This window comes from Pseudomonas sp. GL_135 (assembly GCF_057834665.1).
This window is the reverse complement of sequence record NZ_CM174408.1, coordinates 4,189,752-4,645,000: the sequence shown is the minus strand read 5'-3', so window position 1 is coordinate 4,645,000 and position 455,249 is coordinate 4,189,752. Positions and strand designations below refer to the sequence as shown.

General features: G+C 60.3%; 391 protein-coding genes, 7 tRNA genes, 2 rRNA genes and 3 pseudogenes (2 of these 403 cut by a window edge). 257 read left to right on the top strand and 146 right to left on the bottom strand.

The genetic code is table 11. The features are described 5' to 3' along the window. The 5 genes from AC3ISG_RS20570 to recD form a co-directional block, all read left to right on the top strand. A 23S ribosomal RNA gene (locus AC3ISG_RS20570) occupies nt 1-2,588 on the top strand; it begins 303 nt to the left of the window's first position. A gap of 146 nt (nt 2,589-2,734) precedes the next feature. Beyond that, a 5S ribosomal RNA gene (rrf, locus tag AC3ISG_RS20565) occupies nt 2,735-2,850 on the top strand. A 212-nt stretch (nt 2,851-3,062) separates the two neighbouring features. Then, complete coding sequence (gene recC, locus AC3ISG_RS20560) at nt 3,063-6,548, top strand: exodeoxyribonuclease V subunit gamma (RefSeq protein WP_489297840.1); 3,486 nt, start codon at nt 3,063-3,065, stop codon at nt 6,546-6,548. Next, nucleotides 6,545-10,243, top strand: a complete 3,699-nt coding sequence (recB, locus tag AC3ISG_RS20555) for an exodeoxyribonuclease V subunit beta (RefSeq protein WP_489297839.1) — start codon at nt 6,545-6,547, stop codon at nt 10,241-10,243. The genes recC and recB overlap by 4 nt, the downstream gene beginning before the upstream one ends. Further along, a complete protein-coding gene (gene recD / locus AC3ISG_RS20550; RefSeq protein WP_489297838.1) occupies nt 10,240-12,327 on the top strand; it encodes an exodeoxyribonuclease V subunit alpha in 2,088 nt (695 codons plus the stop codon). The genes recB and recD overlap by 4 nt, the downstream gene beginning before the upstream one ends. 3 nt (nt 12,328-12,330) lie before the next feature. On the opposite strand, the gene AC3ISG_RS20545 is transcribed toward recD, so the two are convergent. The 5 genes from AC3ISG_RS20545 to AC3ISG_RS20525 all read right to left on the bottom strand — a co-directional run bounded on the left by AC3ISG_RS20545 (nt 12,331) and on the right by AC3ISG_RS20525 (nt 18,242). Then, entirely contained in the window at nt 12,331-13,881 is a 1,551-nt protein-coding gene (locus AC3ISG_RS20545; RefSeq protein WP_489297837.1) for an amino acid ABC transporter permease/ATP-binding protein, read from the bottom strand. A gap of 167 nt (nt 13,882-14,048) precedes the next feature. Further along, entirely contained in the window at nt 14,049-14,867 is an 819-nt protein-coding gene (locus AC3ISG_RS20540) for an ABC transporter substrate-binding protein (protein WP_489297836.1), read from the bottom strand. 74 nt (nt 14,868-14,941) lie between these two features. After that, a complete protein-coding gene (locus tag AC3ISG_RS20535) occupies nt 14,942-16,006 on the bottom strand; it encodes an isopenicillin N synthase family dioxygenase (RefSeq protein WP_489297835.1) in 1,065 nt (354 codons plus the stop codon). A 13-nt stretch (nt 16,007-16,019) separates the two neighbouring features. Beyond that, nucleotides 16,020-16,871 (bottom strand): sugar phosphate isomerase/epimerase family protein, encoded by an 852-nt coding sequence (locus AC3ISG_RS20530; RefSeq protein ID WP_489297834.1) that lies wholly within the window; start codon nt 16,869-16,871, stop codon nt 16,020-16,022. A 423-nt stretch (nt 16,872-17,294) separates the two neighbouring features. Then, a complete protein-coding gene (locus tag AC3ISG_RS20525) occupies nt 17,295-18,242 on the bottom strand; it encodes a LysR family transcriptional regulator (protein WP_489297833.1) in 948 nt (315 codons plus the stop codon). A gap of 186 nt (nt 18,243-18,428) precedes the next feature. Between AC3ISG_RS20525 and AC3ISG_RS20520 the strand changes: the two genes are divergently transcribed. The 3 genes from AC3ISG_RS20520 to mmsB all read left to right on the top strand — a co-directional run bounded on the left by AC3ISG_RS20520 (nt 18,429) and on the right by mmsB (nt 22,383). Continuing rightward, nucleotides 18,429-19,757, top strand: a complete 1,329-nt coding sequence (locus AC3ISG_RS20520; protein WP_489297832.1) for an MFS transporter — start codon at nt 18,429-18,431, stop codon at nt 19,755-19,757. A gap of 56 nt (nt 19,758-19,813) precedes the next feature. Next, nucleotides 19,814-21,340 carry a CoA-acylating methylmalonate-semialdehyde dehydrogenase gene (locus AC3ISG_RS20515; RefSeq protein ID WP_272632519.1) on the top strand — a complete coding sequence of 509 codons (1,527 nt, stop codon included), beginning with the start codon at nt 19,814-19,816 and terminating at the stop codon, nt 21,338-21,340. A gap of 152 nt (nt 21,341-21,492) precedes the next feature. After that, complete coding sequence (gene mmsB / locus AC3ISG_RS20510; protein WP_205484732.1) at nt 21,493-22,383, top strand: 3-hydroxyisobutyrate dehydrogenase; 891 nt, start codon at nt 21,493-21,495, stop codon at nt 22,381-22,383. Nucleotides 22,384-22,689: 306 nt separating this feature from the next. Here mmsB and argH read toward each other — a convergent pair whose 3' ends face one another. Beyond that, the gene (gene argH / locus AC3ISG_RS20505) at nt 22,690-24,117 is read right to left on the bottom strand and encodes an argininosuccinate lyase (RefSeq protein WP_489297831.1); all 1,428 of its coding nucleotides are present in this window, start codon (nt 24,115-24,117) and stop codon (nt 22,690-22,692) included. A gap of 259 nt (nt 24,118-24,376) precedes the next feature. On the opposite strand from argH, the gene AC3ISG_RS20500 reads away from it, so the two are divergent. The 3 genes from AC3ISG_RS20500 to AC3ISG_RS20490 all read left to right on the top strand — a co-directional run bounded on the left by AC3ISG_RS20500 (nt 24,377) and on the right by AC3ISG_RS20490 (nt 27,031). Next, nucleotides 24,377-25,141: a sulfite exporter TauE/SafE family protein gene (locus AC3ISG_RS20500; RefSeq protein ID WP_489297830.1), complete on the top strand. Its 765-nt coding sequence runs from the start codon at nt 24,377-24,379 to the stop codon at nt 25,139-25,141. A 213-nt stretch (nt 25,142-25,354) separates the two neighbouring features. Next, a complete protein-coding gene (gene mdaB / locus AC3ISG_RS20495) occupies nt 25,355-25,939 on the top strand; it encodes an NADPH:quinone oxidoreductase MdaB (RefSeq protein WP_489297829.1) in 585 nt (194 codons plus the stop codon). 195 nt (nt 25,940-26,134) lie between these two features. Further along, on the top strand, nt 26,135-27,031 hold the full coding sequence (locus AC3ISG_RS20490; protein ID WP_489297828.1) for a LysR substrate-binding domain-containing protein: 897 nt from the start codon (nt 26,135-26,137) through the stop codon (nt 27,029-27,031). A gap of 4 nt (nt 27,032-27,035) precedes the next feature. Here AC3ISG_RS20490 and AC3ISG_RS20485 read toward each other — a convergent pair whose 3' ends face one another. Next, nucleotides 27,036-27,914 carry a LysR family transcriptional regulator gene (locus AC3ISG_RS20485; RefSeq protein WP_489297827.1) on the bottom strand — a complete coding sequence of 293 codons (879 nt, stop codon included), beginning with the start codon at nt 27,912-27,914 and terminating at the stop codon, nt 27,036-27,038. A 112-nt stretch (nt 27,915-28,026) separates the two neighbouring features. Here AC3ISG_RS20485 and AC3ISG_RS20480 point away from each other — a divergent pair, with 112 nt between their 5' ends. Then, on the top strand, nt 28,027-28,995 hold the full coding sequence (locus AC3ISG_RS20480; RefSeq protein WP_489297826.1) for a DMT family transporter: 969 nt from the start codon (nt 28,027-28,029) through the stop codon (nt 28,993-28,995). A gap of 122 nt (nt 28,996-29,117) precedes the next feature. Next, nucleotides 29,118-30,785 (top strand): gamma-glutamyltransferase, encoded by a 1,668-nt coding sequence (gene ggt, locus AC3ISG_RS20475; protein ID WP_489297825.1) that lies wholly within the window; start codon nt 29,118-29,120, stop codon nt 30,783-30,785. Nucleotides 30,786-30,967: 182 nt separating this feature from the next. Here ggt and AC3ISG_RS20470 read toward each other — a convergent pair whose 3' ends face one another. Further along, complete coding sequence (locus AC3ISG_RS20470; protein ID WP_489297824.1) at nt 30,968-32,551, bottom strand: peptide chain release factor 3; 1,584 nt, start codon at nt 32,549-32,551, stop codon at nt 30,968-30,970. Nucleotides 32,552-32,885: 334 nt separating this feature from the next. On the opposite strand from AC3ISG_RS20470, the gene AC3ISG_RS20465 reads away from it, so the two are divergent. Genes AC3ISG_RS20465 through AC3ISG_RS20450 form a run of 4 tightly spaced genes read left to right on the top strand, consistent with a single transcriptional unit; the run spans nt 32,886 to nt 36,427 of the window. Then, nucleotides 32,886-33,599, top strand: a complete 714-nt coding sequence (locus tag AC3ISG_RS20465) for an ABC transporter permease (RefSeq protein WP_074886589.1) — start codon at nt 32,886-32,888, stop codon at nt 33,597-33,599. Between the two features lie 28 nt (nt 33,600-33,627). Continuing rightward, nucleotides 33,628-34,596, top strand: coding sequence for a glycine betaine ABC transporter substrate-binding protein (locus tag AC3ISG_RS20460; RefSeq protein WP_122623251.1), 969 nt, complete (start codon nt 33,628-33,630; stop codon nt 34,594-34,596). Beyond that, nucleotides 34,593-35,246, top strand: a complete 654-nt coding sequence (locus AC3ISG_RS20455) for an ABC transporter permease (protein ID WP_065990219.1) — start codon at nt 34,593-34,595, stop codon at nt 35,244-35,246. Before AC3ISG_RS20460 ends, AC3ISG_RS20455 begins: the two co-directional genes overlap by 4 nt. 11 nt (nt 35,247-35,257) lie before the next feature. Further along, nucleotides 35,258-36,427 (top strand): osmoprotectant ABC transporter ATP-binding protein OsmV, encoded by a 1,170-nt coding sequence (locus AC3ISG_RS20450; protein ID WP_122623439.1) that lies wholly within the window; start codon nt 35,258-35,260, stop codon nt 36,425-36,427. 61 nt (nt 36,428-36,488) lie between these two features. Here the strand turns inward: AC3ISG_RS20450 and AC3ISG_RS20445 are convergent, their stop codons facing one another. The 4 genes from AC3ISG_RS20445 to AC3ISG_RS20430 form a co-directional block, all read right to left on the bottom strand. After that, nucleotides 36,489-37,412: a hypothetical protein gene (locus AC3ISG_RS20445; protein WP_489297823.1), complete on the bottom strand. Its 924-nt coding sequence runs from the start codon at nt 37,410-37,412 to the stop codon at nt 36,489-36,491. A gap of 227 nt (nt 37,413-37,639) precedes the next feature. Then, on the bottom strand, nt 37,640-38,101 hold the full coding sequence (locus tag AC3ISG_RS20440; RefSeq protein ID WP_489297822.1) for a hypothetical protein: 462 nt from the start codon (nt 38,099-38,101) through the stop codon (nt 37,640-37,642). Continuing rightward, complete coding sequence (locus AC3ISG_RS20435) at nt 38,079-38,474, bottom strand: polymorphic toxin type 44 domain-containing protein (protein WP_489297821.1); 396 nt, start codon at nt 38,472-38,474, stop codon at nt 38,079-38,081. Before AC3ISG_RS20435 ends, AC3ISG_RS20440 begins: the two co-directional genes overlap by 23 nt. Before the next feature lie 28 nt (nt 38,475-38,502). After that, the gene (locus AC3ISG_RS20430) at nt 38,503-39,003 is read right to left on the bottom strand and encodes an Hcp family type VI secretion system effector (protein WP_192132441.1); all 501 of its coding nucleotides are present in this window, start codon (nt 39,001-39,003) and stop codon (nt 38,503-38,505) included. 688 nt (nt 39,004-39,691) lie between these two features. On the opposite strand from AC3ISG_RS20430, the gene AC3ISG_RS20425 reads away from it, so the two are divergent. Next, nucleotides 39,692-40,855, top strand: a complete 1,164-nt coding sequence (locus tag AC3ISG_RS20425; protein WP_122534941.1) for a type III PLP-dependent enzyme — start codon at nt 39,692-39,694, stop codon at nt 40,853-40,855. Between the two features lie 51 nt (nt 40,856-40,906). On the opposite strand, the gene AC3ISG_RS20420 is transcribed toward AC3ISG_RS20425, so the two are convergent. From AC3ISG_RS20420 to AC3ISG_RS20400, 5 genes are all read right to left on the bottom strand, one after another. Beyond that, nucleotides 40,907-41,734, bottom strand: a complete 828-nt coding sequence (locus AC3ISG_RS20420) for a hypothetical protein (protein ID WP_489297820.1) — start codon at nt 41,732-41,734, stop codon at nt 40,907-40,909. 65 nt (nt 41,735-41,799) lie between these two features. After that, nucleotides 41,800-42,795 (bottom strand): alpha-xenorhabdolysin family binary toxin subunit B, encoded by a 996-nt coding sequence (locus AC3ISG_RS20415; RefSeq protein ID WP_489297819.1) that lies wholly within the window; start codon nt 42,793-42,795, stop codon nt 41,800-41,802. A gap of 18 nt (nt 42,796-42,813) precedes the next feature. Beyond that, the gene (locus AC3ISG_RS20410) at nt 42,814-44,055 is read right to left on the bottom strand and encodes an alpha-xenorhabdolysin family binary toxin subunit A (protein WP_489297818.1); all 1,242 of its coding nucleotides are present in this window, start codon (nt 44,053-44,055) and stop codon (nt 42,814-42,816) included. A 226-nt stretch (nt 44,056-44,281) separates the two neighbouring features. Further along, nucleotides 44,282-45,088: a tetratricopeptide repeat protein gene (locus AC3ISG_RS20405; protein ID WP_489297817.1), complete on the bottom strand. Its 807-nt coding sequence runs from the start codon at nt 45,086-45,088 to the stop codon at nt 44,282-44,284. A 3-nt stretch (nt 45,089-45,091) separates the two neighbouring features. After that, on the bottom strand, nt 45,092-45,772 hold the full coding sequence (locus AC3ISG_RS20400) for a Fe2+-dependent dioxygenase (RefSeq protein ID WP_489297816.1): 681 nt from the start codon (nt 45,770-45,772) through the stop codon (nt 45,092-45,094). Between the two features lie 195 nt (nt 45,773-45,967). Here AC3ISG_RS20400 and AC3ISG_RS20395 point away from each other — a divergent pair, with 195 nt between their 5' ends. Then, a complete protein-coding gene (locus AC3ISG_RS20395) occupies nt 45,968-48,217 on the top strand; it encodes a TonB-dependent receptor (RefSeq protein WP_122623261.1) in 2,250 nt (749 codons plus the stop codon). Between the two features lie 423 nt (nt 48,218-48,640). Further along, a complete protein-coding gene (locus tag AC3ISG_RS20390) occupies nt 48,641-51,193 on the top strand; it encodes a PepSY domain-containing protein (protein WP_489299563.1) in 2,553 nt (850 codons plus the stop codon). Nucleotides 51,194-51,336: 143 nt separating this feature from the next. Here AC3ISG_RS20390 and AC3ISG_RS20385 read toward each other — a convergent pair whose 3' ends face one another. From AC3ISG_RS20385 to AC3ISG_RS20335, 11 genes are all read right to left on the bottom strand, one after another. Further along, nucleotides 51,337-52,311, bottom strand: coding sequence for a peptide ABC transporter ATP-binding protein (locus tag AC3ISG_RS20385; RefSeq protein ID WP_122534948.1), 975 nt, complete (start codon nt 52,309-52,311; stop codon nt 51,337-51,339). Further along, the gene (locus AC3ISG_RS20380; protein WP_065990186.1) at nt 52,311-53,279 is read right to left on the bottom strand and encodes an ABC transporter ATP-binding protein; all 969 of its coding nucleotides are present in this window, start codon (nt 53,277-53,279) and stop codon (nt 52,311-52,313) included. The genes AC3ISG_RS20385 and AC3ISG_RS20380 overlap by 1 nt, the downstream gene beginning before the upstream one ends. A 10-nt stretch (nt 53,280-53,289) precedes the next feature. Further along, nucleotides 53,290-54,201, bottom strand: coding sequence for an ABC transporter permease subunit (locus AC3ISG_RS20375; protein WP_122534949.1), 912 nt, complete (start codon nt 54,199-54,201; stop codon nt 53,290-53,292). Nucleotides 54,202-54,212: 11 nt separating this feature from the next. Further along, the gene (locus AC3ISG_RS20370) at nt 54,213-55,223 is read right to left on the bottom strand and encodes an ABC transporter permease subunit (protein ID WP_065990182.1); all 1,011 of its coding nucleotides are present in this window, start codon (nt 55,221-55,223) and stop codon (nt 54,213-54,215) included. A gap of 64 nt (nt 55,224-55,287) precedes the next feature. Then, nucleotides 55,288-56,895, bottom strand: a complete 1,608-nt coding sequence (locus tag AC3ISG_RS20365) for an ABC transporter substrate-binding protein (RefSeq protein WP_122623264.1) — start codon at nt 56,893-56,895, stop codon at nt 55,288-55,290. Nucleotides 56,896-56,992: 97 nt separating this feature from the next. Continuing rightward, nucleotides 56,993-58,372, bottom strand: a complete 1,380-nt coding sequence (locus tag AC3ISG_RS20360; RefSeq protein WP_489297815.1) for an OprD family porin — start codon at nt 58,370-58,372, stop codon at nt 56,993-56,995. Between the two features lie 157 nt (nt 58,373-58,529). Then, a complete protein-coding gene (locus AC3ISG_RS20355; RefSeq protein ID WP_489299562.1) occupies nt 58,530-60,113 on the bottom strand; it encodes an ABC transporter substrate-binding protein in 1,584 nt (527 codons plus the stop codon). 359 nt (nt 60,114-60,472) lie between these two features. After that, nucleotides 60,473-62,101, bottom strand: a complete 1,629-nt coding sequence (locus AC3ISG_RS20350; RefSeq protein WP_122623267.1) for an ABC transporter substrate-binding protein — start codon at nt 62,099-62,101, stop codon at nt 60,473-60,475. Between the two features lie 283 nt (nt 62,102-62,384). Further along, complete coding sequence (locus tag AC3ISG_RS20345) at nt 62,385-63,983, bottom strand: ABC transporter substrate-binding protein (RefSeq protein WP_489297814.1); 1,599 nt, start codon at nt 63,981-63,983, stop codon at nt 62,385-62,387. 112 nt (nt 63,984-64,095) lie between these two features. After that, entirely contained in the window at nt 64,096-66,267 is a 2,172-nt protein-coding gene (locus AC3ISG_RS20340; RefSeq protein WP_489297813.1) for an HET-C-related protein, read from the bottom strand. Between the two features lie 249 nt (nt 66,268-66,516). Then, entirely contained in the window at nt 66,517-67,233 is a 717-nt protein-coding gene (locus AC3ISG_RS20335; RefSeq protein WP_489297812.1) for an SIMPL domain-containing protein, read from the bottom strand. A 207-nt stretch (nt 67,234-67,440) separates the two neighbouring features. Between AC3ISG_RS20335 and AC3ISG_RS20330 the strand changes: the two genes are divergently transcribed. From AC3ISG_RS20330 to garD, 7 genes are all read left to right on the top strand, one after another. After that, entirely contained in the window at nt 67,441-68,697 is a 1,257-nt protein-coding gene (locus AC3ISG_RS20330; protein ID WP_122623270.1) for an ATP-binding protein, read from the top strand. Further along, nucleotides 68,694-69,254: a response regulator transcription factor gene (locus AC3ISG_RS20325; protein WP_065990162.1), complete on the top strand. Its 561-nt coding sequence runs from the start codon at nt 68,694-68,696 to the stop codon at nt 69,252-69,254. Before AC3ISG_RS20330 ends, AC3ISG_RS20325 begins: the two co-directional genes overlap by 4 nt. 99 nt (nt 69,255-69,353) lie before the next feature. After that, nucleotides 69,354-71,090, top strand: a complete 1,737-nt coding sequence (locus AC3ISG_RS20320) for an ABC transporter ATP-binding protein/permease (protein ID WP_122623271.1) — start codon at nt 69,354-69,356, stop codon at nt 71,088-71,090. A gap of 120 nt (nt 71,091-71,210) precedes the next feature. Further along, on the top strand, nt 71,211-71,960 hold the full coding sequence (locus tag AC3ISG_RS20315) for a FadR/GntR family transcriptional regulator (RefSeq protein WP_108120830.1): 750 nt from the start codon (nt 71,211-71,213) through the stop codon (nt 71,958-71,960). A 460-nt stretch (nt 71,961-72,420) separates the two neighbouring features. Then, a complete protein-coding gene (gene kdgD / locus AC3ISG_RS20310) occupies nt 72,421-73,332 on the top strand; it encodes a 5-dehydro-4-deoxyglucarate dehydratase (RefSeq protein ID WP_122534960.1) in 912 nt (303 codons plus the stop codon). 175 nt (nt 73,333-73,507) lie between these two features. Further along, the gene (locus AC3ISG_RS20305; RefSeq protein WP_122534961.1) at nt 73,508-74,878 is read left to right on the top strand and encodes an MFS transporter; all 1,371 of its coding nucleotides are present in this window, start codon (nt 73,508-73,510) and stop codon (nt 74,876-74,878) included. 12 nt (nt 74,879-74,890) lie between these two features. Then, nucleotides 74,891-76,444 (top strand): galactarate dehydratase, encoded by a 1,554-nt coding sequence (gene garD / locus AC3ISG_RS20300; RefSeq protein WP_122534962.1) that lies wholly within the window; start codon nt 74,891-74,893, stop codon nt 76,442-76,444. 286 nt (nt 76,445-76,730) lie between these two features. On the opposite strand, the gene AC3ISG_RS20295 is transcribed toward garD, so the two are convergent. From AC3ISG_RS20295 to cra, 3 genes are all read right to left on the bottom strand, one after another. Continuing rightward, entirely contained in the window at nt 76,731-77,165 is a 435-nt protein-coding gene (locus AC3ISG_RS20295; RefSeq protein WP_489297811.1) for a low affinity iron permease family protein, read from the bottom strand. A gap of 90 nt (nt 77,166-77,255) precedes the next feature. After that, on the bottom strand, nt 77,256-78,035 hold the full coding sequence (locus tag AC3ISG_RS20290; protein ID WP_489297810.1) for a TatD family hydrolase: 780 nt from the start codon (nt 78,033-78,035) through the stop codon (nt 77,256-77,258). A 5-nt stretch (nt 78,036-78,040) separates the two neighbouring features. Further along, nucleotides 78,041-79,036, bottom strand: a complete 996-nt coding sequence (cra, locus tag AC3ISG_RS20285; RefSeq protein WP_489297809.1) for a catabolite repressor/activator — start codon at nt 79,034-79,036, stop codon at nt 78,041-78,043. Between the two features lie 383 nt (nt 79,037-79,419). Between cra and ptsP the strand changes: the two genes are divergently transcribed. The 5 genes from ptsP (at nt 79,420) to AC3ISG_RS20260 (ending at nt 87,920) form a co-directional block, all read left to right on the top strand. Further along, the gene (gene ptsP, locus AC3ISG_RS20280) at nt 79,420-82,281 is read left to right on the top strand and encodes a phosphoenolpyruvate--protein phosphotransferase (RefSeq protein WP_489297808.1); all 2,862 of its coding nucleotides are present in this window, start codon (nt 79,420-79,422) and stop codon (nt 82,279-82,281) included. Beyond that, nucleotides 82,281-83,219 carry a 1-phosphofructokinase gene (pfkB, locus tag AC3ISG_RS20275; RefSeq protein WP_489297807.1) on the top strand — a complete coding sequence of 313 codons (939 nt, stop codon included), beginning with the start codon at nt 82,281-82,283 and terminating at the stop codon, nt 83,217-83,219. Before ptsP ends, pfkB begins: the two co-directional genes overlap by 1 nt. A gap of 16 nt (nt 83,220-83,235) precedes the next feature. After that, nucleotides 83,236-84,966: a PTS fructose-like transporter subunit IIB gene (locus AC3ISG_RS20270; RefSeq protein ID WP_489297806.1), complete on the top strand. Its 1,731-nt coding sequence runs from the start codon at nt 83,236-83,238 to the stop codon at nt 84,964-84,966. Nucleotides 84,967-85,314: 348 nt separating this feature from the next. Beyond that, nucleotides 85,315-86,877, top strand: coding sequence for an alkaline phosphatase D family protein (locus AC3ISG_RS20265; protein ID WP_489297805.1), 1,563 nt, complete (start codon nt 85,315-85,317; stop codon nt 86,875-86,877). Between the two features lie 101 nt (nt 86,878-86,978). Then, complete coding sequence (locus AC3ISG_RS20260; RefSeq protein WP_122623279.1) at nt 86,979-87,920, top strand: AEC family transporter; 942 nt, start codon at nt 86,979-86,981, stop codon at nt 87,918-87,920. Between the two features lie 22 nt (nt 87,921-87,942). Here AC3ISG_RS20260 and AC3ISG_RS20255 read toward each other — a convergent pair whose 3' ends face one another. From AC3ISG_RS20255 to gatC, 5 genes are all read right to left on the bottom strand, one after another. Next, nucleotides 87,943-88,965, bottom strand: coding sequence for a calcium/sodium antiporter (locus AC3ISG_RS20255; protein WP_489299561.1), 1,023 nt, complete (start codon nt 88,963-88,965; stop codon nt 87,943-87,945). 75 nt (nt 88,966-89,040) lie between these two features. Next, nucleotides 89,041-89,415, bottom strand: a complete 375-nt coding sequence (locus AC3ISG_RS20250; protein ID WP_272632464.1) for a septal ring lytic transglycosylase RlpA family protein — start codon at nt 89,413-89,415, stop codon at nt 89,041-89,043. Nucleotides 89,416-89,594: 179 nt separating this feature from the next. After that, a complete protein-coding gene (gene gatB, locus AC3ISG_RS20245; RefSeq protein WP_122623281.1) occupies nt 89,595-91,040 on the bottom strand; it encodes an Asp-tRNA(Asn)/Glu-tRNA(Gln) amidotransferase subunit GatB in 1,446 nt (481 codons plus the stop codon). A gap of 11 nt (nt 91,041-91,051) precedes the next feature. Beyond that, entirely contained in the window at nt 91,052-92,503 is a 1,452-nt protein-coding gene (gene gatA, locus AC3ISG_RS20240) for an Asp-tRNA(Asn)/Glu-tRNA(Gln) amidotransferase subunit GatA (RefSeq protein WP_489297804.1), read from the bottom strand. Nucleotides 92,504-92,518: 15 nt separating this feature from the next. Beyond that, nucleotides 92,519-92,806 (bottom strand): Asp-tRNA(Asn)/Glu-tRNA(Gln) amidotransferase subunit GatC, encoded by a 288-nt coding sequence (gene gatC / locus AC3ISG_RS20235; protein ID WP_122534975.1) that lies wholly within the window; start codon nt 92,804-92,806, stop codon nt 92,519-92,521. Between the two features lie 207 nt (nt 92,807-93,013). Here gatC and mreB point away from each other — a divergent pair, with 207 nt between their 5' ends. The 9 genes from mreB to tldD all read left to right on the top strand — a co-directional run bounded on the left by mreB (nt 93,014) and on the right by tldD (nt 104,775). Beyond that, entirely contained in the window at nt 93,014-94,051 is a 1,038-nt protein-coding gene (gene mreB / locus AC3ISG_RS20230; protein ID WP_020292894.1) for a rod shape-determining protein MreB, read from the top strand. A 16-nt stretch (nt 94,052-94,067) separates the two neighbouring features. After that, the gene (locus AC3ISG_RS20225) at nt 94,068-94,205 is read left to right on the top strand and encodes a hypothetical protein (protein WP_192170698.1); all 138 of its coding nucleotides are present in this window, start codon (nt 94,068-94,070) and stop codon (nt 94,203-94,205) included. 68 nt (nt 94,206-94,273) lie between these two features. After that, nucleotides 94,274-95,422, top strand: coding sequence for a rod shape-determining protein MreC (mreC, locus tag AC3ISG_RS20220; protein ID WP_487215600.1), 1,149 nt, complete (start codon nt 94,274-94,276; stop codon nt 95,420-95,422). Next, the gene (gene mreD / locus AC3ISG_RS20215; protein WP_065990112.1) at nt 95,422-95,913 is read left to right on the top strand and encodes a rod shape-determining protein MreD; all 492 of its coding nucleotides are present in this window, start codon (nt 95,422-95,424) and stop codon (nt 95,911-95,913) included. Before mreC ends, mreD begins: the two co-directional genes overlap by 1 nt. 284 nt (nt 95,914-96,197) lie before the next feature. After that, nucleotides 96,198-96,809: a Maf family protein gene (locus AC3ISG_RS20210; RefSeq protein WP_489297803.1), complete on the top strand. Its 612-nt coding sequence runs from the start codon at nt 96,198-96,200 to the stop codon at nt 96,807-96,809. Beyond that, complete coding sequence (gene rng / locus AC3ISG_RS20205) at nt 96,806-98,263, top strand: ribonuclease G (RefSeq protein WP_037012596.1); 1,458 nt, start codon at nt 96,806-96,808, stop codon at nt 98,261-98,263. Before AC3ISG_RS20210 ends, rng begins: the two co-directional genes overlap by 4 nt. Before the next feature lie 190 nt (nt 98,264-98,453). Beyond that, nucleotides 98,454-102,269: a YhdP family protein gene (locus AC3ISG_RS20200; RefSeq protein WP_489297802.1), complete on the top strand. Its 3,816-nt coding sequence runs from the start codon at nt 98,454-98,456 to the stop codon at nt 102,267-102,269. 209 nt (nt 102,270-102,478) lie between these two features. Next, nucleotides 102,479-103,330: a carbon-nitrogen hydrolase family protein gene (locus AC3ISG_RS20195; RefSeq protein WP_489297801.1), complete on the top strand. Its 852-nt coding sequence runs from the start codon at nt 102,479-102,481 to the stop codon at nt 103,328-103,330. A gap of 2 nt (nt 103,331-103,332) precedes the next feature. Continuing rightward, nucleotides 103,333-104,775 carry a metalloprotease TldD gene (tldD, locus tag AC3ISG_RS20190; RefSeq protein WP_122623286.1) on the top strand — a complete coding sequence of 481 codons (1,443 nt, stop codon included), beginning with the start codon at nt 103,333-103,335 and terminating at the stop codon, nt 104,773-104,775. Between the two features lie 49 nt (nt 104,776-104,824). Here tldD and yjgA read toward each other — a convergent pair whose 3' ends face one another. Next, nucleotides 104,825-105,346 carry a ribosome biogenesis factor YjgA gene (gene yjgA / locus AC3ISG_RS20185; protein WP_065990105.1) on the bottom strand — a complete coding sequence of 174 codons (522 nt, stop codon included), beginning with the start codon at nt 105,344-105,346 and terminating at the stop codon, nt 104,825-104,827. 93 nt (nt 105,347-105,439) lie between these two features. Here yjgA and pmbA point away from each other — a divergent pair, with 93 nt between their 5' ends. The 5 genes from pmbA (at nt 105,440) to AC3ISG_RS20160 (ending at nt 109,387) form a co-directional block, all read left to right on the top strand. Continuing rightward, complete coding sequence (gene pmbA, locus AC3ISG_RS20180; RefSeq protein ID WP_122623287.1) at nt 105,440-106,786, top strand: metalloprotease PmbA; 1,347 nt, start codon at nt 105,440-105,442, stop codon at nt 106,784-106,786. 166 nt (nt 106,787-106,952) lie between these two features. After that, entirely contained in the window at nt 106,953-107,384 is a 432-nt protein-coding gene (locus AC3ISG_RS20175) for a FagA protein (protein WP_241072716.1), read from the top strand. An 11-nt stretch (nt 107,385-107,395) separates the two neighbouring features. Beyond that, complete coding sequence (locus tag AC3ISG_RS20170; protein ID WP_489297800.1) at nt 107,396-107,857, top strand: DUF2753 family protein; 462 nt, start codon at nt 107,396-107,398, stop codon at nt 107,855-107,857. A 1-nt stretch (nt 107,858) separates the two neighbouring features. Then, complete coding sequence (locus AC3ISG_RS20165; RefSeq protein ID WP_122534983.1) at nt 107,859-108,470, top strand: superoxide dismutase; 612 nt, start codon at nt 107,859-107,861, stop codon at nt 108,468-108,470. A gap of 29 nt (nt 108,471-108,499) precedes the next feature. Further along, the gene (locus tag AC3ISG_RS20160) at nt 108,500-109,387 is read left to right on the top strand and encodes a ZIP family metal transporter (RefSeq protein WP_489297799.1); all 888 of its coding nucleotides are present in this window, start codon (nt 108,500-108,502) and stop codon (nt 109,385-109,387) included. Nucleotides 109,388-109,411: 24 nt separating this feature from the next. Here AC3ISG_RS20160 and AC3ISG_RS20155 read toward each other — a convergent pair whose 3' ends face one another. Beyond that, nucleotides 109,412-109,834: a DUF1810 domain-containing protein gene (locus tag AC3ISG_RS20155; RefSeq protein ID WP_122534985.1), complete on the bottom strand. Its 423-nt coding sequence runs from the start codon at nt 109,832-109,834 to the stop codon at nt 109,412-109,414. Nucleotides 109,835-109,986: 152 nt separating this feature from the next. On the opposite strand from AC3ISG_RS20155, the gene AC3ISG_RS20150 reads away from it, so the two are divergent. Then, nucleotides 109,987-110,328, top strand: coding sequence for a zinc ribbon domain-containing protein YjdM (locus tag AC3ISG_RS20150; RefSeq protein WP_065990097.1), 342 nt, complete (start codon nt 109,987-109,989; stop codon nt 110,326-110,328). 267 nt (nt 110,329-110,595) lie between these two features. Then, nucleotides 110,596-111,021, top strand: a complete 426-nt coding sequence (locus AC3ISG_RS20145) for a hypothetical protein (RefSeq protein ID WP_489297798.1) — start codon at nt 110,596-110,598, stop codon at nt 111,019-111,021. Between the two features lie 392 nt (nt 111,022-111,413). Here the strand turns inward: AC3ISG_RS20145 and AC3ISG_RS20140 are convergent, their stop codons facing one another. From AC3ISG_RS20140 to AC3ISG_RS20125, 4 genes are read right to left on the bottom strand one after another with little or no spacing between them, the layout of a single operon-like run. Continuing rightward, entirely contained in the window at nt 111,414-112,778 is a 1,365-nt protein-coding gene (locus tag AC3ISG_RS20140) for a heavy metal sensor histidine kinase (protein WP_122623292.1), read from the bottom strand. Continuing rightward, nucleotides 112,768-113,445 (bottom strand): heavy metal response regulator transcription factor, encoded by a 678-nt coding sequence (locus AC3ISG_RS20135; protein WP_489297797.1) that lies wholly within the window; start codon nt 113,443-113,445, stop codon nt 112,768-112,770. Before AC3ISG_RS20135 ends, AC3ISG_RS20140 begins: the two co-directional genes overlap by 11 nt. Before the next feature lie 54 nt (nt 113,446-113,499). Beyond that, entirely contained in the window at nt 113,500-116,640 is a 3,141-nt protein-coding gene (locus AC3ISG_RS20130) for a multidrug efflux RND transporter permease subunit (RefSeq protein ID WP_489297796.1), read from the bottom strand. Then, nucleotides 116,637-117,797, bottom strand: coding sequence for an efflux RND transporter periplasmic adaptor subunit (locus AC3ISG_RS20125; RefSeq protein ID WP_489297795.1), 1,161 nt, complete (start codon nt 117,795-117,797; stop codon nt 116,637-116,639). Before AC3ISG_RS20125 ends, AC3ISG_RS20130 begins: the two co-directional genes overlap by 4 nt. A gap of 297 nt (nt 117,798-118,094) precedes the next feature. On the opposite strand from AC3ISG_RS20125, the gene AC3ISG_RS20120 reads away from it, so the two are divergent. From AC3ISG_RS20120 to AC3ISG_RS20090, 7 genes are all read left to right on the top strand, one after another. Further along, on the top strand, nt 118,095-118,424 hold the full coding sequence (locus AC3ISG_RS20120) for a hypothetical protein (RefSeq protein WP_272632434.1): 330 nt from the start codon (nt 118,095-118,097) through the stop codon (nt 118,422-118,424). 338 nt (nt 118,425-118,762) lie between these two features. Further along, complete coding sequence (locus AC3ISG_RS20115; protein ID WP_489297794.1) at nt 118,763-119,347, top strand: fimbrial protein; 585 nt, start codon at nt 118,763-118,765, stop codon at nt 119,345-119,347. A 72-nt stretch (nt 119,348-119,419) separates the two neighbouring features. Further along, entirely contained in the window at nt 119,420-120,163 is a 744-nt protein-coding gene (locus AC3ISG_RS20110; RefSeq protein ID WP_489297793.1) for a fimbrial biogenesis chaperone, read from the top strand. Between the two features lie 288 nt (nt 120,164-120,451). Next, on the top strand, nt 120,452-122,878 hold the full coding sequence (locus AC3ISG_RS20105; protein ID WP_489297792.1) for a fimbria/pilus outer membrane usher protein: 2,427 nt from the start codon (nt 120,452-120,454) through the stop codon (nt 122,876-122,878). Further along, on the top strand, nt 122,875-123,648 hold the full coding sequence (locus AC3ISG_RS20100; protein WP_489297791.1) for a fimbrial biogenesis chaperone: 774 nt from the start codon (nt 122,875-122,877) through the stop codon (nt 123,646-123,648). Before AC3ISG_RS20105 ends, AC3ISG_RS20100 begins: the two co-directional genes overlap by 4 nt. A 1-nt stretch (nt 123,649) precedes the next feature. Further along, a complete protein-coding gene (locus AC3ISG_RS20095) occupies nt 123,650-124,642 on the top strand; it encodes a fimbrial protein (RefSeq protein WP_489297790.1) in 993 nt (330 codons plus the stop codon). A gap of 110 nt (nt 124,643-124,752) precedes the next feature. Further along, nucleotides 124,753-124,986, top strand: a complete 234-nt coding sequence (locus tag AC3ISG_RS20090; protein WP_489297789.1) for a hypothetical protein — start codon at nt 124,753-124,755, stop codon at nt 124,984-124,986. Between the two features lie 49 nt (nt 124,987-125,035). Here the strand turns inward: AC3ISG_RS20090 and AC3ISG_RS20085 are convergent, their stop codons facing one another. The 4 genes from AC3ISG_RS20085 to AC3ISG_RS20070 all read right to left on the bottom strand — a co-directional run bounded on the left by AC3ISG_RS20085 (nt 125,036) and on the right by AC3ISG_RS20070 (nt 127,877). Next, a complete protein-coding gene (locus AC3ISG_RS20085; protein WP_489297788.1) occupies nt 125,036-125,998 on the bottom strand; it encodes a GlxA family transcriptional regulator in 963 nt (320 codons plus the stop codon). 104 nt (nt 125,999-126,102) lie between these two features. Continuing rightward, nucleotides 126,103-126,429, bottom strand: a complete 327-nt coding sequence (locus tag AC3ISG_RS20080) for a hypothetical protein (protein ID WP_163023052.1) — start codon at nt 126,427-126,429, stop codon at nt 126,103-126,105. A gap of 48 nt (nt 126,430-126,477) precedes the next feature. Then, nucleotides 126,478-126,939 carry a GNAT family N-acetyltransferase gene (locus AC3ISG_RS20075; RefSeq protein WP_489297787.1) on the bottom strand — a complete coding sequence of 154 codons (462 nt, stop codon included), beginning with the start codon at nt 126,937-126,939 and terminating at the stop codon, nt 126,478-126,480. 41 nt (nt 126,940-126,980) lie between these two features. Next, nucleotides 126,981-127,877: a chemotaxis protein CheV gene (locus AC3ISG_RS20070; RefSeq protein ID WP_122534999.1), complete on the bottom strand. Its 897-nt coding sequence runs from the start codon at nt 127,875-127,877 to the stop codon at nt 126,981-126,983. A gap of 289 nt (nt 127,878-128,166) precedes the next feature. Between AC3ISG_RS20070 and hmpA the strand changes: the two genes are divergently transcribed. From hmpA to cyoE, 7 genes are all read left to right on the top strand, one after another. After that, nucleotides 128,167-129,348 carry an NO-inducible flavohemoprotein gene (gene hmpA / locus AC3ISG_RS20065; protein WP_489297786.1) on the top strand — a complete coding sequence of 394 codons (1,182 nt, stop codon included), beginning with the start codon at nt 128,167-128,169 and terminating at the stop codon, nt 129,346-129,348. Nucleotides 129,349-129,684: 336 nt separating this feature from the next. Continuing rightward, the gene (locus AC3ISG_RS20060) at nt 129,685-130,194 is read left to right on the top strand and encodes a disulfide bond formation protein B (RefSeq protein WP_122535001.1); all 510 of its coding nucleotides are present in this window, start codon (nt 129,685-129,687) and stop codon (nt 130,192-130,194) included. Between the two features lie 469 nt (nt 130,195-130,663). Further along, nucleotides 130,664-131,599 (top strand): ubiquinol oxidase subunit II, encoded by a 936-nt coding sequence (gene cyoA / locus AC3ISG_RS20055; protein ID WP_122535002.1) that lies wholly within the window; start codon nt 130,664-130,666, stop codon nt 131,597-131,599. A gap of 3 nt (nt 131,600-131,602) precedes the next feature. After that, complete coding sequence (gene cyoB / locus AC3ISG_RS20050) at nt 131,603-133,621, top strand: cytochrome o ubiquinol oxidase subunit I (protein ID WP_122535003.1); 2,019 nt, start codon at nt 131,603-131,605, stop codon at nt 133,619-133,621. A gap of 3 nt (nt 133,622-133,624) precedes the next feature. Then, on the top strand, nt 133,625-134,257 hold the full coding sequence (locus AC3ISG_RS20045; protein ID WP_074886388.1) for a cytochrome o ubiquinol oxidase subunit III: 633 nt from the start codon (nt 133,625-133,627) through the stop codon (nt 134,255-134,257). Further along, nucleotides 134,258-134,605 (top strand): cytochrome o ubiquinol oxidase subunit IV, encoded by a 348-nt coding sequence (gene cyoD, locus AC3ISG_RS20040; protein WP_122623308.1) that lies wholly within the window; start codon nt 134,258-134,260, stop codon nt 134,603-134,605. It begins immediately after the preceding gene. Nucleotides 134,606-134,615: 10 nt separating this feature from the next. Then, the gene (cyoE, locus tag AC3ISG_RS20035) at nt 134,616-135,506 is read left to right on the top strand and encodes a heme o synthase (RefSeq protein ID WP_074886382.1); all 891 of its coding nucleotides are present in this window, start codon (nt 134,616-134,618) and stop codon (nt 135,504-135,506) included. Between the two features lie 79 nt (nt 135,507-135,585). Here the strand turns inward: cyoE and AC3ISG_RS20030 are convergent, their stop codons facing one another. From AC3ISG_RS20030 to AC3ISG_RS20015, 4 genes are all read right to left on the bottom strand, one after another. Continuing rightward, nucleotides 135,586-136,572 carry an ATPase gene (locus AC3ISG_RS20030; protein ID WP_489297785.1) on the bottom strand — a complete coding sequence of 329 codons (987 nt, stop codon included), beginning with the start codon at nt 136,570-136,572 and terminating at the stop codon, nt 135,586-135,588. 52 nt (nt 136,573-136,624) lie between these two features. Next, nucleotides 136,625-137,416: a transporter substrate-binding domain-containing protein gene (locus AC3ISG_RS20025; RefSeq protein ID WP_489299560.1), complete on the bottom strand. Its 792-nt coding sequence runs from the start codon at nt 137,414-137,416 to the stop codon at nt 136,625-136,627. Between the two features lie 58 nt (nt 137,417-137,474). Further along, on the bottom strand, nt 137,475-138,098 hold the full coding sequence (locus AC3ISG_RS20020; protein WP_489297784.1) for a DedA family protein: 624 nt from the start codon (nt 138,096-138,098) through the stop codon (nt 137,475-137,477). A 143-nt stretch (nt 138,099-138,241) separates the two neighbouring features. Continuing rightward, nucleotides 138,242-139,129 (bottom strand): LysR family transcriptional regulator, encoded by an 888-nt coding sequence (locus AC3ISG_RS20015; protein WP_489297783.1) that lies wholly within the window; start codon nt 139,127-139,129, stop codon nt 138,242-138,244. Between the two features lie 136 nt (nt 139,130-139,265). Here AC3ISG_RS20015 and AC3ISG_RS20010 point away from each other — a divergent pair, with 136 nt between their 5' ends. Next, on the top strand, nt 139,266-140,009 hold the full coding sequence (locus AC3ISG_RS20010; protein WP_489297782.1) for an SDR family oxidoreductase: 744 nt from the start codon (nt 139,266-139,268) through the stop codon (nt 140,007-140,009). Nucleotides 140,010-140,188: 179 nt separating this feature from the next. Here AC3ISG_RS20010 and AC3ISG_RS20005 read toward each other — a convergent pair whose 3' ends face one another. The 4 genes from AC3ISG_RS20005 to AC3ISG_RS19990 form a co-directional block, all read right to left on the bottom strand. After that, on the bottom strand, nt 140,189-141,025 hold the full coding sequence (locus tag AC3ISG_RS20005; RefSeq protein ID WP_272632423.1) for a hypothetical protein: 837 nt from the start codon (nt 141,023-141,025) through the stop codon (nt 140,189-140,191). Nucleotide 141,026: 1 nt separating this feature from the next. Further along, nucleotides 141,027-142,649 carry a hypothetical protein gene (locus AC3ISG_RS20000; RefSeq protein WP_489297781.1) on the bottom strand — a complete coding sequence of 541 codons (1,623 nt, stop codon included), beginning with the start codon at nt 142,647-142,649 and terminating at the stop codon, nt 141,027-141,029. A gap of 24 nt (nt 142,650-142,673) precedes the next feature. Next, nucleotides 142,674-144,122, bottom strand: a complete 1,449-nt coding sequence (locus AC3ISG_RS19995; RefSeq protein WP_122535012.1) for an OmpA family protein — start codon at nt 144,120-144,122, stop codon at nt 142,674-142,676. A gap of 338 nt (nt 144,123-144,460) precedes the next feature. After that, nucleotides 144,461-144,545: transfer RNA gene (locus AC3ISG_RS19990), tRNA-Leu, on the bottom strand. Nucleotides 144,546-144,653: 108 nt separating this feature from the next. Here AC3ISG_RS19990 and queA point away from each other — a divergent pair. The 6 genes from queA to AC3ISG_RS19960 all read left to right on the top strand — a co-directional run bounded on the left by queA (nt 144,654) and on the right by AC3ISG_RS19960 (nt 150,771). Further along, nucleotides 144,654-145,733 (top strand): tRNA preQ1(34) S-adenosylmethionine ribosyltransferase-isomerase QueA, encoded by a 1,080-nt coding sequence (gene queA, locus AC3ISG_RS19985; RefSeq protein ID WP_489297780.1) that lies wholly within the window; start codon nt 144,654-144,656, stop codon nt 145,731-145,733. Nucleotides 145,734-145,747: 14 nt separating this feature from the next. Beyond that, nucleotides 145,748-146,863 (top strand): tRNA guanosine(34) transglycosylase Tgt, encoded by a 1,116-nt coding sequence (gene tgt, locus AC3ISG_RS19980; protein WP_489299559.1) that lies wholly within the window; start codon nt 145,748-145,750, stop codon nt 146,861-146,863. Between the two features lie 53 nt (nt 146,864-146,916). Beyond that, nucleotides 146,917-147,255 carry a preprotein translocase subunit YajC gene (yajC, locus tag AC3ISG_RS19975; protein WP_037012510.1) on the top strand — a complete coding sequence of 113 codons (339 nt, stop codon included), beginning with the start codon at nt 146,917-146,919 and terminating at the stop codon, nt 147,253-147,255. A gap of 62 nt (nt 147,256-147,317) precedes the next feature. Beyond that, nucleotides 147,318-149,186, top strand: coding sequence for a protein translocase subunit SecD (secD, locus tag AC3ISG_RS19970; protein ID WP_122535015.1), 1,869 nt, complete (start codon nt 147,318-147,320; stop codon nt 149,184-149,186). 9 nt (nt 149,187-149,195) lie between these two features. After that, on the top strand, nt 149,196-150,107 hold the full coding sequence (gene secF / locus AC3ISG_RS19965) for a protein translocase subunit SecF (RefSeq protein ID WP_122535016.1): 912 nt from the start codon (nt 149,196-149,198) through the stop codon (nt 150,105-150,107). 118 nt (nt 150,108-150,225) lie between these two features. After that, a complete protein-coding gene (locus AC3ISG_RS19960) occupies nt 150,226-150,771 on the top strand; it encodes a glycine zipper 2TM domain-containing protein (protein WP_122535017.1) in 546 nt (181 codons plus the stop codon). A gap of 116 nt (nt 150,772-150,887) precedes the next feature. Here the strand turns inward: AC3ISG_RS19960 and suhB are convergent, their stop codons facing one another. Next, complete coding sequence (suhB, locus tag AC3ISG_RS19955) at nt 150,888-151,703, bottom strand: type III secretion system regulator SuhB (protein WP_065990032.1); 816 nt, start codon at nt 151,701-151,703, stop codon at nt 150,888-150,890. A gap of 235 nt (nt 151,704-151,938) precedes the next feature. On the opposite strand from suhB, the gene trmJ reads away from it, so the two are divergent. From trmJ to AC3ISG_RS19840, 23 genes are all read left to right on the top strand, one after another. Then, nucleotides 151,939-152,712, top strand: a complete 774-nt coding sequence (trmJ, locus tag AC3ISG_RS19950; protein ID WP_122623401.1) for a tRNA (cytosine(32)/uridine(32)-2'-O)-methyltransferase TrmJ — start codon at nt 151,939-151,941, stop codon at nt 152,710-152,712. Beyond that, nucleotides 152,712-153,494: a serine O-acetyltransferase gene (gene cysE / locus AC3ISG_RS19945; protein ID WP_489297779.1), complete on the top strand. Its 783-nt coding sequence runs from the start codon at nt 152,712-152,714 to the stop codon at nt 153,492-153,494. Before trmJ ends, cysE begins: the two co-directional genes overlap by 1 nt. Nucleotides 153,495-153,661: 167 nt before the next feature. Then, nucleotides 153,662-154,153, top strand: a complete 492-nt coding sequence (iscR, locus tag AC3ISG_RS19940) for a Fe-S cluster assembly transcriptional regulator IscR (RefSeq protein ID WP_122535019.1) — start codon at nt 153,662-153,664, stop codon at nt 154,151-154,153. Between the two features lie 44 nt (nt 154,154-154,197). Next, nucleotides 154,198-155,412 (top strand): IscS subfamily cysteine desulfurase, encoded by a 1,215-nt coding sequence (locus AC3ISG_RS19935; RefSeq protein WP_122535020.1) that lies wholly within the window; start codon nt 154,198-154,200, stop codon nt 155,410-155,412. Between the two features lie 89 nt (nt 155,413-155,501). Then, nucleotides 155,502-155,888 carry a Fe-S cluster assembly scaffold IscU gene (iscU, locus tag AC3ISG_RS19930; RefSeq protein WP_062383507.1) on the top strand — a complete coding sequence of 129 codons (387 nt, stop codon included), beginning with the start codon at nt 155,502-155,504 and terminating at the stop codon, nt 155,886-155,888. A gap of 51 nt (nt 155,889-155,939) precedes the next feature. Then, complete coding sequence (gene iscA, locus AC3ISG_RS19925; protein ID WP_065990022.1) at nt 155,940-156,263, top strand: iron-sulfur cluster assembly protein IscA; 324 nt, start codon at nt 155,940-155,942, stop codon at nt 156,261-156,263. Between the two features lie 8 nt (nt 156,264-156,271). Continuing rightward, on the top strand, nt 156,272-156,790 hold the full coding sequence (gene hscB, locus AC3ISG_RS19920) for a co-chaperone HscB (RefSeq protein WP_074886345.1): 519 nt from the start codon (nt 156,272-156,274) through the stop codon (nt 156,788-156,790). 48 nt (nt 156,791-156,838) lie between these two features. Continuing rightward, on the top strand, nt 156,839-158,701 hold the full coding sequence (gene hscA / locus AC3ISG_RS19915) for a Fe-S protein assembly chaperone HscA (protein WP_489297778.1): 1,863 nt from the start codon (nt 156,839-156,841) through the stop codon (nt 158,699-158,701). Between the two features lie 3 nt (nt 158,702-158,704). Beyond that, nucleotides 158,705-159,046, top strand: coding sequence for an ISC system 2Fe-2S type ferredoxin (gene fdx, locus AC3ISG_RS19910; RefSeq protein WP_065990018.1), 342 nt, complete (start codon nt 158,705-158,707; stop codon nt 159,044-159,046). 13 nt (nt 159,047-159,059) lie between these two features. Further along, entirely contained in the window at nt 159,060-159,260 is a 201-nt protein-coding gene (gene iscX / locus AC3ISG_RS19905; RefSeq protein WP_122623404.1) for a Fe-S cluster assembly protein IscX, read from the top strand. A gap of 90 nt (nt 159,261-159,350) precedes the next feature. Further along, nucleotides 159,351-159,776 (top strand): nucleoside-diphosphate kinase, encoded by a 426-nt coding sequence (gene ndk, locus AC3ISG_RS19900; RefSeq protein WP_489297777.1) that lies wholly within the window; start codon nt 159,351-159,353, stop codon nt 159,774-159,776. A 27-nt stretch (nt 159,777-159,803) separates the two neighbouring features. Beyond that, entirely contained in the window at nt 159,804-160,952 is a 1,149-nt protein-coding gene (rlmN, locus tag AC3ISG_RS19895) for a dual-specificity RNA methyltransferase RlmN (RefSeq protein WP_122535024.1), read from the top strand. Nucleotides 160,953-160,978: 26 nt separating this feature from the next. Continuing rightward, a complete protein-coding gene (pilW, locus tag AC3ISG_RS19890) occupies nt 160,979-161,737 on the top strand; it encodes a type IV pilus biogenesis/stability protein PilW (RefSeq protein WP_122535025.1) in 759 nt (252 codons plus the stop codon). Next, nucleotides 161,737-162,771: a RodZ domain-containing protein gene (locus AC3ISG_RS19885; protein WP_489297776.1), complete on the top strand. Its 1,035-nt coding sequence runs from the start codon at nt 161,737-161,739 to the stop codon at nt 162,769-162,771. The genes pilW and AC3ISG_RS19885 overlap by 1 nt, the downstream gene beginning before the upstream one ends. Before the next feature lie 3 nt (nt 162,772-162,774). After that, nucleotides 162,775-163,884 carry a flavodoxin-dependent (E)-4-hydroxy-3-methylbut-2-enyl-diphosphate synthase gene (gene ispG / locus AC3ISG_RS19880; protein ID WP_065990008.1) on the top strand — a complete coding sequence of 370 codons (1,110 nt, stop codon included), beginning with the start codon at nt 162,775-162,777 and terminating at the stop codon, nt 163,882-163,884. A gap of 21 nt (nt 163,885-163,905) precedes the next feature. Further along, the gene (gene hisS / locus AC3ISG_RS19875; protein ID WP_489297775.1) at nt 163,906-165,195 is read left to right on the top strand and encodes a histidine--tRNA ligase; all 1,290 of its coding nucleotides are present in this window, start codon (nt 163,906-163,908) and stop codon (nt 165,193-165,195) included. Between the two features lie 38 nt (nt 165,196-165,233). Next, nucleotides 165,234-165,875 carry a tetratricopeptide repeat protein gene (locus tag AC3ISG_RS19870; protein WP_122535028.1) on the top strand — a complete coding sequence of 214 codons (642 nt, stop codon included), beginning with the start codon at nt 165,234-165,236 and terminating at the stop codon, nt 165,873-165,875. Further along, nucleotides 165,868-167,019, top strand: coding sequence for an outer membrane protein assembly factor BamB (gene bamB / locus AC3ISG_RS19865; RefSeq protein ID WP_122535029.1), 1,152 nt, complete (start codon nt 165,868-165,870; stop codon nt 167,017-167,019). The genes AC3ISG_RS19870 and bamB overlap by 8 nt, the downstream gene beginning before the upstream one ends. Nucleotides 167,020-167,168: 149 nt before the next feature. Then, the gene (der, locus tag AC3ISG_RS19860; RefSeq protein WP_065990003.1) at nt 167,169-168,641 is read left to right on the top strand and encodes a ribosome biogenesis GTPase Der; all 1,473 of its coding nucleotides are present in this window, start codon (nt 167,169-167,171) and stop codon (nt 168,639-168,641) included. Nucleotides 168,642-168,758: 117 nt separating this feature from the next. Further along, on the top strand, nt 168,759-169,907 hold the full coding sequence (locus AC3ISG_RS19855) for a pyridoxal phosphate-dependent aminotransferase (RefSeq protein ID WP_489297774.1): 1,149 nt from the start codon (nt 168,759-168,761) through the stop codon (nt 169,905-169,907). After that, nucleotides 169,895-170,686, top strand: a complete 792-nt coding sequence (locus tag AC3ISG_RS19850; RefSeq protein WP_489297773.1) for an amidohydrolase — start codon at nt 169,895-169,897, stop codon at nt 170,684-170,686. The genes AC3ISG_RS19855 and AC3ISG_RS19850 overlap by 13 nt, the downstream gene beginning before the upstream one ends. A gap of 58 nt (nt 170,687-170,744) precedes the next feature. After that, entirely contained in the window at nt 170,745-171,176 is a 432-nt protein-coding gene (locus AC3ISG_RS19845) for a hypothetical protein (RefSeq protein ID WP_489297772.1), read from the top strand. Between the two features lie 125 nt (nt 171,177-171,301). After that, nucleotides 171,302-171,709 (top strand): hypothetical protein, encoded by a 408-nt coding sequence (locus AC3ISG_RS19840; protein ID WP_122623410.1) that lies wholly within the window; start codon nt 171,302-171,304, stop codon nt 171,707-171,709. A 91-nt stretch (nt 171,710-171,800) separates the two neighbouring features. Here the strand turns inward: AC3ISG_RS19840 and leuA are convergent, their stop codons facing one another. From leuA to xseA, 3 genes are all read right to left on the bottom strand, one after another. Then, entirely contained in the window at nt 171,801-173,483 is a 1,683-nt protein-coding gene (leuA, locus tag AC3ISG_RS19835) for a 2-isopropylmalate synthase (protein ID WP_172610849.1), read from the bottom strand. A gap of 448 nt (nt 173,484-173,931) precedes the next feature. Further along, entirely contained in the window at nt 173,932-174,774 is an 843-nt protein-coding gene (locus AC3ISG_RS19830) for a peptidoglycan DD-metalloendopeptidase family protein (protein ID WP_272632385.1), read from the bottom strand. Between the two features lie 3 nt (nt 174,775-174,777). Next, entirely contained in the window at nt 174,778-176,157 is a 1,380-nt protein-coding gene (gene xseA, locus AC3ISG_RS19825; RefSeq protein WP_489297771.1) for an exodeoxyribonuclease VII large subunit, read from the bottom strand. Nucleotides 176,158-176,292: 135 nt separating this feature from the next. Between xseA and AC3ISG_RS19820 the strand changes: the two genes are divergently transcribed. The 3 genes from AC3ISG_RS19820 (at nt 176,293) to guaA (ending at nt 180,114) form a co-directional block, all read left to right on the top strand. Continuing rightward, nucleotides 176,293-176,841 carry a sugar ABC transporter ATPase gene (locus AC3ISG_RS19820; protein WP_489297770.1) on the top strand — a complete coding sequence of 183 codons (549 nt, stop codon included), beginning with the start codon at nt 176,293-176,295 and terminating at the stop codon, nt 176,839-176,841. A gap of 127 nt (nt 176,842-176,968) precedes the next feature. Beyond that, nucleotides 176,969-178,438: an IMP dehydrogenase gene (guaB, locus tag AC3ISG_RS19815; RefSeq protein ID WP_122535039.1), complete on the top strand. Its 1,470-nt coding sequence runs from the start codon at nt 176,969-176,971 to the stop codon at nt 178,436-178,438. Nucleotides 178,439-178,536: 98 nt separating this feature from the next. Beyond that, complete coding sequence (guaA, locus tag AC3ISG_RS19810; RefSeq protein WP_172610857.1) at nt 178,537-180,114, top strand: glutamine-hydrolyzing GMP synthase; 1,578 nt, start codon at nt 178,537-178,539, stop codon at nt 180,112-180,114. Between the two features lie 99 nt (nt 180,115-180,213). On the opposite strand, the gene AC3ISG_RS19805 is transcribed toward guaA, so the two are convergent. Continuing rightward, nucleotides 180,214-181,680, bottom strand: a complete 1,467-nt coding sequence (locus AC3ISG_RS19805; RefSeq protein ID WP_489297769.1) for a membrane-targeted effector domain-containing toxin — start codon at nt 181,678-181,680, stop codon at nt 180,214-180,216. Nucleotides 181,681-181,697: 17 nt separating this feature from the next. Next, the gene (locus AC3ISG_RS19800) at nt 181,698-183,146 is read right to left on the bottom strand and encodes a dermonecrotic toxin domain-containing protein (protein WP_489297768.1); all 1,449 of its coding nucleotides are present in this window, start codon (nt 183,144-183,146) and stop codon (nt 181,698-181,700) included. 171 nt (nt 183,147-183,317) lie between these two features. Here AC3ISG_RS19800 and AC3ISG_RS19795 point away from each other — a divergent pair, with 171 nt between their 5' ends. Continuing rightward, the gene (locus AC3ISG_RS19795; RefSeq protein WP_489297767.1) at nt 183,318-184,691 is read left to right on the top strand and encodes a multicopper oxidase family protein; all 1,374 of its coding nucleotides are present in this window, start codon (nt 183,318-183,320) and stop codon (nt 184,689-184,691) included. Continuing rightward, nucleotides 184,691-185,173 (top strand): tRNA adenosine(34) deaminase TadA, encoded by a 483-nt coding sequence (tadA, locus tag AC3ISG_RS19790; protein WP_122535056.1) that lies wholly within the window; start codon nt 184,691-184,693, stop codon nt 185,171-185,173. The genes AC3ISG_RS19795 and tadA overlap by 1 nt, the downstream gene beginning before the upstream one ends. A 144-nt stretch (nt 185,174-185,317) precedes the next feature. Here the strand turns inward: tadA and mltF are convergent, their stop codons facing one another. Beyond that, nucleotides 185,318-186,778 (bottom strand): membrane-bound lytic murein transglycosylase MltF, encoded by a 1,461-nt coding sequence (mltF, locus tag AC3ISG_RS19785; RefSeq protein WP_163022058.1) that lies wholly within the window; start codon nt 186,776-186,778, stop codon nt 185,318-185,320. 212 nt (nt 186,779-186,990) lie between these two features. On the opposite strand from mltF, the gene purL reads away from it, so the two are divergent. After that, entirely contained in the window at nt 186,991-190,890 is a 3,900-nt protein-coding gene (gene purL, locus AC3ISG_RS19780; protein WP_489297766.1) for a phosphoribosylformylglycinamidine synthase, read from the top strand. Nucleotides 190,891-190,896: 6 nt separating this feature from the next. Next, nucleotides 190,897-191,208, top strand: a complete 312-nt coding sequence (locus AC3ISG_RS19775) for an NGG1p interacting factor NIF3 (RefSeq protein WP_489297765.1) — start codon at nt 190,897-190,899, stop codon at nt 191,206-191,208. Between the two features lie 54 nt (nt 191,209-191,262). Here the strand turns inward: AC3ISG_RS19775 and AC3ISG_RS19770 are convergent, their stop codons facing one another. Continuing rightward, nucleotides 191,263-191,826, bottom strand: a complete 564-nt coding sequence (locus AC3ISG_RS19770) for a L,D-transpeptidase family protein (protein ID WP_074892288.1) — start codon at nt 191,824-191,826, stop codon at nt 191,263-191,265. A 50-nt stretch (nt 191,827-191,876) separates the two neighbouring features. Further along, nucleotides 191,877-192,428 (bottom strand): NUDIX hydrolase, encoded by a 552-nt coding sequence (locus AC3ISG_RS19765; protein ID WP_489297764.1) that lies wholly within the window; start codon nt 192,426-192,428, stop codon nt 191,877-191,879. Nucleotides 192,429-192,581: 153 nt separating this feature from the next. Here AC3ISG_RS19765 and AC3ISG_RS19760 point away from each other — a divergent pair, with 153 nt between their 5' ends. From AC3ISG_RS19760 to purT, 4 genes are all read left to right on the top strand, one after another. After that, entirely contained in the window at nt 192,582-193,193 is a 612-nt protein-coding gene (locus AC3ISG_RS19760; RefSeq protein ID WP_122623420.1) for a CoA pyrophosphatase, read from the top strand. 48 nt (nt 193,194-193,241) lie between these two features. Next, entirely contained in the window at nt 193,242-193,766 is a 525-nt protein-coding gene (locus tag AC3ISG_RS19755; protein WP_122535062.1) for a gamma carbonic anhydrase family protein, read from the top strand. Then, on the top strand, nt 193,766-194,029 hold the full coding sequence (locus AC3ISG_RS19750; RefSeq protein WP_122535063.1) for a DUF1289 domain-containing protein: 264 nt from the start codon (nt 193,766-193,768) through the stop codon (nt 194,027-194,029). Before AC3ISG_RS19755 ends, AC3ISG_RS19750 begins: the two co-directional genes overlap by 1 nt. 117 nt (nt 194,030-194,146) lie before the next feature. Further along, nucleotides 194,147-195,328 (top strand): formate-dependent phosphoribosylglycinamide formyltransferase, encoded by a 1,182-nt coding sequence (gene purT, locus AC3ISG_RS19745; RefSeq protein WP_172610874.1) that lies wholly within the window; start codon nt 194,147-194,149, stop codon nt 195,326-195,328. Nucleotides 195,329-195,408: 80 nt separating this feature from the next. On the opposite strand, the gene AC3ISG_RS19740 is transcribed toward purT, so the two are convergent. From AC3ISG_RS19740 to AC3ISG_RS19730, 3 genes are all read right to left on the bottom strand, one after another. Next, nucleotides 195,409-196,731: an MFS transporter gene (locus tag AC3ISG_RS19740; protein WP_172610876.1), complete on the bottom strand. Its 1,323-nt coding sequence runs from the start codon at nt 196,729-196,731 to the stop codon at nt 195,409-195,411. Between the two features lie 301 nt (nt 196,732-197,032). After that, the gene (locus AC3ISG_RS19735) at nt 197,033-198,271 is read right to left on the bottom strand and encodes a transporter associated domain-containing protein (protein ID WP_122535066.1); all 1,239 of its coding nucleotides are present in this window, start codon (nt 198,269-198,271) and stop codon (nt 197,033-197,035) included. 12 nt (nt 198,272-198,283) lie between these two features. After that, entirely contained in the window at nt 198,284-199,096 is an 813-nt protein-coding gene (locus AC3ISG_RS19730; protein WP_122623423.1) for a cytochrome C assembly family protein, read from the bottom strand. 290 nt (nt 199,097-199,386) lie between these two features. Between AC3ISG_RS19730 and ffh the strand changes: the two genes are divergently transcribed. The 11 genes and pseudogenes from ffh to AC3ISG_RS19675 all read left to right on the top strand — a co-directional run bounded on the left by ffh (nt 199,387) and on the right by AC3ISG_RS19675 (nt 210,639). After that, on the top strand, nt 199,387-200,763 hold the full coding sequence (gene ffh, locus AC3ISG_RS19725) for a signal recognition particle protein (RefSeq protein WP_065989960.1): 1,377 nt from the start codon (nt 199,387-199,389) through the stop codon (nt 200,761-200,763). 246 nt (nt 200,764-201,009) lie between these two features. Continuing rightward, on the top strand, nt 201,010-201,261 hold the full coding sequence (gene rpsP / locus AC3ISG_RS19720; RefSeq protein WP_037012442.1) for a 30S ribosomal protein S16: 252 nt from the start codon (nt 201,010-201,012) through the stop codon (nt 201,259-201,261). A 5-nt stretch (nt 201,262-201,266) separates the two neighbouring features. Continuing rightward, nucleotides 201,267-201,803, top strand: a complete 537-nt coding sequence (gene rimM / locus AC3ISG_RS19715; protein ID WP_037012440.1) for a ribosome maturation factor RimM — start codon at nt 201,267-201,269, stop codon at nt 201,801-201,803. Nucleotides 201,804-201,806: 3 nt separating this feature from the next. Next, nucleotides 201,807-202,559 (top strand): tRNA (guanosine(37)-N1)-methyltransferase TrmD, encoded by a 753-nt coding sequence (trmD, locus tag AC3ISG_RS19710; RefSeq protein ID WP_065989956.1) that lies wholly within the window; start codon nt 201,807-201,809, stop codon nt 202,557-202,559. A gap of 43 nt (nt 202,560-202,602) precedes the next feature. Next, nucleotides 202,603-202,953 carry a 50S ribosomal protein L19 gene (gene rplS / locus AC3ISG_RS19705; protein WP_037012438.1) on the top strand — a complete coding sequence of 117 codons (351 nt, stop codon included), beginning with the start codon at nt 202,603-202,605 and terminating at the stop codon, nt 202,951-202,953. A 130-nt stretch (nt 202,954-203,083) separates the two neighbouring features. Further along, on the top strand, nt 203,084-203,980 hold the full coding sequence (gene xerD, locus AC3ISG_RS19700; protein WP_074892279.1) for a site-specific tyrosine recombinase XerD: 897 nt from the start codon (nt 203,084-203,086) through the stop codon (nt 203,978-203,980). Nucleotides 203,981-204,147: 167 nt separating this feature from the next. Next, the gene (gene dsbC, locus AC3ISG_RS19695) at nt 204,148-204,888 is read left to right on the top strand and encodes a bifunctional protein-disulfide isomerase/oxidoreductase DsbC (RefSeq protein WP_122535070.1); all 741 of its coding nucleotides are present in this window, start codon (nt 204,148-204,150) and stop codon (nt 204,886-204,888) included. Nucleotides 204,889-205,020: 132 nt separating this feature from the next. Then, nucleotides 205,021-206,325 (top strand): homoserine dehydrogenase, encoded by a 1,305-nt coding sequence (locus AC3ISG_RS19690; protein WP_108120894.1) that lies wholly within the window; start codon nt 205,021-205,023, stop codon nt 206,323-206,325. Between the two features lie 150 nt (nt 206,326-206,475). Beyond that, on the top strand, nt 206,476-207,885 hold the full coding sequence (thrC, locus tag AC3ISG_RS19685; protein WP_122623426.1) for a threonine synthase: 1,410 nt from the start codon (nt 206,476-206,478) through the stop codon (nt 207,883-207,885). Nucleotides 207,886-208,053: 168 nt separating this feature from the next. Further along, a pseudogene (locus AC3ISG_RS19680) lies at nt 208,054-210,129 on the top strand (transporter substrate-binding domain-containing protein); the annotation flags it as partial. Nucleotides 210,130-210,342: 213 nt separating this feature from the next. Then, the gene (locus AC3ISG_RS19675) at nt 210,343-210,639 is read left to right on the top strand and encodes a DUF3509 domain-containing protein (RefSeq protein ID WP_122535073.1); all 297 of its coding nucleotides are present in this window, start codon (nt 210,343-210,345) and stop codon (nt 210,637-210,639) included. A gap of 193 nt (nt 210,640-210,832) precedes the next feature. Here AC3ISG_RS19675 and AC3ISG_RS19670 read toward each other — a convergent pair whose 3' ends face one another. Further along, the gene (locus AC3ISG_RS19670) at nt 210,833-211,678 is read right to left on the bottom strand and encodes a TIGR02285 family protein (RefSeq protein WP_489299558.1); all 846 of its coding nucleotides are present in this window, start codon (nt 211,676-211,678) and stop codon (nt 210,833-210,835) included. Nucleotides 211,679-211,929: 251 nt separating this feature from the next. Here AC3ISG_RS19670 and AC3ISG_RS19665 point away from each other — a divergent pair, with 251 nt between their 5' ends. The 3 genes from AC3ISG_RS19665 (at nt 211,930) to AC3ISG_RS19655 (ending at nt 215,688) form a co-directional block, all read left to right on the top strand. Next, nucleotides 211,930-212,472 carry a YaeQ family protein gene (locus AC3ISG_RS19665; RefSeq protein WP_065989944.1) on the top strand — a complete coding sequence of 181 codons (543 nt, stop codon included), beginning with the start codon at nt 211,930-211,932 and terminating at the stop codon, nt 212,470-212,472. 101 nt (nt 212,473-212,573) lie between these two features. Then, nucleotides 212,574-214,283, top strand: coding sequence for a single-stranded-DNA-specific exonuclease RecJ (gene recJ, locus AC3ISG_RS19660; protein ID WP_489297763.1), 1,710 nt, complete (start codon nt 212,574-212,576; stop codon nt 214,281-214,283). A 298-nt stretch (nt 214,284-214,581) separates the two neighbouring features. Continuing rightward, nucleotides 214,582-215,688, top strand: coding sequence for an NADH:flavin oxidoreductase/NADH oxidase (locus tag AC3ISG_RS19655; protein ID WP_122535076.1), 1,107 nt, complete (start codon nt 214,582-214,584; stop codon nt 215,686-215,688). Between the two features lie 238 nt (nt 215,689-215,926). On the opposite strand, the gene AC3ISG_RS19650 is transcribed toward AC3ISG_RS19655, so the two are convergent. From AC3ISG_RS19650 to ydcS, 4 genes are read right to left on the bottom strand one after another with little or no spacing between them, the layout of a single operon-like run. Beyond that, on the bottom strand, nt 215,927-216,736 hold the full coding sequence (locus AC3ISG_RS19650; RefSeq protein ID WP_122623429.1) for an ABC transporter permease: 810 nt from the start codon (nt 216,734-216,736) through the stop codon (nt 215,927-215,929). Then, nucleotides 216,726-217,676, bottom strand: coding sequence for an ABC transporter permease (locus AC3ISG_RS19645; protein WP_489297762.1), 951 nt, complete (start codon nt 217,674-217,676; stop codon nt 216,726-216,728). The genes AC3ISG_RS19650 and AC3ISG_RS19645 overlap by 11 nt, the downstream gene beginning before the upstream one ends. A 1-nt stretch (nt 217,677) precedes the next feature. After that, nucleotides 217,678-218,715 (bottom strand): ABC transporter ATP-binding protein, encoded by a 1,038-nt coding sequence (locus AC3ISG_RS19640; RefSeq protein WP_489297761.1) that lies wholly within the window; start codon nt 218,713-218,715, stop codon nt 217,678-217,680. A 3-nt stretch (nt 218,716-218,718) separates the two neighbouring features. Next, nucleotides 218,719-219,870, bottom strand: a complete 1,152-nt coding sequence (gene ydcS / locus AC3ISG_RS19635) for a putative ABC transporter substrate-binding protein YdcS (RefSeq protein WP_489297760.1) — start codon at nt 219,868-219,870, stop codon at nt 218,719-218,721. 261 nt (nt 219,871-220,131) lie between these two features. Here ydcS and AC3ISG_RS19630 point away from each other — a divergent pair, with 261 nt between their 5' ends. From AC3ISG_RS19630 to AC3ISG_RS19565, 14 genes are all read left to right on the top strand, one after another. Beyond that, nucleotides 220,132-220,893 carry a tellurite resistance TerB family protein gene (locus AC3ISG_RS19630; RefSeq protein ID WP_122623433.1) on the top strand — a complete coding sequence of 254 codons (762 nt, stop codon included), beginning with the start codon at nt 220,132-220,134 and terminating at the stop codon, nt 220,891-220,893. 340 nt (nt 220,894-221,233) lie between these two features. After that, the gene (locus AC3ISG_RS19625) at nt 221,234-222,856 is read left to right on the top strand and encodes a methyl-accepting chemotaxis protein (RefSeq protein WP_272632330.1); all 1,623 of its coding nucleotides are present in this window, start codon (nt 221,234-221,236) and stop codon (nt 222,854-222,856) included. 9 nt (nt 222,857-222,865) lie between these two features. After that, nucleotides 222,866-223,402, top strand: a complete 537-nt coding sequence (locus tag AC3ISG_RS19620) for a chemotaxis protein CheW (RefSeq protein WP_122535083.1) — start codon at nt 222,866-222,868, stop codon at nt 223,400-223,402. Continuing rightward, a complete protein-coding gene (locus AC3ISG_RS19615) occupies nt 223,399-224,739 on the top strand; it encodes a CheR family methyltransferase (RefSeq protein ID WP_122535084.1) in 1,341 nt (446 codons plus the stop codon). Before AC3ISG_RS19620 ends, AC3ISG_RS19615 begins: the two co-directional genes overlap by 4 nt. Then, nucleotides 224,736-225,419 carry a chemotaxis protein CheW gene (locus AC3ISG_RS19610; protein WP_489297759.1) on the top strand — a complete coding sequence of 228 codons (684 nt, stop codon included), beginning with the start codon at nt 224,736-224,738 and terminating at the stop codon, nt 225,417-225,419. The genes AC3ISG_RS19615 and AC3ISG_RS19610 overlap by 4 nt, the downstream gene beginning before the upstream one ends. Continuing rightward, on the top strand, nt 225,416-227,752 hold the full coding sequence (locus AC3ISG_RS19605) for a hybrid sensor histidine kinase/response regulator (protein WP_489297758.1): 2,337 nt from the start codon (nt 225,416-225,418) through the stop codon (nt 227,750-227,752). The genes AC3ISG_RS19610 and AC3ISG_RS19605 overlap by 4 nt, the downstream gene beginning before the upstream one ends. Beyond that, the gene (locus AC3ISG_RS19600; protein ID WP_489297757.1) at nt 227,749-228,759 is read left to right on the top strand and encodes a chemotaxis response regulator protein-glutamate methylesterase; all 1,011 of its coding nucleotides are present in this window, start codon (nt 227,749-227,751) and stop codon (nt 228,757-228,759) included. The genes AC3ISG_RS19605 and AC3ISG_RS19600 overlap by 4 nt, the downstream gene beginning before the upstream one ends. A gap of 45 nt (nt 228,760-228,804) precedes the next feature. After that, complete coding sequence (locus tag AC3ISG_RS19595; RefSeq protein ID WP_122535088.1) at nt 228,805-229,809, top strand: response regulator; 1,005 nt, start codon at nt 228,805-228,807, stop codon at nt 229,807-229,809. A 159-nt stretch (nt 229,810-229,968) separates the two neighbouring features. Continuing rightward, nucleotides 229,969-231,064, top strand: a protein-coding gene (gene prfB, locus AC3ISG_RS19590; protein WP_108120905.1) for a peptide chain release factor 2 whose coding sequence is annotated in 2 segments (ribosomal slippage) — nt 229,969-230,040 and nt 230,042-231,064 — 1,095 coding nt in all. Because the reading frame shifts where the segments join, the coding sequence is not laid out codon by codon here. Between the two features lie 114 nt (nt 231,065-231,178). Continuing rightward, nucleotides 231,179-232,681: a lysine--tRNA ligase gene (gene lysS, locus AC3ISG_RS19585; RefSeq protein WP_122535100.1), complete on the top strand. Its 1,503-nt coding sequence runs from the start codon at nt 231,179-231,181 to the stop codon at nt 232,679-232,681. A 216-nt stretch (nt 232,682-232,897) separates the two neighbouring features. Next, nucleotides 232,898-233,629, top strand: a complete 732-nt coding sequence (locus AC3ISG_RS19580; RefSeq protein WP_489297755.1) for a TetR/AcrR family transcriptional regulator — start codon at nt 232,898-232,900, stop codon at nt 233,627-233,629. Nucleotides 233,630-233,647: 18 nt separating this feature from the next. Then, nucleotides 233,648-234,205 carry a hypothetical protein gene (locus AC3ISG_RS19575; protein WP_489297754.1) on the top strand — a complete coding sequence of 186 codons (558 nt, stop codon included), beginning with the start codon at nt 233,648-233,650 and terminating at the stop codon, nt 234,203-234,205. Nucleotides 234,206-234,231: 26 nt separating this feature from the next. Then, nucleotides 234,232-235,509 (top strand): flavohemoglobin expression-modulating QEGLA motif protein, encoded by a 1,278-nt coding sequence (locus AC3ISG_RS19570; RefSeq protein ID WP_122535091.1) that lies wholly within the window; start codon nt 234,232-234,234, stop codon nt 235,507-235,509. A gap of 27 nt (nt 235,510-235,536) precedes the next feature. Continuing rightward, on the top strand, nt 235,537-236,460 hold the full coding sequence (locus AC3ISG_RS19565; RefSeq protein ID WP_489297753.1) for an alpha/beta hydrolase: 924 nt from the start codon (nt 235,537-235,539) through the stop codon (nt 236,458-236,460). Nucleotides 236,461-236,743: 283 nt separating this feature from the next. Here the strand turns inward: AC3ISG_RS19565 and AC3ISG_RS19560 are convergent, their stop codons facing one another. From AC3ISG_RS19560 to AC3ISG_RS19530, 7 genes and pseudogenes are all read right to left on the bottom strand, one after another. Further along, nucleotides 236,744-237,145, bottom strand: coding sequence for a hypothetical protein (locus AC3ISG_RS19560; protein ID WP_489297752.1), 402 nt, complete (start codon nt 237,143-237,145; stop codon nt 236,744-236,746). Nucleotides 237,146-237,480: 335 nt separating this feature from the next. Then, a pseudogene (locus AC3ISG_RS19555) lies at nt 237,481-237,747 on the bottom strand (RHS repeat-associated core domain-containing protein); the annotation flags it as partial. A gap of 24 nt (nt 237,748-237,771) precedes the next feature. Next, nucleotides 237,772-238,182 (bottom strand): hypothetical protein, encoded by a 411-nt coding sequence (locus AC3ISG_RS19550; protein WP_489297751.1) that lies wholly within the window; start codon nt 238,180-238,182, stop codon nt 237,772-237,774. Then, nucleotides 238,182-242,870: an RHS repeat-associated core domain-containing protein gene (locus AC3ISG_RS19545; RefSeq protein WP_489297750.1), complete on the bottom strand. Its 4,689-nt coding sequence runs from the start codon at nt 242,868-242,870 to the stop codon at nt 238,182-238,184. Before AC3ISG_RS19545 ends, AC3ISG_RS19550 begins: the two co-directional genes overlap by 1 nt. 429 nt (nt 242,871-243,299) lie before the next feature. Further along, nucleotides 243,300-244,082 carry a lipotoxin F family OmpA-related lipoprotein LptF gene (gene lptF / locus AC3ISG_RS19540; RefSeq protein ID WP_489297749.1) on the bottom strand — a complete coding sequence of 261 codons (783 nt, stop codon included), beginning with the start codon at nt 244,080-244,082 and terminating at the stop codon, nt 243,300-243,302. 48 nt (nt 244,083-244,130) lie between these two features. Beyond that, nucleotides 244,131-244,556 (bottom strand): DUF4398 domain-containing protein, encoded by a 426-nt coding sequence (locus AC3ISG_RS19535; protein ID WP_074893253.1) that lies wholly within the window; start codon nt 244,554-244,556, stop codon nt 244,131-244,133. A 287-nt stretch (nt 244,557-244,843) separates the two neighbouring features. Continuing rightward, nucleotides 244,844-245,179 carry a pilin assembly protein gene (locus AC3ISG_RS19530; protein ID WP_489297748.1) on the bottom strand — a complete coding sequence of 112 codons (336 nt, stop codon included), beginning with the start codon at nt 245,177-245,179 and terminating at the stop codon, nt 244,844-244,846. 243 nt (nt 245,180-245,422) lie between these two features. Between AC3ISG_RS19530 and ppc the strand changes: the two genes are divergently transcribed. The 6 genes from ppc to AC3ISG_RS19500 all read left to right on the top strand — a co-directional run bounded on the left by ppc (nt 245,423) and on the right by AC3ISG_RS19500 (nt 252,000). Continuing rightward, nucleotides 245,423-248,059 (top strand): phosphoenolpyruvate carboxylase, encoded by a 2,637-nt coding sequence (gene ppc, locus AC3ISG_RS19525; protein WP_489297747.1) that lies wholly within the window; start codon nt 245,423-245,425, stop codon nt 248,057-248,059. Between the two features lie 284 nt (nt 248,060-248,343). Beyond that, entirely contained in the window at nt 248,344-248,991 is a 648-nt protein-coding gene (gene adk / locus AC3ISG_RS19520; protein ID WP_122537338.1) for an adenylate kinase, read from the top strand. A gap of 90 nt (nt 248,992-249,081) precedes the next feature. Continuing rightward, a complete protein-coding gene (gene tsaB / locus AC3ISG_RS19515; protein ID WP_489297746.1) occupies nt 249,082-249,756 on the top strand; it encodes a tRNA (adenosine(37)-N6)-threonylcarbamoyltransferase complex dimerization subunit type 1 TsaB in 675 nt (224 codons plus the stop codon). Between the two features lie 336 nt (nt 249,757-250,092). After that, entirely contained in the window at nt 250,093-250,383 is a 291-nt protein-coding gene (locus AC3ISG_RS19510) for a hypothetical protein (RefSeq protein WP_489299557.1), read from the top strand. After that, nucleotides 250,380-251,252, top strand: coding sequence for a DUF72 domain-containing protein (locus AC3ISG_RS19505; protein WP_489297745.1), 873 nt, complete (start codon nt 250,380-250,382; stop codon nt 251,250-251,252). Before AC3ISG_RS19510 ends, AC3ISG_RS19505 begins: the two co-directional genes overlap by 4 nt. A 49-nt stretch (nt 251,253-251,301) precedes the next feature. Further along, nucleotides 251,302-252,000, top strand: coding sequence for an extensin-like domain-containing protein (locus AC3ISG_RS19500; RefSeq protein ID WP_489297744.1), 699 nt, complete (start codon nt 251,302-251,304; stop codon nt 251,998-252,000). A 43-nt stretch (nt 252,001-252,043) separates the two neighbouring features. On the opposite strand, the gene AC3ISG_RS19495 is transcribed toward AC3ISG_RS19500, so the two are convergent. Beyond that, nucleotides 252,044-252,673: an energy transducer TonB gene (locus AC3ISG_RS19495; protein WP_489297743.1), complete on the bottom strand. Its 630-nt coding sequence runs from the start codon at nt 252,671-252,673 to the stop codon at nt 252,044-252,046. A gap of 98 nt (nt 252,674-252,771) precedes the next feature. On the opposite strand from AC3ISG_RS19495, the gene AC3ISG_RS19490 reads away from it, so the two are divergent. Both AC3ISG_RS19490 and AC3ISG_RS19485 read left to right on the top strand, forming a co-directional pair. Beyond that, nucleotides 252,772-253,563, top strand: a complete 792-nt coding sequence (locus AC3ISG_RS19490) for a class I SAM-dependent methyltransferase (RefSeq protein WP_489297742.1) — start codon at nt 252,772-252,774, stop codon at nt 253,561-253,563. Nucleotides 253,564-253,696: 133 nt separating this feature from the next. Continuing rightward, nucleotides 253,697-254,785 (top strand): catalase family protein, encoded by a 1,089-nt coding sequence (locus AC3ISG_RS19485; RefSeq protein ID WP_489297741.1) that lies wholly within the window; start codon nt 253,697-253,699, stop codon nt 254,783-254,785. Between the two features lie 250 nt (nt 254,786-255,035). Here the strand turns inward: AC3ISG_RS19485 and AC3ISG_RS19480 are convergent, their stop codons facing one another. Further along, nucleotides 255,036-255,668: a TetR/AcrR family transcriptional regulator gene (locus AC3ISG_RS19480; RefSeq protein ID WP_489297740.1), complete on the bottom strand. Its 633-nt coding sequence runs from the start codon at nt 255,666-255,668 to the stop codon at nt 255,036-255,038. Between the two features lie 106 nt (nt 255,669-255,774). Between AC3ISG_RS19480 and AC3ISG_RS19475 the strand changes: the two genes are divergently transcribed. Then, nucleotides 255,775-256,875, top strand: coding sequence for an efflux RND transporter periplasmic adaptor subunit (locus AC3ISG_RS19475; protein ID WP_122537346.1), 1,101 nt, complete (start codon nt 255,775-255,777; stop codon nt 256,873-256,875). A 4-nt stretch (nt 256,876-256,879) separates the two neighbouring features. Next, complete coding sequence (locus AC3ISG_RS19470) at nt 256,880-259,957, top strand: efflux RND transporter permease subunit (protein WP_489297739.1); 3,078 nt, start codon at nt 256,880-256,882, stop codon at nt 259,955-259,957. A 199-nt stretch (nt 259,958-260,156) separates the two neighbouring features. On the opposite strand, the gene AC3ISG_RS19465 is transcribed toward AC3ISG_RS19470, so the two are convergent. The 7 genes from AC3ISG_RS19465 to AC3ISG_RS19435 form a co-directional block, all read right to left on the bottom strand. After that, complete coding sequence (locus AC3ISG_RS19465; RefSeq protein WP_122537348.1) at nt 260,157-260,846, bottom strand: DUF4197 domain-containing protein; 690 nt, start codon at nt 260,844-260,846, stop codon at nt 260,157-260,159. Nucleotides 260,847-260,885: 39 nt separating this feature from the next. Continuing rightward, on the bottom strand, nt 260,886-261,284 hold the full coding sequence (locus AC3ISG_RS19460) for a YbaY family lipoprotein (protein ID WP_489297738.1): 399 nt from the start codon (nt 261,282-261,284) through the stop codon (nt 260,886-260,888). A gap of 48 nt (nt 261,285-261,332) precedes the next feature. Continuing rightward, a complete protein-coding gene (gene plsB, locus AC3ISG_RS19455; RefSeq protein WP_489297737.1) occupies nt 261,333-263,825 on the bottom strand; it encodes a glycerol-3-phosphate 1-O-acyltransferase PlsB in 2,493 nt (830 codons plus the stop codon). A 97-nt stretch (nt 263,826-263,922) separates the two neighbouring features. Continuing rightward, the gene (locus AC3ISG_RS19450) at nt 263,923-264,300 is read right to left on the bottom strand and encodes a hypothetical protein (protein ID WP_122537351.1); all 378 of its coding nucleotides are present in this window, start codon (nt 264,298-264,300) and stop codon (nt 263,923-263,925) included. 65 nt (nt 264,301-264,365) lie between these two features. After that, nucleotides 264,366-265,175, bottom strand: coding sequence for a putative RNA methyltransferase (locus AC3ISG_RS19445; protein ID WP_489297736.1), 810 nt, complete (start codon nt 265,173-265,175; stop codon nt 264,366-264,368). Continuing rightward, complete coding sequence (dapE, locus tag AC3ISG_RS19440) at nt 265,175-266,326, bottom strand: succinyl-diaminopimelate desuccinylase (RefSeq protein ID WP_489297735.1); 1,152 nt, start codon at nt 266,324-266,326, stop codon at nt 265,175-265,177. Before dapE ends, AC3ISG_RS19445 begins: the two co-directional genes overlap by 1 nt. A gap of 102 nt (nt 266,327-266,428) precedes the next feature. After that, on the bottom strand, nt 266,429-269,017 hold the full coding sequence (locus tag AC3ISG_RS19435) for a glycosyltransferase family 2 protein (RefSeq protein ID WP_122622952.1): 2,589 nt from the start codon (nt 269,015-269,017) through the stop codon (nt 266,429-266,431). A 233-nt stretch (nt 269,018-269,250) separates the two neighbouring features. Here AC3ISG_RS19435 and tcdA point away from each other — a divergent pair, with 233 nt between their 5' ends. Then, complete coding sequence (tcdA, locus tag AC3ISG_RS19430) at nt 269,251-270,069, top strand: tRNA cyclic N6-threonylcarbamoyladenosine(37) synthase TcdA (RefSeq protein WP_122537355.1); 819 nt, start codon at nt 269,251-269,253, stop codon at nt 270,067-270,069. Nucleotides 270,070-270,437: 368 nt separating this feature from the next. Here the strand turns inward: tcdA and AC3ISG_RS19425 are convergent, their stop codons facing one another. The 4 genes from AC3ISG_RS19425 to AC3ISG_RS19410 form a co-directional block, all read right to left on the bottom strand. Further along, on the bottom strand, nt 270,438-270,842 hold the full coding sequence (locus AC3ISG_RS19425) for a SufE family protein (RefSeq protein WP_489297734.1): 405 nt from the start codon (nt 270,840-270,842) through the stop codon (nt 270,438-270,440). Further along, nucleotides 270,839-272,044: an aminotransferase class V-fold PLP-dependent enzyme gene (locus AC3ISG_RS19420; RefSeq protein WP_489297733.1), complete on the bottom strand. Its 1,206-nt coding sequence runs from the start codon at nt 272,042-272,044 to the stop codon at nt 270,839-270,841. The genes AC3ISG_RS19425 and AC3ISG_RS19420 overlap by 4 nt, the downstream gene beginning before the upstream one ends. Before the next feature lie 65 nt (nt 272,045-272,109). Further along, nucleotides 272,110-273,144: a 2,3,4,5-tetrahydropyridine-2,6-dicarboxylate N-succinyltransferase gene (gene dapD / locus AC3ISG_RS19415; protein ID WP_489297732.1), complete on the bottom strand. Its 1,035-nt coding sequence runs from the start codon at nt 273,142-273,144 to the stop codon at nt 272,110-272,112. Nucleotides 273,145-273,175: 31 nt separating this feature from the next. Further along, nucleotides 273,176-273,538, bottom strand: coding sequence for an ArsC family reductase (locus AC3ISG_RS19410; RefSeq protein WP_122537359.1), 363 nt, complete (start codon nt 273,536-273,538; stop codon nt 273,176-273,178). Between the two features lie 253 nt (nt 273,539-273,791). Between AC3ISG_RS19410 and AC3ISG_RS19405 the strand changes: the two genes are divergently transcribed. After that, the gene (locus AC3ISG_RS19405) at nt 273,792-275,438 is read left to right on the top strand and encodes a Na+/H+ antiporter (RefSeq protein ID WP_205484594.1); all 1,647 of its coding nucleotides are present in this window, start codon (nt 273,792-273,794) and stop codon (nt 275,436-275,438) included. 30 nt (nt 275,439-275,468) lie between these two features. Here AC3ISG_RS19405 and dapC read toward each other — a convergent pair whose 3' ends face one another. The 3 genes from dapC to map all read right to left on the bottom strand — a co-directional run bounded on the left by dapC (nt 275,469) and on the right by map (nt 280,327). Next, nucleotides 275,469-276,665 (bottom strand): succinyldiaminopimelate transaminase, encoded by a 1,197-nt coding sequence (dapC, locus tag AC3ISG_RS19400; protein ID WP_489297731.1) that lies wholly within the window; start codon nt 276,663-276,665, stop codon nt 275,469-275,471. Nucleotides 276,666-276,761: 96 nt separating this feature from the next. Beyond that, nucleotides 276,762-279,461, bottom strand: a complete 2,700-nt coding sequence (locus AC3ISG_RS19395) for a [protein-PII] uridylyltransferase (RefSeq protein WP_489297730.1) — start codon at nt 279,459-279,461, stop codon at nt 276,762-276,764. An 83-nt stretch (nt 279,462-279,544) separates the two neighbouring features. After that, nucleotides 279,545-280,327 (bottom strand): type I methionyl aminopeptidase, encoded by a 783-nt coding sequence (gene map, locus AC3ISG_RS19390; protein WP_205484590.1) that lies wholly within the window; start codon nt 280,325-280,327, stop codon nt 279,545-279,547. 339 nt (nt 280,328-280,666) lie between these two features. Between map and rpsB the strand changes: the two genes are divergently transcribed. The 23 genes from rpsB to ispD all read left to right on the top strand — a co-directional run bounded on the left by rpsB (nt 280,667) and on the right by ispD (nt 306,842). Continuing rightward, nucleotides 280,667-281,407, top strand: a complete 741-nt coding sequence (gene rpsB / locus AC3ISG_RS19385) for a 30S ribosomal protein S2 (RefSeq protein ID WP_037014262.1) — start codon at nt 280,667-280,669, stop codon at nt 281,405-281,407. 187 nt (nt 281,408-281,594) lie between these two features. Next, nucleotides 281,595-282,458 carry a translation elongation factor Ts gene (gene tsf, locus AC3ISG_RS19380; protein WP_122537362.1) on the top strand — a complete coding sequence of 288 codons (864 nt, stop codon included), beginning with the start codon at nt 281,595-281,597 and terminating at the stop codon, nt 282,456-282,458. A gap of 220 nt (nt 282,459-282,678) precedes the next feature. After that, nucleotides 282,679-283,422, top strand: coding sequence for a UMP kinase (gene pyrH, locus AC3ISG_RS19375; protein WP_037014256.1), 744 nt, complete (start codon nt 282,679-282,681; stop codon nt 283,420-283,422). Continuing rightward, nucleotides 283,419-283,976 (top strand): ribosome recycling factor, encoded by a 558-nt coding sequence (gene frr / locus AC3ISG_RS19370; RefSeq protein ID WP_122537363.1) that lies wholly within the window; start codon nt 283,419-283,421, stop codon nt 283,974-283,976. Before pyrH ends, frr begins: the two co-directional genes overlap by 4 nt. Nucleotides 283,977-283,992: 16 nt before the next feature. Next, on the top strand, nt 283,993-284,748 hold the full coding sequence (uppS, locus tag AC3ISG_RS19365) for a polyprenyl diphosphate synthase (RefSeq protein WP_074891303.1): 756 nt from the start codon (nt 283,993-283,995) through the stop codon (nt 284,746-284,748). Beyond that, the gene (locus tag AC3ISG_RS19360) at nt 284,748-285,566 is read left to right on the top strand and encodes a phosphatidate cytidylyltransferase (protein WP_489297729.1); all 819 of its coding nucleotides are present in this window, start codon (nt 284,748-284,750) and stop codon (nt 285,564-285,566) included. Before uppS ends, AC3ISG_RS19360 begins: the two co-directional genes overlap by 1 nt. Beyond that, the gene (gene ispC / locus AC3ISG_RS19355) at nt 285,563-286,753 is read left to right on the top strand and encodes a 1-deoxy-D-xylulose-5-phosphate reductoisomerase (RefSeq protein WP_489297728.1); all 1,191 of its coding nucleotides are present in this window, start codon (nt 285,563-285,565) and stop codon (nt 286,751-286,753) included. The genes AC3ISG_RS19360 and ispC overlap by 4 nt, the downstream gene beginning before the upstream one ends. Before the next feature lie 87 nt (nt 286,754-286,840). Continuing rightward, nucleotides 286,841-288,193, top strand: coding sequence for an RIP metalloprotease RseP (gene rseP, locus AC3ISG_RS19350; protein ID WP_489297727.1), 1,353 nt, complete (start codon nt 286,841-286,843; stop codon nt 288,191-288,193). A gap of 75 nt (nt 288,194-288,268) precedes the next feature. Then, complete coding sequence (bamA, locus tag AC3ISG_RS19345) at nt 288,269-290,647, top strand: outer membrane protein assembly factor BamA (RefSeq protein WP_172610970.1); 2,379 nt, start codon at nt 288,269-288,271, stop codon at nt 290,645-290,647. A 46-nt stretch (nt 290,648-290,693) separates the two neighbouring features. After that, on the top strand, nt 290,694-291,197 hold the full coding sequence (locus tag AC3ISG_RS19340; protein ID WP_037014235.1) for an OmpH/Skp family outer membrane protein: 504 nt from the start codon (nt 290,694-290,696) through the stop codon (nt 291,195-291,197). A 4-nt stretch (nt 291,198-291,201) separates the two neighbouring features. Beyond that, complete coding sequence (lpxD, locus tag AC3ISG_RS19335; RefSeq protein WP_172610971.1) at nt 291,202-292,257, top strand: UDP-3-O-(3-hydroxymyristoyl)glucosamine N-acyltransferase; 1,056 nt, start codon at nt 291,202-291,204, stop codon at nt 292,255-292,257. 112 nt (nt 292,258-292,369) lie between these two features. Then, nucleotides 292,370-292,810 (top strand): 3-hydroxyacyl-ACP dehydratase FabZ, encoded by a 441-nt coding sequence (gene fabZ / locus AC3ISG_RS19330; RefSeq protein WP_037014232.1) that lies wholly within the window; start codon nt 292,370-292,372, stop codon nt 292,808-292,810. Next, on the top strand, nt 292,807-293,583 hold the full coding sequence (gene lpxA / locus AC3ISG_RS19325; RefSeq protein WP_122537369.1) for an acyl-ACP--UDP-N-acetylglucosamine O-acyltransferase: 777 nt from the start codon (nt 292,807-292,809) through the stop codon (nt 293,581-293,583). Before fabZ ends, lpxA begins: the two co-directional genes overlap by 4 nt. Nucleotides 293,584-293,585: 2 nt before the next feature. After that, a complete protein-coding gene (gene lpxB, locus AC3ISG_RS19320) occupies nt 293,586-294,722 on the top strand; it encodes a lipid-A-disaccharide synthase (protein WP_489297726.1) in 1,137 nt (378 codons plus the stop codon). A gap of 11 nt (nt 294,723-294,733) precedes the next feature. Continuing rightward, nucleotides 294,734-295,375: a ribonuclease HII gene (rnhB, locus tag AC3ISG_RS19315; protein WP_122537371.1), complete on the top strand. Its 642-nt coding sequence runs from the start codon at nt 294,734-294,736 to the stop codon at nt 295,373-295,375. 71 nt (nt 295,376-295,446) lie between these two features. Further along, a complete protein-coding gene (gene dnaE, locus AC3ISG_RS19310) occupies nt 295,447-298,968 on the top strand; it encodes a DNA polymerase III subunit alpha (RefSeq protein WP_489297725.1) in 3,522 nt (1,173 codons plus the stop codon). A 128-nt stretch (nt 298,969-299,096) separates the two neighbouring features. Next, the gene (locus tag AC3ISG_RS19305) at nt 299,097-300,044 is read left to right on the top strand and encodes an acetyl-CoA carboxylase carboxyltransferase subunit alpha (RefSeq protein WP_122537373.1); all 948 of its coding nucleotides are present in this window, start codon (nt 299,097-299,099) and stop codon (nt 300,042-300,044) included. Between the two features lie 80 nt (nt 300,045-300,124). Next, nucleotides 300,125-301,462, top strand: a complete 1,338-nt coding sequence (gene tilS, locus AC3ISG_RS19300) for a tRNA lysidine(34) synthetase TilS (RefSeq protein WP_489297724.1) — start codon at nt 300,125-300,127, stop codon at nt 301,460-301,462. Nucleotides 301,463-301,733: 271 nt separating this feature from the next. Then, nucleotides 301,734-303,365 carry a CTP synthase gene (pyrG, locus tag AC3ISG_RS19295; RefSeq protein WP_122537375.1) on the top strand — a complete coding sequence of 544 codons (1,632 nt, stop codon included), beginning with the start codon at nt 301,734-301,736 and terminating at the stop codon, nt 303,363-303,365. A gap of 15 nt (nt 303,366-303,380) precedes the next feature. Continuing rightward, on the top strand, nt 303,381-304,226 hold the full coding sequence (kdsA, locus tag AC3ISG_RS19290) for a 3-deoxy-8-phosphooctulonate synthase (protein WP_489297723.1): 846 nt from the start codon (nt 303,381-303,383) through the stop codon (nt 304,224-304,226). 170 nt (nt 304,227-304,396) lie between these two features. After that, entirely contained in the window at nt 304,397-305,683 is a 1,287-nt protein-coding gene (gene eno, locus AC3ISG_RS19285) for a phosphopyruvate hydratase (protein ID WP_489297722.1), read from the top strand. A gap of 159 nt (nt 305,684-305,842) precedes the next feature. Beyond that, entirely contained in the window at nt 305,843-306,121 is a 279-nt protein-coding gene (gene ftsB / locus AC3ISG_RS19280; protein ID WP_037014212.1) for a cell division protein FtsB, read from the top strand. Between the two features lie 10 nt (nt 306,122-306,131). Further along, a complete protein-coding gene (gene ispD / locus AC3ISG_RS19275; RefSeq protein ID WP_346625527.1) occupies nt 306,132-306,842 on the top strand; it encodes a 2-C-methyl-D-erythritol 4-phosphate cytidylyltransferase in 711 nt (236 codons plus the stop codon). A gap of 5 nt (nt 306,843-306,847) precedes the next feature. Here the strand turns inward: ispD and AC3ISG_RS19270 are convergent, their stop codons facing one another. Beyond that, entirely contained in the window at nt 306,848-307,744 is an 897-nt protein-coding gene (locus AC3ISG_RS19270; RefSeq protein ID WP_122537379.1) for a LysR substrate-binding domain-containing protein, read from the bottom strand. A gap of 103 nt (nt 307,745-307,847) precedes the next feature. On the opposite strand from AC3ISG_RS19270, the gene AC3ISG_RS19265 reads away from it, so the two are divergent. From AC3ISG_RS19265 to rpoS, 8 genes are all read left to right on the top strand, one after another. Continuing rightward, a complete protein-coding gene (locus AC3ISG_RS19265) occupies nt 307,848-308,960 on the top strand; it encodes an S-(hydroxymethyl)glutathione dehydrogenase/class III alcohol dehydrogenase (RefSeq protein WP_122537380.1) in 1,113 nt (370 codons plus the stop codon). Nucleotides 308,961-309,054: 94 nt separating this feature from the next. Next, nucleotides 309,055-309,900 (top strand): S-formylglutathione hydrolase, encoded by an 846-nt coding sequence (fghA, locus tag AC3ISG_RS19260; RefSeq protein WP_122537381.1) that lies wholly within the window; start codon nt 309,055-309,057, stop codon nt 309,898-309,900. Between the two features lie 106 nt (nt 309,901-310,006). Further along, a complete protein-coding gene (ispF, locus tag AC3ISG_RS19255) occupies nt 310,007-310,480 on the top strand; it encodes a 2-C-methyl-D-erythritol 2,4-cyclodiphosphate synthase (protein ID WP_489297721.1) in 474 nt (157 codons plus the stop codon). Beyond that, nucleotides 310,477-311,535, top strand: coding sequence for a tRNA pseudouridine(13) synthase TruD (gene truD, locus AC3ISG_RS19250; RefSeq protein ID WP_489297720.1), 1,059 nt, complete (start codon nt 310,477-310,479; stop codon nt 311,533-311,535). Before ispF ends, truD begins: the two co-directional genes overlap by 4 nt. After that, nucleotides 311,523-312,272 (top strand): 5'/3'-nucleotidase SurE, encoded by a 750-nt coding sequence (surE, locus tag AC3ISG_RS19245; protein ID WP_489297719.1) that lies wholly within the window; start codon nt 311,523-311,525, stop codon nt 312,270-312,272. The genes truD and surE overlap by 13 nt, the downstream gene beginning before the upstream one ends. Nucleotides 312,273-312,313: 41 nt before the next feature. After that, on the top strand, nt 312,314-312,949 hold the full coding sequence (locus AC3ISG_RS19240) for a protein-L-isoaspartate(D-aspartate) O-methyltransferase (protein ID WP_172610991.1): 636 nt from the start codon (nt 312,314-312,316) through the stop codon (nt 312,947-312,949). A 178-nt stretch (nt 312,950-313,127) separates the two neighbouring features. Further along, nucleotides 313,128-314,021 (top strand): peptidoglycan DD-metalloendopeptidase family protein, encoded by an 894-nt coding sequence (locus AC3ISG_RS19235; RefSeq protein WP_489297718.1) that lies wholly within the window; start codon nt 313,128-313,130, stop codon nt 314,019-314,021. 103 nt (nt 314,022-314,124) lie between these two features. Continuing rightward, nucleotides 314,125-315,129, top strand: a complete 1,005-nt coding sequence (rpoS, locus tag AC3ISG_RS19230) for an RNA polymerase sigma factor RpoS (RefSeq protein WP_122537386.1) — start codon at nt 314,125-314,127, stop codon at nt 315,127-315,129. Nucleotides 315,130-315,703: 574 nt separating this feature from the next. On the opposite strand, the gene fdxA is transcribed toward rpoS, so the two are convergent. Both fdxA and mutS read right to left on the bottom strand, forming a co-directional pair. Next, nucleotides 315,704-316,027: a ferredoxin FdxA gene (gene fdxA / locus AC3ISG_RS19225; protein ID WP_037014184.1), complete on the bottom strand. Its 324-nt coding sequence runs from the start codon at nt 316,025-316,027 to the stop codon at nt 315,704-315,706. Between the two features lie 239 nt (nt 316,028-316,266). Continuing rightward, nucleotides 316,267-318,834 (bottom strand): DNA mismatch repair protein MutS, encoded by a 2,568-nt coding sequence (mutS, locus tag AC3ISG_RS19220; RefSeq protein ID WP_489299556.1) that lies wholly within the window; start codon nt 318,832-318,834, stop codon nt 316,267-316,269. 495 nt (nt 318,835-319,329) lie between these two features. On the opposite strand from mutS, the gene AC3ISG_RS19215 reads away from it, so the two are divergent. The 3 genes from AC3ISG_RS19215 to recX all read left to right on the top strand — a co-directional run bounded on the left by AC3ISG_RS19215 (nt 319,330) and on the right by recX (nt 321,456). Continuing rightward, on the top strand, nt 319,330-319,830 hold the full coding sequence (locus AC3ISG_RS19215) for a CinA family protein (RefSeq protein WP_122537388.1): 501 nt from the start codon (nt 319,330-319,332) through the stop codon (nt 319,828-319,830). A gap of 85 nt (nt 319,831-319,915) precedes the next feature. Next, a complete protein-coding gene (gene recA / locus AC3ISG_RS19210) occupies nt 319,916-320,980 on the top strand; it encodes a recombinase RecA (protein ID WP_065989790.1) in 1,065 nt (354 codons plus the stop codon). A gap of 8 nt (nt 320,981-320,988) precedes the next feature. After that, nucleotides 320,989-321,456 carry a recombination regulator RecX gene (gene recX, locus AC3ISG_RS19205; protein ID WP_489297717.1) on the top strand — a complete coding sequence of 156 codons (468 nt, stop codon included), beginning with the start codon at nt 320,989-320,991 and terminating at the stop codon, nt 321,454-321,456. 48 nt (nt 321,457-321,504) lie between these two features. On the opposite strand, the gene AC3ISG_RS19200 is transcribed toward recX, so the two are convergent. Both AC3ISG_RS19200 and AC3ISG_RS19195 read right to left on the bottom strand, forming a co-directional pair. Continuing rightward, nucleotides 321,505-322,620 (bottom strand): LOG family protein, encoded by a 1,116-nt coding sequence (locus tag AC3ISG_RS19200; protein ID WP_122622979.1) that lies wholly within the window; start codon nt 322,618-322,620, stop codon nt 321,505-321,507. Between the two features lie 379 nt (nt 322,621-322,999). Beyond that, nucleotides 323,000-323,425, bottom strand: coding sequence for a quorum-sensing-regulated virulence factor family protein (locus tag AC3ISG_RS19195; RefSeq protein WP_065989783.1), 426 nt, complete (start codon nt 323,423-323,425; stop codon nt 323,000-323,002). Between the two features lie 221 nt (nt 323,426-323,646). On the opposite strand from AC3ISG_RS19195, the gene AC3ISG_RS19190 reads away from it, so the two are divergent. Continuing rightward, nucleotides 323,647-324,378 carry a tRNA-uridine aminocarboxypropyltransferase gene (locus AC3ISG_RS19190; protein ID WP_122623028.1) on the top strand — a complete coding sequence of 244 codons (732 nt, stop codon included), beginning with the start codon at nt 323,647-323,649 and terminating at the stop codon, nt 324,376-324,378. 60 nt (nt 324,379-324,438) lie between these two features. Here the strand turns inward: AC3ISG_RS19190 and AC3ISG_RS19185 are convergent, their stop codons facing one another. Next, nucleotides 324,439-325,323 (bottom strand): DMT family transporter, encoded by an 885-nt coding sequence (locus tag AC3ISG_RS19185; protein WP_489297716.1) that lies wholly within the window; start codon nt 325,321-325,323, stop codon nt 324,439-324,441. A gap of 175 nt (nt 325,324-325,498) precedes the next feature. Here AC3ISG_RS19185 and erdR point away from each other — a divergent pair, with 175 nt between their 5' ends. Then, a complete protein-coding gene (erdR, locus tag AC3ISG_RS19180; RefSeq protein WP_122537393.1) occupies nt 325,499-326,146 on the top strand; it encodes a response regulator transcription factor ErdR in 648 nt (215 codons plus the stop codon). 106 nt (nt 326,147-326,252) lie between these two features. Next, nucleotides 326,253-326,621, top strand: a complete 369-nt coding sequence (locus tag AC3ISG_RS19175) for a diacylglycerol kinase (protein ID WP_122537394.1) — start codon at nt 326,253-326,255, stop codon at nt 326,619-326,621. Nucleotides 326,622-326,650: 29 nt separating this feature from the next. Here the strand turns inward: AC3ISG_RS19175 and AC3ISG_RS19170 are convergent, their stop codons facing one another. Continuing rightward, entirely contained in the window at nt 326,651-327,577 is a 927-nt protein-coding gene (locus AC3ISG_RS19170) for a LysR family transcriptional regulator (protein ID WP_489297715.1), read from the bottom strand. Between the two features lie 123 nt (nt 327,578-327,700). Between AC3ISG_RS19170 and fpr the strand changes: the two genes are divergently transcribed. Next, entirely contained in the window at nt 327,701-328,480 is a 780-nt protein-coding gene (gene fpr / locus AC3ISG_RS19165) for a ferredoxin-NADP reductase (RefSeq protein ID WP_065989778.1), read from the top strand. A 180-nt stretch (nt 328,481-328,660) separates the two neighbouring features. Here the strand turns inward: fpr and tsaA are convergent, their stop codons facing one another. From tsaA to AC3ISG_RS19150, 3 genes are all read right to left on the bottom strand, one after another. After that, nucleotides 328,661-329,368, bottom strand: coding sequence for a tRNA (N6-threonylcarbamoyladenosine(37)-N6)-methyltransferase TrmO (gene tsaA, locus AC3ISG_RS19160; protein WP_122537395.1), 708 nt, complete (start codon nt 329,366-329,368; stop codon nt 328,661-328,663). Nucleotides 329,369-329,385: 17 nt separating this feature from the next. Next, nucleotides 329,386-329,847, bottom strand: a complete 462-nt coding sequence (locus AC3ISG_RS19155; protein ID WP_074891250.1) for a YehS family protein — start codon at nt 329,845-329,847, stop codon at nt 329,386-329,388. Nucleotides 329,848-329,917: 70 nt separating this feature from the next. After that, nucleotides 329,918-330,628: an rRNA pseudouridine synthase gene (locus tag AC3ISG_RS19150; protein ID WP_122537396.1), complete on the bottom strand. Its 711-nt coding sequence runs from the start codon at nt 330,626-330,628 to the stop codon at nt 329,918-329,920. Between the two features lie 123 nt (nt 330,629-330,751). Here AC3ISG_RS19150 and AC3ISG_RS19145 point away from each other — a divergent pair, with 123 nt between their 5' ends. Then, nucleotides 330,752-331,786 (top strand): alpha/beta fold hydrolase, encoded by a 1,035-nt coding sequence (locus AC3ISG_RS19145; protein ID WP_489297714.1) that lies wholly within the window; start codon nt 330,752-330,754, stop codon nt 331,784-331,786. Between the two features lie 12 nt (nt 331,787-331,798). Here the strand turns inward: AC3ISG_RS19145 and AC3ISG_RS19140 are convergent, their stop codons facing one another. Further along, complete coding sequence (locus AC3ISG_RS19140) at nt 331,799-332,251, bottom strand: GNAT family N-acetyltransferase (protein ID WP_489297713.1); 453 nt, start codon at nt 332,249-332,251, stop codon at nt 331,799-331,801. A 121-nt stretch (nt 332,252-332,372) separates the two neighbouring features. Continuing rightward, nucleotides 332,373-333,710: a 30S ribosomal protein S12 methylthiotransferase RimO gene (rimO, locus tag AC3ISG_RS19135; protein ID WP_065989766.1), complete on the bottom strand. Its 1,338-nt coding sequence runs from the start codon at nt 333,708-333,710 to the stop codon at nt 332,373-332,375. A 270-nt stretch (nt 333,711-333,980) separates the two neighbouring features. Between rimO and AC3ISG_RS19130 the strand changes: the two genes are divergently transcribed. Next, nucleotides 333,981-335,879 carry a potassium transporter Kup gene (locus AC3ISG_RS19130; protein WP_122537400.1) on the top strand — a complete coding sequence of 633 codons (1,899 nt, stop codon included), beginning with the start codon at nt 333,981-333,983 and terminating at the stop codon, nt 335,877-335,879. A gap of 346 nt (nt 335,880-336,225) precedes the next feature. Here AC3ISG_RS19130 and AC3ISG_RS19125 read toward each other — a convergent pair whose 3' ends face one another. The 4 genes from AC3ISG_RS19125 to AC3ISG_RS19110 all read right to left on the bottom strand — a co-directional run bounded on the left by AC3ISG_RS19125 (nt 336,226) and on the right by AC3ISG_RS19110 (nt 340,907). Further along, the gene (locus tag AC3ISG_RS19125) at nt 336,226-337,515 is read right to left on the bottom strand and encodes a virulence factor family protein (protein ID WP_489297712.1); all 1,290 of its coding nucleotides are present in this window, start codon (nt 337,513-337,515) and stop codon (nt 336,226-336,228) included. Then, a complete protein-coding gene (gene mprF, locus AC3ISG_RS19120; RefSeq protein WP_122537402.1) occupies nt 337,515-340,157 on the bottom strand; it encodes a bifunctional lysylphosphatidylglycerol flippase/synthetase MprF in 2,643 nt (880 codons plus the stop codon). The genes AC3ISG_RS19125 and mprF overlap by 1 nt, the downstream gene beginning before the upstream one ends. Before the next feature lie 329 nt (nt 340,158-340,486). Next, nucleotides 340,487-340,563, bottom strand: a tRNA-Met gene (locus AC3ISG_RS19115). A gap of 267 nt (nt 340,564-340,830) precedes the next feature. Continuing rightward, a tRNA-Met gene (locus tag AC3ISG_RS19110) sits at nt 340,831-340,907 on the bottom strand. A 238-nt stretch (nt 340,908-341,145) separates the two neighbouring features. On the opposite strand from AC3ISG_RS19110, the gene dinB reads away from it, so the two are divergent. Beyond that, the gene (dinB, locus tag AC3ISG_RS19105) at nt 341,146-342,204 is read left to right on the top strand and encodes a DNA polymerase IV (protein ID WP_122537403.1); all 1,059 of its coding nucleotides are present in this window, start codon (nt 341,146-341,148) and stop codon (nt 342,202-342,204) included. Between the two features lie 2 nt (nt 342,205-342,206). Here dinB and AC3ISG_RS19100 read toward each other — a convergent pair whose 3' ends face one another. The 3 genes from AC3ISG_RS19100 to AC3ISG_RS19090 form a co-directional block, all read right to left on the bottom strand. Beyond that, nucleotides 342,207-343,163 (bottom strand): hypothetical protein, encoded by a 957-nt coding sequence (locus AC3ISG_RS19100; RefSeq protein ID WP_489297711.1) that lies wholly within the window; start codon nt 343,161-343,163, stop codon nt 342,207-342,209. A gap of 84 nt (nt 343,164-343,247) precedes the next feature. Then, a complete protein-coding gene (locus AC3ISG_RS19095) occupies nt 343,248-344,963 on the bottom strand; it encodes a proline--tRNA ligase (RefSeq protein WP_489297710.1) in 1,716 nt (571 codons plus the stop codon). A gap of 173 nt (nt 344,964-345,136) precedes the next feature. Next, a complete protein-coding gene (locus AC3ISG_RS19090) occupies nt 345,137-346,480 on the bottom strand; it encodes an OprD family porin (RefSeq protein ID WP_489297709.1) in 1,344 nt (447 codons plus the stop codon). Nucleotides 346,481-347,465: 985 nt separating this feature from the next. On the opposite strand from AC3ISG_RS19090, the gene AC3ISG_RS19085 reads away from it, so the two are divergent. Then, nucleotides 347,466-347,891, top strand: a complete 426-nt coding sequence (locus AC3ISG_RS19085) for an HIT domain-containing protein (protein WP_272633380.1) — start codon at nt 347,466-347,468, stop codon at nt 347,889-347,891. A 2-nt stretch (nt 347,892-347,893) separates the two neighbouring features. Then, entirely contained in the window at nt 347,894-348,100 is a 207-nt protein-coding gene (locus AC3ISG_RS19080) for a SlyX family protein (RefSeq protein WP_122623041.1), read from the top strand. Nucleotides 348,101-348,174: 74 nt separating this feature from the next. Here AC3ISG_RS19080 and AC3ISG_RS19075 read toward each other — a convergent pair whose 3' ends face one another. After that, a complete protein-coding gene (locus tag AC3ISG_RS19075; RefSeq protein WP_004667445.1) occupies nt 348,175-348,396 on the bottom strand; it encodes a cold shock domain-containing protein in 222 nt (73 codons plus the stop codon). A 108-nt stretch (nt 348,397-348,504) separates the two neighbouring features. After that, nucleotides 348,505-348,780: pseudogene (locus tag AC3ISG_RS19070) on the bottom strand (cold shock domain-containing protein membrane protein); the annotation flags it as partial. Between the two features lie 425 nt (nt 348,781-349,205). On the opposite strand from AC3ISG_RS19070, the gene AC3ISG_RS19065 reads away from it, so the two are divergent. The 19 genes from AC3ISG_RS19065 to AC3ISG_RS18975 all read left to right on the top strand — a co-directional run bounded on the left by AC3ISG_RS19065 (nt 349,206) and on the right by AC3ISG_RS18975 (nt 364,537). Further along, nucleotides 349,206-349,679, top strand: a complete 474-nt coding sequence (locus AC3ISG_RS19065) for a Dps family protein (protein WP_074893279.1) — start codon at nt 349,206-349,208, stop codon at nt 349,677-349,679. Nucleotides 349,680-350,099: 420 nt separating this feature from the next. Then, the gene (locus tag AC3ISG_RS19060; RefSeq protein WP_122537410.1) at nt 350,100-350,447 is read left to right on the top strand and encodes a ribbon-helix-helix domain-containing protein; all 348 of its coding nucleotides are present in this window, start codon (nt 350,100-350,102) and stop codon (nt 350,445-350,447) included. A gap of 262 nt (nt 350,448-350,709) precedes the next feature. Then, the gene (gene aspS / locus AC3ISG_RS19055; protein WP_122623042.1) at nt 350,710-352,485 is read left to right on the top strand and encodes an aspartate--tRNA ligase; all 1,776 of its coding nucleotides are present in this window, start codon (nt 350,710-350,712) and stop codon (nt 352,483-352,485) included. A gap of 147 nt (nt 352,486-352,632) precedes the next feature. Next, the gene (locus AC3ISG_RS19050) at nt 352,633-353,379 is read left to right on the top strand and encodes a YebC/PmpR family DNA-binding transcriptional regulator (protein ID WP_065989740.1); all 747 of its coding nucleotides are present in this window, start codon (nt 352,633-352,635) and stop codon (nt 353,377-353,379) included. Between the two features lie 125 nt (nt 353,380-353,504). Then, nucleotides 353,505-354,029: a crossover junction endodeoxyribonuclease RuvC gene (gene ruvC / locus AC3ISG_RS19045; RefSeq protein ID WP_065989739.1), complete on the top strand. Its 525-nt coding sequence runs from the start codon at nt 353,505-353,507 to the stop codon at nt 354,027-354,029. 61 nt (nt 354,030-354,090) lie between these two features. Then, on the top strand, nt 354,091-354,699 hold the full coding sequence (gene ruvA / locus AC3ISG_RS19040; protein ID WP_122537412.1) for a Holliday junction branch migration protein RuvA: 609 nt from the start codon (nt 354,091-354,093) through the stop codon (nt 354,697-354,699). Continuing rightward, nucleotides 354,700-355,755, top strand: a complete 1,056-nt coding sequence (ruvB, locus tag AC3ISG_RS19035) for a Holliday junction branch migration DNA helicase RuvB (RefSeq protein WP_122537413.1) — start codon at nt 354,700-354,702, stop codon at nt 355,753-355,755. Between the two features lie 137 nt (nt 355,756-355,892). Beyond that, on the top strand, nt 355,893-356,363 hold the full coding sequence (ybgC, locus tag AC3ISG_RS19030; protein WP_489297708.1) for a tol-pal system-associated acyl-CoA thioesterase: 471 nt from the start codon (nt 355,893-355,895) through the stop codon (nt 356,361-356,363). Continuing rightward, nucleotides 356,353-357,048, top strand: a complete 696-nt coding sequence (gene tolQ / locus AC3ISG_RS19025) for a protein TolQ (RefSeq protein ID WP_122537415.1) — start codon at nt 356,353-356,355, stop codon at nt 357,046-357,048. The genes ybgC and tolQ overlap by 11 nt, the downstream gene beginning before the upstream one ends. A 14-nt stretch (nt 357,049-357,062) precedes the next feature. Further along, entirely contained in the window at nt 357,063-357,527 is a 465-nt protein-coding gene (tolR, locus tag AC3ISG_RS19020) for a protein TolR (protein WP_037014073.1), read from the top strand. Then, on the top strand, nt 357,527-358,618 hold the full coding sequence (gene tolA, locus AC3ISG_RS19015; RefSeq protein WP_272633372.1) for a cell envelope integrity protein TolA: 1,092 nt from the start codon (nt 357,527-357,529) through the stop codon (nt 358,616-358,618). Before tolR ends, tolA begins: the two co-directional genes overlap by 1 nt. Nucleotides 358,619-358,635: 17 nt before the next feature. Beyond that, the gene (tolB, locus tag AC3ISG_RS19010) at nt 358,636-359,916 is read left to right on the top strand and encodes a Tol-Pal system beta propeller repeat protein TolB (protein WP_175514218.1); all 1,281 of its coding nucleotides are present in this window, start codon (nt 358,636-358,638) and stop codon (nt 359,914-359,916) included. Nucleotides 359,917-359,969: 53 nt separating this feature from the next. Then, on the top strand, nt 359,970-360,473 hold the full coding sequence (gene pal / locus AC3ISG_RS19005; RefSeq protein ID WP_065989719.1) for a peptidoglycan-associated lipoprotein Pal: 504 nt from the start codon (nt 359,970-359,972) through the stop codon (nt 360,471-360,473). Between the two features lie 6 nt (nt 360,474-360,479). Continuing rightward, the gene (gene ybgF, locus AC3ISG_RS19000; RefSeq protein ID WP_489297707.1) at nt 360,480-361,298 is read left to right on the top strand and encodes a tol-pal system protein YbgF; all 819 of its coding nucleotides are present in this window, start codon (nt 360,480-360,482) and stop codon (nt 361,296-361,298) included. 179 nt (nt 361,299-361,477) lie between these two features. After that, entirely contained in the window at nt 361,478-362,125 is a 648-nt protein-coding gene (gene queE, locus AC3ISG_RS18995) for a 7-carboxy-7-deazaguanine synthase QueE (RefSeq protein WP_108120958.1), read from the top strand. 15 nt (nt 362,126-362,140) lie between these two features. After that, nucleotides 362,141-362,815, top strand: coding sequence for a 7-cyano-7-deazaguanine synthase QueC (gene queC, locus AC3ISG_RS18990; RefSeq protein WP_163022021.1), 675 nt, complete (start codon nt 362,141-362,143; stop codon nt 362,813-362,815). 63 nt (nt 362,816-362,878) lie between these two features. Further along, nucleotides 362,879-362,954 (top strand) — tRNA-Lys (locus AC3ISG_RS18985). A gap of 21 nt (nt 362,955-362,975) precedes the next feature. Further along, nucleotides 362,976-363,149 (top strand): hypothetical protein, encoded by a 174-nt coding sequence (locus AC3ISG_RS18980; protein WP_489297706.1) that lies wholly within the window; start codon nt 362,976-362,978, stop codon nt 363,147-363,149. A 476-nt stretch (nt 363,150-363,625) separates the two neighbouring features. Next, the gene (locus tag AC3ISG_RS18975) at nt 363,626-364,537 is read left to right on the top strand and encodes a DMT family transporter (RefSeq protein WP_489297705.1); all 912 of its coding nucleotides are present in this window, start codon (nt 363,626-363,628) and stop codon (nt 364,535-364,537) included. A gap of 239 nt (nt 364,538-364,776) precedes the next feature. Here the strand turns inward: AC3ISG_RS18975 and AC3ISG_RS18970 are convergent, their stop codons facing one another. From AC3ISG_RS18970 to AC3ISG_RS18960, 3 genes are all read right to left on the bottom strand, one after another. Then, nucleotides 364,777-365,874 (bottom strand): hypothetical protein, encoded by a 1,098-nt coding sequence (locus tag AC3ISG_RS18970; protein ID WP_489297704.1) that lies wholly within the window; start codon nt 365,872-365,874, stop codon nt 364,777-364,779. Nucleotides 365,875-365,991: 117 nt separating this feature from the next. Next, nucleotides 365,992-366,306 carry a DUF7693 family protein gene (locus tag AC3ISG_RS18965; protein ID WP_489297703.1) on the bottom strand — a complete coding sequence of 105 codons (315 nt, stop codon included), beginning with the start codon at nt 366,304-366,306 and terminating at the stop codon, nt 365,992-365,994. Between the two features lie 133 nt (nt 366,307-366,439). Next, the gene (locus AC3ISG_RS18960; protein WP_489297702.1) at nt 366,440-367,360 is read right to left on the bottom strand and encodes a LysR family transcriptional regulator; all 921 of its coding nucleotides are present in this window, start codon (nt 367,358-367,360) and stop codon (nt 366,440-366,442) included. An 85-nt stretch (nt 367,361-367,445) separates the two neighbouring features. Between AC3ISG_RS18960 and AC3ISG_RS18955 the strand changes: the two genes are divergently transcribed. From AC3ISG_RS18955 to AC3ISG_RS18940, 4 genes are all read left to right on the top strand, one after another. Further along, complete coding sequence (locus AC3ISG_RS18955) at nt 367,446-368,231, top strand: NAD(P)H-dependent oxidoreductase (RefSeq protein ID WP_489297701.1); 786 nt, start codon at nt 367,446-367,448, stop codon at nt 368,229-368,231. Between the two features lie 146 nt (nt 368,232-368,377). Then, entirely contained in the window at nt 368,378-370,405 is a 2,028-nt protein-coding gene (locus tag AC3ISG_RS18950; RefSeq protein ID WP_489297700.1) for an FIST N-terminal domain-containing protein, read from the top strand. A 53-nt stretch (nt 370,406-370,458) separates the two neighbouring features. Then, nucleotides 370,459-371,268 carry a helix-turn-helix transcriptional regulator gene (locus AC3ISG_RS18945; RefSeq protein ID WP_205484552.1) on the top strand — a complete coding sequence of 270 codons (810 nt, stop codon included), beginning with the start codon at nt 370,459-370,461 and terminating at the stop codon, nt 371,266-371,268. Nucleotides 371,269-371,373: 105 nt separating this feature from the next. Next, a complete protein-coding gene (locus tag AC3ISG_RS18940) occupies nt 371,374-372,771 on the top strand; it encodes an NAD-dependent succinate-semialdehyde dehydrogenase (RefSeq protein WP_489299555.1) in 1,398 nt (465 codons plus the stop codon). Nucleotides 372,772-372,853: 82 nt separating this feature from the next. Here the strand turns inward: AC3ISG_RS18940 and AC3ISG_RS18935 are convergent, their stop codons facing one another. The 6 genes from AC3ISG_RS18935 to AC3ISG_RS18910 form a co-directional block, all read right to left on the bottom strand. Next, a complete protein-coding gene (locus AC3ISG_RS18935; protein WP_489297699.1) occupies nt 372,854-373,093 on the bottom strand; it encodes a hypothetical protein in 240 nt (79 codons plus the stop codon). Beyond that, complete coding sequence (locus AC3ISG_RS18930; RefSeq protein ID WP_489297698.1) at nt 373,094-373,318, bottom strand: hypothetical protein; 225 nt, start codon at nt 373,316-373,318, stop codon at nt 373,094-373,096. A gap of 211 nt (nt 373,319-373,529) precedes the next feature. Then, the gene (locus AC3ISG_RS18925) at nt 373,530-374,219 is read right to left on the bottom strand and encodes a type 1 glutamine amidotransferase domain-containing protein (RefSeq protein ID WP_122537429.1); all 690 of its coding nucleotides are present in this window, start codon (nt 374,217-374,219) and stop codon (nt 373,530-373,532) included. A gap of 111 nt (nt 374,220-374,330) precedes the next feature. Then, nucleotides 374,331-375,104 carry an alpha/beta hydrolase gene (locus AC3ISG_RS18920; protein ID WP_122537430.1) on the bottom strand — a complete coding sequence of 258 codons (774 nt, stop codon included), beginning with the start codon at nt 375,102-375,104 and terminating at the stop codon, nt 374,331-374,333. A 215-nt stretch (nt 375,105-375,319) separates the two neighbouring features. Beyond that, the gene (locus AC3ISG_RS18915; protein ID WP_272633725.1) at nt 375,320-375,922 is read right to left on the bottom strand and encodes a TetR/AcrR family transcriptional regulator; all 603 of its coding nucleotides are present in this window, start codon (nt 375,920-375,922) and stop codon (nt 375,320-375,322) included. A gap of 141 nt (nt 375,923-376,063) precedes the next feature. Continuing rightward, complete coding sequence (locus AC3ISG_RS18910) at nt 376,064-377,923, bottom strand: ABC transporter ATP-binding protein (RefSeq protein ID WP_122623054.1); 1,860 nt, start codon at nt 377,921-377,923, stop codon at nt 376,064-376,066. Nucleotides 377,924-378,175: 252 nt separating this feature from the next. Here AC3ISG_RS18910 and nadA point away from each other — a divergent pair, with 252 nt between their 5' ends. Continuing rightward, a complete protein-coding gene (gene nadA / locus AC3ISG_RS18905; protein WP_489297697.1) occupies nt 378,176-379,234 on the top strand; it encodes a quinolinate synthase NadA in 1,059 nt (352 codons plus the stop codon). Nucleotides 379,235-379,329: 95 nt separating this feature from the next. Here the strand turns inward: nadA and AC3ISG_RS18900 are convergent, their stop codons facing one another. Then, nucleotides 379,330-380,766: a M48 family metalloprotease gene (locus AC3ISG_RS18900; RefSeq protein ID WP_122623056.1), complete on the bottom strand. Its 1,437-nt coding sequence runs from the start codon at nt 380,764-380,766 to the stop codon at nt 379,330-379,332. Between the two features lie 146 nt (nt 380,767-380,912). On the opposite strand from AC3ISG_RS18900, the gene AC3ISG_RS18895 reads away from it, so the two are divergent. Then, nucleotides 380,913-381,164 (top strand): sulfurtransferase TusA family protein, encoded by a 252-nt coding sequence (locus AC3ISG_RS18895; protein WP_122623057.1) that lies wholly within the window; start codon nt 380,913-380,915, stop codon nt 381,162-381,164. Nucleotides 381,165-381,201: 37 nt separating this feature from the next. Next, nucleotides 381,202-382,272, top strand: coding sequence for an AI-2E family transporter (locus tag AC3ISG_RS18890; RefSeq protein ID WP_065986753.1), 1,071 nt, complete (start codon nt 381,202-381,204; stop codon nt 382,270-382,272). Nucleotides 382,273-382,385: 113 nt separating this feature from the next. Here AC3ISG_RS18890 and AC3ISG_RS18885 read toward each other — a convergent pair whose 3' ends face one another. Further along, on the bottom strand, nt 382,386-382,859 hold the full coding sequence (locus tag AC3ISG_RS18885; RefSeq protein WP_122537437.1) for a peroxiredoxin: 474 nt from the start codon (nt 382,857-382,859) through the stop codon (nt 382,386-382,388). A 10-nt stretch (nt 382,860-382,869) separates the two neighbouring features. After that, nucleotides 382,870-383,433: a glycine cleavage system transcriptional repressor gene (locus AC3ISG_RS18880; RefSeq protein WP_037014004.1), complete on the bottom strand. Its 564-nt coding sequence runs from the start codon at nt 383,431-383,433 to the stop codon at nt 382,870-382,872. Between the two features lie 313 nt (nt 383,434-383,746). Here AC3ISG_RS18880 and dapA point away from each other — a divergent pair, with 313 nt between their 5' ends. The 5 genes from dapA to AC3ISG_RS18855 all read left to right on the top strand — a co-directional run bounded on the left by dapA (nt 383,747) and on the right by AC3ISG_RS18855 (nt 387,484). After that, nucleotides 383,747-384,625: a 4-hydroxy-tetrahydrodipicolinate synthase gene (gene dapA / locus AC3ISG_RS18875; RefSeq protein ID WP_122623058.1), complete on the top strand. Its 879-nt coding sequence runs from the start codon at nt 383,747-383,749 to the stop codon at nt 384,623-384,625. 17 nt (nt 384,626-384,642) lie between these two features. Beyond that, the gene (gene bamC, locus AC3ISG_RS18870) at nt 384,643-385,758 is read left to right on the top strand and encodes an NlpB/DapX family lipoprotein (RefSeq protein WP_122537439.1); all 1,116 of its coding nucleotides are present in this window, start codon (nt 384,643-384,645) and stop codon (nt 385,756-385,758) included. Next, entirely contained in the window at nt 385,759-386,517 is a 759-nt protein-coding gene (locus AC3ISG_RS18865) for an MBL fold metallo-hydrolase (protein ID WP_489297696.1), read from the top strand. Nucleotides 386,518-386,576: 59 nt separating this feature from the next. Then, nucleotides 386,577-387,290, top strand: a complete 714-nt coding sequence (gene purC, locus AC3ISG_RS18860) for a phosphoribosylaminoimidazolesuccinocarboxamide synthase (protein ID WP_122623059.1) — start codon at nt 386,577-386,579, stop codon at nt 387,288-387,290. A gap of 104 nt (nt 387,291-387,394) precedes the next feature. Then, a tRNA-Ser gene (locus tag AC3ISG_RS18855) sits at nt 387,395-387,484 on the top strand. Nucleotides 387,485-387,597: 113 nt separating this feature from the next. Here AC3ISG_RS18855 and AC3ISG_RS18850 read toward each other — a convergent pair. After that, nucleotides 387,598-387,828 carry a DUF6555 family protein gene (locus tag AC3ISG_RS18850; RefSeq protein ID WP_122623060.1) on the bottom strand — a complete coding sequence of 77 codons (231 nt, stop codon included), beginning with the start codon at nt 387,826-387,828 and terminating at the stop codon, nt 387,598-387,600. Nucleotides 387,829-388,225: 397 nt separating this feature from the next. Here AC3ISG_RS18850 and AC3ISG_RS18845 point away from each other — a divergent pair, with 397 nt between their 5' ends. The 7 genes from AC3ISG_RS18845 to AC3ISG_RS18815 all read left to right on the top strand — a co-directional run bounded on the left by AC3ISG_RS18845 (nt 388,226) and on the right by AC3ISG_RS18815 (nt 396,791). Then, nucleotides 388,226-389,914, top strand: a complete 1,689-nt coding sequence (locus tag AC3ISG_RS18845; RefSeq protein ID WP_489297695.1) for an NAD-dependent malic enzyme — start codon at nt 388,226-388,228, stop codon at nt 389,912-389,914. 132 nt (nt 389,915-390,046) lie between these two features. Then, on the top strand, nt 390,047-391,672 hold the full coding sequence (locus tag AC3ISG_RS18840; protein ID WP_489297694.1) for a GMC family oxidoreductase: 1,626 nt from the start codon (nt 390,047-390,049) through the stop codon (nt 391,670-391,672). Between the two features lie 196 nt (nt 391,673-391,868). Then, complete coding sequence (locus tag AC3ISG_RS18835; RefSeq protein WP_489297693.1) at nt 391,869-393,518, top strand: phosphoethanolamine transferase; 1,650 nt, start codon at nt 391,869-391,871, stop codon at nt 393,516-393,518. Then, nucleotides 393,511-394,170: a class I SAM-dependent methyltransferase gene (locus AC3ISG_RS18830; protein WP_489297692.1), complete on the top strand. Its 660-nt coding sequence runs from the start codon at nt 393,511-393,513 to the stop codon at nt 394,168-394,170. The genes AC3ISG_RS18835 and AC3ISG_RS18830 overlap by 8 nt, the downstream gene beginning before the upstream one ends. Before the next feature lie 133 nt (nt 394,171-394,303). Next, nucleotides 394,304-395,437 (top strand): ribonuclease D, encoded by a 1,134-nt coding sequence (gene rnd / locus AC3ISG_RS18825; protein WP_489297691.1) that lies wholly within the window; start codon nt 394,304-394,306, stop codon nt 395,435-395,437. Further along, nucleotides 395,434-395,727: a YcgL domain-containing protein gene (locus AC3ISG_RS18820; protein WP_122537448.1), complete on the top strand. Its 294-nt coding sequence runs from the start codon at nt 395,434-395,436 to the stop codon at nt 395,725-395,727. Before rnd ends, AC3ISG_RS18820 begins: the two co-directional genes overlap by 4 nt. Before the next feature lie 131 nt (nt 395,728-395,858). Then, nucleotides 395,859-396,791 (top strand): D-2-hydroxyacid dehydrogenase, encoded by a 933-nt coding sequence (locus AC3ISG_RS18815; RefSeq protein WP_489297690.1) that lies wholly within the window; start codon nt 395,859-395,861, stop codon nt 396,789-396,791. A gap of 124 nt (nt 396,792-396,915) precedes the next feature. On the opposite strand, the gene AC3ISG_RS18810 is transcribed toward AC3ISG_RS18815, so the two are convergent. Further along, nucleotides 396,916-397,509: a nitroreductase family protein gene (locus AC3ISG_RS18810; protein WP_489297689.1), complete on the bottom strand. Its 594-nt coding sequence runs from the start codon at nt 397,507-397,509 to the stop codon at nt 396,916-396,918. Nucleotides 397,510-397,810: 301 nt separating this feature from the next. On the opposite strand from AC3ISG_RS18810, the gene AC3ISG_RS18805 reads away from it, so the two are divergent. Next, a complete protein-coding gene (locus AC3ISG_RS18805) occupies nt 397,811-398,260 on the top strand; it encodes a YcgN family cysteine cluster protein (RefSeq protein ID WP_489297688.1) in 450 nt (149 codons plus the stop codon). 62 nt (nt 398,261-398,322) lie between these two features. On the opposite strand, the gene AC3ISG_RS18800 is transcribed toward AC3ISG_RS18805, so the two are convergent. From AC3ISG_RS18800 to AC3ISG_RS18785, 4 genes are all read right to left on the bottom strand, one after another. Continuing rightward, the gene (locus AC3ISG_RS18800; protein ID WP_108122086.1) at nt 398,323-398,694 is read right to left on the bottom strand and encodes a YgaP family membrane protein; all 372 of its coding nucleotides are present in this window, start codon (nt 398,692-398,694) and stop codon (nt 398,323-398,325) included. A gap of 86 nt (nt 398,695-398,780) precedes the next feature. After that, complete coding sequence (locus AC3ISG_RS18795) at nt 398,781-399,269, bottom strand: RNA methyltransferase (protein WP_122623071.1); 489 nt, start codon at nt 399,267-399,269, stop codon at nt 398,781-398,783. 170 nt (nt 399,270-399,439) lie between these two features. Continuing rightward, nucleotides 399,440-399,811, bottom strand: coding sequence for a YajD family HNH nuclease (locus tag AC3ISG_RS18790; protein WP_074890657.1), 372 nt, complete (start codon nt 399,809-399,811; stop codon nt 399,440-399,442). A gap of 70 nt (nt 399,812-399,881) precedes the next feature. Then, complete coding sequence (locus tag AC3ISG_RS18785; RefSeq protein ID WP_122623072.1) at nt 399,882-400,568, bottom strand: spermidine synthase; 687 nt, start codon at nt 400,566-400,568, stop codon at nt 399,882-399,884. Nucleotides 400,569-400,679: 111 nt separating this feature from the next. Between AC3ISG_RS18785 and AC3ISG_RS18780 the strand changes: the two genes are divergently transcribed. Beyond that, nucleotides 400,680-400,943 carry a hypothetical protein gene (locus tag AC3ISG_RS18780; protein WP_489297687.1) on the top strand — a complete coding sequence of 88 codons (264 nt, stop codon included), beginning with the start codon at nt 400,680-400,682 and terminating at the stop codon, nt 400,941-400,943. A gap of 36 nt (nt 400,944-400,979) precedes the next feature. On the opposite strand, the gene AC3ISG_RS18775 is transcribed toward AC3ISG_RS18780, so the two are convergent. Beyond that, a complete protein-coding gene (locus AC3ISG_RS18775) occupies nt 400,980-401,462 on the bottom strand; it encodes a Crp/Fnr family transcriptional regulator (protein WP_205484530.1) in 483 nt (160 codons plus the stop codon). Between the two features lie 116 nt (nt 401,463-401,578). Then, nucleotides 401,579-403,636 carry a S9 family peptidase gene (locus AC3ISG_RS18770; RefSeq protein WP_489297686.1) on the bottom strand — a complete coding sequence of 686 codons (2,058 nt, stop codon included), beginning with the start codon at nt 403,634-403,636 and terminating at the stop codon, nt 401,579-401,581. A gap of 151 nt (nt 403,637-403,787) precedes the next feature. Between AC3ISG_RS18770 and AC3ISG_RS18765 the strand changes: the two genes are divergently transcribed. The 6 genes from AC3ISG_RS18765 to AC3ISG_RS18740 all read left to right on the top strand — a co-directional run bounded on the left by AC3ISG_RS18765 (nt 403,788) and on the right by AC3ISG_RS18740 (nt 408,387). Beyond that, nucleotides 403,788-404,291, top strand: coding sequence for an MFS transporter (locus tag AC3ISG_RS18765; protein WP_122537455.1), 504 nt, complete (start codon nt 403,788-403,790; stop codon nt 404,289-404,291). Nucleotides 404,292-404,342: 51 nt separating this feature from the next. Then, nucleotides 404,343-405,116, top strand: a complete 774-nt coding sequence (locus AC3ISG_RS18760) for a class II glutamine amidotransferase (protein WP_205484527.1) — start codon at nt 404,343-404,345, stop codon at nt 405,114-405,116. A gap of 13 nt (nt 405,117-405,129) precedes the next feature. Then, nucleotides 405,130-405,654, top strand: coding sequence for a DUF2937 family protein (locus AC3ISG_RS18755; RefSeq protein WP_122623074.1), 525 nt, complete (start codon nt 405,130-405,132; stop codon nt 405,652-405,654). 344 nt (nt 405,655-405,998) lie between these two features. Next, a complete protein-coding gene (locus tag AC3ISG_RS18750; RefSeq protein WP_489297685.1) occupies nt 405,999-406,763 on the top strand; it encodes a 5-oxoprolinase subunit PxpA in 765 nt (254 codons plus the stop codon). After that, the gene (locus AC3ISG_RS18745; protein ID WP_489297684.1) at nt 406,760-407,464 is read left to right on the top strand and encodes a 5-oxoprolinase subunit B family protein; all 705 of its coding nucleotides are present in this window, start codon (nt 406,760-406,762) and stop codon (nt 407,462-407,464) included. Before AC3ISG_RS18750 ends, AC3ISG_RS18745 begins: the two co-directional genes overlap by 4 nt. After that, nucleotides 407,461-408,387 carry a 5-oxoprolinase subunit C family protein gene (locus AC3ISG_RS18740; protein ID WP_489297683.1) on the top strand — a complete coding sequence of 309 codons (927 nt, stop codon included), beginning with the start codon at nt 407,461-407,463 and terminating at the stop codon, nt 408,385-408,387. The genes AC3ISG_RS18745 and AC3ISG_RS18740 overlap by 4 nt, the downstream gene beginning before the upstream one ends. Before the next feature lie 726 nt (nt 408,388-409,113). Here the strand turns inward: AC3ISG_RS18740 and AC3ISG_RS18735 are convergent. Then, nucleotides 409,114-410,292, bottom strand: coding sequence for a vWA domain-containing protein (locus AC3ISG_RS18735; RefSeq protein ID WP_122537461.1), 1,179 nt, complete (start codon nt 410,290-410,292; stop codon nt 409,114-409,116). Nucleotides 410,293-410,337: 45 nt separating this feature from the next. Beyond that, on the bottom strand, nt 410,338-411,183 hold the full coding sequence (locus AC3ISG_RS18730) for an AAA family ATPase (protein WP_122537462.1): 846 nt from the start codon (nt 411,181-411,183) through the stop codon (nt 410,338-410,340). A gap of 285 nt (nt 411,184-411,468) precedes the next feature. Between AC3ISG_RS18730 and AC3ISG_RS18725 the strand changes: the two genes are divergently transcribed. Next, nucleotides 411,469-412,917, top strand: a complete 1,449-nt coding sequence (locus AC3ISG_RS18725) for a DUF6538 domain-containing protein (protein ID WP_489297682.1) — start codon at nt 411,469-411,471, stop codon at nt 412,915-412,917. 112 nt (nt 412,918-413,029) lie between these two features. On the opposite strand, the gene AC3ISG_RS18720 is transcribed toward AC3ISG_RS18725, so the two are convergent. Then, nucleotides 413,030-413,440, bottom strand: a complete 411-nt coding sequence (locus AC3ISG_RS18720; protein WP_489297681.1) for a hypothetical protein — start codon at nt 413,438-413,440, stop codon at nt 413,030-413,032. Nucleotides 413,441-413,638: 198 nt separating this feature from the next. Here AC3ISG_RS18720 and AC3ISG_RS18715 point away from each other — a divergent pair, with 198 nt between their 5' ends. The 7 genes from AC3ISG_RS18715 (at nt 413,639) to AC3ISG_RS18685 (ending at nt 419,478) form a co-directional block, all read left to right on the top strand. After that, entirely contained in the window at nt 413,639-414,196 is a 558-nt protein-coding gene (locus AC3ISG_RS18715; RefSeq protein WP_489297680.1) for a recombinase family protein, read from the top strand. A 510-nt stretch (nt 414,197-414,706) separates the two neighbouring features. Further along, nucleotides 414,707-415,075, top strand: coding sequence for a hypothetical protein (locus AC3ISG_RS18710; protein ID WP_489297679.1), 369 nt, complete (start codon nt 414,707-414,709; stop codon nt 415,073-415,075). A gap of 194 nt (nt 415,076-415,269) precedes the next feature. After that, nucleotides 415,270-416,247, top strand: coding sequence for a hypothetical protein (locus AC3ISG_RS18705; protein ID WP_489297678.1), 978 nt, complete (start codon nt 415,270-415,272; stop codon nt 416,245-416,247). A gap of 406 nt (nt 416,248-416,653) precedes the next feature. Then, nucleotides 416,654-417,631, top strand: coding sequence for a hypothetical protein (locus AC3ISG_RS18700; protein ID WP_489297677.1), 978 nt, complete (start codon nt 416,654-416,656; stop codon nt 417,629-417,631). Between the two features lie 269 nt (nt 417,632-417,900). Then, nucleotides 417,901-418,242 (top strand): HNH endonuclease, encoded by a 342-nt coding sequence (locus AC3ISG_RS18695; RefSeq protein ID WP_489297676.1) that lies wholly within the window; start codon nt 417,901-417,903, stop codon nt 418,240-418,242. Between the two features lie 496 nt (nt 418,243-418,738). Next, entirely contained in the window at nt 418,739-418,969 is a 231-nt protein-coding gene (locus tag AC3ISG_RS18690; protein ID WP_122623078.1) for a DUF4160 domain-containing protein, read from the top strand. Beyond that, nucleotides 418,966-419,478, top strand: coding sequence for a DUF2442 domain-containing protein (locus AC3ISG_RS18685; protein WP_489297675.1), 513 nt, complete (start codon nt 418,966-418,968; stop codon nt 419,476-419,478). The genes AC3ISG_RS18690 and AC3ISG_RS18685 overlap by 4 nt, the downstream gene beginning before the upstream one ends. A 154-nt stretch (nt 419,479-419,632) precedes the next feature. On the opposite strand, the gene AC3ISG_RS18680 is transcribed toward AC3ISG_RS18685, so the two are convergent. Beyond that, a complete protein-coding gene (locus AC3ISG_RS18680; RefSeq protein WP_489297674.1) occupies nt 419,633-420,706 on the bottom strand; it encodes an AsmA family protein in 1,074 nt (357 codons plus the stop codon). Nucleotides 420,707-420,832: 126 nt separating this feature from the next. On the opposite strand from AC3ISG_RS18680, the gene cysK reads away from it, so the two are divergent. The 5 genes from cysK (at nt 420,833) to AC3ISG_RS18655 (ending at nt 426,649) form a co-directional block, all read left to right on the top strand. Then, nucleotides 420,833-421,807, top strand: a complete 975-nt coding sequence (gene cysK / locus AC3ISG_RS18675) for a cysteine synthase A (protein ID WP_489297673.1) — start codon at nt 420,833-420,835, stop codon at nt 421,805-421,807. A 158-nt stretch (nt 421,808-421,965) separates the two neighbouring features. Beyond that, entirely contained in the window at nt 421,966-422,904 is a 939-nt protein-coding gene (locus AC3ISG_RS18670; protein ID WP_489297672.1) for an aspartyl/asparaginyl beta-hydroxylase domain-containing protein, read from the top strand. A 208-nt stretch (nt 422,905-423,112) separates the two neighbouring features. After that, nucleotides 423,113-423,970 (top strand): glyoxalase, encoded by an 858-nt coding sequence (locus AC3ISG_RS18665; RefSeq protein WP_122537805.1) that lies wholly within the window; start codon nt 423,113-423,115, stop codon nt 423,968-423,970. A gap of 3 nt (nt 423,971-423,973) precedes the next feature. Continuing rightward, a complete protein-coding gene (locus AC3ISG_RS18660) occupies nt 423,974-425,383 on the top strand; it encodes an alginate export family protein (RefSeq protein ID WP_489297671.1) in 1,410 nt (469 codons plus the stop codon). A gap of 411 nt (nt 425,384-425,794) precedes the next feature. After that, on the top strand, nt 425,795-426,649 hold the full coding sequence (locus tag AC3ISG_RS18655; protein ID WP_489297670.1) for a DMT family transporter: 855 nt from the start codon (nt 425,795-425,797) through the stop codon (nt 426,647-426,649). A 216-nt stretch (nt 426,650-426,865) separates the two neighbouring features. Here the strand turns inward: AC3ISG_RS18655 and AC3ISG_RS18650 are convergent, their stop codons facing one another. Next, on the bottom strand, nt 426,866-430,339 hold the full coding sequence (locus AC3ISG_RS18650; protein WP_489297669.1) for a hybrid sensor histidine kinase/response regulator: 3,474 nt from the start codon (nt 430,337-430,339) through the stop codon (nt 426,866-426,868). A gap of 323 nt (nt 430,340-430,662) precedes the next feature. Between AC3ISG_RS18650 and AC3ISG_RS18645 the strand changes: the two genes are divergently transcribed. Together AC3ISG_RS18645 and AC3ISG_RS18640 are read left to right on the top strand one after the other, a co-directional pair. Further along, nucleotides 430,663-431,805 carry a TDT family transporter gene (locus AC3ISG_RS18645; protein WP_489297668.1) on the top strand — a complete coding sequence of 381 codons (1,143 nt, stop codon included), beginning with the start codon at nt 430,663-430,665 and terminating at the stop codon, nt 431,803-431,805. 142 nt (nt 431,806-431,947) lie between these two features. Next, the gene (locus tag AC3ISG_RS18640; protein ID WP_489297667.1) at nt 431,948-433,819 is read left to right on the top strand and encodes an MFS transporter; all 1,872 of its coding nucleotides are present in this window, start codon (nt 431,948-431,950) and stop codon (nt 433,817-433,819) included. 236 nt (nt 433,820-434,055) lie between these two features. Here the strand turns inward: AC3ISG_RS18640 and AC3ISG_RS18635 are convergent, their stop codons facing one another. Continuing rightward, on the bottom strand, nt 434,056-435,018 hold the full coding sequence (locus AC3ISG_RS18635; protein ID WP_410928054.1) for a bile acid:sodium symporter family protein: 963 nt from the start codon (nt 435,016-435,018) through the stop codon (nt 434,056-434,058). An 81-nt stretch (nt 435,019-435,099) separates the two neighbouring features. After that, nucleotides 435,100-436,020 (bottom strand): recombination-associated protein RdgC, encoded by a 921-nt coding sequence (gene rdgC / locus AC3ISG_RS18630; protein ID WP_108122056.1) that lies wholly within the window; start codon nt 436,018-436,020, stop codon nt 435,100-435,102. Nucleotides 436,021-436,179: 159 nt separating this feature from the next. Here rdgC and AC3ISG_RS18625 point away from each other — a divergent pair. Then, nucleotides 436,180-436,255 (top strand) — tRNA-Val (locus AC3ISG_RS18625). 19 nt (nt 436,256-436,274) lie between these two features. Then, nucleotides 436,275-436,351 (top strand) — tRNA-Asp (locus AC3ISG_RS18620). A 687-nt stretch (nt 436,352-437,038) separates the two neighbouring features. Here the strand turns inward: AC3ISG_RS18620 and nirD are convergent. After that, on the bottom strand, nt 437,039-437,425 hold the full coding sequence (nirD, locus tag AC3ISG_RS18615; RefSeq protein ID WP_489297666.1) for a nitrite reductase small subunit NirD: 387 nt from the start codon (nt 437,423-437,425) through the stop codon (nt 437,039-437,041). Next, nucleotides 437,422-439,983: a nitrite reductase large subunit NirB gene (gene nirB, locus AC3ISG_RS18610; protein ID WP_489297665.1), complete on the bottom strand. Its 2,562-nt coding sequence runs from the start codon at nt 439,981-439,983 to the stop codon at nt 437,422-437,424. The genes nirD and nirB overlap by 4 nt, the downstream gene beginning before the upstream one ends. A 592-nt stretch (nt 439,984-440,575) precedes the next feature. Here nirB and AC3ISG_RS18605 point away from each other — a divergent pair. The 5 genes from AC3ISG_RS18605 (at nt 440,576) to AC3ISG_RS18585 (ending at nt 447,097) form a co-directional block, all read left to right on the top strand. Next, nucleotides 440,576-444,382: a bifunctional nitrate reductase/sulfite reductase flavoprotein subunit alpha gene (locus AC3ISG_RS18605; RefSeq protein ID WP_489297664.1), complete on the top strand. Its 3,807-nt coding sequence runs from the start codon at nt 440,576-440,578 to the stop codon at nt 444,380-444,382. Nucleotides 444,383-444,574: 192 nt separating this feature from the next. Continuing rightward, nucleotides 444,575-445,360: a BamJ family beta-barrel-assembly machinery protein gene (gene bamJ, locus AC3ISG_RS18600; RefSeq protein WP_122537478.1), complete on the top strand. Its 786-nt coding sequence runs from the start codon at nt 444,575-444,577 to the stop codon at nt 445,358-445,360. A gap of 415 nt (nt 445,361-445,775) precedes the next feature. After that, nucleotides 445,776-446,225, top strand: a complete 450-nt coding sequence (locus AC3ISG_RS18595) for a YkvA family protein (protein WP_122537479.1) — start codon at nt 445,776-445,778, stop codon at nt 446,223-446,225. 144 nt (nt 446,226-446,369) lie between these two features. Next, nucleotides 446,370-446,726 carry a helix-turn-helix domain-containing protein gene (locus AC3ISG_RS18590; RefSeq protein ID WP_489297663.1) on the top strand — a complete coding sequence of 119 codons (357 nt, stop codon included), beginning with the start codon at nt 446,370-446,372 and terminating at the stop codon, nt 446,724-446,726. Then, nucleotides 446,723-447,097: a hypothetical protein gene (locus AC3ISG_RS18585; RefSeq protein WP_489297662.1), complete on the top strand. Its 375-nt coding sequence runs from the start codon at nt 446,723-446,725 to the stop codon at nt 447,095-447,097. The genes AC3ISG_RS18590 and AC3ISG_RS18585 overlap by 4 nt, the downstream gene beginning before the upstream one ends. Before the next feature lie 357 nt (nt 447,098-447,454). On the opposite strand, the gene AC3ISG_RS18580 is transcribed toward AC3ISG_RS18585, so the two are convergent. Both AC3ISG_RS18580 and AC3ISG_RS18575 read right to left on the bottom strand, forming a co-directional pair. Continuing rightward, entirely contained in the window at nt 447,455-449,245 is a 1,791-nt protein-coding gene (locus AC3ISG_RS18580; RefSeq protein ID WP_489297661.1) for a bifunctional diguanylate cyclase/phosphodiesterase, read from the bottom strand. 119 nt (nt 449,246-449,364) lie between these two features. Continuing rightward, nucleotides 449,365-451,446 (bottom strand): carboxy terminal-processing peptidase, encoded by a 2,082-nt coding sequence (locus AC3ISG_RS18575; RefSeq protein ID WP_489297660.1) that lies wholly within the window; start codon nt 451,444-451,446, stop codon nt 449,365-449,367. 145 nt (nt 451,447-451,591) lie between these two features. Between AC3ISG_RS18575 and AC3ISG_RS18570 the strand changes: the two genes are divergently transcribed. The 3 genes from AC3ISG_RS18570 to AC3ISG_RS18560 form a co-directional block, all read left to right on the top strand. Beyond that, nucleotides 451,592-452,554, top strand: a complete 963-nt coding sequence (locus AC3ISG_RS18570; RefSeq protein ID WP_489297659.1) for an NAD(P)H-quinone oxidoreductase — start codon at nt 451,592-451,594, stop codon at nt 452,552-452,554. Nucleotides 452,555-452,803: 249 nt separating this feature from the next. After that, entirely contained in the window at nt 452,804-454,069 is a 1,266-nt protein-coding gene (locus tag AC3ISG_RS18565) for a hypothetical protein (protein WP_489297658.1), read from the top strand. 60 nt (nt 454,070-454,129) lie between these two features. Continuing rightward, nucleotides 454,130-455,249 carry the 5' portion of a hypothetical protein gene (locus AC3ISG_RS18560; RefSeq protein ID WP_489297657.1) on the top strand. Its footprint extends 914 nt past the window's final position, so 1,120 of the gene's 2,034 nt are visible here — the first part of the coding sequence; it begins with the start codon at nt 454,130-454,132; its stop codon lies off the right edge, out of view.

Sequence of the window (455,249 nt, the reverse complement as noted above, 5' to 3'; positions counted from 1 at the left end):
AAGTGCGGCCATAGTGGGTGATAGCCCTGTACGCGAAAATCTCTTGTCAATGAAATCGAGTAGGACGGGGCACGAGAAACCTTGTCTGAACATGGGGGGACCATCCTCCAAGGCTAAATACTACTGACTGACCGATAGTGAACCAGTACCGTGAGGGAAAGGCGAAAAGAACCGCGGAGAGCGGAGTGAAATAGATCCTGAAACCGTATGCGTACAAGCAGTGGGAGCCCACTTTGTTGGGTGACTGCGTACCTTTTGTATAATGGGTCAGCGACTTATTTTCAGTGGCGAGCTTAACCGAATAGGGGAGGCGTAGCGAAAGCGAGTCTTAATAGGGCGTCTAGTCGCTGGGAATAGACCCGAAACCGGGCGATCTATCCATGGGCAGGTTGAAGGTTGGGTAACACTAACTGGAGGACCGAACCGACTACCGTTGAAAAGTTAGCGGATGACCTGTGGATCGGAGTGAAAGGCTAATCAAGCTCGGAGATAGCTGGTTCTCCTCGAAAGCTATTTAGGTAGCGCCTCATGTATCACTGTAGGGGGTAGAGCACTGTTTCGGCTAGGGGGTCATCCCGACTTACCAAACCGATGCAAACTCCGAATACCTACAAGTGCCGAGCATGGGAGACACACGGCGGGTGCTAACGTCCGTCGTGAAAAGGGAAACAACCCAGACCGTCAGCTAAGGTCCCAAAGTCATGGTTAAGTGGGAAACGATGTGGGAAGGCTTAGACAGCTAGGAGGTTGGCTTAGAAGCAGCCACCCTTTAAAGAAAGCGTAATAGCTCACTAGTCGAGTCGGCCTGCGCGGAAGATGTAACGGGGCTCAAACCATGCACCGAAGCTACGGGTATCACGCAAGTGATGCGGTAGAGGAGCGTTCTGTAAGCCTGTGAAGGTGAGTTGAGAAGCTTGCTGGAGGTATCAGAAGTGCGAATGCTGACATGAGTAACGACAATGGGTGTGAAAAACACCCACGCCGAAAGACCAAGGTTTCCTGCGCAACGTTAATCGACGCAGGGTTAGTCGGTCCCTAAGGCGAGGCTGAAAAGCGTAGTCGATGGAAAACAGGTTAATATTCCTGTACTTCTGGTTATTGCGATGGAGGGACGGAGAAGGCTAGGCCAGCCTGGCGTTGGTTGTCCAGGTTTAAGGTGGTAGGCTGAAATCTTAGGTAAATCCGGGGTTTCAAGGCCGAGAGCTGATGACGAGTGTTCTTTAGAACACGAAGTGGTTGATGCCATGCTTCCAAGAAAAGCTTCTAAGCTTCAGGTAACCAGGAACCGTACCCCAAACCGACACAGGTGGTTGGGTAGAGAATACCAAGGCGCTTGAGAGAACTCGGGTGAAGGAACTAGGCAAAATGGCACCGTAACTTCGGGAGAAGGTGCGCCGGTGAGGGTGAAGGACTTGCTCCGTAAGCTCATGCCGGTCGAAGATACCAGGCCGCTGCGACTGTTTATTAAAAACACAGCACTCTGCAAACACGAAAGTGGACGTATAGGGTGTGACGCCTGCCCGGTGCCGGAAGGTTAATTGATGGGGTTAGCTAACGCGAAGCTCTTGATCGAAGCCCCGGTAAACGGCGGCCGTAACTATAACGGTCCTAAGGTAGCGAAATTCCTTGTCGGGTAAGTTCCGACCTGCACGAATGGCGTAACGATGGCGGCGCTGTCTCCACCCGAGACTCAGTGAAATTGAAATCGCTGTGAAGATGCAGTGTATCCGCGGCTAGACGGAAAGACCCCGTGAACCTTTACTATAGCTTTGCACTGGACTTTGAATTTGCTTGTGTAGGATAGGTGGGAGGCTTTGAAGCGTGGACGCCAGTCTGCGTGGAGCCAACCTTGAAATACCACCCTGGCAACTTTGAGGTTCTAACTCAGGTCCGTTATCCGGATCGAGGACAGTGTATGGTGGGTAGTTTGACTGGGGCGGTCTCCTCCTAAAGAGTAACGGAGGAGTACGAAGGTGCGCTCAGACCGGTCGGAAATCGGTCGTAGAGTATAAAGGCAAAAGCGCGCTTGACTGCGAGACAGACACGTCGAGCAGGTACGAAAGTAGGTCTTAGTGATCCGGTGGTTCTGTATGGAAGGGCCATCGCTCAACGGATAAAAGGTACTCCGGGGATAACAGGCTGATACCGCCCAAGAGTTCATATCGACGGCGGTGTTTGGCACCTCGATGTCGGCTCATCACATCCTGGGGCTGAAGCCGGTCCCAAGGGTATGGCTGTTCGCCATTTAAAGTGGTACGCGAGCTGGGTTTAGAACGTCGTGAGACAGTTCGGTCCCTATCTGCCGTGGACGTTTGAGATTTGAGAGGGGCTGCTCCTAGTACGAGAGGACCGGAGTGGACGAACCTCTGGTGTTCCGGTTGTCACGCCAGTGGCATTGCCGGGTAGCTATGTTCGGAAAAGATAACCGCTGAAAGCATCTAAGCGGGAAACTTGCCTCAAGATGAGATCTCACTGGAACCTTGAGTTCCCTGAAGGGCCGTCGAAGACTACGACGTTGATAGGTTGGGTGTGTAAGCGCTGTGAGGCGTTGAGCTAACCAATACTAATTGCCCGTGAGGCTTGACCATATAACACCCAAGCAATCTGCAGAAAGACAGCAGATTGCGGTGTGTGAAGACGCATGAAGACGAAAGTTTGCGAACACACAAGCTGTACCTTGATCACATACCCGATTTGCTGAAGCGTTCGAGAGGACGAGTCAGTACCCGAATTTCTTGACGACCATAGAGCGTTGGAACCACCTGATCCCATCCCGAACTCAGCAGTGAAACGATGCATCGCCGATGGTAGTGTGGGGTTTCCCCATGTGAGAGTAGGTCATCGTCAAGATTAAATTCCGAAACCCCATTTGCGAAAGCAGATGGGGTTTTGTTTTTGCGCGCGAAAAAGCTGGTAACCACTTCTGCGCAACTCGTCAGCCCCCAAACGCGGGTTGCCGTCCGACGCAACAAGAACGACCGATCAAGAATGACCGATAAAGAAACCTCTCCCTCTCCCTCTGTTAATCTTCTCCCTCTTTTGAAAGACCAAGGGACGCAGCTATGCCGGTGACATCCAATCTCAACCCCGGGTTTATGGTGGTCCATGGGAATCGCCTGGATGAGCTGCGTGGCCTTGTGGTGTCATGGATGCGACGTTATCCCCTGACGCCCCTTGAAAATGAGGTAGCGCTGGTACAAAGCAACGGTATTGCGCAGTGGCTGAAGCTCGCCTTGGCAGAAGATGCACAGGACGATGATCAAGGTGGTTGCGGTATCGCCGCCGCGATCGATGTGCAGCTCCCTGGCAGCTTTATGTGGCAGCTGTACCGTGCGGTGTTGGGCAAGGCCGAAATTCCGGAAACCTCGTTACTTGATAAAGCTCCCCTGACCTGGCGTTTAATGCGTCTATTACCCGGACTGATCAATCAGCCACACTTCGAGCCCCTGCGGCGATTCCTGACAGCCGACACTGACCTGCGCAAGCGCTACCAGCTCTCCGAGCGGCTCGCTGACCTCTTCGACCAATATCAGGTGTACCGCGCCGACTGGCTGGAAGATTGGGCTGATGGCAAGCATCAACTCAGGACCGGCCGGGGAGAACCAAAGCCGCTGAAAGCAGAGAACTGCTGGCAAGCCGAACTGTGGGGTGCACTGCTCCATGATGTCGGGGCAGAGGGCATGGCCCAGAGCCGCGCGGGGGTGCATCAGCGTTACATCGAACGTATCAACAGCCTGACCGAGGCACCGGCGGGTTTGCCGGCGCGAGTGATCGTCTTCGGGATTTCGTCATTGCCCGCTCAGGCATTGGAAGCGCTCGCCGGGCTGGCTCGTTTCAGCCAGGTCCTGCTCTGTGTTCACAACCCTTGCCGCCATCACTGGGCAGACATCGTGGCTGACAAGGATCTCCTGCGTCACGAATACAAACGCCAGACACGAAAACCCGGCATGCCAGTGGTGCTGAACCCTGATGCGCTGCACCAGCACGCTCATCCGTTGCTGGCGGCCTGGGGCAAGCAGGGTCGTGACTACATTAATCTCCTCGACAGCCATGATGACCCGACCAGCTACCGATCAATCTTTCGCGACGGGCGCATCGACCTGTTCAGCGAGAGCGAACCTACGACTCTCCTGAACCAGCTCCAAGACGATATCCTTGAGCTGCGCCCCTTGAGCGAGACCCGCGAAGTCTGGCCAGCCGTGGACATCAAGACCGATCGCTCGATTCGCTTTCATGTCGCTCACAGTGCTCAGCGCGAAGTGGAGGTGCTGCATGACCAACTGCTCGCGCGCTTCAGCAAAGATCCGGACCTTCGTCCTCGGGACGTCATCGTCATGGTGCCGGACATCGACAGCTACGCCCCCCACATTCGCGCAGTCTTCGGCCAACTGGATCGCGACGACCGCCGCTTTATTCCGTTCACCCTCGCCGACCAAGGCCAACGTGGCCGTGATCCGCTGCTGATCGCCGTGGAGCACTTGCTAAAGATTCCGGACAGCCGATTCCCGGTCAGTGAAATTCTCGATCTGCTGGACGTTCCCGCTTTACGAGCGCGCTTCGGCATTGATGAGCGAGACCTGCCAACCCTGCACCGCTGGATTGAGGGGGCGGGCGTGCGCTGGGGGCTCAATGCTAAGCAGCGTGAGGGGCTGGGGCTGCCGGAACAGCTTGAGCAGAACAGCTGGCACTTTGGTCTGCGTCGCATGTTGCTGGGCTACGCCGTCGGTGCGGGTGCCGCTTACGACGGCATTCAGCCCTATGACGAAATCGGCGGGCTGGATGCGGCCCTGATTGGCCCTCTCGTATCCCTGATCGACGCGCTTCAGGTTGCGCACAATGAACTCTCACAGCCTGCGACGCCGGCGATGTGGGGCGCGCGCCTTCAGGCGATCATGCAGCTGTTCTTCATGGCCGACAGTGAGCACGACGACTACCTGCTCAGTCAGCTGGAAACCCTGCGTGAAACCTGGCTGCAGACCTGCGAGAACGTTGGCCTTGAAGAAGAGTTGCCGTTGACGGTCGTGCGTGAAGCCTGGCTGGCCGGGCTGGACCAAGGGCGGTTGTCCCAACGCTTTCTGGCCGGCTCGGTCAACTTCTGCACGCTGATGCCGATGCGCGCGATTCCTTTCAAAATCGTCTGCCTGCTCGGTATGAACGACGGCGATTACCCACGCGCGCAACCGCCGCTGGATTTCGATCTGATGGGCAGCGATTACCGTCCCGGCGACCGTTCCCGGCGCGAGGATGATCGTTATCTGCTATTGGAAGCGCTGCTTTCAGCCCGTGATCAGCTGTACATCAGCTGGGTAGGACGCAGCATTCGCGATAACTCCGAGCGGCCGGCGTCGGTGCTCATCGGGCAGCTGCGCGATCATCTGTCCAGCGGTTGGCGGCTGGCCGACGCCATCGAGCCCGAAGACGATAAAAAGCGTGATCCGGGCCAGCAGTTGCTGCACAAACTCACTGTCGAGCATCCGCTGCAGCCGTTCAGTGCCAAATACTTCCAGGAGAACCCGGAGTTCTTCAGCTTTGCCCGCGAGTGGCAGGTGCTGCACGAAGCTGTCACCGAAGCAGGGGAAACCAAAGCCCTGCAGAAGCACCTGCAGGAAGAGCCGCTTAGCCTGATGCAGTTGCAGGACTTCCTGCGCAATCCGGTCAAGCACTTCTTCAGTCAGCGCTTGAAGATATTCTTCGAAGTTGCCGAAGCGCCCTTGGCGGACGAGGAGCCTTTCGTGCTCGACGGGCTTGAGCGCTACGGCCTCAGCGACAGCTTGTTGCAAGCGGCGCTCACAGATCCCGAGCACATTCAGGAATCGCTCCATGCACAAGCGACGCGCTTGCAGGGCAGCGGACTGCTGCCGATGGCCGGGTTCGGCACCTTGTTGCAGGATGAACTGATCGAGCCCCTGCCGGATCTGGTCGCCCGCTATCACGAGTTGCTGATTCGCTGGCCGGTGCGGCTGCACAGCGCGCTGCCGATCAGTTATGAGCATCAGGGCGTCGAGCTCGATGGCTGGGTCGATGGGCTTTATCAGAACCCTCAGAACGAGTTACTCGCGATCACCGCTATCCCCAATGCCATTGCCAGCAAGAAGACGCGCAAGTGGCATCGTCTGACCAAGCCGTGGGTGAACCATCTGGTGGCCTGCGCGTGCGATCTGCCGTTGACCACCGCGCTGGTGGCCAGCGACGAGACACTTTTGTTGCCGCCGCTGGACAAGGACACTGCAACGCGAACGCTGAACGACCTGCTGCTGGCCTGGCATCAGGGCATGCAGCGGCCGCTGCCGATCGCGGTCAAGACGGCCTTCGCCTGGCTGGGGCAGAACGACGAAATCAAAGCCGAAGCCGCCGCGCGCAAGGCCTATGAAGGCGATGGCCAGAACAGCAATGGCGAGCGTGCCGAAAGCACCGCCCTGGCGCGTCAGTTCCCGGACTTCGATGCATTGTTGGGCAGCGAAGAGTTCGTGGGTTGGTGCGAGGCGTTATACAAGCCCATTTTTGAAGCGCCTTGGCAGGTACTTTCTCGCCAGGAGGCCGGCGCATGAGTGACGCACAACAACCATTGGCCCTGCGCTTCCCGCTGAAAGGCAGCCAGCTGATTGAAGCCAGCGCCGGCACCGGCAAGACGTTCACCATCTCGGCGCTGTACCTGCGTCTGGTGTTGGGGCATGGCAGCGAGGACTCAGGTTTTGGCCGTGAGCTGTTGCCGCCGCAGATCCTGGTGGTGACATTTACCGACGCGGCGACCAAGGAACTGCGCGACCGTATTCGTACGCGACTGGCCGAAGCCGCGCGGTTCTTCCGTGAAGAAATCGAAGCGCCCGACGCGTTGATCGCCGGTTTGCGTGACGAGTTTGCCATCAAGCAATGGCCCGGCTGCGCCAGTCGTCTCGACATCGCGGCGCAGTGGATGGACGAGGCGGCAGTTTCGACCATTCACAGCTGGTGCCAACGCATGCTGCGCGAGCACGCCTTCGACAGCGGCAGCCTGTTCACCCAGAGCCTGGAAACCGATCACACCGATTTGCTGAGCGAAGTGCTGCGCGATTACTGGCGCAAGTTCTGCTACCCCATGAGCGATGACGCGCTGATCTGGGTGCGCGAGAACTGGAGCGGCCCTGCGGCGTTGTTGCCAAGGGTGCGCGCGTTGTTCGGCAGTGAGCGGGCGAGCGTGACGCAAAGCCCGACGCAGCTCATCGAGCAATCGATTCAAGAGCGGCGCGAAACCCTCCGCCAGCTCAAGGCGCCATGGGCCAACTGGGCCGCGGAGCTGCATGCGATCTGCATCGACGGCGTCGCGTGCAAAGTGGTCGACGGTCGCAAGATGCAGGAACGTTATTTCAGGCCCTGGTTCGACAAACTGATTGCCTGGGCCAATGACGATGAGCAAGAGCAACTGGACCTCGGCACCGGTTTCACCAGGCTGACGCCCGACGGCATTGCCGAAGCGTGGAAGAATAATCCGCCGTCGCACCCCGCTTTCGAAGCGATGGTCGAGCTCAAGGTGGCGCTGGACACGCTGCCAACGCCCGATGCGGCGGTGCTCGAACACGCTGCGCAATGGGTCGGTGCGCGCTTTGAAGAAGAGAAGCGGCGCCGCGCTGAAATGGGTTTCGACGACATGCTGCTGCGGCTGGACGCTGCATTGCGCGGCAGCGGCGGCGAGCGCCTGGCGACGCTGATCCGCGAGCAGTTTCCGGTCGCGTTGATCGATGAATTCCAAGACACCGACCCGGTGCAGTACCGCATTTTCGACAGCATCTACCGGCTTGAGGCCAACGACGAAAGCACCGGGCTGTTCCTCATTGGCGACCCGAAGCAGGCGATCTACGCTTTTCGCGGCGCGGACATCTACACCTACCTGCGCGCCCGACAGGCCACCACCGGCCGCTTGCACACGCTGGGCACTAACTTCCGTTCCAGCCACGCGATGGTCGATGCGGTGAACCACGTGTTCACGCGCGCGGAGACGAGCGAGGCCGGTCGCGGTGCGTTCCTTTTCCGCACGCCCGAGGACAATCCCGTGCCGTTTCTGGCGGTCGGGTCTCAGGGCCGTAAAGAGACGTTGCAGGTCGACGGGCAAGTGCTTGCGGCGCTCAACGTCTGGCAGCTGGAAACCGATCAGCCGGTGTCGGGCACGGTTTATCGTCAGCAACTGGCGGCGAGTTGCGCCAGTGAGATCGTCCGTTTGCTCAACGCCGGGCAGCAAGAGCAAGCAGGTTTTGCGAAAGCTGGCGAGCCGCTAAAAAAGCTGATGCCCGCCGACATCGCGATTCTGGTACGTGACGGCAAGGAAGCGCAGGCGGTGAGAGGCGAGCTGTCGGCGCGTGGTGTGCGCAGTGTGTATCTCTCGGACAAAGACTCGGTGTTCGCGGCGCAAGAGGCCCATGACCTGCTCGCCTGGCTCAAGGCCTGCGCCGAGCCTGACGCTGAGCGAACCTTGCGCGCGGCCTTGGCCTGCATCACCCTTGCGTTGCCGCTGGCCGAACTTGAGCTGCTGAATCAGGACGAACTGGCGTGGGAAAACCGCGTGATGCAGTTCCGCGATTACCGACGCATCTGGCGCACCCAAGGCGTGCTGCCCATGCTGCGTCGGCTGCTGCACGACTTCAAATTGCCCCAGGCGTTGGTTCAGCGAACCGATGGCGAGCGTGTACTGACCAACTTGCTGCACCTCAGCGAACTGATGCAGCAGGCGGCCGCCGAGCTGGACGGCGAGCAGGCGCTGATTCGTCATCTGAGCGAGCATTTGGCGTTGTCCGGTCAGGCGGGAGAAGAGCAGATCCTGCGCCTCGAAAGCGATGAACAACTGGTCAAGGTGGTGACCATCCACAAGTCCAAAGGCCTGGAATACCCGCTGGTGTTTCTGCCCTTCATCTGCTCAACGAAGCCGGTGGATGGCAGCCGTCTGCCGCTGCACTTCCATGACGCCGAAGGCCACGCGCAGATCAGTCTCAAACCCACGCCTGCGCTAATCGAGCAGGCGGACGACGAGCGTCTGGCGGAAGACCTGCGTCTGCTTTATGTGGCCCTGACCCGCGCGCAACACGCCTGCTGGCTGGGCGTTGCCGATCTCAAACGCGGCAGCAACAGCGCCTCGATACTGCACCGCTCGGCACTGGGCTATTTGCTCGGCGGCGGGCAGAAGCTGGCTGATTCGGTAGCGTTGGGCCAGTGGCTGCGTTCGCTGGCAGACGATCATCCCGCCGTTAAGGTTGAGCCTGTGCCGTTACCCACCACAGAGTCCTTCAGCGCGCCGCGCAACGAGGTCGCGTTGAGCAAGCCGCGCGTGCCCCGACGCAGCGCCCGGGAGAACTGGTGGATTGCGTCCTACAGCGCGCTCCGCATTGGCGACACCATCACCGACAGCGGCGATCAGTCGCCGGACAGCCCCCAGGCGCAGAAGCTGTTCGACGATGAGCGTCTCGACCCGGAGGCCCCGCGAGAGGTGATGGTCAGCGGAGGGGATATCCACCGATTCCCGCGTGGCCCGAACCCCGGCACCTTTCTGCACGGCCTGCTGGAATGGGCCGGCGAGAAGGGCTTTGCCGAGGCGGCTGCCGATCCACTGGCGCTGGAGAAAGTTGTCGCCCAACGCTGCAACCGTCGCGACTGGAAAGGCTGGATCAACACGCTGACCGACTGGCTGCAACATCTGCTGACCCTGCCGCTGCGTTTGGGCACGGATGCGCAGCCCATGGCCTTGTGCGAGCTGGATCAGCCGAACCAGTACCGCGTCGAAATGGAGTTCTGGTTCGCCTGCTCGAAGGTCGATGTGGCGCAGATGGACGCGCTGGTTCGTCGCTACACCCACAACGGTGCGCCGAGGGCGGCGGCAGAAACGGTCTCGCTCAACGGCATGTTCAAGGGCTTCATCGACCTGACGTTCGAGCACGAAGGTTGTTACTTTGTTGCCGATTACAAATCCAACTGGCTCGGCGTCGACGACGATGCCTACACCGAGCAGGCGATGGAACACTCGATTCTGGACAACCGCTACGACCTGCAATACGTGCTCTACCTCCTGGCCTTGCACCGTCAGCTCAAGGCGCGGCTCGCCGATTACGATTACGACCGGCACATGGGCGGCGCGGTGTATCTGTTCGTGCGCGGCAGCCGTGCGGCGAGTCAGGGTGCGTGGTTTACAAGACCGCCCCGCGAACTGATCGAAAGTCTCGATCTGCTGTTTCAGGGCCGAGCGCCGATCACGGAAGACGTGCTGTCAGGAGACCTCGTATGAACCGCACCTTCGCCCACTTGATGCCCACGGCGCTGGACGCCGAAAGCCTGGCCGACCTGAAACCCCTCAGCCGCGTGGAGGATTTGCTGCTGTTGCTGCAGCGCTGGGTCGAACGCGGCTGGTTGCGCGCGTTGGACAAGGCCTTCGTGGCGTTTCTGGCTGACCTTGATCCTGCCGCCGATTCGCTTGTGCTGTTGGCGGCCACGCTGACCAGTCACCAGTTGGGTCACGGCCACGTCTGCCTGGACCTCTACGAAACTCTGAAAGAGCCGGACTTCGCCTTGTCGCTGCCGCCGGAGGGCGATGTGTTGTCGACGCCGATGCTGTTGCCGTCCTCGCTGCTCAAATCCCTCGACGGCGCGACATGGTGCAAGGCGCTGGAAGCCAGCGCGCTGGTGGCTCACGCCGGGGATGTCAGCGAAGCGGCGGCGCAAAGGCCATTGGTTTTATCCGACCGGCGCCTGTATCTGCGCCGTTACTGGACGTACGAGCGACGGATCGATGCCGCGTTGCGTCGGCGGCTGGCTCAGGTGGAAACGGGGTTCAACGATCTGCCCCAGCGTCTGGACGCGCTGTTCGGCCCGGCCAATCACGCACCTGACGCCGTGATCGACTGGCAAAAGCTGGCCTGCGCCTTGGCAACCCGAGGCGCTTTCAGCATCATCACTGGCGGCCCCGGCACGGGGAAGACCACCACGGTCGTGCGTTTGCTGGCGCTGCTGCAATCGCCAGCAGTGGAGCGCGGCAAGCCGTTGCGTATTCGTCTGGCGGCACCGACCGGCAAAGCCGCGGCACGGCTGACCGAGTCGATCAGTCATCAGGTGCAGTCGCTGCAAGTGCCGGAAGACGTGCGGCAGAAGATCCCCAGCGAAGTCACGACGGTTCACCGTTTGCTGGGCAGCCGTCCGAGCACACGGCATTTTCGTCATCACGCGGGCAACCCGTTGCCGCTGGACGTGCTGGTGGTGGATGAAGCCTCAATGATTGACCTGGAAATGATGGCCAACCTGCTCGAGGCGTTGCCGCCCCATGCGCGGATGGTGTTGCTGGGGGACAAGGATCAACTGGCGTCGGTTGAGGCCGGCGCGGTGCTCGGCGATTTGTGCCGCGATGCGGAGGCGGGCATGTACAGCCCGCAGACCCAGGGGTGGCTGGAGTCGGTCAGCGGCGAGGATCTTTCCAGAAGCGGCTTGGAGCAAGGCGACGATCAGCATCACGCGTTGGCTCAGCAAGTGGTGATGCTGCGCCACTCCCGGCGCTTCGTCGCGGGCAGCGGCATCGGTCAGTTGGCCAAGCTGGTCAATCAGCAGCAGGACCAGGAAGCGCGCGCATTGCTCGCGGCTCGTCAGCATCCGGACCTGTTTTCCCTGGTGCTCAAGGGTGAGCAGGACCGCGCGCTGTCGCGACTGCTGCTCGACGGTCAAGGCGATGGCCCCCAAGGCTATCGCCATTACCTGGGCGTGATGCACGCGCAGCGGCCGCAAGACCTGACGCAGATCGAAGACCCGCGCTGCGTCGAGTGGGCGCGGCAGGTGCTGAACGCGTTCGATGAGTTCCAGCTGCTGTGTGCCGTGCGTAAAGGGCCGTGGGGTGTGGAAGGGCTGAATCGCCGGATCACGGAAACGCTGTTCAGCGCAGGGCTGATCGAGAGTGATCATCAGTGGTACGAGGGGCGCCCGGTGCTGATGACGCGCAACGACTACGGGCTGGGTTTGATGAACGGCGACATCGGCATTGCCCTGCGCCTGCCCGAGGGGCCGGTCGAGGAGAACCGTCAGGCGCTGCGCGTCGCATTCCCCCGTAACGACGGCAGCGGCGGGGTGCGTTTCGTGCTGCCGAGCCGGCTCAATGACGTGGAAACGGTGTACGCGATGACGGTGCACAAGTCCCAGGGTTCGGAGTTCGCACACACGGCGCTGATTCTGCCGGAGGCGCTGAACCCGGTGCTGACCAAGGAGCTGATCTACACCGGCATCACCCGGGCCAAGCACTGGTTCAGCCTGATCGAGCCGCGTCAGGGCGTGTTTGAAGAAGCGCTGCGGCGCAAGGTCAAGCGCCTGAGCGGGTTGATGTTGGGGCTGTGAGGCTCACGCCTCTTTGAGCGCAGGCGTCTGCTGCGTAACGGCGTGATCCAGTCCCATGAACGTGCGCACGCGCGCGCCGCACTGGTCGGCAAGAATCGTCTGCGGCGCGGCGTCGACTTGCACGATGCCGTTTTCCATGAAGATCACCCGGTCGGAAATCGACAGGGCGAAGTCCATCTCGTGGGTCACGATAAGCATCGTCATGCCTTCTTTCGCCAGCTCGGCGATGACCTTCAGCACGTCGCCCACCAGCTCCGGGTCCAGCGCAGAAGTGGGCTCGTCGAACAGCATGATCTGCGGGTCCATTGCCAGCGCTCGGGCAATCGCCACTCGCTGTTGCTGACCGCCGGATAACTGATGCGGGTATTTGTGCGCGTGGGCCAGCAGCCCGACCTTGTCGAGCAAGGCGTAGGCACGGTGTTGGCTGACTTCCCGGTCGCGACCGTGATAGCGCGGCGCCAAAGTCACGTTGTCGAGAAGGGTGCGGTGGGGGAACAGGTTGAAGTTCTGAAACACCATGCCGATGCGCTGCACGCCGCGGCGGATCTGCGGCGCGTTGGGGTTGTCGCCGGCGTGAATGTAGCCCTCGCCAAACAGGATGATCTCGCCCTTGTCGATGGTCTCCAGGCTGTTGACCGTGCGAATCAGCGAGGTCTTGCCCGAGCCCGATGGGCCAATGATGGAAATGACCTGACCTGCGTCCACCGCCAGATTGATGCCCTTGAGCACTTCATGCTGCCCGTAGCTTTTGTGGATGTTGACCAGTCGCAGCGCCGGCGCCGAGCCCGGTCCTGTTGTCGGCTGGCGTACTACCGCGGGCTGCGCGACCAGGCTGGCGCGCAGGTGAGTCAGGGCGGTGTCGTCGAGGGTCTGCGGCTTGCGATTGCTCAGCTCAAGGTGCTGCTCCAGCCAGTGAAACAGCCAGCCGAATACCGTCACGATCATCACGTAATACACCGCGACGGCCGACAGCGTTTCCATCACCAGAAAGTTTTGCGCGTACAGGCGTTGGCCCACGGTCAGCAGTTCGGTGAGGGAAATCACTGACACCAGCGAGGTCAGTTTCACCACGGTGATGTATTCATTCACCAGCGTTGGCAGGGAGATACGGAACGCCTGCGGGATGACGATCAGACGCTGCAGGCCGATCAGGCCGACACCCAGCGCGCGGCCGGCCTCTTTCTGGCCCTTGGCGACGGAGATCAGGCCGCCGCGGTGAATCTCCGCCATGTACGCCGCTTCCGTAACCACCAGCGCGAGAAGGCCGGAATAGAAGGGATTGGAAAGTACGTCACGGGTGACCGGAAACATCTGCGGCAGGTTATAGGTAAACACCACCAGCACCAGCAGCGGAACACTGCGGAAGAACCAGATATAAATCGACGCTGGAACGCTGATCCAGCGCGCGGTCGACAGCTTGGCCGAGGCCAGCAGGAAACCCAGCAGCATGCCGATGAACCAGCCCAGCGCGCTGAGTTCGATCACGGTGATGCAGGAATCCCAGAAGTCAGCGACCGAGAACAGCGAAAAAAAGTAGGACCATTCAAATTGCATACATACCTCAGCAGGGCGGGGGCCCGGCGGGATTCTCTTATCGGACGCGCTAACCCTGTAGGCGTGAGCTTGCTCGCGATGACTTCGGTACAGCCGACACACCTTCATCGTCTGTCACGGCCAATCGCGAGCAAGCTCACTCCTACACTGGGTTAAGCATCAAACCGTCAGTTGGCGGGCGCTTCCAGGTTGTATTTCTTCAACAGCGCAGCGTATTCGCCGGACTTTTTGGTCTCGTCGAAGGCCTTGAGCAACGCCTGATAAAGCTCGTCATTGCCCTTCTTCACGTAGATGCCAAGCGTCTGCTGATAAATGGAATGCTCGGTGCTGACCACCACGCGGCCCTTGGTGCGTTGGGCGATCATCCCGGCGGCGCCGTCGATTTCCACTTGCGCCTGTACGTTGCCCGACAGCAGCGCCTGGGTGACTTCCGGCGCGGACGGGAATTCGCTGACGGCGACCGGGCCTTTGCCCTTCGGCACGCAGTATTCGGCGGACAGCTTGTTGAACTGGGTGACCCACGTGGTGCCTTTTTCCAGGCCGATTTTCAGCCCGCACAGGTCTTCCGGCACCTTGGGTTTGAGCGGACTGTCCTTGAGCACCATGATCGCCGCGCCGGTCACGGCGTAGGGAATGGTCTGGGCCTGGGTCTGGCGCTCCGGTGTGATGTACATGCCCGAAATGATCGCGTCGTAGTGCCCGGCATTAAGGCTAAGGATCAGGCTGGAGAACTTGGTGTCGACAAACTCCGCTTTGAGGTCCATGTGCTTGGCGAGCAGGCGCGACAGGTCAGGGTCGGCACCGACGACGTTCTTCTTCTCGTCATAGGACTCGAACGGCGGGTAGGTGATCTCCATACCGACCTTGAACTGCCCGGGCGTCACCGTGGTGGCAGCCTGCGCGGCGGTTGCAGCAACGAGGGATGCGCCGAGCACGGCAGAGGTAAGCACGGTCAAGCTGACAGCAGTGTTCAAAGTGTTGCGCATCGTCGGCGACTCCACGTCAGAAAGGTAGGGCTGGGTGTGTTGAGTATTCGGGTGGAACAGGGGGACGCATCGCATCACGATGGGTCCTGTGTCTGGTTCTTCAAATGGCCGAAGCTCGATGGCTTGCGCGCCTTTTCGTACAGCTTGAGTTCGCCGTTCTCGACCTTGCGCCGCAGGTATTGGTAGGTCTGCAACGCCTGACCGAACATGTGCTCGCCGATGGTGATTTCTTCGTAGTCGGCCGTGCCCTTGTCGAACTGCGGAAGGGGTTTGATCTGGGTGTGGAAGTCGCAGGCGAAGAACAGCGGAAACGAATAGCGCTCCTCGCTGACCGTGCGGACCCGATGAGCCGTAGCAACGAACGTACCAGCGGTCATGACCTCCAGCATGTCGCCGATGTTGACCACAAACGCGCCCTCCACCGGGGGGGCGTCGATCCACTCCCCAAGGTCGTTCATCACTTCCAGCCCGGGCTTGTCGGCCAGCAGCATGGTGAAGCACTCGTAATCGGTGTGCGCACCAATTCCGGGCGCGTCCTGAGCGGCGCTGTCGAACGGATAATGAATCAAACGCAGCTTGGAGGGCGGGCGGGTCACCATCGCTTCGAAGTAGCCTTCCTCCAGGCCCAGCGCCAGCGCAAAGCCATCGAACAGGCGGCGGCCCAAGGTAAATACCGCCGCGTAATACGCTTCTACCGCAGGGCGAAAACCGGGCAGGTCCGGCCATTCGTTGGCGCCGATTAGTGGGGTTTTGGCGATCACCAGCGGGTCGTCATCGCCCACTTCGAAACCGATATCGAACGCTTCCTTGTGGTCCGGCTTGCCCTTGGCATAAACCTCTTCGCCCTCGGGCACGAAGCCTTTGTGACTGCGCGAGGTGCCGATGTAATGCTGCATCTTGTATTCAAGGGATTGGGCGAACAGGTCCTTGGCGGCCTGGCGCAGGCCGTCGATCAACGGCGGCGCAATGCCGTGATTCCTGACGTACAGAAAGCCCACTTCGCGCGCCGCCTTGCCCAGTTGGTCGGCGACGGCCTGACGCCGGGCAATGTCGGGGCTGAACAGCCCGGCGATATCGACCACCGGGATGTTGCTGAAGTTGGCGACCTTCGGTGCTGCCGCGTGCGACGGATCTGGCATGACGAAACGCTCCTTATCGGCTTGTTGTGTGGGTGAAGCGCTGGAAATGTTCGCGTTCGGTCTGGCCCATCCACACGTTCAGCGACCAGAGATCGGCCACCGGCACATTGGTGAAGGGCAGGTGATGCAAATAGCCGTCGGCGCCGAATTCAGGCGTCATCGTGCTGACCTGGTAACCGCGGGCCTGCTGGGATTTCCACACGGCTTCCCAGTGCTGCTGATGGAAAGCCAGCTCGCGGGCGTACTCGGGGGCAGCGGGATGCGGGACTTGCGGACCCTGGTCGTAACCGACCCGAGCCTGAATGTGATGAACGCGCTCGACGAACGCGCTGAGGTCGTCTTCCGGGTCGTCGAGCAAACGCTCGCAAGTGACGATCCAGTGGCTGATGTCGCTGGTAAAGCGAAGATCCGGCAGCTGACGGATCAGCTCAAGGGTGAGCCACGGATTGAACAGCGCGCGTGCGCGGTGGGTTTCGAACGCCACTGCCTGACCATGCTTGCGCGCCACCTCCAGCGCCTGACCGAAGAAGTCCACCTGCTGCGGCAATTGCCAGCGGTCGTTGCCGGCCAGCATGTTGACGAAACGCGGCGCCAGTTCGGTTGACCAGGCGAGCTTCTGTTCCAGATCGGTGAGGTGCTCTGCGATGGTTGCTGATTGTTCCGGAAGGACGTCGTAGGCGGTGAACACCGTGGCGATGTAAGGCACGTGATTGGCGCGCAGGAAGGCGCCGAATTCCGCGCGCTCGACAGGCGTCAGTGGCAGGCGTGCTTCCATGCCGTCGAACCCGGCTTCCAGCAACTCGTCCAGCGCCTGGGCCTTGCTGGCGCGGTAGCCCCAGAGCGTGCGGAAGATTTCCAGTTTCATCGAGCGTCCTCAAAGATTGCGTCGTGCGGCTGACGTGTGACCCGAGACAGGGCTCCGCCACGGCACAGGCCAAGACGGGGTACAGCGGCAGTCACATCAGAAAAGGCAATCTTCGGGCCGGGTCTCTAATGGACGGGCTCCTTTATTGGGGCGATCTTAGATTTGGCTGAGGAACGGGAAGAATAGGAAAGCTCAAATGCATAGTTCAGAGATTTCTGAACTATGGCGGTGAGGGGCTTTTTGAATGGAAATCCCGGCCAAACGACGAACTTGTGGGAGCGAGCTTGCTCGCGAATAGGCCGGTACAGCCTCAATACATTCATGGGTAGAAACATTGCATTCGTGAGCAAGCTCACTCCCACAGGATCGCGTTTCATCCGCAGGCAAGTTGGGCGCTACCCCTACCTGCAGCCGACTTTTCGTTCAGTCCACAAACGTCATCCGCCCGGTCTTGCCTAACAGAAACCCCTGATTGCGCTCGGTAGCCTCACGGATGTAATCCCACAGCAACGTAATCCGCTTGAGCTTCCTCAAGTCCTCCCGGCAATACATCCAGAACTGCCGCGTGATATCCACCTCGCTCTCCAGCACGGGCAGCAGTCGAGCATCTTGCGCCGCGAGAAAGCACGGCAGGATCGCCAGCGCTCGTCCCTGTAGCGCGGCGACGTATTGGGCGATGACGCTGGTGCTGCGCAGGGTGGCGTGGGCGCCGGGGAGCAGGTTGCTGAGGTAGAGCAATTCCGAACTGAAGGCCAGGTCGTCGACGTAGCTGATAAACGGATGGTCGGCGAGGTCTTCGGTCTTGTGGATCGGCGCGTGATTGTCGAGATACGCCTGAGTGGCGTAGAGCCTCAGGCTGTAGTCGCACAGCTTGCAGCACACGTAAGGCCCGTGCTCCGGACGCTCCAGCGCGATGACGATATCGGCCTCGCGCTTGGACAGGCTGATGAAGTGCGGCAGCGGCAGGATGTCGACAGAGATGGCCGGGTACGTGTCGGTGAAGTGACTGAGTTGCGGGGTGATGAAGAAGCTGCCGAAGCCTTCGGTACAGCCCATGCGCACGCGCCCCGACAGCGCGACGCCGGAGCCGGAAACCTGCTCGCAGGCGATGTGCAGCGTGCTTTCGATGGACTCCGCCGCGCCCAGCAATCGCTGGCCTTCAGCGGTGAGGATGAAGCCGTTGTTGCGGGATTTCTCGAACAGCAACGTGCCCAGTGAAGTCTCCAGAGAGCTGATCCGTCGCGACACCGTGGTGTAGTCCACCGCGAGGCGCTTGGCCGCAGAACTGGCCTTGCGCGTGCGCGCCACTTCGAGAAAAAACTTCAGGTCATCCCAGTTCAGCGCGCTCAGGGATGTGATGTTTTTTTGCATGTTGAACCTGCTTTTATGTGCGTTCTTATTAGAAGTTTGCACATCTATACTCCGAAGCGCGGCCGGATCCAACCTGCCCGTCAACGCTTGTTGCAGCAGCTGAAACCAACGAGGTAACGCCCCGGTAAATCGCCCCAACCCACATGCCATAACACCCTGCACAACAATAAATAAGCGGAGGAGTTTATGAAGAACGCTATTACGGCGGACGCTGGCGCACTCGATGCCAGCCCCGTGAAAAATGCCCGATCCTACCGGCTTGCCGGCGCGGCGAGCATGGCCGGCACGACCATCGAGTGGTACGACTTTTTCCTCTACGGCACGGCTGCCGCACTGATCTTCAACAAGATTTTCTTCCCTGCACTGGACCCGATCATCGGTGTGCTGGCGGCGTTCGCCACCTACGCCGTGGGCTTTCTCGGTCGGCCACTGGGCGGCATCGTGTTCGGCCATTTCGGTGACAAGATTGGACGCAAGTCCATGCTCCTGTTCACGCTGATGCTGATGGGCATTCCGACCATCATCATCGGCCTGATCCCGACCTACGAGCAGATCGGCTATTGGGCCGCAGTGTTGCTCGTCGCGATGCGTTTCTTGCAGGGCATGGCGGTCGGCGGCGAGTGGGGCGGGGCGGTGCTGATGGCCGTCGAACATGCGCCCGAGGGCCGCAAGGGTTTCTACGGCAGCCTGCCGCAAACCGGCGTTGGCGCAGGGCTGGTACTGGCGTCGCTGGCCATGGGCATGGTCGCCAAACTGCCAGAGGCCGACATGCTCAGTTGGGGCTGGCGCATTCCGTTTCTGGCCAGCGTCGTGCTGCTGGGCGTGGGGTGGTTGATTCGCCTGAAAGTCCCGGAATCGCCCGATTTCGAGAAGCTCAAGAAAGACAACATCGCCGTCAAGGTGCCGCTGTTCAAAGTGTTCCGCGAACACCCGAAAGAAACCCTGACCATCATCGGCGCGCGTACGGCCGAGAACGCCTGGTTTTACATGTCGGTGACCTTCGCACTGGCGTACGCCGCCAACCAGTTGCTCATCCCCCGCGCTGAAGTGCTGAGCGCGATCACTGCTGGCGCTGCGCTGTCCCTAGTGACCATGCCGCTGTGTGGGCACCTGTCCGACAAGGTCGGTCAGAAGCGTCTGTATTTCGCCGGGCTTCTGCTGCTCTGCGCCTTCGTTTATCCGTTCTTCGCCATGCTTGGCACCCGCGAACCGCAGATGGTGTGGTGGGCGATGGTGCTGGCGGTGGGCGTGGTCTTCCCGATCCTGTATGCGCCGGAATCCCTGCTATTTGCACGTCAATTTCCGGCGGAAATTCGCTACAGCGGCATCTCCGTCTCGGTGCAGTTGGCGGGCGTCCTGGGCGGCGGATTTGCGCCAATGATCGCCACGCAGTTGCTGGCCATGGGCGGCGGCAGTCCGCACTACGTGATCGTTTATCTGATCGGCATGGCGCTGGTGGCATTGGTCTGTACCGCGCTGATGAAGCGTGATCCCCCTCGCCATCGCGCTGCCTGAAATCGACTTTTTAAGCGCACCCACGCTGGCGCGCTGCCTTGAATGGAGCACTGGAAATGAACGTGTCACTGAACAAAAACAACACCACCGTGGCCCGCGTGAAGCTGCTGATCGGCGGTGAATGGGTTGAGTCGCAAACCACCGAATGGCTCGACGTGGTCAACCCCGCCACCCAGGAAGTGCTGGCCCACGTGCCGTTCGCAACAGCCACTGAGGTCGATGCCGCTGTCGCCGCCGCGCAAAAGGCATTCACCACCTGGCGGCACACGCCGATTGGCGCCCGCATGCGCATCATGCTCAAGTTGCAGGCGCTGATTCGCGAACATTCCAAGCGCATCGCCGTCGTGCTCAGCGCCGAACAGGGCAAGACGATTGCGGACGCCGAGGGCGATATCTTCCGCGGTCTGGAAGTGGTCGAGCACGCGTGCTCCATCGGCACGCTGCAGATGGGCGAATTCGCTGAAAACGTAGCCGGTGGCGTGGACACCTACACGCTGCGTCAACCCATCGGCGTCTGCGCAGGGATCACGCCGTTCAACTTCCCGGCGATGATTCCGCTGTGGATGTTCCCGATGGCCATCGCCTGCGGCAACACCTTCGTGCTCAAGCCGTCCGAGCAGGACCCGATGTCAACGATGCTGCTGGTGGAACTGGCGGTCGAGGCGGGTGTGCCGGCGGGCGTGCTCAATGTCGTGCACGGCGGCAAAGAAGTGGTCGACGGGATCTGCACCCACAAAGACATCAAGGCGGTGTCCTTCGTCGGTTCGACGGCGGTGGGCACTCACGTTTACGACCTGGCGGGCAAACACGGCAAGCGCGTGCAGTCGATGATGGGCGCCAAGAACCATGCCGTTGTGCTGCCGGATGCCAATCGCGAGCAGACCCTCAACGCACTGGTCGGCGCCGGTTTCGGTGCGGCGGGTCAGCGCTGCATGGCGACGTCGGCGGTGGTGATGGTCGGCGCGTCGAAGCAGTGGATTCCCGATCTGAAGGCGCTGGCGCAGAAGCTCAAGGTGAACGCGGGAAGCGAGGCGGGCACCGATGTCGGGCCGGTGATTTCCAGGCGCGCGAAACAGCGGATTCTCGATCTGATCGAAAGCGGCGTTCAGGAAGGTGCCACGCTTGAACTGGACGGGCGCGACATCACGGTGGCGGGCTACGAGGAAGGCAATTTCGTCGGGCCGACGCTGTTTACCGGCGTGACCACCGAGATGCAGATCTACACTCAGGAAATCTTCGGGCCAGTGCTTGTGGTGCTCGAAGTGGACACGCTGGATCAGGCCATTGCGCTGGTCAACGCCAACCCGTTCGGCAACGGCGTCGGGCTGTTCACCCAGAGCGGTGCGGCAGCACGCAAATTCCAGAGTGAAATCGACGTAGGTCAGGTCGGCATCAACATTCCGATTCCTGTGCCGGTGCCGTTCTTCAGCTTCACCGGTTCGCGCGGTTCGAAGCTGGGGGATCTGGGGCCATACGGCAAGCAGGTGGTGCAGTTCTACACTCAGACCAAGACCGTCACCAGCCGCTGGTTCGATGACGACAGCGTGAATGACGGGGTGAATACGACGATCAATTTGCGTTGAGTGCGACGCGCTTTAAGCGGGCCTTCGCCTGGTCGCGATCGCGTTGCGTCATTCAGCGCTGTGCCATCTGAACGATCGCTTCGCGAGCAAGCTCGCTCCCACAAGGGGCCTGCGTCACCTGTGGACCTGGAACTGAACAAGGAGAACAACAAATGAAAATCGCCTTCATCGGCCTGGGCAACATGGGTGCGCCGATGGCGCGGAATCTGATCCGTGCCGGGCATCAGCTGCATTTGTTCGACGTCAACCAACAGGTTCTGGCCGAGCTGGCCGAATTGGGTAGCCGGATCAGTGAGTCACCCAAACATGCTGCTCAGGGCGCCGACCTGGTCATCACCATGCTCCCGGCGGCCGCTCATGTCCGCGCGGTTTATCTGAATGACGACGGCGTGTTGGCTGGCATCAGCGCAGGGGTGCCGGCGGTGGACTGCAGCACCATCGATCCGCAGACCATCCGCGATGTGGCTGCGGTAGCGGCGAAACAGGGTGTAGTCGTTGGCGATGCGCCGGTTTCCGGCGGCACGGGCGGGGCGCAGGCCGGAACGCTGACGTTCATGGTCGGCGCGAGCCTTGAGCACTTCACGGTGCTCAAGCCGATCCTGGCGCAGATGGGACGCAACATCGTCCATTGCGGCGATGTCGGCACCGGTCAGATCGCGAAGATCTGCAACAACATGCTGTTGGGCATTTCCATGATCGGCGTGGCAGAAGCCATGGCGCTGGGCAATAGCCTGGGCATCGACACCGGCGTGCTGGCGACCATCATCAACAGCTCGACCGGGCGCTGCTGGAGCTCGGAAATGTACAACCCGTGGCCCGGCGTCGTGGAAACCGCCCCGGCGTCGCGGGGCTACACCGGAGGGTTTGGCGCAGAGCTGATGCTCAAGGACCTGGGCCTGGCAACCGAGGCTGCCAAAGCCGCACGCCAACCGGTGCTCATGGGCGCACTGGCACAGCAGCTGTATCAGGCGATGAGCCTGCGCGGCGATGGTGGCAAGGACTTCTCGGCGGTGGTTGAGGGATACATCAAGAAGGAAAAATGATGGTGCATGGCCCGGCCTCTTCCCGGCTAAAGCCGGTCCCACAATAGGCACGCGGTCAGTCAGTGGGACCGGCTTCAGCCGGGAAGAGGCCAGCACCGACACCGCAATTTCGCGGCGTGACATCCGACGCCCTCCCGGCTAAAGCCGGTCCCACAATAGGCACGCGGTCAGTCAGTGGGACCGGCTTCAGCCGGGAGGAGGTCAGCACAAACACTGTCATTTCGCGGCGTGACATCCGACGCCTTCCCGGCTAAAGCCGGTGCCACAGAGTGCACGCGGTCAGTCAGTGGGACCGGCTGCGCGCAGTTAACCCCGCGGGCCGTTGTAATCTTTGGCCCACTGCTCTTGCGCTACCAATTGCTGTTTGAACCGCGCGATTTGCTCGGCCACTCGCACCGGTGACGTCCCGCCCCACCCACTGCGCGCCGCCAGTGCAGCTTCCAGGGTCAGGCTTTCCAGCACCTCCGGCGTCAGGCGCGGGTCCGTTTCTGCGAGCATCTTTGGCGTCAGCTCCGGCAGCCCGATGTCCTGCGTCTCGCACAGCTGAACCAGTTGCCCGGTGATCTCGTGGGCTTCCTTGAACGGCACGCCGCGAACGGCCAGCCAGTCCGCAATCTCCGTCGCCAAGGTAAAACCCAATGGCGCCTGACGCAGCAATTCGTCCTTGCGCACCGTCATCGTCCGGACCATACCGGCGAAAGCGGGCAGCACCAGATTCAGCGTGTCCAGCGCGTCGAAGATCGCGTGTTTGTCTTCGCTCAAGTCGCGGTTGTACGACAGCGGCTGCGCCTTGAGCACCGACAGAATCGCTGTCAACGAACCGATCAAACGGCCGGATTTGCCCCGCGCCAATTCGGCGATGTCCGGGTTCTTCTTCTGCGGCATGATCGAGCTGCCCGTGGCGTAGGCATCGTCCAGCTCGACCCAGCGAAACTGCCGCGACGTCCAGATGCAGAACTCCTCGGCCATGCGCGAAATATTGATCCCCAGCATGCTCGCGCAGAACAGAAACTCGGCCACGTGATCGCGGCTGGCGACGGCGTCGATGGAGTTCTCACACGGCCCGGCGTAGCCCATTTCCGCCGCCGAACGTTGCGGGTCGCGGGCGATGGCGGAACCGGCCATGGCGGCGGCGCCGAGGGGCGACAGATTGAAGCGCTGATCCCAATCCTGCAGGCGCTGGATATCACGATGAATTGCCTGGGCGTGGGCCATCAAGTGATGACCGAACACGATCGGCTGCGCTTGCTGCAAGTGGGTGAAGCCCGGCGCGATGGTCTCGATATGCGCTTCGGCCTGGCCGACCAACGCCTGCTGCAAATCCAGAATCGACAGGGTCAGCACGCGAATGCGGTCACGCAAAAACAGCCGCATGTCATTGGCCGTCTGATCGTTGCGCGAGCGCCCGGCGCGAAGCTTGCCGCCCAGTGCGCCGAGGCGCTCGGTGAGCAGGCGCTCGATGAACGTGTGCACGTCCTCGTCGGCGGGAATCGGCTGAATCGTGCCGGCTGCGAAGTCCTCGTCGATCGATTCCAGCGCGTCGATGATGCGGCGAGTTTCATCGGCGTCCAGCAAACCGGCGCGCTCAAGCTCGTGGGCGTGGGCCTTGGAGCCTGCCACGTCATAAGGCGTCATGCGGAAATAGACGGCGGGCGAGCGTGAAAGGTTGGCCATCGCTTCGGCTGGCGCTGATTTGAAGCGCGCGCCCCACAGACGCTCAGTGGCATCGGACATATGCATTCCCCCTTAAACACGTGATGGCTGGCGAGCCAGGCGTCGGCGACGTCAGAGAATCCTAGGAAAAACCGGCTGCTGGTGAAACGTTACAAATGGCAAGTCGGGTTGGCAGAAATGGAAAGCTGCCAGGTTCGGCCTGCTGAGCAGAAGCGTGGTGCCGACTAGTTTTCTGTTACCCCAAGTGCCGGAATGTGGTGAAGTGGCGCCGATTGCACAACCCGATGTTCCCCTCGTCGACCTATCGCAGGATGCGCCCATGACTGATTTTCTATCGCTCTATCAGAACCTTGGTTGGACCCTGTCAGTGCTGGTGCTGCTGACGTTTCTGCTGGCGGGAACGGTCAAGGGCGTGATCGGCATGGGGCTGCCGACGGTTGCGATGGGCCTGCTGGGGGTGATGATGCTGCCCAGCCAGGCGGCGGCGTTGCTGCTGATCCCCTCGACACTCACCAACCTTTGGCAGCTGGCAACCGGCGGGCATCTGCGCGGATTGTGCGTGCGGTTGTGGCCGTTGCTGCTGACGATCGTCATCGGCACGCTGCTCGGCTCATACGCGTTGGGCCTCGGCAACGGGCACGGCATGGCGCGGGCGCTGGGCGGCGCGCTGTTTGTCTACGCGTTGTGCGGCTTGTTTCTGCCGACGCTCAAAGTGCCGTCCGCTGCCGAGGGCTGGCTCGGGCCGTTGTGCGGCTTCATCACCGGCCTGGTCACCTCGGCCACCGGCGTCTTCGTGATTCCGGCGGTGCCCTACATTCAGGGCCTTGGGCTGGATCGCAATGAACTGGTGCAGGCGCTGGGGCTGTCCTTCACCGTCTCGACCCTGGCACTGGGTGCTGGTCTGTTCTGGAACGGCGCGGTGGGAAGCGCTGAAATGGGTGCCTCATTGCTGGCGCTGGTTCCAGCGTTGCTGGGGATGATGTTCGGTCAGTGGCTGCGTCAACGGATCAGCGCGCTGGTGTTCAAGCGGATGTTCTTCATCGGCATGGCGCTGCTGGGCGTGCACCTGATGATTGCTGGCTGATTACGCGACGTCCCGCTCGGATTCACGCTGCTGTTCAGTCAACATAAATTCATCAATAGATGCCTCACTCGTGATTCATGCGCAAATGTATTTTGCCCCTCTGCGGCTTATTCCCGCCTCGTCTGGCAGATATTCTGCCGTCCATTCCAATTGAAGACCCTCAATCCGGCACCGCTAAACAGCGGGCTGCATTGACGGCGGACGAGGCTTGATATGAAAAAAGTACTGTTTCTGAACGGCGGCAAACAATTCGCGCATTCCGATGGCCGCTACAACACCACCCTGCATGAAGCCGGCATGGCGTATCTGGACCGCGCCGGGTTTGACGTGCAGCAGACCTTCATCGACGGTGGCTACGACGTGGCCGAGGAAGTGCAGAAGTTTCTCTGGGCTGACGTGATCATCTGGCAGATGCCGGGTTGGTGGATGGGCGCGCCGTGGACGGTTAAAAAGTATATCGATGAAGTGTTCACCGAAGGTCATGGCAGCCTGTACGCCAACGACGGTCGCACCCGTTCCGATGCGTCCCGGCGGTACGGCAGCGGCGGTTTGCTGCACGGCAAGCAATACATGATTTCGGCCACCTGGAACGCGCCGCAGCAAGCGTTCGACGACCCCGCAGACTTCTTCGAAGCCAAGGGCGTGGATGCCGTGTACTTCCCGTTCCATAAGGCCAACCAGTTCCTGGGCATGACTGGCCTGCCGACCTTCCTGGCAGTGGACGTGATGAAGATGCCGAATGTCGACGCGGACGTGAAGCGGTATGAGGCGCATCTGGCCTCGGTGTTCGGGATCTGAGACGCGAGAAGCGAGCTCCAAGCTTCAAGCGGCAAGCTTCAAGCTCACGGCTCACTTACGGCTTGCAGCTTGCAGCTTGCAGCTTGCAGCTTGCAGCTTGCAGCTTGCAGCTTGCAGCTTGCAGCTTGCAGCTTGCAGCTTATAGCTTGCTCCCAAGCGCGCTAATATCCAGTCTCTTGTGAGCGGGAGACAACAGTGAAAGCCAGGTCGGATGAGTTGCAGGTGTTTGTCACGGTGATCGAGAGCGGTTCGATTTCCGCCGCTGCCGAGCAGGTCGGGCAGACGCCGTCGGCGATCAGCCGCACGCTGTCGCGACTGGAAGGCAAGCTGGGCACGACGTTGATCAACCGCACCACGCGGCGCATGGACCTGACCGAGGAGGGCAAGTATTTCCTTGAGCGGGCCAGGCAGATTCTGGATCAGATGGAAGAGCTGGAAGAGCGCATGTCGGTGCGCCAGCAGACACCCTCCGGCCGTTTGCGGATCAATGCGGCGTCGCCTTTCATGCTGCATTCCATCGTCCCGTACGTCGCGGAGTTTCGCGCGCGGTACCCGGACATCCAGCTGGAGCTGAACAGCAATGACCTGATCATTGATCTGCTGGAGCAGAGCACCGACGTGGCGATCCGCATAGGCGTGCTGGCCGATTCCACCCTGCACGCACGGCCACTCGGCAGCAGCCCGCTGAACATCCTCGCCAGCCCGGAATACCTCGAAAAACACGGCACGCCGAAAACCGTGGCCGCGCTGAGCGGGCATTCGCTTCTCGGCTTCACCCAGACCGAAACCCTCAATCACTGGCCGTTGCGCCACGCCGACGGGGATCGGCTGTTCATTCAGCCGACGGTCTCTGCTTCCAGTGGCGAGACGTTGCGCCAGTTGGCGTTGGCGGGTGAGGGCATTGTCTGCCTTTCCCATTTCATGACCCACAAAGACATCCGCCAGGGCCGCCTCAACGTCATCCTGCCGCAAGCCAACAGTGGCTATCGCCAGCCGATCCACGCGGTCTACTACCGCAACTCGCAACTGGCGTTGCGGATTCAGTGCTTTCTGGATTTCATTCAGGAGAAGCTGGCGGTGTACGCCGCCTGACGCGTTACGCGTCGCCAACCCCGCTGAACTCCGCCCGCAACATCTCCACAAACGCCTCACGCGCCGGGTGATGCTTGGCGCCTTCGTGCCAATAAAACAGGTTGTCGATGGAGGTCAGTTCAGGGAATTCATAACCGACCCAGCCCGAGCCTTTTCGGTACTGCTCGTAAACCCCTTTGGGCACCAGCGCCACGCCCGCCCCGGCGCTGACGCAACCGACGATGGTGCCGTAATTGGCGATGCTGACGATAGGCTGGGTCTGGCCGTCGTGCTGCAGCCAGCGCTCCAGCGCTGCGCGGTATGGGCAGCCTTCGGGCCACATGAAAATCGATTTGCCCTGCAGATCAGCGGCACTGGAGATCGGCCCCAACGACTCTGCCGCAATCAGCACCAGATCTTCCCGGTACATTGACGTGCGCCTGAGCCGTGGGCGTTTGACGTCGATGGCGACGATCGCGCCATCGAGCTTTTGGTTGAGCGTCGCGTCGAGCAGCTGCGTGCCGGTGCCCGTCGTCAGCTCCAGTGACACCTGCGGATAACGCGCGTGAAAGCGCGCCAGCAGTCGCGGCAGCCGCGCCGTGGCCGAGGATTCGATGGCGCCGATTCGCAACGGCCCGGATGGCGCCGCATCCGGATGCACCGCGCGTTTGGCTTCGTCGGCGAGGCTGAGCATTTTGCCGGCGTAGGTCAGGAAGATTTCCCCCGCTGGGCTGATGCGCAAACCACGGCCCTGGCGGTAGAACAGCTCGGTGCCCAGCTCCGCCTCCAGCGCCTTGATCCGTGCGGTGATGTTCGATGGCACGCAATGCAACACCTCCGCAGCGCGGGCAATGCTGCCGGTGTCGACAACGGTCTTGAACATGCGAATCTGGGCCAGTTCCATTCATCACCAAAAGTGAGGGGTTGATTCATTATTGTTCGGTTGTGGTGAGCATAAGTTGTTTCGATACTCGCAGCCATGGGCAGGCGTCGGGCTTGTCGGCGGGAGTATCGAGATGCGCAGGGTGGCTGAGCCGGTTGTTGATTCGGATATCGCGGTTAATGGTGCGGTGCCTTGGCAAGGGCTGAAAATCGCCTTTGCCACGTTCTTCGTGGTCGCCTGCTGGGGCTTCTCGCCGACCGGCATTCGTATCGGTTTGCAGGCCTATGAGCCCGGGCATCTGGCTCTGCTTCGTTTTCTGATCGCGTCGGTGTTCATGCTGCTAATCGCTTCATCGCAACGCATCACGTTGCCGCGCCTGAAGGACCTGCCGTTGCTCGCGGTGCTGGGTTTCTTCGCCGTTAGCCTGCATCACATCGCCCTCAACTTTGGCCAGGCCGGGGTGAGTGCCGGGGCGTCCAGCGTGCTGGTGCAGTCGACGCCCCTGTTCACCGCGCTGCTGGCGCATTTCGTGTTCAAGGAGCGAGTCAGCGCCTGGCGTTGGGGTTGTGTGGCGCTCGGCCTGGTGGGCGCCGCGATTGTTGTCACCGGAGATCGTGGCATCGGCCATATGGACGCGCGCGGGCTGCTGATTCTGGCGGCGGCGTTTTCCTGGAGCGTGTATTTCTCGCTGCAGAAGCGTCACAGCCACCGCTACGACGGCCTGACCATGGTCTGTTACACGGTCTGGGCCGGCACGGTGTTTCTGCTGGTTTACCTGCCGGGGCTGATCGGCGAGATCCTCAACGCGCCACTGCGGGTCAATGTGGCCGTGGGGGTATTGGGGCTGTTCCCGAGCGCACTGGCGTACCTGGCCTGGGCGTATGTTCTGAAGCACATGGACGTCAGTCGCGCATCGATGAGTTTGTACCTGACACCACCTATGGCCATCGCCATTGCCTCGGTGATGTTGGGCGAGTTGCCTTCGCAGCGAGTTATCGTAGGCTCCATTGTGGTGCTGGCGAGTGTCTTGGCGCTCAATCTGCGGCGGGAGAGGGCGGTGGTGTTTCCCGTCCGGGATGAGCCTGAACGTGCCCCGCTTTAGGGGCCTGGCTGTTTGCGTTTGTGGCAAGTTTCATCATTAATGTGCAGCCGGACCGTTAGTCTCTTCAGCCTCCAGACAGCCCATCAGTTTCAAGCTGTCGCATTTGTCATCAAGGAAGCCCCATGCGTGCAGTGACCTTCAAAACCCTTGCCCTGTCGGTGATCTTCGCCGCGAGTTCGCCAGTGTATGCCGTGGTACTGGAAGGCGGCGCCGTTGCGGCCCCGGACCAATACGGTGCTCAGGTCGCTGCGCAGATTCTGAAAAAGGGCGGGAACGCAGTCGACGCTGCGGTCGCCACGGCATTCACGCTGGCGGTCACCTACCCCGAAGCGGGCAACATCGGCGGCGGTGGCTTCATGACCCTGTTCATGAACGGCCGACCGTACTTTCTCGACTACCGTGAAGCCGCGCCAAAAGCGGCGACGCGCAACATGTACCTGGACGACAAGGGCGAAGTTATCCCGGGCATGAGCCTGGTGGGCGCACGCGCTTCAGGCGTTCCCGGCACGGTGATGGGGCTGTGGGAAGCCCATCAGAAATTCGGCAAGCTGCCGTGGGCCGAGCTGCTGACGCCGGCCATTGGTTACGCCAAAAATGGTTTCAAGGTCGCTGACAAGCAGTACATGTACGGTGCCGAAGCGATCAAGCAGCTCAACGGCAAGACCAATTTTGCCGATTACTTCGGCGACATGAAGACCGGCGAGACCTTCCGCCAACCGGAGCTGGCCAAGACCCTGGAGCGCATCGCCAACAAGGGTGCCAATGAGTTTTACCAAGGGCAGACGGCTGACCTGTTGGTGTCGCAGATGCAGCACGACAACGGCCTGATCACCAAAGAGGACCTGCAAGATTACAAGGCGATCTGGCGCAAGCCGCTGCACGTGAATTTCAACGGCAACACGCTCTACACCGCCCCGCTGCCCAGTTCCGGCGGCATCGCGCTGGCGCAACTGATTGGCATGAAGCAGCTGCTTGCTGATGACTTCAAAGACGTGCCGCTCAACTCGGCGCGCTACATCCACTTGTTGGCAGAAATTGAAAAGCGCGTGTTCGCCGATCGCGCCAACTACCTGGGTGATCCGGACTTTTCCGTGGCGCCGGTGAATCAGCTGACCGACAACGCCTATCTGGCCAAGCGCGCCCACGAGGTCAACCCGACGGCAATTTCGCCCACGGAGAACGTGAAGGCCGGGCTTGAGTCGCACCAGACCACGCATTTTTCCATCGTCGATGCCAAGGGCAACGCGGTCAGCAACACCTACACCCTGAACTGGGATTACGGCAGCGGCGTGGTGGTCAAGGGCGCAGGCTTTTTGATGAACGACGAGATGGATGATTTCAGCTCCAAGCCGGGCGTTGCCAATGCGTTCGGCGTGGTCGGCGGGGATGCCAACGCCATCCAGCCCGGCAAGCGCATGTTGTCTTCAATGAGCCCGAGTCTGGTCACCCGCGACGGCGCCGTGACACTGGTGCTGGGCACGCCGGGTGGCTCACGGATTTTCACCACGGTGTTTCAGGTGCTGAACAACATCTATGACTTCCACATGCCGCTGAAGGACGCCGTCGCGGCGCAGCGGGTTCATCACCAGTTGCTGCCGAAAGACACGATCTACACCGAGAAATTTGCACCGCTGGCAACCCCGGTGGCCGACGAGCTGACGGCCATGGGTTACACGCTGAAGGATCAGGGCTGGTCGATGGGCAATGTGCAGGCGATCAAGATCGACGGCACGAAGGTCGAAACCGCGTCCGATCCCCGTGGGCGGGGCGTGGGGATGGTGGTGAAGTAAGGGGGGTAACTGATCATTCCCACGCTCCGCGTGGGAATGCCCGAAGTGTCACAAAAACCATTGTGGGAGCGAGCTTGCTCGCGAATGCGTCAGTTCAGGCTACTCAAACTGTCTGTCATGCCGCTTTCGCGAGCAAGCTCGTTCCCACAAGCGTGGGAACGATCACAGGACGGTGATGAGCCTTAGTGATGCTCCCGCGTCGCGCGGAATTTCACGTCGGGCCAGCGCTCTTCCATCAAGGCCAGGTTGACCCGCGTCGGCGCGAGGTAGGTCAGGTGACCGCCGCCGTCCACGGCCAGGTTTTCCACGGCCTTGTTCTCGAATTCCTCGAGCTTCTTCTTGTCGCTGCAGTCGATCCAGCGGGCTGACCACACGGTGATCGGCTCGTAGGCGCATTCGACTTTGTATTCTTCCTTCAGGCGGCTGGCGACCACATCGAACTGCAGCACACCGACGGCGCCGAGGATGATGTCGTTGCTGCGCTGCGGGAAAAACACCTGCGTGGCGCCTTCCTCGGCCAACTGCTGCAGACCCTGACGCAGCTGTTTGGATTTCAGCGGATCCTTCAGGCGTACGCGACGGAACAGCTCAGGGGCAAAGTGCGGGATGCCGGTGAAGCCCAAGGCCTCGCCTTCGCTGAACGTATCGCCGATTTGAATCGTGCCATGGTTGTGCAGGCCGATGATGTCGCCAGCGTAGGCTTCTTCCAGTTGTTCGCGCTCGCTGGAGAAGAACGTCAGCGCGTCACCGATACGCACGTCCTTGCCGGTGCGCACATGGCGCATTTTCATGCCTTTATCGTACTTGCCCGAACAGATGCGCATGAACGCGATGCGGTCGCGGTGCTTGGGGTCCATGTTCGCCTGGATCTTGAACACGAAGCCGCTGAATTTCTCCTCGACCGGCTCCACCGTGCGCTCGTTGGCGACGCGGGCCAGGGGCTCCGGCGCCCAGTTCACCACCGCATCAAGTACGTGGTCGACACCGAAGTTGCCCAGCGCTGTACCGAAGAACACCGGCGTCAGCTGGCCGTCGAGGAATTCCTGCTGGTTGAATTCATGACAGGCGCCCTGAACCAGTTCCAGCTGATCGACAAAGCGATCGTACTCATCGCCCAGGTGGGCGCGCGCCTCGTCCGAGTCGAGCTTCTCGATGACTTTCACCTCGGTGCGCTCATGACCATGACCGGCGGTGTACACGATGATGTAGTCGTCGGCGAGGTGATAGACACCCTTGAAGTCGCGGTAGCAACCGATCGGCCAGGTGATGGGCGCGGCCTTGATCTTCAGGACCGCTTCGATCTCGTCGAGCAGCTCGATCGGGTCGCGAATGTCGCGGTCAAGCTTGTTGATGAAGCTCACGATCGGCGTGTCGCGCAGGCGGCAGACGTCCATCAGTGCGATGGTGCGGGGCTCAACCCCTTTACCGCCATCGAGCACCATCAGCGCCGAGTCGACAGCGGTCAACGTGCGGTAGGTGTCTTCGGAGAAGTCTTCGTGGCCCGGGGTGTCGAGCAGGTTGATCATGTGATCGCGATACGGGAATTGCATGACCGAGGTGGTGATGGAAATCCCGCGCTGCTTCTCCATTTCCATCCAGTCGGAGGTGGCGTGACGGTCGGATTTACGCGACTTCACCGTACCGGCGACGGAAATGGCCTTGCCCATCAGCAACAGCTTTTCAGTGATGGTGGTCTTACCCGCATCGGGGTGGGAAATGATGGCGAAAGTGCGGCGTTTCGCGACTTCGGCGGCCTGTCTGGTCATGGGAAATCGCCCGAGAGGTGATTCAAAAAAAGGGCGGCGATTATAGCCCAAACCAGAGCAATAACCGAACCGTTCAGTCGATAAGGGGTGGCCAGATACCATCGCACGTGGGAACCTTTGCGGTTAAGGAGACGTCCATTCCCTGGTATCGCTACACGCCAAGGGTTGCAAAATCAGCAAGTTAGCTTGACGAAGCTGCGCTCATGGCTTGTGTTTTCGCCGAGGTATCAACCTTTCCGGCGACCCACCCGCTGCTCTTCGCGAACGTTCGCGTGCTGCCTGAAGAGGCCAGTTCCACGCCAGACGTTCGCCGACTGAAATAAGGAGTCCGCCCGTGGCAAATCGCTATGGCAAGGGGCTGTTGGGAGGTGTGATTGTCATCGCACTCCTGGCCCTGCTGGTCCAATGGATCGGCATCAGTACCATCAGGCAATATCAGGATGACCTGCTGTTTTATCTGCAAGCCCACGTCTGGCTTGTGCTGGCTTCGATGCTGGCGGCACTGGTGGTCGGGATCCCGACCGGCATTGTCCTTAGCCGACCGAACATGGTTGGCCGCGCCGAACGCTTCATGCAGATCTTCAACATCGGTAACACCGTCCCTCCTCTCGCCGTGCTGGCCATCGCTCTGGGTATTCTGGGCATCGGCAGCGGTCCGGCGATCTTCGCTTTGTTCCTCGCTTCGTTGTTGCCCATCGTGCGCAACACCTATGAAGGCCTGAAAAACGTTCAGGGTTCCCTCAAAGAAGCCGCTCGCGGCATCGGCATGACACCGCGCCAGGTGCTGTGGCGCGTCGAGCTGCCCAATGCCGTGCCGATCATCATCGGCGGCGTGCGCGTGGCCTTGGCGATCAACGTCGGGACCGCGCCACTGGCGTTCCTCATTGGCGCGAACAGCCTGGGCAGCCTGATTTTCCCCGGCATCGCCCTGAACAATCAGCCGCAACTGGTGCTGGGCGCCGCGTGTACCGCGTTGCTCGCGCTGTTGCTCGATGGTGCCGTGACCCTGGCAAGCCGTCTCTGGCTGGAACGCGGCCTGGCTCGATAAGTCGAGCCCCGCTGAGAAAGGAATTGCTATGAAGAAGTTATGCACATTAATCATGGGCGTCGGGATGTTGCTGTCCGGTTTCGTCCAGGCCGCGGATGCACCGGCCGAAATGCCTGTGCTGCGCATCGGCGCGCGAGTGTTCACCGAACAGACCATGCTGGCCGAACTGACGGCGCAATACCTGCGCGACAAGGGCTATCAGGTTCAGATCACCGGCGGCCTTGGCAGCAACCTGGCGCGCAGTGCCCAGGAAACCGGCCAGTTGGATCTGTTGTGGGAGTACACCGGTGTGTCGCTGGTTGCCTACAACCATGTCGACGAGAAGCTCGACAGCGATCAGACCTATCAGCGCGTCAAGGAGCTGGACGCCAAGAAGGGGCTGGTCTGGCTGTCACCGTCCAAGTTCAACAACACCTATGCGTTGGCGCTGCCGGACAAAATTGCCCAGCAGTACCCGCAGGTCAACAACATGTCTGACCTGACCACGGTGCTCAAGGCCGAGGCCGACAAGGGCCACATCGTCGCGCTGGACACCGAGTTCGCCAACCGTTCCGACGGTCTGGTGGGCATGGTCAAGCATTACGGCATGAACCTGGGGCGTGAAAACACCCGTCAGATGGACGCCGGCCTGGTCTACACCGCGCTGCGAAACGGACAGGTTTTTGCAGGGCTCGTCTACACCACCGACGGCCGTCTGAACGCGTTCAAACTCAAGGTGCTGGAGGACGACAAGCACTACTTCCCGGACTACACCGCGGCGCCAGTCATTCGCAAAGAGTACCTGGACAAGCACCCGGAACTGGCCGATTTGCTCAAGCCGCTCGCCGCGCTGCTGGATAACCAGACCATGCGCACGCTGAACGCGCGCATCGACGTCGACCACGAAAGTCCTACCGTGGTCGCGGCTGAATTCCTGCGCGAGCATCCGATCAATCCTTCCGCCGACAGCGTGCCGGTCCCACCGGCGCCGGCGGCAAAACAGGAGGAGAAACCATGAGTTTCCTCAGCGCTTTCTCCCATCTGGACTGGAATCAGGTCATGCACCTGACGCTGCAACACATCACCTTGGTCGGCATCGCGGTGACGCTGGCGATCGTGGTTGGCGTGCCATTGGGCGTGTTGATGACCCGCTTTCCGACCCTCGCCGGGCCGTTGCAGGCCAGCGCCACGGTGCTGCTGACCATCCCCTCGATTGCCTTGTTCGGCTTGCTGCTGCCGTTCTATTCCAAGTTCGGTCAGGGCCTCGGCCCGATGCCAGCGATCACCGCAGTGTTTCTCTACTCACTGCTGCCGATCATGCGCAATACCTACCTGGCGCTCACCGGCGTCGAGCCCGGCATCCGTGAAGCCGCCAAGGGCATCGGCATGACCTTCGGCCAGCGCCTGCGCATGGTTGAGCTGCCGATCGCCGTGCCAGTGATCCTCGCTGGCGTACGCACTGCCGTGGTCATGAACATCGGTGTCATGACCATCGCCGCCACCATCGGCGCGGGCGGTCTGGGCGTACTCATCCTCGCTTCCATCAGCCGCAGCGATATGTCGATGCTGATCGTCGGCGCCGTACTGGTCAGCATTCTGGCCATCTTCGCCGACCTGCTTCTGCAATGGCTGCAACGCTCGCTGACTCCAAAAGGACTCCTGAAATGATCGCCAAACAAATGATTGAGCTGCAGAACCTCACCAAGACTTTCCAGAGCAACGGCAAGGAAGTGAAGGCCGTCGACTCAGTGAGCCTGACCGTCAATGAAGGCGAGATCTGCGTGTTCCTGGGTCCGTCGGGTTGCGGCAAAAGTACAACGCTGAAAATGATCAACCGGCTGATCATGCCGACCTCCGGCAAAGTGCTGATCAACGGCGAGGACACCACCGGTCTCGACGAGGTCACCCTGCGCCGCAACATCGGCTACGTGATTCAGCAGATCGGCCTGTTCCCCAACATGACCATCGAAGAAAACATCGTGGTCGTGCCCAAGCTCCTGGGTTGGGACAAGCAGAAGTGCCACGACCGTGCCCGCGAACTGATGAGCATGATCAAGCTGGAACCCAAGCAGTACCTGCATCGCTATCCGCGCGAGTTGTCGGGTGGTCAGCAACAGCGCATCGGCGTGATTCGTGCGCTGGCCGCAGACGCACCGCTGCTGCTGATGGACGAGCCGTTCGGTGCGGTCGACCCGATCAACCGCGAGATGATCCAGAACGAGTTTTTCGAGATGCAACGCGCGCTGAACAAGACCGTGATCATGGTCAGCCACGACATCGACGAAGCCATCAAGCTGGGCGACAAGATCGCCATCTTCCGCGCCGGCAAGCTGCTGCAGATCGACCATCCGGACACCCTGCTGGCGCACCCGGCGGATGATTTCGTCAGCAACTTCGTCGGCCAGGACAGCACGCTCAAGCGTCTGCTGCTGGTCAAGGCGGAAGACGCGGCGGACAACGCGCCGTCCGTGAGCCCGGAAACGCCCGTCGCCGATGCGCTGGAAATCATGGACGAAAACGACCGCCGCTACGTGGTCGTCACCGATGCTGAAAACAAGGCCATGGGCTACGTCCGCCGCCGCGACCTGCACCGTCAGGCCGGCACCTGCGACCAGTACCTGCGCCCGTTCAACGCCACCGCCGCCTACGACGAGCACCTGCGCATCCTGCTGTCGCGCATGTACGAGTTCAACCGCTCGTGGCTGCCGGTGCTGGACGCCGAGAATGTGTTCTTGGGTGAAGTGACCCAGGAATCGATCGCGGCTTACCTGAGCTCCGGCCAATCGCGCGGGATGAAGACCAGCATTGTTTCGCCGGCTGAGTTGGTGGAGCAGGCAGCGTTGAGTTGAGGTGAAGGGCCTGGGTGCTTTGGGTGCCCGGGCCTACGTTGACGGTGGCGACGCTGAGTCGTCACTGCCGACACGTCAGGTTGGTCTTGGTCTTGGTCTGCATGAATGACATGAGGATCAAGCCCACAGCGTTCCCAACAATCGTGATGACCATGAGCGAGTCAACGGACTGTTGAAAAAACGCTAGCTGAGCGATCAACGTGTAAACCGCTGTTCCAGCAATACCCATCGTTACGACATGTCGACCGATTGCTCTTATGGACAGCACAAGTGCTGATTGCATCATGAGCAGGAAGAGTATCGTCAAGGTCGCCAACTGAGGCGCCTCCGATACGATGTTCACTAGGGCGCCATCCAGCAATCCAATCGTTGCGCAGACCAGGAAAGCGAACAGTGATCGACGTGCCTGTATCTTGTGCAAGGGTTGACCGAGATCGTTAAGTCGCTTGCTTATTAATGTAATGAGGTAAAGCGAGATGCCGCACGTTATTGAAAACGTCACGCCTATTTCCAGTTCGTAATCATCATGTAGGCCACTGCCTTGCATGATTGAGCTGTAAGAAGTACACAGCACCCACACTGTGCCCAGTGTAAGCAGAAAGCCAAACAGGCCCAATCTGCCTGACTTTTTTATATTCGTCAGAGCGATGATGATCGAGTTCGCCGAGAGGGCGATGCCGGCAACCGCGGCTGGGTTAAGGTTTAGCAAAGCTGTATAACCACTTGTCCAGCAGGTGAACGTAAACAGGGTGATCCAAAGGTAGTCCTTGATCAGTTTTTTTAAGGAGACTGTGTTGATTGGCGGAGTGCGGGTAAACAGGAACAGTGGTAGCGCTACGATGATCGAGACCAGCGATGCGACTCTGGCGAGGACAATGGGTTCCAGGTCCACGTTCTGCTTGTAAGTGATGTAGTTCATCATCATGGCACTGCTGGATAAAAACAGGATCAGTGCTGTCAGGCCGAGCGGAATGGGATTTTTCATGTCCAAGTCAGTGTGCCGAAAATTAGGGAGGGGCTTATTTGCATTTCTCTGGTTCGTGACGTCGGCAAGTTTTAAAGGGTAAGTTCAGGCCAGTTCTATCTCGCTATAAGATAGAGAGTTTGCAATGAGTGAATGGATTAGCCTGAATGAGTTGTCCTCTGCCACGTCTGGAGGTGTGGGGGGGGGAATCTCTTTCGAAAAGATTAATGAGTATTTCGGTTGGGAGTTCAGTTTCTGAAGCTGTCGTCTGATTGTGTCAATGTTATTCGGTAGCTTCGTAACTGATTACCTTCAGTAACGTACTCTTTACTGAAATAGCGATAGACTGCTCCCTTGACTTCTATACCAACGCCATTGGGCGTATCTTGGATGTGAACATTTTCCATGGCGCTGTCCGTAATCATGAACTCGCTCGCTTTATTGAGCTGGTTGAGCACTTCTGAATCATCGCCCTTAAGCGGTCTGCTGATAAAAAATCGCAAGGTATCCCTATCAGTAGCCATCGCGCCGTAACGGCTGATGTAAAGCCAGTCGCCCTGAGGGAGCTGCCGTTTCAAAACTACTTCATCTGCGTCGCTTCCGAATTCAAAAAAGTCGCCGAACGATGCATTGAAAATCAAAACCGCAACAAGCAACCAGAATGCATGTTTGTAGGTGAGTCTTAATTTAGTATCCTTTGGATTTTGCATACAAGATCCCCATTTTTATCCACTTCTGGTCTTTAGGGTCATCCCCGTATGGAGGAAGCCAGAACCAATAACCCCAATTGTGATCGATCTTTTGTGTCTTAGCTTGCTTTTGGGTATATCCGGCCGCTCTTAATAAAAGCTGCTCGCTTAGCTGCCCAGCTGTACCGACGGCACCGTAGTGGAAGTTTCCGAAGTCTTCCCAAGCAGGATTTTGCTGCTTGTAATCCCACGGACTGCGGTTACGAACCTTGTAGTAAAACCAACTCATGAATGCCCCGGTGGCAGGATCTCGGTTCCATTGCTCATTCGCGATCTTCATATGGACGTCTACATTAACACCCGGGGGAATTATAGCGGGCATTTCGTAATTCATTTTTTGCTCCTGCAAGTTTGCTTGCGAATTACGAAAATATCTTGTTGCTGATGGCATCCCAGCCGCCGGCTATCTGCCCCGCGCTCTGTCCTGTCTGTCGACTTTGCTTTGCATAAATAAGCTGAATTCTTCCATAGTTTAGTGCAACGAGTTCGCTCGGAAAGCTACTTTCGTGATCACCGTTGCCTAGTATTGTGAATGAGCTGATGATGACCTCTTCTAGTTTTATTTCGAGGTATTTGACCTTTGGGTCTCCTGCACGAAATAGATGCACCGATACTTGTTTAAAGTGCTTTCCGCTACAGCACGCTTCATGGAGTTTAGGGGTTGCGTTGTCAACCGCTTTTCGGACAAGCATATCGCTCATATAAGCCCGGCCTGAAGTAGCGCCGCCAGATGAGGTAGACGTAGCGGAGGCTGTTTGGCTGGCAGAGAGATCGAAGTCTTGAAGTTCGATCCAGTTTTCGTAGCCCTCTGACAGGGTTTCACCGGGAACACCTTCGATCTGCAAGTAAGCTTCTAGTGACATCGTCAATTTCTTGAATAGTTTTAGCTTCAATAGATAAGGAGTCTTTAAATCACACCGGCGACTGCAGACTGAATGCAGTCGACGATATCGGTCGCGCTACAGATTACGGACGCACCGCCAAATGACGTGATTGATATAGCGCGGGCAGAAATCATTCATGAGTGAGAGCTCAAGTTGGCGCGTCACGTCGTGTTCGTAGCAAGACCGAGAGATCCCAATCGTAATGGCGGTGGTTGTCGCTGGTCTGGAGTGAGGGATGTACGCCGGGTAAGGCATTTCTGATGATCAGGTAGCCGATGTCTGACGGACAGGTGGCTTTCGTGACGGATTGCCCATTTGCCACCCACCGGGAACATCACCCTGTCACATCGGTCGGTTACTACGGGTTGATTGAACGCGCGTGGATTCCCGTCTGGCAAAAACGGGCAGAAACGCGACATTTTTAGTTGATCTCCGGCCCCTCAGGTCCTACAGTTCGCGCCGAACGTCCATGCTGGAAACGATCCATCCGGCTCAAGTACTGACGACGAGACAGCAAGGCCAACCGTGACCTGTCACCGGATGGCCTTTTTGCTTTCGGCCGAGCAGCCTTGGGAAGTAGGCGAACCAAAGTGGGGATACGGAGGACGTTCACGAGCCGCGCGCTCACACCCATTGTTTTTTACCGTTTGCCAACAGGAGTCCCCGCATGTCGATCCAGGTCGAAGATTATTTCGAGAAAAGCACCTTCGATAAAATGAAGGCGTTTGCCGACAAGCAAGAAACCCCGTTCGTGGTCATCGACACCGCGATGATCAGCAAGGCCTACGACGACCTGCGTGCAGGCTTCGAATTTGCCAAAGTGTATTACGCGGTTAAAGCCAACCCTGCGGTCGAAATCATCGACCTGCTGAAGGACAAGGGCTCGAGCTTCGACATCGCCTCGATCTACGAGCTGGACAAGGTGATGGATCGCGGTGTCAGCCCGGATCGCATCAGCTACGGCAACACCATCAAGAAATCCAGAGACATTCGCTACTTCTACGAGAAGGGCGTGCGTCTGTTCTCCACCGACTCCGAAGCCGACCTGCGCAACATCGCCAAGGCTGCGCCGGGCTCCAAAGTCTACGTGCGCATCCTCACCGAAGGCTCGACCACGGCTGACTGGCCGCTGTCACGCAAGTTTGGCTGCCAGACCGACATGGCGATGGACCTGCTGATCCTTGCCCGTGAACTGGGCCTGGTCCCTTACGGCATCTCGTTCCACGTTGGTTCGCAGCAGCGTGACATCAGCGTCTGGGACGCCGCGATCGCCAAAGTGAAAGTGATTTTCGAGCGTCTGAAAGAAGAAGACGGCATCGTTCTCAAGCTGATCAACATGGGCGGCGGCTTCCCGGCCAACTACATCACCCGCACTAACAGCCTGGAAACCTACGCTGAAGAAATCATTCGTTATCTGAAAGAAGACTTCGGTGATGACCTGCCGGAAATCATTCTGGAGCCGGGCCGGTCGTTGATCGCCAACGCCGGTATTCTGGTCAGCGAAGTGGTGTTGGTGTCGCGTAAATCCCGCACTGCTGTTGAGCGTTGGGTGTACACGGATGTGGGCAAGTTCTCCGGCCTGATCGAAACCATGGACGAAGCCATCAAGTTCCCGATCTGGACCGAGAAGAAAGGCGAAGTGGAAGAAGTGGTTATTGCCGGCCCGACCTGCGACAGCGCCGACATCATGTACGAAAATTACAAGTACGGCCTGCCATTGAACCTGGCCATCGGTGATCGTTTGTACTGGCTCTCGACAGGGGCGTACACCACCAGCTACAGCGCTGTTGAGTTCAACGGCTTTCCGCCGCTGAAGTCTTACTACGTCTAAGCCCGGCCGCTGAACAGAAACCCGCGAGAAGTCGCGGGTTTTTTTATTGCGTCATTGTCGGGTGTGCTCGGTCAGTTCTTCTGCCAATTCCAGTCGGACCAGCGCCGACTCGATCATGTCGTGGAAGCGCTGGAGCGTAATTGAGGTAAAGAGGTCGATGAACTCATCCACCGCGCCGGAAACAAGGCGCTCCAGGTTGACATAACCCTCGCTGAGATCCCTCGATGCATCGGCGAGCAACTTTCCGTCCTCCTTCATTTTCTCCATGAGTGTCATGACCATCGCGATTTTGGCGTCACTGCCAAGAGGGTCGACAGTGTTCTCCCTTGCGTACGTATCGATAGCGACCTGCATGAAGTCCATGAGGCGCGGCAAGATGAGCGAAGAGTTCTGGTAGACGTTGTTGCAGGTGACAGATGCGGTTCGGTATTGATTGGCCAGATTGATGACGTGTTGCTTGAGCTGCAGGCCGAATGGGAAACCAGGTCCGACACTCAGGATTTTCAGTCGGCCGTTCAACTCATAGGGCGCTCGGGAGAAGTCCAGTGCAGAGAGAAATCCAGCGCGCTCCTCCCGGGTCATCTCGTCCATGATCCTGGAATACTCCGCGTCGAACCGCTTGATATCGCCCACCAGGTCCGATTGCTCATAGAAAATCCGGTTGGGCCACTCAAACAATTCGGGCCAGTTCTGGAGCTGGCCCCTCACTTGAATAAACGCGTTATCAAGGCTCGGCTGGTGAAGCTGGATAAACGCCTGGTTCGAGGTCAGCGCCAGTTCCTCCTTCACTCGGTCAGTGGTCTGCTTGGCCTCTTGCAATGTCATGCGGTAGCGGTTGAGCGCTTCGAAGTTGTCTGGCTTGAAGAAGGGTGTAGACATGTCGACGTCCTTGTCGGTGGCGCAGCCGTGACAGCGGTTCGGCTGTCACGGCTGCTTAAGTGCATTTAACAGGCGTCGTTCAGATACGCGATGAGCGACGGTGCCGCAGCGACTAGCTGGTCTTCATAGTCTGGCCCACTGGCCAGCGCCAGATGGTTAACGAAAGCCTTGATCGACTGATCGATTTTTGCGTATTCGTCGCGAGCGATGAAAAAGCTCTCGAACAAGCCGTGGATGCTGACGATCACGGTGGTCTTGTCGGTAATGAGCTTCGCGTCTGCCGCCAGTTCGGTATTTCTGGCTTTCAGTTCACCGAGCTGTTTGATCAGCGCATCGCGTTGTCTGTTCATCGTGATGTAGTTGAGCGCTTCGCCCACGTGCTCGAGGGTTTTTTTCATTTGTTCGACGGCGATCCTCACCAGCTCGACTTCAGGTACCGCCAGCCCTGCTGCCGAGAGATTCTCGGCGGTGAGCAGGGTGTCTTTGGCCAGGCCTGCGAAATCATCTTTTTCGAGCACCGCCATCGCGTCATTCAGCGTCGCCCGCGCAGCCTCTACCGCGGCGATGTCTTGGTTTGCAGACGTGAAGGCTTCGTCCAATTTCGTCAGTTGCGCCTGCAGGTCATTTTTGTAAGTGGTCGTCAGTGCCGGGTCGAAAGCGACATCAGCGAGCGTCTTGAACTGCTGTTGAAGCGCTTGCACGGCGGGTGTAAAGGCTTCTTTAAAGGTGCCAATCGTTTGTGCCCGGACATAGGCATTACTTTCAAGATCATCCTCGGACATATCGGTCGTCATCGCCGCGCGATAGGTGTTCAGACTCTTCAGCGCTTTAGTAGTGGCAATACCAATCGCTAACAGCTGTTCGTTGATTTTACGCCCTGACACGACGAGGGAAGTGTGCAGACCTTGCGCTTTTGCACGTATCGACGGCAGGTAGCTAGTTCCGCCAAACGCAAAGTCGAGCTCCCCGTTCTGTTTGAGCATCTGGTCGATGGTAGCCTTGATCAGTGCGATATCGGGTGCGACGTACGCGACGTCGTCGTTGAATTGAATAACAGTCATTTTGAACAGTCCTTGTAATTAAATAGCTCGATTTTTTATTTCTTGATCCGCTTCAGCGAAGACGCCATATAGCGCATCGGCGTCGATCAAAATCTGCGCCCACGGTCCGACCACTTGGTCAAAATGGTAGGCCAGAAGATTAACTTTCAATGCGTCGTCGATTTTGCGTGCCTCTTGGGCGGACGAGGTGACGTACAAGTTCAGTGCGTTCCAGGTGAACACCAGATTTTGCGTGGCAGCATCGGCTTGAAGGCTTAGGAACTGAATATCTTGCAGATCGGCTTTGACTTGATTGAGACGTTTGAGGACAGTACTTTTGAATCCCATTTCCTCGTTCTTGGCGTCTCGGGTTGCTTTAAGGCTATTCCGATATTTTCGAACCTTCTCTGCCTCAACCCCGATATAGATCGCCATGCCTAATCCGATCAAGCCTCCGTCGGCAGCAGATTTTATAGAGTCCATGACCATCTGCTTGTACGTTGCATTCTGTTCATCGATTTCCTTTGTCGCTGCGGCGATTTCGGATTGAAGCAGGCTTATCTCATCATCCAGTTTATGGTTATCGACCGCGACCAGCCTAAGCGAGATCTCGGGTCGCACTTTGGTCGCCAGCTCATCTGAGAACTGGTCCAGGTCAGCCTTCAGCTCCTCGGTTTTACGCTCCTGAACGGCGATCTTCTTCTGCAGGTCATCCAGGTAGTAGGCGATTTGCGTTGCCGCTCCCGCATCATTTTCATCCAGGTGGATACCCGGGAACTTGTCGCCCATCTCGGCTTCAACCTTCCGCAGATCAGCCAGCGTCTCGATACCGTATTCCTTCAATACTTTCAGGGCGGTAATTTCGTCCAGTGCCTTGGTCACGTGCTTTTCGGCATTCATCATGCCGGATGCAAAAATTTTCAGCTCGCTGCTGATAAGTTTGATTCGCTGGCGTAGGCCGTTCCACTGACTTGCGTGGGATTTTATGATTGAGAATGTTTTGGTGAAGTCACTGACTTCCAATCCTTGACCCGGCGTGTATCCCTGCTGGTAACCCAGATAGGAACTTACGTCTGAGGGGGCCGTCGGTAAACTCAGGCCTTTCTGTTCATACAGGTATAAGTCGACAATCTGATCTTTTGTCAGAATAAGCCCTTTCGGTCGAAAAGTGCCTGGCATGTTTCCGGTCGACGCATCAATCAGCGTCTTTGGCGCTTTCGCTGCCACCTCCGCTGTCTTTTCCATGGAAGTGTCAGACGTGTCATACAAAGCGTTATTCATAGTGATTCCCTGCTCTAGTAAAAAGCGCCTTCCTGGCGCTACTTATCATGTTCGCACTGCGTGTTGAGTTGCAGTGAGCGCAGGCTAGTTGCAACTATCGTCGGCTGTCAAAGTGAGTTCGGCTTCATCTGCTGTAGGAATATTTACAACAGCAACGTAGTTACGGCCCCAGCCCAAGAGGGCCGGGGATCGGCTGAGTGAATATCTAACGTGTTTCAGAAAAATACTAAGGGGCGTCGCGATTGCTATTCAAGAATTCAGACAAGGCATCTTGGTCGTGGCTGTCGCCCAACACTGCCGCTTTGCTGAAATAGTCGAGTGCCAGAGCCCGTATTTCGGGGTGCCTGGACAGCGTGAGTGCCGCGCGACTGATCCGGAGGAATTTGAGGTTGCCCAACTCAAGGGCGGCTTGAAACCACACAAGGGCTGCATCGACATGACCGTCATCAGCGAGAATTGAGGCATGGCTGAACTGGCCGCGGAAATCACCTGCCTGTGCTGACCGTCTATACCACTCATGGGCAGCGGCAAGATCCCGCTCGCAGCACAGACCTTCTTCCAGATAACGCCCCACCAGGTTCATCGACTTGGCATGGCCCAGTTCTGCCGCCTTGCGATAGCACGCCAGCGCGCGAGCCTGGTCTTTATTGACGCCACGGCCGGTCGCCAGAAGATTGCCGTAGTTATAAAAGCCCCAATCCAGACCATCCTCGGCGGCGAGGCGATAATGCTCGGCAGCCTTTGCGGCATCCGGCTCACAGCCCCACCCATGCTCGTGGCAACGGCCGGCCATGTTCTGCGCCATGGCGTGTCCGCGACGGGCCGCAATCTGAAACCAGACCAGCGCCAGCGCCGGATCGCATTCGATGCCGCTACCGTCGAGCAATATCTGTCCGAGCAGCGCCTGGGCGTCGACGATATTGGCTTGCGCCGCGCTCAGAATCGCCTTTGCAGCGCTTGCAGGACTGTCTTTAAGCATGGCGCGCAACTGGTCGCCATCGAGCACCTCTTCACGTCGCAGATTCCAGGTCATGACTCAGACCTCGACCCACTGCCGCAGCAGGTTGTGATAGGTGCCGGTGAGTTGAAGCAGTGAAGGATGATCGGGCACGTCGCGGCTCAATTGCTGGATAGCCGAGTCCATTTCGAATAGGAGCGTGCGGTGGCCATCGTCCCGCACCAAACTCTGGGTCCAGAAGAACGAGGCGTACCGCGCCCCTCGTGTCACGGCGTTGACCTTGTGCAGGCTGCTGGCCGGATAAAGCAGCAGGTCACCTGCCGGCAGCTTCACCAGGCGAGTGCCGAAGGTGTCCTGGATCACCAGCTCGCCGCCGTCGTAGTCATCGGGATCGCTGAAGAACAGCGTCGATGACAGATCCGTGCGCACTCGCTCGGTGCTGCCCTTGGCCTGACGCACGGCGTTGTCGATATGAAAATCGAAACTGCCGCCGCCGGTGTAGCAATTCACCAATGGCGGGAAGACCTTGTGGGGCAGGGCAGCGGACATGAACAGCGGGTTTTGCCACAGCCGTTCAAGCATCGCCGCGCCAATCTCCACGGCGAGCGGGTGGCCTTCGGGCAACTGCAGGTTGTGCTTGGCTTTCGCCGACTGGTGCCCGGCGGTGATCTTGCCGTCGGCCCATTCGGTTTCCTCCAGAGCCTGTCGGATGCGTTGCACCTCCTCGGGTGAAAACAGACCGGGGATATGTAGGAGCATGAATCGCGACCCGCGAGAAGAATGAAGCGGCGGATGATAGTGATTCCTATTGGTCGTGTAAAACGTCACCCGCGCGCGTGAATGGGTAGGTGTGAAAATTGGGTAATGGAAAAGTGTAAAGAATGTAAGTTTTCTGCGAATGCGAAGCAGTCTCAACTATATTCCGCCGCCTTATTGTTTCCTTGGGGAAGGAAAATGTCGCGCCAAGCACAACCGGTTACCGCCCATTCGCAGCGTTCCATCGTCAGCGCCGTCGGTGTTGCCCTTGCGGCGATGTCAGCCGCCCATATGGCGCAGGCTGCGGAACCTGCATCGGATGCTCTGAATCTCGGGGCCACCAACATTGACGGCGAGCGGGCCGACACGGCTTACAAGACCGAAGAATCGACCTCGAAAAAGTACACCGCACCCCTGCGCGAGACGCCAAAGAGCGTGACGGTGATCCCGCAGCAAGTGATCCGCGACACCGCAGCCACGAGCCTGACTGACGCTTTGCGCACCACTCCCGGCATTACTTTTGGCGCGGGCGAGGGCGGTAACCCAAATGCGGATCGCCCGATCATCCGTGGCTTCAACGCAGAGAGCGACGTGTTCGTCGACGGCATGCGCGACGTGGCGGCGCAAAGCCGGGAGATTTTCAACGTCGAGTCGGTCGAGGTCAGCAAAGGCCCGGGCTCGGCCTTCACCGGCGCAGGCTCCACGGGTGGCAGCCTGAACCTCGTCACCAAGGGCGCTCATCTGGGCGATGCTTTCAACGGCGGCTACACCTTCGGTTCGGACCAGACCCAGCGCTACACCCTCGACGTCAACAAGCAGATGACCGACACCTCGGCCTTCCGCCTGAACCTGATGAAGCATGATTCCAACGTCGCCGGCCGTAACGATGTCGACAATAGCCGCTGGGGCGTTGCGCCTTCGTTCGCATTCGGTCTGGGCACCGACACGCGGGTCAAGGTCGACTACTACCACCTGTCCACCGACGACATGCCCGACTATGGCATCCCGCTGACCAGCACCCCCGGTCGCAGCCAGTACGTGGTCGACAAGCCCGCCCACGTCAATGAAAACAACTTCTACGGCCTGACCGACCGCGATTACCGCAAGAGCGTCAACGACAGCGGCACGATCCGCCTCGAACACGACCTCAACGACAACCTGACGATCTCCAACAGCTTCCGCATGTCGCGCTCGACGCTGGACTACATTGTCACCAACCCGGACGACAGCCGCGGCAACGTCGCCAGGGGCCTGGTCTCGCGCTCGGCGAAGAGCCGCAATTCCACCTCCAGCGGCTTCGTCAACCAGACCGACCTGCAAGCGAAGTTCGACACCGGTTTCATTCAGCACAGCCTGGTGACCGGTCTCGAGTTTTCTTATCAGGACACCCACAACCGTGGCTACAACGTGCTCAGCGCCAGTGGCGGGACCATTGGTTCGACGTGCAACGCAGCGCTGCTGGCCTCGGGCGACTGCACCAGCCTGTCCAACCCGTCACCGAAAGACGACTGGAACGGCACCATCACCGACAGCCAGGCGTACACCGATACCGACACCAAAACCAGTGCCGCCTACGTCTTCGACACGCTGAAATTCAACGAACAGTGGTCGTTGAACCTCGGCCTTCGCTATGACGATTACGACGTGCGCTCCAGCGGTTACAGCACGGGCGGCCGTGGTTCGGTGGCGGGCAGCTTCAAGCGTGAAAACACCAGCCAGCTGTGGAATTACCAGGTCGGCGTGACCTACAAGCCACTGCCGAACGGGAGCATCTACGCGGCATGGTCGACGTCCAGCAACCCGTCGGGTGAGACCAGCGGCAATGGCGGGCTGGAAATCGCGGCGAACAACGCCAACCTCGATCCGGAAAAGAACCGCAACTACGAGCTGGGCACCAAGTGGGACTTCTTCGACGACAACCTGTCGCTGACGGCTGCGCTGTTCCGCACCGAAAAGACCAACGCGCGGGTGACCGATCCTGACAACGCGACGTTCCAGGTGCTGGACGGCGAGCAGCGTGTCGACGGTCTGGAGCTGACCTACAGCGGCAACATCACCGGCAAATGGAAAGTCTACGGCGGCTACACCTACATGGAGAGCGAGATCGTCAGTGCGACCAGCAAGGCGGACGAGGGCAATCACATGCCGAGCACGCCACGCAACAGCTTCAACTTCTGGTCGACCTACGAGCTGATGCCGAAGCTGACCGTGGGCGGCGGCGCGACCTTCGTCGACTCGCGTTTCGGCAATGAAGCCAACTCGGTAGAAGTGCCGTCCTACTGGCGCTACGACGCCATGGCCACGTACGCGCTGACCAAGAACGTCGACCTGCAGCTGAACGTGCAGAACCTGACCGACAAGCGCTATTACGACCAGGTCTTCACCACTCACTACGCCCACATGGCCGCCGGGCGTACCGCGCTGATGAGTGCCAGCTTCCACTTCTGATCCGGATGCGGACACCTCTCATGCAGCAGTGACCGGGGTGTCGCTCCATTTTGCTCGCGAAGGCCGCCAGTACATCCGCCAAATCTTCAGCGGCTGAAATGCAGTCTTCGCGAGCAAGCTCGCTCCCACAGGTCCGGTGAGCCTGCCGAAATATCGAGTAAAGCCAGGATCCTGTTGGAGCAAGCTTTCTCCAACAGGTCCGGTGAACCTGCCGAAATATCGAGCAAGACCACGATCCCGTGGGAGCGAGCTTGCTCGCGAAGACTTACTTTCAGTTCCTAGAGAAAGTGGCTGAATGTCCCGGCCGCTTCGCGAGCAAGCTCGCTCCCACAGATTTTGCATCAAGAATCAGCCACAGATGAGAATGTATGCCGTTTGTGCGCATAATGCGCGCCGTAGCGGGTGAGTGAGGTGTCGAGGGTGTTGAAGAAAGTCCTGTTTCAAGTGCACTGGTTCTTCGGAATCACGGCCGGTCTGGTGCTTGCCCTGATGGGGATCACCGGCGCGCTGTATTCCTTCGAGGACGAGATACTCGACGTGCTCAACCCTGACGTGTTGTTCGTGCAGCCCCAGGGTCGTCAACTGTCACTGGCGGAAACGGTCAGCAAGGTTGAAGCCCAGGGCGCAGACACGGTGGCGATGTTTCGCATTGATGTCGACAGCGACAAGGTCGCTCAGGTCTGGTTCAAGCCGCCGCCGGGGCAGCGTCGCGGCGAGATGCACAACTTCAACCCTTACACCGGCGCGTTCACCGAGGACGCCACAGGTCAGGACTTCTTCGGCTTCATCCTTAACCTGCACCGATTCCTTGCCGCAGGGGAATATGGCAAACAAGTCACCGCGGCCTGCACGCTTATCCTCATTTTCTTCTGCCTGTCCGGGCTGTATCTGCGCTGGCCGCGCAAGCCGCTGAACTGGCGCGTCTGGCTGACCATGGACTGGGCGAAGAAGGGACGCAGTTTCAACTGGGACCTGCATTCGGTGTTCGGCACCTGGTGCCTGATCATCTATCTGCTGCTGGCGATCACCGGGCTGATGTGGTCCTACGACTGGTTCAGCAACGGCATGACCAAGCTGATTGGCGATCCTCCCGTGGCGGGCGAACAACGCCGTGGCGGAGGGCCACGTCCTGGCCCTTCTATGAAGGAAGCGACTAAGGAAGTCACCGCGTCGACCCCGGACTACGACGCCATCTGGCAGACCATTCAGAGCGCGGCCGGACCGGACCTCAAGACGTACAACCTGCGCATGCCTCAGGCACCGGGCCAGATGGCGACGGTGTTCTACCTCCTCAAATCCGCGCCGCACCCCCGCGCGTTGAACCAGATCACCCTCGATCCGGCCGACGGTACGCTCAAGGCAGTGTCGCGTTACACCGAGAAAAGCCTCGGCGCCCAGTTGCTCATCAGCAACTACGCGCTGCACACCGGCAGCTACTTTGGCCTGATCGGGCGCATCGTCGTGACCGTGGCCGCGTTGCTGATGCCGCTGTTCTTCATCACCGGCTGGTTGCTCTACCTGGACCGCCGACGCAAGAAGCGCGAGATCCGCAATGCGCGCGGTGAAGTGTCGGCGACGACAGGCGAGCAGGGCGCAGCCTGGTTGATCGGATTTGCCAGCCAGAGTGGGTTCGCCGAGCAACTTGCCTGGCAGACGGCCAGCCAACTGCAAACCGCCGGCGTGCCGGTGAAGGTGCAACGTCTGGGCGACATCACCGAGCAGGACCTGCACCAGAGCCGCAATGCGCTGTTCGTCGTCAGTACCTTTGGCGACGGCGAAGCACCGGACAGTGCCCGCGGGTTCGAGCGCAAAGTGCTGGGCCGGCCGCTGGCGCTGGATAACCTCAACTACGCGGTGCTTGGGCTGGGCGATCGCCAGTATCAACAGTTCTGCGGTTTCGCTCAGCGGCTGCACGGCTGGTTGGCGGAGCGCGGCGGACGCACGCTGTTCGCGCCGGTTGAGGTGGACAGCGGCGACGGTGCGGCGCTGCAACACTGGCAACAGCAGCTGGGTCAGCTGACCGGCTCGACGCCGACGACCGTCTGGCACGCGCCGGAGTATCAGAACTGGACGCTGGTGAACCGCGAGTGGCTGAACCCCGGAAGCGTGGGATCGAAAGTGTTCATGCTCGGCCTGACGTGTGAGTTGGCGACTCGCTGGGAGGCCGGCGATCTGGTGGAGGTATTGCCGCGCAACCCGGCGTCTGTGGTCGAGCAGCTCCTGTCCGGGTTGGGTATTGCTGCCGACACGCAAGTCACCGTCGACGGCCTGAGCGAGACCCTCGGCCAAGCCTTGTCCACGCGTCAGTTGCCGGTCAATCGCAGTCATCTGGTCGGCCTGCATGCGCAGGCGTTGGTCGATGCGCTGGTGCCCCTGGCGATGCGCGAGTATTCAATCGCGTCGATTCCCGAGGACGGTGTGTTGCAGCTGATCGTGCGTCAGGAACTGCACCCCGATGGCAGCCTCGGGCTGTGTTCGGGCGGGTTGACCGAGCATGTCGCCGTGGGCGGCGCCATCAGTCTGCGGGTGCGTCGTAACAGTGGTTTCCATCTGCCGGCCGAGTCGGTGCCGATGATTCTGATTGGCAACGGCACCGGGCTGGCAGGCCTGCGCAGCTTGCTCAAAGCGCGCGTCGTTTCGGGTGAGCAGCGCAACTGGTTGCTGTTTGGCGAGCGAAACAGGTCGCACGATTTCCACTGCGCGAACGAGCTTAATGGCTGGCTGGCGAGTGGGAATCTGGCGCGTCTGGACCTCGCGTTTTCCCGGGATCAGGCGGAAAAAATCTATGTGCAGGACCGGTTGCGTGAGGCGGCTGATCAGCTGCGTCGCTGGCTGAATGAAGGCGCTGTGATTTACATCTGCGGCAGTTTGGAAGGCATGGCGGCTGGCGTGGATGAAACGTTGAACGCTCTGCTGGGTGAGGACGCGGTGCGGGAGTTGATCGAGCAGGGGCGGTATCGGCGGGATGTTTACTGATAGCGTTCTGGTTGCCAGGGCCTGTCGCGTCATTCCCGGCTAAAGCCAACCTACACTGCAATTCCCGGCTAAAGCCGGTCCTACGCCAGCCACAAAAAAAGGCCGTAGCGCTCACACGCAACGGCCTTTTTCTTACTCAACCATCACGCCACAAACTGTTCCGCGTAATGGCAGGCGACCTGGCGGTTGTCGACCCAGCGCAGCTCCGGCACTTCGACGGCGCAGCGTTCGGTCGCGTAGGGACAGCGCTTGTGGAACGCGCAGCCGGACGGCGGGTTCAGCGGGTTAGGCAATTCGCCGACGATTTTGATCTTCGGCTTCGACGGGTCCGGGTGGATCGTCGGAGTCGCAGACAGCAGCGCCTGGGTGTACGGGTGCAGCGGACGGTTGTAGATCTCTTCCTTGGGACCCATTTCGGCCGGGCGACCGAGGTACATCACCAACACCGTGTCAGCGACGTGACGCACCACCGCCAGGTTGTGGGAGATGAACACGTAACCGGTGTTGAACTCTTGCTGCAGGTCCATGAACAGGTTCAGCACCTGGGCCTGAATCGACACGTCGAGGGCAGAAGTCGGTTCGTCCGCCACCAGCACTTTGGGCTGCAGCATCATCGCCCGGGCCAGCGCGATACGTTGACGCTGACCGCCGGAGAACATGTGCGGGTAGCGCTGATAGTGCTCGGGACGCAGACCGACCTGGGCCATCATCGCCTGCACTTTCTCGCGGCGTTCAGCGGCGGAGAGGCTGGTGTTGATCAGCAGCGGCTCGCCCAGTTGATCACCGACCTTCTGCCGCGGATTGAGCGATGCGTAAGGGCTCTGGAACACCATCTGCACGTCTTTGCGCAGCTGCTTGCGTTGCGCCTTGGTCGCGCCGGTGACTTCCTGGCCGGCGATCTTCAACGATCCCGAAGAAGGCTCTTCGATCAGCGTCAGCGCGCGGGCGAGGGTGGACTTGCCGCAGCCGGACTCACCGACCACCGCCAGCGTCTTGCCGGCTTCGAGTTCGAACGACACGCCGTTGAGCGCGCGCACGGTTGCATGGGGCTTGAACAGCCCACGGGACACATCATAGTGACGAGTAAGGTCACGAGCGGTCAGTACGATTTCGCTCATTACGCCACCTCCTGATTCAGCGGAAAGAAGCAACGCGCCAGGCTATGGGCTTTCGGGTCGAGGCCCGGGCGCTGCTGGCGGCATTTATCCTGGACGTACGGGCAGCGCGGCGAGAGCAGGCAGCCACTTGGACGGTCGTAGCGACCCGGGACAATACCGGGCAGCGTCGACAGGCGCGCGGCGCCCATGCTGTGCTCGGGAATCGCCGCCAGCAGTGCTTCGCTGTACGGGTGCGCCGGGACGTCGAACAGCCCCGGCACCTGACCCACTTCCACGGCTTGACCGGCGTACATCACGCAGACCCGCTGAGCGGTTTCAGCCACCACCGCAAGGTCGTGGGTGATGAGCACCAGCGCCATGTCCTGCTCTTTTTGCAGGGCCAGCAGCAGGTCCATGATCTGCGCCTGAATGGTCACGTCCAGCGCGGTGGTCGGTTCGTCGGCGATCAGCAGCTTCGGCTCGCCGGCGATGGCCATGGCGATCGCGACGCGCTGGCTCATGCCGCCCGAGAGTTGATGCGGGTAGGCGTCCAGACGCTGTGCGGCGCCCGGGATTTCCACCTTCTGCAACAGCTCCAGTGCGCGTTGATGGGCGGCACGCCCCGACAGACCCAAATGCTGCTTGAGCACTTCCTTGATCTGGAAGCCCACGGTGTAGCTCGGGTTCAGCGCGGTCATCGGGTCCTGGAAGACCATCGACATGTCTTTGCCGACGATCTTGCGACGCTGGCGCGCATTGAGCGTGAGCATGTCCTTGCCGTCGAAGACCAGGGCGTCGGCGGTGACGATGCCGGGGTGCTCGATCAGGCCCATGAGCGCCATCATGGTCACGGATTTACCCGAGCCCGATTCGCCCACGATTGCCAGCACTTCGCCCTTGTCGACCGCCAGGTCCAGGCCGTCGACCACCGGGGTGGCCGTGGCGTCGCCAAAGCGCACGTTGAGGTTCTTGATGTTTAAAAGAGACATTCGGACGTCCTCAGGCGGCGTTCTTGAGTTTCGGGTCCAGCGCATCGCGCAGACCGTCGCCCATCAGGTTGATTGCCAGCACGCTGAGCAAAATGGTCAGACCCGGGAGGCTCACCACCCACCAGGCGCGTTCGATGTAGTCGCGGGCCGAAGCGAGCATGGTGCCCCACTCAGGCGTCGGCGGTTGAACACCCAGACCCAGGAAGCCCAGCGCCGCAGCGTCGAGGATCGCCGAGGAGAAACTCAGAGTCGCCTGAACGATCAGCGGTGCCATGCAGTTCGGCAGCACGGTGATGAACATCAGGCGCGGCAGCGTTGCGCCGGCCAGACGCGCGGCGGTCACGTAGTCACGGTTCAGCTCGCCCATCACCGCTGCACGGGTCAGACGCACGTACGACGGCAGCGAAACGATGGCGATGGCGATGACGGTGTTGATCAGGCCAGGGCCGAGGATCGCGACGATGGCCACAGCCAGCAGCAGCGATGGCAGTGCCAGCATGATGTCCATCAGACGCATGATGGTCGGACCCAGGATCTTCGGGAAGAAACCGGCCAGCAGACCCATGAGGATCCCCGGAATCAGCGACATCACCACCGACGACAGACCGATCAGCAGCGACAGGCGCGAACCCTGGATCAGACGCGACAGCAGGTCACGGCCCAGTTCATCGGTGCCGAGCAGGAACTGCCATTGGCCGCCTTCAAGCCAGACCGGCGGGGTCAGCAGGAAATCACGGTATTGCTCGCTCGGGTCATGGGGGGCAACCCACGGCGCGAACAGGGCGCAGAACACGATCACCAGCATGAACAAGAGACCCGCGACGGCGCCTTTGTTCTTGGCGAAGTGCTGCCAGAACTCTTTGTAAACGGACGGGTAGAGCAGGCTTTGATCGACTGCTACTACGGGAGTAGGTGTGCTCATAAAAAGGGATCTCAGCGCTGATGACGAATGCGTGGGTTGGCAAAGCCGTAGAGGATGTCCACCACGAAGTTGACCAGAATCACCAGGCAGGCGATTAGCAGGATGCCGTTTTGCACGACAGGGTAGTCACGGGCGCCGATGGCTTCGATCAGCCACTTGCCGATGCCCGGCCAGGAGAAGATCGTTTCGGTCAGAACCGCACCGGCCAGCAGCGTGCCCACTTGCAGGCCAAACACCGTCAGTACCGGGATCAGCGCGTTGCGCAGGCCGTGAACGAATACCACGCGAGCCGGCGAAAGGCCCTTGGCGCGCGCCGTGCGCACGTAGTCTTCACGCAGGACTTCGAGCATCGAGGAGCGGGTCATCCGGGCGATGACCGCCAGCGGGATAGTACCCAGCACGATGGCCGGCAGAATCAGATGACGCAGGGCGTCCATGAACGAACCTTCTTCATCGCTGAGCAGGGTGTCGATCAGCATGAAGCCGGTTTTCGGGGGAATGTCGTAGAGCAGGTCGATACGCCCCGATACCGGGGTCCAGCCCAGGGATACCGAAAAGAACATGATCAGGATCAGGCCCCACCAGAAGATCGGCATCGAGTACCCCGCCAGGGAGATACCCATGACCCCATGGTCGAACAGGGACCCTCGCTTCAGTGCTGCAATGACACCGGCGAGCAGCCCGAGGATGCCTGCGAAGATCAGCGCCGCAATCGACAGTTCCAGGGTTGCCGGGAACAGCGAAGTGAATTCGGACCACACGCTCGTGCGCGTACGCAGCGATTCGCCCAGGTCGCCATGGGCGAGCTTGCCGACGTAATCGATGTATTGCGCATAAAGGGGTTTGTTCAGGCCAAGACGTTCCATGGCTTGGGCGTGCATTTCCGGATCGACCCGGCGTTCACCCATCATGACTTCGACAGGGTCGCCCGGAATCAGGCGAATCAAAGCGAATGTCAGCAAGGTGATGCCGAAGAAGGTGGGTATGAGCAACCCCACTCGGCGAGCGATAAAACTAAACATCTTCTCGTGTACCTCATCAGGTACCGGCGAGTCTCTGGGTAGCAGAGCCCGCCGGATTCTTCTTCTACTTCGCTTGGGTGGTAGCGAAGTTATTAGTGGTGAGAGGGCTGATGTGGTAACCCTCCACGTTGTTGCGCATTGCAGTGAACATCTTGGTGTGCGCCATGCTGATCCATGGCAGGTCCTGATTGAAGATCACCTGAGCTTGCTCGTAGAGCGAAGCGCGTTCGGCCGGGTCGGTTTTTTCCCGAGCCTGATCGATCAACGTCTGGAACTTCTGATTACACCAGCGCGCGTAGTTTTCGCCGTTTTTGGCGGCCTCGCAACTGAGGTTCGGGGTCAGGAAGTTATCAGGGTCGCCATTGTCACCTGCCCAGCCGGCCGACACCATGTCGTGTTCGCCGTTTTTGGCACGTTTGAGCATTTCGCCCCATTCCATGACGCGTATATCTAACTTAATGCCGACTTTGGCCAGGTCGGCCTGCATCATTTGTGCGCCGAGCATCGGGTTCGGGTTGGTCGGACCGCCGCCGTTGCGCGTGAACAGGGTCAGTACCGTGCCTTCAGGAACACCCGCTTCCTTGAGCAAGGCGCGGGCCTTGTCCAGATCGTGGGCAGGGTTTTTCAGGTCTTTGTTGTAACCCAGCAGCGTGTCCGGATACGGATTCACGGCGACGGTGGCGTTGCCTTTGCCGAACAGGGCGTTGACGTAGGCTTCTTTATCAAATGCGATTTCAATCGCCTTACGCACCCGCACGTCGCTCATGTATTTGTGCGTGGTGTTCATGGCGATGTACGCAGTGGTCATCGCGTTCAGCTCATCAACCTTGAGGTTGGTGTCTTTCTTGATGCTCGGGATGTCGTCCGGCTTCGGATACAGGGCGATCTGGCACTCGTTGGCCTTGAGCTTCTGCAGGCGCACGTTGTTGTCCGTGGCGATCGCAAAGATAAGGGTGTCAGCCGGCGGCTTGCCACGGAAGTAATCCGGGTTGGCCTTGAAGCGAACCTGAGCGTCCTTGGCGTAGCGCTGGAAGACGAACGGACCGGTGCCGATGGGCTGGCTGTTGAGGTTGTCGGTCTTGTTGGCCTTGAGCAACTGATCGGCGTACTCCGCCGAGTACACCGAAGCGAATGCCATGGCGACGTCAGCCAGGAACGGCGCTTCGCGGCGGGTCAGGGTGAACTTGACGGTGCTGTCGTCCACTTTCTCGACGTTCTTCAATAGCTCTTTGAAACCCATGCTCTCGAAGTACGGGTAACCGACCATCGACTGTTTGTGCCAAGGGTGGTTGGGGTCCAGTTGACGCTGGAAGCTCCAGACCACGTCATCGGCGTTCATGTCGCGGGTCGGTTTGAAGTATTCGGTGGTGTGAAACTTGACGCCCTTGCGCAGATGGAACGTGTAGGTCAGGCCGTCATCGCTGATCTCCCAAGTGTCAGCCAGCGCGGGAACAATCTCGGTGGTGCCCGGCTTGAAATCCACCAGACGGTTGTAAATGGTTTCCGCCGACGCATCCGCGGTCACGGCGGTGGTGTAGAGCGCCGTGTCGAAACCTTCGGGACTGGCTTCGGTGCAGACCACCAGAGGCTTGGCCGATACGCCGACCGCAACGCTGAATACCGCCAGTGCGATCGCGCTGCGCAATGTTGCGAGTTTGAATGTCGATTTCAAGTAACGCACTCCGCAAGTGATGAAGCCATTAGTGAGTCGGTATCGGGCCCCGAAGTTCGGTATAAACCGCACCAAGAGGCCCGATCGATCATGCTGATTACATAATGTTGAATGGAATCGTGGTCACCAGACGGAACTCGTTGATGCTGCCGTCAGCCTGATTGGCGCTCGCGCGGTGAGTGGTGTAGGTCGCACGCATGGTCGACGCCTTGAGCGGGCCGGACTGCAGGGTGTACGACGAGCCAACACCGTATTCGTAGTGAGTTTCGCCGTCCATTCGCGAGACGTCATAGGCGGTGCCTTTGTAATGGGTACCGTCGATGTCGAAACCGCGCGCCTGATAGATGTTGAATTTCAGGCCTGGCACGCCGTAGTCGGCCATGTTCAGCAGGTAGCTCAGTTGAACCGACTTCTCGTTCGGGCCGTTGAAGTCCGAGAGCAGGGAGTTGGCCAGGAAGATGGCGTTGGTGTCGTGGACGTAGTCGAAGTAGGTGTCGCCTTCGACTTCCTGGTACGCGACGCTGAAGCTGTGCGCCTTGTGGGTGGCGGTCAACGACAGGCTGTAGGTGTCGTTGTCGATCTCGCCCATCTTCTTCTGACCGGAATCCTTGGTCTTGTAGTAGTTCAGGTTGGTGCTCAACCCCAGTACATCGGGGTCACCCAGCTCGTGGGTGAAGGCGAAGTAGTACTGATGCCAGAAGTCTTCGACGTTGGAGGCGTAGAAGCTCGTGGTCAGGCTCTTGAACGGCTTGTAATCCACGCCCGCCATGTCAACGCGGTCGGCGGTGGCGGTGTTGTTGGTGTACTCGGAGCGGAACTTGGTCAGGCTCTGCTCGGTACGTGGCGACACGCGGTCGAAGCTGCCGGCCTGGATCGAGATGTTGTTGAACTCTTCGCTCAGAATGCTCACACCTTCGAAGCTCGAAGGAAGTGCGCGGTTGCCGATGTAGGCCAGCACCGGGGTGTTCATCGACTGACGGCCGGCGGTCAGGGTTGTGTTGGAAACGCGCGCCTTGATGTTGGCCAGGCCCATCTTGCTCCACTGCCCGACAGGGTCGCCGTTGTTTTCGGTCAGCGTACGGTTGGCGCCGCCCATCAGGTCGTCTTTGTCACGGTCCAGCGCAACGGCGTTGTAGACCGCCATCTGCGTGGCAAAACCGACAGTGCCCTGGGTAAAGCCCGAGCTGTAGTCAACGATGGTGCCCTGAACCCAGTTGATCCGGCGCGGGTCGCTGTCGACCACAACGCCGTTCTCTTTGCGGGTGAACTCGCCGCCACGGCGCAACAGTTCGTTGGCGTACCAGTTCTTGGTCGAACCGGTCACCTTCGAGTCTTCCAGAAAGCCCTTGGCTTCGCCCTGGAGGTTGCTGGTGGCCAGTGTGGTCGGAACGAATTCCTGACTGGTCGGCTCTGCCTGGGCCGCGACGCTGATGGCGAGTACGGATAAGGCGAATACAGCGGTGCTGGCTTTTTTCACGTTTTGAAGCTCCCGATTGCTGCTTTTTTAGAGGCGGGCTTTTTATGGTGTAGCCCGCTCGATGGTGCGGCCCTATGGGCCAGTTTCTTGCCTATCCGGCTAAACGCGGATAAAGCAATGCCAAAGGGCGTGGTTGCGCCCCCAGGCAAATTTTGAATTATTCGGCGATGCTGACGCCCGAGAAGTTGTTGCGGTTGAACGGGCTGACCAGGAAACCTTGCACTTCCTTACGCAGCGGCTGGATCACCGTCGAGTGTGCAATCGGCGTAATGGGCACCTGTTCTTTCAGGTAATGCTGAGCCTGTTGGTACAGCTTAATGCGCTGGTCCTTGTTGGTGTTCGAGACGGCGGCCTTGACCAGTGCGTCATATTTTTCGTCGCACCACATCGAGTAGTTATTGCCCCCGATGGAGGCGCAGCTGTACAGCGTGCCCATCCAGTTGTCCGGGTCACCGTTGTCACCGGTCCAGCCGATCAGCGAAATGTCGTGCTCGCCGTTCTTGCTGCGCTTGAGGTATTCGCCCCACTCGTAACTGACGATGGTTGCCTTGATGCCCACCTTCGCCCAGTCGGCCTGAAGCATCTGGGCCATTAGCTTCGCGTTGGGGTTGTAGGGGCGCTGGACCGGCATGGCCCACAGGGTCAGTTCAGTGCCTTCCTTGACGCCGGCGGCGCGCAGCAGCTCGCGGGCTTTTTCCGGGTTGTAGGGCGCGTCCTTGACCGTGTCGTCGTAAGACCACTGGGTCGGTGGCATGGAGTTCTGGGCCAGTTGCCCGGCGCCCTGGTACACCGCCTCGATGATCGCTTTCTTATCCACCGCCATGTCCAGCGCCTGACGAACCTGCAAGTTGTCCAGCGGGGCGTGGCGCACGTTATAGGTGATGTAACCGAGGTTGAAGCCGGGCTTTTTGATGACCTGCAGGTCCTTGTCCGCCTCAAGCGACGCGACATCCGCCGGACGCGGATTAAGCGTCACCTGGCACTCGTCTTTTTTGAGTTTTTGAACACGCACCGAAGCATCTGTATTGATGGCGAAGATCAACTGATCAATCTTGACCCGACTCGGGTCCCAGAACTGTTTGTTTTTCACATAGCGAATCTGAGAGTCTTTTTGATAGCGCTGAAATACAAAAGGACCCGTGCCAATAGGCGCCTGGTTAATATCGCGTACATCGCCTGAAGCCATCAATTTTTCGGCATATTCGGCGGACAGAATTGACGCGAAGTTCATGGAAACGTTCTGGATGAACGCCGCGTCAACTTTGTTGAGTGTGAACACGACGGTCATCGGGTCGGTCTTTTCCACCGACTTGATGTTCTTGTCCAGGCCCATGCTGGTGAAGAACGGAAACTCCGTCGGATACGCCACGCGGAACGGATGGTCCTTGTGCAGCATGCGATTGAAGGTGAACAGCACGTCGTCGGCGTTGAAATCGCGCGTGGGCGTGAAGATCTTGTTGCTGTGGAACTTGACGCCTTCACGCAGATGGAACGTATAGGTCAGGTTGTCAGGGGAAATATCCCAGCGGGTGGCGAGAGCAGGTACCACGGTGGTCTCACCGCGTGCGAACTCGGCGAGACGGTTGTAGATCGGCTCAGCGGCATCATTGTCAGTGCCCGAGGTGTACTGACCGATATCAAACCCGGCCGGGCTGCCTTCCGAACAGAAGACCAGGCTTTTGCTGGCAGCCTGAGCGACAGGCGTCATCACCAGAAGACCGGCGGCAATAAGTGATGGCATAACGATATTCGTACGCATGATATTCCTTATCGTGAGAGGCGCATTAACTGCGAATACCTGCGCGATCCACTGCAATCGTTTGCGCAAATGGAGAGTCAACGCCTGGAAAAAAATCCCACTGTTCAAGATAAACAACGGACCGTATGTGCGGCTTGTCAGACGGTATGTCTCCGGCGCCGCACAGTCCATAGTTACGCATGCTTCAAAGTTTGTAGGAAAAGTGCTTATCGTTAGTAGGCAAGAACTGTAGGCAAGTCGCTACTCATCTAACGATAGTCAATTTCATTTAACGATCGAGCACATGACAACGCGATCGCGTCGCCCTTGGGCAACGCGACCGAGTGGTCATTTAAAAAATATTACTTGCCGCTGACGCTGACGCCGTAGAACGAGTTCAGACCGAACGGGCTGATCTTGAAGTCCTGAACTTCCTTGCGCATCGGCTGATAAACAGTCGAGTGAGCAATTGGGGTCATAGGGACCGCGTCTTTGAGCAGGTGTTGAGCCTGCTTGTACAGCTCGGTGCGTTTGGCCTGATCAGTGGTTTCCTTGGCCTGGTGGATCAAGGTATCGAACGGCTTGTCACACCATTTGGCGAAGTTGTTGCCGTTGAGGGCATCACAGCCAAACAGAGTACCCAGCCAGTTGTCCGGGTCACCGTTGTCGCCGCTCCAGCCAATCAGCATTGCGCCGTTTTCGCCGGCCTTGGCGCGCTTGATGTACTCGCCCCATTCATAGGAAACAATCTTGGCGTTGATGCCGATCTTCTTCCAGTCGTTCTGGAGCATCTCGGCCATCAGCTTGGCGTTCGGGTTGTAAGGACGCTGAACCGGCATCGCCCACAGGGTGATTTCGGTGCCTTCCTTCACGCCCGCCTGCTTGAGCAGGTCCTTGGCCTTGGCGATATCGAACGGTGCATCTTTGATGGTGGTGTCGTAGGACCACTGGGTCGGCGGCATGGCGTTGGTCGCCAGTTGGCCCGCGCCTTGATACACGGCATCGATGATGGATTTCTTGTTGACTGCCATGTCCAGCGCTTGACGCACTTTGAGGTCAGCCAGCGGGTTCGGCTTGTCTTCGCCTTTGATCTTGGGCATCACGTTGTAGGCGATGTAACCCAGGTTGAAGCCGGCCTGGTCAGGCATCTTCAACGCAGGGTCGGCTTTCAGCGGAGCGAGGTCAGCCGGACGCGGGTAAGCGGTGATCTGGCATTCGCCTTTCTTCAACTTCTGCGCACGAACCGAGGCGTCAGTGGTGATGGCAAAAATCAGGTTGTCGACTTTGACGTCTTCAGGCTTCCAGTAGTCCTTGTTCCCGGTGAAGCGAATGTTGGAGTCTTTCTGGTAGCTCTTGAACACGAACGGGCCAGTGCCGATCGGCTTCTGGTTGATGTCTTCCGGCTTGCCTTCTTTCAGCAGCTGGGCAGCGTATTCAGCGGACTGAATGGACGCGAAGCTCATCGCCAGGTTCTGGATGAACGCAGCATCGACGGTGCCGAGGGTCATTCTGACGGTGTGATCGTCGACCTTCTCGATCTTGGTGATGTTGGTGTCCATCGCCATGTCGGTGAAGTACGGGAATTCGGTCGGGTACGCCTTACGGAACGGGTCGTCCTTGTTGATCATGCGGTTGAACGTGAACAGCACGTCATCGGCATTGAAGGTACGCGTCGGCTTGAAGTACGGCGTGGTGTGGAATTTCACACCTTCACGCAGGTGGAAGGTGTAGGTCAGGCCATCCGGGGCAACGTCCCAGCTGGTGGCCAGGCCTGGAATGACAGCGGTGCCGCCACGTTCGAACTGGCTCAAACGGTTGAAAACGGTCTCGGCCGAAGCATCGAAGTCGGTACCGGTGGTGTATTGACCTGGATCGAAACCAGCAGGGCTGCCTTCGGAGCAGAACACCAGATTCGATGCTGCATGGGCGAAGGGAGCGCTGGCGATCAAACCTGCGCCGAGAAGAAACGGAATGACCGCTTTTTTGAGCATGGTGGCCTCAGTTGTTGTCATTTTTTGATTGAGGGTACGGCCTTTTGAGCCGGTCCCACGGATACTTATGCAGGCGCCATACCCAAAGCAAGATGTTGGCGCCAGCAAGGTGTCAAACAGTGGCACGAACGTACACGAATGTCGCATAAGTGTAATTTCTGACGCTGTTGAACGTTTGCGTGTCGCATATCGATATCTTTGTAGCACCAAAAGGGTGCATCGCAACGTGGCGATTGCACCCGCTTCGGTCATCGAGTGTTACTTCGCTGTTGGTTTCAGCGAGTTACTTGGCCAGGCTTACGCCGTAGAAAGGCGTCAGGCCAAACGGGCTGAGTTTGAAGTCTTGAACCTCTTTACGCATCGGCTGAAAGACCTTGGAATTAGCGATCGGGGTGATTGGCACGTCGTTCTTCAGAATGTTCTGCGCTTGCTGGTACAGCTTGATGCGCTCATCGCGGTCGCTGGTCAGCTTGGCCTGGGTGACCAGCTTGTCGTAGCTGGGGTTGCACCACTTCGCGTAGTTGCTGCCCTTCACCGCGCCACAGCTGTACAGCACGCCGAGCCAGTTGTCGGGGTCACCATTGTCACCGGTCCAGCCGTAGATCATCACGTCGTGCTCACCAGCCTTGGCGCGCTTGATGTACTCGCCCCATTCATAGCTGACGATGTTGGCCTTGATACCAATCTTCGCCCAGTCCGACTGGATCATCTGCGCCGACATGCGTGCGTTGGGGTTGGACGCACGCTGTACGGTCATCGCCCACAGGTTGATCTGCGTGCCTGGCGCAACGCCGGCCTCCTTGAGCAGCTGCTTGGCTTTTGCCGGATCGTGGGGCGCGTCCTTGATGTTCGGATCAAAGCTCCATTGCGCAGGTGGCAGAGCGTTCTGTGCCAGCTGCCCGGCGCCCTGGTAGACCGCCTTGATGATGGCCGGCTTGTCGATGGCCATGTCCAGCGCCTGACGCACCTTCAGTTGATCCAGCGGCGGATGAGTCACGTTGTAGGCCAGAAAGCCCAGGTTGAAACCGGCCTGGCTCAGCACCTTCAGGTTCGGGTCCTTCTGCGCTTCTTCGATGTCCTGTGGACGCGGATACCCACTGATCTGGCACTCGCCGGTCTTCAGCTTCTGCAGGCGGGTGGCGGCGTCGGTGTTGATCGAGAAGATCAGGTTGTCGAGCTTCACGTCCTCCGGCTTCCAGTATTCCTTGTTGCCGACGTAACGGATCTGCGCGTCTTTCTGATAACGCTTGAACACAAACGGCCCTGTACCGATTGGTTTCAGGTTGATGTCGCCTGCCTTGCCTTGCTTGATCAGTTGGGCCGCGTATTCAGCCGACTGAATCGAGGCGAAGCTCATCGCCAGGTTCTGGATGAACGCCGCGTCGATGTTGTTCAGCTGGAAGCGGACGGTTTGATCGTCGACCTTTTCGACCTGCTTGATGGTGGTGTTCATGCCCATGTCGGTGAAGTACGGCGACTCCGACGGGTACGCCTTTCGGAACGGGTCGTCCGGGTTCAGCAGACGATTGAAAGTGAACAGCACGTCGTCGGCGTTGAAGTCCCGGCTCGGTGTGAAATAGTCCGTGGTGTGGAATTTCACGCCAGGGCGCAAGTGAAAGGTGTAGGTCAAGCCGTCTTCGGACACGTCCCATTTCGTTGCCAGGCCCGGCTCGACATCGGTGCCGCCGCGCTTGAACTGGGTCAGGCGGTTGAAGACTGTTTCCGCTGACGCATCGAACTCGGTGCCGCTGGTGTACTGACTGGGATCGAAGCCGGCAGGGCTGGCTTCCGAGCAATAGACAAGGGTGCTGGCCGCCTGCACCGAGGGAATGCACAGCGCCATTGCGGCTGCCAGGAGCAGGGGTTTGAAGGTTGTGTCCATGTGAACCTCATTAAGTGCGGCACTCATGCCTGAATTCATCGACGGGATGATAGACCGCCAAGAATGCCGCACGGCTCACTCGGGCAACAAGCCAGGTAAATTCATAAGCTTATTACTTAATGAAGTTCTGCAATTCCTTCCACCAGGAGGTGCCGGAAACCACTTTCATGAACCCCTGCTCCAGAAAGCCCTGCAAGCCCGAGGCCTGGGAGGTTTTGCTGTTGAACACGTAGTCCAGATAGCTCTGGCTGTCTTTGATGAGTGTGTTCTGGATGGCGCGCAGTTCGTCGATTGCCGCTTGCTGGGTCTTGTCCAGCTCGCTCTTCGATTCGCTGCGTGCCACTTCCGCCGGATTACTGGCCGCCCATGCGTTGACGATCGGGTACTGCCATTCACTGTCGGCAGGATGGCAGAAGAATGCCGACGCGACGGCGACCGGATCTGCCTCAGGTTTGCCAGCCCAGTAATCGACCATGGACTGGGCAACTTTGCGCACGGCTTCGGTAGCGAGCAGCGCGGCCAAATCGTGGAGCGGGTGCTCAGCGTGGTCCTTGGAGAGTTGCGAGTGGCTCGGCTCCAGCGTCGGGTCAGTATTCGGGTCACTGCCCAGCAGAGTCTGCGCATCGTCGACGCTGTTGCCGATCCAGGTCAGTACACCTTGTGCCGCGCTGTTGTACGCGTTCAGCAAAATGCCCGCCGGGGTGTTGATCAGCCAGCGATAGAACTTCAGGGTGTCTACGCCCATTTTTTTAGCGAGCGTCACCAGGCCGTCCCTGGCCGTCAGCAGCGCGTTGAATGCGTTGAAATAATCCTGATCAGGGTGTTCGCTCAGCAACACCAGCATCACTTTATCTCTGTCCGAGCGATAACCCGGCTGAGTGAGCTCGAACTCAAGCTCCTGGGTGGAAAAGAGGATTTTGCCCAGCGGTCCCGCCAGACTGGCGATGACGTCGGTGGCCCCGAATGTGCCTGTGACCAGAGACAGGTTCCATTTGACGTGAACAGGCGTTGTCCAGGGCAGAACCCTGACATGCCCGGCCTTGATCAGGCTCAGTTCTGCGAAGTTTGAATGGGCAAACAGGTCTTCGAGCACATGCAGCGCGGCACCGAAGCTGCGCAGTCCGTCGAGGGAACGGCCCTGTTCCATCGACAGGCGCAGCTCCTGCTCCATGTAGCCCACCGCGTTGCCGATGTAGCGTTTCATTGACGTGGCCAAGTCCGCGCCAAGGGACGGATCACCGGATAGCACCCAGGCTTCGAAGTCCGGGTCACGCACTTTCGGGTCCGGGAACGGTGGATCGGTCACCAGCGGATTGTCGATGTGCTCCGTCGGCCGGTAAACACCCAGTTTTGTGGGCGTGACCTTCATTTCGTTCGGATAGCGCATCCGCAGGTCGAAAAATTTCTTGGCTGCCAGCACGTCGACCAGATTCGTCCAGCCCTCGCGGGACAGTGTCGCCGGGAATTCTTTTGGCATGTCGGGTGCACGGGTGATCTTGGGATCAACGACCTGGGAGTAATCCCGTAGCCAATTGCCGAAATAAACGGCGTCGATTTCCGTTCGGCTGAATTTGAAATCCTGCAGTACCCATTCAATCGTCTGGTGGGTGCTGCCTTTCGCCTCTGCGTTGCCGGCTTCGAAGGCTTCGCGGTCGGAATTGCTGTGGGAAGGCTCGATGCGCAGATCGGTCGAGGCCAGATAGTCGCGAATGGCTTCGCCAGCCTTCTTCCAGGACATCGCGTACTCACGATTGCCGGAGGCCACTTCGGAATACGTGGCGAAACTCAGGTCGTCTCGTGACGGGGAGGCTGCTTCGGTCAACCACAAGGTGAACAGATGGCCTTCCTCGAATGGGGCATCGTTCGCCAATGGCGCATTTTCATCAGCCAGTTCATGGCGCAGGACGTTGTCGATGTGGTGGCCGAATTCATGGAGCAGTGCGGTGAGCAACCACCAGTAGTGCTGCGGATGGGCGGTCGTACGCGCGAAAAATGACCAATCGACACGGATGACCCGCTCGCGGTTGTCATAGTCGGCTTCGAAGCCCAGCTCCCAGGAGAGAAGCACGGCAGGGTTTTGCACCTCACCCGCCAGCAGTTTGTCCCGCAGCTTCGTATAGAGGTGAGGCGGAATGTCGTTACCGAAGACGTTCCCCATCTCGATTGCAAAAGATTCTGGCGCGAGCGTTTCGGCCACGTGGGTCAGTAGATCCAGCGCGAATGTACTGCGCAACGTGCGGGTGGACATGTCGACAGGAATAACGGTTTGAGCTTGAAAAGGCATGATCGGATTCTTCCTTGAATCATTGGCTGCGCACGGCTGTGCCCTCTGGAGCAGGCGGCCTTGAGTGCGCGTCAGGTGTGTTTTGCTGCGGACAATTCTATTTATTTCGGGCAGCGTGAAAATCGGCCGAATCGCCCCGGGACGTAGGAGATAGGAGCTGTGCTGATGGGGAAGCGGCCACGGGATAGCCGTAATAAAGCGGGGGCGGGAGAGGGAAAAGGCGGCAGCCCTTGGCTGCCGCCGGGTGCATCAAGGGATAGCGACTTCGATCACGCCATCTGCTGCCACACTGACCTGGCTGGTGCCGGCCTCGACATCAGGCGTTGGCGCGGCGTCGGCACGCGCGGCCTTCATCATCATGACTGGCGCGCGTAGATATGGCTGCGGGAACCCGGAGGTGTTCAGGTTCAGGTTGACCAGTTTGTAGCCGGTACCGCCCAGTGCGTCGGTCACCAATTTCGCGCGAGCACGGAATGCTGTCACAGCGTCCTTGAGCAACGCGTCTTCGCTGGTCTTGCGTGCGGGGTTGGAAATGGAGAAGTCCATGCCGCCCATTTTCATGTCGCCACCCAGCAGGTCGCCGGTCAACTTGGAGAGGGCGGCAAAGTCGGCGCTTTCCAGGCGCAGTTCGGCGTGTTCACGCCAGCCGGTGATCTTCTGGCCTTTGTCGTCATAGATCGGGTAGCTGTTGCGGCTGCCCTGACGAATGTTGATGTCCTTGACCTGACGCGCTTCGCCCAGGGCCTTGTTCAGGGTTTCAGTGACGCCGGCCGCCAGCTTGGCCGGGTCGGTGTTCTGCGATTCGGTGTAGAGGGTGACGGTCATCAGGTCGCGCTGCACTTCCTGGCTGACTTCGGCGCGGACCGAAACCTGGTTGTAGTGAACGTCGTCGGCGAGGGCAGGGGTGCTGGCCAGCGCGAGTGCGCCGAGGGTGAGCAATGTGGCAGTGGGGCGAAGGCTGAACATAAAAACTCCTTGTTTGGCGAACCGTCCCGAGGGATGTGGCAAGTCCTCGGCGGACGGATGCCCATGAGACTGTGAACCCGGAGGCTTGTTCCTGCGCCATTGGGCGGAGGTCAAATGGATGTGGCGGTTTGACGCACTTTGACGGCAACTGTTGTCGCATTGGTTATACTCGCTCCGATTCGCCTGGAGCGCTCATCAGGAGAGCTCATGCTCGCCCCCTTGCAACTGCTTTCCGCTACCCGTCAGAACCTCTGGCGCCTGACGTTCATCCGCATTCTGGTGCTGGGTGCCCAGGCGGGCTCAGTGGGGTTCGCCTATCTGTTCGATTTGCTGCCGCTGCCCTGGCTGCAGCTGGACATCACCCTGGGTTTCTCGGCGATCGTCTGCCTGCTGACGGCCATCCGTTTGCGCACCTCGTGGCCGGTGACCGAGCTCGAATACGCCGTGCAACTGGCATTCGACCTGTTTATCCACAGTGCGCTGCTGTACTTTTCCGGCGGCTCGACCAACCCGTTCGTTTCTTATTACCTGGTGCCGCTGACCATCGCCGCCGTGACACTGCCGTGGCGTTATTCGCTGATCCTGTCGGGTATTGCGCTGGCGTTGTACACCCTGATGCTGGCCAAGTTCTTCCCGCTGGATGCCTTCGTGGCCCGCGAGAACATGCAGATATACGGTATGTGGCTGAGTTTCGCGCTGGCGGCCGGGGTGATCACTTTCTTTGCCGCGCGCATGGCCGAAGAACTGCGCCGTCAGGAACACATGCGTGCCTTGCGCCGCGAAGAGGGCGCGCGCGATCAGCAATTACTCGCGGTGGCGACCGAAGCTGCCGGCGCCGCCCATGAACTTGGCACGCCGCTGGCGACCATGAGCGTGCTGCTCAAGGAAATGCAGCAGGACCATAAAGACCCTGCGCTGCAGGACGACCTTTCGGTGCTGCAAGATCAGGTCAAGCTGTGCAAAGAGACGTTGCAGCAACTGGTTCGCGCCGCTGAAGCGAATCGCCGGCTCTCGGTGCAGGAACAAACCGTTACGCACTGGCTCGATCAGGCGCTTAATCGCTGGCACCTGATGCGCCCGGAAGCCACTTACCGCTTTCAACGCCTGGGACAGGGCGACGTGCCGATGCTGGCGCCGCCGCCGGACTTGACCCAGGCGCTGCTGAACCTGCTCAACAATGCTGCCGATGCCTGCGCCGAAGGGCTTGAGGTGAATCTGGACTGGACCGCCACCGAGATTCGCATCAGCATCCGCGATCATGGAGCCGGGGTCCCGCTGGCCATCGCCGAGCAGATCGGTAAACCGTTTTTTACCACCAAGGGCAAAGGCTTCGGCCTTGGCCTGTTCTTGAGTAAGGCCAGCGTGACCCGCGCGGGCGGCTCGGTGAAACTCTATCCTCACGAGGAAGGCGGCACGCTGACCGAGCTGCGCCTGCCCCGTGACGCACGAGGAGATGAAGCATGACTGACGAAATCCAGGTTGAAGGCGAAGAACTGCCGCACCTGCTGCTGGTGGACGACGACGCCACTTTCACTCGCGTGATGGCACGGGCCATGGCGCGCCGTGGTTTTCGCGTAAGCACCGCCGGTTCCGCCGATGAGGGCCTGGCCCTCGCGCAGCAGGACATTCCGGACTACGCCGCCGTCGACCTGAAAATGGAAGGGGACTCGGGGCTGGTGCTGTTGCCCAAGCTTCTGGAACTGGACCCGGAAATGCGCGTGCTGATCCTGACCGGTTATTCGAGCATCGCCACGGCCGTCGAAGCGATCAAGCGTGGCGCCTGCAACTACCTGTGCAAACCCGCCGATGCCGATGACGTGCTGGCAGCGCTGCTGTCCGAACACGCCGACCTGGACACGCTGGTGCCTGAAAACCCGATGTCCGTCGACCGCTTGCAGTGGGAGCACATTCAGCGTGTGCTGACCGAACACGAGGGCAATATCTCCGCCACGGCGCGTGCCTTGGGCATGCATCGGCGCACGTTGCAGCGCAAGTTGCAGAAGCGCCCGGTCCGCCGTTAAGCAGGGACTGCTTCTTAAACATTTATTCATGGAAGATCGTCTGTGGCGTCTGGCACATTGGCGCCAACGCCTTTAATTGCCTGCTGCCGAGCTTTTGCCATGAATTTTGATGTAGACGAATCCAGGGTCAATGACGCTGTAAACGGGAATTTCTTTTCCCGGGTCTGGAAGCTGGTGACGCCCTACTGGCGCAGCGAAGAAAAAGGCATGGCCTGGGTGCTGCTCATCGCAGTGATCGTGCTGTCGCTGTTCAGTGTATTTATCTCGGTGCTGGTCAACAGCTGGTACCGCGACTTCTACAACGCGCTGCAGAATAAGGACCTGGGGGCCTTCACCCATCTCATCCTCTACTTCTGCGGCATTGCCGCCATTGCCATACTTGGCGCGGTCTATCGCCTCTATCTGACCCAGATGCTGACCATCCGCTGGCGTCGATGGCTGACGGAACAGCATTTTGCCAAATGGCTCGCACACAAGAACTACTACCGGCTGGAGCAGGGCGGTTACACCGATAACCCGGACCAGCGTCTGTCTGAAGACCTCAATAACTTCACGTCCGACACCCTCAGCCTGAGCCTCGGCCTGCTGCGCACGGTGGTCAGTCTGGTGTCGTTCTCGGTGATCCTGTGGGGCGTGTCCGGCAGCATCGAGCTGTTCGGCATCACCATTCCCGGCTACATGTTCTGGGCCGCACTTATTTATGCCGCGGTCGGCAGCTTGCTGACTCACCTGATCGGCAAACGCTTGATCGTGCTGAGCAACCAGCAACAGCGTTACGAGGCCGACATGCGTTTCTCGCTGGTGCGCGTTCGCGAGAACGCCGAGAGCATCGCCCTGTCCGATGGCGAGGCCAACGAAAATCAGCGCCTGAGCGCACGGTTCGGCATGGTCTGGAGCAACTTTTGGACGATCATGAAGGTGCAGAAGCGTCTGACGTTTTTCACCGCCGGTTACTCACAGATCGCCATCGTCTTCGCCTTTGTCGTGGCTGCACCGCGTTACTTCGCCGGCAAGATCGAACTGGGCGAGCTGATGCAGATCAACTCGGCGTTCGGCAATGTGCAGGAAAATTTCAGCTGGTTCATCGACGCGTATACCCAACTGGCATCGTGGCGCGCCACCTGTGATCGTCTGCTCAGCTTCCGTCAGGCCATGGACGAAAACGAAGCGCGCGTGCCGGCCATCAAGGTTAGTCATGAGAGCGAAGCCTTGCAGCTCGATGGCCTGGCGCTGTCTCTCGCCGGCGGTCGCCAGTTACTGAACAATGCCAACATTCGCATTGCTGCAGGCGAAAAAGTCATGCTCAGCGGCCGCTCCGGCAGTGGCAAAAGTACGCTGCTGCGGGCGATGGGCGGGTTGTGGAAAGAAGGCCATGGTGCCGTGAAGCTACCCGCCAAACGTGCGTTCTTCCTGCCGCAAAAACCGTATCTGCCGATTGGCACCCTGCGTGAGGCGTTGAGTTATCCCCAGGCGCCCGAAGTCTATCCTGCCGAGCGCTTTGCTCAGGTGCTGGAAACCTGCCGCCTGGGTCATCTCATCCCGCGACTGGACGAGAGTGAACACTGGCAGCGCATGCTGTCGCCGGGCGAGCAACAACGCGTCGCTTTTGCCCGAGCGTTACTGTTCGCGCCGGACTGGCTTTACCTGGATGAAGCCACATCCGCGATGGACGAAGAGGATGAAGCCGCGCTGTATCAGGCGTTGCTGGACGAGCTACCGGGCGTGACCCTGCTCAGCATCGGCCACCGCAGCAGCCTCAAGCGCTTCCATGGTCGCCACGTGCGCATCGACGGTGGCCAGTTGCACGAGCAGCCGCTAACCGAATCGGCACTTTAAGCGTAGAGTGCTGAAGCGATAAAGTGTCGTAAACCAGGTGCTTCGCCGGGGTTGTTGTGTGATCGCACAACCCGGTGAGCTATCATCAGCGTTCAGCGTATTTAGAGATGCATGTTGGATATGGAAAATCAGAGCGCTCCGCCTCGCGCACGCAGAAAGCACCGCAGTCTCGCACAGGAACTGGTGACTGAACTCTCCGAGCGGATCCGCACTGGCGGGCTAAAGCGCGGGGACAAGTTGCCTACCGAGTCTGCAATCATGGAAGAGCAGGGCGTCAGCCGCACGGTTGTTCGCGAAGCCATCTCTCGCCTGCAGGCCTCCGGGCTGGTCGAAACCCGGCATGGCATCGGCACGTTCGTTCTGGACACGCCGAGCCCGAGCGGTTTCCGTATCGATCCGGCCACCATCGTCACCCTCCGTGACGTCCTGGCGATTCTCGAGTTGCGCATCAGTCTCGAAGTCGAATCAGCCGGCCTGGCCGCCCAACGCCGATCCGCCGAGCAACTGGCCGACATGCGCGCCGCCCTCGACGCACTCAGCGAAAGCGCGGCCCATGCCAGCGATGCTGTCGGCGCCGACTTCCAGTTCCACATGGCCATCGCCCTGTCGACCGGCAACCGCTACTTCACCGACATCATGAATCACCTGGGCACCAGCATCATTCCCCGTACCCGTCTGAATTCTGCGCGCCTGGCCCACGACGACAACCAGCATTACATGAGCCGCCTGAGCCGCGAGCACGAGGAAATTTACGACGCCATCGCGCGCCAGGATTCCGATGCCGCCCGCGCCGCCATGCGCCTGCACCTGACCAACAGCCGTGAACGGCTGCGTCATGCTCATGAAGAGGCCGAGTCGCAGCGGGCTTGAGCCCGATTGATTGAGTGGGCCATGGCATTGCTGCGGGGGCCATTGATCGAATGTGTTTGCGGTGGTTTAGCTAATTACCTTGGGATTGCCCCATTCCCCATTCCCCATTTCCCATTGCCTCCGGCCAGAGGCATGCGCAGTCCTTGTGGGAGTGAGCTTGCTCACGACGACGGCACTCCTGCCAAGAGTGCTGCGGATATACGGGCCTCTTCGTGAGCAAGCTCGCTCCCACACGATCGAGTGCAGAGCCCGATCACGCGGCGCTCATCCAAGAGATGGTTTATGGCAGTCCGCACCGTCGCCGATCCTGTCTTCCCTCATATCCACCACTCATCCTTCCCCGTCATAAATATTTCAAAACGCTATTGAGTGATCCCCCTCTCAGTTGTACGATGACTTACGACATCAGCGCAGGACTGGTGCTTCATCCACAAAAATAGCTCCCCAGGGTGTTCGAATAATGAATCCACAAGAACTGAAGTCCATCCTCTCTCACGGTCTGCTTTCCTTCCCCGTTACCGATTTCAATGCCCAAGGCGACTTCCACCGCGCTGGCTACATCAAGCGTCTGGAATGGCTCGCCCCGTATGGCGCTTCCGCGCTGTTCGCCGCAGGCGGTACAGGTGAGTTCTTCTCCCTGACCGGCGACGAATACTCCGAAATCATCAAGACTGCCGTCGACACCTGCGAAACCAGCGTGCCGATTCTGGCTGGCGTCGGTGGTCCGACCCGCCAGGCGATCCAGATGGCTCAAGAAGCCGAGCGTCTGGGTGCAAAAGGCCTGCTGCTGCTGCCTCACTACCTGACCGAAGCCAGCCAGGACGGCGTCGCCCTCCACGTTGAAGCGGTCTGCAAATCGGTCAAGATCGGCGTTGTCGTCTACAACCGTAACGTCTGCCGCCTGACCCCTTCGCTGCTGGAACAACTGGCCGAGCGCTGCCCTAACCTGATCGGCTACAAAGACGGCCTGGGTGATATCGAGCTGATGGTTTCGATCCGCCGTCGTCTGGGCGACCGCTTCTCCTACCTGGGTGGTCTGCCAACGGCAGAGGTCTACGCCGCCGCCTACAAGGCGCTGGGCGTGCCGGTTTACTCCTCGGCGGTGTTCAACTTCCTGCCAAAAATGGCGATGGACTTCTACCACGCCATCGCCAAAGACGATCACGAGACCGTCGGCAAGCTGATCGACGATTTCTTCCTGCCGTACCTGGACATCCGTAACCGCAAACACGGCTACGCGGTGAGCATCGTCAAGGCGGGCGCCAAGCTTGCCGGTTACGACGCAGGCCCTGTCCGCGCCCCGCTGACTGACCTGACGTCGGACGAAGTCGACATGCTGGCTGCATTGATGGACAAGCAGGGCAAGCAGTAATCGCCCAGTTGCCGCAAAACCGCTGAGCGATCAGCGGTTTTTTGCCCTCGGGGCTTCGCTAACGGACAGCTCGCAGTACAGCTTCACATCGCATCTGTTTTAGGGGCAGAGGCGAGCAGCACACACATAAGATCGTTTACCCGCGCAAAAAAAATAACTAGTGGGAGTTTCGAACATGCAGAAAACCAAGCCGACGCACGTCCGCTATTTGATCTTGCTCATGCTGTTTCTGGTGACCACGATCAACTACGCCGACCGTGCAACCATCGCCATCGCAGGCTCCAGCCTGCAGAAAAGCCTCGGCATCGACGCCGTCACCCTCGGTTTCATCTTCTCCGCATTTGGTTGGGCCTACGTCGCCGGCCAGATCCCCGGCGGCTGGCTTCTGGACCGCTACGGCTCCAAGAAAGTCTACGCACTGAGCATCTTCACCTGGTCGCTGTTCACCGTGCTGCAAGGCTACGTCGGCGAATTCGGTCTCTCCACCGCCATCTTCCTGCTGTTCGCCCTGCGCTTTATGGTCGGCCTCGCCGAAGCACCGTCGTTCCCCGGCAACGCCCGTATCGTGGCGGCCTGGTTCCCGACGTCTGAGCGCGGCACGGCCTCGGCGATCTTCAACTCGGCACAATACTTCGCCACCGTTCTGTTCGCCCCGATCATGGGCTGGATCGTTTACACCTTCGGCTGGCAGCACGTGTTCATCGTGATGGGCAGCATCGGCATCCTGTTCTCGCTGATCTGGCTGAAAGTTATCCACAGCCCTCGCAACCATCCGAAAATCAACAAGGAAGAATTCGATCACATCGCCAACAACGGCGGCATGGTCGACATGGACCAGGACAAGGGCAAAGGCTCTGCCAGCGGCCCGAAATGGGACTACGTGCGTCAGTTGCTCACCAACCGCATGATGCTGGGCATCTACCTGGCTCAATACTGCATCAACGGCATCACCTACTTCTTCCTGACCTGGTTCCCGGTGTACCTGGTTCAAGAACGCGGCATGACCATCCTCAAGGCCGGTTTCATCGCTTCGCTGCCGGCTATTTGCGGATTCATCGGCGGCGTACTGGGCGGGATCATTTCCGACTACCTGCTGCGCAAAGGCCACTCGCTGACCTTCGCTCGCAAGGCGCCGATCATTGGTGGTCTGCTGCTGTCGACCTCGATCGTGACGTGCAACTACGTCGACATCGAATGGGTCGTTGTGGGCTTTATGGCACTGGCCTTCTTCGGCAAGGGCGTGGGCGCACTGGGCTGGGCGGTCATGTCCGACGCATCGCCGAAACAAATCGCCGGTTTGAGCGGCGGTCTGTTCAACATGTTCGGTAACATCGCTTCCATCACCACCCCGATTGTCATCGGCTACATCATCAGCACCACCGGTTCGTTCAAATGGGCCCTGGTGTTCGTCGGCGCCAACGCGCTGGTGGCGGTGATCAGCTACATCTTCATCGTCGGTGAAATCAAACGTGTAGAACTCAAGGACACCCCAACGAAGGGTGCCTTGCCGGCCAGTGAAGCCGAGCTTTCTCAAGCGAAACTCTGAGGAAAAACCGTGATGAACTTGATCCAGCATGCCGACTCGCCGCGTTACATTCGCTTGCACGCGCTTGATAACGTCGTCGTCGTGGTCAATGACCAAGGCGTTCCGGCGGGGACTGAATTCGATAACGGTCTGGTGACCGTCGACAATGTGCCGCAGAGCCACAAGGTGAACACCGTGGACATCGCCGAAGGGGAGCCGATCATTCGTTACGGCCACACTATCGGCTATGCGCTGCAGCCGATCCCGAAAGGCAGTTGGGTCAAGGAAGATCAGCTGCGCATGCCATCAGCGCCGGCGCTGGACAGCCTGCCGATGTCAGACGCCGTGCCGGTCAGGGGTGAGCCGCTGGAAGGCTTTACCTTCGAGGGCTACCGCAACGCCGACGGCACCGTCGGCACGCGCAATATCCTGGGCATCACGACGACGGTGCAGTGCGTCACCGGGGTTCTGGATTTCGCCGTCAAGCGCATCCGCGAGGAACTGCTGCCCAAGTACCCGAACGTCGATGACGTGGTGGCGCTGACCCACAGCTACGGCTGCGGCGTCGCCATCACTGCCAAAGACGCATACATCCCGATTCGCACGGTGCGCAACCTGGCGCGCAACCCGAACCTGGGTGGTGAAGCGCTGGTGATCAGCCTGGGCTGCGAGAAGCTGCAGGCCGATCAGGTCATGCACACGGGCGACGCCTCGGTCGACCTGAGCGAGCCCTGGCTGTATCGCTTGCAAGACTCCAAGCACGGCTTCAACGAAATGATCGAGCAGATCATGGAACTGGCCGAGACGCGTTTAAAGAAGCTCGACCAGCGTCGTCGCGAAACCGTGCCGGCGTCGGAATTGATTCTGGGCATGCAGTGCGGCGGCAGTGATGCGTTTTCCGGCATCACCGCCAACCCGGCACTGGGTTATGCGTCGGACCTGCTGCTGCGCGCGGGCGCGACCGTGATGTTCTCGGAAGTGACCGAAGTGCGTGACGCGATCTACCTGCTGACCTCCCGTGCCGAAAACATGGAAGTGGCTGAAGGCCTGGTTCGCGAAATGGACTGGTACGACCGTTACCTGGCCAAGGGCGAAGCGGATCGCAGCGCCAACACCACGCCGGGGAACAAGAAGGGCGGGCTGTCGAACATCGTCGAGAAGTCGCTGGGGTCGATCGTCAAGTCCGGCAGCAGCGCCATCAACGGGGTGCTTGGCCCTGGCGAGCGGGTGACGCGCAAAGGCCTGATCTTCTGCGCGACGCCGGCGAGCGACTTTGTCTGCGGGACGTTGCAACTGGCGGCCGGGATGAACCTGCACGTGTTCACTACAGGGCGCGGCACGCCGTATGGTCTGGCGATGTCACCGGTGGTGAAGGTGTCGACCCGGACCGAACTGGCGCAGCGTTGGCCGGATCTGATCGATGTCGACGCAGGCCGCATCGCAACCGGCCGTGCCAGCATCGAAGACCTGGGTTGGGAGCTTTTCCACTTCTATCTCGACGTCGCCAGCGGAAAGAAGACGACCTGGACCGAGAAGTATCGTCTGCACAACGACATCACCCTGTTCAACCCGGCGCCGATTACATAAGCCGGAATTCAGCCCTTTACCCGCCGGGCTTGTTAGTCCGGCTGGTGTATGGTCGATGCGGGAGTGGTTGTGTCGCCACAGGTTTCTGTGCCGTACTCAGCCCCTGTGGGAGCGAGCTTGCTCGCGAATACGCCACTTCTGCCGCTGTAGATTTCGGACGTACCGGCCTCTTCGTGAGCAAGCTCACTCCCACAATTTAACCCTCTCGCCAAAAGATTTCGCGCCGTACTCACTTCCCTGTGGGAGCGAGCTTGCTCGCGAATTCGTCACTTCAATCGCTGAAGAATCAGCGACTAGTCACCAACTCCGCTTTATCTTCACCCGCCTCAGGCTCAGGCTCCGGCTCCGGAAACGCCTCGGTGTGATCAAATTCGATGCCTTCGCCCATCGCCTTGTACTTCTTGCGCAGCGCGTGCAATTCCCTCTGGTCGAGGTTATCCAGGCTCAGCACGGCGTTCTGCGCGTCTTTGGTCACCCGTAGCAGTTCGTCGATCTTGATATGCAGCTCATCGGTATCGCGGTTCTGGGTGTTCTGGATCAGGAAAACCATCAGAAAGGTAATGATCGTCGTGGACGTATTGATGATCAGTTGCCAGGTGTCGTTGAAATGGAAGAGCGGCCCGGTGGCGGCCCACACGCAGATCAGCGCAATCGCAACGAGGAAGGTTCGTGGGCTGCCAGACCATTGCGACAAGGCCTGCGCGAACTTCGAGAATGTCATGAACGGTTCCTTGGTTAAGCATTAGAGATACCCAAGGGACCGCGTCGCGTCGTTGAAATTTCTTCTTACAACATGAAATCGGCGACAGGATCAGCTCCAGCCGAATACCTCACAGGCGTTGGCGGTGCTCGCGGCGGCCAGTGCGTCGACAGGGATATTCATCAGCTTGGCGATGGCCGCGCAGATATCGGGAAGATGCTCGGGGCTGTTGCGCAGGCCCGGAAACATTGCCGGCGCCATGTCCGGGGAGTCGGTTTCCAGCACGACGCTTTCCAACGGCAGATCGGCGATCACCCGGTGCATGCGCAGCGCCTGCGGCCACGTCGCCGCACCGCCCAGCCCCAGCTTGTAACCCAGCTTGATGTATTCCCGGGCTTCTTCGCGGCTGCCGGCGAAGGCGTGAACGATGCCACAGCGCTTGAGCTTGAAGCGCTTGAGCGCGGCAATGGTGTCGGCGTGGCTGCGGCGCACGTGGAGCAGGGCAGGGAGGTTGAAGTCGACGGCCAGCTGCAACTGCTGGTCAAGCAACGTCTGTTGCCGCGGGCGGTCCAGGGATTCGATGTAGTAATCCAGACCGATCTCGCCCACGGCGCACAGCTTGGGATGCCCGGCCAGACGCGTCAGCCAGTTGCGCATCTCCTGTACATGCTCTGGCTGATGCTCCTCAAGGAACACAGGGTGCAAGCCCAGCGCGGCGTACACCGAAGGTTCGCTGATTGCCAGATCCCACACCCGTTGCAGATTGCGCTGATAGACGCCCAGCACCACGATGCGCTCGACACCCAACTGCCGGCTGTTGGCGAGGACGGCGTCGCGGTCGGCGTCGAAATCGTCGAAATCCAGGTGCGTGTGGGTGTCGATCAGTCGCACGTTGCTTACGCCTCGTGAATCCGCTGTTTGAATGTCCGCACGATGGCATGCACGCCCGGTTCGTACTGATCCTGCTCAATGGCCGACAACGCCAGCGCGAGAGCTTTCTCGGCGATCAAATGGTGCTGCTGAGCCATGGCGTTGACCGGCAACGGCAGGAAATCCAGCAGTTGTGTGTCGCCGAACGTGCCCAAGTGAAGTTGGTCCGGATTCAGGCGGCGCTGGTGCAGCAAATCGAACACCCCTTGCAGCAGGACGTAGGACGTGGTGATCAGCGCGTCGGGGAAATACCCCAGGCGGTCAAACATGTCGCTGGCCAGTCGCAGGCCGCAATCACGGCTGAACGCGTCGCCGTGTTCGATGATCACCGAGCCTTCGAAACCCTCCAACGCGTCTTCGAAGCCGCTGGCTCGCGCCTTACTGACGCTCAGTTCGGGCTGCGCGCCGATCAGGGCGATGTGCCGGGGTTTGATCTCCAGCAGGCTGCGGGTCAGCTGCTGGCTGGCATCGTGGTCGTCGCTGACCACCGAGCAGAAATACGCAGGATCCATCTCTCGGTCGATGGCGATGACCGGCGTCCCTTGCTGCTGCAGCGCCCGGTAGCTGTCATCGCTGGCCGGCAGGCAACTGGCGACGAACAGCGCATCGCAGCGTCGCGCGCGAAACAGCTGCAACAACTGCAACTCGCTGATGGGATCGTCGTCAGAACTGGCGATCAGCAGTTGGTAACCGCGCGCGCGGGCGCCCTGTTCCAGTTGCTTGGCGATGCGCGCGTAACTGGGGTTTTCCAGGTCGGGCAGGATGAAGCCGAGGGTTCGGGTATGCCGGCTGCGCAGCCCGGCGGCCTGCGGGTTGGGTCGGAAGCCGTGGGCGTCGACCACCGCGCGCACGCGCTCGACCGTCGCACTGCTGATGCGTTGCTGTTCGGCCTTTCCGTTGATCACGTAGCTGGCCGTGGTCACAGAAACGCCGGCCAGACGCGCAATATCACTGAGTTTCAAGCCGGGCATCCTTTCGTGATGAGAAGCAGAAGTGAGAGCTGAACTACCGTGGCAGGGATTTTCACCGATTAACAGCCATCATGACAGCAGACCGTTGTCTGGTAGAAAGCGTGTGTGCCGCGAAGGATGTTTCCTACACGATTCGACCGGATGAGCTTCAATCCGCATGGATTATCAAGTAACGTGCGCGGCACGCTAGATTAAACGATTCAGCAGGCCTGTTTATGGCGCCTTCTGCCCTGTTCTTTGCCTAAGGCGGGCCCTGAGTCGAAATATCAATGTGAGTTTACGCATTCATTATTAGCAAACCGTAAGTCATCGGTGTTTACGACCGGTCCTACAACAAGAATCTGGCGCGACCCCGCGCAGCACAGGAGAACGCAATGCTCGAGCTGACCATAGAGCAAATTTCCATGGACCAGTCGGCGGTGGACAAGCCCGCCGCGTTGCAACTGCTGGCTGACTTGCTTGTCGCCGATGGCCTGGTGGCTCCCGGCTACCTTGCAGGCTTGCAGGCGCGCGAGCAACAGGGTTCGACTTTTCTGGGGCAAGGCATCGCCATTCCCCACGGCACGCCGCAGACCCGCGACCAGGTGTTCGCCACCGGCGTGCGCCTGATGCAATTCCCCGAGGGGGTGGACTGGGGCGACGGGCAAATGGTCTATCTGGCCATCGGCATCGCTGCCAAGTCCGACGAGCATTTGCGGTTGCTTCAACTGCTGACCCGTGCCTTGGGTGAAAACGACCTGGGCGAAGCGCTGCGTCAGGCGAAGGATCCCGAGTCGCTGCTCAAACTGCTGCAAGGCGCGCCGCAGGAACTGGCCCTCGATGCTCAGATGATCAGCCTGGGCGTCATGGTCGATGATTTCGAAGAGCTCGTCTGGCGCGGCGCACGTTTGCTGCGCAAAGCCGAGTGCGTGAACAACGGTTTCGCGGCGGTGCTGCAGCAGGTCGAGCCGTTGCCGCTTGGGGAAGGACTCTGGTGGCTGCACAGCGAGCAGATGGTCAACAAGCCCGGCCTGGCCTTCGTGACGCCGGACAAACCCATGCGTCACCTGGGCCAGTCGCTGACCGGCCTGTTCTGCCTCGCCAGTCTGGGCGAGTCCCACCAGGCACTGCTCGAACGCCTTTGCGCGTTGTTGATCGAAGGTCGCGGCCACGTCCTGGGTGAGGCGACCAGCAGTCGCGCGGTGCTTCAGGCATTGGGCGGCGAAGTACCGCCGGACTGGCCGAGCGAGCGCGTGACCCTGGCCAATGCCCACGGCCTGCATGCGCGTCCCGCAAAAATCCTCGCGCAACTGGCCAAGGGCTTTGACGGCGACATTCGCGTGCGCATCGTCGATGGCACCGAAAATCCTGTGTCGGCCAAGAGCCTGAGCAAACTGCTGAGCCTCGGCGTCCAGCGCGGTCAGTCCCTTGAGTTCATTGCCGAGCCGACCATTGCTGCCGACGCCTTGCCTGCGTTGATCGCTGCGGTGCTCGAAGGCCTGGGCGAAGAAATCGAGCCGTTGCCGACCCATACCGAAGTCAAGCCAGCCACGGCGGTTGTTGAAAAAACCCTCAGCGCCCCCGCCGCAGGCACTCAGGTTCAGGCCGTGCCTGCTGCGCCCGGCATCGCCGTCGGCCCGGCCCACGTGCATGTTCTGCCGGTGTTCGATTACCCGGCACAGGGCGAATCGCAAAGCGTCGAACACGAACGTCTGCACAGCGCGCTGGCGCAGGTGCGTGTCGACATCGAGCAGTTGATTCAACGCAGCACGGCGAAGGCCATTCGCGAGATTTTCGTCACCCACCAGGAAATGCTCGCCGACCCCGAACTGGTCGACGAAGTGGCGCAGCGCCTGAAACAAGGCGAAAGCGCCGCTGCCGCGTGGATGAACGTTATCGAGGCCGCCGCGCGTCAGCAGGAACAGCTGAAAGATGCGCTGCTGGCCGAGCGCGCCGCTGACTTGCGGGATGTCGGCCGCCGGGTGCTGGCGCAGATCTGCGGCGTCGAAGACCTGGTTGAGCCGGAAGAACCGTACATTCTGGTGATGGATGAAGTCGGTCCGTCCGACGTCGCGCGTCTGGACCCTGCCCGTGTCGCCGGCATTCTCACCGCCCGCGGCGGCGCCACGGCCCACAGCGCCATCGTTGCCCGGGCGCTGGGCATCCCGGCCCTGGTCGGTGCGGGCGATGCGGTGTTGCTGATCAAATCCGGCACCCAGTTGTTGATTGACGGCCAGCGCGGGCGTCTCGACGTTGCGCCCGACGAAGCGACCCTGCACCGCGCCTTGCAAGACCGTGACACCCGCGAGCAACGCCTCAAGGCTGCCGCTGCCCTGCGCATGGAGCCAGCGATCACCCAGGACGGCCACGCCGTTGAGGTCTTCGCCAACATTGGTGACAGCGCCGGCACGCCGGCAGCGGTGGAGCAGGGCGCCGAAGGGATTGGCCTGCTGCGCACCGAATTGCTGTTCATGGCCCACAGTTCCGCGCCCGATGAAGCAACACAGGAAGCGGAATACCGGCGCGTGCTCAACGACCTCGACGGTCGCCCGCTGGTGGTTCGCACCCTCGACGTCGGCGGCGACAAACCGCTGCCGTACTGGCCCATCGATAAGGAGGAAAACCCGTTTCTCGGTGTGCGCGGCATTCGCCTGACCTTGCAGCGCCCGGACACCATGGAAAGCCAGCTGCGAGCGTTGCTGCGTGCGGCGGACAATCGCCCGTTGCGCATCATGTTCCCGATGGTAGGTACCGTCGAAGAATGGCGTCAGGCCCGGGACATGACCGAGCGTCTGCGTCTGGAGATCCCGGTGGCCGACCTGCAACTGGGGATCATGATCGAAGTGCCGTCGGCGGCGTTGCTGGCGCCGGTGCTGGCGAAGGAAGTGGACTTCTTCAGCGTCGGCACCAACGACTTGACCCAGTACACGATGGCCATCGACCGCGGTCACCCGACCCTGTCCGCTCAGGCTGATGGTCTGCACCCGGCGGTGTTGCAACTGATCGACATCACCGTGCGCGCGGCCCATGCCCATGGCAAATGGGTAGGCGTGTGCGGCGAATTGGCCGCCGATCCGCTGGCGGTGCCGGTGTTGGTCGGTCTGGGTGTGGATGAATTGAGCGTCTCGGCGCGGAGCATCGGCGAAGTCAAAGCCTGCGTCCGTGAATTGAATCTGATCGAAGCCCGGAAACTTGCGCAGGCGGCCTTGGCCGTTGGCAGCGCGGCGGACGTGCGTGCCCTCGTGGAGGGGCTGTAATGGCGAAAATTCTGACATTGACCATGAACCCGGCGCTGGACTTGACCGTGCAGTTGGGCCCCTTGCAGATCGGCCAGGTCAACCGCAGCGACGCCATGCTCAGCCACGCGGCGGGCAAGGGCATCAACGTCGCCCAGGTGTTGGCTGATCTGGGGCACGAGCTGACCGTCGCGGGCTTCCTCGGCGTCGACAACCAGCAGCCGTTCGAAACCCTGTTTGCCAAGCGCGGCTTCGTCGATGAGTTCGTGCGGGTGCCGGGCGAGACGCGCAGCAACATCAAGCTGGCGGAAAGCAGCGGGCGCATTACCGACCTCAACGGCCCCGGCCCGGAAGTCAGCCCGCAGGCGCAACAAGCGCTGGCCGCTCGGGTTGAACAGATCGCGGCGGGTTTTGATGCGGTGGTCGTGGCTGGCAGTCTGCCCCGCGGCGTCAGCGCGCAGTGGCTGAAAACGCTGTTGCTGCGCCTCAACGCCATGGGTTTGAAAGTGGCGCTGGACACCAGCGGCGAAGCGTTGCGCGCCGGCCTGGAAGCGTCGCCGTGGATGATCAAGCCCAACACCGAAGAGCTGGCCGACGCCCTCGATGCGCCGATCATTTCCATCGACGCTCAAGCGCAAGCGGCGGCGGACCTGCGCCAGCGCGGCATCGAGCATGTGGTGATTTCACAGGGCTCGGAAGGCGTTCACTGGTTCAGTTCCAACGTCGCGTTGCAGGCACTGCCGCCCAAAGTCACCGTCGCCAGCACCGTCGGCGCGGGGGATTCGCTGCTGGCCGGGATGGTTCACGGCTTGCTGTGCGGGCACAAACCCGAGCAAACCTTGCGCACTGCCACGGCCATTGCGGCCATGGCCGTGACTCAGATCGGCTTCGGCATCAATGACCTGGCGCAATTGAAACGTCTGGAAAGCGGCGTCAACGTCCGCGTCCTGACGGCATAACAAGAGAGGAAGTGTGATGAAGTTAGCCATTGTTACGGCCTGTCCGAACGGCAAAATCAGCAGCGTCCTCAGTGCCCGTCTGCTGGATGCGGCGGCCCAGCGCCAGGGTTGGAGTACCAGCGTCGAGATCCATGATCCGCGTCATCCGGAGAAGCAACTGTCGCCGGGCGACATCGAAGCGGCCGACTGGGTGCTGGTGGTCAACACCGGCCCGCTGGACCTGGCGCGCTTCTCCGGCAAACGCCTGTATCAGGCCACGCCCGCGCAAGCGTTGCAGGACGCCGATGGCTTTCTGCGTTCAGCGGCGGCGCTGGCCACCGAGCACACCGCGACTTCTGCTGCGCTGACTGCTTCCAGCGCGCAGCCGCGTCTGGTGGCGGTGACGGCGTGCCCGACCGGCGTCGCTCACACCTTTATGGCGGCCGAGGCGATTCAGCAGGCGGCGAAAAAGCTCGGCTATGACCTGCAGGTGGAAACTCAGGGCTCGGTCGGTGCGCGTAATCCGCTCAGCGCCCAGGCCATTGCCGACGCCGATGTGGTGTTGCTGGCGTGTGATATCGAAGTCGCCACCGAGCGTTTTGCCGGCAAGCGCATCTATCGCTGCGGCACCGGTATTGCGCTCAAGCAAGCTGAAGCGACGTTGAAGAAAGCGCTGGCGGAGGCGGAGGTTGAGTCCACGGCTTCATCGTCCAAGGCCTCTTCCAAAAAGGAAAAGACCGGCGTCTACAAACACCTGCTCACCGGCGTGTCGTTCATGCTGCCGATGGTGGTGGCGGGCGGTTTGCTGATCGCGCTGTCGTTCGTGTTCGGCATTCACGCGGCAGAAGAACCGGGCACGCTGGCGGCAGCCTTGAAGCAGATCGGCGCGGGCGCGGCGTTCCAGTTGATGGTGCCGTTGCTGGCTGGTTACATCGCTTATTCCATCGCCGACCGTCCGGGCCTTGCGCCGGGGATGATCGGCGGTCTGCTCGCCAGCACCTTGGGCGCCGGCTTCATTGGCGGCATCATCGCGGGATTCCTGGCGGGCTACAGCGCCTGGGCGGTGAATCGCTACGCGAAGTTGCCGGCAAGTGTCGAAGCGCTGAAGCCGATTCTGATCATTCCGCTGCTGGCGAGCCTGTTCACCGGGTTGGTAATGATTTACGTGGTGGGCAAGCCGGTCGCCGGCATGCTCGAAGGGCTGACCCACTTCCTCGACACCATGGGCACGGCCAACGCGGTGCTGCTCGGCGTGCTGCTGGGCGCGATGATGTGCGTGGATCTGGGTGGGCCGATCAATAAGGCGTCCTATGCGTTTTCGGTGGGCTTGCTGGCCTCGAGCAGCGGCGCGCCGATGGCGGCAACCATGGCGGCTGGCATGGTCCCGCCGATCGGCATGGGCATCGCGGCATTGATCGCCCGGCGCAAGTTTGCCCAGAGTGAGCGTGAGGCGGGCAAAGCGGCGTTCGTGCTGGGGCTGTGCTTCATCTCCGAAGGCGCGATTCCGTTTGCGGCGAAAGACCCGCTTCGGGTGATTCCGGCGAGCATCGCGGGCGGCGCGCTGACCGGTGCCCTGTCGATGTTCTTCGGCTGCAAACTCATGGCGCCCCACGGTGGGTTGTTCGTGCTGCTGATCCCGAATGCGATTAACCATGCGCTGCTGTACCTGCTGGCGATCGTGGCGGGCAGCGTCGTCACCGGCGTGCTGTACGCGCTGCTGAAACGACCTGAACCCGCCGAGCTGGATGCGGTGCCCGCCGGCGCGTAAACGCTGGCGCTTCCCCGGCTATAACCGGTTCCACGGGATGCACGCGATGCTTTTTAGTGGGACCGGCTTCAGCCGGGAAGGGGCCGGTTGGCGCGCCATCACATTTGCGGTGTTAATGCCGACGCCTTCCCGGCTAAAGCCGGTCCTACAAGTGCGCGGTCTGGCATGCAGCGATGGGTTGGATGTTCGGGCCTCTTCGCGAGCAAGCTCGCTCCCACAGGGCGAAGTATGGCACTGGATTTTGTGCCAGCCAGGGTCAACATTCAGCCTCACCCCACGGCCCTGTCATCTCCCGCAAACAATCCGCTGCTAGCGTCCTCCTATTGGATTCCCTTGAGGAGGATAAACATGTCCCGGTTCGACCTGACTCGCCGCCGTATCATCCAGGCCGCTGGTGCTGGCTTGTTGTTGCCGGGGCTTGCGCCGGCGGTCATTGCCTCGGTGAAGGATCGCCCGAAGATGACCGACGGCGTGCAGTCCGGCGATGTGCTCGGCGACCGCGCCATGGTCTGGAGTCGCAGCGACCGGCCGGCGCGCATGGTGGTCGAATGGGACACCCGCAGCATGTTCAGCAACCCCCGCCGCACGGTCTCGCTGCTCGCCGACCAGCGCACGGACTTCACCGCCCGCGTCGAATTGACCGGCCTCCCGGCGGATCAAGCCATCTTCTACCGCGTGTTTTTCGAAGACGCGCAAACCGGCGTCGCCAGCGAACCCTGGTTCGGTCACCTGCGCAGCGTGCCGGTCAATCGCCGCAACATCCGCTTCGTCTGGAGCGGTGACACCGTCGGCCAGGGCTTCGGCATCAACCCCGAGATCGGCGGCATGCGCATCTATGAGGCCATGCGCCTGCGCTTGCCAGACTTCTTCATCCACAGCGGCGACACCATCTACGCCGACGGCCCGGTGCCCGCCGAAGTGGTCACCGAAGGCGGGCGCATCTGGCGCAACATCACCACGGAAGAGAAGAGCAAGGTCGCGGAAACCCTTGACGAATACCGCGGCGCCTACCGCTACAACTTGATGGACGAGAACCTGCGGCGCTTCAACGCCGAGGTCCCGCAGATCTGGCAATGGGATGACCACGAAGTGACCAATAACTGGTCGCCGAGCAAGCAGCTGGACGACCGCTACAAGGTCAAAGACATCCAACTGTTGGCATCCCGCGGGCGTCAGGCGTTTCTCGAATACGCGCCGATGCGCTTGCAGAATGCCGACAACGGCGGGCGTGTCTACCGCAAGATCCCTTACGGCCCGATGCTCGACGTGTTCGTGCTCGACATGCGCAGTTATCGCGACGGCAACGACGCCAATCTGGCCGATAAGCCCGGGCCGACCACCGCCTTCCTGGGCCGCGAGCAACTGGACTGGCTCAAGCGCGAACTTCAAGCGTCTGGCGCTCAGTGGAAAGTCATTGCCGCCGACATGCCTATCGGCCTCGGCGTGCCCGACGGCGAGATCGGCCCCGGCGTGATGCGCTGGGAGGCGATCGCCAACGGTGAAAATGGCGCGCCAAAGGGCCGCGAACTGGAGGTCGCCGAGCTGCTGGGTTTCCTGCGCCAGCAGAAGGTGCGCGACACCGTCTGGCTCACGGCCGATGTGCATTACTGCGCGGCACACCACTACCACCCGGATCAAGCGGTGTTCCAGGATTTCGACCCGTTCTGGGAGTTTGTCGCGGGGCCACTCAATGCAGGCAGTTTCGGGCCTAACACACTCGACAAGACCTTCGGGCCTGAGTTGGTGTTCCAGAAGGCGCCGCCGGCGCAGAACACCTCGCCGTTTGCCGGGTTCCAGTTTTTTGGTGAGGTGAACATCGATGGCCAGAGCGGGGAGATGACCGTGACGCTGCGGGATCTGGACGGGGTTTCGGTGTTTGAGAAGACGCTGCAACCCGCGCCCATCGCCTGACGCAGCCTTGGGTTGTACGACCACTGCGCAATTGCCGGTAACACTTCCCGCGCCGCTGGCCTATCATTAGCCACCTAACGACGGCTCAGGGTTTGGCGTGCATGCTGGCAATCTTTCTGGAAACCCTGAACATCACCGCGCCGGTCTTCGCGATGTTGTTTCTTGGCGTATTGCTCAAGCGCGTGGGCTGGATCAACGACAGCTTCATTCACACCGCTTCCTCGTTGGTGTTCAACTGCACCATGCCGGCACTGCTGTTTCTGGGGATCATTCACGCTGACCTCCACGCGGCGTTTCAGCCAGGCGTGTTGATCTACTTCATCGTCGCCACGCTGGCGGGTTTTGCGTTGTCGTGGGGCTGGGCCATCTACCGCGTGCCGTTCGCCGAACGAGGCACGTACACCCAAGGCGCGTTTCGCGGTAACAACGGTGTCATTGGCCTCGCCCTGGCCGCGAGCATGTACGGCGACTACGGCATTTCCCTGGGTGCGATCCTCGCCGCGCTGGTCATCCTGTTCTACAACACCCTGTCCACCGTCGTGCTGGCGGTTTACAGCCCGGTGATCAAGTCCGACCCGTGGAGCATCACCAAAAGCGTCATGGCCAATCCGCTGATCATCAGCATTGTCATTGCGGCGCCGTTCGCCTACTTCCAGATCCCGCTCCCCAAATGGCTCGACACGTCCGGCAGCTATCTGGCGCAGATGACTCTGCCGCTGGCGCTGATGTGCATCGGCGGCACGCTGTCGTTGAAGTCGTTGCGAGAGAGCGGGACGTTGGCGATCAGTGCGAGCTTGATGAAGATGGTCTGGCTGCCGCTGATCTGCACGCTGGGCGCGTGGTTGCTGGGCTTCCGTCATGCGGAACTGGGGATTCTGTTTCTGTATTTCGGCGCCCCGACGGCGTCGGCCAGTTTCGTCATGGTCCGCGCGGCCAATGGCAATCACGAGCTGGCGGCGTCGATCATTGTCATGACCACCCTGGCAGCGGCGGTCACGACCAACGTCGGGATTTTCATTCTGCAGTGGGGCGGGTGGATTTAGTCTTGATTCGGGCTGTCGCCCATCAATGCTGACGCCGCCACGCTCGTACCGTACCCACCACGATGCACAGGGCGATTACCGGCAGCGCGTAGTGAATCATCAGGCGCTCCAGTCGCTCGGCCAGTGGCATGCCCGTGGTAAACGCCACGATGTGCAGCCCATACACCGCGTACAGCCCGAGCAGCAGCAGCCCCTCCAGCCGGGCGATCCGGTACCCCGAATAGAACAGCGGCACGCACAGCGCCGCGACGCCCAGCATCACCGGCAAATCGAAATCCAGCGCATTGGGCGAGATCGATAACGGCGCGGTGGAAATCAGCGCCGTGATGCCGAGCACACCCAGCAGGTTGAACAGATTACTGCCGATGATGTTGCCCACCGCGATATCGCGCTCGCCACGCAATGCTGCGATGAGCGAGGTCATCAGCGCGGGCAGCGAGGTCGCAACGGCGATCACGGTCAGGCCGATCACCCGCTCCGACAGGCCCAGATCCAGGGCCACCGAGACCGCCGCGCCGACCAGCAGATGACTGCCAAAGGTCAGCAGGGCCAGGCCGCAGGCCATCAGCGCCAGTCGACCCAGCAGCGGCCCGACGCGACGACGCGGCTCAAGGTCCGTCCTCGCCACATGCCGCGCACCGTGGGCGAACTGGCGCACCACGACGAACAGATACGCCGCCATGGCCAGCAACAGCACGACGCCATCCAGCGCGCTCAGCTCGCCATTCCACGCCAGCGCCGCAACCAGGGCGGTGGCAGCGATCATCAATGGCAAATCGACGCGCACCAGTTGCCGGGCCACGCGCAGCGGGATGATCAGGGCAGAGAGCCCCAGTGTGACCAGCACGTTGAAGATATTGCTGCCGATGACGCTGCCCACCGCAATGTCGGTGCTGTCAGTGAACGCCGCTTGCAGCCCGACCGCCAGTTGCGGGGCGCTGCTGCCCAGCGCGACGACGGTCAGGCCGAGAAACAGAGGGCGGGTTTTGAGAAGGGCGGCCAGGGCCACGGCAGCGCGCACCGACAGTTGCGCGCCGAGGATCATCAACAGCAGGCCGCACGCCAGCTCGATGAGCGTAGGCAGGGGAAGATTCGTTAGGGCGAGAATTCAGGGCACCAGTCAGTCGTCGAGGGCTTGTACCCGCACGCGGGCGGTTCCGCTGCGCAGCATACCCAATTGCGCGGCGGCTGCACGTGACACATCGATCAGCCGCCCCCGGGTGTGCGGGCCGCGGTCGTTGATACGGACAATGACCTTGCGGTCGTTGTCCAGGTTGGTGACTTGCACGCGCGTGCCGAACGGCAGTTGCCGGTGCGCGGCGGTCAGGGAATTGGCGTCGAAGCGTTCACCGCTGGCGGTGCGCTGACCGTGGTGTTGCGAGCCGTAGTACGAGGCGCCGCCGGTGGCGTTGTAGCCGTGGGGGTCGATGAGGCCGTCACTGGCGCAGCCGGCCAGCAGAGAGAGCAGGGCGCAAGCGCCGAGGATTCGCTGCATGGGGCAGGGTCCCTACAGAATGTGATTATCGTTCCCGTGCAGAACGTGGACTGGATCAATAGGGTAGGTGCGAGGATGTGTGGGAGCGAGCTTGCTCGCGAAGACGGCGTGTCAGTCGCTAAAAACATAGCGACTGTACTAACGTGTTCGCGAGCCGCTCGCTCTCACCGGTTATGCACTCAGCCTTCCAGCTTGCGCTTCAGCAGTTCGTTGACCTGAGCCGGGTTGGCCTTGCCTTTCGATGCTTTCATCGCTTGCCCGACGAAGAAACCGAACATCTTGCCGCGTTTGGCTTCGTCGGACGCGCGATATTGCTCGACCTGCTCGGCGTTGGCGGCGAGGACATCGTCCAGCATCGACTCGATGGCGCCGCTGTCGGTGACTTGCTTCAGCCCGCGCTGCTCGATGATCTCGTCGGCGCTGCCTTCACCATTGGCCATGCCCTCAAACACCATCTTGGCGATCTTGCCGGAAATGGTGTTGTCCTTGATCCGCAGCAGCATGCCGCCCAACTGTTCAGCGCTGACCGGCGACTCGTCGATCTCGACGCCTTGCTTGTTCAGCAACGAACCCAACTCGACCATCACCCAGTTGGCCGCGAGCTTCGCGTCACCGGAAATGCTGACCACCTTCTCGAAGAAGTCTGCCTGCTCGCGGCTGGACGCCAGGACGCTGGCGTCGTACAGCGACAGGCCGAACTGCGACTGGAAGCGTTCGCGTTTCTGCGGCGGCAGTTCCGGCAACGTGGCGCGGGTATGCTCCAGGAATGCGTCTTCGATGATCACTGGCAACAGGTCAGGATCGGGGAAGTAACGGTAGTCGTTGGCTTCCTCTTTGCTGCGCATGGCACGGGTTTCGTTAGTGTTCGGGTCGTACAGGCGGGTCTGCTGAATGACCTTGCCGCCGTCTTCGATCAGGTCGATCTGGCGCTGGATCTCGCTGTTGATCGCCTTCTCGATGAAGCGGAACGAGTTGACGTTCTTGATCTCGCAGCGCGTCCCGTACTCAACCTGGCCTTTTGGACGAATCGACACGTTGCAGTCGCAGCGCAGCGAGCCTTCGGCCATGTTGCCGTCGCAGATGCCAAGGTAGCGAACCAGCGCGTGCATGGCCTTGACGTAGGCGACGGCTTCTTTGGCCGAACGCATGTCCGGCTCGGAAACGATCTCCAGCAGCGGCGTACCGGCGCGGTTCAGGTCGATGCCGGTCATGCCGCTGTAGTCTTCGTGCAGGCTCTTGCCGGCGTCTTCTTCAAGGTGGGCGCGGGTCACGCCGATGCGCTTGATGGTGCCGTCTTCCAGGGTGATGTCCAGATGGCCTTTGCCAACGATCGGCAATTCCATCTGACTGATCTGATAGCCCTTCGGCAGGTCCGGGTAGAAGTAATTCTTGCGGGCGAACACGTTGTGCTGACCGATCTCGGCATCGATGGCCAGGCCAAACTTGACCGCCATCTGCACGGCTTCCTGGTTCAGCACCGGCAACGTACCGGGCATGCCCAGGTCGACGAGGCTGGCCTGAGTGTTGGGCTCGGAGCCGAACGTGGTGGCGCTACCGGAGAAAATCTTCGATTGGGTGGTGAGCTGGGTGTGAATCTCCAGCCCGATGACGACTTCCCATTGCATGTGTTTTCTCCTTAGAAGCCAGCCGGCGAGCGGGTGTGCCAATCGGTTACTTGCTGATATTGATGGGCAACGTTCAGCAAGCGGCCTTCCTGGAAATACGGCGCCAGCAGTTGCACGCCGACCGGCAGGCCGGCGGCGAAACCGGCAGGCATCGACAGGCCCGGCAGGCCCGCGAGGTTGGCAGTGATGGTGTAGAAGTCTTCCAGGTACTCGGCGATCGGGTCGGCATTCTTGGCGCCGATTTTCCAGGCCGGGTTCGGCGTGGTCGGGCCGAGGATCACGTCGACTTCAGCGAACGCGTTCATGAAGTCGTTCTTGATCAGGCGGCGGATCTTCTGCGCCTGCAAGTAGTAAGCGTCGTAGTAACCGGCCGACAGCGCGTAGGCGCCGACCATGATCCGACGCTGCACTTCAGGGCCGAAGCCTTCGCCACGGGAGCGCTTGTACAGATCGGTGAGGTCTTTCGGGTCTTCGCAGCGATAGCCGAAGCGCACGCCGTCGAAACGCGACAGGTTCGAGGAGGCCTCGGCCGGCGCGATCACGTAGTAGGCCGGGATTGCGTGTTGCAGGTTCGGCAGGCTGATTTCCTTGACCACGGCGCCGAGCTTTTTCAACTCTTCGACGCTGGCCATGATCAGATCGGCGATGCGCGGGTCCAGACCTGCGCTGAAGTATTCCTTCGGCACGCCAATACGCAGGCCTTGCAGCGAGGCATTCAGGCCGGCGCTGTAATCCGGCACGGGTTCGTCGATGCTGGTGGAATCGTTGACGTCGAAACCGGCCATGCCTTGCAGCAACAGCGCGCAGTCTTCAGCGGTGCGTGCCATCGGGCCAGCCTGATCGAGACTGGAGGCGTAGGCGATCATGCCCCAGCGCGACACGCGACCATAAGTCGGCTTCAGGCCGGTCAGGTTGGTCAGTGCGGCAGGCTGGCGAATGGAACCGCCGGTGTCGGTGCCGGTGGCGCCAGGCAGCAGACGCGCGGCAACGGCCGCAGCGGAACCGCCGGACGAACCGCCCGGGACGTGTTGCAGGTTCCACGGGTTTTTCACCGCGCCGTAATGGCTGGATTCGTTGGCCGACCCCATGGCGAATTCGTCCATGTTGGTCTTGCCCAGGGTCACGGTGCCGGCGGCGGCGAGCCTGGCAACCACAGTGGCGTCATAGGGCGCCTTGAAGTTGTCGAGCATCTTCGACGCGCAACTGGTGCGAATGCCCTTGGTGCAGAAGAGGTCCTTGTGCGCCAGGGGAGCGCCCAGCAGCGCGCCGGTTTCGCCTGCCGCACGACGGGCGTCGGCGGCCTGAGCCTGGGTAATCGCCAGGTCTTCGGTGACGGTAATGAAGCTATTGAGCTGCGGATCCAGCTGGGCGATGCGCGCCAGCAGATTGCGGGTCAATTCTTCGGAAGAAAACTTTTTATCGGCGAGTCCGCGAGCGATCTCTGCCAGAGTCATTTGATGCATTGCAGGCACATTCCCTTAGTCGAGGACTTTCGGAACCAGATAAAGGCCGTCTTGGACCGCTGGTGCGATGGCTTGATAGGCGTCGCGATGATTGACCTCGGTAACGGCGTCTACACGCAGGCGTTGCGAGGCTTCAAGGGGATGCGCGAGGGGCTCGATGCCGGTGGTATCGACCGCCTGCATCTGGTCAATCAGCCCGAGAATGCTGTTCAGTGCTTCAGTAGTACGCGGGATATCGGCGTCATTAAGGCCCAGTCGGGCCAGATGAGCGATTTTTTCCACGTCGGAGCGATCTAGCGCCATGGGGTTCTCCAGTGGAATGCGCACGGCGCGAGCCGTACGTCAGATTGCGGAACACTACGCCCTTTAAACGGTCATAAGGCCGCGATCTACCAGGGTAGTGCTCGGAAAAACCGCCAATTTAACATATTGGCTCCTTGCCCAAAATCCCTGTCGTTGTTAGAGTTTGCCGCACTTTTTTACCCACGCGTTGCCTAGGGTCCTTTCCCCATGTTCAAGAAACTGCGTGGCATGTTTTCCAGCGATCTTTCCATCGACCTGGGCACTGCCAACACCCTTATTTACGTGCGTGAGCGCGGCATTGTGCTGAATGAGCCATCAGTTGTGGCCATTCGGACCCACGGAAATCAGAAGAGCGTTGTTGCGGTCGGGATGGAAGCCAAGCGGATGCTGGGCCGTACCCCGGGCAACATCGCCGCCATTCGCCCGATGAAAGACGGCGTCATCGCCGATTTCAGCGTCTGCGAAAAAATGCTTCAGTACTTCATCAACAAGGTTCACGAGAACAGCTTCCTGCAGCCAAGCCCTCGTGTGCTGATCTGCGTTCCCTGCAAATCGACCCAGGTCGAGCGTCGCGCCATCCGCGAATCCGCTCTGGGCGCCGGTGCACGTGAAGTGTTCCTGATCGAAGAGCCAATGGCTGCGGCCATCGGTGCCGGCCTGCCGGTCGAAGAGGCCCGCGGTTCGATGGTCGTCGACATCGGTGGCGGTACCACTGAAATCGCGCTGATCTCCCTGAACGGCGTCGTGTATGCCGAATCCGTCCGTGTCGGTGGCGACCGTTTCGACGAAGCGATCATCACTTACGTGCGTCGCAACTACGGCAGCCTGATCGGCGAATCCACTGCCGAGCGCATCAAGCAGGAAATCGGCACGGCCTATCCGGGCGGCGAAGTGCGTGAAGTCGATGTGCGGGGTCGCAATCTGGCCGAAGGCGTGCCACGTGCCTTCACCCTGAACTCCAATGAAGTGCTGGAAGCGTTGCAGGAATCTCTCGCAACCATCGTTCAGGCCGTGAAGAGCGCGCTGGAGCAGTCTCCGCCAGAGTTGGCCTCGGACATCGCCGAGCGCGGTCTGGTGCTGACCGGTGGTGGCGCGTTGCTGCGTGATCTCGACAAGCTGCTGGCCCAGGAAACCGGTCTGCCGGTGATCGTGGCTGAAGACCCGCTGACCTGCGTCGCTCGCGGCGGTGGTCGTGCGCTGGAAATGATGGACAAGCACACCATGGACCTGCTCTCCAGCGAATAAGTCGCCGGAACGCAGCATGTTGCGCTTAACGGGCAGCACCTCACCGTGCTGCCTGTTCGTGTCTGACCTGTTGACGTCGCGCAGCGATGTTGCAAGTCTGACGCCCTGCATTTCCATCAACCCGCATCAGGCCGGTTTCATGTCGCATGAATAAGCACAGTCACACTCACGCATCTCTGGAAGGAGCGGCCCATTAAACCGCTTTTCTCCAAGGGCCCGTCCCTGGGCGTCCGTCTACTGGTGCTGGTCGTGCTGTCTGTGGCCATCATGGTCGTGGACGCGCGTTTCACCCTGCTCAAGCCTGTCCGCAGCCAGATGTCGCTGGTGCTGATGCAGTCCTACTGGATTGCCGATCTCCCCGAGCGCCTGTATCAGGGCGTCGCCAGCCAGTTTGGCAGCCGCACCGAACTCGCCGCCGAAAACGAAAAACTCAAGACCGAGAACCTGCTGCTCCAAGGCCGCCTGCAAAAGCTGGCTGCCCTGACCGAGCAGAACGTGCGTCTGCGCGAGTTGCTGAATTCGTCGGCACTGGTCAACGAGAAAGTCGAAGTCGCCGAGCTGATCGGCATGGACCCGAACCCGTTCACCCACCGGATCATCATCAACAAGGGTGAGCGCGACGGCGTGGTCCTCGGTCAACCGGTGCTCGATGCACGCGGCCTGATGGGGCAGGTGGTCGAATTGATGCCGTACACGTCTCGCGTGCTGCTGCTGACCGACACCACCCACAGCATTCCGGTGCAGGTGAACCGTAACGGCCTGCGCGCGATTGCCAGCGGCACCGGCAACCCGGAACGCCTTGAGCTGCGGCATGTGGCGGACACCGCCGACATCAAGGAAGGCGACCTGCTGGTGAGCTCCGGTCTGGGGCAGCGCTTCCCGGCAGGCTATCCGGTGGCGACGGTCAAGGAAGTGATTCACGACTCCGGCCAGCCCTTCGCCATCGTGCGAGCGGTGCCGACGGCTGCGCTGAATCGCAGCCGCTATCTGCTGTTGGTGTTCTCGGACGGCCGTTCTCCAGAAGAACGCGCTGCCGACGCCGCGCAGCAGCAGGAATCCCTTGATCGTCAGACGGCTGATCCGTCAGCGGTGCCATCGGCCACCGTGCCCGGTGCTGCCCCAGCCGCCACGCCGAACAAAGCGGTCGTTCCGGCCACCGTGCCGAAGCCTGCCGGGCACAGTGCTTCATCGACGCCCGCCAGCGCCAACGCCAATGGCGCAGCGGCTCCGGCGACCACCGCACCGGCGGCAACCACGCCTGCCAAGCCCGCGACCAGCAAGCCGCCCGCCAAACCTGCGGCGAAACCTGCCGCCACCCGACCGGCGACCCCTGCTGCGACCCCGGCCGCTCCACGCGAGAGGGAAGAATAATGGCGCGTCATGCTCCCGCACGAAACGGCTGGGTGGTCTGGCTGACCTTCGCCATCGGCCTGCTGCTCAGCGTTTCGCCGCTGCCGCAGTTCATGGAAATTTTTCGCCCTTTGTGGCTGGCGCTGCTGCTGGCCTTTTGGGCATTGGCGTTGCCGCACAAGATCGGCATGGTCACGGCGTGGATGCTGGGGCTGGCCGAGGATGTGCTGTACGGCACGTTGCTGGGGCAGAACGCGTTGATCCTTACGCTGATTACCTTTCTGGTGCTCTCGTTGCAGCAACGTTTGCGCATGTTCCCCATGTGGCAGCAGTGCCTGGTGATCCTGGTGATTTTCGGCCTCGCGCAGCTGGTGCAGCTGTGGCTCAGCGCCCTGACCGGCAACCGTCAGCCGACCCTGGCGCTGGTCTTGCCGGCGTTGGTCAGCGCATTGCTCTGGCCATGGGTCAGCTACGGCCTGCGCGGATTGCGCCTGCGCTTGAAGATCAACTGAGCAATACCATTCAGTAGGACCGGCTGCGGTCTGTCTCAGTAGGACCGGCTTCAGCCGGGAAGAGGCCGGTATGGGCGCCATCAATTTTGCAGCGTGACACCCGACGCTTTCCCGGCTAAAGCCGGTCCCACAGGATGAACGCGATGCTTCAGTGGGACCGGGTCTGAGTGCGCGATCTGTTTTTAGTGGGACCGGCTTTAGCCGGGAAGAGGCCGGTGTGACCACCATCACGTTAGCGGCATGCACCAAGGCTACGCTTGTGATCAACGACACGGAGACGTCCCATGCCCCAACTTCTTCTTGCCTCCGGCTCCCCGCGCCGTCGCGAATTGCTGATTCAGATTGGCGTGCCGTTCACGACCCTGAGCGCCGATATCGACGAAACCCCTCTGGCTGACGAAACCCCAGCCGCTTACGTCCTGCGACTGGCTCGTGGCAAGGCGGACGCCGGGCTGCTACAGCTCGCCAACGATCCTGCGTACCCGACCGCCTGCGTCCTCGGTGCCGACACCGCCGTGGTCCTTGATGGCCGCATCCTCGGCAAACCGGCGGATGAAGCCGAGTCGCTGGCAATGCTCGCCGCACTGTCGAACCGGGAACACGAAGTCCTGACCGCCGTCGCCGTGGTCCACGAAGAGCGCTGCGAAACGCGAACTGTCACCAGCCGTGTCCGTTTCCGCGAGATCCCGGAAGATGAGGCCCGCCGCTACTGGTCCAGCGGCGAGCCCTGCGACAAGGCTGGCGGCTATGGCATTCAAGGGCTTGGCGCGGTGTTCGTGGAAAACCTCAGTGGCAGTTATTCCGCCGTGGTTGGCCTGCCCTTGTGCGAAACCGCAGAAATCCTCCAGCGTTTCGGCATACCCTGTTGGCAACGCCCGGAAGGTGACAAGTCATGAGTGAAGAGATTCTGATCAACATCACGCCGATGGAATCGCGCGTGGCCGTCGTTGAGAACGGGGTGTTGCAAGAGGTGCACGTCGAACGCACTCAACGTCGCGGGATCGTGGGCAATATCTACAAGGGCAAGGTCGTGCGCGTGCTGCCTGGCATGCAGGCGGCATTCATCGACATCGGCCTGGACCGCGCGGCGTTTATTCATGCATCGGAAATCTCCATGCGCGAAGGCCCGGCCGTGGAGACCATTAGCTCGCTGGTCCACGACGGACAGAGTCTTGTCGTGCAGGTCACCAAAGACCCGATCGGCAGCAAAGGCGCGCGGTTGACGACTCAACTGTCGATCCCGTCCCGCTATCTCGTCTACATGCCGCGCACGGCCCATGTCGGCATTTCTCTGAAAATCGAAGACGAAGCCGAGCGCGAACGCCTGAAACAAGTGGTCAGCGATTGCGTCGCCAAGGAAGGGATCAAGGAGAAGGGCGGGTTCATCCTGCGCACGGCGGCCGAAGGCGCGGGCGCGGACGAGATCATGATGGACATCCGCTACCTGCGCAGGCTGTGGGACCAGATTGGTGAGCAGATCAAAACCATCAGCCCGGCCAGCGTGATCTACGAAGACTTGGGGCTGGCGTTGCGCACGTTGCGCGATCTGGTCAGCCCGCGCACCGAAAAGATTCGCATCGATTCACGGGAAACCTTCCAGAAGACCACCCAGTTCGTCGCCGAGCTGATGCCGGAAATCGCCGACCGCCTTGAGCATTACCCCGGCGAACGGCCGATCTTCGACCTGTATGGCGTCGAGGACGAAATTCAGCGAGCGCTGGACCGTAAGGTGCCCCTCAAGTCCGGCGGCTACCTGGTGATCGATCCTGCCGAGGCCATGACCACCATCGACGTCAACACCGGCGCGTTCGTCGGCCATCGCAACCTCGAAGAGACCATCTTCAAGACCAATCTTGAAGCAGCGACGGCCATTGCCCGGCAGCTGCGGCTGCGCAACATCGGCGGCATCATCATCATCGATTTCATCGACATGGAAGACGCCGAGCACCAGCGTCAGGTGCTGCGAACTCTCGAAAAACAACTCGAGCGCGATCACGCCAAAACCAACATCATCGGCATCACCGAACTGGGTCTGGTGCAGATGACGCGCAAGCGCACCCGGGAAAGTCTGGAGCAAGTGCTCTGCGAGCCATGCAGCAGTTGCCAGGGCCGTGGCAAGCTGAAGACACCGGAGACCATCTGCTACGAGATATTCCGTGAGATTCTGCGCGAAGCCCGCGCTTATCAAGCGGTGGGTTATCGCGTGCTGGCCAATCAGAAAGTGGTCGACCGGCTGCTCGACGAAGAATCCGGCAACGTGGCCGAGCTGGAGGTGTTCATCGGCAGGACCATTCGTTTCCAGGTCGAGACCATGTACTCCCAGGAACAATATGACGTCGTGCTGCTCTGAGAGTGCGTGATGCGCCGCGCTGCCGAGTGGCGGTGCCGTTGAAGACAGAAAACAGTGCCCTTGAGGCAGACGGAACGGATGCCGTCCAAAGAGAACACCGCGTGGCGATTGAGCACAACCTGGACGTACCCGCACCTGCACGATTGGGCCGGATTCCGCTTGCAGGCAGTTTTTGCGGAGGCGCTGCGGCATGGAGCGTCTGACCCGCTTTCTGGCTGTGCTGACCCGTTGGGGGCTGAGCCTGTGCGCCCTCGTCGTAGTGCTGGTTGCGCTTTACGTGAGCGTCGGACGCCAGTTGGTCCCGATGGTGGCCGAATACCGCGCCGACGTCGAAGCCAAGGCTCAGGCCGCGCTGGGCATGCCGGTAAGCATTGGCCGACTGGAGGGCAGCTGGAGCGGCTTCGCCCCCGTCTTCGTTGCGCGTGACGTGATGATCGGTGAAGGCGGCAACGCTGTTCGCCTTGACCATGTTCGGGCCATGCCGGACCTGCTTGCCAGTTTGCGGACCCGCGAAGTCCGCCTCGAACGGCTTGAGCTGGACGGCCTGCAGATCGGCCTGAAAGAAGACCAGAACGGCCATTGGGCACTGCAAGGGCTTCCGGTGCAGCCCGACCAGATTGCCGATCCCGAGAAAATCCTCAACCAGATGCAGATGGTTTCGCAGCTGTCGCTGTTCGACAGCCAAATCACCTTGCAGCCGTATGACCACTCGCCTCTGACGCTGACCTACGTGAGCCTGACGCTGAAGACCGGCAGCCTGCATCAGCGCCTCGACGCCCGCTTGAACCTGCCTGACGGCCAGCCGCTGTCGCTGAACGTTCGCTCTACTGTCCGCGCCCACGAGTGGCGCGACGGCGCGGCCGAAGCGTACCTGAGTCTCCCGCAAAGCGACTGGTCGAAGTGGCTGCCGAAGAGCCTGACCCGCAACTGGAAGATCCAGAAGCTCAAGGCTGGCGGTGAGTTGTGGCTGAACTGGGGCAAAGGCAATCTTCAGAGCGCGGTTGCGCGCCTGAATGCGCCGCAGTTCAAAGGCGCGTACGCCGACCGCAAACCTGCAAGCATCGATAATCTTGCCCTCAATGCCTGGTTTCAGCGCGACGAAAAAGGCTTTAGCGCCACGCTCGACCCGTTGGCGATGGACCTGAACAGCAAGCGTTGGGAAAGTCACGTTCACCTGCAGCAGACCGCCGCGACGGCCGACGCCGAAGAACTGTGGCACGTTCAGGCTGACCGGCTTGATCTGACGCCAATCACGCCGCTGCTCGACTCACTGGCACCGTTGCCCGACAAAGTCATGGTGGCGGTCGACCGCCTGAAAGTCACCGGCGGGCTGCGCAACGTGCTGGTCGATTACCGACCGCACGCCGAGCCGCCCAAGCGATTGAGCTTCGCCGCCAATCTGGACAAGGTCGGGTTCGACGCCTACCACGGCGCGCCGGCGGCGGGGAACGTCAGCGGTGCCATTAGCGGTGATCTCGGCCAGGGCGAACTGCGCCTCGACACCGACGATTTCATGCTGCATCTGGACCCGATCTTCCGTAACGAATGGAAGTACCTTCATGCCAATGCAAAGCTGACGTGGTCGCTGGACGATCAGGGCTTCACGCTGATTGCGCCGTACATCAAGGTCGAGGGGGAAGAGGGCAGCATTGCCAGTGATTTCCTGATCCGCCTGCACTTCGATCACAGCCAGGAAGACTACATGGACCTGCGCGTCGGGCTGGTCGACGGCGACGGTCGCTACACCTCCAAGTATTTGCCCGCCGTGCTCAGCCCGGCCCTCGATCAGTGGCTGCGCACCGCGATTCTGGGGGGCAACGTCGATCAGGGTTTCTTCCAGTACCAAGGCTCGATCAACAAGGACGCGCCTGATGTGGCCCGGGTCATCAGCCTGTTCTTCAAGGTGCGCAACGCGAGCCTGGCCTTCCAGCCGGGATGGCCGCAGCTGAACAATGTCGACGGCGATGTGTTCGTCGAGAACAGCGGCGTGCGCATTCGTGCCAACAAAGGTCAATTGCTGAACACTCAGGTCAGCAACGTCGATGTGGACATTCCCCACGTGCCGGCGGGCCAGTCCAGCCATCTGTTGGTGGATGCAGATCTGAAAGGCAGCCTCCAGGACGGTATGAAGATTCTTCAGGAAGCGCCGATCGGCACCGCCCAGACCTTTGCGGGCTGGCAGGCGGAAGGGCCGTTGCAGGGGCATCTCAATCTGGATATTCCCCTGGTCAAGGGTCAGGACCCCAAGGTCGTGATGGATTTCAGTACCGACAGCGCGCGGCTCAAGCTCGCTGATCCGGTGCTGGAGCTGACGCAACTGCGGGGCGACTTCCGATTCGATTACACCAAAGGCTTGAGCGGCAAGAACATCAAGGCCGTCGCGATCGACAAGTCGGTGAACGCCGAGATTTTTGCCGAAGGCAAGCCGGGGGCGCCGGTGACGCGCATCACCGCCAGCAGCCAGATCGCCAGCAAACGCCTGACCGATTGGCTGGGCGTTACGCAGCCACTGCCGATCTCGGGGGATCTGCCCTATCAGTTGCAGTTGACGTTGAGCGGCAACGCTAGTCAGCTGCAGATCAACTCGAATCTGAAAGGGCTGGCGGTCGATCTGCCGGCGCCGTTCGGCAAAACCGCTGATGAGACGCGCGACACCGATTTCCGCATGAACCTGCAAGGGCCGGAGCGTCGCATTGACGTCGGCTACGGCAACATCGCTAACCTCGCGTTCGCATCACCGCCGGGCGCGTTTGCTGACGGGCGTGGCGAGCTGTTCCTCGGCGAAGGCGGGGCGATCGTGCCGGACAGCAAGGGCCTGCGCGTTCGCGGCTCGTTGCCGGAACTGGACATCGCGCCCTGGCAAGCCATGGCTGAGCGCTACGCTGGCAATGACCCGGGCGGCAGCGCCAAGCAGTTACTCAACAGCGTCGATTTGCAGATCGGCAAGCTGACCGCGATGGGCACGACCCTGGAGCAGGTGGGGGTTCAGCTTCAACGCAGCAGCGCCGCATGGGCCCTGTCGCTGGACAGCTCGAAGGTGAAAGGCACGGCAACGTTGCCGGACAGCAAGACTGCGCCCATCGACATCAGCCTGCTGTATGTGCGCTTGCCGGCGCCGGACCCGACCGCGGCGGTCGTTGAAAACGCGCCGGACCCGTTGGCGGACGTGGACCCGCGCAAGATCCCTGCGCTGAACATCAAGATCACCCAGCTGTTTCAGGGCGATCAATTGATGGGCGCGTGGTCGCTCAAGGTCCGCCCGACGCCGAACGGCATCCAGATGGCCGACATGAATCTGGGCCTCAAGGGCATCGCGCTGCTGGGCAACGGCGGCTGGGAAGGTACGCCGGGGACGACCAGCAGTTGGTTCAAGGGCCAGGTGAGCGGCAAGAATCTCGCTGACGTGCTGAAAGCCTGGGGTTTCGCGCCCACCGTTACCAGTCAGGAATTCGAGCTGAACGCTGACGGTCGCTGGCCGGGCTCGCCCGCGTGGGTAGGCTTGAAGCGTTACTCCGGCAGCCTGGATGCGACGCTGAAGAATGGCCAGTTCGTTGAGGTCGAGGGCGGCGCGCAGGCGTTGCGGGTGTTCGGCCTGCTGAACTTCAATTCGATTGGCCGGCGTCTGCGCCTGGACTTCTCCGACCTGCTGGGCAAGGGCCTGAGCTACGACAAGGTGAAGGGGCTGTTGGTGGCGAGCGATGGTGTCTACGTCACTCGCGATCCGATCACCATGACCGGCCCGTCCACCAATCTGGAGCTCGACGGCACGCTGGACATGGTCCGCGACCGCGTCGACGCCAAGCTTTTGGTCACGCTGCCGGTGACCAATAACCTGCCGATTGCCGCGTTGATCGTCGGCGCGCCAGCAATCGGCGGCGCGTTGTTTCTCGTCGACAAGCTGCTCGGGGATCGCGTATCGCGCTTCGCCAGCGTGCAGTACAAGGTTGAAGGACCATGGAAAGAACCCAAGATCACCTTCGACAAACCGTTCGAGAAACCGCAGTAATCACAGTGCAATCCCAAGGGGACTGATTTATTTACAGCGCTTCACCGTAAATTAATCTGTCCCCCGTGGCTGAGTTCTGCGGTGCAACACCCGCCGCCTTCCCGCCTAAAGCCGGTCCACTGCGGTTGGCTGTCGAATTGGGACTGTCGAACAAGCACCAATCATCGGTGCCTGGAGTAGAGTGCAGTTCTATCGATCAGGGAGCGCTTATGTCCTTTGCAGTCATTCAGATGGTCAGCCAGAGCGATGTGCTCGGCAATCTGGCCCAGGCGCGCAGGTTGCTGGAACAGGCCGCAGCGTCGGGTGCGAAGCTGGCCGTGCTCCCGGAAAACTTCGCTGCCATGGGCCGTCGTGATGTGGCTGCCATCGGCCGCGCCGAGGCCCTTGGTGAAGGACCGATCCTGCCATGGTTGAAACTGGCTGCTCGCGACCTCACATTATGGATAGTTGCCGGGACATTGCCGCTGCCCCCTGAGGGTCAGCCTGATGGCAAAGTCACGGCGTGTTCGCTGCTGATTGACGATCAGGGCCAGCAAGTCGCGCGTTACGACAAGCTGCATCTGTTCGATGTCGATGTCGCCGATGCGAGAGGGCGCTACCGGGAATCCGACGATTACGCCCATGGCAACAACGTGGTGGTGGCCGACACACCCGTTGGGCGTCTGGGGCTTTCGGTGTGTTACGACCTGCGTTTTCCCGAGCTGTACACTGCGCTGCGGGAAGCGGGGGCTGAATTGATCAGCGCGCCGTCTGCCTTCACCGCGGTGACCGGCGCGGCGCACTGGGAGATTCTGCTGCGCGCCCGCGCCATCGAAACCCAGTGCTACATACTGGCGGCCGCGCAAGGTGGAATTCATCCGGGACCGAGAGAAACATTTGGGCACGCGGCGATCATAGATCCATGGGGCCGCGTGATGGCCGAGCAGACACAGGGTGAAGCCGTGCTGCTGGCCGAACGAGACAGCGTAGAACAAGCGTCCATACGGGCGCGCATGCCGGTATCGAATCACCGGCGATTTTTTTCGCAGGCCGCCGTGCGACCTGCCAATACCCCGGAGTGAATATGAGCCACTTGTCCTCTGTCAGCGAACACCTTCTGGCACCCGGCGGCCTGAGCATCGACAGCCTGCAATCGGTGCTCGGCGAGCTGGCCGGCCCCGGCATTGACGCGGCCGACCTGTATTTTCAGGGGCAGATTTCCGAGTCCTGGGCGCTGGAAGACGGCATCGTCAAAGAAGGCAGTTTCAACCTGGACCAGGGCGTCGGCGTCCGCGCGCAATCGGGTGAGAAAACCGGCTTCGCCTACAGCAACGCCATCACCCCTGAAGCACTGACCCAGGCGGCCCGTGCCGCTCGCTCGATTTCCCGTGCGGGTCAGAATGGCCAAGTTCAAGCGTTCACCACTCAGGACGTCGCCCAGCTGTATGCACCGGACAACCCGCTGGAAGTCATGACCCGCGCCGAGAAGGTCGAGCTGCTCAAGCGCGTCGACGCCGCCACCCGTGCGCTGGACCCGCGTATTCAGCAGGTCACCGTGAGCATGGCCGGTGTCTGGGAACGCATTCTTGTGGCCTCAACGGATGGCGGTCTTGCCGCCGACGTGCGTCCGCTGGTGCGCTTCAACGTCAGCGTGATCGTCGAGCAGAACGGCCGTCGTGAGCGCGGCGGGCATGGCGGCGGCGGTCGTACCGATTACCGTTATTTCCTCAGCGACGACCGTGCCATGGGCTATGCCCGCGAAGCGCTGCGTCAGGCGCTGGTCAATCTCGAAGCCATCCCGGCCCCGGCGGGCACCTTGCCAGTGGTGTTGGGCTCGGGCTGGTCCGGCGTGCTGCTGCACGAAGCCGTCGGCCACGGCCTTGAAGGCGACTTCAATCGCAAGGGCAGTTCGGCTTACAGTGGCCGCATGGGCGAGATGGTCGCGTCCAAGCTCTGCACCATCGTCGATGACGGCACCCTGGCCGATCGCCGCGGTTCTCTCACCGTCGATGACGAAGGCACCCCGACCGAGTGCACCACGCTGATCGAAAACGGCGTGCTCAAGGGCTACATGCAAGACAAGCTCAACGCACGGCTGATGGGCGTGGCGCGTACGGGTAACGGTCGTCGCGAGTCCTACGCGCACCTGCCGATGCCGCGCATGACCAACACCTACATGCTCGGCGGCCAGAGCGATCCGGCGGAAATCATCGCCTCGGTCAAGCGCGGCATCTACTGCGCCAACCTCGGCGGTGGACAGGTGGACATCACCAGCGGCAAGTTCGTCTTCTCCACCAGCGAGGCCTATCTGATCGAAGACGGCAAAATCACCGCGCCGGTCAAAGGTGCGACGCTGATTGGCAACGGCCCGGAATGCATGAGCCGCGTGTCGATGGTGGGCAACGATCTGTCACTGGACAGCGGCGTTGGCACGTGCGGCAAAGACGGTCAATCGGTTCCGGTCGGCGTCGGTCAGCCCACGCTGAAGATCGATGCGATCACCGTTGGCGGCACTGGCGGGGCTTGAGAGTCGAGGGGGCTTGCGCCGGTTGAGTGACTCAATCGGCGCAGCGGTTCTAGCGCAGTCCGCGTTTGCTTTCGTCTAGCTCGCGGATGTATTTGAAGATTTTGCGGGTCGCGGTAGGGGCCTTGTTCTGCGCAGCTTCGTGCTGAGCCTGACGGATCAGCGAGCGCAGTTGCTGGCGGTCGGCGTCCGGGTATTCACTGACGAATTGCTCGAGCACGTCGTCAGTGCCGGTCACCAGGCGATCACGCCAGCGTTCCAGGTTGTGAAAGCGCTCGTTGTACTGGCGCGTAGAGGCGTCAAGCTGATCGAGCAGCACCAGGATTTCATCCAGATCCTGATCGCGCATCAGCTTGCCGATAAATTGGATGTGGCGTTTGCGCGCAATGTGCGCGGTGTGCTTGGGAGCATCGGCCAGTGCCCGACGCAGAGGGTCGGTCAGAGGCAGCTTGGCCAGCACATCGGGCTTGAATGTCGTCAAGCGTTCGCCCAGCTCCACCAGAGCGTGAAGCTCTCGTTTGACCTGGGTTTTGCTTTTCTCTCCGTCGAAGGAGTCGTCGTAAGAATCAACCATGGGGGCCGTCCGCAAATAAACGCCGCCATGATAACCAGTCAGGGCCCGGTTGTCCGGCCCGGCTGCTGAAATCAGAATTTGATGGAGAACGTCATGAGTGCATCAGAAAGCGTCGGCCCGCAGGCTTTGCCGGCATTGCAGCAGCAGGTCGAGCAGATCGTCGCTGAAGCCAAGCGTCAGGGCGCGACCGCGTGCGAAGTCGCCGTATCGCTGGAGCAGGGCCTGTCCACCACGGTTCGCCAGCGCGAAGTCGAGACGGTCGAATTCAACCGTGATCAGGGTTTCGGCATCACCTTGTACATGGGCCATCGCAAGGGTTCGGCCAGCACCTCCGCGAGCGGCCCCGACGCCATTCGTGAAACCGTTGCCGCCGCCCTGGCCATCGCCAAACACACGTCGGAAGACGAGGCCTCAGGTCTCGCCGACGCTGCGCTGATGGCGAAAGACCAGCCGGATTTTGATCTTTATCACCCGTGGGACATCACTCCCGAGCAGGCAATCGAGCGCGCGCTGATCTGTGAAGCCGCTGCCTTCGACGCCGACAGCCGGATCAAGAACGCCGACGGCACCACGCTGAACGTGCATCAGGGCTGCCGCGTGTATGGCAACAGTCACGGTTTCATCGGCGGCTACGCGTCGACCCGCCACAGCCTGAGCTGCGTGATGATCGCCGAAGGCGAGGGGCAGATGCAGCGCGACTACTGGTATGACGTCAACCGTCGTGGCGAGCTGTTGATGGACGCCACACTGATTGGCCAGAAAGCTGCCGAACGCGCGGCGAGTCGACTGGGCGCAAGGCCGGTGCCGACCTGCGAAGTGCCGGTGCTGTTCTCGGCAGAACTGGCGGGCGGTCTGTTCGGCAGTTTCATGGGCGCGATTTCCGGCGGCAACCTGTACCGCAAATCGTCGTTCCTCGAAGGCGCGATCGGTCAGCGTCTGTTCCCCGAGTGGATGACCATCGATGAGCGCCCCCATCTGGTCGGCGCCATGGGCAGTTCTGCGTTCGACGGCGATGGCCTGGCGACCTACGCCAAGCCGTTTGTCGAAAATGGCGATCTGGTTTCCTACATCCTCAGCACCTATTCAGGCCGCAAACTCGGCCTGCCGAGCACCGCGAACGCCGGTGGCGTGCATAACCTGTTCGTCAGCCATGGCACCGAAGACCAGGCAGCACTGATCCGCCGAATGGGGCGCGGGCTGCTGGTCACCGAGTTGATGGGCAGCGGCCTGAACATGGTCACCGGCGATTACTCCCGCGGTGCGGCGGGTTTCTGGGTCGAGAACGGCGAGATCCAGTTCGCGGTTCAGGAAGTGACCATTGCCGGCAACATGCGCGACATGTTCAAGCAGATCGTCGCCGTGGGCAGCGATCTGGAGTTGCGCAGCAACATCCGCACAGGTTCCGTGCTGATCGAGAAAATGATGGTGGCGGGTAGCTAAGTTCGCTGTGTTTCACCGCTTCATCCCAAGGCCTGCCCCGATCCCGGTGCGGGCCTTTTTAATGGGCGTGTTTTGGCTCAGCGCGTTAACTCAATCCATCGGCGGGGTTGTTTTGATTCTTAAACTCATTTAATAATGAATCTCATTCGTTAGGTGGGCCTTGGTCATGGGCACTGTTCTGCACGAGTCGCCGTACCTGGAGCACTGGCGCGCATTGAGTCTGCGGATTCGTTGCGCGCTGGATCCGGACGAGCCGCGGCTCATCGAACACTACCTTGCGGAAGGCCGCTATCTGGCGCGCTTTACCGCCACGCCCAAATCCCTCATCTGTGAAAGCACCTTCCGCCTGCTGCTCGACACCGCCAACGACACCGCACTGCCCTGGCACTGGCGATGCCTGTGCCTGGATCAGGCATGGCGTCCGCTGCGTGACATGCAGTCGCTCGCCGAGTCGGTTGCGCAACAGCAACGCGTCCAGGCTTTCGCCCGGAGCCTTGCGACCTGCGCGCTGCTGCCGTCGATGCCTCTGGCAGAACCCGCGCCATCGAATCCGCAAAACGCCCTGCCGACGGCATCTGATCGCCGGCGCCACCCGTGAGGACCTGCGCCATGGAGCAATGGAAACGTACCATCCTGAGCGGTAACAGTTGCTTCAACCGAGGCGACCTGATCGATGCGCGCGAGCTGTACCTGCAGGCTCTCGCCCTGGCGCAAGTGCTGCTCGACCGATGGCGCGTCGCCGATGAAGCCGTGGCGGCGTACGTGATTTCTCATCACAACCTGGCGGATCTTCACTTGAGTCTGGGTCAGTCGGAGGAGAGCGCCGAATACCTCTGCACCGTCCATCAGCGGCTGTTGAATGTGATTCAAGACCCGCAAATGGCACCGGCCCTGCGACAGGCAGCGCTGCGACACAGTAATAAAACCTACAGCGAACTCTTGGGTTTCGTCGGCCAATACGGCGAGTACCCACGTACCCAACGCCTGCTCAACAGCAATGGCGAACATTCCCGCTCGGCGCTTCAGCACTCTGCTGCTCGTGCCGGCACCCTCTCGTTCGGAGTCCACTGACATGCCCTTTACGTTGCCAGCTTTGCCCTACGCCTACGATGCGCTCGAACCCCACATCGATGCTCAGACCATGGAAATCCACTACAGCAAGCACCACCAGACCTACGTCAATAACCTCAACGCGGCGGTCGACGGCACTGAATACGCCGAGTGGCCCATCGAGAGGTTGGTCGCCAGCGTCGCCGAGCTTCCTGAAAAAATGCGCCCGGCGGTCATCAATCAGGGCGGCGGTCATGCCAACCACTCTCTATTCTGGGAAGTGATGAGCGCCCAGGGCGGCGGCGTGCCAAGCGGTGCGCTGGCGTCAGCGATCGACGGGCAACTGGGCGGATTCGAAGCGTTCAAAGATGCCTTCACCAAGGCGGCGCTGACACGTTTCGGCAGCGGCTGGGCCTGGCTGAGCGTCACCCCTGACAAAAAGCTCGTGGTAGAAAGCAGCGGCAATCAGGACAGCCCCCTCATGAACGGCAACACGCCGATCCTCGGGCTGGACGTCTGGGAGCACGCTTATTACCTGCGCTACCAGAACCGTCGGCCGGAATACATCGCCGCGTTCTACAACGTCGTCAACTGGGATGAAGTTGCCAGGCGCTACGCAGCAGCACTCGGCTGAAAACTCCCAGAACTCGGATAAGGCGATTTATGCGCTCGGACATACTGGCTCTCGGCAGCGTGCGGTTATTGCGCCTGGCATTGGGCTTGATTCTGGTCATCGTTGGCACAGCGTTGCTGGTGGCCCAGGGTCTCTCGTGGGTGGCGCTTGAGCCCAGAATGTTACGAGCGCTGGAAGGCGGCGCCATCTGTGCGTTGGGCACCGCGCTGGGGGCCGTGCCGGTGCTGGTGATCCGTGGCATGCCGGTGGCGGTGTCCGACGGCCTGCTGGGTTTCGGCGCCGGCATCATGCTGGCGGCGACAGCCTTTTCGTTGATCGTGCCGGGCCTGGGTGCGGCTCATGACTTGGGCTTTACCCCATGGGGCGCCGGAGCCTTGGTCAGCTTCGGGATACTGCTCGGGGCGGCGGGTTTGTTTCTGGTGGATACGCTGGTTTCCAGAGGGCCGCAGTTATCGGAGGTGGCCGGGAAGCCGGGGATCCCTTCGAACATCTGGCTGTTTGTGATTGCCATCATTGCCCACAACATTCCGGAAGGCATGGCAGTGGGGGTGTCGGCAGGCGGCGGTCTGGCCCATGCCGACAGCTTGGCGATGGGCATCGCTTTGCAGGACGTCCCGGAAGGACTGGTTATCGCGCTGGTGCTGGCGTCGGCCGGCATGTCGCGGCTCAAGGCGTTTCTGATCGGCGCGGCGTCCGGGTTGGTCGAGCCGGTGTTCGCGGTGCTTTGCGCCTGGCTGGTGGAAGTGGCCGCGTTGCTGTTGCCGGTGGGCCTGGCGTTGGCGGCCGGGGCGATGCTGCTGGTGGTGACCCACGAAATCATCCCCGAATCCCGTCGCAATGGTCACGAAAAGATCGCGAGCTTCGGATTGCTGGTCGGATTCTGCCTGATGATGGTGATGGACACCGCGCTGGCCTGAGGAGCGCGCAGGTGAAGGTCTGCCTCAGCCCAGCTTCGACAGCGTCACGGCATCTGGCTCGCCATCAAAAAACGCCTCAAGCACTTGCTGAAACACCGGCGTGTCCGGCGCGACCGCTGCAAACAGCGTCATGCTTGATCGCAGCTTCATGTCATCCGGTGAACCCATGATCTGCGTGGCGCTGCGGTCTTCCCATTGAAGCAACGCTTCGCAGCAACGCGCTAGCCGATCACCCAATACCGGATGCTGCACATAAGCGATCGCCTCTTCACGCCCACTGATGCCATACCGCCGGGCCATGTCGCTGTGGCCCAGGCCGGCCAGCTGCGGGAAGACGAACCACATCCAGTGCGACTGTTTGCGCCCGGATTTGAGTTCCGCCAATGCGCGTTCATGCATTGACGCTTGCGCCTCGACAAATCGCTGCAGGTCAAATGGATCGCTCATTTCACTCCCCTCGTTATGACCACGGCACCCCGCCGTTCCTGAGATTGAGACTACAGCAGCAGGCGATGTTTCCAGCTCTTTGAGGCGCCGACTCCCCAGGTGGATAAAAACCCTTATAATCCTGCGCCTATTCATCTGATGCGAGATCCGCCGTGAGCTTACCGCCGTGCCCAAAATGCAGTTCCGAGTACACCTACGAAGATGGCAGCCAGCTCGTGTGCCCGGAATGCGCCCACGAGTGGTCGGCTGATGGCGCCAGCGCCGAAGCGGGCGATGACACCAAGGTCATCAAGGACGCAGTGGGTAACACCCTGCAGGACGGCGACACCGTCACGGTCATCAAGGACCTGAAGGTCAAGGGCTCGTCGCTGGTGGTCAAGGTCGGCACCAAGGTGAAAAACATCCGCCTGGTGGACGGCGATCACGACATCGACTGCAAAATCGACGGCATCGGCGCGATGAAGTTGAAGTCCGAGTTTGTGAAGAAGGGTTGATCGCCGGCCGGCCTGATCGGCAGGTTGATCGTCCCTCACGGTTGGCCTGCTGATCGTTCCTCACGCTCCGCGTGGGAATGCCGCGCATGACGCTCCGCGTCCCCTCAATGTTGGCGCGGACTTGGGACGAATGTCGCAATTATGTAGGCCTGATCCTCTTGGTGATTCGGAAACTTCCCACCATCAGAGTGGCATTGCTGCCCATCCATCCCGTCGCTAGTCCCATAGCCTATGCCGCCTTGGATTGGCTATGCGGGAATTGCTTCGATGTCAGATTTCTACCAGTACTTCAAAGAAAACATGGAGAGCATGGGGCTGCCTGCGCCTCAATCGCTTTTTGGCTCTGTCACGAGCGCGGTTGCGACAGCGACGACGCTTCTCAGCCAAGTTGAGAAATTCGGTAAAAAAGTGACCATTAATGAGCTTCTGCGCGCGGGTACCAGATTAGAGCAGCTTGCAATCGTCGGAGCATGCTCGGCGGCGTTCTATTTGGGTGCGGTGATTGGAAGCATTGCCGTTGCTACCGGAAGGGTGCTTGGTAATGGCGCGACTTTGTCCGACGTGCTTCTCACCGCCCAATCCCATAACCTTAGGACTGACTGGCTGATCCATTGCTTACACATGTATCCAGGCATTTACCAAGCCGCCACTCCGGGCAAAACCAGTTATCGATTCTTGGGACATGTAGTGTGAAAGACTCAATCTTGCTGCTGACAGTCGCTGTGATCGTCGCCTATGCCGCATGGGTTTTCTGGCACTACGTCGGTCTGAACGGCTTTGAGCTACTAAGCACTTTGATAGTTGTGTCGCTTGTGGTGGACAACGCGCGTTTGAGGCGCGAGTTGAAAAAGCGCAGAGCTTAGTCGGTAGGTGCGATCCAAGCGGACTCGCTATCGTGCGCTGTGATCGTTCCTCACGCTCCGCGTGGGAATGCCGCTCATGATGCTCCGCGCCTGTGGAGTGCTACCCCGGTCACTCCCACCGTTAACTGCAAGCCGCCATGTAGTTGGGAGACGCGGAGCATCCCCGAAGGCGTTAGCATGCGGAGCGTGGCAACGGTCATAGTGGGGTGACACGTCTGCGCCTCAGCTCGGCAAATTGATCCCGAACGTATTCACCCCATGCTCACTGCGCACGAACACGGTGCCGCCGTGCATCAGGGCGATGGCTTTGACGATCGCCAGGCCCAGCCCGTGGTTGGCGCCGCTGTTGCTGCGCGAGGCGTCGACGCGATAGAAGCGCTCGAACAGTTTCGGCAGATGCTCGCCAGCAATCGGCGCGCCGGGATTGGTCACGCCAATACTGACGTGATCGCCCTCATCGCGAATATCCACCTGAATCAACTGCCCCGGCGAGGTGTGCTGCACCGCGTTGTGCAGCAGATTGATCAGCGCCCGGCGCAAGTGCGCGGTTTCGATCGGCGCGTTGGCATCACCGCGCACTTCAACCTGGACCTGGGCGTCCTCGAGTATGAAATCCAGATAATCCAGGGTCTTCGCCACCTCTTGGGCGAGCGAGGCCTGGGTCAGTTGCGTGGCCTTGCTGCCCTGATCGGCGCTGGCGAGAAACAACATGTCATTGATGATCGAGCGCAGCCGTTCGAGCTCTTCGAGATTGGATTGCAGCACCTCGAAGTAATGCTCGGCGGATCGCCCTCGGGTCAGCGCCACTTGGGTCTGGCCGATGAGATTGGTCAGCGGCGAGCGCAATTCGTGGGCAACGTCGGCGTTGAACGACTCCAGCCGCGAATACGCCTGCTCCACTCGATCCAGCGTTGAGTTGAAGGAGGTCACGAACTGATCCAGTTCCGGCGGCAGCGGCGACAACTTCAGGCGCCCGCTCAGTCGTGGCGGCGTCAGCTTGCGCGCCTCCAGTGACAACTCCGTCAGCGGTTTCAGGCCGATGCGCGCCACCCAGTAACCCAATGCAGACGCGAGCAGGATGCCGATGGCCGCCAGACTGATCAGCGCGATCAGCAGGGAATGTTGGGTCTGCCAGAAGGTTTCGGTGTCGACCGCTGTCAGAAAACGCAGCGGCGGGCGTTGATCTTTCGCCGGGAACTGACTGACCAGCACCTTGAACGGGTAATCATGGCCCCTCAGGTTCAAGTCGCGCATGCCCAGCGGACCGTTGGCGAAGGCACGGATCTCGGCGTCCGGGTCGCCGAATTCGTAGGTCGGGTTGTCGCTGACCACCCAGAAGCGCAGGCGCTTGTCTTCCTCGCTGAGCAGCCTGAGCTTGGCGTTGATCTTGGCCCAGTGTTCCGGGTTTCCGTAACGCTGCACGGCGGATTCGAGCACGCTGTAGCGGGCGTCGACCTCCGCTTCCGGCAGCAGGCCGAGGCTTTTATCCACTTGCAGGTAGAGCGCCCAGCCGATTAGCAGAAACACCAGCAGCGCCACGAGGGCGAACATGCCGCTCAGGCGCAGGGCGATGGAGTTAGTCGACACGACGGCTCTCCAGCACGTAACCCATGCCGCGAATGGTGTGCAGCAGTTTCTGCTCAAACGGCCCGTCGAGCTTGGCGCGCAGGCGTTTGATCGCGACTTCGACGACGTTGGCATCGCTGTCGAAATTCACGTCCCAGACCATCTCGGCAATCGACGTCTTCGACAGGATTTCCCCCTGACGCCGCGCCAGTACGCTGAGCAGCGAAAACTCCTTGGCGGTGAGGTCCAGACGCACGCCGGCCCGCGTGGCCTTGCGGCTGATCAGGTCGATCCACAAATCGGCGACGCTGATCTGCACCGGCTCGTGACCGCCGCTGCGCCGGGTCAGGGCTTGCAAACGCGCCACCAGTTCCAGAAACGAGAACGGCTTGCCCAGGTAATCGTCGGCGCCTTCGCGCAGGCCGCGGATGCGATCGTCGACGTTCTCGCGGGCGGTGAGCATGATCACCGGCGTCTGTTTACGCGCACGCAGGGCGCGCAGCACGCCATAACCGTCCAGTCTCGGCAGCATGACGTCGAGAATGATCACCGCGTATTCGCTTTCCAGCGCCATGTGCAGGCCTTCGATGCCTTCGCGCGCGACGTCGGTGGTGTAACCCTGCTCGGTCAGGCCCCGGTGCAGGTAATCGGCGGTTTTCTCTTCGTCTTCGATAATCAGGACACGCATCGGTCCACGCTCACTTTTTCGCTGCTTGCTTATTAGGTGCTCGGGTTCAACCGCTTATTTTTCTGCAACCAGGTCGGCCGCAGCCGGCCTGGAAACTGTTGAACCTGGTGCTACCGAGCCTGGCGTTGGACGCCGGCGATGGAAAATGCGCTCCAGTTGCAGGTAGATCACCGGCGTGGTGAACAGCGTCAGCGCCTGGCTCACCAGCAATCCTCCGACCACGGCGATGCCCAAGGGCTGACGCAGTTCAGCGCCGACACCATAACCGAGCATCAAGGGCAGCGCGCCGAGCAATGCGGCCAGCGTGGTCATGATGATGGGCCGAAAGCGCGTCAGACATGCTTCATAGATAGCGTCGCGCGGGGACATCCCGCGATTGCGCTGGGCGTCCAGCGCGAAGTCCACCAGCAGGATGCCGTTTTTCTTGACGATGCCGATCAGCAGTACGATGCCGATCAGGCCCATGATCGAAAAGTCCTGACCCATCAGCCACAGCAGCAACAGTGCGCCGATACCGGCCGAGGGCAGGGTGGAAATGATCGTCAGCGGATGGACGAAGCTTTCATACAGCACGCCCAGAATGATGTACACCGCCACCAGCGCGGCGAGAATCAGCCACGGCTGGTTCGCCAGCGAGCTCTGAAACGCCTGGGCCGCGCCCTGGAAATTGCCGATGATCGAGGCCGGCATGCCGATCTCGTTCTTCGCCTGATCGAGCAACACCACGGCATCGCCCAGCGCCACGCCCGCCGACAGGTTGAAGGACAGGTTGGCGGCCGGGAACATACCGTCGTGGCTAATCGACAACGGGCCCATCCTCGGCGCACCGACCTTGGCCAGCGCCGACAGCGGCACCATTTCATTGGTCAGCGGCGAGCGCAGGTAAAAGTAGTTCAGGCTTTCGGCCTTGCCGCGCTGTTGTGGCTCCAGCTCCAGAATGACTTTGTACTGGTTAATGTCGGTCTGGTATTCGTTGATCTGGCGCTGACCAAAGGCGTCGTACAGCGCCTGATCGACATCCGCCGTGGTCAGGCCGAAGCGCGCTGCGGCGCTGCGGTCGATGTCCAGATGCGTGACGCTGCCCCCCAGTTGCAAGTCGTTGGAGAGGTCGCGGAAAGCCGGCAGTGTTTTCAGCTTATCGGTCAGCTTCTGCGTCCAGACATTCAGCAGCGCGCCGTCGTTGCTCTTGAGCACGTATTGGTACTGCGCGCGGCTTGGCCCGGAACTCAGGTTGATGTCCTGCCCCGCGCGCAGGTACAGGACGATGCCGGGGATCTGCGCCAGTTTCGGGCGGATCCGGTCGATGAACTGACTGGCGGAAACGTCACGGTCTGCACGGTCCTTGAGGGCGATCCACACACGGCCGTTGGCGATCGTCTGGTTGCTGCCGCTGACACCCACCGAGTGGGAAAACGCCTTGACCGCCGGATCGGCCGCGATGATTTTCGCCAGCTGTTTGTGTTTCTCGATCATGTCCGGGAAGGAAATATCCGCCGCCGCTTCGCTCGTGCCCAGCACCATGCCGGTGTCCTGAACCGGGAAGAAACCTTTGGGGATCAGCACATAGCCGACAACCGCGAGCACCAGAGTCAGGCCAAATATCCCCATCATCAATCGCTGGTGGGCGAGGGCGAAGCGCACGCCGCGGGCATACCGCGCCAGCAGTCGTTCGCCGAAGCCGGGTTTGGCGTGGGGATCGTGCTTCGGCGCGCGCATGAACAGCGCCGCCAGGGTGGGCGCCAGGGTCAGCGAGACCACCACCGAGATCAGAATGGTCGACGTCGCCGTCAGCGCGAACTCCTTGAACAGCCTGCCGACCACGCCGCCCATGAACAGCAGCGGAATGAACGCTGCGACCAGCGAAAAGCTGATCGACACCACGGTAAAGCCGATTTCGCTGGACCCTTTGATCGCCGCGTCGCGTTTGCTTTCGCCGGCTTCCAGGTGTCGGTGGATGTTCTCCACCACGACAATCGCATCGTCGACGACAAACCCCACCGCCACCACGATGGCCACCAGCGTCAGGTTATTCAGGCTGAAGCCGAGCACGTACATCAGCGCGAAACTGGCGACGAGGGACACCCCCAGCACCGCAGTCACGATCAGCGTCGCAGAGAGCTGGCGAAGGAACAGCGCCATGACCGCAATCACCAGCGCGATGGCAATCAGCAGCGTCATCTCCACCTCATGCAGCGACGCACGAATGGTTTTGGTGCGGTCGCTGAGCACCGAGACGTCCACCGACGCCGGGAGCATTTCCTGCAATTTGGGCAACTGGCCGAGCACGCGATCGACCGTCTCGACGATGTTCGCGCCGGGCTGGCGGAACACCACGATGTTCACGCCTTGTTGATCCCCGGACCAGGCCCGCACGTAGGCGTTCTCAGAACCGTTGATGACTTTCGCCACGTCACGCAGGTGAACCGGGGCGCCGTCTTTGTAGGAAACGATCAGTTGCTCGTAGTCCTTCGCCTGGAACAGTTGGTCGTTGGAGGCGAGGGTGGAAATGCTGTCTTTGCCATACAGCGCGCCCTTGGCCAGGTTGAGGCTGGTCTGCTGCAGGGATTCCCGCAGATCGGCGAGGGTCAGCCCGAGGGACGCCAGTTTTTCAGGTGCCGCCTGGACGCGAATTGCCGGACGTTGCTGGCCGGTGATGTTGACCTGTCCGACGCCATCGATCTGGCTCAACTGACGCGCCAGCAGGGATTCGGTGACGTCGCTGAGTTCGGTGCCGGGCATCAGGTTCGAGCTGACGCTGAGGATCAGCACCGGGCTGTCCGCCGGGTTGACCTTGCGCCAGGTCGGCAGTGTCGGCAGGTCTGCGGGCAAACGTCCAGCCGCCGTGTTGATCGCCGCCTGCACTTCCTGCGCGGCGGTGTCGATGCTTTTGTTAAGGGTGAATTGCAGGGTCAGGTTGGTGGAGCCCAGTGCGCTGCTCGAGGTCATCTGGGTCATGCCGGGAATGGCGCTGAATTGCACTTCCAGCGGCGTTGCCACCGAAGACGCCATGGTTTCCGGGCTGGCGCCGGGCAACTGGGCCGCGACTTGAATCGTCGGAAATTCGGCTTCCGGCAGCGGCGCCACTGGCAGGCGAGGGAAAGCGATGCAGCCCAGCAGCACCAGCGCGAAGGTCAGCAGAACCGTGGCGATCGGGTGATTGACGCACCAGGCGGAAATAGACCCGCGGCTGTTCATTTCGCCGCCCCGGTGGCGTCGGCCAGGGTATCCACAGGATCACCCTTGACCACCTCGATGCGCGTGCCGTTTTTCAGGCGCGACTGACCGTCGCTGACCAGCACGTCATTGGCCTCCACCCCGCTGATCAACATCAGGTCGCTGTCCTGATACAGCACCTTGACCGGCACCACCTCGGCAGTGTCGCCTTTGATCCGATACACGTAATGCTGGTCGATGCCGCGCTGCACCACCTGCGGCGGGACCTTCAGGGCACCGCGGTCGATGGCGGTCTGAATCCGCACGGTCACCAGTTGCCCGGGCCATAGCTTCTCCTGCGCATTGTCGAATATCGCCTTGGCGCGGATGGTGCCAGTGCTAGCGGCCACCTGATTGTCGATCAACAGCAACTTGCCCTGACCCAGTAGCGTGCCGGTCGCCCCTTCGCCGAGGTAGGCGTTGACCGGCGCGGGCGTGCTGGAAGCAATCAGATCATGCAGCGTGGGCAGCATCTGCTGCGGCAGGGAAAACTCCACTGACACCGGGTCGATCTGCGTCACCGAAAACAGCCCGGTCGCATCGCTGACGCGCAGGAAGTTGCCCTCATCGACGTTGCGGATGCCGACCCGGCCCGTCACGGGCGAGCGTATTTGCGTGTAGGAAAGCTGCACTTGCGAGGCATTGATCGACGCCTGATTGCCCAGCGCCGTGGCCTTGAGTTGGTCGACCAGCGCTTGCTGCTGATCGTATTGCTGCCTGGAAATGCTGTTGTCGACGGTGAGCAGCTTGTAGCGCTTGAGGTCGACATTGGCCACGTTCAGCTGCGCCTGGCTCTGGGTCAACAGCGCTTTGGCCTGTTCGAGGGCGGCGCGGATCGAGCGATCATCGATGGTTGCCAGCAGATCACCCGCCTTGACCTGCTGCCCTTCCTTGACCAGCACTTTGGTCAGGATGCCGTCCACCTGCGGGCGGATCACCACGCTTTGCAGCGACAGCACCGAGCCTATGCCGGTGACATAACGGGGCACGTCTTCCTGCATGACGTTGATGACGCGCACCGGCACGGCAACGGGAGCGCTGACCTTTTTTGCAGCGGGGCGGGTCATTGCCCAGACGCCTGTCCCCACCAGCACGACCAACAGGGTCGCGAGCACCACCACTTTGTTCTTCTTCTGCATACAGGGACAGGCCAACCAGTGAGTAAGGGGCGGGTAACCGGAAGCGTCCTTTATAACCCTTTGACCCGGTCAGCAAAATGACTGCTACCTGTCAATATTGTCAGGTGAATAAGGGCAGACGATGAACGTGGGTAAAGAAACAGCGCCGCAGGGCGATACCCAAGTAGAAGCCACGAGTTTCGATGAACGAGTTCTACTGTGACGGGGAAAATTCCTACATAAACTTCGTGAGTTCTAAATGCGTGTTCACAGGCCGGGACTTACTTTGTGAGCCGGGCCTACTCCGGAGTGTTTGCGATGAAAAGCCAAAAGGCTGTTTCGCTGTTTTTCTCGATCACGGTCATCGGTGCGTATGCCGTTACAACGCCAGCCGCCTGGGCTGCCCAAGGCGCGCTCATGTTTCACGGCAGCGTGACCAATGCGACGTGCGACGCGCAGGTTTATAGCGCTCCGTCTTCAACCGGCTCTTTTAAAACCTTGCGAGCCGACACTTATCTGACCGTGGGCGATAGCGGTGGTGACGACGCGTGCGCTCAGCGAGTTGGGCCCGTACAGGTCACTTACAACGAGCTGTCCTCAGCCGGGCCGGATGTTCACGCGGGCATCGTCACGCTGACTTACCAATAGGCGGTTTCTAGCTCCCCCTAAAACATTCGCTGACGAACCCGGCTCAATCGAGCCGGGTTTTTTGTGGGTGAAGGCTTTTAAGCCGGCCTTCGGCGGCCAGGCCTTTCGGGGCACGGTGCAAACGTTCGTACCAGGTTTTCTGAAGGCTCAATCACGCAAGCCCCGGCCTACGGGAGATGTGACACAAAAGCGTAACCTCCTACTGAAAAGTCCGACGCGCGCCACTGTCCTTTCTGTCCATAGGAAGTAGAGCGCCTGACAGCCGCCTTTGGAAGCGCTGCTTATAGTTCGTCTCGTCCTTTTGGGCACACACGAATCGACACAAGGAACGTCGTTATATGAAAAAGCTTTCTCTTACCCTGGCTATCGTGGCCGCAATCGGCCTCGGCATTTCCGGTACCGCGAATGCTGCCAACAACGGCAAACTTGTTTTCACCGGCACCCTGACCAACATCACGTGTGACATCGGCGCCGGGACTGGCGCAACCCCCGGCAACAACCCGGGCGAGATCAACGTAGACCTCGGCAACGTCTCTTTCTCCGACATCGGGCTCTTTACCGATAACAAACTTGAAACCGCTTCGCCCATCCAGCTGTTGGTCAACTGCACCGGCGGCGCCGCTCAATACAACACTGTCAACATGCGCTTCGTCGCCCGTCAAGGCAGCGGTCTGGATAACCTCGATCAGAAACTGTTGCGGGCTACCGGTGCGGCAGACGGTGTGGGCATCGGCCTGCTCAATGCATCCAACCAGTTGATGGACCTGAGCGGCAACGAAACCATCGACACGCCGCTGATCAAGGACGGCGCCGATGGCGCTACCGCCGAGATCAACTTCGGCGCGGTTTACGTTCTCAATGGCGCGCCGACCAACCCGGGTAACGCCGACGGCTTCCTGCCGTTCGTGATGGATTACCAGTGATGTAGCAGGCGAGCGGGCACTGCTCGCTCGCCTTCCTCACGCGCTCACTTCCAAACCCGAGACGGTCTCATCATGCTTCCTGATTTCATTCGTTGCTCCGCCATCTGGCTGGGGTTGCTTCTGGCTGCCCCGGCGCAGGCGGGTATCGTGCTCAACACCACGCGTGTCATCTACCAGGCCACGGACAAGGAGGTCAGTTTCGTTGTGAACAACAGCGGCACGGCTGACATCCTTGCCCAGTCCTGGCTCGAAGCGCAGAGCGACACCGAGAACCTGCCCTTCGTCGTCACCCCGCCGCTGGCGCGAATGGCGGGCAGTACGCGGCAAATGATTCGGGTGATCTACGCCGGCGAAGGTTTGCCTCAGGACCGCGAGTCGGTGTTCTGGCTCAACGTCCAGGAGATCCCGCAATCGGCGAAAGACAACCAGCTGCAGATCGCGATTCGCCAGCGTATCAAGCTCTTTTACCGTCCCGCCGCATTGAGTGGCGACCCGCTCGACGCTGCAAAAAACCTGCGGTGGCGCGTGCACGACGGCCAGCTGGAAGTCAGCAATCCGACGCCCTATCACGTGTCGATGATCCAGATCGACGCCCGACAGCAGGGCAAGACGCTGTTCACCGCCGACAGCCGGATGCTGTCGCCCCTGCAGACCGTGCAGTTGCCGCTCAAGCAGACAGCCAGCGGTCAGGCGGTGGACCTTCGGTTCATCAGCATCAACGATTTCGGCGCGCAGGAGCCGTACACCGCAAAGGTGTCTGGTGGACAGCCGACCCAAGCCATCAAGGCCGCCAATGTCGTGACCCACGCCGAGTAGCCACTCGGTTGCGGGTCGAATTTTGCCCAGGTCTTTCTTCGGTCGCAGTCATGCGGCTCCAGCGCCTTGCGCCTGCCAAACATGATTTTGCCAGCGCGTCGGAATCGAGAACACGAGTGAAACCAGCCAATGGAACCCCGAGATCACACCAAGGGACATGCACGGACCGCAGCATGCTTTTCCCCCGTCGACCGCAGACATCAGGCACGCCAGCCGTTCCTGCTGAACCCGTTGGCAAGGATCATCCTTGCATCGGCAGGACTGGCGCTGGCCTCGTCTGCGACGGCAATGACTGATCAACACAGCGCCGCGACCGATGTGAAATTCAATACCTCGTTCATTCAGGGCACCGATCAGCCTGCCGATCTCGCGACGTTTCTGCATGGCAACAGCGTGGTACCCGGAAGCTATCGGGTGGACGTCTACGTCAACCGTGTCCTGAGCGGGCGGCGCGACATCAACTTTGTCCCCAATGCTGAAAAAGGCTCCGTCGAACCCTGTCTCACCCTGGACATGCTCCGCCAGTTCGGCATGAACGCGGAGGCTGTGCTAGACGGCGACACCTCGCCGACAGCGTGCTTCGATCTCCCAGCGCGTGTCGAATTTGCCCGCGTCGATTACCAGCCGGCGAGCTTGCGCCTGAACATCAGCATTCCTCAGGCGATGATGTCGCGCAGCGCTCGCGGCTACGTGCCGCCGGAATTATGGGACGAAGGCGAGACCGTCGGTTTCGTCAATTACAACTTCAGCGGCGCGCGGCGCTCCCGCAGCGGCCAAGGTGGATCTCAAGCGCAGGATCAGTATTACCTGAGCCTGCGCAACGGCATGAATCTGGGTGCCTGGCGGCTGCGCAACGAGTCTTCGCTGACCTATGGCAATGATCAGCCTTACCGCTTTCGCAGCAATCGTACGTTCATGCAGCGGGACATCACGTCGCTGAAAAGCCAGCTGACCCTGGGCGAGACCTTTACCGATTCGCAAGTCTTCGACAGCGTTCGATTCCTCGGCGCCATGGTGATGTCCGATGAAGGCATGTTGCCTGACAGCGAGCGCCTGTTCGCGCCGGTCATTCGTGGCATCGCCGAAACCAACGCGTTGGTGGAAGTGCGGCAGAACGGTTTCATGCTGTACAGCGGCAACGTCTCGCCGGGGCCGTTCGAAATCACCGACATCTACCCCAGCGGGTCGAACGGTGATCTGGAAGTGACGGTGGTTGAAGCCGATGGCAGCAGGCGCATGTTCGTGCAGGCCTATGCGTCACTGCCCATCATGGTGCCGAAAGGCGCGTTGCGTTACAGCCTCGCCGCGGGGCAATACGACAGCAACACTGAAGACGGCCTTTCACCCTCGTTTGCCAGTGGCACGCTGGTGTATGGCCTGACCGAGCAGGTGACCGCAGCGGGCGGCGTGCAAATCGCCGAGGATTATCAGGCGGGCAACATCGGCGCGGGGATCAATACCGGGCTCGGCGCGGTGTCGCTGGACCTGACCCAGTCCCTCAGCCGACAGCGCGAGCAACGCTACAGCGGACAGAGCCTGCGCGTGCGCTACGCCAATACGCTGGACCTGACCAACACCACCCTCGCCGTGGCCGGTTATCGCTATTCAACGGATCAATACCTGACGTTCGACGATCACGTCGATGCGTTGCAAGCAGATGACGGATCAGCCCGCGCGCGCGCCAAAGATCGCATCGAAATCAGCCTGACCCAGGCGCTGCCGGAGCAGTCTGCGTCGCTGAGCTTTACTGGATCCGAGCAGCGCTACTGGGACAGAGGCAGCAAGACGCGACAGCTTTATCTGTCGTGGAACTCGGCGTGGCGTAGCCTTAGCTACAACGTGTCGGTGGAGCGCAATCAGACCTTCGAACGCAGCGGAGAAAGCCAGTCCGACAACCGCATTGCGCTGACAGTGAGCCTGCCGCTGGGAAGCGATTCCGGTTCGTCGCGGCTGTTTGCCAATGCCGTTCGTGACAGCGCCGGCGCGTCCAGCCTGCAGTCCGGCTTGAACGGTCAGCTGTTCGACGACCGCAACAGCTTCTACTCGCTGCAGGCCGGCCACGACAGTGCGTCGGGCTCATCGGGCTTCGGCAAACTCAGCACCACAACGGCCTACGGGCGCTTTGACGCGGGCTACGGGCAGGGCAGGGATTATCAGGCGCTGAGCATGGGCGCTTCAGGTTCGGTGGTTGCTCATGCGGGCGGGGTGAATTTCGGTCAGCCCCTGGGCGAGACCTTCGCCCTGGTGCAGGTAAAAGACGTCAGCGGTGCGCGGCTGAGCAATTTCAGCAACGTCGAAACCGCCTATAACGGCTACGCCATCCTGCCTTACGCTCAGCCGTATCGGACCAACTGGGTCAACCTCGACACGCGTCAGTTAGGTGCCGACGTCGAGCTGGAGAATGCCGTGGATCAAGTCGTGCCCCGCCGTGGCGCGGCGCCCTTGGTCAGCTTTCGCACGGCAATTGGCCGGCGTGTGCAATTCGACCTGGAGCGGGCCGATGGCAGCCGCGTGCCAATGGGCGCAGCGGTGGAGGACGAGCAGGGCAAGCCGCTGGCGACCGTCGATCCGAGCGGGCGAGCACTGGTACTGAGCGAACGGGACAGCGGCGAGCTCATCGTCAAATGGACCGGTCAACAGTGCCGCGCAACCTTCGTGCTGCCGCCGAAAGAAGCCCACCGCAGCTACGATCGCCTGAAGGTGCAGTGCCAATGAACCGCGCTTGCCTGTCAGGTATTTTGCTGGTCTTGATCAGCGGCATGGCCCAAGGCGCGGTGTCGCTGTCAGGCACCCGGTTGATCTTCGACGGTCGCTGGAACGAGGCGACGATCGAGGTCAGTAACCGCGGAGCTTCCGAGGCCCTGATTCAAGCCTGGCTCGATACGCCGCGGGGGGACGATCAACCAGGCAATGGGCCTTCAGCCGATCTGCCGTTTGCGTTGACCCCGCATCTGGCGCGCCTGCCCGCCAAGGGCAAGCAGACCTTGCGCCTGCTCTATGAAGGCATCGGAATGCCCCAGGACCGGGAGTCGATGCTGCATCTGTACGTGCTGGAAATCCCACGGCGCAGCCCGGCGGTTCAGCAACTGAGCATTGCCATACGCCAGCGCATCAACGTGTTCTACCGCCCGGCGGGGCTGGCCGGCGATCCGGCGGATGCCCCGCAAACGCTGATCTGGCAACGCGTCCCGTCGGCCAACGCTGCGCTGTCCCTGCGCAACCCGACGCCGTATCACGTTTCGCTGCAAGACCTGCGCATCAATGGAATCAAGGTCGCGGACCACCGTTTGCTGCCGCCTTTTTCGGACGCATCACTGACGCCGCCTGCCCTCGGTACGAAGGGCACACTGCCCGAAACCCTGAGCTTCAAGGCCATGACCGATTACGGCGGACAGCGTGAGTACTGCGCGCCATTTCGGGAAGGGCAGCCGTTCACTGTGCCGCTGGGCAAGCCGGATTCACACTCACTCATAGGGAAATGCTGACATGAAAACATCCATCATCCGAAGATGGCTGATGCTGCCGATCACGTTGCTGATGACGCTATTGATGCCCGGTCTCGCACTGGCGCTGACCTGCAAGACCCAAGGCGCAGGCGAGTCGGTGGTTCGTGCGGACCTGAGCAGCACCGTTGCCATTCCCGCTAATCTGCCTGATGGCAGCGTGGTCTGGCGCTCGGAGCGATTGAACCTTGCCGTCGAGTGTGCGCGGGACGAAGCGGGCGGCCCTGAAGACGTGTTTATGTACCTGAACCCTGACAACTTGCAGATCGGGGAAGGGATTCGTGCCGGGCTTACGTTCAGTAGCGTTGATTACGTGCAAAACAGCGGGCGGATTCCTACGCAACAGCAGGCGCCTGCCTGCACGGATTCTAGCTCGCGTTGCCCGAGCGTCACGTTCAACCTGCCGTTTTCGGTGTTCATAGAGAAGTACGGCCCGACCCCGCCCTCCGGCGTCGCCAGTGATCTGTACGACTATCGGATGTTTCAACTGGATGGCCGTGACGGGCCGAGTTCCGGGGCTGACGGCACATTGAGCTACGTCATCAACAACCTGATGGGCTTGCGCTTTGTGGCGTGCAACGCCGAATTGCGCGTCATGCCCGAGACGGTGGACTTCGGCGACGTTGCCATTCGCAATGTGCGAGTGGGAGAGATGGCGACTTTTCAGCGCTTTGCCCTGGCCACCAGCCGGACCTGCGAATCGCCGTTCAGCCTCAATGCTCGGATTACCCCGGTGTCCGGGATACTCAAGGGCGATGTGCTGGTGCCGGTCGACAACGACAGCATCGGCATTCGGATCACTCAGGCCCGCGACCGCTCGCCCGTGCCTTTCCACGAACCCTTTCACCTGACCGATCTTCTGGAGGGCAACTACTCGGACACGGCCGACTTCAACGCCGAACTGCTGTGGCAAACCAGCACGCCGACCGCGGGGCCTTTTTCAGCGGAAGTGATGGTGGATCTGTTCTACAAATAGGCGGGCGCAGCCGGTCTGTTGGCAGCAGCGATCCGGCGGCGATTCAGGTATGCTGCGCGGCCCTCGGGCGCCGCCCGTATTCCTCGACCGTCTGCCATCCCGGAGCTTTCATGACTACCCCCGAACACACGCCCGCTCCTGAACTGGACACGTCGGTCGACATCAACGCTGTCCCGGCGGATACAAAACCTGCGATTCCCGCCTTCAGCTTCCCGTTCAAACCGAGCGAGTTGTTGCAGGCGAAGAAGGATCAGCAGCACTACAAGGGTTCAGGCAAATCGAACCACGACAAGCGTCCGGGCGTTGCGCCATCAGGCACACGTCGGTCGATGGGCAAGCGCTGATTACGCTTTCGCTGACGCGCGCAGCAGGATCATTCTCCGCCCGCCATGCTCATGCGTCCTTGCGAAAACTGTCCCGGTATTGAGTCGGCGTCACTCCCAGACGCTGGCTGAAGATCAGCCGCATCCGCGCGGCGCTGCCAAACCCGCAGTGATACGCCACCGCCTTGATCACCATTTCGCTGCCTTCCAGCAAGTGCCGGGCAGCGTCGATGCGCGCGCGCTGCACGAACTCTGCAGGGGTGACCTTGGCGTCGCGGGCAAATACCCGGGCGAACGTGCGCGGACTCATCGCCACCACGTCGGCCAGCCGCTCCACTGAAAACGGTTCGCCGATGTGCTCCATCACATAGCGCTGCACCTTGGCCACGGGCGAATCGTCGTCTGCCGACGCCGTGAGGTACGGGCTGAATTGCGACTGCCCGCCCTGACGCTGGGCGACCACCAGCAGACGCTTGGCCACCGCGAGGGAAATCGCCGGGCCGTGATCCTCCGCCACCAATGCCAGCGCCATGTCGATCCCCGCTGTGACCCCGGCTGATGTCATCAGCGCGCCGTCGCGAACGTAAATGCGATCAGGCTCGACCCTCGCGTGGGGGAACCGGTCGGCGAGTTGTCGAGCGTGGCTCCAGTGGGTAGCGGCCTGCCGGCCATCCAGCAAACCGGCGTGCCCGAGGACGAACGCCCCGGTGCAGATCGAACCGTAGCGTCTCGCCTGGGGCACGGCCTGCAGCAGCCACTGGGTTAGTGCGGGCATTTCCGCGGCGTCCGGCAGCGAAGGCCCGCCGGGAATCAGGAGGGTGTCGAACGGCTTAGGCGCGTCCGCCAGGGAATACTGCGCACCCAGCGGCATGCCGTTGGACGCAATGATCGGATAGGGCGCCGAGCCGATGGTGACGATCTCGTAGCCATCCCCCTCGGGCAGGAAGCGGTTGGCTTCTGCGAAGACGTCGAGTGGCCCGGCCACGTCCAGGGACTGAACGTTGGGAAACAGCACGATCGCGACGCGCTTCATGCCGGCACACCCAGACCGAAAGGGGAGGCTTGAAGGCGAGGGTTGCTGTGGGAATTATCCCGCCAGCCAGGCACACGCCGCGAACGGTCCGAGCGCAAGTTGCCTTACTTCTTCGGCAACGTGGTGACGTTGTCCCACTCAGTAATCAGCGCTTTCTTGTTCTTGCGGTCGTAGAGGCAGAGCTCGGTTCCCGTCTTGTTCTTCATGAACGCCTGTTTGTACTGACCTTTGATCAACAGCGCGTTGAAGCCGACGCTGTCATCGAAGGCAGCGTCAGCGCCGGCAGGTTTGGCGTTCTTCAGGGAGCTGGCGCTGACACAACTGTCGACCAGGGTTTTGTTGAAGGCGGTCCAGGCGTCCGGGCTGGAGGCATTGGCCTGACCAGCAGCGGCGGCGGTTAGTACGAGCAGCAGCGCGGTGTGCATCTTCACGGGTAGGCATCTCCATGGCGTGAGGGGTGAACGCGGCCCGGCGCAGAATCAGCGCGGTTCCAGTTCGTGGCGCTGAATATATTGCATACCGGCGCGCTCATACAGCCGGTGTGCGCCGAGATTGCTTTCCATCACCTTAAGGTCGACGTGGCCCTCACCGCGCTGGCGAAAGGCTTTGAACACCTGATCGAGCAGCGTGAGCCCCAAGCCCTGATTGCGCGCGCGAGGGTGAACCACCAGGTTGCGGATGAACGCGCTGGTCCAGCATTGCGCAACCGCGACCACACCCTGAGCGTCCTCCAGCACGAAACACAGCGCCCGATCACACTCAGGATCAGTCTCGAAGGCGTCAAGCCATGCGGGGTAATCTGCGACGCGACCGCCACCGTGCTCGCGGCCCAGCACCAGCAATTGGTGCACCGACGCCGCGTTTTGCGCGGTGAATTCAACGAGGCGCACGGAGGCCGGCCACCCCGGATCATCAAGGGTCGGGCCGAGGTCGCGGCGCATCAGCCAGTAATGCGCGGTGGAGGCATCGCCTGCGGTCGGTCTCAGATGCCCTGAGCTTCGACCGTGCGGGCGGCTTCGATCAAGCATCGTGTCAGCTCGGGCGAGGAAAATTTTGTCAGAACCGCGTTGGCGCCGGCAGCGTTGGCTTTTTCGGCGTTCATCGCGCTGTCCAGTGAAGTGTGCAGCAGCACGTACAGCGCCTGAAAGTCCGGTGTTTCCCGAAGTGTACGAGTGAGCGCGTAGCCGTCCATTTCCGACATCTCGATGTCGGACACCACCACGTTGATCTGCTGTGCGGTGCCTTGCAGTTCAAGCAGTTGATCAATGGCTTCCCGCGCGCTGCGGGCCGTGTGGCATTCGACGCCCAGATTGCGCAGAGTGATCACCGATTGCTGCAGCGCCACCTGACTGTCATCGACCACCAGAATACGCGCCTTGGCGAGCACTTCGGCGTCTTCAGGGCGCAGCTCGGCGCGCTCTGCAACAATGCGAGGCGGGGCGATACCGTGAATCACCTTCTCGATGTCCAGCACCTGAACCAGCGTCCCGTCCACCTGCGTCACGCCGGTGATGAATGACTTGTTGCCGGAGCCAAACGGAGGCGGACGAATGTCGGTGGTCAGGCAGTGAACGATCTTGCTGACGGCCTGCACGTGCAGCCCCTGCTTGGAGCGGCTGACATCGGTGACGATCAGGCAGCCGCCATCCGGGTCCACCAACGGGCGCTCGCCAATGGCACGACTCAGGTCGATCACTGACAGCGGATTGCCGCGCAAGGTGGCGACGCCTTTGACGTGGGGATGGGATTCCGGCAGACGCGTGAGGGGAGGGCAGGGAATGATTTCACTGACCTTGAGCAGGTTGATCGCCATCAGCTTTCCGCTGCGTAACGTGAACAGCAGAAGCGAGAGTGAATCCGCACGGACGTTCTTGGACATATAAACCTTCTGTGATGCGTTGCCTGGCCGCATGGAATCGGCCAACAGCTTTCGATGACGGTTTATCGACCCGCTGAGGGCAGGCTTTAACGCTTTCGGTTTTTCCCGGCCATGTGGTCCGTCCGAATCGCAGTCATTTTGACTGCGATCAAGTCACTTTGACCTACCGTTTTCTCGAGTCATATTGACTGTGCGGTGGCCAAGCCCTTGATTTCGGGCCTTGGTGTCGCTGGCACGATTCCTGAACTACCGAGGTAACCCATCCTCATCACATCTCGGGAGCTCTTTTATGTTGTCCGCATCGGATCGTGCCATCGTCAAGTCAACAGTGCCACTGCTGGAAAGCGGCGGAGAAGCGCTGATTACCCATTTCTACAAAATGCTGCTCGATCGATACCCACAAGTACGTCCTCTGTTCAATCAGGCACATCAGGCCAGCGGCGATCAGCCTCGCGCACTGGCGAACGGGGTGTTGATGTACGCGCGTCATATCGATCAGCTTGATCAACTGGGCGATCTGGTCGCCAAAATCATCAACAAGCACGTAGCCCTTCAGATTCTGCCCGAGCACTACCCTCTTGTCGGGGAATGCCTGCTCGAATCCATCCGCCAAGTGCTGGGGGCCGAAATTGCCACTGACGAGGTGATTACGGCGTGGGGCAACGCCTACGGGCAACTGGCCGACATTTTGATCGGCGCAGAAAAAACCATCTACGACGAAAAGGCACAGGCAGTGGGCGGCTGGCGTGGCGCGCGGGAATTCAAGGTCGTCGCCAAGACTCGGGAGAGCTCGGAAATCACCTCGTTCTACTTCGCCCCTGCAGACGGCAAGCCGATTTTGCAGTTTACTGCCGGCCAGTACATCGGTCTGCAGTTGCAGGTGGAGGGCGAAGAAATCCGCCGCAACTACTCGTTGTCGGCGCTGGCCGGCAATAACCAGTACCGCATCAGCGTCAAGCGCGAACCGGACGGTGTCGCTTCCAATTACCTGCACGATCACCTGCAGATCGGCGACAGCATCAATCTGTATCCGCCGTCGGGGGAGTTCACACTGACCGACAGCGACAAACCGCTGGTGCTCATCAGCGGGGGTGTCGGCATCACGCCAACCCTCACGATGCTTGAGGCGGCGTTGCCGACCCAGCGGCCGATTTACTTCATCCACTGCGCACGCAACGGCTCGGTCCATGCATTTCGCGACTGGATCGAGAGCCTGGCGAGCAAGCATCCTCAGCTCAAGCGTTTCTATTGCTATGCCGAAGATGACGGCGTCAGCCCGGCGGCCCATGGGACGGGTCTGCTGGATCAGACACGCCTGGAGCAATGGCTGCCGGAGAATCGCGACGTTGACGCCTACTTCCTGGGCCCAAAAGGCTTCATGGCGGCGATCAAGCGTCAACTGAAAGCGGCCGGGGTGCCCGAGGCACAGGCGCGTTATGAATTCTTCGGTCCTGCGTCAGCGCTGGAATAATCGCTGCGACAATTAGACGCATCCTACATATATATAGAAGGGCCCAATGCGGTGATCCGTGTCTGCGACAAAAAGCCGCACTCTTCTATATATAGGCAGGAAACAGGAGCGCTCACACTAGCGTTTGAATTGGAATGTTAACGCTCGGCTAATGCAGGCGTGTTCACCATTGCGCGGGATACGACGGTGGACCGGAAGGCGGTTAGGTCCGGTCGCGAATGGCACTGCGTGAACGGGCTGTCTCGACGGTGATAGAATCGCCGCCTTTGCGGGGCGTCCGGGCCGCAACACTCCACATCCGTCGATCCGGATGACTCCAATTCAAAGGGCATGTGAATGACTGAAGAGATGTTGTACCTGCGGCGTGAAAAGCAGTTTCTGGTGTTGCTGGGCATCATCTGCCTCGCGTTGATCGGCGGCGCCTTGTACATGCAGGTGGTGCTGGGCGAGGCGCCTTGCCCGCTGTGCATCCTGCAGCGGTACGCGCTGTTGTTCATCGCGGTGTTCGCGTTCATTGGCGCAGCAATGCCGGGCCGTCTGAGCCTGACCATCTGCGAAGCGCTGGTGGTGTTGAGCGCAGTGGGCGGGCTGGTTACGGCCGGGCGCCATGTGTACATCCAGACCCACCCGACCGAGAGCTGCGGCATCGATGTGCTGCAGCCGATTGTCGACGGTTTGCCCCTGGCGTCGCTATTTCCGCTAGGCTTCCAGGTAGGCGGTTTCTGCGAGACGCCATATCCGCCAGTTCTCGGATTGTCGCTGGCGCAATGGGCGTTAGTGGCGTTCGTACTGACTGTTGTGCTGGTCCCGGTGGGAATCATTCGTAACCGGATGAAAGCACGCTGATTACAAAGTGTTGCGTAACAAAGTCCCGGAAATCCTTCAATAGAACCGGGGCTTTGCCCAGTTTCAGGGTGCGACATAACACCGCATTTTTACCGATCATGAAATTAACTGTTGCGCAGAAACTTATAGTCAATAAAACTTTACGTATCTACAATCGCCCCCAATTCACGCCCCCCCTCATTTGCGGGACGGTGTAAATCGAGGTTATGGAGCGTCTTTTCGCTCTAGTAGACGCGGTTCGAATGGCCTCCCGAGTCACGTTCTGAATGTCTGCGCCAAGGGATAGGGTCCGCATTAGCGGGTGCCACCATTCGAATAAGAAACCAAAGCTCAACCCGGATTTGTTGTGAGGCCCCATGCTTCCTGACAGGCCCCTTTTCAATCCAAGCATTTGCCAGCACCTGGCAGGGTGAAGTGTTGGCGGTCGAAACCCAACTGCGATGCGAAAGCTGCTTTTAGAGGTCGTGAGATGAGTAAAAAAAGGTACCCCAGGTTTTTTGGCTTCTTGGCCCTTTTCAGCATGCTCCTGCTCAGCGGGTGCGATTACACCCTGCTGGATCCCAAAGGCCATGTGGGCGTTCAAGAGCGTGACCTGATCATCACTGCTACCTTGCTGATGCTGCTGGTGGTGGTGCCGGTCATTTTCATGACCATCATCTTCGCCTGGAAGTATCGCGCTACCAACAAGAGCGCGACGTACACGCCTGACTGGGCGCATTCGACCCGGATTGAGCTGGTGGTCTGGCTGGTTCCATTGGCCATCATCATTGTGCTCGGCTATGTGACCTACAAGTCGACCCACGCGCTGGACCCTTACCGTCCGCTCGAGTCCGACGTCAAGCCGGTGACCATTGAAGTGGTCGCACTGGACTGGAAATGGCTGTTCATCTATCCGGAACAGGGCATCGCCACCGTCAACAAGATCGTGTTCCCGGCCAATACGCCGATCAATTTCCGCATCACGTCCGATTCGGTCATGAACTCGTTCTTCATCCCTGCGCTGGGCGGCCAGATCTACGCGATGGCCGGCATGCAGACCAAGCTGCACCTGATCGCCAATGAAAACGGCGAGTTCGATGGGATCTCCGCCAACTACAGTGGCGCAGGTTTCACCGGCATGAAATTCAAGGCGACTGCCACCTCACAGGCTGATTTCGACGCCTGGGTTGCCGACGTCAAGAATTCACCTAAAACACTGGCAACGGCCGAATACGCCGCGCTGGCCAAGCCTAGCGAACGTAACCCCGTTGAACTCTACTCCTCGGTCACTCCGAACCTGTTCCAGATCATCATCGACAAGTATGAAGGTATGAAGCCGGGCAAGATTGTCCACGAGAAGAAAGAAGTAGCAGGTACGGAAGGGATGGACATGGGTAAGCATTCAGCTGCGCAGGCAGAGGAGTAAACGATGTTTGGTAAATTAAGTCTGGACGCGATTCCGTTCCACGAGCCGATAGTCATGATCACGGTCGCCATGATCGCGATCGGTGGTGCGGCGTTGCTGGGTCTGATCACGTACTTCAAGAAGTGGACTTACCTCTACACCGAGTGGCTGACGTCTGTCGACCACAAGAAAATCGGTGTCATGTACATCATCATTGCAATGGTCATGCTGCTGCGCGGCTTTGCCGACGCCGTGCTGATGCGTTCGCAATTGGCCATGGCCACTGAAGGCTCACCCGGCTACCTGCCGCCTGAGCACTATGACCAGATCTTCACCGCTCACGGTGTGATCATGATCATCTTCATGGCGATGCCGTTCTTCACCGGCCTGATGAACATCGTCGTGCCTCTGCAGATTGGCGCTCGCGACGTTGCCTTCCCGTTCCTGAACTCCTTGAGCCTCTATCTGCTGATCTCCGGCGTGATTCTGGTCAACGTGTCTCTGGGCGTCGGCGAGTTCGCACGTACCGGTTGGGTTGCTTATCCACCGCTGTCGGAACTGGGCTATAGCCCGGGCGTTGGTGTGGATTACTACATCTGGGCACTGCAGCTGTCAGGACTGGGGACAACGTTAACCGGGGTCAACTTCCTGGTCACCGTGCTGAAGATGCGTACCCCTGGCATGAAACTGATGGACATGCCGATCTTCACCTGGACCTGCACCTGGGCCAACGTCCTGATCGTGGCTTCGTTCCCGATCCTGACCGGCACCCTGGCGTTCCTGACCCTCGACCGTTACCTGGACTTCCACATCTTCACGAACGAATTGGGTGGTAACCCGATGATGTACGTGAACCTGTTCTGGGCGTGGGGTCACCCTGAGGTTTACATCCTGATTCTGCCGGCGTTCGGGGTCTTCTCCGAAGTCATCTCGACCTTCACCGGCAAGCGTCTGTTCGGCCACCACTCGATGATCTACGCCTCCGGTGCGATCTCGATCCTCGGCTTCATGGTCTGGCTGCACCACTTCTTCACCATGGGTTCGGGTGCAAGCGTCAACGCCTTCTTCGGTCTGGCGACGATGCTGATTTCCATCCCGACGGGTGTGAAACTGTTCAACTGGCTGTTCACGATCTACCAGGGGCGTCTGCGTTTCACCGCGCCAGTCTTGTGGACCCTGGGCTTCATGGTCACCTTCTCCATCGGTGGTATGACTGGCGTACTGCTGGCTATCCCGGGTGCTGACTTCGTTCTGCACAACAGCCTGTTCGTGATCGCCCACTTCCATAACGTGATCATCGGTGGTGCTGTGTTCGGTTACATCGCCGGCTTCGCGTTCTGGTTCCCTAAAGCGTTCGGCTTCAAGCTGAACGAGAAGTGGGGCAAGGCAGCGTTCTGGTTCTGGATCTCGGGTTTCTACGTCGCCTTCATGCCGCTGTACGCATTGGGCTTCATGGGCATGACCCGTCGTCTGAACACCACTGACAACCCGGACTGGACGCCATACCTGCACGTCGCCTTCGTCGGTGCGTTGCTCATTGCTGTCGGTATCGCCTGCCAGCTGATCCAGATCTTCGTGAGTATCCGTGACCGCGAGCAGAACCGCGATCTGACCGGTGACCCATGGAATGGCCACACCCTGGAATGGTCCACTTCGTCGCCGCCGCCTTTCTACAACTTTGCAGAAATGCCGAAAGCCAACGAAATCGACCCGTGGTATGCCGCCAAGCGTGATGGCGAGGCGTACAAGGTTCCGGCCAAGTACTCCGACATCCACATGCCGAACAACACGGCAACGGGCATGGTGATGGGCGGCCTGCTGACCGTGTTCGGTTTCGCGATGATCTGGCACATCTTCTGGCTGGCGGCTGTCAGCCTGATCGGCACGATCGTTTACTTCGTGATTCACGCGGCACGTGACGACCAGGGCTACATGGTTCCTGCATCCGAAGTGGCACGTATCGAAGGCGAGCAACACGCGATCCTGGCTCGTGTTCGCAATGGTCAGACAAACTCTCCTGTCAACAAGCTGGAGCAGGCATAAACAATGTCGAACTTAGTATTTGATGGCGCGAAGGGTCACGACCACGGTCATGACCACGAGCACGACCATGGTCACCATGACGCCGGCGAGATGAAGATCTACGGCTTCTGGATCTACCTGATGACCGACTGCATTCTGTTTGCGTCGATCTTCGCCATTTACGCGGTACTGGTTAACAACGTAGCGGGTGGTCCTGCGGGCCACGACATCTTCGAACTGCCTTACGTGCTTGGCGAAACCGCCTGCCTGTTGCTCAGCTCGATCACCTACGGCTTCGCCATGCTGGCGATGCACAAGGGCAACAAGTCGGGCGTTCTGGGTTGGTTGTTCGTGACCTTCCTGTTCGGCCTGGGCTTCATCGGCATGGAGATCAACGAGTTCCACCTGCTGATCTCCGAAGGTTACGGTCCTAACCGCAGCGGTTTCCTGTCGGCGTTCTTCACGCTGGTCGGCACCCACGGTCTTCACGTGACCAGCGGCCTGATCTGGATGGCGATCATGATGTATCAGGTCTCCAAGCACGGTCTGACCGGGACCAACCAGACTCGCCTGAGCATGCTCAGCCTGTTCTGGCACTTCCTGGACGTTGTCTGGATTTGCGTGTTCACCGTTGTCTATCTGATGGGGACCATTTAAATGGCGAATTCACATCACTCAAATGACGCTGCCAGCCATGAACCTGCCGCCCACGGCAGCTTCAAGTCGTACATGGTCGGTTTCGTACTGTCGATCATCCTGACCGCGATCCCTTTCGGTCTGGTGATGTTCCCGACGATCTCGAAAGTGGCCACGCTGTGGGTTGTTCTGATCTTCGCAGTCGTGCAGGTGTTGGTTCACTTGGTGTACTTCCTGCACCTTGACCGCTCGGCGGCACAGCGCAACAACGTCATCGCGTTCGCCTTCGCTGGCCTTGTGATCGTGCTGCTGGTTGGTTTGAGCACCTGGATCATGTTCAGCATCCACACCGCCATGATGGCGAAGTGAGGAAAACCTGATGTCACTGAAGCACTTTATCCAAATCACCAAACCGGGGATCATTTTCGGTAACGTGCTTTCGGTGGCAGGTGGCTTTTTTCTGGCGTCCAAGGGACATGTCGACATCGGCCTGTTCCTGGCAGCCGTGATCGGGACTTCGCTGGTGGTAGCTTCTGGCTGCGTGTTCAACAACTGCATCGATCGCGATATCGATGTGAAGATGGAACGCACCAAGAATCGGGTGCTGGTGCAGGGGTTGGTGTCAGTGAAACTGGCACTGATCTACGCTACCGTACTGGGCGTTGTCGGCGTTGGCCTGCTGTACACCAAGGCCAACGCACTGGCGGCGCTGTTTGCCGTGATCGGCTTTGTGATCTACGTCGGCTTCTACAGCCTGTACCTGAAGCGCAGGTCGGTTCATGGCACGTTGGTCGGCAGCCTGTCGGGCGCGATGCCTCCGGTCATTGGTTACGTCGCGGTCAGCAACACGTTCGATCTCGCGGCGCTGACCTTGCTGGTGATGTTCAGCCTGTGGCAAATGCCTCACTCGTACGCCATCGCGATTTTCCGCTTCAACGACTATCGGGCTGCCTCGATTCCGGTCCTGCCGGTCAAGCGTGGTATCCGGGTCGCTAAGCGGCACATCCTGATCTACATCCTGGCTTTCCTGCTGGCGACCTTGATGCTGACCTTCGGCGGTTACGCCGGGCTCAATTATCTGGCCGTTGCAGCGGCAATGGGCATGTACTGGTTGTACATGGCCTGGACCGGCTACAAAGCCAAAGACGACACTGTTTGGGCACGCAAGCTGTTCGTGTTCTCCATCTTCACGATCACAGCCTTGAGCGTGGCGATGTCGCTGGATTTTCAGGTAACTAAGGAACTGTTGGTGACATACGCAGCGCCTTAGTCGACTGAATGAAACGCAAAAAACCCGGTTGCTCGCGAGAGAAACCGGGTTTTTTTTCGAACTGAATAAAGTCTTTGGCTTAGCGGGTTGACCCTTTGGCAGACGCCTCCTCGGGGTCCTTTGCCGGCCCGAGCACAATGGCCAGATGGCGCAAGTCTTCGATCTCCACGCTGACGCTTTTCCCTGAAGGGCTGGCGACCAGTTTGCCCAAGGCAAATGCGGTGAAGAAGCGCACCTCATTCGCGTGGCTCAGCAGCTCGCTGAGGTAGCGGCTGGAGCGGTAGGCCTGCATCTGCGCGGGCGACACGTACAAGGTCACCAACTTGCCTTGCAGGCGATCGAAGAACTTGAATTTGAAGCCCGTCCCGTAACGCTCGACCAGACCGCCGCCATACAGCACCCGACGCTCGTCATTGAGCTGAGCGAATTTGATATGGCGAAAATAGGCGCGCAACGACACCTCACCCTGACCCGGAATGCGCAAAGTGAGCAGAGCCAGTTCTTCCTTGGTCAATGAGGCCTGGGCCTGACGAAAGCTGTCGACCAGACGCTCCAGATTGCTGGTGCGATTCTGCTTATCCTGTCTGGCCTTCAACGCGTCAGCTGTGAGCGTGGCGTCTTCGGGCTTATCGGTCGGCTCGTTGTAAGGCTTGTCTGTGGGCGACGTGGATTTTACGCGTTCCTTCGGGGTGGGATCGAAGACGTCGATGTAGTCGTCCAGCTTGCGCTTGACCTTGCGCAACTCGCTTTCAGCTTCGGTTTCGTTTTCCTGCGCAACCGGCGTCTTGACGGCTTCATCCACCCACTCGCAATCGGCGTGATGTTCGTAGTTGGGGTTGGCCCGGTAATGCGCGGCGACGAAAGTCGGATGCTCCTGGGGCTTAACGTCATAGCGAACCCCGGTGATCTTGACGCCCGAGGCGCGGCACGATTCGGACGAGCACAGGAAACTGAAGCGCGCCCGAGGTGGCTCTTGAGAAAAATACTCGCGTCGCGCCGCCACGATGGAAAGCTCTTGCTGCAGCTCAACGCAAAACGCGCGAGTAATGGTTCTGTTGGTTTTCATGGATACGGCGGGGTCCTGTGCCGAAGTCTTGCGGGCGTGCTGCGCGTCGTCACTATTTAGGCATCGCCAGCCATTCACCAACGACTTTCTTGTAGGCGCCGGTGGCTTTGGTGAGATGCAGCCATTGATCAACGTACGCCTTCCAGGCCACGTCATCTCGCGGCAGCAGGTAGGCCTTTTCGCCGTACTGCATGTAATTCGACGGATTGACCGTGCACAAGCCGGGGATGCGTTTCTGCTGGTACAGCGCTTCGGACGCGTCGGTGATCATCACTTCGGCTTGCTTGTCGAGCAACTGCTGGAAAATGGTTTTGTTGTCGTGGAAGGCCAGACTGGCCTTGGGCAGGTAGGCATGGGCGAAGGCTTCATTGGTGCCACCTTGAGGCTCGATCAGTCGAACGCCGGGCTGATTGATCTGCTCAAGGGTCTGGTACTTCGACTCGTCTTCGCAGCGCACCAGCGGGACCTTGCCGTCGATGTCCAGCGTGCTGCTGAACGCCGCCTTCTTCTGCCGCTCCAGGGTGACCGAGATACCGCCGACGGCCATGTCGCATTTGCCGGCCGTGAAGTCGCTCATCAGGGTTTTCCAGGTGGTCGGGACCCACTCGATCTTCACGCCGAGGCTCTGGGCCAGCGACTGAGCCAGCTCGATGTCGATGCCTTCGTACTGGCCGTCTGGCTTGAGAAAGGTGTACGGCTTGTAATCGCCGGTCGTGCAAACGGCCAGCTGGCCCTTCTGCATGACGGTGTCCAGGTGCGACGGGGTCTCAGCGGCCTGAGCCTGGATGCTGCTGACCATGCTCAACAGCAAACCGGCGGTGATGCGTGTGTTCATCGAGTCGATCCCTCTGCGTCAAATGCCTGTCTGCCGTTATAGAGGCGGTCGCCACAGATGGGAAGTGTTATCCCGCAGAGGAGGGCGGGACGTCTTTCGCCCGCTTGGCTGCCTGGCGGGCGGGGCGCGTTTTCGCGCGACGATGCCGATACAGCGCGACAGCTGCGCCCACCACAACCACGCCGATGAAGATCGGCATTTTATAAGGCTTCAGGTTGCCGAGCATGTTCTCCAGGAAACCGCCCGCCCAATAGCCGGCGGCCAGAAACAGGCTCGCCCAGACTGCCGCGCCGATCAGGTTGATCACCGCAAAACGGATAGGCGACAAGCGACTTGCGCCGATGACCAGAGGCCCGATCAAACGCATGCCGTAGAGAAAGCGCACCGAGAAAATGGACGCCGTGGGGTAGCGCTTGATCAGGTCGGACACGCGATCGATGGTTGCTTGCTGGCGGTGCAAGCGCGGCATCAGGCGTGGCCCGAAATGGCGCCCGGTCCAGAACAGAATCTGATCGCCCAGCATCCCGCCCAACGTGGCGTAGAGCAGCACCTGCTGCCATTGCAGTACGTGCTGGTGCGCCGCCAGCCCGCCGAGGATCAGGATGGTTTCCCCTTCCAGCAGGCAGCCGATGAACACGGCCCAGTACCCGTAGTTTGAGAGCAGATAGTTGAAGTCGATGTGTTCGAACATGGAAGGCCGATGGTTTTCGGTGAATGGATGCCTGCTGAAAAGTCCAGCATTGTGCGCCTTGGGGGACGCACTGCACGGCGTTCGACCGAAGCGGATCGACATCGGTTCGGTCGCTTTAAGTCGAATCCTCTCGCGCCGCTCCGTCAGGGAAAGGTCTGTGGATCGCTCAGGCAGTGGATCAGGTGATCGTAGACAAGTCGTACCCTGCTCGGCACCGGGCCTGACTGCGTCCGGTACACGGACAGGTCCATGGGCGGCGGCGCGACGTTAGGCAACACCTCGACCAGACCCCCGTCGCGAAGATGCGCCTCGGCCAGGTAATGGGGCATCTGCGCAAATGTGACGCCTGCCAGCACGAATTCCAGCTCAGTCTCCGGGTCATCACAACTAAAGGCGGGGGAGGGCGGCAAGTAGCTTTGGCCTTCGGACAGAAACCACGGCCAGGGTCGTCCGTTGTTACGGTCAATCAACGTAGACAGCGGCAGTGTTTTCAAGTCTTCGAGTGTGGCCGGCATCCCGACTGCCGCAATCAATGCCGGCGCTGCCACGATCTTCAACGGCACATGCGCCACCGCCCGCGCGATGTAGCGCCGGTCCCGGACCGTGCCAATGCGAATGCCGATGTCGATCCTCGAGGCGACGGCATCGGTGAGCTGGTCGTCCAGGCTCAACTCGATCCGCAGGCCGGGATGTTGCTGCATCAATGGCTGGAGAAAACCGGCCAGATAGAGCTTCCCGATTGAGTGCGGCGCTGTGATGCCCACGCGGCCCACCACTTCCGCCGCAGGGTTTTTCGTGTGGGCGGCGAACAAGCGATCGAATTGGTCGAGGGTCTCACGCGCCTGTCGCGCAACCTCTGTGCCGTACGCCGTGACATGGGCCTGTCGTGTGCTGCGATGAAACAACGGCTCGGCGAAGGTTCGCTCAAGCTCTTTGATGGCACGCGTAACCTTTTGTGGCGAGGTGCCAAGGCGAGTCGCGGCTTCCCGAAACGTAGGCGCGTCAACGGCCACCAGAAAGATACGCAGCATTTCCATTCGGTTAAGCATGTAAGGCCGCTCGTATTCCAGAAAGTGGAATTCTAAAAACCGAACTCTTCCATTTTGTGGCAGGAATATCCAGCGCAAACTGGCTCCCATCAACTTCCCATGCGTCAGGAGAACTGCAATGAGCAATGGCATTCAAGGCAAAGTCGTCGTCATCACCGGCGCAAGCAGCGGACTCGGCGAAGCCACCGCGCGGCATCTGGCAAAACTGGGCGCCAAGGTCGTCCTCGGCGCCCGCCGTCAGGAGCGCATGGACGTCATCGTCCGCGACATCAAGGCTAACGGCGGTGAAGCATCGGCCTACACCGTTGACGTCACTCGCCGAGACGACCTGTCAGCACTCGTTGAGAACGCCATTCGCAACTTCGGCCGCATCGACGTCATGATCAATAACGCCGGGCTCATGGCCATTGCGCCTATCGCGGAATTGCGCGTCGACGAATGGGACCGCATGATCGACATCAACGTCAAAGGCGTCCTCTACGGCATCGCCGCCGCACTGCCGAAGTTCGAAGCGCAGGGCTCCGGGCACTTCATCAACATCTCGTCGGTGGCCGGCATCAAAGTCTTCAGCCCGGGCGGCTCCGTCTACAGCGGCACCAAGTACGCCGTCCGCGCGATCTCCGACGGCCTGCGCCACGAAGTCGGCGGCAAGATCCGCACCACCACCATCGAACCCGGTGCCGTGGATTCAGAGTTGAAATTGGGCAGCGGCCATCAGCCGAGCGCGGATGTGATCAAGGAGTTCTACAAACAAGCGATCCCGGCCGAATCCGTCGCCCGCGCCATTGCCTATGCGATTGAACAGCCGGGGGATGTGGACATCAACGAGATCGTGCTGCGGCCGACTTCGCAGGACTTTTGATGGGGGCAAATATTGCGGCGTGACACCCGGCGCCTTCCCGGCTAAAGCCAGTCCCACTGAGTGTACGCATAGTAGGACCGGCTTCAGCCGGGAAGAGGCCGGTATGATCGCTATCAGATTGCGACATGCAGCTTTGTTCTCCGCTGAATCCAGTCTTGATAAGTGGGAGAGCCAGCGCCTTACTGCAAATCAACCGTCAGCGACGGCGCCCCGAAACTCACCAGTTGCGCGTTGGACTGGCTCAAATATCCGCTCCAGAAACTCTCCAGCTTCTGCACCGTATTGCCCGACCGATAGCCATTCTTGGCAGTCCCGGGCACCAGACCTGCACCCAATACATACACCTTGGCACCGCCCAGGTCGGCAAACAGTTTCTTCTGCTCGACCTTCTTCAACTCGGCAGCCGGGTCAATGGCGCGGATCTGGTTGCTGGCGTAGAAGCTTCCGAAGTCGCTGTTCTCCAGCATGTCCGAAACCAACAACACCACCTTCTCCCGCGCAGGCCGTGGCGCGATGTCTTCGCCTATCTGCTTGAGACTGAAAAAGATCTCGCTCTTGGCGATGTCCTCGCCCGGCTTCGCAAAACTTTCCACCAGTTTCTGGCCAAGCGTTTTGCGGAAGAAATCGACTTGTTTGGTCAGGCAGCTGTCCAGCTGACGCAAACTGTTCATGCCGATATCGTCGCGTTTCTTCTCGTCCAGCTTGTCTTCAAGTTGCCCGGTATACATCAGCTTCATGTAATTGCCGGGCAAGTAGGCCGAAAACTGATACAGCCGAACGCTGTCACCCGGTTTGACGTACCGCAGCGCGTGACTGTAAGTCGAGTCCTTCAGGTCCTTTGGCAACTGAACCGTCTGGTCGACGATGATAGTCAACTCGCGTCCTGAGGAAGCGGGCCGGTATTCGGACAGTTTTGCAAACTCATAGCAACTGGGAAGGTCATTGCGCTCAGCCGCGTGCAGTAACGGCGTGCCCAGTAACAGGAAAGTGCTTGCCAGCAAGGCGCGCCCGTTCATCTCACTGCTCCTGACGGGTTTGGGTGGCTTTTGCGGCCATCCGTTGCAGTTTCTGGACTTTCTTCAACTGCTCGACAGTGACCTGGTACTTACCGGCGAGGAATGCCAGTTCGTCGTCGTCGAAGTCATTCAGATCGTCAAAGTTGTCCGGGTCGAGTGCGACTGCAGGCTTCAGTGCAACTGGGGTCGCTTCTGGAATCGCAGTGGGCGTTGCCATCGCCAACTCGGCCGTCGCTGGTTGAGTAACCGCAGGCTTTGCCCTCGCACGCTCGTACGCCTGGTCTGTGCTCAGCTGCTCGCGGCGCAGACGGTCTTGCTCCAGACGGCTGTCGTCGCTCTTGCGGAAACCCTCATGGCGCTTGGTCACATAAGTATCGAAGTTGCGATGGCCAAACCCTTTGAGCAAATGCTCTCGCTCATGGCCTGAGGTGGTAATGCGATTGGCAAGCCGACTTTGTAATGCCGTCAGTTTGGCCTGCGCATCCCGGGCGACCCGTTCGCGAAGATTCTGATAGTGAGCCGCAAACTCTTCGGCATTATTGAACCCACGCGTGTATTGCCACGCTTGTCCCGACTGTTTCCCCGCGAAGGAGAACCGATTGGATAGCACGATGCCCACGCCCTGAATGCCCAGGAAAATCACCGAAAGAATAATGTAAGTCGTCAGCGACGCAGCGCGGATGGCTTCCATTTTGTCGTGAGCCGAGGTCTGATCGGCACTCTGATTTTCCTGCGCGCTTTCGGCCGGCAACTCGAATGGTGAGTCCGGCAGTTTGTTGTTGCCCGACTGAGTCTGGCTGAAGGCATCCGGGTTGCTGACCAAATCAACTTCCATGGATTTGAGGCTGTAGTTACGGATGACAAAGGCACCAATCGCAATCGCCAGCACATAAATCAGGCAGACCGTTGTCCAGGTGTATTTAGGCGTGACGCGCGCGTTGTGGTCAGTGCGGTTAAGCACTTTCAGATAGTTGGGTTCGTCGTCGTCGCGGTAGGTATTGTCGATATCAACTTTGGTGTCCGCCTCCAGATCTCGCGGCGTGCGCGACTGTTCATACCAGGTGCGAATTTTGGTAATCAGGCTGCTGTGATGCATCTCGCGGCCTGCCATCTCGGTGAAAAATACAGCAGCGACAGAGAGCAGAAAGGCCGTGAACCACGCCAGCATGCCAGCGACATTGGCGGATATGTTCTGCACCATAAACGGCGCGAGGACATAGGCAAAACCAACGGCCTCAAAGAAGATCAGCCCGATGATCAGCATCCACATGAAGAAGCCTTTCTCCCGTCGACCGGTCTCGTGAACCTTGTTCAGGTAATCACGGCACTTGTCATAGAAGTCCGGGCTTTTGTTCAGCTCATGGTAATAAGAGTAATAGTCGGCGCAAAGGCGCGTTTCACTGTCCATCCAGCCATCGGCATTAGTGATGGGGGGCTTGCCGCTCCAGCGACTGATTCGACCTACGAGCGGCAGCGCATACGCTACGTTCATATAGAAGTAACTGACCTTCGACCACCAGATCTTGATGGCAACCAAGAGCACCATCGTGCTCAGGATCAAACCCACTGCCACCCGGTGCAGTACAAGAAAAGCAGTCAGGGCGTCCATTGAAAACTGTTCCATGTTGTTCCTCGAGCGTTACGTACTTCAGGTGCGGATAGGGACGAATTTTGCGACGTAGCTCTCGCCGGTTTTGTCATAGAACAACTTGCCGTCTACTGCCTTGCCACCATTCTTATCCAGAACTATGTCCATGCAGTTCACCGGCGCCTGGGCGTCATCGATGAATACGCGATAGAGCACGGTGTCCTGTCCTTCGAAGGTGTTGGCAACAGCGGCGAGTGTGGTCGCCTTGCCTTTCTTGTTCTGGTCGTAGCCTTTAACCAATTGGATACGGGGCTGCTTGGCAATCTCTGCGTTGTTGCGCAGCACGGCGATTGGCGTGATGGTCACCAGGTTGCCGTTGACGTTGTTGGCCCAGACTCTGCCGTTGTAACCGGGCAAGTAATCGGTGGTCTCGTGCTCGGCCAGTTCTTGCCCGCTCGCAAGGTTCTTCACCGCGCCGGCAACCCGCGGGCGGTCCGCTTCACAGCTCGCGACCGGCACGCTTGCATTGGCTTTGCTGATCAGCGTGAAGCCTGTGGATTCCATCGGTTTGACCAGGCGGGCCAACTGATTGACATCACCGCTGGCGGGGCTTCCGCCGAAATCGACGAAGTTCGAGGGCGATGCGGCAACCGGTTGCTCGACAGATTTTGTCGGCGCCTCAGCTTGAGGTGCAGACGCAGCGACTTTAGCTTTGGACGTGGATTGGTTGCGTGTGCCATGGGCCAGGTAGCGCGGGTTGCTGCGCTCCTGTTTGACGCGTTGTTCCAGCAGCGCCGTGGACTCCAGCTGGACGATTTCGACCCGCCGATTCTGGGCGCGCCCTTCGGTAGTGGTGTTATCGGCGAGGGGGCGAGCAGCGCCTACACCCTGGAAGTACAGACTCTGAGCTGAAATACCGGCCTCGGCCAGGACTTTACCTACGCTGCGCGCACGACGTTCGGAGAGTTGCTGGTTGAAATCTGCCGAGCCGGTCGCGTCGGTATGCCCGACCACCAGAACCGCTTGCGGCTGGGCGCTGGACTGACCTTGTGCCGGCTTGAACGCATTGGCGAGCTTGCGCACCTGACGCAGGCCATCGGCCGTCAGTTGGTCGCTACCTGTGGGGAACATGCCCTGGTCTTCGACCTGAGCGACGATGCCTGCATCGGCCATCACTGCGGGCTTGCCATTCTGCGCGGGGGCCTGCGCTTGCAGCGTGTCGATCTGCATCTTCAGGTGTTCTTCCTGCGCGATCCGCTGCAGCTCCTGCTGACGGTTCTGCCAGACATGGCCCACCGCGCAACCCGCTGCACCGCCAACCACGCCGCCTGCCACGGCTTTACCCGCATTGCCCGTAGCCGCGTAGATCAAGCCCGCGCCGAGCAATGCCCCGCCTGCGCACCCTATCGCCGTGCCGTAGTCACGGCCTGCCTGATCGAACGTGGCGCAACTGCTCAGCGTCACTGCCAGTGCCAGCACTGTCAGCTTGCCGGGATGAAAAGACTTCAATGCGTACGCTCCTTGTGAGACTGCGAAAACGCACGGACACAAATGACCCGGCCCAATCGCCTGTCTTCGTCCGTGATGAAAAGCCTTCAATGGATCCGATTTTTCAGGTGGGGGATTTCACCACAGCGGGGCAGGGGATTCAATGTCAAAGGGCCATTCCCGTTTGGTTTCGGGAATTCTTGCTGAAGGATCAGCCGAGGCTGGCGATGAGCTGAGGACGCGGGTGATTGATGCTGATGCTCATACGTTCAATAAATCCCGCCCACAAAAAAACCGGCTCAAAACTGGCCGGTTTTTTTGTGCTTCAAGTCACGTAACCACTTGAAGGTGTTGCTGTTTGGTGCCCCGAGGGAGAATCGAACTCCCACTTCTTTCGAAAACGGATTTTGAATCCGCCGCGTCTACCAATTCCGCCATCAGGGCTCAATGGCGGCGAAGTATAGAGATGAGCCTACCGTTGGTCAATCATGTTTCATGGTCAATTTTCACTTATTCGGCTAAACTTCCCGGCCCTGCTAGACGAACCCCATCATGCGTGTCGCTGACTTTACCTTCGAGCTCCCGGATTCATTGATCGCTCGCCATCCTTTGGCGGAGCGACGCAGCAGCCGTTTGCTGACCCTCGACGGGCCAAGCGGCGCGCTGGCACACCGCAAATTCACTGATTTGCTGGAGCATTTGCGCCCCGGCGATCTGATGGTCTTCAACAATACCCGGGTGATTCCGGCGCGGCTGTTCGGGCAAAAAGCCTCGGGCGGCAAGCTGGAAATCCTGGTCGAGCGCGTTCTCGATCAGCACCGTGTGCTGGCCCATGTGCGCTCCAGCAAGTCGCCCAAGCCGGGTTCGACAATTCTCATCGACGGCGGTGGCGAGGCCGAGATGGTCGCGCGCCACGATGCGTTGTTCGAACTGCGCTTCGCAGAGCCGGTGCTGCCATTGCTCGAGCGCGTCGGGCACATGCCGTTGCCTCCTTATATAGACCGCCCGGACGACGATGCCGATCGCGAGCGCTATCAGACCGTGTACGCCCAGCGCGCGGGTGCGGTGGCGGCGCCGACGGCAGGTCTGCATTTCGACCAGACCATGATGGCCGCGATCGCCGAGCAGGGCGTCGAGACCGCATTCGTGACGCTGCACGTCGGCGCGGGTACGTTTCAGCCGGTGCGCGTCGAGCGCATTGAAGATCACCACATGCACAACGAGTGGCTCGAAGTCACTCAGGAAGTGGTCGATGCCGTGGCGGCGTGTCGCGCACGCGGTGGTCGGGTGATCGCCGTGGGCACGACCAGCGTGCGTTCGCTGGAAAGTGCCGCACGCGATGGCGTGCTCAAGCCCTTCAGCGGTGACACCGATATCTTTATCTACCCGGGCCGACCTTTTCACGTGGTCGACGCGCTGGTCACCAACTTCCATTTGCCGGAATCGACGCTGTTGATGCTGGTCTCGGCATTCGCCGGTTATCCCGAAACCATGGCGGCCTACGCGGCTGCGGTGGCGCACGGTTACCGCTTCTTCAGTTACGGGGATGCCATGTTCATCACCCGCAATCCCGCGCCGACCGCTCCCGGGGAATCAACCCCGACGGACTCGGCCCCAGAGGATCAAGCATGAGTCGCACCTGTCGTATGTCTTTCGAGCTGCTGGCCACCGATGGCAAAGCGCGTCGCGGTCGTCTGACCTTTCCTCGCGGCGTTGTCGAAACGCCTGCGTTCATGCCGGTCGGCACCTACGGCACGGTCAAGGGCATGCTGCCTCGGGATATCGAGGCCATTGGCGCTCAGATGATCCTCGGCAATACCTTTCACCTGTGGCTGCGTCCGGGTACTGAAGTCATCAAAGGCCACGGCGACCTTCACGACTTCATGCAATGGAAAGGCCCGATTCTGACCGACTCCGGCGGCTTCCAGGTGTTCAGCCTGGGCGCGATGCGCAAGATCAAAGAGGAGGGCGTGACCTTCGCCTCTCCGGTCGACGGCGCAAAAGTGTTCATGGGGCCTGAAGAATCGATGCAGGTTCAGCGCGACCTCGGTTCCGACGTCGTGATGATTTTCGACGAATGCACGCCGTACCCGGCCGACGAAGAGGTTGCGCGCACCTCCATGGAGTTGTCGCTGCGCTGGGCCAAGCGCTCCAAGATCGCCCATGGCGAAAACACGGCGGCGCTGTTTGGCATCGTTCAGGGCGGCATGCACGAGAACCTGCGCATGCGCTCCCTCGAAGGCCTGAACGAACTCGACTTCGACGGCCTGGCAATTGGCGGCCTGTCAGTCGGCGAGCCCAAGGACGAGATGATCAAGGTCCTGGACTACCTGCCGGGGCGCATGCCGGCTGACAAACCTCGTTACCTTATGGGTGTAGGCAAGCCCGAAGACCTGGTTGAAGGTGTCCGCCGCGGCGTCGACATGTTCGACTGCGTGATGCCTACGCGCAATGCGCGCAACGGTCATCTGTTCATCGACACCGGTGTGCTGAAAATCCGTAATGCGTTCCATCGATACGATGAGTCGCCGCTGGATCCGACCTGCGATTGCTACACCTGCAAAAACTTCTCCCGCGCCTATCTGCATCACCTGGACAAGTGCGGCGAAATGCTGGGTAGCATGCTCAATACGATCCACAATTTGCGCCATTATCAGCTGCTTATGGCTGGTTTGCGCGAGGCTATTCAACAGGGTACATTGGCCGCCTTTGTCGACACGTTCTATGCCAAACGCGGGCTTGCTACGCCGCTATTGGACTGAGCGACATCCGGTCTTTCGCTTCCTATTATTAAAATATGCAACTGGAGTGTTAAATGAGCTTTTTCATCTCTTCCGCTTTCGCGGATGCGGCTGCCCCTGCCGCTGCAGGCCCTATGGGCGGCGGCTTCGAGTGGATTTTCCTGGTCGGCTTTCTGGTCATCTTCTACCTGATGATCTGGCGTCCACAGGCCAAGCGCGCCAAAGAGCAAAAGAACTTGCTGGGCAACTTGCAGAAGGGTGACGAAGTCGTCACTACCGGCGGTATCGCAGGCAAGATCAATAAAGTGACTGATGACTTCGTTGTTATCGAAGTCTCCGACACCGTAGAGCTGAAGATCCAGAAGGGCGCAATCGCTGCCACCCTGCCCAAGGGCACTCTGAAAGCCATCTGATTCCAGTCTTTTACCAATCGACGGGGCGCGCAAGGCGCCCCGCGTTATAAGCAGGCGGCGTGATGTTGAACAAATACCCTCTGTGGAAATACATCCTGATCCTGGCAGTGCTGGTGATCGGTTTTATTTATTCCGCACCCAATCTCTACCCTGATGACCCGGCTATTCAAGTCACCGGCGCAAGTACTGCGCTGCAGGTCAATCAGGCTGATCTGGATCGCGTAAGCAAGGCGCTTACCGATGCTGGCATCGCGGTCAAGGGCGCGTCTCTGGCCGAGAACGGCAAGGGCGGTTTGTTGCGTCTGACCAAACAGGAAGACCAGCTGCCAGCCAAAGATGTTGCACGCAAGGCGCTGGGCGACGATTACGTTGTCGCGCTCAACCTGGCTCAGACCACGCCGAAATGGCTGCGCAGCATTGGCGCTACGCCGATGAAGCTGGGTCTCGACCTGTCCGGCGGCGTGCACTTCCTGCTTGAAGTCGACATGGACAAGGCGCTGAGTGCGCGTCTGAATGTCTACGAAGGCGAAGTGAAGAGCCTGCTGCGCAAGGAAAAAGTGCGCTATCGCAGCCTGCCCCAGGACAACGGCGCCATCCAGCTGGGCTTCAGCGATGCTGATACCCGCGAACAGGCCCGTGCCCTGATCCGCAAGGACTACACCGATTTCGATATCACCACGAGTGATCGCGGCGAAATGCCGATCCTGCGCCTGGCCATGACGCCAGCCAAGATCGCTGAAATCCGCGAATACTCGATCAAGCAAAACCTGACCACCGTGCGTAACCGGGTCAACGAGCTGGGTGTTGCCGAGCCGCTGGTTCAGCGTCAGGGTGCCAACCGCATCGTGGTTGAGCTGCCAGGTGTTCAGGACACTGCCGAAGCCAAGCGTATTCTCGGCAAGACGGCCAACCTTGAGTTCCGTCTGGGCGCAGGTCCCGATGACAACAAAGCCACCACCGAGATGTTCGAGTTCCGCGAGGGCGGTCGTCCTGCGGCGCCGGTCGAGCGTGGTCTGATCATCACCGGTGACCAGGTGACCGACGCCAAGGCCGGCTTTGACGAGCACGGCCGTCCCCAGGTGAACATCAAGCTGGACGGCCATGGTGGTGATCTGATGAGCCGCGCCACCCGCGCGAACGTCGGTCGCAGCATGGCGGTGATCTTCATCGAGCAGAAGCCGACCACCACGTATACCAAGCAAATGGTAAACGGCGTCGAAAAAGACGTGCCGGTCCAGACGTTCAAGGAAGAGAAGAAAATCATCAGCCTGGCGACTATCCAGTCGCCGCTGGGTGCTCAATTCCGCATCACTGGCTTGAACGGCGCGGGTGAATCTTCCGAACTGGCGTTGTTGCTGCGTGCCGGTGGTCTGGCTGCACCGATGTACTTCGCTGAAGAACGCACCATTGGTCCGAGCCTGGGTGCCGACAACATCACCAAGGGTATCGATGCATCCCTGTGGGGCATGCTGTTCGTCTCGCTGTTCATCCTCGCCATCTACCGCTTCTTCGGTCTGATCGCGACGGTGGCACTGGCCTTCAACATGGTCATGCTGCTGGCGCTGATGTCGCTGCTGGGAGCAACGCTGACCCTGCCAGGCATCGCCGGTATCGTGTTGACGATGGGTATGGCGGTCGATGCGAACGTGCTGATCTTCTCGCGGATTCGTGAAGAGATCGCCAATGGCATGACGGTCCAGCGTGCGATCAACGAGGGCTTCGATCGCGCGTATACCGCGATTCTCGATGCCAACCTGACGACGCTGCTGGTCGGCGGCATTCTCTTTGCGATGGGCACAGGCCCGGTGAAGGGTTTTGCGGTCACCATGTCCCTCGGGATCTTTACCTCGATGTTCACAGCCATCATGGTGACCCGCGCAATGGTCAACCTGATCTTTGGCGGTCGTGACTTCAAGAAGTTGTGGATTTAAGGGGCTGCCATGAAACGTACGATCAACTTCATGGGCGTTCGCAACATTGCGTTCGCCATTACCATGCTCCTTACCGTTCTGGCGTTGTTCAGCTGGTTCTATAAAGGGCTGAACTTCGGTCTGGACTTCACTGGCGGTACGCTGATCGAGCTGACCTACGAACGTCCGGCCGATCTGCACAAGGTGCGCGAAGAGCTGGTGGCGTCGGGTTACACCGAAGCGGTTGTGCAAAGCTTTGGTGCGACAACTGATCTGCTCGTCCGTATGCCGGGTGAAGACCCGCAGCTGGGCACACAGGTTGCCGACGCGCTGCGCAAGACAGGGGCCGATAACCCGGTAACCGTCAAGCGCGTCGAGTTCGTCGGTCCGCAAGTGGGTGAAGAACTTCGCGACCAGGGCGGCCTCGGCATGCTGCTGGCCCTGGGCGGTGTTCTTGTCTACCTGGCCTTCCGCTTCCAGTGGAAGTTCGCGGTGGGGGCCATCGTCTCGCTGATCCATGACGTGGTGGTGACGATGGGCATCCTCTCGTTCTTCCAGGTGACCTTCGACCTGACCGTACTGGCCGCTGTGCTGGCGATCATCGGTTACTCGCTCAACGACACCATCGTGGTATTCGACCGGGTTCGCGAGAACTTCCGTCTGCTGCGCAAGGCATCGCTGATCGAGAACATCAACATCTCCACCACGCAGACGTTGCTGCGGACCATGGCCACTTCGATTTCCACCCTGCTGGCCATCGTCGCGCTGTGGATCTTCGGCGGCGACAGCCTGCACGGTTTCTCGGTGGCGCTGTTCATCGGTGTTCTGGCGGGTACGTACTCGTCGATCTACATCGCCAACGTGGTGTTGATCTGGCTGAACCTGCGCAGTGAAGACCTCTTGCCACCGGTCACTGTCGACAAAGTGGATGATCGTCCGTAACCGATACTGGTAACCGGCCATCACCTGAAAAGGCGCGAGTGTGAACTCGCGCCTTTTTTTATGCTCCAAGGCTGGGAGTAGCGCGAGCAATCGCGCTGAATATCGTCAGGAGGTTCACGTGAACAAGTCGTTGCTTATTGGTGCAGTATTGGGTGCTGTCGGTGTCACCGCCGGTGGTGCTTTGGCCACCTATAGCCTCGTAAAACAAAGCGGCCCAGAGTACGCAGACGTACTTGCCGTCGAGCCTGTGAAAGAACAAATCAAAACGCCGCGACAAGTCTGCAAGGACGTTGCCGTGACTCACCGAGCGCCGGTCAAGGACCAGCATCAAATCGTGGGGAGTGTCATCGGTGCCGTAGCGGGTGGCCTGCTCGGCAACCAGGTGGGTGGCGGTAATGGCAAGAAGATCGCCACGGTCGCCGGTGCGGTGGGTGGTGGTTACGCCGGTAACAAGGTCCAGGAAGGCATGCAGAACCGCGACACCTACACAACGACTGAATCGCGCTGCAACACCGTCAACGACATCAGCGACAAGGTTGTTGGCTACAACGTGAAGTACAAGCTCAACGACAAAGTCGGGCAGGTACGTATGGATCGTGATCCAGGCAGCCAGATTCCTGTTAACAAGGACGGTCAGCTGGAGTTGAGTCAGGCCGGCCAGTAACAGCCTAACCCGCTGATCAAAAAGCACCTTCGGGTGCTTTTTTGTTGATTGGAACATAGGAGCTGAAGCATAAAAAAAACCGGCACATGGCCGGTTTTTTGTACAGTCTGCTTGGCTTAACGCTTAAGCGAAGTCGGCACAAACGGAGCGATCGAGGTCAGCACCGCTTTGAAGCATTTGGTGTTGCCCGCAACGATGTGGCCCTTTTCAAGGAAGTCGTGACCGCCGTTGAAGTCACTGACCAGACCGCCTGCTTCCTGAATCAGCAGGGCGCCTGCGGCCATGTCCCACTCCGACAGACCCGATTCCCAGAACGCATCGAAACGGCCCGCAGCCACATAAGCCAGGTCCAGGCTCGCGGCGCCGGCGCGACGGATGCCGGCAGTCTGGCCCACCAGCGAACGGAACATGTTCATGTAGTTATCGAGGTTGTCGAGTTGGTTCTCGCGGAACGGGAAACCTGTGCCGAGCAGTGCGCCTTCAAGGCTCTTGCGCGGGCTGACGCGCAGACGACGGCCGTTCAGGGCAGCGCCGCGACCGCGGCTGGCGGTGAATTCTTCCTGACGGACCGGGTCCAGAACAACGGCGTGTTCCAGGCGACCGCGGTATTTGCACGCGATGCTGACGGCGAAGTGAGGAACGCCACGCACGAAGTTGGTGGTGCCGTCGAGCGGATCGATGATCCAGAGGTAGTCGGTGCCTTCGCCGCTGCCTTCATGCAGGCCGCTTTCTTCGCCAAGGATGCCGTGGGTTGGATACGCCTTGCGCAGGGCAGTGATGATGCTCTGCTCGGCGGCGCGGTCGATTTCGGTCACGTAATCTTTCGCGTCTTTTTCGTCGACCTTGATGGTATCCAGGCGCTCGATGGAGCGGAAAATCAATTCGCTGGCGCTGCGGGCGGCGCGCAGCGCGATATTCAGCATGGGCTGCATGGATGGATCACCTAGGTCGTTAAAGAGAGCCGGCCATTCTATTGGTTCTCTTGGATGATTTCCAGCGCGAGTGCAGACTTTGCCGCGCGTCCGGTCGGCTTGGCGTGAGCAACTCGGCGATGCTCTGTGCCGTTTTAGTGGCGCATCCCTTGCGTGAGGCGCAAGGTTCGTGGCGTTGAAGCAAGCGCTTCTGTAACATTCGTCCCCCTTTTCACCTGCTAGCGAGACTTCACCAGTGCTGCAAAATATTCGTGTCGTCCTGGTCGGTACCAGCCATCCCGGAAATATCGGTGGCGCCGCACGTGCCATGAAAAACATGGGCCTTTCGCGTCTGGTGCTGGTTGATCCCGCCATGTTTCCCCACCATGAAGCCGATGCGCGGGCATCTGGGGCGGGCGACATTCTGGAGGGCGCGCAGGTCGTGGCGACGCTGGAAGATGCGTTGGTGGGTTGCAACCTGGTATTAGGCACCAGCGCGCGGGATCGCCGCATTCCCTGGCCGCTGCTCGACCCTCGCGAGGCGGGCGTCAAGACCGTCGAGCATGCCGCGCTGGGCGAAGAGATCGCATTGGTGTTCGGTCGTGAATACGCCGGCCTGACCAACGAAGAGTTGCAGCGCTGTCATTACCACGTGCACATCCCCTCGGACCCGGAATTCAGCTCGTTGAATCTCGCCGCCGCCGTGCAGGTGTTGAGTTACGAAACCCGTATGGCCTGGCTTGCCGCCGACGGACAGGCAAGCAAGGTAGAGAAGTTTGAGGTCAACTCGGTGCGCAGTACCGAACTGGCGACCATGGATGAGATGGAGAAATTCTATGAGCATCTCCAGTCCACGCTGGTCACCATCGGTTTCCTTGATCCCGAAAAGCCGCGTCACTTGATGGCCCGGCTGCGTCGTCTCTACGGCCGCTCTGCGGTGAATCGATCCGAGATGAGCATCTTGCGCGGTATCCTCACCGAAACCCAGAAAGCGGCGAACGGCGAACCCTACAAGCGGAAGGATCAGTGATGTTCGAGCGTTTGCGGGAAGACATTCAAAGCGTGTTTCATCGTGACCCGGCGGCTCGAAACGCCTTTGAAGTGCTCACCTGCTATCCCGGCATGCACGCCATCTGGCTGCATCGGCTGTCCGGCTGGCTGTGGCGCAACGAGCTGAAATGGCCAGCACGCATGGTCTCCAACTTCGGCCGCTGGCTGACGGGGATCGAGATCCATCCGGGCGCGAAGGTCGGCCGGCGCTTTTTTATCGATCACGGGATGGGCATCGTCATCGGCGAAACCGCCGAGATCGGCGATGACGTGACCCTCTACCAGGGGGTGACCCTGGGCGGTACCAGTTGGAACAAAGGCAAGCGCCATCCGACCCTGGAGTCTGGCGTGGTGGTCGGTGCGGGCGCCAAGGTGCTCGGCCCGTTCACGGTAGGCGCGGGCGCAAAGGTCGGTTCTAACGCAGTCGTGACCAAGCCTGTGCCGGCGGGGGCAACGGTGGTGGGTATTCCGGGACGGATCATCGTCAAGTCAGACGACGAGGCGCAAGCAAAGCGCAAGGCCATCGCCGAAAAGCTCGGCTTCGATGCTTATGGCGTCAGCGAGGACATGCCGGATCCAGTGGCGCGCGCGATCGGCCAATTGCTCGATCACCTGCAAGCGATGGACGTGCGCGTGGAAGACATGGGCAAGGCATTGAAGAGCCTGGGCGGTGAATACCGCGAGAAGGAATTGCCGGAGCTGCGTCAGGAAGTCTTTGAATGCATGAAAGAGCGTTCCGAAACTGATGCTCCCGCCAAATAAGGCAGCGCGCGCCTGCAGGCGGCACATGTGCCAATCCCTGGCGCGTTTTGCTATGATGCGGCCGCGCTTTTGCGGGTAATCCCGACTATCCCGCTAGGTCTTATAGTTGACTTAAATACTCGGGAATAGCATACTCGCCCCCATTCCGAACCTCCGCGGTACACGTCATGCGACTGACTACAAAAGGCCGATACGCTGTCACTGCCATGCTCGACCTTGCATTGCATGCGCAGCATGGGCCAGTGTCTCTGGCCGATATCTCCGAGCGGCAAGGGATTTCCCTTTCCTACCTCGAGCAACTGTTCGCCAAACTGCGCCGCGGCAGCCTTGTTTCCAGCGTGCGTGGTCCCGGCGGCGGTTATCAGTTGTCCCGCGACATGCAGGGTATTCAGGTTGCGCAGGTGATCGACGCCGTCAACGAGTCGGTTGATGCGACGCGCTGCCAGGGGCTCGGTGACTGCCATGCTGGTGATACCTGTCTGACCCACCATTTGTGGTGCGACCTTAGCCAGCAGATTCACGAATTTCTAAGCGGTATCAGCCTGGCCGACCTCGTCACTCGCCGTGAAGTGCAAGAAGTCGCCCAACGTCAGGATCTGCGCCGTTGCGGTAGCAAGACGCAGCCACTGGACAAGATTGAAACATCCGCCGTTGAGTGAACGCAGATGAACGCGCGGCGCGCCTGCCTGATAGGAGATATTCAATGAGATTGCCGATTTACCTCGATTATTCCGCGACCACCCCGGTCGACCCGCGTGTTGCGCAGAAAATGAGCGACTGCTTGCTGATGGATGGCAACTTCGGTAACCCGGCGTCGCGCTCCCACGTCTTTGGCTGGAAAGCTGAGGAAGCGGTTGAGAACGCTCGCCGTCAGGTGGCCGATCTTGTCAACGCCGACCCTCGCGAAATCGTCTGGACCTCCGGTGCTACCGAATCCGACAACCTCGCGATCAAGGGCGCTGCGCATTTTTATGCCTCCAAAGGCAAGCACCTGATCACCAGCAAGATCGAACACAAAGCCGTGCTCGACACCATGCGTCAGCTTGAGCGTGAAGGCTTTGAAATCACCTACCTCGAGCCTACCGAAGATGGCCTGATCACTCCGGCCATGATTGAGGCGGTGATGCGCGACGACACCATTCTGGTCTCGATCATGCACGTCAATAACGAGATCGGTACGGTCAACGACATCGCGGCGATTGGCGAGATGACCCGTTCCCGCGGTGTGCTCTTCCACGTTGACGCGGCGCAGTCCACCGGCAAGGTTGAAATCGACCTGGCCAACCTCAAAGTTGATCTGATGTCGTTCTCGGCCCACAAGACCTACGGTCCGAAAGGTATTGGCGCATTGTGGGTCAGCCGCAAGCCACGTGTTCGCATCGAAGCGGCCATGCACGGTGGCGGTCACGAGCGCGGCATGCGTTCCGGCACGCTGGCAACGCACCAGATCGTCGGCATGGGCGAAGCGTTCCGTGTTGCCAAAGAGGACATGGCTGCCGAGAACGTTCGTGTCAAAGCCTTGAGCGACCGCTTCTATCAGCAGGTCGCGCACCTGGAAGAGCTGTACGTCAACGGCAGCATGACTGCCCGTGTGCCGCACAACCTCAACCTGAGCTTCAACTATGTAGAAGGCGAGTCGCTGATCATGGCGCTCAAGGATCTGGCGGTTTCGTCCGGCTCCGCGTGCACCTCGGCTTCGCTGGAGCCTTCCTACGTGCTGCGTGCCCTGGGTCGGAACGATGAGCTGGCACACAGCTCCATCCGTTTCACTTTTGGTCGCTTTACCACTGAAGAAGAGATCGATTACGCCGCGCAGAAAGTCTGCGAGGCCGTTACCAAGCTGCGCGCCTTGTCGCCGCTGTGGGACATGTTCAAAGACGGCGTCGACATCTCCAAGATCGAGTGGGCGGCGCACTAATTCAAAGTCGCCATTTCATGCGGCACTTTGAAAACCGGGTTTTCCAAGTGTCGTGAGAGCGACGTGTTGTATCTGATGAGGATTGCACCATGGCTTACAGCGAAAAGGTCATCGACCACTACGAAAATCCCCGCAACGTCGGCAAGATGAACGCGGAAGACCCTGATGTTGGCACCGGCATGGTCGGCGCGCCGGCGTGCGGCGACGTCATGCGTCTGCAGATCAAAGTCAACGAGCAGGGCATCATCGAAGACGCCAAGTTCAAGACCTACGGCTGCGGCTCTGCCATCGCGTCGAGCTCCCTGGCCACCGAGTGGATGAAAGGCAAGACTCTGGATGAAGCAGAGACCATCAAGAACACTCAGCTGGCCGAAGAACTGGCCCTGCCGCCAGTGAAAATCCACTGCTCCGTACTCGCTGAAGACGCCATCAAGGCGGCCGTTCGCGACTACAAGCAGAAGAAAGGCCTGCTCTAAACAGAGCATGTTCCGCTGCGTTAAGTAACTTGCGTGAGGTAAGGAGTTCCGATGGCTATCAGCATGACCGAAGCAGCCGCCAACCATGTGCGTCGCTCCCTCGATGGGCGTGGCAAGGGTGACGGCATTCGTCTGGGCGTTCGCACGACCGGTTGTTCAGGCCTTGCGTACGTACTCGAGTTCGTCGATGAGCCTGAAAGCGAAGACACGGTGTTCGAGTACCACGGCGTCAAGGTGATCATCGATCCCAAGAGCCTGGTCTATCTCGACGGCACCGAGCTCGATTTCGTCAAGGAAGGGTTGAACGAAGGCTTCAAGTTCAACAATCCCAACTCGCGCGGTGAATGTGGCTGCGGCGAAAGCTTCAACGTCTGAGGCTTATCGTGGGTACTCCTTGTCACTTTGCTTTGTTCGACCTGCAGCCAGGCTTCAATCTGGATCTCGATCTGCTGGCGACGCGTTACCGTGAGCTCGCCCGGAGCGTGCACCCCGACCGTTTTGCCGACGCCCCCGAGGCTGAGCAACGGGTTGCGCTGGAGCGCTCCGCCAGTCTGAACGACGCCTATCAAACCCTGAAGAATGCGCCTAAAAGGGCGCGTTACCTGTTGGCGCTGAAGGGTGAGGTTCCGCTGGAAGTCACCGTGCAGGATCCCGAGTTTCTGATGCAGCAGATGCAATGGCGCGAAGAGCTCGAAGACCTGCAGGACGAAGCGGATCTCGCAGGTGTCGCGGTATTCAAGCGCCGGCTGAAGGTTGCGCAGGAAGAACTGAACGAAAGCTTCGCGGCCTGTTGGGACGATGCTGCACAGCGTGATCAGGCTGAAAGGCTGATGCGTCGCATGCAGTTCCTCGACAAGCTCTCCTACGAAGTGCGCCAGCTCGAAGAGCGCCTCGACGATTAACCCCGCGCCGTCCTTCTGGGGCGGCTCGCCAGTGATATCAGAAAAGCAATGGCTCTACTGCAGATCGCCGAACCCGGCCAAGCTCCAAAACCTCATCAGCGTCGCCTGGCTGTCGGGATTGATCTCGGCACCACCAATTCCCTGGTGGCTGCCCTGCGCAGCGGCATCAGTGAGCCGCTTCCCGACCAAAACGGTCAGGTCATTCTGCCGTCTGCCGTTCGCTATCACGCCGAGCGGGTCGAAGTCGGCCAGTCGGCCAAGGACGCTGCGGCCACCGATCCGCTGAACACCATCATTTCCGTCAAGCGCCTCATGGGTCGCGGGATTTCCGATGTGAAGCATTTGGGTGGGCAGTTGCCTTACCGCTTCACCGGCGGCGAGTCCCACATGCCGTTCATTGAAACCGTGCAGGGCCCGAAGAGCCCGGTTGAAGTGTCGGCTGACATCCTCAAGGTGCTGCGTCAGCGTGCTGAGGAAACCCTGGGTGGCGAGCTGGTCGGCGCGGTCATCACCGTTCCCGCTTATTTCGATGACGCCCAGCGTCAGGCCACCAAAGACGCTGCAAAGCTGGCAGGCCTTACCGTTCTTCGCCTGCTTAATGAGCCCACTGCGGCTGCCGTGGCCTACGGGCTGGATCAAAACGCCGAAGGTGTGGTTGCCATTTACGATCTGGGTGGCGGCACCTTCGATATCTCGATTCTGCGCCTGACCGGCGGCGTATTTGAAGTCATGGCGACCGGTGGCGACAGCGCGCTGGGCGGCGATGATTTCGACCACGCCATCGCGACCTGGATCATTGCTGAAGCCGGTCTGTCCGATGATCTCGATCCGGCCGCCCAGCGTCGCTTGATGCAGACGGCGTGCGCGGCGAAAGAATCCCTGACTGACGCCGACTCGATCGACGTCGTCCATGGCGACTGGCAAGGCGTACTGACCCGCGCCGCGTTCGATGGCCTCATTGAGCCAATGATCGCCCGCAGCCTTAAAGCCTGCCGCCGCGCCGTTCGTGATTGCGGCATCGAGCTGGATGAAGTCGAAGCCGTGGTGATGGTGGGCGGCTCCACCCGTGTGCCGCGAGTTCGCGAAGCGGTGGCCGAACTGTTTGGCCGTCAACCGTTGACCGAAATCGACCCGGATCAGGTAGTTGCCATCGGCGCTGCGATCCAGGCCGATACGCTGGCAGGCAACAAGCGCGATGGCGGTGAGCTGCTGCTGCTCGACGTGATCCCGTTGTCCTTGGGGCTGGAGACCATGGGCGGCCTGATGGAGAAGGTCATTCCGCGCAACACCACGATCCCGGTGGCCCGCGCCCAGGAATTCACCACTTACAAAGACGGCCAGTCGGCCATGATGATTCACGTGCTGCAAGGCGAACGTGAGCTGATCAGCGACTGCCGTTCACTGGCGCGTTTTGACCTGCGTGGCATTCCCGCGATGGTCGCCGGCGCCGCGAAAATCCGCGTGACCTTTCAGGTCGACGCCGATGGCTTGCTCAGCGTGTCTGCCCGCGAGCTGGCATCCGGCGTTGAGTCGAGCATTCAGGTCAAGCCTTCGTATGGGCTGACTGACGGTGAAATCACCCGCATGCTCAAGGATTCGTTCCAGTACGCCAGTGACGACATGGTGGCTCGCGCGTTGCGTGAACAGCAGGTCGACGCCCAGCGTTTGCTCGAAGCCGTTGAAGGTGCGTTGCAGGCCGATGGCGATCGCTTGCTCGATGCCGAAGAGCGCATGGTCATCGACCTGCAGATGGAAGAGCTTCGTGAATTGATGAAGGGCGATGACGGTCCGGCCATCGAGCTGCAGACCAAGCGTCTGTCGCAGGTGACTGATGCGTTCGCCGCCCGCCGCCTGGACTCGACGGTGAAAGCCGCGCTGTCAGGGCGCAACCTGAATGAGATTGAGGAATAACTGATGCCGCAGGTTACATTTCTGCCACACGCCGAGCATTGCCCGGACGGAATGGTTGTCGAGGCTGAAGTCGGCAAGTCGATTCTGGAACTCGCCCACGATCACCACATCGAGATCGAAAGCGCCTGCGGCGGCGTCTGCGCCTGCACCACCTGCCACTGCATCATTCGTGCGGGGTTCAACTCTCTCGAAGAAGCGGACGAGCTGGAAGAGGACTATCTTGATCGTGCGTGGGGTCTGGAAGCGCAGTCCCGTCTGGCCTGCCAGGCCAAGGTCGGCACCGAGGACCTGACCGTCGAGATCCCGAAATATTCGCTTAACCACGCTGCCGAAGCGCCGCACTGATCGAGAAGCTGTCATGAGTTACGGTTGGAATGACGTACAACGCATCGCTGAAGAACTCGCCGAGACCCACCCCGGCGTCGACCCTTATTCGGTAGGGTTTACCAAGCTGCAATTGATGATCAAGCAACTGCCTGATTTCGACGACACTTCTGGCCGCGTCGGCGAGAAAGTGCTCGAGGCGGTGCAGACGCTCTGGGCCGACGAAATCGCCTGATCAGATTTGCACGTTAGGCAATAACATCAAACCCGCGTATAATTCGCGGGTTTAATTTTTCGCAATAATCACTGCTTCTGGAGTTACACCATGGCTGTTCAACGTACTTTCTCGATCATCAAGCCTGATGCTGTTGCCAAAAACGTCATCGGCGAAATCACCACCCGTTTCGAAAAAGCCGGTCTGCGCGTTGTCGCTTCGAAACTGAAGCAACTGTCCAAGGCCGAAGCAGAAGGTTTCTACGCTGAGCACAGCGCCCGTGGTTTCTTCGGTGATCTGGTTGCATTCATGATCTCCGGCCCGGTTGTCGTACAGGTTCTGGAAGGCGAAAACGCTATCGCACTGAACCGCGAGCTGATGGGCGCTACCAACCCTAAAGAAGCAGCTGCCGGCACCATCCGTGCTGACTTCGCTGATTCCATCGACGCCAACGCTGTTCACGGCTCCGACTCCGAAGCCGCTGCTGCTCGTGAAATCTCGTACTTCTTCGCTGCTATCGAGGTAACCACTCGCTAAGCTATTGCTGCGAGTGAGGGTGAATCCATGACTGAATCAACTGGCAAAATCAACCTGTTGGGTCTGACCCGGCTGGAAATGGAAAAATTCTTCGAGTCTATCGGGGAGAAACGCTTCCGTGCCGGTCAGGTCATGAAGTGGATTCACCACTTTGGCGTCGATAACTTCGACGCCATGACGAATGTCGGCAAGGCCCTGCGCGAAAAGCTGCAGAGCCGTGCCGAAATTCGGGGCCCTGAAGTCGTCAGCGAGGACATCTCCACCGACGGCACCCGTAAATGGGTCGTTCGTGTCGAGTCCGGCAGCTGCGTCGAGACCGTTTACATTCCGCAAGGCAAACGCGGCACGCTATGTGTCTCGTCCCAGGCGGGCTGTGCGCTGGATTGCAGTTTCTGCTCCACCGGCAAACAAGGCTTCAACAGCAACCTCACCGCCGCCGAAGTCATCGGCCAGGTGTGGATTGCCAACAAATCTTTCGGCAGTGTCCCGGCTACCGTCGACCGTGCCATCACCAACGTGGTGATGATGGGGATGGGCGAGCCATTGCTGAACTTCGACAATGTCATTGCCGCCATGCATCTGATGATGGATGACCTGGGGTATGGCATTTCCAAGCGCCGGGTGACGCTGTCCACCTCCGGCGTGGTGCCGATGATCGATGAGCTGTCCAAGCACATCGACGTCTCGCTGGCCCTTTCGCTGCACGCGCCCAACGACGCGCTGCGAAACCAGTTGGTGCCAATCAATAAAAAGTACCCCTTGAAGATGCTCCTCGAGTCCTGCCGCAACTACATGGCTGCGTTGGGCGAGAAGCGTGTGCTGACCATCGAGTACACGCTGCTCAAGGACATCAACGACAGGCCTGAGCACGCGATCGAGATGATCGAGCTGCTCAAGGATACGCCGTGCAAGGTCAACCTGATCCCGTTCAACCCGTTTCCGCATTCGGGCTATGAGCGCCCCAGCAATAATGCGATCCGTCGTTTTCAGGATCTGCTGCATCAAGCCGGTTTCAACGTCACCGTGCGTACCACGCGCGGTGAGGACATCGATGCTGCCTGCGGCCAGTTGGTCGGGCAGGTCATGGACCGCACCCGTCGCAGCGAGCGTTATATTGCCGTGCGGGAGCTCAGTGCCGATGCCGAGGTGGTGCAGGTCGCTTCCGCTCGCAATTGAATGCGAATTTGACTGAGAGGATCTCTATGCTCCTGCGCGTTGCGCTGCTGCTCTGTTTTGCCACGCTGCTGGTCGGTTGTGTGTCCACCGGCAACGTCGATCCGCTGAGTACCAGCAAGGGACGTGACGAGGCTCGTCAAGCTTATGTGCAGTTGGGATTGGGCTATCTTCAGCAGGGCCAGATGGAGCGTGCGAAGGCACCTCTGAAGAAAGCGCTTGAGCTCAATGGCTCCGACGCAGACGCCAATGCCGCGCTGGCTCTGGTGTTTCAAGCCGAGATGGAACCGGAGCTGGCGAACCAGTATTACGAGAAAGCATTGTCGGCACGTTCCAAAGACGCGCGGATTCTCAACAACTACGGCAGCTTTCTCTACCAGCAGAAGCGTTATAAGGAAGCCTACGAGCGTTTCGAGCAGGCCGCCGAGGATAACCTCTACGCCGAGCGCGCCCGGGTTTTCGAGAATCTCGGCATGACCGCGGTGATGCTGGGCGATCGCGTCACCGCCCGTGAGCATTTCGACAAGGCGCTGCGTCTCGATCGTCAGCAGCCACGCGCGTTGCTGGAAATGGCTGAGTTGTCGTACGAAGACAGGCATTATGTGCCAGCGCGCGATTACTACGAGCGTTTCAGCCAGTTGAGCGAGCAGAATGCGCGGAGCCTGCTGCTCGGTACGCGGCTGGCGAAGGTGTTTGATGATCGCAACAAGGCGGCCAGTTACGGGTTGCTTCTAAAAAGACTCTATCCCGGTACGCCGGAATATCAGCAATACCTGTCGGAGCAATGATGAAAGCGGCGCATCCCGAAGTTGTAGCAGCCACTCGCACGAACCCAGGCGAAACATTGCGTCAGGCCCGCGAGAGCAAGAACTGGTCGCTGCCAGATGTGGCGTTGAGGCTTAACCTCACCGTGGGGTCCCTGACTCATCTGGAAGCGGGCGATTTTGACAAGCTCCCCGGCCATACTTTTGCTCGCGGCTACGTACGCGCGTACGCCAAGCTGCTGGACCTTGATCAAGCTGCATTGGTCAGTGCGTTCGATCAGTACACCGGCACCGACGGCAAGGGCAGCAGCGTTCATGCGCTGGGCCGAATCGAAGAGCCGGTGCGCCTGTCTCACAACATTCTGCGCATCGTCAGCCTGTTGCTGCTCATCGCATTGATCGGCGGCGGCTTCGTGTGGTGGCAGGATCAAGCCACGCTGCGCGGCAAGGAACCGACCAATCTGGGCATGGAACACGTCGAAGTCGAAAGCGCTGACGGCACCACGCAGATTCATCCGCTTGACGAGCCGGAAGATCAAGCTGTGGCTCAAGGCCAGACCGCGCTGCCGTTGAATAACGCCGAGCCGGCGTCCGCGCCTGAAGCGCCTGCTGCATCCAGCAGTGCATCCGCCGCCACTGGCACGGTTGCAGGCGCTGTTGTTCCCCACAGCACATCCACCACCGCACCGATAGCTCCGGCACATACCGCGTCGAACGCGACCGCGCCGGTCACTACCGTAGCGCCAACGCCGGCGACCACTGCACCTGTCACCACCGCGCCAAGTGCGACGGCTGACCCTGCGCCTGTACCGGCAGGTGCCGGCCGCGTGCAGGTCCAGTTTGTCAACGACTGCTGGACCCAAGTCACCGATGGCAATGGCAAAGTGCTGATGAGCGGTCTCAAGAAAAAAGGCGACAGCCTCGACGTCAATGGCAAGCCGCCGCTGACCCTGCGCCTGGGCTTCGCTCGTGGCGCGCAAGTGAGCTACAACGGTCAGCCGGTTGATGTGGCACCTTTCACCAGTGGCGAAACTGCTCGCCTGAAGCTAGGGCAATAAGTCATGCACGGCGAATCTCCGATCAAACGTCGCGAATCTCGTAAAATCTGGGTCGGCTCGGTGCCGGTCGGTGGCGATGCCCCGATCGCAGTGCAGAGCATGACCAACAGCGACACCAATGACGTCGCGGCCACCGTCGCCCAGATCAACCGTCTGGAAGCCGCGGGTGTGGACATCGTTCGCGTCTCGGTGCCGGACATGGACGCTGCCGAGGCTTTCGGCCGTATCAAGCAGCTGGTCAAGGTCCCACTGGTCGCTGACATCCATTTCGATTATCGAATCGCCCTGCGCGTTGCCGAACTGGGCGTCGATTGCCTGCGGATCAATCCGGGCAACATCGGCCGCGAAGACCGCGTCCGCGCGGTGGTGGAGGCGGCCCGTGATCGCGGCATTCCTATCCGTATCGGCGTCAATGCCGGTTCGCTGGAAAAAGACCTGCAGAAGAAGTACGGCGAGCCAACGCCGGCGGCTTTGGTCGAGTCCGCACTGCGTCACGTTGAGCATCTGGACCGTCTGGATTTCCAGGACTTCAAGGTTAGCGTCAAGGCCTCGGATGTGTTCATGGCGGTCGAGGCTTATCGCCTCTTGGCCAAACAAATCATCCAGCCGTTGCACTTGGGTATCACTGAAGCGGGCGGTTTGCGCTCAGGCACAGTGAAATCAGCCGTCGGCCTAGGTATGCTGCTGGCCGAAGGGATCGGCGATACCATTCGGATTTCCCTGGCTGCCGATCCGGTTGAAGAAGTGAAGGTCGGTTACGACATCCTCAAGTCGCTGCGTCTGCGTTCCCGTGGCATCAACTTCATCGCCTGCCCGAGCTGCTCGCGGCAGAACTTCGATGTGGTCAAAACCATGAACGAGCTGGAAGGGCGCCTTGAAGATTTGCTGGTCCCGCTGGATGTTGCGGTGATCGGCTGCGTGGTAAACGGTCCCGGCGAGGCTAAAGAAGCCCACGTTGGTCTGACCGGTGGCACGCCGAACCTGATCTACATCGATGGCAAGCCGGCGCAAAAGCTGACAAATGACAATCTGGTGGAACAGCTTGAACGCTTGATCCGTCAGAGAGCGGCCGAAAAGGTCGAGGCCGACGCAGCGCTGATCGCGCGCGGCTAACCCAGTTTCCAAGGAATATTTGTGAGTAAGTCTCTGCAAGCCATTCGTGGCATGAATGACATCCTGCCGGATCAGACGCCGCTGTGGCGCTACTTCGAAGGCACCGTATCGCGTTTGCTGGATAACTACGGTTATCGCCAGATCCGCATGCCGATCGTCGAGTTCACCGACCTGTTCAAACGCTCCATCGGCGAAGTCACCGACATCGTCGAAAAAGAGATGTACACCTTCGCCGACCGCAATGGCGATTCGCTGACCCTGCGCCCCGAAGGCACGGCGGCCTGCGTGCGTGCGGTCCTCGAACACGGCATCACCGGCGGCGGTCAGGTGCAGAAGCTGTGGTACATCGGCCCGATGTTCCGCCACGAGCGTCCGCAAAAAGGCCGTTATCGTCAGTTTCACCAGATCGGTGTCGAGGTGTTCAACCTTGATGGTCCGGACATCGACGCCGAGCTGATCGTCCTGACCTGGCGCCTGTGGGGCCTGCTGGGTATCCGCAATGCCGTCAAGCTGGAGCTCAACAGCCTGGGCACCAGTGAAGCCCGCGGCCGTTATCGTGAAGCGCTGGTCGAGTATCTCTCTGCGCGTCACGAGCAACTGGACGAAGACAGCCAGCGCCGCCTGAAGAGCAACCCGCTGCGTGTGCTCGACACCAAACACCCTGAAACCCAGGCTGTGCTGGTCGATGCACCCAAGCTGGCCGATTACCTGGACGACGAATCCCGGGTTCACTTCGAAGGCTTGAAGGCGCGTCTCGACGCGGCGGGCATCCCGTACGTGATCAACCCGAAGCTGGTGCGCGGCCTGGATTACTACAGCAAAACCGTATTCGAGTGGGTCACTGACCAACTCGGCGCTCAGGGCACCGTCTGCGCGGGCGGCCGTTACGACGGTCTGGTCGAGCAGATGGGCGGCAAGCCGACCTCCGGCGTGGGCTTTGCCATGGGCATTGAACGTCTGGTGCTGCTGCTGGAGACCTTGGAGCAGGTTCCCGAAGAAATCGCCCGTACGGTCGACGTTTACGTCTGCGCCTTTGGCGAGGCCGCCGAGCTGGCGGCGCTGACCTTGTCCGAGCGCTTGCGCGATCAGGCGCCGAACCTGCGCCTGCACGTCAATGCCGGGGCTGGCAGCTTCAAGAGCCAGTTCAAGAAGGCCGACAAGAGCGGCGCACTGTACGCGCTGATCCTTGGCGATGAAGAGCTGGCGCGCAAGGAAGTGGGCGTCAAGCCGCTGCGTGGTCAGGGCGAACAACAAAATATTGCCTGGGATGCTCTCTCCGAGCACCTGGCCACCTGCATCTCGCAGGGTTGAAGCAGACAAAAGCCGATTTAGCGAATAGGAGTATTGGGGTGTCGAGTACCGATGATGATGAGCTGGTTGCCGTAAAGGACTGGTGGCAGCGTAACGGCAAGCCTCTGGTGACCGGCGGCCTGCTGGCGGTGATCGTGGTGTTGGGCTGGCAAGGCTGGCAGCGCTATCAGAACAACCAGGCACAGGGTGGTTCGGCGCTTTATCAGCAATTGCTGGAAACCGCACTGACGCCTAGCGGCCAGGCTGATGCAGGCCGTGTGGCCGAGATCGCCGGCAAGCTGAAGAGCGAGTTCGGCGGCACTGCGTACGCTCAGTACGGCAGCCTGTTTGTGGCCAAGGTGGCTGTAGACACGGGCAAGCTGGATGACGCCGCGAACGAGCTGAAATCCGTGACCGACAAGCCGGCCAATACGACTTTGGGTGAGATCGCCCGTCAGCGTCTGGCTCGCGTGCTTGCCGCACAGAACAAGGCTGAAGATGCGCTCAAGTTGCTTGACGGTCAGGCCGACACGTCGTTCGCGGCCAGCCGTGAAGAGCTCCGCGGTGACCTGCTGGTGCAGCTGGGTCGTACCGATGATGCCTACGCTGCATACAAAAAGGCCAAGGCGGCGCTTTCCGAAGAAGCGGCTGTTGGCGGTCTGCAAATGAAGCTCGACGATCTGGCGAAAGGGGATGCGTGACGTGATTCGTTGGAAACATGCAGCATTGCTGGCTCTGGCCATTCTGGCCGCGGGTTGCAGCAGCAACAGCAAAAAAGAGCTGCCTCCGGCAGAGCTCGTCGACTTCAAGGAAGAAGTGACCCTGCAGAAGTTGTGGAGCCGTTCCGTCGGTGACGGTCAGGGCGATATATACAACATGCTGGTCCCGGCCATCGACGGCGAGAACATCTACGCTGCCGACGCGAACGGTCTGGTCATGGCGATCAATCGCAGCAACGGTGACGTGGTCTGGAAAAAAGAGCTTGAGCAACCGGTCTCCGGCGCCGTCGGCGTAGGTTTCGGTCTGGTCATGCTGGGCACGTTGCGCGGCGAAGTCATCGTTCTCGACGAAGCCACCGGCGAACAGAAGTGGAAATCCAAGGCGACCAGCGAAGTGCTGTCCGCTCCGGCCACCAACGGCAGTGTCGTGGTTGCCCAGACTCAGGACGATCGGGTTATCGGTTATGACGCCATCACTGGCGATCAGCGCTGGATCTACGAGAGCAGTCCTGCGGTTCTTACACTTCGTGGCACCGGCGCACCGATTGCCACCAATTCGCTGGCCATTGCCGGGCTGTCGACCGGTAAGGTCGTGGCGCTGGATATCAACAACGGCGTCCCGGCCTGGGAGCAGCGCGTTGCCGTTCCGACAGGTCGCTCCGAGCTTGATCGTGTGGTCGACATCGACGGCGGCTTGCTGCTGTCCGGCAACACGCTGTACGTCGCGACTTATCAGGGCCGCGTAGCCGGTCTGGAACTGCAGAGCGGCCGCGTGCTGTGGCAGCGTGACGCATCGAGCTATTCGGGTGTGGCGCAGGGCTTCGGCAGCGTTTACGTTTCGCTGGCCAACGGCACCGTGGAAGGCATCGATGAGCGCTCGTCCACCGGTCTGTGGAGCAACGACTCGCTGGCCCGTCGTCAACTCGGCGCGCCGGAAGTGTTTTCCAGCTACGTTGCGGTCGGTGACATGGAAGGCTATCTGCACCTGCTGAGTCAGGTCGATGGCCACTTCGTCGCCCGTGAAAAGATTGACAGCGATGGCCTGCGTGCCCGCCCGCTGGTCTCCGGCAGCACCATTTATGTCTTCGGCAACAGCGGCAAGCTGGAAGCACTGACGATCAAGTAGTGGCTGTCTATGCTTGAGGCGGTCGTGTTTGGACTTCCTCAAGCGGCCCCGCTTTCATGGGGCCTGCGACGCTTCGGTGTCGCTCCGAACTCCGGCCGCTGCCTTGCAGCGGCTTTTGTATTTTCTGAAATAACGAAGTGGAGAGCCGCATGGTTCCCGTAATCGCCCTGGTGGGTCGACCGAACGTCGGCAAGTCCACCTTGTTCAACCGCCTGACCAGGACTCGCGACGCCATCGTCGGCGACTTGTCCGGTCTGACCCGTGATCGCCAATACGGTGAGGCCAAGTGGCAAGGGCGCTCCTACATCCTGATCGACACCGGCGGTATCTCCGGTGACGAACACGGCATGGACGAAAAAATGGCTGAGCAGTCGCTGCTCGCCATTGAAGAAGCCGATGTGGTGTTGTTCCTCGTTGACGCCAAAGCAGGCTTCACTGCCGCCGACCAGATGATTGGCGAGCACCTGCGCAAGCGCAACAAGACGTCCTACGTCGTCGCCAACAAGGTCGACAACATCGACCCTGACATGGCCCGCGCCGAGTTTGCACCGCTGGGCATGGGTGACGCGATTCCGGTGGCCGGCGCTCACGGACGCGGCATCACCCAGATGCTCGAAATCGCCTTGCGTGATTTCCCGAAAGACGCTGACGAAGTCGAAGAAGGCGAAGAAGAGGAAGTCGTTGCCGAAGGTCAGGAAGCCAAGCGCATTCCGGGTCCGAGCGAGAAGGACGGGATCAAGATCGCGATCATCGGTCGTCCTAACGTCGGCAAGTCGACGCTGGTCAACCGCATGCTCGGTGAAGACCGGGTCATCGTCTACGACGAGCCCGGCACCACCCGCGACAGCATTTACATCCCGTTCGAACGCAACGAGGAAAAGTACACGCTGATCGACACCGCCGGTGTGCGCAAGCGCGGCAAGATCCACGAAGAAGTCGAAAAGTTCTCCGTGGTCAAAACCCTGCAGGCGATCAAAGACGCCAACGTGGTGATCTTCGTGATGGACGCCCGTGAAGGCGTCGTCGACCACGACCTGAACCTGCTGGGCTTTGCCCTTGAGTCCGGTCGGGCGCTGGTCATCGCACTGAACAAGTGGGATGGCATGGTGCCGAGCGAGCGCGACTATGTGAAGGTCGAGCTGGAGCGTCGGCTGTTCTTCGTCGACTTCGCCGACATCCACTTCATCTCGGCGCTTCACGGCACCGGCGTGGGTAACCTGTATCAGTCGGTGCAGAACTCGTTCAAATCCGCTGTGACCCGCTGGCCGACCAGCCGCCTGACCCAGATCCTGGAAGACGCGGTCAGCGAGCACGCACCGCCCATGGTCGGCAGCCGCCGTATCAAGCTGCGTTACGCTCACTTGGGTGGCGCGAACCCGCCGTTGATCGTGATCCACGGTAACCAGGTCGAGAAAGTACCCAAGTCGTACGTTCGGTATCTCGAGAACACCTATCGCCGCGTGCTCAAGTTGGTCGGTACGCCGATCCGCATCGAGTTCAAGGGCGGCGAAAACCCGTACGAAGGCAACAAGAACACGCTGACCGACCGCCAGGTCAACAAGAAGCGTCGAATGATGTCGCACCACAAGAAGGCCGACAAGAAGCGCCGCGACAAGCGCTGATCGTGTAAAGGTCTTTCTCGGAAAAGGCGCCAGTGGCGCCTTTTTTTGTGCGCGATATCTGGGCTATCCTGCCAGTCCCCGAGCCCTTCAGGTATCGGGAGTGGAGCAGGAAAACCCATGATCACCAGCAAACTGCCGAACGTTGGCACCACCATTTTTACTGTGATGTCACAGCTTGCCGCCGAAACAGGGGCGATCAATCTGTCCCAGGGTTTTCCCGATTTCGATGGGCCCGATGCACTGCGAGAAGCCTTGTGCCGCCGCGTCATGGACGGCAACAACCAATACGCGCCGATGGCCGGGCTGCCGGCATTGCGCGAGCAAGTCGCCGCCAAGATCGCTCGCTGCTACGGCCGTCAGGTCGGCGTCGACAGCGAAATCACCATCACGCCCGGCGCCACCCACGCCATCTTCTGCGCGATCCAGGCGGTTGTCAGAGCCGGCGATGAAGTCATCGTCTTCGACCCGTGCTACGACAGTTACGCGCCTTCGGTGGAACTGGCCAGTGGACGCTGCGTCCATGTTCAGCTCAAGGACGGTGACTTCGCCATCGACTGGGAAAAGCTCAGCGCCGCGTTGAGCCCTCGCACTCGAATGATCGTTATCAACACGCCGCACAACCCCAGCGGCGCGCTGATTACCCGCGAGGAACTGGATCGCCTGGCTGCGTTGATTCGGGATCGGGACATTTACGTGCTCAGCGACGAGGTCTATGAACACTTGGTGTTCGACGGCCTGCAACACGCCAGCGTACTGGCCCATGACGAACTCTATCAGCGCGCGTTTGTGGTCAGTTCGTTCGGCAAGACCTACCACGTCACCGGCTGGAAAACCGGCTACCTCGTTGCGCCGCCTGCACTGACCGCCGAAGCACGGAAGATCCATCAGTTCGTCGCATTCTGTGGCGTCACGCCGTTGCAATGGGCGTTGGCCGATTTCATGGTGGCGCACCCTGAACACGTCGACGAACTTCCGGCGTTCTATCAGGCCAAACGCGACTATTTCTGCGATCGTCTGGAAGCCTCGCGCTTCACCTTCACGCGCGCCAGCGGCACGTACTTTCAGCTCGTTGATTATTCGCAGATTCGCCCGGATCTCAACGACGTGGACATGTCGCTGTGGATGACCCGCGAGCACGGCGTGGCGAGCATTCCCATTTCGGTTTTCTATCAGAATCCGCCTGAAGGCCAGCGCCTGATCCGGCTGTGCTTTCCCAAGCGTGAGGAGACGCTGCGTCTGGCAGCGGAAAAACTATGCGCGATCTGACCACGCTGCCCAATTTGAATATCGCGCTGGTTCAGACCACGCTGGTCTGGCACGACGCCCCGGCGAACCACGCTCACTTCGAAGAACTGCTGGCCCAGGCCCAAGGCGCGGATCTGGTGATCCTGCCGGAAATGTTTACCACCGGGTTTTCCATGGAATCCGAACTGCTCGCCGAGCCCGAAGACGGCCCGACGGCTCAGTGGATACTGGCCCAAGCCAGGCAACTGAAGGCGGTGGTGACCGGCAGCGTGATCATTCGCGCCGCTGACGGCAGCCATCGCAATCGCCTGCTGTGGGCGCGACCGGACGGCGAGCTGCTGCATTACGACAAGCGCCATCTGTTCAGAATGGCTGGGGAGCACGAGCATTACAGCCCGGGCGAGCGCCAGGTGCAGTTCGAGCTCAAGGGCTGGCGGATTCGTCCGCTGATCTGCTACGACCTGCGTTTTCCGGTGTGGAGCCGTGACGCCCAGAATACCGATCTGCTGCTGTACACCGCCAACTGGCCGGGCGCTCGCCGTCTGCACTGGAACCGCTTGCTGCCAGCGCGGGCCATCGAGAACCTCTGTTACGTCGCGGCGGTGAATCGCGTCGGCATTGATGGGAAGGGCTTCGCCTACACCGGCGACAGCCAAGTGCTGGATTTCCAGGGCGAGAGCCTGCTGAACATCGGCGAGGCAGACGGGGTGTTTCAGGTCAGCTTGTCAGCGCAGAGTCTGGCGGCGTATCGCGAGAAATTCCCGGCCTGTCTCGACGCGGATACATTCGAGATACAGTAACGTCATGGAGTTGAGGGGCGGGTGGTCGATAGCGGTTGTATCCAGACAGGAGATCGGTATGACCACCATCAGCACATCCTCATTGAGTTCGTATTCCACCCGCTTCACGGTCGCGGTAAAGAAAGACGCCATGGCAACGGCGGCTGACAGCGACGCCTCGACCACCACCGATGCCACGTCAGCATCTGCATCGATCACAGCCACTGCGGCAGGTGGCGCTGGCGGAGCGGGTGGGGCATCTGACTCTTCCAGCACCAGCGAGCAGGCCATCGCGAAGCTGGAAGAGCAGATCAAGGAAACCCAGAAGCGCTTGCAAGAGCAGCAACAGCAGCTCGCTGCCGCCCAGGCCAGCGCCGGCACCGACGAGGAAAAGTCCGCGCGCGTGATGGCGATTCAGGGACAGATCTCGTCGTCCACCGCCAGCCTGGCCACGGAGCAGGCGGCCCTCTTGCAACTGCAGAAGTCCGGCAGCATCAACACCACCGCCTGATTCACTCATTAAGAGACAAACTGCTCCATGACCTCGGTCGTGGGGCGTTCCTGTGGGTGCAATAAATTCGACTTTAGATGTTTGTACGCTGGCCGATACAACGTGCACCTCATAAGGAGTTCATCATGACCACTATCAACACCAGTTCGTTGGGTGCTTACTCCAGCGTGTTCACGGCTGCCGTCAAGACCGACGACTCCACCAAGAGCGATGCCAAGGCTGCCAGTGTCGAGCTGCGCGGCAATGTGTATGGAGACTCCAAGGCGTCTGCCGCCACTGAGTCAGGCGACGCGCCGAGCATGAAGGAGGAGATGATCAAGCAGTTGCAGGAGCAGATTGAGCGAACTCAGAAGATTCTTCAGCAGCAGCAGGCTCAGCTGGCCGCGGCTCAAGGCAGCAAGGCGCCCGATGAGCTGAAGGCGACGCAGGTCATGGCTATCCAGCAGCAAATTTCCGGGACCATGGCTCAACTGGGCGCACTGCAGGCTTCCCTGTTGAACTTGATGAAAGTCAAAGTCGACACCACGGCCTGACAATCCGGCGTTAAACAAAAGGCCCTGAAGCTTGCACTTCAGGGCCTTTTTTGTCGCAGCGTGTATTACCACGCAGCGTGCTTGCCGGCGCTTACGCTGCCTTCGTCGCGTCAGCCTGCAGCAAGCCTCGATTGAGCGCGCTGAACAGCGCCTTGAAGCTCGCAGTGGTGATGTTCTCGTCGATACCAACGCCATGCACCGCGCGGTCGCCATCCACACGCAACTCGATGTAGGCAGCGGCCTTGGCCGTGGTGCCTGCGCCAATGGCATGTTCGTTGTAATCCATGATCTCGGCCGAAACCGGCAGGCCGGCGACCAGCGCTTCCAGTGCACCGTTGCCCGTGCCTTTCCAGCGCAGGTTGCTCTCGCTGTCGCCCATGCCGGTCACGACCACTTCCACGGCGCTGTTGCCGTTCTCTTCCTGCAAGCGATGGCTGACCAACGCGTAGGGCTTGTTGGCCTGCAGGTATTCACGCTTGAACAGCGAGTAAATCTGCTGAGCCGTCATCTCCAGGCCCAAACGATCGGTCTCGCCCTGAACCACCTGGCTGAATTCGATCTGCATGCGACGGGGCAGGGAGATGCCATATTCCTGTTCGAGCAGGTAAGTGATCCCGCCCTTACCGGACTGGCTATTAACGCGGATGACCGCCTCGTAGCTGCGACCAATGTCAGCCGGGTCGATCGGCAGGTAAGGCACTTCCCACAGCGTGCCGTCCTTCTGCTGGGTGAAGCCCTTGCGGATCGCGTCCTGGTGAGAGCCGGAAAACGCGGTGTGCACCAGATCGCCGACGTACGGATGACGCGGGTGCACCGGAATCTGGTTGCATTCCTCGACCACCTTGCGGACGCCGTCGATGTCGGAGAAATCCAGCTGCGGATTCAGGCCCTGGGTGTACATGTTCAGCGCGACGGTCACGAGGTCGACGTTGCCGGTGCGCTCGCCGTTGCCGAACAGGCAGCCTTCGACACGATCCGCGCCGGCCATCAGGCCCAGCTCGGTCGCGGCGACGCCGGTGCCACGGTCATTGTGGGTGTGCAGGCTGATGATCACGCTGTCACGACGGGAAATGTTGCGGCAGAACCACTCGATCTGGTCGGCGTAGATGTTCGGGGTGGCGACTTCGACGGTGGCTGGCAGATTGAGGATCACCTTGTTCTGCGGCGTCGCGTTCCACACTTCGATGACGGCGTCGCAGACTTCCTTGGCGAACTCCAGCTCGGTGGCGCTGAATGTTTCAGGCGAGTACTCGAACTGCCATTGGGTTTCCGGCTGCAGCGCGGCGTATTTGACGAACAGCTGGGCGGCATTCACTGCGATGGCTTTCACGCCCGCTTTGTCCTGATTGAAGACGATGCGGCGGAAGGACGGGCAGGTGGCGTTGTACAAATGGACGATGGCTTTTTTTGCACCGCGCAGGGACTCGAACGTCCGTGCGATGAGGTCTTCGCGGGCCTGAGTCAGGACCTGAATGGTGGTGTCGTCCGGGATGTGGCCGTCTTCGATGAGTGTGCGCACGAAGTCGAAATCCGTCTGCGACGCAGAAGGGAAGGAGGCTTCGATTTCCTTGACGCCGACTTGCACGAGGGTCTTCCAGAAACGCAGCTTTTTGACCGCATCCATGGGCTCGATCAGCGACTGGTTACCGTCACGCAAGTCGGAACTGCACCAGATCGGCGCCGCGGTGATGGTCTTGGAAGGCCAGGTGCGGTCAGGCAGGTCAATGACAGGGAAGGCGCGGTACTTCGTCGAGGGATCTTTGAGCATGGTCATGTGAATAATCCTTGTTGTACTCAGGGCCGAAAGAAGGCGGCCAGCCGGTTGATGCGAGAGTAGCACTGCGGGTGAGCGTCGAGGCACCGCGTTCAGCTTTGCAGTCGTGCACTGACGAGGCAGAGGCAGCGATGTTGACGCATCAGAATGAGGGTGTGAGAGGTTTTCATGTCGCCAAACGTAACCAATGGGGTGAAAGCTGGCAAGCGGTTGGGAAAAATTGAGAGAAGTTAGCGCTAATGACTTGTGGTCGAGATGTTATTGCCGTATTTCGGGGAATTGCCCGATTAAATTGCCGTCACGGTTGGGGCTGACCGCAACGGCTGTTATGGTAGGACCGGCTTCAGCCGGGAAAGCGCCAGAACTCACACCATCAGATTTGCAGTGCAGCGCCTGATCCCTTCCCGGCTAAAGCCAGTCCTACAGGGCTACTCGGCCCTCTCAAGCATTACGGCTGAAACGCATTGATGAAAATCGCCGGATCCACACGCGCGTCATTCAGGCTGACGTTCCAATGCATGTGCGGCCCCGTCGCGCGGCCAGTCGAACCGACTCGCCCGACTACGCCACCGCGAGGCACGGCATCGCCGACCTTCACGTCGATCTTCGACATATGGCAGAACATGCTGATGAAGCCCTGTCCGTGATCGACGAACACCGTGTTGCCATTGAAGAAGTAATTGCCGATCAGAATCACCTTGCCCGCCGCAGGCGACTTGATAGGCGTACCCGCAGGAACGGCGAAATCCAGTCCCGCGTGAGGGTTTCGCTCCTCACCGTTGAAAAAGCGTCGAACACCGAATTTGCTTGAGAGCGGCCCGTCCACTGGTTTGTCCAGCAACAGATTGCTCGGCGTAACCGGGCTGAACGTACGGTAGGCGCGAACCTGCACGTCGAGCTCTTGTTCGATGCGCTTCAGGTCGTCCGGGTCAGGATTGACCTGACGCTTATTCTTCAGGGTAATCCGCTGCTCCGGGTATTTCTTTTCGCCGACCACGAAGGGCAGGTTACGGCTGCCGCTGCTGACCTGCTGCGAGGTTCCAGGCTTGATGCTCAACGGAATGCCGACGATGGCCAGCCAGCGCGCGTCCTGATCCTTGACCACCAGCACCGGCTTGCCCTGCCACGTGGCTTTGGGCGCTTGTGCCGCGGGGCCGAGATCGACCACCGCTACGCCGCCTGGCACGGGCTTGTTGAGCAGGCGGGAAATGTAGCTGTCAGCGTAGGCGGGCAAGGCAGCACAAAAGACTAAGGCAGCAGTGGCCAACGAACGGGATAGAAGAGGCAGCATTGATCAATCCAGAAGTGAAAGGGTGACAGGCGTCAGATGGTTGTCTTCGACGCGCACTTGCAGTTCGCCGTCGGCCAGCTTCGCCGTCAGGCGCTGACCCTGATGCGTCTGCTCGGCAGCGCGAATGGCCCTGCCGCGTTCATCCAGCAAAATACTGTAACCACGGCCGAGGGTCGCCAGCGGGCTGACCACGTTGAGCGTCTGCACCTGACTTTGCAGGTGCAGGCGACGGCTCTTGAGGTTCTCCTTGATCGCACGGGGCAGCCGCTCGGCCAGTACCGCCAGGCGCTGACGCAGAAACATCAGCGTGCGTCCCGGATGTTGCGCGGCGAGGCGGCTCTCCAGATGGCTCATGCGCACCTGGCGCTTGTGCATCTGCTGCTCAAAAGCCCGTCGCATGCGCATGTCCAGGTCGTCGAGGCGCTGGGCGCGTTGGCGTAACCGTTCACCAGGGTGACGCAAGCGGCGGGAAATACCGTCCAAGCGCAATTGCTCGCGCATCAGCCGGTCCTGCATGCGGCTGATCAGTCGGCGCTCTAGGCTGTCGACACGGCGGTGCAGATCACTTGAATCCGGCGCCAGCAGTTCAGCGGCAGCGGAGGGCGTCGGGGCGCGCACATCGGCGACGAAGTCACTGATCGACACGTCGGTTTCGTGGCCGACTGCGCTGACGATCGGCGTCACGCACGCATCAATGGCGCGGGCAACGGCTTCTTCGTTGAAGCACCAGAGGTCCTCCAGCGAGCCGCCGCCCCGGGCGAGGATCAACGCATCAAAGCCGCGGCCGTCAGCGAGCTTCAGGGCGCGCACGATCTGGCCGATGGCTTCGCGGCCCTGCACGGCTGTTGGGATCAGGGTGAGTTCGACTTGGGGCGCACGACGACGAAACACGCTGATGATGTCCCGAATCACTGCGCCGGTCGGGGAGCTAATGATGCCGATGCGCTTGGGGTGCAGGGGCAGGGCGACCTTGCGCTCGGCGCTGAACATCCCTTCGGCGCTGAGCTTTTCCTTCAACGCATCGAAGGCCAGACGCAGCGCGCCATCGCCAGCAGGCTCGACGGTGTCGAGAATCAGCTGGTAGTCGCCGCGACCCTCAAACAGCGAGACCTTGCCGCGTACCTTGACCGCCAGGCCGTCCTTCAACGCCTGACGTAGCCGCGCCGCGTTGCTGCGAAACAACGCGCAACGCACCTGGGCGCCGGAGTCCTTCAGCGTGAAGTAAACGTGCCCGGAGGCCGGACGCGAGAGGTTGGAAATCTCGCCCTCCACCCAGATGCTGGAAAACACATCTTCCAGCAGCACGCGTGCGCGGCCGTTGAGCTGGCTGACAGTGAGAACGTCCCGGTCAAGGCCGAGTCTTGCGAAGGGGTCTTTGATCATGGCGGCATCATAAAGGCATTGGGGCACGGGTCACCAGATGAGATCGCTGACGACGCGCGCCCCGACGGCCATACTTGACGTCACCGACAGCGCGATTAAGCTGCCGCCCCCGATTACTTGTCAGACAGGCCCGTCATGGACACCCAAAGTATCATCGTCCCGCAAATCTCCAGCTTTCCTGCGCACGAAGCGAAGGCGCGGGCGATCCTGCGCTGGCTGGTGAAGCTGAACGTCGTCGAAGAATCTCTGACCACCTGTGGGCGCAGCTTCAACCGCATGGCCTACGCGGTTGCGCCGGGCGCGCGCCGCTTTGTCGAAGACCCTGACGCCTTGCCATTCGGTCAACCGGTCAACGGTCTGGAAATTGTCCTCAAGCGCTGCATCTATACCCCGCAGCAGGGCTTCAAGGAGGAGGCCGGTTGTCCAGAGTGTCGGCGCGAGATCGGCGAAGCCCTGTTCGACAGCCTTGAAGACTGGATGCCGGGCCATACCGACAACTTCATGTGCCCCGAATGCCGCCATGAAGACGACATCAACGGGTTTCTGTTTCTGGAGCCGTGCGGGTTCTCGAATCTGGGGTTCATTTTCAATAATTGGCTGGATGCCGGTTTCAAAAGCAGCTTCGTCGAGGCATTTGCCGAGCGTATGGACCGTCCGGTGTCCCATGTCAAAGTCAGGCTGTAGAGGTGCTGTGCAGTGATAGACGGCATTAATCTCGCTCGTACGCTAAATAGCCTGATCTTTACATTGAGATAGTGCAGGTGTCTGGGTACAATGGCGCGCTTCCATTTTCCCGCTCGGGAGCCCAGCGATGCTGCGTATAAGCCAAGAAGCCCTTACATTCGACGACATTCTCCTTGTGCCCGGTTATTCCGAGGTGCTTCCCAACGAAGTCAGTCTGAAAACACGATTGACCCGTGGCATCGAACTCAACATCCCCCTCGTTTCCGCCGCTATGGACACCGTCACTGAAGCCCGTCTGGCAATCGCCATGGCTCAGGAAGGCGGCATCGGCATCATCCACAAGAACATGACCGTCGAGCAGCAAGCTGCCGAAGTGCGCAAGGTCAAGAAGTTCGAAGCGGGTGTGGTCAAGGATCCGATCACCATCGAGGCTGACGCCACCGTTCGTGACTTGTTCGAACTGACCCGTCAACACAACATCTCCGGCGTTCCGGTCCTGCATGACGGCGAGCTCGTCGGCATCGTGACCTCCCGCGACGTCCGTTTTGAAACCCGCCTGGACATCGCCGTTCGCGAAGTGATGACGCCGAAAGAGCGTCTGGTCACCGTCCGCGAAGGCGCCGACAAGTACGAAGTGCGCGACTTGCTGCACAAGCACCGTCTGGAAAAAGTCCTGATCGTTGACGACAAGTTCGCGCTCAAGGGCATGATGACCGTCAAGGACATCGAAAAATCCAAAGCTTGGCCTCTCGCGAGCAAGGACGATCAGGGTCGTCTGCGTGTCGGCGCTGCGGTCGGCACCGGTAAAGACACTGGCGAACGCGTCAGCGCGCTGGTTGCTGCGGGCGTTGACGTTATCGTGGTCGACACCGCCCACGGCCACTCCAAAGGCGTGATCGACCGCGTTCGCTGGGTCAAACAGAATTTCCCTGACGTGCAGGTCATCGGTGGCAACATCGCCACCGGCGCCGCTGCACTCGCACTGGTCGAAGCTGGCGCTGACGGCGTCAAGGTCGGCATCGGTCCTGGCTCCATCTGCACCACCCGTATCGTCGCTGGCGTGGGCGTCCCGCAAATCAGCGCCATCGCCAACGTGGCGTCGGCACTGGAAGGCACTGACGTTCCGCTGATCGCCGACGGCGGCATCCGTTTCTCGGGTGACCTGTCCAAGGCCATCGTTGCCGGCGCTTACTGCGTGATGATGGGTTCGATGTTTGCCGGTACCGAAGAAGCCCCGGGCGAGATCGAGCTGTTCCAGGGCCGTTCGTACAAGGCCTATCGCGGCATGGGTTCGCTGGGCGCAATGTCCCAGGCCCAGGGCTCGTCGGACCGTTACTTCCAGGACTCGTCCGACGGCGCGGAAAAGCTCGTACCGGAAGGTATCGAAGGCCGCGTTGCGTACAAGGGTTCCCTGACTGCCATCGTTCACCAGTTGATGGGCGGCCTGCGCTCCTCGATGGGTTACACCGGCAGCGCCGACATCCACGAAATGCGCACCAAGCCTGAATTCGTGCGCATCACCGGTGCCGGCATGGCTGAGTCCCACGTTCACGACGTGCAGATCACCAAGGAAGCGCCGAACTACCGCGTAGGTTGATCGGAACGCGCCTGATGACTCAGGCGCGCTTCACGAATTGTTTACCGGGGCTGTTCATGACAGCCCCGTCTTGTTTCTGATTTTCGACGAGAATGACTATGGCCCTCGACATTCACGCCCACCGCATCCTGATCCTGGACTTCGGTTCCCAGTACACCCAGCTGATCGCCCGTCGCGTTCGCGAAATCGGCGTTTACTGCGAACTGCACCCGTTCGACATGTCGGACGAAGCGATCCGCGAATTCGCCCCGAAAGGCATCATCCTCGCCGGCGGCCCCGAGTCCGTCCACGTTGCCGACAGCCCGCGCGCGCCGCAGGCCGTGTTCGACCTGAACGTGCCGATCTTCGGCATCTGCTACGGCATGCAGACCATGGCCGAGCAGCTCGGCGGCCGCGTAGCCGGTTCCGAACTGCGTGAATTCGGTTACGCCCGCGTCGATATCGTCGGCAAGAGCCGCGTGCTGGATGGCATCGAAGACCACGTCGACGCTGACGGCGTTTTCGGTCTCGACGTATGGATGAGCCACGGCGACAAAGTCACCGAAATCCCGGAAGGCTTCCACGTACTGGCCAGCACCCCTAGCTGCCCGATCGCCGGCATGGCCGACGACACCCGCGGTTACTACGGCGTGCAGTTCCACCCGGAAGTAACCCACACCAAGCAGGGCGGTCGCATCCTGTCGCGCTTCATCCTCGACATCTGCGGCTGCGAAGCATTGTGGACCCCGTCGAAGATCGCTGAAGACGCCATCGCCCAGGTTCGCGCTCAAGTGGGTACCGACAACGTCCTGCTGGGTCTGTCCGGCGGTGTTGACTCCTCGGTGGTCGCAGCGCTGCTGCACAAAGCCATCGGCGACCAACTGACCTGCGTCTTCGTCGACAACGGCCTGCTGCGCCTGCACGAAGGCGAGCAAGTCATGGCCATGTTCGCCGAGAACATGGGCGTGAAGGTCATTCGCGCCAACGCCGAAGACCAGTTCCTCAACAACCTGGCCGGCGAGAGCGATCCAGAGAAGAAGCGCAAGATCATCGGGCGCACCTTCATCGACGTGTTCGACGCCGAGTCGACCAAGCTCGACAATATCAAGTTCCTGGCCCAGGGCACCATCTACCCTGACGTGATCGAGTCCGCTGGCGCCAAAAGCGGCAAGGCCCACGTCATCAAGTCGCACCACAACGTGGGCGGCCTGCCGGAAGAAATGAACCTGAAACTGGTCGAGCCACTGCGCGAACTGTTCAAGGACGAAGTCCGTCGCCTGGGCCTCGAACTCGGCCTGCCGTACGACATGGTCTACCGTCACCCATTCCCGGGCCCGGGCCTGGGCGTGCGCATCCTCGGTGAAGTGAAGAAGGAATACGCCGACCTGCTGCGTCGCGCAGACCACATCTTCATCGAAGAACTGCGCAAAGCCGACTGGTACCACAAAGTCAGCCAGGCGTTCGTCGTGTTCCAGCCGGTAAAATCGGTTGGCGTGGTCGGCGACGGCCGTCGTTACGCCTGGGTCGTGGCCCTGCGTGCCGTAGAAACCATCGACTTCATGACCGCACGTTGGGCACACCTGCCTTACGAGCTGCTGGAAACAGTGAGTGGCCGGATCATCAATGAGATCGAAGGCATTTCGCGCGTGACGTACGACGTGTCGAGCAAGCCGCCTGCGACGATTGAGTGGGAATGATCAACTTCTGATCTGAACTCGTTATAACGTCGTAGCATAAAGGCCGGGGGGGGCCATCATCGCATCCCCCGGCTTTTTTGCATTCAAAGCCTCAAAGCCTCAACGCACCCACGTCATCCCCATCAGCTCCAGCGCCGACGTCAAATCCCCCAATGTCTCAAACCGACGTCCGCTTACCCGCCGCCATTTAGGCCGATCGATATAGACGCGCTTGCCCTCTCGTTTGATCTCGGTACGAACCGCCGTGCCTTCGTTGCTGCGGTGGACGATTGCGAGGTGACCATCACTGTCATCGAGGGTGAACATGCCCGGTCGAGGCAGTTTGTCCTCCAGGCTGAGCTCAATTCGGGGTGGGGCGACGAGCACTTGCAGACGCAGATCACTTTGTACGTGTCCCGCACGACGGCCCACCGTGTCGGTCATTTCAACGCCGGGGTCTGGCGTTATTCCCGCCGACTCAGTCACACGAACGTCTTCAATGCGCAGCCCTACAGCACCTTCCAGTTCCGCAAGACCGGGGACGCCCTGATACGTATTGGCGTGGGAATTACCCACCAGTGCCACCCAGTTACCACCGATCTGCGCCGACTGATCTGCGTCGATAACGCCCTTGGCGTAGTAATTCATCATTTTCTGTCGCAGCGTGTGATCCGCGCCTTCGATTCGGCCGATGCGATAGCTGGCCATGCAGTCGATAGCCCGAACGCGAACGCGGTTTTCTCGCGCTGCTTTCAACACCGTCATGAAGGTGTACTTGCCTGTGGGGTCGGTCCGGTGGCCCTTGTCCAGTGACTCGACGTAAGCCTCAAGCGTTGGTGACAACTCGCCGGACTTCGAAAAGGCGTCCAGATCCGCTTGGTGAAAGTCGGTCAGCAGGTGCTCCATATACAGGGTTTTCACCTTGAGCTTGGTGAGCAGCGGCATCTGTTCGATCAAAAACTGTTTGCTGCCGATCCCCTCGTGGCTCTCGCCGATGACCAGGCCCGATGAGCGTTTGAATACTATCTTGAGCGCACGTTTGAGCGGCGCGTTGGTTGGCAGCTCTGGCATTGCTGGACGTCTTGGCACTTCGAGCGTGTTAAAGAATGCGTTGGCGTCGTCGCGCAGATTGCGACGGATGCGCTTGAACTCGTCGTACGGGTCGGGCTTGTCAAAATCGGCGCTGTGATAGCGATCGTCGACAAAGCGGCCGCCATATTGCGCGCCATCCATGACATCAGTCCTCAGCGCCACTGGCACTTCGTATGGGCTGGGGAGGGTGCTCGTCTGGGGAGAAACGCCGACCCCACGACCGGGCCCCATCTTGCCGAGCACCTTCCCGCCGCCTGACAGGCCCAAGGGTGTGACAGGCTCCCATGCCCCGGCAGGGTTAAGGCGCACAGGCACGTTTCGGTAAAACGAGTAGGGGTTTGTCGGGTCGATGATGGCCCAGGATTTCAGTTCGTTGATGTAGCGAACGGCGTAGGCGAAGCCATCGATCTCGATGAAGGTTTCGCCCTGATCGGTCAGGTAGATGCCGTTCATCCTGCCCTCTTCACGTATGGGCTCGAAGGCATCCAGCAGCATGTTGGTCTCGAAAGAATTCAGCCCATCGTTGCGCTTAGAGGGGTAAACGGATTCGGGTTCGAAGCCCGGCGTTTCAACGAACCCATCAGTAGGCCCATCGACTTCGGGTACTGGCGTCCCTCGGGTTCAGGCCGCAGCAACTCGCCTTCCGATATCGCTTCCCCGTCGACAAGAAAGGTGCTGTTGAACAGGACGTCGATGCTGGCCCTCACGGCGCCGATGACCCCCGCCTTGCGCTCCGCCGTGCTCGCGCCGTTCATGGCCTGATCAATGTTGAGGCCCATGTCGGCGATGCCGGCGCCTACGGCTGCCAGCGCAATCGGCCAGTCAATCGCTGCCAGTGCACCGGAAAGCTGAGAGAACGACCGCAGATAGCCGATCCACATCTGCTTGCGCAGGTCGCCGTTGGAATGCAGTGCCAGGTCAGCGTCGGCAAACATCCGCGCTCGGATCGCGTCGCGCAGATGAGCGAACGGGTCGCCCAACACGTGCTGGCTGTGTTGATTGATCACGCCGGGATTCGCTGCGTCCCATGTGGTGTAGAGCACGTCCAGGCCGTGAAACAACCCGATGTTTTCATCTGCCTCGCCGTGGGCCGACAACGGGAAATGCCCCATGAAACGCGCACGTCGTTCCGGGCGGTTGTTTTGCGACAGCAGCCACTCATGCAGCTCTTCGGGTGTGGCGAAGGCATGAAACGCCTGCACTTCGCCGGGGGTGTAGAGAATCTGCCGGCCGCCCGCGGTCACGATGCGCAGGATATCGCTGGCCTCGTAGCCGATCACGTCAAAGGTCCAGACGCTCGCTTCGGCGCTGGCCGGCGCGCTGGCTTGCAGGGTTGCCAGGCTCGGTGACTCGGACGGTTCTACGTTCGCCACACGTAAGACGCTTCGCAGATCCTCTTCGCTGAGCCAGCCCGCTTGATGGTCTTCGAAAGCGCTGGCGATGAAGTTGGCCTTGGCCAGGGTGCGAAAATCATCAGCGAAGTCGCGCCAGAACGTCTTCAACTTCTCTTGATAGCGGGATTTGAAATCCACGGCCCAGAAGTCGCTCATGACCTGGGCGGGCAGCATCCTGATCTCGTTACGCTCGTCGAATGCGTCGGCATCGGCGCCTGCGGTATAGAAGCCGCTGAGCATCTGCAGGGTGTCGGCATTGTCCTGATCACGGGGGTTGAAACGGTGCATGACCAACTGCGGGAGGGTCATCGATTGCCAGGGCGCATCGCGGTGCTGCCAGCCATTGAATGATCGTGGACTGCTGACCGCCGTGTGGAAGCGGTGCCAGTAAACCGTATCCGGCTCGGTGTCGTGACCGGTCTGGCGCAAGAGAATTTCTCGAGCGATGCTGCGGGCCATTTCGCGCATGTCCGGGCAGGACTCGACCAGACGCTCGCTCATGCTGATGAGGGCGGTTCGGTCGTGGCTCAGGGAGGCACCGGGCGGGTAGGCGGGTGCAACGGTCATATTCGTCTTCCTTGATGAACGGGAAGACAAGCTTGGCGTGATCGCCGATTCATTTGGCACTAAATATGTATTGCGTACGCGGTTTCCTTAAATTTCTGTAAGTGCAGGTGTATCGTGTCCGCCCCTTGCATCGTTCACGGATGCGACCCGTCGTTTGAGGTTTTTTCGCACATGTCTTTTACCCGTCGACAGATACTCGGAGGTCTGGCCGGTCTTGCCGTGGTCGGGCTCGGCGCGGGCGGCGCCTCAAGGTATTGGCTGGGCAAGCGCGGGCCGGGGGAAGGGCATGATTACGAACTGATCGCCGCGCCGCTCGACGTTGAACTGGTGGCCGGGCACCAGACGCCCGCCTGGGCATTCGGCGGTTCGGCGCCGGGCACTGAGCTACGCGTCAGGCAGGGCGAGTGGCTACGGGTGCGCTTCATCAATCATCTGCCCGTTGAAACCACCATTCATTGGCATGGCATTCGGCTGCCGCTGGAGATGGACGGCGTGCCTTACGTCTCGCAATTGCCGGTCAAGCCGGGCGAGTACTTCGACTATAAATTCCGAGTGCCGGACGCCGGCAGCTATTGGTATCACCCTCACGTCAGCAGCAGCGAAGAGCTGGGCCGCGGGCTGGTGGGGCCGCTGATCGTCGAGGAGCGCGAGCCGACGGGGTTTACCCACGAACGCATGGTCAGCCTGAAGAGCTGGCATGTGGACGAGGAGGGCGCTTTCACTGACTTCAGTGTCATTCGCGAGGCGGCCCGCGAGGGCACGGCCGGGCGATTGTCGACGATCAACGGCGTGCCACAGGGCGTGATCGAGTTGCCTGCCGGGCAGATCACCCGGGTGCGCATTCTCAATCTCGACAACACAGTGACCTATCGCCTGAACCTGCCGGGCGCCGAGGCGATGATCTACGCCCTGGACGGCAACCCGGTCAAACCGCGCGCGCTGGGCAAGGATTACTGGCTGGGGCCGGGCATGCGCATCTGTCTGGCGATCAAGGCGCCTGCCGCCGGTGAGGAAATCTCCCTGCGCAACGGCCCGGTGCGGCTGGGCACATTTCGCTCGGTCGTCAACAGCGATGCGCCGGGCGAATGGCCGCCTGAGCTTCCGGCGAACCCGGTCGCCGAGCCGGATCTGGCGAACGCCGAGAAGCTCAATTTCAATTTCGAGTGGGTTGGTTCGGTGTCGGTGAATGTCGACAACGGCAAACCGCCCAGCTTGTGGCAGATCAATGGCCAGGCCTGGGACATTACCGACAAGACCTGCGCGGACCGGCCAATTGCCAAGCTCGAACGAGGCAAGAGTTACATCTTCGAGCTGAAGAACATGACGCAGTATCAGCATCCCATTCACTTGCACGGCATGAGCTTCAAGGTCATCGCTTCCAATCGAAAGAAGGTGGTTCCGTATTTCACGGACACCTATCTGCTGGGGCGCAACGAGCGCGCGCGCGTCGCCCTGGTCGCGGATAATCCCGGCGTGTGGATGTTTCACTGCCATGTGATCGATCACATGGAAACCGGTCTCATGGCCGCTATCGAGGTTTCGTAATGCGTCAGCCCCCCATCATCGATCGCAGTGGCGATCAGCACTTCATGCGCGAAGCGCTGGCACTGGCCGCCGAAGGTGCGTTGCTCGGCGAGGTGCCGGTCGGCGCGGTGGTGGTGCAGGGCGGTGAAATCGTGGGCCGCGGCTTCAATTGCCCCATCAGCGGCAGCGATCCCAGTGCCCACGCGGAGATGGTCGCCATTCGTGCGGCGGCGCAGTCACTCAGCAATTACCGCCTGCCGGGCAGCACGCTGTACGTGACGCTGGAACCCTGCAGCATGTGCGCGGGGTTGATCGTCCATTCACGCATCAGCCGCGTGGTGTATGGCGCCACCGAGCCGAAAGCGGGGGTGGTGCAGAGTCAGGGGCAGTTCTTTACGCAGCCCTTCCTGAATCATCGCGTGCTGTTTGAAGGCGGGGTGCTGGGGGAGGAGTGCGGGACGATGCTGAGTGAGTTTTTCAGGATGAGGCGGGCGAAGGGGTAGGCAGGGCTCGGCTGCAGTCACTGCATCTTCAGCGCCTCGGAATCAGTCTTCGTGAGCAAGCTCACTCCCACAGGAGCTGCCTTCAATGTACGAACGCGGAGTGGCAGACACTCGGTTAGTCCCGAATCACTGAAGAAAGCCTGACTAAAGCGGCGCTTTCTCTTCAGACGGCTTGGTCTTGTCCACGCCGGGCACATGCAACGAGCCTTCCGCGACCTGGCCGCCTTCCATCTGCGGCTGCGTGACCCACGTGAGGATGTCGTAATAACGGCGAATGTTGGCGACGAAGCTGACCGGCTCACCGCCCCGGGCATAGCCGTAGCGGGTCTTGCTGTACCACTTCTTCTGCGACAGACGCGGCAGCATCTTCTTCACGTCCAGCCACTTGTTCGGGTTAAGCCCTTCGGTTTCCGCCAGTTTGCGCGCGTCATCCAGATGGCCGCTGCCGATGTTGTAGGACGCCAGCGCCAGCCAGGTGCGATCCGGCTCCTGAATCGAGTCGTCGAGCTGTTCCTTGACGTAGGCGAAATACTTGGCGCCGCCCTGAATACTCTGTTTTGCGTCGAGCCGATTGGACACGCCCATCGCCTGGGCCGTGCTCTGTGTGAGCATCATCAAGCCGCGCACGCCTGTCTTCGAGGTCACGCCCGGCTGCCACAAGGATTCCTGATAACCGATCGCCGCCAGCAGGCGCCAGTCGACTTGCTCCGCCTTGGCGGCGGTCTGGAAGTGCTTCTCGTACTTGGGCAGGCGTTCCTGCAAGTGTTGGGCAAAGGTGTAGGCGCCGACGTAACCAAGAACGTCAACATGCCCGTAATAGCGGTCTTTGAGCCGCTGTAGCATGCCGTTCTTCTGCATCTTGTCGAGATAGGCGTTGATCTCGTTGAGCAGGCTGTTGTCATCGCCCAGCGCCACGGCCCAACGCTGATCGCGGCCATCGCCGAGGTCGAAGCCGACGCGTACGTTGGGGAAATACACCTGATTCATCGCCAGTTCGTTGGAATCCACCAGGGTCAGGTCGATCTGACCTTCATCCACCATGCGCAGCAGGTCGACGACTTCGACCTGATCGGACTCTTCATAGTTAATGCCGGGGTACTTGACCTTCAGCGCTGCCAGCTGCTCGGCGTGGCTGCTGCCTTTAAGCACGAGGATGCGCTTGCCGACCAGATCGCCCGGGTCGGTGGGACGCGACTGGCCGTTGCGGTAAATGACCTGCGGGGTGACTTCAAGATAGGAATGGGAAAACCGTACCTGCTTCGCGCGGTTTTCGCTGCTGACCAGGCCCGCTGCCGCCAGAACCGGCCCGCCGGGTTTGCCCATCTGATCGAACAGGTCGTCGAGGTTGTCGGCGGCTTCGATTTTCAGTTCAACGCCCAGATCATCGGCGAAGCGCTTCACCAGTTCGTACTCGAAACCGGTTTCACCGTTGCGGTCCTGAAAATAGGTCGCCGGGCTGTTGCGGGTGACGACGCGCAGAACGCCATCCTCCTTGACTCGTTCCAGCGTGTTGGGTTTCTCCACACACGCGCCGAGCAGCAGGAAGATTCCGGTTGCGATGAGCCACTTGGCACAGCGTGGGCGGAAATCTGATAGGGAAAACATCGGTGCAGTATACGCAAAGGAGCCATACCGCCATATCTCGACAGCGCGGGTCCCGTCTGATAGAGCAGAGGAATTTTTACCTTCCGGCGCAGGCAAGCGCCCGGAGCCGACATTCGGGTGCATCCCATGCCGTGGTTTCGGGTGCCGACGCAGACTGATTAGGCTAGAATGCACGGCCTCAAAGCACACCCCTTCCCGAGGCTGTCCCGACGATGTTGATCCTGCGTGGTGCTCCCGCCCTTTCCGCCTTCCGCCACAAGAAATTACTTGCGCAGCTGAACGATAAAGTTCCGGCTGTCAGTGGCCTGTACGCTGAATTCGCCCACTTCGCTGAGGTCAATGGCGTCCTGACCGAAGACGAGCAGCAAGTGCTTGCCCGCCTGCTGAAATACGGCCCGAGCGTACCGGTTCAGGAGCCTGCGGGCCGCCTGTTCCTGGTCCTCCCGCGTTTCGGCACCATTTCGCCATGGTCGAGCAAGGCCACCGACATCGCGCGCAATTGCAGCCTGACCAAGATCCAGCGCCTTGAGCGCGGCATTGCCTTTTACGTCGAAGGCCAGTTCAGCGACGCCGACGCACAGCTGATCGCCGACGCGCTGCACGACCGCATGACCCAGATCGTGCTGGGCGCGCTGGAAGAGGCCGCCAGCCTGTTCAGCCACGCCGAGCCCAAGCCGCTAATTGCCATCGACGTACTGGGTGGCGGCCGCGCGGCCCTGGAAAAAGCCAACGTCGAACTGGGTCTGGCCCTGGCCGAAGACGAAATCGATTACCTGGTGAACGCGTTCACCGGGCTCAAGCGCAACCCCCACGACATCGAATTGATGATGTTCGCGCAGGCCAACTCCGAGCACTGCCGTCACAAGATCTTCAACGCCAGTTGGGATATCGACGGCCAGAGCCAGGAAAAAAGCCTGTTCGGCATGATCAAGAACACCTACCAGATGCACAACGAAGGCGTGCTGTCCGCTTACAAGGACAACGCCTCGGTGATCGTCGGCAGCGTGGCCGGCCGCTTCTTCCCGAACCCTGAAAGCCGCGAGTACGGTGCTGTTCAGGAGCCGGTGCACATTCTGATGAAGGTCGAAACCCACAACCATCCGACGGCTATTGCCCCGTTCCCCGGCGCAGCCACCGGTTCCGGCGGCGAGATTCGGGATGAGGGCGCGACTGGCCGTGGTGCCAAGCCGAAAGCCGGCCTCACCGGTTTTACGGTGTCCAACCTGAACATTCCGGGTTTCGAGCAGCCTTGGGAAAAGCCGTACGGCAAACCCGAGCGCATCGTGACGCCGCTGGACATCATGATCGAAGGCCCGCTGGGTGGCGCGGCGTTCAACAATGAGTTCGGTCGCCCGGCGCTGACCGGTTATTTCCGTACCTTCGAGCAGTCGATCAGCACGCCACACGGCGATGAAGTTCGCGGCTACCACAAGCCGATCATGCTCGCTGGCGGCATGGGCAACATCCGCGAAGAGCACGTGCAGAAAGCCGAGATCACCGTCGGCGCCAAGCTGATCGTGCTCGGCGGCCCGGCGATGCTGATCGGTCTGGGCGGCGGTGCGGCTTCTTCCATGGCCACGGGCACCAGCTCGGCTGACCTGGATTTTGCCTCGGTGCAGCGTGAAAACCCGGAAATGGAACGCCGTTGCCAAGAGGTCATCGACCGCTGCTGGCAGCTGGGCGACGCCAACCCGATCGCGTTCATCCATGACGTCGGCGCGGGCGGTCTGTCTAACGCCTTCCCTGAGCTGGTCAACGACGGCGGTCGCGGCGGCCGCTTCGAGCTGCGCAACGTGCCGAACGACGAGCCGGGCATGGCCCCGCTGGAAATCTGGAGCAACGAGTCTCAGGAACGTTACGTCCTGGCCGTCAGCACCCCTGACTTCGAACGCTTCAAAGCCATCTGTGATCGTGAGCGTTGCCCGTTTGCGGTCGTAGGTGAGGCGACTGAAGAGCCGCAACTGACCGTCACCGACAGTCATTTCGGCAACAGCCCTGTCGACATGCCGCTGGAAGTGCTGCTGGGCAAGGCCCCGCGCATGCACCGTTCGGCCGAGCGTGAAACAGAGCTGGGCGACGACTTCGATCCGGGCACCCTCGACATCGAAGAAAGCGTGCAGCGCGTGCTGCATCACCCGGCCGTGGCGAGCAAAAGCTTCCTTATTACCATTGGCGACCGCAGCATCACTGGTATGGTCAATCGCGACCAGATGGTTGGCCCGTGGCAAGTGCCGGTGTCGGACGTCGCCGTCACCGCAACCAGTTTTGATGTGTACACCGGTGAAGCCATGGCGATGGGCGAGCGCACTCCGCTGGCGTTGCTGGACGCTCCGGCGTCCGGCCGCATGGCGATTGGCGAGACCCTGACCAATATCGCAGCGTCGAGCATCGGCAAGCTGTCCGACATCAAGCTGTCCGCCAACTGGATGTCCGCTGCCGGCCATCCGGGCGAAGACGCGCGTCTGTACGACACCGTGAAAGCAGTGGGCATGGAGCTGTGCCCCGAGCTGGGCATTACCATTCCGGTGGGCAAGGACTCAATGTCCATGAAGACCCGCTGGAGCGATGAGGGCACCGAGAAAACCGTGACCTCGCCGCTGTCGCTGATCGTGACCGGTTTCGCGCCGGTCACCGACATTCGCAAGACGTTGACCCCGCAGCTGCGCATGGACAAGGGCCTGACCGATCTGATCCTGGTCGACCTGGGCCGTGGTCAGAACCGCATGGGCGCGTCGATTCTCGCCCAGACCCACGGCAAGCTCGGCAGCGTTGCACCGGATGTCGATGACGCTGAAGACCTGAAAGCCTTCTTCGCCGTCATTCAGGGCCTCAACGCCGACGGCCACCTGCTGGCTTATCACGACCGTTCCGACGGTGGCTTGATGGCGACCGTGCTGGAAATGGCGTTCGCAGGCCATTGTGGCCTGAACCTCGAACTCGACACGCTGACCGCCAAGCGCGAAAAAATCGCAGCCATTCTCTTCAACGAAGAGCTGGGTGCGGTGATCCAGGTTCGCCAGGACGCCACGCCGCTTGTGCTCGCACAGTTCAGCGCTGCCGGCGTGGGCGAAGATTGCGTTGCGGTGATCGGGAAGCCGATCAACAACAGCGATGTCATCATCAGCCTGAGCGGTGACACCGTGTTCAAAGGCGATCGTCGCCTGCTGCAGCGTCAGTGGAGCGAAACCAGCTATCAGATCCAGCGCCTGCGTGATAACGCCGATTGCGCCGATCAGGAATTCGATGCGCTGCTGGAAGAAGACAACCCGGGCCTGAACGTGAAGCTGGGCTACGACGTCAACGACGACATCGCTGCGCCTTACATCAAGAAGGGCGTGCGCCCACAAGTGGCGGTGCTGCGTGAGCAGGGCGTCAACGGTCAGGTTGAAATGGCAGCTGCGTTTGACCGCGCCGGCTTCGCCTCGGTTGACGTGCACATGAGCGACATCCTCGCCGGTCGCGTCGACCTCAACGACTTCAAAGGTCTGGTGGCGTGCGGTGGTTTCTCCTACGGCGATGTGCTGGGTGCTGGCGAAGGCTGGGCCAAGTCGGCGTTGTTCAACAGCCGTGCACGGGATGCGTTCCAGGGCTTCTTCGCCCGCAGCGACAGCTTCGCGCTGGGCGTTTGCAACGGTTGCCAGATGATGTCCAACCTCAGCGAGCTGATCCCGGGCAGCGAGTTCTGGCCGCACTTTGTGCGCAATCGCTCGGAGCAGTTCGAAGCGCGCGTGGCGATGGTCGAAATCCAGAAGTCGGCGTCGATCTTCCTGCAAGGCATGGCCGGCTCGCACATGCCGATCGCCATTGCCCACGGGGAAGGTCACGCTGAGTTCAAGACCCCTGAGTCGCTGATTGAAACCGATTTGTCCGGCACCGTTGCTGTGCGTTTCGTCGACAACCACGGCAAGGTCACCGAAACCTATCCGGCCAACCCGAACGGTTCGCCCCGTGGTATCGCGGGTCTCACCACCCTCGACGGTCGCGTGACGATCATGATGCCGCACCCTGAGCGCGTGTTCCGCGCCGTGACCAACTCGTGGCGCCCGGATGAGTGGGAAGAAGACGGTGCGTGGATGCGCATGTTCCGCAATGCGCGCGTTTGGGTGGACTGATCGCTGATGTACAAGCTGGCCTTCTTTGTGCCACCGAGCCATGTGGAGCAGGTCAAAAACGCGTTGTTCGCCGCCGGTGCGGGGAAAATCGGCGCGTATGACTGCTGCTCATGGCAGGTGCTTGGGCAAGGCCAGTTTCGTCCGCTGGACGGCAGTCAGCCGTTCATCGGGCAGGCCGGCGAGGTCGAGCAGGTTCAGGAATGGAAGGTCGAGCTTGTCGTGTCAGATGAGCTGATCAGGCAGGCGGTTGCTGCGCTGAAGAACAGTCATCCCTATGAAGTACCGGCTTACGATGTCTGGAAGCTGGAAGATATCTAGCTTCCCTCCAGCATGGCTCGAGATTGGAGCGATCTGCATCACCCCCGCAAAATCCTACGGCCGAATCTCGATCATCGTGCCGTCCTTCACCAGATCCCACACCTCACGAATGTCGCTGTTGCGCATGGCGATGCAGCCGTTCGTCCAGTCCAGCGTGTGGAAATACCACTCCGGGTAATCGTCGTTGATCGGCGTGCCGTGAATCATGATCATGCTGCCCGGTTTCACGCCTTCGCGGCGGGCGCGTGCGGCGTCGGAAATGTTGGGGTAGGAAATGTGCATCGACAGGTTGTAAGCGTCGCTGGTCTTGCGCCAGTCGAGCCAGTAGAAACCCTCCGGCGTGCGCTGGTCGCCTTCCTGCAGCTTGGGTCCGTTGGGCGCCTTGCCCAGTGAGATCCTGTACGTCTTCAGCGCCTCGCCACGGCTGATCAGCTGCAACTGATGAGCGGATTTGAGGACCAGCACCTTATCGATGGTGCGGTCCGCGATGTTCTGGGTGTCGACGACCTTCCCGCCAACGAACTTCTGTTCGCTGCCTTTGGGCACGATGGTCTGAGTGAACGCGGCCTGGGACAGCGGCACCACCGACAGGCATAAAACGGCAAGCAACCAACGCATGAAAAGGGTATCCCTGAAGCCTGCGCGGCAATCGCGCATCATCGTTTCGATCAAAGGGTCTTGAGCGGCGGTGTGACAGACAGACAATCGGTGCGTACCTGGAAATCTTGATGCCGCCGGTCGCGGAAAAAACATTCCAGGGTTCGCCTGACCGTATTGAACGCCAGCTCCGACCACGGGATATCCGCTTCGTCGAACAATTTCACTTCAAGGCTTTCGATACCGGCAGCGAACTCCGGTTTGACCAGATTCGAGCGGTAGAAGATATGCACCTGATTGATGTGCGGCACGTCGATCATCGAATACAGCTGCAGGTCCTCGACCTCTGCACACGCCTCTTCAAGGGTTTCCCGGCGGGCGGCCTGCTCGACGCTTTCGCCGTTTTCCATGAACCCTGCGGGCAGCGTCCAGTAGCCCATTCGTGGCTCGATGGCTCGACGGCACAGCAACACCTTTTCGCCCCACACCGGCACGACGCCGGCCACGATGTTGGGGTTCTGGTAGTGAATGGTGTCGCAATGTTCACACACGTAACGCAGGCGGCTGTCGCCCTCGGGAATACGCTGGATGACCTGTTTGCCGCAGTTGCTGCAGAATTTCATGATCGAATCGGGTTCCTGTTGGCAGCGGCTATCTTGAGCTGTAGCGCGGGTGGACGGCAAGAGGCGTCTTGCACGCGCGGGTTGTCCTACAAGACTTGGGCGCGTCGTCGCTTTGGTGCATGATGCCGGGCAGGCAACCGATCGAGAATTCCCATGCTGGATGAGCTACTTCACCGTATGAGCAGCTACACGCCGGTGATGCTGGAAACGGACGCGCGCTTCCCCGAGGCCGCCGTGCTTCTTCCCATTACCCGCAACGCAGAGCCTGAACTGGTGCTGACGCTGCGCGCCAGTGGCCTGTCGACCCACGGCGGCGAGGTGGCCTTCCCGGGCGGGCGGCGTGATCCGGAAGACCCGGACCTGATCTTCACGGCGCTGCGCGAGGCCCAGGAGGAGATAGGATTGCCGCCTGGTCTCGTCGAAGTGATCGGTCCCTTGAGTCCGTTGATCTCCAAGCACGGTATAAGAGTGACGCCCTACGTCGGCGTTATTCCTGATTTTGTCGAATACACACCCAACGATGGCGAGATCGCGGCCGTGTTCAGCGTGCCACTGGACTTCTTCCGTCAGGATGCGCGCGAACACACCCACCGCATCGACTATGAAGGACGCAGCTGGTACGTACCGAGCTATCGCTTCGGGGAGTACAAGATATGGGGCCTGACCGCGATCATGATCGTCGAATTGATGAACCTGCTTTTCGACAGCGGCATCGACCTGAACGTGCCGCCCAAACGATCGATCATCCACACGCTGAAATCCTGACCTGCAGCCGCCGCGCGAGCATGAGGACTGAGCCATGAGGAGCAAACGATGAAATACCGTCTGGGCGATGCCCGCGTCGACGCGCATGCCAGCAGCTGGATTGCGCCGACAGCCACCGTCATCGGCAATGTGCGTTTGCAGGCCAATGCCAGCGTCTGGTTTGGCGCTGTGTTGCGTGGCGACAACGAGCTGATCGACATCGGCGAGAACAGCAACGTGCAGGACGGCACGGTGATGCACACCGACATGGGGTCGCCGTTGACCATCGGCCGCAACGTCACCATCGGTCATAACGCGATGCTGCATGGTTGCAGCGTGGGTGACGGCACGCTCATCGGCATCAACTCAGTCATCCTGAACGGCGCGCAGATTGGCAAACATTGCATCATCGGCGCGAATTCGCTGATCGGCGAAGGCAAAGTCATCCCTGACGGTTCGCTGGTCATGGGGTCGCCCGGCAAAATCGTCCGCGAGCTGACCGATGCCCAGAAGCAGATGCTCGACGCCAGCGCCGCTCACTACGTCCACAACGCCCAACGCTACGCGCGTGACCTGGCCCCACAGGAAGATTGATGTCCAGCGCCGAACCCCCAATCAATGCAGCATCCGTCGATGAAAAGCCGATCCATGAAAAGCCGGTCCGCTCGCCCTGCGTGAGCATTTGCGCACTGGACGACGCCGATATCTGCACGGGTTGTCAGCGCACCGTGGCCGAGATCACCGGCTGGAGCCGTATGGACAATCAGCAACGCCGCGCTGTCTTGATCGCCTGTGATGAGCGGGCGAGGGCCGGCGGGATGATGTTTCAAGTCAGTGGCAACAGCCCTCGACGGTGAATCAAGCCCCCGCCGCTGCATCCCATTTCCCGGCCTTCATGTTAAATTGCGCGCCTTTCTACCTGCGGTTGCTTGCACACGCCGAGCGACCCTCGACCTGCTCCACGAGGACCTGAGATGACTCAAATCGGAACTCCACTGTCGCCGACCGCGACCCGCGTTTTGCTCTGCGGTTGTGGCGAGCTTGGCAAGGAAGTAGTGATCGAACTTCAGCGCCTTGGCGTTGAAGTGATCGCCGTCGACCGTTACGCCAACGCTCCGGCGATGCAGGTCGCGCACCGCAGCCACGTCATCAACATGCTCGACGGCGCCGCCTTGCGTGCGGTGATCGAGTCCGAGAAGCCCCATTACATCGTCCCGGAAATCGAAGCCATCGCTACCGCGACCCTGGTGGAACTGGAGTCCGAGGGCTTCACGGTCATTCCGACCGCCCGTGCCGCGCAGTTGACCATGAACCGCGAAGGCATTCGTCGTCTGGCCGCTGAAGAACTGGACCTGCCGACCTCGCCTTACCACTTCGCCGACACCTTCGAAGACTACAAAAAAGCCGTTGAAGACCTTGGCTTCCCGTGCGTGGTCAAGCCGGTGATGAGCTCGTCGGGCAAGGGCCAGAGCCTGCTGAAAACCGACGCGGATATCCAGAAGGCCTGGGATTATGCCCAGGAAGGCGGTCGTGCCGGCAAAGGCCGCGTGATCATCGAAGGCTTCATTGATTTCGATTACGAAATCACTCTGCTGACCGTGCGTCACGTCGGCGGCACGACCTTTTGTGCGCCGGTTGGCCATCGTCAGGAGAAGGGTGATTATCAGGAATCGTGGCAGCCCCAGGCCATGAGCCCGGTGGCATTGGCCGAGTCCGAGCGCGTTGCCAAAGCAGTGACCGAGGCCCTGGGTGGCCGCGGTCTGTTTGGCGTCGAGTTGTTCATCAAGGGCGATCAGGTCTGGTTCAGTGAAGTCTCGCCACGCCCCCACGACACCGGTCTGGTCACGCTGATCTCTCAGGACCTGTCGCAGTTCGCGCTGCACGCCCGGGCCATTCTCGGTCTGCCGATCCCGCTGATTCGCCAGTTCGGCCCATCGGCGTCGGCGGTGATTCTGGTAGAAGGCCAGTCGACCCAAACGGCGTTCGCCAACCTGGAGCAGGCCCTGAGCGAACCGGACACCGCGCTGCGCCTGTTCGGCAAGCCCGAGGTCAATGGACAGCGGCGCATGGGCGTTGCCCTGGCGCGCGACGAGTCGATCGAAGCGGCCCGTCGCAAAGCCACTCGCGCCTCGATGGCGGTGAAGGTTCAGTTGTAAGCGTCACGCTGAATAAGAAACGGCGCCTTCAGGGGCGCCGTTTTTGTTTCGCGATCACGCACCGTCGATGTTCGGTTTGCTCAGGCAATCGTATCCAGGTCCGCGTGCCGGGTTTCTTTCAGGCACAGCACGGCGATCACGCTGATCAGTGCCGCCGCCGAGACATACCCACCGACCCAGCTCAGGCCACCCATTTCCACCAGCTTCTGCGCGAAGAAAGGCGCGACCGAGGCACCGACGATACCCCCGATGTTGTAGGCCGCCGACGCGCCGGTATACCGCACACGCGTCGGAAAAAGCTCCGGCAACATTGCCCCCATCGGCGCAAAGGTGACACCCATCAGGAACAGCTCGATCGACAGGAACAGCGTCACCGCCCAGGTCGTGCCGTGAGTCAGCAAGGGCTCCATCAGGAAGCCCGAGAGAATCGCCAGCACGCCGCCGATGACCAGCACCGGCTTGCGACCGAATCGATCACTTGCCAAGGCGGAAAGCGGTGTCGCCAGGGCCATGAACAGCACGGCAAAACACAGCATCGCGAGGAACGACTCGCGGCTGTAACCCAGGGTTTTTACGCCATAGCTCAGCGAGAAGACGGTGGAGATATAGAACAGCGCGTAGCACACCACCATCGACGCTGCGCCCAGCAGCATCGGCTTCCAGTATTGACCGAACAGCTCGGCAATCGGCAATTTCACACGCTCATGGCGGGCGATGGCCTTGGCGAAAACAGGCGTTTCCTCAAGCTTCAGGCGCACATACAAGCCAATGATCACCAGCACGGCGCTGAGCAGAAACGGGACGCGCCAGCCCCAGGAGCGGAATTGCTCGTCATCCAGCGTCATCGCCAGTGTCAGAAACAGCCCGTTTGCCGCAAGGAAGCCGATCGATGGGCCCAACTGCGGGAACATGCCGAACCACGCCCGTTTGCCCTTGGGGGCGTTCTCGGTCGCCAGTAACGCGGCCCCGCCCCATTCGCCGCCCAGTCCAAGGCCTTGGCCGAAGCGCAGTACGCAGAGCAGGATCGGCGCCCACGACCCGATGGCGTCGTAACCCGGCAGCACGCCAATCAGCGTGGTGCAGACGCCCATGAGCAGCAGCGAGGCCACCAATGTCGATTTGCGGCCGACACGGTCACCGAAATGGCCGAACAGCGCCGAGCCCAACGGACGTGCGAGAAAGGCGATCCCGAATGTCAGAAACGCCGAGAGCATCTGTGCGGTACTGGACGTCTGTGGAAAGAACACCGGCCCGATCACCAGTGCGGCGGCGGTGGCGTACACGTAGAAATCATAGAACTCGATGGCGGTGCCGATGAAGCTGGCCGTGGCGACGCGGGCCGCCGAGTTGGCGGGGCGGGCCTCGCTCTCGTCACGGGTTGGACAGGCAGAAGTCGTGGTCATGTGAAATCCCTGGCAGTCGTATCGCCTGTCAGCGGGAGACGAAGATTCGTACGCGCGCTGCGGCAATCGTTAATTGTTTTTTTGGTCCAGCGCTGAACAGACTAGCCCGGATGCGGGCAAGGCGCGTGGCGTGCTCGGGATGGGAGCGAAGGCCAGGGTGTCGCGTGAGCGGTCAGGCTGTGTGACTGGCCGGATCGCGCATTGTGCGGGTAGCACGCGGATCGGCGGGGCTGCGTAAGCGGATCGATTATAGGAAGGGGATCGGCGTGGAAACAAGTGTTTCAGGGCGCCGCCTGCCTTCTCAGATCACGTCTTTGGTGCGGGTGTTCAACCACACCAACACCCGGCTGACGCGGTTGTCTTCGGTCTCGAGGATTTCCAGGCGGTAGGGCCCGATCTTCAGGCAGACCGCGCTGTTAGGGATCGTCTCCAGCGCTTCGGTGATCAGCCCGTTGAGGGTTTTAGGGCCATCGGAGGGCAGATGCCAGGCGAGGCTTTTATTCAGATCGCGAATCGACGCCGCGCCGTCGATCACCAGCCGCCCGTCAGGCTGCGGGTGGATGTGCGGGTTATCGAGTGCTTGCTCGCTTTCGAACTCGCCCACGATCTCTTCAAGAATGTCCTCGAGGCTGACGATGCCCAGCACCTCGCCGTATTCATCGACCACCACGCCCATGCGCCGCTGCTGCTTGTGGAAGTTGAGCAGCTGCATCTGCAGCGGCGTGCTCTCTGGTACGAAGTACGGTTCGTAACAGGCGGCTTGCAGGGCTTCTTTGGTCAGCTCGTTGCGCGGGAGCAGGTGGCTGATCATCCGCGTGTTGAGCACGCCTTCTACCTGATTGATGTCGTTGTGGTAAACGGGCAGACGGGTGTGGCGGGAAATGATCAGCTTGTCGACGATCTCCTCAATGGTGTCGTCGAGGTTAATGCCGTCGACTTCGCTGCGCGGTACCAGGATGTCGTTCACAGTCATGCGGTCCAGCGCGTAAATCCCGGAGATCACATGGGCGCGGCCATACTGGCTTTCGTTGTCCTGATAGACCGTCGGGTGCGTGTCGTCTTCGTCATCGTGGGTGTCTGGCCGACGCTTCGACAGAAAAGGGCGCAACAGCGTTTTGGCGATGTTCTTGTAGATCCAGGTCAGCGGTTGCAACAGCCGAACCGGGATACGCAGCACGTTGTTGCCCAGCAGCAGAATGGACTCGGGGCGACGCGCCGCCAGCTTTCGCGGGATGAACTCGGTTATCACGACCAGCACGCTGGCGACACCCAGCCAGGCAATCAGCGGACCGTGGAAATACCAGTGGCCGATGGCAAGCAACGTGGCGAGGACGGTAATCAGCGCCTTGAGCAGCGTGTTGCCGAGGATGAGGCTGTTGAGGTTGAACGCCAGAACCGGCTTCGGTGGCTCGTTGGAGCGGGGATTGACCGGCATCGCCCGAAGATTGTGGTGCGCAGCCTCGACCGCGCTGAACAGCCCGGACCACAGGGTCAGCAGGGCCAGGAGCGTAAGCATCGTACCGACCGGCAGATTGTCCATGATCAGCGCTCGTCAGATATGCAGGATGTATTCACGAACGAGCTTGCTGCCGAAGTAGGCGAGCATCAACAGCAGAAATCCGCCCAGTGTCCAGCGAATCGCTTTGTGGCCCCGCCAGCCCAGATGATGGCGGCCCCACAGCAGCACACTGAAGACGATCCACGCGAGAATCGACAGCAGGGTTTTATGCACCAGATGCTGGGCAAACAGGTTTTCGACGAACAACCAGCCGGAAATCAGCGACATCGACAGCAACACCCAGCCGGCCCAGAGGAAACCGAAGAGCAGGCTTTCCATGGTTTGCAGCGGCGGGAAGCTTTTGATCAGGCCAAGGGGATGCTTGTTTTTCAGTTGATGATCCTGCAACAACAGAAGCAGGGACTGGAACACCGCGATGGTAAACATCCCATAGGCGAGGATCGACAGCAGGATATGGCTGATAATGCCGTGTTCTTCAATGATCGGTTGCAGCGTGCCAGAAGGCGCGAACTGCGCCATCAGGGTCGTCAGCAGCCCCAGCGGGAAGAGGAGAATCAGGAGGATTTCCACCGGCAGACGAATGCACGCGAGCATGGTCACGATGATGACTGAAACAGCGATCAGGCTGGCGGCACTGAAAAAGTCCAGACCCAGGCCGATAGGGCGCACCAGTTGGCCGAAAAGCGCACTGGCCTGGCAGGCGACGGCAAGGGTGCCGATCAGGCACAGCAGCCATTTGTCGGCCTTCTGGCCCTGGCGCAGGCGCATACCCTGGTAGACGGTCGCAGCGGCGTAGAAGACGGCGGCGGCGAGGCTGAAGAGCAAACTCGGTGACAAGGGGAACATAGATCCTGTTGGGCATGCCCGAAAGCCGGTGAGTTTGGCATAAAACGCGCATTTCACGAAAGACTACAGAAGCAGACGCCGTGGTGTCCGTGCGCCGGAGTCTTCGCTATAATCCGCGACCTGCTCAAGCCACAGGCTTGCCGATCGCTGTTTCAGCCGCTTTTATAGCCTCACTATTATCAATAGCGATGCTGTAAAGAGCAGGCGTCGCGAATTCGGCAGCCGACTGAACGGCCGCTACGGGCCGGGCCGCATCAATCGGGGTTCATCACGAACCCAAAGGATCACGCATGTTTGAAAATCTGACAGATCGTCTCTCGCAGACGCTGCGCCAGGTCACTGGTAAAGCCAAGCTGACCGAGGACAACATCAAGGACACACTGCGTGAAGTGCGTATGGCGCTGCTTGAAGCCGACGTCGCCTTGCCGGTTGTCAAAGACTTCGTCAATCGCATCAAGGAACGCGCCGTCGGCACCGAGGTGTCGCGCAGCCTGACGCCGGGTCAGGCGTTCGTGAAGATCGTCCAGGCCGAGCTGGAAGAGATGATGGGGGCGGCCAACGAAGAGCTGACCCTCAACGTCACGCCGCCGGCGGTCATTCTGATGGCCGGTCTGCAAGGTGCGGGCAAGACCACCACTGCCGGCAAGCTCGCCCGATTCCTGAAAGAACGCAAAAAGAAAACCGTGATGCTGGTCTCGGCGGACGTCTATCGTCCGGCCGCGATCAAGCAGCTGGAAACCCTGGCCAACGACATCGGCGTGACGTTCTTCCCGTCCGACATCAGCCAGAAGCCGGTCGACATCGCCGAAGCGGCTATTAAAGAAGCCAAGCTCAAGTTCATCGACGTCGTGATCCTCGACACCGCCGGTCGTTTGCACATCGACGCCGAGATGATGGGCGAGATTCAGGCGCTGCATGCGGCGGTCAAGCCGGCCGAGACGCTGTTCGTCGTTGACGCCATGACCGGCCAGGATGCCGCCAACACGGCCAAGGCGTTCGGTGATGCGCTGCCGCTGACCGGTGTGATCCTGACCAAGGTCGATGGTGACGCCCGTGGCGGTGCTGCGCTGTCGGTGCGCGCCATTACTGGCAAGCCGATCAAGTTCATCGGTATGGGCGAGAAGAGCGAGGCGCTGGAGCCGTTCCACCCGGACCGTATCGCATCGCGCATTCTCGGCATGGGCGACGTGCTCAGCCTGATCGAGCAGGCTGAACAGACCCTCGACAAGGACAAGGCCGACAAACTGGCCAAGAAGCTGAAGAAGGGCAAAGGCTTCGACCTCGAAGACTTCCGGGATCAGCTGCAGCAAATGAAGAACATGGGCGGCCTGGGTGGGCTCATGGACAAACTGCCAAGCATCGGCGGCGTCAACCTGTCGCAGATGGGTAACGCGCAAGGCGCCGCCGAAAAGCAGTTCAAGCAGATGGAAGCCATCATTAACTCGATGACCCCGGCCGAGCGTCGCGACCCTGAACTGATCAGCGGTTCACGCAAGCGCCGCATCGCCATGGGTTCCGGCACCCAGGTGCAGGACATCGGTCGTCTGATCAAGCAACATAAACAGATGCAGAAGATGATGAAGAAGTTTTCGACCAAGGGCGGCATGGCCAAAATGATGCGCGGCATGGGCGGAATGTTGCCCGGCGGCGGTATGCCCAAAATGTAAATCGCAACGCGCGGGCGCTATTCCCGCGCGTTCTTCATTGGGGCAACCGTCCCGGTGGCCTGCTCAGGCAGGCACTCAACGCCGTCATCGCTGACGGCTCCATGGCAGATCTAGGTGGCCCGACGGCGTACGCCGGAAAAAGTCATTTGCAAAAATCCGGATATTCCTTAGAATATGCGGCCTTTCGGGCACCCATGCCCGCTGTGCATCTTAGATTTGCAGCACCGACTACAGGAAAATTGTTCAATGCTAACAATCCGTCTTGCCCTTGGCGGCTCTAAAAAGCGCCCGTTCTACCACCTGACTGTCACTGACAGCCGCAACCCACGTGACGGTTCCCACAAGGAACAAATCGGTTTCTTCAACCCGGTTGCCCGTGGTCAGGAAATCCGTTTGTCCGTGAACCAAGAGCGTCTGGCCTACTGGCTGAGCGTTGGTGCACAACCTTCTGAGCGTGTTGCTTCGCTGTTGAAGGAATCTGCCAAGGCTGCGGCCTGAGCAATATGAACGCGACGCCAGCTTCCGCCGACGATCTGATCGTCATCGGCAAGATTTATTCGGTACACGGCGTTCGCGGCGAAGTGAAGGTGTATTCCTTTACTGATCCAACCGAAAACCTGTTGCAGTACAAAACCTGGACGCTCAAGCGCGAAGGCAATGTGAAACAGGTCGAGCTGGTCAGTGGACGCGGGAACGACAAGTTCCTGGTCGCCAAGCTCAAGGGTCTTGATGATCGTGAAGAAGCTCGTCTTCTGGCCGGTTATGAGATCTGCGTGCCACGCAACCTGTTCCCTGAATTGACCGACGGCGAGTACTACTGGTACCAGCTTGAAGGTCTGAAGGTCATTGACGGTCTTGGGCAACTGCTCGGGAAGGTCGATCATCTTCTGGAAACCGGCGCCAATGATGTAATGGTGGTCAAACCCTGCGCAGGCAGTCTGGACGATCGCGAACGCCTTTTGCCCTATACGGAGCAATGCGTGTTGGCAGTTGATCTGGTTGCAGGCGAGATGAAGGTGGAATGGGACGCGGATTTCTAAGCAATGGCCAGCCTGCGCATAGAAGTCATCACGCTGTTTCCCGAGATGTTTTCCGCCATCAGCGAATACGGCATTACCAGCCGTGCGGTGAAACAGGAGCTTTTGCAGCTCACCTGTTGGAATCCGCGGGACTACACCACTGATCGACATCACACTGTGGACGATCGCCCGTTTGGCGGTGGCCCTGGCATGGTGATGAAGATCAAGCCCCTCGAAGATGCTCTGGCTCAGGCCAGGCAGGCGGCGGGGGATGCGGCGAAGGTGATTTACCTGTCGCCACAAGGCCGCAAGCTGGATCAGTCTGCGGTACGCGAACTGGCGCAGGAAGAAGCACTTATCCTGATTGCCGGTCGTTATGAAGGCGTCGACGAGCGTTTCATTGAAGCTCATGTCGATGAAGAGTGGTCGATTGGCGACTATGTGTTATCTGGCGGTGAGCTGCCGGCCATGGTCCTGATAGATGCGGTTACGCGACTGCTGCCTGGAGCTTTAGGGCATGTAGATTCCGCGGAGGAAGATTCCTTCACGGATGGTCTGCTGGATTGCCCGCATTACACCCGACCGGAGGTGTATGCGGATCAGCGTGTTCCCGACGTATTGCTTAGTGGCAATCACGCACACATCCGGCGTTGGCGTTTACAGCAGTCCCTTGGGCGGACCTATGAACGACGAGCCGATCTTCTGGAAAGCCGCTCGCTTTCTGGAGAAGAGAAGAAGCTGCTGGCGGAATACCTCCGCGAGCGGGACGATAGTTAACGTATCGATGGTAAATCCAACCGGTTTACCTTAGGAGCACAGCATGACTAACAAAATCATCCTTGCACTCGAAGCAGAGCAGATGACCAAAGAGATCCCTCCCTTTGCCCCGGGCGACACCATTGTCGTTCAGGTGAAAGTGAAGGAAGGCGACCGCGCTCGTCTGCAGGCGTTCGAAGGCGTTGTTATCGCCAAGCGTAACCGTGGTGTGAACAGTGCTTTCACTGTTCGTAAAATCTCCAACGGTGTCGGTGTTGAACGTACTTTCCAGACCTACAGCCCGCAAATCGACAGCATGGCTGTGAAACGTCGCGGCGACGTTCGCAAGGCCAAGCTGTACTACCTGCGTGACCTGTCCGGTAAAGCAGCTCGCATCAAGGAAAAACTGGTTTAATCCCAGTCTTCCCATGCGAATGAAAAAGCAGCCTACGGGCTGCTTTTTTGCTTTCTGGCATTTGGTTTTTGTGCCGTCGTCGCAGGTGTGAAAAACTGCCCGCTGCATTTCACCACTCAAGTCAGAACCCATGCCTGCCATTGACCATCCCATGATCGACCGCTTCCTCGACGCCCTCTGGCTGGAGAAAGGGCTGTCGGACAACACCCGCGATGCCTACCGCAGCGACCTCGCGCTGTTCAACGGCTGGTTGCAGGAAAAGGGCGTGGACCTGATGAGTGTCAGTCGGGAAGCGATTCTCGACCACTTGGGGTGGCGGGTCGACAACGGCTACAAACCTCGCTCGACGGCGCGACTGCTTTCCGGCGTGCGCGGCTTCTATCGCTACCTCCTTAGGGAGAAGCTGATCGCGGTCGACCCGACGTTGCAGGTCGACATGCCGCAGTTGGGTAAGCCACTTCCCAAATCCTTGTCTGAAGCTGACGTCGAAGCGTTGCTGGCCGCGCCGGACCTGAGCGACGCCATCGGTCAGCGCGACCGGGCCATGCTGGAAGTGCTCTATGCCTGCGGACTGCGGGTGACCGAATTGATCAGCCTGACGCTGGAGCAGGTCAATTTGCGCCAGGGTGTGCTGCGCATCATGGGCAAGGGCAGCAAGGAGCGACTGGTGCCGATGGGCGAGGAAGCGATTGTCTGGGTCGAGCGCTACATGCGCGACGCTCGCCACGAATTGCTCAATGGTCGGCCCAGCGATGTGCTGTTTCCCAGCCAGCGCGGTGAACAGATGACCCGCCAGACCTTCTGGCACCGCATCAAGCATCAGGCCAAAGTCGCCGGCATCGGCAAATCCCTGTCCCCTCACACCCTGCGTCACGCCTTCGCCACCCACCTGCTTAACCACGGCGCCGACCTGCGCGTCGTGCAGATGCTCCTCGGCCACAGCGACCTGTCGACCACGCAAATCTACACCCACGTCGCCCGCGCGCGGTTGCAGGAGATGCACGCGAAGCACCACCCGAGGGGGTAGCGGCCTTCATGAATTTACGACCTGTCTTACATCAGCGAGCGTCGGCCTTGCGAGCCTTATGTGATAGGCTTTGCCGGTTTCGCAGATCAAGGCCCTGAAAACCTCCCGGTGCTTTTTTGCCACCCGTTTTCAGCCCGGCCCGTCTGCTCACCGCTCGAGGAGTTTTCATGCGCGTCACTCGTTTTCTCGGTGCTGCCGTTGTAGCGCTGGCCAGCTCTTTCAGCCTTTTTGCCCACGCCGACGAGGCGTCCGACAAAGCCATTCGCAAGACCCTGGAATCGCTCAATCTGGAAATTCCCGTCGAGAGCATTTCCAGCAGTCCTCTGAACGGCCTCTACGAAGTCAATCTCAAAGGTGGTCGCGTGCTGTATGCCAGCGGCGACGGCCAGTTCGTCATGCAGGGCAACCTGTACCAGATGCAGGCCGGAAAGCCGGTCAATCTGACCGAGAAGGTCGAGCGTCAGGCGATTTCCAAGACCATCAATGGCATTCCTGCCGCCGAGATGGTCGTCTACCCCGCCGTGGGCGAGACCAAGTCGCACATCACGGTGTTCACCGACACCACCTGCCCGTACTGCCACAAACTTCACGCCGAGGTGCCGGAGCTGAACAAGCGCGGCATTGAAGTGCGTTATGTGGCGTTCCCGCGCCAGGGCCTGGGTTCGCCGGGCGACGAGCAACTCCAGGCAGTCTGGTGCTCCAAGGACCGCCGCGGTGCTATGGACCGCATGGTCGACGGCAAGAATATTCAAGCGCCCAAGTGCGACAACCCGGTCACAAAGCAATTTGAAATCGGCCAGTCCATCGGCGTGAACGGCACACCGGCCATCGTGTTGGCCGACGGTCAGCTGATTCCGGGCTATCAGCCAGCGCCGCAAGTGGCCAAACTGGCGCTGAGTGCCAAGTAATTTCGTTTATCGCAGCCTCCTGCGGTCAACACTGAAGCGGCCTGTCAGCAGCGCTTCATCAATAGCGAGCCGTGCTGAATGCGGCTGATTCCACGGCCGGCCTTGCGTCGGCCGTTTTATGGGGAGTTCATAGTGAAACCGGTCAAAGTAGGCATCTGTGGGCTGGGTACTGTCGGTGGCGGTACCTTCAATGTGCTAAAGCGTAACGCCGAGGAAATTGCCCGCCGTGCCGGGCGTGGAATCGAAGTGGCGCAAATTGCCATGCGTACACCAAACCCCAATTGCCAGATTACCGGTACCCCGACCACGACCGACGTATTCGACGTGGCGAGCAACCCTGAAATCGACATCGTCATCGAGCTGATCGGTGGCTATACCATCGCCCGCGAACTGGTGCTCAAGGCCATCGAAAACGGCAAGCACGTGGTCACCGCCAACAAGGCGCTGATCGCCGTGCACGGCAACGAGATTTTCGCCAAGGCCCGGGAGAAGGGCGTCATCGTGGCCTTCGAAGCGGCTGTGGCAGGCGGTATTCCGGTGATCAAGGCCATTCGTGAAGGCCTGTCTGCCAACCGCATCAACTGGGTCGCCGGCATCATCAACGGCACCGGCAACTTCATCCTCACCGAGATGCGCGAAAAGGGTCGCACCTTCCCGGACGTCCTCGCTGAAGCGCAGGCGCTGGGCTATGCAGAAGCCGATCCGACCTTCGACGTCGAAGGCATCGACGCGGCGCATAAGCTGACGATTCTGGCGTCCATCGCCTTTGGCATTCCGCTGCAGTTCGACAAGGCCTACACCGAAGGCATCACCAAGCTGACCACCGCCGACGTCAATTACGCCGAAGCGCTGGGCTACCGGATCAAACACCTGGGCGTCGCCCGCAGCACGCCGAGCGGCATCGAGCTGCGCGTGCACCCGACCCTGATCCCGGCGGATCGCCTGATCGCCAACGTCAACGGTGTGATGAACGCCGTGATGGTCAACGGCGACGCGGCCGGCTCGACATTGTTCTACGGCGCAGGTGCCGGCATGGAGCCCACCGCTTCGTCAGTCGTGGCCGATCTGGTCGACGTGGTCCGTGCCCTGACAACCGACCCTGAAAATCGCGTCCCGCATCTGGCCTTTCAGCCCGATTCGCTGTCGGCCCACCCGATCCTGCCGATCGACGCGTGCGAAAGCGCCTACTACCTGCGCATTCAGGCCAAGGATCATCCCGGCGTGCTGGCGCAGGTGGCGAGTATCCTGTCCGAGCGCGGCATCAACATCGAATCGATCATGCAGAAAGAAGTGGAAGAACATGACGGCCTGGTGCCGATGATTCTGCTGACCCACCGCGTGGTCGAGAAACGCATGAACGATGCGATCGAAGCGCTGGAAGCGCTCGAAGACGTAGCCGGCCCGGTTGTGCGCATCCGCGTCGAGCATCTGAACTGAAAGCAGCGATAAGTCCAAAGCGGCAAGCTGCAAGTGAGAGCAAAATCATATCGCGGTGAGCTTCGTGCTCCGGGCGGCAGGGGGAAGGCAAATCGTCTTGACCTGCAGCCCGCCACTTGAAGCTTGCCGCCCAAACCGAAGGTTTGAACAATGCGCTATATCAGTACCCGCGGCCAGGCACCGGCCCTGAATTTCGAAGACGTGCTGCTGACCGGTCTGGCGAGCGATGGCGGCCTGTACGTACCGGAAAACCTGCCTCGCTTCACTCAGGAAGAAATTGCGTCCTGGGCCGGCCTGCCTTATCACGAGCTGGCTTTTCGCGTGATGCGTCCGTTCGTGACGGGCAGCATCCCCGACGCGGATTTCAAAAAGATTCTCGAAGAAACCTACGGCGTTTTCTCCCACGCTGCGGTGGCGCCGCTGCGCCAGCTGAACGGCAACGAGTGGGTGCTGGAGCTGTTTCACGGCCCGACCCTGGCGTTCAAGGATTTCGCCCTGCAACTGCTGGGTCGTCTGCTGGATTACGTGCTGGAGAAGCGCGGCGAACGTGTGGTCATCATCGGCGCCACTTCGGGTGACACCGGCTCGGCTGCAATCGAAGGCTGCCGTCGTTGCGACAACGTCGATATCTTCATCTTGCACCCGAACAACCGCGTGTCCGATGTACAGCGCCGCCAGATGACCACCATCTTCGGCGAGAACATCCATAACATCGCAATCGAAGGCAACTTCGACGACTGCCAGGAAATGGTCAAGAATAGCTTCGCCGACCAGAGCTTTCTGAAAGGCACACGTCTGGTGGCGGTGAACTCGATCAACTGGGCGCGGATCATGGCCCAGATCGTCTACTACTTCCACGCGGCCCTGCAACTGGGTGGTCCGGCGCGTTCGGTGGCGTTCTCTGTGCCGACCGGCAACTTCGGCGACATCTTCGCCGGTTACCTGGCCCGCAACATGGGCTTGCCAATCAGCCAGCTGGTGGTTGCCACCAACCGCAACGACATCCTGCACCGCTTCATGAGCGGCAATCAGTATGTCAAGGAAACCCTGCACGCCACGCTGTCGCCGTCGATGGACATCATGGTGTCGTCCAACTTCGAGCGTCTGCTGTTCGACATGCACGGTCGCAACGGCGGCGCGATTGCCGAGCTCATGGCAAACTTCAGGCAGGGCGGCGGTTTCAGCGTTGAAGAGGAACGCTGGACCGAAACCCGCAAGCTGTTTGATTCCCTGGCGGTCAGTGACGAAGACACCTGCAAAACCATCGCTGAGGTGTTCGCCAGCACCGGCGAGTTGCTGGATCCGCACACCGCGATCGGCGTAAAGGCCGCGCGGGACTGCCGCCGCAGCCTGGACACGCCGATGGTGATTCTGGGCACAGCGCATCCGGTCAAGTTTCCGGACGCCGTGCTGAAAGCCGGTGTAGGAAAAGCACTCGAGCTGCCTGCACATTTGTCTGATTTGTTTGAGCGAGACGAACGCTGCACTGTCCTGCCAAATGACCTCAAGGCCGTACAGGCCTTTGTCAGCCAGCACGGTAATCGTGGCAAACCTCTCTGACGGTATCGTCGTGTAACAACTAAGGCCCGCCTCGCAGCGGGCCTTGTTTTTTCTGCGTGCCACACTTCCGAAGAATTTTAATTCTCGGATAAGCCTGTGGTTGTTAAACATTTTTACTCAACGGTATTCAACGGCCGTCACCTTGATTTCGGACCGGCGCTATGGGCGGTGCTCCTGCTTGTGTGTCTCTACAGCCGCGTCGGCCATACCTCTGAAAACCTGCCTTTCACGTTGGGCGCGCCATTCCTTGCGCAACAGCCTCTGGCGCTTGATGACGCGGACCGCCAATGGCTGGACGCACGAAAAGTGCTTCGGGTCGGTATTTCCGTCGCCGATCACGAGCCCGTCGACATCACCGCCGACCGCAATCGGTACCAGGGCATCAGTGCGGATTACCTCAGCGTGGTCACTGCCCGGTTGGGGATTCCCACCCATGTGCAAGGGTTTGCCAAGCGTGCACACGCGGTGGACGCGTTGCTGGCCGGAGAAATCGACATACTGACCAGCGCCAGCGGGTTTGAGCGAAACACAGCCGGGCTGGCGTTCACGCCTGAATACGTGCCGGACCGTGCGGTGGTGGTCGGCCGCGGCAACGACATTGGCCTCAAGCCTTCGCTCGAAAACAAGCGCGTGCTATTGCTGGATGGCTATGCCGATGCTGCAGTGGTGCAGCGAACCTACCCCAAAAGCGAGATCGTGCTTGCCCCCACGCTCTACAGCGCCATGGAAGCACTGGCTCACGAGGATGCCGACGCACTGATCGCGAATGAGCTGATGGTCCAGTCCTACAGCCTGTTGCGGCCCTATCTTGGGTTACAGATCAAGTTCGACAGTCTGTTGCCGCCCGTGGGATTTTCCTTCGCATTTCGTGAACAGGAGTCAAAGCTGCTGAAGCTTTTTGGCCTTGCCCTGGCGGACATGGATGAATCATTGAACCGTGAAATCCACGGACGATGGACCGTCGGCCTCGGCGCAGATCCGGGTCATCGGCAAGTCAGTTTCAGTGCCGGCGAACAGCTATGGATTCGCAAGCATCCGCGGGTCATCGTGGCGTCGACCCAGCACCCTCCGTACGTCTACAAAGACGCTCGAGGGCGATGGGTGGGGTTGAACGTCGATCTGCTGTCGCGCATTTCGCGTCTGACCGGACTGCAGTTCGTGTACGAGGACGCGGCTTCCACCCATGCGCTGCTGGAGACATTGGCAGACGGCGGTGCACACATGAACACCACGCTGGCCGAAAACCCGGCGCGCAAGAAGCTGCTGGATTTCACCTATGCCTTCGGCGGCAATAGCTGGGTATTTCTGTTGCGCGCCGACAGCGACGCGTCCCTGCAATTGTCGGACATGGCCGGCAAGGTGCTGGCACTTCCTGCGCGGCATGCGTTGCTGGAGTTCATCCAGAAGCGCTATCCCGACATCCGCTTGCGGCTTGTGCCCACTTATGCTGAGGCGCGACAGTTGGTCGAGAAGGGCGAGGCGGACGCAACGCTCCAGAACGAGGCGGGTGCATGGATCTCTCCTGGCGAACTGAAAGTGGGGCGCAGCGTCGAAGGCCTGTGGTCGCCGGACAGATTTTCCGTGGTCAAGACCCATCCCGAATTGCTCAGCATTCTGAACAAGGCGCTGGAAGAATTTCCTGTGGCTGAAATGCGTGCGATCCGCCTCAAATGGCTTGGCGCGGGCGCCGTTCCACCCTCGGTCTGGAATCGTATACCGGCGTGGATTTACTGGGTCATGAGCGTTTCGCTGCTGCTGGGCATTGTGTCCCTGGCCTGGAGCAGCCGTTTGAAGTTTCAGATTCACCAACGTCAGCGCGCGGAAGAACAGCTGGGTGATCAGTTGGCCTTCAAACGCACGCTGCTCAACAGCGTCCCGAACCCGATTTACGTACGTGATCTTCAGGGCCGACTGATTGCCTGCAATCGCAGTTATGAGGAGAGCTTCGGCATCGGTTACGAGCAGCTGCAGGGGCGCCGCCTGATCGACGTCGATCTCGTTCCTGGCGACCTCGCCGAGCAAATGCACGCTGATTACATGAAGCTGCTGGACACGCAGCAGCCCGCATTTACCGAGCGCACCCTTACGCTTGCCGGGCGACAGATCCATGCCTGGCAATGGGCGGTGCCCTACCACCGCGGCGACGGTCAGTTGCATGGTTTGCTCGGCGGCTGGATCGACATCAGCGAGCGCAAGCGCCTTGAGTCTGAGTTGCGTGACGCGCGCACGGCAGCGGAGGAGGCGGCAGGGCAGCTGCGCGCGCTGCTCGACGGCACAGGGCAGGCAAAGGCTCCGGATGAGTGAATTCTGCCTGTCACAATCGGCAGGCATGCTCGGGGATCAGACTGCCGCAATCAGGTGCGCTTGAGTCCGCGCATTCCGGCTCTCGAACTTTTCACTGCTGCCAATGGTCATTGGTTAGCACCTTTGCATTCAAACTGTTGAGTGGTGATCCGGATGGAAAATATCAGCTTGCTACTGAGCGAAGCGCTGTCCCCTTATCAGGTAAATATTGGCCCTGCCGGTATCCTGGGCGAGCGCCTGGTGACGCTGAAAAATCCAGCGGGTGCGATGGTAATCGAACGTGTTTTCTCTGCATCGCAATTGGGCGACAAGCGTCAGCTGACGGACGTGGTAGATGGTCTGCACCGTGACTTGATGGTGGCAGAAGGGCGCATCGAGCCCTGCGTTATCGCCGCCCTGCGCAACGTTTCGCAGTCCGCCGCTTATGCTGCAGCTCGACCTTTTGTCTGAGCTGCGGGGAACCTTCTCAATTCAGTAGGCTCCTATCAGTTACGGTAGGCGCAGGCATTGTGCTCCGGTGTTCATGCTGCCTGCCGTGCGGGTCCAAGATGGACCGCGGTTGACCCCGAGCAGTCTCCCCGCTGCTCGGGGTTTCTTTTGTCTGAAATTCGGCTTTTCGCGCCAGACAGTGGTTTACGCCACGTCAATTCGACGGCGCCTCGAAGAACGTCTGGGCGTCGCGAAGATACTCCTCCTTCTTGACCATCCACTCCGCATAAAACCCGATCAGTCGCGTCACTCGCAGCACGCGCATTTCCCGGTTGATGATGTCCATCGCCGCGCGTCCCTTTTCTGTTTTTGAACAGGCAATGTGAGCGAACTGGTATTTGGGCACGCCCTTGACCGGCAGAAACTCCAGGTCGTCCAGGGGGATGCCTTGTTGCTGGGCGTGAAAGCGCGCCTCCGGCCAGTAACTGATGATTGCCTGAAAGCGATCCAGTCGTTCCATCTCCAGCATGCTGCCGACCGCCGCGTTGCCGTAGTGCAGGATCAGTCGATCGGGGTGAGGGGTCTCGCGCAGCACTTTGTCGATGACCGGGCCGTAACTGCGTTCACCGACGATGCCGACATCGACGCTGTCGCTGGCCAGCAAGGCGGCAAGGTCCAGACGCCCGTCGGCATCCATGAACGTCGCGAAGAATGCGTGACGCTGCCGTTCGATGGTCACGCCATTACTGGGCGTGGCGTAGGCAGGGATGGAAAACAGAATGGTTTTATCCCGCTCCGGCGTCCATAGCAGGGTGGGGTCGCAGGCGAACACATCGGGATCATTGAGCATCTGCGTTCCGCGCGCACGGTTGACGTGCATGACCTGATGATCGTATTCCGGCATCCGGGCAGTCAGCTCGGGCATCAACTTGTCGATGGCCCCCTGGCCCGCCAGTGGCCCGGAAAATATGGTGAGGGGCGGGAAATCGCGGAGCAGCCAGATCAGCGTTTCACGCGCCGACGCGGTAGCGGGCAGGCAGGCGAGCAGCGCGACGATCAGCAAGGCGCGCATTCGGGAACCGGTGTCATGCATGGATGCGTTGACCCTCATCGACAGCGTCTCGCAGCAAGGAATCGGTGATGTGCTTCATTTATTTAACACATGTCGTGCGGGCTTGAGTAACCCCTCGCGAACGTTGTGCCCCATCTCCCATTTCGAGGGGCGACCCGCATCGCTCATCGAGTTCGGTCGTTCAACGGGGCTGCATCGGGTAGACTTGCCGCCTTTCCCGTCTCTCTAGAAGCCCGTTCATGGCCCAGCCGTCCACGACCTACAAGTTCGAACTCAATCTCACCGACCTTGATCGCGGTGTCTATGAAACCGTCAAGCAGACCATCGCCCGTCATCCTTCGGAGACCGAGGAGCGCATGACCGTGCGCCTGCTGGCTTACGCCTTCTGGTACAACGAGCACCTGTCGTTCGGCCGGGGTCTGTCCGACGTCGACGAACCTGCCTTGTGGGAAAAGAGTCTGGACGATCGCGTCCTGCACTGGATCGAAGTGGGCCAGCCTGATGCCGACCGCCTGACCTGGTGCTCGCGCCGTACCGAACGCACCAGCCTGCTGGCCTACGGCAGTCTGCGGGTGTGGGAAGGCAAGGTCATACCGGCGATCAAGACATTGAAGAACGTCAACATCGCGTCGGTCCCCCAGGAGGCGCTCGAAGTCCTGTCCAAAGACATGCCTCGGGTGATCAAGTGGGACGTGATGATCAGCGAAGGCACCATCTTCGTCACCGATGATCGCGGCCAGCACGAAGTGCAATTGCAGTGGCTGGCAGGCGAGCGGGGCTGATTCACGCCTGCACCGCGACGGCCTCGCAATGCTGTTGCCAAGGCATCGCGACGGCATCGCTAGCTCCTGCCAGTCCCAACGAGAATCCCAGCGGAACCTGAATGCGCATCGAACCACGCGAGTTACCTGACACCCTGCCTTATCTTGGCGATCTGCCGCCCTTGCTCACCCGGTTGTACGCAGCACGCGGTGTGGCCTCGGAGGCTGAGCTCGACAAGGGCCTCGCCCGGCTGATCCCGTATCAACAGCTCAAGGGTATCGACGCCGCTGTCGATCTGCTGGTGACTGCCTTGCAGCAGCGTCAGCGCATCCTCATCGTCGGAGACTTCGATGCCGACGGCGCGACGGCCAGCACGGTCGGCGTGTTGGGCCTGCGCCTGCTGGGTGCGGCGCATGTGGACTACCTGGTGCCGAACCGTTTCGAGTTCGGTTACGGCCTGACACCGGAAATCGTTCAGGTCGCGCTTGAGCGCCAGCCCGAGCTGTTGATGACCGTGGACAACGGCATTTCCAGCGTCGAAGGTGTGGCGGCAGCGAAAGCAGCGGGCTTGCAGGTATTGGTCACCGACCATCATTTGCCTGGTCACGAATTGCCGGCGGCCGACGCCATCGTCAACCCGAACCAGCCCGGCTGCACGTTCCCGAGCAAGTCGCTGGCCGGTGTCGGCGTGATCTTCTATGTGTTGATGGCCTTGCGCGCGCGACTGCGAGACATCGGCTGGTTCGAAGGCCGTGCTCAACCCAATCTGGGCGAGTTGCTGGATCTGGTGGCGTTGGGCAGCGTTGCCGACGTGGTGCCGCTGGACGCCAACAATCGGATTCTGGTGCACCAGGGGTTGATGCGCATCCGCGCCGGGCGTGCGCGTCCGGGGTTGCGCGCCATTCTCGAAGTGGCCCGTCGCGAGGCGTCGCGGATCACCTCCACCGACCTGGGCTTCATCATCGGCCCGCGCCTGAACGCCGCCGGGCGTCTGGATGACATGAGCCTGGGCATCGAATGCCTGCTGTGTGATAACGAGACCGAGGCGCGGGAAATGGCCGTGCGTCTGGACGAACTCAACCAGGACCGCAAATCCATCGAGCAGGGCATGCAGCGAGAAGCGCTGGCCCAGCTCAAGGACCTGCCGCTGGAGTCGATGCCGTTCGGGCTATGTTTGTTCGAACCCGAGTGGCACCAGGGGGTGATTGGTATTTTGGCCTCGCGCATGAAAGAGCGTTATCACCGCCCGACTATTGCATTCGCCAGCGCCGGCGAGGGGGTGCTGAAAGGCTCCGCGCGTTCGGTACCTGGCTTTCACATCCGCGACGCACTCGATGCCGTGGCGGCGAGGCATCCCGAGCTGATCAGCAAGTTCGGCGGCCACGCGATGGCGGCCGGGCTGTCGCTGCCGGAGGGCAACTTCCCGGCATTTGCCGAGGCCTTCGACACCGAGGTTCGCCGCCAGCTCAAGGAGGAGGACCTGACCGGCCGGCTGTTGTCCGACGGCACCCTGGCGGTGGAAGAATTCCATCTGGAACTGGCCCGTGCCCTGCGCAACGCCGGCCCGTGGGGGCAGCACTTTCCCGAGCCGTTGTTCCATGGCGTGTTCCAGTTGGTTGAGCAGCGAGTGGTCGGCGAGCGCCATCTGAAGATGGTACTCAAGACCGGGTGCGGCAGCGTGAAGCTTGAAGGCATTGCCTTCAGCGTCGATCGCGAGGTATGGCCCAACCCGACCGTGCGCTGGGTCGAGCTGGCGTACAAGCTGGACCTGAACGAATTCCGTGGCAACGAAACCGTGCAACTGATGGTGGTTCACCTTTCACCACGCTGAGCCCCGATCAACGTGCGGTGTGCCTACTGACGCTTTCCCGGCTAAAGCCGGTCCCACGGGTGCAAGCGTTGTTTCAGTGGGACCGGCTTTAGCCGGGAAGAGGCCTGTTTGAGCACCCTCAATTTCGCAGTGCGACCCCGACGCCTTTTCCGGCTGAAGCCAGTCCTACAGGTGCACGCGACGTGTTAGCAGGACCGGCTTCAGCCGGTAAACGACTGAACCCTCACTTCTCTCGGGTTGTCGACTAGGCTCAAGGTTCGCAACCTATGGAACCTGCCACACGATCTGAGAGGTCCCTATGAGCCTGCTGCTTGAACCCTATACCCTTCGCCAACTGACACTGCGCAATCGCATTGTGGTTTCGCCGATGTGCCAGTACTCCTGCGCTGACGGCCTGGCCAATGACTGGCATCTGGTCCATCTGGGCAGCCGTGCGGTTGGCGGCGCCGGGCTGATCTTTACCGAAGCGGCGGCAGTTACACAGGACGGTCGTATTACCCCGGAAGACCTCGGCATCTGGAACGACGAGCAGATCGCACCGCTGCAACGCATTACTCGCTTCATCGAGGCGCAAGGCGCGGTGGCCGGCATTCAGCTGTCCCATGCCGGACGCAAGGCCAGCACATGGCGTCCGTGGGTGAGCCAGAGCGGCGCCATCCCTGCCGACCAGGGCGGCTGGGCGACCTGGGGTCCGTCGGACATCGCTTTCGATCCGAGTTACACCACGCCCACTGCGCTGGATGAAGCCCAGATTCAGGAGGTCATCAAAGCCTTTGCTGACGGTGCCAAACGTGCCTTGACCGCAGGTTTCAAAGTGGTCGAAATCCACGCTGCCCACGGTTACCTGCTGCATCAGTTCCTGTCGCCGCTGAGCAACCAGCGTCAGGATCAATACGGTGGCTCGTTCGAAAACCGCATTCGTCTGACCCTCGAAATCACCAAAGCCGTGCGTGAAGTCTGGCCCGCAGAGTTGCCGGTGTTCGTGCGTGTCTCGGCCACCGATTGGGTGGAGGGTGGTTGGAACGCAGATGAAACCGTCGAACTGGCCAAGCGCCTCAAAGAGTTGGACGTCGATCTGGTTGACGTGTCTTCCGGCGGTACTGCAGCCAAAGCCGAGATTCCGGTGGGCCCGGGCTATCAAACCGAGTTCGCCGCTCGCGTGCGCAGTGAATCCGGCATTGCCACCGGCACCGTGGGCATGATCACCGAACCCACCCAGGCCGACACCATTCTGCGGACGGGCCAGGCTGACCTGATTTTCCTCGCACGTGAGCTGCTGCGCGATCCGTACTGGCCGCTGCAGGCCGACGAAGCCCTCGGTGGACGCCAGGCCACATGGCCTGCGCAATACCAGCGTGCAACCCACCGCGACCAGCCGATTCATGAGTCGGATTTGCGGGATTGATCACACCGCTGAATAGCTGATCTGGACTGCTCCAGCATCTCTGGCTCTGTGATGCTGGTTCTATTGGAGAAGATCCATGTGGGAGTGACCGGGGTGGCGCTCCACCTTGCTCGCGAAGACGGTATTCCAGCCGCTGAAGATTTGGCGAATGTACCGACCTCTTCGCGAGCAAGGTGGAGCGCCACCCCGGTCACTCCCACATTTGTTCTGCGTCGGCCTTCGGAATGAAGATAGCCCTTCACTTGCCCCCGCTGCCCGCCACGCTTTCCCCGCCCCGAGTCAGGTAGTACGCGCCGAGGATCGGCAGCATGGTCACCATCATCACGAGCATCGCCACCACATTGGTCACCGGCACGTCCCGTGGGCGGCTGAGTTGGTTGAGCAACCAGAGGGGCAGGGTGCGCTCATGCCCGGCGGTGAAGGTGGTGACGATGATCTCGTCGAACGACAGGGCGAACGCCAGCATGCCACCGGCCAGGAGCGCCGAGCCCAGGTTGGGCATGATGATGTAGCGGAAGGTCTGCCAGCCGTCGGCGCCGAGGTCCATCGACGCTTCGATCAGGCTGTGGGACGTGCGGCGCAGGCGGGCGATGACGTTGTTGTAGACGATCACCACACAGAAGGTCGCGTGGCCGACGATGATGGTGAACATGCCCGGCTCGATCCCCAGGGTCTTGAATGCCGACAACAAGGCCAGCCCGGTGATGATGCCGGGCAGGGCGATGGGCAGAATCAGCATCAGCGAAATGCCGTCCTTGCCGAAGAAGTCACGCCTGTAGAGCGCCGCCGACGCCAGCGTGCCGAGCACCAGTGCGATCAGCGTGGCGCCACAGGCGATTTGCAGCGACAACTTGATCGACTCCAGCACGTCCGGCCGCGCGAAGGCCACGCTGATCCACTTCAGGGTGAAGCCTTTCGGCGGGAAGCTGAAGGCGGCGTCTTCGGTGTTGAAGGCGTAGAGGAAGATGATCAGGATCGGAAAGTGCAGAAACACCAGCCCTCCCCAGGCGGCGATCTTCAGGCCCCACGACGCTTTTTCAGAGTGCATCGAAAGCCCCCAGTCGTTTGACGATAGCGAGATAGACCACGATCAGCACGATGGGCACCAGCGTGAACGCCGCCGCCATGGGCATGTTGCCGATGGCGCCTTGCTGGGCGTAGACCATGCTGCCAATGAAATAGCCCGGCGGGCCGATCAGTTGCGGCACGATGAAATCCCCCAGCGTCAGCGAAAACGTGAAGATCGAGCCCGCCGCAATGCCCGGCACCGACAACGGCAGAATCACGTGCGTGAACGTCTGCCGGGGCGTGGCGCCCAGGTCGGCGGAGGCGTGCAGCAGTGAAGGCGGCAAGCGTTCGAGGGAGGCCTGAATCGGCAGGATCATGAACGGCAGCCAGATGTAGACGAACACCAGAAAGCGCCCCAAGTGCGAGGTCGATAACGTGCTGCCGCCGACGCCGGGCACGCTCAACAGCCACTGCAACACCGGCGCCAACCCCAGATGCTGAACAAACCATTGCGCGACGCCGCCCTTGGCCAGCAGCAGCGTCCACGCGTATGCCTTGACGATGTAACTGGCCCACATCGGCATCATCACCGCGATGTAGAAAAACGCTTTGGTTTTGCCGGTGGTGTAGCGCGCCATGTAGTACGCGATGGGGAAGGCGATGACCGCGCTGGCGATGGACACTGCGACCGCCATGGTCAGGGTGCGCCGGATGACGTCGAAGTTGGCCGGGTTGAACAGCGCGGCGACGTTCGCCAGGGTCAGGTCCGGCGTCACGGTCATGCTGAAGTCGTCGAAGGTGTAGAGGCCTTGCCACAACAGGCCCAGCAGCGAGCCGAGGTAAATCGCGCCAAACCAGAGCAGCGGCGGGATCAGCAGCAGCGACAGGTACAGATTCGGGCGTCGATACAGCAGGCCGGAAAAACGCCGGAGTGGCGATTGCTGTCGCGTCGGCGCGGAGCCAGTGAACGTCTGACCCATCTCAATGCGCCTCGTCCGGCGCGTCATGCAGCGCAATCATCGCTTCCCGCGCCCAGCGAACGGTAACGCGTTGCCCCGAGGGGTAGCGTGCGCCGGTGTCCAGCCACTGATCGTTGGCCTGGCTGACTGTGAGCGTCTGGCCGTTGTCCAGTTTGACCTCGTAGCGGGTGGCACTGCCCTGATATTGAACGTCGTGCAGCACGCCGCTGACCTGAACTTGGTGGCTCGCCCCAACGCCCTCGGCAAACCGAATGTGCTCCGGCCGAATCGAAAACGCGCCCGGGCTGCCGCTCAACGCCTGGGCCAGTTCGCCGCGCACAACGTTGGAGGTGCCCACGAATTCCGCCACAAAGGTCGTCGCTGGTTTCATGTACAGATTGCGCGGCGTATCAACTTGTTCGATGCGGCCCTTGTTGAACACCGCGACCCGATCCGACATCGACAGCGCTTCGGTCTGGTCGTGGGTGACGAAGATGAAGGTGATGCCCAACTGGCGCTGCAGTTTCTTCAGCTCGCTCTGCATCTGTTCGCGCAGCTTCAGGTCGAGGGCGCCGAGGGGTTCGTCGAGCAAGAGCACCCGCGGCCGATTGACCAACGCGCGCGCCAGGGCCACACGCTGGCGCTGGCCGCCGGACAGTTGCACGGGTTTGCGCGCACCGTAGCCATCGAGCGCGACCATGTTCAGGGCCTCGTCGGCCCGCTTGATTCGTTCGGCCTTGCCGACGCCTTTGACTTTCAGGCCGTAGGCGACGTTGTCCCGTACGTTCATGTGCGGGAACAAGGCGTAGTCCTGAAACACGGTGTTGACGTCACGCTGGTAGGGCGGCAAGCCGGCCGCTTCCTGGCCATGAATGCGGATCGAGCCGGCGCTGGGTTGCTCGAAGCCGGCGATCAGGCGCAGGCAGGTGGTCTTGCCGGAGCCCGAGGGGCCGAGCATGGAAAAGAACTCGCCGTCCTCGATATCGATGGACACCCGGTCCACGGCTTTCACCTCGCCGAACAACCGCGAGACCTGGGTGAACTGGACAGCGTGGGTCATGGTTTAACGTCCACCCATGATCGCAATGTAATCCTGAGTCCAGCGGCTGTACGGCACGTATTTGCCGCCCTCGGCCTGAGGTGTTTTCCAGAAGGCGATTTTTTCGAACAGGTCAAACCCGTTGGTTTCGCAGCCCTCGGCGCCCAGCAGTTCGTTGCCCTTGCACGCTTCAGGCACCACTGGCAGGGAGCCGAACCAGGCCGCCACGTCGCCCTGAACTTTCGGTTGCAGCGACCAGTTCATCCATTTGTAGGCGCAGTTGGGGTGTTTGGCCTCGGCGTGCAACATCGTCGTGTCGGCCCAGCCGGTGGCGCCTTCCTGGGGGATGGTCGAGGCGACGGGCTGCTTGTCGGCGACCAGCCCGTTGACCATGTAACCCCACGAACTGGACGCCGCCACGCCTTCGTTTTTCACGTCGCTCATCTGCACCGTCGCGTCATGCCAGTAGCGATGAACCAGCGGCTGCTGGGCGCGAAGCAGGTCGAGCACGGCTTTGTACTGGGTCTCGGTGAGCTGGTAAGGGTCGACAATGTTCAGCTCCGGCTTGGCGGTCTTCAGATACAGCGCCGCGTCGGCGATGTAGATCGGCCCGTCGTAGGCCTGGACCCGACCCTTGTTCGGTTTGCCGTCGGGCAAATCCTGCGGCTCGAACACCACGCTCCAGCTCACCGGCGGCGTCTTGAATACGTTGGTGTTGTACATCAGCACGTTCGGGCCCCACTGGTAGGGCGTGCCGTACGTTTTGTTCTCGACTGTGTACCAGGGCCCGTCTTTCAGGCGCGGGTCGAGGGTTTTCCAGTTCGGGATCAGCGTGGGGTCGACGGGCTGCACCCGCTTGCCGGCGATCAGGCGCAAGGACGCGTCTCCCGAGGCGGTGACCAGGTCATAGCCGCCCTTGGTCATCAGGCTGACCATCTCGTCGGAGGTCGCGGCGGTCTTGACGTTGACCTTGCAGCCAGTCTCCTGTTCGAAGCCGGTCACCCAGTCGTAGGCCTTGTCGCTTTCGCCGCGCTCGATATACCCCGGCCACGCCACGATATCCAGTTGTCCCTCGCCATCGCCCACCGCCGTGAGTGCTTCAGCGGCCTGCACCGCGCCACTGGTGAATAGGGCGCTGATCACGGCGCTCAGAATCGCGGTCTTGTGCACGGACATGGTGGGGTTGCCTCTTGGTGGTTGTTTGGGCAGAGATCGGTGGTGCAGAGCGTAGTGCCCAGTTCGATCCTCGACAAACTTTGATGCAGCAAATACCGAGCCCATTCCAGCAGGCTGAGGCGCTTCAGTGAAAACCCTTCGTCACTCGGCGCAGGACACCCGGCCGCCGCAACATTCAGAAGCAAACCGGCCCAACGGGCGCAGGTGCCTTCGTCTTAACCTGCGGGTCGAATCGTCTGTCCCTCCTTTAAAGGTGAAGTTATGAACACTCGCGGTTTACTCGATCAACTCTTGAAATCCGGCCAGGACCTGCTGCAAAACAAGGCCGGCGCTCACGACAAGAGCGGCAATAACGGGCAGGGCGGTCTAGGTGATCTGCTTGGAAAAGTCAGCGGCGGCAAGTTGGGCAGTGGCATGGGCGGGAATTTGGGCGGTGGGCTGGGCGGGCTGCTCTCCGGTGCCGGTGGCGGTGCATTGGCGGCAGGCGCGATGGGCTTGCTGATGGGCAACAAAGGCGCACGCAAAATGGGTGGCAAAGCGTTGACCTACGGCGGGCTCGCAGCCCTGGGCGTGCTGGCCTACAAGGCCTACGGCAACTGGCAGGCGAGTCAGGGTGTGGCGCAACCGGCTGAGCCGCAAACTGTGGACCGCGTGCCCCCGGCCCAGGTCGAACAACACAGCGAGGCCATCTTGCGGGCGCTGGTGGCAGCGGCCAAGTCGGACGGGCATGTCGACGAGCGTGAGCGCGAGCTCATCGAAGGCGAATTCACCCGCATCACCGGCGACAATGAACTGCAGCAATGGCTGCACGCTGAACTCAACAAACCGCTGGACCCTGCCGACGTGGCCCGCGCAGCGCGAACCCCGGAAATCGCCGCCGAGATGTACCTGGCCAGTGTGATGATGGTCGACGAAGAACACTTCATGGAGCGTGCTTATCTGGACGAACTCGCCAAGCAGCTGAAGCTCGATCCGGCGCTCAAAACCGAGCTTGAGCATCAGGTTCGTCAGGCGCAGCCGTAAGCGGCCAGTCTCTGCCGCATCGGTTACAAGAAACCGAGTACCTGCAAGTCCCCGGGTCAGCCCCAATAATCATTGGAGACTGACCCGCATTCTTCTCCCGCGCTCCAAAAGTCCCCACTCATTCATCCGCCTTCAACGCATTCGCACCATCAAGCAACGCCACATCAAGCCGATAGCGTGTAAGACACTTCCGATCTGGCTGTGCGATATGGCATTTTTCTTGTCGGAAACGGCCCGTTTATTGGGAAGTCACTAAGCTATACTCCCGCTCGTTTTGGACCGTTCGTCGGTCCGCTTCTTGAACCCGGTCATGCCGGCGTTGAACCCCTGAGGGCTGACTGTGAAGAACTGGACGTTGCGTCAACGGATTTTGGCGAGCTTCGCTGTCATCATCGCCATCATGCTGTTGATGGTGGTTGCGGCGTTCAATCGCCTGTTGGTCATCGAAAACAGCGGCGACGCGGTGAGGCTGGACGCGCTCCCCGGCGTTTTCTACAGCAGCACCGTGCGCGGCGCCTGGGTTGAAAGCTACGTAGCCACCCAGCATCTGCTGGTTGAAGGCGCGGGTCGAGACCTCACCAGCGCTGAAGAAGACCAGTACAAAGAATTCGAAGACCGCCTGCAGGCGCAGATCGTCAATTACCAGAAAAGCATCTTCGACGAATCGGATCGCAACGACTTCGCCCAGTTTCTGCAATTGCGCGAACGCTACCAGCTGGTGCTCAACGGGGTGCTAGCGGCTTATCAGGGCGATAACTACGCGCTGGCCCAACGGATGTTCGCCGAGCAACTTACGCCCGCGTGGTTTGAGGGTCGCAAACAGCTCAACGCACTCGGCGCCAAGAACAAGGTGGTCGCCGACAAGGCGTCCGACGCCATCCAGGCCGCTGTTTCCAGCGCCAAAATCACCCTCGGTATCTCGCTGATCATCGCCTTGCTGGCGGCGGCTGCGTGCGGTCTGTTGCTGATGCGCGCGATTCTGGCGCCGATGAATCGCATCGTGCAGATCCTCGACACCATGCGCACTGGGGACCTGAGTACACGACTGGCCCTGGACCGCAACGATGAGTTCGGATCTGTGCAGACCGGTTTCAACGACATGGTCGCCGAACTCGCCGCGTTAGTGTCCCAGGCCCAGCGCTCGTCGATTCAGGTGACCACCTCGGTGACCGAGATCGCCGCCACCTCCAAGCAGCAACAGGCAACCGCCACCGAGACCGCTGCGACCACCACGGAAATCGGCGCCACATCGCGGGAAATTGCCGCGACGTCCCGGGATCTGGTGCGCACCATGACCGAAGTGACGTCGGCGGCGGATCAGGCTTCGGTCCTGGCGGGCTCCGGACAGCAAGGCTTGGCACGTATGGAAGAAACCATGCACTCGGTCATGGGCGCGGCCGATCTGGTCAACTCCAAGCTGTCGATCCTCAATGAGAAGGCCGGCAACATCAATCAGGTCGTGGTGACCATCGTCAAAGTCGCCGACCAGACCAACCTGCTGTCACTCAATGCCGCGATCGAAGCGGAAAAAGCCGGCGAATACGGCCGTGGTTTCGCCGTGGTCGCCACCGAAGTCCGCCGCCTGGCCGACCAGACCGCCGTTGCCACTTACGATATCGAGCAAATGGTTCGCGAGATCCAGTCGGCGGTGTCGGCGGGCGTCATGGGCATGGACAAGTTTTCCGAAGAAGTGCGTCGCGGCATGTACGAAGTGACCCAGGTCGGCGAGCAGCTTTCGCAGATCATCCATCAAGTGCAGGCCCTGGCGCCCCGTGTGTTGATGGTCAACGAAGGCATGCAGGCCCAGGCCACGGGCGCCGAACAGATCAACCAGGCGCTTGTGCAGCTGGGCGATGCCAGCAGTCAGACCGTGGAATCCCTGCGTCAGGCCAGCTTCGCCATTGATGAGCTGAGTCAGGTGGCGGTGGGGCTGCGTAGCGGCGTTTCGCGTTTCAAGGTCTGAGCCAGGCCCATGATCGAGCATTCAGCCAGGCGCAACGCTGCGGTGTCGCCGAAGAACAAGCTGTTTCTGCTATTTCGCATCGGTGCGGAACGCTATGCGCTGCAAGCGACGGAAGTCGCCGAAGTGCTGCCGCGGCTGGTGCTCAAGCCCATCGCACAGGCGCCGCACTGGGTCGCCGGTGTGTTTGCCCACCGTGGCGCCATCGTCCCGGTCATCGACCTCAGCGCGCTGACCTTCGGCCATCCTGCGCAACTGCGCACCAGCACGCGGCTGGTGCTGGTGCATTACCGCCTTGGCGGTGATCGTCCTGCGCGGGAACTGGGGTTGATCCTCGAGCAGGCGACCGACACGCTGCGCTGCTCGCCCCATGAATTCAAGGCCTACGGCCTGGACAACTCACAAGCCCCGTATCTGGGCCCGGTGCGCGAAGACGAACAAGGCCTGCTGCAATGGATACGCGTCGAGGACTTACTCAGCGACGCCGTGCGCGAGCTGTTGTTTCCCGAGCAGCCCATGAGTCTCGATGCCTTCGAGGCCGCGCCATGAGCAGCGACGCGCGTTTCTTCGCCTTTCTCAAAGACCGCATCGGGCTCGACGTCGCGTCGGTGGGCGAGGCGATCATCGAGCGCGCCGTGCGTCAGCGCTGCACGCTGTCCAAGGCGCGGGACCACGACGACTACTGGCACATGCTGCTGGGTTCGGCGGACGAACAACAGGCGCTGATCGAAGCGGTGATCGTCCCCGAAACGTGGTTTTTCCGTTATCCGGAATCCTTCGTCACCCTCGGCAAGCTGGCCAATGCCCGACTGGCACAGCTCAATGGCGTACGCCCGCTGCGCATTCTCAGTTTGCCGTGCTCCACCGGCGAGGAACCTTATTCCATCGCCATGGCGCTGTTCGACGCCGGTCTTCGAGGGCCGCAGTTCAGCGTCGAGGCAGTGGACATCAGCCCGCTTTCGATCCAGCGCGCACGCCAGGGCGTGTATGGCAAGAACTCCTTCCGCGGCGATCAACTGGGTTTTCGGGAACGTTTTTTCAGCGCGGTCGAGGAGGGCTATCGCCTGGAGGAGCGGGTGCGTGATCAGGTCCGCTTTCAATCAGGCAACCTGCTCGACCCTGCGATGGCGGTGGCGCAATCGGCGTACGACTTTGTGTTCTGCCGCAATCTGCTGATTTACTTCGACGTCGACACCCAGCGTCAGGGCTTCGAGGCGCTGAAACGTATGACCCGCGAAGACGGCGTGTTGTTTATCGGCCCTGCCGAGGGCAGCCTGCTCGGGCGCATGGGCATGGTGTCGATTGGCATCGCGCAGTCCTTCGCCTTTCGTCGGCGTGACGAGGCCATTGCCGAACCTCACAGTGTCGTGACTGCCCCAGCCATGCCGCCGTCGCGAAGCGATTCATCGTCTGCTCACCCGACATCGGCCCTGTCGCGCGGCGTCCATAAACCTCAGCCCTTTGCGCGAAGGTTATTGAGTGATCCTGCGCTGACCGAAGAACGCAGGGCTGCGCTCAGACCCGATATCAAAGCGGTGGCGGCGACGGGTTCTGGCAACGGCGAAGGTGCCGAGTTATTGCGCAGCATCGCCGCCCTCGCCAATGAAGGCCGCACGACGGAGGCAAAGGCTGCTGGCGAGCAGTACCTCAAGCGCTTCGAACCCGTTGCGCCGGTGTTCTACTGGCTGGGTCTGCTCAGCGAAGTGGCGGGGGAGACGAGCGCGGCACAAGGGTTTTATCGCAAGGCGTTGTATCTGCAACCACAGCATCCGGAAACCCTGGCGCAACTGGCCGCGCTGCTCGCCGCCCAAGGCGACAGCGCAGGGGCCCGGCGGCTGCAGGAGCGCGCGGCCAGGGGTGTCACCAAAGAAGGACGCAGCGGATGAGTCGCGTATACACAGAGCTGGTCAGCGACGACGCCGCGGCGATCGACGACTGCTGGAATCGCATCGGCATCCATGGCGACCGGTCGTGCCCGCTGCTTGCCGATCACATTCATTGCCGCAACTGCTCGGTGTATTCGGCCGCGGCAACGCGCTTGCTCGACCGTTACTCCCTGGCCCAGGAGCAGCGTGTGTCTGTGCACAGCGATGCGCTTGCCGCTGAGGTCCAGACCCGCTCGACGGTGGTGTTCCGTCTCGGCGAAGAGTGGCTCGGTCTGCCGACGCGGTGTCTGGTGGAAGTGTCGCCGGTGCAGGCCATTCATTCGCTTCCGCACCAGCGATCCCGTGCTCTGCTGGGCGTTGCCAATGTGCGCGGCGCCCTGGTGGCGTGCCTGTCGTTCGTCGAGTTGCTCGGGCTGGACCCGTCGGTTGCGCCGGTCGGTGATGCCCGAACATTGCCGCGCATGCTGATCGTTTCGGCAGACGGCGGCCCGGTGGTGGTGCCAGTGGATGAGGTCGACGGCATTCATGCCATCGAGGCGCGCCTGCTGGATACCGCCTCGGCGTCGGCGCAGAACAGCAACGCGCGCTTTACCCGAGGCGTCGTGCAATGGAAAAACCGCAGCTTGCGCCTGCTCGATGAAGACCAGCTGTTGTCGGCCGTGAACCGGAGCCTGACATGACGCCCGATCAAATGCGCGACGCGTCGCTGTTCGAACTCTTCACCCTGGAGGCTGAAGCTCAGACCCAGGTGTTAAGCGCCGGCCTGTTGGCCCTCGAGCGCAACCCGACCCAGGCCGATCACCTGGAGGCGTGCATGCGCGCGGCCCATTCGCTGAAAGGCGCGGCGCGGATTGTCGGGGTCAACGCCGGTGTCAGCGTTTCCCACGTCATGGAAGATTGCCTGGTCAGCGCTCAGGAAGGGCGATTGCACCTGCTGCCCGAGCACATCGACGCCTTGCTGATGGGCACCGATTTGCTGATGCGCATCGCCACGCCCGGCGCCAGCGTGCCCCAGGCGGATGTGGACGGTTACGTGGCGCTGATGAACAACATGGTCAGCGACGATCCGGCCATGAAAGCCATGCTGGTGCCCACCGCGCTGCCTTCGCTTGAGGACATCCTGCTCGCCAACGCGCAGTCGCTGGTCACCTCGCTTCAATCTGCGCAGGATTCGGCGGCCGAAGAGCTGGCAGCCTCCGTTGTCGAACCCGCGCCGGACCCCGCGCTCAAAGCGGATGGCCCTGGCGAGCGACGCGTTGCCGAAACCGGCGAGCGGGTCCTGCGCGTCACCGCCGAACGTTTGAACAATCTGCTGGACCTGTCGAGCAAGTCGCTGGTCGAGACCCAGCGCCTGAAGCCGTATCTGGCCGCAATGCAGCGGGTCAAACGCACGCAGACCGGCGCAACAAGGGCGCTGGACAGTCTTGAAGCCTTGCTCGGCGCCAACACCGATCCCGACGCTCAGAAGGCGCTGGACGAAGCGCGGCGTCTGCTTGGCGAAGCGCAGCATTTGCTGATTCAACAAACGGCCGACCTCGACGAGTTCGGCTGGCAGGCCTCGCAACGCGCACAATTGCTCTACGACACCGCGCTGGCCTGCCGCATGCGACCCTTTGCCGATGTGCTGGCGGGGCAGGCGCGCATGGTCCGTGATCTGGGCCGTTCGCTGGGCAAGCAGGTGCGCCTGGAAATCGACGGCGAGAAAACCCAGGTCGACCGCGACGTGCTGGAAAAACTTGAAGCGCCCCTGACCCATCTGCTGCGCAACGCCGTCGACCACGGCATCGAACTGCCCGCACAGCGCATCGCCTGCGGCAAGCCGGCCGAGGGCTTGATTAAACTGAAGGCGTCGCACCAGGCCGGGCTGCTGGTGGTCGAGCTGATCGACGACGGCGCCGGCGTTGACCTCGAACGCCTGCGCCTGAGCATCATCGAGCGCAAACTTTCGCCTGCCGAAACCGCCGCGCAGTTGAGCGAGGAAGAACTGTTGAGCTTCCTGTTCCTGCCCGGTTTCAGCATGCGCGACAAGGTCACCGAAGTGTCCGGACGAGGTGTTGGTCTGGATGCGGTTCAGCACATGATTCGGCAACTGCGTGGCGGCGTTGAAATGGATCAGCGCGCCGGGCAGGGCAGCCGTTTCCATCTGGAAGTGCCGCTGACCTTGTCGGTGGTGCGCAGCCTGGTGGTGGACGTCGGCGGCGAAGCGTATGCCTTTCCGCTGGCGCACATCGAGCGCATGCGGGACGTGCGTGCCGATGACATCGTGCAGCTGGAAGGGCGTCAGCATTTCTGGCACGAGGAGCGGCATGTCGGGCTGGTCGCGGCCACTCAGTTGCTTAACCGTCCTGCCAGCCAGCACAGTGAAGACGTGCTCAAAGTGGTGGTGATTCGCGAGCGCGATGCCGTGTATGGCGTCGCTGTGGAACGCTTCATCGGCGAACGCACGCTGGTGGTTCTGCCGCTGGATCCGCGCCTGGGCAAGGTTCAGGACATCTCCGCCGGCGCTTTGCTCGACGACGGCTCAGCGGTGTTGATCATCGACGTTGAGGACATGCTGCGTTCGGTGGAGAAACTCCTCAACACCGGGCGCCTGGAACGCATTGATCGCCGCAGTCGTCAGGCCGACACCCGGGTGCGCAAGCGCGTGCTGGTGGTCGACGACTCGCTGACGGTGCGCGAACTGGAGCGCAAATTGTTGCTCAGTCGTGGCTATGAAGTGGCGGTGGCCGTAGATGGCATGGACGGCTGGAACGCCCTGCGCGGTGAGGATTTCGACTTGCTCATCACCGACATCGACATGCCGCGCATGGACGGTATCGAGCTGGTGACGCTGGTGCGTCGCGACAGCCGTCTGCAATCGCTGCCGGTGATGGTGGTGTCGTACAAGGACCGTGAAGAAGACCGCCGTCGCGGCCTGGACGCCGGTGCCGATTATTATCTGGCCAAGGCCAGTTTCCATGACGATGCGCTGCTCGATGCAGTCGTTGAGTTGATAGGAGATGCGCAGGGATGAAGATTGCCATCGTCAACGACATGGCCATGGCGGTGGAGGCGTTGCGCCGCGCGCTGGCCTTCGAGCCGGCGCACCAGATCGTCTGGGTGGCCAGCAACGGCGCCGAGGCGGTGGAGCGTTGCGCCCAGCTGACGCCCGACCTGATATTAATGGACCTGATCATGCCGGTGATGGACGGTGTGGAGGCGACTCGACGTATCATGGCGGCGACGCCGTGCGCCATTGTCATCGTCACCGTGGACCGCGAGCAGAATGTGCATCGGGTGTTCGAAGCCATGGGGCATGGCGCGCTGGACGTGGTCGACACGCCCGCGCTGGGGGCTGGCAATCCCAAGGATGCAGCCGCGCCTTTGTTGCGCAAGATCCTTAATATAGGCTGGCTCATTGGCGAGCGGGACACGCGGGTCCGCCCCGCGCCGCCACCGGTGCGCGAGTCGGTACAGCGTCAGCGGTTGATCGCGATCGGCTCATCGGCCGGCGGGCCCGCCGCGCTGGAAATACTGCTTAAAGCGCTGCCTGCGGATTTCCCGGCAGCGATCGTGCTGGTGCAGCACGTGGATCAGGTGTTCGCCGAAGGGATGGCGCAATGGCTGAGCAGCGCTTCGGGGCTGGAAGTCAGGCTGGCGCGCGATGGCGAGCCGCCGAAAGTGGGCACGGTGCTGCTGGCAGGCACCAACCATCATATTCGTCTGCTCAGGAACGGCACACTGGCGTACACCGCAGAGCCGGTTAACGAAATTTACAGGCCGTCCATCGACGTGTTTTTCGAAAGTGTGGCCAGCTATTGGAATGGTGATGCAGTGGGTGTTTTGTTGACCGGCATGGGCCGTGATGGTGCACAGGGGCTCAAACTGATGCGGCAGCGGGGCTTTCTCACCATCGCTCAGGATCAGGCGAGCTGCGCGGTATACGGCATGCCCAAAGCGGCTGCGGCGATCGACGCCGCCATGGAAATTCGCTCACTGGACTCGATCGCACCTCGCTTGAAGGAGGTATTCACCCAATGAATTTCCAGGTGATCTCACAGCCCGCCTGTGACCAGGAGACCCCGCATGCATGATTTGCAACTGGACGATCTGAACGCCACGGATGAAAACGCTGCCATGGTGTTGCTCGTCGACGATCAGGCCATGATCGGCGAGGCCGTCCGACGCGGGCTGGCTCACGAAGACAATATCGACTTTCACTTCTGCGCGGACCCACATCAAGCGATCGCGCAAGCCATTCTCATCAAACCTACCGTGATTCTTCAGGACCTGGTGATGCCCGGCCTGGACGGCCTGACGCTGGTGCGTGAATACCGCAACAACCCGAAGACCCGTGACATCCCGATCATCGTGCTCTCGACCAAGGAAGACCCGCTGATCAAGAGCGCCGCCTTTGCCGCCGGCGCCAACGATTACCTGGTCAAACTACCGGACAACATTGAACTGGTCGCGCGCATTCGCTACCACTCGCGCTCCTATATGACCCTGCTGCAGCGCGACGAAGCCTATCGTGCGTTGCGCGTTAGCCAGCAACAGCTGCTCGACACTAACCTGGTGCTGCAGCGCCTGATGAACTCGGATGGCTTGACCGGCCTGTCCAATCGGCGACACTTCGACGAATACCTGGAACTGGAATGGCGCCGTTCCACCCGTGAGCAGACGCAGATCTCGCTGCTGATGATCGACGTGGATTACTTCAAGGCCTACAACGACGCCTTCGGCCATCTCGAAGGTGACGAGGCGCTGCGTCAGGTCGCCAAAGCCATCCGTGCCAACTCCAGCCGTCCCTCCGACCTGCCGGCGCGTTATGGCGGCGAAGAATTTGCGCTGGTACTGCCCAGCACATCACCGGGTGGCGCACGCCTGCTGGCCGAAAAGCTGCGCCAGACCATCGCCGGCATGAACATCCCCCACGTCGCCCCGAGCCAAGGCTCGAGCCTGACCGTCAGCATTGGCCTGGCCACTATGGTGCCGCAAGTGGGCAGCCACAGTCGCCAGCTGATTCAGAGTGCGGATCAGGGGTTGTATGCGGCCAAACACAATGGCCGCAATCAGGTGGCGGTGGGGTAGGGCGGGGATCCACACTCCTGCGCTCGCTTGCCGTCACCGGGTTGGTGACTCCTCAAGGACAATGAACACGGCTCACCCCCGCCCAACGGACTGCCATCGCTGGATTGGCTGCGCTATACTCGCCGGCTTTGTGAAAATCGCCTGCGAGTGCTGCCTACCATGGAAATCAACCCGATCCTAAACAGCATCAAGGACCTGTCCGAGCGCTCCGAAACCATTCGGGGGTATCTTTGACTACGATCACAAACATGATCGTCTGACCGAAGTTAACCGCGAGCTCGAAGATCCGAACGTCTGGAATAACCCGTCTTACGCCCAGGAACTGGGACGAGAGCGTTCGCTGCTGGCGCAGATCGTCGACACCCTCGACGAGATGAGCACCGGCCTGGTGGACGCCAAGGACCTGTTGCTGATGTCCGCCGAAGAAGAAGATCAGGCCGCCGTCGACGACGTTGCTGCTGAAGTCGAGCGTCTTCGCGAAGCCCTGGAAAAACTGGAATTCCGTCGCATGTTCAGCGGCGAGATGGACCAGAACAACGCCTACCTGGACATCCAGGCCGGTTCCGGCGGCACCGAAGCCCAGGACTGGGCGAACATTCTTTTGCGCATGTACCTGCGCTGGGCCGACAAACGCGGCTTCGACGCGACCATCATGGAATTGTCGGCCGGTGAAGTCGCCGGTATCAAGGGCGCCACCGTGCACATCAAGGGCGAGTACGCATTTGGCTGGTTGCGCACCGAAATCGGTGTCCATCGTCTGGTCCGCAAGAGCCCGTTCGACTCCGGCAACCGCCGTCACACCTCGTTCTCGGCCGTGTTCGTGTCGCCGGAAATCGATGACAACATCGAAATCGACATCAACCCGTCGGACCTGCGCATCGACACTTACCGCTCCTCGGGCGCCGGTGGTCAGCACGTTAACACCACTGACTCGGCGGTCCGGATTACCCACGTTCCGACCAACACCGTGGTCAGCTGCCAGAACGAACGCTCCCAGCACGCCAACAAAGACACCGCGATGAAGATGCTGCGGGCGCGCTTGTACGAGCAGGAAGTGCAGAAACGCAACGCGGCCTCGCAAGCGCTGGAGGACACCAAGTCGGACATCGGCTGGGGTCACCAGATCCGCTCGTACGTGCTTGATGCCTCGCGCATCAAGGACCTGCGCACCAGCGTCGAACGCAGCGATTGCGACAAGGTGCTCGATGGCGACATCGACGAATACCTGATCGCGAGCCTCAAACAGGGCCTGTAATCGCCACACCACTGTTGCGGGTCGGGCGCGTCATCATGACGTCGCCGCCCGCGATCCTTTGTCGCGCTTCCCGGCCAGACAAGGGGCCACGAACCTGTGATGGATAATCAAGACATGAGCGACCAACAACTCGACCCGCAAGCCCAGCAACAGGAAGAAAACAGCCTGATCGCCCTGCGCAAGGAAAAACTTGCGGCCGAGCGCGCCAAGGGCAATGCCTTCCCGAACGACTTCCGTCGCGAAAACTACTGCAACGACCTGCAGAAACAATACGCGGACAAGACCAAGGAAGAGCTGGCTGAGGCGGCGATTCCGGTCAAGGTTGCCGGGCGCATCATGCTTAACCGTGGCTCGTTCATGGTGATTCAGGACATGACCGGTCGCATCCAGGTCTACGTCAACCGCAAGACGCTGCCCGAAGAAACCCTGGCCTCGGTGAAAACCTGGGACATGGGTGACATCATTGCGGCCGAAGGCACCCTGGCGCGTTCCGGCAAGGGCGATCTGTACGTCGAAATGACCAACGTGCGCCTGCTGACCAAGTCCCTGCGTCCGCTGCCCGACAAGCACCATGGTCTGGTGGATACCGAGCAGCGTTATCGCCAGCGTTACGTCGACCTGATCGTCAACGAAGACGTGCGCGAAACCTTCCGCGTTCGCTCGAAAGTCATTGCCCACATCCGCAGCTTCCTGATGCAGCGCGACTTCCTTGAAGTCGAAACGCCGATGCTGCAGACCATTCCGGGCGGCGCTGCGGCCAAGCCGTTCGAGACTCACCACAACGCGCTGGACCTGGAAATGTTCCTGCGCATCGCGCCGGAGCTTTACCTCAAGCGTCTGGTTGTCGGTGGGTTCGAGAAAGTGTTCGAGATCAACCGCAATTTCCGTAACGAAGGCGTTTCGACCCGGCACAACCCCGAGTTCACCATGCTCGAGTTCTACCAGGCCTACGCTGATTACGAAGACAACATGGACCTGACCGAGGAACTGTTCCGCGAACTGGCCCAGCTGGTCCTTGGCAGCACCGACGTGCCGTATGGCGACAAGGTGTTCCACTTCGGCGAGCCGTTTGCGCGTCTGTCGGTGTTCGACTCGATCCTCAAGTACAACCCCGAGCTGACCGCCGATGACCTGAACGACATCGACAAGGCGCGCGCCATCGCCAAGAAAGCCGGCGCCAAGGTGCTGGGCTTCGAAGGTCTGGGCAAGCTGCAAGTGATGATTTTCGAAGAGCTGGTCGAGCACAAGCTGGAGCAGCCGCACTTCATCACCCAGTACCCGTTCGAAGTGTCGCCGCTGGCCCGTCGCAACGATGACAACCCGAACGTCACCGACCGCTTCGAGCTGTTCATCGGCGGCCGCGAAATCGCCAACGCCTATTCCGAGTTGAACGACGCGGAAGACCAGGCCGAGCGCTTCATGGCTCAGGTCGCGGACAAGGACGCCGGCGACGATGAAGCCATGCACTACGACGCAGACTTCGTCAGGGCGCTGGAATACGGGATGCCGCCGACAGCGGGCGAGGGCATCGGCATCGACCGTCTGGTCATGCTGCTGACCAATTCGCCGTCCATACGTGACGTCATCCTGTTCCCGCACATGCGGCCCCAGGCGTAAGTGATGTAAAAAATAGCCGCCTGAGCAGGGCGGCTTTTTTTTGGCTGTTCGTTGAGTGAGCGGCTGCATTTGGAGATGCTATCGAAAGCAAGCTCACTCCTGCAGGGGCACGCCGCCGGTTGTAGGAGTGAGCTTGCCCGCGATGACGTCGGCGCAGATACCGCCGTAAGCTGGCGTTGCTGTGATGTGAATGACTCGAAAAAAGGAAACCCCGTTGTGAACCGCACGATCGCTCAAAAGGGAGCCGCTGGCCTGGCCACGGCAGTCGCACAGAGTGTTCAGTACCAGGGCCGCAAGGCGAGTCGACAGGGAAGTGAACAGCGTCGGCAACAGATTCTTGATGCGGCCATGCGCATCCTCATTCGTGACGGCGTCCGGGCTGTGCGTCATCGCGCGGTGGCAGCCGAAGCGCAAGTACCGCTCTCCGCCACCACCTACTACTTCAAAGACATCGATGACCTGCTCACCGATGCCTTTGCGCAGTATGTTGAACGCAGTGCGGCCTACATGGCCAAGCTGTGGACCAATACCGAAGCGCTGCTGCGCGAGATGGTCGCGCGCAATGACGGCAGCGTCGAGGCCCGTGCCCGGCTGGCGGATGAGATCGCGCGGATGACCATGGAGTATGTGCGCCATCAACTGCTGACCCGTCGTGACCAGCTCATTGCCGAGCACGCCTTCCACCTCGAAGCGCTGATCAACCCGCGGCTTGCGCCACTGGTGAGCGCCCATCAGCAGATTTTGTTGCAGGGCAGCGCCCAGTTTCTCGAAGTCATGGGCTCGGTTCAGCCGCAACTGGACGCCCAAGTGTTGACGGGGCTCATCTGCCGGATGGAATATCAGGGGCTGCTCAACGGGCCTCAGCCCGGCGCAGACGAAGAAATGCTCGCTATTCTTACTCGCCAGATGCATCTGGTACTGGGCACCGCCAAGCCGATGGCTGGCTGATACCTCAAGGAGAACCCGATGAGAGTCTGGAGCGTTTTGCTCGCCCTGTCGTTCGCGCTGTTGAGCGGATGCCTGGTGACGTTCAAAGACCCGATTCCGGCCAGTAATACCGCCCCGCCCAAATTGCTCGGCACCTGGAGCAGCAAAAATGCCTGGGGCGAGCCGCTCGAACTGGAAATCAGCCGCGCCGGCCCCGACCGCTACAAAGCAGTGAGTTACCGCAAAGGCGATCGCAAGAACCGTGACGAGTACGCCTTCACCGTGTCGCGCCACGGCAGCCGCTGGTACGTGTCCGCTGCGCTGCCTGACAAATACGGCGGCAATTACGTCATCGCCGGGTTTGACCTGATAGATAACGAGAACGGCGCCGACGAATTGGTGGTCTATGACCTCGACCTGGAGCGGTTTCAGCAGTTGGTCGAGCAGAAGGTGCTCGACGGCGAGCGGGTCGATACGGTGAAGGGCGACGGCATACTGATTTCAAGCCCCATGGACAGGGTGTTTGCCTACCTCGACGATCCGGCCTATTCCGATGTCTTTCTCAAAGCAGCTCAATATCAGCGCATGACCAAATAGCGCAACGTTTCAATAAGGGGTACCGGGTGGACGAATACCAACAGACTATTCGCACGTTGTCCGATCGTATCGTGGTGGCGCAGACGCCGATCCGCGTCCTCGATGCCGTGAAATGGGATGACAACATCCGCAAGACTTTCCTCGACGGCAAGGGCAAGCACCTGCCGGAAGTGGATCGCGCGTACTACGAGAATCGCCCACTGGGATTTGATTCTGGCGCGGTCAAGCTGGAGTTCCAGAACATCGAGCGGGACATCACCCGACAACTGGGCCAGTTCAACCCGGTCGGGCAGATCATGCGCCGCATGTGCAAGGAGTACCGGATGGTCATCCGCATGCTCGAAGCGCGCGGCACCCCGGACTTCGGCCTGATCTCCCAGGAGCTGTACGGCGCGGCGTCCGATGCGTTCCATGCTGGCGACCCGACGCTGTCCGACCTCGGCATGATGCTCTCCGATTACCTGAACAACATCGCCGGTCGCGGTGACCTCAAGGACGAGCCGAAAATCCTGACGGCCAAGGACGCCGTTGCCATGCTGCAGACCCGGCTCAATCGCACGTTCGGTGAAGCCGAAGAGACGATCCGGGTGTTCGAATCCGACGGCATCGTGGCCGACGCTGCGGCTGGCGCCGATTACATCAAGATCCGCAGCGATGCGATGTTCAACGAGCGCGACGTGCGCGCGCTCGAAGTCCACGAGGGCCTGGTCCATGTCGGCACCACCCTCAATGGGCAGAATCAGCCAATCTGCACCTTTTTGTCCAAAGGCCCGCCCTCGTCGACGGTGACCCAGGAAGGTCTGGCGATTCTGATGGAGATCATCGGCTTTGCGTCCTACCCAAGCCGTCTGCGCAAGCTGACCAATCGTACGCGCGCCATCCATATGGCCGAGGAGGGCGCCGACTTTTTGCAGGTGTTCGAGTTCTATCGTGAGCAGGGCTTTGGCATGTCGGAAAGCTACGGCAACGCCAGTCGGGTGTTCCGCGGCTCGGTGCCGAATGGGCTGCCATTCACCAAGGATCTGTCCTACCTCAAGGGCTTCATCATGGTCTACAACTACATTCAGTTGGCCGTGAGAAAGGGCAAGCTGGAGCAGGTGCCGCTGCTGTTCTGCGGCAAGACCACGCTGGAGGACATGCGCACGTTGCGCCAGTTGGTGGACGAAGGTCTGGTTGTACCGCCCAAGTACCTGCCCGATCAGTTCCGCGACATGAACGCGCTTTCGGCATGGATGTGCTTCTCCAACTTCCTCAACCACCTGAGCCTGGACCGGATCGAAGCGGATTACTCCAATATTCTGTGACCCCTATCCTAAATTGAAGGACATCGCTTGAAGCGTCTTCTTGCCTTGCTTGTGGTCATCTCCCTCAGCGGCTGCAGCGAATTGCTGTTCTACCCGGAACGCGGTCTGCCATTGACGCCGGATAAAGCGCACTTGGCCTGGCGCGATGTCACCCTCACAGCCGCCGATGGCACCCGTCTGAATGCGTGGTTTCTGCCGGCCAGGCCTGGCGTGCCGGTGAAGGGCACGGTGCTGCACCTGCATGGCAACGGCGGCAACATGGCCTGGCATCTGGCGGGGAGTTGGTGGTTGCCGGAGCAGGGGTATCAGGTGTTGCTGGTGGACTATCGCGGTTATGGCCGGTCCGAAGGTGAGCCAAGTCTGCCGGCGATTTATCAGGACATCGACGCGGCGTTCGACTGGCTGAACACTGCGCCCGATGTGCAGGGCAAACCTCTGGTGGTGCTCGGCCAAAGCATCGGTGGCGCACTGGCCGTGCACTACCTGTCCGAACATCCGCAGCAGCGCGCCCGGGTCAAGGCGCTGGTGCTAGATGGCGTGCCGGCGAGCTATCGTGAGATGGCGCGCTATACCCTCAGCACGTCGTGGCTGACGTGGCCCATCAAACGGCCGCTGTCGTGGGTAATCCCCGACGGCGACAGCGCCATCAACGGCATGCCGCAGCTCAAGGGCACGCCGATGCTGCTGTTCCAGAGTCTGGATGACACACTAGTGCCGCTGCACAACGGCATCAGCCTGTATCAGGCCGCACCGCCGCCGCGTGTGCTGCAACTGACCCGCGGGCCGCACGTGCAGACGTTCGGCGACCCCACCTGGCGTGAGGTGATGGTTCGCTACCTGGATGATCCGCAGCACTTCAACGGGTTGCGCAGGCTGGGGGAAATTCCGAATTATCCTGATCCTCAAGCCGGCAAGGCGGGGCCGTCGTCCCAACCGCCGGCACAAGAGTGACGATGACTAACGACGCCGATCGCGTCCCGCAGATACTCACCGAAGTCGCGTGCATTTTCGGGACGGTCGGCGTGCTCTGGTTTTGCATAAAGTGCATAAAGTGCATAAAGGGACTGATTTATTTACTGCATAAGGGGACTGATTTATTTACAACGCTTCACCGTAAATTAATCTGTCCCTGCTGGTGAGGTATTCGCCAGCTCCATGGGCAGCGCCTTGTCTCTTTTCATCCACAAACGCGGAACTAAAAATGGAGCGTTCCTTCGACTCTGTTGTACACGTGTTACTTTTTTCTTGATGCGAAGTTCCTCCGTGCGGCGTCAGCGACATCCTCATCTTCATCGAGAAACAGCTTTTCAAGAATGTCCAGAGGCGTTTTTCTGTTGCAGGCTATCCCGCACCTCACCACGGAGTCGGAATCTTTTGAGAGACTTTCAAATAGATTCTGCGACAGTTTTCTTTTGCTTGCTACGCATCGTTTACTTTCAGGGTCGGCGGAGCACAACTCTTCAAGAATCTCCAGCGGTACCGTTTTGTTGTGTACAACCCACCTCATATTATCAGGGTCGCCTTTGAGGACCGCACGCCACACGGAGATCGGTGCTTCTTCCATCGCGGCTCTGTCGTATTCCGCCTTGATGGTGCTACTTCGTAGTGCTACAAATTCTTCTGCATATGTGATCATGTGTTATCCCGTCATTTTAAAAATTTAAAGTTGATCTGTTCCCCAGTTTCACTTTTGTGTTAGTCCATGTGATCTCCATATATGTCGACATCGGCAATCCATGCGCCACCCTTTTCATATACTTTAAAAACGCTGTCTCCATGACCGATTTTATCTGCGGGCCAGCATCTTTTGGTGTCAGGGTCCTTGTAGTATCTGGCGCAACCCTCGCCAGGGACATTACCCTCGCAACCCCGATCGTACCGGCTAACCTCCCACTTTCTTCTGCATGCGCGTTTGCAGTTCTGATTAGGCTTATCAGACTTAGGCTTTCGCCGCGGTCCAACGGCCGAACTTGCCAGCCCTAATGGATCAACCCAGTTGATTGAGTTCGGCCCATATTGGTAGATGTTCAGTCCACCTAAATAGCCAATCGGATCCTTGCTGATAAACCGCCCGATTCTTGGATCATAGTACCGATGCCGGTTGTAGTGCAGGCCGGTTTCGTGGTCGTGGTATTGGCCTTGGAATCGGATCAGATTGGTTAGGCCGATCTGTTGGGCGAACTCCGAGCGCTGCTCAGTTGCCTCGCCCCACGATTTGTATAGCGCGCTCCATGCAACTAAAAGGGTCCGTCCCCTCTGGTCTTAAGTACGGTCGCTTTTAAGGCCTATTCTTTTTCTGGCGGCCTCCGAGACAATCGGATCTTCATCTCCTGCTAGCTGAGCTAGGATGTCTTCTGGCGCTTTGGGATTGCAGGCAATTCTGTGCCGGATGATGATGCTTTTATCACGAGCTAGCTGCTCGAAAATCGCTCGGTTTATCCTTCTTTTGATGGCAATTTCCCAGCGCACGTGCATATCGTCGCATAGGCATAACCGTTCCAATACGTCCACCGAGATCGTGTGATTAAAAACAACATCTCGGCTCAGCTCAGGGTACTTTAGCAGTACGTCGAACCAGACATCATCAGGCGCTGGATCGAACGCCTTCGCGTTTTCATCCTCGATTTCGCTCTCTACGTACCGCTTAAATTCTTCAGCGCTCGTGATCATCATCAGATTCCTTTGGCATCCCGACATTTCATGCCTTTCATAGGCATGACTTTCCCCGTTTTTCCTTTATGTTTATTCATGAAGTCCCCATAAATATTCACATCACGAATATGGATTAAATGGTTGCTATCTTGCTCCATCAATTTCCACGCTGTGCCACCGTGACCTTCAGTGTCAGCGGACCACCACATCTCTGTCCCAGTTGCACGATAATATTTAACTACGGTGCCGTTGAGTTTCGCTTCACAAATGCGATCAAAGCGATTGACCTCCCATTTTTTTCTGCAGGCACACTTTGCATTTTGGTTAGGTTTGTTCGCGCGATTTTGAGTGCCTGCGCTGCCAAGCGTTTTTGTCAGGCCTAGTGGATCAGTCCATTCTATGGAGTTGGGGGCATAGGCGTAGAAGTTGAGGCCGCCAACTAACTCAATCGGATCCTTGCTGATGAACCGCCCGACCCTTGGATCATAGTACCGATGCCGGTTGTAGTGCAGGCCGGTTTCGTGGTCGTGGTACTGCCCTTGAAACCGGACCGGGTTGGTCAAGCCGATTTGTTGGGCGAATTCGGAGCGCTGTTCGGTTGCTTCGCCCCAGGCTTTGTAGTGCGCGCTCCAGGCGGTGTTGCCGTTTTGATCGGTGATTTCCTGGGGCGTGCCGAGGTGGTCGCATTGGTACCAAGCCAGCGCGTCGATCGGTAGCGCGACGGGTTTATAGTTCCACAGCGGGTCCTCTTTGAAGTTGTAGCGCCCGGTGTAGGTCGGTTGGCTCACGAGGCGAATGGTCTCGTGTCGGATGGCCTGGGCCACGGGAACAAAGGTGCCGAGCTCGTGGATGTAATGGACGGTTCGGCCTAACCCGCCTGCATAGGGCGGCGGGCTGCTTTCCCAAGCGAGGTTGTCGCCATCCCAGCCGTACAGGGTGAACCCACAACCCAGTTCCCGCTCTTTGCGGGCGTGTTCGTTTTCGTTCCAGCCGGTGCCGGCTTCCGGGCGTGGGCGGTGATGGGCTTTTGAGAGTTTGTAGAGGCGACGTCCGAGTGGGTCGTAGCCGAAGTCGACAGTCAGACGCGGATCGTGGAAATGGACCAGTCGATCGAAAAGGTCCCAGTGCAGCTCGCTGCGCAGGCCGTTGGTCCAGCGCTCGGTCTGGTTGCCGCGTTCGTCGTATTCGTAGTGGTTGCCGGCGTAGTCGCGCAGCAGGTTGTCGATCAGTTTTTGGCTGACCGGTTCGGGGTCGAGTGGACGGCGGACGGGCGCGGCGCTGTCGTCGAGCAGGTTACTCGCGGGATCGAAGGCGAAGGTTTCGGCGCCCAGGAGAGTGGTGGCGCTGAGCAGGCGGCTCACTGGGTCGTAGCGGTAACTCAATTGGCCGCGACGGCTGTCGTTGATGTCGGTGAGCTGGCCAGCGACGTCGTAGGTGTAGGCGCGCTTAATCAGGTTTGTTTTTTCGCCTGCTCGACCTAGCAGTTGTTCGTGCAGGCGTCCCGCTGAGTCCCAGCTTTGGGTTTCCAGCAAGCTGTTGCCTTGATGTCTGGCCACTTCGCGGTGGAGATCATCGCGTTCGTAACTGAGCAGTTCGTGCTCGTCCAGCTTCAGGCCGAGCAGATGACCGCTGCCATAGGTGAGCCAACTGACGCGATGGCCGTCCGGGCGAATGGTGGCGACGCGGTTGTTCAGCGCGTCGTACTCGTGCTGCCAGACCGCAACCAGTGGTTTATCCAGGTTCGAGTAATGCTGGTGCTCGCGCACTAGATTGCCGGCGGGGTCATGGAACCATTGCAGCCGGCTTACGGCGTTGGTTGCCATCACCAGATGGCCATTGCCGTCGTAGGCGAAGGTTTCGCTTTGGGACTTGTCGCCGAGGGTTGCCCGGCGTTCGGTCAGACGGCCCATCGGGTCGAATGTCAGCGCAATCGTGCGCTGGCCGTTGATGGTTTCGGCGAGGCGGCCGGTTTGCGGGTCGTACTGATAGCGAGTCGAGCGATTGTCGAAGCCGCGCTCTTCCAGCAGCCTGCCGACCGGGTCGTAGTGAAAGTGAGCACGACGTTCGTTTTCGTTTTCCAGCGCGATCAACCGGCCAAGCTTGTCCCAGCGGTAGCGCAGGGTTTGCTCGGCGGCGTCGACGCGTTCGGCGATGAAGCCTGCAGCGGTGTAGCGCCAAGTGGTGCAGCGTTCAAGGCCATCGGAGTGGGCCAGCAAACGACCTTCGGCGTCGCGGCTGAAGCGTTCTTCGGTTTTGTCCGGGTGCCTGATCAAGACAAGCTGACCGGCTTTGTATTCGTACGTGGTGCTGTGCCCGGCCGGGTCGGTGAAGCGAACCATTTGGCCGCGTTCGTCGTACTCCCACTCGCTGACTTTGCCCGAGCAGTCGGTGTACTTAACGAGTTGTCCGGCATCGTTGTAGGCCAACGCCTTCGTATTGCCGTTGGCGTCCTTGATCGCCGTAGGAAGGCCAAACGTGTTGTAGGCGTATTCGGTAACGTTCTCTAGCGGATCGATCGCCTCAATCAGATTTCCGCGATGGTCGTAGTCGCGCTTCCACAACCCGCCCTCGCCATCGCTGATCTTGATCAGATGACTCTTATCATCGTACGCGTAATTGATGACGCTGTGATCGGAGCGAGTATGTTCGGTGAGGTTGCTCAGTTTGTCGTAGCGATACCGGTCGGTGCTGCCATCGGTGTGGACGTGGCGGATAATGTTCTTGGCGGCATCGCGAAAGAACCACTCCGAACGGCCGTCAGCGTGGCAGATGCGGTATGTGTAACCCAGGCTGTCGTAGTAATGCCGGGTTTCGTGGCCCAAAGCATCAGTGATATAGGTCAGGCGGATGTTTTCATCCCACGCCAGCCGGGTATCAAAACTGCCGTCGTCTGCCCATTCGCGCACGGCCCTGGCGTCGGGGCCTGTTCCCTGCCATTGCAGGTTCAAACCGCGATTGGTGCGGTCGGTGTAACGGGTAATCAGGTGGTGTTCGTACTGGTAACGCCAGTCAGCGCCGTTCTCATCTTGGGCCAGAACAAGATCGCCAGAATCGTCGTACTGATACGCGCAAAGTTGGCGTTTGACGTCGCCGTCACGAACTTCCCAAAGGCCCGTCAAGCGCCCCTGATCATCAATCAAAGTGCCCAGACGAAGATGCACTTTACTGACATCTTTTTCGGAGTAAGTCACCAACTCGGAGAGCACCAACTGCCCATCATGGCGATGCTCGTAATGCAGCATGACCCCGGCTGCATTAGGCAAAACCTTGTTGATCAGAACAAAGCGCTTGCCCCGCCTAACATAGGTTTCCCTGTGCTCAAGCCCACGCATCAGCAACAGCCGATCCTTGCTGAGGCGTATAACGGTCAGGTTTTCAATGGCGTTGAAGTGAAACAGTTTGACCTTGGGCAGAGGAAATTCGTGAGAGCGTCCATCGGCGTCATGAAACACCAAACCATCGCCGACGAGATCAAACCGCGTGGTAAACGGCGTGATCCAGCGCGCGCCGATGATGTCCTCATCGTAGGCATCTAGGTTCGAGCAATAAGTCCGCGTCCATTCGATGGGAAACGGCCCCGGCAGACTGAAATCGGTATGACTGACCGACTCCGAGCCCATCGCAAAACTGATGGTTCCGATCGTAGAAGCACAGGCACAATCCTTAAGGTCATTCGGCAGGGCCTTCGCAGGTTTCTCGAACTGAACAGCCTCAAGCTTGCCTTCACCCGCTTGGCGTTTAGCCTGATTAACCACCCCCGGTTTGATGTTGAACGACTGACCATGCCCATTGCGCGAGCGCCATGTGACTACCGCACCTGCCAATGTCTCCAGCAACGACCCAATCGAGTTCTGAAGCCCAGGATCAGCCAGACGATAAATCTGATCCCGAAGCTCTGGGCCCATTGCGCGCAACGAACCTGCATGTCGGAGCATCTGGTCTTTCAACGCTTCGGGCACGAAATATTCGGCAGCACTGTTAACAGCGCCCTTGCCCGCAGCGATGCAAACATCCGCAGCGGCCGCAAAAATGTTGTCAATCGACGCCTGATGATCGTAGGCCCAAAGATCCCCAGCGGCCTGGATCAACTGCTCCGCTTCCAGCAAATCCGCCTTGGCGTTCAGCTTCGGGTCGACCAGCTTTTCCAGGCCCGCAGCGATCTGAAGAAGCACTTCTTCACCGAGCTTCCCCGCATCGTCAAGAATTTCGGGGAGCCTGGCCTGCGCCTGTGGCACAAAGTCATCAAGGGTCCCAACAATGGCGGCATTGAGGTGCCCGATCAAAATCTCGATCAGCACGTCACTCACCACCAGCTTGCCGGTCCGACGTATTTCCTGGCGCACCAGAAACAGCATCGGACGAAGGCTAATCCGTGCCGCTGCCATTCCAGGCGGGCGTGGCAGCATTCCGATCAGATTGATGCCAAGACTCACCCAGTCCCAGGGATCACGCCTCTCGCTGCTCCATAGCCTGGCAATGTCATTCAGCGCATCAACGAGCGCCATGATGTTGCCTACTACTAACAGTCCGCCTGCCTCGGCTTTGATTCGATCAAGCGTGACAACCCCGCCGCTGATCTCCTGCAGCCAGGCATCGACATTGGCCGCACCAAGACCAACGTCTTCGACCTGAATTAGATCAAGCGGAACAATCGCCACTTGAGGCTCGCGTTTCTTTCCACCGTTCGGCGGATTTAAGGGGGGTGCCAAGGATGCTCTCCGTGCTTAAAAGACAGCCCGGAAGGCATGAATGCCGATCCAGGGGCCACGGAGATATCAAGGGTTGTGCCAGCCATGAGTTAGCCAAGCAAAATCAATAGCTTAAGAAATAAATAAACAAGTTTGAGCGAACGCTAAACCCGACAACAAAGCAAAAGTGCGCAAGAAGTTGCGCACCCCTGCGCAACTTCTTGCGCACTCGTCCACAGGCCACGAGCGACGTGGCCTGTGGAGCATCAACTACCTTATTTTCAGCCAGTGACTGCGCAACTTCTTGCGCAGTCCCCAAAAACAGGGGGCGTATTCAGTTCTTTCTAACAGCACTCTCATCCCAACCCTAACCGAAGAAAAACACAGGCCACAAAAAAGCCCCACCTGTCTTTCAACAGGCGGGGCTCTTTATGTGCCGCTACAACCGCATTACTTCATGGAAGAGCGCGGCGCTACTGGCTGATTGTCGTTGGAAATGGTGACTTCCACACGACGGTTCATGGCACGGCCCGAGGCGCTGGCGTTGTCAGCAACCGGGTATTCCTTGCCGTAACCCTGAGCAACGATACGCTCCGGACCTACGCCCATCTTGATCAGCGCCATACGCACGGAGTTGGCCCGGCGCTCGGACAGAGAGTCGTTGTAAGCAGCGGAACCGGTGCTGTCGGTGTAGCCTTCAACGATGACTTTGCGATCAGGGTTTTCCTGAAGGAACTGGGCCAGCTTGTTGACGTTGACCAGACCGGACGACTTCAGCTCGGCCTTGTTCAGGTCAAACAGTACGTCGCCGAAGGTCACCAGCGTACCGCGTTCGGTCTGCTTGGCGTTCAAGCTGTTCTGCAGGGCCTTGATCTGTGCGTCGCGAGCATCCAGACGCGCTTGTGCACGCTGGGCGGCGGCACCTTTCAGATCGTTCTCAGCGGTCTTCAGGTTGATGGTCTGCTTGGCCAGCTCAACGCGCTGATTGGTCAGGTAGGCCAGCTGATCGACCTTCTTCTGGTCATCGTTGTTGCGGTACGCAGCGTCAGCCTTGTCCAGCCACTCGCTGGCGTCTTTGGTTTCCAGCGCAGCCAGCTCGTTGGATTTCGGATTGCTTTGCAGCGCGGAGTAATTGGTGCGGGCTTGTTCCAGGTTCACGTTCGGTTGCGACGAGCATGCCGCCAGACCAACGCTCAAAGCCAGCAGGGCAGGGATAAGTACTTGTTTACGCATAATATTTTCGTCCTTTAACTCAATGGCCAATGCTTGAATTGCGAAGCGTTACTGAGTGACAGGCTGAACCTGACGCATGCCTTCTTCACGCAACTCATTGACGCCTTGACGAGCGTCCTGCACTGCTTTCTGTGCCTTGGCGGCCTGAGCCTTACGCTCGGCTACACGTGCATCCCACTCGGCCTGTTCGGCGTATTTACGAGCTTCGTCGTATTTCTTTTCCTGCATCGCCAGTTCGGCTTGCTTGAACTTGTCCTGGGCGGACTTCATTTCAACAGCGGCGTATTCGGTGGCGCCGGCGGTGACAGCGGCATTGACGGCCGATTGGGTCACGGCGTACTGCTCGCTTGGAGGATTACCTGCGCAACCAGCCAGAAGAACGCTGGTGCCCAGTGCCAGTGCAGCCATCTTCAGCCCGCGCAGGCGATTGAACGTTGGTTTGGCAGTGCTGGTGTTCATGGTGGTCAACTCCATTTCTTTACTCCTGAAAACTGGTTGTTCCATTTCAGCAGCAGCCCACGCGGATGGATGGTGTTGCGTCACTTCCGCGGTCATCTGACGGCTTTACTGCAATGGCTAACTGGTCGGACCGCTGCTTTTTTTGAATAGTTCAGACATTTTTTTAAACTTGCGGTCAGCTTTTGTTACGTGTTGTAAAATTGACGCTCAAAAAATGACGTCGGTTTGCTCCTGACATTGCTGGCCTGAGGCCGCTCGTAGCGGATTCGACGTGCCAGAAACCGACGTCGCAGATGCAACCCTCAAGAGCCTTCCCGATCGGAGATTTCCTGGAGGTGGCGCCGAGACAGTTCGAGAAACCGAGGCGTGGGTCCGACGTCTTCGTAAAGCGGGTTGCCTTCCTCATCGGTGGCAACGACATGCTGGCCGCGTACGTATGGGAAGCTCGCCTCCAGTTCCTCCATCGCAGCGCCGATCAACTCGCCGAGCAACTCCTCGGGCGTACGCTTGGGGTACATCTCGGCGATCGCCGCCAGCCGCGCGGCAGCCTCAACATCCAAATGAATGGCGTAGGCGGTCTCGGTCAGACGGCCCTTGGCGTTCTGTTCCCACTGTTCGGCGAGCTCTCGGATCTTCATGAATACCTCATCATTGCCCGCAGCACGGCGGGCGTTGGACGTGGGCCCGAGCCACAGTCAGGCGTGACTGAGACGGGCTTCCCCGGCGGTGTTAAGTGCGTCGAGGGTTGCGTAGGGACATCAATTTGTCGCTCTATACACACCAATAGAAACGAAACCCCGCAGGGCGTTCCGTTCGGCAGCAGCGAATGGACCCCTGCAAGGACTCGCCGGTAAAACAATAACGCTGAAGGAGAGGGCTGGATGGCTGATATCGATGCACGATTGCGCGAGGACGTTCACCTGCTCGGTGAGCTGTTGGGCAACACCATTCGTGATCAGCATGGTGCTGATTTCCTCGAGAAGATCGAGCGCATCCGTAAAAGCGCGAAGGCAGACCGGCACGCGTCGACTCAAGGCACTGAGCAGCTTAGCTCCAGTCTTGAGGGCCTGGGCGAAGATGAGTTGCTGCCGGTTGCGCGTGCGTTTAACCAATTCCTCAATCTGGCGAACATCGCCGAGCAATATCAGCTGATTCATCGTCGCGATGACAGCAAGCCGCAGCCGTTTGAATCCCGCGTGCTACCTGAGCTGCTGGAACGCCTGAAGCAGGCCGGGCAGACGCCAGAGGCGCTGGCGCGGCAATTGACCACGCTGGAAATCGAGCTGGTGCTCACCGCGCACCCCACCGAAGTCGCGCGACGCACGCTGATTCAGAAGTACGATGCCATCGCTGCGCAACTGGCCGCCCTTGATCATCGCGATTTGAATCGCCACGAGCGTGAGCAGATCACCGAGCGCTTGCAGCGACTCATTGCCGAGGCGTGGCACACCGAAGAAATCCGCCGCGTTCGCCCTACACCTGTCGACGAGGCGAAGTGGGGGTTTGCGGTCATTGAGAATTCCCTGTGGCAAGCGATTCCCAACTACCTGCGCAAGGCCGATCAGGCGCTGCACGCCGCGACTGGCCTGCACTTGCCGTTGGAATCGGCGCCGATCCGCTTCGCTTCCTGGATGGGTGGTGACCGCGACGGTAACCCCAATGTGACCGCCGCTGTCACCCGTGAAGTGTTGCTACTGGCGCGCTGGATGGCCGCCGATTTGTACCTGCGCGACGTCGATCAGCTGGCCGCCGAGTTGTCGATGCAGCAAGCCAGCCCTGCGCTGATGGAAGCGGCGGGCGACAGCGCCGAACCTTACCGCAGTGTTCTGAAACAGCTGCGCGAGCGGCTTCGGGCCACGCGCAACTGGGCCCATGCCTCATTGAGTGTCACCCAGGTCGCACCGGAAGACGTTTTGCACGACAACCGCGAGCTGCTTGAGCCGCTGCAACTGTGTTTCGACTCACTGCATGAATGCGGCATGGGGGTGATCGCTGATGGCCCGCTGCTCGACTGCTTGCGCCGCGCGGTGACCTTCGGCCTGTTCCTGGTGAAGCTCGACGTGCGCCAGGATTCCACGCGGCACAGCTCGGCCATGAGCGAGATCACCGAATACCTGGGGCTCGGCCGCTATGACGAGTGGGATGAGCCGACCCGCATCGACTTCCTGCTGCGAGAACTGGACAACAAGCGCCCGCTGCTGCCCGCGCATTTCAGCCCTGAAGCGGACACCGCCGAAGTGTTGGCGACCTGCCGTGAAGTAGCGGCTGCGCCGGCGGCCTCGCTGGGTTCCTACGTGATTTCCATGGCCGGCGCGGCCTCCGATGTGCTCACCGTTCAACTGTTATTGAAGGAAGCCGGGCTGCAGCGCGCCATGCGCGTCGTGCCGCTGTTCGAAACCCTCGCCGACCTGGACAACGCCGGCCCGGTGATTGAGCAGCTGTTGAGCATTCCGGCCTACCGCCGAAGCCTGGAAGGTCCGCAGGAAGTCATGATCGGTTACTCGGATTCGGCCAAGGACGCCGGCACCACCGCCGCGGCTTGGGCGCAGTACCGGGCGCAGGAAAAACTGGTTGAGATCTGCCGCGCGCAAGAGGTTGAGCTGCTGCTGTTCCACGGTCGCGGCGGTACGGTCGGTCGAGGCGGCGGCCCTGCCCACGCAGCGATTCTGTCGCAGCCGCCCGGCTCGGTGGCGGGGCGTTTCCGCACCACCGAACAGGGCGAGATGATCCGCTTTAAATTTGGCCTGCCGGACATCGCCGAGCAGAACCTCAACCTCTATCTGGCCGCGGTCCTGGAGGCCACGCTGCAACCGCCGCCGATGCCGCAACCGGCCTGGCGCCAAGTGATGGACGAACTGGCGGCAGATGGCGTGAAGGCCTACCGTGCCGTGGTGCGGGAAGACCCGGAGTTCGTCGAATACTTCCGCCAGGCCACGCCGGAACAGGAACTGGGGCGCTTGCCATTGGGCAGTCGTCCGGCCAAGCGCCGCGAGGGCGGGGTGGAAAGCCTGCGCGCGATTCCGTGGATTTTCGCCTGGACCCAGACGCGCCTCATGCTGCCCGCCTGGCTGGGCTGGGAAAACGCGTTGAGCAAGGCGCTGGAGCGCGGTCAGGGCGATCTGCTCGCCGAGATGCGTGAACAATGGCCGTTCTTCCGCACCCGCATCGACATGCTGGAAATGGTGCTGGCCAAGGCCGACAGCGATATCGCCCAGCTCTACGACGAACGTCTGGTGGAGCCGAAACTGCTGCATTTGGGGACGCATTTGCGCGGCCTATTGTCGCAGGCGTGTGACGTGGTTCTTGGCCTCACGGGTCAGTCCCGGCTGTTGGCCCACAGCCCTGAAACGCTGAAGTTCATCAGCCTGCGTAACACCTACCTCGACCCGCTTCATTTATTGCAGGCGGAGTTGCTGGCACGCTCCCGTCAGCAGGAAGCGAGTCTGGACAGTCCGCTGGTGCAGGCGCTGCTGGTGTCTGTCGCAGGCATTGCCGCCGGATTACGCAACACCGGCTGACGGGGCAGCGCGCGCGACCGAATCAGGAGGAGGGTGTTGATTCGGACGCGCCGGACGCGTTGCGAGCAGTCCAGCCTTACCGCGTTGCACGTCGTCCCACCCTTGCGCCGATCGATGCCAAGCTACTGGTTTTTCGCGGGTTACTGCGACTTTCGGCGTCTTGTGCGGCATGAATCGGCTGTGTATCTTGATCAGCCTTTGGCCGTTGGGTCAGTAAAATTTTGCGATTGGCCCCATTTAGGCGAATCCGACGATATCTCTATAAAAATTTGAGGAGCACAACAATGCGCGTGATTCTGCTGGGAGCTCCCGGGGCCGGCAAAGGTACTCAGGCAAAGTTCATCACTGAGAAATTCAACATTCCGCAGATTTCCACCGGCGACATGCTGCGCGCTGCGGTCAAGGCCGGTACTGAACTGGGCCTGCAAGCCAAAAGCGTCATGGACAGCGGCGGCCTGGTCTCCGATGACCTGATCATCGGCCTGATCAAGGATCGCCTGTCCGAGCCTGATTGCGCTGGCGGTTGTCTGTTCGACGGCTTTCCTCGCACCATTCCTCAGGCTGAAGCCCTGAAGAAAGCCGGTCTGGCCATCGACCACGTCATCGAGATCAAGGTCGACGACGAAGAGATCGTCAAGCGCATCTCCGGTCGCCGCGTTCACGAAGGCTCCGGTCGCGTTTACCACACGTTGTACAACCCGCCGAAGGTTGACGGTGTGGACGACGTTACCGGCGAGCCACTGGTTCAGCGCAAGGACGACGTCGAAGCCACCGTTCGCCATCGCCTGTCGGTCTACCATTCACAGACCAAGCCGCTGGTGGATTTCTACACCAAACTGCAAGCGCAGGACGGCACGCCGAAGTGCAGTCACATCGAAGGCGTGGGCACGGTCGAGCAGATCACCGCCAAGGTGCTTGAAGCCCTGAGCTGATTGGCGTCTCTAGGCATCGAACAACGGCCCGCTTGCGGGTCGTTGTTGTTTATAATGCGGCACTTTTTTCGCACAACGATGGAAACCCCGATGACCACCTTGCTGGCCTTGGACACCGCCACTGAAGCCTGTTCAGTCGCTTTGCTGCATGACGGCAAAGTACTGACTCACTACGAGGTGATCCCGCGCCTGCACGCGCAAAAACTCCTGCCGATGATCAAGGACTTGCTGGCCGAGGCGGGCATCGGTTTGTCGGCGCTGGACGCCATTGCCTTCGGCCGTGGCCCGGGCGCGTTCACCGGCGTGCGCATCGCCATCGGTGTGGTGCAGGGCCTGGCCTTCGGCCTGGATCGCCCGGTGCTACCGGTCTCCAATCTCGCGGCCCTCGCGCAACGGGCCTTGCGTGAGCAGGGCGCCACTCAGGTCGCCGCCGCCATCGACGCTCGGATGGACGAAGTCTATTGGGGTTGCTATCACGAAGTGGCGGGAGAGATGAAGCAGGTGGGTGAAGAGGCGGTCATGGCACCGGAGCTGGCCGCTTTGCCAGGCGCTGCAACGGGCGACTGGTTCGGCGCCGGCACAGGCTGGGGTTATGCCGAGCGTATTGCCGCCGTTGTCAGTGCCCGGGACGCCACACTGTTGCCCCACGCGCAGGACCTGCTGACTCTCGGCACTTTCGCCTGGCACCGTGGCGAAGCCATCGTCGCCGACAACGCCCAACCTGTTTACCTCCGCGATAAAGTCGCCACGCCCAAGGCGCGCTGAGCGTGACATCAGGTACACGCACGATCATCAATCTGTAGGCGCCGGTTTGCTGGCGAACCTGGGCCATTTACTACCACTGCAGTAACGGGGTGAATTGCGTTCGCCAGCAAGGCGCCTCCCACTGATTGCCGGCATCCACCGGGCCCCTCAATGCATGGCTGTACGCCGGATCTGCGAACCAGGTCACACCGTTGATGACCGTTCGGCGATAAATCCGCAGAAAATTCCGGCTGCTTTAAACAATTCGCAATAAGTGTGGTCTAGTTATCGTTCGCATGTTTGCTTAAGGGCTTACTGTGAGATTAAATTGCCACCATTAGACGCCGAGTAAGCATGATGCGAATCACCGGTCCCTCACCACGTACCTACCCGATCAAGCGCAAGCTACGCAAGGATTCTGCGGCGCTGGAAGGCTCGTTCGAGGAAGTGAACGATGAGATCGAGGTGAATCCGCAAGTGGCCCGTCGCCAGACCGGGACCACGGCCAATGTGCCCGCGCGTCAGCAAGACATTATCTTCCCCCGTGCCATGAGCACGCGCGTCGCCCATGCGTTGAGCAGCTACTTGATGACCTCGACCTTCGTCGAATGGGACCTCGAAGTCTCCGGGCTCGACCTCCACGTTTGAACCTCGCCCACCCGCCTTACTACATCGGTTGCCCGTCCTGGAGCGAAAAAGCCTGGCGTGAGTCCCTGTACCCGCCGGACGCCCCAGATCTGGATTTGCTTGGGTTGTATGCGCAGGTCTTCAATGCCGTCGAAGGCAACACCACGTTCTACGCGCGTCCCAAGCCTGAGATCGTCCAGCGTTGGGCGGCCGCCTTGCCCGAGCACTTCCGCTTTTCGGCAAAAATCCCCCGTGACATCAGCCATGCCGGCGACCTGCGCGAGCATCTGGGCGCGGTAGAGGATTTCCTGCAGCTGCTTGCGCCGCTAGGGTCTAGGCTTCAACCGCTGTGGTTGCAGCTGTCGGCCAGTTTCGGCCCCCATCGGCTCAATGAGCTGGGCGCGTTCATTGATGCATTGGAAGGGCGGCCGCTGGCGGTGGAAGTGCGCAACATGGCGTTTTTCACCAAGGGCGAAGACGAGCGCCAGCTCAACCGCCTGTTGCTCGACCGCGGCGTCGAGCGCATCTGTCTGGATTCCCGGCCGCTGTTCAGTTGCGTTTCCAGTGAGCCTGCCGTGCTTCATGCGCAATCGAAGAAGCCCAAAGTGCCGCCGCGGCCGGCGGCGCTGACGTCTTTTCCCCAAGTGCGCTTTATTGGCGGGCCGGATGAGGCGATCAACCAAGGTTTCATCGTGCAATGGGCGGAAAAGGTGGCTGGCTGGATCGAGGAGGGGCGTACGCCCTCGGTGTTCCTGCACACCCCTGACAACATCGCCTCGCCCCAACTGGCCCGTCGTTTTCACCATCAGTTGATGACCCTGCTGCCGGGCCTGCCCGATCTGCCGCAACTGGATCGCGGTCGGCAAGTGGAGCAACTCGGGCTGCTCTGAGGTCGAGATAGGGTGGACTCATCCCTCCGTCAGACGAGAACCTTCCTGCATGCGCGGCTCGACCCTCTTTCTTCTACTGATTTTGATCGGCGCGGCGGTCGCGGTATCGATCTGGCGTGGCTGGTTGCCTGTCGCTGACCGCTGGAACCCGTGGGCGCCGCTGAATGTGCAGGACGAGCCCAATCTCATGACGCCGTTCAAGCTCTGGCGATTGCAGGAGGATCCGGCGTTGTGCGAGGCCGCGCTGCACACCTCGACCCTGCGTTACACGCACCAGGCCGACAGTGCCGCCGACGCCAAATGCCCGCTGACCAACACGTTGCGTATACAGGGCGGCGACGTCGCGCTGAGCAGCAGTTTTCTCTCCAGTTGTCGCCTGGCAGTGGCATATGCGCTGTTCGATATTCATCAACTGCAGCCAGCGGCCCAGGCCGTATTCGGGCAAAAGGTCGCGCGGGTCGATCACCTCGGCAGCTTTGCCTGCCGCAACATCTACAACCGCAGCGAGGGCCGCCTGAGTCAGCACGCCACCGCGAATGCGCTGGACATCGCCGGGTTTCGACTGTCAGACGGGCGCAGAATATCGGTGCTCAAGGACTGGAAAGACGAGGGCGACGACGGGCGTTTTCTGCGGTTGGTGCGGGATGGCGCCTGCCAGCAATTCAATACGGTGCTGAGCCCGGACTACAACGCCGCGCACCGAAACCACTTTCACCTGGACATGGGACGCTGGCGGGTGTGTCGCTAAAGGCAGCGAACGAGGTTGCGGTTCGGTTGGGTTAAGCCTGGCGTCAGGCCGCGAGACGAAGGTTCTGCAGCACAATCGGCCGCGCCCAGCCGTTATCGAAGGCCAGATGACGCTGCTGCTCGGTCATTTCTTCAGTGCTGAAAGGCGTCGCAGGCTTGTCGGCCAGGTTCCACTCGAACTCGGCAATCGGCAGGAACAGTGGGCGCGGCTGAGGGCCCGGGCCGGGTTCTACGCTGTCATCGTACGGGTTGAGGACGGTCGGGCGAACCCAGTTGTCATCGAATTCGAGGTTGCGCTGCTGCTCGATCATTTCCATCGCGGTGAACGGCTTGGCGGGTTTGTCGGCCAGGTCCCATTCGAACTCGGCGATCGGCAGGAACAGCGGCTCCGGCGGCGCGATTTCCTTGTCCTGAACCGGGCATTCACGTTGCTCGACGATCTTGTCCAGTGCGGTGGCGCCGGCAATTGGCTCGCTGGTCAGGTTGTCCGTCGTGGCAACGGCGCTGTATTCCGGGGTGTCGCCTGCGTTGTCATCGACCTGTTGAGCCATCGCACGGGCAAACGCATCCTGCCAGAGCTGCGTGACGCCGCTCAGGGTTTGGGTATTGCGTACGCTGTAGTCGCCTGCGTACGTCAAATAGCCTATCGAGGAGGTTTGCTGAATGTCTGACATAAGCGCTCAGTACAGCCCGTGGGTCTGGCAAAATGCCGGATACTTTTGTTATCGGCAGCCGTTGCCAATCATTAAGAATATTTGAGCGTATAGAGACAATGACTGAGCAACACGCGGGCAGCCGCATTCGGGTCGACAGCCTGACCCCCGACGGGCAGGAAAACGCAGAGCAGTGGGCGCAACGACTGGGTTTGCCGCTGGCCGACGCCGACGCGGATTTCGCCCTGCAAGTGGCCGAAGACGGCCTGCAATTGCAGCAACTGGGTGACGACGCGCCGGGCCCGGTCCGAGTGGATTTCATCGAAGGCAAGGCGGCCCATCGGCGTCTGTTTGGTGGCGGCAGCGGGCAGATGATCGCCAAGGCCGTAGGCATTCAGCCGGGCGTGCGCCCGCGGGTGCTGGATGCGACGGCGGGGCTGGGCAAGGACGCCTTTGTGCTGGCGAGTCTGGGGTGCGAAGTAAGCCTGATCGAGCGACAGCCGATCATCGCCGCGCTGCTTGAAGACGGCCTCGCGCGCGGGGCGAGGGATCTGGACGTCGGCGGGATCATCGCGCAGATGCGCCTGTTGACCGGCAACTCCATCGAGCTGATTCGTCACTGGGAAGGCGAGCCGCCCCAGGTCATCTACCTCGACCCGATGTTTCCCCACCGGGAAAAAACCGCGCTGGTGAAGAAGGAAATGCGCCTGTTCCGGCCACTGGTCGGCGACGACATGGACGCCCCGGCGTTGCTGGAAGCGGCGCTGGCGCTGGCGAGCCACCGCGTCGTGGTCAAACGTCCACGCAAGGCGCCAAGCATCGAAGGGCCCAAGCCTTCCTACGCGCTGGACGGCAAATCCAGCCGCTATGACATCTACCCGAAGAAGGCGTTGAAGGGCGCGGGTTCATGACACTCGTCCGGTAAACCTGAACCCGGCAATCCCGGGCGCAGTCCTCTGCTGTGCCGATGCCTGACAAGCCACCGTTTCAGGTGTGCGCTCATCGGCGATATGCCCTGACCAGAGCTCTAGCCGGAGATCACCGATGAGTACTTCCCCTTTGTCCGTAACGCCTTTGCCGTTCGAGCCGCACTTCGAGCAGATACCCGATGACGAGGCTCAGACGAGCAAAGAACTCGCCGAGGCCATGCACAGTATTCTGGAAACCACCTACGAGGATGGCGGCCACGCTATACGTAGCGTGCATGCCAAGGCGCATGGCTTGCTGCACGGGCAGATTCATATTCTGGACGGCCTGCCCGCTGAGTTGGCTCAGGGTGTTTTCGCGCATCCCGGCACGCTGGATTTGAAGATGCGCTTTTCCACCAATCCGGGTGACCTGCTCGACGACAAGGTATCAACCCCGCGTGGTCTGGCCATCAAGCTGGTCGGTGTGCAGGGCGCACGTTTGCCGGGGAGCGAAGGGCAGGTCACCCAGGATTTCGTGATGCAGAACGCCAGGGCGTTCACGGCTGCTACTCCGAAGGATTTTCTCAAGACCCTGAAGCTGCTGGCCAAGACCACCGACAAAGTGCCCAACATGAAGAAGGCGCTGTCGGCGTTGTTTCGTGGTCTGGAGTCGACGGTCGAAGCGATGGGCGGGGAGAGTGGCACGCTCAAATCACTGGGCGGGCATCCGATGACCCACTTACTGGGTGAAACCTACAACACTGTGGTGCCGTTTCTCTACGGCCGCTATTACGCCAAGCTGAGCGTGGTGCCTGTTTCCCCCGAGCTCACCGCGTTGACCGACCAGAAGGTCGACCTGAATGGCCATCCCGACGGTTTGCGGGAAGCGGTGCGCAGTCACTTCGCGAGCAAGGGAGGGGTGTGGGACGTGCGTATCCAGCTCGCCACCGACCTTGAAAAAATGCCGATTGAAGATGCTTCGGTGGAATGGCCGGAAGAGCTGAGCCCGTTCGTGACCGTGGCCCGTATTGAAGTGCCGCTCCAGGACAGCTGGTCGAAAGAACGCCAGCAGGAAATCGACGACGGCATGGCCTTCAGCCCTTGGCATGGCGTGGTCGAACACCGGCCACTCGGTGGCGTCATGCGCGTGCGCAAACCGTCCTATGAGCTGTCTTCAGGCTTCCGCGCCAGCCACAACGGCTGCCCGATGCACGAGCCTCGCTGACAAGCTGTTAGCCAAATTCTGTGGTGTCTTCCACTCCGCTTTTCCGGCTAAAGCGGGTCCCACTATGAGTACGCGGTCGATTAGTGGACCGGTTTCAGCCGGGAAGAGGCCGGTGTGATCACCATCAGATTTTTGGTGGGGCGACCGACGCCTTCCCGGCTAAGCCGGTCCCACTATGAGTACGCGGTCGATTAGTAGGACCGGCTTCAGCCGGGAAGAGGCCCGCGTGCGCACTATCGTAGTTATGCCCCTAAACCCGATACGCCTTGAGAAACAACGCCACCACTTCCCGCACATGGTGCTCGGCGGCCTGCTCATTCGGCCGTTCGCCGGTGCCGATCAACAGCCTGAAATTGCACACCCCTTTGATCAAACACAAAAAGTGCCCCGCTGCGCCAGCAGGCGATTCGAAGCGCAGACCGTTCGTGCCGTTCAGTTTGGTCAGAAACCGCTCCATCTCATGCAGGATGCGCTGCGGTCCCGCTTCGAAAAACACTTGAGACAATGAAGACCCTTGGGTTCCCAGGGTGATCATCAGGCGATGCAAATCGATGGACTCAGGGCTGTTGATCAGCGTCTGAAATCCTTTGGCAATACCCAGCAATACTTTCTCGACGGGTTCACCCATCGGCACATCCACGAACAACCCCGGCACTTGCTCCTCACAGCGCGCAACCACCGCGCAGGAAAACAATGTCTCCTTGTCGGTGAAGTGGCTGTACACCGTGAGCTTGGAAACCCCGGCTTCAGCGGCAACGGCATCCATGCTGGTGTTGGCGTAACCATTGCGGACGAACAGGTTTTTGGCGGCTTCGAGAATGGCCTGGCGCTTGGCCAGATCCTTGGGGCGGCCGGGTCCGGTGGAGGAGGTCGAGTCAGTCATGGCGTTGTCAGGCGTCTTCGTTTGATTAGTGGACTGTTCAGTTCGGTAATTTTAAATATACTCGCCGGTACAATTATTCAAAGCTCTCTTGCCAAGGTGCCTCATCATGCTCCGCGATGCCCTGCTTCTTGCCCTGCCGGTCAGTCTCATGGTGGCACTTTCCGGTTGCGGCAAGGAGGCACCGGTGACCGCCGCAGTGCGGCCCGCCATGGTGGTGCAACCGTTGCCGTCTGCCCAGTCCATGGACAGCTATCCGGGAGAGGTCCGCGCCCGCTTCGAGCCGGAACTTGCTTTCCGCATTCCCGGCAAGGTCAGCAAGCGTCTGGTCGAAGAAGGCGAGCGGGTCACCGTCAATGAGCCGCTGGCCGAGCTCGATGCCCAGGACGTGCGCTTGCAGCAGGACGCCACCCGCGCTCAGGTTGCCGCTGCCGACGCCAACCTGCAGACAGTCCGCTCCGAGCGCGACCGCTACAAAACCCTGATGGACCGGCAGATGGTCAGCAAGTCGCTTTACGACAATGCCGAAAACACCTACCGCGCCGCAGACGCCCGTCTTAGACAGCTCAAGGCTGAATTGACCGTTGCCGACAATCAGACCGGCTACGCCGTGCTTCGTGCGTCGCAAAACGGTGTCATCGCCAGACGATTGGTGGAAGTCGGTCAGGTGGTGGCGGCCGGGCAGACCGTCTTTACTCTGGCCGCTGACGGCGAGCGCGAAGTGTCGATCAGCCTTCCGGAGCAGAATTACGGCCGCTTCAAGATCGGTGATCCGGTTTCCGTCGAACTCTGGACCCAGCGCGAGCAGCGTTTTCCGGGGCGTATCCGTGAGCTCTCGCCCGCTGCCGATCCACGTTCGCGCACCTTCGCAGCCCGCATCGCTTTCGCCAGCGGGAAGGTCCCGGCCGAGCTGGGCCAGAGCGCTCGGGTTTACATCCAGTCCGAACACGCTGTTCCGTTGTCCGTGCCGCTTTCCGCGCTGACCGCCGAAAACGGCGTGACCTACGTTTGGCGTCTGCAAAGCGATGCCACCCTGAAACGCACGCCGGTGCAGGTCGGCGCCTACGGTCAGGAAACCGTGCCGGTGCTCAGCGGCTTGCAGGCCAGCGACTGGGTCGTCGCAGCGGGCGTGCACGTGCTCCACGAGGGCGAGCAGGTGCGCCCGGTCGACCGCAGTAATCGGGCGGTGAAGCTGGCGGCGAAGGAGTAGCGGCATGCGTTTCAATCTTTCCGAATGGGCCCTGCGTAATCGGCAGATGGTCCTGTATCTCATGATCCTGCTGGCCGCAGTCGGTGCGCTGTCCTACACCAAACTGGGCCAGAGTGAGGACCCGCCCTTCACCTTCAAAGCCATGGTCATTCGTACGCTCTGGCCGGGCGCGAGTGCCGAAGAAGTGTCGCGACAAGTCACCGACCGCATCGAGAAGAAGCTGATGGAAACCGGCGATTACGAGCGCATTGTCTCGTTCTCGCGGCCCGGTGAATCTCAGGTCACGTTTGTCGCCCGAGACTCATTGGTTTCCGCGCGGCTGCCGGAACTCTGGTATCAGATCCGCAAGAAGATCAGCGACATCCGTCAGAACCTTCCGGCCGGCGTGCAGGGCCCGTTCTTCAACGATGAATTCGGCACCACGTTCGGCAATATCTATGCGCTGACGGGGGAGGGGTTCGACTACGCGGTGCTCAAGGATTACGCCGACCGCATCCAGATCCAGCTGCAGCGGGTCAAGGACGTCGGCAAGGTCGAGTTGCTCGGTCTGCAGGACGAGAAAATCTGGATCGAACTCTCCAACGTCAAACTCGCCACCCTCGGCCTGCCGATGCAATCGGTGCAGCAAGCGCTGGAAGCGCAGAACGCCGTGGTGGCGGCGAGCTTTTTCGAGACACCCAGCGAGCGCGTTCAGCTGCGCGTGACCGGGCGTTTTCAAACCGTCGACGAGATCCGCAGCTTCCCGATTCGCGTGGGTGATCGCACGTTCCGCATCAGTGATCTGGCCGATGTGCGCCGTGGCTTCAACGATCCGCCCGCGCCGCAAATGCGTTTCATGGGTCAGGACGCCATCGGGCTCGCCGTCGCCATGAAAGACGGCGGCGACATTCTGGTGCTCGGCCGCGCGCTGGAGACGGAGTTCGCGCGCTTACAGAACAACCTTCCTGCCGGCATGCAGCTGCGCAAAGTCTCGGACCAGCCAGCGGCGGTGAAGACCAGCGTTGGCGAGTTCGTTCAGGTGCTCGCCGAGGCTTTGGGCATTGTGCTGCTGGTGAGCTTTTTCTCGCTGGGCGTGCGCACCGGGATGGTGGTGGCACTGGCGATTCCGCTGGTGCTGGCGATGACATTCGCCTGCATGTATTACCTGGGCATCGGCCTGCACAAGATATCCCTCGGCGCATTGGTGCTGGCGTTGGGCTTGTTGGTGGACGACGCAATCATCGCCGTGGAAATGATGGCGATCAAAATGGAGCAGGGTTACGACCGGCTGAAGGCCGCCAGCTTCGCCTGGACCAGCACCGCGTTCCCGATGCTTACCGGCACGCTGATCACCGCAGCAGGTTTCCTGCCCATCGCCACCGCGCAGTCGAGCACCGGCGAGTACACTCGCTCGATCTTTCAGGTGGTGACCATTGCGCTGATCGCCTCGTGGATTGCTGCCGTGGTGTTCGTGCCGTATCTGGGCGCGCGCCTGTTGCCGGACCTGGCAAAACTCCATGCCGCCAAACATGGCGTCGGTGCCCACGCGCCGGATCCTTACGGCACGCCGTTCTACCGACGTGTTCGCGCGCTGGTGGGCTGGTGTGTGCGCCGCCGCAAAACGGTCATCGTGCTGACTATTGCGCTGTTTGCCCTGTCGATTTTCATGTTCCGCTTCGTGCCTCAACAGTTCTTCCCGGCGTCGGGCCGGCTGGAGTTGATGGTCGACTTGAAGCTTGCTGAAGGGGCCTCGCTGACCAGCACCGCCGAGCAGGTCAAGCGGCTGGAAGCGATGATCAAGGACCACGCCGGCGTCGACAATTACGTGGCCTATGTCGGCACCGGTTCTCCGCGGTTTTACCTGCCCCTGGATCAGCAATTGCCCGCGGCCAGTTTTGCCCAGTTCGTTGTGCTCGCGAAAACCATCGAAGACCGCGAGGCGCTGCGCACCTGGTTGATCCAGACGCTGGATGAGCAATTCCCGATGCTGCGGCCCCGCGTCACCCGCCTGGAAAACGGCCCGCCCGTGGGCTATCCGGTGCAGTTTCGCGTCACCGGCGAGCACATCGACGAGGTGCGCGCGCTGGCTCGCAAGGTGGCGGCGAAGGTCCGGGAAAACCCCCATGTGGTCAATGTGCATCTGGACTGGGAAGAGCCGAGCAAGGTCGTCTACCTGAATGTCGATCAGGATCGGGCCAGGGCGCTGGGCGTAACCACTGCCGACCTGTCGCGCTTTCTGCAAAGCCAGTTGACCGGGTCGAGCGTGAGCCAGTACCGCGAGGACGACGAGTTGATCGAAATCCTGCTGCGCGGCACGGAGCAGGAGCGCCATGAACTGGGCAGCCTCGCCAGCCTGTCGGTGCCGACCAGCAACGGCAGCAGTGTCGCGCTTTCCCAAGTGGCGACCCTGGAATACGGTTTTGAGGAGGGCATCATCTGGCACCGCAACCGGCTGCCGAACGTGACGGTGCGCGCTGACATCTACGGCAAGGAGCAACCGGCAACGCTGGTCAAACAGATTCTGCCGACGCTGGAAGACGTGCGCGCCGAGTTGCCCGACGGTTACCTGCTGGAGGTGGGCGGCACGGTGGAAGATTCGGCCCGCGGGCAGAACTCGGTGAACGCCGGTGTGCCGCTGTTCATCGTGGTGGTACTGACCTTGCTGATGATTCAGCTGCGCAGTTTCTCCCGCACGTTCATGGTGTTTCTGACCGCGCCCCTGGGGCTGATTGGGGTAACGCTGTTTCTGCTGCTGTTCAACCAGCCGTTCGGCTTTGTGGCGATGCTGGGCACCATCGCGCTGTCGGGGATGATCATGCGTAACTCGGTGATTCTGGTCGACCAGATCGAGCAGGACATCGCGGCGGGTCTCGACCGCTGGCAGGCGATCATCGAAGCGACGGTGCGGCGCTTCCGGCCCATCGTGCTCACCGCGCTGGCGGCGGTGCTGGCGATGATTCCGCTGTCACGCAGCGTGTTTTTCGGGCCCATGGCCGTCGCCATTATGGGCGGCCTGATCGTCGCCACCGCACTCACCCTGCTGTTTCTGCCCGCACTGTATGCGGCGTGGTTCAGGGTGAAAAAGGATGAGCGATTGCCTTGAGCGAGATGGCGCCTGCACGCTGAACAAACTGTGGGAGCGAGCTTGCTCGCGAATGGGCAGGTGCGGCCGCTGAATATTCAGTGGCTGAAATGCCGTCTTCGTGAGCAAGCTCACTCCCACATTGACTGGGTCAGTTGCGGATAGCGCCGCACTACTGACAGGGGCTAGAACCGATCACCGACCCGCATGACGGCGCGCGTTACAGCGCGCCGAACACCTTCTTCGCCAGGCCGGTCGCCGCCGCTGCCGGGTTGGCGCGGATGGTTTCCTCCTGCTTGGCGATCATTTCGAACAGGCCGTTCAACGCCTTCTCGGTGACGTAGCCTTCGATGTTCGAGCTCTTCGCGTCCAGCACGCCCAGGGTCGCGGCCTGTCCGGCGAAGGCGTTGTATTTCTGCGCCAGGCCGACTTTGTCAGTGGCCTGTTTGATGATGGGCAGGAATTTGGCGCGGATCTGTTCGCGGCTGGAGGTGCTCAGGTACTGGGTGGCCGAGTCCTTGCCGCCGCCGAGGATGGCCTTGGCGTCCGACACGCTCATTTTTTTCACGGCATCGACCAGCAACGTCTGCGCCTGTGGCATCGCTGCTTCTGCCGCCTGGTTCATGCTGGTTTCCAGCTGATCGACCTGCGCGCCCATGCCGAACTGCTTCATCTTCTTGGCGACCTTGCCCAGGTTGCCGGGCAGTTCGATGCGCACGTCCTTGTTGTTGCTGAACCCGCCCGGCACGCCCAGTTGCTTGACGGCGACCTGCGCGCTTTGGGTCAGGGCATCCTTCAGCCCGCCGGTGGCGTCCGATTGAGACAGATCATTGAGCGACAGCGCGAAGGCACTGGCCGACAACAGCAGCCCGGCGCACACGCCAGTGAACGATAGAGAGCGACGCAACATGGTTAATGTCCTTTTCAGCGGTCTGTGATGCACGGCCGATCAACGGGCCGGGCTCAAACGAATTTTGACAGGCGGTTTTTCGTCCAGCGTCAGGTCCACCGTGTAGCGCTCGGTGCTGATCATCAGCAGCTTGCCATCCACTTCGATGCGCGCGCTGACCGAGTAGGTGTGCCCCGGCTGGACCTGCTTCTGATCGTAGGTCAGGTGAAACGGCAGCGGCACCTGGCCTTTGATCGGGCCGTTCTGGCTGGCGAGGAGCTGCGCGGGCGCGTCGGCCAGCGTCACGTCCTGCAGCGTAACCTTAAGCGTAGCGGTAGGCGGAAGCGCCATGCGCTGCAGGTAAAACACCTCGCCATCCACCGAGCCCGGCAGGTTGTCCGGCCCATGGGCGCACGCGGCGAGCACGGTGGTCATGAGGGTGAGCAGGATGTGTTTCATGTGAATGTCCTTGTCATGTGAAACGTTAGGCAGGGCGTGCGTCGTCGCTTAGGCGATCGGCGCAGCCCCGACGACTTCATCACTGCGGTGCAACGCCACCTGGCGAATCGACAGCCTGATTTCCGCTGGCAGTACGCGTTTGGCGGCGCCTTCCGCCAGATCCCCCAACATATCGTGATAGCTCAGTTTGTCGGCGGCGTCGGTGCGCAAGACGCCCTGATCCAGCAGCGTCTGGATGAAATGCCGGAACAGACTCTTGTCGAAGAACTCCGGCGCGTTCAGGCCGTGCAGGATCGATAACCGCTGGGCCATCGTCGTGCATAACTCCTCAAGCCCCTCGGCAGTGAGCGTGTGTTGACCGCTGTTGAGCAGCAGCGAGATCGCCATGTAGAAACGCTGCAGGGTCTGGGCAATCGCCCGCGACAGCACCGTCAGCAGCACAAAAGCCCGCGAGCTTGGTGCCGGGCGCAGGTAGACGCCGTTCTCGAATCGCAACAAGCCCTGCTCAACAAATGCCGCCAGCCACTGATCGATGACCTCATCCAGATCGTCCAGCGACCAGCGGATGAACAGCTCCGATTGCAGGTACGGATACAGCGCCCGGGTATACCGCAGAATCTGCTCGCGGCTCATGCGCGACGAGCTTTGGAAAAAGCAGGCCAGCAACGAAGGCAGCGCGAAAATATGCAGCACGTTATTGCGGTAGTAGGTCATCAGGACGGCATTTTGCTCGTCCAGGTACAGAATCTTGCCCAGCGCATCGCTGAGTTCCGAGAGCAGATTCATGCCCTTGACGTGCTCGATCAACGCCCGGCCATCGCCGTCCGGCAGCGTGGTATGGGGCGAGTAGGGCACGGTGCGCAGTAGCGTCAGGTACAGATCGAGCACCCGCGCCAGGGCCTGATCGTCCAGCGCGTGTTTGGCCGTCGACAGCAACGCCAGTGCCACCAGATTCACCGGGTTGATGGCCGCCGCTTCGTTCAGGTGGCGGGCGACGCGTTCGCCCAGACGGTGTGTGGTCTCGTTGAGCCAGGCCGGTTTGAACACCGGGCCCAGTTCCTGAGTGCGCCAGTCCGGCTGCTCATGGTCGAGAAACTCGGTCAGCTTGATCGGCTCACCGAAATTGACCGAGACCTGCCCGAAGCGCTGCTTTAGCGCGCCGACGACTTTGAAAATGTCGAAGATCGACTCTTTCTTCTTCGCTGCACCGCGCAGCTCGCCCAGGTAGGTCCGGCCTTCCAGCACCCGTTCGTAGCCGATGTACACCGGCACGAACACGATGGGCATGCGCGAATTGCGCAGGAAACTGCGCAGGGTGATCGCCAGCATCCCGGTCTTCGGCTGCAACATGCGCCCGGTCCGCGAACGTCCGCCTTCGACGAAGTACTCCACCGGAAAACCTTTGGTGAACAGGGTGTGCAGGTATTCGTTGAACACCGCGGTGTACAGCGGATTGCCCTTGAACGTGCGGCGCATGAAAAACGCGCCGCCGCGCCGCAGCAGGCCACCGATCACCGGCATGTTGAGGTTGATGCCCGCCGCGATATGCGGCGGGGTCAGGCCGTTGCGAAACAGCAGGTACGACAGCAACAGATAGTCGATGTGACTGCGGTGGCACGGCACATAAATGATCTCATTGCCCTGGGCGACGTTCTGCACGCCCTCCAGGTGACTGACCTTGATGCCGTCGTAAATCTTGTTCCAGAACCAGCTCAGCACCACTTCCAGAAAACGGATGGCGGTGTAGGTGTAGTCCGAGGCGATTTCGTTGCCGTAATGCAGCGCTTTGTCCCGGGCCTTGGCTTCGGTGATTTTCTCCCGGGCGGCCTCGTCGAGAATGGCCTGCCTGACCAGCGGATCCGCCACCAGCCCTTTGACCAGATGGCGACGGTGGGAGAGGTCCGGTCCGATCACGGAGGTCTTCAAGTTGCGGAAATGCACCCGCAGCAGGCGTTGAGCCATGCGCACCGTGCGCTCGTAACCCTTGTTCTGATCGACCAGCTCACGCAGATGAACCGGCGCCGAGAACTGCACGCGGGTTTTGCGGCCCAGGATCAGAATGGTCACAAAGCGACGCAGACGCCCGGTCACCTTCCAGCTATCGGCAAACAGCAGTTTCCACGGGCTGTCTTCCTTGTCCGGGGACTGGCCCCAGAAGACGCTGACCGGAATGACTTGCGCGTCTTCGGTGGCGTTTTGCGTGACCGCGCTGACCAGGCGTTCAAGGGTCGGTGGTGCGCCGCGTTTGTCGTGGCGTCCCAGCCAGTCAGGCTCGGGCGTCAGGTAGAAAAACGCGGCCGGCTCGGTCAGATTGCCCAAGGCGACGGAAAGTACGGGGCGCGGCAGACCGGCCTTGCGGCACTCGGTGTCGAGGACGGCGAGGTCGCTCATTGAAGGGTTTTGCAGCGCATAAAAAACCGGGCGGCTGCGGTCGAGATTGAGGGTGAAGGACGACTGGTTGATCGTCTCCGAGCGCACCCACAGGTAAAGCAGGCGGCGCACGGTGCCGAATACAAGACGGCGAAACGGGGAACGGGTCATAGAGTTCTGCTGAGAGGGGCGACGCCCGCGAGGCCGCCAGTTTGCCGCATCTGGCGGGGATGGGCAAAGCGGCGGGGGCGCCCGTCAGGATGATGTATCAGGACGTATGCCAGGTGATTTCTTCTTCACCATCCACGCTGATACGGATCCATTGATCGGCCTCGGCGTCACTCTCTTCTTCGACCCACGTCCCCGGCGCGCAACGCACTTCGACTTTCAACGCAGCGAAGGCGGCGCGGGCGCAGGCGATGTCGTCTTCCCACGGGGTTTTGTCGCTGTCCAGGCACAGGCTGTTCCACTTGCCGACGGCCTTGGGAATCCAGGTCACGGGCACGTCGCCCGCCTGGCATTTCCACGTCTGGCCTTTCTGTGCCCATTCGGTGCAAGGGCCGATGGCTTGAGTCAGCCAGGCGGTGATTGCCTTATGGTCGACGTCAGCGTCTTTCAGGTAAATCTCGATATCGGGTTGGCGCATGGATGCCTCTTGGTTGTGCTGGAAAATCCACTCGCGGATTCAGTCTGTTCGGGTGCTTCAAGCCGTCAGTTCAGGACGAAATAATCGTAGCGCATGGACACCGTGACCTCGAATGGCTCGGCCTGCTCGATCACGTTGGCGCGGCGCTCGGCACTGGCGCGCCAGCCGTGGGGCGTCATGGCCAGCAGGTTGGCGCGGGCCTGGCCGTCCGCCAGTGTCAGGGTGAAGCGCAGGGTTTCGCTGTGCTGCAGGCTCATGCCTTCCGGCACCAGCGCCAAGTGCTTGTCATCGCTGTAATCGCGGACTTCGTCGTACAGGCGCTGACGCAATTCCATCAGGTGATCGTTGGACGGTCCTACACGCATCAGGCCGCCGCCCGGCGAAAGCAGACGCTTGGCCTCGGCCCAGTCCAGCGGGCTGAACACGCTGGCGATGAACTGCATGCTCGCATCCGGCAGCGGCACGCGCGCCATGCTGGCGATCAACCAGGTGATCTTGGGGTCGCGTTTGCAGGCGCGCTTCACCGCTTCGCGGGAGATGTCCAGCGCATAGCCGTCAGCGTTGGGCAGACCCTGGGCGATTTGCGCGGTGTAGTAACCCTCGCCGCAACCGATGTCGAGCCAGTGCGACGGCGCGCGCTCGGCAGCCAGTTCGGCGAGACGCCTGGCGACTGGCGCGTAATGCCCGGCGTTGAGAAAGTCGCGCCGCGCCTCGACCATCGCCTGATTGTCGCCAGGGTCGCGGCTGTTTTTGTGCTGCACGGGCAGCAGGTTCAAGTAACCCTGACGGGCGCGGTCGAAGCGGTGCCCGGCGGGGCACACGACGCCGTTATCCGCTGAATCGAGCGGGGCGGAGCAGATCGGGCAGGTCAGCATCAGGCGAGCAACTTGACCAGGGTCTGGTAGTAGATCTCGGTCAGCACGTCGAGATCGCTGGCGAGGATGCGTTCGTTGACTTGATGGATCGTCGCATTGACCGGCCCCAGTTCGACCACTTGGGTGCCGAGGGTGGCGATGAAGCGACCGTCCGAGGTGCCGCCGCTGGTCGACGCACGGGTGTCGCGGCCGGTGACGTGTTTGATGCTCGCCGACACTGCGTCCAGCAATGCGCCCGGTTCGGTGAGGAACGGCAGGCCGGACAGCGCCCATTCCACGTGCCAGTCCAGATCGTGTTTGTCGAGAATGTCGGCGACGCGTTGCTTGAGGCCTTCGACGGTGGATTCGGTGGAGAAACGGAAATTGAACACGGCCACCAGATCCCCCGGGATCACGTTGGTGGCGCCGGTGCCGGAATTCAGGTTGGAGATCTGGAAGCTGGTCGGCGGGAAGAAATCATTGCCGTTGTCCCAGTGCTCGGCGGCCAGCTCAGCCAGCGCCGGTGCTGCCAGATGAATGGGGTTCTTCGCCAGATGCGGGTAGGCGACGTGGCCCTGAATGCCTTTGACGGTGAGGGTTGCCCCCAGCGAGCCGCGACGGCCGTTCTTGACCACATCGCCTACCAGCGTTGTGCTCGACGGTTCGCCAACGATGCACCAGTCGAGACGTTCCTTGCGCGCCGCCAGACGCTCGACCACCGCTTTGGTGCCGTGGTGCGCCGGGCCTTCTTCGTCACTGGTGATCAGGTAGGCCACTTTGCCCTTGTGGTTCGGGTGATCGGCGACGAAACGCTCGGTGGCGACAATCATGGACGCCAGGCTGCCTTTCATGTCCGCCGCGCCACGGCCGCAGAGCATGCCGTCTTTGTCGATCAGCGCGCTGAACGGATCATTTTGCCAGGCCTGAACCGGGCCGGTCGGCACCACATCGGTGTGACCGGCGAAGCACAACACCGGACCGTCCTGACTGCCGTGGGTGGCCCAGAAGTTGTCCACGTCCTGAATGCGCATCGGCTCCAGGGCAAAACCGGCATCGCTCAGGCGTTTCATCATCACGGTCTGGCAATCAGCGTCCAGTGGTGTGACGGATGGGCGACGGATCAGGTCGCAGGCGAGTTGCAGCGTGGGCGAGAGGTCGGCTGGGGCTGTCATGAAAGGTCCGAGATATTGAGTGAAGGCAAGGCGTAAACCGGCGAATAGCTTAAAGCAAAACGGCGACCCGAAGGCCGCCGTTTAGTACAGCGCCCCATTGTTTCAGGCGGTAGCGGGTTCGTCTGCCGGTTTCGGTTTCGGCAGCGACGACAGAAACGCCATGATCAACGCCGCCAGATACGGCAGCGATTGCACCAGCAGCATGATGACCCAGAAGCGCATGTCGTTGCTCGGCAGACCCTGCACCAGACAGATCCCCAATGCAGCGCCCCACAGCATCAGCATGATGAACAGCTCTTCGCGGGCCTCGGAGATCGCCACCAGCAAGCCATGGCTTTCGGCGTTTTTCGGGGTGCGGAAGAACGGGATGCTGGTGGTGAAGAACCCGTACAGCACCGCCTTGGCGATGGTGTGGGACAGCGCCAGCCCCGCGAGCGCTGCGTAGAACGCGTCCGTGAGGTTCACGCCCACGGCGCGACGGTACAGGAAGATGATCTTGCCGACCTTGAAGAAGAACAGCGCCAACGGCGGAATCGCGAAAATCAGCAGCGGCGGGTCGACCCGGTTGGGCACGATGATCATCGCCGACGACCAGAGCAAGGCGCCAACCGTGAAGAAAATGTTCATCCCATCGGCCACCCACGGCAGCCAGCCCGCGAGGAAGTGATAACGCTGGCCGCGGGTCAGCTCGGTGTCTTTGCCGCGCAGCAGGCTGGCGGCGTGACGCTTGATGATCTGAATCGCGCCATAGGCCCAGCGGAATCGTTGCTTCTTGAAGTCGATGAAGGTGTCGGGCATCAGGCCCTTGCCGAAGCTGTTATGGGCATAGGCTGCCGAATAGCCTTTTTCGAACACGCGCAGGCCCAGCTCGGCGTCTTCACAGATGCACCAGTCTGCCCAGCCCAGTTCTTCCAGAACCGAGCGACGGGTCATGGTCATGGTGCCGTGCTGAATGATCGCATCGCGGTCGTTGCGGGTGACCATGCCGATGTAGAAGAAGCCTTTGTATTCCGAGTAGCAGAGCTTCTTGAACGCACTTTCGTGCTGGTCGCGGTAGTCCTGCGGCGACTGCACCACAGCGATTTTCGGATCGGCAAAGTGCGGAACCATGTGCTTGAGCCAGTTGCGGTCGACGCAGTAGTCCGAGTCGATCACCGCAATCACTTCGGCGTCCGGCGCGGTGTGCGGGATCAGGTAGTTCAGGGCGCCGCCCTTGAAGCCGGCCAGCGGCGCGACGTGGAAAAACTTGAAGCGCGGCCCGAGCATTTCGCAGTGGGCCTTGACCGGCTCCCACACCGCGGGGTCCTTGGTGTTGTTGTCGATCAGCAACACTTCGAAATCCGGGTAATCCAGCGCGGCCAGTGCATTGAGGGTCTGTTTGACCATCTCCGGGGGCTCGTTGTAGCAGGGCACGTGGATCGACACTTTCGGTCTGTAGGCCGAATCCCCTTCGACGGGCAGGAATTCGCGGCGGCGCTTGTGCGTCCATACCGCTTCGGCCAGTTCGTGGGCCTCGGTCAGCAACACGATAAAGACGCCGAATGCGCCGAGCGCCAGTAAAAATCCTACGAGCAGACTGAACCAGGTGCTGTATTGCTGGCTGTAGTCGTAGCCGATCCAGACCAGAACCGAGCCGCAGAGGAAGGCGATAAAGGTCAGGAATGTCCGGCCACGCTGACGCAGCGCCGAGCCATCAATCAGCAGCAAGGCCAGGGCAAGCATCGCCAACACCGCCGAACCGATCGCCAATACACGCCATTGCGGGATCGCAACCACCGGGCCTTCGAAGTTGAATTTCTGCTGGCGAGCGGCGTTGTACACGCCCCAGTACGCGCCGACCGAGCCTTCGTCGCTGGCTTTCCACGGCTGGTCGAAGGCCTCGATCACGAAGTAGTTGAAGCCCTGACGGTTGAGCTTGTTGACCAGCGTGCGCAGGTAAACCGCTTGATCCGCCTGGGTGGCGTCCGCACCGCCGCGCATGTGGCCGTTGCTCGGCCAGCCGACTTCAGAGAGCAGCAGCGGCTTTTTCGGGAACATGCGTTTCAGTTCGCGGGCACGATCAAGCACGTACTGACCGGCTTTATCCATCGGGATGTATTCCCAGTACGGCAGGATGTGCGCGGCGATCAGGTCAACGTGTTTGGCCAGTTCCGGGTACTTCTCCCAGATATGCCATTGCTCCGACGTGGTCACCGGGACTTTCACGGCCGCGCGCACGCGGTCGAGGGCGGCCATCAGGTCCTTGGGTTTGATCTCTTCGCGATATAGCGCTTCGTTGCCCACCACCACGCGAACCACGCTGCGGGTCGTGTTCGCCAGCTCGATCGCCGTGGTGATTTCGCGCTCGTTGCGCTCCAGGTCCGGGCTGATCCAGATGCCGAGGGTCACCCGCAGGCCGAACTCTTCGGCCAGCTTGGGGATGTCCTTGAGCGTGCCGTCCACTGAATAGATACGGATGTTGTCCGTCTGCTTGCTCATCAGCTCCAGGTCCTGACGCATTTCTTCGTCGGATGGGTAGGAATCTTTCTGTGGATTCTGTCCGAGGCGGAAAGGCGAATAGGAGAAGCCGGAGATCTGTTCAGGCCAGTTGGGGGCGGTGACGGGGCGGTTGATCAGCGCCCAGAAGCCGGTGAACAGCGCAGCAATCGCCACGACGACAACGAGGTTGAGTCCAAATTTACGCGATGACATAGGTGCTTCAGGTTCCAAGAGGGGAACGGGGAGGAGTGACAGGGTACAGCGGGCCGAAACTTTGGCAACCGACACGTGTTGAAGTTCTGTTCGGCCGGGGCTGTAGGCCGTTACCTGTTCTGTGTTCGGCAGGCGGGGAAAGAGGTGACTTTCAGACCAAACGCCTGCCACTCAGCGCTTTGCGAATCGCCGTCAGGGCCTATAATGCGCGCCGGTTTTTTGGGGTATTGGTCATGAGTACAGAAGATCCGCGTTTCGCTGGCGTTGCCCGCCTGTACGGCATTGAGGGCCTGGAACGCCTGCGCGCGGCCCACGTGGCGGTGGTCGGCATTGGCGGTGTGGGTTCCTGGGCAGCGGAAGCCATGGCGCGCTGTGGCGTAGGCGAAATATCCCTGTTTGATCTGGACGACGTCTGTGTCAGCAACAGCAACCGCCAGTTGCACGCCCTGAGCAGCACCGTTGGCCGCGCCAAGGTCGAGGTCATGGCCGACCGTCTGCGGGAGATTAATCCCGATTGCGTCGTTCATGCCGTCGCCGACTTCGTCACCCGCGAGACCATGGCCGAATACATCACGCCGGACATCGACTGCGTGCTCGATTGCATCGACAGCGTCAACGCCAAGGCCGCGCTGATCGCCTGGTGCAAACGCCGCAAGATCCAGATCATCACCACCGGTGGCGCGGGCGGGCAGATCGACCCGACCCTGATTCAGGTCTGCGATCTCAACCGGACATTCAACGATCCGCTGGCGTCCAAAGTGCGTTCGACCCTGCGCCGCGATTACGGCTTTTCTCGCACCGTCACCCGCCACTACAGCGTGCCGTGCGTGTTCTCCACCGAGCAACTGCGCTACCCCAAGCCGGACGGCAGCATCTGCCTGCAGAAAAGCTTCGTCGGCGATGGCGTGAAGCTGGACTGCGCGGGCGGGTTTGGCGCGGTGATGATGGTCACTGCCACTTTCGGGATGGTCGCCGCGACCAAGGCCGTGGACAAAATCGTCGCCGGCGTGCGACGGCCGTCGGAGCGAGCCAAGGCGCAGCCGGCGGCTTGAAGGTCGAGGCGTGGGAGCAATCTTGCTGACGCCTCCTTTGTGAACAGCCGCCGATAGTCCTGCAAATCAACGACCTGTTGGAGCGAGCTTGCTCGCGAAGAGGGCGGTACATCCGCTATATATCCAGCAGTTGAACGGCCCTTTCGTGAGCAAGCTCACTCCCACAGGTTTTGTGTACGCCGAAGATTCCAAAGTGTTGCTCGGGACCCCTTGTGGGAGCGAGCTTGCTCGCGAATAAGGTCTTGCATTCCCTGAATTTTAGGCGGCTGTAAGCAGTATTCGCGAGCAAGGTGGAGCGCCACCCCGGTCGCTCCCACAGGTCTCATGTTTGCTGCGCAACAGCGCGGCGCCTGGACGACGGGGAATCTCTACCGTGCGAGCTGCCGCATCTTCTGCAACACCGCATTCAGCCCGTTGCTGCGGGATGCCGACAGCTGACGGCTCAATCCCAGCTGCGTGAACCACTCAACCAGATCCACTTCCTGCAGTGCTTGCGACGACAGGCCATTGACCCGGGTCAGCAGCAACGCCACCAGACCCCGAATCAACCGCGCGTCACTGGCGGCGCGGAACTGCCAATGACCGTCGACCACGGCGCCCATCAGCCAGACCTTGCTCTCGCAGCCGTCCACCAGACGCTCGTCGGTCTTATCTTCATCGCTCATGGGTGGCAGGCGGTCACCCCATTGCATCAACAGCCGCGCCCGCTGCTCCCAGCTCAATGACCCGTTAAAGGTTTCCAGCGCGGTGTGCGCCTCGATCGGCAGGCTCATCGCAACACCTCCAATGCCTGATCCAGAGCGCTGAAAAGCCGCTCCAGGTCCTCGGAATTGTTGTACAGCCCCAGCGACACCCGAATCGCGCCAGAGAGGCCCAAGCCACTGATCAACGGAATGGCGCAGTGGTGACCGGCGCGAACGGCAACCCCTTGCTCGGTCAGCAGGTGCGCAAGATCGGCATTGTGTACGCCCTCGACCACGAAACTCACCAGTGCTACATGGGGATCGCCCAGCACCTGCACACCGTCGCGCAGCATCAACCCGGCGCGCAACCGCTCATGCAGGCACGCTTCGTATTCGGCGACGGCGGACTGATTGAGACCGTTGAGGTAATCAAGCGTGGCGCCGAGGCCGATCACCGCGCTGATGGGCGGCGTGCCCGCCTCGAAACCCAGCGGCGCCGGGCGAAAGGTTGCGGTCTGGTAACCGGTCTGCAGGACCATCTCGCCGCCGAACTGCCAATGCTGCAACTGCGCCAGCGCCTGATGTCGGCCGAACAGCACGCCCACGCCATCCGGGCCATAGAGCTTATGGCTGGAAAACACATAGAAATCGCAGCCGATGTCCTGCACATCGTGTCGGCCATGGACGACGCCCTGGGCGCCATCAACCACCGTCAGCGCGCCTTGTGCCTGGGCCAGCGCAACGAGTTGCCGGACCGGCTGCCAAGTGCCGAGCACGTTGGACAACTGACTGACCGCCAGCAAGCGGGTGCGTGAAGTGATCAGTTCGGCGGCGGCCTCAACATCAATCACGCCGGCCTCAGTGACGGGGAGCACCACCAGTTTCAGGTCGCGACGCAGGGCCAGTTGCTGCCAGGGCAACAGATTGGCGTGATGCTCCAGCGCGCTGATGACAATCTCGTCGCCGGCCTGAAACACATGCTCCAGGCCATAGGCGAGCAAGTTGAAGGCGGATGTGGCGCCGTGGGTGAACACGATCTGCCCGGACGCTCCGGCATTCAGCCATTCGCCGGCCTTGCGCCGCGTGTCCTCAAAGGCCTGGGTCGCCATGGCGCCCGGCAGGTGCTGAGCGCGATGCACATTCGCTGCGCCGTTGGCGTAGTAATGCACCGTGGCGTCGATCAGGGCGTGGGGCTTTTGTGCGGTGGCGGCGCTGTCCAGGTAGGTCTGGCCTTGCCGTTGCAGGGCGTCAATGGCCGGAAAGTCAGCGCGCCAGGGAGAAATGAGGGGCATATCAGTCACGCTCTTTGGGGCGGGTTCGGCGTCCCGTGGGACACCGAACCCGCACGCAGCATCGATCAGTTGTGAGCGTGCAGCGCTTCGTTCAGCTCGATGGCCGACTTGTGGGATTTGCACTCCACCGCGCCGGTCTGCGAGTTACGACGGAACAGCAGGTCCGGTTGACCGGCCAGTTCTCGGGCCTTCACAACCTTGACCAGCTCGTTCTTGTCATCCAGCAGCGCCACTTTGGTGCCCGCAGTGACGTAGAGACCGGCTTCAACGGTGTTGCGATCGCCCAACGGAATGCCGATGCCGGCGTTCGCGCCGATCAGGCAGCCTTCGCCGACCTTGATCACCATGTTGCCGCCGCCCGAGAGCGTGCCCATGGTCGAGCAGCCGCCACCCAGGTCCGAACCCTTGCCGACGAACACGCCAGCCGACACGCGACCTTCGATCATGCCCGGGCCTTCGGTGCCGCCGTTGAAGTTGACGAAACCTTCGTGCATCACGGTGGTGCCTTCGCCGATGTAGGCGCCCAGACGCACGCGCGCGGTGTCAGCGATGCGCACACCGGCCGGCACGACGTAGTCGGTCATTTTCGGGAATTTGTCCACCGAGAAGACTTCCAGAAACTGGCCTTTCAGGCGGGCTTCCAGCTGACGCTCGGCCAGCTCGCCCAGATCGATGGCGCCCTGGCTGGTCCACGCGACGTTCGGCAGCAGCGGGAACACGCCGGCCAGGCTCAAGCCGTGGGGCTTGACCAGTCGATGGGAGAGCAAATGCAGTTTGAGGTAAGCCTCGGGGGTGGAGGTCAGCGCGGCGTCTTCGGCCAGCAGCGTGGCGACCAGCGGGTTGTGGCTCTCGGCCAGCCGGGTCAGCAGCGCGGCCTGGGCGTCGTCGATGCCTTTGAGGGCATTGGCCAGACGCGAGGACAGATCAGTGTTGAATGCGATGGCCTGATTGCCACCGGTGTAGCCCAGGATCGGTGCGACCGCGGCGACGATTTCAGCCGACGGGTTGAGCAGTGGCAGGGCGTAGAAAACTTCCAGCCAGGTGCCTTGACGGTTTTGTGTGCCAACGCCAAAGGCCAGGCTGAACAGAGAAGTGGTCATGCAGATACCTCGTTATTTAGGGCTATCTCAATCAGGCGATAGCCGCAGCGTACAGTTCGGGTTTGAAGCCAATCAGGGTTTTGTCGCCAAGATCCAGCACCGGGCGCTTGATCATCGACGGCTGAGCGAGCATCAGCTCAATGGCCTTTACCTGATCGAGGTCGGCTTTCTGCGCCTCGTCCAGTTTGCGAAAGGTCGTGCCGGCGCGGTTGAGTACCGTCTGCCAGCCATGCTCGTTGCACCAACGGGTCAGGTGGTCGCGGTCGATGCCTTGGGTCTTGTAGTCGTGGAAATCGTAATTCACCGATTTTTCATCGAGCCAGGTGCGCGCCTTCTTCATCGTGTCGCACGCCTTGATCCCAAACAGGTGCAACGTGTGGGTTTCCTTGGCCATCGGCCTGCTCCTTTCGGGACGGTTGAAAAAAACGGTGGAGGATTATGCCACGTACACGCAGGGTAAGCGCGGCGGGCCGACGCTTTGTCCATTCGACGCCGTGTTGCCCGCCATGAATGCTGGCGACGACGGCCTGCCGCTGCAGATTTATCAGAACGCCATGACCTTTCCAGCCGTAAATATGGGCACTTTGCCGGACGCATCCGGTCTGTTGCCGATGTCAGTCATGAGTCAACGCTTGGGGAAACACGCAATGCAAACAGCCTATACCGTCCTTATCTTGTTGACGCTGGTAGGTGTCTCGCGATTGCTGGCCCGGGTGATTCCGCTGCCGCTGCCGCTGGTGCAAATCGCTGCGGGTGCCTTGCTCGCCTGGCCGACGCTGGGCTTGCACGTGGCACTCGACCCTGAGCTGTTCCTGTTTCTGTTCCTGCCGCCGCTGCTGTTTTCAGATGGCTGGCGGATGCCCAAACGCGACCTCTGGCGCTACCGCGGCGCCATTCTGACCCTCGCGGTCGGGCTGGTGATTTTCACCGTGATCGGCGCCGGCTACTTCATCCACTGGCTGCTGCCTTCCATTCCCTTGCCTGTCGCCTTTGCGTTGGCAGCGGTGCTGTCCCCGACCGACGCCGTGGCGGTCTCGGCCATCGCCCAGGACCGGCTGCCTGCGCCGATCATGCGCATGCTTCAGGGCGAAGCGTTGATGAATGACGCAACCGGCCTGGTGACCTTCAAGTTTGCCCTCGCAGCCGCCATCACCGGGGTGTTTTCCCTGACCGATGCCAGCCTGAACTTTGTGCTGGTGGCTTGTGGCGGTCTTGCCGTTGGCGTTGCGCTCAGCTGGATGGTGGGGCGTCTGCGAAGCTGGATGATCACACGAGGCTGGGATGATCCGGCGACCCACGTTGTCTTCATGTTGCTGCTGCCGTTCGCCGCTTACGTCCTTGCCGAGCGGCTTGAACTGTCCGGAATTCTCTCGGCGGTGGCGGCGGGGATGATGCAAAGCTGGGTCGATCTGCTGCCCCGTCAGACCACCACCCGACTGCTCAATCGCAGCGTGTGGACCCTGTTGGAATTTGCATTCAACGGGCTGATCTTCCTGCTGCTCGGCTTGCAGCTGCCTGACATTATCACCGCCGTTACCCACCATGAAGCCACCCTGTGGCCGACCTTGTTGTGGCGTTGCCTGGATGTGCTGGCGATCTTCGTTGTGCTGGCGGTGTTGCGTTACATCTGGGTGCAAAGCGTCTGGCGGCTGATGATCCAGATTCGGCGCTGGCGCGGCAGGGGCGACGGCACGCTGGATCTGTCGACACGTTCGTCATTGCTGCTGACCGTGGGCGGGGTGCGCGGTGCCGTCACACTGGCAGGTACATTGTCGGTGCCGATGCTGATCAGTGCGGGCGTCGACTTTCCCGAGCGTGACTTGCTGATTTTCATTGCTGCCGGGGTAATCCTGCTGTCGCTGGTGTCGGCGAGCATCGGTTTGCCACTGCTGCTGCGTGGGCAGGTCAATGAACCGGACATGCGCATGAAGCGCGAAGTGAGGGACGCCTGGAAGCGTACGGCCCAGGCGGCAATCAAGACACTGGAAAACGAAGCGATCCCGGCGGCCACGGATTCACCCGAGGCCGCGCAGGCTGTGCTCGCGATAGAAGTAAAAGCGCGGATCATGTCCGAATACCGCCAGCGTCTGGATATCTTCAACGACACCGCCGAAGCCCAGGCCCTGGCATTCCAGATGGACCAACTGGAGAAACGCATGCGCCTCAACGCCCTGCGTGCCCAGCGTCTGGAACTGTACAACCTGCACCGTCACCACCAGATTGGCGATGACGTGCTGCGCCTGGTGCTGGCGGAACTCGATCTTAATGAAGCCAATCTGGGGCTGGCGCACTGAGGCCAATAGCCAGCCTCAGTCGGCGGGATGTCAGCGGCTCGTCACAAACTCGCGAATACGCTGCGCGGCTTCGATGCACTCGGCCAGCGGTGCAACCAGTGCCATGCGCACGCGGCCGGCGCCGGGGTTGAAGCCGTCGACATCGCGGGACAGGTATGACCCCGGCACCACGGTCACGTGCTCGGCGACGAACAGATCACGGCAGAACTTCGCATCGTCAGTCCCGACGTTGGGCCACAGATAGAAGCCGCCGTCAGGACGCTGTACGTCCATGACCGGGCTAAGGATTTCCAGCACGGCATCGAACTTTTCCCGGTACAGCGTGCGGTTGGCGCGCACGTGTTCTTCGTCGCCCCAGGCCGCGATGCTCGCCAGTTGCGTCTGCACCGGCATCGCGCAGCCGTGGTAAGTGCGATACAGCAGAAATGCCTTGAGAATGTCGGCATCGCCGGCGACAAAACCCGAGCGCAGTCCCGGCAGGTTCGAGCGCTTGGACAGGCTGTGGAACACCACGCAACGCTTGAAATCCTGGCGACCCAGTTCGGCGCAGGCGCTGAGCAGGCCGGCGGGCGGGGTCGCTTCGTCGAAATACAACTCGCTGTAGCACTCGTCCGCCGCGATCACAAAGTCGTGCTTGTCGGCCAGAGCGATGAGTTTCTTCAGGGTATCCAGCGGGATCAGCGCACCGGTCGGGTTGCCCGGCGAGCACAGGAACAGAATCTGGCAGCGATCCCAGATGTCGGCGCTGACGGCGTCGAAATCCGGATTGAAACCGTGCTCGGCCAGGCAGGGCAGGTAGTGCGGTGTGGCACCGGCCAGAAACGCCGCACCTTCATAGATTTGGTAGAACGGGTTAGGGCTGATCACCAGGCCGTTATCAGCGCGATTGACGACCGTCTGGGTAAACGCGAACAACGCCTCGCGGGTGCCGTTGACCGGCAGCACGTGTTTTGCTGCATCCAGCCAGCCGGCTGGCACGCTGAAACGGCGTTCGCACCAGTGGGCGATGGCTTCACGCAATGCAGGAATCCCGGCTGTGGTCGGATAGACCGCCATTTGATCGAGATTGTCGGCCAGCGCCTTGGCGACGAATTGCGGCGATTTGTGCTTGGGTTCGCCGATCGACAGGGCGATCGGACGTTTGTCCGGATTCGGTGTAACAGCACCGAGCAACGCGCGAAGTTTCTCGAAAGGGTAGGGCTGGAGCTGCTGCAGGGCGGTATTCATGTCGAATCGTTCTCAAGGCTGGGCGCCCGCACTCGTGGTCACGAGGTGGCAAGGCGCCGTTGAATCAAATCGTTAAGTCGTGCCGTCCTGGCCGGTTCAAATACTGATGCGCAATTCGCTGCCGGGCTCGGGGTTGACGCTGAGCTGCTCGACGATTTCGTCCTGAAGGCGTCGGCACAGCTGCGGATCGGACAGCGGCTGGTGGTTTTCATCGGTCAGGAAAAACACGTCTTCTACGCGCTCGCCCAGCGTGGCGATCTTGGCGTTCTGCAATGACAGATCGAACTCCAGGAAAATCTTGCCCAGTCGCGCCAGCAACCCGGGACGATCCGGCGCGCTGAGTTCCAGCACCGTGACCGGCCTTTGAGCGTCATTGGAAATCGTCACCACGGGCGCGAACGCAAAGTGCTTCAGCTGACGTGGGACACGACGTTTGATGATGGTCGGGTATTCGTCGGGGTTGCGCAGCGCATCGGTCAGTCCATCGCGAATGGCCTTGATGCGCTCCGGGTTTTCACCGATCGAACCGCCTTCGCTGTCGAGCACGATGTAGGTGTCGAGGGTGAACTGGCTGGTGGAGGTGATGACCCGGGCGTCGTGAATGTTCAGGTTCAGCTGGTCCATCGCCGCCACGGTCACGGCGAAAAAGTCGTGCTGGTCGGGTGCATAAATGAAGATCTGTGTGCCGCCTTCGAACTCGCGCTGGGTGGTTTCCTTGATCAGCACCAACGGGCCACCATCGGCCGGCTGCTGCAAAATCGCGTCGCTGTGCCACGCCACGTCGCCTGCGGTGTGACGCAGGAAATAGTCATCACCCAGTTGCGACCACAGTTGCTCGACGTCGTCGGGATCGGTGCCACTGCGCACCAGAATATCCAGGGCGGCGCTTTGCGTGCGACGGATCTGCTCCTCGCGGTCGACCGGGTTTTCCAGCCCACGCTTGAGCGCGCGCTTGGTCTCGGTGTACAGCTGGCGCAACAGGCTGGCACGCCAGGAATTCCATAACGTCGGGTTGGTCGCGTTGATGTCCGCGATGGTCAGCACGTACAGGTAGTCCAGATGCACTTCATCGCCGACGAACTGGGCGAAGTCGTGGATCACCTGCGGGTCGGACAGGTCTTTGCGCTGGGCGGTGGTCGACATCACCAGATGGTTCTGCACCAGCCAGACAATCAGTTGGGTGTCCCACTGTGGCAAGTGGTGACGGGTGCCAAACGCCTCTGCGTCGATCGCGCCCAGTTCCGAGTGATCACCGCCGCGGCCCTTGCCGATGTCGTGGTAAAGCCCGGCCAGATAAATAAGCTCGGGCTTGGGCAGTCTGGCCATGAGCTTGCTGGCGAGCGGAAATTTCTCCGACACCTGCGTGTATTGCAACTTACGCAGATGCTTGATCAGGTTCAGCGTGTGAGCGTCGACCGTATAGATGTGGAACAGGTCGTGCTGCATCTGCCCGACGATGTGGCCGAACTCCGGCAGGTACAGCCCGAGAATGCCGTAGCGGTTCATCCGCCGCAGATTGCGATGGATGCCGATCTCGCATTTGAACAGCTCGATGAACAGGCTGGTGTTGCGAATATCGTTGCGGAAATCGTCGTTGATCAGGTACAGATGCTCGCGCAGCAGCCGGATGGTGTCAGCCCGCACGCCCTTAATTTCGGGGCGCTGCGCCATCAGCACGAAGATCTCGATCATCGCGAACGGCGTGCGCTTGAACACGTTCGGATGGGTCGCCTCGATGTAGCCGTCATGCAGCTGGAAACGCGAGTTGATGGTCTCGGTGACCGTGCCGTCGTCGTCTGCGAGGATGACTTCTTCGAAGTGCTGGATGATCAGGTCGCTGAGCTGCGCGATGCTCATGACCACCCGGTAATACTTTTGCATGAAGCGTTCGATGGCCAGCTTGGCGTCGGTGTCTTCGTAGCCCAGCAGGCGCGCGATGCTGGTCTGGTAATCGAAGAGCAGACGGTCTTCGGAACGACCCGCGAGCATGTGCAACGCGTAGCGGACCTTCCAGAGAAACTCCTGGGAAGACGCCAGCAGTGCGTTTTCGCTCTCCAGCAGAAAACCCTCGTCGGCCAGGGCGTGCAGATTCAGCGTGCCGTACTGGCGACGGGCAACCCAGAGAATGGTCTGAATGTCGCGCAGCCCACCCGGCGAGCCTTTGACGTTGGGCTCAAGGTTGTACTCAGTGTCGAAATACTTGTGGTGGCGGTTCTTCTGCTCGGCGCGTTTGGCCAGGAAGAACTCCTTGCTCGGCCACATCTCGCGGGTGCTGGTGACGGCGAGCATGCGCTGACGCAGTCGCTCGGGACCGGCAATCGTGCGGCTCTCCATCAAATTCGTGATGACCGTCAGATCCGCCCGGGCTTCTGTGACGCATTCATCCACCGAACGCACGCTCTGACCGACCTCCAGGCCGATGTCCCACAGTAGTGTCAGAAAGCGTTCGATGGAATCGCGGAAAACTTCATGGTCGGCGCTGTCCAGCAGGATCAGCAGGTCGATATCGGAATAGGGGTGCAGTTCGCCGCGACCGTAGCCGCCGACCGCCAGCAAGGCGATGTCGGCGTCTTCGCTCCAATCGAACTGATCCCAGGCCTGTTGCAGGATGTTATCGACGAACCAGGCACGGTCTTCGATCAGGCGGCGGATCTCGCGGCCGGATTTGAAGCGTCCGTCCAGCACTTCACGCGCCTGACGGATGGCTTTCTTGAAGGCGGGTATGGGGCTGGCCTTCAGTGCCAGCTCGGCCTGAAACTGGCCGCGATCGAACAAATCTGGGTCCACCTGCGGCATCGAACTGCTTTCCTTCTATCTATACCGACCGTGCTAAACCGACCGTGCTGGTTGTAGCGGCTCTGATCGCAAGCGACTCGCGATCAGACCGAGGTGCGGGCGATGGTGTCATCACTGCGCAAGGTGAAGATTTCGTAGCCGGTCGCGGTCACCAGAATGGTGTGCTCCCACTGGGCCGACAGCTTGCGATCCTTGGTGATGGCTGTCCAGCCGTCGCCCAGCAGGCGAGTGTCGGCTTTGCCCTGGTTGATCATCGGCTCGATGGTGAAGGTCATGCCTTCTTTCAGCTCCATGCCATCACCGGCCGCGCCGTAGTGCAGCACTTGTGGCTCTTCATGGAAGACCCTGCCGATGCCGTGGCCGCAGTATTCGCGGACGACAGAGAAGCCGTTCTTCTCAGCGTGCTTCTGGATCACTTCGCCGATATCGCCCAGGTGCGCACCGGGCTTGACCACTTCGATGCCTTTATAAAGGCACTCTTGAGTGACGCGGGACAGACGCTCGGCCCACTCCGGCACTTTGCCGACGTGGAACATCTTGCTGGTGTCGCCGTGGTAGCCGTCCTTGATGACGGTGACGTCGATGTTCAGCACGTCGCCATTCTTCAGCGGCTTCTCGTTCGGAATGCCGTGGCAGACCACGTGGTTGATGGAGGTGCAGATGGATTTCGGGAAACCCTTGTAATTCAGCGGCGCCGGAATGGCCTTCTGCTCGTTGACGATGTAGTCGTGGCAGATGCGGTCCAGTTCTTCGGTGGTCACGCCAGGCTTTACATAATCGCCGATCATTTCCAGGACGTCGGCAGCCAGGCGGCCGGCAATGCGCATCTTTTCGATGTCTTCGGGGGTTTTAAGTGTCACGGTCATTAAACAGGCTCTCTCGGCGCGGCAGGGCCACGGCTTGATACGGAAAAAACGCGATTCTACCAGACCGTCGTCAGGCGGGTTATCATCGCGTCCTCCATCGATGCGGGCAGGGTGTCCGACCGCAGGCACGAGGGAGGCAAAAGCGTCGGAAAAACAGGCTCTTATTTCGAGTTCCGTTCTCCAGTCTTTTGTGATATAAAATGCGCCGCTTTACGGGGTCTGCCCCGAAAGCTCTAACCCACACACGTGTCGACACGATGACCTGGGTGCCTTCGGCTCAAGCCGCTGGTTGGTCATTGGGATACGTGGAGGCCTAACCCGACTTATCAAGGAACTATCATGTCCCAAGTCAACATGCGCGATATGCTGAAGGCCGGTGTGCACTTCGGTCACCAGACCCGTTACTGGAACCCGAAAATGGGTAAATACATTTTCGGCGCGCGCAACAAGATTCACATCATCAACCTTGAAAAAACCCTGCCTATGTTCAACGAAGCTTTGACTTTCGTTGAGCGCCTGGCTCAGGGCAAAAACAAGATCCTGTTCGTCGGCACCAAGCGTTCCGCTGGCAAGATCGTTGCTGAAGAAGCAGCACGTTGCGGTTCGCCGTACGTCGATCACCGCTGGTTGGGCGGCATGCTGACCAACTTCAAGACCATCCGCGCTTCCATCAAGCGTCTGCGTGATCTTGAAATCCAGGCAGAAGACGGCACCTTCACCAAGCTGACCAAGAAAGAGGCGCTGATGCGCACTCGCGATCTGGAAAAGCTGGATCGTAGCCTGGGTGGTATCAAGGACATGGGCGGTCTGCCAGACGCTCTGTTCGTTATCGACGTTGATCACGAGCGCATCGCGATCACCGAAGCCAACAAGCTGGGTATCCCGGTCATCGGCGTTGTCGACACCAACAGCAGCCCTGAAGGCGTTGACTACATCATCCCGGGCAACGATGACGCAATCCGCGCCATTCAGTTGTACATGGGCTCGATGGCTGACGCTGTGATCCGCGGTCGCAACAACAATGCTGGCGGCACCGACGTTTACGCTGAAGAAGCTCCAGCGGCAACTGTTGAAGGCTGAGTAACTAACGCCTGGCGTTGACTCAGTACGCAAAAAGGGGGCTTGGCCCCCTTTTTGCCACCTCGAAAACCATCTGACGTTGCCATCGATCTTATTGTCATGTGCAGCAGTCACCATGGATTTTCAAGAATTTGAACGCCCGTCTTGCGGGTGGAATGGTTGAAGACCTATCCAAGAGGATTTTGAAATGGCAGAGATTACTGCAGCGTTGGTCAAAGAACTGCGCGAGCGTACCGGCGAAGGCATGATGGATTGCAAAAAGGCCTTGACCAAGGCTGGCGGCGACATCGAAAAAGCCATCGACGACATGCGTGCTTCGGGCGCAATCAAGGCCGCCAAGAAAGCAGGCAACGTTGCTGCTGAAGGCGCCATCTCCATCAAGGACGACGGCAAAGCCGCAGTCCTGATCGAAGTCAACTCCCAGACCGACTTCCTGGCTCTGCAGGATGACTTCAAGGCATTCGTCGCCAAGAGCGTCGAGAAAGCCTTTGCTGACAAGCTGACCACCGTTGAGCCTCTGGTTGAAGCGATGGAAGCTGATCGTCTGGTTCTGGTCGGCAAGGTTGGCGAGAACGTCAACATCCGTCGTCTGGCGCGTATCGAAGGCGACGTGCTGGGTTCGTACCTGCATGGCAACAAGATCGGCGTGGTTGTTGTCCTCAAGGGCGGCGACGCAGAGCTGGCGAAAGACATCGCCATGCACGTAGCAGCGACCAACCCTGAGTTCCTGCTGCCTTCGGACGTTTCGCCAGAAGCGATCGAACGCGAGAAGAATGTCTTCATGCAGTTGAACGAAGACAAGCTGAAAGGCAAGCCTGCTGAAATCGCCGAGAAAATGGTTGGCGGTCGTATCAGCAAGTTCCTCGCTGAAGCCAGCCTGGTTGAGCAAGCGTTCGTCAAGAACCCGGAAATCAAGGTCGGTGAGCTGGCCAAGAAAGCCGGCGCTGAAATCGTTTCCTTCACCTACTTCAAAGTAGGCGAAGGCATCGAGAAGCCAGTCGACAACTTCGCTGAAGAAGTCGCTGCTCAAGTAGCTGCAAGCAAGCAATAAGACGGTTTCCAACTGTCGCCCCGAAGAGGCTGCCCGCTAACGCGCGCAGCCTCTTTGTCAAAGCGGTACGCGGAATTGTCATTGCTGCACTGAATTTGTTTTTGCAGGGGTTGGGCCTACGAGGCTGCATCTCCCTGAAGCAGTGACCTAGAGTGAGCGCAGGCCGACAATGGCCCGCAACTCGAACGATTTTTTTCAAACGCCGCAGGAGAGATTCGCAATGGCTCAGCAGGGCAGTGGCTATCAAGCTCGCTATAAACGCATTCTACTCAAGCTCAGCGGCGAGGCCCTGATGGGGTCGGAAGAGTTCGGCATCGACCCAAAGGTGCTGGATCGCATGGCCCTTGAAGTCGGTCAGCTGGTCGGCATCGGCGTGCAAGTCGGCCTGGTCATCGGTGGCGGTAACCTGTTTCGCGGTGCAGCGCTGAGCGCGGCCGGCATGGATCGGGTCACGGGCGACCACATGGGCATGCTGGCCACCGTGATGAATGCGCTGGCCATGCGTGACGCGCTGGAGCGGGCCAACATCTCGGCCATCGTAATGTCCGCCATTTCCATGGTGGGTGTGACTGATCACTACGATCGTCGCAAAGCCATGCGTCACCTGAATGCCAAGGAAGTCGTGATCTTCGCCGCCGGTACCGGCAATCCGTTCTTTACCACGGATTCCGCAGCGTGCCTGCGCGCGATCGAGATCGACGCTGATGTCGTGCTGAAGGCAACCAAGGTCGATGGTGTGTACACTGCCGATCCATTCAAGGACCCGCATGCCGAGAAGTTCGATCGTCTGACCTACGACGAAGTGCTGGATCGCAAGCTGGGTGTAATGGATCTGACAGCCATTTGTCTGTGTCGTGACCACAAGATGCCACTGCGTGTCTTCAATATGAACAAGCCCGGCGCCCTGCTGAACATTGTGCATGGCGGCGCGGAAGGTACTTTGATCGAGGAAGGCGAACAATGATCAACGAAATAAAGAAAGACGCTCAAGAGCGGATGAAGAAATCCCTTGAGTCCCTGGCCCATGCATTCGGCCAGATCCGCACCGGTAAGGCGCACCCGAGCATTCTCGGCAGCGTCATGGTGCCGTACTACGGTTCCGACACCCCGTTGAGCGGCGTCGCCAACGTCACCGTGAAGGACTCCCGTACGCTGCAGGTCGTGGCGTTCGAGCGCAACATGCTCGCTGCGGTCGACAAGGCTATTCAGAGCGCTGGCCTGAACCTCAACCCGACCAATCTGGGCGAGATGCTGTTGATCTCCATGCCTGCCCTGACGGAAGAGACCCGCAAGGGCTTCACCAAGCAGGCACGCAGCGCCGCAGAAGACGCCCGCGTTGCCGTGCGTAACATTCGCCGTGACGCGTTGGGTGAACTGAAGAAGCTGGTCAAGGACAAGGAAATCAGCGAAGACGAAGAGCGCCGCGCCGCTGCCGACATCCAGAAGCTGACGGACAAGGCTGAGGCGGACATCGACGCCGCGACCAAGTCCAAAGAAGCGGACCTGATGGCCGTATAAGGGCCGGGAAGCTTTCATGGATAAGACAAAGCTGGCTGCGCCGGCATCGGTGCCGCGTCATGTCGCGATCATCATGGATGGGAACAACCGCTGGGCCAAGAAGCGCCTGCTACCGGGTGTAGCAGGCCACAAAGCCGGCGTCGACGCTGTTCGTGCGGTGATTGAAGTCTGTGCCGAGGCCAAGGTCGAGGTGCTGACCTTGTTCGCGTTTTCCAGCGAGAACTGGCAGCGCCCGGCGGAAGAAGTCGGCGCGCTGATGGAGTTGTTTTTCACGGCGCTACGCCGCGAGACCAAGCGCCTTAACGAGAACGGCATCAGCCTGCGCATCATCGGCGACCGTTCGCGGTTCCACCCTGAACTGCAGGCTGCCATCCGCGAAGCCGAGCAGCGCACGGCTGAAAACAGTCGCTTCGTTCTGCAGATCGCCGCCAACTATGGCGGTCAGTGGGATATCGCGCAGGCCGCTCAGCGGCTGGCGCGCGAAGTTCAGGCCGGCCATCTGCGTCCGGAGGACATCACCCCGGAACTGCTGCAAACGTGCCTGGCCACTGGTGACCTGCCGTTGCCCGATCTCTGTATCCGCACGGGCGGCGAGCACCGCATCAGCAATTTCCTGCTCTGGCAGCTGGCCTACGCCGAGCTGTATTTCTCCGACCTGTTCTGGCCGGACTTCAAACACGATGCCATGCGCACTGCGCTGGCCGATTTCGCTTCTCGCCAACGCCGCTTCGGGAAAACCAGCGAGCAGGTAGAAGCTGGAGCCCGCGCTTAATGCTTAAACAACGAATCATCACTGCGTTGATCCTTGCGCCGCTGGCCCTGTGCGGTTTCTTCCTGCTCGAAGGCGGCAGTTTCGCGTTGTTCATCGGTGCGGTGGTCGTGCTTGGCGGCTGGGAATGGGCTCGTCTATCAGGCTTTGAAACGCAATCGTCCCGCATTCTGTACGCCGTGGTGGTCGCTGCGCTGCTGTTTCTGCTGTACCTGCTGCCGGACCTCGCGCCATGGTTGCTGGTGGCGGCACTGATCTGGTGGCTGATGGCAACCTGGCTGGTGCTCACTTTTCCCGAGTCCAGCGCGCATTGGGCCAGTGCCATCTGCAAGCTGGTGATCGGCCTGCTGATATTGCTGCCGGCATGGCAGGGTCTGGTGCTGATCAAGCAGATGCCGCTGGGCAACTGGCTGATCCTCTCGGTGATGATTCTGGTGTGGGGCGCCGACATTGGCGCTTACTTTTCCGGCAAGGCATTCGGCAGGCGCAAGCTGGCGCCCAAGGTCAGCCCGGGTAAAAGCTGGGAGGGCCTTTATGGAGGCCTGGCAGCATGCCTGCTGATCACGGCGGTGGTGGGTGTCTACCGCGGCTGGTCACTGGGTGAAATCATCTTCGCCCTGGTGTCTGCAGCGATCGTCGTGCTTATCTCGGTCGTAGGCGATCTCACCGAAAGCATGTTCAAGCGCAAATCCGGGGTCAAGGACAGCAGTAACCTGCTGCCGGGCCATGGCGGCGTGCTGGATCGCATCGACAGCCTGACTGCGGCCATTCCGGTGTTCGCCTTGTTGCTCTGGGCCGCTAAAGACTGGGGCGTGATGTGAGTACGCCTCAGCTCATCACTGTACTTGGCGCAACGGGCTCGGTCGGGTTAAGCACGCTGGACGTCATCGCACGCCACCCGTCGCGGTACCGGGTCTTTGCCCTGACGGGTCATACACGTATGGCCGAACTGTTGGCATTGTGCGTTCGCCATACCCCGCAGTTTGCCGTCGTGCCAACGACGGCCGCCGCCCGCCAGTTGCAGGACGACCTTCATGCGGCCGGTCTGGATACGCGCGTGCTGGTGGGGGAGGGCGGGCTCTGCGAAGTGTCTGCGCACCCTCTGGTGGATACGGTGCTGGCTGCTATCGTGGGTGCCGCCGGTTTGCGCCCGACCCTTGCCGCGGTCGAGGCGGGCAAGAAAGTCCTGCTGGCCAACAAGGAAGCGCTGGTCATGTCCGGCGCCTTGTTCATGCAGGCTGTCCGCCGCAGTGGCACGGTACTGCTGCCCCTCGACAGCGAGCACAACGCGATCTTCCAGTGCTTGCCGCATGATTACGAAAGCGGTCTCGAGAAGGTCGGCGTCCGGCGCATTCTGTTGACCGCCTCCGGTGGTCCGTTCCGGCAGACACCGCTCGCCGACCTGAAACACGTCTCGCCGGATCAGGCGTGTGCCCATCCGAACTGGTCCATGGGCCGCAAGATTTCCGTCGATTCCGCCAGCATGATGAACAAAGGCCTTGAGCTGATCGAAGCCTGCTGGCTGTTCGATACGACGCCCGCGCGGATTGAGGTGGTGATTCACCCTCAGAGCGTGATCCACTCGATGGTCGATTACGTCGACGGCTCGGTGCTGGCGCAGTTGGGTAATCCCGACATGCGTACGCCGATTGCCCACGCGCTGGCCTGGCCCGAGCGCATCGACTCGGGCGTCGCGCCGCTGGATCTGTTCAGCATCGCGCGACTGGACTTCGAAGCACCGGACGAAGTGCGCTTCCCATGCCTGCGTCTGGCGCGGCAAGCTGCCGAGGCGGGTGACAGTGCGCCTGCGGTTCTAAACGCAGCCAATGAAGTCGCGGTCGCTGCGTTTCTGGACAAGCGCATTCGCTATCCGGAAATCGCGAGTATGATCGACGAGGTTCTGAACCTTGAGCCTGTCGTCGCCGTGTCCGAGCTGGAGACAGTGTTCGAGATCGACGCACGTGCCCGCGCGTTGGCCGAGCAGTGGCTCGGTCGCAATGGTCGCTAGGCGGCCGGTTCAGGCAGTCGTGTTTTTGATGATTTGCATGCAATGTGGGCTTCAACGCACCGCTAGATCGGTACCCGGAGAGCAGCGATGAGCGCGCTATATATGATTGTCGGCACCCTGGTTGCGTTGGGTGTGCTGGTAACGTTTCACGAATTCGGTCACTTCTGGGTGGCGCGTCGGTGTGGCGTCAAGGTCCTGCGTTTTTCAGTGGGCTTTGGCATGCCGTTGCTGCGCTGGAGTGATCGCAAGGGCACCGAATACGTCGTTGCGGCGATTCCCCTCGGCGGCTATGTGAAAATGCTCGACGAACGGGAGGGCGACGTTCCCCCCGAGCTGGCGGATCAATCCTTCAACCGCAAGTCGGTTTATCAGCGCATCGCCATCGTGATCGCCGGCCCGGTTGCCAATTTTCTGCTGGCGATTGTATTTTTCTGGGTACTCGCCATGCTGGGCAGCCAGCAGGTTCGGCCCGTCGTGGGCGGTGTCGAGCCAGGCAGTATTGCGGAGAAGGCCGGGCTGAGTTCCGGTCAGGAGATTGTCTCGGTTGATGGCGAGGCCGTTACCGGATGGGCGGGTGTGAACCTGCAACTGGTGCGTCGCCTGGGTGAGAGCGGCAGCATAGCGTTGAAGGTTCGCGAGCAGGGTTCCGACGTGGAAACCCCGCATTCACTGGTGCTCAACGACTGGCTCAAGGGCGCAGCCGAGCCGGACCCGATTCGTTCGCTGGGTATTAGACCGTGGCGTCCGGCGCTGCCGCCGGTGCTGGCAGAGCTCGATCCGAAAGGCCCTGCACAAACCGCCGGGCTGAAAACCGGCGACCGCCTACTGGCTCTTAATAACGAGCCTGTCGACGAATGGCAGAGGGTCGTTGACTGGGTTCGTGTCCATCCCGATACGCGGATTTCGGTGCGCGTCGAGCGTGATGGCGCACAGCTGGAGGTGCCCGTCGATCTGGTGACACGGGGCGAAGGCACTGCGGCGACCGGGTATCTCGGTGCCGGCGTGAAAGGCGTGGATTGGCCGCCGGAGATGTTGCGCGAGGTCAGCTATGGCCCTGTAGCCGCCGTCGCAGAAGGCGCGCGGCGTACCTGGACCATGAGCGTGCTGACCCTCGATTCGCTGAAGAAAATGTTGTTCGGCGAGCTCTCGGTAAAAAACTTGAGCGGACCGATAACCATTGCTAAAGTGGCGGGCGCTTCGGCCCAGTCAGGCGTAGGTGACTTCCTGAATTTCCTCGCTTATCTGAGCATAAGCCTGGGCGTTCTCAATTTGCTGCCCATACCAGTGCTGGATGGGGGGCACTTGCTGTTTTATCTGATCGAGTGGGCGCGTGGCCGACCGCTGTCAGAGAAGGTGCAGGGCTGGGGGGTTCAGATCGGTATCAGTCTGGTGGTTGGAGTGATGTTGCTCGCACTGGTCAACGATCTGGGACGACTGTAAAAGCTACGCCGAATTGTGAATCTGCCGCATTTTGCGGCAGTTTGTTTATTGCCAGTTGGAATAAGAAAGGACTTCATGAAACGTCTGCTGCTAACTGCGGTTCTTGCCGTACTGATGATCGCCGAAGTTCACGCCGAGTCCTTCACTATCTCCGATATCCGTGTCAACGGTCTGCAGCGGGTTTCCGCCGGCAGCGTGTTTGGCGCGCTGCCGTTGAACGTGGGTGAACAGGCCGATGATGGGCGTCTTGTCGACGCAACTCGCGCGCTGTTCAAAACCGGATTTTTCCAGGACATCCAGCTGGGCCGCGACGGTAACGTCCTGGTCATTACAGTTGTCGAGCGTCCGTCGGTTTCGAGTATCGAGATCGAAGGCAACAAAGCGATCACCACCGAGGACCTGATGAAGGGTCTGAAGCAGTCGGGTCTGGCCGAAGGCGAAATCTTCCAGCGCGCTACGCTGGAGGGCGTCCGCAACGAGCTGCAACGTCAGTACGTTGCCCAGGGCCGCTACTCTGCAGAAGTCGCCACCGAAGTCGTGCCGCAGCCGCGTAACCGTGTGGGTCTGAAGATCAACATCAACGAAGGCGCGGTCGCCGCCATTCAGCACATCAACGTGGTGGGTAACTCGGTTTTCCCTGAAGACGATCTGGTCGATCTGTTCGAACTGAAAACCACCAACTGGCTTTCCTTCTTCAAGAACGACGACAAATACGCCCGTGAGAAACTCTCCGGCGACCTGGAACGTCTGCGTTCGTATTACCTCGACCGCGGCTATATCAACATGGATATCGCCTCGACCCAGGTATCCATCACGCCCGACAAGAAAAGCGTGTACATCACCGTCAACATTCATGAGGGCGAGAAGTACAGCGTGAAGTCGGTCAAGCTGAGCGGTGACCTCAAAGTCCCCGAAGATCAGGTCAAGTCGCTGTTGCTGGTCAAGCCGGGCCAGGTGTTCTCCCGCAAGGTGATGACCACGACCTCGGAGCTGATCACCCGCCGTCTGGGTAACGAGGGTTACACCTTTGCCAACGTCAACGGTGTGCCCACGCCGAATGACGAAGACCACACCGTCGACATCACCTTTGTTGTCGATCCGGGCAAGCGCGCATACGTCAACCGCATCAACTTCCGTGGCAACACCAAGACAGCGGACGAAGTGCTGCGTCGCGAAATGCGCCAGATGGAAGGCGGCTGGGCATCCACTTACCTGATCGATCAGTCCAAGACCCGTCTTGACCGTCTGGGCTTCTTCAAGGAAGTGAACGTTGAAACCCCGGCGGTGCCTGGCACCGATGATCAGGTTGACGTGAACTACGCAGTAGAAGAGCAGGCGTCCGGTTCGATCACCGCCAGCGTCGGCTTTGCGCAGAGCGCCGGTCTGATCCTCGGTGGTTCCATCAGCCAGAACAACTTCCTGGGTACCGGTAACAAGGTCAGCATCGGCCTGACCAAAAGCGAATACCAGACCCGTTACAACTTCAGCTACGTCGACCCGTACTTCACGCCTGACGGTGTGAGCCTTGGCTACAGCGCGTTCTACCGCAAGACCGACTACGACGACCTCGACGTCGACGTCGCGAGCTACTCGGTCGACAGCCTGGGTGCCGGTATCAACATGGGCTACCCGATCAGCGAAACCTCTCGCCTGAACTTCGGCCTGTCGGTACAGAAGGATGAGCTGAGCACCGGTAAGTACACCGTTGACGAAATTTTCGACTTCATCGAGCAGGAAGGCGACAGCTTCACCAACTTCAAAGCGTCGGTGGGCTGGTCCGAGTCGACGTTGAACAAAGGCACGTTGCCGACCCGTGGCAGCTCCCAGAGCCTGACCCTGGAAACGACTATTCCGGGCAGCGACCTGTCGTTCTATAAACTTGATTATCGCGGCCAGTTGTTCCACCCGATCACCAGCAACTACACCCTGCGTCTGCACTCGGAGCTGGGTTATGGCGACGGTTATGGCTCGACGTCTGGTCTGCCGTTCTACGAGAACTACTACGCCGGTGGCTTCAACTCGGTACGTGGCTTCAAGGACAGCACGCTCGGTCCGCGCAGTACGCCAAGTAGCGGCCGTGCAGGCAGTGGCACCCTTGCTGACCCGGACCAGGATCCGCTGCCGTTCGGTGGTAACGTCCTGATCACCGGCGGTGCCGAGATCCTGTTCCCGCTGCCGTTCATCAAGGACCAGCGTTCGCTGCGTACCTCGCTGTTCTGGGACGTGGGTAACGTTTTCAACACCAACTGCGGTTCGCAGAAGACCACGACCGATGGTCAGAAGGTCGAGTGTAATGGTCCAGAGCTGTCGGGCCTGGCCAGTTCCGTCGGTGTCGGTGTGACATGGGTCACTGCTCTGGGTCCGCTGAGTTTTGCCCTGGCGATGCCGGTCAAGAAACCGGACGACAGCACCGAAACCCAGGTCTTCCAATTCTCCCTCGGTCAGACCTTCTAAGGGTCTGATCACTGCTAACGACAACGGATTCTGTAGGAGTTACATCGTGCGTAAGTTGACCCAATTGGCATTGCTGGCAACGGTTCTGATCGCAGGCCCGGCATTTGCTGACATGAAAATCGCAGTACTGAACTACCAGATGGCCCTGCTTGAATCCGACGCAGCCAAACGGTATGCAGTAGATGCAGAGAAAAAGTTCGGTCCTCAGCTGACCAAACTGAAGGCTCTGGAAAGCAGCGCGAAAGGTATCCAAGATCGTCTGGTCGCCGGTGGCGACAAGATGGCTCAGCCTGAGCGCGAGCGTCTGGAGCTGGACTTCAAGCAAAAGGCCCGTGACTTCCAGTTCCAGTCCAAGGAGCTGAACGAAGCCAAGGCTGTTGCTGACCGCGACATGCTCAAGCAACTCAAGCCGAAGCTGGACCAGGCGGTAGAAGAAGTCATCAAGAAAGGTGGTTTTGACCTGGTGTTCGAGCGCGGTGCCGTGATTGACGTCAAGCCACAATATGACGTCACTCGCCAGGTTATCGAGCGCATGAATCAGCTGAAGTAAGTTAATGACTGCGACCATCACACTCGGCCAATTGGCCGAGTTCCTCGGCGCCACCCTGCGTGGCCCGGCGGACAAGCAAATCACAGGACTGGCAACCTTGCAGGAAGCCGGTCCTGATCAGGTCAGTTTTCTGGCCAATCCTCAGTACCGAAAATTCCTCGCGACCACCCAGGCCGCTGCCGTGCTGCTCAAGCCGACAGATGCGGAAGGGTATGCCGCCGACGCATTGCTGGTGCCTGATCCGTATTTGGCCTACGCCCGTATTTCCCATCTGTTCGATCCCAAGCCCAAGGCTGCTGTTGGTGTTCATCCAACAGCCGTGGTGGCGGCGGATGCTTTCGTCGACCCGGCGGCCAGCGTTGGCGCCTATGCGGTCATCGAAAGCGGCGCACGGATTGCGGCCGGCGTGACCATTGGCGCGCATTGCTTCATCGGTGCCCGCAGCGTAATTGGCGAGGGCGGCTGGCTTGCCCCGCGCGTCACGCTGTATCACGACGTTCGTATCGGGCAGCGAGTGGTCATCCAGTCCGGTGCGGTGCTGGGCGGTGAAGGTTTTGGTTTCGCCAACGAGAAAGGCGTCTGGCAGAAGATCGCGCAGATTGGCGGTGTGACCATCGGTGACGATGTTGAGATTGGCGTAAACACCGCCATCGACCGCGGCGCCATGGATGACACCCGCATCGGCAATGGCGTGAAGCTGGATAACCAGATTCAGATCGCTCACAACGTCCAGATCGGCGATCACACGGCCATGGCCGCGTGCGTCGGCATTTCGGGCAGCGCGAAGATCGGCAAGCATTGCATGCTCGCAGGCGGTGTCGGGCTGGTGGGCCATATCGAGATTTGCGACGGGGTTTTCGTCACCGGCATGACCATGGTCACGCGGTCGATCACCGAGCCCGGCTCCTATTCTTCGGGAACGGCAATGCAGCCGGCGGCGGAGTGGCGCAAGAGCGCGGCACGCATGCGTCATCTCGACGACATGGCGCGGCGCCTGCAGCACCTTGAAAAGATTGTCGAGGCAGTGACCTCAGGCGGTAAAGCTTCATCTGATGGCTGATACTTTTTTCTTATCAAGCGTGCACAGCCGATAAACTGCCTCCTTGATTTGCTAGAGGAGTGACGCGCGTTAGTCGCGCCCTCCCAATCTTTACTACAGGCTTCCCTTCGAAATGATGGACATCAACGAAATCCGCGAATATCTGCCGCACCGTTACCCGTTCCTGCTTGTGGACCGTGTGGTGGAGCTGGATGTCGAGACCAAAAGCATTCGTGCCTACAAGAATGTCAGCATCAACGAGCCTTTCTTCAATGGCCACTTTCCTCAGCACCCGATCATGCCGGGCGTGCTGATCATTGAGGCCATGGCTCAAGCGGCCGGCATCCTGGGCTTCAAGATGCTCGATGTGAAGCCTGCCGATGGCACCCTTTATTACTTCGTCGGCTCCGACAAACTGCGCTTCCGCCAGCCAGTACTGCCGGGCGACCAGCTGATCCTTGAAGCAAAATTCCTCAGCTGCAAGCGCCAGATCTGGAAGTTCGAATGTCAGGCGTCGGTTGATGGCAAGCCGGTGTGCTCGGCTGAAATCATCTGCGCGGAACGCAAACTATGAGTTTGATTGACTCTCGCGCAATCATCGATCCGACGGCCGTACTGGCCGACAATGTGGAGGTCGGCCCGTGGTCGATCGTCGGACCTGGTGTGGAAATCGGCGAGGGTACAGTGATCGGTCCGCATGTGATCCTGCGCGGCCCGACCAGGATCGGCAAACACAACCACATCTACCAGTTTTCCTCGGTAGGTGAGGACACGCCTGATCTGAAATACAAAGGTGAAGCGACGCGTCTGGTGATTGGTGACCACAATGTCATCCGCGAAGGCGTGACGATCCACCGTGGCACCATTCAGGACCGTGCGGAAACCACCCTGGGTGACCACAACCTGATCATGGCGTACGCGCACATCGGTCACGACAGCGTTATTGGCAATCACTGCATTCTGGTCAACAACACCGCGTTGGCCGGCCATGTGCACGTGGATGACTGGGCGATTCTGTCCGGGTTCACCCTGGTGCATCAGTACTGCCACATCGGCGCGCACAGCTTTTCCGGCATGGGCACTGCCATCGGCAAGGACGTCCCGGCGTTCGTCACCGTGTTCGGCAACCCGGCCGAAGCCCGCAGCATGAACTTCGAAGGCATGCGTCGTCGCGGCTTCTCCGAAGAGTCGATTCACGCGCTGCGCCGCGCATACAAGACCGTCTACCGTCAGGGCCTGACCGTAGAGCAGGCGATCGTCGAGCTGAGCGAGCCTGCTGCGCAGTTCCCTGAAGTGGAGCTGTTCCTCAAGTCCATCCAGTCATCGACTCGCGGCATCACTCGCTGACCATGGCTCGCTTGCGTATTGCGCTGGTGGCCGGAGAGGCTTCCGGCGACATTCTTGGCTCCGGCTTGATGCGTGCGATCAAGGCGAGGCACCCGGACGCCGAATTCATCGGTGTCGGCGGTCCGCTCATGGAAGCCCAGGGCATGACGTCGTATTTTCCGATGGAGCGCCTGTCGGTCATGGGGCTGGTGGAAGTGCTCGGCCGGCTCAAAGAGCTGCTCGCCCGTCGCAAGTTGCTGATTCAGACCCTCATTGACGAGAAGCCGGACGTGTTCATCGGCATCGATGCCCCGGACTTCACCCTTAATATCGAGCTCAAGCTGCGTCAGGCCGGGATCAAGACCGTTCATTACGTGAGCCCGTCCGTGTGGGCGTGGCGTCAGAAGCGTGTCCTGAAGATCCGCGAAGGCTGCGACCTGATGCTGACCTTGCTGCCGTTCGAAGCCCGTTTCTACGAAGAGCAAGGCGTGCCGGTGCGCTTTGTCGGGCACCCGTTGGCCGACACCATTCCGTTGCAGGCCGATCAACTGGCCGCTCGCGCCGCGCTTGGCTTGGGCGAAGGCCCGGTGGTCGCGTTGATGCCGGGCAGTCGCGGTGGCGAAGTCGGGCGTCTCGGTGCCCTGTTTTTCGACGCAGCCGAGCGCCTGCTGGCCGTGCGTCCCGACATCCGTTTCGTGCTGCCCTGCGCCAGCCCTCAGCGCCGCGAACAGATCGAACAACTGCTGCAAGGGCGCGAACTGCCGCTGACGCTGCTCGATGGCCAGTCCCATTTAGCGCTGGCGGCGTGCAATGCCGTGCTGATCGCTTCCGGGACCGCGACCCTCGAAGCCCTGTTGTACAAGCGACCGATGGTGGTTGCCTATCGTCTGGCACCACTGACTTACTGGATACTCAAGCGGATGGTGAAGAGCCCGTACGTGTCGCTGCCGAACCTCCTGGCCCAGCGTTTGCTGGTTCCGGAGCTTCTGCAGGACGCGGCGACCGCCGAGGCCCTGGCGCAGACGCTGCTGCCGTTGCTGGACGACGGCGACGCACAGACTGCCGGCTTCGATGCGATTCACCGTACCTTGCGTCGCGATGCGTCCAATCAGGCTGCCGAGGCGGTATTGAACCTGATTGGCGCAACGCCTTCACAATGAGCAAGCAATCAATGCAAATGGGTCTGGACTTCAATCTCGTCGAGGATCTGGTCGCCGGTGTCGACGAAGTCGGCCGCGGTCCGCTGTGTGGCGCCGTGGTTACCGCGGCGGTCATTCTCGACCCCAAGCGCCCGATTCTGGGCCTGAACGATTCCAAGAAACTCACCGAAGCCAAGCGTGAAAGACTGTTCGACGAGATTTGCGAGAAAGCACTGTGCTGGCACATCGCGCGGGCTGAAGTCGAAGAGATCGATGAGCTGAATATTCTTCACGCCACCATGCTGGCGATGAAGCGAGCCGTAGAAGGTTTGATCATCACGCCGAAACTGGCGCTGATCGATGGCAATCGCTGCCCGCAGCTGTCGGTGCCCAGCGCGCCGGTCATTCAGGGCGATGCCCACGTGCCGGCCATTGCCGCCGCCTCGATTTTGGCCAAGGTCAGTCGCGACCGGGAAATGGCGCAGATGGAGCTGCTTTATCCAGGCTACGGCATCGGCGGCCACAAGGGTTATCCGACAGCCGTGCATTTGGAAGCCTTGGCGCGTTTGGGGCCAACGCCTATTCACCGGCGTTCCTTCGGTCCGGTCCGTCAGGCCTGGGCGGCGCGGGACATGATGGTCGCCACCGGTTTCATGTCGCTGCCACTCAGTTGATCGCGGGCTGATGTTTTTCTGAATGGCCGGTACAATCCGGCCTTCGTTTTTTCTGCACCATAGGATCAACCATGCCGGCTTCTTTCGTTCACCTACGCCTGCACACCGAATACTCCCTCGTTGATGGTCTGGTCCGTGTAAAACCGTTGGTCAAGGCGCTCGCGGCCATGAACATGCCGGCCGTGGCGGTGACCGACCAGAACAACATGTGTTCGCTGGTCAAATTCTACAAAGCAGCCATGGGCGCCGGCATCAAGCCGATCTGTGGCGCCGACATCTGGCTGGCGGGGCGTGATCGCGATGCACCGCTCAGCCGTCTGAGCCTGCTGGTGATGAACCCCAAAGGCTACCTGAACCTCACCGAACTGATTTCCCGTGGCTTCATGCACGGCCAGCGCAACGGCTTGGTGGTGATCGAGCGTGAGTGGGTGGCCGAGGCCAGCGAAGGGCTCATTGCCCTGTCTGCGGCGAAGGAAGGCGAGATCGGCATGGCCCTGCTGGGTGGCAATCCGGCCGAAGCCGACGAGTTGCTGAAAGAGTGGCTGACGGTTTTTCCGGACCGCTTCTACATCGAAGTCCAGCGCACCAACCGCATCAATGACGAAGAACACCTGCATGCCGCCGTCGCCCTGGCCGAACGCCATGGCGTGCCGCTGGTGGCCAGCAACGACGTGCGTTTCATCAAGCAGGAAGATTTCGAAGCCCACGAAACCCGCGTGTGCATCGGCGAAGGCCGGGCGCTGGACGACCCGCGCCGCTCGCACAACTACAGCGATCAGCAGTACCTGAAGAGCGCGGAGGAGATGGCCGAGCTGTTCAGCGATCTCCCTGACGCCCTCGCCAACACCGTCGAGATCGCCAAGCGCTGCAACATCGACGTCAAGCTGGGCACGCACTTTCTGCCCAACTTCCCGATTCCCGATGGCATGACCATCGACGAGTATTTCCGCAAGGTGTCCTTCGAGGGGCTGGAGGAGCGCCTTGCCGTGCTCTGGCCGAGAGAAACCACGCCGGACTACGAGGCCAAGCGGCAGGTGTACGTCGACCGCCTGAATTTCGAGCTGGATATCATCATCCAGATGGGATTCCCCGGTTACTTTCTGATCGTTATGGACTTCATCCAGTGGGCCAAGAGCAATGGCGTGCCGGTGGGTCCGGGCCGTGGGTCGGGTGCCGGTTCGCTGGTGGCCTACGTGCAGAAGATCACCGACCTCGACCCGCTGGAATACGACCTGCTGTTCGAACGTTTCCTCAACCCCGAGCGGGTCTCCATGCCCGACTTCGACGTCGACTTCTGTATGGATGGTCGCGACCGGGTCATCGAGTACGTGGCTGAGAAATACGGTCGCAACGCGGTCAGCCAGATCATCACCTTCGGCTCCATGGCCGCGAAAGCAGTGGTCCGGGACGTCGCGCGGGTGCAGGGCAAGTCCTACGGATTGGCGGATCGTCTGTCGAAGATGATCCCCTTTGAAGTGGGCATGACACTGGAAAAAGCCTACGAGCAGGAAGAGATCCTGCGCGACTTCCTCAAGGTCGACGAGGAAGCGGCTGAGATCTGGGAAATGGCGCGCAAGCTCGAAGGCGTTGTGCGTAACGTCGGCAAGCACGCCGGTGGTGTAGTCATCGCGCCCACCAAGCTGACTGACTTCTCGGCGATCTACTGCGATGAAGAGGGCGGTGGCCTGGTCACCCAGTTCGACAAGGATGACGTCGAGGCCGCCGGTCTGGTGAAGTTCGACTTCCTGGGTCTGCGCACCCTGACCATCATCGACTGGGCACTGAAGACGATTAACCGCGACCGCGCCAAGGTCGACGAAGAGCCCCTCGACATCGCGTTCATCCCGCTGGATGACATGCCGACCTACGAGCTGCTGCAGCGCGCTGAAACCACGGCCGTGTTCCAGCTTGAATCCCGCGGCATGAAAGAACTGATCAAAAAGCTCAAGCCTGACTGCCTGGAAGACTTGATCGCACTGGTGGCGCTGTTCCGTCCCGGTCCGTTGCAATCGGGCATGGTTGACGACTTCATCAACCGTAAACATGGTCGCGCGGAGCTGTCGTACCCCCACGTCGATTACCAGTACGAAGGCCTCAAGCCGGTGCTTGCGCCGACCTACGGCATCATTCTGTATCAGGAACAGGTGATGCAGATTGCTCAGGTCATGGCCGGCTACACCCTTGGCGGCGCTGACATGCTGCGTCGTGCAATGGGCAAAAAGAAGCCCGAGGAAATGGCCAAGCAGCGCGGCGGTTTCATCGAGGGTTGCAAGACCAACAACATCGACCCTGACCTGGCCGGTAACATTTTCGACCTGGTAGAGAAATTCGCCGGTTACGGCTTCAACAAGTCGCACTCGGCGGCCTACGGGCTGGTGTCGTACCAGACCGCCTGGCTCAAGCGTCACTACCCGGCGCCATTCATGGCGGCGGTGCTTTCAGCGGACATGCACAACACCGACAAGGTCGTGACCTTGATCGAAGAAGTGCGGATCATGAAGCTGCGCCTGGATGCGCCGGACGTGAACAACTCCGAGTTCAAGTTCACCGTGAATGACGACGGCCGCATCGTCTATGGCCTCGGCGCGATCAAGGGCGTCGGCGAAGGCCCGGTGGAGGCGATCACCGAAGCGCGTCAGGAAGGCCCGTTCGCCGACCTGTTCGATTTCTGCGCCCGCATCGACCTCAAGCGCGTCAACAAGCGCACCCTCGATGGCCTGATTCGCAGCGGTGCGCTGGACCGTCTGGGCCCGTTCTTCTATGACGAGCCAAAACAGTATCAAGCCAATATCGACCGTAACCGCGGTGTCCTGCTGGCCGCACTCGAAGAAGCCATTCAGGCCGCCGAGCAGACCGCCCGCAGTCACGACAGCGGCCATGCCGATCTCTTCGGCGGCCTATTCGTTGAAGCCGACGCCGACGTTTACGCGAACCACCGCAGCGCCAAAGAGGTCACGCTCAAGGAACGGCTGCGTGGCGAAAAAGAAACCCTGGGCCTGTACCTGACCGGGCACCCGATCGACGAATACGAAGGTGAGATCCGCCGCTTCGCGCGTCAGCGCATCGTCGATCTGAAGCCCTCGCGGGAGACCCAGACCATCGCCGGGCTGATCATTGCGCTTCGGGTGATGAAGAACAAAAAGGGCGACAAGATGGGCTTCATCACCCTGGACGACCGTTCCGGGCGTATCGAGGCGTCGCTGTTTGCCGATTCGTTCCAGGCGGCTCAGTCGCTGCTGCAAACCGATGCGATGGTGGTGGTGGAGGGGGAGGTCAGCACCGACGACTTCTCCGGTGGCTTGCGGTTGCGCGCCAAACGGGTGATGAGCCTGGAAGAAGCGCGCACCGGGCTGGCGGAAAGTCTGCGCCTGAACGTGCGGGCCGAAGCGCTCAAAGGCGACCGGCTGCGCTGGCTGGGCGAGCTGTGCAAGAAGCACCGCGGCGCGTGCCCGATCACCCTTGACTACACCGGGCAGGAAGCCAGGGCATTGCTGCAGTTCGGCGAAGCGTGGCGGATCGATCCCGCAGACAGCCTGATTCAGGCGCTGCGTGACCAGTTCGGACGAGAGAACGTCTTCCTGCAGTATCGCTGACACCGATCAGCTCAATATTGATGACCTCGACACTTTAAACTCGACCGAAAGGCGCCCGCTCCATTAAGGTATGGCGCTTATCGGATCAACCGGCCGGCCTCTTGGCCGTCGACCCAAGACGGATGCCTATGAACCCGAATTTTCTGGATTTCGAACAGCCGATTGCTGACCTGCAAGCCAAGATTGAAGAGCTGCGTCTGGTGGGCAATGACAACTCGCTGAACATCGGCGACGAAATCTCTCGACTGCAAGAGAAGAGCAATACGCTCACCGAAAGCATTTTCGGCAACCTGACCAGTTGGCAGATCGCGCGCATGGCGCGTCATCCGCGTCGTCCGTATACGCTGGACTACATTCAACACATCTTCACCGAGTTCGACGAGCTGCATGGCGATCGCCACTTCTCCGACGACGCCGCCATCGTCGGCGGTATTGCCCGGCTGAACGACCAGCCAGTGATGGTGATCGGTCATCAGAAGGGCCGCGAAGTGCGCGAGAAGGTTCGCCGCAACTTCGGCATGCCGCGTCCTGAAGGCTATCGTAAGGCCTGCCGCCTGATGGAAATGGCCGAGCGTTTCAAGATGCCGATCCTGACCTTCATCGACACGCCGGGCGCTTATCCGGGTATCGACGCCGAAGAGCGTAACCAGAGCGAAGCCATCGCGTGGAACCTGCGTGTGATGGCCCGATTGAAGACTCCGATCATTGCCACCGTGATTGGCGAAGGCGGTTCGGGCGGCGCACTGGCCATTGGCGTGTGCGATCAACTGAACATGCTGCAGTACTCGACCTACGCGGTGATCTCGCCGGAAGGCTGTGCTTCCATCCTGTGGAAAACCGCCGAAAAGGCGCCGGACGCTGCCGAAGCGATGGGCATCACTGCCGAGCGTCTGAAGGGACTGGGCATCGTCGACAAGGTGATCACCGAGCCATTGGGCGGCGCGCACCGCGATCCGGCCGCTGCCGCTGCCTTGATCCGCGAAGAACTGAGCAGCCAACTGAGCATGCTCCAGAAATTCGATAACGACGCGCTGTTGGCCCGACGTTACGACCGCCTGATGAGCTATGGCCTTTAACCGGACCGTTCTGCAAGAAGAGCGTCACCGAACCCGGTGACGTCTCCCGGTCCGGCGAGCTTTAAGCAGGGTTAACCAGCATGAGCAAACCGGACAGCATCGCACTCGCACTCTCCAGACGTCTGCTGTCGCGCCTCGAACCCTGGCGCGCTGCAGGCGCCTGGCGCGTCGCATTCTCCGGTGGGCTCGATTCCACTGTTCTGCTTCACCTGCTGGCGGAACTTGCCAGGGTTCACCCGCTTCCACCTCTGACCGCTGTTCACGTCAACCATGGCCTACAGGCTGTGGCGGCGTCGTGGCCGGTGCATTGCCGGCAGATGTGTCAGATTCTGGGCGTACCGATGCAGGTCATCGACGTCCAGGTGCGCCCCGGTGCGAGCCTTGAACAAGCGGCGAGGGACGCGCGATACACGGCCTTCAATTCGACGCTCGCGGCTGGCGAAGTGCTGCTGACCGCCCAGCATCGGGACGATCAGGCTGAGACGCTGCTGTTCCGTCTGCTGCGTGGCGCCGGGGTGCGCGGGCTGGCTGCCATGCCGGCGCAGCGTCCTTTGGGCGCAGGGCAGTTGCTTCGGCCTCTGCTGGACGAATCCCGCGCGACCCTTGAAGCCTATGCCCGGGAGCAGGGTTTGAGCTGGATCGAAGACCCGAGCAACAAAGACAGCCGCTTTTCGCGCAACTACCTGCGCAGCCACGTGCTGCCGCTGGTGACGACGCGCTGGCCGCAGGCAATTGCGAGCATGGCCCGTAGCGCCGCGCATCTGGCCGAAGCCCAGCAGTTGCTGGACGAACTCGCGCTGCAGGACCTTGCCCTCGCCGATACCCCGTGCCCCTGGCCGTGGCTGGACATGCCCTCTCTTGAGCTCGCGCCGCTGGAAGCGCTGTCACCCGCCCGGCAGCGCAACGCATTGCGCCACTGGCTGGCGCCGCTCACTCGACTGCCTGATACCGATCACTGGGCAGGCTGGGATTCGCTGCGCGATGCCGGGCCGGACGGTCGCCCCATTTGGCGACTGGCCGATGGTCAGATGCACCGAGCCGAAGGGCGCATCTGGTGGCTGTCGGGGATCTGGCTGAAAAACGTCGCCGGCTCGCAGCACTGGTCCATGGCGTCGCAACCTCTCGCGCTGCCGGGCAACGGCATGTTGCAGATCCTCGGCGCTGCGCCATCGGGTGGCCTGCATGTGCATTACCGCCAGGGCGGCGAAACCTTTGATGTGCCGGATCGGGGACGTCGAGACCTCAAACGCCTGCTTAACGAAAAGGGTGTGCCGGTGTTTCTGCGCGGCCGATTGCCGCTGTTGTACCGCGGCGAGCAGTTATTGGCCGTGGCAAACCTCCCGGGACTGGACGCCAGCCCCCGTGGCGACTGGCGATTGCACTGGTTGCCACCGACGAATGACCAAAGTTTGAGCTGAAAGGGCCTTTCCGGTAGACTACGCTCCCTTCTTGATACAGCTTATGTCGATCCTTCCGGAACGACGCAAGTTGCCGATTACCAGCCAGTCTTTACTGGGCGATTCTCAAAAATGTGGCGAACCACGGACAGGCCTTTTCAAGGCCGGTCGTTGATTTGGGCGCGACAGATTGGAAATGCACAGTGGAACACGCAGGTTGTCGGGGGCTTCGGCCTTCCTTCGCTTTCCCCGGCGGCTCTGACCGCTTTAACGCAGACTTCTAGGGTTTTTCATGACGCGCTACATCTTCGTCACGGGCGGTGTTGTTTCTTCATTGGGGAAAGGCATCGCCTCGGCTTCATTGGCGGCCATCCTGGAGGCGAGGGGACTTAAGGTCACCATGCTCAAGCTGGACCCCTACATCAACGTCGATCCCGGCACCATGAGTCCGTTTCAGCACGGTGAGGTGTTCGTCACCCACGACGGCGCCGAAACTGACCTGGACCTGGGGCACTACGAGCGTTTCATTCGCACCACCATGACCCAGAACAACAACTTCACCACCGGCCGTGTGTACGAACACGTCCTGCGCAAAGAGCGCCGTGGTGATTATCTGGGCGCGACCATTCAGGTGATCCCGCACATTACCGACGAAATCAAGCGTCGCATCATCAAGGGTGCCGGCGATGCCGACGTCGCCATGGTCGAAATCGGCGGCACCGTCGGCGACATCGAGTCGCAACCGTTCCTCGAAGCGATCCGTCAGCTGCGTTTTGAAGTGGGCGCTAAGCGCGCCATGCTCATGCACCTGACGCTGGTTCCGTACATCGCCACCGCGGGCGAGACCAAGACCAAGCCGACACAACACTCGGTGAAAGAACTCCGTTCGATCGGCCTGCAGCCAGACGTACTGGTTTGCCGTTCCGACCACCCGATCGACATTTCATCGCGCCGCAAGATCGCGCAGTTCACCAACGTCGAAGAGCGCGCGGTCATCGCCCTCGAAGACGCCGACACCATCTACAAGATCCCGGGCATCCTGCATTCCCAGGGCCTCGACGATTTCGTCGTCGAGCGCTTTGGCCTGCAGTGCGGCAGCGCCGACCTGTCCGAGTGGGAAAAGGTCGTCGACGCCAAGCTCAATCCGGAACACGAAGTCACCATCGCGATGGTCGGCAAGTACATGGAGCTGCTGGATGCCTACAAGTCGCTGATCGAAGCCATGAGTCACGCCGGGATCAGCAACCGTACCAAGGTTAATCTGCGCTACATCGATTCCGAAGACATCGAGAATCAGGGCACTGGTTTGCTTGAGGGCGTTGACGCAATTCTCGTCCCTGGCGGCTTCGGTCTGCGCGGTGTCGAGGGCAAGATCACGGCCGTGCAGTTCGCTCGCGAAAACAAGGTTCCGTACCTGGGCATCTGCCTGGGCATGCAGGTGGCGGTCATCGAGTTCGCGCGTAACGTGCTGGGCTGGACAGATGCCAACTCCACCGAGTTCGATCGTGCCAGCCAGCACCCTGTCGTCGGTCTGATTACCGAGTGGGAAGATGCCACCGGCGCTGTCGAAACCCGGACCGAGACTTCGGACCTGGGCGGCACCATGCGTCTGGGTGCCCAGGAATGCCTGCTTGAGCCGGGTTCTCTGGTGCACGATTGCTACGCCAACGACGTTATCGTCGAGCGCCATCGCCACCGCTATGAAGTGAACAACAAGCTGCTGCCGCAACTGGTCGAAGCCGGCCTGAAAATCTCCGGTCGCTCGGGTGACGGTGCACTGGTTGAAGTGGTGGAGTCTCCTGACCATCCATGGTTTGTGGCTTGCCAGTTCCACCCCGAGTTCACCTCTACGCCCCGCGATGGCCACCCGTTGTTCAGTGGTTTCGTTAAAGCAGCGCTTGCTCAACACCAGAAGAACGGTTGATAGGGAATCCATCACATGGCACAGAAAATCATCCGCGTCGGCTCCATCGACATTGCCAACGACAAGCCTATGGTTCTGTTCGGCGGCATGAACGTCCTCGAGTCGCGTGACATGGCGATGCAGGTCTGTGAAAAATACGTGCGAGTGACCGAGAAGCTCGGCATTCCGTACGTGTTCAAGGCCAGCTTCGACAAGGCCAACCGTTCCTCGGTGACTTCCTACCGCGGCCCGGGTCTTGAAGAAGGCATGCGGATTTTCCAGGACATCAAGCAAGCCTTCGGCGTGCCGATCATCACCGACGTGCACGAGCCTGAGCAGGCTGCTGCCGTGGCGGAAGTCTGCGACATCATTCAGTTGCCGGCTTTCCTGTCCCGTCAGACCGATCTGGTCGTGGCCATGGCCAAGACCGGCGCCGTGATCAACATCAAGAAAGCCCAGTTCCTCGCGCCCCACGAGATGAAACACATCCTGGCCAAGTGCGTGGAAGCGGGTAACGATCAGTTGATCCTCTGCGAACGCGGTTCGAGCTTCGGCTACAACAACCTGGTCGTCGATATGCTCGGTTTCGGCATCATGAAATCGTTCGAATACCCGGTGTTCTTCGACGTGACCCACGCCTTGCAGATGCCGGGCGGCCGCTCCGATTCCGCCGGTGGCCGTCGCGCCCAGGTGACCGATCTGGCCAAGGCCGGGATGAGTCAGGGCCTGGCCGGTCTGTTCCTGGAGGCCCATCCGGATCCGGACAACGCCAAGTGCGACGGTCCCTGCGCCCTGCGCCTGGACAAGCTGGAGCCGTTTCTGGCCCAGCTCAAGGCGCTCGACGAACTCGTTAAAAGCTTCCCGACGATCGAAACGGCATAAAACCCGCTTCTCCGGCGCCGAGCCCTCCGGTAGAGTGCCGTTCGTTGTTTTCCCGACCAAAGGGTCGGGAAAATTGTCGTTTCAGGCCCTGCCCGTTGTCCTAGAGCCCTGAGACGCCGAATCGTTTTCCCAGCTGCGTCGTTTTCGTCAATCTTGGAGTGTTAACAACAATGGCAAAAATCGTCGACATCAAAGGTCGTGAAGTTCTCGACTCCCGTGGCAATCCCACCGTGGAAGCAGACGTGCTCCTCGACAACGGCATCATCGGCAGCGCCTGCGCGCCGTCCGGTGCTTCCACCGGCTCGCGTGAAGCGCTGGAGCTGCGTGATGGCGACAAGAGCCGTTACATGGGCAAGGGCGTTCTGAAAGCTGTGGCCAACATCAATGGCCCGATCCGCGACCTGTTGCTGGGCAAAGACCCGGTTGACCAGAAAGCCCTGGATCACGCGATGATTCAGCTGGACGGCACCGAAAACAAAGCCAGCCTGGGCGCCAACGCGATCCTCGCTGTGTCGCTGGCTGCGGCCAAAGCAGCTGCTCAGGATCAGGACCTGCCGTTGTACGCGCACATCGCCAACCTGAACGGCACGCCGGGTGTTTACTCGATGCCGGTTCCGATGATGAACATCATCAACGGTGGCGAGCACGCTGATAACAACATCGACATCCAGGAATTCATGATTCAGCCGGTGGGCGCCAACACCTTTTCCGAGGGCCTGCGCTGGGGTACCGAGATTTTCCACCACCTCAAAGCGGTGTTGAAAGCACGTGGCCTGAACACTGCCGTGGGTGACGAAGGTGGCTTCGCGCCGAACCTGAACTCCAACGGCGATGCGCTGGACGCCATCGCCGAAGCCGTTGCCAACGCGGGCTACAAACTGGGCACTGACGTGACCCTGGCGCTGGACTGCGCAGCGAGCGAGTTCTACAAGAACGGCAAGTACGTGCTGAGCGAAGAGGGCGAGTACGACTCCGCCGGTTTCGCCGACTACCTGGCTGATCTGGTCAGCAAGCACCCAATCATTTCCATCGAAGACGGTCTGGACGAGTCGGACTGGGATGGCTGGAAAGTACTCACCGACAAGATCGGCGACAAGATCCAGCTGGTGGGTGACGACCTGTTCGTGACCAACACCAAGATCCTGAAAGAAGGCATCGACAAGAAGATCGGTAACTCGATCCTGATCAAGTTCAACCAGATCGGTACGCTCACCGAAACGCTGGAAGCCATCCAGATGGCCAAGGCCGCGGGTTACACCGCCGTGATTTCGCACCGTTCCGGCGAAACCGAAGACTCCACCATTGCCGACCTGGCCGTGGGCACCGCCGCCGGCCAGATCAAGACCGGTTCGTTGAGCCGCTCCGACCGCATCGCCAAGTACAACCAACTGCTGCGTATCGAAGAGCAACTGGGCGCCAAAGCGGTGTACCGTGGTCGCGGCGAGTTTCGCGGCTGATTGCAAAGATGGTAAAAAGGCAGCAGGCGTTGTAGGAGAAGTCGCTGAAAGGTGACCGCTCTTGTCGTCCTGATCCATGAGCCCGGTGACCACCGGGCTTATGGGCATTTGAAATGGTCGGTTTTGCTGTCTTTATTCGCCGGGTAACAGATATTTACAATGCGCAGTCCTAACTGGTTGTTCCTCGTTCTGCTTTTGATGCTCGCTGGCTTGCAGTATCGCCTATGGGTAGGTAACGGCAGTCTCGCGCAGGTGGCCAGTCTGACGCAGCAAATCGCCGATCAACACGCCGAAAACGATGCGCTGCTGGAGCGCAATCGGGTCCTCGACGCGGAAGTGCTGGAGCTGAAAAAAGGCCTCGAAACCGTTGAAGAGCGTGCCCGTCATGAATTGGGCATGGTCAAAGACGGCGAAACCCTTTATCAGTTGGCACAGTGACGTTGGTGTAATGACTCAATCCCTTCCTGCCTTCTGGGCAGTGATTCCCGCAGCGGGCGTTGGCGCGCGCATGGCGGCAGACCGTCCCAAGCAATACCTGCAACTGGGCGGCCTCACGATTCTTGAACACAGCCTGCTTTGCTTTCTCGATCATCCCCGGCTCAAGGGCCTGGTGGTCAGCCTGGCTGTGGATGACCCTTATTGGCCTACGTTGCCTTGCGCGCTGGACTCTCGTATCCAGCAGGTCGCGGGCGGCAAAGAGCGTGCGGACTCGGTGCTGAATGCACTGCTGCACCTGCACGCCAACGGCGCCGATGACAACGATTGGGTGCTGGTGCATGACGCCGCGCGCCCGAATCTGGCGCGTTCGGACCTCGATAATCTGCTGGGCGAGCTGGCGCATGATCCGGTCGGCGGCCTGCTGGCGGTGCCTGCAAAAGACACCCTGAAGCGGGCCGATGCCAATGGCCGTGTGACCGAAACCGTGGACCGCAGTCTGATCTGGCAGGCCTATACGCCACAGATGTTTCGTCTGGGTGCGCTGCACCGCGCGCTGGCGGACAGTCTGGTGTCCAACGTGGCGATCACCGATGAAGCTTCCGCTATCGAATGGGCCGGGCAATCGCCGCGTCTGATCGAAGGGCGCGCGGATAACATCAAGGTCACCCGCCCTGAAGATCTCGAATGGCTGCGCCAGCGTCGGGTGGAATTCAACGGCTGATCCGCCTACACGCTGTATTCCTCCCGTGACGCCAATCCCGCTTTCAGATAATCCACCAGCTTTCTCACCTTGGGCGACAGATGCCGCTGCTGCGGGTACAACGCCCAGACGGCGGTGTTCGGCGGCTGATGGGCATCCAGCAACGAGACCAGCGCGCCGCGCTTGAGATGCTCCAGCACGTAGTAATCCGGTAGCTGACACAGCCCGACCCCGCGCAATGCCGCATCCAGCACCGCCTGCCCACTGTTGCAGCGCCAGTTGCCTTGCACCCGCTGGGAAAACTCCCGCCCGTTTTGCTGCAACTGCCAGCTGTCCGAGCTGCCGATCAGGCAATTGTGTCGCGCCAGTTCCGAAACGCTGTGGGGCCGGCCGTACCGTTCGAGATAGGCGGGGGAGGCGCACAGGTACATCTTGCGCGGGGCCAATCGAGCGGCCACCAGTCTTGATTCCTGCAACCGACCCAGCCGGATGGCCAGGTCCAGGCCTTCATGCACCAGATCCAGCGTGTTGTTGGTCAGCTCGATGTCCACGCGCAGTTGCGGGTAGTCCTCCATGAAGCGTGTCACCAGCGGGGCGATGAACCGCTCGCCGTAAGCCACGGCGCAGGTCATCCGCAGCAACCCCTTCGGCTCGCTGGTCAGGTCGGTCACCGCCCGCAATGCTTCCTCGCGTCCGTCCTGCAGGCGTTGGCAGTGATGCAGGAACGTCTGACCCGCTTCGGTCAGCGCGACCTTCCGGGTGCTGCGATACAGCAAGCGCGTCTGCAAGCGCTCTTCGAGTCGCGCGATCTGCCGACTGATGTGGGATGACGACACCCCCAGGCGCTCGGCGGCGGCGGTGAACTGCCCGCACTCGGCAACGGCGACAAACTCGTCCAGACCTTCCCAACGATTGACCTGCATCCATTGTCCCTGCACAGCATTAATGTTTTGCTTTGAGGCGGATTATTCATCACCCAGCACTGTATTACACTCCGGGCTCGTATTTATTTAGCTGGAGATCATGATGATCAAGTCACGTGCTGCCGTAGCTTTCGCGCCCAATGAACCACTGCAGATCGTCGAAGTGGACGTTGAAGCCCCGAAAGCCGGCGAAGTGTTGATTCGTACCGTGGCATCCGGCGTTTGCCACACCGATGCCTACACCCTGTCCGGTGCTGATTCCGAAGGCGTCTTCCCGTGCATCCTCGGTCACGAAGGCGGCGGCGTCGTTGAAGCCATCGGCGAAGGCGTCACCTCACTGGCCGTGGGCGACCACGTTATTCCGCTGTACACCGCCGAATGCCGCGAGTGCAAATTCTGCAAATCCGGCAAGACCAACCTCTGCCAGAAAGTCCGCGCTACCCAAGGCAAAGGGCTGATGCCCGACGGCACCACCCGCTTCAGCTACAACGGCCAGCCGATCTACCACTACATGGGCTGCTCGACGTTCTCCGAATACACCGTGGTCCCGGAAATCTCCCTCGCCAAAATCCCCAAGGAAGCGCCGCTGGAGAAGGTCTGCCTGTTGGGTTGCGGCGTGACCACCGGCATTGGCGCGGTGCTGAACACGGCCAAGGTCGAAGAGGGCGCCACTGTGGCGGTCTTCGGTCTCGGCGGTATCGGCCTGGCGGCGATCATCGGCGCAAAAATGGCCAAGGCCTCGCGCATCATCGCAGTCGACATCAATCCGTCCAAATTCGACGTGGCCCGTGAATTGGGTGCTACCGAGTTCGTCAATCCGAAGGATCACGACAAGCCGATCCAGGAAGTGATTGTGGAAATGACCGATGGCGGCGTCGATTACAGTTTCGAGTGCGTAGGCAATGTGAACCTGATGCGTGCGGCACTGGAATCGTGCCACAAGGGCTGGGGCGAATCGGTGATCATCGGCGTCGCCGGTGCGGGTCAGGAAATTTCTACCCGTCCGTTCCAGCTGGTGACCGGTCGCGTCTGGCGCGGTTCGGCCTTCGGGGGCGTCAAAGGCCGCACCGAATTGCCAAGCTACGTCGAAAAAGCGCAGGCCGGCGAAATCCCGCTGGACACCTTCATCACCCACACCATGGGCCTGGACCGGATCAACGAAGCGTTTGACCTGATGCACGAAGGCAAAAGCATCCGTACCGTCATTCATTTCTAAGGAGTAGCGGCAAGCTTCAAGCTACAAGCGGCAAGAGGAGCGTGTCATGACCTCTTGCCGCTCGAGGCTTGCAGCTTGCCGCCCGGAGAAGCCTATGAGTCTGGAAAACATCTCGTGCCAGAAAAGCTTCGGCGGCTGGCACAAGCGTTACAAACATCACTCTGATGTGCTTGGCTGCGACATGGTGTTCGCGGTGTATCTGCCTCCTCAGGCAGAGCAGGGCGGCAAGTTGCCGGTGGTCTATTGGTTGTCAGGGCTGACCTGCACCGATGAGAACTTCATGCAGAAGGCCGGTGCCCTGCGAGTTGCTGCCGAGCTGGGGCTGATCATCGTGGCGCCGGACACCAGCCCGCGCGGCGCCGACGTGCCGGATGACCCGGACAAGGCCTATGACTTCGGACTGGGCGCCGGCTTTTATCTGAACGCCACCGAACAGCCGTGGGCGCGGCACTACCGCATGTACGATTACGTGATCAGCGAGCTGCCGGCGTTGATCGAGGCGCATTTCCCGGCCTCGGACAAACGCAGCATCAGCGGGCATTCCATGGGTGGCCACGGCGCACTGGTCGGCGCGTTGCGCAACCCGGGCCGCTATCAATCGGTGTCGGCGTTCTCGCCCATCTGCAACCCGATGGATTGCCCGTGGGGGCAGAAAGCCTTCTCGCGCTATCTGGGCGAAGACCGTTCGCGCTGGCGTGAATGGGACGCCAGCGTGCTTATCGCCGAGGCCACCGAGCGCTTGCCATTGCTGGTGGATCAAGGCGACCGCGACGACTTCCTCGGCAATCAGCTCAAGCCGGAATCACTGGTTCAGGCGGCGAAGGCGGCCGGTCATCCTTTGGAATTGCGGATGCAGCCGGGGTACGACCACAGCTACTACTTCATCGCCAGCTTCATCGAAGACCACTTGCGCCACCACGCCCGAGCCCTGGCCGGCTGACGAGTTCGCCTTCAATTGCAGCGTCTCGGGCAATTGCGCGCGAGCCGGCCCTAATGTCGGTCAAAGTAGGTAGAATCACGCCCTGACTTTTTCAGGGCGTTTTTTTATGCGTATTGGCCACGGCTACGATGTGCACCGTTTCGCTGAAGGCGATTTCATTACCTTGGGCGGCGTGCGGATTGCGCACATGTCGGGTCTGCTCGCGCATTCCGATGGCGATGTAGTCCTGCACGCGTTGAGCGATGCTCTGCTGGGCGCTGCCGCCCTGGGCGACATCGGCAAGCACTTCCCCGACACCGATCCCCAATTCAAGGGCGCCGACAGCCGGGTTCTGCTTCGTCACGTGCTCAAGCAAGTTCAGGGCAAGGGCTGGAAGGTCGGTAACGTCGACGCGACCATCGTTGCCCAGGCGCCGAAGATGGCCCCGCACATTGAAAGCATGCGCGCCTTGATTGCCGAAGACCTGCAAGTCGACATCGACCAGGTCAACGTCAAGGCCACCACCACTGAAAAACTGGGCTTCACCGGCCGTGAAGAAGGCATCGCCGTGCACGCCGTTGCGTTGTTGATCAGCGCATGACCGAGCTCGAACTTCTGGGTCCGAGGGCTTACGGCGACGCGTTGGGTACTGCCGTGCTGAAGGCCACCGCGGAAGACTTTCAGGTCGATGAAGTCCTCGACATCCCGCTTTCCGGTGATGGCGAGCACCTGTGGCTGTGGGTCGAAAAGCGCGGCTTGAATACCGAGGAAGCCGCCCGGCGTCTGGCCAAGGCGGCCGGCGTGCCGTTGCGAACCGTCGCCTACGCCGGTTTGAAGGATCGTCAGGCGTTGACCCGCCAGTGGTTCAGCATTCAGCTGCCGGGCAAGGCTGATCCGGACATGTCGGTGGCTGAAAACGATTCCCTGAAAATCCTCCACAGCAAACGCCACAAACGCAAGCTGCAACGGGGCGCCCACGCCGCCAATGGTTTTACGCTGCGTCTGACGCAATTGCAGGCCGACAAGGCCGGGCTCGACGCACGTCTTGAGTCGATCAAACAACACGGCATCCCCAACTATTTCGGTCCTCAGCGTTTCGGCTACGAGGGCGGGAATCTGGGTGAAGCCCGTCATTATGCCGAGCGCCAGGCCCTGCCCGAGCAGCGCAATGTGCGCTCTCGCTTGCTCTCCACCGCGCGCAGCTATGTGTTCAATCAGGTCCTGGCCGCGCGGGTCGCCGATGGCAGCTGGCAACGGGCGCAAGTAGGCGATCTGCTGGCGTTCACTGACAGCCGCAGTTTCTTCCCCGCAGGCGAAGCCGAGTGCAGCGACCCGCGATTGGCGATCCTCGATCTGCACCCGACCGGGCCGCAGTGGGGTGAGGGTGATTCCCCGGCCGCCGGCGCCACCGCCGCGCTTGAAAACAGCATCGCGGTGCGCGAGGCGTCGCTCTGTAACTGGTTGATAAAAGCGGGAATGGAACACGAACGGCGCATCCTGCGACTGCCCATCGGGCGGTTGACGTGGCATTATCCCGAGCCTGACATTCTGCAACTGGAATTCGTCCTGCCGGCCGGATGCTTCGCCACCGCATTGGTGCGCGAACTCGTCGATCTTGCCCCGGCAGGGCAGACGGACAGCTCATGCGTATTCTGATTTCAAATGATGACGGGGTCATGGCCCCCGGGCTTGCTGCGCTGCATGGCGCGCTGGCGGGGTACGCCGATTGCGTGGTGATCGCGCCCGATCAAGACAAGAGCGGCGCGAGCAGTTCGCTGACGCTGGACCGGCCCTTGCACCCGCACACTCTGGACAACGGCTTCATCAGCATTAACGGCACGCCCACCGATTGCGTCCACCTTGGGCTCAACGGTCTGCTGCCCGATGAGCCGGACATGGTTGTTTCGGGTATCAATCTGGGGGCCAATCTGGGTGACGATGTGCTGTACTCAGGCACCGTCGCTGCGGCGCTGGAAGGCCGTTTTCTACAACGCCCGTCATTTGCCTTTTCATTTTTGTCACGTCAGGCCGATAACCTGGCAACCGCCGCGCATTTTGCCCGGCTTCTGGTCGAAGCCCACGAGCGCCTCGACCTTCCACCGCGTACCGTATTGAATGTGAATATCCCTAACCTGCCGCTGGCAAACGTGCGCGGTATCCAGCTGACCCGTCTCGGCCATCGCACCCGTGCGGCGGCGCCCGTGCGCGTGGTCGACCCGCGCGGAAGGGCTGGTTACTGGATTGCTGCCGCCGGAGATGCCGAAGACGGCGGCCCGGGCACCGATTTCCACGCCGTGATGCAGGGTTATGTGTCGATCACCCCGTTGCAGCTGGATCGTACCTATCAGGACGGTTTCAACAGCCTGAACGCATGGCTGGAGGGAATGGCCTGATGTCGCGTGAGCAAGATGATCTGTTACGACGTGGCGTGGGGATGACGTCCCAGCGTACCCGCGAGCGTCTTATCCAGCGGTTGTGCGAAGAGGGCATCGCCAACACCCAGGTGCTGGACGTCATTCGCAAGACTCCCCGTCACCTGTTCGTCGACGAAGCCCTGGCGCACCGCGCGTATGAAGACACCGCGCTGCCGATCGGCAACAACCAGACGATTTCCCAGCCCTACATGGTGGCGCGCATGAGCGAGCTGCTGCTGGCGGCGGGCCCGCTGGACAAAGTGCTGGAGATTGGCACCGGCTCGGGCTACCAGACCGCCGTGCTGGCGCAACTGGTGGAGCGGGTTTTCTCCGTCGAGCGCATCAAGGTGCTGCAGGATCGCGCCAAGGAACGCCTCGTCGAACTGAACCTGCGCAATATGGTGTTTCGTTGGGGCGATGGCTGGGAAGGCTGGCCGGCGCTCGCGCCTTATAACGGCATCATCGTCACTGCGGTTGCCACCGACGTACCTCAGGCCTTGCTGGACCAGCTGGCACCCGGTGGACGGTTGGTCATTCCGGTGGGTTCGGGCGAGGTGCAGCAACTCATGTTGATCATTCGCGAGGAAAACGGTTTCTCCCGGCACGTGTTGGGCGCTGTCCGTTTTGTCCCGCTGCTCAACGGACCGCTGGCGTAAGCGCTATTTTTTGGCGGCAATGAATTCCCGAAGACGCAGCCGGTCTACAGGCTGGCGTTTTGCAACGATGCTTCGGTTAACTCCCGCAGCGCCGTCTTACACCCTGTTTTTCATGGCTGCCTGGTCTTCCACGACCCAGGACAGTTTCTTCTTCAGTCACCGGTAAAGGGAGTGGCGGGTGAGTCTCACAGTCATTCGGCAGCGTAATTCTTCAACAAGCTTTCAGCGTCTGGTGATTGGAGTTGCCTTGAGTATCCTTCTGGTCGGCTGCTCCAGCACGCCATCGGGCGGCGTACGCGTTGTCGACCGCAACGGTAAATCGACGGTGCCGACGCGTCAGCCCGTGACCACCGGTCAGTACGTCGTGAAGCGCGGCGACACGCTGTTTTCTATTGCATTCCGTTACGGCTGGGACTGGAAAGCGCTGGCCGCACGCAACAGCATTCCAGAGCCCTTCACCATTCATGTCGGTCAGACGATCCGCTTCGACGGGCGCGCCAACTCGCCGTCCACGGCAGTGGCTGCTGGCTCTGCACGCGTTCCGCAGACCACCACGAGCAGCTCGACATCCCCCTCCGGGTCGCTGAAAACCACCGTCATTTCAAGGCCGGTAGGGGCTGTTGCGGCCACGACGCCACCACCGACCAGCAACTCGACGACGACGCCGGTCAATACAACCGTGGTGACCGGCGCCCGTTCTCCAAGCGGCTGGACATGGCCGACGAGCGGCGTTTTGATCAGTAAGTTCTCTTCAAACGGTAGTTTGAATAAAGGAATTGATATCGCTGGTGATTTGGGACAGCCTGTTTTGGCCGCGTCTGATGGGGCAGTGGTATACGCCGGAAGTGGATTAAGGGGCTACGGCGAATTGGTCATCATCAAACACAGCGACACCTACGTCAGTGCATACGGACATAACCGTCGGCTCTTGGTTCGGGAGGGACAACAGGTCAAGGCAGGGCAAAGTATTGCCGAGATGGGATCAACGGGAACTGACCGGGTGAAACTGCATTTCGAGATTCGCCGCCAGGGTAAACCGGTTGATCCACTGGAATTCTTGCCACGTCGCTGATCGGTTGTCAGCCTGTTCCTGCGTAGAGGGGACAGGCTCAAGTGCTGCCACGGAAGAAGGCGTCACTGGAGCTTGAGGTCGAACTCACCAAAGGACTATAACAATGGCTCTCAGCAAAGAAGTGCCGGAGTTTGACATAGACGACGAGGTGCTCCTCATGGAGCCCGCAATCGTCCTGGATTCTGCAACGGATGAGAAGCCAGCTACACCTTCCGTTCGTGCGAAGCCCAAAAACTCTGCAGCGCTCAAACAGCATAAGTACATTGACTACACTCGGGCACTGGATGCTACGCAGCTGTACCTCAATGAAATCGGCTTTTCCCCCTTGCTCTCCCCGGAAGAAGAAGTCCACTTTGCGCGACTGTCGCAGAGCGGCGATCCGGCTGGGCGCAAACGCATGATTGAGAGCAATCTGCGGCTGGTCGTGAAAATCGCCAGGCGCTACGTCAATCGTGGTCTGTCATTGCTGGACCTGATCGAGGAGGGCAATCTGGGCCTCATTCGAGCGGTCGAAAAATTCGATCCGGAGCGCGGATTCAGGTTCTCGACCTACGCCACCTGGTGGATTCGTCAAACCATCGAACGCGCGATCATGAATCAGACGCGGACGATTCGCCTCCCGATTCATGTGGTCAAAGAGCTCAACGTCTACCTGCGCGCCGCGCGGGAGCTGACGCAAAAGCTTGACCACGAACCCTCTCCCGAAGAAATCGCCAACCTGCTGGAGAAGCCGGTCGGTGAGGTCAAGCGCATGCTGGGCCTCAACGAGCGGGTGTCTTCGGTGGATGTGTCGCTGGGCCCTGATTCGGACAAGACGCTGCTCGACACGCTGACGGACGATCGTCCTACCGATCCGTGCGAGCTCCTGCAGGACGATGATCTGTCCCAGAGCATCGATCAGTGGCTTTCAGAGTTGACCGACAAACAGCGTGAAGTCGTCGTGCGTCGATTTGGGCTGCGCGGGCATGAAAGCAGCACGCTTGAGGACGTCGGGCTGGAAATCGGCCTGACTCGTGAGCGTGTACGGCAGATTCAAGTGGAAGGGCTGAAACGCCTTCGCGAGATACTCGAGAAAAATGGCCTGTCCAGCGAGTCACTCTTCCAGTAAGGCGAGAGAGTGGGCGTTCGTTATATCAAGCGGTATGAAAGCCCCGACGAGTCGGGGCTTTTTTATGTCGATCCAATGTGAGTTAGATGGACGTCTCATGACAGCGTCTTGAGAGGTCGATGATCTTTTTCACAATCAGGTAAGTGATGCTTACTCATGCTGTAAGCAGTTTCTTACGCGTCCTGTGAGTTATCGTCTCTTCTTTGGCTGATCATGTCTCCGTCAGGTGAAAGCCAATAGTTATCCCTTTGATTTAATTGGCAATTTAAAACTATCGTCACCTAGCGGCTGAATTTTCCTGAAAACTCTCGGCCCTTGCCCTCTCCGTTTAAATCACTAAGATCAGTCCTGTACCAACGGATTGGTACAGGCGGTCAAGGAGGACTGCTCAAGGACATCGCAGGACGCGATTCATCAGGATGATGAACACGGATTGAAGGGATTAAGGAAAAAATGTGGGCGGGTCATACCGCCCCTTTTTTCGTCTGTAGAAAAGTGCGGCTGCAACCACCTCACTACGCAAAAAGGCCCCGAAGGGCCTTTTGCATCAGCGGGCGCTCGATGCTTCGGAACCTTAGCGCTCCAGGTCCGCGATCTTGCCGGTCTTGCCATCCCACTCCGCCGCATCCGGCAACGCGTCCTTGCGTTCAGTGATGTTGGGCCAGACGTCGGCCAGCTCAGCATTCAGCTGAATGAAATTCTCCATGCCGGCCGGAATCTCGTCTTCGGAGAAGATCGCATTCGCAGGGCATTCAGGCTCGCACAGGGCGCAGTCGATGCACTCGTCCGGGTGAATCACCAGGAAGTTCGGGCCTTCGTAAAAGCAGTCCACCGGACAGACTTCTACGCAGTCGGTGTACTTGCACTTGATGCAGTTGTCGGTGACGACGAAGGTCATTTCTAATTCTCTCCTCAGGCGGCGGCAGCAAGGCCGTTCAGTCCGGCTTGCCAGGTACGGGACGTCCCCCGGCCGTAAAACTCAGCTTCTCGAGCAACGCGGCAGGCAAGGTGTCCTGCGCGGCGATGTCCGACCTTGGTTCGCTGCGTTCAAACGCGGCCAGGTGCGCTGTGAAGCCAGGCTAAAAGCTCACAGCGTCCCGAACCGCGCGGGATTCTAACAGCTTGTTACGAATCACGTTAGATGCGTGTCTTCATCGAATACAGCAACTCAAGCGCCTGGCGCGGCGTCAGGTCGTCGATCTTCAGGTTCGACAACTCGTCCAGAACAGGGTGCGGCAAGCTTGCAAACATGTCGCTCTGCATCGGCAGCGGCGGTTTGCCCGGCTTGGCCCTGGGCTGTTCGTGGGGCAGGCTGGTGGTCTCAAGACGCAGCAGATGCTCCTTGGCCCGCGTGATGACGCGCCCGGGCACGCCGGCCAGTTGCGCCACGGCGAGACCATAACTCTGGCTCGCCGGGCCCGGCAGCACGCGGTGCAGGAAGACAATGCGCTCGTTGTGCTCGGTGGCATTCAGGTGCACGTTGGCTACCAGCGGCTCGCTCTCCGGCAACACGGTCAGCTCGAAGTAATGGGTGGCGAACAGCGTGTACGCACGAAGCTGGGCGAGGCATTCCGCCGCAGCCCACGCCAGGGAAAGCCCGTCGAAGGTGCTGGTGCCGCGTCCGACTTCATCCATCAGCACCAGGCTTTTGTCCGTGGCGTTGTGCAGAATGTTCGCGGTCTCGCTCATCTCCACCATGAAGGTGGAGCGTCCCCCGGCCAGGTCATCGCTTGAACCGATACGCGTGAAGATACGGTCGACCAGTGAAAGCTCGCAGCTCGCCGCCGGCACGAAGCTGCCGATATGCGCCAGCAGCACGATCAAAGCAGTCTGGCGCATGTAGGTGGATTTACCGCCCATGTTTGGACCGGTGATCACCAGCATGCGCGTGTTGTCGTTCAGATCAAGGTCGTTGGCCACGAACGGCGACGACAACACCTGCTCCACCACCGGATGCCGACCTTGCTCGATGCGCATGCACGGCTCATCGGTGAAACGCGGACGGTTCAGGTCCAGATTCAGCGCACGCTCGGCCAGGTTGCTCAGCACATCCAGCTCGGCCAGCGCGGCGGCGGTGTCCTGCAGCGGCGCAAGGTGGCCGATCAGGTCTTCCAGCAGCGTCTCATAGAGCATCTTTTCCCGAGCCAGCGCGCGGCTCTTGGCTGACAACGCCTTGTCTTCGAATTCCTTGAGCTCAGGGGTGATAAAACGCTCGGCGCCCTTGAGCGTCTGGCGGCGGATGTAATCGGCCGGCGCCTGCTCCGCCTGCTTGCTCGGCAGCTCGATGAAGTAACCGTGCACGCGGTTGTAGCCGACCTTGAGGTTGGCCAGGCCTGTGCGTGCCTTTTCGCGGGTTTCCAGGTCGATGAGGAACTGCCCGGCGTTCTCGCTCAGGGACAGCAATTCATCGAGCTCGGCGTCGTATCCGGTCTTCAGGACGCCGCCGTCGCGAATCACCGCAGGCGGATTGTCGATGATCGCGCGTTGCAGCAGGTCAGCCAGCTCCGGGTAGGTGCTCGCGGTTATCGCCAATTGCTGAATGTGCGGCGCTTCAAGCTCGGCCAGGGCCAATTGCAGTTCGGGCAACGCGCTCAGGGCATCACGCAGTCGCGCCAGGTCCCGAGGACGGGCATTGCGCAGGCCGATACGCGCAAGAATGCGCTCGATGTCGCCGATCTCTTTCAACTGCGGCTGCAGGTTCTCGAAGCGGTAGCGCTCGAGGAAGCAGCCAATAGACTCTTGCCGGGCCTGGAGGATGTGCAGATCGCGCAACGGTCGGTTCAGCCAACGGGTCAGCAAGCGCGTTGCCATGGCGGTCTGACAGCGATCCATCACCGACTGCAGCGTGTTGTCGCGCCCACCCGAGAGGTTGGTGTCGAGTTCCAGATTGCGGCGGCTAGCCCCATCCAGAATCACCGTGTCGTCGAGGCGCTCATGGCGCAGGCTGCGCAGGTGTGGCAATGCCGTGCGCTGGGTCTCCTTGGCGTAGCTCAGCAGGCAGCCGGCCGCGCCGATCGCCAGGGTGAGGTTCTCGCAGCCGAAGCCTTTGAGATCCTGAGTCGAGAACTGCTGGCACAGGCTTTTGTGCGCCGAGTCGCGCTCGAAGTCCCATGGCGCGCGACGACGGGCACCGCGGCGTTTCTCTGCGGGCAACCCTTGGGGCCAGTCATCGGGGATCAGCAGCTCGACCGGATTGATACGCTCAAGCTCGGCCAGCAGGTTTTCCCAGCCTTTGATTTCCAGCACGGTGAAATTGCCGCTGGTGATGTCCAGTACGGCCAGGCCGAACAGGCGTTCGTCACCCAGCACGGCAGCGATCAGGTTATCCCGACGCTCGTCCAGCAAGGCTTCGTCGCTGACCGTGCCCGGCGTGATGATGCGCACCACCTGACGATCGACCGGGCCTTTGCTGGTGGCCGGATCGCCAATCTGTTCGCAGATGACGACTGACTCGCCGAGCTTCACCAGCTTGGCCAGATAGCCTTCCGCTGCGTGATAGGGGATGCCGCACATGGGAATGCTTTGCCCCGCTGACTGGCCCCGCGCAGTCAGCGTGATGTCGAGCAGTTTGGCCGCCTTCTTGGCGTCTTCGTAGAAGATCTCGTAGAAGTCACCCATGCGATAGAACATCAGCTGATCGGGATGCTGATTTTTCAACCGCCAGTATTGCTGCATCATCGGGGTATGCGAGGACAGGTCGGAAATTGCTTTATTCATCAGTTATTTAGGCAAATTCTGTAAGGGATTGAGGCAAGTTTCGGGCGACGGCGAGGATTCCACCTACGTGGCTCGACGTCGGATCCGATTGCTTTTGCGATGGCGGCAAGGTTACCACGCACGTTCGCGGGCCGCAGGTCCGGCTGATTCGTCACGGCGCGTTTCCGAACCGACACGAAGCGCTTCGAGCTGGCTAGGATGTCGAGCACCGCCCGACGGGAGGCGGCATTATCGACAAGGATTGCCCTATGCAACGCAAGCGAGGACGAGATTCAACCAACGGCCGTTTCATCCCTCTGGAGGAGGCCAAGCGAAGGCCACGGGAAACCATCGTAGAAACCGTCAAGAAACCCTGCCCCGAGAAACCGGAGCGCAAATAGAGGGCTCGCAGGCGTGAACCGGATTCGGATCGCGTCCTGTGTTGCACATCAACCCGGCTGGTGTAGCGTGTCTACCTTGCCTGGACCGATACGGAGAACCCCTTTGGACGACATTACCCACCTGGCAGCAACCTTGGGTCAGCAACTGTTGGCAGCGGGGGCGCAGGTCAGCACGGCCGAATCCTGCACCGGAGGCGGCATCGCCGAAGCCATCACCCGTATCCCCGGGAGTTCGGCCTGGTTCGAGGCCGGCTATGTCACCTACTCCAACCGGCAGAAGACCCGTCAACTGGCGGTGCCGGAAGCGCTGTTCGCCCAGGTCGGCGCGGTCAGTCGGGAAGTGGTCGAGTGCATGGCCAAGGGCGCGCAGGCCAACAGCGGTGCGCAGTTTTCGGTCGCGGTCAGCGGCGTGGCCGGACCGGACGGCGGCTCGGCGGAGAAACCTGTCGGCACGGTATGGGTCTGCTGGGGCGTGGCGGAACGATTAATCGCCGAGTGCTTTCTATTTGCAGGTGACCGCGATGCGGTTCGCCGACAAACGGTGAGCGCCGCGCTAGAGGGGCTTGTCCGCCTCTCTCGCGGAGAAATACCAAATCAGGGGTAGGCGCGCGTCAGGCCCTGTGGAATAATACTGGCTACTTATACAGTTATATCGGCCGTCAAGGCCTAACCTATTACGAGAGGATTCAATGGACGACAACAAGAAGAAAGCCTTGGCTGCGGCCTTGGGTCAGATCGAGCGTCAGTTCGGCAAAGGTGCCGTAATGCGCATGGGTGACCATGACCGCCAGGCTATTCCTGCTATCTCCACCGGTTCGCTGGGTCTCGATATCGCACTCGGTATCGGTGGCCTGCCAAAAGGCCGGATCGTTGAAATCTACGGCCCGGAATCTTCGGGTAAAACCACCCTCACTCTGTCCGTCATCGCAGAAGCCCAGAAAATGGGCGCCACCTGCGCATTCGTCGACGCCGAGCACGCGCTCGATCCAGAGTACGCCGGCAAGCTGGGCGTCAACGTCGATGACCTGCTGGTCTCCCAGCCAGACACCGGCGAACAGGCCCTCGAAATCACCGACATGCTGGTGCGTTCGAACGCGATCGACGTCATCGTCGTCGACTCCGTTGCCGCCCTCGTTCCGAAGGCTGAAATCGAAGGCGAAATGGGCGACATGCACGTCGGCCTGCAAGCCCGATTGATGTCCCAGGCGCTGCGTAAGATCACCGGTAACATCAAGACTGCCAACTGCCTCGTTATCTTCATCAACCAGATCCGTATGAAGATCGGCGTGATGTTCGGCAGCCCGGAAACCACCACCGGTGGTAACGCCCTGAAGTTCTACGCGTCGGTCCGTCTGGACATCCGCCGTACAGGCGCGGTCAAGGAAGGCGACGAAGTCGTCGGTAGCGAAACCCGCGTCAAAGTCGTCAAGAACAAGGTGGCCCCGCCGTTCCGTCAGGCTGAGTTCCAGATTCTCTACGGCAAGGGCATCTACCGTAACGGCGAGATCATCGACCTCGGCGTGCTGCACGGTCTGCTGGAGAAATCCGGTGCCTGGTACAGCTATCAGGGCAGCAAGATCGGTCAGGGTAAAGCCAACTCCGCGAAGTTCCTGGCGGACAACCCGGAAATCGGCACCACCCTCGAACGGCAGATTCGCGAGAAGCTGCTGACGGCAGCGCCTGATGTGAAGGCCCAGTCGTCCCGCGTAGCGGCAGACGATGTGGCTGAAGTTGAAGCTGACGCGGATATCTGATCCCCGCCATGCCTGCTGTGCTTGATACCCCCGTCGCTGTCAGGCGGACTGCAATGGACCTGCTCGCGCGACGCGAGCACGGTCGTGTCGAGCTGACGCGCAAGTTGCGTCAGCGCGGCGCACCTCCCGAATTGATTGATGCAGCGCTCGACCGTCTGACGGAAGAGGGTCTGCTGTCTGAATCCCGATACCTCGAAAGCTTTGTTTCCTACCGTGCCCGTTCTGGCCACGGCCCTTTGCGTATCCGCGAGGAGCTGGGGCAACGCGGTTTGCCGCGCCCGGACATTGAGCAGGCGCTGCGCGAGTGCGGCGTGGACTGGTGGGAAAAACTGGAAGCGCTGTGGCAGCGCAAGTTCAGCGGCCAGCTGCCCAGAGATGCCCGCGAACGTGGGCAGCAGATGCGGTTTCTGAGTTATCGCGGATATCCGCCAGAGCTGATTAGTCGTTTGCTGAGTGGCAAGGGCAACGACGACTGATGCGCGATGGGCTTGAAGGCGCGAAAGCACGCCCTCAAGCATTCAGCATCACATCGATTTGACAGGCTCGGGCTCATGGGCCCGTTGGGAATGCGCAGGTCCTACCCAGTTCTCCTCCAGATTTATGAAGTCCACCAGCTCGCGCAAGCGGCCGTGATTACGGCCGTTAAAGGCAAACGCCAGACGCGTGAGATGGCTGAACTGCGCATCGTCATATTCGTCTTGATGGCCGTATTGCTGGAAGTCGCCGCTTAACCGTAGATCGGCGAACCTGTCCTGCAGGGCGTTCAGCGCCTGTTCGCTCAACGCATGGTGCATGCGGATGACGAAGGTGTTCTTCAGCCAGCGGCTGGAGTGGAAGTTGCTATAAAAGCGGTTGATCTCGGCGACAGCCTCATCGGCGCTGTACACCAGCTTCATCAGGTTCATGTCCGTGGGTAAAATGTATTTGTTTGCCTCCAGCTCATTCTTGATGAAACCGAGCGCGCCTTCCCAGAACGTGCCTCCCGGTGCATCCAGCAGCACGATAGGAACCAGCGGGCTTTTGCCGGTCTGGATCAGCGTCAGCACTTCCAACGCTTCATCGAGGGTGCCAAACCCACCGGGGCAGAGCACCAGCGCATCGGCCTCTTTGACGAAAAACAGCTTACGCGTGAAGAAGAAGTGGAACGGCAGCAGATTGCCGGTGCCATCCACGGTCGCATTGGCGTGCTGCTCGAACGGCAGGGTGATGTTGAAGCCCAGGCTGTGATCCAGGCCTGCGCCTTCATGGGCCGCGGCCATGATCCCGCCACCGGCACCGGTGATGACCATCAGGTCGGAGGCGGCCAGTTGCTTGCCCAGTTCACGGGCCAAAGCATAAACAGGGTGTTCCAGGGGCGTGCGTGCGGAGCCGAACACCGTGACCTTGCGGCGGCCTTTGAAGCGTTCAAGCACTCGAAAGGCATTCTCCAGCTCGCGTAATGCTTGCAGGGTGATTTTGGCATTCCAGCGATTGAGATCGTCCTGGGCCATGCGCAGGACGGTCAGGGTCATGTCGCGGTAGAGCGGAAGATTGGGGCTGTCCGGAGCAACCGAACCGAGGAGTTCTTCGACCTTTAGGGTGAGGTCGTTTCCGTTGCTCTGAAAGTGCTGAGACAACGCATCACTGGGTACGTACGGCATTCACGCTTTCTCCTTCTGCAGAATCATTGACCGCCGCCAGGGGGGCGGGATCGCGACGCTTCATGCGTCGGCGTGCGCAGCGCATCCGAAGGTAAGGGAGGCATCAGACCTGCGCGGCGCCCGATTCTGGACTAATCCGTGGTTGAAAAGAGAAAACATTGATGGCAACCGGCGCCGCAGGCAACCCTTTCTTGCATGCAAAATGTGATGAGGCAGAACGGGCATGGCCAAGCGAAAATCAGGCATCAGGATCAGCGATCAAGCAGCGGGGGGGACGTGCTGAGTGGCGTGGATTTGAATGGGGTCTGTAGCGGGGAGGGGAGAGCAAGGCTGCGCGTTGAAAAGATATCGAAACACGCAGCCCGTAAAGCCGGTTACATCACTTCTTGTGGGCAGGGGGTTTGGCAGCGCAGTCCGCCGCTTTGATTTCCTGAGTCGTGATGAGCTTGTTGGTTTTGTATTCGGTGAACTGGTAACGCAGGATCGCGCCCTTGGCCATGAGTTGACGATAACCGGCGTTGCGGCACACGCTGCCGCCCAGCTGACCGCGGACATCGTCCGGGTTTTCGCGCATCTGAGCCGCCTGGCCAGACTGCACACTCAGGTGGTTGATCAGCATCTTGCCTTCAACGGTGTAGCCCTCGTCGAGGATGTCTTCGTTGATGGCGCGTGGCGTGCCGACACTGCTTTCCTTCGCGACTTTATCAAGCATCTGGCTCAGTTCGTAATCCTGCTTGGACGCCGCGTTGGCGCACAGTGGAGCGACGAGCAAAAGCGTGAGAGTGGGGGCGATGAGGCGCAGCATTGAATTCTCCTGGTGCATGGACGGGTGGGGCAGAGGCAGGCCGTTGGACCGGCGACATCCCGAGGCGTTCACTGCTGAGTGAGTGCTCTCAAGGCCGGCCAGTATAGGGGAGGAGCCTCGGCGGACACCAGAGAACACGGTGCGTCGGGCTGCGTCTGATAGAATGCCGCGACTTTTCGACCTGCCGGATGCCCCTCGTGTCACTGCCTTCCTACCCGTCAATGACCCAGACTGTTTTTCACACGAATTCGGTCGCACGTCTGAGAGATGAGCGGGAGGAGGAGAGTACCAAGCCTTACTTGGCCCGCGGATCACGTGCGCCAAGGTGCCATTGCTGTCGCGTGATCGAAAGTCACTGCCTGTGCAGATGGCGTCCCAAGGTCGAGGCACAATCGGGGGTGTGCCTCATCATGACGAAAAAAGAGGTGTTCAAACCCAGCAACACGGGTTGGCTTATCGCAGACGTTATTCCTGATAACTACGCCTTCGTATGGTCACGCACCGAAACTGATGAAAAGCTGATTGCATTGCTCAATGATCCGCAATGGCAGCCCTACCTGGTTTTTCCGGGTGAATACGTAGCGGCCGAGCGCGTCACTAACACCGTGTCGATCAACCCGAACAAGAGACCGCTGTTTGTGCTGATTGACGCGACGTGGACTGAAGCGAGGAAGATATTCCGTAAAAGCGCTTACTTCGATTCGATCCCGATTTTAAGTCTGATTCCCGAGAAGCTTTCACGGTACAAGTTGAGACGCTCAACCCGCAGCGAACATCTCTGTACCGCTGAAGTGGCCGCACTGTGTTTCGATCTGGCCGGCGATACTGAGGCAGGCTCTGCGTTGAGTTGTTATTTCGATGTGTTCAGTCAGCACTATTTAGGGGCTAAAAACCAGTTGCCCCTCGACTTGCTAAGCGACGCCCATCAAGAGCTGAAGGGTTACCTCGAGTAGTCATCAGTTGTGCCGCCGCCCGCGAGCCGCATCAAACCGGCTCGCAATAGAAGCTTTATCTCAGGCGAAGGTTTTCTTCGGCCACAACTGCGCCAGCAGCATCCCTGCCAGCATCAGCCCGCAACCGATATAACCGCGCAGTTGCAACGCCTCTCCAAGAATCCAGGCGCCAGCGATGGCGGCGAATACGGCCTCCAGCGAAAGGATGATGGCCGCGTGGGAGGCAATGGCGTGTTTCTGCGCGACCACTTGCAGCGTGTAACCCACGCCGACCGCGACGATGCCGCCGTAGAGCAAGGCAGGGCCCGCGTCGATGATCGCGTTGAGGGCGATCGGTTCGAAGAGCACTGCCAGCAGCAGACTCACCACCGAACAGGTGGCGAACTGCAGAAAGGCCAGACGGATCGGGTCGTGGCGGCTGGCGAACAAACTGACCAACACCACGTGGCCGCCCCACACGAACGCGCCGATCAGCTGCAGCCAATCCCCCGAAGCGACATGAAAGTTATCGCCAATGCTTAGCAGGCACATGCCGACCACCGCCAGCAGGCAGCCCAGCCAGGTGCCCAGCCCGGTTTTATGACCAAGGAGCAAGCCCAGCAACGGCACTACAATCACGTACAGGCCGGTGATGAAGCCTGAGTTGGTCACGCTGGTAAACAGCAGGCCGACCTGTTGCAGGTTGATGCCCAGTGCCAGCGCCAGGCCCATGATGATGCCGGCGCGCAGCATGCCGCGATTGAGCAAGGGCTCCGGCACGCGCGCTGTTTTGGCGTTGCGCAGAATCAGCGGGATCAGGCAGAGGGAGCCGAGCGCGAAGCGCAGGCCCGAGAACAGGTACGGACCGATGTGATCCATGCCGGCGGTTTGAGCGACAAAGCCGGTGCCCCAGATCAATGCGGTCAGGAGCATGAGCAGGTCCGCTCGCAGGGCATGGTTTGGCATGGTGGCACTCGTCAGGTCGGGGGCGCAGACTTTGCCGCAAAGCATCAGGCTTGACCACCCCGACTTCGCTGGGCATCCTTGGCGCCGCTCACGTGCGGTCCCTGTGTCAAGATGTCGCGGGCTGCCTCATTGGGTGTTGAATCCGTCGGCGCTGAGTCATTTAAAGGATCATGAAATGCCATACGAAATCCTGATTGCCGACGACCATCCCCTGTTTCGCAGCGCCTTGCATCAGGCGCTGAGCCTGGGGCTCGGGCCGGATGCAAGGCTGGTCGAGGCCGAGAGCATCGCTGATCTGGAAGCGCGACTGACCGAGAAGTCCGACTGGGATCTGGTCCTGCTGGACCTGAACATGCCCGGCGCCTATGGCTTTTCGGGCCTGGTGCTGTTGCGCGGCCAGTACCCGCAAGTGCCGGTGGTGATGGTGTCTGCCCAAGAGGAGGCCGCGGTCGTGGTCAAGTCCCGTGAATTCGGCGCCAGCGGTTTCATCCCTAAATCCAGTTCTCTTGAAACCATTCAGAAAGCCGTACGAACGGTGCTGGATGGTGATGTCTGGTGGCCCCCGCAGGTTAATGAAAGCATCAGCGTATCCGCCGAAGCCAAAGCCGCCAGCGAAGGACTCGCCAGCCTGACGCCCCAGCAGTTCCGTGTGCTAACGATGGTCTGCGAGGGGCTGCTGAACAAGCAGATCGCCTACGAGCTAAGCGTGTCGGAGGCGACGATCAAGGCCCACGTCACGGCGATCTTTCGCAAGCTCAATGTGCGCACCCGAACCCAGGCGGCCTTACTGCTGCAACAATTGGAATCCATTCCGCAGAGCTGATTCCCTTGAATCAGGCTCAGCCCCGGGCTTTGCGTAGCCGACCTTCACACTTTTTTGACCGTCGCCGCACTAGCCTCCACCGCTTTCATTCATCAGTAGTTTTCCTATGACGTCCCCATTCAAAGGCCAGACTGGTCTGAAACGCATTCTCAACGCCTCCGGCTATTCCTTCGACGGTTTGACCGCTGCATTCAAAGGCGAAGCCGCCTTCCGTCAACTGGTGCTGCTCAACGTCATATTGATCCCGCTTTCCTTCGTGTTTCACGTCAGCCGAGGCGAGCGCGCGATCCTGATCGCGGTGTGCCTGTTGGCGCTGATTGTCGAACTGCTGAACTCGGCGATCGAAGCCGCGATTGACCGAATCTCCCTCGACCGCCACCCGCTGTCGAAAAATGCCAAGGACATGGGCAGCGCCGCACAGTTCGTGGCGCTGAGCATGATCGCCGTGGTGTGGGGCCTGATCTTGTTGGGCTGAAAGGTATGTGAATTTAGCCTAGCTGCGCCTCAGGCAATGCTCGGCAGGACGATTTCGTCGCTGCGGTTAACACCGGCGGTGAATGAGCGACAGAGGTCGAGAAACTCGCGGATAGCCGACGTCTGATATTTCTGCTTGTGCCAGATGAAGTAGAACTGGCGCACGAGGTCCAGCTCCGGCGTTTCAACGGCCACGAGGCTGCCCCGGCGAAAGGCGTCCCGCAGGGCCAGACGCGAGATGCAGCCGATTCCCAACCCTGACTCCACGGCGCGCTTGATGGCCTCGGTGTGTTCCAGTTCCAGCCTCACATTGAGACTGTTCAAGTGATGACGCATGGCCTGATCGAAGGTCAGCCGCGTCCCCGAACCCTGTTCCCGCAAGATCCACGCCTCGCGGGTTAATTCCTCCAGGGACGCCCGGCCCTTTTTGGTCAGCGGGTGCTGAGGGGCGCAGAACACCACCAGTTCATCCTCGACCCAGGTCTGCACTTCGATGTCGGGGTGGCTGCAGTCGCCTTCGATCAAGCCCAGATCAATCTCGTAGTGGGCAACCTGCTGAACGATGTTCGCCGTGTTTTGCACATGCAGCTTCACCTGACTTTCAGGGTGGCGTTGCATGAAGCTGCCGATCAGCAGGGTCGCCAGGTAGTTGCCGATGGTGAGCGTTGCACCGACCGCCAGCGAGCCGAAGCCGGACTTGCCGTTGAGCAGGTCTTCGATCTCCTTGGCCTGATCGAGCAGGGCAACGGCCTGAGGTAAGAGTTGCCGGCCGGTCGCGTTGAGGCTCAGCCGTTTACCGGCCCGGTCAAATAGCTGGCAGCTGGACTGGCGTTCCAGTTCAGTAATGGAAGTGCTCGCCGCCGATTGCGACAAGGACAGCAGCACCGCCGCGCGGGAAACGCTTTCCTGCTGGGCGACGGCGACGAACACCTGGAGCTGACGGAGAGTAAATCGCATATCTATATAACCGATAACCCATATCTTGATAATTCAGTTAACAGATATTGTGTCTGCCACTAGAATGTCGCGCAATGGCGCATTCGATTGGCGCACGTTATTTATCAGGAGCTCCCACGTACCATGAGCAACATGAATCACGAGCGTGTCCTCAGCGTTCATCACTGGAACGACACCCTCTTCAGTTTCAAGTGCACCCGTGATCCTGGCCTGCGCTTCGAGAACGGTCAGTTCGTCATGATCGGTCTGCAGCAGCCAAACGGGCGCCCGCTCATGCGTGCCTACTCCATTGCCAGCCCGAATTGGGAAGAGCATCTGGAGTTCTTCAGCATCAAGGTGCCGGACGGCCCGCTGACCTCGCAGCTGCAGCATCTGAAGGAAGGCGACGAGATCATCATCAGCAAGAAGCCTACGGGTACGCTGGTGCTGGACGACCTCAAGCCGGGCAAACACCTTTACCTGCTCAGCACCGGTACCGGTCTGGCGCCATTCATGAGCGTGATCCAGGACCCCGAAACCTATGAGCGTTTCGAGAAGGTCATCCTGTGCCACGGCGTGCGTTACGTGAACGAAGTGGCTTACCGCGAGTTCATCACCGAGCACTTGCCGCAGAACGAATTCTTCGGCGAGATGCTGCGCGACAAGCTGATCTATTACCCGACCGTAACCCGCGAGCCGTTCGAAAACGAAGGCCGCCTGACTGACCTGATGCGCAGCGGCAAGCTGTTCAGCGACATCGGTCTGCCACCGATCAACCCGCAGGACGACCGCGCCATGCTGTGCGGCAGCCCGAGCATGCTCGACGAAACCAGCGAAGTGCTCAACAGCTTCGGCCTCACCGTTTCGCCACGTATGCGCGAGCCGGGTGATTACCTGATCGAGCGCGCATTCGTCGAGAAGTAGCCCCCAGAGTAGTAATCGAGCACAGACACGACCCAATCGCCGATGAATCATCCTCGCAGCACTGCGAGGGTGACGTCATCGGCGAATAGGTCAGTACAGGCACCCGCGTTTTTGGGGTCTGAAAAAAACCGCCTGGAGGTCACGGACCAGGCGGTTTTTTTGTGGGCGGGCGTAACGCGTTTATGAACCGACGGCAGGCACCACTTCCAGCACGCAAATGACGCCGGGCTGCGGATAATGCCAGCGAACGTCCAGGTCCCAGAACTGCGCGCCGTAGCGTCGTTCCGGCGTGGGCGTCTGGTAGGCCGGTCGCGGGTCTTGCGCCAGGCACTGCTCAATCAGTTCGATCAGCGGTTCTTCGAGGCGCACCCCGTGTTCGCGGGCCTGCGCCAGCGCCGCATCCCCCCACTGCACCGGAATCAGCTCCGGCGCGGCGGCGGCCATGCCGTTGCGCGCATCAGCGATGACATCGGCGTAGGGCACGTAGGGTTTGACGTCCAGCACCGGCGTGCCGTCCAGCAGGTCGATGCCTGACAACCACAGGCGCCCGGCTTCGACCCTGTCCAGCTTGACCACCGACTGACCGATGCCGTTGGGCCGATGGGTCGCGCGCGTGGCGAACACGCCCATCGACTGATTGCCGCCAAGGCGAGGAGGGCGCACCTTGAGTCGCGGCTTGTCCTCCAGGGCCTGATGAAACAGAAACAGCAGCCAGACGTGACTGACCTGTTCCAGGCCCTGCACGGCGTCACCCTGATCGAAAGGCGCAACCAACTCCAGCACGCCCCGGGCAGCAGGCGCCAGTTGCGGCTGCCGGGGAATGGCGAACTTCTCTTTGAAGCACGAGCGCATGAAGCCGATCGGCGAAACGCTATAGCCTTGGGTCATCGACGTAGCCGCAGCGCTTAGCCGCGTACGCGCAGGGTCAGACCGCGCAGGAAGTTGCGCAGCAGTTGGTCGCCGCAGACGCGGTAGTTGGTGTGGCCTGCCTTGCGGAACAGGGCGCTGAGTTCAGGCTTGGACACCGGGAACTCGGAGGCCTTGAGGATCGCGTGCATGTCGTCTTCTTTCAGCTCGAACGCCACACGCAGTTTCTTCAGGACGATGTTGTTGGTGATAGGCAGCTCGACAGGCAGTGGCGGACGGCTCTCGTCCTTGCCACGCTTGAAGAACACCAGGCCGTCGAGAAAGTGCGCCATGACTTCGTCGCTGCACGGCACGAAGCCTTCTTCTTCGTCTTTCTTCATGTAGGCCGCGACATCGGCTTTGGTCGCGTCGAATCCGCCGAGCTTGATGATATCGACCACTTTTGCGTCGTTGATATCAAGCATGTAACGGATGCTGCGCAGTACATCGTTGTTCATCATGGTGCGTGTATTTCCTGGAGATTCGCAGATGAGCGCACGCGAGACTGGATGCGGCGCTCAGAAAGGGGATTCAGAATTTTTCTTTGTCGGTCATGTAGCGCCACTGGCCTTCCGGCACCTTGCCGATGGACACGCCGCCGATACGAATGCGCCGCACCGAAACAACCTTGAGACCCACCGCTTCGCACAGTTGGGCGATGACACCGGGCTGCGGGTTTTTCATGGCGAAGCGCAGGCGGTTTTCGTTCTGCCAGCTGGCTTTGACCTTAGGCAGCTCCTTGCCCTTATAGGTCATGCCGTGGTTCAGGCGGTTGAGGCCGTGGGCAACCATGTCGCCCGAGATCTCGACGACGTATTCCTGCTCGATCTTGCTGCGGTCGTCAGTGAGTTTGCGCAGGATTTTCCAGTCCTGGCTGAACACCATCAGGCCGCTGGCATTGGCTTGCAGCGTGGAAATCGCTTCCAGGCGCAGGAAGTGCCCTTTGAGCGGACGTCGACCGATGCTGTGGTCCGCCGACAACGTACCTGGCGTGATCAACGCCAAGGCACTTTCGGGGGCCATGCCCGCCGGTGCGTTGAACAGAAGGGTGACGGATTCAGGTGTATCGGCTTTCGCTTCAGCGTTCAGCACCACGGTCTGGTTTTCGACCTTGAACTGCGGCTCGTCTACCACGACGCCGTCCACCGTGACCCAGCCGCCTTCGATGAACAGCTCGGCTTCGCGGCGAGAGCAGCCGACCAGCTCGATCAGGCGTTTGGAGAGGCGAATGGGATCAGTCATGAGAAAAGCCGTAACAAAATGGAAAGGCGTCTATTGTACCCGCGCATGCAGCGTTAATCGCGGCCACATTGAAATTGGTGGGTGAATAAGCCTCCACTCGATGGATTTTTCCGGGAGTGACGCATGTCTGCTCTCTATTCCTACACTGTCTGGAGCGAATTCATGACCAAATGGCTACCCGCACTGCTGATGACTGTCAGCCTGCCGCTGCTCGCTGCGCAATCACCGTCTTACGGCCCACAGCTGGAAGGCTTTCAGTATCCGTTCCCGGCGCAGAATTTCAGCTTTGAATCCCAGGGCGCGCCCGTGCAGATGGGTTACATGGACATCAAACCGACCGGTACGGCCAATGGCCGCAGCGTGGTGCTGCTGCACGGCAAAAACTTCTGCGGCGCCACGTGGGAAGGCACCATCAAGGCGTTGACCGGGGCGGGGTATCGGGTGGTCGCGCCGGATCAGATCGGCTTCTGTCGCTCCAGCAAACCGGCAGATTATAAGTACTCGTTTGAGCAACTCGCGCAAAACACCAAAGCGCTGCTGACCCAGCTGGGCATCGATCATGTCACGGTGGTCGGGCATTCAATGGGTGGCATGCTCGCGACCCGGTTTGCGCTGATGTACCCCGAGCAAGTGGATCAGCTGCTGCTGGTCAATCCTATCGGTCTGGAAGACTGGAAAGCCAAAGGCGTGCCGGATCGCAGCTTTGATGACTGGTACGCCCGTGAGCTGAAGACCAGTGCCGAGAGCATTCGTAAGTATCAGCAGTCGACCTACTACGCCAATGAGTGGCGGCCCGAGTTCGATCATTGGGTCGACATGCAGGCCGGGATGTTCAACGGCAAAGGCAAGGAAGAGGTGGCGCGGGCGTCAGCGCAGACCTACGGGATGATCTTCAATCAGCCGGTGTTCTACGACTTCGAGAAACTGAAGATGCCCACCGTGCTGCTAATCGGGCAGAAGGACAACACCGCCATTGCCAAGGACGCGGCGCCCGAAGCGTTGCGCAAGACGCTGGGCAATTACCCCGAGCTGGGCAAGGCCGCGGCCAAGCGCATTCCTCAGGCGACGCTGGTGGAGTTTGCCGGGTTGGGGCATGCGCCGCAGATTCAGGACCCGCAGCAGTTCAACAAGGTGCTGCTGGAAAGTCTGAAGCGCTGATGCAGGGTTGCTTCAGATGACCTTGAGCCGCATCCGCAATATCGGATGCGGTCGGCCGAGCCCGTCCAGCTCGGTCCGGCCCACCACCTCAAATCCCTGTCGTTCATAAAAGCCCAGTGCCTGGCCATTCTGTTCGTTCACGTCCAGCTCGGTGATATGGAAATGCTCGAGCGCATAGTCCAGCAGTTGCTTGCCCAGTCCCATGCCGCGGTGATCGGGGGCGATAAACAGCATTTCCAGCTTGCCGGGCGTGGTGCCGGCAAAACCGGTGATGTGCAGGTGGGAGTCGCGGGTGCAGAACAGGTTCACGGCGCCCAGGTACTGGGTTTCCAGCAGGTGCCGGAGCAGCGTGATGTAGTTCTCGGCCAGAAAGTCATGGGTCGCGCGCACGGAGGCTTCCCAGACCCGGGTGAGTTCGGCGAAGTCGTGCTGCCTGGGCAGATAAATGACCGATGGGTGAGTCACGTTTCCGCTGCTCCCTGGGTAGTGATCCTGATGTGGGGACGATAGCCAGAAAAAACAAACCCCGCCGTTTTACGGGCGGGGCTGTTTGAGGCGGAACGGTGTTGGAACCGGCGCTTGAGCGTTAGATCGGCTCAGCCCACAGGTCGTACTCATCAGCATCCACCACGCGGCACATGACCTTGTCGCCTGGCTTGAAGTCGCGATCGCTTTCGACAAACACGTTGCCGTCGATTTCCGGCGCATCGAAGAACGAACGGCCGACGAAACCCTGCTCGTCCACTTCGTCGATCAGCACTTCGATTTCCTTGCCGATCTTCATCTGCAAGCGTGCGGCGCTGATGGCTTGCTGGTGCGCCATGAAGCGGTCCCAGCGATCCTGCTTGATGTCGTCCGGCACGATCGGCGCATCCAGCAGATTCGCCGGCGCGCCCTCGACAGGGGAGTACTGGAAGCAACCGACGCGATCGAGTTGGGCTTCAGTCAGCCAGTCCAGCAGGTACTGGAAATCTTCTTCGGTTTCGCCCGGGAAGCCGACGATGAAAGTCGAGCGGATGATCAGGTCCGGGCACTGTTCGCGCCAGTTCTTGATGCGCGCCAGGGTCTTGTCTTCGAAGGCCGGGCGTTTCATCAGCTTGAGGATCTTCGGGCTGGCGTGCTGGAACGGGATGTCCAGGTACGGCAGGATCTTGCCCGCCGCCATCAACGGAATGATTTCGTCGACGTGCGGATACGGGTAAACGTAGTGCAGGCGTACCCACACACCCAGCGAACTCAGGGCCTGGCACAGCTCGGTCATGCGCGTGCGGACTGGCTGGCCGTTCCAGAAACCGGTGCGGTACTTGATGTCGACGCCGTAGGCGCTGGTGTCCTGGGAAATCACCAGCAGCTCTTTCACGCCGGCTTTGACCAGACGCTGGGCTTCGTCGAGCACGTCGCCAATCGGGCGGCTGACCAGTTTGCCGCGCATGGACGGGATGATGCAGAAGCTGCAGCTGTGGTTGCAGCCTTCGGAAATCTTCAGGTACGCGTAATGACGCGGGGTCAGCTTGACCCCTTGCGGCGGCACCAGATCGATCAGCGGGTTGTGATCGAGCTTAGGTGGCGCGGCGTCGTGGACGGCATTGACCACTTGCTCGTATTGCTGCGGACCGGTGACGGCCAGTACGCTCGGGTGGACATTACGAATCACGCTTTCGTCCACGCCCATGCAGCCGGTGACGATCACTTTGCCGTTCTCGGCCAGCGCCTCGCCAATGGTTTCGAGGGATTCAGCCTTGGCGCTGTCGATGAAGCCGCAGGTGTTGACCACGACCACGTCAGCGTCCTGGTAAGTCGGAACGACCTGATAGCCTTCCATGCGCAGCTGGGTCAGGATGCGTTCGGAATCAACCAGGGCCTTCGGGCAACCGAGGCTGACAAAGCCGACCTTGGGGGCGGCAGACGTGGTGACGGTGGACATTGACTAACCTCGGCGTAGGATGCCCGGCGTTTGGCCGAGTCACTGACTGGGCGCTTGGGGCGCCTCTGATCAAAAAGTGCGCAATTCTAGCGGCGCATCAAACGATTGACCAGTGTTATACAGAGAATTACGACGAGTGCTGCGCTATGCTTCGCGGCGCTACGCCCGGCACCCCAAGGGAGCCGGGCACATCGGAATTTACCGGTGCGGCGTGGGTCAATCCGACAACGCCGGATCGCGGTGCTCGAGTCATGGTTTCAGGAGTGGTAAATGGGTCACGCAACGAGTCAGGCAGAGGTCGGGCATTCTTCGGCGAAACCGTTGAGTCTGCTGGTGGGCGCGGTGGGTGTAGCCTATGGCGACATCGGTACCAGCCCGCTGTACACCATTAAAGAGGTTTTCGTCGGCGGCTATGGCGTACAAGCCGGTCACGACGCCGTACTGGGCATTCTGTCGCTGATCTTCTGGTCACTGATCTGGGTGGTCTCCTTCAAATACATGGCCTTGGTGCTGCGCGCCGACAACGACGGCGAGGGCGGCATCATGGCGCTGACGGCGCTGGCGCGAAGGGCTTCAGCCAAATACCCGAAGCTGCAGGCAAGCATGATCGTCTTCGGCCTGTTCGGTGCGGCGCTGTTTTACGGCGACAGCATGATTACCCCGGCAATTTCGGTGCTGTCCGCGGTGGAGGGCATGGAGCTGGCCTTTGACGGACTGGAGCACTGGGTGGTGCCGATCGCGTTGGTCGTGCTGGTGGCGCTGTTTTTGATTCAGCGTCACGGCACTGCGCGGATCGGCGTGATGTTCGGCCCGATCATGGTGTTGTGGTTCGTGACCCTCGGGGTACTTGGCGTTCACGGCATCCTCCAGCAGCCGGAAGTGCTGCACGCGGTCAATCCGGTGTGGGCGGTGCGCTTCTTTATTGATCATCCCGGCATTGGCGTCTCGGTCCTGGGCGCTGTGGTGCTCGCACTGACCGGTGCCGAGGCGCTCTACGCGGACATGGGACACTTCGGTCGCAAGCCGATCTCCCGCGCGTGGTTCGCACTGGTCTTGCCGGCACTGGTGTTGAACTACTTCGGTCAGGGCGCCCTGGTGATTCAAGACCCTGAAGCGGTGCGCAACCCGTTCTACCTGCTGGCGCCGAGTTGGGCCTTGTTGCCCTTGATCGCCCTGTCCACGCTGGCGACCATTATTGCTTCCCAGGCCGTGATTTCCGGGGCGTTTTCGATGACGCTGCAGGCAATTCAGCTCGGCTACATCCCGCGCATGTACATCCAGCACACGTCGAGCGACGCCCAAGGGCAGATCTACATCGGTGCGGTGAACTGGGCGCTGATGGTTGGGGTGATCCTGCTCGTGCTGGGCTTCGAGTCCTCCGGCGCTTTGGCCTCGGCCTACGGCGTGGCGGTGACCGGCACGATGCTCTGCACAACGATTCTGGTGGCGTCGGTCATGCTGCTGGCCTGGAAATGGCCGCCGCTGATCGCGGTGCCGATTTTGGTCGGATGTCTGTTCGTGGACGGTATGTTCTTCGCCGCCAACGTGCCAAAAGTTGTTCAGGGCGGGGCGTTTCCATTCCTGGCGGGGATCGCGCTGTTCATCCTGATGACCACCTGGAAGCGCGGCAAACAGCTGCTGGTGGAACGCATCGACGAAGGCGGTCTGCCGCTGCCGATCTTCATCAGCAGTATTCGCGTGCAGCCGCCCCATCGCGTTCAGGGCACGGCAGTGTTTCTCACGGCGCGTGCGGACGCCGTTCCCCATGCGCTGTTGCATAACCTTCTGCACAACCAGGTGCTGCATGAGCAGGTGGTGTTGCTGACTGTTGTGTACGAAGACACCCCGCGGGTGCCCGCTGCGCAGCGTTTCGAGGTCGAGGTGTTCGGCGAGGGCTTCTATCGGGTGATCCTGCATTTCGGTTTCATCGACGAGCCGGACGTGCCGGCGGCGCTGAGCCTGTGTCACTTGTCGGAACTGGATTTCAGTCCGATGCGCACGACCTACTTTCTCAGCCGCGAAACCGTGGTCTCCTCGAAACTGGTGGGCATGGCCCGCTGGCGCGAGGGTCTGTTCGCGTTCATGTTGAAGAACGCCAACGGCAATTTGCGTTTCTTCAAGCTGCCGTTCAACCGCGTGATCGAACTGGGTACGCAGGTGGAGATGTAAGCAACTCCAGCTTTTGTGGGACCGGCTTTAGCCGGGAAGGCGTTTAGTGCCGCGCTGCAGGATTGATGGTGTATGCACCGGCCTCTTCCCGGCTAAAGCCGGTCCTACGGGAAATGCGTGCATCCAATGGGATTGGCGCAACCGGGCCATTGTAGGACCGCCTCTAGCCGGGAAGGCGTCAGGCGGTCCGACGCGGGATTGATGGTGTACATACAGGCCTCTTCCCGGCTGAAGCCGGTCCCGCAAGGATGGCGCGTATTCCAGGTGGTGCCCGGCTTGAGCAGACCCCGAAAACAAAAAAATCCCCGCAATCGCAAGAGAGCGGGGATTTTTTATGGGCGGGTGATTACTCGGCAGCGGGCTCTTTGCCTTTCCACTTGTCGATCACTGCACTCAGGCGCTTGGCCAGGGCCGGGTAGTCTTCGTCGAAGTGATGGCCACCGGGCAGCTGCATCTTCTCGCCAGGCGCGGTGGTTTCCGTACAACCGCTTTCATCCTTCTCTTCGATGCCGTAGACGCATAACACCTTATCCCCGGGCAGCTTGGCCATTTCAGGCCCTGTCGCGGCTTCTTTGCCGGCAGCGCCCAACCAGCCTTCGACGGCAATCTCGAAGCTGCCAGTGCGGGCGAAGGCGAGCAGGATGATGCCGTCGACCCGCGCCTTGTCTTCTTCCGGCAAACTGTTGTAGATCGCTGGCAGCACGTCGGCGCCGAAGGAGTAGCCGGCAAGCACAAAGTGCTTGGCACCCCATTTCTGCCGGTAATGGGCCATCAGCTCAGTCAGGTCAGCGGCGGTTTGTTCAGGCGATTTGTGCTCCCAGTAGTAACGCAGGGTGTCGATGCCGACGACCGGGTAGCCGCCCATTTTCGCCATGTCGCCTGCCACGTCTTTGTCGAGGTCGCGCCAGCCACCGTCGCCGGAGAGGAACAGTGTCACCGTGTCAGAGGGCTGTGAAGACGGCACCTCAACCACAGGTATGTTCAGGCCGCCGTTGTCGTCACCCCCAATCAGGCGACGGCGCACTTCGTTGTTCAGCACCTGCGGGTACTTGATGTCGTAGTCGCTGATGCTTGTTTCGGTGTTGGGTGCGTCACGGACCAGTGTGGCGCTTTCGTCGTCGGGGCCGTCGTTCCAGGCGACCGTCCACTTGCCGTGGGCGGCGGCCTTCGGCACAGGGTCAGTGCAACCCGGCTGATCGCGGACGAAGCCGACCGAGATGGCCCGCGCGTTGTCGTTGTCCTGACCGGCCAGCCAGCGCCAGGCCAGGGAAGCGCCTGATCCGACCCCGGCGACCAGATCCGGAGCGCCGTCGAGCTGTTGCAGCGCGGCATTGAAGGTCTTTGCCTGAAGCTGGCAGTCGTCCTTCGGCAGCGTCACTTGAATGACTCGGGCCGAAGCGTCATAGCTCAGAGCGAGCAGTTGCTTTTCGGTCAGTGATTCTTCAGTGGTAACGGCCAGCGCGACCTGGGTTTTCACCTTGGTCGAGGGCACTACGCGGATCAGCGCAGAGCCGTCATCCAGCGTGATGTGTTCCAGAGTAGGTTGCGCGGCGGGGCGGTTCCACAGCCAGAAACCCAATGCCACCACCAGAATTACCAGGGCTGCGAGCAAAAAGCGCCAGTAGCGTTGAATCATCAGCGTTTCACCAATCCAGTCAGGCCGCCCGCGATCAGGGCGGCGGTATCTGCCAGTGCCACCAGCGGATCAAGTCCTGCGGGCACGGCCATATAACGAGGTTCCCAGTCAGGCTGGAATTTGTCTTTGAAACGGCGCAGGCCCTGGAAGTTGTAAAGCTGCTCACCGCGACTGAACACCATCGAACCCAAACGCTGGGTCAGGGGTGCGCCCCGCCGTGGTTGCAACCCGGACAACGGCACCATGCCGAGGCTGAAGCGGGCGTAACCTTCTTTTTTGTAATGCAGGATCAGCCCGACCATCATGAATTCCATGGTCAGCTTTGGCGCTTCCGGGTGCGAGCGCATGAGGTCCAGGCTCGCCAGGTCATTGCGCGAGGTCTCCAGCAGATTGGAGAACGCGACCGGTTTGCCCTGGAAGTGGACGATGGCGATGCGGAAATGCTTGAGGTAATCCAGGCTGAAGCGGCCCAGTGAGAAGCCTTTCTCGCGCACGTTCTTGCCCAACAGCCACGCATCGGAAATCACTTTCAGCTCTTCCATGGGCGCCTGGCCCACTTCGTAGATTTCCAGCGAAAGGCCGTCGCGCCCACCCCGATTCCAGGTGTAGCGCAGGTCTTTCATTTCCTTGCCCTTGGCTTCGATGTCGAACTTGAGCAGATCGACCCTTGCTTCTTCGCCCAGCTTGATCGCGGTCAGGCCGATGTCCATATAGAACGGCAGGTTCTCGGCACGCACCTGATAGAACACGGGGCGGGCATGGTGAACGTCGCACAGATCGCGGAACTGCCAGATCAGCTCGGCCCGTTGCTGGGTCGGGCCGATCGGATCGTACAGCGCAACAAGACTGCGGCCGCGATGGGCGTACATCAGAAAAGCGTTGCCGTCCGGGTGCATCAGCACGGCTTTGTCGCCGGTTAGCACCAGGCCGCCATCGGGCTGGCTGGACGCTTTGATGATCTCCGCCGCTTTGGCCAGTTGCGCTTCGTCCGGCAGGTTGATCACAGGGCGTGCGGTGCGCAGCAGCCAGGTCAGCGAGACGATCAGCAGCAACACCGCGCTGCCCAGCGCCGAACGCAGGCCGCGAGGTGCGTCGGCGTCCAGCGTGAACTGCCACCACAACTGATGGCTGTACGGCACGTCCTGATAGGCGAACAGCAGCAGCCAGATCGAAGCGCCCAGTACGCAGACACTGGCGACCAGATACAGCGGCGAAAACGGCAATTCCAGCAAGCGGCTCGGCCGGTAGAACGAGCGACGGAAGATCGCCAGCAGGCACGCGGTCAGCAGCAGCAGGCTCGCTTCCTCCCAGTCGAAACCCTTGAGGATCGACAGAATGGAGCCCACAAACAACAGGATGGTGGTCAGCATCCACGCCGCCGAAAGACGTCGACGCAGACCCTGTGCGAGCAACAGGCAAAGCACGCCAATCAGGCTGGCGCCGAAGTGCGAAGCGTCGATCAGTCGATGGGGAATGAGAAATCCGAGGCTCTCCAGACGGGTGTCGATCTCGGGAGTCGAGCCGGAAAACAGCAGTACCACGCCAGAGAGAAACACCAGCAGCGCCAGAATCGGGGCGCCCAGCCCTGAAGCAACGCGCATGGCTTGTTGCGCGAACAACAGTCGCTTGGCCTCGCTGTAAAGCAGAACCAGACAGGCGATGAGCAGCGGCATCACCACATAGATCAGGCGATACAGCAGCAACGCGGCGGCCAGCGGTGCGGCGCCCAACTCGTCGGCAAAGGCGGCGAGCAGAATGGCTTCAAAGACGCCGACCCCGCCGGGCACGTGGCTGAGAACGCCGGCGGCCAGGGCCAGCAGGTAAACCAGCAGGAATGCGCCGAAGGGCGGGGCAGAGGGCAACAACAGATAAAGGACGGCGGCAGCGGCGGCGACGTCCAGCGCGGTGATCACCAGTTGCATCAGGGTCAGCCGTACGCCCGGCAGACGCAGGGTGCGGCGTCCGGCGCGGACCAGCAAGTTATGCGGGATCGTCTGTTCCGGCAAGCGTCGGCGATAGATCGCGTAACCCAGGATTACGCTGATCGCCAGCACCGCAACCGCTGCGGTTGCCAATACCGGCACCGACACATGCAGTGCCAGCGAAGCGGAGGGCAGGTCACTCAAGGTTGCGAGTGCAGCCAGTGGAGGAAGTGCGCAACCCAATGACAGGCTGGCAAAGAGCGTCATGTGGGCAACTTCGCCTGCACCCAGTCCCAATCGCGAGTAGAGACGGTAGCGAACCGAGCCGCCGGACAGCATCGACAGGCCTACTGCGTTACCGATGGCGAACGCGCAAAACCCGCCCATGATCAGCGACTTCGGCGGCAGATCGACATTGGCGTAGCGACTGGCGGACCACTCGTAGCCCAGCAGAATCACGAAACCGATGGCTGTCGCGAGCACCGCGCCAGCCAGAGAAGGCACAGGCACACTGAGCAGCGAGTCCTGGAGCGCGTAGATGTCCAGCTCGGTCAGCATGTGCCGGCAGGCGATCAGGGCAACGGCAAACAGAAGGATCGTGACGCCCAAGCCGATGGGTTGACGATACTTGCTCACCAGTTCGCGTAGACGCAGTCGTTTTGGGGGCGCCGGAGGATTCTCCGTCACTGCTTCATTTGTGTCGGACGGGTTGGCGCGCATCAATCACTCCTTGGATCGTGCGCGACAGGATGGAGGTATACAGCCAAGTTACCAATCCCTACGCAAAAAATAATTCAGGATGTTAGCGCTTCAACGTCTAACGGGCGAATACCACGGATACGTATCGGTGGCCGTTCAGTCTAGGTTCAGTCGCTGGCCAGCGTATCGGCAGGGGAGATCAAAACTATCGCCCGGCAACATACAGTAACAAGACCTCTCGGATGAACGCACCCCGGTAGTGGGGATGTGACAAGGATTCCGGCCCGCTGTTCGTGAACTTTCAGCGAGGCAAAAAAAAGGCCACTCTTTCGAGTAGCCTTTTTAGATGTTGGTTGCGGGAGCCGGATTTGAACCGACGACCTTCGGGTTATGAGCCCGACGAGCTACCAGACTGCTCCATCCCGCGTCTGTGTGGCGGCATTCTACAGTCGAACGACAAAGTGTCAACCTTTAATGCCAGCGATCGAAAAAATAAGCGAAGCGGCGGGGTCGGCAGGCCTAAGTGGCGGTTGGACAAGGCTTTTATCGCAATCCGCGCCCAGAGACAGGTGGGCATCATCCGCGGGCCTTGTTTCATTTATATGAAGGGGAGAGGGAGATAGCGAAGGGAGCAGGCATGCTCAAATGACGCCCACAAAAAAGGCCACTCTTTCGAGTAGCCTTTTTTGATGTTTGGTTGCGGGAGCCGGATTTGAACCGACGACCTTCGGGTTATGAGCCCGACGAGCTACCAGACTGCTCCATCCCGCGTCTGTGTGGCGGCATTCTACAGAGGATCGCCGGGGTGTCAAGCAAACGGCGGAAAAAAATGCTTTTTCTTCAAGCGGTTAGCATTGGGCCTGTGGCGGCCAGCTGCGGCGCGCCTCGCTTTCAGCGCGTTTGGGGCGGGTTTAGTGAGGGGTACATTCCGTAGGGAATGAGGCATATTCAGTGTCAGACAGGCCCGTGAATGAGATACTGCGCGCCTGTTTTCCTACGACCCTATGTGATGCCGCAGCGCAAAATCATCCATATCGATTGTGATTGCTTCTACGCCGCTATTGAGATGCGCGACGATCCGCGTCTGGCTGGCAAGCCGCTGGCAGTCGGTGGATCGGCAGAACGGCGTGGCGTGATCGCCACCTGCAACTACGAGGCCCGGGCCTACGGCATCCGCTCGGCGATGTCGTCCAGGCATGCACTGACGCTGTGCCCGGACCTCACCATCGTCAAGCCGAGGATGGATGCCTATAAAGAAGCCTCGAAAGAGATCCAGACCATCTTCCGCGATTACACCGACCTGATCGAGCCGCTGTCGTTGGACGAGGCTTACCTGGATGTCACGGAATGCGAGCACTTCGCCGGCAGCGCAACGCGTATCGCCCAGGACATTCGCCGCCGGGTCTCCAATCAGTTGCACATCACGGTTTCCGCCGGCGTCGCCCCAAACAAGTTTTTGGCCAAGATCGCCAGCGACTGGAAAAAGCCGAATGGGCTGTTCGTGATCACGCCCGATCAGATCGAAGAGTTTGTCTCCCAACTGCCGGTGTCCAAACTGCACGGCGTTGGCAAAGTGACTGCCGACAAGCTTGGCCGTCTCGGCATTGTTACCTGCACCGATTTACGCAGCTGGAGCAAACTGTCGCTGGTGCGCGAATTCGGCTCATTCGGCGAGCGGCTGTGGAACCTGGCCCATGGCGTCGATGAGCGGCCCGTGCAGAACGACAATCGGCGCCAGTCGGTCAGTGTCGAAAACACCTACGACACCGATCTGCCGGATCTCGCCAGTTGTCTGTTGAGGCTGCCGGCATTGTTGGAAACGTTGAACGACCGGATTGCGCGGATCGATAGCCTTTACCGCCCCGGCAAGCCGTTCGTGAAGGTCAAGTTTCACGACTTCACTCAGACAACGCTGGAACAGGCGGGAGCAGGGCGGGACTTGAGCAGTTATGAGCAACTCTTGACCCAGGCCTTCGCACGCGGCGGCAAACCGGTGCGATTGCTGGGAATTGGCGTGCGCCTTCATGACCTTCGGGCTGCCCACGAGCAGTTGGAGCTGTTCAGCTGAGGTTATTCACTGCCCGGCGGTACCGCGACCAGTCGGCCAGCGTCTTTGGCCAGTGACCGAAGGAATTCGTGCTGCAGTTGCGGATCGTTGCGGGTCAGCTCGATCAGGGACTGTTCCAGCTCACTGGCTTCGTCTTCAAGGCCTAGTTCCGACAGACGCTTGACGCGATGCACCCACTGGCTCACCTCGTCGTCTTCCAGATCGTCGTAGATCAGGTCGTGGGCTTCAATCAGCTTGCCGCGCAGTGATTTGCTCAGTGGCAACGTGGCGGTTGCCTGGACGTTGCTCTGGTCATCCTGCACTTTGATGTTCAGTTGGGTGACATAACTGAGGTTCTGTTCGGCGAACGGGCTGTCCAGCAGGTTGACGCGCAGCCCCCCGTTACGGTCCGTCGTCAGCTCATGGGTCTCTTTGCCCGCAGTGACTTCAACCGGCGCGTCACTCCAGGGCAGGCTTGAATGCTCGACGCGATGATCGCGCTGGACCTCGTCGATGCCGGCCAGGTTTTGCTGCGCACGCCCATGGGAGGGTGCGTTCATGAACGGGTTGACGCCGGCGACGCCGTAAGTGAGCCAGTCCTTGGTCACGCTGTCGGGCAGGCTGCCGAGCGTCAACACGTTGACCACGTTCGCGCCAATGCCCGCAACGATGGCAACGGCGCCCAGCGGGATTTCATAGACTTCCCGCCACGGCTGATACGGCGTGTATCGGTCGTAGTGCCGGGTGACCTCGAATTCGGTGATGTCGAAGGTTTTCAACTCGTGAATGCGTATCCGGCGCTGGGGCAATTCCAGCGTCTTGGGTTCGCCGAGGTCGACCTGAAAACTGTGGTCGAGCAGTTTGCGCTCGACACGTTCTTCATGCTCGCTGCGTTGAGACAGTTGATTGGCACAGCCGCCGAGAAACAGGCTGGTGCACAACACAGCGCCTGCGAGACGTGAGGGATTTCGCTTGAACATGAGATCTCTAGGTGCAGGTAAGGCGCATCGCAGAGGCGTGGCGGGTGAATGCGCGCCTGCACAGTCGCAGGCGCGCAACCCCGGTCAGCGCTTGATCCGGTCCTTGATGAAAGACAACACATCGGCAACAGGCAGGGCCTGCGCTTCGGCTTCGGTGCGGCTCTTGTACTCGAGGTTGCCCTCGGCAAGGCCACGGTCGCTGACCACGATGCGGTGCGGAATGCCGATCAGTTCCATGTCGGCGAACTTGATCCCCGGACTGGTCTTCTTGTCACGGTCATCCAGCAACACTTCAAAGCCCGCCGCCGTCAGTTCGGCGTACAGCTTGTCGGTGGCCTCCTTGACAGCATCGGTTTCGTAGCGCAGCGGCACGAGGGCAATCTGGAAAGGCGCGAGTGCGTCGCTCCAGATGATGCCGTTTGCGTCGTTATTCTGCTCGATCGCGGCCGCCACAACCCGCGACACACCAATCCCGTAGCAGCCCATGGTCAGCGTCACCGGCTTGCCGTTCTCGCCCAACACCTGGCACTTCATCGCGTCGCTGTACTTGGTGCCCAGCTGGAAGATGTGCCCGACTTCGATGCCGCGCTTGATGATCACGTTGCCCTGACCATCCGGGCTCGGGTCGCCGGCGACGACGTTGCGCAGATCCGCGACGGTCGGAACCGGCAGGTCGCGCTCCCAGTTGACGCCGAAGTAGTGCTTGTCATCGATGTTGGCGCCAATGCCGAAGTCGCTCATCAGTTCAACCGAGCGGTCGATGATGCATGGCAGCGGCAGATTCAGCGGGCCGAGGGAACCCGCGCCGGCGCCAATGGCGTCACGCAGTTCGGCTTCTGAGGCCATGACCAGCGGGCTGGCCACCTGCTCCAGATTGGAGGCCTTGATTTCGTTGAGCTCGTGATCGCCACGGATGATCAGCGCAATCAGCTTGCCTTCTTCGGCAGCGTGCACGACGAGGGTCTTGACGGTCTTTTCGATCGGCAGATTGAACTGCTCGACCAGCGCCGCGATGGTCTTGGCGTCCGGGGTGTCGACAAGGCGCAGCTCTTCAGTCGGCGCAGGGCGGCTGTTTTCGCGTGGAATGGCTTCGGCTTTTTCGATGTTTGCAGCGTAGTCGGAGGTATCGCTGAACACGATGTCGTCTTCGCCGGACTCGGCCAGCACGTGGAACTCATGGGAGCCCGCGCCACCGATGGAACCGTTGTCAGCCACCACAGGGCGGAAATTCAGGCCCAGGCGGGTAAAGACGTTGCAGTACGCCTGATGCATGCGGTCGTAGGTTTCCTGAAGGGAATCCTGGGTCGCATGGAAGGAATAGGCGTCCTTCATGATGAATTCGCGGCCGCGCATCAGACCGAAGCGCGGGCGGATTTCGTCACGGAATTTGGTCTGGATCTGGTACATATTGATCGGCAGCTGTCTATAGCTGTTGAGTTCGTTGCGAGCCAGATCGGTGATGACTTCTTCGTGGGTCGGGCCCGCGCAGAAGTCACGATCGTGGCGGTCTTTCAGACGCAGCAGCTCAGGGCCGTATTGTTCCCAGCGCCCCGACTCCTGCCACAGCTCCGCCGGCTGAATGCCCGGCATCAACACTTCCAGCGCGCCCGCTGCGTTCATCTCTTCACGAACCACCGCTTCGACCTTGCGCAATACCCGCAGGCCCATGGGCAGCCAGGTGTAAAGACCGGAGGCAAGTTTGCGAATCATGCCGGCACGAAGCATCAGCTGATGGCTGATCACGACCGCATCGGATGGCGTTTCTTTCTGTGTGGCGAGCAAATATTGACTGGTACGCATGGTCGGCCGTTGTCGGTTGCGGTGGCTGGGAAATGATTCGGGATTGTACGGTGGTGGTATCGCTGAGTACAGGCCGGGCGGGCGTTGCGAGGGGAGGGAATGTCAAACATGCCCCCATGAAAAAGCCCGGCGCGAGGGCCGGGCTTTTCGTTAACGAGTGTCAGACAGTGCGATTACAGGACCGAAATCGGGTAGTCGACGATCAGACGGAACTCGTTGACATCGCCTTCGCCTTCGTCGGCATTGGCACGGTGCCATGCTTGACGAATACGGAACGACAGGTCTTTTGCAGGGCCAGCCTGAACGACGTACTTGGCCTCGACGTTGGTTTCGTGGTGGCTGCCGTCAGCGCCGTAAAGGCCTGAGTAAATAGCGTTGTTGCCACGGGTGCCGTCGATGTTGGTACCGCTGACGTAACGGGCCATGAAGCTCAGGCCCGGCGTGCCGTAGGTGGCCATGTTCAAGTCGTAACGACCTTGCCACGATCTTTCGCCAGGAGCGTTAAAGTCGGAGTATTGAATCGAGTTCGCAAGGAAGATCGAGTCGCCGCCTTTGTTGTTGTCACCGATACCGATGTAGTCGAACGGCGTGTTGCCGTTAACTTTCTGGAATGCCAGTGTCAACGTGTGCGCCGCCAGGAAGGAGTAAGCAGCCGAACCCGACCATGCGGTGTTGCTGATCGCCCCGGCTTTGGCACTGCCGGTATCTTTGGTGTTATAGATGTTGAAGTCGAAGGCGAGGGCCTGGTCGTCAGTCAACGGCAGTGCGTAGTTGATGTTGCCGTAGTACTGGTTCCACACGTCTTCCAATTTGGCGTAGTAGAAGCCAACGCCCAAGTTGTCGGTAATAGAGTATTTACCGCCGCCGAAGTCGGCAGATTTTGCTTCCACCGCTGCGTAAGTTGCAAAAATACCGCCGTCATGGCTGGTGTCGTTTTGGCTGGTACCCGAATAAAAGTGGCCGGCTTCAACATCCAGGCCCGAGATTTCGCTGCTCTGCAGGCTCAGGCCGCTTGCGGTCTGTGGCAAGAGGCGCGAGCCACCCACGGCAAACACTGGGTTCTGAGGCTGCATGTCACCGATTTTGAGTTCGGTTTTCGAAATCCGGAACTTGACTGCGCCACCGGCCTTACCAAAGCTGTCGTGGTTGTCGCGGAAGCCGTCGGAATTGGGTGTGGTGTCCAGCGTCAGGTTGCCGGAACCAGAGTGCTTGTCGTCGCCGCTAAGCTTGAAGCCGGCATAGCCGAAGGCATCGACACCTACGCCGATCAGGCCCTGGGTGTAACCCGAAGTGAAGTTGCCCCAGAAACCTTGGGTCCAGTCACGTTGGTCTTTGCGACCTTCGTCGTGCAGGATGTGGCGGTTGAAATAGTAGTTACGAGCCTTAACGTCGAGCTTGCTCCCCTCTACAAAACCAGTGGCTTCGGACTGATCGCTTACGAATGCCGCAGCCGATGCCAATTGGGTGCTGGCTGCAGTAACGGCCAGTGCGATTGCGCTCCACTTCATCACTCTCATCGTGACTTTGCTCCTTTGGTTTTTAAGAAGAGTACTGCCGTCCACCTGTTTTTTATCTGGCCGGCTTCTTTCTTTTTGGTGTCGGCGAAATCTACAACACGCTGACATTAATGGCGATAGTGACAAACCTATCCTTTCTATTTCTTTACGGCCTTGTCGCCGCCCGCTCTGTCCATGTCGGTACTGAACAGCTCCAAATTCTTCAATCGTGCAACTACCGGGTCATGTTCAATGCTGGGCTCGTCTACACCCTCATCGAGTCCAGCTACTTCAGCTACCTTGCTGAGCACCGCTGCATCCCTTCGGTCCCGGTCTGTCTTGCGACACGCTCGCCTTCAAGCTTGTGTGTGACAAAGCAACAACCGTGCACAAAATTTCGACGAACATGAAAAAAATGTCGAAAGCGCTGTAAAAACATTCGATGTTAGCGCCAACCTATTGAATTTGAATGATAAAAATATTTTAGATAGCCTGCTTTGCAACGGCAATTTTGTTGAGAATAGCGCGGGCAAGTGTCACTGACGTTACCTGTCACCCCTCAGGAGTGGGTAAATCGCGGATGACTGTCACATATTCGGGCTTGATCTGAGTCTTTTTGGTGCGTCGTGCTACACAACTGCCTGCGATTGGTTCCTTGGAGCCGAGTCCGGCGAGTTGGCGAGCATGCTGCACGCAGCCCTGGTCCCGAAAGGCGTCCTGCGGCCCCGGCTTGACTGGCGTTGCCCGGAATCTGCTAGCTGATTTTCCGCGGTCTGCGCCAGCGGTAAGCTGCTTCATGTCGGTGCGCGGCCTTTTTTTTGCTCACCATCAGTGCGGGTGGGCTTGCGGTGATCATCGATCAACAGCAAATCCGCAAAATGCTCTGAACCGCTGTGCCGGATGAATCCTCAGGAATTCGCGCGTATTCTTCCCGCTACCCAAGACTTTCTTTTCGGGCCAGTCAATCGGCTCGATGAATCAAATCGGCGATCAGGAGTAATTTTTCGTGTTTGTTCTAGATCCGCGCTTGCTGCAAGACACACTACCGATCGGCGACTTCCCGCTGTGCACGCTGCTGCTGTCCAATGATTCCAGTTATCCCTGGTTCATTCTGGTGCCCAGGTGTGCAGATATCAGTGAAGTGTTCCAACTGTCCGAAACGGACCAGATGCAGTTATGGAAAGAAACCACCGCCCTCTCGGCCGTACTTGATCGCACGTTTCAGGCGGACAAGATGAACGTTGCTGCGCTGGGCAATGTGGTCAATCAGCTGCACATGCACGTCATTGTTCGCCGTGTTGGCGACGCGGCCTGGCCAGCGCCAGTGTGGGGCAAGCATCCGGCCAAGCCATATACGCCGGAGGAGGTTGCGCGGATCAGCGCGCAACTGAAGTCCGAATTGACCGAAGCATTCACCTTTAAGGAGGGCTGACCATGGATCTCGAATCGCGTGTCATGGAGCTGGAGAGTCGACTGGCCTTTCAGGACGATACCATTCAAGCGCTCAACGACGTGTTGGTCACCCAGCAGCGAAGCCTTGATCGTCTGGAGTTACAGATCGCCGCCCTGATCAAGCGTCAGGAGGAAATGGGCGGGCAGGGCGACGGTTTCGTTGAAGACTCTCGCCCTCCTCATTATTAAAGGGAGGAGAGCCGGGCAGGAATTTCAGCCAAAAAAAACCGCGCCTCTCAGCGCGGTTTTTTTATGCGGCGAAGTTAACGGCGCGGGAGCGCAGCGATGACGTCTTCCGCTTGCAGGCCCTTGTCGCGATTCATCACCGAAAACTCGACACGCTGGCCTTCGACCAGAACGCGATGGCCTTCACCGCGAATGGCGCGAAAGTGCACGAAGATGTCGTCGCCCGAATCCCGGGAAATGAATCCGAAGCCTTTGGAGGTGTTGAACCACTTCACCGTGCCTGTATCACGATTGCCCAGATCCTGGGACTGGGCGGCAGGCGCAGGGGAGGACCGGTAGAAGCTGACCGCCAGGTGCAATGCCACAGCAACGACGACGGCGAGCAGGCTGACCAGAACGGCCGGTTGGCCAGCAATGGTTTCGAGCGGAACGAGCAGCGTGAGGATTTGAAGCACGACGGCCAGCACGAGCAAGCCGCTGACCAGGTTTTGCAGTTGATGACGTGGACCTTTGTTCCAGTAAGGAATCACTGGCGCAAGCACCAGGTTGATGAGGCCGAAGAGCGCCAGATACAGCGCATCCGGTTGGGACAGGTAAGAAGACAGCGCTTCACTACGCAGGCTGGGGATGAAAGACAGCAGCAGGGCAGCTGCGCCCGTTAGCAGGTGGACTATTTTCAACATTTCGATGACTCACATTAAGATGGATCACAAGGAAATAGCGGGTGACCTTCGGTACGCTTCGAGAAAAAAGGGAGGCGTGATGCACGAATGTCGGTCCTGCCTATGCACTGCCGCCGGACGGCACTTTGGCGGCAGCGCGTCTGTATTTAACAGCAAAGCCGAGAGCTACTCAAATCAAGCGCTTAGCTCACGTGTTGGCCGGTGAGGGTGGCTGTATGTCGGTTTTTTTGTTCCGGTCAAAGGCTCGCGCCAGAGCGGCCGGGATTAACAACGCGCCAGGCCGATCGTCTCTATTAAAGGAAGTGGGGTCGGACTGCGATGGTTGTCGCTGAACTAATCCCGACAGATGGCTGCGCAGGGTCAATGGTCTTGGTAGAGTGGTCGGCAGTCGTTTGACAATAAACCATCATAGAAGAGGGCTGAACATGGCAATCGATATCGGCATCAGCGAAGAAGATCGCAAGTCCATCGTGGACGGTCTTTCCCGCCTGCTGGCAGACACCTATGTGTTGTATCTGAAAACCCATAACTTTCACTGGAACGTGACTGGCCCGGCTTTTCGTACGCTGCACTTGATGTTTGAAGAGCAATACAACGAACTGGCGCTGGCGGTGGATCAGATTGCCGAACGTATCCGCGCACTGGGCTTCCCGGCGCCGGGCACCTATTCGACCTACGCGCGCTTGTCGTCGATCAAGGAAGAAGAGGGCGTACCTGCGGCCGAGGACATGATTCGTTCGCTGGTTCAGGGCCAGGAAGCGGTCACCCGCACTGCCCGTGGGATTTTCCCGTTGCTGGATAAAGTCAGCGACGAGCCAACGGCAGATCTGCTGACCCAGCGCATGCAGGTGCATGAGAAAACCGCCTGGATGCTGCGCTCAATGCTCGAAGCCCAGTAATCACCAACTGATCAACGAAGCACAGGCGCGGGCAACGTAACGAGTGCCCGCTCCGCATTGCTGTCCCCCGCCTCGCACGGCAGCCCCTCCTGATTCATCCCCAGTGTCAAATCCCCCCGCTCATAGCGCTCACCTGTAAAACGCATTTCCCCTGTTTTTCGAGTCGGGCCGACTACGGCGATCGGCTTAACGAGAAGAAATAAATCTGCAAAAAATACATATGTAACACCCCGACGGGTATTGGGGCTGGGCCGTTTGCCGGCTCTCGAAAATCACCCCTGCAGCGTGGTGATCTCCTACAGGTTCAAAGTGCTCCTTCTGCTGGTTGCGCCTTGTGGAATACGGCTTGATAGACACCTCTTTTCAACTGATTGCGAAGGTGTCGATGCCCTATCCGTGATCGCAACATGGGGGACCTGCATGAACCTGAATACTGCCCGAGAGGGGTGGGAACCCACCCATTGTCTGAACGCCCGGGGCGACCCGTTTATCGAAAATTTCAACATGAGCCTGGCCCAGCCGCACGCCAGATCGGTGAGGCTAAATGGGCTGGCCACATGCCTGCGACTTGAGGAGGTGTACTGGAATATTCTGTCCGAAATGGCACGTTTCAATGATTGCTCCATCAACGCCGTGCTGTCCTACGTGGATCGCGAGGTTCACCTGCGCTACGGCGGCGTCAAGAATTTCAGCGGCCTGATCCGCGTCGTGTGCGTGGCGCACGTATTGAGTGCCGAGGGCCTGCGGTTGACGCCGTCCCCGACATGACCTGATTTCAGCGGGCCCGTTGCGGCGGGCCTGCATTCGCTGGTGGCACCGCGGCATCCGCGCCGCGCGCCGACATCTTCTTGCCCGGTATCGGGCTGCGCGGCTGCACAGCGATGATTATCCCTATATAATCCCCCGCCTTACTGTGGAAGGCAGGAACTGACCGTCAGGTCGGACTACATGCCAAAGCTTGCGCACCCTTGCACCGGCGACGGGCGAAAGCTCCATCGAATTCCGAATTACGAGAAGTGAACACACGATCATGATGCGCAGCCATTATTGCGGCCAACTGAACGAGAGCCTGGAAGGTCAGGAAATTACCCTTTGCGGATGGGTCCATCGCCGTCGCGACCACGGGGGGGTGATTTTCCTCGACATTCGCGATCGTGAAGGTCTGGCCCAGGTGGTTTTCGATCCGGATCGTGCTGACACCTTCGCCATCGCCGACCGTGTTCGCAGCGAATACGTGGTCAAGCTGACCGGCAAGGTACGTGCGCGTCCTGCCGGCGCCGTCAACCCGAACATGGCGTCGGGCGCGATCGAAGTGCTGGGCTATGAGCTGGAAGTGCTCAACGAGTCGGAAACCCCGCCGTTCCCGCTCAACGAATACTCCGACGTCGGCGAAGAAACCCGCCTGCGGTATCGCTTCATTGACCTGCGTCGTCCGGAGATGGCTGAAAAGTTGCGTCTTCGCTCGCGCATCACCTCCAGCATCCGTGGCTTTCTGGACGGCAACGGCTTCCTCGATGTCGAGACGCCGATCCTCACTCGCGCCACGCCCGAAGGCGCTCGCGACTATCTGGTGCCAAGCCGTACCCACCCAGGCAGCTTCTTCGCCCTGCCGCAATCGCCCCAGCTGTTCAAACAGCTGCTGATGGTTGCCGGTTTCGACCGTTACTACCAGATCGCCAAGTGCTTCCGCGACGAAGACCTGCGTGCCGACCGTCAGCCTGAATTCACTCAGATTGACATCGAGACCAGCTTCCTTAATGAAGCCGACATCATGGGCATCACCGAGACCATGGTCCGCAAGCTCTTCAAGGAAGTGCTGGATGTGGAGTTCGATGACTTCCCCCACATGACCTTCGAAGAAGCCATGCGCCGCTATGGCTCGGACAAACCAGACCTGCGTAACCCGCTGGAACTGGTTGACGTTGCCGATCAGCTTCAGGCCGTGGATTTCAAAGTGTTCAGCGGTCCTGCCAACGATCCGAAGTGCCGTGTCACGGCGCTGCGCGTTCCCGGCGGCGCAAGCATGCCGCGCAGCAAGATCGACGAGTACACCAAGTTCGTCGGCATCTACGGCGCCAAAGGCCTGGCCTACATCAAGGTCAACGAGCGCGCCAAGGGCGTCGAAGGCCTGCAGTCGCCGATCGTCAAGAACATCCCGGAAGCCAACCTCAACGTGATCCTCGATCGCGTGGGCGCAGTGGACGGCGACATCGTGTTCTTCGGCGCCGACAAATTCAAAATCGTCAGCGAGGCACTGGGCGCCCTGCGCATCAAGCTGGGCCACGACCTGAACCTGCTCACCCGTGAATGGGCGCCGATGTGGGTCGTTGATTTCCCGATGTTCGAGGAAAACGACGACGGCAGCTTCTCCGCGCTGCACCACCCGTTCACCGCGCCGAAATGCTCGCCTGAAGAGCTCGAAGCCAACCCTGCCACCGCGTTGTCCCGCGCGTACGACATGGTGCTGAACGGCACTGAGTTGGGCGGCGGTTCGATCCGTATCCACCGCAAGGAAATGCAGCAGGCCGTGTTCCGTCTGCTGGGCATTTCCGAAGACGAGCAGCAGGAGAAGTTCGGCTTCCTGCTCGACGCACTGAAGTACGGCGCGCCGCCCCACGGTGGTCTGGCGTTCGGTCTGGACCGTCTGGTCATGCTGATGACCGGCGCTCAGTCCATTCGTGAAGTCATTGCCTTCCCGAAAACCCAGAGCGCTGCGGACGTGATGACCCAGGCACCAGGCGTGGTTGATGCCAAGGCACTGCGCGAGCTGCACATCCGCCTGCGCGAGACGCCGAAGGCCGAGTAAGCCGTGTCGGCCTTTTAGGCATGGGCTCGGCGGACCGACCATTCGGTCCGCCCTGAGCCTCGCCCATTTCGGGCAAAGATTCGAGTGAAGCGTCTGCGTTTGAGCGATCAAGCGCGGGCGTGCGTGTTTCAAGGTTTGGAGCGTGTTATGGCTGGTCATTCCAAGTGGGCGAACATCAAGCACCGCAAAGAGCGTCAGGATGCCAAGAAAGGCAAGATCTTCACCAAGTGGATTCGCGAGCTGACCGTCGCTGCCCGTCAGGGCGGCGGTGATCCGGCGTCGAACCCGCGGCTACGTCTGGCCCAGGACAAGGCTCTTGGCGCGAACATGAGTCGCGACATCATCGACCGCGCCATCGCTCGTGGTGCCGGCGCCGCCGATGCCGATGACATGGTCGAACTGGGTTACGAAGGCTACGGCCCCGGCGGCGTTGCGGTCATGGTCGAAACCATGACCGATAACCGCAACCGGACCGCGGCTGCCGTGCGTCATGCGTTCAGCAAGTGCGGCGGCAACCTGGGGACTGACGGCTCGGTGTCTTATCTGTTCGAGCGCAAGGGGCAGATTTCCTTCGCGCCGGGCGTAGATGAAGACGCGCTGATCGAAGCTGCGATGGAAGCGGATGCTGACGACGTGGTCACCCACGAAGATGGCTCTATTGACGTGTTCACTTCGTTCTCCAGTTTCTATGCCGTGCGCAACGCGCTGGAAGCCGCTGGTTTCACGCCCGCCGATGCGGAAATCGTGATGCAGCCGACCACCAGTGCGGTGCTCGATCTGGACATGGCGGAAAAGGTCCTCAAGCTGATCGATATGCTGGAAGACCTGGATGACGTGCAGAACGTCTATTCCAACGCTGAAATCCCGGACGAGGTGCTGGAGCAGCTCGGCTGATCCTTTGCCCGTTCGGAACTTGAGGCCGGAGCGCACGAAGCGTTGATGATCAACGCTATCGGCCTCCGGCTTCTGCCTTTATGCTGCGTCCAATTGTTCGCGTTACCTCTCAAGCTGCAGGCGTTATGACTCTTATTTTAGGTATCGACCCCGGTTCAAGAATTACCGGGTTTGGCGTGGTGCGTGATACCGGGCGCGGCTGCGAGTACGTGGCCTCGGGCTGCATTCGCACGGGCACAGGCTTGCTCCATGAGCGGCTGCAGATCGTGTATCGCGGCGTGCGCGAAGTCATCCAGACGTACGGCCCGGTGACGATGGGCATCGAAAAAGTGTTCATGGCGCGCAACCCGGACTCGGCCTTGAAGCTGGGTCAGGCCCGCGGTGCGGCGATTGTTGCGGGTGCCGAAGAAGGACTGGAGATCGCCGAGTACACCGCGACTCAGGTCAAGCAGGCCGTCGCCGGAACAGGCGGCGCCAACAAGGATCAGGTGATGATGATGGTCATGCACCTGCTCAAGCTGACCACCAAGCCTCAGGTGGATGCGTCGGATGCACTGGCAATCGCCATGTGTCACGCGCATACCCGATCCAGCCTCATCCCTCACGGCCTCAATACGGCGCGCAGCCGTGGCGGACGTCTGCGGCTGTGATGGCATTATTCGCGTTAGTACGGCCCGTCCTGGCGATGGGCATCTGGAAAGGATTTGATTCGTGATTGGACGTCTACGCGGTACGTTGGTCGAGAAGCAGCCGCCGCATCTGGTACTGGATGTCAACGGCGTGGGTTACGAGGTCGAAGTGCCCATGACCACGCTGTATCGCCTGCCTCATCTGGGCGAAATCGTGACGCTGCATATCCACCTGGTGGTCCGCGAAGACGCGCACCTGCTGTTCGGTTTCTACGAAAAGCGTGACCGCGAGATGTTTCGCGAGCTGATTCGCCTGAACGGCGTCGGGCCTAAGCTGGCGCTGGCCCTGATGTCGACGCTGGAAGTGGACGAGTTGGTGCGTTGTGTGCAGGCGCAGGACACCTCCGCGCTGACCCGCGTCCCGGGCGTTGGCAAGAAGACCGCCGAGCGGTTGCTGGTTGAGCTGAAGGATCGCTTCAAGGCGTGGGATTCGTTGCCTGGTACCTTCGCGCTCGTGTCGGACGGGCCGGGCGCGCCGATTCCAGTGGCAACGGCCGAGTCGGATGCTGTCAGCGCGTTGATTTCCCTGGGCTACAAGCCCCAGGAAGCGAGCAAAGCGGTGACCGCGATAAAAGACAAGAATCTCAGCAGCGAAGACCTCATTCGCCGCGCACTGAAGGGGATGCTGTAAGTGATAGACGCCGACCGTCTGATCGCCGCGACCGGGCGTGACCGTGACGAGCAACTGGACCGTGCGATTCGGCCGCTGAGCCTGGCCGATTACATTGGTCAGCCCACCGTGCGTGAGCAGATGGAACTGTTCATTCAAGCGGCACGCGGGCGCAGTGAAGCGCTGGATCACACGCTGATCTTCGGTCCGCCGGGCCTGGGTAAAACCACACTGGCGCATATCATCGCCCAGGAAATGGGCGTTTCGATCAAGAGCACCTCGGGCCCCGTGCTTGAACGGCCGGGTGATCTGGCGGCGATTCTCACCAATCTTGAGCCCCACGACGTGCTGTTCATCGATGAAATCCACCGTCTGTCACCCATCGTTGAGGAAGTGCTGTACCCGGCGATGGAAGATTTCCAGCTGGACATCATGATCGGTGAGGGCCCTGCGGCGCGCTCCATCAAGCTTGATCTGCCGCCGTTCACACTGGTCGGCGCGACGACTCGCGCAGGCATGCTGACCAACCCGCTGCGTGACCGCTTCGGTATCGTGCAGCGTCTTGAGTTCTACAGCACTGCGGATCTGGCCACGATTGTGTCTCGCTCGGCGAAAATTCTCGGGCTGTACATCGAGGACGAAGGCGCATTCGAGATTGCCCGTCGTGCACGGGGTACGCCGCGGATCGCCAATCGGCTGCTGCGTCGGGTGAGGGATTTCGCCGAAGTACGCGCCAAGGGTGAGATCACCAAGGCCATTGCGGACCTCGCGCTGAACCTGCTGGACGTCGACGAGCGCGGATTCGATCACCAGGATCGGCGCTTGCTGCTGACGATGATCGAGAAGTTCGACGGCGGGCCGGTCGGGGTGGACAACCTTGCGGCGGCCATCAGCGAAGAACGACACACAATTGAAGATGTGCTGGAGCCCTATTTGATTCAGCAAGGCTATATGATGCGCACACCTCGCGGTCGCATGGTCACGCGGCATGCGTATCTGCACTTCGGTCTGAACATTCCTTCGCGCCTGGGCGACCGTGCGGTGCTGGATGAACCGGTCGAAGACCCTGACGAATAAATGCACAACCAACCGATTTATTCGGGTGTTTGGTGGTCTGACGGGCAGTCACCGCAAAGTGATGTGGCACAGGCAGTAAAAACGATGAAAAACAGTTGCCTGGCCGGATTGGCAACCTGAGGAGTAAGCACTAGAGTATGCGCGCGCAAAACGGGGCTCAGTCGTTCGCACATCGTTGTCGCGTTTATTACGAGGACACCGATGCCGGCGGCATCGTTTACTACGTCAATTACCTGAAATTCATGGAGCGGGCTCGAACCGAGCGACTGCGGGAACTGGGCTTTGCCCAATCCGCAATGGCGGGTGTCGAGAACCTGTTGTTCGTCGTGCATTCAAGCGAGGCTCGGTACCACAAGCCCGCGCGGCTGGACGACGAACTGCTGATCAGCGCCGAAGTAATCGAATTGAACCGCGCCAGCCTGCGCTTTGCGCAACAGGTCAGGCGGGCTGCGGATGATGTGCTGCTCTGCGAAGGGCAGTTTTTGGTGGCGTGTGTGCGCGCCGACAGTTTGAAACCCCGGGCCATTCCCGAAGCTCTGCGCACGGCCTTTGCCGGGCAGGGCGGCGCGGGTACACATTCAGAGCAGGAGATACAGCGTGGAAGCTAACGTCGTCGACCATTCCTCCATGTGGAGTTTGGTCAGCAATGCCAGCGTGGTTGTGCAGTTGGTAATGCTGATCCTGGTGGCCGCCTCGGTCACCTCGTGGATCATGATTTTTCAGCGCAGCGCCATGCTGCGCGCCGGGCGTAAGGCCTTGGACAGCTTCGAGGAGCGCTTCTGGTCAGGCATCGATCTGTCCAAGCTCTACCGTCAGGCTGGCAGCAACCCGGACCCTGACTCCGGCGTAGAGCAGATCTTCCGCGCGGGCTTCAAGGAGTTTTCCCGTCTGCGTCAGCAGGCCGGCGTCGATCCGGATGCGGTGATGGAAGGTGTTGCCCGTGCCATGCGCGTTGCCATCTCCCGTGAAGAAGAAAAGCTCGAGCAGAGCCTGCCGTTTCTGGCAACCGTCGGTTCCACCAGCCCGTACATCGGTCTGTTCGGTACCGTGTGGGGCATCATGAACTCCTTCCGCGGTCTGGCCACTGCGCAGCAAGCCACTCTGGCCACGGTTGCACCGGGTATCGCCGAAGCACTGATCGCCACCGCTATCGGCCTGTTCGCAGCGATCCCTGCGGTCATCGCTTACAACCGCTTCGCCGCTCGTGGCGAGAACCTGATCGGTCGCTACTACACATTCGCCGACGAGTTCCAGGCGATCCTGCACCGTAAAGTGCACACCAGCGAAGAATAAGCAGGTATTTCCCAATGGCTTTAATCGCTCGCGGCCGACGCAACAAGCGCAAGCCGGTCGCCGAAATGAACGTGGTGCCTTACATCGACGTGATGCTGGTGCTGCTGGTCATCTTCATGGTGACGGCTCCGATGATCAACCAGGGCGTGAAAGTTGATCTGCCCAAGGTCTCCAGCGAGGCTTTGCCGCAGGACAACAACAATCAGGTCCTGACGATCTCGATCAAGGCTGACAAGACCTATTACTGGAACCTTGGCAGCGAAGTCGACACCGACAAGCAAATGGACAAGGCGATGACCTTGCCGCAACTGACCAGCGCAGTGACCAAAATCATTGCTGCCGGCCGTGACGCTGGCAAGCAGACTCAAGTGTTCATCCGTGGGGACAAGACGGTCGACTACGGCGCCGTCATGGGCACGATGGGCGGGTTGCAGAAGGCCGGGGTCGGGAACGTTGGTTTGATTACCGAGGCCCCCTGATGCAGCCGATTCGAGAGCCGTCCGCCTCGGAAAGCTACTTCTGGCCGTCCGTCTGGGCGGTAGGACTGCACGTCCTGATTTTTGGTTTGTTGTTCGTCAGCTTCGCAATGACGCCTGAGCTTCCTGAAGCCAGGCCGATTGTTCAGGCCACGCTCTATCAGTTGAAATCAAAAAGTCAGGCAACCACCCAGACCAACCAGAAGCTTGCCGGTGAGGCGAAGAAATCCGCTGCGCGACAAACCGAAGTCGAGCAGATGGAGCAGAAAAAAGTTGAGCAAGAGGCGGTGAAGGCGGCGGAACAAAAGAAAGCCGATGCCGCTCAAAAAGCCGAAGAGCAAAAGGCCGAGGAAGCGAAGAAAGCTGACGACGCCAAAAAAGCCGATGACGCTAAAAAGGCTGCGGAAGACGCCAAGAAAGCCGAAGCCAAAAAAGCGGATGACGCGAAGAAAACCGCCGAAGAGAAACAATTGGCTGATATAGCCAAGAAGAAAGCCGAAGACGACGCGAAGAAGAAAGCCGAGGAAGACGCCAAGCGTGCGGCCGCCGAGGAAGCCAAGAAACAGGCTGCCGAGGACGCGAAGAAGCAGGCTGCGGACGACGCCAAGAAAAAGGCTGCTGAAGACGCGAAGAAGAAAGCGGCTGAGGATGCCAAGAAGAAGTCGGCCGAGGACGCGAAGAAGAAGGCCCAGGACGCAGCCCGCAAATCGGCGGAAGACAAGAAGGCGCAAGCACTGGCCGACCTGCTTTCCGATAAGCCGGAACGCCAGCAGGCGCTGGCCGATGAGCGTGGCGATGAAGTGGCTGGCAGCTTCGATGACCTGATTCGCTCTCGAGCCGCTGAAGGCTGGGCACGTCCACCTTCTGCTCGCAAGGGCATGACGGTCGTCCTGCAGATCAACATGTTGCCGGACGGCACCGTGACTTCGGTCAACGTGAGCAAGTCCAGCGGCGATGGTCCTTTCGACAGTTCAGCAGTAGCGGCGGTCAAGAATATTGGTCGTTTGACAGAGATGCAGGGGATGAAGCCTTCGGACTTCGCGCCTTACCGTTCATTCAAGATGACATTCACACCTGAGGACCTAGCCTTGTGATTAACCTTCTTCGAGGAATGCTTGTCGTTCTGTGTTGCGCAGCGGGTTTTGCCGCTGCCGACGAAAAGAACATTCTGGTAACAAGCGGCAGTGACCGCGCCACGCCTATCGCGGTCGTACCGTTTGGCTTGCAGGGCGGCAGCGTGCTGCCGGAAGACATGGCCAAGATCATTGGCAACGACCTGCAGAACTCGGGCTACTACTCGCCGATTCCAAAGGAAAACATGATCAGCCAGCCAAGCCAGGCCAGCGAAGTCATCTTCCGTGACTGGAAAGCACTGGGCGCACAGTACGTGATGGTCGGTAGCATTGTTCCTTCCGGCGGTCGCCTTCAGGTTCAGTACGCGCTGTTCAACGTGGCCACCGAGCAGCAGGTTCTGACCGGCAACGTTTCGGGCACCACCGACCAGCTGCGTGATATGTCGCACTACATCGCTGACCAGTCGTTCGAGAAACTGACCGGCATCAAGGGTGCGTTTTCGACCCGTATGTTGTACGTGACTGCCGAGCGTTTCTCGACTGACAACACTCGCTACACGCTGCAGCGCTCGGACTACGACGGCGCCCGCGCTGTGACGTTGCTGCAATCCCGCGAGCCGATCCTGTCGCCTCGCTTTGCGCCGGACGGCAAGCGTATTGCCTATGTGTCGTTTGAGCAGAAGCGTCCGCGCATTTTCGTTCAGCACATCGACACCGGTCGCCGCGAGCAGATCACCAACTTCGAAGGCCTGAACGGCGCGCCTGCGTGGTCACCGGACGGCACTAAGCTGGCCATGGTCTTGTCGAAAGATGGCAACCCGGAAATCTATGTGATGAATCTGGCATCGCGTCAATTGTCGCGAGTGACCAACGATTCTTCCATTGATACAGAACCGTTCTTCGGTAAAGACGGCTCCACGCTTTATTTCACGTCGGACCGCGGCGGCAAGCCACAAATCTATAAAACCAATATTAATGGCGGAGGGGCAGAGCGCGTTACTTTCATCGGTAACTACAATGCCAACCCTAAGTTATCGGCGGATGAAAAGACTCTGGTGATGATCCATCGTCAAGATGGCTTCACTAACTTCAAGGTGGCGGCTCAGGATTTGCAGCGCGGTAGCGTAAAAATCCTCACAGACAGCAACCTTGATGAGTCGCCTACTGTTGCGCCTAACGGCACCATGGTAATCTACGCCACCCGCCAGCAGGGCCGGGGAGTCTTGATGCTCGTGTCCATTAATGGACGCGTAAGGCTCCCGCTTCCTACCGCTCAAGGCGAAGTCAGAGAACCTTCCTGGTCCCCTTACCTGAACTGACGCGGCGCTTTACGTTGTACTTAACACACTTGGGGTTCATTAGGAGTTTTACGATGGAAATGCTGAAGTTTGGTAAATTTGCTGCGCTGGCTCTGGCCATGGCCGTAGCTGTAGGTTGCTCGTCCAAAGGCGGCGACAATGCCGGTGCTGGCGGCGCTGCTGTAGATCCTAACGCTGGTTACGGCGCTAACTCTGGCGCTGTTGATGGCAGCCTGAGCGAAGAAGCTGCTCTGCGCGCTATCACTACTTTCTACTTCGAATACGACAGTTCTGACCTGAAACCAGAAGCCATGCGCGCTCTGGACGTTCACGCCAAAGACCTGAAAGCCAACGGCGCTCGCGTAGTTCTGGAAGGCAACACCGACGAACGCGGTACTCGCGAATACAACCTGGCACTGGGCGAGCGTCGTGCGAAAGCCGTTCAACGCTACCTGGTTCTGCAAGGCGTTTCGCCAGCTCAGCTGGAACTCGTTTCCTACGGTGAAGAGCGTCCAGTTGCTACCGGTAACGACGAGCAATCGTGGGCTCAAAACCGTCGCGTCGAACTGCGTAAGTAATTTGACATGCGAACGTGCCGACGTGCTTTAACCGTTTTGGCTCTCACCCTTCCTCTTGCAGCGATGGGTGCGGTTCCTGTGGTCGATGACAACTCTGGCTCTGCTGGTAGCAGTTATCCGCCATCGGGTTATGGTACGTCTGGCGCCTACGCCGGAGGTGCGGCTACGGCCGCGCCTTCGGCGCAAGGTCAGCTGTTCATGCAATTGCAGCAAATGCAGGACGAAATTTCGCGCTTGCGCGGAATAGTGGAAGTCCAGCAGAACGATATCCAGCAGATGAAGCAAGAAGCGCTGGATCGCTACAAAGATCTCGACTCCCGTATCGGAACTGGCGGCGCATCTGCCCCATCAGCTGCCAACAATTCTGCTTCCGACGGCGGCACCAGCGCCGGCGGAGCACCCGCGTCACAAGCCGCTCAAGCGCCCCAGGCGAGCAGCGAGCCCGGTGACCCAGCGAAAGAAAAGCTCTACTACGACGCTGCTTTCGACTTGATCAAAGCGAAGGATTTCGACAAGGCCAGTCAGGCCTTTGCGGCATTCCTGCGCAAATACCCGAACAGCCAGTACGCGGGCAATGCCCAATACTGGTTGGGCGAAGTGAACCTGGCCAAAGGCGACCTTCAAGGTGCCGGTCAGGCCTTTGCAAAGGTCAGTCAGCTCTACCCAAAGCACGCCAAAGTGCCTGACTCCCTTTACAAGCTGGCGGACGTCGAACGTCGCCTGGGTCACACCGACAAAGTGAAGGGTATCCTTCAGCAAGTCGTTGCTCAGTATCCGGGCACCTCAGCCGCTCAGCTGGCTCAGCGGGACCTCCAGCGTCTCTGATTGCTACTCGATCTGACCGCTGATTCAAGAAAGCCGCGCATTGCGCGGCTTTCTTCGTTAGAATTCCGCCCCCGAAATTCCGGTATTGATTACGCTTCTGTGGATTCTGCGTGTGCAGGGTGCACAGAAGTGCCTGACGGAGGCGGATGGCCTGTTTAGCCGTTACGCCCGTGGCCCCTATGCAAGACACATTACGCATCACCGAAGTTTTCTACTCTCTTCAGGGTGAAACACGAACCGCAGGCTTGCCTACCGTTTTCGTGCGTCTCACCGGCTGCCCTTTGCGTTGCGGTTACTGCGACAGCGAATATGCCTTCACTGGCGGAACGATCCAGACCCTCGACTCATTGATGGAGCAGGTTGCCAGCTACCGCCCTCGCTACGTCTGCGTCACAGGCGGCGAGCCCCTTGCTCAGCCGAACGCCATTCCTTTGCTTCAGCGGCTGTGTGACGCGGGCTACGAGGTTTCTCTGGAAACCAGCGGCGCGCTGGACATCTCGAAGGTCGATCCCCGCGTGAGTCGTGTCGTCGACCTGAAAACCCCGGGTTCAAAAGAGGTGGCTCGCAATCGATACGAAAATATCGAGCTGCTCACGCCTAACGACCAGATCAAATTCGTCATTTGTTCGCGGGAAGATTACGACTGGGCCGTCTCGAAGATCATTCAGTACGGTCTGGACCGGCGCGCCGGCGAAGTTCTGTTTTCCCCTGTCCACCGCGATCTCAACGTCAGAGACCTGGCTGACTGGATCGTTGCCGACAACCTCCCGGTGCGTCTGCAGTTGCAGCTGCATAAAATCCTCTGGAACGACGAGCCGGGGCGCTGAATGAGTGAGCAATCGATGACTGAGAAAAGAGCGGTAATCCTGCTGTCCGGCGGGCTGGACTCCGCCACCGTGGTGGCGATGGCCAAGGCTGATGGCTTCAGCTGCTACACGATGAGTTTTGACTACGGCCAACGGCACCGTGCCGAGCTGCAGGCGGCGGAGCGTGTAGCCGCTGATATGGGCGTGGTCGAACACAAGGTCATCGGCCTTAACCTCAATGGCATTGGCGGTTCCGCGCTGACCGACAGCAGCATCGCGGTGCCGGAGACGCCGGGCGAGGGCATTCCGGTGACGTACGTGCCGGCGCGCAATACGGTTTTCCTTTCGCTGGCACTGGGCTGGGCGGAAGTGCTCGGTGCCCGGGACATCTTCATTGGCGTCAACGCCGTGGATTACTCCGGCTACCCGGATTGCCGTCCGGAGTTCGTCGAGTCGTTCGAGCGCATGGCCAATCTCGCCACAAAGGCTGGTGTCGAAGGTGAGGGCTTCACGATACAGGCGCCGCTGCAGATGCTAAGCAAGGCCGATATCGTCAAAACCGGTACGCGTCTGGGGGTGGATTACGCATTGACGGTTTCCTGCTATCAGGCCGACGACCAGGGGCGTGCGTGCGGAAAATGCGACAGCTGCCGGTTGCGCGCTGAAGGCTTCGCGGCGGCTGGCGTGACGGACCCAACGCGTTATTTTTAAATTATTTTCGCTTGGGTGTTGAATTACTGTGAAATATCAGTAATATACGCGCCACAACGAAGCGGGTCGTTAGCTCAGTTGGTAGAGCAGTTGGCTTTTAACCAATTGGTCGTAGGTTCGAATCCCACACGACCCACCATTTCGAAAATCTGGAAGGCCCATGAAAATGCGGATTTCCGGATTTTTTTTTGCCCGTCTGAAAGGCAGTGGGGCGCGAGTAAAGCTGCGAGCTGAGGCGATGCAATGGGAACTGGGCATGATTATTCCCTCAGTTTCGCTGTTCGCCAGGCGACTGCAGCTTGTTCAAACGACCCATATCCCTACCAGTGGGTAATTCAAGCACCTAATTCGCGCATCCGTGACTGGCCGTCCACCGAAGGCCGACGTGATGCTTTTGTGGCTCACCCCTACCAGCGACATGCGGACAGCTCAGCTGCCCTTGCTGGAAGTCGCAGACGTGCGGTATCCCTGCGGAGCCATCAAGCCTCAGGTTAGTCACGCGCAGACTTCACCACCGGCCGTCGGCTGCGCATTGTCTCCCTGACCCCACCTACAATCCCTTCCTGCCTTGATCACAGCAAGACTTACCTAACCGTCGACCCAGTGAGAGTTAGGCATGCCTTCGCGGTTGCGCTGTCATGACGACATCAGTAATGATTGTTGGATCCATATCTGCGCAGGAGTCGCCGTTGCTCCTTCAGCCTGCGTACACCGTGGGCTTTGGCGGGATCTTCACGCCCTTGAATCTCGCCCCTTCAATATGGGCCATCATCTTCTCGGACGACACACCAGTGACAGGGAACGACATCAATGCAATCTAATTTCAGGAAAGGCGTTAGCTTCGCGCTCTCAGCCGCCGCACTGAACGCAACCATTGGGGTGCTCAGCAAGGTACTCATGGGCAACGGCTTCACTTCCAGCAGCGTAGCCGTCATCAAAACGATACTGGGGTGCATCCTGCTCTCGATCGTGCTGCTTTTCCTCAAGCGTCCGACATCAGCCGCCAAATGGCGTCAGGCAGCGATCTGCGCGTTCCTTGGCATTTTCGTGCTGTTCCATTTCGAGACTTCTGCCTACCGACATTACGCTGCGGCGGGTGTCGTCGTCGTACTCATGGCCAGTGCTTCAATCTCGTCGATCATTCTGGGGCGCCTGTTACTGAAGGATGCCATCACTGCAAACGCAACCGTGGGTGCCGCACTTGCCATTTCAGGGATCGCAGTGATATTCGGCGGTGATTTGCAGCAGGGTTTCACTCTGCAAGGCGCAGCGCTGGCCTCCGTCGCAGGCTGTGGCTATGGAGCGTTTTCAGTTGCGATGAAAAAAATGGGCGTTTCAGGAGGCTTGCATCTCACTCGTCAACTGCTCTTCTTCGGCAGCCTGTACCTGCTGATGCCTGCCGCCGCCGATGGCTTCGTGATAGGCGAGCTGTCATCGACGGCTATTGCCGCACTGCTGGCGCTGGCAGCGCTGCCGACCATCCTCGGCTTTTTCTGCACGACCAAGGCCATCGAATACCTCAAGCCATCTCAGGTGCAAGCGCTTGAACTGACCGAACCGCTCTTCGCGGCACTGCTGGCATTTGTCGTCCTCAATGAAATACCGCGCGAGAGCCTTTATCTGGGAGCAGCACTGATCATCGTTGGTTTGTGTTTCTCCAACGAGCTGATACGCCTGGGTCACAAAGCGCCGGCCCAGGCGGAGCGGGTCAGTCGCAGTTAATGTGGATTCATTAGGGGCTGCGTTGCCGAATGCCGTGGGCTAAGCACGTTATGTCACAGGGCTTGGGAGAGTCTTACGGACACTGTCTTTAACCACCTCGTCGTACGTTCGACTCCCACACGACCCACCATTTCGAAAATCTGGAAGGCCCATGAAAATGCGGATTTCCAGATTTTTTTTGCCTGCCTGAAAGCAGTGGCCGGGCCTGACTCAATAACTCAGCGCCCCTCGCGTTCATCTCACGCCTTCCCGAAAACCACGTCCAAGGACATCGAGTCAGTGTGCCGCATAGGGTTATTGCCCTGGCCCAAGGTGTCGTCATTCGGATGCTGATAGGTCATTCCAGTGCCCAGTGCTTTGGTCAGGAAATCGCCTCCCTGTCTCATCTTCTCCGTGGACCCGTCATACCATCCGGCGATGGTTTTATTCCCGGCGGAGTCCACAGATGTGATGCTGTCAGGTGCCTTGTCAGCAATACTTTGCTTGTCACCGACCTCAAACCCTTTGCCGTCGGTCGCATGGATCGCTGCGTTGCGGCCATCGATGTCGCTGGTATTGATGAAGCCGTTGTAGAACTCCAGGCGGCTTGCATCAGGCTTGTAGTTGCCGTCCGCGTCGGCCTGTTTGAGCAGGCCCGTCGTGTCTGCCTCGTACTTCATGGTCCCCTTCTGCCCAGGTTCCAGTGACAGTTCGCCTACCCGTTTTTCATTTTTGTCGAACTGGCCAATCTTTATCGCGTGGTCTTGAGTATTGGTGATATTGAGCGAGTAAGGCCCGCTGCCAGCGGTGGCGGCGTCCGCCACAGCGCCAGGCTTGCCTACGGACTCAGGCGCAGTTGCGGGCTTGGAGGCGGACAAAGTGTCCGGCGCAGGTGTGGAGGCATGAGGAGGGGACGATGGCGGTTGGGTTACCCCTGGCGTTGCTGCCGGCTGTTGGGACACAGGGTTCGCTGCCATCGGCTGACCAGGTGCCGAGACTGCCGCTGACTTGCCTTGCGGGCTGCCACCGCCAGGGGAAGATGCGCCCGTATCGCCCCGACTTTGCTGCATGAACTGTGCGAGCGCCTGCATGATTTGCTCGACCAGATTACGTACCGATGCAGCGAGGTCCTGATCGGTGGGATTGGCCGCGCGCTCGCTGGCATTCACTCGGCTGTCACTGTGGTGCGGCGAGGGTCCGCCGAAGTTCACCGACGGCGCGCCGGCACCGGGCGACGCACCAAAATCGATGCCTCCGCCCGCTTGCCGTTGATCAGCGAAACGCCCTCGGGGCGAGCCAAAATCGCTGTTATGCAAGCCGAAGAGCTGATCAACAGGCCCACTTACTTTCGTCGACATACGCCACCCGCTTTGGACTTTATACCGCGTGTGTGGCACCTGATCCGCTTTGGTTCCATCGTCCCACGCTATGGGGCCGAGGCCGTTTCTTTTGACGCGCGGTGTATGAGCGTTCGCTTAGATACCGGAGAGCAGCGTTTCCAGCTGACCGAGTTCCCAAGTGCTCAGCAGCTCAAGCGGATCAGTGCCGTAGCGTTGGCAGGCATCAAACATGTAGAGACGGCCTTCGGGGCTGAGGCAGCGGTCGCAGTGGTCCAGCGCGTGGTCCTCTTTGTAAAACGTGATCAGCCAGCCGTCAGCCTCGACGGTCATCAGACCGCTGTTGACGTCGACTTGAGCGTTGCTGTCCACCCGACGCATCACCCGAATGCCGAGGGCGATGTCACGCAGGACCTGACAGGTTTCACGGGCAGTAAGGGGCTTTGCTGACAAATGGACTTTCCTCGATGGCTCAGCTTGAAGGGCGTTTACTTGAAAATGTCTACCCAAGGTACGTGCCAGTGGCATCGTTTTGATAGCTCCGCGTCATTTTTTGGATTGTCCATGACTGATGCAGAGCTCAGCGTCAGTGCGGCGGGCAGGAAGTCTTTTCAACCGTCGAAGCAATGAGGTCCCGCAGCCACATGTGCGCAGGATCGCGATGCAGGCGCTCTGGCCACAGCATCAACATTTCAAATCCGGGAATAACCAGAGGAGGATCCTGAACATGCAACGCAGGCTCATCTTGCACCATCCTCTGTGGCACGACTGCCACCAGGTCACTGTGGGTCAGGGCTGAAATGAGTGAGTTGAAATTGGGCACCGACAACACGACCCGGCGTTGCAGACCTTTGATCGCCAATGCTTGATCGGTAGTGCCAGTAAAGCCTGCGCCGTTGGGGGACATGATGGCGTGGTCAAGGGCGCAAAATGCTTTGAGGGTCAGCTTTGACTGGAAGGCAGAGTGCCCTTTCCGTCCGGCCAGGACGTAGCGTTCGTGGACTAACGAGCGTTGACGCAGCTTCGGCGGAGCTTCGTCGCGAGTGTGCAGAGCGAGATCGAGACGACCGCCTTCCAGGTCACTGGCAAGGTCGAGAGGGTGCTTGTTCAGAAGCGCCAACCGAGTGTTCGGCGCGATGCTCCTGATCCGTCGCAGCGACGGCCAGACAAGGGCGGTAGTGGCGTAGTCGCTGGCGGCTACTTTCCAGGTTTGATTTGAAGATCCGGGGTCAAATGCATCAGCAGGGCTCAATGCGCTGTTCAAGGCTGCCAGCGCTTCGCTCAACGGGTTGCGCAATTCGCGGGCGCGTTCCGTGGGCAGCATGCCTCGTGGGCCTGGCAACAGCAGAGGATCGGCCAGCATCTCCCTGAGCCTGCCCAGCTGCAGGCTGACAGTCGGCTGCGATAGGTTGAGGACGCGTGCCGCGCGCGTGACATTCAGCTCAGCCAGCAAGACATCCAGCGTGAGAAGCAGATTGAGGTCCAGATGGCGCAAGATATAGTGCATGCAAATACCAGCTGTTTCAGGAATTCATTTCTAGCATAGCGCGATCGCCGCTACGGTGAGGCATCCATCCCATCCGGAGCCTCTTGTGAACATACTGCTGATCTACGCCCACCCTGAATCTCGCTCTCTCAATGGATCGCTGAGGGACTTTGCGATCGCCCATCTCAAGGCGGCTGGCCATGAAGTTGAAGTATCGGATCTCTACAAAATGAAGTGGAAGGCGGCGCTCGACCCTGACGACGCCCCCGGTTACGACCCCAGTACGCCTTTCAACCCCGCCATTGAGTCACACCGAGTGTTTGCCGCCGGCGTCCAGCCACAGGACATCGAGACTGAGCAAGCCAAGTTGCAGTGGGCTGATGCCGTGGTGTTCCAGTTTCCACTGTGGTGGTTTTCGATGCCAGCGATCCTCAAGGGCTGGGTCGAGCGGGTGTATGCCTATGGTTTTGCCTACGGTGTGGGCGAGCACAGCGAACGCCATTGGGGGGATCGCTACGGCGAGGGCCGGATGGCGGGGAAGCGCGCGATGCTCACGGTCACTATGGGCGGATGGGAGTCTCACTACAGCGAACGCGGGGTGAACGGTGCGTTGAATGACGTGCTCTTTCCGATACAGCACGGGGTGCTGTTTTACCCCGGGTTTACAGTTCTGCCGCCTTTCCCGATCTATAAAACCGGCAAGGTCGATGCTGTGCGGTTCGACCAGTTGTGCGCTGAATATGCGACGCGGCTGGATAACCTCTTCACCGATCCGCCACTGCCGTTTCGTCGACAGAATGCCGGCGATTACGAGATCCCGGCGCTCACGCTCAAGCCACACCTCGCGCCGGGGCGACACGACTTTGGCATCCATTACGCCGACGGCGATTAAAACTGAAGCAATCGTGCGGACCTCGGTTCGCACCCTCCGACCAACGCCACGTCCTGTCCTTCAAGTCAGATTTTCCACGGCCGATACAGAGGAAAGCTGCCGCGTATGCACGCATCCGCTCAGCGATCCTTTCTAGCGAGCCGACGATGAACCCATTCAATCTCTTTAACCGAACCCGTGCCAACCGCCAGGAAGCGATCAGCATTAATTGCACTGCTGGCGAACTGGATCGTGCCCTCGCGGCCGTGCGTTCGGCTCCCGTTCTGGTGACAGGCTTCGTCTCTCCGCACCTGGACATCGACCAAGTCGCTGCGCGTATCAAGCAGCGCTTTCCCGACAGCGCGCTGAGCCTGTGCACCACCTCCGGCGAGCTGTGCAACAGTGCGAGCGGTTTGTATTGTGCGACCGGCGATCGATGGGACCGCATCGTTCTGCAGCTCTTCGAACGCAGCGTGATTGCCTCCGCTGAAGTGGTGATGGTGCCGCTGGAATGCGAAGACATCCGCGGCGGAGGCAAGCGCATGGAGATGCGTGAGCGCATCGAAAAACTGGTCAACAACATCAAGCGTGCGCAGGTCAGCACCACCATCGATCATCGCGACACCTTGGCCTATGTGGTGTTCGATGGCTTGTCAGCGTCCGAATCGTTCTTCATGGAAGCGCTGTATGAGTCCGGGCGCTTTCCCTGCCTCTTTGTAGGAGGCTCCGCCGGCGGCAAGTCGGATTTCAAGAAGACGCTGATCCACGACGGCCAGCGCAGCTATCAGAATCATGCGCAGATTGTCTTCATCAAGACCGCCGCCGACATACGCTTCGGCGTGTTCAAAAGTCAGAATTTCCAGCCCGCCGGGCTGACCTTCAGTGTCCTGACCGCGTCTGTCGAAGACCGCACCATCGACCAGGTGATCGACAGCAAGGGCAACATCATGAGCATGGTGCAGGCGCTGTGTAACGCCTTCGATTGTGACGCCCACGCCCTCGAGAAGAACCTGGCTGATTACTCCTTTGCCATTCGGGTGGGCAGCGAGTTGTTCGTGCGCTCCATCGCCCGCATCGACCATGCGCAGCAAATCATTCAGCTGTTCTGCGACGTGGCCCCCGGCGAGGAACTGGTGATGGTCAAGCGCACGCCGTTGCGCGAAGCCACCCGCGTGGATTACGAGCAATTCCTGCGCGGCAAAGGCGGGCAGCCCGTCGCGGCGATCCTCAACGACTGCATCTTGCGTCGGGCCAACAACGGCAAGGACCTGGGCAGCATGACCGGATTGTTCGGTGACGTACCGCTGGTGGGTTTCTCGACCTTTGGTGAAATTCTCGGCCTGAACCTGAACCAGACGCTCACCGCGATCTTCTTCTTTCGGGTGGCAAAGGGCGCGTCATTCACGGATGAGTACGTGGACAATTTCATCGCACACTATGGCGAATTCAAGGCGTTTTTCCTGCGCCGCCAGCTCAAGAAAATGGTGGGCTTGAATCACGTCATCGTGAAGCAGATCGAGGCGTTCAAGCGCAACGATTTCAACAACGCCCTTGATACTCGCGGGCTGGATACCAAAGTCCTGCCTGTCTTCGAAGGCCTCGCCGCACTGGGTCGGGTCCTTGCCCAGGCCGGGCAGCAGCAGGAAGAGATGTCCACGCAAATCAAGCATTACTCCGGCGAGCTGCACCTGTCGATGGACGATCTGGCCGGTACGATTGACCAGCAGAACACCGTCTCGATAAACGCCGGCAATACCGTGGTTGCGCTGGTCAGCCAGGCGGACGAAGCGGTAGTCGGCGCACGAGCCCTCGCGGAATCGAGCCTGCGCATCCAGTCCATCGTGCAGGTGATTCAACAGATCGCCGGCCAGACCAATTTGCTGGCGCTCAACGCCGCCATTGAAGCCGCACGGGCAGGGGATCTGGGCCGAGGCTTTGCGGTGGTCGCCGACGAAGTGCGCAAGCTGGCGGAAATCACCCGCAAGAACGCGGCGGAAATCGGCGTCGACATTGACCTGCTCTCCAGCGAGATCCAGCGGGTGGCGCAGCAGATCGAGGACCAGTCCACCGGCGTCGGCGCGCTGCGCGAAATGCTCGACTCTCTGGAACATTCGAACCAGGCCACCGAAGGCACGGCCCGGCGCACTAAAGCCATCGCCGATACCTTGACCGGCTTGACCCACGCCAGAGCTTGACCCACGATGCCTGATTGTCGGCGATCAACGACCGCAGGGATCACGAGTGAGTTATGGCGAAAAGACCGTCGATAGAGCAGCGCCGCGAGTTCGGCAACTTCCTGTCCAGCCGGCGGGCGCGGCTTGATCCGAAGGACTTCGGTCTGCCGGAAGGGCCGCGGCGCACGCCCGGATTGCGTCGCGAAGAGGTAGCGGCGCTCGCCGGGGTCAGCGTCAGCTGGTACACATGGCTTGAACAGGGCCGGGACATTCAGCCCTCGCCGGACGCGCTGCAACGGATCTCCAAAGTCCTCAAGCTTGATCGTGTGGAGTCTGCGCACCTGTATGCGCTCTCCGCACTGGAGGTGCCGGCTGCTGCGACCGGAGGCGGGGTAACGGCCGGTCTGGAAATGCTTGTGCAGGCGATCAACCCCATTCCGGCGTATGTGCGCAACGCCCGGCTCGACATTCTGGCGTGGAACGACGCCATCGCCGAGCTGTTTGTCGACTACGGTTCGTTGCAGCCCCATGAGCGCAACACGCTGCGTCTGCTTTTTCTGTACATCCCGTACCGAACCATCATTCTGGATTGGGAGCAGATGGCGCGCGGCATGATCAGTGCGTTTCGGGCATCGCGCGCGCTGGCCCAGGACAAGGCACCGTTCGACAGCCTGATCGAAGAACTTTCGGCTCTGAGCCCTGAGTTCAAAGAGTGGTGGCAGGACACCGAGGTCAAAGGTTTTGAAGAAGGCCGCAAGCGTCTGCTGCATCCCATTAGCGGCCATATCGATTTCACCTATGTCGCGTTGACGCCTGAAGGACGGCCGGATCTTTCGCTGGTGACTTACATTCCTCGCCACACTGCCTATGACTCACGGTCATAGGATAACAAGACGCCTTACTGGCTTTTTCGGGCTTGCCTAGAGTGACGGTCATCGCAGCGCACATGTGCTGCACCGACCGCCAACGAGGTAATCACGATGTCTGACCTGAGCCCGATCTCCACCGCAAACGTCGCTACATCACGCAACCCGGCCACCGGTGAGCTGATCGCCACTTACCCCTTCCAGACGCAAACCGACGTCGAGCAATTGCTGGATGTGAATGCTGCGGCCTTTCGTCTGTGGCGCGCCACGCCGATGCGCGAGCGCGTAGCGGCCTATCGCCGTCTGGCGGACACCCTGCGTGAGCGGTCGGAATCATTCGCCGCGCTCATCACCGCTGAAATGGGCAAAACCCTGGCGGCGGCCCGTGGAGAAGTGGAGAAGTGCGCGGCCACCATTGAGTGGATTGCCGACAACGGCCCGGGGATTCTTGCCGATGAGCCCGTCAATGTAGGCAGCGACGACGAGGTCCACGTGTCCTTTCTGCCAATCGGCACCGTGCTGGCGGTGATGCCCTGGAATTTCCCGCTGTGGCAGGTGATTCGTGCGTCCGGGCCGATCATGTTGTCGGGCAATGGCTTCATGCTCAAGCACGCGCCGAACGTCATGGGCTCGGCTTACGCGTTGCAAGAAGCTTACGAGGCGGCGGGCTTTCCCAAAGGGCTGTTCACCAATCTCATCGCTGACAACGACACCGTGGCCCGCACCATTGAAGACCCGCGCATTGCCGCCGTCACCCTGACGGGCAGCATGCGCGCAGGTTCTGCCGTGGCAGCGACCGCAGGCAAGGCACTCAAGAAGAGCCTGCTGGAGCTGGGCGGTTCGGACGCCTTTATTGTGCTGGCCGACGCCAATATCGACCTTGCGGTGAAGGCCGCCGTCGAGGCGCGTTTCCAGAACGCCGGCCAAGTCTGTCTGGCGGCCAAGCGCTTCATTCTGGAGGCGCCGATCGCCGAGCAATTCACGCGTCAATTCGTGGCAGCTGTCGAGCAACTGAAAGTCGGCGACCCGCTGGACAGCGCAATCAATGTTGGCCCGATGGCCCGCGCTGATTTGCGCGATGAGCTGGATGGTCAGGTTCAACGTACGATTGCAGCCGGCGCGACGTTGCTGCTGGGCGGGAAGAAGATCGACGGCCCCGGCAACTTCTACGCGCCCACCGTGCTGGCCGATGTGAAGCCAGGCATGGCCGCATTCGACGAAGAAACCTTCGGCCCGGTCGCCGCGATCACCGTTGCCGCCAACGCCGAAGAGGCGATCGTGCAGGCGAACACCAGCGACTACGGATTGGGCGGCAGCCTGTGGACCCAGGACATCCCGCGCGCGCAACGCATCGCCCGGCGTCTGGAGACCGGCGGTGTGTTCATCAATGGTTTCCCGGCCACCAACGCGCGGATCCCGGTGGGCGGCGTCAAAAAGAGTGGCTATGGCCGCGAGCTGTCCCACTTCGGGCTGCGCGAGTTCACCAACGCCCAGGCGGTATGGGCCAAAAGCGTTGACTGAGATTCAGTGAGGAGTATCAGCATGGCAGACACTCTGTAACCGCACATGCTGCAAAAAAGCCGTCGCACCTGCGACGGCTTTTTCATGCCTGCCATTCGGGTTGGCAGTTCTGGATTCGGCCGATCGTGTGCAGGTCAGCGGGTGCCAGACCCACAAGCTCAATGGGCGCAGCGCTCGTGTGCGCGCTTGCGTCGGCGACGATCAGACTATCGGCGGTGAAGATCTGGGCGACGTTCTTGTCGATACTGAACTCGAATCGGTTACCGTCAGCGTCCGCTTCGTAATCCTTGAGCCAGGTATAAGGTGGAGGCCGTATCGACAATCAGCTTAAACGTGCTGTCGGTGCCACCTCCCAGGCGGTAAAGCTTAAAGCCGAAACGTCCAGCATTTCAGTGGCGCCGAGCCTTAAGCAGCGGATGAAGTCGACGCTGAACTGGCCCTTGCCGTTGTTCACCACGCTGTCGGTGAGGTGTTTGAAGCCAAAGGTGTTGCGGGCATTGCCGCTGAACATCGCTTCCGCGCCTCCTTCGCCTGTCACAACGGGCATCGTGAGTGTTCATCAATGCCCGCCATTGGCGTGTAGACCCGGCAAAGCAGTGTCCGTTTGATTATTCGCACCCGTCCAGAAACGACAAAGCCCGACATAAAGTCGGGCCTGGGGTCGGGTTGAATCCGTTCATTACCAGTTCATGGCGGTTATCTCGGTGCAAAGTTGAGAAGCGGGGAGGGGTGCGAACACCCCTCGCGCCGGGCGGTGATCAGGCCGATTTGTTTTGCAGTGCCTTGATCAGCACGTCTGCCGCAGGGCCGGAGGAAGCAGGGTTCTGGCCGGTGATCAGCAGACCATCGGTGAGGACGTACGAGCCCCAGTCCGGACCTTTGGAGTAGACGCCGCCCAGTGATTTCAGCTCGTCTTCCACCAGGAAAGGCACCACGTTGGTCAGGCCGACGGCTTCTTCTTCGCTGTTGGCAAAGCCGGTGACCTTCTTGCCTTTAACCAGTGGCGTGCCGTCGGCGTTCTTCACGTGGCGCAGCACGCCGGGGGCATGGCAGACGACAGCGACTGGCTTGTTGGCGGCGATGAACGATTCGATGAGCTGGACCGAGTTTTTGTCTTCAGCCAGATCCCACAGAGGACCATGGCCGCCTGGGTAGAACACAGCGTCGAAATCTGCCTGGGACACGCTGTCCAGCCGGACGGTATTGGCGAGCAGGGCTTTGGCGGTTTCGTCTTTCTCGAAACGACGGGTCAAGTCGGTCTGGAAGTCAGGCTCGTTGCTCTTCGGGTCCAGCGGAGGTTGGCCGCCTTGTGGCGAAGCCAGAACGATTTCAGCGTTGATGTCGCTGAACGCGTAGTAAGGCGCGGCCAGTTCTTCCAGCCAGAAGCCGGTCGGACGGCCGGTGTTGCCGAGGGTGTCGTGGGAAGTCAGAACCATAAGAACTTTCATCGGATATTTCCTTTTCGATTTAGGTTTGCGACTGCCGAGCAGCAGCCAAAAGGTAAAGCATGATTCGCTTGGATTAATAGACTAGTCGTCTAGTTCAACGGTAAAACGAAATCACTTAGCAGCTTTTATGATCAAGTCAGCCACGGCCTTGGGATAGGCCAGCATTGCAACGTGGCTTGAAGGGACCTCGATTGAGTCGGCGTGCAGGCGCTTCACCTGATCGCGCTGCAGTTGTGGCGAAATGATCTGGTCGTTTGTGGCGACCACCGCAAAGGAGGGCACCTTGTGCCAGGCAGCGTGGGGGATGGGCTGGCTCAGCGCTTTGATGTTCAGCGCACCTTGGGTGGCGGCCACAAGTTTCTGTTCGGAGCGGGGCAGATCAGGGGCGAAGAATTTGGCGACGCCTTCGTTGCTGACTTTCACGTAGCCATCTGCGTCTTTCACGAAGGAGGCCTGGCCGGGCATGTCGGGATAGCCTTTCACGGCATCGAACACTGACTGGCCATCATCCGGGGCGTAAGCGGCGACGTACACCAGCGAGCGGACTTTGTCGTTGACGCCAGCGTCGGTGATGACTGCGCCTGCCCAGGAATGGCCGACGAGAACCACCGGACCCTGCGCAGCGGCAATGGCGCGCTTGGTCACAGCGACATCTCCGTCCAGGGAGTCCAACGGGTTCTGCACCGCCACCACATTCAGACCGGCTTTTTCCAGCAGCGGAATCACTTTGTTCCAGGAAGAGCCGTCGGCGAAAGCGCCGTGTACCAGCACGACAGTCTTGGCGGTCAGCGGAGTGGCAGGGCGATCCTGGGCTGACGCGAATCCAGCGGCTGCAAGCAGTGTCACGGCAGTGGCGAGAGCGGTGATCGTTGTTCTGGTTTTCATCACGTCAGTCCTTGTGGCGGCGGGTTAATGTGGGTACACCTTAACTCTGAGTAGACCAGTCGTCTAGAGTTATTTTCAAATTATTTCAGAGGGTCTTTTTCGAGGTGTTCGGTCATGTGGGGCGTAGACGATACAAAGCCGGTCAGGAGAGACCGGCGGGCTTTATGCAGATTTGTAACGATGCCAGAGAGAACAGCGGGACACTGGGGGGCTGATCAGTTAAGGCGCAGGATCGTGCGCGTGGTGGCCATGGCCGTATCGAAGGGCGCGAGGCTTCTTTCGATCTTGACCATCACGCTGGCACCGACCCACAGCTGGTACAGGCTTTGCGCAACAGCGTAAGGGTTGTCGCAGTCGGGCAGCGAGCCGTCGGCAACGCCAGCCTCGATTGCGCTGCCAAGGCGGTCAGTAATCCCGGACGTTCCTCGCTTGAGGACGGCACGCATGGTCTCCGACAGATCGGCCACTTCAACGCCAAGCTTCACGGCCAGGCATTTGCCCTGGCATTCCTGGAACGACTGCGTGTCCTGCCAGACCCGCCAGTAGTTCATCAGCCGCTCGCCCATGGGCAGGCCGGGCTCGCCGAGGATGCGATCAATATCAGCGAGGTAGTCGTCGAAATAGTGTTCGAGCAACGCCTCGCCGAAGGCATCCTTGGAGCCGAAGTAATGATAGAAGGAGCCTTTCGGCACGCCCGCGGCGGCCAGAATTTCGTTCAGGCCTACGCCGGAATACCCCTTTGCGGCCATGATGCGTTGGCCGACGTCGAGGATTCCTTGACGGACATCAGATGAACCACGTGTTTGAGGAGTATTCATGGCTCGGAGAATACATCCTAGTAAGTCGGTCTACTAGCTGATTCTGATGGGCGATGATGTTGTGCGTCGGCGGGGGCGATCTCCAATGACGGCGCTGCCCGAGAGCCGTCGTTGGACGCGGTTCTACCGCGAGCGTGCCCGTTATACCTGATCCACCGCCTCAGGCACGCCCTGATCTTCGCCCAGAAACCCGCCGCTCTGGTGATGCCAAAGCCGCGCGTATGTGCCGTTCTTGTTGAGCAATTCAGCGTGGGTGCCCTGTTCGATGATGCGCCCGTCGTCCATCACGATGAGCCTGTCCATGGCCGCAATGGTCGACAGCCGGTGAGCAATGGCGATCACGGTCTTGCCCTTCATCATTTCGTCGAGGCTTTCCTGAATGGCCACTTCAACTTCCGAATCCAGCGCGCTGGTGGCTTCGTCCAGCAACAGGATCGGCGCGTTCTTCAGCATCACGCGCGCAATGGCAACCCGTTGGCGCTGGCCGCCCGACAGCTTGATGCCGCGCTCACCGACCAGCGTGTCGTAGCCGCTGTGACCATGCTTGTCGCTGAGCTGGGCGATGAAGCCATCTGCCTGAGCGTTAGCCGCAGCGGTGTGGATTTCCTCATCGGTGGCATCGGGTCGGCCGTACGCGATGTTGTCGCGAATGGACCGATGCAGCAGCGACGTATCTTGCGTGACCATGCCGATGGCGCTGCGCAGGCTGTCCTGCGTGACCTGTCTGATGTTCTGCCCATCAATGCGAATCTCGCCGCTGTCCACGTCATAGAAGCGCAACAGCAGATTGATCAGCGTGGATTTGCCGGCACCTGAGCGGCCGACCAGCCCGATCTTCTCGCCCGGCCGGATCGCCAGGTTCAAACCGTCCAGCACCTGACGCTCGCCGTTGTAATTGAAGCTGACGTTGTCGAAGGTTACCGCGCCGCCGTTGCTCTTCAACACCGCTGCATCTGGCGCGTCCTGCACTTTAGGGCCCTGAGTCAGCGTCGCCATGCCGTCCTGCACCGTGCCGATGTTCTCGAACAACGACGTCATCTGCCACATGATCCAGTGGGACATGCCATTGATGCGCAGCGCCATGGCGGTAATTGCCGCCACCGCGCCGGTGCCGACATCGCCCTGATGCCACAGCCACAGGGCATAACCGCCCGCGCCCAGAATCAACGCCACCACCAGCGCCTGATTGACGATTTCGAACTGGCTCACCAGACGCATCTGGCGAAAGCCGGTCTGCTTGAAGTCCTCCATCGCCGCGCGGGCAAACTGCGCTTCGCGTTTGGAGTGGGAAAACAGTTTCACCGTGGTGATGTTGGTGTAGGCATCGGAAATCCGCCCAGTCATCGACGACCGCGCGTTGGCCTGCTCCTGACCGACTTTGCCCAGGCGCGGCACGAAATACAGCATGGCCAGGCCGAACAACACGATCCAGGCAAGGAACGGCAGCATCAGCTTCAAGGCGAAGCCGCCGGCCAGCGCGATGATGGCGATGAAATAAACGCCGATGCCGGGCGCGATTTCAATCAGGGTGAACAGCACGTCCCGCACCGCCAGCGCGGTCTGCATGACCTTGGTGGTGACCCGGCCGGAAAATTCATCGGAAAAGAACGACAGGCTTTGTCGCAGCATTAGCCGATGAAAGTCCCAGCGCAGTCGCAGCGGCAGGTTGATCGCCAGCACCTGGTGCTGGACCATTGTGCGCAAGGCCACAAGCCCAACGCTGATCACCAGCACAATGCCGATGCCCCACAGCGCCCGACTTTCCTCGCCAGCAGTGGCGCCGCCGTCCTTCCAGGTCGACAGCAGATCGACCACTTGCCCTAGAAACGAGAAAAGCCAGGCTTCGTAGAGCGACACACAGGCGCTGAGCACTGCAAGGGCGAGAATGTAACCACGCGCTCCCCGGGTGCAGGCCCACAGAAAACGCACCAAACCCACAGGTGGCGGGGGTGCTTCGTCGGGTGGGAAGGGGTCGAGTCGTCGTTCAAATACGCTCAGCATGAGGGGCTCCAAAACTGTCCATTGACGCAGATTCTGCCATTGAATGGCGGGCTTGAGGGTTTCGGTGCTTTTTTGGGTGACTCGTTCCAACCATTACGTGCGTGTTTTTGCGTTGTCCCAGGGTGGAGGTATTGGCGCCTGCGTTAATTCAGTGGGACCGCCGGTAAGTGATCGCTCAACAGATCCCGTGCTAACTTCCCGGCCGTTTTCTTATCATGCTGACTCTCCATCCGCGCATTCAGGTCTATCGACATGACACACATTTCTGAACGCCTCCTGGTCCAAGCGCACCTGGACGCCAAACAGCCCAAAATCCTGAGTGCAGACGAGGAAGCGGAGTACCGCCGCTTGATCGCCGCCGAGCTTAAGGCCCAGGACGCTGTGCTGGTGGCGCACTACTACTGCGATCCGGTGATTCAGGCGCTGGCGGAAGAAACCGGCGGTTGCGTTTCGGACTCTCTGGAGATGGCGCGTTTCGGCAAAAACCATCCGGCGAAAACCGTGCTGGTCGCCGGGGTGCGTTTCATGGGCGAAACCGCAAAAATTCTGACCCCCGAAAAACGCATCCTGATGCCGACCCTCGAAGCGACCTGCTCACTGGATCTCGGTTGCCCGGTCGATGAGTTTGCTGCGTTCTGCGATCAGCATCCCGAGCGCACCGTGGTGGTTTACGCCAACACCTCCGCCGCCGTAAAAGCCCGTGCCGACTGGGTGGTGACGTCCAGTTGCGCGCTGGAGATCGTCGAGAGCCTGATGGACAACGGCGAGAAGATCATCTGGGCGCCCGACAAGCATCTGGGCCGTTACATCCAGCGCGAAACCGGCGCCGACATGCTGTTGTGGGACGGCGCCTGCATCGTGCACGAGGAGTTCAAGTCCCGGCAATTGGAGGACATGAAGGCCTTGTACCCGGATGCGGCCATTCTGGTGCACCCGGAGTCGCCCGAGTCGGTCATAGATCTGGCGGACGCGGTGGGCTCGACCAGCCAACTGATCAAGGCGGCGCAGACGCTGCCGAACACCACCTTCATCGTCGCTACCGATCGCGGCATCTTCTACAAGATGCAGCAGCTGTGCCCGGACAAGGTCTTCATCGAAGCGCCCACGGCCGGCAATGGCGCCGCCTGCCGCAGTTGTGCCCATTGCCCGTGGATGGCGATGAACACCCTGGCGCGCACGCTTCAGTGTTTGCGCGAAGGCACCAATGAGATCTTCGTCGACCCGGCTGTCATTCCTCACGCCGTTCGGCCGCTGCAGCGCATGCTCGACTTTACCCAGGCGACACGCATGAAAAGCTCGGGTAATGCTTGAATAAAAGCGGTTAGCCGCAAGCTTCAAGCTTCAAGCGGAAGGCCGATTGGCTGCGTTTCAGCTTGCAGCTTATGGCTTGCCGCTTGTAGCTGACCTCAATTCATCATGTCCTTCACCGCCCGTTCCTGGGCGATGATTTCCTGCTGCCGCGCGTCGATGCGAGAGGCCAGCTGGAAGTTGTTGTTCGCCCGGCGCTTGGCGAATTCAAGCTGCTGAATCGCCTGCTTGAAATCGCCCATCAGCGCGAAGTATTCCGCACGGGCCTGATGCAGGCCGATGGTGTTGCCAGACAGGCCTCGAGTGTCAGCCACCTGATTCCAGATGTCCGGATCGTCCGGGCGGCTCTTCAGCAAAATTTCCAGAGACTTCAACGCCTCGGGCGCCTTGGACTGCTTGAGCAAAACATCGACTTTCGCCTGATTGAGCGGGTAGTTGTCGGGATACAGGTTCAGCATTCGGTCCACCCGCTGTTGAGCGTCGGGCAGGCGATTGTTGGAGATGTCCAGATTCACGGCAGCGAGGTTGTAGGCAATGTTGTCCGGCGCCTTGTCGAGCAAAGGCTTCAGCGTCTCGCGCCCTTCATTCAGTTGCCCCGCTTTGGTCTGGGCCAGCGCCAGGCCGTAGCGAGCCGCGTCGTTTTTCGGGTTCTCGGCCAATTGCGCGCGGAAACGCTTGGCGGCCATGCCGGGGGTTTCTTCGTAAATCAGCACGGTGCGTGCGCGCATCAGCTGATACGTGGGGCTGTCTTCCTTGCCGCCGGGTTTGGCTTGCTCGGCGCGGTTGCGGGTGTCGGCGATGCGGGACTCGGTCACCGGGTGGCTCATCAGGAATTCCGGCGGTTTGGCGTCGTAGCGGTACTGGCGCGCCAAACGCTCGAACATGGTCGGCATATTGCGCGGGTCGTAGCCGGCCTTTTCCAGATTGAGAATGCCGATGCGGTCGGCTTCTGCTTCGTTTTGCCGGGAGAAGCGCGCCTGCTCCTGAATTGCGGCGGCCTGGGTGCCGGCAATGGCGGCGATTCCCGCATCGCCTGCACCCGCTGCCGCCATGACGATACCGGCGAGCATCGCCGCCATCACCGGCACTTGCATGCGCTGTTGCGCCTGCACGCCCCTGGCGAAGTGCCGTTGCGACAAGTGAGCCAGTTCGTGGGCGAGGACCGCGGCGTATTCGCCTTCAGTCTCCGCGTGGAGGAACAGCCCGCCGTTGACCCCGATGATCCCGCCGGGCGCTGCGAAGGCGTTGATCTCTGGCGTGTTGATCAGGATGAATTCGAGCCGGCGGTCCTGCACCTGGCTGGTTTCGGCGAGCCGATAAACTGAAGACTCGACGTAGTCCTTGAGCAGCGGGTCGGACAGTTGCGCCACCTCAGAACGTAACAGCCCGAGCCAGGCGCGCCCCAGGTCGTGTTCTTGCTGGGGAGAAACGATGGATGAACTCGCGTCGCCGAGGGAGGGCAGGTCATCTTCTGCGAAGCTCGGCGCTGCCAGCAGGCAGGCAAGGGTCAGCAGCGTGGGGCGCAAAAAATTCATGCACGAGACTCTGGGGCAGAAAGGCGCCACTGTAGCTGGCTCAATGGCTTGCTGACCAGAGTGGGGTATTCTGGAAAACTTGTAAGAATGTTCTTCCGCCCGTTGGCTTTTATGCGAGGGCGGATGTGTCTATCCGGAGAGAAACGATGTCTGACGCTGTAGGACACCCCGCTACCTGCGATGCAGAGCTCGACGCCAGCGGTCTCAACTGCCCGCTTCCCTTGCTCAAGGCCAAGATGGAACTCAACCGTCTGGCCAGCGGCGCGGTCCTCAAAGTGACGGCCACCGATGCCGGCTCGCAGCGCGACTTTCGTACATTCGCAAAACTGGCCGGGCATGTGCTGCTGCATGAAGAAAACGCTGACGGCATTTATCGGTATTGGCTGCGCAAGGCCTGAGCGTTTCTGACCCCTCGCAACCCTTTTAGGATTCTTGATGTTCAAAGTGCTTCGCGACTGGATACAGCGCTACTTTTCCGATGAGGAAGCGGTGGTGCTGGCAGTGCTGTTGGTTCTCGGATTTACCGTTGTGCTCACCCTCGGCGGCATGCTCGCGCCGGTGTTGGCCGGGTTGGTGCTCGCTTTTCTGATGCAGGGGCTGGTCAATCTGCTCGAGCGTTTGCGCGTGCCGGAAGGTGGCGCAGTGGGGCTGGTCTTCGCGTTATTCATGGGGGCGCTGGCGCTCTTTCTGCTGGTGCTCGTGCCTTTGCTGTGGCGCCAGCTCATTACCTTGTTCAACGAATTGCCCGGGATGCTCGCCAAGTGGCAGTCGTTGCTGTTGCTGCTGCCGGAGCGTTATCCACATCTGGTGTCGGACGAACAGGTCCTGCAGGCGATAGAAGTGGCTCGCGGCGAGGTCGGAAAGTTCGGGCAATGGGCACTGACGTTTTCCCTGTCCAGCCTGCCGCTGTTGGTCAACATGATGATCTACCTGGTGCTGGTGCCGATCCTGGTGTTCTTCTTCCTCAAGGACCGTCGGATGATCAGCCGCTGGGCGAGGGGCTATCTGCCCCGCGAACGCACGCTGATTACCCATGTGGCCGAGGAAATGAACCGACAGATCGCCAACTACATTCGCGGCAAGGTCATCGAGATATTCATCTGTGGCGGGGTGACCTACATCGCCTTCGTGACCATGGGCCTGAATTATTCGGCGTTGCTGGCGATGCTGGTGGGGATTTCGGTGGTAGTGCCCTATGTGGGCGCTGTGGTGGTGACGGTGCCGGTGGCGTTCATCGCGCTGTTCCAGTGGGGCTGGAGCGATCAGTTCATCTATCTGATGGCGGTCTACGGCATCATCCAGACCCTGGACGGCAATGTGTTGGTGCCGCTGCTGTTCTCCCAGACGGTGAGCCTGCACCCGGTGGCGATCATCTGCGCCGTCCTGTTGTTCGGCGGTCTGTGGGGATTCTGGGGGATTTTCTTTGCGATCCCGCTGGCGACCCTGTTCAAGGCTGTGCTCGATGCGTGGCCACGGAACGAACCGACGGTGGCGCCGTTGTTATAGGCGTTGCCTTGCTTGTGTCGAAGTGAGCTTGCTCGCCATCGGCGTCGTCCTGGTCAATATACGATGACTAAACGAACCCGATCGCGAGCAAGCTCACGCCTGCATCATGGCGGTCAAGCCTTGTTCAGCGCCTGAGCCGCTTCCAATACTGTCGCCACATGCCCCGGCACTTTTACGCCGCGCCACTCTTTACGCAGTACGCCGTCCTTGTCGATGAGGAAAGTGCTGCGGTCGACGCCCAGGTATTCCTTGCCGTACAGCTTTTTCAGCTTGATCACATCGAACAGCTGGCACAGCGATTCATCCTTGTCCGAAATCAACTCGAACGGGAATTCCTGCTTGGCCTTGAAGTTCTCGTGGGATTTCAGGCTGTCCCGCGACACACCGAACACCACCGTGTTGGCGGCCTTGAAGTCGGCGTGATGATCGCGGAAGCCCTGGCCTTGGGTGGTGCAGCCAGGGGTGCTGTCCTTCGGGTAGAAATAAAGCACGACTTGCTGACCTTTCAGCGCCGACAGGCTGACCGCCTGTTCGCTCGTGGCCTGCACTTGAAAGTCGGCAACGGGTTGGTCGAGTTCTACAGCCATTCGGGGCTCCTTACATCGGTGCTTGAGGGCGCCATGGTTCGATCAGCGCATCAAGGTTTAGGGCGTCGGCGAAGTCCAGGAACTGGTCACGCAGCCAACTGATCTGGGTGCCGGCCGGCAATGTCACGGTGAACGTCGCGTTGAGCATGGTGCCGCCGGTCTGCGGTGCCTGATACGTGTCGCAGATCAGGTTTTCCAGCTCGACGTTGTGATCGATGAAGAACTGGCACAGCTCGTTGATGATATCCGGGCGATACGCCGAACTGACGTAGGCCACATAGGGCAGGGCTTCCGGACGGTTTTCCAGGGAGGCACTGCGCACCACATTGACGGTGAAGGCGTGTTTCTTGGCCAGATTGGGCAGACCCGTTTCCAGACGCGCCAGCGCGTCCCAGCTGCCGGAGATCTGCAGGATCAGGGCGCTGCACTCACCGTGGCGAGTGAGGCGTGAGCTGACGACCGAGCAACGGCTTTCGTTACTGGCGCGGCACAGGACGTTGGTCAGCTCCATTGGGTTGGCGCCAAGGGCACTGATGACAAGGAATTGTTCGCGAACTGTGGGGATGGATGACATGCAGCATTCCTAAACGATGAGCGGTCGGTACGCAGCAGGCCTGTGCCGGCGGGTTCGACGGACGAAGGCATCGTGACGTCGCCCCGACCCACAGCCGTCAATCGCGTCCATGAGCCTGTCATGGCGCGCGATAACGACGCAGGGCGGGGTAAGTGACGACAAAATCGAGCAGTCGAGCGAGCCGGGCAGATGACCCGTACCGATCAAAGACCGAAGGGTAGCGAAAACCGGCGCCGAGGGGAATGCTCGCCTTGTGCAAGGATCATGGCGCCAGTACCATTACCGCTCTCTTTTTCCGGCAGGAGCGGTTTGCATGATTGCGGGCAGTATGGTGGCACTGGTCACACCCATGGATGCACAAGGTCGTCTCGATTGGGACAGCCTGAGCAAACTGGTGGACTTTCACCTGCAAGAGGGCACCAACGCCATAGTTGCCGTCGGCACTACAGGTGAATCCGCGACGCTCGACGTCAACGAGCACATCGAAGTCATCCGCCGCGTGGTACAGCAGGTCGCTGGCCGCATTCCGGTCATCGCCGGCACGGGCGCCAACTCCACCCGCGAGGCGGTCGAACTGACCACCAACGCGAAGAACGCCGGTGCCGATGCCTGCCTGCTGGTCACCCCGTACTACAACAAGCCGACCCAAGAAGGCTTGTACCAGCACTTCAAGCACATCGCCGAAGCCGTCGACATCCCGCAGATTCTGTATAACGTGCCGGGCCGTACCGCCTGCGACATGTCGGCCGAGACCGTCATTCGCCTGTCGAAAGTCAAAAACATCATCGCCATCAAGGAAGCCACCGGAGACCTGCAGCGCGCCAAGGATATTCTTGCCGGCGTGAGCAGCGACTTCCTGGTCTATTCCGGCGACGATGCCACTGCGGTCGAGCTGATGTTGCTCGGCGGCAAAGGCAATATTTCGGTCACTGCCAACGTTGCCCCGCGCGCCATGGCTGACCTGTGCAAGGCCGCGATGGACGGTGACGCCGACACTGCCCGCGCCATCCACGAAAAACTGATGCCGCTGAACAAGACCCTGTTCATCGAATCGAACCCTATTCCCGTGAAATGGGCCCTGCATGAGATGGGTTTGATGCCAGACGGTATTCGTCTGCCGCTCACCTGGCTCAGCGAGTCCTGCCACGAGCCGCTGCGTCAGGCCCTGCGCCAGTCCGGTGTATTGGTCTAATGAGGAAGCATTACGCAATGAAGCGACTGGCCGGACTTTCCGCACTAGCCTTGATTATCTCCAGCACCAGCGGTTGCAGCTGGCTTTTTGGCCAGGACGGTTATTTCCGCGATCGCAGCAGCGATTACCTGGAAGCGACCCAGAAGCCGCCGATGCAATTGCCCGAGGGCGTTCAGGAAGTCAAACGCCTGGACCCGTTGCTGCCGATCCCGCGCAACGTTGCCGACGACACCCAGAAGGGTGAGTTCAACGTGCCGCGTCCGCAGCCGCTGACCACTGCTCAGGACTCCGGCGACTACACCCTGCAGAAGAGCGGCGACAACCGCTGGATTCTCGCCCAGCGCGCACCGGCTGAAGTCTGGCCTGTGGCGCATCAGTACTTCGAAGACAACGGCTTCCGCATCGCCGAAGATCGTCCGCAAACCGGTGAATTCAACACCACCTGGCAGCGCATGGACGAGTTGTCCGCATCGGTTGCCAAGCGTATGGGTTCGAGTGGCGATGCCGCCAACACCGAAACCCGTGTCCGCGTTCGCATCGAGCCGGGCGTGCAGCGCAACACCAGTGAAATATACGTCGTCAGCGTGCAACGCCCGGCGGGAAGCAACGATGATCCTGCGTTCCCGTCGCGCAGCACTAATGTCGGCCTCGACTCTGTGCTGACTGACGACATGCTCGCAAGCCTTACCCGCACTGCCGAGAAGGGCGGTTCGGTCTCCCTGCTGGCGGCGCGTGATTTCGACACCCCGAGCCGCGTTTCCCTCAGCGAAGACGGCAGCGGCAACCCGGTGCTGAACTTGGGCGCGGACCTGGATCGCGCTTGGTCGAGCGTCGGTCGTGCGCTTAACCAGGGCGACTGGCGCGTTGAAGACATCAACCGCAGCCTTGGCCTGTACTACATCAACGTGGCGGAAAAGCCCGACAAGCCTGAAAACAAGCCTGGCTTCCTCAGTCGCGTGTTCGGCAGTGAAGAGTCCAAGGAAGAGAAAGAAGCCCGCGCCGAGCGTTATCAGGTTCGCCTGAGCAAGGTCGGCGAGAACGTTCAGGTCACGGTCGAGAAGAACATCAACACCGTGGCGCCGACGGAAGTCGCTCGTCGTGTGTTAAGCGTCATTCAGGACAACCTGGGTTAAGTGCGCTTCGCGGTTCTTGGCAGCGGCAGTCGCGGCAATGCCACGCTGGTCGCGAGCAACGACACGTACGTGCTGGTCGATTGCGGTTTCTCCCTGCGGGAAACCGAACGGCGGCTCGACAGGCTGGGCGTCAGCGGTAAACAACTGAGCGCCATTCTGGTAACCCACGAACATGCCGATCATGTGCATGGCGTGGGTTTGCTGTCTCGGCGCTACGATGTGCCGGTGTACCTCAGCGCCGGCACGCTGCGCGGCATGCGCAAACCGGTCGAAGCGGGTCTTCGGCTGGTGGGCGGGCAGGGTCTGCGCATTGGCGGTCTGGGCATCGACGTGGTGTCAGTGGCTCACGATGCGCTGGAGCCCACGCAGTTCGTGTTCAACGACGGGCGCCGGCGCTTCGGCCTGTTGACCGACCTTGGTTCGTATTGCCCGATGGTGCTCGACAGCTACCGCGGGCTCGACGCGCTCATGGTCGAGTCCAATCACTGCCGCGATCTGCTTGCGCGGGGCCAGTACCCGTACTTTCTCAAGCAGCGGGTGGGCGGCGATCACGGTCATTTGAACAATCATCAGGCTGCCAGTCTGGTGAACGAGTTGGGATGGCAGGATCTGCAGCACCTGGTGCTGGCCCATCTGAGCAGCAAGAACAACCTGCCGCATCTGGCCCGGCAATGTTTCGCCGACACCCTTGGGTGCGACGAGGACTGGCTACAATTGGCCGATCAGGATTCAGGGCTCGACTGGCGCGAAATCGCCTAGCGTCCCAAACGGGCGACTTGCCCCCACTATTCAGCCAGATTCAGCAAGCGGAGCCCATCATGGAAAAACGTGAAGAACTCTACCGCGGCAAAGCCAAGTCGGTTTACAAGACCGACGACGCTGACCGCTTGATCCTTGTGTTCCGCAACGACACTTCGGCGTTCGACGGCAAGCGCATCGAACAGCTCGACCGCAAAGGTATGGTGAACAACAAGTTCAACGCCTTCATCATGCAGAAGCTGGAAGCCGCAGGCGTTCCGACCCAGTTCGACAAACTGCTGGGCGACAACGAAGTGCTGGTCAAGAAGCTCGACATGATCCCGGTCGAATGCGTCGTGCGTAACTACGCTGCGGGCAGCCTGGTCAAGCGCCTGGGCGTGGAAGAGGGCATGAAGCTCAACCCTTACACGTTCGAGCTGTTTCTGAAGGACGACGCCAAGGGCGACCCGTTCATCAACGACTCCCACGTTGTCGCGTTCGGTTGGGGCACCGCCGAGCAACTGGTTCGCATGAAAGAACTGTCGCTGAAGGTCAATGAAGTCCTGACCAAGCTGTTCGACGACGCCGGCCTGCTGCTGGTCGACTTCAAGCTGGAATTTGGCGTGTTCAGCGACGGCTCGATCGTCCTGGGTGACGAGTTCAGCCCGGACGGCTGCCGCCTGTGGGACAAAGAGACCCGCAAGAAAATGGACAAGGACCGCTTCCGTCAGGGCCTCGGCGATGTCATCGAAGCCTATGAAGAAGTCGCCCAGCGTCTCGGCGTACCGCTCTGATCCAACGACTCCGGCGGAAAACGCTGCAAGCATCTGAAAGAACGCGAAAAAATCCGTAAAAAGGGTTCGCGTTCTTTGAACGAACTGTTATGATGCGCGCCGTTGGAGAGATGCCGGAGTGGCCGAACGGGACGGATTCGAAATCCGTTGTACTGGCGACAGTACCTAGGGTTCAAATCCCTATCTCTCCGCCATTATTTGAAAAGCTCCAGAAGTTATGCTTCTGGGGCTTTTTCGTTTCTGGCGTCTGCGTGCACTGCCTATCTTTCGATGAATCCGCACAACGCGGATCGGTCGCGCTCCGAGATCACGCCCACTCCCCCCAGCGCACGTCCGTCAAACCATATCGCCGCCCATGGGCGATTAGCGCCGTTAGCTCTTCCCGGGTCTTGGACAGGTTGTGCAGTACGCCGATGCCTGCGTGCAGGCAGGCGTAGTACCAGGCATCAACTTCGTTCAGCGCCGAATCGGGTTGGAGAAAGACACGTTGCTCGCCCAGAAAGCGGTAGTGGATACGAAAGATGCGCTGGCCTGACATTAATATCTCCGGATTGATATCAATGTGACTGCAATGGCGTATCGCCAGTTCAATGTGTAAGGTATTTCGTCCTCTGATCCAGGGTGACCACGACCGAAAGCCCTTTTCTTGAAACGGTCAAATCGTCATACCGGCGTTTTCACCGTGACCCAGTGCGCGGTTTTTGTTCCTAATCCAAGGGTGTTTCCTGACCCTGTGGACGCTTGGGCGCCACCATTTCGCAATCGACGGGCGACAAAATGTCGCAATCGTTTTCAGGCGAGTAAGATAGGCACCCTGTTTTTACCCCCCTATTTTTTCGGACGGATCCCGCGTTGAGCGTCGTATACATCGACCTCCGGGGCATCGTGTCGACGACGTATTGATAGAGCAAACAGAGAAAAGGCGATCACTGCAAATGACCAAGACCTCGCGACCTTTATATATTTCCTATGCCGGCCCTTCGTTGCTGGAGATGCCGCTGCTCAACAAGGGCAGTGCGTTCACACCGCAAGAGCGCATCGATTTCAACCTGGTCGGCCTGCTGCCGCAGAACGTCGAAACGATCGAAGAGCAGGTCACCCGCGTTTACAACCAGTACCAGCAATGCGCGAGCGATCTGGATAAACACATTTATCTGCGCTCGATCCAGGACAACAACGAAACCCTCTTCTTCCGCCTGCTGGATTCGCACCTCGACGAGATGCTGCCGATCATCTACACACCGACCGTGGGTCAGGCGTGCCAGGAATTCTCGAAGATCTACCGTACCCACCGCGGGCTGTTCATCTCTTACCCCGAGCGCGATCGCATCGACGATATCCTGCGCAGCGCAACGAAAGATCGCATCAAAATCATCGTGGTAACGGACAGCGAGCGCATCCTCGGCCTGGGCGATCAGGGCATCGGCGGCATGGGCATTCCGATTGGCAAGCTGTCGCTGTACACCGCGTGCGGCGGCATCAGCCCGGCCTACACCTTGCCGATCGTGCTCGATGTGGGCACCAACAACAAAGAGCTGCTGGACGACCCGATGTACATGGGCTGGCGCCACGAGCGCGTCACCGGCAAGGAATACGACGACTTCATCGCGCTGTTCATCGAGGCTGTTCAGCGCCGCTGGCCGGACGTGCTGCTGCAGTTCGAAGACTTCGCCCAGACCAACGCCATGCCGTTGCTGGAGAAGTATCGCGATGAGTTGTGCTGCTTCAACGACGACATTCAGGGTACGGCTTCGGTTGCCGTGGGCACCTTGCTGGCGGCGTGCAAGGCCAAGCACGAAACCCTGGGCCAGCAGCGGGTAGTGTTCCTGGGCGCAGGTTCGGCAGGTTGCGGGATTGCAGAGCACATTATTGCGGCCATGGTGATCGAAGGCTTAAGCGAAGCCGAAGCGCGCAAACGCGTGATGATGGTCGACCGCTTCGGGCTGCTGACTGACAGCATGGACAACCTGCTGGACTTCCAGAGGAACCTCGCGCAGAAGTCTGTCGACGTGTCGGGCTGGTCGAGCGGTGAGGGTTCGCCCGAGTTGCTGGACGTGGTCGCCAACGGCAAGCCGACGGTGCTGATCGGCGTGTCCGGCCAGCGCGGGCTGTTCACCGAGCAGGTTATCCGCGAGATGCACAAGCACTGCGCCAAGCCGCTGGTCATGCCTTTGTCTAACCCGACCTCGAAGGTCGAAGTCACGCCGCAGGAAGTGCTGACCTGGACCAACGGCGACGCGCTGGTCGCGACCGGCAGTCCGTTTGCCCCGGTCACCGTAGGCGATCGCACGTTCCACATTGCCCAGTGCAACAACTCCTACATCTTCCCGGGCATCGGTCTGGGTGTCGTGGCGTCGAAAGCCACGCGCATCACCGACAAAATGCTGATGGCGGCTTCCAATGCGCTGGCGGAATGCTCGCCGATGGTGACGGGCAAAGGTGACGCTGTCCTGCCGCCGTTGAAAGAGATTCAGCAGGTGAGCAAGAAGATTGCCCTGGCCGTGGCCAAGCAGGCTCAGGCTGAAGGCATGGCCCTGGAGACCACCGAAGAAATGCTCGTCGAAGCCATCGAGCGTAACTTCTGGATGCCGAACTACCGCAGCTACCGCCGCAGCGCGGTGTAGTCGGAACCGTCTCTGACGTAAAAAGCGCTTCAACCGGACCGCCCCATGGAAACATGCGGCGGTCTTTTGTTTTGTGGCGAATAACTTCAGGATGGGCCCTGCATAAAAACAAAAAATATCAGCGAGGGACGCATGCAAACGGACGTCGGTCTCCATGACTACATCATCGTCGGCGCAGGCCCGGCGGGCTGCCTGCTGGCCAATCGGCTGTCGCAGAATCCTGCCCACCGAGTCCTGCTGCTCGAAGCGGGCGGCCAGGACAATTACGCCTGGATTCATGTGCCGGTGGGCTACCTCTACTGCATCGGCAATCCGCGCACCGACTGGTGCTTCAAGACCGAAGCGGAGCCCGGCCTCGGCGGGCGCGCCCTCAACTACCCTCGCGGCAAAGTACTGGGCGGGTGCTCGTCCATCAACGGCATGATTTACATGCGCGGCCAGTCGCGGGACTACGACGGCTGGGCGGAGCAGGGCAACGACGGGTGGGGCTGGAAGGACGTATTGCCGATCTTCAAGCGCTCGGAAAACCATTACGCCGGCGACTCGGACCTTCACAGCGCGAAAGGTGAGTGGCGCGTCGAGCAGCAGCGCCTCTCATGGACGTTGCTGGATGCGTTCCGTGAGGCGGCGGCGCAAACCGGCATCCCGTCGATCCCCGACTTCAATGGCGGCGACAACGAAGGGTGCAGTTATTTTCAGGTCAATCAGCGGCGCGGTGTGCGCTGGAACGCGTCCAAGGCATTTCTGAGACCTGCGTTAAAACGCCCCAATTTGACGGTGATCACGGGTGCAGAAGTGTCGCGCGTGTTTTTTGAAAACAACCGCGCCAGCGGAGTGATTGTTCGCGTCAACGGGCAGGAACAGACGCTTCGCGCCCGGCGGGAGATCATCCTCTGCTGCGGCGCCATCGGGTCGCCCATGGTGTTGCAGCGCTCAGGCATCGGGCCGCGTCCGCTGCTGGAAAAGCTCGGTATCGGCGTTCGGCTTGAGCTGCCCGGCGTTGGTGCGAATCTGCAGGATCACCTGCAGTTGCGCCTGATCTACAAGGTCAGCAACGGCCAGACGCTGAACCAGATGGCCGGCAGTCTGTGGGGCAAGATGAACATGGGCCTGCGCTACGCCTTCAATCGCAGCGGTCCGTTGGCGATGGCGCCGAGTCAGTTGGGCGCGTTTGCACGCTCGGGGCCGGAGCAGGCAAGCGCCAATCTTGAATACCACGTGCAGCCCTTGTCCCTTGAGCGCTTCGGCGAGCCGCTTCACGGCTTCCCCGCATTCACTGCGTCCGTGTGCGATTTGCGCCCGCAGAGCCGTGGCACGGTGGAAATCCGTTCGGCGCTGGCCGATGCCGCGCCCATCATTCGCCCGAACTACCTGAGTCACGAGGCGGACCTCAAAGTGGCCGCAGATGCGATTCGCCTGACCCGTCGCATCGCCGCGGCACCCGCCCTCGGTCCCTTCAAACCGGTCGAGTACCTGCCCGGCGCAAGCCTGCAAACCGAGGAAGAATTACGCGAGGCGGCCAGCGTTGTCGGCACGACGATCTTTCACCCGGTCGGCACCTGCAAGATGGGGCAGGGCCGCGACGCCGTGGTAGACGAACGTCTGCGCGTGCACGGCATCACCGGCCTGCGCGTGGTGGATGCGTCGATCATGCCGAACATCACCTCCGGCAACACCTGCTCGCCGACCGTAATGATCGCCGAGAAGGCGGCGGAGATGATTATTGAGGATGCAGCGGCGCAGGCCCGCTCGGCGTAAAGCTTGATCGGCTACTGAAGACCTGGCTGATTTCCTGCGGCTTGCACCGCAGGATCCTATCTAATAAGCAACACACCCACCCCACCATTCGTTCTCATCTTTTTCACAAAAAATTGATGGCCAGATGCCTAAAGTTCGCGGCATCGGCGGGGGTCCTTCCGCGTTTATATTCTCATTTCCAACCAAGCAGACTTTTATGCTCAACGTCAAAGCAGTTCGTCCCGAGCTTGTGACATTGCTTGCCAGTGCCTTTTTGTTGGTCGGGTTTAACCTGACCCTCTGGCAGCATCTATTTGCAATCACCGACTCGGACGGCAAGGGTGTGTTATTGCGTTGTGCGTTTGCGCTGATGGTGTTCTGCGCGTTCAATATCTTTTTCACGCTGTTAGCGTTCAAGCGTGTATTGAAATCTGTACTGATCTGTCTCTTTTTTATCAGCGCCGGTGTGGCTTATTTCATGAGCCAATACGGCGTGATGATTGACGCGGGCATGTTCAGAAACTTCGCTGAAACCAATGTCACCGAAGTGCGCGATCTTCTTTCATTGAAGTTGCTCGGTTACTTGTTTTTTCTGGGTGTTGTGCCGTCATTTATTCTTTTCAACACACCGATTGCTTATCGCCGCTGGCCCCGTGAGTTGCTCAGCAAAGCGCTGGTGTCTGTTGTGTGCGCGGTCGCCATTGGCGGTGTGGCGCTGTTGAATTACCAGGGGCTGTCGTCGCTGTTTCGCAATCATCACGAGTTGCGCCTGATGGTGGTGCCGAGCAACTACCTTGCGGCGTCCGTGGGTTACTTGAGCGAGCAGGTCAAGTCGGCGCAGCGGCCGTTCGTGAGTATCGGTCAAGACGCCAAGCTTGCCAGCGATTGGCAGCAGCACAAGCGCAAGTCACTGACCGTGCTGGTCGTGGGTGAAAGTGCGCGAGCCGAGAACTTCGGCATTCTGGGTTACAACCGCGATACCACGCCGCAGTTGAGCAAGGAGCAGGGCCTGCTCACGTTTACGGATGTGCATTCCTGCGGCACGGAGACGGCGGTGTCGGTGCCGTGCATGTTCTCCAACATGGGCCGCAAGGATTACAACGCAACCACCGCCCGCAATGAAGAAGGCATGCTTGATGTGTTGAAACGCGCCGGGCTGGATGTGATCTGGCGCGACAACCAGTCGGGTTGCAAAGGCACTTGCGACCGGGTGACGTTGCAGGATGTCAGCAATCTCAAGGACCCGGCGCTGTGCGCCAACAACGAGTGCCGCGATGAAATCCTGTTGCAGGGCCTGCAGCACTTCATCGACACACTGGACAAAGACACCGTGCTGGTCCTTCACCAGATGGGCAGTCATGGGCCTGAGTACTTCAAGCGTTATCCAAAAGGGTTCGAGAAGTTCACGCCGGTGTGCGAAAGCAATGCACTGAATAATTGCTCCCGGGAAAGTATCGTTAACGGTTACGACAACACATTGCTGTACACCGACCATGTACTCGCGACGTTGATCGACATCCTGCGCAACAATCAGGGCAACGTAGACACGGCCATGGTTTATCTTTCCGACCACGGCGAGTCGTTGGGTGAATACAACCTGTTCCTGCACGGCACGCCTTATATGCTGGCGCCCGATCAACAGAAACATGTCCCGATGGTTGCCTGGTTCTCCGAGAACTATCAGCAGTCATTTGCCGTGGATACCCATTGCCTGCAAAAAGAGCGAAACGCGCCGCTGAGTCAGGACAACTTGTTCCACTCGATGCTTGGCCTGTTACAAGTGCGGACAAGCGTCTACAACCCCGCGCTGGACATGTTCGCGGGCTGTCGGGGGATTTATACGGACGGGGTATTGGCCAATGAGTGAGCCCCTCGATAAAAACCTTCACGCCGGTGAGTTAGGGCGCCCACACGGACACACCCTCAGCCGACGTCTCAGTCTCTGGCGCGATGCGCAAATAGCGCGCAGAGCGTTGCGAGACGCGGGGGAGCCCGGGCTGGTGCTGGATTTGCCGTCGGGCTCGGGGCGTTTCTGGCCAGTGCTGGCCGAACACACCAATCGAGTGATCCTCGCAGCCGACCCTTCCACCGACATGCTGGCGCGTGCCGAGGCGCAGTCGTCGAGCGAAGTGCGCAAGCGCATCCGCACGTTCCAGAGCTCGGCGTTTTCCATCGGCCTGTCCGCCAATGCAGTGGACTGCATCTTTTGCATGCGGTTGTTCCATCACCTGGCCGACCGTGAAAAACGCGGCGCGATTCTCGACGAGTTTCATCGAGTCACCCGCGACACAGCCATCGTCGCGCTGTGGGTCGACGGCAACGTGAAATCGTGGCGTCGCAAACGTCAGCAAGGTCGACTGGACGTTGAAGCATCCGCGCCACGTAGTCGGTTTGTGGTGTGTCGCAGCGACATCGAATCCGAGTTCGCGCAGGCGGGCTTCAGGATCATCGGTCACCACGACTTTCTTCCCGGCTACGCCATGTGGCGTGTGTACGTGCTGCGCAAGGCGGGTCAGTGATCGGATGGACGGTCGTCGCCACGGCGGCTATTTGCGCGCTTCAAAGATGAAGTTGTCCGAGACTTGCAGGACGGATGCCCGGTAACCGCTTGTAGCGATATATACTGCGTGCCATTCTTCGAGGGAGAGCCGTGTGGCCATCGATATTCACTGGATTCGCGACGACCATAGCCTCGCCGAACATTGCGCACAGTGGCAGACACTGCCCTACGTCGCGCTCGACACCGAATTCATGCGGGTCGACACCTTCTATCCCATCGCCGCGCTGTTGCAGATCGGCGATGGATCACGCGCCTACCTGATCGACCCGTTGCTGATCAGCGACTGGAAGCCTCTGGCCGCGCTGCTGGAAAACCCTGACGTCATCAAAGTCGTTCACGCCTGCAGCGAGGACCTTGAGGTGCTGTTGCGCCTGACCGGTAGCCTGCCGGCGCCGCTGTTCGACACGCAACTGGCTGCGGCCTACCTGAACCTCGGGTTCTCGATGGGTTATTCGCGTCTGGTTCAGGAAGTGCTGAACATCGATCTGCCGAAGGGCGAGACGCGTTCCGACTGGCTGCAGCGGCCGCTTTCGGAAACCCAGATCAGCTACGCCGCCGAAGACGCCGTTCACCTGGCCGAGGTGTACAACCTGCTGCGTCCGCGTCTGTCCGATGAAAAGTACGCATGGGTGCTGGAGGACGGTGCCGAACTGGTCGCCAACCTGCGCCGCGAAACCGATCCCTATGACGCTTACCGCGACGCCAAGCTGGCGTGGAAGCTGTCCCGGGCGCAACTCGCCGTGCTGCGTGAGCTCTGCGCCTGGCGCGAGCAACAGGCGCGCCTGCGTAATCAGCCACGCAATCGCATCCTGCGCGAACATTCGCTGTGGCCGCTGGCAAAATCCCAGCCCGACAACCTCGCCGCGCTGGCGAAAATCGACGACATGCACCCCAAAACCGTGCGTCAGGACGGTGAGTTTCTGCTCGACCTGATCAAGAAAGCCGGCAGCGTGTCGCCGGATCTGTGGCCGCCCGCGCTGCCGGAGCCGCTGCCGATCGAGGCCTCCAATGTGCTCAAGAGTTTGCGCGCCATTGGCCAGCAGCAAGCCGAGCGCCTCGACATGGCGCCGGAATTGATGCTGCGCAAGAAGACCCTCGAAGCCCTGCTCAAGACCGGTTACCCAGACGGTCCCTATAAACTGCCCGATTCGCTGCGTGGCTGGCGCCGCGAATTGATGGGCCAGATGCTGCTCGACAGCCTGGCCGACGCCGGAGAACAGCCTTGAAACGTATTTGCTCCATCTACCGCAGCCCGCGCAGGAACGAAATGTACCTGTATGTCCTCAAGAGCGACGCCCTGGAGCGTGTGCCCGAGGAATTGCTGACCGCGTTCGGCAAGCCGCAGCACGCCTTCAATCTGGTGCTGTCGCCGGAGCGCGCCCTGGCCCGTGAAGACATTCACGCCGTGCTCGCCAATCTGGACAAGCAGGGTTACCACCTGCAGATGCCACCGGCCGAAGACGACTACATCGAGCACTTGCCTGAAGAGCTGCTGCGCCGCAACGATCCGATGTGATCGATTTCTGACCCTGCAATCCACCGCAGGGGTACACCGGACCGTTGCATGCGTCAGACCTGACCGGCTCAACCGAGCACGGCCCGGGACGCTGCACGGTCGCATGCCCCGTTTATTCGAGTTTTGAATCCATGCGCGTTCTGATCGCCGAACACGATTATCCCGTTTACACCGAACTGCTTCGCCAGATGGCCCCCGAGATCGAAGTGTTGAGCAGCGGTAACTCCGCCGAGTTGTCGAAAATGGCTGCCGAGGCACCGGTCTGGCTCGGCCAGCCTGACCTGCTGGCCAATCTGCTGCGCCAGGGGCACAAACCGAAATGGCTGCAATCGACCTGGGCCGGCATCACGCCGCTGCTGGCTGACGGCCTGTACCGCGACTATCAACTGACCCGCGCCGTTGGCATCTTCGGTCAGGTGATGGCCGAGTTCGTGCTGACTTACATGCTGGTGCACGAGCGTGAAGTGCTGGCGCGGCTGGTCAGTCAGGTCGAGCGCAAGTGGGATAATCGCATGGGCCGCAGCCTCGCGGGGCGCAAGGCGCTGATCGTCGGGACGGGGGACATTGGCCGGCACGTCGCGCAGTTCCTCGTGCCGTTTGGCGTCGAGGTCTACGGCATTGCGTCGAGCGCGCGGACTGAAGCGCCGTTCGTTAAAGTGGCTGCGCTGGAGGACCTGCCGCGTCTGGTGGCCGAGGTTGATTTCGTCATCAACCTGCTGCCCAACACGCCGCAGACCCAGGATCTCTACAACGCCAAACTGTTTGCCTGCTTCAAGCCTTCGGCGTTGTTCATCAACGTTGGTCGGGGCACGGCGGTGGTGGATGCGGATCTGGTAGAGGCGTTGAAAGAAGGGCATCTGGCCGGGGCGGTCATCGACGTCTGCCGTCAGGAACCGCTCCCCCAGCGTCACCCGTTCTGGACGGCATGGGGCCTGTTGCTCACCGGTCACAGCTCGGCGCCGACTTCGCCGCCGGCGATGACCCAGCTGTTCGTGGACAACCTCAAGGCCTATGCGTCCGGCGAGGCGTTGCGCGGCGAAGTGGACTTCGCCAAGGGATATTGAATCCTGTCCTTGGGGGACCGGCTTCAGCCGAGAAGAGGCCAGTGTGTACGCCATCCATTTTGTGGAGTGGCCCCCGACGCCTTCGCGGCTAAAGCCGGTCCCACTAAGACCCAGCGTCCAGCCCTTACAAACTGAAATCCCCCTCGGCCGCCAATTCAGCCAGCGGCCGACGCGGGCTCGGCGTTTCACGAGCCTGAAGGTATTCGGCCAGCGTCGATTTATCCCCCAGCTTGCCGATCGCCACGGCCGCATGCACCGCGTATTCCTCTGGAATCTTCAGCGTCTGGCGCGTCAGTTCCTGGTCAAAACCCGCCATGCCATGGGTGTGCCAACCGCCGAGACTTGCTTGCAGCGCCAGGTATCCCCACGCCGAACCGGTGTCGAAGGTGTGCCACAGCGCCGACGTTTCTTCCGTCGCGCCGGGGGCGGTGAAGGTGGTTTTGGAAATAATGATCACCAGCGCCGAGGCATGCTGTGCCCAGCCCCGATTGAATTCATTCAGCAGGCCGAGGAAACGCTCCCAGTTGGGCGTGTCACGGCGCGCGTAGAGAAAACGCCAGGGCTGTGAGTTGTAAGCCGAAGGCGCCCAGCGCGCGGCTTCAAAAAAGCTCAGCAGGGTTTCCTGCGGGATGCTCTCGCCGCTGAACGCGCGCGGCGACCAGCGTTCGATGAATTGCGGGTCGATGGCGTATTCGGCAACACGTGGATTGGCGCTCATGGATTCGATCCTGAAAGAGAGGTAAACCGCTCGCCTGCAGCAGGCGGCGTGATCATTCAGATGGGCCGTTGACGGCAGGCATCGTCGCAAAGGGGGGGGCGCAGCGCGGGCAATGGCAGACCTGCCCGCGAGGGCCTAAAGCTACTGCGCCGCTTCGCTGCTGACAAGCCTGCGCATTTCGCGGTTATAGCCGCTTCCATCTGCCGCGCCCGTCGACCGACAGTCGCCCGTGCTTGGCCCAACTGACGTGTACCTCTAGACTGGCGGCCTTTCATTGCCCACAGCTGTTTGCGCGAGAACCATGGCCGCCATCGTTGAACCCTTCTGGATACGCAAAACCCTGGATCAACTCGATGCCGTCGAGTGGGAATCGCTGTGTGACGGCTGCGGTTTGTGCTGCCTGCAAAAGCTTGAGGACGAGGACGACGGCAGCGTTTATTACACGCGCATCGCCTGCAAGCTGCTGGACCTGAAGACCTGCGCCTGCACTGACTACCCGAATCGCCGCGCCCAGGTCCCGGACTGCATTCAGCTGACGCCCGGTAAGGCTGACGAATTCAAATGGTTGCCGCCCACTTGCGGCTATCGGCTGGTCAGCGAGGGCAAAGACCTGCCGCTCTGGCACCACTTGGTGTGCGGGGACCGGGAACAGGTGCACAAGCAGCGTATTTCCCAGTCCGGACGCATGCTCTGCGAAGGCAGCGTGCCCGAGGACGACTGGGAGGATTACCTGATTTTTCGTGCAGGCTAATGCAAAAAGCTCGTGAGGCTGTGGGTTCAGCCGTCACGAGCTTGCTTGCGATGCAGCGTCGATCAGACGCCTTTCGGACCTTTCAACGCGTCGACGCCGGTGTCGACAGCATCTTCTACAGCCACTTCAGCCTTGGTCTTCAGCTTGCTCAGCTCTGCGCCGGCTTCTTCGATGCGCGAACGGGCCACGTCCATCTCGCTGCGGCTCTTGTCGATCAGCGCCTTGGCCGAGCAGTGGCCGGTGATGCCACGGGCCAGAACGGCGCCGCCGATTGCCAGTTGCACCAGACCAAAGATCCCGCCGCGGCGCAGGCCTTTGCCCATCATCAGTACACCACCTGCCAGCGAGCCAATGCGCTCCCAGCCCTGTACGTTCTGCTCCGGGTAATCGTGCAAAGGTCGTTCGATGCGTTCAATGATCGGGGTGTCGCTCATGATGCGTTCTCCGTGAAAGGTTGGGGTCCTTAAAGCTGACTGTCGGGAGCGCAAACTGTTCAATGCGTTTTGTCAGCGCGCGGACGTCAGGTGCGATCGGTTTCCCGTCCGAACTGCGGGCCAGAGCGGGTATTGATGCCTTTGGCCATGCGGTCGTAAAGCACGACGTTGACCGTCGCCGCAAGGTTCATGCACCCCGTGGTGGGGATATACACCACGTCTTCGCACCAATCGCGGATCTCTTTATCCAGCGAACCGTCTTCCGGCCCGAAGATATAGATCGCCCGGTCCGGGTGGGTGTACTCGGGCAGCGCACGTGCGCCGTCGACCAATTCCACGGCCACCGGCACGCAGCCCAGCGGGATGATCTTGCGCAGGTCATCAATGCCGATCAGCGGAATGTCCTGGTGGATCTTCTTGGTGTCGGTAACGAAATCACGCGCACGCTCGTAGCGCTTGCCGGTGTAGAACACCGACGCCACGCCATAGCAGCCCGCTGCGCGCATCACCGAACCGACGTTTTCCGGGGATTTGGGATTGAACAAGCCGATGCAGGCATAGCGTTTGTTGGCCACGGGGGAGGGTGCTCATCAGAGAAAGCGCGGGAGTATAGGGGAAAGAGGGAGCTTTAAGCTTTAAGCGGCAAGCCACAAGCCACAAGCTGCAAGAGGCGGTGACCGGTGGCCCGACAAACGCCGCTGTGCTTTTACTTGCCGCTTGCAGCTCAAAACTTGCAGCTCGTCTACTAGTCCTTCTTCATCAACCCGGCCAGCGCGGCGAACGGGTTGTGGGTCGCCTTGGCGGTTTTCGGGCTGCTGGTCGAGCTTTCCGAGAAGTATTGCTGATCGGTGTAACGCGAGTGTTCGTTGTCGTGGCAGTACAGGCACAGCAGTTCCCAGTTGGAGCCGTCCTGGGGATTGTTGTCGTGGTTGTGGTCGCGGTGGTGCACGGTCAACTCGCTGAGGCGTTTGCCGGCAAATTCCCGGGCGCAGCGGCCGCAGACGTGCGGGTACATGCGCAGGGCTTTGTCGCGGTAACCCATTTCGCGGTCACGCTGGTTGTCGGCGAGGATGCGGTCCAGTTTGGAAGTGTTGGTTGGCGTGTTGGCCGAACTCATGGCGTCACCTGTTTCGTGTTCTGTTGGCGATGGAGAGCAATGAAGGCAAGTCTAGCGCTTTGCCCGTCGATCAGCCCTTCAGTTTTTCGGCGATCCAGATGGTATGCCGTGTGCCCTTGTTGCCATGGGCGTAGACCTTGACCTCTTCAGCCTTGAAACCGGCCTTGCGCAGCTTGTCGCTGAAGGCCGCATCGGCGCTGGCGGACCACACGGCCAGCACGCCTTTGGGGCGCAGCGCACTGGCGCAGGCCGCGAGACCGCCAGCCGAATACAGCCAGCTGTTGGATTTTTGCGTCAGGCCTTCAGGACCGTTGTCGACGTCGAGCATGATCGCGTCAAAGCCCTGGGGTTCGGCCTTGAGTACCTGAGCGACGTCTTGCACCACTACTTTGGCGCGCGGGTCCTGCAACGGATTGCCCGATTTCTCACCCAGCGCGCCGCGGTTCCACTCGACGACACCGGGCACCAGCTCGGCGACCACCACTTCGCCGTTCTTGCCCAAGTGCTTGAGTGCTGACGCCAGGGTAAAGCCCATGCCCAGCCCGCCGATCAGCACCCGAGGGTTGAGGCGCGCCGCGACCTTCTTGCAGGGGATTTCCGCCAGGGCGTCTTCGGAACCATGCATGCGCGTGTTCATCAACTGGCCGCCGTCGCCACCCTGGATCTTGATGACAAAATCCTCGCCGTACTCGAACAGGCACAAGGCGCCGCCGTTATCGGGGATTGGAGTGGTGTCGAGCAGAACAAAACGTTTCATGGATAACTCGTCAAAAGGGTTGGGCCGCATACAGCGCAATTTGTCAGAGCGCGATGGGTTGCGCAGGAGTAGCCTGAGCGATAAGCGAAAGATTGGCAGGGGAGGCCAACGATGAAGTGCTCCATTCTACTGACGATTGTCATCACTGTGCTCGGCGTGTCGCAAGCGTCTGCCGAGAGCCTGCAACCTGTTCTGAATACGCCCGAGCCCATCGCGGCGTCGGCCGGTTCGCCTGGCACCGCAACGCCAACGCCGTACCCGCAAGTGGCACCGCCGGGCATTCCCCACGCAGGTGGACAGGGCAACCCGCCGCTGCTGCCGAAGATCCCCCAGCCAGGCCCGCCGAAGGAAGATGAGCCATTGCCGGGCTTGTAGCCGTCGGCCAAGCCGACTCCCTGAAGGCCGTTCTGTTTAGTCCTGCTGCGCCACGACCTGGCCGTCCATCATGCGCAGCCGCTTGGACATCGCCACCGCGATCGCGCGGATGATTTTCGCTGCCACTTTCGGCGCGTCGTTGAGCATCTTGTCCAGCGAATCCTTGCCCAGGTTCAGCAAATAGCACGATGAAGCAGCGATGCACGTGGCCGAGCGACGTTCGCCATCCAGCACCGCCATTTCGCCGAACGCTCTGCCGCTGCGCAGGATGGCGGTCTCCACCGGATGGCCGTCACCGTTAAGCTTCTGCACCGACACCGTGCCCGAATGCAGGATGCACATGAACGTGCCCGCGTCGCCTTCGTTGAAGATCGCGTCGCCCTTTTCAATGCTGCTGATGCTGAAGTACCCCGCAGCGGCGGCAAATTCAGCCGGCGTCAGGGCGAGGAATAGACCGCAGTCCATCAGCTTGTCGCGGATTTCCTTATTGAGTGACGAAGAATTGAGCAATGTAGACATGGCGATTTCTTGTTGAGTGTTCTAGAGGGTTGCGTTAAGCACGGGCTGCCGTGAAAGCAGCCCGGACTTTACAGGGTCCGGGCTTGTCATGTGACACACCGCCCGCGCAGATGTCGTCAGGCCATTTTCAGCACTTTCAGAATAAACCCGTATTCGAGGGCTACGTCACGCAATCCCTGATAACGCCCGCTCATGCCGCCGTGGCCTGCGCCCAGTTCGGTCTTGAGCAACAGCAGATTATCGTCGGTTTTGCGATCACGCAGTTTCGCCACCCACTTGGCCGCTTCCCAATACTGCACGCGGCTGTCGTTATAGCCCGCGATCACCAGCATGGCCGGATAATCCTGAGCCGCGATGTTTTCATAAGGCGCGTAGGCCTTGATCCGCGCGTGGACGTCCGGCTCCTGCGGGTTGCCCCATTCGTCGTACTCGGTGACGGTCAACGGCAGATCGGGGTCGAGCATGGTGTTCAGTACATCGACGAACGGCACCTCAGCGATGGCCGCCTTGAACAGCTGCGGACGCTGGTTCACCACCGCGCCAATCAACAGGCCGCCGGCGCTGCCGCCGCTGATCACCAGTTGTTCGGCCGTGGTGATGTTTTCCGCGATCAAGTGTTCGGCACAGGCGATGAAGTCGCTGAAGGTGTTCTGCTTGTGCTCCTGCTTGCCGTTGCGGTACCAGGCCTCGCCCAGCTCACCGCCGCCGCGCACGTGAGCGATGGCGAAAGCGATGCCGCGATCAAGCAGGCTCAGCCGTGCATGGGAAAACCATGGGTCCAGGCTTTCGCCGTACGCCCCATAGCCGTACAGATACAGCGGAACGGTCTGACCGGCCAACTCGCGCTTGACCACCAGGCTGATGGGCACTTGCGTACCGTCGGCGGCCGTCGCCCACAACCGCTGGCTGACGTAGGCATCGGCGTCGAACACACCCAGGACCGGCTTTTCCTTGAGTACGACCTGTTCCCCGGTGGCCAGCGACAATTGCCAGACCTGCGGCGGACGGTTCAGCGATTGATAGCGCAGGCGAATCTTGTCGCTCTCGAATTCAAGGGTGTCCTGCACATACAGGTTGTAGGCCGCATCCGGCAGTTGCACGCGATACGCCGGCAGAGCCTGGGGATGCACTTCGACGATCGGCAGGCCGCCTTCGCGCAGGCTCAAGGTCAGGCCTTTGGCGTTGAGGCTGAAGCCGTCGAGCATCACCGTCTCGCTGTGGGCAATCAGGTTCTGCCAGTCGCTCCGTTCCGGGACGCCATCGGGTTTTTCAGGCGCGTGGTACAGCGCAAAGTTGATGCCGTCCTGATTGCTGCGAATCACCCAGCTCCACTTGCCGTCGATCAGCCCGTGGTCCACCGAATACTCATGGCCCTCGCTGCGCGGCGCCATGCACACGAACGCCTGTTCTGGTGTGCTGGCGTCCAGCACCCAGGCCTCACTGGTGGTTTTGCTGTCCAGCCCTACGATCAATTGCCGCTCCGAGCTGCTGCGGTAGCAATGGAGGAAGAAGCGCCCGTCGGGCTCGCTGAACACCAGCTCGGCGGAGGCTTCGTCCAGTTTATGGCGGTACAGCTTGTGCGGACGATGGGTATCGTCCAGCTCGCCGAAGAACAGCGTCTGGCTATCGTTGGCCCAGGTCATGCTGCCGTCGCAGTCTTCGAACGGCAGGCTGCTGACCGCGCCGCTGCTCAGCTCTTTGACGTAGAGCTGATAAACCTCCTCGCCGCTGGTGTCGAGGCTGTAGGCCAGACGCCGATGGTCGGGGCTGATGCTGAACGCACCGAGGGAGAAGAAGCCACCGCCGGCCAGTTCGTTCGGGTCGAGCAGCAACTCTTCAGCGCTTTCGTCGATGGTTTGGGAGTCATCGGCCGGGCGCGGGCAGCGATAGTGACGGGCGTATTCGTCGCCTTCGGTGGTGCGGGTGTAATAAAGATACGGGCCCCAGGGGGAGGGCAGTGACAGGTCAGTTTCGAGAATGCGTCCCTTGATCTCCTGAAACAGGGCTTCGCGCAACGGCTGCAGGTCGGCGAGTTGCTGCTCCTGCCAGGCGTTTTCGGCCTTGAGGTAATCGAGCACTTCATCGGTGTCGCGGTTTTGCAGCCAGACGTACGGGTCGGCGCCGTCAGCCTTGCGGGCGACGGGGGCGCTGGAAGTGTGTGGGGTGGAAGGCATGCTGGGCTCTCTCACGTGGGCTCATTTAAAAGGGATCGGTCGTGCTGCCCGGTGCCGGACATACCGCAGACCGATAACTGAAGCCGGGGAAGCCGGGCTGGTGAAAAGCCGTTATCATAAGCGCCTCTTTACCTGCCTTACCACGGACGTCATGACCGACAACGACTATCTGATTGCCTGGGGCCTTTACGCGTTCGCCGCGTTGGGCTGTCTGTTGGTGTGGTTCAAGCTGACCGGCTGGATGTGGCGCTACCTGCGCGAACCCTTGCGCGTGATCGGCGCCGTGCTGTTGTTCTGCCCGACGATCGTTGATCCCGCCAAAGACCAATACGCCCCTGCGCTGGCGATCAGCGTGCTGGACCTGGCGCTCAAGGTCGGCAACAACGTCTGGCGCGCCGTGCTCGACCTCGCCACCTATGGCGCCATCGCCCTGGGGCTCTACGTCATCTTCGCTTTGATCCGCTTGCCGTTCCTGCGCAAGAAAAAAGCCCGTCTGGCCCACGCCGAAGCCGCCGCTGCACAAGCTGCCGCCGAGCAGAAGGCACACGACGAGCCTTATGCAGACCCAGCCGCAGGGCGCTTCGCCAGCCAGTCTCCTGCTTCAACGCCAGCGCCTGCACCCAGCGGCCGCTATCGCGTCGAACCCAAACTGTGATGGTGACCGGCATTCTCCCAGATGCGTGCTTCACCGCACCGAGACCTGAGCATGTGTGAACTCCTGGGCATGAGTGCCAACGTACCGACAGACATCGTGTTCAGCTTCACCGGGCTGATGCAGCGCGGTGGTCGCACCGGTCCGCACCGCGACGGTTGGGGCATCGGTTTCTACGAAGGCCGGGGCCTGCGCCTGTTTCAGGACCCTGCCGCGAGCAGCGAGTCGGAAGTCGCGCAACTGGTGCAGCGTTACCCGATCAAGAGCGAGGTGGTCATCGGCCACATTCGTCAAGCCAACGTCGGCAAGGTCTGCCTGTCCAACACCCATCCCTTCGTCCGCGAACTGTGGGGGCGCAACTGGTGTTTCGCCCACAACGGTCAGCTCGCAGATTTCCACCCCGGCGCGACTTTCTATCGGCCGGTGGGCGATACCGACAGCGAAGCGGCGTTCTGCGACCTGCTCAACCGGGTGCGCGAAGCATTTCCCGAGCCGGTCGAGATCGAGCAGTTGCTGCCGACACTGGTCGAGGCCTGCAGCGAATACCGCAGCAAAGGCGTGTTCAATGCACTGCTCAGTGATGGCGACTGGCTGTTTTGCTACTGTTCGACCAAGCTGGTGCACATCACCCGCCGCGCCCCGTTCGGGCCGGCGCGCCTCAAAGACGTCGACGTCATCGTCGATTTCCAGGCGGAGACCACGCCCAACGATGTGGTGACGGTGATCGCCACCGAGCCACTGACCGAAAACGAGACCTGGAACCGCTACGAGCCAGGTCACTGGAGTCTTTGGCGCCGCGGCGAATGCGTCGTCGAAGGTTCGGCCTGAAAGAGAGGGATCTATGCTGCGCAGCTATATACGACTGGTGTTGTTCACGGCAGGCCTGTTGATAGGCGTGCAGATTCCGGGGTTTATCAGCGACTACACCAAGCGCGTCGAAGCGCACATGCTGGAAGCCCAGCAAAGCCTGCGCGGCTATAACGAGACTGCCCTGCGGTTCTTCAATGGCGACGTGCAAGCGCTGATCCAGCATTACCGCACCAGCGATGACCCGGTGTTCCGCACCGACGCCGACAACATCAATAATCTGCTCACCCGCAACCAGACCCTCGACCGCGAATGGCTCGCGTTGCAAGGCCCGTGGTACGCCCGCGCCTGGCATGTGCTGACTGACGCTGACACCGCGATCCGCACCGAGACCTGGAATGGCTATACCTGGCAGGTGCTGTTGTCGCCGGAAGTCATCGGCTGGGGCCTGCTGTGCGCGCTGCTGTTTTCGCTGGTCATCGAAAGCATTGTGGTGTTCATCGACTGGATATTCGTCGGTCGGCACCACGTGCGGCCGGTGGGGCGCGACTGGCGCTGAGGCGGATTGTCCGGCTTGGCTTGCGTTGATGGTGATGCTGCCGACGCCTTCCCGGCTAAAGCCGGTCCCACTAAAGACCGCGCGTGCCCATTGGGACTTCCTGACACGCCGCGCACCCAGTGGGACCGGCTTCAGCCGGGAAGGGGCCGTCCCGGTCAGCAAAGATCCCTCGCACCGTTCACTTTTTCTTATCCTCCCCCCGCGCTTTTATTCGTTGGACGCTTTGGCCATTCGCGCCGAAGAATGCTCCCATCCGCACAGCCCTGTGTCCCGCGCTGCCAACCCGATGACCCCGCGCGTACACTCGAGCTTCTTCCCGTTTCGTTCGCACAGGAGTCACGCCTTTGAGCCGCCTGTTATTGAATTGTGATATCGGCGAAAGCTACGGCGCCTGGACCATGGGTCTGGACGCCGAGGTCATGCCCTACATCGATTGCGCCAACATCGCCTGCGGCTTTCACGCCGGGGACCCGAGCGTCATGCGCAAGACCGTCGCGCTGGCCCTGGCCAACAACGTCACCATTGGCGCGCACCCTGCTTATCAGGATCTGGTGGGTTTCGGGCGTCGCTCGATGGCCTGTTCCCCGCAAGAGATTCAAGACTTGCTGCATTACCAGATCGGCGCGCTCGACGGCGTTTGCCGAGCCCAAGGCAGCTACGTCAGCTACGTCAAGCCCCACGGCGCGATGTACAACGACATGATGGCCAACCCGACCCAACTGCGCGCGGTTATCGAAGCCATCGCCCGTTACAACCCTGAACTGCCGCTGATGCTGCTGGCCATGCGCGACAACTCGGCAGCGCAGGCCATCGCCGATGAATTCGGCGTCACGCTGTGGTTCGAAGCCTTCGCCGATCGCGCCTACGACAGCGTGGGGCGGCTGGTCTCGCGCAACCTGCCCGGCGCGGTGCATCACGATGCAGAAGTCATCATCGCCCAGGCCATGACCTTGTCCCGAGGCGAAGCACTGATTGCCAGCGATGCCAGCGAGCTGCGGCTCCAGGCCCACACCTTGTGCGTGCATGGCGACAACGCCAGCTCCATCGACGCGGTCCAGCGCATTCGTCAGGCCTTGAACGCCGCTGACGCCGGACCGTCTGCCCTGTGAACCTGCGCATCGAAGTCGTCGCCATCGACTGCCTGATGGTCCGTCTGTTCGACGCCATCGACGAAGCCAACATGCCGTGGATGCTCGCCGCGACGATGCGTCTGCGCGAGGGCTTTGATGCGCAGTTGATTGATTTGGTGCCGTCCTACACCACGCTGATGGTGCATTACGATCTGTTGGCGCTGAGTCCGACACAGGCGCGGGCAATCATTACTGATGCGCTGACTGACCTTTCACCCGACGCCACCCAAAGCTGTCGGCAGCATGTGTTGCCGGTCTGGTACGACTTAAGCGTCGGGCCCGAGTTAAGCCTGTTGTCCAGGCGCAGCGGGTTGTCAGTCGACGAGGTGATTCGCCGCCATAGCCAGCGCGAGTATCAGGTTTTCGCCCTTGGCTTCGCACCGGGGTTTGCGTTCATGGGGCTGGTGGAAGAAGTCCTCGCCGCGCCGCGAATCAAGACACCCCGCAAGCGTGTCGCGGCGGGAAGTGTCGGCATCGCCGAACGGCAAACCGCGGCCTACCCGCTGGAGTCGCCCGGCGGCTGGAACATCCTCGGGCGCACCCCGGCCAAACTCTTTGATCGCGAAATCGACGGCTACAGCCTGATGCAGCCCGGCGATACCGTACGCTTTGCCGCCGTTGATCACGCCGAGTTCATGCGTCTGGGCGGCGACGACACGCCGCTGGAGGGCCTGGCATGAGCGCGTTGACGGTCAAAAGCAGCACGCCGCTGTGCCTGTTGCAGGACGTTGGACGGTTTGGCGTAAGACACCTCGGCGTGACCCAGGGCGGGGCGCTGGATTGGGTGTCGATGTCGTGGGCCAACAAGCTGTTGAATAACGCTCTGGACGCCGCTGTTATCGAAGTGACCCTGGGCGGTCTGACGCTGCTGGCTGAATCCGACTGCTGCCTGGCGCTGGCCGGTGCGGATCTGGGCGCCGTGCTCGACAATCGACCGATTGCGCCGTGGCGCAGCTTCTTCGTGCGCAAAGGCCAGCAGCTATCTTTTACCCGGCCCATCACCGGTGCTCGCGCGTACCTCGCGGTCCCCGGCGGATTCGCGGCGCTCGAGGTGCTCGGCAGTTGCGCCACCGTCGCACGAGAAGGGCTGGGCGGGCTCGAAGGAAGCGGCAAGGCGCTGGCTGAAGGTGATCAACTGGCTTATTCAGGGGCGTCATTTGAGCTGCACGCGCTGCCCGATCATCTTATTCCCGACTTTTCCGATCAGCGCCCGCTGGACGTGGTGCTGGGTGCACAGATCGGCCAGTTCAGCGGCTTGAGCTTATTCGATGCGTTCAACAGCGACTGGACCCTCGACAGCCGCGCCGACCGCATGGGCATGCGCCTGCTGGGGCCGGAGCTGGTTTACCAGGGCAAACCGATGATCTCCGAAGGCATCCCGCTCGGCGCGATTCAGGTCCCGCCGGATGGCCAGCCGATCATCCTGCTCAACGACCGCCAGACCATCGGCGGCTACCCAAGACTCGGCGCCCTGACGCCGATGTCACTGGCCCGGCTGGCGCAAAAGCTGCCGGGGAGTGTGGTGCGGATGAAAGCGGTCGTGCAGGACGTTGCACATCGGGAGCAGGTGGATTTTCTGAATGTTGTCCACCGTCCTCTCTAATGTGTGGCCGGTCGTCTGGATGCCTCGCAATCGTCCCGCGAGCACCGTCCTTGTGGGGTAACCGGGGCGGCGCTCCACCTTGCTCACGAAAGCGGCATTTCAGTCGCTAAAGATTCAGTGAATGTACTGACCTCTTCGCGAGCAAGCTCGCTCCCACGATGGAGCTGCGTTTGCCGGAATATCGGCGTCATGCACTGAACCTGTGGGAGTCAGCTTGCTGGCGAATGCGCTGGGTCAGGCGAAGTTGATGGCTCAGGCGGTCCCCACTCGCAAGCAAGCTCGCTCCCACGATGGAGCTGCGTTTGCCGGAATATCGGCGTCATGCACTGAACCTGTGGGAGTCAGCTTGCTGGCGAATGCGTTGGGTCAGGCGAAGTTGATGGCTCAGGCGGTCCCCACTCGCAAGCAAGCTCGCTCCCACGATGGAGCTGCGTTTGCCGGAATATCGGCGTCATGCACTGAACCTGTGGGAGTCAGCTTGCTGGCGAATGCGCTGGGTCAGGCGAAGTTGATGGCTCAGGCGGTCCCCACTCGCAAGCAAGCTCGCTCGCACGTTGGAGCTGCGTTTGCCGGAATATCGGCGTCATGCACTGAACCTGTGGGAGTCAGCTTGCTGGCGAATGCGCTGGGTCAGGCGAAGTTGATGGCTCAGGCGGTCCCCACTCGCAAGCAAGCTCGTACACAGGGGAAAATTAGCGAAGTCGTTATGACCTTGGTACTAAAACCTCACTTCGCCAAATACCGCATCCCTTCCTCCAGCCCGCGCAATGTCAGGGGGTACATCTGGTCTTCGATCAAGTCCCGCACAATGTTGGTGGAGGTGGTGTAGGCCCAGGCGTCTTTGGGGTACGGGTTGATCCAGATGATTTTCTTGAACTTGGCCATGAACCGCTGCATCCAGACGTAGCCCGCTTCTTCGTTCCAGTGCTCGACGCTGCCGCCCGGTTGGGTGATTTCGTAGGGCGCCATGGCGGCGTCGCCGATGAAGATCACTTTGTAGTCAGCGCCGTATTTATGCAGCAGGTCCTGGGTGGCGGTGCGCTCGGAGGTGCGGCGCTGGTTGTTCTTCCACACCGATTCGTAGACGAAGTTATGGAAGTAGAAATACTCCATGTGCTTGAACTCGGTCTTGCAGGCTGAAAAGAGTTCTTCGCAGATCTTCACGTGCGCGTCCATCGAGCCGCCGATGTCGAACAACAGCAACAGTTTGATCGTGTTGCGGCGTTCCGGGCGCATCTGGATGTTCAGCAGGCCGGCGTCACGGGCGGTGTGATCGATGGTGCCGTCGATGTCCAGCTCGTCCGCCGCACCCTGGCGCGCGAACTTGCGCAGGCGCCGCAGGGCGACTTTGATGTTGCGCGTGCCCAGTTCAACCCCGTCGTCGAGGTTCTTGTACTCGCGTTGATCCCAAACCTTCGCTGCCTTGCCCTGACGCTGGCCGGCGTCGCCCACCCGAATCCCTTCTGGGTTGTAACCGCCTGAGCCAAACGGGCTGGTGCCGCCGGTGCCGATCCATTTGTTGCCGCCGGCGTGGCGCTCCTTTTGCTCTTCCAGACGCTTCTTGAATTCTTCGATCAGCTTGTCCAGGCCACCCAGGGACTGGATCTGCGCGCGCTCTTCAGCGGTCAGCGAGCGCTCGAACTCCTTGCGCAGCCAGTCCTCGGGGATCAACGCCTGCAGATGATCATCGAGCTTTTCCAGGCCATTGAAGTAAGCGCCGAACGCCCGGTCAAACTTGTCGAAATGGCGCTCGTCCTTCACCAGAATCGTGCGCGACAGGTAATAGAACTCGTCCATGTCAGCGAATGTCACACGCTGCTTCAGCGCGTTGATGAGGTCGAGCAGTTCACGCAACGAAACCGGCACTTTGGCCGCACGCATTTCGTTGAACAGGTTAAGCAACATAGTCGGCGTCCCGCGCTTGATCTAAATAAGCTTGACCAAAAAGGCTCAGCGATTGCCGCGACGGCTCATGAACGCCAAGCGCTCAAGCAGGTGCACGTCCTGCTCGTTTTTGACCAGCGCACCGGCCAGCGGCGGGATGGCTTTGGTGGGGTCGCGCTCGCGCAGTACCGCTTCGCCGATGTTGTCGGCCATCAGCAGTTTGAGCCAGTCCACCAGCTCGGAGGTCGAGGGTTTTTTCTTCAGGCCCGGGACTTTGCGCACGTCGAAGAACACGTCCAGCGCCTCGCTGACCAGGTCCTTTTTGATGTCCGGGTAATGCACGTCGACGATCTTCTGCAGGGTGCTGCGATCGGGAAACGCGATGTAGTGAAAGAAGCAGCGGCGCAGGAAGGCGTCCGGCAGCTCTTTTTCGTTGTTGGACGTAATGATGATGATCGGGCGCTTTTTGGCCTTGATCGTTTCGTCGATCTCGTAAACGTAGAACTCCATTTTGTCGAGTTCTTGCAGCAAGTCGTTGGGGAACTCGATGTCTGCCTTGTCGATCTCGTCGATCAACAGGATCACCCGCTCTTCGGATTCAAAGGCTTCCCAGAGCTTGCCCTTCTTCAGGTAGTTGCGCACGTCGTGGACTTTGTCGACGCCCAGCTGCGAGTCGCGCAGGCGGCTGACCGCGTCGTACTCATAGAGGCCCTGATGGGCCTTGGTGGTCGATTTGATGTGCCAGGTGATCAGCCGCGCGCCGAAGGACTCGGCCAGTTGCTCGGCGAGCATGGTCTTGCCGGTGCCGGGCTCGCCCTTGACCAGCAGCGGGCGCTCCAGGGTGATGGCGGCATTGACCGCAAGCTTCAGATCGTCGGTGGCGACGTAGGCGTGGGTGCCTTCGAATTTCATGGGGAAAATCCTCGAACAGCGCGAACAGGCCTGTGGCCTGAACCGCGCAAGGTAGGGCGCAAAGAGTGCAGCGACTATACCGCGCACCCCGCGCCACTGTGAACGCAGACGCTTTATTCAGTACCTGAGTCGTCGGTACACTCAGGAACCGAAAAGTTGGCCGCTACCCTTGTAGAATAAGGCTTACAGCCGATTCAGCTTGTGACACATGGCCGAGCATTCAGCGCTTGGATGTGACCGACGCCCCAGACATGCGTGCGTACCACGTGCCCCGGAGAATTCAGAATGTCCTATTTGTCTCGACGCGATGGCCGGTATCACTACCGCCGCCGGTTCCCTGCTGATGTCGCAGCAATCGTAGGTCGGGGAGAGTTCCGGAAGGCGTTGGGAACGGCTGACCGGGCAGAAGCGCTGCGGCTTGCTCGGCAGGTCTCCGTGGAGTTCGACAAGCTATGCGCGCAGGCGGCTTCAGGGATAGCTACAAGCACCGGCGGGCCACCAGTTAGCGAACGGACACGCGTTGACGCTGGCGCAGTTCTTAGCGGCTTGCAGGCGATGGTGGAGCGGGTGACATTGCAGGCTGTACAGACGATGCACCCCAAGGGCGAGCGCTTGGCTAAGACTTGGCAGGCTGAGTTGGAATGGCAGGAGCGGGCATGGCAGGCGATTGTGGACGGCATCCATCCTAATGCAGCCGACTATCATCCGCTCGAAGCTATGGCTGCGCTGAAGGCCCTTCGTGCAGTTCGGGAGGGTTCGCCAATGCAAGTTCAGAGCGTCCCTAGTGAAGTAGAACCGGTAGCCGGACAGCGTCGTACAGGTGATGACGACTCTCGGACTGGTGCTGAATTCAGGGAAGCCCTAGACGGGTATTGCGAACGGGTTAGCTCCGGGCGCGCATCTATCATGCGAAAGCTTTGCGGCGACGTGTTGCTGTGGCCTAGTACGCAGGCGCAACAGGTGCAGCGCATCATGCAGTACGCCGAAGGCAAGCTATCTGGCGGCGGTAAGGCCAGTTCGGTCCATACCCAAGCTGCCGGACTAATTACTATCTTGCGAGAGCTTTCGGGATGGAGCGGTATTTCCCTTCCGAAGACTGGCGCTGTTGCACGTGCCGTGAGGTCCGGTGGTGGCTTGTCCAAAGATGCGAGAGACCCTATGCCTTTGGATGTGCTCAAGGTTGTGCAGATGAGCTTGGACAGTCGCGGCGACGAGGTGGACGCAACGGCCGCTCGCTTGTTGGCACGGTACGGGCTTCGACCTATCGAGCTGTTGCAGGAAGGGGTGGGCGCTCTGTCCGAGCGTGTGGACATACTTGGGAAGCGGGAGCTTGTGTTCCGTGCCGGACTATCGGGCGCTAAAAACTCTGCCAGTCGGCGAGACTTACCGGTCCACGACGATGATGTCGCAGCTTTCAAACTCGTTTTATCCGCTGTGGATTTGCCAGAGACGGCGACGAAGACACAGCGCGAAAGGCGGGCGCGTCAGCGTGTGATGCGTTTGAGTGCTGCTGTGCGCATCGGCCTGCGTGGGCAACCTGAGCGACTGAGCCTCTACAGTCTCCGTCATACATGCGCGGATTTACTCCGAGCCGCCGGGGCGACCGGCGAGGAAGTTGGGGCAGTGCTGGGACACGCTGGCAAGGGATCAAAGGCGACTAGCATTTATGGCGGAACCGCACCGCTCGACCGCCCTCGGTTGCTACTGTCGAAGGTGCGCGAGCTGCTGGCGTGAGGTTGGAATGCGAGTTCTATACGCAGGCTAAAAATGCTGATCCCGTGCGCTAGGGTCTCCGATGAAAATCACGTCCTCACTCCCCCGTACCCTGCCATCCGCAGGGTGGTTATTACATTGTCAGGGGACGCGAGCCGCGCGCTTCTAGCCAGCTTGCGTCAATGTCTTGGGCGTCACCAATAACGATGATGTTGCCAATTTCCTTGATCCCGTCAAGCAGATCTAACACTTGGCGAGAGGTGTGTAGAGCAAGGACAGTTCCATATGCCTTGTAGCGATCAAGTGTGTTGGTCGAGTCTAAGGAGACGCTGACGCCATCCATGGTGACGCGCGCGTTAGCCTGTAACTTGTTCAGCACGGGCTGCGTTATTACGTCTTCCAGATATGTGGCACTGTTTTTGAAATTGACGACGATGGTAAGGGTTGTACCTGCTGCTTTGGCTTCGGCGATCCCAAAGGCGAGTGCGGCACTTAGCTCATCTTGATCGGCGTGCTTCGGCACGTAGTGGGCATGAAAGGGCACGATGATGCATCCATGGCTGTTGGCAGGCAAACATAGCATGTAGGGCTCGATTCGTTTAGCTCAAAAGGTGCACGCTGTGAGCTATGCGCTAACGGTAGTGATTAAGTGGCTCAAATGTGTTGACACGTACTGAGCTACCCAGCATGATGTGAGCCATAGGTTCTGAGCTACTCAGGCCACCCACTCAGGATTCTCATCATGGCTACCATCGGATATGTGCGCGTCTCCACTCACGACCAAAGCGTCGATGCTCAAAAGCATGGTCTGTCGGAAACCTACAACGTTGAGGAGTGGTACGAGGACAGTGGTGTATCAGGCGCTGTGAAGGCCTTGGACCGCCCCGGCTTCGCTGCCCTTGTTGCCTATGTCCGTCGTGGGGATACGCTTGTGGTAAGTGCGGTAGACCGCCTGGGCCGCGATACGCTGGACGTGCTGAACACCGTAGAGGTGTTGCAGGCGAAAGGGGTCAGCATCATCTCCAAGCGCGAAGGCTTCGACCTGGGCACACCGATGGGCAAGGCGATGCTTACCATGCTGGCCGCTGTAGCGGAGCTGGAGCGTTCAAACATCAAGGCGCGGCAAATGGCGGGCATCGAGCGTGCAAAGGCTGAGGGCAAGGCGCTGGGCCGCGAGAAGGTCATCGACGATGCTCAGGTTAGCGCATGGCGCGTTACGCAAGGTGCCAGCATCAAGGCGACTGCCGAGCACTTCAGCATCTCGGTAGCTTCGGTCAAGCGGGCATGTGCCGCCGTCTGACACGCGCTGGATCGGCTGTACAGTTTGATGTCACATACAGTGGTAAGAATGCAAGCGCCATGAACTGGGGCGGTTGGTCTCAAGAGGCCATTGACCACACCATGAACGTAGCGCTCCGCATGATGGATGACACCCTGCTGTTCGGGCGTGTTGGCTAGAAGTGACATACCGGGTAAGGGAAACCCTACATCTTCCCTAGTTGGTGCGCCGGTTGTCATGGGCCGGTGAAGCAGCAGCCGTTGTACGTTTCGGCTGCTGTCGCACCACCTAACCTAAGCCCGATCACGTGACCGCCTGCACTCGCAACCTCTTAGCGCTCGTGTCGTGAACGCGTCAGCATCCATCCTCGCACCACCTCGTAAACCAGCAGTTCCTGTACTGCTACGCCTACCGTCTTCACCCTGTGGACAACCTGAATTAATCCGTCGCCACACGCCTGGAGTTCCCGGCCTGTCTGGTGATTCCCTTTTGCCGTTTCGGCACCATTCCTACAACAAGGAGTACACCAAGATGAAGGCAAGCTACCTCGCTGGCGGGCGTAAACCCATCGGTCAAGCCATGATTATCCGGTCATTGCGTGCTTTAAACGCACGTCAGGAACCAGCAACAGCCGGTGCCATCCGCCGCCAAGAACCAAAACTGTCCCGCAGCACACTTATGGCCGGGCTGGCCTCGTTGGTTCGTACTGCCGGTCTTATCCCCAAGCCATTGGATGGGGCACCATCAATCAACACGTACACCCTGGCTACGTATGCTCATCGGGTTGGCGTCAATCTCAGCGATACCGATTTGCGCTACTACACCAAGATGGAGAACACCGCCCTACTGATGCTCTCCGAACACGAGAAAACTAAGTCGGTATTAACTCATGGCGCGTAAACGGAAGGTAACAACCGAGACAGTAAAGGCAAGCGCATTAGAGCTTCTAGACTTAACGCTTCGGGCAACTAATAAAAGGTTTGAGGATGCCATGCGAGATGATTATCCCTGTGAGGCTGCCCTTATTAGCGCGTCGGTGTCATTGCTGAAACTTGTCGAGGCTAAGGGTTCTTTGACTGAGGACGACCAAACCAATGAGTTGGCTGCCCAGCGTAGAGCATTTGCTGAGCGTAAGCCAATTGCGAAAAAAACTCCCGAAGACATCGCCGCGTTATACGGAGATGGTAATTGATGGACAGATAATGACAAGATTAAAAGACTTACAGCGGCAAGCGCACGCCGCGATGCCTGTATTCCCTACCTGTAAGTGGCACGAACAAACCGACGTACCTTTTGTAATACGAGCATTGAAAGATGCGGGCATCTCCCTGGCGCAACTCAGTCACTACGTAGCGAAGGCTGAGCAGTACAAACTCACGCATGGCGAGTTGGCGGGTTGGACAGTCCACGGCGGCGGTGATGCGCAGTCCGTTTACCGTGAACACTTCAAGCGTGAGCAGGCGTCACGTAGGCAGGCACAGAAAGAGCTGGCCGCCATTGGGCACAAGGCGTTGTATCCGACCTACCATGCTGTGCGCGACATGTTGACGGCAGCCCACGATAGCGCGTTCGAAACGGTACGCCCGAGTGGTCGTGAGATACTGCGAGGCTTGCACACTGATCAAGAGGTCGTTGTCACGTTTGCCAAACGCGTGCCTAGGAAGCACACCCGGCGTGCCCTGAGCGAACTACAGAGCCACCCCACGAGTAAGCGCTTAGAGAAGCAGGGACTACGTGGTGCACGTGATATTGCCGCAATCACCGGAGCATCTATGGCGGGTAGCGTTGCAGAGCTATACCGGCGTGCAGACGTAGCCAAGCGTCTAGAGCAACAGGATGTGCTGGTGCTAGAAGTAGCTGACCTCAAGGCTCGCTTGGCCGCACTGGAAGCCCGTGCAACCGCATCTGAGGCTCGACATGAAATAACCGAGGCGGGTGGTCATTGGCATGAGGTAGCGTCCCGTATGCGTGCTGATGGCGCTTCCTATGGTGCTATCGCCAAATCTACTGGGCAGGGCCGCAGCACTGTTAGTCAATTCCTTCTCCGCCAGCAATCGGCAAAGCAAGGGTGAGGTTTTAAGTACGTAGTACTAGAGGAATTTGCCGCAATCGGCTGTACACCCCTGTGTACAGCTGCCGTGTACAGCCTAAATAAACCGCCAATAGGTACCGCCCATTCGGGATGGCGCCGCCGTGGGCGCCAGGAAGGAATCATATGACCAGTATGCAGTATCCAAACTTAACAACCGAACAGCAGCTAAGGATAGCTTTTGCTTACCTAGCCCTGCCCGAATCGGGCAGGTTGGAATCGATGCACAAATACATGAAGTACGCGAACAAGTGGATGTTGTGGAATCGCCCCTTTGACGAGTTCCCTTTACTCAAACACGCGAAGGCCTTCCTCTAACTGCTGCACTCCCTAACTCAAAACTTACCAAACTTCCGTGCGCTTATCGCGCCATAAGCAGAGATGAATCCATGACCCCTAAAAATAAAGTATCGAATTCCACCGTAACCGCCGTCGATAACGAGCGCGCCCGTGCACTACTTGCGTTGATGTCCACCACGATTGAACTTGTCCGAGACGATGCTCCTCATATTGTGATCCCTGAAATGCCCGAGTCGTATCCGCAGGTTCAGCGAGGAATCGAACGGATGACGGCACAGTTCATCGACCCTGCCCGAGCCGAAAGCCGACGCACGAGCGCTGATGATGTAGAGACTGAATTCCTCACAGTGCTGACTAACGCGCAAGACAACGGGTTTGACTTCGCTGAGCTCGCTAAGGTCTTGACCTACCGCAAGGACCGAGACCGGTCTCGTAGTTTGCAGGACAGCTACGTTAGATCCTCTAGCGCCAAGGCGGAGAAGCTGGGCGAACGGGTTTGTCAGTGGTTGCAAGACCTCCTCGACGTACTCGCTATTCGGGATGTTGTTGGCGTTGGTGTGGTGAAGGATGCTGCCGAGGCCAGCAACAAGACACTGGCGGCAGTGGCGCTGGACTTGATGATCAGAGAAACAAGCAACGCTTCGGGTGCCTCAGAGCTGAACACAGTTGCGGCTGGCCGTGGACTGATGACCCTGGCCCAAGCGGGTATCGTCCCTGCTGACCTCCAGCAGGGCGACCTCGAACAGGTCGCTGCGCTCGCTGGATTCGCCATCTATCCCGAAGGCCTCAAGAGCTTTGGTCAGCGTCATGCGCCGTTGAGCATCCGAGTAGGTCGCAGCGTCATTAAGGTCGATACCCAATCCGCAGTGCTGTACCACGAGGCAACTACCCCGCAGCAGGGCACAACCTTGTTGCCGCGTACTGCCCTCGTGGCTGCGTCTGAGGCTGCGCTGTTGGGTGCTCAAGCGATGATCGACAACCAGCTTGCTGGTATGCCGCACCGCTTCCATAGCGCCGCAGACGACGGCTCCAGCAGCCTAGACGCGGCCCGTCGCAGCACCATCTAACCACCTCCACCACCACCATCGCAGCCGCCATCACCCTAAATGCAGGGAGGCACGCGGCTGCCCGCAATTCAGGTCCATTCATGCGCCATCATCCAATACCGCTGGAGTGGGTACGTAAGCACCTCGCCATAGACAGCACTTCACCTACCGGCCTCCGCTGGGCCGAACGTCCGACCAACAGTCGGAGAGCAGGGGCAGTAGCAGGCAGCACCAATGGGCGGGGCTACTATCAGGTCCGCTGTCGCGGCTTTTCACTGCGGACGAACCGAGTGATCTACGCCCTGCACTATGGTGTAGACCCTGGCGATGCGCTGGTGGATCACCGCGACGGCAACCGGGCGAACAATGACCCGGCGAATCTACGCCTGTGCACGGTTGCACAGAACACACAGAACCAGACCCTCGCCCGACACAACCGCAGCGGCGTCAAAGGCCTGTGCTACTGGACAGTGCGTAACCGTTGGCGCTGCGAGATTGGGGTACGCGGGAAGCGAGCCACTCGCTCGTTCCCTTCTGATCAGAAGGCGGAGGCAATCCGCTGGCTGAGGGCTACCCGAGACGCCTTGCACCGAGAGTTCGCCAACCATGGAACGCCTCCACTCTCGGCCTGATTTAGGCGGAAGCTTTCACCGCCTTTGCACGAAGCTTGCCGCCACCCCATATCAGGAGCCATGCAAGCAGGACAGTAACGAGGCCCATTCCAACGTGTGAGCCGTTACCGCCCGGCATAGCTCCAATTGCTCCGGCGATGATGCGCGTGATTCCAGAGAACGCCCAGATACAGCCAACAATTGTCAATATCCATCCCATGATTCTCATGTTCGATCCGTCTAATAGTGCCGGTATGGCGCAGTTGAATGTTAGCTGACATGGCGATGTGCTGCTACGAGATAGCCGGCGTTGAAGTGATGCGCAGCGTCTTGGCATCGGGGCACACGGCGGGTGCACATGTGCGCATCATTGGTAGTGAACACGGCTGAGAGCCCCGTTTTACAAGGCTTTATCAAGTATCGGTTGTTTAGTACCTGAATGGGGCGTCACGACCTGACCGGCTAAAATTTGTAAATGCCGTTGAGGTATCGCCAAAATAGCGATACCTTGCTGCGCATGTCGACCAAATACAGATTCAGGGACAAATACAGGATTCAACTGCGGGAAAAGGATCACCTGCCGCCCCACGTGCACCTCACCGGTGGCGGGCTGGATGTGTTGATCTGTCTGCAGTTGGTTGAACCCATGCTCGGCTACGCCCCGGCCGCCGTCCTCAGGGAGGCGCTCGAATGGGTAAGGGCCCACCAAACAGAATTGCTGGAGGAATGGAAACGATGGCATCCATGAAACGCCCACGCCTCAAGACCGTAGAGGCGTTGGCTCACCAAAAATTGGCGCTTACATTTATCAACGACGTGAAATATGTCCTTGACCTGAGCGGCGACATCGCTGCATTTCCGGGGCTGCAACCGCTGAAGGATCCGAACGTGTTCAAGCAGGCTCAGATCGGCGACGACGGCTGGACCGTCGAGTGGGCGGGGCCCGACATCCAGATCGGCGCCGACACCCTTTACCTGGACGCCAAGGCGCAGGCCGCTACCGACGAAAACACGCGGATTTTCATCGGCTGGCGCGCGCGCACCGGATTGCCGCTGGCCTTGGCGGCCGAGGCACTGGGGGTCAGCACGCGCAGCATCACCCGCTACACCAACGGCAGCGAGGCCGCACCGCGCACGCTGGCGCTGGCGTGCCTGGGATGGGATGCGTTACAGAATCAGCCAGATAACGGCTTGATGGTGGCGGAGAAGCGCGCGGCCTATGGCGTTGATAAGCCGAGCGGGGAAGGTGAGGCGTGAGCCAGGCACGCGATGGCGTTATTTCAGCCATTACGTATCGCTGAAATAACGCTTCGCGAGCAAGCTCGCTCTCACATTGACCGCGTTTGGCGCGTCACAACCCGGCATCGACAAGACGGGTAGCCTCTCGCACACGACTTACCGAGCGACAGGCTTACTTCGCCTCGCTCTTGCCACTGTCATAGCGCGTGTTGAACGCCTTCACGAAGGCATTGCGCAGGATCTGCAAAAACGCCTCGAACGCATTGATGTCCTGCTTGTGGACACTGCCGCTAAGTTCGACGCGGGTTGCGAACTGGTTCTTGCCTTGATTCTTGAGGACCGTTTCGCCGCCGCCGACCACGGCTTCCCAGATCGAGCGGAAGAAGCCTTTGTTCTGATTCTCGACATCCTGTTGCCAGTCGAATACGTCGACGTTACGCAGCAGGGGCTTTATGTAGCCGCTGAGCTGGCCATTGGTGGCCTGCGCCTCGACGACCACATCGCCGTCGCCCGCGTTGAAGTCGAATTTACCGTACGCCGAGGCGAAGTCGTTCAGGCGCTTGAGCTGGATACCGGTCGCGCGTAGCTTGAAGTCAAAGTCCTCCAGGCTGAACGGGTCGAAGGTTGCGGTGCTTTCCAGCGGCGCGTGGCCCAGCAGCATGGCCTTGCCCTCGAAACGGGCATCGCGCTTGCCGGCCTTGTCTTCGACGTTGGTCAGGTTATAGATGCTGGCGTTGATGTTATCGGCATCGATTTTCACTTTCGGCGTCGAGTTGAAATTGCTGAAGGTGATCTTGCCGTCCTGAATGCGCAGCTCGTTGAGGGTGATCGGCAGCAGCTTGTCCAGCTGAGCGCGCCAGTCAGTGCCGGCACCGGTCTGGGACTGGCGCTTGTCCGGGCCACCGTCGACGAAGTTGAGTTCGGGGCTGACGAACGCGACCTCGGCGACCACGGCATGGTCGTACCAGAGCGAATGCCAGCTGACAGCAAGGTCGATGACCGGTGCATCCAGCAGCGGCACCGGGACCTTGCCGTCGACCTTGATGATTTTCAGACCGTTGATCCGGTACGCCCCGCGCCACAGGGCCAGGTCCACGTCGGTAACCTGACCGCGGTAGTCGCCCATGTCTGCCAGCTTGTCATTGAGATAATTGCGCACCACGTAGGGCAGCGCGATATGCACCGCGATGAGCAGCACCACCAGGCCAACAATTGTCCATAACGGCCAGCTGTAACGACGTTTCATGCTTCCACCCTCCAGTCACGTAGTTTTGTTGACTGCTGGCGATGTGATCGGTTCGCTTCGACTGGACGTTGCACCGGCTCAAGGCATAGGCTTTGAGCTTTTCCAAACCTGCACAAGGACCCGGTCATGAGCCGTATTTACGCAGATAACGCCCATTCCATCGGCAACACGCCACTGGTGCAGATCAACCGAATCGCGCCGCGCGGGGTCACCATCCTGGCCAAGATCGAGGGGCGTAATCCGGGGTATTCCGTCAAATGCCGGATCGGCGCGAACATGATCTGGGACGCCGAAAGCAGCGGCAGACTCAAGCCCGGCATGACCATCGTCGAACCCACGTCCGGCAATACCGGCATCGGCCTGGCATTTGTCGCCGCAGCCCGTGGTTACAAGCTGACCCTGACCATGCCGGCCTCCATGAGTATAGAGCGGCGCAAGGTGCTCAAGGCCCTGGGCGCCGAACTGGTACTGACCGAGCCGGCGCTGGGGATGAAAGGCTCCATCGCCAAAGCCGAGGAGCTGCTTGCCAGTGATCCCGGCACGTACTTCATGCCGGCGCAGTTCGAGAACCCGGCCAACCCGGCCATTCACGAGAAGACCACCGGGCCGGAAATCTGGAACGACACCGACGGCGCCATCGACGTGCTGGTCGCGGGCGTCGGCACCGGCGGCACGATCACCGGGGTTTCGCGCTACATCAAGCACGCCATGGGCAAGCCGATCATTTCGGTGGCGGTAGAACCCATGGGCTCGCCGATCATCACGCAAGCGATGGCCGGTGAAGAGATCAAACCCAGCCCCCACAAGATTCAGGGCATCGGCGCGGGTTTCATCCCGAAAAACCTCGACCTCTCGATCGTCGACCGCGTCGAACTGGTCAGCGACGAGGAAGCCAAAGACATGGCGCGGCGGCTGATGCAGGAGGAGGGGATTCTCTGCGGCATCTCCTGCGGCGCGGCCATGCACGCCGCGGTGCGACTGGCCGAGAAGCCGGAAATGCAGGGCAAGACGATCGTAGTGGTGCTGCCGGATTCGGGTGAGCGCTACTTGTCGAGCATGCTCTTCAGCGACCTGTTTACTGAACGCGAGCTGACCCAATAGTCGTGTCCGCGGCCGCTTCGGCTTTTTACCCGGCGGACTAAAGCTTATGATGGCCGCCATTCGAAACCCGCCGGAAGATTGTCCCAGGTCATCCGGCAGCGGTTTCAGCAGCGTAAGCTTCGGGCCGCGCCGTTCGGCCCTGTTCCAAGGAGAGTTTCATGACCCTTTCTTTTGCTGTCAAAGCGGCGATTCTGCTGCTGTTTGTCGGCAGCACGCTGTACGTGCATCTGCGCGGCAAGGCGCGTTTGCCGGTATTGCGCCAGTTCGTGAATCACTCCGCACTGTTCGCCCCCTATAACGCCTTGATGTACCTGTTCTCCAGCGTGCCGTCCAAGCCGTACCTGGACCGCAGCAAGTTTCCCGAGCTCGATGTGCTGCGCGACAACTGGGAAACCATTCGTGACGAAGCCATGCACCTGTTCGACGAAGGCTATATCCGTGCCGCCGCCAAGGACAACGATGCGGGTTTCGGGTCGTTCTTCAAGAAAGGCTGGAAGCGTTTTTACCTGAAGTGGTATGACAAACCGCTGCCGTCCGCCGAGGCGTTGTGCCCCAAGACCGTCGAACTGGTCAGCCGTATTCCCAATGTCAAAGGCGCGATGTTCGCCCTGTTGCCCGGCGGCAGCCACCTGAATCCGCACCGCGACCCGTTCGCCGGCTCCCTGCGTTATCACTTGGGTCTGTCGACGCCGAACTCCGACGATTGCCGCATCTTCGTTGACGGTCAGGTCTACGCCTGGCGCGACGGTGACGACGTGATGTTCGACGAAACCTACGTGCACTGGGTCAAGAACGAAACCGACGTCACCCGCGTGATTCTGTTCTGCGACATCGAGCGGCCGCTGAGCAATCGCCTCATGACCGCCCTCAACCGTCGGGTCAGCGCGTTTCTGGGTCGAGCCACCGCGCCGCAGAACACCGATGACGAGCGCGTCGGCGGAATCAATCAGGCTTATGCCTTCAGCAAGCGGTTCAGCAACAGCTTCAGCGGCAAGGTCAAGCAGTTCAAGCGCGCCAACCCCAAGGCCTATCGCATCTTGCGTCCGGTGCTGGCAGTGCTCGTGCTGACGCTGCTGGGCTACTGGCTATTCGGCTGAACGAACGGCTTTATCAAGCGCCGTTGCACCCCGTGCAGCGGCGTTTTTTTATGCCTGGCGCCAGGGCATAACCGGCAAATAGCACGTCTATTCAATCCTCCTCGGGCCAGTCGGCGGACCCTGCGTCCAGCCCTTTTACCCGGAGACATTGTTCATGCGCGCCAGATTCCTGATGCTTTCCGCCACGCTGTTTGGCTTGGCCGGTCCGATGGCGGCTGTGGTTGTGCCCACCGTTGCCTTTGCCCAATCCGCCGCCGTGGCCGTTGCCCCGCAATACGACACCACCCATGTGTACGTGGCCCCCGCAGACGTGGACCGCTTCGTTCAGAGCTTTACCGCCACGTTTGGCGGACAGAGCACGCCGCAGGTGGTGGTCAACGTGTTGCCGGTGCCGAGCAGCACCACGTCCCAACTGATTCAGACCCCGGTCGGCACGGTTTCGCTGTTCGGTTTCAAGACCCCGATCCCGCGTCCGTTTGGCGATGAGCGCAACGGGTATCTGGTCAAGGACATGGACGTTGCGATCAAAGAGGCCCGTCAGGCCGGCGCCGACGTGATCGTCTCCGATTTCCCGGACCCGATCGGTCGCGACGCCGTCGTGCAGTGGCCGGGAGGGGTGAACATGCAGCTTTACTGGCACACCAAAGTGCCGAATTACGCGCCGTTCCAGACCATTCCAGAGAACCGCGTCTACGTCTCCAATGACCGGGCTGCAGCTTTCGTGAAAGCGTTTGTCGCGTTCTCCCACGGCAAAGTCGTCAGTGACGAGCAGAAAGCACCGGGCATCGAAATCGGCCGCGCTGATGCTACGTTCCACCGCATTCGCATCGAGTCGCCGTTTGGCAAAATGGTCGTGCTGGCCACCGACGGCCATCTGCCGTATCCGTTCGGCCACGACAACACCGGCTACGAAGTCGCTAATTTGCAGGACACCTTGGGCAAGGCCAAAGCAGCGGGCGTGAACGTGCTCGTCGAGCCGTTCACGAGCGAGGGGCGCACGGCAGCAGTCGTTGAGTTTCCGGGTGGCTACGTTGCTGAAATTCATCAGACCGCTGCGGCCGGTTGACCGATGGCGCGTACTCGATTCGCGGCAGGTGTGAGCGGTCTGTGCCTGGCCGTGGCGTTGCCGATGGTCAGCAGCCCGTCCCGTGCTGCCGACGCTGAAGCCAGGCCGACGATCAAGACCAATCGCTGGCAGGAGGATTGGTCGGTGCTCGCCAATCCGACCCTCAGGACCGCACCGCTGGACAGTCTCAAATACATCCCGTTGTCCGCCGACAATCCTCAGACCTACCTCTCACTGGGCAGCACGTTGCGTGAGCGCTTCGAGATGAACGACGCCAGCGCGTTCGGCACCCGCAATGTGGCCCGCGACAGGTATCGGCTGCAGCGCTTTCAGGTCCACGCCGATCTGCACTTCAACGAGAACTGGCGCGTGTTCACGCAGTTGGAGGACGTGCGCGCCTATGACAAGACCACGATTGGTGGCGCTGATCAGAACCGTACCGACCTGCGCCTGGCGTTTCTGGAGTACACCAAAAAGCTGGGCGACAACACGTTCAAGGCGCGGGTCGGGCGGCAGGATTTCGCGTTCGACCTGCAGCGCTTTATTTCTTCCCGCGACGGGCCCAACGTGCGCCAGTCGTTCGATGCGTTGTGGGCGGACTGGGAGACCGGCTTGTGGCGCTTCATCGCGATCGCCAGTCGACCGGTGCAGTATCAGGACGAGCGCCACTTCGACGATCGCTCGAACCATGAATTTCGCTTCCACATGCTCCGCGCCGAGCGTCGGGTCGGCGGCAGTAACGAGCTCTCGGCGTACGTCGGCCTGTATGAACGCGACGACGCCAGTTACCTGGACGCCAGTGGTGCAGAACACCGGAACATCTTTGACGCTCGATTGGGCGGCGCGGCCGATGGCTACGACTGGGACCTGGAAGCGATGGGGCAGACCGGTTCGGTCGGCGCCAAAAGCATTCGCGCCTGGGCGGCGGGCAGTCGCGTGGGTTACACGTTTGCCGACATCAGCTGGACGCCGCGGTTGGGCCTGCAACTGGACGCGGCCTCGGGCGACCGAAACAACGGCGATGGCACACTGGGCACGTTCAATCCGCTGTTCCCCAATGGCTACTACTTCTCGCTGGGGGGCTACACCGGTTATGCCAACATCCTGCACGTCAAACCGTCGATTACCATCAAGCCCATCGCCAAGCTGAGCATTCAGACGGCCCTCGGCCTGCAATGGCGTGAGACCACCGAAGACGCCGTTTACGTGCAGCCCAACATTGCGGTGGCGGGGACGGCGGGGCAGGGCAGTCGCTGGACCGGCGCGTATGGACAGGTGCGCACGGACTACGCGTTCACCGGCAATCTGAGCGGCGCGATCGAAGCGGTGCACTACGACGTCGGCCAGTCAGTGCGCGATGCCGGCGGGCACGATAGCAACTACCTCGGCGTTGAGTTGAAGCTGTCCTGGTAGGGCTCTCTTGTTAGTAGCGCATCAGGGTCATTCACGACGTCGCGCTATGGCATTGCACGAGGCACCGATCGCTGGTTATAGTCGGCCTCGTTGCCGTAACACCTGGCAACACCGAGTCACTCCTTTCAGAAGATGAGCACGATGCCTGCATCCAGCAAACGGTTCGCTTTATCCGCCACGGCTTACGCTGTTGCGGAACCGTGCAGCTGCATGCAAATCGCCGTCATCACGCGCTACCCGCCACCCCCACCTGTGAACAGTCCTGTCGTGTGCGCCGTTGCACCGCCAGGGGTCGTTGTGCTCGGCTGATCGACTGCCTCAACGCTGTCGGTCCAGGCCTGCAAACGCCCGCAAAACATCCGTGAATCCGGTTCGTGCCGGATCCGATTTTGTCTGAATCACAGGTGACTCATGTTCGCTAACAAAGCTTTGGCCTCGATGGCCACAACGACGCTGTTCGTACTGCTCTGGAGCAGCGGCGCGATCGTTTCCAAGTGGGGCCTGAGCCATGCTTCGCCCTTTGCGTTTCTGCTGTTTCGTTTCTTGCTGGCGCTTGTTGCGCTGGCGATCCTGATCCCTGCGTTGGGTTACAAGCTTCCCGCCACCCGCGCCTCGATGGGCTTCGCGTTGCTGACGGGCGCTGTGCTGCTGGGGGCTTACCAGATCTGCTACCTGCTGGCGCTGGACATGAAGGTCGCGCCCGGCGTGATGGCCACGATCATGGGCGTGCAACCGATTCTCACGGCCGTGCTGGTCGAACGCAGCCGCTCGGTGTCACGCCTGTTTGGCCTGAGTATGGGGCTGGTCGGCCTGGTGCTGGTGGTCTGGCAAGGCATCGGCGACAGTGGCTCGCTGGCCGGCATGGCGTTCGGCGTGCTTGGCATGTTGAGCATGACCGGCGGCTCGATCATGCAGAAACGCATCACCGACAATCCCCTCGGCACGTTGCCGGTGCAGTACCTGGCGGGGACGGCGGTGTGTGCCGTGTTCGTGCCGTTTCAGCCTTTTCATTTCGAGCACAGCATCGGCTTCTACGTGCCGGTGCTGTATATGGGGCTGGTGGTGTCGGTGCTGGCGACGTTTCTGCTGTATCGCCTGATCGCCCAGGGCAACCTGGTCAACGTCACCAGCCTGTTTTACCTGGTGCCCGGCGTCACCGCGATCATGGACTACCTGATCTACGGCAACCGCCTCGCGTTGATGAGTTTGCTGGGGATGGTGTTGATCGTGGTGGGGTTGATGTTTGTGTTCAGGAAGGTTGAATAGAACCGTCCACCCCTGCCGCGAATTCGTCGAGCACTGCGGAAGAAAACTGTAGGAGTGAGCTTGCTCGCGATCTGGCGCGCAGCGGCAGCAAACCGGTGCATGCCGTGTGTCAGGCATTACCGGGGTGTCGGGTTTCACGACTGCTTCGCAGCCGATCGCGAGCAAGCTCACTCCTACAGTGGATCATCGTTCCCATCTTGACGAGACCAGCCAGCCTCAACCCAAACGCACATGCCGACTCAACAACGCTCGCAGGGCTGCGGGCTTCACCGGTTTGGCCAGGTATTCCAGGCCAGCGGCATGCACCTGGGCGATTAGCTCCGGGCGGCCGTCGGCGCTGATGACCACCCCGGGGACGGGCTCACCCAGTTGCGTACGCAACCACGCCATCAGTTCGGTGCCGATTTCGCCGTGGTCCAGGTGGTAATCCACCAACGCCAAGTGCGGGCGAATGCCGTCGTTGAGCAGGGCCTGGCATTCCTCGCGATTGCGCGCCGTCCAGACCTGACAGCCCCAGCGGCTGAGCAGGCTGTTCATGCCGATCAGGATGCTGTCTTCGTTGTCGACGCACAGAATCTGCGTGCCGTTCAGCACGGCCCGCAAAGGCTCGCTCGGCGCAGCGGCCGGCGTCGGCAAGGCGGGCGCCAGCGGTACCGTAACGCTGAACACGCTGCCCCGGCCCGGCCATGAACGCACTTCCAGCGAGTGACCGAGCACGCGGCACAGACCATCGGCGATCGCCAGGCCCAATCCCAGCCCTTTCTCGGCGCGGGTCTGATGGCTGTCCAGCCGCTTGAACTCCTCGAAAATTACCTGCCGCTTGTCCTCGGGAATGCCCGGGCCACGGTCCCAGACTTCCAGGCTCAGTTGCCCGTTTCTGCGCCGCACTCCCAGCAGAATCGGCCCTTTGGCGTAACGGAACGCATTGGTCAGGAAGTTCTGCAATACCCGCCGCAGCAGCTTGGCGTCGCTGGCCACGCGCAAATTGCTGCCGCGCACACGGAAGTCCAGACCCTGCTCCTGGGCGAGGGCCTTGAATTCGGCGCCGAGGGTTTCAAACAGGTTGTTCAGCGCGAACGGCGTGATGGTCGGCGTGAACTTGCCGCTCTCAAGGCGCGAAATATCCAGCAAGTCGCTGATCAGGTCTTCTGCCGAACGCAGGGAGCTGTCCAGGTGCTGGATCAGTTGCTTCGCTTCCGCCGGCACGTTTTCGTCGTTGTGCAGCAAGGCGGCGGAGAACAAACGCGCAGCGTTCATGGGCTGCATCAGGTCGTGACTGACCGCGGCGAGAAACCGCGTTTTCGACTGATTGGCGGCTTCGGCATGGGCCTTGGCTTCGCTCAGCGCTGTGTTCAGCTGCGACAGCTCCCGCGTACGCTCGGCCACCCGCTGTTCGAGGCTTTCATTGGCGCCCTTGAGCGCATGCTCGGCCTCGCGGAAGGCCGTAATGTCGGTGAAGCTCATGACGAAGCCGCCGCCAGGCATCGGGTTGCCGATCAGCTCAATCACCTGCCCATTGGGAAACAATCGCTCGGAGGTGTGCGCGCGGCCCTGACGCATCCAGTGCAGCCGTCGGGCAACGTGCACCTCGGCCTCGCCGGGCCCGAGCAAGCCGCGCTCGGCGTTGTAGCGGATGATGTCGGCGATGGGCCGGCCCACGCTGATCAAGCCTTCCGGGTAGCTGAACAGCTCCAGATAGCGTGCGTTCCAGGCCACCAGCCGCAGGGACTGGTCCACCACACTGATGCCCTGGGTGATGTTCTCGATGGCGCCTTGCAACAGGGCGCGATTGAACTGCAGCACTTCGGAGGCTTCGTCGGCGATGCGCACCACGTCTTCGAGCTGCATGTCGCGGCCTTCGATCGCCGCCTTGACCACCGCCCGCGTCGACGACGTGCCCAGCACCCCCGCCAGCAAACGTTCAGTGTGGGCGATCCACTCGCCGGTGGCGTTCTGGTTGGGGTTGAAGCCTTTGCCCTGTCGGTAGGCGAAGCGGATGAAGCTTTGTTGCGCTCGCTCTTCGCCCACAAAACGCGCCGAGAGCTTGAGCAAGTCTTCGATCTGCACTGCCAGCAGCGAGCGATTGTTAGGCCGCGCCTGCAATTCCTGACCGATGAAACGCCCCGCTTGCCAGTGTTCGGACACCCGCGTTCGCGACAGCAGCGAGACCCACACAAACAGCGCCAGGTTGCCTAGCATCGACAGGACTACACCCTGGGTCAGCGGGCTGATCGGCAGATTGAAGGGGTTGCTGTGCAGCCACGCCAGCAGCGGAAAACTGCTCAGCGACCAGCCCATGCTGTGGGCAATGATCGGCAGCACCAGCGTGTAAAACCAGATGAACACCCCTGCCGCAAGCCCGGCAAACACACCGCGCCGGTTGGCCGGCTTCCAGTACAGCGCGCCAATCATCGCCGGCATCAACTGCGTGATGGCGGCGAAGGCGATCTGGCCGATGGTCGCCAGGCTGGCGGTCGATCCCAGCAGCCGATAGCTGACGTAGGCGAGCAACAGAATGACGACGATGCTGACCCGGCGCACCGAGAGCATCCAGTGGCGGAACACTTCAAACGGGCGCTCGGCGGTTTTGCGCCGCAGCAGCCACGGCAGCAGCATGTCGTTGGAAACCATGGTCGAGAGCGCGACGCTGGCGACGATCACCATGCCGGTGGCCGCCGAGGCGCCCCCGATGAACGCCAGCATGGCCAGTGCCGGGTGGGCGTGGGCCAGCGGCACGCTGATCACGAACGAGTCGGGGAGCACGGAGGCCGGCAGCAGCATCTGCCCGGCCAGCGCAATCGGCACCACGAACACCGCCGCCAGCACCAAGTATGCCGGGAACACCCATTTGGCCAGGCGCAGATCCTGAGGCTCGATGTTCTCCACCACGGTGACGTGAAATTGCCGAGGCAGGCAGATGATCGCCATCATGGCGACGCCGGTCTGCACCACCATCGACGGCCAGTTGACCGTTTCCTGCCAGTATTCCTCCAGGCGCGGCGCGAGCATGGCCTGGCTGAACAGGTCGTCCACGCCGTCGTACAGCCCGAAGGTCACGAACGCCCCGACGGCCATGAAGGCGAGCAGTTTGACTAGCGACTCGAAAGCGATCGCCAGGACCATGCCGCGGTGGTGTTCGGTGGCGTCGAGGTTGCGGGTGCCGAAGACGATGGTGAACAGCGCCAGCACCAACGAGACGATCAGCGCGGTGTCCTGGGCGCGGGTCCCGGTGGCGTCGGCGCCGGCACCGATCAGAATGTTCACCCCCAGCACGATGCCTTTGAGCTGCAGCGCGATGTAGGGCAGCACGCCAATCAGGCAGATCAGCGCGACAACCACGGCGAGGGTCTGCGACTTGCCGTAGCGGGCGGCGATGAAGTCCGCGATTGAAGTGATGTTTTCCTGCTTGCTGATCAGCACCATTTTCTGCAGCACCCAGGGCGCCAGCAGCAACAGCAGTATCGGCCCGAGGTAGATCGGCAGAAACGACCAGAGTTGTTCGGCGGCTTGGCCGACCGAGCCGAAAAACGTCCAACTGGTGCAGTACACCGCCAGCGACAGGCTGTACACCCAGGCGCGCAGGCGCGGCGGCAGCGGTTTGCTGCGACGGTCACCGTAAAAGGCGATGGCGAACATGATGGCCATATAGGCCAGGGCGACCGCAGCGATCAACCCGCTGGACAGCGACATGGGAACTCCAGAGACAAGCGGCGAGCGGTTTCGGTGGCGATCCCTCGCCGGCCGGACAGTCTCGCACGCCGCGTGGGGTTCGTCTGTTTCGACCATGGTCTGAGCGGCGCATCTAGAGCGTTTGCACCGGCCCTTTCCCGGCTAAAGCCGGTCCCACTAAAAGCAGCGCGTGCAGTCAGTGTCGAGGGTGCTCTGACGGCTATGGTTTCAGTCGGCACCTATATATCTGGGAAATCTATGAGGCATAGCGAAATTACCCGCTTAGTCGATATCAGCTGCCGTCCTACTATGGGGACCACCTCACACGAGGACAGGAGCCCGCCATGACCCACGCCATGTTCTTCCCGCAAAGACCCTTCAGCCAACTGAGTCATCCTCGGGAAGTCATCCGCCAATTCACCCCCAACTGGTTCGCCGCGACCATGGGCACCGGCATTCTTTCCGCCGTGCTGACACAGCTTCCGGTGACCATCCCCGGTGTGTTCCAGCTGGCCGAGGCCTTGTGGATGCTCAACATCGTGCTGTTCCTGACCTTCAGCGCCCTCTACATCGCCCGCTGGGCGATGTTTTTCGACGAGGCGCGGCGGGTGTTCGGGCATTCCACGGTGTCGATGTTTTTCGGCACGATTCCCATGGGCCTGGCGACGCTCATTAACGGGTTGCTGACTTTCGGCCTGCCACGCTGGGGCGACGGCGTGTTGCCGCTTGCCGAGCTGTTGTGGTGGCTAGACGTGGCGATGTCCCTGGCCTGCGGCGTGCTCATCCCGTTTTTGATGTTCACCCGCCAGGAACACCGCATCGACCAGATGACCGCCGTCTGGCTTCTGCCCCTGGTGGCCTGCGAAGTGGCAGCGGTGAGTGGTGGACTGCTGGCGCCACATCTGGCTGAAAACCACAGCCAGTTCGGCGTGCTCATCACCAGTTACGTGCTGTGGGCGATGTCGGTGCCGTTGGCGTTCAGCATTCTGACCATCCTGTTGCTGCGCATGGCCCTGCACAAATTGCCCCACGAAAGCATGGCTGCTTCGAGCTGGCTGGCGCTGGGCCCGATCAGCACCGGGGCATTCGGCCTGATCGTGCTGGGCGCCGATTCGGCACTGATCTTCAACGCCAATGGTTTGCCCGGCGTCGGCGAGATCGCCTCGGGCCTTGGCCTGATTGGCGGCGTGATTTTATGGGGTGTCGGCGTGTGGTGGTGCCTGATGGCGCTGCTGATTACTGCGCGTTACCTGCGCAACGGCATCCCGTTCAATCTGGGCTGGTGGGGTTTCACCTTTCCGCTGGGCGTGTTCGCGCTGACCACCCTCAAGCTGGGCGCGGTGCTTCATCTCGGGTTTTTTGCGGTCCTCGGCACCTTGCTGGTCGTGGCGCTGACCGCCCTGTGGTTGGTGATCATGAAGCGCACCGTGAGTGGGGCCTATAAAGGCGAGCTGTTCGTTTCACCGTGCATCGCGGGCTTACGCTAGGTACCGCTCGCTCGCGCTAACGGGCTATGCGTTGGACCGGGTGCTCGACTTTGCCGCCGGTGTCGTCTTCAATGTGGCCCGGAACCGCCGTTCGGCGTTCCCATCCGAAAGCCGGCACCGGCGCCACTCAGGACCAGGGAAGATGAGTCAGTCGCAGTTCAGTTTATTGGGTAAGCGGCGCTTTCTGCCGTTTTTCGTGACCCAGTCCCTCGGGGCGTTCAACGACAACATCTTCAAGCAGTCGCTGATCCTCGCCATTCTCTACAAGCTGAGCATCGACGGGGACCGGTCCATCTACGTCAACCTCTGTGCCTTGCTGTTCATCCTGCCGTTCTTTCTGTTCTCGGCGCTGGCCGGGCAGTTCGGCGAGAAGTACCCCAAGGACAAACTGATCCGCATGATCAAGGTCCTGGAGATCGTGATCATGGTCGTGGGGGCGACCGGTTTTCTCTTCAATCACCTGTCGCTGATGCTGGCCGCGCTGTTCGCCATGGGCACCCACTCGGCGTTGTTCGGGCCGGTGAAGTACTCGATCCTGCCCCAGCACCTGCATGAGAATGAACTGGTGGGCGGCAACGGCCTGGTGGAAATGGGCACGTTTCTGGCGATCCTCGCCGGCACCATCGGCGCCGGCGTGATGATGTCGGCGACCCATTACGCGCCCATCGTGGCGGCAGCGATGGTTTCGGTGGCGTGTCTGGGGTATCTCGCCAGCCGGGGCATTCCGCCGGCAGCGGCCGCGTCGCCGGACATGCGCCTGAACTGGAACATCTTCAGCGAATCCTGGGCCACCCTGAAACTCGGCTTGGGCCAGACCAAAGCGGTGTCGCGTTCCATCGTCGGCAACTCGTGGTTCTGGTTCGTCGGAGCGATTTATCTGACGCAGATCCCGGCCTACGCCAAGGAGTTTCTGTACGGCGATGAAACCGTCGTCACCCTGATTCTGACCGTATTCTCCATCGGCATTGCCGCCGGCTCCATGCTCTGCGAACGACTGTCCGGGCGCAAAGTGGAGATCGGTCTGGTGCCGTTCGGCTCCATGGGCCTGACCGTGTTCGGCTTGTTGCTCTGGTGGCATTCCGGTGGTTTCCCGCAGAACGTACAGGCTAACAACTGGCTGGCGATTCTGGGGTACGGCCAGGCGTGGTGGGTGTTGCTGGACATCCTCGGCATCGGCGTGTTCGGCGGGTTTTACATCGTGCCGCTGTACGCGCTGATCCAGTCGCGAACGGCGGAGAAGGAGCGCTCGCGGGTCATCGCGTCCAACAACATCCTCAATGCGCTGTTCATGGTGGTGTCGGCGATCGTTTCGATCATCCTGCTGAGCGTGGCGAAACTGTCGATCCCGCAGCTGTTCCTTGTCGTGTCGCTGATGAACATCGCGGTCAACGCGTACATCTTCAAAATCGTGCCCGAGTTCACCATGCGCTTCATGATCTGGCTGCTCAGCCATTCCATGTACCGGGTGGAGCATCGCGACCTCGACCTGATCCCTGATGAGGGCCCGGCATTGCTGGTCTGCAACCATGTGTCGTTCGTGGATGCGCTGTTGATTGCAGGTTCTGTGCGCCGGCCGATCCGCTTCGTCATGTACTACAAGATCTTCAATCTGCCGGTGCTGAATTTTGTGTTCCGTACGGCGGGCGCCATCCCGATTGCCGGCATCAAGGAGGACAAGGCGGTGTTCGACAAAGCGTTCGAACGCATCGCCCATTACCTCAAGGAAGGCGAGCTGGTGTGCATCTTCCCGGAAGGAAAACTGACAACCGACGGCGAGATCGACACCTTTAAAAGCGGCATGACCCGGGTCTTGCAGGAAACCGACGTGCCGGTGATTCCGCTGGCATTGCAGGGGTTGTGGGGAAGCTTCTTCAGCCGCGACCCGAACAAGGGGGTATTCCGCAGACTGTGGTCGCGAGTGACCCTGGTGGCCGGGCCTGCGTTGACGAGGGAGGCATCGCAACCGGCGCGGGTGCGTGAGCGGGTGGCGCAGTTGCGGGGGGCGGTGCGTTAGCCGGAAGCCGATGTTTTGAGCTGTCGGAATACCTGGTGGGAGACTGCTGGTTGAGCTTGCGACAGAGGACCTGTGGGAGTGAGCTTGCTCACGAAGAGGTCGGTACATCCGCTAAACCTTCACCGGCAGGAATATCGTCTTCGCGAGCAAGCTCGCTCCCACATTGACCGCATCCGCTGAACGACTCGTGGGCGACCGGGAATCTCCCACAAAGAGCAAGCCAGCTTCAGGGCCGATCACCCTGCAATCGGCTTCTCTTCCGCGACCACCGCATCCGGCGTCATCTTTCGGAAGTACGTCGAAAGCAACGCGCCGGAGATGTTGTGCCACACGCTGAACAGCGCGCTTGGCACCGCCGCCAGTGGCGAAAAGTGCGCGGCGGCCAGGGCGGCGCCGAGGCCTGAGTTCTGCATGCCGACTTCCAGAGACAGCGATTTGCGCTGAGCCAGCGGCAGTTTGAACAGCTTGCCGGTGAAGTAACCCAGCAGAAAACCGAAGCTGTTGTGCAGGATCACCACGGCCATGATCAACAGGCCTGATTCGGCAATCTTCGCCTGACTCGCCGCCACCACCGCACAGACGATCATCACGATACTCACCACCGACACCAGCGGCAGCACGTCGACGGCAAAACTCACCTTGGCGCCCAGCAGGCGCTGAGCGATGACGCCGAGCACGATCGGCAGCATCACTAGCTGCAGGATCGACCAGAACATTTCCATGAAGGACACCGGCAACCACGCCGACGCCAGCAGCCAGATCAGCGCCGGGGTCAGCAGCGGGGCGAGGAGGGTGGTGACGGCGGCGATGGCCACCGACAGCGCCAGGTCACCTTTTGCCAGCCAGGTCATGACATTGGACGAGGTGCCGCTTGGGCAGCAGCCCACCAGAATCACGCCCACGGCGATTTCCGGCGGCAGGTGGAACAGCTGGCAAAGCAGCCAGGCCACGCCGGGCATGATCACGAAGTGCGCGACCACACCCAGAGCCACGCGCCAGGGATGGCGCACGACTTCAGAAAAATCATCGAGCTTGAGGGTCAGGCCCATGCCGAACATCACCAGTCCGAGCAACGGCACGATGTACGACTTGAGGCCGATGAACCAGGACGGGAACAGGAACGCCAGCACGGCGAACAACAGCACCCAGTACGCGAAGGTATTACCGACAAAACGACTCAACGCAGCCAGGGCGCGCATGGTCTGCTCCTTTCTTATTGGTATGAATGAACCCGGAAACGGAAGGAGCCAGCAAGCCGGCTCCTGCGCCGTCAGGCGAAATCAGATCCCCTGGGGAATCTCTTCGCCGCCCAATGCCTCCATCAGTTGCGGCAGGAACTCGCCGAACGTCAGCATCATCAGGGTGAAGCTGGCGTCCTGCTGCCCCAGCGCATCGTCGCCGCCGTTCTGCTCGGCTTCATCCTGCAGCAGGTCTTCGAACTTCAGGCGTTTGATACCCAGCTTGTCGTCCAGCACGAACGACAGCTTGTCCTGCCACGCCAGCGACAGCTGAGTGACGACTTTGCCGGTGCTCAGGTGCAGCTGGATTTCGTCGCTGGTGAGGTCCTGACGTTTGCATTTCACAATGCCGCCGTCTTCGTGGGTATCGCGCAGTTCGCACTCGTCCAGCACGAAGAAGTGCTCGGCGGTCTGGCTGGTCTTGACCCATTCGGTCATCACAGCGGTTGGCGCGGTCTTGACGGTCACGGGACGTACCGGCAGCGAGCCGACCACTTCACGCAGGGTCGACAGCAGGTCTTCGGCGCGCTTGGGGCTGGAAGCGTTGACCAGAATCACGCCTTGCTTGGGGGCGATGGCGGCGAAAGTGGCCGAGCGGCGGATAAACGCGCGGGGCAGGAAGGCCTGGATGATTTCATCCTTGAGCTGGTCGCGTTCCTTCTTGTAGACCTTGCGCATCTGCTCGGTCTCGATCTCTTCGACTTTTTCTTTCAATGCATCGTTGACCACGCTGCCGGGCAGGATGCGTTCTTCCTTGCGCGCCGAGATGAGCATGAAATCACCGCTGACGTGCACCAGTGGCGCGTCTTCGCCCTTGCCGAACGGGGCGATGAAACCGTAAGTGGTCAACTCCTGGCTGGCACAGGCTCGTGCAGGCTTGGTCGCCAACGCGGTTTCCAGCGCCTCGGCGTCAAATGGCAGGTCCTGGGTCAGGCGATAGACAAGCAGGTTTTTGAACCACATGGGGTACATCTCTCCTTTATACAAAGGGGGGCATTATTCGCTGCTGCGACCCTGCGGCCAACCCTGATGTAAGCCTTTGGAAGGATTATAAAATTTATTTCAAAAAGTGCTTGCCAGCTTTTTGATCGCTCCGTAGAATGCGCGCCACACCGAAGCGAAGGGTGATTAGCTCAGCTGGGAGAGCGTCTGCCTTACAAGCAGAATGTCGGCGGTTCGATCCCGTCATCACCCACCATTCGTTTCAAGTGTTACGCGCAGCGGTAGTTCAGTCGGTTAGAATACCGGCCTGTCACGCCGGGGGTCGCGGGTTCGAGTCCCGTCCGCTGCGCCATATTAAGTTACGAGGCCCTTGAACTCCTCGTAACGACAAAGAGAGCGACCTTAGGGTCGCTTTTTTTATGCCTGGGATTTGGTGGGCGCAGTCTGATCGATGGTTGTTCCCACGCTCCGCGTGGTAACACTGTTAATGACGCTTCGCGTCAACTTGCCCGGGCTTGAATGAGCGTCGCCTGCAGGACGCAGAGCGTCCGGGGCTGCGTTACCACGCGGAGCGTGGGAACGATCAGGTTCACCCCGAGAATCTGGCATCGCTCACACCGACCTCTTCCCGGCTAAAGCCGGTCCCACTAAAAGCGGCGCGTGCATCCAGCAGAAGTGGCGTCGATCCCGACTGTAGGACCGGCTTTAGCCGGGAAGCTGTTGATCTGCTTGTGATCTGCTTGTGCTCTGCTTTTGATCTTCCTACACAAAAGGCTCAGTCACCTCCAATCGCGACTTGGGTGCAGGCTGAACGCAGGTCTCGCGCAGTGGGCCGAGCCGCATGGATGCGGCGAGAGCGCCGTCAGGACATGGATGTCCGTTCGGCGCGGGCCCACGGAGCGAGACCGGAGTGAAGGAACCCTGACGAAGGAAGGGCCCAACCAGGAGCAAGCACCCTTGGTTACTTGGGGTGCTTTTCCAAGTAACTCGCCGAAGGCGAAATGTCTGCCGTTAGGCAGACGCACTTGATCTTCGCGGACTAAGCAACGCCGCTGACATCTACCTCCACAACATCGCCCACCAGCCGCACCGGCCAGGTCCGCAGCCGCAGTGCCGCATCCTCCAGACACGTTCCGTCCTTCAGCCGGTAATGCTGCTTATATAAAGGCGAAGCGATCACAAGATCCCCGCCCAAACTGCCGATCAACCCCCGACCAATCACATTCACCCCCGTGACCGGATCACGATTGTCCACCGCAAACAACTGCGCCGCGCCACCAATGGACGCCACAAAAAACAACGCCACCTGCGCAGTGCCCACCAGCGCAACCACGCCGGAATTCAGCACCAGATCCTCACGCGCACATACCGCGCGCCACACCTGAGTTTTCGGCATCTCCATCACCGCAGCATTGGCCTGGCTCATCGTGCAACCTCCACAGCGGCAATCAGATTCAACTCTTCAGCGCGAGCCGGACGACGCTGGCTGCGCTCCTTGACGAAACGAATGTCCGGGTCAGCGCCCTTGTCATTGACGAATGTGCGGAAGCGCTTGAGTTTCTCCGGGCTCTTCAGCGCGTTCGCCCACTCGCATTCATAACGGTCGACCACCAACTGCATCTGCGCCTCCAGTTCGGCGGCGAGCCCGAGGCTGTCCTCGATCACCACCGCCTTCAGAAAATCCAGCCCGCCTTCAAGGGACTCGCGCCAGACCGACGTCCGCTGCAACTTGTCGGCGGTGCGGATGTAAAACATCAGCACGCGGTCGATGTAGCGAATCAGCGTCTCGTCGTCCAGATCGGTGGCGAACAGCTCGGCGTGGCGCGGCCGCATGCCACCGTTGCCGCACACGTACAGATTCCAGCCGTTCTCCGTGGCAATCACGCCGATGTCCTTGCTCTGGGCTTCGGCGCATTCACGGGTGCAGCCGGACACCGCGAACTTCAGCTTGTGCGGCGAGCGCAGGCCTTTGTAGCGGTCCTCGATGTTGAGCGCCATTTGCACGCTGTCCTGAACGCCGTAACGGCACCAGGTGCTGCCGACGCAGGACTTCACCGTTCGTGTCGATTTGCCGTAGGCATGGCCGGTCTCGAACCCGGCAGCGACCAGCTCGGCCCAGATGTCCGGCAGCTCGTGCAACTGCGCGCCAAACAGATCGATGCGCTGGCCGCCGGTGATCTTCGTGTACAGGTCGTATTTCTTCGCCACCGCGCCGATGGCGATCAAGCCGTCCGCAGTAATCTCGCCCGCCGGAATGCGCGGCACCACGGAGTACGTGCCGTTCTTCTGCATGTTGGCCATGAAGGTGTCGTTGGTGTCCTGCAGCGGGACCAGCGACGGGTCCATGATCGGCCGGTTCCAGCACGAGGCGAGGATCGAGCCGACGGTGGGTTTGCAGATGTCGCAACCCACATGGCCTTTGCCGTGGCGGGCCAGCATCTCGTCGAAGCTTTCGATGTTTTCAATGCGGGCGAAGGCGTACAGCTCCTGACGCGTGAACGCAAAGTGCTCGCACAGGCTTTTATCGACGGTGACGCCGCGGGCAATCAGTTCGTGCTCGAACACGCTTTTCAGCAGCGCTGCACAACCGCCGCACCCGGTGGCCGCCTTGGTGCAGGCCTTGAGCCCGGCAAGATCGGTGCAGCCGCCGTCGATGGCCGAACAGATCGACGCCTTGCTCACGTTGTGGCATGAGCAAATGGTTGCCGTGGCGGGCAGAGCATCGGCGCCAAGGGTTGGCGCGCCGTCACTGTGGGGCAGGATCAGGCTCGACGGATCGGCGGGCAGCTTGATGCCGTTCTGTGCGTATTGCAGCAAGGTGTCGTAATAACTGTTGTCGCCCACCAGCACGGCGCCGAGCACTTTTTTGCCATCGGCGGACACCACCAGGCGTCGATAACTGCCGCTGGCCTCATCGATGAACCGGTAGCTGCGCGCGCCGGTCAACGCGCCATGGGCATCGCCGATGGAGCCGACGTCGACGCCGAGCAGTTTGAGTTTGGTCGACATGTCCGCGCCGAAGAACGGCTCGGCGGCCAGGTCGCACAATTGCGCCGCGACATTGCGCGCCATTTGATAGCCCGGCGCGACGAGGCCGAAGACGCTGCCGTTCCAGGCCGCGCACTCGCCGATGGCGAAAATGTCGGCGTCGCTGGTGCGGCAATGTTCGTCGATGGCGACGCCGCCGCGCGGGCCCAGCGCCAGCTCACACTGGCGGGCGAGGGCGTCTTGCGGACGAATGCCGGCGGAGAAAACGATCAGGTCGGTTTCGAGGAATTCATCGCCGGCGAAATTCATCCGGTAGCGGTATGTCTCACCCGCGCTGATGGATTGCGTCGCGCGAGACAGATGCACGCCAACCCCCAGCGCTTCGATGCGCGCCTTCAGGGCGGCGCCGCCGTGATCGTCCAGCTGAACCGGCATCAGGCGCGGCGCGAATTCCACCACGTGGGCTTCCAGTCCCAGTGACTTCAGCGCGTTGGCCGCTTCCAGTCCCAGCAGCCCGCCGCCGACCACCACACCGCGTTTTGACTGACTGGCCGCGGCGCGAATGGTGTCGAGGTCGTCCAGGGTGCGGTAGACCAGTCGCGAGTTGCCTTCAGCGCCTTCGATGGGCGGCACGAAAGGGTAGGAGCCCGTCGCCAGCACCAGCTTGTCGTAACCAAAGCGGCCCTTGGCGGTGATCACTTCGCGCCCCACCCGGTCGATTTCCAGCACCGGCACACCCAGGTGCAGCGCAAGCCCGGTCTGCTCATATAAGGAAGCAGCGCTCATCGCCAGTGACTCGGCGTCGCGACCGCCAAAGTATTCGGACAGGTGCACGCGGTCGTAGGCGCGCTGGCCTTCCTCACCGAACACATGAATGCGGTAGCGCTCAAGGGCGCCGGCGGCGATCAGTTGTTCGACGCAGTGGTGACCCACCATGCCGTTGCCGATGACGATCAGGGTTTGGACGTCGTTGAGTGGGGCGACTGTGGTGGTCATATCGAGTCCCGGCCAAGGCCAATCAGGTTTTTCGAAAGCAAAAAAAAGGCGCCCGGAACCTCTCGGTTCCAGGCGCCTTTGCCTGTTCTTTTAACGGTTGCCGCCCGACCACAGTGTCGACGCCAACCTGGTGAGCCCGATGCCGCGAACGGCTGGCGGTCTGCGTTGACCGGCCAGGGCTGCCAACCGGGTGTTCAGGCTGGACTTGGTAAGGGACATAGCAATGGCTGTGCCAGCGGAGAATGTCCAGGTGTCGGACGCCTTTCGTCCCCGCCAGACGCGCAGGTTTGACGGGCCAGAGGCGTGATCGTAAGCCGATCTCATCGCCATCGATACGAACGGTACCGGCTCGAAAAGGGTGCGATTTACGCTGGTGCGCCCCACCGTGAAGCTCAACTCTCTTTAATCGGGCGAGCAACTTTCGCTGAAACCGCCCGCTGCACGTTCCACGGCCAGGCTGGCCTGCTGTTTGCAATATCCCGTTCACAGGCAATCAACGCCGATTGCCATATTCACGACAAAGGCGCCGTGTGCTCTCCGTTTTTCAACGGATGAGAACAGGGCGTCTTTTTTTGCTTTCAGGAAACGGAATATGGCGAGCAGCAGCGTAAAGAGCGTGTGTCCTTATTGCGGTGTCGGTTGCGGCATCGTCATGCAGGTCGAGGACAACCGAGTCATCAAGGTGGTCGGCGACAAGACGCACCCGAGCAATTTCGGCCGTCTGTGCACCAAAGGCACCACCTGCGGCCAGGCGATTGCCGGGTCGGGGCGGATGGAGTCCGCGTACATCCGCCATCAGCGCAGCCACGAGCCGGTGCGCGCGGAAATGGACGCCGCGATCAGCGAAACCGCCCGGCGCTTGCGCGGGATTCTGGATCGCGATGGCCCCGGCGCGCTGGCGTTTTACGTCTCGGGGCAGATGTCCCTGGAGGCGCAATACCTGGCCAACAAACTCGCCAAAGGTTTTGTGCGCACCCCCAGTATCGAGTCCAATTCGCGGCTGTGCATGGCCAGCGCGGGCAGCGGCTACAAGCTCTCGTTAGGCGCGGACGGCCCGCCTGGGTCCTACGATGATTTCGACAAGGCCGATCTGTTTTTCGTGATCGGCGCGAATATGGCCGACTGTCACCCGATCCTGTTCTTGCGCATGATGGATCGGGTCAAGGCCGGGGCGAAGCTGATCGTCGTCGACCCCCGGCGCAGCGCCACCGCCGAAAAGGCCGAGCTGTTCCTGCAAATCAAACCTGGCACCGACCTCGCGCTGCTCAATGGCCTGCTGCATCTGCTGGTGGAGAACGGCGATACCGACGCCGAATTCATCGCCTCGTTCACCCAGGGCTGGGACGCCATGCCCGACTTCCTCGCCGAGTACTCGCCCGCGTACGTCGCGCAGATCACCGGCCTGGCCGAAGCTGACGTTCGTCAGGCTGCGCGGATGATCGGCGCGGCGCCCGAGTGGATGAGCTGCTGGACCATGGGCCTGAACCAGAGCACCCACGGCACCTGGAACACCAATGCGCTGTGCAACCTGCACCTGGCGACCGGGGCGATTTGTCGGCGCGGCAGCGGTCCGTTTTCCCTGACCGGCCAACCGAATGCCATGGGCGGCAGGGAAATGGGCTACATGGGCCCAGGACTTCCCGGACAGCGCTCGGTGTTGGTGGACGCCGACCGCCGCTTTATAGAAGACCTCTGGCGCATCCCGGAGGGCAGCATCCCGCACCAGCCTGGCGGCGGCACCATCGACCTGTTCGAGCAGATGCGTGACGGCGTGATCAAGGCCTGCTGGATCATCTGCACCAACCCGGTGGCCAGTGTCGCCAACCGCACGACGGTCATCGACGCCCTGAAAACCGCCGAGCTGGTCATTACCCAGGACGCCTTCCTCGACACCGAAACCAATCGCTACGCCGACATCTTGTTGCCGGGCGCGCTCTGGGCGGAAGGGGAAGGGGTGATGATCAACTCCGAGCGCACCCTTAACCTGACACAGAAAGCCGTCGATGCGCCGGGGCAGGCCTTGCCCGACTGGCAGATCATCGCCAGCGTCGCCTGTGAAATGGGCTTCGCCGACGCCTTCAGTTACGCCTCGGCAGAGGAGGTGTTCGAAGAAATCAAACAGGCCTGGAACCCCGCCACAGGCTACGACATTCGCGGCGCCAGCTATGGGCGGCTGCGGGATCAGTCTTTGCAATGGCCGTGCGCGCCAGATGACGAGACCGTGCGCAGTCCGATTCGCTACCTCAGCGATAGCGGTGCGGGCCCAGTCAAGGAAGGCGTCACGCCACGGCGGCCGATTATCTTTCCCACCGCAAACGGCAAAGCGGTATTTTTCCCACGCCCGCACATGGCGCCGGCTGAACTGCCCAACGATGCATTTCCCATGGTGCTCAACACCGGCCGCCTGCAACACCAATGGCACACGCTGACCAAGACCGGGAAAGTGCCGACACTGAACGCGCTCAATGCGCGGCCGTTCGTCGAGCTGCACCCCGACGATGCCCTTGCGCTGGGTATCCGCGAAGGGGATGGCGTGGAAATCCGTTCCGCACGCGGGCTGGCGGTGTTGCCTGCGGTGATCAGCGATCGGGTGCTGCCGGGCAATTGCTTCGTGCCCTTTCACTGGAATGACGTGTACGGCGAAAAACTGGCGATCAACGCCGTGACCAACGACGCCGTCGACCCAATTTCCCGGCAGCCCGAATTCAAGTGCTGTGCAGTCGCCTTGCGCAAGGTCGAGCTGATCGGGCATCGCTTCCTCGATGTGCTCCAAGTCGACACAGAGACGCAGACAGCACATGACGATGCGCCGCTGTTGACGCTGCTGTGGGCATCACAAACCGGGAATGCCGAAGCGTTGGCCCGACAGTTCGGCGACCGGTTAAAGACTGCCGGCGTACCCGTTCACGTGGCGGCGATGGATAGTTTCCCCTGCGAGCGTCTGGACCAGCTGCAGAACGTCGCGCTGATCAGTAGCACGTTTGGCGATGGCGAATCTCCCGACAACGGGCAACGATTCTGGCAATCACTGGCTGCCCGGCAAGCGCCTCTGGAGTCGCTGCGTTACGCCGTGCTGGCGCTCGGTGATTCGAGTTATGACCGCTTTTGCCAGCACGGCAAGAACCTCGACCAGCGCCTGCAACAGCTGGGCGCTTCACGGCTGATCGCCAGAGTCGAGTGCGACGGCGAATACCAGGCCCACGCAGACAGCTGGTTCACAGGGTTGCAGCAGGCGCTGTCGCTGAATCTTCCTACCCCTTCAATCGTCGACAACACACCGGTTTTTGGGAATCAGCCGTCACGGACGCAGCCCCATTACGCGCGTTTGTCCCTCAACCGGCGGCTGAACGCAGACGGTGCTGCCAAGGACACGCGGCAACTGGCGCTGACCCTGGAAGGCTCGGGCATGACCTATGAAGCCGGCGACGCGTTGGGGGTGTGGCCGCGCAATTGCCCTGAACTGGTGAACGAACTGCTCGAACTCACGGGGCTGAACGCCGACCAACCGGTGCGTGGCCTGAAGGCTTGTGACGTGCCGCTGCGTCAGGCGCTGGCCGAGCAATTCGAGATAGCACGACCGAGCGCAGACACACTGGCATTCATCGCCGAGCGCAACGGCAGTACTGACCTGAAAACACTCCTGACCGAGCCGTTCAAAAGCGAGCTGAAGGACTGGCTATGGGGCCGACAGTTGGCCGACGTGTTGCGCGAGTTCCCCATCGTCTGCTCTGCGGAGGAATGGCTTGACCATCTCAAACCGCTGCAGCCCCGGCTTTATTCCATCTCGTCGAGCGCCAAGGCGCATCCCGTTGAAGTCCACCTGACGGTTTCCGCCGTGCGCTACGGCGCGCGCAAAGGCGTTTCATCGACCTTCCTGGCGGATCGTGCGGGGGAGTGCGAGGTGCCGATCTTCCTGCAGCCCACGCGGCATTTTCGCCCGCCGGTCGATGGCGATGTGCCGATGATCATGATCGGCCCGGGCACCGGGGTGGCGCCGTTTCGGGCGTTTCTGCAGGAGCGGCGTGCCCGCGGCGACCGGGGCCGTAACTGGCTGTTCTTCGGCGAGCAACATCAGGCCACCGACTTTTACTACCGCGACGAACTGCAAGGCCTGCAGCAGGACGGCCTGCTGACCCGGCTGAGCCTGGCGTTTTCGCGGGATCAGGCGGAAAAAATCTACGTTCAGCAGCGCCTACAGGAGCAGGGCGCTGAACTCTGGCGCTGGCTGGAGGAGGGTGCGCACCTGTACATCTGCGGTGATGCTTCGCGGATGGCGCGGGATGTCGATCAGGCGCTCCGTCGCGTGATCAGCGAACAGGGCGGCATCAGCCTGGAAAAAGCGGCCGACCAGTTGCGCTGTCTGACCGAGCAAAAGCGCTACCTGCGGGACGTGTATTAGCCCCGTTCACTCACCCTGCGGTTGGCGACTGAACCGTAACTGAACGGATTTCTCGATCAAACAAGAAAACCTTTGGATACCTGAACTTATCTGCCTTTTCTCCCTCTCATGCCGGTAGCCATTGATCGCGGCAGCCTGATAAGCTCGCGGCTTTACTCGTTTGCCCTATTGGCGCATGAACAAGGAAACAGAATGAAACAGCATCGGTTGGCAGCGGCGATTGCCCTGGTCGGTCTGGTACTCGCGGGCTGTGACAAGCAAGCCAGCACCGTTGAGCTGAAAACCCCGGCCCAGAAAGCCTCTTACGGCATCGGCCTGAACATGGGCAAAAGCCTGGCTCAGGAAGGCATGGACGATCTGGATTCCAAAGCGGTAGCGCTGGGTATCGAAGACGCCGTTGGCAAGAAAGAGCAGAAGCTCAAAGACGAAGAGTTGGTTGCAGCGTTTGGCGACCTGCAAAAGCGCGCTGAAGAGCGCATGGCCAAGATGAGCGAAGAGTCGGCAGCTGCCGGCAAGAAGTTCCTCGAAGAAAACGGCAAGCGTAAGGAAGTCACCACCACCGCTTCCGGTCTGCAGTACGAAATCATCAAGAAAGCCGACGGTCCAGTACCGAAGCCGACTGATGTCGTGACCGTTCACTACGAAGGCAAGCTGACTGACGGCAAAGTGTTCGACAGCTCTGTTGAACGCGGCAGCCCGATTGATCTGCCAGTGAGCGGCGTGATCCCGGGTTGGGTCGAAGGTCTGCAGCTGATGCACGTTGGCGAGAAGGTCAAACTCTACATCCCTAGCGAATTGGCCTACGGCGCACAAAGCCCTAGCCCAACCATCCCGGCAAACTCGGTTCTGGTCTTCGACCTGGAACTGCTGGGCATCAAGGACCCTGCTGCTGCAGGCGCCAATGATGCTGCTGGCGCTGATGAAGAAGAAGAGGCTGCCCCGGCCGCCGAACCGGCCAAGCCAGCCGCCAAGAAGTAATCATTCGACCGTCTGATTACCGCTTGAAAGAAATGCCCCGTCTCGACGGGGCATTTTCATTTCCGGCCCGATTTGATCGAACCGGCTTGAACGGGCAGAGTCCCATGTCGGTCAGTCACGGTGTGTTAAGCCGGGATTTGTCGGAGGCTGAGAGGCATTTATTGAGCCGTGGCTAGCCTCACAGACCGAATGAGTCAACGGTTTTTGCGGGTTTTTATGTGTGTAAAAAACGCGCGATCTAAGCCAGGGCCCGGTAGAACGGGCGTTCCGGGCTCGAAAAGCAGGTCTGTTCACAAGGTTATCCACAATTTGTGTGGATAACCTTTGGGCGCGGAATCGGCTGCCGAGTCGGTTGGCTTCAGCACCATGCCCGTGAGCCAGCAGGTCGATTTTTATCGGTAATTGTGGAGTGGATATGAAAGCACCCTGGAATCTCATTCGTTATCTGCCCATGGCCAAACGCTTGATGGCGGCAGGCCGCTTGCCCGCATTGCTGTTTGCCGTGGCAGGCAAAACGGCCAGTGAAGGCGGTCGACTGGGGAAGATAAAAGACGATCTGAAACTGCTTCAAGCGTTGTGCCTGGCTTACTGGCGCGGGGAATATCGCGCCATCAGCGGTAAGGCGATTCTCTCGATCGTGGCCGGCCTGATGTATTTCATCAGCCCTCTGGATGCAATTCCTGACTGGATTCCGGGCCTGGGGATGCTGGATGACATCGCCGTGCTGGCGTGGGTGATGAAGCACCTCGAAGCCGAGCTCAGCGCGTTTCGTGCCTGGCGCGCGTTGCAGAACCCGGAAAAGCTCGCGGTGGTCGAGCGTTTGCCGGCGACGCCTGTCTTGCTGGAGCATGAGAAGAAGATTTGAAGACGGCCTTGCGTGGCTTATCAGTGGCGGCGGCAGCACTCATTGATTCCGCACACGCCAGTCGTCGCTGACCGCTGTTAAGATGCCGCCCATACTTAGAAAAATACTACGTAAAGCGCGTTTTTGTCCTACAGGGGTGTTGGTATGGATCTTCAGGTTATTTCGCGCGATGGAGAGCCGGAATATGCGGTGCTGCCATGGGCGCAGTATCAGGCCCTGTTGCGTGCGGCGGGGGTTGCGCATGGCCCGGAGTCCGAGTCTGCCACTCACACTGAGGGCCGTCGCGAACAGCCTGCTAGCGCAGTTGACCTTCCTTCTTTCGGTCAGCTAAGTGCCCTGCGCGAGGCCAAGGGCCTGGAAGTGGCGCAGCTGGCCCGCGCAGTCGGCATCAGCCCGTCTTATCTGAACCTGATTGAAAGCGGCGCCCGTGAGCCGGACGCGGCCATTCGCCGGAGTCTGGCGTGGGAGCTGGGTATTGCGGGCTGGCGGGGTGAGGCATGAGCGTGCGCATCAGTCGCCAGCATTGGGACGGGTTGCTCGCCGAACTGGACCTGGCCCGTCGTCAGCGTCATCTGGTGACCTATCGCGCATTGCTTGAGCGGTTGCAGTTGCCCACCCCCGCCATGCAAACCCTGACCGCCGCCCTTGAACACCTCGCCGCCCTCGACGCCCGCGCCGAGCAGCCATTGCGCAGCGCGCTGGTAATCAGCCAGGGCGCCAGCCGCCTGCCACGTACCGGATTCTTTGAATGCGTCGAACGCCTTGGCCGTTTCTCCGGCCCCTCCGACGGCATCGCTGCTGCGTCCTGGCACGCCTCGGAAGTGGCGCGAGTCTTCGAATATGAGTACCCGCAGCCGGTCAAGCCTGAGTAGAGCAGCTTCTGGTTTGAGACTGGCCGGACTATCGCCTTCGCGAGCAAGCTCGCTCCCACGTGATCTGGGCTGTACTCGGGATTCCGGTCTGATCTCGGATCCTTGGAAGTGATCAGAGTCACTTATTACCCAGGGCTGATCTCGGACCTGTGGGAGTGATCAAGGCTGACTTAGGGTCAAGGTTTGATCTCGGACCTGTGGGAGTGAGCTTGCTCACGAAGGGGCCGGTTCATTCAGCCATTTTCCAAGGGGGCTGCAGCAAGCCTTCGCGAGCAAGCTCGCTCCCACATGGCTAGTGTTGTACTCGGGATTTCGAGATTGACTCCCACCCCAACCCGATTTCTTAATACCGGCACCTCACCCCAAAACCGCCTGATTCAACGTCGCCATCACCTCCGCCTCTCGCGTATTGATCACATGCACACTCGCACCCATCACCTCCTTGGCGTGGTGCTTGGCCTGTGAGGCCAGTTCGGCGAGTTGGCTGGCGTCGAGCGTCGTGCAGACTTCCGGATACAGATGCACGACGCCGATGGACAGCGACAGCAGCGGGAATTCCTGACGCTGGCCCTGGCGATTGAGTGCCACGAAGCAACCGGCCTCCAGATGTTCGGCGCGGTAGAAGCGTCGGCATTGGTTCTGGAAGTCTTCCAGCAGCATGTACAAACGTTTGCGCCAGTCGTCCGAGCCCAGCACCATCAGGAAATCATCGCCGCCGATGTGGCCGACAAAGTCGCGACTCTGATCGATCCGGTCGTTCAGGCATTGCGCCAGGCACAGCAACACCTCGTCGCCGCGCCCGTAGCCATAGATGTCGTTGAAAGGCTTGAAGCTGTCGATGTCCACGTAGCAGATCATTGATTCGCGGCCCTGCTGCAATAGACGGGTCAGGCATTGCTGAATCGGCACGTTGCCCGGCAGCAGGGTCAGCGGATTGGCGTAGCGCGCCTGTTGAATCTTCACCTCGGTGATCAACTTGAGCACATCGATGACTCGGCCCAGCCCGAGGTAGGCGCCGTTCTGCATGATGATGAAATCTTCTTCGATGCGTTGCCGCGCCCGACTGGTGATCAATCGGCTGACCTGCTGCAGCGACTGGCTCAGCTCGACGGCCAGAAAGTCGTCGCTCATCAGACGACTAATGGGCTTGCGCGCATACAGCTCGGTGGCGAACGGCTGCAGCAGCACGTCGGACAGCGAGTGGCGGTGGACGATGCCGATCGGCTGATGCTGCTCATCCAGGACCGCCAGCGAGTTGAGATTGGCCTGCTTGCGAAACGCTTCCAGCACGGTGGCCGTGGGCGTGGTCTGCACCACCGCCGGCTGCTCGTTGAGCAGGGCGCTGAGGTCGCGGGTTTCCTCGGTCAGGGTCGCGGCGCCAGGGTCGATTTTCGGCAGCAGCGCACGGGCGTCCCGGGGTGGAAACTCCTGCGGACGGCACAGCAAGTAGCCTTGAACCAACTCGACGCCCATGTCGATCAATACGGCGAGTTCTTCCTGCAACTCGATGCCTTCGGCGATCACCAGCGCCCGCGAGGCCTTGGCCATCTGCAACATGGAACCGACAAACTCGCGCTTGACCGCGTCCTGATGAATGCCATCAATGAAATGCCGGTCGATCTTCACGTAATCCGGGCGCAACTCGGACCACAGCCGCAGGCTCGAATAGCCTGCGCCCAAGTCATCGAGGGCAATGGAAAAGCCCATGTCCCGATAGTGATACAGCGCGTTGTAGAGCAGGCCGAAGTCATCGGTTGGTGTTTGCTCGGTCAGTTCGATGACCACGCGGCTGGGCGGGATCCCGTAGCGCTGCAACAGCTGCAAGGTGCGCCCCGGCGGGTGCGACGCTTCCAGCAGGGACTCCGGCGAGATGTTGAGAAACAGCTTGCCCTGCAGCTTCTGTTGGCTGAAGCGACGGCAGGCCGACTCGCGGCAGGCGAGTTCCAGTTCGCTCAGGCGCCCGGCCTGACGGGCCACGGCGAACAGGTTCAGAGGGGAATGCAGCGCGCTGTTGGAAGGGCCGCGAGTCAGGGCTTCGTAGCCGAGAATGCGCCGATCCGATAGCGACACAATCGGTTGGAACAGGCTGTGCAAGTCGCCGTGAGTCAGGATCGAACTCAAAGCGCCCAGCTGTTCAGTCACGGTCATGGCAATCTCGGGGCAAGAAAAAGGGGCTGGACGCCTGTGGCGCCGAGCCCCGCTATTTCACGACAGATTCATGACTATTTGATGACGATTTGCCACCATTTGGTCATGTTTCATGCTGCTTACTTCTTTGCCACCGAACCGCTCAAGCCCAGATAGTCGAGCAAAATACGCCCGGTTTCGGCCAGGTAGGCGTCATCCTCTGGCTTGGTCTTGTCATCGTCCGAAGGCAGTGCGTCTTCGTCTTCTTTCTTCAGCTCTTTAAGCGGCTCTTCGCCTTTGGCCTTGCGACGCACGTTTTCCATCGCCAGCTGCTGGCTTTCGATGTCGGCATGTTGCTTGCGGCGCTCGGCTTCGTTGAGGCTGACGGTTTTATCGCTCATCAGCTTCTTCGCCAGCGCGAGTTTCTCTTCGATGAAGACAAACTCGGCGTCCTTGGCTGAACGCACGTCGTGACGCGATTGCAGCTGGGCGAGGAACGGTTTGAACGGATCCACCGCCGGCTTGATCGCTGGCTTGATGGTGTCGTAGGTCATCGCCTCAGGCAGTGCACTTTCGCCGATTTCCTTGGTGTCGATGATCGACGGGTAACCAATGTCCGGCAGCACGCCCTGGTGCTGGGTGCTCTGGCCGGAAACCCGGTAGAACTTGGCCAGCGTCAGTTTCAGTTCGCCATGGTTCAGCGGCTGAATGGTCTGCACGGTGCCTTTGCCGAACGTCTGGCCGCCGATGATCAGCGCGCGGTGATAGTCCTGCATGGCGCCGGCGAAAATCTCCGAAGCCGAGGCCGAGAGGCGGTTGACCAGCAACGCCATTGGGCCTTTGTAGAACGCACCGCTGTTTTCGTCTTCCAGTACATCGACCTTGCCGTCGGCGTTACGCACCAGAACGGTCGGGCCTTTGTCGATAAACAGACTGGTCAGCTCAGTGGCTTCCTGCAGCGAACCACCGCCGTTGTTACGCAGGTCGATGACCACGCCATCAACTTTCTCTGACTGCAATTCGGTCAGCAGTTTCTTGACGTCGCGGGTCGTGCTCTTGTACTCGGGATCGCCAGCGCGGTAGGCCTTGAAGTCCAGGTAGAAAGCAGGAATCTCGATGACGCCCAGTTTGTAATCCTTGCCGTCCTGATTCAGGTGCAGGATGGACTTCTTCGCCGCTTGTTCTTCGAGCTTCACGGCTTCGCGGGTGATCGACACGATCTTGGTGGTTTGGTCGCTTGGCGCATTGCTGGCCGGGACGATTTCCAGACGCACAACCGAGCCTTTCGGTCCGCGAATCAGTTTGACCACTTCATCCAGACGCCAGCCGATCACGTCGACCATCTCTTTGTCGCCCTGGGCGACGCCGATGATCTTGTCGGCGGTTGCCACTTGCTTGGTCTTGGCGGCAGGGCCGGCCGGCACCAGGCGGACGATTTTGACGTTGTCGTTATCGCTCTGCAGGACAGCGCCGATCCCTTCAAGGGAAAGGCTCATGTTGATGTCGAAGTTTTCCGCGCTGTCCGGTGACAGGTAGTTGGTGTGCGGGTCGTAGGACATCGCGAAGGTATTCAGGTACGCCTGGAACACGTCCTCGCTACGGGTCTGGCCCAGTCGGGCGAGTTGGTTCTTGTAGCGCTTGGTCAGGGTTTCCTGGATCTTCGCCGGGTCTTTGCCGGCGATCTTCAAGCGCAGAACCTCGTCCTTGACGCGCTTGCGCCAGAGGTCGTCAAGTTCGGCTTCGTTCTTGGCCCATGGCGCGTCCTTGCGATCAACCAGCAAGGTTTCCTGGGTGTTCAGGTCGATCTTGTCGACCCCCTTGTTCAGCTGCGCCAAGGCGAAATCCAGACGCGACTTGATGCGGTCCAGATAACGCTTATAGATGGTAAAGCCCGGGGCCAGGTCGCCGCTCTTGAGAAAGTCGTCGAACTGGAAACGCCACTTGTCGAACTCGGCGATGTCACTGGCGAGGAAGTAGCTGCGCGCAGGATCAAGGAGTTTCAGGTAGCTCTGATAGATGATTTCCGAACGCTTGTCGTCCAGCGGCGGCTTGCTGTAGTGGTGGCGCTTGAGCAGCTCCACGACATTCAGACTGGCGATGACTTCATCGCGATCAGGTTGAAGATTATCCCAGCTGTTGGCGGCGAACGAACTGGCCGACATTGGCAGGACAGTCAGGCCAATGAGTAATGCAAGGGTGGTGCTGGGTAGAAAATGCTTCATGCTGATTCGACGCGGGGACAATTGATAACGCATATTAGGCCGTCTTTGGAGGTCGCCGGTTCGGTCAGAACACGGTCGCATAATGCAAAAAGCCCAATGGCCGTGAGGCACATCGGGCTCAGTCAAGACTCACTATGGAGGCACCGTGAAAGCATTGCAAGGCGTTGAAGGTCGTGTGGAATGGGTTGAAGAGCCATCGCCGACGCTGGATGTAGGACAAGTCCGCATCAAGGTGGCAGCGGCTGGACTCAATCGTGCCGATTTGCTGCAACGCTCGGGGCATTACCCGCCGCCGCCGGGTGTCACGGAAATCCTCGGCATGGAATGTTCCGGGGTGATTGCCGAGGTCGGCCCGGGCACCGCGTGGGAAGTCGGCGACCGCGTGTGCGCGCTGGTTGCGGGCGGTGCAATGGCCGAAGAAGTGGTGGTCGACGCGCGGCATGTGCTGCCGGTGCCCGAGGGTATTTCGCTGCACGAAGCGGCGGGGATTCCCGAGGTGTACGCCACGGCCTGGCTGAATCTGTTCCAGCTGGCCGGCCTCCAGCCCGGCGAAAAAGTGTTGCTGCACGCCGGAGCAAGTGGCGTTGGTTCAGCTGCCATTCAGCTATGCAAGGCTTTCGGTAACCCGGTCTGGGTTACCGTCGGCTCGGCCGAGCGGCTGGCGTATTGCGAATCCCTCGGCGCCCAGGGCGGTGTGCTGCGCAACGAGAACCTCGATGCGCTGAACGACTTTGCGCCTTTTAACGTCATCCTTGACCCGGTGGGCGCCAACTATGCGGCGCTGAACCTCAAGGTGCTCGGCGTTGACGGTCGTCTGGTGCTGATCGGGCTGATGGGCGGAAGTAAGTCCGAGCTGGATTTCGCAAAGGTGCTGGGCAAACGCATTCATGTCCTCGGCTCGACCCTGCGCAGCCGCGACGACCAGTTCAAGGCCGACCTGCTCAGCGACCTGGGCCAGCACGTCATGCCGCTGTTCACCGAAGGCCGCTTGAAGCCACAACTGGCGCGCAGCTTTCCGATCAGCGAAGCCGAAGCGGCCTACGCAGAGCTCGCCACCAATCAGGTGTCGGGCAAGGTCGTGCTGGTGATCGACGACAGTCTGGTGTGACCCTGCTTTTGCTGTTTCCGTTCTGCACGGCAGTGCCTCGTCAGCCGACCGGCGGTGGCCGGAACTGTCATTTCTGACAGTAGTCAGCCTGGCCCATTCGGTTCTCAATAAAGCCTTGTTGCGTGAGCTCAGTCGGCGAGTGTCGGCTGAGAACGCTTCATCGGACGAGGTGAGGACAGGATGGCCAGGGATCGGAAAGCGCAGTCGATAACACGACGGACAGGGGATGGTTCAAAGGCACTGCTGGCAATGCCTGAAGTGCCGGCAATCATTGATCCAAACGATCCTGAGGGCCTGGTTTCCACCGGCACTCAAGTTAATGATCTAGAGGTGCTGGTGCCGCTTTGGCCGTTTCCGGCGGGACCGGGGGATATCGACCGACTGGACCTGTTCTGGAGCGGTGTGACCAGTGATACACCCGTGGCCACTGCGAATTTTCCTGGACCGGTCGATCCCGAAACCTTTCCTGTCTCCTTGAAAGTCGACAAAAACGTTCTGCAGCCGGACGGCCAGTACCAGCTCTGGTACACGGTCACTACTGACGCGAATGACACTGCACCTTCCGAGCGCCGTACCGTCACCATCGACACCCGACCGCCCAGCTATAACCAGCAGTTGATGCCCTTGTTGTTACCTGATGATCTGGTGGGCGGGGTGATCAACGAAGCGTACCTGGCCAGTCATGGCGATCAGGTAGAGCTGCGCCTGCCGAGCCCTGTGTATCTGGACGCGAAGGTAGGTGATGTCGTTGACCTTTACTGGTCGCAGGACAACCCGCCAACGACATCGGTTGTGGCCAGCGTGACGGTGACCCAGGCGCAGATCGAGGCAGACGATATCCGCATCAGCCTGCCCGGCGACGCCGTGCGCGCACCGGACCGGGATGGCGATTTCTACGCCACTTACAAAGTACGAGACCGTGCCGGCAACGAGACGGACTCGTTCTCCCGTGAAACGCTCGCTGCCGTTGCGCTGAAGCCGCTGCCGGGGGGCGATCTCCCCGAGCCCGATTTTCCGGAAGCGGACATCGACGGCTACATCAACTGCGCTAACGAGCCCTGGAACGGCATTACGGTACGGGTCACCTTCGTTCGTAACCTGTTCGAGTACCAGGACCAGATCACACTGTATTGGCAGGGCTATCACACGTTGAACGGCAACGATCCGATTGCGGGCACCGAGGGCGTATTTGCCCGGACGGTCAGCGTGAAGAACGTGACTGACGGTTATCTGGACATTCTGGTCGAGCCTTTCATTCCCCACATCGAACCCATCCTTAACGGATCGGCGCTGGCCACTTACCGGTTGACGAAAGTCGGCGGGCAGTCGGGCAAGTCCTACGAGGGGCTAGTGAAGATCGATCGCAAGTTGCCCAGCGGCGAGATCTGCGGCCCCGTGATGCAGGCTGTTCAGTCTGGCTCGCGCAGGGAGGGCGGGTGCAAGGCCTGTCGTCTGTTCACTCGATTCATCGCCCGCGTGCTCCAGGCGCTCGGGCGTGGTGGCAAAGGGCAGTAACCCTGGAAACCCAAGACGCGCCAGGCGGGATAGGCGCGAGTCAACTCAAGGAGAAAAGACATGAGCAACTTATCAAGCAAGCAGACCCGTGTGCTGGCCAGTGCACTGGCGCGTGCCGTCAACCAGCAGGACCAGGCCAGTAAGAAACGCCTGTCTGCACGAGCGACACTGAGTGCGCCGATTGCGCCGGTCTGGTGGGACGGCGATCCTGCCTTCGCAGGCCTGGTGCCTCGGGATGAGCAGGAAAAGGACATGCCGATCGATATCCCCGAGTGGCCTAACGGCGCAGGCCAGGGTGAGTCCGACTACCTTCAGTTCGAGTGGAAACCGTCAACCTCGGGGACGTGGCAGAGTGCCCAGGACTTGATCACGATTCCAGGTCCGTTGCAATCCAGTGACTTCCCCATGGAGCTGCAGTTGAGCAAATCCAACTTTGCGACTCAAGGCACCTTCGACTTGCGCTACACCGTCACGAACGACGCGGGCAATACCGCAGAATCGGAAATTACCCAATTCATCATTGACAAGACTGCACCCAACTATGGTCAGGGGCCAGATGCGGCGACGTTTGTAGACCCTGTCGTCATCAGCGACGGCATCACACAGGATTACCTCGATACCCATGACGGTCTGGAGCTGGTCATCCCGACCTATCTAGACGAACAGTCGGGCGATACCCTGGATGTTTATGTTCATGAGGTTGGCACAAGCCAGACCACGCCGGTGTTCACCGGGGTGATTGATTCGAACAGGCAGATCAAGGTACCGGCGGATGCCTTCTCCGGTTTGCTGGATGGCCTCATTTATTTGTCCTATCGACTGGTCGACAAGGTGGGTAACAAAGGCGGTCCCGCTGATAACGCGACAGCCGGCCTCTTTCTCAATCCGCTTCCGACTCCTCCACTGGCCGCACCCCGCGTGCCCAGCATTGCGGATGACAGCGTTCTGCAACTTGTCGACATTGATCGAGTGAATACAGGGCTGGTTGAAATTGACCCGTACGCGAACGCGCTTGAAGGCGACCGTATAGTGCTCACTTGGGGTACTGCGCAGCTTCCGGTCACTCACAACATCACGGATCCATTTGCGACAAGCTTTCTGAGTGTTCCCTACGAAACCATACTGAAGCCTGCTTACGGCACGGAGACCACGGTGCTGCCGACCCCGGTGAGCTATGTCG

What these genes read in the sequence shown, in the direction of transcription:
- AC3ISG_RS19595 (WP_122535088.1), top strand. Translation starts at nt 228,805, where the DNA reads ATGCATGATTTGCAACTGGACGATCTGAACGCCACGGATGAAAACGCT.
- AC3ISG_RS20325 (WP_065990162.1), top strand. Translation starts at nt 68,694, where the DNA reads ATGACTGACGAAATCCAGGTTGAAGGCGAAGAACTGCCGCACCTGCTG.
- lpxB (WP_489297726.1), top strand. Translation starts at nt 293,586, where the DNA reads ATGGCTCGCTTGCGTATTGCGCTGGTGGCCGGAGAGGCTTCCGGCGAC.
- gatC (WP_122534975.1), bottom strand. Translation starts at nt 92,806, where the DNA reads ATGGCGCTAGATCGCTCCGACGTGGAAAAAATCGCTCATCTGGCCCGA.
- AC3ISG_RS19475 (WP_122537346.1), top strand. Translation starts at nt 255,775, where the DNA reads ATGCTCCGCGATGCCCTGCTTCTTGCCCTGCCGGTCAGTCTCATGGTG.
- pmbA (WP_122623287.1), top strand. Translation starts at nt 105,440, where the DNA reads ATGAGTGCATCAGAAAGCGTCGGCCCGCAGGCTTTGCCGGCATTGCAG.
- AC3ISG_RS20195 (WP_489297801.1), top strand. Translation starts at nt 102,479, where the DNA reads ATGTCCTTTGCAGTCATTCAGATGGTCAGCCAGAGCGATGTGCTCGGC.
- suhB (WP_065990032.1), bottom strand. Translation starts at nt 151,703, where the DNA reads ATGCAGCCCATGCTGAATATCGCGCTGCGCGCCGCCCGCAGCGCCAGC.
- adk (WP_122537338.1), top strand. Translation starts at nt 248,344, where the DNA reads ATGCGCGTGATTCTGCTGGGAGCTCCCGGGGCCGGCAAAGGTACTCAG.
- rdgC (WP_108122056.1), bottom strand. Translation starts at nt 436,020, where the DNA reads ATGTGGTTCAAAAACCTGCTTGTCTATCGCCTGACCCAGGACCTGCCA.
- AC3ISG_RS18850 (WP_122623060.1), bottom strand. Translation starts at nt 387,828, where the DNA reads ATGTCAGGCCAGCGCATCTTTCGTATCCACTACCGCTTTCTGGGCGAG.
- AC3ISG_RS18915 (WP_272633725.1), bottom strand. Translation starts at nt 375,922, where the DNA reads ATGAATACTCCTCAAACACGTGGTTCATCTGATGTCCGTCAAGGAATC.
- dsbC (WP_122535070.1), top strand. Translation starts at nt 204,148, where the DNA reads ATGCGCGTCACTCGTTTTCTCGGTGCTGCCGTTGTAGCGCTGGCCAGC.
- frr (WP_122537363.1), top strand. Translation starts at nt 283,419, where the DNA reads ATGATCAACGAAATAAAGAAAGACGCTCAAGAGCGGATGAAGAAATCC.
- kdsA (WP_489297723.1), top strand. Translation starts at nt 303,381, where the DNA reads ATGGCACAGAAAATCATCCGCGTCGGCTCCATCGACATTGCCAACGAC.
- AC3ISG_RS19360 (WP_489297729.1), top strand. Translation starts at nt 284,748, where the DNA reads ATGCTTAAACAACGAATCATCACTGCGTTGATCCTTGCGCCGCTGGCC.
- AC3ISG_RS20485 (WP_489297827.1), bottom strand. Translation starts at nt 27,914, where the DNA reads ATGGAACTGGCCCAGATTCGCATGTTCAAGACCGTTGTCGACACCGGC.
- AC3ISG_RS18925 (WP_122537429.1), bottom strand. Translation starts at nt 374,219, where the DNA reads ATGAAAGTTCTTATGGTTCTGACTTCCCACGACACCCTCGGCAACACC.
- AC3ISG_RS18595 (WP_122537479.1), top strand. Translation starts at nt 445,776, where the DNA reads ATGAAAGCACCCTGGAATCTCATTCGTTATCTGCCCATGGCCAAACGC.
- AC3ISG_RS20120 (WP_272632434.1), top strand. Translation starts at nt 118,095, where the DNA reads ATGAAAAGCCAAAAGGCTGTTTCGCTGTTTTTCTCGATCACGGTCATC.
- AC3ISG_RS18715 (WP_489297680.1), top strand. Translation starts at nt 413,639, where the DNA reads ATGGCTACCATCGGATATGTGCGCGTCTCCACTCACGACCAAAGCGTC.
- AC3ISG_RS18900 (WP_122623056.1), bottom strand. Translation starts at nt 380,766, where the DNA reads ATGAATTTTTTGCGCCCCACGCTGCTGACCCTTGCCTGCCTGCTGGCA.
- AC3ISG_RS18725 (WP_489297682.1), top strand. Translation starts at nt 411,469, where the DNA reads ATGTCCTATTTGTCTCGACGCGATGGCCGGTATCACTACCGCCGCCGG.
- AC3ISG_RS19170 (WP_489297715.1), bottom strand. Translation starts at nt 327,577, where the DNA reads ATGCGATTTACTCTCCGTCAGCTCCAGGTGTTCGTCGCCGTCGCCCAG.
- queE (WP_108120958.1), top strand. Translation starts at nt 361,478, where the DNA reads ATGCAAGACACATTACGCATCACCGAAGTTTTCTACTCTCTTCAGGGT.
- AC3ISG_RS20260 (WP_122623279.1), top strand. Translation starts at nt 86,979, where the DNA reads ATGCTGGCAATCTTTCTGGAAACCCTGAACATCACCGCGCCGGTCTTC.
- fdx (WP_065990018.1), top strand. Translation starts at nt 158,705, where the DNA reads ATGCCGCAGGTTACATTTCTGCCACACGCCGAGCATTGCCCGGACGGA.
- recD (WP_489297838.1), top strand. Translation starts at nt 10,240, where the DNA reads ATGAACCGCACCTTCGCCCACTTGATGCCCACGGCGCTGGACGCCGAA.
- AC3ISG_RS20105 (WP_489297792.1), top strand. Translation starts at nt 120,452, where the DNA reads ATGACTGATCAACACAGCGCCGCGACCGATGTGAAATTCAATACCTCG.
- fdxA (WP_037014184.1), bottom strand. Translation starts at nt 316,027, where the DNA reads ATGACCTTCGTCGTCACCGACAACTGCATCAAGTGCAAGTACACCGAC.
- AC3ISG_RS20335 (WP_489297812.1), bottom strand. Translation starts at nt 67,233, where the DNA reads ATGTTCAGCCTTCGCCCCACTGCCACATTGCTCACCCTCGGCGCACTC.
- AC3ISG_RS20420 (WP_489297820.1), bottom strand. Translation starts at nt 41,734, where the DNA reads ATGTCTACACCCTTCTTCAAGCCAGACAACTTCGAAGCGCTCAACCGC.
- purC (WP_122623059.1), top strand. Translation starts at nt 386,577, where the DNA reads ATGGAAAAACGTGAAGAACTCTACCGCGGCAAAGCCAAGTCGGTTTAC.
- AC3ISG_RS20535 (WP_489297835.1), bottom strand. Translation starts at nt 16,006, where the DNA reads ATGCCAGATCCGTCGCACGCGGCAGCACCGAAGGTCGCCAACTTCAGC.
- AC3ISG_RS19060 (WP_122537410.1), top strand. Translation starts at nt 350,100, where the DNA reads ATGAACCTGAATACTGCCCGAGAGGGGTGGGAACCCACCCATTGTCTG.
- dapA (WP_122623058.1), top strand. Translation starts at nt 383,747, where the DNA reads ATGATTGCGGGCAGTATGGTGGCACTGGTCACACCCATGGATGCACAA.
- bamC (WP_122537439.1), top strand. Translation starts at nt 384,643, where the DNA reads ATGAAGCGACTGGCCGGACTTTCCGCACTAGCCTTGATTATCTCCAGC.
- AC3ISG_RS18780 (WP_489297687.1), top strand. Translation starts at nt 400,680, where the DNA reads ATGAAGTGCTCCATTCTACTGACGATTGTCATCACTGTGCTCGGCGTG.
- AC3ISG_RS19495 (WP_489297743.1), bottom strand. Translation starts at nt 252,673, where the DNA reads ATGTCAGACATTCAGCAAACCTCCTCGATAGGCTATTTGACGTACGCA.
- AC3ISG_RS18765 (WP_122537455.1), top strand. Translation starts at nt 403,788, where the DNA reads ATGACCGACAACGACTATCTGATTGCCTGGGGCCTTTACGCGTTCGCC.
- AC3ISG_RS19615 (WP_122535084.1), top strand. Translation starts at nt 223,399, where the DNA reads ATGAGCAGCGACGCGCGTTTCTTCGCCTTTCTCAAAGACCGCATCGGG.
- cyoA (WP_122535002.1), top strand. Translation starts at nt 130,664, where the DNA reads ATGAGTAAAAAAAGGTACCCCAGGTTTTTTGGCTTCTTGGCCCTTTTC.
- AC3ISG_RS20020 (WP_489297784.1), bottom strand. Translation starts at nt 138,098, where the DNA reads ATGTTCGAACACATCGACTTCAACTATCTGCTCTCAAACTACGGGTAC.
- AC3ISG_RS19195 (WP_065989783.1), bottom strand. Translation starts at nt 323,425, where the DNA reads ATGCTGCGCCTCATCGCCCCCACTCTCACGCTTTTGCTCGTCGCTCCA.
- AC3ISG_RS20410 (WP_489297818.1), bottom strand. Translation starts at nt 44,055, where the DNA reads ATGAATAACGCTTTGTATGACACGTCTGACACTTCCATGGAAAAGACA.
- AC3ISG_RS18910 (WP_122623054.1), bottom strand. Translation starts at nt 377,923, where the DNA reads ATGCTGAGCGTATTTGAACGACGACTCGACCCCTTCCCACCCGACGAA.
- AC3ISG_RS18830 (WP_489297692.1), top strand. Translation starts at nt 393,511, where the DNA reads ATGAGTGAGCCCCTCGATAAAAACCTTCACGCCGGTGAGTTAGGGCGC.
- AC3ISG_RS19200 (WP_122622979.1), bottom strand. Translation starts at nt 322,620, where the DNA reads ATGCCGTACGTACCCAGTGATGCGTTGTCTCAGCACTTTCAGAGCAAC.
- AC3ISG_RS18735 (WP_122537461.1), bottom strand. Translation starts at nt 410,292, where the DNA reads ATGTTGCTTAACCTGTTCAACGAAATGCGTGCGGCCAAAGTGCCGGTT.
- AC3ISG_RS19740 (WP_172610876.1), bottom strand. Translation starts at nt 196,731, where the DNA reads ATGACCACGACTTCTGCCTGTCCAACCCGTGACGAGAGCGAGGCCCGC.
- AC3ISG_RS18760 (WP_205484527.1), top strand. Translation starts at nt 404,343, where the DNA reads ATGTGTGAACTCCTGGGCATGAGTGCCAACGTACCGACAGACATCGTG.
- ispF (WP_489297721.1), top strand. Translation starts at nt 310,007, where the DNA reads ATGCGTATTGGCCACGGCTACGATGTGCACCGTTTCGCTGAAGGCGAT.
- bamB (WP_122535029.1), top strand. Translation starts at nt 165,868, where the DNA reads ATGCGTGACGTGATTCGTTGGAAACATGCAGCATTGCTGGCTCTGGCC.
- nadA (WP_489297697.1), top strand. Translation starts at nt 378,176, where the DNA reads ATGACACACATTTCTGAACGCCTCCTGGTCCAAGCGCACCTGGACGCC.
- AC3ISG_RS18980 (WP_489297706.1), top strand. Translation starts at nt 362,976, where the DNA reads ATGAAAATGCGGATTTCCGGATTTTTTTTTGCCCGTCTGAAAGGCAGT.
- ispD (WP_346625527.1), top strand. Translation starts at nt 306,132, where the DNA reads ATGACTCAATCCCTTCCTGCCTTCTGGGCAGTGATTCCCGCAGCGGGC.
- iscU (WP_062383507.1), top strand. Translation starts at nt 155,502, where the DNA reads ATGGCTTACAGCGAAAAGGTCATCGACCACTACGAAAATCCCCGCAAC.
- pilW (WP_122535025.1), top strand. Translation starts at nt 160,979, where the DNA reads ATGCTCCTGCGCGTTGCGCTGCTGCTCTGTTTTGCCACGCTGCTGGTC.
- AC3ISG_RS20265 (WP_489297805.1), top strand. Translation starts at nt 85,315, where the DNA reads ATGTCCCGGTTCGACCTGACTCGCCGCCGTATCATCCAGGCCGCTGGT.
- ruvC (WP_065989739.1), top strand. Translation starts at nt 353,505, where the DNA reads ATGACTCTTATTTTAGGTATCGACCCCGGTTCAAGAATTACCGGGTTT.
- AC3ISG_RS18885 (WP_122537437.1), bottom strand. Translation starts at nt 382,859, where the DNA reads ATGGCTGTAGAACTCGACCAACCCGTTGCCGACTTTCAAGTGCAGGCC.
- pal (WP_065989719.1), top strand. Translation starts at nt 359,970, where the DNA reads ATGGAAATGCTGAAGTTTGGTAAATTTGCTGCGCTGGCTCTGGCCATG.
- AC3ISG_RS20175 (WP_241072716.1), top strand. Translation starts at nt 106,953, where the DNA reads ATGGGCACTGTTCTGCACGAGTCGCCGTACCTGGAGCACTGGCGCGCA.
- AC3ISG_RS18575 (WP_489297660.1), bottom strand. Translation starts at nt 451,446, where the DNA reads ATGAAGCATTTTCTACCCAGCACCACCCTTGCATTACTCATTGGCCTG.
- nirB (WP_489297665.1), bottom strand. Translation starts at nt 439,983, where the DNA reads ATGACCACCACAGTCGCCCCACTCAACGACGTCCAAACCCTGATCGTC.
- AC3ISG_RS19600 (WP_489297757.1), top strand. Translation starts at nt 227,749, where the DNA reads ATGAAGATTGCCATCGTCAACGACATGGCCATGGCGGTGGAGGCGTTG.
- yjgA (WP_065990105.1), bottom strand. Translation starts at nt 105,346, where the DNA reads ATGGTTGATTCTTACGACGACTCCTTCGACGGAGAGAAAAGCAAAACC.
- AC3ISG_RS18950 (WP_489297700.1), top strand. Translation starts at nt 368,378, where the DNA reads ATGAACCCATTCAATCTCTTTAACCGAACCCGTGCCAACCGCCAGGAA.
- recJ (WP_489297763.1), top strand. Translation starts at nt 212,574, where the DNA reads ATGCGCATCGAACCACGCGAGTTACCTGACACCCTGCCTTATCTTGGC.
- dapE (WP_489297735.1), bottom strand. Translation starts at nt 266,326, where the DNA reads ATGACAGCCCCAGCCGACCTCTCGCCCACGCTGCAACTCGCCTGCGAC.
- AC3ISG_RS18890 (WP_065986753.1), top strand. Translation starts at nt 381,202, where the DNA reads ATGTTCAAAGTGCTTCGCGACTGGATACAGCGCTACTTTTCCGATGAG.
- AC3ISG_RS19485 (WP_489297741.1), top strand. Translation starts at nt 253,697, where the DNA reads ATGAGTACTTCCCCTTTGTCCGTAACGCCTTTGCCGTTCGAGCCGCAC.
- AC3ISG_RS20430 (WP_192132441.1), bottom strand. Translation starts at nt 39,003, where the DNA reads ATGTCACTAGAAGCTTACTTGCAGATCGAAGGTGTTCCCGGTGAAACC.
- lptF (WP_489297749.1), bottom strand. Translation starts at nt 244,082, where the DNA reads ATGCGTAAACAAGTACTTATCCCTGCCCTGCTGGCTTTGAGCGTTGGT.
- AC3ISG_RS20135 (WP_489297797.1), bottom strand. Translation starts at nt 113,445, where the DNA reads ATGCGTGTCCTGATTATCGAAGACGAAGAGAAAACCGCCGATTACCTG.
- AC3ISG_RS18790 (WP_074890657.1), bottom strand. Translation starts at nt 399,811, where the DNA reads ATGAGTTCGGCCAACACGCCAACCAACACTTCCAAACTGGACCGCATC.
- AC3ISG_RS19845 (WP_489297772.1), top strand. Translation starts at nt 170,745, where the DNA reads ATGACCACCATCAGCACATCCTCATTGAGTTCGTATTCCACCCGCTTC.
- tsf (WP_122537362.1), top strand. Translation starts at nt 281,595, where the DNA reads ATGGCAGAGATTACTGCAGCGTTGGTCAAAGAACTGCGCGAGCGTACC.
- hscA (WP_489297778.1), top strand. Translation starts at nt 156,839, where the DNA reads ATGGCTCTACTGCAGATCGCCGAACCCGGCCAAGCTCCAAAACCTCAT.
- AC3ISG_RS20520 (WP_489297832.1), top strand. Translation starts at nt 18,429, where the DNA reads ATGAAGAACGCTATTACGGCGGACGCTGGCGCACTCGATGCCAGCCCC.
- AC3ISG_RS19080 (WP_122623041.1), top strand. Translation starts at nt 347,894, where the DNA reads ATGGATCTCGAATCGCGTGTCATGGAGCTGGAGAGTCGACTGGCCTTT.
- argH (WP_489297831.1), bottom strand. Translation starts at nt 24,117, where the DNA reads ATGTCCGATGCCACTGAGCGTCTGTGGGGCGCGCGCTTCAAATCAGCG.
- surE (WP_489297719.1), top strand. Translation starts at nt 311,523, where the DNA reads ATGCGTATTCTGATTTCAAATGATGACGGGGTCATGGCCCCCGGGCTT.
- purT (WP_172610874.1), top strand. Translation starts at nt 194,147, where the DNA reads ATGACTCAAATCGGAACTCCACTGTCGCCGACCGCGACCCGCGTTTTG.
- AC3ISG_RS20470 (WP_489297824.1), bottom strand. Translation starts at nt 32,551, where the DNA reads ATGACCAGACAGGCCGCCGAAGTCGCGAAACGCCGCACTTTCGCCATC.
- ffh (WP_065989960.1), top strand. Translation starts at nt 199,387, where the DNA reads ATGTTTGAAAATCTGACAGATCGTCTCTCGCAGACGCTGCGCCAGGTC.
- AC3ISG_RS20375 (WP_122534949.1), bottom strand. Translation starts at nt 54,201, where the DNA reads ATGAGCACACCTACTCCCGTAGTAGCAGTCGATCAAAGCCTGCTCTAC.
- garD (WP_122534962.1), top strand. Translation starts at nt 74,891, where the DNA reads ATGAACTTGATCCAGCATGCCGACTCGCCGCGTTACATTCGCTTGCAC.
- fabZ (WP_037014232.1), top strand. Translation starts at nt 292,370, where the DNA reads ATGATGGACATCAACGAAATCCGCGAATATCTGCCGCACCGTTACCCG.
- AC3ISG_RS18585 (WP_489297662.1), top strand. Translation starts at nt 446,723, where the DNA reads ATGAGCGTGCGCATCAGTCGCCAGCATTGGGACGGGTTGCTCGCCGAA.
- iscR (WP_122535019.1), top strand. Translation starts at nt 153,662, where the DNA reads ATGCGACTGACTACAAAAGGCCGATACGCTGTCACTGCCATGCTCGAC.
- AC3ISG_RS18975 (WP_489297705.1), top strand. Translation starts at nt 363,626, where the DNA reads ATGCAATCTAATTTCAGGAAAGGCGTTAGCTTCGCGCTCTCAGCCGCC.
- AC3ISG_RS19765 (WP_489297764.1), bottom strand. Translation starts at nt 192,428, where the DNA reads ATGAAATTCTGCAGCAACTGCGGCAAACAGGTCATCCAGCGTATTCCC.
- nirD (WP_489297666.1), bottom strand. Translation starts at nt 437,425, where the DNA reads ATGAGCCAGGCCAATGCTGCGGTGATGGAGATGCCGAAAACTCAGGTG.
- plsB (WP_489297737.1), bottom strand. Translation starts at nt 263,825, where the DNA reads ATGACCCGTTCCCCGTTTCGCCGTCTTGTATTCGGCACCGTGCGCCGC.
- tsaB (WP_489297746.1), top strand. Translation starts at nt 249,082, where the DNA reads ATGACCACCTTGCTGGCCTTGGACACCGCCACTGAAGCCTGTTCAGTC.
- AC3ISG_RS19240 (WP_172610991.1), top strand. Translation starts at nt 312,314, where the DNA reads ATGACGTCCCAGCGTACCCGCGAGCGTCTTATCCAGCGGTTGTGCGAA.
- AC3ISG_RS20095 (WP_489297790.1), top strand. Translation starts at nt 123,650, where the DNA reads ATGAAAACATCCATCATCCGAAGATGGCTGATGCTGCCGATCACGTTG.
- secF (WP_122535016.1), top strand. Translation starts at nt 149,196, where the DNA reads ATGAAACGTACGATCAACTTCATGGGCGTTCGCAACATTGCGTTCGCC.
- yajC (WP_037012510.1), top strand. Translation starts at nt 146,917, where the DNA reads ATGAGCTTTTTCATCTCTTCCGCTTTCGCGGATGCGGCTGCCCCTGCC.
- lpxA (WP_122537369.1), top strand. Translation starts at nt 292,807, where the DNA reads ATGAGTTTGATTGACTCTCGCGCAATCATCGATCCGACGGCCGTACTG.
- iscA (WP_065990022.1), top strand. Translation starts at nt 155,940, where the DNA reads ATGGCTATCAGCATGACCGAAGCAGCCGCCAACCATGTGCGTCGCTCC.
- AC3ISG_RS20000 (WP_489297781.1), bottom strand. Translation starts at nt 142,649, where the DNA reads ATGGAACAGTTTTCAATGGACGCCCTGACTGCTTTTCTTGTACTGCAC.
- AC3ISG_RS20090 (WP_489297789.1), top strand. Translation starts at nt 124,753, where the DNA reads ATGACTACCCCCGAACACACGCCCGCTCCTGAACTGGACACGTCGGTC.
- AC3ISG_RS19500 (WP_489297744.1), top strand. Translation starts at nt 251,302, where the DNA reads ATGCGCGGCTCGACCCTCTTTCTTCTACTGATTTTGATCGGCGCGGCG.
- AC3ISG_RS18640 (WP_489297667.1), top strand. Translation starts at nt 431,948, where the DNA reads ATGAGTCAGTCGCAGTTCAGTTTATTGGGTAAGCGGCGCTTTCTGCCG.
- cyoD (WP_122623308.1), top strand. Translation starts at nt 134,258, where the DNA reads ATGGCGAATTCACATCACTCAAATGACGCTGCCAGCCATGAACCTGCC.
- AC3ISG_RS18700 (WP_489297677.1), top strand. Translation starts at nt 416,654, where the DNA reads ATGACCCCTAAAAATAAAGTATCGAATTCCACCGTAACCGCCGTCGAT.
- AC3ISG_RS20075 (WP_489297787.1), bottom strand. Translation starts at nt 126,939, where the DNA reads ATGCGCCGCGACCTCGGCCCGACCCTTGATGATCCGGGGTGGCCGGCC.
- AC3ISG_RS20255 (WP_489299561.1), bottom strand. Translation starts at nt 88,965, where the DNA reads ATGATCCTCGGCGCGCAACTGTCGGTGCGCGCTGCCGTGGCCCTGGCC.
- rpsP (WP_037012442.1), top strand. Translation starts at nt 201,010, where the DNA reads ATGCTAACAATCCGTCTTGCCCTTGGCGGCTCTAAAAAGCGCCCGTTC.
- AC3ISG_RS20130 (WP_489297796.1), bottom strand. Translation starts at nt 116,640, where the DNA reads ATGAACAGCCGCGGGTCTATTTCCGCCTGGTGCGTCAATCACCCGATC.
- AC3ISG_RS19640 (WP_489297761.1), bottom strand. Translation starts at nt 218,715, where the DNA reads ATGACCCACGCTGTCCAGTTCACCCAGGTCTCGCGGTTGTTCGGCGAG.
- AC3ISG_RS19145 (WP_489297714.1), top strand. Translation starts at nt 330,752, where the DNA reads ATGTCTGCTCTCTATTCCTACACTGTCTGGAGCGAATTCATGACCAAA.
- recX (WP_489297717.1), top strand. Translation starts at nt 320,989, where the DNA reads ATGCCTGCTGTGCTTGATACCCCCGTCGCTGTCAGGCGGACTGCAATG.
- AC3ISG_RS19610 (WP_489297759.1), top strand. Translation starts at nt 224,736, where the DNA reads ATGAGTCGCGTATACACAGAGCTGGTCAGCGACGACGCCGCGGCGATC.
- AC3ISG_RS20125 (WP_489297795.1), bottom strand. Translation starts at nt 117,797, where the DNA reads ATGCAGAAGAAGAACAAAGTGGTGGTGCTCGCGACCCTGTTGGTCGTG.
- AC3ISG_RS19090 (WP_489297709.1), bottom strand. Translation starts at nt 346,480, where the DNA reads ATGAGAGTGATGAAGTGGAGCGCAATCGCACTGGCCGTTACTGCAGCC.
- AC3ISG_RS20085 (WP_489297788.1), bottom strand. Translation starts at nt 125,998, where the DNA reads ATGAAGCGCGTCGCGATCGTGCTGTTTCCCAACGTTCAGTCCCTGGAC.
- lpxD (WP_172610971.1), top strand. Translation starts at nt 291,202, where the DNA reads ATGACTGCGACCATCACACTCGGCCAATTGGCCGAGTTCCTCGGCGCC.
- AC3ISG_RS20060 (WP_122535001.1), top strand. Translation starts at nt 129,685, where the DNA reads ATGACTGAAGAGATGTTGTACCTGCGGCGTGAAAAGCAGTTTCTGGTG.
- AC3ISG_RS18655 (WP_489297670.1), top strand. Translation starts at nt 425,795, where the DNA reads ATGTTCGCTAACAAAGCTTTGGCCTCGATGGCCACAACGACGCTGTTC.
- tilS (WP_489297724.1), top strand. Translation starts at nt 300,125, where the DNA reads ATGAGCAAACCGGACAGCATCGCACTCGCACTCTCCAGACGTCTGCTG.
- mmsB (WP_205484732.1), top strand. Translation starts at nt 21,493, where the DNA reads ATGAAAATCGCCTTCATCGGCCTGGGCAACATGGGTGCGCCGATGGCG.
- mdaB (WP_489297829.1), top strand. Translation starts at nt 25,355, where the DNA reads ATGAAAAAAGTACTGTTTCTGAACGGCGGCAAACAATTCGCGCATTCC.
- AC3ISG_RS18565 (WP_489297658.1), top strand. Translation starts at nt 452,804, where the DNA reads ATGCCTGAAGTGCCGGCAATCATTGATCCAAACGATCCTGAGGGCCTG.
- gatA (WP_489297804.1), bottom strand. Translation starts at nt 92,503, where the DNA reads ATGCATCAAATGACTCTGGCAGAGATCGCTCGCGGACTCGCCGATAAA.
- AC3ISG_RS18680 (WP_489297674.1), bottom strand. Translation starts at nt 420,706, where the DNA reads ATGAAACGTCGTTACAGCTGGCCGTTATGGACAATTGTTGGCCTGGTG.
- AC3ISG_RS19395 (WP_489297730.1), bottom strand. Translation starts at nt 279,461, where the DNA reads ATGCCGCAGGTGGACCCAGATTTGTTCGATCGCGGCCAGTTTCAGGCC.
- AC3ISG_RS19125 (WP_489297712.1), bottom strand. Translation starts at nt 337,515, where the DNA reads ATGATTCAACGCTACTGGCGCTTTTTGCTCGCAGCCCTGGTAATTCTG.
- AC3ISG_RS19445 (WP_489297736.1), bottom strand. Translation starts at nt 265,175, where the DNA reads ATGCTGACCTGCCCGATCTGCTCCGCCCCGCTCGATTCAGCGGATAAC.
- AC3ISG_RS20395 (WP_122623261.1), top strand. Translation starts at nt 45,968, where the DNA reads ATGTCGCGCCAAGCACAACCGGTTACCGCCCATTCGCAGCGTTCCATC.
- AC3ISG_RS20405 (WP_489297817.1), bottom strand. Translation starts at nt 45,088, where the DNA reads ATGACCTGGAATCTGCGACGTGAAGAGGTGCTCGATGGCGACCAGTTG.
- AC3ISG_RS20200 (WP_489297802.1), top strand. Translation starts at nt 98,454, where the DNA reads ATGGAGCGTCTGACCCGCTTTCTGGCTGTGCTGACCCGTTGGGGGCTG.
- AC3ISG_RS19645 (WP_489297762.1), bottom strand. Translation starts at nt 217,676, where the DNA reads ATGGGTCAGACGTTCACTGGCTCCGCGCCGACGCGACAGCAATCGCCA.
- AC3ISG_RS20225 (WP_192170698.1), top strand. Translation starts at nt 94,068, where the DNA reads ATGTTGCGCTTAACGGGCAGCACCTCACCGTGCTGCCTGTTCGTGTCT.
- AC3ISG_RS19650 (WP_122623429.1), bottom strand. Translation starts at nt 216,736, where the DNA reads ATGCACTCTGAAAAAGCGTCGTGGGGCCTGAAGATCGCCGCCTGGGGA.
- kdgD (WP_122534960.1), top strand. Translation starts at nt 72,421, where the DNA reads ATGAATCCACAAGAACTGAAGTCCATCCTCTCTCACGGTCTGCTTTCC.
- tcdA (WP_122537355.1), top strand. Translation starts at nt 269,251, where the DNA reads ATGAGTACAGAAGATCCGCGTTTCGCTGGCGTTGCCCGCCTGTACGGC.
- AC3ISG_RS20350 (WP_122623267.1), bottom strand. Translation starts at nt 62,101, where the DNA reads ATGCTCAAAAAAGCGGTCATTCCGTTTCTTCTCGGCGCAGGTTTGATC.
- AC3ISG_RS18710 (WP_489297679.1), top strand. Translation starts at nt 414,707, where the DNA reads ATGAAGGCAAGCTACCTCGCTGGCGGGCGTAAACCCATCGGTCAAGCC.
- AC3ISG_RS18665 (WP_122537805.1), top strand. Translation starts at nt 423,113, where the DNA reads ATGGCGGCTGTGGTTGTGCCCACCGTTGCCTTTGCCCAATCCGCCGCC.
- AC3ISG_RS20415 (WP_489297819.1), bottom strand. Translation starts at nt 42,795, where the DNA reads ATGACTGTTATTCAATTCAACGACGACGTCGCGTACGTCGCACCCGAT.
- recB (WP_489297839.1), top strand. Translation starts at nt 6,545, where the DNA reads ATGAGTGACGCACAACAACCATTGGCCCTGCGCTTCCCGCTGAAAGGC.
- AC3ISG_RS20385 (WP_122534948.1), bottom strand. Translation starts at nt 52,311, where the DNA reads ATGAGCGAAATCGTACTGACCGCTCGTGACCTTACTCGTCACTATGAT.
- fpr (WP_065989778.1), top strand. Translation starts at nt 327,701, where the DNA reads ATGAGCAACATGAATCACGAGCGTGTCCTCAGCGTTCATCACTGGAAC.
- AC3ISG_RS19630 (WP_122623433.1), top strand. Translation starts at nt 220,132, where the DNA reads ATGAACACTCGCGGTTTACTCGATCAACTCTTGAAATCCGGCCAGGAC.
- tolB (WP_175514218.1), top strand. Translation starts at nt 358,636, where the DNA reads ATGCTTGTCGTTCTGTGTTGCGCAGCGGGTTTTGCCGCTGCCGACGAA.
- xerD (WP_074892279.1), top strand. Translation starts at nt 203,084, where the DNA reads ATGCCTGCCATTGACCATCCCATGATCGACCGCTTCCTCGACGCCCTC.
- recA (WP_065989790.1), top strand. Translation starts at nt 319,916, where the DNA reads ATGGACGACAACAAGAAGAAAGCCTTGGCTGCGGCCTTGGGTCAGATC.
- pyrG (WP_122537375.1), top strand. Translation starts at nt 301,734, where the DNA reads ATGACGCGCTACATCTTCGTCACGGGCGGTGTTGTTTCTTCATTGGGG.
- rimO (WP_065989766.1), bottom strand. Translation starts at nt 333,710, where the DNA reads ATGTCCACCGTCACCACGTCTGCCGCCCCCAAGGTCGGCTTTGTCAGC.
- map (WP_205484590.1), bottom strand. Translation starts at nt 280,327, where the DNA reads ATGACCGTGACACTTAAAACCCCCGAAGACATCGAAAAGATGCGCATT.
- AC3ISG_RS20015 (WP_489297783.1), bottom strand. Translation starts at nt 139,129, where the DNA reads ATGCTGCGTATCTTTCTGGTGGCCGTTGACGCGCCTACGTTTCGGGAA.
- purL (WP_489297766.1), top strand. Translation starts at nt 186,991, where the DNA reads ATGTTGATCCTGCGTGGTGCTCCCGCCCTTTCCGCCTTCCGCCACAAG.
- iscX (WP_122623404.1), top strand. Translation starts at nt 159,060, where the DNA reads ATGAGTTACGGTTGGAATGACGTACAACGCATCGCTGAAGAACTCGCC.
- AC3ISG_RS20435 (WP_489297821.1), bottom strand. Translation starts at nt 38,474, where the DNA reads ATGAATTACGAAATGCCCGCTATAATTCCCCCGGGTGTTAATGTAGAC.
- AC3ISG_RS18755 (WP_122623074.1), top strand. Translation starts at nt 405,130, where the DNA reads ATGCTGCGCAGCTATATACGACTGGTGTTGTTCACGGCAGGCCTGTTG.
- AC3ISG_RS19735 (WP_122535066.1), bottom strand. Translation starts at nt 198,271, where the DNA reads ATGGACAATCTGCCGGTCGGTACGATGCTTACGCTCCTGGCCCTGCTG.
- AC3ISG_RS19510 (WP_489299557.1), top strand. Translation starts at nt 250,093, where the DNA reads ATGCGAATCACCGGTCCCTCACCACGTACCTACCCGATCAAGCGCAAG.
- ftsB (WP_037014212.1), top strand. Translation starts at nt 305,843, where the DNA reads ATGCGCAGTCCTAACTGGTTGTTCCTCGTTCTGCTTTTGATGCTCGCT.
- dapD (WP_489297732.1), bottom strand. Translation starts at nt 273,144, where the DNA reads ATGACCACTTCTCTGTTCAGCCTGGCCTTTGGCGTTGGCACACAAAAC.
- AC3ISG_RS20315 (WP_108120830.1), top strand. Translation starts at nt 71,211, where the DNA reads ATGGAAAATCAGAGCGCTCCGCCTCGCGCACGCAGAAAGCACCGCAGT.
- AC3ISG_RS20355 (WP_489299562.1), bottom strand. Translation starts at nt 60,113, where the DNA reads ATGCCATCACTTATTGCCGCCGGTCTTCTGGTGATGACGCCTGTCGCT.
- AC3ISG_RS19470 (WP_489297739.1), top strand. Translation starts at nt 256,880, where the DNA reads ATGCGTTTCAATCTTTCCGAATGGGCCCTGCGTAATCGGCAGATGGTC.
- AC3ISG_RS19755 (WP_122535062.1), top strand. Translation starts at nt 193,242, where the DNA reads ATGAAATACCGTCTGGGCGATGCCCGCGTCGACGCGCATGCCAGCAGC.
- AC3ISG_RS18635 (WP_410928054.1), bottom strand. Translation starts at nt 435,018, where the DNA reads ATGCGCGCCCTGGCTGCGTTGAGTCGTTTTGTCGGTAATACCTTCGCG.
- tsaA (WP_122537395.1), bottom strand. Translation starts at nt 329,368, where the DNA reads ATGACCCAAGGCTATAGCGTTTCGCCGATCGGCTTCATGCGCTCGTGC.
- AC3ISG_RS19850 (WP_489297773.1), top strand. Translation starts at nt 169,895, where the DNA reads ATGCGCGATCTGACCACGCTGCCCAATTTGAATATCGCGCTGGTTCAG.
- AC3ISG_RS20460 (WP_122623251.1), top strand. Translation starts at nt 33,628, where the DNA reads ATGAAGAAGTTATGCACATTAATCATGGGCGTCGGGATGTTGCTGTCC.
- guaB (WP_122535039.1), top strand. Translation starts at nt 176,969, where the DNA reads ATGCTGCGTATAAGCCAAGAAGCCCTTACATTCGACGACATTCTCCTT.
- fghA (WP_122537381.1), top strand. Translation starts at nt 309,055, where the DNA reads ATGAGTCTGGAAAACATCTCGTGCCAGAAAAGCTTCGGCGGCTGGCAC.
- AC3ISG_RS19730 (WP_122623423.1), bottom strand. Translation starts at nt 199,096, where the DNA reads ATGTTCCCCTTGTCACCGAGTTTGCTCTTCAGCCTCGCCGCCGCCGTC.
- rplS (WP_037012438.1), top strand. Translation starts at nt 202,603, where the DNA reads ATGACTAACAAAATCATCCTTGCACTCGAAGCAGAGCAGATGACCAAA.
- tgt (WP_489299559.1), top strand. Translation starts at nt 145,748, where the DNA reads ATGTCTTTCGAGCTGCTGGCCACCGATGGCAAAGCGCGTCGCGGTCGT.
- queA (WP_489297780.1), top strand. Translation starts at nt 144,654, where the DNA reads ATGCGTGTCGCTGACTTTACCTTCGAGCTCCCGGATTCATTGATCGCT.
- AC3ISG_RS20450 (WP_122623439.1), top strand. Translation starts at nt 35,258, where the DNA reads ATGATTGAGCTGCAGAACCTCACCAAGACTTTCCAGAGCAACGGCAAG.
- AC3ISG_RS19150 (WP_122537396.1), bottom strand. Translation starts at nt 330,628, where the DNA reads ATGACTGATCCCATTCGCCTCTCCAAACGCCTGATCGAGCTGGTCGGC.
- dinB (WP_122537403.1), top strand. Translation starts at nt 341,146, where the DNA reads ATGCCGCAGCGCAAAATCATCCATATCGATTGTGATTGCTTCTACGCC.
- ybgF (WP_489297707.1), top strand. Translation starts at nt 360,480, where the DNA reads ATGCGAACGTGCCGACGTGCTTTAACCGTTTTGGCTCTCACCCTTCCT.
- xseA (WP_489297771.1), bottom strand. Translation starts at nt 176,157, where the DNA reads ATGATCAAAGACCCCTTCGCAAGACTCGGCCTTGACCGGGACGTTCTC.
- dnaE (WP_489297725.1), top strand. Translation starts at nt 295,447, where the DNA reads ATGCCGGCTTCTTTCGTTCACCTACGCCTGCACACCGAATACTCCCTC.
- AC3ISG_RS20170 (WP_489297800.1), top strand. Translation starts at nt 107,396, where the DNA reads ATGGAGCAATGGAAACGTACCATCCTGAGCGGTAACAGTTGCTTCAAC.
- AC3ISG_RS20270 (WP_489297806.1), top strand. Translation starts at nt 83,236, where the DNA reads ATGAAGTTAGCCATTGTTACGGCCTGTCCGAACGGCAAAATCAGCAGC.
- AC3ISG_RS19185 (WP_489297716.1), bottom strand. Translation starts at nt 325,323, where the DNA reads ATGCCAAACCATGCCCTGCGAGCGGACCTGCTCATGCTCCTGACCGCA.
- AC3ISG_RS18645 (WP_489297668.1), top strand. Translation starts at nt 430,663, where the DNA reads ATGACCCACGCCATGTTCTTCCCGCAAAGACCCTTCAGCCAACTGAGT.
- AC3ISG_RS20545 (WP_489297837.1), bottom strand. Translation starts at nt 13,881, where the DNA reads ATGCAATTTGAATGGTCCTACTTTTTTTCGCTGTTCTCGGTCGCTGAC.
- AC3ISG_RS19830 (WP_272632385.1), bottom strand. Translation starts at nt 174,774, where the DNA reads ATGCTGCCTCTTCTATCCCGTTCGTTGGCCACTGCTGCCTTAGTCTTT.
- AC3ISG_RS20440 (WP_489297822.1), bottom strand. Translation starts at nt 38,101, where the DNA reads ATGCAAAATCCAAAGGATACTAAATTAAGACTCACCTACAAACATGCA.
- AC3ISG_RS20030 (WP_489297785.1), bottom strand. Translation starts at nt 136,572, where the DNA reads ATGAAAACCAACAGAACCATTACTCGCGCGTTTTGCGTTGAGCTGCAG.
- AC3ISG_RS19405 (WP_205484594.1), top strand. Translation starts at nt 273,792, where the DNA reads ATGCAAACAGCCTATACCGTCCTTATCTTGTTGACGCTGGTAGGTGTC.
- AC3ISG_RS18880 (WP_037014004.1), bottom strand. Translation starts at nt 383,433, where the DNA reads ATGTCATCCATCCCCACAGTTCGCGAACAATTCCTTGTCATCAGTGCC.
- AC3ISG_RS18660 (WP_489297671.1), top strand. Translation starts at nt 423,974, where the DNA reads ATGGCGCGTACTCGATTCGCGGCAGGTGTGAGCGGTCTGTGCCTGGCC.
- AC3ISG_RS19100 (WP_489297711.1), bottom strand. Translation starts at nt 343,163, where the DNA reads ATGTTCAAGCGAAATCCCTCACGTCTCGCAGGCGCTGTGTTGTGCACC.
- rng (WP_037012596.1), top strand. Translation starts at nt 96,806, where the DNA reads ATGAGTGAAGAGATTCTGATCAACATCACGCCGATGGAATCGCGCGTG.
- hmpA (WP_489297786.1), top strand. Translation starts at nt 128,167, where the DNA reads ATGTTGTCCGCATCGGATCGTGCCATCGTCAAGTCAACAGTGCCACTG.
- rnhB (WP_122537371.1), top strand. Translation starts at nt 294,734, where the DNA reads ATGCAAATGGGTCTGGACTTCAATCTCGTCGAGGATCTGGTCGCCGGT.
- rseP (WP_489297727.1), top strand. Translation starts at nt 286,841, where the DNA reads ATGAGCGCGCTATATATGATTGTCGGCACCCTGGTTGCGTTGGGTGTG.
- AC3ISG_RS20160 (WP_489297799.1), top strand. Translation starts at nt 108,500, where the DNA reads ATGCGCTCGGACATACTGGCTCTCGGCAGCGTGCGGTTATTGCGCCTG.
- AC3ISG_RS19270 (WP_122537379.1), bottom strand. Translation starts at nt 307,744, where the DNA reads ATGCAGGTCAATCGTTGGGAAGGTCTGGACGAGTTTGTCGCCGTTGCC.
- AC3ISG_RS20455 (WP_065990219.1), top strand. Translation starts at nt 34,593, where the DNA reads ATGAGTTTCCTCAGCGCTTTCTCCCATCTGGACTGGAATCAGGTCATG.
- AC3ISG_RS18705 (WP_489297678.1), top strand. Translation starts at nt 415,270, where the DNA reads ATGAGTTGGCTGCCCAGCGTAGAGCATTTGCTGAGCGTAAGCCAATTG.
- AC3ISG_RS18840 (WP_489297694.1), top strand. Translation starts at nt 390,047, where the DNA reads ATGCAAACGGACGTCGGTCTCCATGACTACATCATCGTCGGCGCAGGC.
- AC3ISG_RS19175 (WP_122537394.1), top strand. Translation starts at nt 326,253, where the DNA reads ATGACGTCCCCATTCAAAGGCCAGACTGGTCTGAAACGCATTCTCAAC.
- rpoS (WP_122537386.1), top strand. Translation starts at nt 314,125, where the DNA reads ATGGCTCTCAGCAAAGAAGTGCCGGAGTTTGACATAGACGACGAGGTG.
- cyoE (WP_074886382.1), top strand. Translation starts at nt 134,616, where the DNA reads ATGTCACTGAAGCACTTTATCCAAATCACCAAACCGGGGATCATTTTC.
- AC3ISG_RS19425 (WP_489297734.1), bottom strand. Translation starts at nt 270,842, where the DNA reads ATGAGCCTGCCGATCGAGGCGCACACCGCGCTGGAAACCTTTAACGGG.
- AC3ISG_RS19795 (WP_489297767.1), top strand. Translation starts at nt 183,318, where the DNA reads ATGTCTTTTACCCGTCGACAGATACTCGGAGGTCTGGCCGGTCTTGCC.
- thrC (WP_122623426.1), top strand. Translation starts at nt 206,476, where the DNA reads ATGCGCTATATCAGTACCCGCGGCCAGGCACCGGCCCTGAATTTCGAA.
- mreB (WP_020292894.1), top strand. Translation starts at nt 93,014, where the DNA reads ATGTTCAAGAAACTGCGTGGCATGTTTTCCAGCGATCTTTCCATCGAC.
- AC3ISG_RS19420 (WP_489297733.1), bottom strand. Translation starts at nt 272,044, where the DNA reads ATGCCCCTCATTTCTCCCTGGCGCGCTGACTTTCCGGCCATTGACGCC.
- mprF (WP_122537402.1), bottom strand. Translation starts at nt 340,157, where the DNA reads ATGCGCGCCAACCCGTCCGACACAAATGAAGCAGTGACGGAGAATCCT.
- aspS (WP_122623042.1), top strand. Translation starts at nt 350,710, where the DNA reads ATGATGCGCAGCCATTATTGCGGCCAACTGAACGAGAGCCTGGAAGGT.
- AC3ISG_RS19065 (WP_074893279.1), top strand. Translation starts at nt 349,206, where the DNA reads ATGGCAATCGATATCGGCATCAGCGAAGAAGATCGCAAGTCCATCGTG.
- guaA (WP_172610857.1), top strand. Translation starts at nt 178,537, where the DNA reads ATGGCCCTCGACATTCACGCCCACCGCATCCTGATCCTGGACTTCGGT.
- AC3ISG_RS19095 (WP_489297710.1), bottom strand. Translation starts at nt 344,963, where the DNA reads ATGCGTACCAGTCAATATTTGCTCGCCACACAGAAAGAAACGCCATCC.
- ydcS (WP_489297760.1), bottom strand. Translation starts at nt 219,870, where the DNA reads ATGTCCGTGCACAAGACCGCGATTCTGAGCGCCGTGATCAGCGCCCTA.
- AC3ISG_RS19450 (WP_122537351.1), bottom strand. Translation starts at nt 264,300, where the DNA reads ATGCGCCAACCCGATATCGAGATTTACCTGAAAGACGCTGACGTCGAC.
- AC3ISG_RS18730 (WP_122537462.1), bottom strand. Translation starts at nt 411,183, where the DNA reads ATGAAATTCGAAGGCACCCACGCCTACGTCGCCACCGACGATCTGAAG.
- AC3ISG_RS18785 (WP_122623072.1), bottom strand. Translation starts at nt 400,568, where the DNA reads ATGAAACGTTTTGTTCTGCTCGACACCACTCCAATCCCCGATAACGGC.
- ppc (WP_489297747.1), top strand. Translation starts at nt 245,423, where the DNA reads ATGGCTGATATCGATGCACGATTGCGCGAGGACGTTCACCTGCTCGGT.
- gatB (WP_122623281.1), bottom strand. Translation starts at nt 91,040, where the DNA reads ATGCAATGGGAAGTCGTCATCGGGCTGGAGATTCACACCCAGCTCACC.
- AC3ISG_RS20115 (WP_489297794.1), top strand. Translation starts at nt 118,763, where the DNA reads ATGAAAAAGCTTTCTCTTACCCTGGCTATCGTGGCCGCAATCGGCCTC.
- pyrH (WP_037014256.1), top strand. Translation starts at nt 282,679, where the DNA reads ATGGCTCAGCAGGGCAGTGGCTATCAAGCTCGCTATAAACGCATTCTA.
- AC3ISG_RS18580 (WP_489297661.1), bottom strand. Translation starts at nt 449,245, where the DNA reads ATGACCGTGACTGAACAGCTGGGCGCTTTGAGTTCGATCCTGACTCAC.
- AC3ISG_RS18605 (WP_489297664.1), top strand. Translation starts at nt 440,576, where the DNA reads ATGGCGAGCAGCAGCGTAAAGAGCGTGTGTCCTTATTGCGGTGTCGGT.
- tolR (WP_037014073.1), top strand. Translation starts at nt 357,063, where the DNA reads ATGGCTTTAATCGCTCGCGGCCGACGCAACAAGCGCAAGCCGGTCGCC.
- AC3ISG_RS20305 (WP_122534961.1), top strand. Translation starts at nt 73,508, where the DNA reads ATGCAGAAAACCAAGCCGACGCACGTCCGCTATTTGATCTTGCTCATG.
- rpsB (WP_037014262.1), top strand. Translation starts at nt 280,667, where the DNA reads ATGTCCCAAGTCAACATGCGCGATATGCTGAAGGCCGGTGTGCACTTC.
- AC3ISG_RS20145 (WP_489297798.1), top strand. Translation starts at nt 110,596, where the DNA reads ATGTCAGATTTCTACCAGTACTTCAAAGAAAACATGGAGAGCATGGGG.
- AC3ISG_RS20540 (WP_489297836.1), bottom strand. Translation starts at nt 14,867, where the DNA reads ATGCGCAACACTTTGAACACTGCTGTCAGCTTGACCGTGCTTACCTCT.
- AC3ISG_RS20165 (WP_122534983.1), top strand. Translation starts at nt 107,859, where the DNA reads ATGCCCTTTACGTTGCCAGCTTTGCCCTACGCCTACGATGCGCTCGAA.
- AC3ISG_RS19935 (WP_122535020.1), top strand. Translation starts at nt 154,198, where the DNA reads ATGAGATTGCCGATTTACCTCGATTATTCCGCGACCACCCCGGTCGAC.
- AC3ISG_RS18690 (WP_122623078.1), top strand. Translation starts at nt 418,739, where the DNA reads ATGTCGACCAAATACAGATTCAGGGACAAATACAGGATTCAACTGCGG.
- ndk (WP_489297777.1), top strand. Translation starts at nt 159,351, where the DNA reads ATGGCTGTTCAACGTACTTTCTCGATCATCAAGCCTGATGCTGTTGCC.
- secD (WP_122535015.1), top strand. Translation starts at nt 147,318, where the DNA reads ATGTTGAACAAATACCCTCTGTGGAAATACATCCTGATCCTGGCAGTG.
- AC3ISG_RS20530 (WP_489297834.1), bottom strand. Translation starts at nt 16,871, where the DNA reads ATGAAACTGGAAATCTTCCGCACGCTCTGGGGCTACCGCGCCAGCAAG.
- eno (WP_489297722.1), top strand. Translation starts at nt 304,397, where the DNA reads ATGGCAAAAATCGTCGACATCAAAGGTCGTGAAGTTCTCGACTCCCGT.
- trmD (WP_065989956.1), top strand. Translation starts at nt 201,807, where the DNA reads ATGGCCAGCCTGCGCATAGAAGTCATCACGCTGTTTCCCGAGATGTTT.
- dapC (WP_489297731.1), bottom strand. Translation starts at nt 276,665, where the DNA reads ATGAATACCGCCCTGCAGCAGCTCCAGCCCTACCCTTTCGAGAAACTT.
- AC3ISG_RS20320 (WP_122623271.1), top strand. Translation starts at nt 69,354, where the DNA reads ATGAATTTTGATGTAGACGAATCCAGGGTCAATGACGCTGTAAACGGG.
- AC3ISG_RS18670 (WP_489297672.1), top strand. Translation starts at nt 421,966, where the DNA reads ATGACCCTTTCTTTTGCTGTCAAAGCGGCGATTCTGCTGCTGTTTGTC.
- AC3ISG_RS18815 (WP_489297690.1), top strand. Translation starts at nt 395,859, where the DNA reads ATGCGCGTTCTGATCGCCGAACACGATTATCCCGTTTACACCGAACTG.
- AC3ISG_RS18740 (WP_489297683.1), top strand. Translation starts at nt 407,461, where the DNA reads ATGAGCGCGTTGACGGTCAAAAGCAGCACGCCGCTGTGCCTGTTGCAG.
- AC3ISG_RS18970 (WP_489297704.1), bottom strand. Translation starts at nt 365,874, where the DNA reads ATGTCGACGAAAGTAAGTGGGCCTGTTGATCAGCTCTTCGGCTTGCAT.
- AC3ISG_RS19855 (WP_489297774.1), top strand. Translation starts at nt 168,759, where the DNA reads ATGATCACCAGCAAACTGCCGAACGTTGGCACCACCATTTTTACTGTG.
- AC3ISG_RS19770 (WP_074892288.1), bottom strand. Translation starts at nt 191,826, where the DNA reads ATGCGTTGGTTGCTTGCCGTTTTATGCCTGTCGGTGGTGCCGCTGTCC.
- AC3ISG_RS19530 (WP_489297748.1), bottom strand. Translation starts at nt 245,179, where the DNA reads ATGAAGATCCGAGAGCTCGCCGAACAGTGGGAACAGAACGCCAAGGGC.
- AC3ISG_RS20155 (WP_122534985.1), bottom strand. Translation starts at nt 109,834, where the DNA reads ATGAGCGATCCATTTGACCTGCAGCGATTTGTCGAGGCGCAAGCGTCA.
- ggt (WP_489297825.1), top strand. Translation starts at nt 29,118, where the DNA reads ATGCGTGCAGTGACCTTCAAAACCCTTGCCCTGTCGGTGATCTTCGCC.
- AC3ISG_RS20110 (WP_489297793.1), top strand. Translation starts at nt 119,420, where the DNA reads ATGCTTCCTGATTTCATTCGTTGCTCCGCCATCTGGCTGGGGTTGCTT.
- mltF (WP_163022058.1), bottom strand. Translation starts at nt 186,778, where the DNA reads ATGTTTTCCCTATCAGATTTCCGCCCACGCTGTGCCAAGTGGCTCATC.
- recC (WP_489297840.1), top strand. Translation starts at nt 3,063, where the DNA reads ATGCCGGTGACATCCAATCTCAACCCCGGGTTTATGGTGGTCCATGGG.
- AC3ISG_RS19675 (WP_122535073.1), top strand. Translation starts at nt 210,343, where the DNA reads ATGGAAAATATCAGCTTGCTACTGAGCGAAGCGCTGTCCCCTTATCAG.
- AC3ISG_RS18800 (WP_108122086.1), bottom strand. Translation starts at nt 398,694, where the DNA reads ATGAGCGACACCCCGATCATTGAACGCATCGAACGACCTTTGCACGAT.
- AC3ISG_RS18770 (WP_489297686.1), bottom strand. Translation starts at nt 403,636, where the DNA reads ATGCCTTCCACCCCACACACTTCCAGCGCCCCCGTCGCCCGCAAGGCT.
- queC (WP_163022021.1), top strand. Translation starts at nt 362,141, where the DNA reads ATGACTGAGAAAAGAGCGGTAATCCTGCTGTCCGGCGGGCTGGACTCC.
- tldD (WP_122623286.1), top strand. Translation starts at nt 103,333, where the DNA reads ATGAGCCACTTGTCCTCTGTCAGCGAACACCTTCTGGCACCCGGCGGC.
- AC3ISG_RS19480 (WP_489297740.1), bottom strand. Translation starts at nt 255,668, where the DNA reads ATGACTGACTCGACCTCCTCCACCGGACCCGGCCGCCCCAAGGATCTG.
- AC3ISG_RS20100 (WP_489297791.1), top strand. Translation starts at nt 122,875, where the DNA reads ATGAACCGCGCTTGCCTGTCAGGTATTTTGCTGGTCTTGATCAGCGGC.
- AC3ISG_RS18590 (WP_489297663.1), top strand. Translation starts at nt 446,370, where the DNA reads ATGGATCTTCAGGTTATTTCGCGCGATGGAGAGCCGGAATATGCGGTG.
- AC3ISG_RS19410 (WP_122537359.1), bottom strand. Translation starts at nt 273,538, where the DNA reads ATGGCCAAGGAAACCCACACGTTGCACCTGTTTGGGATCAAGGCGTGC.
- AC3ISG_RS20340 (WP_489297813.1), bottom strand. Translation starts at nt 66,267, where the DNA reads ATGCCTTTTCAAGCTCAAACCGTTATTCCTGTCGACATGTCCACCCGC.
- AC3ISG_RS19760 (WP_122623420.1), top strand. Translation starts at nt 192,582, where the DNA reads ATGCTGGATGAGCTACTTCACCGTATGAGCAGCTACACGCCGGTGATG.
- AC3ISG_RS20400 (WP_489297816.1), bottom strand. Translation starts at nt 45,772, where the DNA reads ATGCTCCTACATATCCCCGGTCTGTTTTCACCCGAGGAGGTGCAACGC.
- bamA (WP_172610970.1), top strand. Translation starts at nt 288,269, where the DNA reads ATGAAACGTCTGCTGCTAACTGCGGTTCTTGCCGTACTGATGATCGCC.
- AC3ISG_RS19050 (WP_065989740.1), top strand. Translation starts at nt 352,633, where the DNA reads ATGGCTGGTCATTCCAAGTGGGCGAACATCAAGCACCGCAAAGAGCGT.
- AC3ISG_RS19535 (WP_074893253.1), bottom strand. Translation starts at nt 244,556, where the DNA reads ATGGAGTTGACCACCATGAACACCAGCACTGCCAAACCAACGTTCAAT.
- AC3ISG_RS20345 (WP_489297814.1), bottom strand. Translation starts at nt 63,983, where the DNA reads ATGGACACAACCTTCAAACCCCTGCTCCTGGCAGCCGCAATGGCGCTG.
- AC3ISG_RS18650 (WP_489297669.1), bottom strand. Translation starts at nt 430,339, where the DNA reads ATGTCGCTGTCCAGCGGGTTGATCGCTGCGGTCGCCCTGGCCTATATG.
- cysE (WP_489297779.1), top strand. Translation starts at nt 152,712, where the DNA reads ATGTTCGAGCGTTTGCGGGAAGACATTCAAAGCGTGTTTCATCGTGAC.
- rlmN (WP_122535024.1), top strand. Translation starts at nt 159,804, where the DNA reads ATGACTGAATCAACTGGCAAAATCAACCTGTTGGGTCTGACCCGGCTG.
- uppS (WP_074891303.1), top strand. Translation starts at nt 283,993, where the DNA reads ATGGATAAGACAAAGCTGGCTGCGCCGGCATCGGTGCCGCGTCATGTC.
- AC3ISG_RS20045 (WP_074886388.1), top strand. Translation starts at nt 133,625, where the DNA reads ATGTCGAACTTAGTATTTGATGGCGCGAAGGGTCACGACCACGGTCAT.
- AC3ISG_RS20010 (WP_489297782.1), top strand. Translation starts at nt 139,266, where the DNA reads ATGAGCAATGGCATTCAAGGCAAAGTCGTCGTCATCACCGGCGCAAGC.
- ptsP (WP_489297808.1), top strand. Translation starts at nt 79,420, where the DNA reads ATGCTCGAGCTGACCATAGAGCAAATTTCCATGGACCAGTCGGCGGTG.
- AC3ISG_RS19265 (WP_122537380.1), top strand. Translation starts at nt 307,848, where the DNA reads ATGATCAAGTCACGTGCTGCCGTAGCTTTCGCGCCCAATGAACCACTG.
- AC3ISG_RS20210 (WP_489297803.1), top strand. Translation starts at nt 96,198, where the DNA reads ATGCCCCAACTTCTTCTTGCCTCCGGCTCCCCGCGCCGTCGCGAATTG.
- AC3ISG_RS19885 (WP_489297776.1), top strand. Translation starts at nt 161,737, where the DNA reads ATGAAAGCGGCGCATCCCGAAGTTGTAGCAGCCACTCGCACGAACCCA.
- AC3ISG_RS19560 (WP_489297752.1), bottom strand. Translation starts at nt 237,145, where the DNA reads ATGATCACATATGCAGAAGAATTTGTAGCACTACGAAGTAGCACCATC.
- AC3ISG_RS20480 (WP_489297826.1), top strand. Translation starts at nt 28,027, where the DNA reads ATGCGCAGGGTGGCTGAGCCGGTTGTTGATTCGGATATCGCGGTTAAT.
- AC3ISG_RS18775 (WP_205484530.1), bottom strand. Translation starts at nt 401,462, where the DNA reads ATGTCTACATTGCTCAATTCTTCGTCACTCAATAAGGAAATCCGCGAC.
- AC3ISG_RS19750 (WP_122535063.1), top strand. Translation starts at nt 193,766, where the DNA reads ATGTCCAGCGCCGAACCCCCAATCAATGCAGCATCCGTCGATGAAAAG.
- AC3ISG_RS18835 (WP_489297693.1), top strand. Translation starts at nt 391,869, where the DNA reads ATGCTCAACGTCAAAGCAGTTCGTCCCGAGCTTGTGACATTGCTTGCC.
- AC3ISG_RS20250 (WP_272632464.1), bottom strand. Translation starts at nt 89,415, where the DNA reads ATGCAGCGAATCCTCGGCGCTTGCGCCCTGCTCTCTCTGCTGGCCGGC.
- AC3ISG_RS18685 (WP_489297675.1), top strand. Translation starts at nt 418,966, where the DNA reads ATGAAACGCCCACGCCTCAAGACCGTAGAGGCGTTGGCTCACCAAAAA.
- tadA (WP_122535056.1), top strand. Translation starts at nt 184,691, where the DNA reads ATGCGTCAGCCCCCCATCATCGATCGCAGTGGCGATCAGCACTTCATG.
- AC3ISG_RS18920 (WP_122537430.1), bottom strand. Translation starts at nt 375,104, where the DNA reads ATGAAAACCAGAACAACGATCACCGCTCTCGCCACTGCCGTGACACTG.
- AC3ISG_RS18805 (WP_489297688.1), top strand. Translation starts at nt 397,811, where the DNA reads ATGGCCGCCATCGTTGAACCCTTCTGGATACGCAAAACCCTGGATCAA.
- AC3ISG_RS20500 (WP_489297830.1), top strand. Translation starts at nt 24,377, where the DNA reads ATGACTGATTTTCTATCGCTCTATCAGAACCTTGGTTGGACCCTGTCA.
- AC3ISG_RS20370 (WP_065990182.1), bottom strand. Translation starts at nt 55,223, where the DNA reads ATGTTTAGTTTTATCGCTCGCCGAGTGGGGTTGCTCATACCCACCTTC.
- AC3ISG_RS20005 (WP_272632423.1), bottom strand. Translation starts at nt 141,025, where the DNA reads ATGAACGGGCGCGCCTTGCTGGCAAGCACTTTCCTGTTACTGGGCACG.
- AC3ISG_RS18960 (WP_489297702.1), bottom strand. Translation starts at nt 367,360, where the DNA reads ATGCACTATATCTTGCGCCATCTGGACCTCAATCTGCTTCTCACGCTG.
- AC3ISG_RS19655 (WP_122535076.1), top strand. Translation starts at nt 214,582, where the DNA reads ATGAGCCTGCTGCTTGAACCCTATACCCTTCGCCAACTGACACTGCGC.
- AC3ISG_RS19575 (WP_489297754.1), top strand. Translation starts at nt 233,648, where the DNA reads ATGAGAGTCTGGAGCGTTTTGCTCGCCCTGTCGTTCGCGCTGTTGAGC.
- bamJ (WP_122537478.1), top strand. Translation starts at nt 444,575, where the DNA reads ATGAAACAGCATCGGTTGGCAGCGGCGATTGCCCTGGTCGGTCTGGTA.
- AC3ISG_RS19435 (WP_122622952.1), bottom strand. Translation starts at nt 269,017, where the DNA reads ATGTCATCGCGTAAATTTGGACTCAACCTCGTTGTCGTCGTGGCGATT.
- AC3ISG_RS18845 (WP_489297695.1), top strand. Translation starts at nt 388,226, where the DNA reads ATGACCAAGACCTCGCGACCTTTATATATTTCCTATGCCGGCCCTTCG.
- AC3ISG_RS19465 (WP_122537348.1), bottom strand. Translation starts at nt 260,846, where the DNA reads ATGTTGCGTCGCTCTCTATCGTTCACTGGCGTGTGCGCCGGGCTGCTG.
- mreD (WP_065990112.1), top strand. Translation starts at nt 95,422, where the DNA reads ATGGCGCGTCATGCTCCCGCACGAAACGGCTGGGTGGTCTGGCTGACC.
- AC3ISG_RS19665 (WP_065989944.1), top strand. Translation starts at nt 211,930, where the DNA reads ATGGCCCAGCCGTCCACGACCTACAAGTTCGAACTCAATCTCACCGAC.
- AC3ISG_RS19550 (WP_489297751.1), bottom strand. Translation starts at nt 238,182, where the DNA reads ATGATGATCACGAGCGCTGAAGAATTTAAGCGGTACGTAGAGAGCGAA.
- AC3ISG_RS19840 (WP_122623410.1), top strand. Translation starts at nt 171,302, where the DNA reads ATGACCACTATCAACACCAGTTCGTTGGGTGCTTACTCCAGCGTGTTC.
- AC3ISG_RS20445 (WP_489297823.1), bottom strand. Translation starts at nt 37,412, where the DNA reads ATGAAAAATCCCATTCCGCTCGGCCTGACAGCACTGATCCTGTTTTTA.
- AC3ISG_RS20525 (WP_489297833.1), bottom strand. Translation starts at nt 18,242, where the DNA reads ATGCAAAAAAACATCACATCCCTGAGCGCGCTGAACTGGGATGACCTG.
- ispG (WP_065990008.1), top strand. Translation starts at nt 162,775, where the DNA reads ATGCACGGCGAATCTCCGATCAAACGTCGCGAATCTCGTAAAATCTGG.
- AC3ISG_RS19775 (WP_489297765.1), top strand. Translation starts at nt 190,897, where the DNA reads ATGTACAAGCTGGCCTTCTTTGTGCCACCGAGCCATGTGGAGCAGGTC.
- AC3ISG_RS18945 (WP_205484552.1), top strand. Translation starts at nt 370,459, where the DNA reads ATGGCGAAAAGACCGTCGATAGAGCAGCGCCGCGAGTTCGGCAACTTC.
- AC3ISG_RS20515 (WP_272632519.1), top strand. Translation starts at nt 19,814, where the DNA reads ATGAACGTGTCACTGAACAAAAACAACACCACCGTGGCCCGCGTGAAG.
- AC3ISG_RS19490 (WP_489297742.1), top strand. Translation starts at nt 252,772, where the DNA reads ATGACTGAGCAACACGCGGGCAGCCGCATTCGGGTCGACAGCCTGACC.
- cyoB (WP_122535003.1), top strand. Translation starts at nt 131,603, where the DNA reads ATGTTTGGTAAATTAAGTCTGGACGCGATTCCGTTCCACGAGCCGATA.
- AC3ISG_RS20070 (WP_122534999.1), bottom strand. Translation starts at nt 127,877, where the DNA reads ATGTCCAAGAACGTCCGTGCGGATTCACTCTCGCTTCTGCTGTTCACG.
- AC3ISG_RS19820 (WP_489297770.1), top strand. Translation starts at nt 176,293, where the DNA reads ATGGACACCCAAAGTATCATCGTCCCGCAAATCTCCAGCTTTCCTGCG.
- AC3ISG_RS18810 (WP_489297689.1), bottom strand. Translation starts at nt 397,509, where the DNA reads ATGAGCGCCAATCCACGTGTTGCCGAATACGCCATCGACCCGCAATTC.
- AC3ISG_RS20295 (WP_489297811.1), bottom strand. Translation starts at nt 77,165, where the DNA reads ATGACATTCTCGAAGTTCGCGCAGGCCTTGTCGCAATGGTCTGGCAGC.
- AC3ISG_RS20380 (WP_065990186.1), bottom strand. Translation starts at nt 53,279, where the DNA reads ATGTCTCTTTTAAACATCAAGAACCTCAACGTGCGCTTTGGCGACGCC.
- lysS (WP_122535100.1), top strand. Translation starts at nt 231,179, where the DNA reads ATGAGCGACCAACAACTCGACCCGCAAGCCCAGCAACAGGAAGAAAAC.
- AC3ISG_RS19805 (WP_489297769.1), bottom strand. Translation starts at nt 181,680, where the DNA reads ATGCTGCTGGATGCCTTCGAGCCCATACGTGAAGAGGGCAGGATGAAC.
- AC3ISG_RS18930 (WP_489297698.1), bottom strand. Translation starts at nt 373,318, where the DNA reads ATGCCCGTTGTGACAGGCGAAGGAGGCGCGGAAGCGATGTTCAGCGGC.
- rimM (WP_037012440.1), top strand. Translation starts at nt 201,267, where the DNA reads ATGAACGCGACGCCAGCTTCCGCCGACGATCTGATCGTCATCGGCAAG.
- pfkB (WP_489297807.1), top strand. Translation starts at nt 82,281, where the DNA reads ATGGCGAAAATTCTGACATTGACCATGAACCCGGCGCTGGACTTGACC.
- AC3ISG_RS19605 (WP_489297758.1), top strand. Translation starts at nt 225,416, where the DNA reads ATGACGCCCGATCAAATGCGCGACGCGTCGCTGTTCGAACTCTTCACC.
- AC3ISG_RS19155 (WP_074891250.1), bottom strand. Translation starts at nt 329,847, where the DNA reads ATGATGAACAACGATGTACTGCGCAGCATCCGTTACATGCTTGATATC.
- AC3ISG_RS19800 (WP_489297768.1), bottom strand. Translation starts at nt 183,146, where the DNA reads ATGACCGTTGCACCCGCCTACCCGCCCGGTGCCTCCCTGAGCCACGAC.
- AC3ISG_RS20425 (WP_122534941.1), top strand. Translation starts at nt 39,692, where the DNA reads ATGTCGATCCAGGTCGAAGATTATTTCGAGAAAAGCACCTTCGATAAA.
- ybgC (WP_489297708.1), top strand. Translation starts at nt 355,893, where the DNA reads ATGCGCGCGCAAAACGGGGCTCAGTCGTTCGCACATCGTTGTCGCGTT.
- AC3ISG_RS19190 (WP_122623028.1), top strand. Translation starts at nt 323,647, where the DNA reads ATGACCCAGACTGTTTTTCACACGAATTCGGTCGCACGTCTGAGAGAT.
- AC3ISG_RS19460 (WP_489297738.1), bottom strand. Translation starts at nt 261,284, where the DNA reads ATGAAACACATCCTGCTCACCCTCATGACCACCGTGCTCGCCGCGTGC.
- AC3ISG_RS20330 (WP_122623270.1), top strand. Translation starts at nt 67,441, where the DNA reads ATGCTCGCCCCCTTGCAACTGCTTTCCGCTACCCGTCAGAACCTCTGG.
- AC3ISG_RS18895 (WP_122623057.1), top strand. Translation starts at nt 380,913, where the DNA reads ATGTCTGACGCTGTAGGACACCCCGCTACCTGCGATGCAGAGCTCGAC.
- der (WP_065990003.1), top strand. Translation starts at nt 167,169, where the DNA reads ATGGTTCCCGTAATCGCCCTGGTGGGTCGACCGAACGTCGGCAAGTCC.
- leuA (WP_172610849.1), bottom strand. Translation starts at nt 173,483, where the DNA reads ATGACCATGCTCAAAGATCCCTCGACGAAGTACCGCGCCTTCCCTGTC.
- tolA (WP_272633372.1), top strand. Translation starts at nt 357,527, where the DNA reads ATGCAGCCGATTCGAGAGCCGTCCGCCTCGGAAAGCTACTTCTGGCCG.
- truD (WP_489297720.1), top strand. Translation starts at nt 310,477, where the DNA reads ATGACCGAGCTCGAACTTCTGGGTCCGAGGGCTTACGGCGACGCGTTG.
- AC3ISG_RS19620 (WP_122535083.1), top strand. Translation starts at nt 222,866, where the DNA reads ATGATCGAGCATTCAGCCAGGCGCAACGCTGCGGTGTCGCCGAAGAAC.
- erdR (WP_122537393.1), top strand. Translation starts at nt 325,499, where the DNA reads ATGCCATACGAAATCCTGATTGCCGACGACCATCCCCTGTTTCGCAGC.
- cysK (WP_489297673.1), top strand. Translation starts at nt 420,833, where the DNA reads ATGAGCCGTATTTACGCAGATAACGCCCATTCCATCGGCAACACGCCA.
- AC3ISG_RS19305 (WP_122537373.1), top strand. Translation starts at nt 299,097, where the DNA reads ATGAACCCGAATTTTCTGGATTTCGAACAGCCGATTGCTGACCTGCAA.
- AC3ISG_RS19130 (WP_122537400.1), top strand. Translation starts at nt 333,981, where the DNA reads ATGGGTCACGCAACGAGTCAGGCAGAGGTCGGGCATTCTTCGGCGAAA.